The organism is Thioalkalivibrio nitratireducens DSM 14787, from assembly GCF_000321415.2.
In the GTDB taxonomy this organism is placed as follows: domain Bacteria; phylum Pseudomonadota; class Gammaproteobacteria; order Ectothiorhodospirales; family Ectothiorhodospiraceae; genus Thioalkalivibrio; species Thioalkalivibrio nitratireducens.
The window spans coordinates 1241994-1703366 of record NC_019902.2 but is presented as its reverse complement, the minus strand read 5'-3'; the positions used below and the strand labels follow the sequence as shown (position 1 = coordinate 1703366).

General features: G+C 66.7%; 395 protein-coding genes, 10 tRNA genes, 12 pseudogenes, 3 CRISPR repeat arrays and 1 riboswitch (2 of these 421 running past the window's edge). Of the genes and pseudogenes, 170 read left to right on the top strand and 247 right to left on the bottom strand.

The window, feature by feature from the left end:
• From TVNIR_RS08015 to TVNIR_RS08005, 3 genes are all read right to left on the bottom strand, one after another.
• Window positions 1-611: the 5' portion of an NAD(P)/FAD-dependent oxidoreductase gene (locus TVNIR_RS08015; RefSeq protein WP_015258495.1), read on the bottom strand. It extends 541 nt beyond the left edge of the window; only the first 611 of its 1152 coding nucleotides appear in the window; it begins with the start codon at window positions 609-611; its stop codon lies off the left edge, out of view.
• A gap of 44 nt (window positions 612-655) precedes the next feature.
• Window positions 656-1006, bottom strand: coding sequence for a DsrE/DsrF/TusD sulfur relay family protein (locus tag TVNIR_RS08010; protein WP_015258494.1), 351 nt, complete (start codon window positions 1004-1006; stop codon window positions 656-658).
• Between the two features lie 224 nt (window positions 1007-1230).
• The gene (locus TVNIR_RS08005) at window positions 1231-1671 is read right to left on the bottom strand and encodes a hypothetical protein (protein WP_015258493.1); all 441 of its coding nucleotides are present in this window, start codon (window positions 1669-1671) and stop codon (window positions 1231-1233) included.
• 530 nt (window positions 1672-2201) lie between these two features.
• Here TVNIR_RS08005 and TVNIR_RS08000 point away from each other — a divergent pair.
• A complete protein-coding gene (locus TVNIR_RS08000; protein WP_015258492.1) occupies window positions 2202-2705 on the top strand; it encodes a DsrE family protein in 504 nt (167 codons plus the stop codon).
• A gap of 154 nt (window positions 2706-2859) precedes the next feature.
• Window positions 2860-4044: a trans-sulfuration enzyme family protein gene (locus TVNIR_RS07995; protein WP_015258491.1), complete on the top strand. Its 1185-nt coding sequence runs from the start codon at window positions 2860-2862 to the stop codon at window positions 4042-4044.
• A 185-nt stretch (window positions 4045-4229) separates the two neighbouring features.
• Here TVNIR_RS07995 and TVNIR_RS07990 read toward each other — a convergent pair whose 3' ends face one another.
• The gene (locus TVNIR_RS07990) at window positions 4230-4628 is read right to left on the bottom strand and encodes a hypothetical protein (protein WP_043740398.1); all 399 of its coding nucleotides are present in this window, start codon (window positions 4626-4628) and stop codon (window positions 4230-4232) included.
• A gap of 249 nt (window positions 4629-4877) precedes the next feature.
• Between TVNIR_RS07990 and TVNIR_RS21030 the strand changes: the two genes are divergently transcribed.
• The 10 genes and pseudogenes from TVNIR_RS21030 to TVNIR_RS07955 all read left to right on the top strand — a co-directional run bounded on the left by TVNIR_RS21030 (window position 4878) and on the right by TVNIR_RS07955 (window position 12288).
• Window positions 4878-5006: a hypothetical protein gene (locus TVNIR_RS21030; RefSeq protein ID WP_015258488.1), complete on the top strand. Its 129-nt coding sequence runs from the start codon at window positions 4878-4880 to the stop codon at window positions 5004-5006.
• A gap of 3 nt (window positions 5007-5009) precedes the next feature.
• Window positions 5010-5282 (top strand): type I restriction-modification system subunit M N-terminal domain-containing protein, encoded by a 273-nt coding sequence (locus TVNIR_RS20630; protein ID WP_237251777.1) that lies wholly within the window; start codon window positions 5010-5012, stop codon window positions 5280-5282.
• A gap of 41 nt (window positions 5283-5323) precedes the next feature.
• Window positions 5324-6469: an N-6 DNA methylase gene (locus tag TVNIR_RS07985; protein ID WP_237251775.1), complete on the top strand. Its 1146-nt coding sequence runs from the start codon at window positions 5324-5326 to the stop codon at window positions 6467-6469.
• Between the two features lie 272 nt (window positions 6470-6741).
• Window positions 6742-6867: pseudogene (locus TVNIR_RS20625) on the top strand (antitoxin); the annotation flags it as partial.
• 37 nt (window positions 6868-6904) lie between these two features.
• Entirely contained in the window at window positions 6905-7162 is a 258-nt protein-coding gene (locus TVNIR_RS07980) for a DUF433 domain-containing protein (protein ID WP_015258487.1), read from the top strand.
• Between the two features lie 49 nt (window positions 7163-7211).
• A complete protein-coding gene (locus TVNIR_RS07975; protein WP_237251773.1) occupies window positions 7212-7535 on the top strand; it encodes an HNH endonuclease in 324 nt (107 codons plus the stop codon).
• A 382-nt stretch (window positions 7536-7917) separates the two neighbouring features.
• Complete coding sequence (locus TVNIR_RS07970) at window positions 7918-8775, top strand: tyrosine-type recombinase/integrase (RefSeq protein ID WP_015258485.1); 858 nt, start codon at window positions 7918-7920, stop codon at window positions 8773-8775.
• Window positions 8768-9901, top strand: coding sequence for an IS91 family transposase (locus TVNIR_RS07965; protein WP_015258484.1), 1134 nt, complete (start codon window positions 8768-8770; stop codon window positions 9899-9901). Before TVNIR_RS07970 ends, TVNIR_RS07965 begins: the two co-directional genes overlap by 8 nt.
• Window positions 9902-10518: 617 nt before the next feature.
• The gene (locus TVNIR_RS07960; protein WP_043739519.1) at window positions 10519-11436 is read left to right on the top strand and encodes a restriction endonuclease; all 918 of its coding nucleotides are present in this window, start codon (window positions 10519-10521) and stop codon (window positions 11434-11436) included.
• A 114-nt stretch (window positions 11437-11550) separates the two neighbouring features.
• Window positions 11551-12288 (top strand): endonuclease NucS domain-containing protein, encoded by a 738-nt coding sequence (locus TVNIR_RS07955; protein WP_043739518.1) that lies wholly within the window; start codon window positions 11551-11553, stop codon window positions 12286-12288.
• Between the two features lie 465 nt (window positions 12289-12753).
• Here TVNIR_RS07955 and TVNIR_RS21255 read toward each other — a convergent pair whose 3' ends face one another.
• Entirely contained in the window at window positions 12754-12891 is a 138-nt protein-coding gene (locus TVNIR_RS21255) for a hypothetical protein (protein WP_015258481.1), read from the bottom strand.
• Window positions 12892-13089: 198 nt separating this feature from the next.
• Between TVNIR_RS21255 and TVNIR_RS07950 the strand changes: the two genes are divergently transcribed.
• A complete protein-coding gene (locus TVNIR_RS07950; RefSeq protein ID WP_043739517.1) occupies window positions 13090-13875 on the top strand; it encodes an alpha/beta fold hydrolase in 786 nt (261 codons plus the stop codon).
• Window positions 13876-13985: 110 nt separating this feature from the next.
• Here TVNIR_RS07950 and TVNIR_RS07945 read toward each other — a convergent pair whose 3' ends face one another.
• Entirely contained in the window at window positions 13986-14210 is a 225-nt protein-coding gene (locus tag TVNIR_RS07945; protein WP_015258480.1) for a hypothetical protein, read from the bottom strand.
• Window positions 14211-14732: 522 nt separating this feature from the next.
• Between TVNIR_RS07945 and TVNIR_RS18980 the strand changes: the two genes are divergently transcribed.
• The 4 genes from TVNIR_RS18980 to TVNIR_RS07930 all read left to right on the top strand — a co-directional run bounded on the left by TVNIR_RS18980 (window position 14733) and on the right by TVNIR_RS07930 (window position 17389).
• A complete protein-coding gene (locus tag TVNIR_RS18980; RefSeq protein ID WP_043739516.1) occupies window positions 14733-14921 on the top strand; it encodes a hypothetical protein in 189 nt (62 codons plus the stop codon).
• Window positions 14918-15208 carry a type II toxin-antitoxin system RelE/ParE family toxin gene (locus tag TVNIR_RS07940; protein ID WP_043739515.1) on the top strand — a complete coding sequence of 97 codons (291 nt, stop codon included), beginning with the start codon at window positions 14918-14920 and terminating at the stop codon, window positions 15206-15208. The genes TVNIR_RS18980 and TVNIR_RS07940 overlap by 4 nt, the downstream gene beginning before the upstream one ends.
• A gap of 118 nt (window positions 15209-15326) precedes the next feature.
• The gene (locus TVNIR_RS07935; RefSeq protein ID WP_169794294.1) at window positions 15327-16676 is read left to right on the top strand and encodes an FAD-binding oxidoreductase; all 1350 of its coding nucleotides are present in this window, start codon (window positions 15327-15329) and stop codon (window positions 16674-16676) included.
• Between the two features lie 131 nt (window positions 16677-16807).
• Window positions 16808-17389 (top strand): MBL fold metallo-hydrolase, encoded by a 582-nt coding sequence (locus tag TVNIR_RS07930; protein ID WP_015258477.1) that lies wholly within the window; start codon window positions 16808-16810, stop codon window positions 17387-17389.
• A 358-nt stretch (window positions 17390-17747) separates the two neighbouring features.
• Here TVNIR_RS07930 and TVNIR_RS07925 read toward each other — a convergent pair whose 3' ends face one another.
• Together TVNIR_RS07925 and TVNIR_RS07920 are read right to left on the bottom strand one after the other, a co-directional pair.
• The gene (locus TVNIR_RS07925; protein ID WP_211263188.1) at window positions 17748-18074 is read right to left on the bottom strand and encodes a nucleotidyltransferase domain-containing protein; all 327 of its coding nucleotides are present in this window, start codon (window positions 18072-18074) and stop codon (window positions 17748-17750) included.
• Window positions 18068-18490, bottom strand: coding sequence for a nucleotidyltransferase substrate binding protein (locus TVNIR_RS07920; RefSeq protein ID WP_015258475.1), 423 nt, complete (start codon window positions 18488-18490; stop codon window positions 18068-18070). The genes TVNIR_RS07925 and TVNIR_RS07920 overlap by 7 nt, the downstream gene beginning before the upstream one ends.
• A 642-nt stretch (window positions 18491-19132) precedes the next feature.
• On the opposite strand from TVNIR_RS07920, the gene TVNIR_RS07915 reads away from it, so the two are divergent.
• The 4 genes from TVNIR_RS07915 (at window position 19133) to TVNIR_RS07905 (ending at window position 22778) form a co-directional block, all read left to right on the top strand.
• Window positions 19133-19441: a hypothetical protein gene (locus TVNIR_RS07915; RefSeq protein WP_015258474.1), complete on the top strand. Its 309-nt coding sequence runs from the start codon at window positions 19133-19135 to the stop codon at window positions 19439-19441.
• Window positions 19442-19616: 175 nt separating this feature from the next.
• A riboswitch (cobalamin riboswitch) is annotated at window positions 19617-19845 on the top strand.
• 129 nt (window positions 19846-19974) lie between these two features.
• Entirely contained in the window at window positions 19975-22047 is a 2073-nt protein-coding gene (locus TVNIR_RS07910) for a ribonucleoside triphosphate reductase (protein ID WP_015258473.1), read from the top strand.
• Window positions 22034-22198, top strand: coding sequence for an anaerobic ribonucleoside-triphosphate reductase (gene nrdD / locus TVNIR_RS20960; RefSeq protein ID WP_015258472.1), 165 nt, complete (start codon window positions 22034-22036; stop codon window positions 22196-22198). Before TVNIR_RS07910 ends, nrdD begins: the two co-directional genes overlap by 14 nt.
• Window positions 22185-22778, top strand: coding sequence for an anaerobic ribonucleoside-triphosphate reductase activating protein (locus tag TVNIR_RS07905; RefSeq protein ID WP_015258471.1), 594 nt, complete (start codon window positions 22185-22187; stop codon window positions 22776-22778). Before nrdD ends, TVNIR_RS07905 begins: the two co-directional genes overlap by 14 nt.
• A gap of 117 nt (window positions 22779-22895) precedes the next feature.
• Here TVNIR_RS07905 and TVNIR_RS07900 read toward each other — a convergent pair whose 3' ends face one another.
• The 3 genes from TVNIR_RS07900 to TVNIR_RS07890 all read right to left on the bottom strand — a co-directional run bounded on the left by TVNIR_RS07900 (window position 22896) and on the right by TVNIR_RS07890 (window position 26776).
• Window positions 22896-24626 carry a SulP family inorganic anion transporter gene (locus TVNIR_RS07900; protein ID WP_015258470.1) on the bottom strand — a complete coding sequence of 577 codons (1731 nt, stop codon included), beginning with the start codon at window positions 24624-24626 and terminating at the stop codon, window positions 22896-22898.
• Between the two features lie 302 nt (window positions 24627-24928).
• Complete coding sequence (locus TVNIR_RS07895; protein WP_015258468.1) at window positions 24929-26080, bottom strand: cysteine desulfurase family protein; 1152 nt, start codon at window positions 26078-26080, stop codon at window positions 24929-24931.
• Window positions 26081-26245: 165 nt separating this feature from the next.
• Window positions 26246-26776 (bottom strand): TusE/DsrC/DsvC family sulfur relay protein, encoded by a 531-nt coding sequence (locus TVNIR_RS07890; protein ID WP_335338125.1) that lies wholly within the window; start codon window positions 26774-26776, stop codon window positions 26246-26248.
• 453 nt (window positions 26777-27229) lie between these two features.
• Between TVNIR_RS07890 and TVNIR_RS07885 the strand changes: the two genes are divergently transcribed.
• Window positions 27230-27442 (top strand): hypothetical protein, encoded by a 213-nt coding sequence (locus TVNIR_RS07885; protein WP_043739514.1) that lies wholly within the window; start codon window positions 27230-27232, stop codon window positions 27440-27442.
• Here TVNIR_RS07885 and TVNIR_RS20610 read toward each other — a convergent pair.
• Both TVNIR_RS20610 and TVNIR_RS20605 read right to left on the bottom strand, forming a co-directional pair.
• Window positions 27422-28765, bottom strand: a complete 1344-nt coding sequence (locus tag TVNIR_RS20610) for an IS4 family transposase (RefSeq protein WP_052316628.1) — start codon at window positions 28763-28765, stop codon at window positions 27422-27424. The two genes, TVNIR_RS07885 and TVNIR_RS20610, sit on opposite strands and share 21 nt — an antisense overlap.
• Window positions 28762-29736 (bottom strand): Druantia anti-phage system protein DruA, encoded by a 975-nt coding sequence (locus TVNIR_RS20605; protein WP_015258465.1) that lies wholly within the window; start codon window positions 29734-29736, stop codon window positions 28762-28764. The genes TVNIR_RS20610 and TVNIR_RS20605 overlap by 4 nt, the downstream gene beginning before the upstream one ends.
• 88 nt (window positions 29737-29824) lie before the next feature.
• On the opposite strand from TVNIR_RS20605, the gene TVNIR_RS07870 reads away from it, so the two are divergent.
• Both TVNIR_RS07870 and TVNIR_RS07865 read left to right on the top strand, forming a co-directional pair.
• Window positions 29825-30277 carry a hypothetical protein gene (locus tag TVNIR_RS07870; RefSeq protein ID WP_015258464.1) on the top strand — a complete coding sequence of 151 codons (453 nt, stop codon included), beginning with the start codon at window positions 29825-29827 and terminating at the stop codon, window positions 30275-30277.
• A 268-nt stretch (window positions 30278-30545) separates the two neighbouring features.
• Window positions 30546-30977, top strand: a complete 432-nt coding sequence (locus tag TVNIR_RS07865) for a hypothetical protein (protein WP_015258463.1) — start codon at window positions 30546-30548, stop codon at window positions 30975-30977.
• Window positions 30978-31082: 105 nt separating this feature from the next.
• On the opposite strand, the gene TVNIR_RS07860 is transcribed toward TVNIR_RS07865, so the two are convergent.
• The 3 genes from TVNIR_RS07860 to TVNIR_RS07855 form a co-directional block, all read right to left on the bottom strand.
• The gene (locus tag TVNIR_RS07860; protein ID WP_015258462.1) at window positions 31083-32096 is read right to left on the bottom strand and encodes a Vgb family protein; all 1014 of its coding nucleotides are present in this window, start codon (window positions 32094-32096) and stop codon (window positions 31083-31085) included.
• Window positions 32097-32281: 185 nt separating this feature from the next.
• A complete protein-coding gene (locus tag TVNIR_RS19735; protein ID WP_015258461.1) occupies window positions 32282-32452 on the bottom strand; it encodes a hypothetical protein in 171 nt (56 codons plus the stop codon).
• Window positions 32453-32624: 172 nt separating this feature from the next.
• The gene (locus tag TVNIR_RS07855; protein ID WP_015258460.1) at window positions 32625-34574 is read right to left on the bottom strand and encodes an alpha-amylase family glycosyl hydrolase; all 1950 of its coding nucleotides are present in this window, start codon (window positions 34572-34574) and stop codon (window positions 32625-32627) included.
• Between the two features lie 253 nt (window positions 34575-34827).
• Between TVNIR_RS07855 and TVNIR_RS07850 the strand changes: the two genes are divergently transcribed.
• Entirely contained in the window at window positions 34828-36147 is a 1320-nt protein-coding gene (locus TVNIR_RS07850) for a hypothetical protein (protein ID WP_015258459.1), read from the top strand.
• A 75-nt stretch (window positions 36148-36222) separates the two neighbouring features.
• On the opposite strand, the gene TVNIR_RS07845 is transcribed toward TVNIR_RS07850, so the two are convergent.
• From TVNIR_RS07845 to TVNIR_RS07775, 15 genes and pseudogenes are all read right to left on the bottom strand, one after another.
• A complete protein-coding gene (locus tag TVNIR_RS07845; RefSeq protein ID WP_015258458.1) occupies window positions 36223-36645 on the bottom strand; it encodes a hotdog fold thioesterase in 423 nt (140 codons plus the stop codon).
• 11 nt (window positions 36646-36656) lie between these two features.
• A complete protein-coding gene (locus TVNIR_RS07840) occupies window positions 36657-38018 on the bottom strand; it encodes an AMP-binding protein (protein ID WP_015258457.1) in 1362 nt (453 codons plus the stop codon).
• The gene (menC, locus tag TVNIR_RS07835) at window positions 38015-39247 is read right to left on the bottom strand and encodes an o-succinylbenzoate synthase (RefSeq protein WP_015258456.1); all 1233 of its coding nucleotides are present in this window, start codon (window positions 39245-39247) and stop codon (window positions 38015-38017) included. The genes TVNIR_RS07840 and menC overlap by 4 nt, the downstream gene beginning before the upstream one ends.
• On the bottom strand, window positions 39244-40101 hold the full coding sequence (gene menB, locus TVNIR_RS07830) for a 1,4-dihydroxy-2-naphthoyl-CoA synthase (protein ID WP_015258455.1): 858 nt from the start codon (window positions 40099-40101) through the stop codon (window positions 39244-39246). The genes menC and menB overlap by 4 nt, the downstream gene beginning before the upstream one ends.
• Window positions 40098-40886, bottom strand: coding sequence for a 2-succinyl-6-hydroxy-2,4-cyclohexadiene-1-carboxylate synthase (menH, locus tag TVNIR_RS07825; RefSeq protein WP_015258454.1), 789 nt, complete (start codon window positions 40884-40886; stop codon window positions 40098-40100). Before menH ends, menB begins: the two co-directional genes overlap by 4 nt.
• Entirely contained in the window at window positions 40883-42703 is a 1821-nt protein-coding gene (menD, locus tag TVNIR_RS07820; RefSeq protein ID WP_015258453.1) for a 2-succinyl-5-enolpyruvyl-6-hydroxy-3-cyclohexene-1-carboxylic-acid synthase, read from the bottom strand. The genes menH and menD overlap by 4 nt, the downstream gene beginning before the upstream one ends.
• Window positions 42697-44025 (bottom strand): isochorismate synthase, encoded by a 1329-nt coding sequence (locus tag TVNIR_RS07815; RefSeq protein WP_237251772.1) that lies wholly within the window; start codon window positions 44023-44025, stop codon window positions 42697-42699. The genes menD and TVNIR_RS07815 overlap by 7 nt, the downstream gene beginning before the upstream one ends.
• A gap of 366 nt (window positions 44026-44391) precedes the next feature.
• Window positions 44392-44571, bottom strand: a complete 180-nt coding sequence (locus TVNIR_RS07810) for a hypothetical protein (protein WP_237251806.1) — start codon at window positions 44569-44571, stop codon at window positions 44392-44394.
• A 222-nt stretch (window positions 44572-44793) separates the two neighbouring features.
• Window positions 44794-46728 carry a nitric oxide reductase activation protein NorD gene (locus TVNIR_RS07805; RefSeq protein WP_015258450.1) on the bottom strand — a complete coding sequence of 645 codons (1935 nt, stop codon included), beginning with the start codon at window positions 46726-46728 and terminating at the stop codon, window positions 44794-44796.
• Window positions 46729-47040: 312 nt separating this feature from the next.
• Complete coding sequence (locus tag TVNIR_RS07800; RefSeq protein ID WP_015258449.1) at window positions 47041-47859, bottom strand: CbbQ/NirQ/NorQ/GpvN family protein; 819 nt, start codon at window positions 47857-47859, stop codon at window positions 47041-47043.
• A gap of 10 nt (window positions 47860-47869) precedes the next feature.
• On the bottom strand, window positions 47870-49216 hold the full coding sequence (locus TVNIR_RS07795) for a cbb3-type cytochrome c oxidase subunit I (protein ID WP_015258448.1): 1347 nt from the start codon (window positions 49214-49216) through the stop codon (window positions 47870-47872).
• A 15-nt stretch (window positions 49217-49231) separates the two neighbouring features.
• Window positions 49232-49684 (bottom strand): c-type cytochrome, encoded by a 453-nt coding sequence (locus TVNIR_RS07790; protein WP_043740377.1) that lies wholly within the window; start codon window positions 49682-49684, stop codon window positions 49232-49234.
• 520 nt (window positions 49685-50204) lie between these two features.
• Window positions 50205-51422 (bottom strand): annotated as a pseudogene (locus TVNIR_RS07785) (IS110 family RNA-guided transposase).
• 904 nt (window positions 51423-52326) lie between these two features.
• On the bottom strand, window positions 52327-53460 hold the full coding sequence (locus TVNIR_RS07780) for an IS91 family transposase (protein WP_015258446.1): 1134 nt from the start codon (window positions 53458-53460) through the stop codon (window positions 52327-52329).
• Window positions 53453-54310, bottom strand: coding sequence for a tyrosine-type recombinase/integrase (locus TVNIR_RS07775; RefSeq protein ID WP_015258445.1), 858 nt, complete (start codon window positions 54308-54310; stop codon window positions 53453-53455). Before TVNIR_RS07775 ends, TVNIR_RS07780 begins: the two co-directional genes overlap by 8 nt.
• Window positions 54311-54824: 514 nt before the next feature.
• Between TVNIR_RS07775 and TVNIR_RS07770 the strand changes: the two genes are divergently transcribed.
• Window positions 54825-56948, top strand: coding sequence for a cytochrome D1 domain-containing protein (locus tag TVNIR_RS07770; RefSeq protein WP_015258444.1), 2124 nt, complete (start codon window positions 54825-54827; stop codon window positions 56946-56948).
• A 223-nt stretch (window positions 56949-57171) separates the two neighbouring features.
• Here TVNIR_RS07770 and TVNIR_RS07765 read toward each other — a convergent pair whose 3' ends face one another.
• The 16 genes from TVNIR_RS07765 to TVNIR_RS07685 all read right to left on the bottom strand — a co-directional run bounded on the left by TVNIR_RS07765 (window position 57172) and on the right by TVNIR_RS07685 (window position 74557).
• On the bottom strand, window positions 57172-58698 hold the full coding sequence (locus TVNIR_RS07765) for a nitrite reductase (protein WP_269465092.1): 1527 nt from the start codon (window positions 58696-58698) through the stop codon (window positions 57172-57174).
• A 27-nt stretch (window positions 58699-58725) separates the two neighbouring features.
• Window positions 58726-59952: a heme d1 biosynthesis radical SAM protein NirJ gene (gene nirJ / locus TVNIR_RS07760; RefSeq protein ID WP_015258442.1), complete on the bottom strand. Its 1227-nt coding sequence runs from the start codon at window positions 59950-59952 to the stop codon at window positions 58726-58728.
• Between the two features lie 10 nt (window positions 59953-59962).
• A complete protein-coding gene (ahbB, locus tag TVNIR_RS07755) occupies window positions 59963-60493 on the bottom strand; it encodes a siroheme decarboxylase subunit beta (protein ID WP_043739512.1) in 531 nt (176 codons plus the stop codon).
• Window positions 60490-60957, bottom strand: coding sequence for an AsnC family transcriptional regulator (locus TVNIR_RS07750; protein ID WP_015258440.1), 468 nt, complete (start codon window positions 60955-60957; stop codon window positions 60490-60492). Before TVNIR_RS07750 ends, ahbB (TVNIR_RS07755) begins: the two co-directional genes overlap by 4 nt.
• On the bottom strand, window positions 60950-61531 hold the full coding sequence (gene ahbB / locus TVNIR_RS20195) for a siroheme decarboxylase subunit beta (RefSeq protein WP_015258439.1): 582 nt from the start codon (window positions 61529-61531) through the stop codon (window positions 60950-60952). The genes TVNIR_RS07750 and ahbB (TVNIR_RS20195) overlap by 8 nt, the downstream gene beginning before the upstream one ends.
• A complete protein-coding gene (locus TVNIR_RS20190) occupies window positions 61522-61977 on the bottom strand; it encodes an Lrp/AsnC family transcriptional regulator (protein WP_043739508.1) in 456 nt (151 codons plus the stop codon). The genes ahbB (TVNIR_RS20195) and TVNIR_RS20190 overlap by 10 nt, the downstream gene beginning before the upstream one ends.
• A gap of 9 nt (window positions 61978-61986) precedes the next feature.
• The gene (locus TVNIR_RS07735; RefSeq protein WP_015258437.1) at window positions 61987-63177 is read right to left on the bottom strand and encodes a cytochrome D1 domain-containing protein; all 1191 of its coding nucleotides are present in this window, start codon (window positions 63175-63177) and stop codon (window positions 61987-61989) included.
• A complete protein-coding gene (locus TVNIR_RS07730) occupies window positions 63174-63515 on the bottom strand; it encodes a c-type cytochrome (RefSeq protein WP_015258436.1) in 342 nt (113 codons plus the stop codon). The genes TVNIR_RS07735 and TVNIR_RS07730 overlap by 4 nt, the downstream gene beginning before the upstream one ends.
• Before the next feature lie 554 nt (window positions 63516-64069).
• On the bottom strand, window positions 64070-64612 hold the full coding sequence (locus tag TVNIR_RS07720; protein ID WP_043739505.1) for a nitrous oxide reductase accessory protein NosL: 543 nt from the start codon (window positions 64610-64612) through the stop codon (window positions 64070-64072).
• Between the two features lie 55 nt (window positions 64613-64667).
• On the bottom strand, window positions 64668-66563 hold the full coding sequence (nosZ, locus tag TVNIR_RS07715) for a TAT-dependent nitrous-oxide reductase (RefSeq protein ID WP_015258432.1): 1896 nt from the start codon (window positions 66561-66563) through the stop codon (window positions 64668-64670).
• Window positions 66564-66775: 212 nt separating this feature from the next.
• Window positions 66776-67606, bottom strand: coding sequence for an ABC transporter permease (locus TVNIR_RS07710; RefSeq protein WP_015258431.1), 831 nt, complete (start codon window positions 67604-67606; stop codon window positions 66776-66778).
• Window positions 67606-68526 (bottom strand): ABC transporter ATP-binding protein, encoded by a 921-nt coding sequence (locus TVNIR_RS07705; protein ID WP_015258430.1) that lies wholly within the window; start codon window positions 68524-68526, stop codon window positions 67606-67608. Before TVNIR_RS07705 ends, TVNIR_RS07710 begins: the two co-directional genes overlap by 1 nt.
• Window positions 68523-69848 (bottom strand): nitrous oxide reductase family maturation protein NosD, encoded by a 1326-nt coding sequence (locus TVNIR_RS07700; protein WP_157092220.1) that lies wholly within the window; start codon window positions 69846-69848, stop codon window positions 68523-68525. The genes TVNIR_RS07705 and TVNIR_RS07700 overlap by 4 nt, the downstream gene beginning before the upstream one ends.
• On the bottom strand, window positions 69841-72090 hold the full coding sequence (nosR, locus tag TVNIR_RS07695) for a transcriptional regulator NosR (RefSeq protein WP_015258428.1): 2250 nt from the start codon (window positions 72088-72090) through the stop codon (window positions 69841-69843). Before nosR ends, TVNIR_RS07700 begins: the two co-directional genes overlap by 8 nt.
• A gap of 410 nt (window positions 72091-72500) precedes the next feature.
• Window positions 72501-73484: an ankyrin repeat domain-containing protein gene (locus TVNIR_RS07690; protein ID WP_157092219.1), complete on the bottom strand. Its 984-nt coding sequence runs from the start codon at window positions 73482-73484 to the stop codon at window positions 72501-72503.
• Window positions 73481-74557, bottom strand: coding sequence for a hypothetical protein (locus tag TVNIR_RS07685; RefSeq protein WP_237251771.1), 1077 nt, complete (start codon window positions 74555-74557; stop codon window positions 73481-73483). The genes TVNIR_RS07690 and TVNIR_RS07685 overlap by 4 nt, the downstream gene beginning before the upstream one ends.
• A 409-nt stretch (window positions 74558-74966) precedes the next feature.
• Between TVNIR_RS07685 and TVNIR_RS07680 the strand changes: the two genes are divergently transcribed.
• The 3 genes from TVNIR_RS07680 to TVNIR_RS07670 all read left to right on the top strand — a co-directional run bounded on the left by TVNIR_RS07680 (window position 74967) and on the right by TVNIR_RS07670 (window position 84389).
• The gene (locus TVNIR_RS07680) at window positions 74967-80180 is read left to right on the top strand and encodes an alpha-2-macroglobulin family protein (RefSeq protein WP_015258425.1); all 5214 of its coding nucleotides are present in this window, start codon (window positions 74967-74969) and stop codon (window positions 80178-80180) included.
• 17 nt (window positions 80181-80197) lie between these two features.
• Complete coding sequence (pbpC, locus tag TVNIR_RS07675; protein ID WP_015258424.1) at window positions 80198-82363, top strand: penicillin-binding protein 1C; 2166 nt, start codon at window positions 80198-80200, stop codon at window positions 82361-82363.
• A 541-nt stretch (window positions 82364-82904) separates the two neighbouring features.
• On the top strand, window positions 82905-84389 hold the full coding sequence (locus TVNIR_RS07670) for an AAA family ATPase (protein ID WP_015258423.1): 1485 nt from the start codon (window positions 82905-82907) through the stop codon (window positions 84387-84389).
• Window positions 84390-84440: 51 nt separating this feature from the next.
• Here the strand turns inward: TVNIR_RS07670 and TVNIR_RS07665 are convergent, their stop codons facing one another.
• The 4 genes from TVNIR_RS07665 to TVNIR_RS20185 form a co-directional block, all read right to left on the bottom strand.
• Window positions 84441-85568, bottom strand: a complete 1128-nt coding sequence (locus tag TVNIR_RS07665; protein ID WP_083499402.1) for an LBF_2804 family protein — start codon at window positions 85566-85568, stop codon at window positions 84441-84443.
• Between the two features lie 260 nt (window positions 85569-85828).
• Window positions 85829-86032, bottom strand: coding sequence for a hypothetical protein (locus TVNIR_RS07660; RefSeq protein WP_015258421.1), 204 nt, complete (start codon window positions 86030-86032; stop codon window positions 85829-85831).
• Window positions 86033-86343: 311 nt separating this feature from the next.
• Window positions 86344-86808, bottom strand: a complete 465-nt coding sequence (locus TVNIR_RS07655; RefSeq protein ID WP_015258420.1) for a hemerythrin domain-containing protein — start codon at window positions 86806-86808, stop codon at window positions 86344-86346.
• The gene (locus TVNIR_RS20185) at window positions 86805-87161 is read right to left on the bottom strand and encodes a hypothetical protein (protein WP_015258419.1); all 357 of its coding nucleotides are present in this window, start codon (window positions 87159-87161) and stop codon (window positions 86805-86807) included. Before TVNIR_RS20185 ends, TVNIR_RS07655 begins: the two co-directional genes overlap by 4 nt.
• A gap of 598 nt (window positions 87162-87759) precedes the next feature.
• Between TVNIR_RS20185 and TVNIR_RS07645 the strand changes: the two genes are divergently transcribed.
• The 8 genes from TVNIR_RS07645 (at window position 87760) to TVNIR_RS07610 (ending at window position 94110) form a co-directional block, all read left to right on the top strand.
• Complete coding sequence (locus TVNIR_RS07645; protein WP_015258418.1) at window positions 87760-88218, top strand: hypothetical protein; 459 nt, start codon at window positions 87760-87762, stop codon at window positions 88216-88218.
• An 11-nt stretch (window positions 88219-88229) separates the two neighbouring features.
• Window positions 88230-88922 (top strand): ABC transporter ATP-binding protein, encoded by a 693-nt coding sequence (locus TVNIR_RS07640; protein ID WP_015258417.1) that lies wholly within the window; start codon window positions 88230-88232, stop codon window positions 88920-88922.
• The gene (locus TVNIR_RS07635; RefSeq protein WP_015258416.1) at window positions 88919-90163 is read left to right on the top strand and encodes an ABC transporter permease; all 1245 of its coding nucleotides are present in this window, start codon (window positions 88919-88921) and stop codon (window positions 90161-90163) included. Before TVNIR_RS07640 ends, TVNIR_RS07635 begins: the two co-directional genes overlap by 4 nt.
• A gap of 16 nt (window positions 90164-90179) precedes the next feature.
• Complete coding sequence (locus TVNIR_RS07630) at window positions 90180-90929, top strand: outer membrane lipoprotein-sorting protein (RefSeq protein WP_015258415.1); 750 nt, start codon at window positions 90180-90182, stop codon at window positions 90927-90929.
• A complete protein-coding gene (locus TVNIR_RS07625; protein ID WP_015258414.1) occupies window positions 90926-92197 on the top strand; it encodes a hypothetical protein in 1272 nt (423 codons plus the stop codon). The genes TVNIR_RS07630 and TVNIR_RS07625 overlap by 4 nt, the downstream gene beginning before the upstream one ends.
• Before the next feature lie 118 nt (window positions 92198-92315).
• The gene (locus TVNIR_RS07620) at window positions 92316-92876 is read left to right on the top strand and encodes a Uma2 family endonuclease (RefSeq protein WP_015258413.1); all 561 of its coding nucleotides are present in this window, start codon (window positions 92316-92318) and stop codon (window positions 92874-92876) included.
• Window positions 92877-92922: 46 nt separating this feature from the next.
• Complete coding sequence (locus tag TVNIR_RS07615; RefSeq protein WP_015258412.1) at window positions 92923-93552, top strand: TMEM175 family protein; 630 nt, start codon at window positions 92923-92925, stop codon at window positions 93550-93552.
• Between the two features lie 57 nt (window positions 93553-93609).
• Window positions 93610-94110, top strand: a complete 501-nt coding sequence (locus TVNIR_RS07610) for a DUF6790 family protein (RefSeq protein ID WP_015258411.1) — start codon at window positions 93610-93612, stop codon at window positions 94108-94110.
• A gap of 57 nt (window positions 94111-94167) precedes the next feature.
• Here TVNIR_RS07610 and TVNIR_RS07605 read toward each other — a convergent pair whose 3' ends face one another.
• The 3 genes from TVNIR_RS07605 to TVNIR_RS07595 form a co-directional block, all read right to left on the bottom strand.
• Window positions 94168-94545 (bottom strand): hypothetical protein, encoded by a 378-nt coding sequence (locus tag TVNIR_RS07605; protein WP_006747541.1) that lies wholly within the window; start codon window positions 94543-94545, stop codon window positions 94168-94170.
• A gap of 272 nt (window positions 94546-94817) precedes the next feature.
• Window positions 94818-95177 (bottom strand): hypothetical protein, encoded by a 360-nt coding sequence (locus TVNIR_RS07600; RefSeq protein WP_015258409.1) that lies wholly within the window; start codon window positions 95175-95177, stop codon window positions 94818-94820.
• A gap of 256 nt (window positions 95178-95433) precedes the next feature.
• Window positions 95434-96324, bottom strand: a complete 891-nt coding sequence (locus TVNIR_RS07595; protein WP_015258408.1) for a LysR family transcriptional regulator — start codon at window positions 96322-96324, stop codon at window positions 95434-95436.
• A gap of 99 nt (window positions 96325-96423) precedes the next feature.
• Between TVNIR_RS07595 and TVNIR_RS07590 the strand changes: the two genes are divergently transcribed.
• Together TVNIR_RS07590 and ycaC are read left to right on the top strand one after the other, a co-directional pair.
• Complete coding sequence (locus tag TVNIR_RS07590; RefSeq protein WP_015258407.1) at window positions 96424-97293, top strand: pirin family protein; 870 nt, start codon at window positions 96424-96426, stop codon at window positions 97291-97293.
• Window positions 97294-97371: 78 nt separating this feature from the next.
• On the top strand, window positions 97372-97998 hold the full coding sequence (gene ycaC, locus TVNIR_RS07585; protein ID WP_006747537.1) for an isochorismate family cysteine hydrolase YcaC: 627 nt from the start codon (window positions 97372-97374) through the stop codon (window positions 97996-97998).
• Window positions 97999-98333: 335 nt separating this feature from the next.
• Here the strand turns inward: ycaC and TVNIR_RS07580 are convergent.
• Together TVNIR_RS07580 and TVNIR_RS07575 are read right to left on the bottom strand one after the other, a co-directional pair.
• Window positions 98334-98409, bottom strand: a tRNA-Asn gene (locus TVNIR_RS07580).
• A gap of 39 nt (window positions 98410-98448) precedes the next feature.
• Entirely contained in the window at window positions 98449-99636 is a 1188-nt protein-coding gene (locus tag TVNIR_RS07575; RefSeq protein ID WP_015258406.1) for a pyridoxal phosphate-dependent aminotransferase, read from the bottom strand.
• Window positions 99637-99694: 58 nt separating this feature from the next.
• Here TVNIR_RS07575 and uvrB point away from each other — a divergent pair, with 58 nt between their 5' ends.
• The 7 genes from uvrB to TVNIR_RS07540 all read left to right on the top strand — a co-directional run bounded on the left by uvrB (window position 99695) and on the right by TVNIR_RS07540 (window position 108459).
• The gene (gene uvrB, locus TVNIR_RS07570; RefSeq protein WP_043739503.1) at window positions 99695-101761 is read left to right on the top strand and encodes an excinuclease ABC subunit UvrB; all 2067 of its coding nucleotides are present in this window, start codon (window positions 99695-99697) and stop codon (window positions 101759-101761) included.
• Between the two features lie 184 nt (window positions 101762-101945).
• The gene (locus tag TVNIR_RS07565; protein WP_015258404.1) at window positions 101946-102431 is read left to right on the top strand and encodes a PNPOx family protein; all 486 of its coding nucleotides are present in this window, start codon (window positions 101946-101948) and stop codon (window positions 102429-102431) included.
• Window positions 102432-102519: 88 nt separating this feature from the next.
• Window positions 102520-103554, top strand: a complete 1035-nt coding sequence (nagZ, locus tag TVNIR_RS07560) for a beta-N-acetylhexosaminidase (RefSeq protein ID WP_083499400.1) — start codon at window positions 102520-102522, stop codon at window positions 103552-103554.
• Between the two features lie 150 nt (window positions 103555-103704).
• Window positions 103705-106185 (top strand): heavy metal translocating P-type ATPase, encoded by a 2481-nt coding sequence (locus tag TVNIR_RS07555; protein ID WP_043739502.1) that lies wholly within the window; start codon window positions 103705-103707, stop codon window positions 106183-106185.
• A gap of 384 nt (window positions 106186-106569) precedes the next feature.
• Window positions 106570-106938: a DsrE family protein gene (locus tag TVNIR_RS07550; protein ID WP_006747528.1), complete on the top strand. Its 369-nt coding sequence runs from the start codon at window positions 106570-106572 to the stop codon at window positions 106936-106938.
• A gap of 52 nt (window positions 106939-106990) precedes the next feature.
• Window positions 106991-107542 carry a hypoxanthine-guanine phosphoribosyltransferase gene (locus tag TVNIR_RS07545; protein ID WP_043740362.1) on the top strand — a complete coding sequence of 184 codons (552 nt, stop codon included), beginning with the start codon at window positions 106991-106993 and terminating at the stop codon, window positions 107540-107542.
• A gap of 167 nt (window positions 107543-107709) precedes the next feature.
• Complete coding sequence (locus TVNIR_RS07540) at window positions 107710-108459, top strand: S-methyl-5'-thioinosine phosphorylase (RefSeq protein WP_015258399.1); 750 nt, start codon at window positions 107710-107712, stop codon at window positions 108457-108459.
• A 417-nt stretch (window positions 108460-108876) separates the two neighbouring features.
• On the opposite strand, the gene TVNIR_RS07535 is transcribed toward TVNIR_RS07540, so the two are convergent.
• The 11 genes from TVNIR_RS07535 to TVNIR_RS07485 form a co-directional block, all read right to left on the bottom strand.
• The gene (locus tag TVNIR_RS07535) at window positions 108877-109536 is read right to left on the bottom strand and encodes a hypothetical protein (protein WP_157092218.1); all 660 of its coding nucleotides are present in this window, start codon (window positions 109534-109536) and stop codon (window positions 108877-108879) included.
• A gap of 9 nt (window positions 109537-109545) precedes the next feature.
• Window positions 109546-110214 (bottom strand): DsbA family protein, encoded by a 669-nt coding sequence (locus TVNIR_RS07530; protein ID WP_015258397.1) that lies wholly within the window; start codon window positions 110212-110214, stop codon window positions 109546-109548.
• 252 nt (window positions 110215-110466) lie between these two features.
• Window positions 110467-110949: a rhodanese-like domain-containing protein gene (locus TVNIR_RS07525; RefSeq protein ID WP_015258396.1), complete on the bottom strand. Its 483-nt coding sequence runs from the start codon at window positions 110947-110949 to the stop codon at window positions 110467-110469.
• 180 nt (window positions 110950-111129) lie between these two features.
• Window positions 111130-112260: a hypothetical protein gene (locus TVNIR_RS07520; protein WP_015258395.1), complete on the bottom strand. Its 1131-nt coding sequence runs from the start codon at window positions 112258-112260 to the stop codon at window positions 111130-111132.
• Between the two features lie 3 nt (window positions 112261-112263).
• A complete protein-coding gene (locus tag TVNIR_RS07515) occupies window positions 112264-113523 on the bottom strand; it encodes a vWA domain-containing protein (RefSeq protein WP_015258394.1) in 1260 nt (419 codons plus the stop codon).
• Between the two features lie 16 nt (window positions 113524-113539).
• A complete protein-coding gene (locus tag TVNIR_RS07510; RefSeq protein ID WP_043739500.1) occupies window positions 113540-114586 on the bottom strand; it encodes an AAA family ATPase in 1047 nt (348 codons plus the stop codon).
• Between the two features lie 320 nt (window positions 114587-114906).
• A complete protein-coding gene (locus tag TVNIR_RS07505) occupies window positions 114907-116265 on the bottom strand; it encodes an adenosylmethionine--8-amino-7-oxononanoate transaminase (RefSeq protein ID WP_015258391.1) in 1359 nt (452 codons plus the stop codon).
• Between the two features lie 132 nt (window positions 116266-116397).
• A complete protein-coding gene (locus tag TVNIR_RS07500) occupies window positions 116398-117252 on the bottom strand; it encodes a glycine betaine ABC transporter substrate-binding protein (RefSeq protein WP_015258390.1) in 855 nt (284 codons plus the stop codon).
• A 20-nt stretch (window positions 117253-117272) separates the two neighbouring features.
• A complete protein-coding gene (locus TVNIR_RS07495) occupies window positions 117273-118127 on the bottom strand; it encodes an ABC transporter permease (RefSeq protein WP_015258389.1) in 855 nt (284 codons plus the stop codon).
• Complete coding sequence (locus TVNIR_RS07490) at window positions 118124-119386, bottom strand: quaternary amine ABC transporter ATP-binding protein (protein ID WP_015258388.1); 1263 nt, start codon at window positions 119384-119386, stop codon at window positions 118124-118126. The genes TVNIR_RS07495 and TVNIR_RS07490 overlap by 4 nt, the downstream gene beginning before the upstream one ends.
• 107 nt (window positions 119387-119493) lie before the next feature.
• Window positions 119494-120858, bottom strand: coding sequence for a KamA family radical SAM protein (locus tag TVNIR_RS07485; protein ID WP_015258387.1), 1365 nt, complete (start codon window positions 120856-120858; stop codon window positions 119494-119496).
• Window positions 120859-121104: 246 nt separating this feature from the next.
• On the opposite strand from TVNIR_RS07485, the gene TVNIR_RS07480 reads away from it, so the two are divergent.
• Window positions 121105-122217 carry an aminotransferase class V-fold PLP-dependent enzyme gene (locus TVNIR_RS07480; protein WP_015258386.1) on the top strand — a complete coding sequence of 371 codons (1113 nt, stop codon included), beginning with the start codon at window positions 121105-121107 and terminating at the stop codon, window positions 122215-122217.
• A 102-nt stretch (window positions 122218-122319) separates the two neighbouring features.
• Here the strand turns inward: TVNIR_RS07480 and TVNIR_RS07475 are convergent, their stop codons facing one another.
• The 10 genes from TVNIR_RS07475 to fabD all read right to left on the bottom strand — a co-directional run bounded on the left by TVNIR_RS07475 (window position 122320) and on the right by fabD (window position 131075).
• Window positions 122320-122667 carry a PilZ domain-containing protein gene (locus TVNIR_RS07475; RefSeq protein ID WP_015258385.1) on the bottom strand — a complete coding sequence of 116 codons (348 nt, stop codon included), beginning with the start codon at window positions 122665-122667 and terminating at the stop codon, window positions 122320-122322.
• A gap of 136 nt (window positions 122668-122803) precedes the next feature.
• On the bottom strand, window positions 122804-123814 hold the full coding sequence (locus tag TVNIR_RS07470; RefSeq protein ID WP_015258384.1) for a DNA polymerase III subunit delta': 1011 nt from the start codon (window positions 123812-123814) through the stop codon (window positions 122804-122806).
• Window positions 123815-123820: 6 nt separating this feature from the next.
• Window positions 123821-124462 (bottom strand): dTMP kinase, encoded by a 642-nt coding sequence (gene tmk, locus TVNIR_RS07465; RefSeq protein ID WP_015258383.1) that lies wholly within the window; start codon window positions 124460-124462, stop codon window positions 123821-123823.
• Window positions 124459-125487, bottom strand: coding sequence for an endolytic transglycosylase MltG (mltG, locus tag TVNIR_RS07460; protein ID WP_015258382.1), 1029 nt, complete (start codon window positions 125485-125487; stop codon window positions 124459-124461). Before mltG ends, tmk begins: the two co-directional genes overlap by 4 nt.
• Entirely contained in the window at window positions 125474-126295 is an 822-nt protein-coding gene (locus tag TVNIR_RS07455; RefSeq protein WP_015258381.1) for an aminotransferase class IV, read from the bottom strand. Before TVNIR_RS07455 ends, mltG begins: the two co-directional genes overlap by 14 nt.
• Window positions 126292-127599: an aminodeoxychorismate synthase component I gene (locus tag TVNIR_RS07450; RefSeq protein ID WP_015258380.1), complete on the bottom strand. Its 1308-nt coding sequence runs from the start codon at window positions 127597-127599 to the stop codon at window positions 126292-126294. Before TVNIR_RS07450 ends, TVNIR_RS07455 begins: the two co-directional genes overlap by 4 nt.
• Window positions 127600-127607: 8 nt before the next feature.
• Entirely contained in the window at window positions 127608-128828 is a 1221-nt protein-coding gene (gene fabF / locus TVNIR_RS07445) for a beta-ketoacyl-ACP synthase II (RefSeq protein ID WP_043739498.1), read from the bottom strand.
• A gap of 119 nt (window positions 128829-128947) precedes the next feature.
• Window positions 128948-129187, bottom strand: a complete 240-nt coding sequence (gene acpP / locus TVNIR_RS07440; protein WP_006747506.1) for an acyl carrier protein — start codon at window positions 129185-129187, stop codon at window positions 128948-128950.
• Window positions 129188-129345: 158 nt separating this feature from the next.
• A complete protein-coding gene (fabG, locus tag TVNIR_RS07435) occupies window positions 129346-130083 on the bottom strand; it encodes a 3-oxoacyl-ACP reductase FabG (RefSeq protein WP_015258378.1) in 738 nt (245 codons plus the stop codon).
• Between the two features lie 50 nt (window positions 130084-130133).
• Entirely contained in the window at window positions 130134-131075 is a 942-nt protein-coding gene (gene fabD, locus TVNIR_RS07430; protein WP_043739496.1) for an ACP S-malonyltransferase, read from the bottom strand.
• A 237-nt stretch (window positions 131076-131312) separates the two neighbouring features.
• On the opposite strand from fabD, the gene infA reads away from it, so the two are divergent.
• Window positions 131313-131531 (top strand): translation initiation factor IF-1, encoded by a 219-nt coding sequence (gene infA / locus TVNIR_RS07425; RefSeq protein WP_015258376.1) that lies wholly within the window; start codon window positions 131313-131315, stop codon window positions 131529-131531.
• Window positions 131532-131558: 27 nt separating this feature from the next.
• Here the strand turns inward: infA and clpA are convergent, their stop codons facing one another.
• From clpA to icd, 3 genes are all read right to left on the bottom strand, one after another.
• Window positions 131559-133841: an ATP-dependent Clp protease ATP-binding subunit ClpA gene (gene clpA, locus TVNIR_RS07420; RefSeq protein ID WP_015258375.1), complete on the bottom strand. Its 2283-nt coding sequence runs from the start codon at window positions 133839-133841 to the stop codon at window positions 131559-131561.
• Between the two features lie 5 nt (window positions 133842-133846).
• On the bottom strand, window positions 133847-134170 hold the full coding sequence (clpS, locus tag TVNIR_RS07415; RefSeq protein ID WP_015258374.1) for an ATP-dependent Clp protease adapter ClpS: 324 nt from the start codon (window positions 134168-134170) through the stop codon (window positions 133847-133849).
• 106 nt (window positions 134171-134276) lie between these two features.
• Window positions 134277-135560 (bottom strand): NADP-dependent isocitrate dehydrogenase, encoded by a 1284-nt coding sequence (gene icd / locus TVNIR_RS07410; RefSeq protein WP_015258373.1) that lies wholly within the window; start codon window positions 135558-135560, stop codon window positions 134277-134279.
• Window positions 135561-135692: 132 nt separating this feature from the next.
• Here icd and TVNIR_RS07405 point away from each other — a divergent pair, with 132 nt between their 5' ends.
• The 5 genes and pseudogenes from TVNIR_RS07405 to TVNIR_RS07385 all read left to right on the top strand — a co-directional run.
• A complete protein-coding gene (locus tag TVNIR_RS07405) occupies window positions 135693-136145 on the top strand; it encodes an NUDIX domain-containing protein (protein WP_015258372.1) in 453 nt (150 codons plus the stop codon).
• Window positions 136146-136203: 58 nt separating this feature from the next.
• A complete protein-coding gene (mnmA, locus tag TVNIR_RS07400; RefSeq protein ID WP_015258371.1) occupies window positions 136204-137319 on the top strand; it encodes a tRNA 2-thiouridine(34) synthase MnmA in 1116 nt (371 codons plus the stop codon).
• A gap of 38 nt (window positions 137320-137357) precedes the next feature.
• Window positions 137358-137987, top strand: coding sequence for a high frequency lysogenization protein HflD (gene hflD / locus TVNIR_RS07395; RefSeq protein ID WP_015258370.1), 630 nt, complete (start codon window positions 137358-137360; stop codon window positions 137985-137987).
• A 16-nt stretch (window positions 137988-138003) separates the two neighbouring features.
• Window positions 138004-140754, top strand: a complete 2751-nt coding sequence (gene acnA, locus TVNIR_RS07390) for an aconitate hydratase AcnA (protein ID WP_015258369.1) — start codon at window positions 138004-138006, stop codon at window positions 140752-140754.
• 136 nt (window positions 140755-140890) lie between these two features.
• Window positions 140891-141907: pseudogene (locus tag TVNIR_RS07385) on the top strand (efflux RND transporter permease subunit); the annotation flags it as partial.
• A gap of 131 nt (window positions 141908-142038) precedes the next feature.
• On the opposite strand, the gene TVNIR_RS07380 reads toward TVNIR_RS07385, so the two are convergent.
• Window positions 142039-143418, bottom strand: a complete 1380-nt coding sequence (locus TVNIR_RS07380) for a class II fumarate hydratase (protein WP_015258368.1) — start codon at window positions 143416-143418, stop codon at window positions 142039-142041.
• Between the two features lie 173 nt (window positions 143419-143591).
• On the opposite strand from TVNIR_RS07380, the gene purB reads away from it, so the two are divergent.
• Both purB and TVNIR_RS07370 read left to right on the top strand, forming a co-directional pair.
• Window positions 143592-144968: an adenylosuccinate lyase gene (purB, locus tag TVNIR_RS07375; RefSeq protein WP_015258367.1), complete on the top strand. Its 1377-nt coding sequence runs from the start codon at window positions 143592-143594 to the stop codon at window positions 144966-144968.
• 4 nt (window positions 144969-144972) lie between these two features.
• Entirely contained in the window at window positions 144973-146160 is a 1188-nt protein-coding gene (locus TVNIR_RS07370) for a cupin domain-containing protein (protein ID WP_043739492.1), read from the top strand.
• Window positions 146161-146251: 91 nt separating this feature from the next.
• Here TVNIR_RS07370 and cls read toward each other — a convergent pair whose 3' ends face one another.
• On the bottom strand, window positions 146252-147715 hold the full coding sequence (gene cls, locus TVNIR_RS07365) for a cardiolipin synthase (RefSeq protein WP_015258365.1): 1464 nt from the start codon (window positions 147713-147715) through the stop codon (window positions 146252-146254).
• 95 nt (window positions 147716-147810) lie between these two features.
• Window positions 147811-148590, bottom strand: coding sequence for a TVP38/TMEM64 family protein (locus TVNIR_RS07360; RefSeq protein WP_083499399.1), 780 nt, complete (start codon window positions 148588-148590; stop codon window positions 147811-147813).
• Between the two features lie 703 nt (window positions 148591-149293).
• Here TVNIR_RS07360 and TVNIR_RS07355 point away from each other — a divergent pair.
• From TVNIR_RS07355 to TVNIR_RS07340, 4 genes are all read left to right on the top strand, one after another.
• A complete protein-coding gene (locus TVNIR_RS07355; protein WP_058933128.1) occupies window positions 149294-149737 on the top strand; it encodes a FixH family protein in 444 nt (147 codons plus the stop codon).
• Window positions 149738-149907: 170 nt separating this feature from the next.
• Window positions 149908-150411 carry a hypothetical protein gene (locus TVNIR_RS07350; protein WP_015258362.1) on the top strand — a complete coding sequence of 168 codons (504 nt, stop codon included), beginning with the start codon at window positions 149908-149910 and terminating at the stop codon, window positions 150409-150411.
• A 174-nt stretch (window positions 150412-150585) separates the two neighbouring features.
• Window positions 150586-151107 (top strand): zeta toxin family protein, encoded by a 522-nt coding sequence (locus TVNIR_RS07345; RefSeq protein ID WP_006747484.1) that lies wholly within the window; start codon window positions 150586-150588, stop codon window positions 151105-151107.
• A complete protein-coding gene (locus TVNIR_RS07340; protein ID WP_015258361.1) occupies window positions 151104-151331 on the top strand; it encodes a hypothetical protein in 228 nt (75 codons plus the stop codon). The genes TVNIR_RS07345 and TVNIR_RS07340 overlap by 4 nt, the downstream gene beginning before the upstream one ends.
• A 168-nt stretch (window positions 151332-151499) precedes the next feature.
• Here TVNIR_RS07340 and TVNIR_RS07335 read toward each other — a convergent pair whose 3' ends face one another.
• Window positions 151500-151730: an SHOCT domain-containing protein gene (locus TVNIR_RS07335; protein ID WP_006747482.1), complete on the bottom strand. Its 231-nt coding sequence runs from the start codon at window positions 151728-151730 to the stop codon at window positions 151500-151502.
• 47 nt (window positions 151731-151777) lie between these two features.
• Complete coding sequence (locus TVNIR_RS07330; RefSeq protein WP_015258360.1) at window positions 151778-154297, bottom strand: heavy metal translocating P-type ATPase; 2520 nt, start codon at window positions 154295-154297, stop codon at window positions 151778-151780.
• Between the two features lie 358 nt (window positions 154298-154655).
• Between TVNIR_RS07330 and TVNIR_RS07325 the strand changes: the two genes are divergently transcribed.
• Entirely contained in the window at window positions 154656-155324 is a 669-nt protein-coding gene (locus TVNIR_RS07325; protein WP_015258358.1) for a c-type cytochrome, read from the top strand.
• A 189-nt stretch (window positions 155325-155513) separates the two neighbouring features.
• Here TVNIR_RS07325 and TVNIR_RS07320 read toward each other — a convergent pair whose 3' ends face one another.
• Window positions 155514-155990: a hypothetical protein gene (locus TVNIR_RS07320; RefSeq protein ID WP_043739491.1), complete on the bottom strand. Its 477-nt coding sequence runs from the start codon at window positions 155988-155990 to the stop codon at window positions 155514-155516.
• A 262-nt stretch (window positions 155991-156252) separates the two neighbouring features.
• Window positions 156253-156582 (bottom strand): annotated as a pseudogene (locus TVNIR_RS07315) (heavy metal translocating P-type ATPase); the annotation flags it as partial.
• Window positions 156583-157002: 420 nt separating this feature from the next.
• Between TVNIR_RS07315 and TVNIR_RS07310 the strand changes: the two are divergent.
• Together TVNIR_RS07310 and TVNIR_RS07305 are read left to right on the top strand one after the other, a co-directional pair.
• Window positions 157003-157422, top strand: coding sequence for a hypothetical protein (locus tag TVNIR_RS07310; protein ID WP_015258356.1), 420 nt, complete (start codon window positions 157003-157005; stop codon window positions 157420-157422).
• Window positions 157423-157737: 315 nt separating this feature from the next.
• Window positions 157738-158256: a DsbC family protein gene (locus TVNIR_RS07305; protein WP_015258355.1), complete on the top strand. Its 519-nt coding sequence runs from the start codon at window positions 157738-157740 to the stop codon at window positions 158254-158256.
• A gap of 293 nt (window positions 158257-158549) precedes the next feature.
• On the opposite strand, the gene TVNIR_RS07300 is transcribed toward TVNIR_RS07305, so the two are convergent.
• Together TVNIR_RS07300 and TVNIR_RS07295 are read right to left on the bottom strand one after the other, a co-directional pair.
• Window positions 158550-160004: a cbb3-type cytochrome c oxidase subunit I gene (locus TVNIR_RS07300; RefSeq protein WP_015258354.1), complete on the bottom strand. Its 1455-nt coding sequence runs from the start codon at window positions 160002-160004 to the stop codon at window positions 158550-158552.
• Window positions 160001-160210, bottom strand: a complete 210-nt coding sequence (locus TVNIR_RS07295) for a hypothetical protein (RefSeq protein ID WP_015258352.1) — start codon at window positions 160208-160210, stop codon at window positions 160001-160003. The genes TVNIR_RS07300 and TVNIR_RS07295 overlap by 4 nt, the downstream gene beginning before the upstream one ends.
• A 251-nt stretch (window positions 160211-160461) precedes the next feature.
• Here TVNIR_RS07295 and TVNIR_RS19725 point away from each other — a divergent pair, with 251 nt between their 5' ends.
• The 5 genes from TVNIR_RS19725 (at window position 160462) to TVNIR_RS07275 (ending at window position 168231) form a co-directional block, all read left to right on the top strand.
• Window positions 160462-160740 (top strand): ATP-binding protein, encoded by a 279-nt coding sequence (locus tag TVNIR_RS19725; protein WP_269465091.1) that lies wholly within the window; start codon window positions 160462-160464, stop codon window positions 160738-160740.
• Window positions 160737-161195: a c-type cytochrome gene (locus tag TVNIR_RS07290; protein WP_015258350.1), complete on the top strand. Its 459-nt coding sequence runs from the start codon at window positions 160737-160739 to the stop codon at window positions 161193-161195. Before TVNIR_RS19725 ends, TVNIR_RS07290 begins: the two co-directional genes overlap by 4 nt.
• Before the next feature lie 370 nt (window positions 161196-161565).
• On the top strand, window positions 161566-166239 hold the full coding sequence (gene gltB, locus TVNIR_RS07285) for a glutamate synthase large subunit (RefSeq protein ID WP_043739487.1): 4674 nt from the start codon (window positions 161566-161568) through the stop codon (window positions 166237-166239).
• The gene (locus tag TVNIR_RS07280; RefSeq protein WP_015258348.1) at window positions 166232-167698 is read left to right on the top strand and encodes a glutamate synthase subunit beta; all 1467 of its coding nucleotides are present in this window, start codon (window positions 166232-166234) and stop codon (window positions 167696-167698) included. The genes gltB and TVNIR_RS07280 overlap by 8 nt, the downstream gene beginning before the upstream one ends.
• Window positions 167699-167844: 146 nt before the next feature.
• On the top strand, window positions 167845-168231 hold the full coding sequence (locus tag TVNIR_RS07275; protein ID WP_015258347.1) for a hypothetical protein: 387 nt from the start codon (window positions 167845-167847) through the stop codon (window positions 168229-168231).
• 95 nt (window positions 168232-168326) lie between these two features.
• Here TVNIR_RS07275 and TVNIR_RS07270 read toward each other — a convergent pair whose 3' ends face one another.
• The 9 genes from TVNIR_RS07270 to TVNIR_RS07230 form a co-directional block, all read right to left on the bottom strand.
• On the bottom strand, window positions 168327-169460 hold the full coding sequence (locus TVNIR_RS07270; RefSeq protein WP_043739486.1) for a GGDEF domain-containing protein: 1134 nt from the start codon (window positions 169458-169460) through the stop codon (window positions 168327-168329).
• Between the two features lie 55 nt (window positions 169461-169515).
• Entirely contained in the window at window positions 169516-170535 is a 1020-nt protein-coding gene (gene dusA, locus TVNIR_RS07265; RefSeq protein ID WP_083499395.1) for a tRNA dihydrouridine(20/20a) synthase DusA, read from the bottom strand.
• An 8-nt stretch (window positions 170536-170543) separates the two neighbouring features.
• Complete coding sequence (locus TVNIR_RS07260) at window positions 170544-171203, bottom strand: rhodanese-like domain-containing protein (protein ID WP_015258344.1); 660 nt, start codon at window positions 171201-171203, stop codon at window positions 170544-170546.
• 115 nt (window positions 171204-171318) lie between these two features.
• On the bottom strand, window positions 171319-172605 hold the full coding sequence (locus tag TVNIR_RS07255; RefSeq protein ID WP_015258343.1) for an NAD(P)/FAD-dependent oxidoreductase: 1287 nt from the start codon (window positions 172603-172605) through the stop codon (window positions 171319-171321).
• Between the two features lie 20 nt (window positions 172606-172625).
• Window positions 172626-172937 carry a c-type cytochrome gene (locus tag TVNIR_RS07250; protein ID WP_015258342.1) on the bottom strand — a complete coding sequence of 104 codons (312 nt, stop codon included), beginning with the start codon at window positions 172935-172937 and terminating at the stop codon, window positions 172626-172628.
• A 142-nt stretch (window positions 172938-173079) separates the two neighbouring features.
• On the bottom strand, window positions 173080-173601 hold the full coding sequence (locus TVNIR_RS07245) for a methyl-accepting chemotaxis protein (RefSeq protein WP_015258341.1): 522 nt from the start codon (window positions 173599-173601) through the stop codon (window positions 173080-173082).
• A gap of 129 nt (window positions 173602-173730) precedes the next feature.
• Complete coding sequence (locus TVNIR_RS07240) at window positions 173731-174042, bottom strand: c-type cytochrome (protein WP_006747453.1); 312 nt, start codon at window positions 174040-174042, stop codon at window positions 173731-173733.
• Window positions 174043-174205: 163 nt separating this feature from the next.
• Window positions 174206-175651 carry a multiheme c-type cytochrome gene (locus TVNIR_RS07235; protein ID WP_015258340.1) on the bottom strand — a complete coding sequence of 482 codons (1446 nt, stop codon included), beginning with the start codon at window positions 175649-175651 and terminating at the stop codon, window positions 174206-174208.
• 300 nt (window positions 175652-175951) lie between these two features.
• Window positions 175952-177289, bottom strand: a complete 1338-nt coding sequence (locus TVNIR_RS07230) for a sigma-54 interaction domain-containing protein (RefSeq protein WP_015258339.1) — start codon at window positions 177287-177289, stop codon at window positions 175952-175954.
• Window positions 177290-177626: 337 nt separating this feature from the next.
• On the opposite strand from TVNIR_RS07230, the gene TVNIR_RS07225 reads away from it, so the two are divergent.
• Window positions 177627-177956, top strand: coding sequence for a DUF4282 domain-containing protein (locus TVNIR_RS07225; protein WP_015258338.1), 330 nt, complete (start codon window positions 177627-177629; stop codon window positions 177954-177956).
• A gap of 131 nt (window positions 177957-178087) precedes the next feature.
• On the top strand, window positions 178088-179515 hold the full coding sequence (locus TVNIR_RS07220) for a Glu/Leu/Phe/Val family dehydrogenase (RefSeq protein WP_058933127.1): 1428 nt from the start codon (window positions 178088-178090) through the stop codon (window positions 179513-179515).
• Between the two features lie 347 nt (window positions 179516-179862).
• Here the strand turns inward: TVNIR_RS07220 and TVNIR_RS07215 are convergent, their stop codons facing one another.
• Entirely contained in the window at window positions 179863-181269 is a 1407-nt protein-coding gene (locus tag TVNIR_RS07215; RefSeq protein WP_015258336.1) for a leucyl aminopeptidase family protein, read from the bottom strand.
• Window positions 181270-181404: 135 nt separating this feature from the next.
• On the opposite strand from TVNIR_RS07215, the gene TVNIR_RS07210 reads away from it, so the two are divergent.
• From TVNIR_RS07210 to mnmC2, 4 genes are all read left to right on the top strand, one after another.
• The gene (locus TVNIR_RS07210) at window positions 181405-182355 is read left to right on the top strand and encodes an ABC transporter ATP-binding protein (protein WP_015258335.1); all 951 of its coding nucleotides are present in this window, start codon (window positions 181405-181407) and stop codon (window positions 182353-182355) included.
• Complete coding sequence (locus TVNIR_RS07205) at window positions 182352-183134, top strand: ABC transporter permease (RefSeq protein WP_015258334.1); 783 nt, start codon at window positions 182352-182354, stop codon at window positions 183132-183134. Before TVNIR_RS07210 ends, TVNIR_RS07205 begins: the two co-directional genes overlap by 4 nt.
• Window positions 183135-183213: 79 nt before the next feature.
• Window positions 183214-184734: a peptidoglycan DD-metalloendopeptidase family protein gene (locus tag TVNIR_RS07200; protein ID WP_015258333.1), complete on the top strand. Its 1521-nt coding sequence runs from the start codon at window positions 183214-183216 to the stop codon at window positions 184732-184734.
• Between the two features lie 54 nt (window positions 184735-184788).
• Window positions 184789-186615 carry a tRNA (5-methylaminomethyl-2-thiouridine)(34)-methyltransferase MnmC2 gene (gene mnmC2 / locus TVNIR_RS07195; protein ID WP_015258332.1) on the top strand — a complete coding sequence of 609 codons (1827 nt, stop codon included), beginning with the start codon at window positions 184789-184791 and terminating at the stop codon, window positions 186613-186615.
• A 525-nt stretch (window positions 186616-187140) separates the two neighbouring features.
• On the opposite strand, the pseudogene TVNIR_RS07190 reads toward mnmC2, so the two are convergent.
• Together TVNIR_RS07190 and TVNIR_RS07185 are read right to left on the bottom strand one after the other, a co-directional pair.
• A pseudogene (locus TVNIR_RS07190) lies at window positions 187141-189168 on the bottom strand (YgiQ family radical SAM protein); the annotation flags it as partial.
• Window positions 189169-189356: 188 nt separating this feature from the next.
• Window positions 189357-190925 (bottom strand): glutamate synthase-related protein, encoded by a 1569-nt coding sequence (locus TVNIR_RS07185; protein WP_015258330.1) that lies wholly within the window; start codon window positions 190923-190925, stop codon window positions 189357-189359.
• Window positions 190926-191025: 100 nt separating this feature from the next.
• Here TVNIR_RS07185 and pdxH point away from each other — a divergent pair, with 100 nt between their 5' ends.
• Window positions 191026-191670: a pyridoxamine 5'-phosphate oxidase gene (gene pdxH, locus TVNIR_RS07180; protein WP_015258329.1), complete on the top strand. Its 645-nt coding sequence runs from the start codon at window positions 191026-191028 to the stop codon at window positions 191668-191670.
• Window positions 191671-191769: 99 nt separating this feature from the next.
• Window positions 191770-191859: transfer RNA gene (locus TVNIR_RS07175), tRNA-Ser, on the top strand.
• Window positions 191860-192429: 570 nt separating this feature from the next.
• On the opposite strand, the gene TVNIR_RS07170 is transcribed toward TVNIR_RS07175, so the two are convergent.
• Window positions 192430-192633: a cold-shock protein gene (locus tag TVNIR_RS07170; RefSeq protein ID WP_015258328.1), complete on the bottom strand. Its 204-nt coding sequence runs from the start codon at window positions 192631-192633 to the stop codon at window positions 192430-192432.
• Window positions 192634-193148: 515 nt separating this feature from the next.
• Here TVNIR_RS07170 and TVNIR_RS07165 point away from each other — a divergent pair.
• The 9 genes from TVNIR_RS07165 (at window position 193149) to hpnE (ending at window position 201594) form a co-directional block, all read left to right on the top strand.
• Window positions 193149-193628, top strand: coding sequence for a YbhB/YbcL family Raf kinase inhibitor-like protein (locus tag TVNIR_RS07165; protein ID WP_015258327.1), 480 nt, complete (start codon window positions 193149-193151; stop codon window positions 193626-193628).
• A gap of 195 nt (window positions 193629-193823) precedes the next feature.
• Window positions 193824-194222, top strand: coding sequence for a DoxX family protein (locus TVNIR_RS07160; RefSeq protein ID WP_015258326.1), 399 nt, complete (start codon window positions 193824-193826; stop codon window positions 194220-194222).
• Between the two features lie 169 nt (window positions 194223-194391).
• Window positions 194392-195714: a TRZ/ATZ family hydrolase gene (locus tag TVNIR_RS07155; RefSeq protein ID WP_015258325.1), complete on the top strand. Its 1323-nt coding sequence runs from the start codon at window positions 194392-194394 to the stop codon at window positions 195712-195714.
• 18 nt (window positions 195715-195732) lie between these two features.
• Window positions 195733-196473 carry a bifunctional 2-polyprenyl-6-hydroxyphenol methylase/3-demethylubiquinol 3-O-methyltransferase UbiG gene (gene ubiG, locus TVNIR_RS07150; protein WP_015258324.1) on the top strand — a complete coding sequence of 247 codons (741 nt, stop codon included), beginning with the start codon at window positions 195733-195735 and terminating at the stop codon, window positions 196471-196473.
• Window positions 196473-197162, top strand: a complete 690-nt coding sequence (locus tag TVNIR_RS07145; RefSeq protein WP_015258323.1) for an HAD-IA family hydrolase — start codon at window positions 196473-196475, stop codon at window positions 197160-197162. The genes ubiG (TVNIR_RS07150) and TVNIR_RS07145 overlap by 1 nt, the downstream gene beginning before the upstream one ends.
• Window positions 197147-198475, top strand: coding sequence for a DNA recombination protein RmuC (locus TVNIR_RS07140; protein ID WP_015258322.1), 1329 nt, complete (start codon window positions 197147-197149; stop codon window positions 198473-198475). The genes TVNIR_RS07145 and TVNIR_RS07140 overlap by 16 nt, the downstream gene beginning before the upstream one ends.
• The gene (gene hpnC / locus TVNIR_RS07135; protein ID WP_015258321.1) at window positions 198465-199343 is read left to right on the top strand and encodes a squalene synthase HpnC; all 879 of its coding nucleotides are present in this window, start codon (window positions 198465-198467) and stop codon (window positions 199341-199343) included. The genes TVNIR_RS07140 and hpnC overlap by 11 nt, the downstream gene beginning before the upstream one ends.
• A gap of 83 nt (window positions 199344-199426) precedes the next feature.
• Window positions 199427-200272: a presqualene diphosphate synthase HpnD gene (hpnD, locus tag TVNIR_RS07130; RefSeq protein ID WP_015258320.1), complete on the top strand. Its 846-nt coding sequence runs from the start codon at window positions 199427-199429 to the stop codon at window positions 200270-200272.
• On the top strand, window positions 200269-201594 hold the full coding sequence (gene hpnE / locus TVNIR_RS07125) for a hydroxysqualene dehydroxylase HpnE (RefSeq protein ID WP_015258319.1): 1326 nt from the start codon (window positions 200269-200271) through the stop codon (window positions 201592-201594). The genes hpnD and hpnE overlap by 4 nt, the downstream gene beginning before the upstream one ends.
• Window position 201595: 1 nt before the next feature.
• Here the strand turns inward: hpnE and TVNIR_RS07120 are convergent, their stop codons facing one another.
• Window positions 201596-202252 (bottom strand): response regulator transcription factor, encoded by a 657-nt coding sequence (locus TVNIR_RS07120; protein WP_015258318.1) that lies wholly within the window; start codon window positions 202250-202252, stop codon window positions 201596-201598.
• A complete protein-coding gene (locus TVNIR_RS07115; protein WP_015258317.1) occupies window positions 202249-203823 on the bottom strand; it encodes a PAS domain-containing sensor histidine kinase in 1575 nt (524 codons plus the stop codon). The genes TVNIR_RS07120 and TVNIR_RS07115 overlap by 4 nt, the downstream gene beginning before the upstream one ends.
• A gap of 419 nt (window positions 203824-204242) precedes the next feature.
• Here TVNIR_RS07115 and TVNIR_RS07110 point away from each other — a divergent pair, with 419 nt between their 5' ends.
• Window positions 204243-204998 carry an SDR family NAD(P)-dependent oxidoreductase gene (locus TVNIR_RS07110; RefSeq protein ID WP_015258316.1) on the top strand — a complete coding sequence of 252 codons (756 nt, stop codon included), beginning with the start codon at window positions 204243-204245 and terminating at the stop codon, window positions 204996-204998.
• Between the two features lie 75 nt (window positions 204999-205073).
• On the opposite strand, the gene TVNIR_RS07105 is transcribed toward TVNIR_RS07110, so the two are convergent.
• On the bottom strand, window positions 205074-205604 hold the full coding sequence (locus TVNIR_RS07105) for a hypothetical protein (RefSeq protein ID WP_157092216.1): 531 nt from the start codon (window positions 205602-205604) through the stop codon (window positions 205074-205076).
• Between the two features lie 274 nt (window positions 205605-205878).
• On the opposite strand from TVNIR_RS07105, the gene TVNIR_RS07100 reads away from it, so the two are divergent.
• Entirely contained in the window at window positions 205879-207135 is a 1257-nt protein-coding gene (locus TVNIR_RS07100) for an efflux RND transporter periplasmic adaptor subunit (RefSeq protein WP_058933137.1), read from the top strand.
• A complete protein-coding gene (locus TVNIR_RS07095; protein WP_015258313.1) occupies window positions 207132-210287 on the top strand; it encodes an efflux RND transporter permease subunit in 3156 nt (1051 codons plus the stop codon). The genes TVNIR_RS07100 and TVNIR_RS07095 overlap by 4 nt, the downstream gene beginning before the upstream one ends.
• Window positions 210288-210537: 250 nt before the next feature.
• On the opposite strand, the gene TVNIR_RS07090 is transcribed toward TVNIR_RS07095, so the two are convergent.
• Window positions 210538-211560: a quinone-dependent dihydroorotate dehydrogenase gene (locus TVNIR_RS07090; RefSeq protein ID WP_015258312.1), complete on the bottom strand. Its 1023-nt coding sequence runs from the start codon at window positions 211558-211560 to the stop codon at window positions 210538-210540.
• 322 nt (window positions 211561-211882) lie between these two features.
• On the opposite strand from TVNIR_RS07090, the gene TVNIR_RS07085 reads away from it, so the two are divergent.
• Entirely contained in the window at window positions 211883-212578 is a 696-nt protein-coding gene (locus TVNIR_RS07085; protein WP_083499393.1) for a TVP38/TMEM64 family protein, read from the top strand.
• Window positions 212579-212896: 318 nt separating this feature from the next.
• On the opposite strand, the gene TVNIR_RS07080 is transcribed toward TVNIR_RS07085, so the two are convergent.
• The gene (locus TVNIR_RS07080) at window positions 212897-213886 is read right to left on the bottom strand and encodes a hypothetical protein (RefSeq protein ID WP_015258310.1); all 990 of its coding nucleotides are present in this window, start codon (window positions 213884-213886) and stop codon (window positions 212897-212899) included.
• Window positions 213887-214033: 147 nt separating this feature from the next.
• Between TVNIR_RS07080 and fbp the strand changes: the two genes are divergently transcribed.
• Window positions 214034-215056 carry a class 1 fructose-bisphosphatase gene (fbp, locus tag TVNIR_RS07075; RefSeq protein WP_015258309.1) on the top strand — a complete coding sequence of 341 codons (1023 nt, stop codon included), beginning with the start codon at window positions 214034-214036 and terminating at the stop codon, window positions 215054-215056.
• Between the two features lie 132 nt (window positions 215057-215188).
• Here the strand turns inward: fbp and TVNIR_RS07070 are convergent, their stop codons facing one another.
• The gene (locus tag TVNIR_RS07070; RefSeq protein WP_015258308.1) at window positions 215189-216088 is read right to left on the bottom strand and encodes an alpha/beta hydrolase; all 900 of its coding nucleotides are present in this window, start codon (window positions 216086-216088) and stop codon (window positions 215189-215191) included.
• Between the two features lie 131 nt (window positions 216089-216219).
• Here TVNIR_RS07070 and ettA point away from each other — a divergent pair, with 131 nt between their 5' ends.
• Entirely contained in the window at window positions 216220-217887 is a 1668-nt protein-coding gene (gene ettA, locus TVNIR_RS07065) for an energy-dependent translational throttle protein EttA (RefSeq protein WP_015258307.1), read from the top strand.
• Between the two features lie 180 nt (window positions 217888-218067).
• Here the strand turns inward: ettA and TVNIR_RS07060 are convergent, their stop codons facing one another.
• From TVNIR_RS07060 to TVNIR_RS07050, 3 genes are all read right to left on the bottom strand, one after another.
• A complete protein-coding gene (locus TVNIR_RS07060) occupies window positions 218068-218466 on the bottom strand; it encodes a TraR/DksA family transcriptional regulator (protein WP_015258306.1) in 399 nt (132 codons plus the stop codon).
• 167 nt (window positions 218467-218633) lie between these two features.
• Window positions 218634-219029, bottom strand: coding sequence for an Hsp20/alpha crystallin family protein (locus tag TVNIR_RS07055; RefSeq protein WP_015258305.1), 396 nt, complete (start codon window positions 219027-219029; stop codon window positions 218634-218636).
• 17 nt (window positions 219030-219046) lie between these two features.
• Window positions 219047-219499, bottom strand: a complete 453-nt coding sequence (locus tag TVNIR_RS07050) for an Hsp20/alpha crystallin family protein (RefSeq protein WP_237251770.1) — start codon at window positions 219497-219499, stop codon at window positions 219047-219049.
• A gap of 146 nt (window positions 219500-219645) precedes the next feature.
• Between TVNIR_RS07050 and TVNIR_RS07045 the strand changes: the two genes are divergently transcribed.
• The 11 genes and pseudogenes from TVNIR_RS07045 (at window position 219646) to tnpC (ending at window position 235788) form a co-directional block, all read left to right on the top strand.
• Complete coding sequence (locus TVNIR_RS07045; protein WP_015258303.1) at window positions 219646-220599, top strand: DnaJ C-terminal domain-containing protein; 954 nt, start codon at window positions 219646-219648, stop codon at window positions 220597-220599.
• Between the two features lie 2 nt (window positions 220600-220601).
• Window positions 220602-220916, top strand: coding sequence for a chaperone modulator CbpM (locus TVNIR_RS07040; RefSeq protein ID WP_015258302.1), 315 nt, complete (start codon window positions 220602-220604; stop codon window positions 220914-220916).
• Between the two features lie 175 nt (window positions 220917-221091).
• A complete protein-coding gene (locus tag TVNIR_RS07035; protein WP_083499392.1) occupies window positions 221092-223599 on the top strand; it encodes an EAL domain-containing protein in 2508 nt (835 codons plus the stop codon).
• Between the two features lie 138 nt (window positions 223600-223737).
• Window positions 223738-225282, top strand: coding sequence for a TIGR02677 family protein (locus TVNIR_RS07030; RefSeq protein ID WP_015258300.1), 1545 nt, complete (start codon window positions 223738-223740; stop codon window positions 225280-225282).
• A complete protein-coding gene (locus TVNIR_RS07025; RefSeq protein ID WP_015258299.1) occupies window positions 225282-226535 on the top strand; it encodes a TIGR02678 family protein in 1254 nt (417 codons plus the stop codon). The genes TVNIR_RS07030 and TVNIR_RS07025 overlap by 1 nt, the downstream gene beginning before the upstream one ends.
• Window positions 226536-226745: 210 nt before the next feature.
• Window positions 226746-228848: pseudogene (locus tag TVNIR_RS20595) on the top strand (TIGR02680 family protein); the annotation flags it as partial.
• Window positions 228766-230880 (top strand): TIGR02680 family protein, encoded by a 2115-nt coding sequence (locus tag TVNIR_RS20590; protein WP_237251804.1) that lies wholly within the window; start codon window positions 228766-228768, stop codon window positions 230878-230880. The pseudogene TVNIR_RS20595 and the gene TVNIR_RS20590, both read left to right, overlap by 83 nt.
• Window positions 230877-232121 carry a TIGR02679 family protein gene (locus tag TVNIR_RS07005; RefSeq protein WP_015258296.1) on the top strand — a complete coding sequence of 415 codons (1245 nt, stop codon included), beginning with the start codon at window positions 230877-230879 and terminating at the stop codon, window positions 232119-232121. Before TVNIR_RS20590 ends, TVNIR_RS07005 begins: the two co-directional genes overlap by 4 nt.
• 194 nt (window positions 232122-232315) lie before the next feature.
• Window positions 232316-233402: direct repeats of the CRISPR family, unit length 37 nt; unit sequence GTCTTAATCCCTTCTTCATCAGGGAAGTCGTTCTGAC.
• 155 nt (window positions 233403-233557) lie between these two features.
• Window positions 233558-233983 (top strand): hypothetical protein, encoded by a 426-nt coding sequence (locus tag TVNIR_RS20585; RefSeq protein WP_237251769.1) that lies wholly within the window; start codon window positions 233558-233560, stop codon window positions 233981-233983.
• A 26-nt stretch (window positions 233984-234009) separates the two neighbouring features.
• Window positions 234010-234198 carry a hypothetical protein gene (locus TVNIR_RS20580; RefSeq protein WP_237251768.1) on the top strand — a complete coding sequence of 63 codons (189 nt, stop codon included), beginning with the start codon at window positions 234010-234012 and terminating at the stop codon, window positions 234196-234198.
• Window positions 234199-234351: 153 nt separating this feature from the next.
• Window positions 234352-235788, top strand: coding sequence for an IS66 family transposase (gene tnpC / locus TVNIR_RS06995; protein ID WP_335338122.1), 1437 nt, complete (start codon window positions 234352-234354; stop codon window positions 235786-235788).
• Window positions 235789-235904: 116 nt separating this feature from the next.
• Window positions 235905-236927: direct repeats of the CRISPR family, unit length 37 nt; unit sequence GTCTTAATCCCTTCTTCATCAGGGAAGTCGTTCTGAC.
• A gap of 122 nt (window positions 236928-237049) precedes the next feature.
• Here the strand turns inward: tnpC and cas2 (TVNIR_RS06990) are convergent.
• The 5 genes from cas2 (TVNIR_RS06990) to cas6 form a co-directional block, all read right to left on the bottom strand.
• Window positions 237050-237379 carry a CRISPR-associated endonuclease Cas2 gene (gene cas2 / locus TVNIR_RS06990; RefSeq protein WP_015258292.1) on the bottom strand — a complete coding sequence of 110 codons (330 nt, stop codon included), beginning with the start codon at window positions 237377-237379 and terminating at the stop codon, window positions 237050-237052.
• Window positions 237370-238182, bottom strand: a complete 813-nt coding sequence (locus tag TVNIR_RS06985) for a CRISPR-associated endonuclease Cas1 (protein WP_083499391.1) — start codon at window positions 238180-238182, stop codon at window positions 237370-237372. Before TVNIR_RS06985 ends, cas2 (TVNIR_RS06990) begins: the two co-directional genes overlap by 10 nt.
• Complete coding sequence (cas1, locus tag TVNIR_RS06980; RefSeq protein WP_015258290.1) at window positions 238179-239168, bottom strand: CRISPR-associated endonuclease Cas1; 990 nt, start codon at window positions 239166-239168, stop codon at window positions 238179-238181. Before cas1 ends, TVNIR_RS06985 begins: the two co-directional genes overlap by 4 nt.
• A gap of 5 nt (window positions 239169-239173) precedes the next feature.
• Window positions 239174-239458: a CRISPR-associated endonuclease Cas2 gene (locus TVNIR_RS06975; protein ID WP_006747401.1), complete on the bottom strand. Its 285-nt coding sequence runs from the start codon at window positions 239456-239458 to the stop codon at window positions 239174-239176.
• Window positions 239459-239545: 87 nt separating this feature from the next.
• A complete protein-coding gene (gene cas6 / locus TVNIR_RS06970) occupies window positions 239546-240502 on the bottom strand; it encodes a CRISPR system precrRNA processing endoribonuclease RAMP protein Cas6 (RefSeq protein WP_015258288.1) in 957 nt (318 codons plus the stop codon).
• 13 nt (window positions 240503-240515) lie between these two features.
• On the opposite strand from cas6, the gene TVNIR_RS06965 reads away from it, so the two are divergent.
• A complete protein-coding gene (locus TVNIR_RS06965) occupies window positions 240516-240893 on the top strand; it encodes a PIN domain-containing protein (RefSeq protein WP_043739484.1) in 378 nt (125 codons plus the stop codon).
• A 93-nt stretch (window positions 240894-240986) separates the two neighbouring features.
• Here the strand turns inward: TVNIR_RS06965 and csx16 are convergent, their stop codons facing one another.
• The 13 genes from csx16 to TVNIR_RS19720 all read right to left on the bottom strand — a co-directional run bounded on the left by csx16 (window position 240987) and on the right by TVNIR_RS19720 (window position 254761).
• Window positions 240987-242498 (bottom strand): CRISPR-associated protein Csx16, encoded by a 1512-nt coding sequence (csx16, locus tag TVNIR_RS06960; RefSeq protein WP_015258286.1) that lies wholly within the window; start codon window positions 242496-242498, stop codon window positions 240987-240989.
• Window positions 242499-242679: 181 nt separating this feature from the next.
• Window positions 242680-243885 (bottom strand): Card1-like endonuclease domain-containing protein, encoded by a 1206-nt coding sequence (locus TVNIR_RS06950; protein ID WP_015258284.1) that lies wholly within the window; start codon window positions 243883-243885, stop codon window positions 242680-242682.
• 161 nt (window positions 243886-244046) lie between these two features.
• Window positions 244047-245207, bottom strand: a complete 1161-nt coding sequence (locus tag TVNIR_RS06945) for an RAMP superfamily CRISPR-associated protein (protein ID WP_015258283.1) — start codon at window positions 245205-245207, stop codon at window positions 244047-244049.
• Window positions 245204-245635: a type III-B CRISPR module-associated protein Cmr5 gene (gene cmr5 / locus TVNIR_RS06940; protein ID WP_015258282.1), complete on the bottom strand. Its 432-nt coding sequence runs from the start codon at window positions 245633-245635 to the stop codon at window positions 245204-245206. Before cmr5 ends, TVNIR_RS06945 begins: the two co-directional genes overlap by 4 nt.
• Entirely contained in the window at window positions 245632-246513 is an 882-nt protein-coding gene (gene cmr4 / locus TVNIR_RS06935) for a type III-B CRISPR module RAMP protein Cmr4 (RefSeq protein WP_015258281.1), read from the bottom strand. Before cmr4 ends, cmr5 begins: the two co-directional genes overlap by 4 nt.
• A gap of 31 nt (window positions 246514-246544) precedes the next feature.
• Window positions 246545-247801, bottom strand: coding sequence for a type III-B CRISPR module-associated protein Cmr3 (locus TVNIR_RS06930; RefSeq protein WP_237251766.1), 1257 nt, complete (start codon window positions 247799-247801; stop codon window positions 246545-246547).
• Between the two features lie 74 nt (window positions 247802-247875).
• Entirely contained in the window at window positions 247876-249750 is a 1875-nt protein-coding gene (gene cas10, locus TVNIR_RS06925; RefSeq protein ID WP_015258279.1) for a type III-B CRISPR-associated protein Cas10/Cmr2, read from the bottom strand.
• Window positions 249750-251006, bottom strand: coding sequence for a type III-B CRISPR module RAMP protein Cmr1 (gene cmr1 / locus TVNIR_RS06920; protein WP_015258278.1), 1257 nt, complete (start codon window positions 251004-251006; stop codon window positions 249750-249752). The genes cas10 (TVNIR_RS06925) and cmr1 overlap by 1 nt, the downstream gene beginning before the upstream one ends.
• Window positions 251007-251188: 182 nt before the next feature.
• Entirely contained in the window at window positions 251189-252307 is a 1119-nt protein-coding gene (gene csm6 / locus TVNIR_RS06915; RefSeq protein ID WP_043740341.1) for a CRISPR-associated ring nuclease Csm6, read from the bottom strand.
• A 255-nt stretch (window positions 252308-252562) separates the two neighbouring features.
• Window positions 252563-252967, bottom strand: a complete 405-nt coding sequence (gene cas2 / locus TVNIR_RS21020; RefSeq protein WP_006747389.1) for a CRISPR-associated endonuclease Cas2 — start codon at window positions 252965-252967, stop codon at window positions 252563-252565.
• Complete coding sequence (locus TVNIR_RS06905) at window positions 252933-253787, bottom strand: CRISPR-associated endonuclease Cas1 (RefSeq protein ID WP_083499390.1); 855 nt, start codon at window positions 253785-253787, stop codon at window positions 252933-252935. The genes cas2 (TVNIR_RS21020) and TVNIR_RS06905 overlap by 35 nt, the downstream gene beginning before the upstream one ends.
• A gap of 86 nt (window positions 253788-253873) precedes the next feature.
• Window positions 253874-254158 carry a CRISPR-associated endonuclease Cas2 gene (gene cas2, locus TVNIR_RS06900; RefSeq protein ID WP_006747387.1) on the bottom strand — a complete coding sequence of 95 codons (285 nt, stop codon included), beginning with the start codon at window positions 254156-254158 and terminating at the stop codon, window positions 253874-253876.
• A gap of 78 nt (window positions 254159-254236) precedes the next feature.
• A complete protein-coding gene (locus TVNIR_RS19720) occupies window positions 254237-254761 on the bottom strand; it encodes a hypothetical protein (protein WP_157092215.1) in 525 nt (174 codons plus the stop codon).
• 334 nt (window positions 254762-255095) lie between these two features.
• On the opposite strand from TVNIR_RS19720, the pseudogene TVNIR_RS20565 reads away from it, so the two are divergent.
• The 4 genes and pseudogenes from TVNIR_RS20565 to TVNIR_RS20550 form a co-directional block, all read left to right on the top strand.
• Window positions 255096-255557: pseudogene (locus tag TVNIR_RS20565) on the top strand (Druantia anti-phage system protein DruA); the annotation flags it as partial.
• 256 nt (window positions 255558-255813) lie between these two features.
• A pseudogene (locus TVNIR_RS20560) lies at window positions 255814-255861 on the top strand (hypothetical protein); the annotation flags it as partial.
• Window positions 255862-256378: 517 nt separating this feature from the next.
• On the top strand, window positions 256379-256957 hold the full coding sequence (locus TVNIR_RS20555) for a transposase (protein ID WP_015258270.1): 579 nt from the start codon (window positions 256379-256381) through the stop codon (window positions 256955-256957).
• Entirely contained in the window at window positions 256878-257144 is a 267-nt protein-coding gene (locus TVNIR_RS20550; RefSeq protein ID WP_052316624.1) for a hypothetical protein, read from the top strand. Before TVNIR_RS20555 ends, TVNIR_RS20550 begins: the two co-directional genes overlap by 80 nt.
• 314 nt (window positions 257145-257458) lie before the next feature.
• A CRISPR array of direct repeats spans window positions 257459-259600; the repeat unit is 37 nt; unit sequence GTCTTAATCCCTTCTTCATCAGGGAAGTCGTTCTGAC.
• A gap of 212 nt (window positions 259601-259812) precedes the next feature.
• On the opposite strand, the gene TVNIR_RS06875 is transcribed toward TVNIR_RS20550, so the two are convergent.
• From TVNIR_RS06875 to cas10 (TVNIR_RS06855), 5 genes are read right to left on the bottom strand one after another with little or no spacing between them, the layout of a single operon-like run.
• Window positions 259813-261456, bottom strand: a complete 1644-nt coding sequence (locus TVNIR_RS06875; RefSeq protein WP_015258268.1) for an RAMP superfamily CRISPR-associated protein — start codon at window positions 261454-261456, stop codon at window positions 259813-259815.
• Complete coding sequence (gene csm4 / locus TVNIR_RS06870; RefSeq protein WP_015258267.1) at window positions 261453-262427, bottom strand: type III-A CRISPR-associated RAMP protein Csm4; 975 nt, start codon at window positions 262425-262427, stop codon at window positions 261453-261455. The genes TVNIR_RS06875 and csm4 overlap by 4 nt, the downstream gene beginning before the upstream one ends.
• Before the next feature lie 13 nt (window positions 262428-262440).
• The gene (csm3, locus tag TVNIR_RS06865) at window positions 262441-263151 is read right to left on the bottom strand and encodes a type III-A CRISPR-associated RAMP protein Csm3 (RefSeq protein ID WP_006747381.1); all 711 of its coding nucleotides are present in this window, start codon (window positions 263149-263151) and stop codon (window positions 262441-262443) included.
• A 21-nt stretch (window positions 263152-263172) separates the two neighbouring features.
• Complete coding sequence (gene csm2, locus TVNIR_RS06860; RefSeq protein WP_015258266.1) at window positions 263173-263673, bottom strand: type III-A CRISPR-associated protein Csm2; 501 nt, start codon at window positions 263671-263673, stop codon at window positions 263173-263175.
• An 11-nt stretch (window positions 263674-263684) separates the two neighbouring features.
• Window positions 263685-266381 carry a type III-A CRISPR-associated protein Cas10/Csm1 gene (gene cas10, locus TVNIR_RS06855; RefSeq protein ID WP_015258265.1) on the bottom strand — a complete coding sequence of 899 codons (2697 nt, stop codon included), beginning with the start codon at window positions 266379-266381 and terminating at the stop codon, window positions 263685-263687.
• Between the two features lie 265 nt (window positions 266382-266646).
• Between cas10 (TVNIR_RS06855) and TVNIR_RS18935 the strand changes: the two genes are divergently transcribed.
• Window positions 266647-266901, top strand: coding sequence for a carbon storage regulator (locus tag TVNIR_RS18935; protein WP_015258264.1), 255 nt, complete (start codon window positions 266647-266649; stop codon window positions 266899-266901).
• Between the two features lie 228 nt (window positions 266902-267129).
• On the opposite strand, the gene TVNIR_RS06850 is transcribed toward TVNIR_RS18935, so the two are convergent.
• The 7 genes from TVNIR_RS06850 to TVNIR_RS06820 all read right to left on the bottom strand — a co-directional run bounded on the left by TVNIR_RS06850 (window position 267130) and on the right by TVNIR_RS06820 (window position 274057).
• A tRNA-Ser gene (locus TVNIR_RS06850) sits at window positions 267130-267220 on the bottom strand.
• Between the two features lie 131 nt (window positions 267221-267351).
• A complete protein-coding gene (gene csrA, locus TVNIR_RS06845) occupies window positions 267352-267573 on the bottom strand; it encodes a carbon storage regulator CsrA (RefSeq protein ID WP_015258263.1) in 222 nt (73 codons plus the stop codon).
• A 67-nt stretch (window positions 267574-267640) separates the two neighbouring features.
• Window positions 267641-268882, bottom strand: coding sequence for an aspartate kinase (locus TVNIR_RS06840; RefSeq protein ID WP_015258262.1), 1242 nt, complete (start codon window positions 268880-268882; stop codon window positions 267641-267643).
• Window positions 268883-269013: 131 nt separating this feature from the next.
• Window positions 269014-271629: an alanine--tRNA ligase gene (gene alaS / locus TVNIR_RS06835; protein WP_015258261.1), complete on the bottom strand. Its 2616-nt coding sequence runs from the start codon at window positions 271627-271629 to the stop codon at window positions 269014-269016.
• A 65-nt stretch (window positions 271630-271694) separates the two neighbouring features.
• Complete coding sequence (locus TVNIR_RS06830; protein ID WP_015258260.1) at window positions 271695-272186, bottom strand: regulatory protein RecX; 492 nt, start codon at window positions 272184-272186, stop codon at window positions 271695-271697.
• Window positions 272152-273183, bottom strand: a complete 1032-nt coding sequence (gene recA / locus TVNIR_RS06825) for a recombinase RecA (protein WP_043740337.1) — start codon at window positions 273181-273183, stop codon at window positions 272152-272154. Before recA ends, TVNIR_RS06830 begins: the two co-directional genes overlap by 35 nt.
• Window positions 273184-273562: 379 nt before the next feature.
• Window positions 273563-274057 (bottom strand): CinA family protein, encoded by a 495-nt coding sequence (locus TVNIR_RS06820; RefSeq protein ID WP_015258258.1) that lies wholly within the window; start codon window positions 274055-274057, stop codon window positions 273563-273565.
• Window positions 274058-274516: 459 nt separating this feature from the next.
• Between TVNIR_RS06820 and mutS the strand changes: the two genes are divergently transcribed.
• Window positions 274517-277099 carry a DNA mismatch repair protein MutS gene (mutS, locus tag TVNIR_RS06815; RefSeq protein ID WP_043740335.1) on the top strand — a complete coding sequence of 861 codons (2583 nt, stop codon included), beginning with the start codon at window positions 274517-274519 and terminating at the stop codon, window positions 277097-277099.
• 348 nt (window positions 277100-277447) lie between these two features.
• Entirely contained in the window at window positions 277448-277771 is a 324-nt protein-coding gene (gene fdxA, locus TVNIR_RS06810; protein ID WP_015258256.1) for a ferredoxin FdxA, read from the top strand.
• Between the two features lie 184 nt (window positions 277772-277955).
• Here fdxA and TVNIR_RS06805 read toward each other — a convergent pair whose 3' ends face one another.
• Complete coding sequence (locus tag TVNIR_RS06805; RefSeq protein ID WP_015258255.1) at window positions 277956-278456, bottom strand: DUF1249 domain-containing protein; 501 nt, start codon at window positions 278454-278456, stop codon at window positions 277956-277958.
• 168 nt (window positions 278457-278624) lie between these two features.
• On the opposite strand from TVNIR_RS06805, the gene TVNIR_RS06800 reads away from it, so the two are divergent.
• Window positions 278625-280259: an alpha-D-glucose phosphate-specific phosphoglucomutase gene (locus TVNIR_RS06800; RefSeq protein ID WP_015258254.1), complete on the top strand. Its 1635-nt coding sequence runs from the start codon at window positions 278625-278627 to the stop codon at window positions 280257-280259.
• Between the two features lie 156 nt (window positions 280260-280415).
• Here the strand turns inward: TVNIR_RS06800 and TVNIR_RS06795 are convergent, their stop codons facing one another.
• The 6 genes from TVNIR_RS06795 to sdhC all read right to left on the bottom strand — a co-directional run bounded on the left by TVNIR_RS06795 (window position 280416) and on the right by sdhC (window position 285114).
• Window positions 280416-281360 carry a NifU family protein gene (locus tag TVNIR_RS06795; protein WP_015258253.1) on the bottom strand — a complete coding sequence of 315 codons (945 nt, stop codon included), beginning with the start codon at window positions 281358-281360 and terminating at the stop codon, window positions 280416-280418.
• Window positions 281314-281568: an FAD assembly factor SdhE gene (locus TVNIR_RS06790; protein ID WP_043740333.1), complete on the bottom strand. Its 255-nt coding sequence runs from the start codon at window positions 281566-281568 to the stop codon at window positions 281314-281316. The genes TVNIR_RS06795 and TVNIR_RS06790 overlap by 47 nt, the downstream gene beginning before the upstream one ends.
• Window positions 281569-281892: 324 nt before the next feature.
• Window positions 281893-282594 carry a succinate dehydrogenase iron-sulfur subunit gene (locus tag TVNIR_RS06785; protein WP_015258252.1) on the bottom strand — a complete coding sequence of 234 codons (702 nt, stop codon included), beginning with the start codon at window positions 282592-282594 and terminating at the stop codon, window positions 281893-281895.
• Window positions 282595-282641: 47 nt separating this feature from the next.
• Window positions 282642-284405 carry a succinate dehydrogenase flavoprotein subunit gene (gene sdhA / locus TVNIR_RS06780; RefSeq protein ID WP_015258251.1) on the bottom strand — a complete coding sequence of 588 codons (1764 nt, stop codon included), beginning with the start codon at window positions 284403-284405 and terminating at the stop codon, window positions 282642-282644.
• Window positions 284402-284740 (bottom strand): succinate dehydrogenase, hydrophobic membrane anchor protein, encoded by a 339-nt coding sequence (sdhD, locus tag TVNIR_RS06775; protein WP_015258250.1) that lies wholly within the window; start codon window positions 284738-284740, stop codon window positions 284402-284404. Before sdhD ends, sdhA begins: the two co-directional genes overlap by 4 nt.
• Complete coding sequence (gene sdhC, locus TVNIR_RS06770) at window positions 284737-285114, bottom strand: succinate dehydrogenase, cytochrome b556 subunit (protein WP_015258249.1); 378 nt, start codon at window positions 285112-285114, stop codon at window positions 284737-284739. The genes sdhD and sdhC overlap by 4 nt, the downstream gene beginning before the upstream one ends.
• A 114-nt stretch (window positions 285115-285228) precedes the next feature.
• On the opposite strand from sdhC, the gene ygfZ reads away from it, so the two are divergent.
• From ygfZ to fusA, 3 genes are all read left to right on the top strand, one after another.
• Window positions 285229-286278 (top strand): CAF17-like 4Fe-4S cluster assembly/insertion protein YgfZ, encoded by a 1050-nt coding sequence (ygfZ, locus tag TVNIR_RS06765; RefSeq protein ID WP_015258248.1) that lies wholly within the window; start codon window positions 285229-285231, stop codon window positions 286276-286278.
• A 3-nt stretch (window positions 286279-286281) separates the two neighbouring features.
• Complete coding sequence (locus TVNIR_RS20000; RefSeq protein WP_015258247.1) at window positions 286282-286446, top strand: hypothetical protein; 165 nt, start codon at window positions 286282-286284, stop codon at window positions 286444-286446.
• Between the two features lie 227 nt (window positions 286447-286673).
• Window positions 286674-288725: an elongation factor G gene (fusA, locus tag TVNIR_RS06760; RefSeq protein ID WP_043739481.1), complete on the top strand. Its 2052-nt coding sequence runs from the start codon at window positions 286674-286676 to the stop codon at window positions 288723-288725.
• Between the two features lie 140 nt (window positions 288726-288865).
• Here the strand turns inward: fusA and TVNIR_RS06755 are convergent, their stop codons facing one another.
• The 7 genes from TVNIR_RS06755 to rluB all read right to left on the bottom strand — a co-directional run bounded on the left by TVNIR_RS06755 (window position 288866) and on the right by rluB (window position 295670).
• Window positions 288866-289642 (bottom strand): HAD-IA family hydrolase, encoded by a 777-nt coding sequence (locus tag TVNIR_RS06755; RefSeq protein WP_015258245.1) that lies wholly within the window; start codon window positions 289640-289642, stop codon window positions 288866-288868.
• 430 nt (window positions 289643-290072) lie between these two features.
• Window positions 290073-290285, bottom strand: coding sequence for a hypothetical protein (locus tag TVNIR_RS06750; protein ID WP_058933126.1), 213 nt, complete (start codon window positions 290283-290285; stop codon window positions 290073-290075).
• Between the two features lie 115 nt (window positions 290286-290400).
• Window positions 290401-291912 carry a lysine--tRNA ligase gene (gene lysS / locus TVNIR_RS06745; RefSeq protein ID WP_043740330.1) on the bottom strand — a complete coding sequence of 504 codons (1512 nt, stop codon included), beginning with the start codon at window positions 291910-291912 and terminating at the stop codon, window positions 290401-290403.
• 5 nt (window positions 291913-291917) lie between these two features.
• A protein-coding gene (gene prfB / locus TVNIR_RS06740) for a peptide chain release factor 2 (RefSeq protein ID WP_157092213.1) occupies window positions 291918-293013 on the bottom strand; the annotation gives its coding sequence in 2 pieces (ribosomal slippage) (window positions 291918-292940 and window positions 292942-293013; 1095 coding nt in all).
• 367 nt (window positions 293014-293380) lie between these two features.
• Window positions 293381-294292, bottom strand: coding sequence for a hypothetical protein (locus TVNIR_RS06735; protein ID WP_015258241.1), 912 nt, complete (start codon window positions 294290-294292; stop codon window positions 293381-293383).
• Window positions 294293-294300: 8 nt separating this feature from the next.
• Window positions 294301-294738, bottom strand: a complete 438-nt coding sequence (locus tag TVNIR_RS06730; RefSeq protein ID WP_015258240.1) for a phosphate-starvation-inducible protein PsiE — start codon at window positions 294736-294738, stop codon at window positions 294301-294303.
• A gap of 107 nt (window positions 294739-294845) precedes the next feature.
• Window positions 294846-295670, bottom strand: a complete 825-nt coding sequence (gene rluB, locus TVNIR_RS06725; protein ID WP_043739479.1) for a 23S rRNA pseudouridine(2605) synthase RluB — start codon at window positions 295668-295670, stop codon at window positions 294846-294848.
• A 26-nt stretch (window positions 295671-295696) separates the two neighbouring features.
• Here rluB and moaB point away from each other — a divergent pair, with 26 nt between their 5' ends.
• A complete protein-coding gene (gene moaB, locus TVNIR_RS06720; RefSeq protein ID WP_083499385.1) occupies window positions 295697-296242 on the top strand; it encodes a molybdenum cofactor biosynthesis protein B in 546 nt (181 codons plus the stop codon).
• 30 nt (window positions 296243-296272) lie between these two features.
• On the opposite strand, the gene TVNIR_RS06715 is transcribed toward moaB, so the two are convergent.
• From TVNIR_RS06715 to TVNIR_RS06685, 7 genes are all read right to left on the bottom strand, one after another.
• Window positions 296273-296686, bottom strand: coding sequence for a phosphate-starvation-inducible protein PsiE (locus TVNIR_RS06715; protein ID WP_015258237.1), 414 nt, complete (start codon window positions 296684-296686; stop codon window positions 296273-296275).
• Between the two features lie 194 nt (window positions 296687-296880).
• Entirely contained in the window at window positions 296881-297552 is a 672-nt protein-coding gene (scpB, locus tag TVNIR_RS06710) for an SMC-Scp complex subunit ScpB (protein ID WP_015258236.1), read from the bottom strand.
• Window positions 297549-298379, bottom strand: coding sequence for a segregation and condensation protein A (locus TVNIR_RS06705; protein ID WP_015258235.1), 831 nt, complete (start codon window positions 298377-298379; stop codon window positions 297549-297551). The genes scpB and TVNIR_RS06705 overlap by 4 nt, the downstream gene beginning before the upstream one ends.
• 67 nt (window positions 298380-298446) lie before the next feature.
• Window positions 298447-299664, bottom strand: a complete 1218-nt coding sequence (locus TVNIR_RS06700) for a tryptophan--tRNA ligase (protein ID WP_083499384.1) — start codon at window positions 299662-299664, stop codon at window positions 298447-298449.
• A 35-nt stretch (window positions 299665-299699) separates the two neighbouring features.
• The gene (locus TVNIR_RS06695; protein ID WP_015258232.1) at window positions 299700-301055 is read right to left on the bottom strand and encodes a YdgA family protein; all 1356 of its coding nucleotides are present in this window, start codon (window positions 301053-301055) and stop codon (window positions 299700-299702) included.
• Between the two features lie 31 nt (window positions 301056-301086).
• Window positions 301087-301758 (bottom strand): site-2 protease family protein, encoded by a 672-nt coding sequence (locus TVNIR_RS06690; RefSeq protein WP_015258231.1) that lies wholly within the window; start codon window positions 301756-301758, stop codon window positions 301087-301089.
• 98 nt (window positions 301759-301856) lie between these two features.
• Window positions 301857-302474, bottom strand: a complete 618-nt coding sequence (locus tag TVNIR_RS06685; RefSeq protein WP_043739477.1) for an L-threonylcarbamoyladenylate synthase — start codon at window positions 302472-302474, stop codon at window positions 301857-301859.
• Between the two features lie 173 nt (window positions 302475-302647).
• On the opposite strand from TVNIR_RS06685, the gene TVNIR_RS06680 reads away from it, so the two are divergent.
• The gene (locus TVNIR_RS06680; RefSeq protein ID WP_015258229.1) at window positions 302648-302947 is read left to right on the top strand and encodes a YciI family protein; all 300 of its coding nucleotides are present in this window, start codon (window positions 302648-302650) and stop codon (window positions 302945-302947) included.
• Between the two features lie 81 nt (window positions 302948-303028).
• Entirely contained in the window at window positions 303029-303850 is an 822-nt protein-coding gene (locus TVNIR_RS06675) for a peptidylprolyl isomerase (RefSeq protein ID WP_015258228.1), read from the top strand.
• Between the two features lie 46 nt (window positions 303851-303896).
• On the opposite strand, the gene ligA is transcribed toward TVNIR_RS06675, so the two are convergent.
• The 3 genes from ligA to smc are packed head-to-tail and all read right to left on the bottom strand — an operon-like array spanning window position 303897 to window position 310510.
• Window positions 303897-305918 (bottom strand): NAD-dependent DNA ligase LigA, encoded by a 2022-nt coding sequence (gene ligA / locus TVNIR_RS06670; RefSeq protein ID WP_015258227.1) that lies wholly within the window; start codon window positions 305916-305918, stop codon window positions 303897-303899.
• Window positions 305915-306973 (bottom strand): cell division protein ZipA, encoded by a 1059-nt coding sequence (gene zipA, locus TVNIR_RS06665; RefSeq protein ID WP_418081301.1) that lies wholly within the window; start codon window positions 306971-306973, stop codon window positions 305915-305917. The genes ligA and zipA overlap by 4 nt, the downstream gene beginning before the upstream one ends.
• A gap of 45 nt (window positions 306974-307018) precedes the next feature.
• Window positions 307019-310510 carry a chromosome segregation protein SMC gene (gene smc / locus TVNIR_RS06660; protein WP_015258225.1) on the bottom strand — a complete coding sequence of 1164 codons (3492 nt, stop codon included), beginning with the start codon at window positions 310508-310510 and terminating at the stop codon, window positions 307019-307021.
• A gap of 99 nt (window positions 310511-310609) precedes the next feature.
• Here smc and queF point away from each other — a divergent pair, with 99 nt between their 5' ends.
• Window positions 310610-311014 (top strand): preQ(1) synthase, encoded by a 405-nt coding sequence (queF, locus tag TVNIR_RS06655; protein WP_015258224.1) that lies wholly within the window; start codon window positions 310610-310612, stop codon window positions 311012-311014.
• A 22-nt stretch (window positions 311015-311036) separates the two neighbouring features.
• Window positions 311037-312317 (top strand): FGGY-family carbohydrate kinase, encoded by a 1281-nt coding sequence (locus TVNIR_RS06650; protein ID WP_043739476.1) that lies wholly within the window; start codon window positions 311037-311039, stop codon window positions 312315-312317.
• Between the two features lie 87 nt (window positions 312318-312404).
• Here the strand turns inward: TVNIR_RS06650 and TVNIR_RS06645 are convergent, their stop codons facing one another.
• Both TVNIR_RS06645 and ubiG (TVNIR_RS06640) read right to left on the bottom strand, forming a co-directional pair.
• Window positions 312405-312731, bottom strand: a complete 327-nt coding sequence (locus TVNIR_RS06645) for a hypothetical protein (protein ID WP_015258222.1) — start codon at window positions 312729-312731, stop codon at window positions 312405-312407.
• Window positions 312732-312761: 30 nt separating this feature from the next.
• Window positions 312762-313517, bottom strand: coding sequence for a bifunctional 2-polyprenyl-6-hydroxyphenol methylase/3-demethylubiquinol 3-O-methyltransferase UbiG (gene ubiG, locus TVNIR_RS06640; protein WP_015258220.1), 756 nt, complete (start codon window positions 313515-313517; stop codon window positions 312762-312764).
• Between the two features lie 169 nt (window positions 313518-313686).
• Here ubiG (TVNIR_RS06640) and mtgA point away from each other — a divergent pair, with 169 nt between their 5' ends.
• The 3 genes from mtgA to TVNIR_RS06625 all read left to right on the top strand — a co-directional run bounded on the left by mtgA (window position 313687) and on the right by TVNIR_RS06625 (window position 317756).
• Entirely contained in the window at window positions 313687-314460 is a 774-nt protein-coding gene (gene mtgA, locus TVNIR_RS06635) for a monofunctional biosynthetic peptidoglycan transglycosylase (protein ID WP_083499382.1), read from the top strand.
• Between the two features lie 227 nt (window positions 314461-314687).
• Window positions 314688-316991, top strand: coding sequence for a mechanosensitive ion channel domain-containing protein (locus TVNIR_RS06630; RefSeq protein WP_015258218.1), 2304 nt, complete (start codon window positions 314688-314690; stop codon window positions 316989-316991).
• 75 nt (window positions 316992-317066) lie between these two features.
• A complete protein-coding gene (locus TVNIR_RS06625; protein ID WP_043740317.1) occupies window positions 317067-317756 on the top strand; it encodes a zinc metallopeptidase in 690 nt (229 codons plus the stop codon).
• Window positions 317757-317889: 133 nt separating this feature from the next.
• Here the strand turns inward: TVNIR_RS06625 and minE are convergent, their stop codons facing one another.
• From minE to TVNIR_RS06595, 6 genes are all read right to left on the bottom strand, one after another.
• Entirely contained in the window at window positions 317890-318144 is a 255-nt protein-coding gene (gene minE, locus TVNIR_RS06620) for a cell division topological specificity factor MinE (RefSeq protein WP_211263155.1), read from the bottom strand.
• Between the two features lie 5 nt (window positions 318145-318149).
• Complete coding sequence (gene minD / locus TVNIR_RS06615; RefSeq protein WP_015258215.1) at window positions 318150-318959, bottom strand: septum site-determining protein MinD; 810 nt, start codon at window positions 318957-318959, stop codon at window positions 318150-318152.
• A 40-nt stretch (window positions 318960-318999) separates the two neighbouring features.
• A complete protein-coding gene (minC, locus tag TVNIR_RS06610) occupies window positions 319000-319737 on the bottom strand; it encodes a septum site-determining protein MinC (RefSeq protein WP_043740313.1) in 738 nt (245 codons plus the stop codon).
• Window positions 319738-319920: 183 nt separating this feature from the next.
• Window positions 319921-320703, bottom strand: a complete 783-nt coding sequence (locus TVNIR_RS06605; protein ID WP_043740310.1) for a DUF1295 domain-containing protein — start codon at window positions 320701-320703, stop codon at window positions 319921-319923.
• 467 nt (window positions 320704-321170) lie between these two features.
• Window positions 321171-323915 (bottom strand): sensor domain-containing diguanylate cyclase, encoded by a 2745-nt coding sequence (locus TVNIR_RS06600; RefSeq protein ID WP_015258211.1) that lies wholly within the window; start codon window positions 323913-323915, stop codon window positions 321171-321173.
• Entirely contained in the window at window positions 323912-327544 is a 3633-nt protein-coding gene (locus TVNIR_RS06595) for a hydantoinase B/oxoprolinase family protein (RefSeq protein WP_211263154.1), read from the bottom strand. The genes TVNIR_RS06600 and TVNIR_RS06595 overlap by 4 nt, the downstream gene beginning before the upstream one ends.
• Before the next feature lie 137 nt (window positions 327545-327681).
• On the opposite strand from TVNIR_RS06595, the gene TVNIR_RS06590 reads away from it, so the two are divergent.
• Window positions 327682-328476, top strand: a complete 795-nt coding sequence (locus TVNIR_RS06590) for a ceramidase domain-containing protein (RefSeq protein ID WP_015258209.1) — start codon at window positions 327682-327684, stop codon at window positions 328474-328476.
• Window positions 328477-328525: 49 nt separating this feature from the next.
• On the opposite strand, the gene TVNIR_RS06585 is transcribed toward TVNIR_RS06590, so the two are convergent.
• The 9 genes and pseudogenes from TVNIR_RS06585 to TVNIR_RS06545 form a co-directional block, all read right to left on the bottom strand.
• Window positions 328526-328759: a hypothetical protein gene (locus tag TVNIR_RS06585; RefSeq protein WP_015258208.1), complete on the bottom strand. Its 234-nt coding sequence runs from the start codon at window positions 328757-328759 to the stop codon at window positions 328526-328528.
• Window positions 328760-329103: 344 nt separating this feature from the next.
• Window positions 329104-329328 carry a hypothetical protein gene (locus TVNIR_RS06580; RefSeq protein WP_157092211.1) on the bottom strand — a complete coding sequence of 75 codons (225 nt, stop codon included), beginning with the start codon at window positions 329326-329328 and terminating at the stop codon, window positions 329104-329106.
• 7 nt (window positions 329329-329335) lie between these two features.
• Window positions 329336-332239: an RHS repeat domain-containing protein gene (locus TVNIR_RS06575; RefSeq protein ID WP_052316623.1), complete on the bottom strand. Its 2904-nt coding sequence runs from the start codon at window positions 332237-332239 to the stop codon at window positions 329336-329338.
• Window positions 332220-332537, bottom strand: coding sequence for a hypothetical protein (locus TVNIR_RS20540; protein WP_237251847.1), 318 nt, complete (start codon window positions 332535-332537; stop codon window positions 332220-332222). The genes TVNIR_RS06575 and TVNIR_RS20540 overlap by 20 nt, the downstream gene beginning before the upstream one ends.
• A 326-nt stretch (window positions 332538-332863) precedes the next feature.
• Window positions 332864-333082, bottom strand: a pseudogene (locus TVNIR_RS20535) (hypothetical protein); the annotation flags it as partial.
• Between the two features lie 903 nt (window positions 333083-333985).
• Window positions 333986-334262, bottom strand: a pseudogene (locus TVNIR_RS21130) (MFS transporter); the annotation flags it as partial.
• A gap of 453 nt (window positions 334263-334715) precedes the next feature.
• Window positions 334716-335621: a helix-turn-helix domain-containing protein gene (locus TVNIR_RS06555; RefSeq protein WP_015258204.1), complete on the bottom strand. Its 906-nt coding sequence runs from the start codon at window positions 335619-335621 to the stop codon at window positions 334716-334718.
• A gap of 367 nt (window positions 335622-335988) precedes the next feature.
• Window positions 335989-337374 (bottom strand): MFS transporter, encoded by a 1386-nt coding sequence (locus TVNIR_RS06550; RefSeq protein WP_083499525.1) that lies wholly within the window; start codon window positions 337372-337374, stop codon window positions 335989-335991.
• 179 nt (window positions 337375-337553) lie between these two features.
• Window positions 337554-337630: transfer RNA gene (locus TVNIR_RS06545), tRNA-Val, on the bottom strand.
• 301 nt (window positions 337631-337931) lie between these two features.
• Between TVNIR_RS06545 and TVNIR_RS21015 the strand changes: the two genes are divergently transcribed.
• From TVNIR_RS21015 to TVNIR_RS06535, 3 genes are all read left to right on the top strand, one after another.
• Window positions 337932-338054, top strand: coding sequence for a hypothetical protein (locus TVNIR_RS21015; protein WP_015258202.1), 123 nt, complete (start codon window positions 337932-337934; stop codon window positions 338052-338054).
• A gap of 151 nt (window positions 338055-338205) precedes the next feature.
• The gene (locus tag TVNIR_RS06540; RefSeq protein WP_015258201.1) at window positions 338206-339363 is read left to right on the top strand and encodes a ChaN family lipoprotein; all 1158 of its coding nucleotides are present in this window, start codon (window positions 338206-338208) and stop codon (window positions 339361-339363) included.
• 190 nt (window positions 339364-339553) lie between these two features.
• Window positions 339554-341497, top strand: a complete 1944-nt coding sequence (locus TVNIR_RS06535) for a M1 family metallopeptidase (RefSeq protein WP_015258200.1) — start codon at window positions 339554-339556, stop codon at window positions 341495-341497.
• On the opposite strand, the gene TVNIR_RS06530 is transcribed toward TVNIR_RS06535, so the two are convergent.
• The gene (locus TVNIR_RS06530) at window positions 341487-342548 is read right to left on the bottom strand and encodes a COG3904 family protein (RefSeq protein ID WP_015258199.1); all 1062 of its coding nucleotides are present in this window, start codon (window positions 342546-342548) and stop codon (window positions 341487-341489) included. The genes TVNIR_RS06535 and TVNIR_RS06530 overlap by 11 nt on opposite strands.
• A gap of 167 nt (window positions 342549-342715) precedes the next feature.
• On the opposite strand from TVNIR_RS06530, the gene TVNIR_RS06525 reads away from it, so the two are divergent.
• The 5 genes from TVNIR_RS06525 (at window position 342716) to TVNIR_RS06505 (ending at window position 346576) form a co-directional block, all read left to right on the top strand.
• Complete coding sequence (locus TVNIR_RS06525) at window positions 342716-343393, top strand: cysteine hydrolase family protein (RefSeq protein ID WP_015258198.1); 678 nt, start codon at window positions 342716-342718, stop codon at window positions 343391-343393.
• 99 nt (window positions 343394-343492) lie between these two features.
• Entirely contained in the window at window positions 343493-344791 is a 1299-nt protein-coding gene (locus tag TVNIR_RS06520) for a citrate synthase (protein ID WP_015258197.1), read from the top strand.
• Between the two features lie 125 nt (window positions 344792-344916).
• The gene (locus TVNIR_RS06515; RefSeq protein WP_015258196.1) at window positions 344917-345120 is read left to right on the top strand and encodes a YgaP family membrane protein; all 204 of its coding nucleotides are present in this window, start codon (window positions 344917-344919) and stop codon (window positions 345118-345120) included.
• A 155-nt stretch (window positions 345121-345275) separates the two neighbouring features.
• The gene (locus TVNIR_RS06510) at window positions 345276-345998 is read left to right on the top strand and encodes an MBL fold metallo-hydrolase (protein WP_043739471.1); all 723 of its coding nucleotides are present in this window, start codon (window positions 345276-345278) and stop codon (window positions 345996-345998) included.
• Between the two features lie 501 nt (window positions 345999-346499).
• Window positions 346500-346576: transfer RNA gene (locus tag TVNIR_RS06505), tRNA-Arg, on the top strand.
• Window positions 346577-347089: 513 nt separating this feature from the next.
• Here TVNIR_RS06505 and TVNIR_RS06500 read toward each other — a convergent pair.
• Both TVNIR_RS06500 and TVNIR_RS20530 read right to left on the bottom strand, forming a co-directional pair.
• On the bottom strand, window positions 347090-348502 hold the full coding sequence (locus tag TVNIR_RS06500; protein WP_237251765.1) for an O-antigen ligase family protein: 1413 nt from the start codon (window positions 348500-348502) through the stop codon (window positions 347090-347092).
• Window positions 348483-348848, bottom strand: a complete 366-nt coding sequence (locus TVNIR_RS20530) for a Cif family virulence factor (RefSeq protein ID WP_043739470.1) — start codon at window positions 348846-348848, stop codon at window positions 348483-348485. Before TVNIR_RS20530 ends, TVNIR_RS06500 begins: the two co-directional genes overlap by 20 nt.
• Before the next feature lie 1668 nt (window positions 348849-350516).
• On the opposite strand from TVNIR_RS20530, the gene TVNIR_RS20525 reads away from it, so the two are divergent.
• Window positions 350517-350864 carry a hypothetical protein gene (locus TVNIR_RS20525; RefSeq protein WP_237251764.1) on the top strand — a complete coding sequence of 116 codons (348 nt, stop codon included), beginning with the start codon at window positions 350517-350519 and terminating at the stop codon, window positions 350862-350864.
• Window positions 350865-351085: 221 nt separating this feature from the next.
• On the opposite strand, the gene TVNIR_RS06490 is transcribed toward TVNIR_RS20525, so the two are convergent.
• From TVNIR_RS06490 to TVNIR_RS06415, 16 genes are all read right to left on the bottom strand, one after another.
• Window positions 351086-352342 (bottom strand): hypothetical protein, encoded by a 1257-nt coding sequence (locus TVNIR_RS06490; RefSeq protein WP_015258192.1) that lies wholly within the window; start codon window positions 352340-352342, stop codon window positions 351086-351088.
• Window positions 352339-354717 carry a GumC family protein gene (locus TVNIR_RS06485; protein WP_015258191.1) on the bottom strand — a complete coding sequence of 793 codons (2379 nt, stop codon included), beginning with the start codon at window positions 354715-354717 and terminating at the stop codon, window positions 352339-352341. Before TVNIR_RS06485 ends, TVNIR_RS06490 begins: the two co-directional genes overlap by 4 nt.
• 80 nt (window positions 354718-354797) lie before the next feature.
• Window positions 354798-355844, bottom strand: a complete 1047-nt coding sequence (locus TVNIR_RS06480; RefSeq protein ID WP_015258190.1) for an SLBB domain-containing protein — start codon at window positions 355842-355844, stop codon at window positions 354798-354800.
• A 131-nt stretch (window positions 355845-355975) separates the two neighbouring features.
• On the bottom strand, window positions 355976-356731 hold the full coding sequence (locus tag TVNIR_RS06475; RefSeq protein WP_015258189.1) for a hypothetical protein: 756 nt from the start codon (window positions 356729-356731) through the stop codon (window positions 355976-355978).
• 195 nt (window positions 356732-356926) lie between these two features.
• Window positions 356927-357778: a tyrosine-protein phosphatase gene (locus TVNIR_RS06470; protein ID WP_015258188.1), complete on the bottom strand. Its 852-nt coding sequence runs from the start codon at window positions 357776-357778 to the stop codon at window positions 356927-356929.
• 4 nt (window positions 357779-357782) lie between these two features.
• Entirely contained in the window at window positions 357783-358724 is a 942-nt protein-coding gene (locus TVNIR_RS06465; protein WP_237251800.1) for an MraY family glycosyltransferase, read from the bottom strand.
• Between the two features lie 864 nt (window positions 358725-359588).
• Window positions 359589-359662 (bottom strand) — tRNA-Cys (locus tag TVNIR_RS06460).
• A 76-nt stretch (window positions 359663-359738) separates the two neighbouring features.
• Window positions 359739-359814 (bottom strand) — tRNA-Gly (locus tag TVNIR_RS06455).
• Between the two features lie 38 nt (window positions 359815-359852).
• The gene (pgsA, locus tag TVNIR_RS06450; RefSeq protein ID WP_015258186.1) at window positions 359853-360404 is read right to left on the bottom strand and encodes a CDP-diacylglycerol--glycerol-3-phosphate 3-phosphatidyltransferase; all 552 of its coding nucleotides are present in this window, start codon (window positions 360402-360404) and stop codon (window positions 359853-359855) included.
• Between the two features lies 1 nt (window position 360405).
• On the bottom strand, window positions 360406-362232 hold the full coding sequence (uvrC, locus tag TVNIR_RS06445) for an excinuclease ABC subunit UvrC (protein ID WP_015258185.1): 1827 nt from the start codon (window positions 362230-362232) through the stop codon (window positions 360406-360408).
• 4 nt (window positions 362233-362236) lie between these two features.
• Window positions 362237-362866, bottom strand: a complete 630-nt coding sequence (locus tag TVNIR_RS06440; RefSeq protein ID WP_418081351.1) for a uracil-DNA glycosylase — start codon at window positions 362864-362866, stop codon at window positions 362237-362239.
• A 2-nt stretch (window positions 362867-362868) separates the two neighbouring features.
• Entirely contained in the window at window positions 362869-363333 is a 465-nt protein-coding gene (locus TVNIR_RS06435; protein WP_015258183.1) for a CYTH domain-containing protein, read from the bottom strand.
• 56 nt (window positions 363334-363389) lie between these two features.
• Complete coding sequence (locus TVNIR_RS06430; RefSeq protein ID WP_015258182.1) at window positions 363390-364346, bottom strand: beta-ketoacyl-ACP synthase III; 957 nt, start codon at window positions 364344-364346, stop codon at window positions 363390-363392.
• Window positions 364343-365371, bottom strand: coding sequence for a phosphate acyltransferase PlsX (gene plsX, locus TVNIR_RS06425; protein WP_015258181.1), 1029 nt, complete (start codon window positions 365369-365371; stop codon window positions 364343-364345). The genes TVNIR_RS06430 and plsX overlap by 4 nt, the downstream gene beginning before the upstream one ends.
• Before the next feature lie 255 nt (window positions 365372-365626).
• Window positions 365627-365824, bottom strand: coding sequence for a 50S ribosomal protein L32 (gene rpmF, locus TVNIR_RS06420; RefSeq protein ID WP_015258180.1), 198 nt, complete (start codon window positions 365822-365824; stop codon window positions 365627-365629).
• Window positions 365825-365899: 75 nt separating this feature from the next.
• Window positions 365900-366409 (bottom strand): YceD family protein, encoded by a 510-nt coding sequence (locus TVNIR_RS06415; protein WP_015258179.1) that lies wholly within the window; start codon window positions 366407-366409, stop codon window positions 365900-365902.
• A 120-nt stretch (window positions 366410-366529) separates the two neighbouring features.
• On the opposite strand from TVNIR_RS06415, the gene TVNIR_RS06410 reads away from it, so the two are divergent.
• The 4 genes from TVNIR_RS06410 (at window position 366530) to TVNIR_RS06395 (ending at window position 371215) form a co-directional block, all read left to right on the top strand.
• Window positions 366530-367954: an acetyl-CoA carboxylase biotin carboxylase subunit gene (locus tag TVNIR_RS06410; RefSeq protein ID WP_015258178.1), complete on the top strand. Its 1425-nt coding sequence runs from the start codon at window positions 366530-366532 to the stop codon at window positions 367952-367954.
• A gap of 9 nt (window positions 367955-367963) precedes the next feature.
• Window positions 367964-369796, top strand: coding sequence for a sodium-extruding oxaloacetate decarboxylase subunit alpha (gene oadA, locus TVNIR_RS06405; protein ID WP_015258177.1), 1833 nt, complete (start codon window positions 367964-367966; stop codon window positions 369794-369796).
• Window positions 369797-370414: a Maf family protein gene (locus tag TVNIR_RS06400; protein WP_015258176.1), complete on the top strand. Its 618-nt coding sequence runs from the start codon at window positions 369797-369799 to the stop codon at window positions 370412-370414.
• 429 nt (window positions 370415-370843) lie between these two features.
• On the top strand, window positions 370844-371215 hold the full coding sequence (locus TVNIR_RS06395) for a sulfur globule family protein (protein ID WP_006747716.1): 372 nt from the start codon (window positions 370844-370846) through the stop codon (window positions 371213-371215).
• A 136-nt stretch (window positions 371216-371351) separates the two neighbouring features.
• Here the strand turns inward: TVNIR_RS06395 and TVNIR_RS06390 are convergent, their stop codons facing one another.
• Complete coding sequence (locus TVNIR_RS06390) at window positions 371352-372401, bottom strand: alpha/beta fold hydrolase (protein ID WP_043740298.1); 1050 nt, start codon at window positions 372399-372401, stop codon at window positions 371352-371354.
• Window positions 372401-372838, bottom strand: a complete 438-nt coding sequence (locus TVNIR_RS06385; RefSeq protein WP_015258173.1) for an HIT domain-containing protein — start codon at window positions 372836-372838, stop codon at window positions 372401-372403. Before TVNIR_RS06385 ends, TVNIR_RS06390 begins: the two co-directional genes overlap by 1 nt.
• 364 nt (window positions 372839-373202) lie before the next feature.
• On the opposite strand from TVNIR_RS06385, the gene TVNIR_RS06380 reads away from it, so the two are divergent.
• The 3 genes from TVNIR_RS06380 (at window position 373203) to TVNIR_RS06370 (ending at window position 377311) form a co-directional block, all read left to right on the top strand.
• The gene (locus TVNIR_RS06380) at window positions 373203-374858 is read left to right on the top strand and encodes an ATP-binding protein (protein ID WP_083499379.1); all 1656 of its coding nucleotides are present in this window, start codon (window positions 373203-373205) and stop codon (window positions 374856-374858) included.
• Window positions 374845-375483, top strand: a complete 639-nt coding sequence (locus tag TVNIR_RS06375; RefSeq protein WP_015258171.1) for a response regulator transcription factor — start codon at window positions 374845-374847, stop codon at window positions 375481-375483. The genes TVNIR_RS06380 and TVNIR_RS06375 overlap by 14 nt, the downstream gene beginning before the upstream one ends.
• A 136-nt stretch (window positions 375484-375619) precedes the next feature.
• Window positions 375620-377311 carry a glutamine--tRNA ligase/YqeY domain fusion protein gene (locus tag TVNIR_RS06370; protein WP_015258170.1) on the top strand — a complete coding sequence of 564 codons (1692 nt, stop codon included), beginning with the start codon at window positions 375620-375622 and terminating at the stop codon, window positions 377309-377311.
• Here TVNIR_RS06370 and TVNIR_RS21250 read toward each other — a convergent pair.
• Window positions 377247-377477 carry a copper resistance protein NlpE N-terminal domain-containing protein gene (locus TVNIR_RS21250; protein WP_157092341.1) on the bottom strand — a complete coding sequence of 77 codons (231 nt, stop codon included), beginning with the start codon at window positions 377475-377477 and terminating at the stop codon, window positions 377247-377249. The two genes, TVNIR_RS06370 and TVNIR_RS21250, sit on opposite strands and share 65 nt — an antisense overlap.
• Before the next feature lie 457 nt (window positions 377478-377934).
• Here TVNIR_RS21250 and TVNIR_RS06365 point away from each other — a divergent pair, with 457 nt between their 5' ends.
• From TVNIR_RS06365 to TVNIR_RS19700, 3 genes are all read left to right on the top strand, one after another.
• Window positions 377935-378957, top strand: coding sequence for a hypothetical protein (locus tag TVNIR_RS06365; RefSeq protein WP_052316621.1), 1023 nt, complete (start codon window positions 377935-377937; stop codon window positions 378955-378957).
• A 475-nt stretch (window positions 378958-379432) separates the two neighbouring features.
• Complete coding sequence (locus TVNIR_RS19705; protein WP_043739463.1) at window positions 379433-379732, top strand: type II toxin-antitoxin system RelE/ParE family toxin; 300 nt, start codon at window positions 379433-379435, stop codon at window positions 379730-379732.
• Complete coding sequence (locus tag TVNIR_RS19700; protein WP_058933125.1) at window positions 379733-380026, top strand: addiction module antidote protein; 294 nt, start codon at window positions 379733-379735, stop codon at window positions 380024-380026.
• A 262-nt stretch (window positions 380027-380288) separates the two neighbouring features.
• On the opposite strand, the gene TVNIR_RS06350 is transcribed toward TVNIR_RS19700, so the two are convergent.
• The 4 genes from TVNIR_RS06350 to gltX all read right to left on the bottom strand — a co-directional run bounded on the left by TVNIR_RS06350 (window position 380289) and on the right by gltX (window position 382150).
• A tRNA-Glu gene (locus TVNIR_RS06350) sits at window positions 380289-380364 on the bottom strand.
• A 22-nt stretch (window positions 380365-380386) separates the two neighbouring features.
• Window positions 380387-380605 carry a hypothetical protein gene (locus TVNIR_RS06345; protein ID WP_015258168.1) on the bottom strand — a complete coding sequence of 73 codons (219 nt, stop codon included), beginning with the start codon at window positions 380603-380605 and terminating at the stop codon, window positions 380387-380389.
• Window positions 380606-380627: 22 nt separating this feature from the next.
• A tRNA-Ala gene (locus TVNIR_RS06340) sits at window positions 380628-380703 on the bottom strand.
• 40 nt (window positions 380704-380743) lie between these two features.
• Window positions 380744-382150, bottom strand: a complete 1407-nt coding sequence (gltX, locus tag TVNIR_RS06335) for a glutamate--tRNA ligase (RefSeq protein WP_043739461.1) — start codon at window positions 382148-382150, stop codon at window positions 380744-380746.
• 327 nt (window positions 382151-382477) lie between these two features.
• On the opposite strand from gltX, the gene TVNIR_RS06330 reads away from it, so the two are divergent.
• From TVNIR_RS06330 to TVNIR_RS06290, 9 genes are all read left to right on the top strand, one after another.
• Window positions 382478-383377, top strand: a complete 900-nt coding sequence (locus tag TVNIR_RS06330) for a cobalamin-binding protein (protein WP_015258166.1) — start codon at window positions 382478-382480, stop codon at window positions 383375-383377.
• Between the two features lie 98 nt (window positions 383378-383475).
• Window positions 383476-384378, top strand: coding sequence for a FecCD family ABC transporter permease (locus tag TVNIR_RS06325; RefSeq protein ID WP_237251798.1), 903 nt, complete (start codon window positions 383476-383478; stop codon window positions 384376-384378).
• Window positions 384375-385172, top strand: a complete 798-nt coding sequence (locus TVNIR_RS06320) for an ABC transporter ATP-binding protein (RefSeq protein WP_015258164.1) — start codon at window positions 384375-384377, stop codon at window positions 385170-385172. The genes TVNIR_RS06325 and TVNIR_RS06320 overlap by 4 nt, the downstream gene beginning before the upstream one ends.
• 61 nt (window positions 385173-385233) lie before the next feature.
• On the top strand, window positions 385234-385440 hold the full coding sequence (locus TVNIR_RS06315) for a hypothetical protein (protein WP_015258163.1): 207 nt from the start codon (window positions 385234-385236) through the stop codon (window positions 385438-385440).
• Window positions 385441-385725: 285 nt separating this feature from the next.
• Window positions 385726-386148, top strand: coding sequence for a DUF4399 domain-containing protein (locus tag TVNIR_RS06310; RefSeq protein WP_083499524.1), 423 nt, complete (start codon window positions 385726-385728; stop codon window positions 386146-386148).
• Window positions 386149-386455: 307 nt separating this feature from the next.
• Window positions 386456-387391 carry an outer membrane lipoprotein-sorting protein gene (locus TVNIR_RS06305; RefSeq protein WP_015258161.1) on the top strand — a complete coding sequence of 312 codons (936 nt, stop codon included), beginning with the start codon at window positions 386456-386458 and terminating at the stop codon, window positions 387389-387391.
• A gap of 87 nt (window positions 387392-387478) precedes the next feature.
• Window positions 387479-389629, top strand: a complete 2151-nt coding sequence (locus TVNIR_RS06300) for a DUF1302 domain-containing protein (protein WP_015258160.1) — start codon at window positions 387479-387481, stop codon at window positions 389627-389629.
• Window positions 389630-389714: 85 nt separating this feature from the next.
• Entirely contained in the window at window positions 389715-392483 is a 2769-nt protein-coding gene (locus tag TVNIR_RS06295; protein ID WP_015258159.1) for an efflux RND transporter permease subunit, read from the top strand.
• Window positions 392484-393093: 610 nt separating this feature from the next.
• The gene (locus TVNIR_RS06290) at window positions 393094-396585 is read left to right on the top strand and encodes a PPi-type phosphoenolpyruvate carboxykinase family protein (protein ID WP_015258158.1); all 3492 of its coding nucleotides are present in this window, start codon (window positions 393094-393096) and stop codon (window positions 396583-396585) included.
• A 57-nt stretch (window positions 396586-396642) separates the two neighbouring features.
• Here TVNIR_RS06290 and TVNIR_RS06285 read toward each other — a convergent pair whose 3' ends face one another.
• The 8 genes from TVNIR_RS06285 to TVNIR_RS20520 all read right to left on the bottom strand — a co-directional run bounded on the left by TVNIR_RS06285 (window position 396643) and on the right by TVNIR_RS20520 (window position 401852).
• On the bottom strand, window positions 396643-397011 hold the full coding sequence (locus tag TVNIR_RS06285) for a TusE/DsrC/DsvC family sulfur relay protein (RefSeq protein WP_015258157.1): 369 nt from the start codon (window positions 397009-397011) through the stop codon (window positions 396643-396645).
• A 94-nt stretch (window positions 397012-397105) separates the two neighbouring features.
• Window positions 397106-397969, bottom strand: a complete 864-nt coding sequence (locus tag TVNIR_RS06280) for a BUD32 family EKC/KEOPS complex subunit (RefSeq protein ID WP_052316620.1) — start codon at window positions 397967-397969, stop codon at window positions 397106-397108.
• Between the two features lie 153 nt (window positions 397970-398122).
• Window positions 398123-398572, bottom strand: a complete 450-nt coding sequence (locus TVNIR_RS06275; RefSeq protein ID WP_043739460.1) for a host attachment protein — start codon at window positions 398570-398572, stop codon at window positions 398123-398125.
• A gap of 225 nt (window positions 398573-398797) precedes the next feature.
• Window positions 398798-399472 carry a rhomboid family intramembrane serine protease gene (locus tag TVNIR_RS06270; protein WP_418081350.1) on the bottom strand — a complete coding sequence of 225 codons (675 nt, stop codon included), beginning with the start codon at window positions 399470-399472 and terminating at the stop codon, window positions 398798-398800.
• Between the two features lie 84 nt (window positions 399473-399556).
• A complete protein-coding gene (locus tag TVNIR_RS06265) occupies window positions 399557-400264 on the bottom strand; it encodes a hypothetical protein (RefSeq protein ID WP_015258153.1) in 708 nt (235 codons plus the stop codon).
• Between the two features lie 73 nt (window positions 400265-400337).
• Window positions 400338-401027, bottom strand: a complete 690-nt coding sequence (locus TVNIR_RS06260) for a protein-L-isoaspartate(D-aspartate) O-methyltransferase (RefSeq protein ID WP_237251763.1) — start codon at window positions 401025-401027, stop codon at window positions 400338-400340.
• Between the two features lie 50 nt (window positions 401028-401077).
• Complete coding sequence (locus TVNIR_RS06255) at window positions 401078-401506, bottom strand: CBS domain-containing protein (RefSeq protein ID WP_015258151.1); 429 nt, start codon at window positions 401504-401506, stop codon at window positions 401078-401080.
• Window positions 401507-401603: 97 nt separating this feature from the next.
• Entirely contained in the window at window positions 401604-401852 is a 249-nt protein-coding gene (locus tag TVNIR_RS20520; RefSeq protein ID WP_083499376.1) for a hypothetical protein, read from the bottom strand.
• A gap of 272 nt (window positions 401853-402124) precedes the next feature.
• On the opposite strand from TVNIR_RS20520, the pseudogene TVNIR_RS06250 reads away from it, so the two are divergent.
• A pseudogene (locus TVNIR_RS06250) lies at window positions 402125-403340 on the top strand (IS110 family RNA-guided transposase).
• A gap of 324 nt (window positions 403341-403664) precedes the next feature.
• On the opposite strand, the gene TVNIR_RS06245 reads toward TVNIR_RS06250, so the two are convergent.
• Entirely contained in the window at window positions 403665-405302 is a 1638-nt protein-coding gene (locus tag TVNIR_RS06245) for an ExeM/NucH family extracellular endonuclease (protein ID WP_015258150.1), read from the bottom strand.
• A 166-nt stretch (window positions 405303-405468) separates the two neighbouring features.
• Window positions 405469-406212, bottom strand: coding sequence for a peptide-methionine (S)-S-oxide reductase MsrA (gene msrA, locus TVNIR_RS06240; RefSeq protein WP_015258149.1), 744 nt, complete (start codon window positions 406210-406212; stop codon window positions 405469-405471).
• Window positions 406213-406459: 247 nt separating this feature from the next.
• On the opposite strand from msrA, the gene TVNIR_RS21245 reads away from it, so the two are divergent.
• The 4 genes from TVNIR_RS21245 to TVNIR_RS06225 all read left to right on the top strand — a co-directional run bounded on the left by TVNIR_RS21245 (window position 406460) and on the right by TVNIR_RS06225 (window position 410317).
• Window positions 406460-408331: a proline dehydrogenase family protein gene (locus tag TVNIR_RS21245; RefSeq protein ID WP_015258148.1), complete on the top strand. Its 1872-nt coding sequence runs from the start codon at window positions 406460-406462 to the stop codon at window positions 408329-408331.
• Window positions 408295-409650 (top strand): L-glutamate gamma-semialdehyde dehydrogenase, encoded by a 1356-nt coding sequence (locus TVNIR_RS21240; RefSeq protein WP_015258147.1) that lies wholly within the window; start codon window positions 408295-408297, stop codon window positions 409648-409650. The genes TVNIR_RS21245 and TVNIR_RS21240 overlap by 37 nt, the downstream gene beginning before the upstream one ends.
• A gap of 57 nt (window positions 409651-409707) precedes the next feature.
• Entirely contained in the window at window positions 409708-410001 is a 294-nt protein-coding gene (locus tag TVNIR_RS06230) for a TusE/DsrC/DsvC family sulfur relay protein (RefSeq protein ID WP_015258146.1), read from the top strand.
• Window positions 410002-410074: 73 nt separating this feature from the next.
• Window positions 410075-410317 carry a DUF167 domain-containing protein gene (locus TVNIR_RS06225; RefSeq protein WP_015258145.1) on the top strand — a complete coding sequence of 81 codons (243 nt, stop codon included), beginning with the start codon at window positions 410075-410077 and terminating at the stop codon, window positions 410315-410317.
• 71 nt (window positions 410318-410388) lie between these two features.
• Here TVNIR_RS06225 and TVNIR_RS06220 read toward each other — a convergent pair whose 3' ends face one another.
• The 8 genes from TVNIR_RS06220 to napF all read right to left on the bottom strand — a co-directional run bounded on the left by TVNIR_RS06220 (window position 410389) and on the right by napF (window position 418276).
• Window positions 410389-410868 carry an invasion associated locus B family protein gene (locus TVNIR_RS06220; protein WP_015258144.1) on the bottom strand — a complete coding sequence of 160 codons (480 nt, stop codon included), beginning with the start codon at window positions 410866-410868 and terminating at the stop codon, window positions 410389-410391.
• A 332-nt stretch (window positions 410869-411200) separates the two neighbouring features.
• Window positions 411201-412112, bottom strand: a complete 912-nt coding sequence (locus TVNIR_RS06215) for an SAM-dependent methyltransferase (RefSeq protein WP_157092207.1) — start codon at window positions 412110-412112, stop codon at window positions 411201-411203.
• 80 nt (window positions 412113-412192) lie between these two features.
• Complete coding sequence (locus tag TVNIR_RS06210; RefSeq protein WP_015258142.1) at window positions 412193-412645, bottom strand: nitrate reductase cytochrome c-type subunit; 453 nt, start codon at window positions 412643-412645, stop codon at window positions 412193-412195.
• Window positions 412646-412654: 9 nt separating this feature from the next.
• The gene (napH, locus tag TVNIR_RS06205) at window positions 412655-413584 is read right to left on the bottom strand and encodes a quinol dehydrogenase ferredoxin subunit NapH (protein ID WP_015258141.1); all 930 of its coding nucleotides are present in this window, start codon (window positions 413582-413584) and stop codon (window positions 412655-412657) included.
• Window positions 413581-414357: a ferredoxin-type protein NapG gene (gene napG, locus TVNIR_RS06200; RefSeq protein WP_015258140.1), complete on the bottom strand. Its 777-nt coding sequence runs from the start codon at window positions 414355-414357 to the stop codon at window positions 413581-413583. The genes napH and napG overlap by 4 nt, the downstream gene beginning before the upstream one ends.
• A gap of 22 nt (window positions 414358-414379) precedes the next feature.
• Window positions 414380-417121 carry a nitrate reductase catalytic subunit NapA gene (napA, locus tag TVNIR_RS06195; protein WP_015258139.1) on the bottom strand — a complete coding sequence of 914 codons (2742 nt, stop codon included), beginning with the start codon at window positions 417119-417121 and terminating at the stop codon, window positions 414380-414382.
• 289 nt (window positions 417122-417410) lie between these two features.
• Window positions 417411-417731 carry a chaperone NapD gene (locus tag TVNIR_RS06190; RefSeq protein ID WP_237251762.1) on the bottom strand — a complete coding sequence of 107 codons (321 nt, stop codon included), beginning with the start codon at window positions 417729-417731 and terminating at the stop codon, window positions 417411-417413.
• Window positions 417731-418276 carry a ferredoxin-type protein NapF gene (gene napF, locus TVNIR_RS06185; protein WP_015258137.1) on the bottom strand — a complete coding sequence of 182 codons (546 nt, stop codon included), beginning with the start codon at window positions 418274-418276 and terminating at the stop codon, window positions 417731-417733. The genes TVNIR_RS06190 and napF overlap by 1 nt, the downstream gene beginning before the upstream one ends.
• Window positions 418277-418667: 391 nt before the next feature.
• Between napF and TVNIR_RS06180 the strand changes: the two genes are divergently transcribed.
• From TVNIR_RS06180 to TVNIR_RS06165, 4 genes are all read left to right on the top strand, one after another.
• On the top strand, window positions 418668-419528 hold the full coding sequence (locus TVNIR_RS06180) for an alpha/beta fold hydrolase (RefSeq protein WP_237251761.1): 861 nt from the start codon (window positions 418668-418670) through the stop codon (window positions 419526-419528).
• 94 nt (window positions 419529-419622) lie between these two features.
• The gene (gene glpK, locus TVNIR_RS06175; protein ID WP_043739458.1) at window positions 419623-421140 is read left to right on the top strand and encodes a glycerol kinase GlpK; all 1518 of its coding nucleotides are present in this window, start codon (window positions 419623-419625) and stop codon (window positions 421138-421140) included.
• Window positions 421137-422009, top strand: coding sequence for a glycerophosphodiester phosphodiesterase family protein (locus tag TVNIR_RS06170; RefSeq protein WP_015258134.1), 873 nt, complete (start codon window positions 421137-421139; stop codon window positions 422007-422009). Before glpK ends, TVNIR_RS06170 begins: the two co-directional genes overlap by 4 nt.
• Entirely contained in the window at window positions 422009-422893 is an 885-nt protein-coding gene (locus TVNIR_RS06165; RefSeq protein WP_043739457.1) for a vitamin K epoxide reductase family protein, read from the top strand. The genes TVNIR_RS06170 and TVNIR_RS06165 overlap by 1 nt, the downstream gene beginning before the upstream one ends.
• A 106-nt stretch (window positions 422894-422999) precedes the next feature.
• Here TVNIR_RS06165 and gdhA read toward each other — a convergent pair whose 3' ends face one another.
• From gdhA to amrS, 12 genes and pseudogenes are all read right to left on the bottom strand, one after another.
• A complete protein-coding gene (gdhA, locus tag TVNIR_RS06160) occupies window positions 423000-424349 on the bottom strand; it encodes an NADP-specific glutamate dehydrogenase (protein WP_015258132.1) in 1350 nt (449 codons plus the stop codon).
• A 228-nt stretch (window positions 424350-424577) separates the two neighbouring features.
• Window positions 424578-425318, bottom strand: coding sequence for an energy-coupling factor ABC transporter ATP-binding protein (locus tag TVNIR_RS06155; protein ID WP_015258131.1), 741 nt, complete (start codon window positions 425316-425318; stop codon window positions 424578-424580).
• On the bottom strand, window positions 425311-425868 hold the full coding sequence (locus TVNIR_RS06150; protein ID WP_015258130.1) for a hypothetical protein: 558 nt from the start codon (window positions 425866-425868) through the stop codon (window positions 425311-425313). The genes TVNIR_RS06155 and TVNIR_RS06150 overlap by 8 nt, the downstream gene beginning before the upstream one ends.
• Window positions 425869-425872: 4 nt before the next feature.
• Complete coding sequence (locus TVNIR_RS06145; protein ID WP_015258129.1) at window positions 425873-426535, bottom strand: energy-coupling factor ABC transporter permease; 663 nt, start codon at window positions 426533-426535, stop codon at window positions 425873-425875.
• A 1-nt stretch (window position 426536) separates the two neighbouring features.
• Window positions 426537-426953, bottom strand: a complete 417-nt coding sequence (locus TVNIR_RS06140) for a hypothetical protein (protein ID WP_015258128.1) — start codon at window positions 426951-426953, stop codon at window positions 426537-426539.
• Window positions 426954-427133: 180 nt separating this feature from the next.
• Window positions 427134-427907 (bottom strand): DUF4198 domain-containing protein, encoded by a 774-nt coding sequence (locus TVNIR_RS06135; RefSeq protein WP_015258127.1) that lies wholly within the window; start codon window positions 427905-427907, stop codon window positions 427134-427136.
• Between the two features lie 181 nt (window positions 427908-428088).
• A complete protein-coding gene (locus tag TVNIR_RS21010) occupies window positions 428089-428907 on the bottom strand; it encodes a GTP cyclohydrolase II (RefSeq protein ID WP_015258126.1) in 819 nt (272 codons plus the stop codon).
• A gap of 278 nt (window positions 428908-429185) precedes the next feature.
• Complete coding sequence (locus tag TVNIR_RS20955) at window positions 429186-429617, bottom strand: gamma-glutamyltransferase (RefSeq protein WP_250635768.1); 432 nt, start codon at window positions 429615-429617, stop codon at window positions 429186-429188.
• A gap of 100 nt (window positions 429618-429717) precedes the next feature.
• A pseudogene (locus tag TVNIR_RS06125) lies at window positions 429718-430752 on the bottom strand (gamma-glutamyltransferase); the annotation flags it as partial.
• Between the two features lie 63 nt (window positions 430753-430815).
• Window positions 430816-431280 carry a nickel-responsive transcriptional regulator NikR gene (nikR, locus tag TVNIR_RS06120; RefSeq protein WP_015258124.1) on the bottom strand — a complete coding sequence of 155 codons (465 nt, stop codon included), beginning with the start codon at window positions 431278-431280 and terminating at the stop codon, window positions 430816-430818.
• A complete protein-coding gene (locus TVNIR_RS06115; protein WP_015258122.1) occupies window positions 431280-433049 on the bottom strand; it encodes a hydrogenase maturation protein in 1770 nt (589 codons plus the stop codon). Before TVNIR_RS06115 ends, nikR begins: the two co-directional genes overlap by 1 nt.
• Window positions 433050-433184: 135 nt before the next feature.
• Window positions 433185-434294: an AmmeMemoRadiSam system radical SAM enzyme gene (amrS, locus tag TVNIR_RS06110; protein ID WP_015258121.1), complete on the bottom strand. Its 1110-nt coding sequence runs from the start codon at window positions 434292-434294 to the stop codon at window positions 433185-433187.
• Window positions 434295-434597: 303 nt separating this feature from the next.
• On the opposite strand from amrS, the gene amrB reads away from it, so the two are divergent.
• The 6 genes from amrB (at window position 434598) to TVNIR_RS06080 (ending at window position 443744) form a co-directional block, all read left to right on the top strand.
• Window positions 434598-435401, top strand: a complete 804-nt coding sequence (amrB, locus tag TVNIR_RS06105; RefSeq protein ID WP_015258120.1) for an AmmeMemoRadiSam system protein B — start codon at window positions 434598-434600, stop codon at window positions 435399-435401.
• On the top strand, window positions 435379-435993 hold the full coding sequence (amrA, locus tag TVNIR_RS06100; protein ID WP_015258119.1) for an AmmeMemoRadiSam system protein A: 615 nt from the start codon (window positions 435379-435381) through the stop codon (window positions 435991-435993). The genes amrB and amrA overlap by 23 nt, the downstream gene beginning before the upstream one ends.
• 440 nt (window positions 435994-436433) lie before the next feature.
• Window positions 436434-437090: a hypothetical protein gene (locus TVNIR_RS06095; protein WP_211263152.1), complete on the top strand. Its 657-nt coding sequence runs from the start codon at window positions 436434-436436 to the stop codon at window positions 437088-437090.
• Window positions 437091-437365: 275 nt separating this feature from the next.
• Complete coding sequence (locus TVNIR_RS06090; RefSeq protein WP_015258117.1) at window positions 437366-440212, top strand: multiheme c-type cytochrome; 2847 nt, start codon at window positions 437366-437368, stop codon at window positions 440210-440212.
• Between the two features lie 2 nt (window positions 440213-440214).
• Window positions 440215-442071 carry a CRTAC1 family protein gene (locus TVNIR_RS06085; protein ID WP_015258116.1) on the top strand — a complete coding sequence of 619 codons (1857 nt, stop codon included), beginning with the start codon at window positions 440215-440217 and terminating at the stop codon, window positions 442069-442071.
• Window positions 442068-443744: a tetratricopeptide repeat protein gene (locus TVNIR_RS06080; protein ID WP_015258115.1), complete on the top strand. Its 1677-nt coding sequence runs from the start codon at window positions 442068-442070 to the stop codon at window positions 443742-443744. The genes TVNIR_RS06085 and TVNIR_RS06080 overlap by 4 nt, the downstream gene beginning before the upstream one ends.
• Window positions 443745-444059: 315 nt before the next feature.
• On the opposite strand, the gene TVNIR_RS19695 is transcribed toward TVNIR_RS06080, so the two are convergent.
• The gene (locus TVNIR_RS19695; protein ID WP_043739452.1) at window positions 444060-444380 is read right to left on the bottom strand and encodes a hypothetical protein; all 321 of its coding nucleotides are present in this window, start codon (window positions 444378-444380) and stop codon (window positions 444060-444062) included.
• Between the two features lie 277 nt (window positions 444381-444657).
• Here TVNIR_RS19695 and TVNIR_RS06070 point away from each other — a divergent pair, with 277 nt between their 5' ends.
• Window positions 444658-446169, top strand: coding sequence for a hypothetical protein (locus tag TVNIR_RS06070; protein ID WP_015258113.1), 1512 nt, complete (start codon window positions 444658-444660; stop codon window positions 446167-446169).
• A gap of 101 nt (window positions 446170-446270) precedes the next feature.
• Here TVNIR_RS06070 and TVNIR_RS06065 read toward each other — a convergent pair whose 3' ends face one another.
• From TVNIR_RS06065 to TVNIR_RS06045, 5 genes are all read right to left on the bottom strand, one after another.
• Window positions 446271-446753, bottom strand: coding sequence for an FKBP-type peptidyl-prolyl cis-trans isomerase (locus TVNIR_RS06065; protein WP_015258112.1), 483 nt, complete (start codon window positions 446751-446753; stop codon window positions 446271-446273).
• Between the two features lie 88 nt (window positions 446754-446841).
• The gene (locus TVNIR_RS06060) at window positions 446842-447798 is read right to left on the bottom strand and encodes a zinc metalloprotease HtpX (protein WP_043739451.1); all 957 of its coding nucleotides are present in this window, start codon (window positions 447796-447798) and stop codon (window positions 446842-446844) included.
• A 77-nt stretch (window positions 447799-447875) separates the two neighbouring features.
• Window positions 447876-448457 carry an HD-GYP domain-containing protein gene (locus tag TVNIR_RS06055; RefSeq protein WP_015258110.1) on the bottom strand — a complete coding sequence of 194 codons (582 nt, stop codon included), beginning with the start codon at window positions 448455-448457 and terminating at the stop codon, window positions 447876-447878.
• Window positions 448458-448645: 188 nt separating this feature from the next.
• Window positions 448646-450049: a GTPase/DUF3482 domain-containing protein gene (locus TVNIR_RS06050; RefSeq protein ID WP_015258109.1), complete on the bottom strand. Its 1404-nt coding sequence runs from the start codon at window positions 450047-450049 to the stop codon at window positions 448646-448648.
• Window positions 450046-451515 (bottom strand): DUF2868 domain-containing protein, encoded by a 1470-nt coding sequence (locus TVNIR_RS06045; protein WP_015258108.1) that lies wholly within the window; start codon window positions 451513-451515, stop codon window positions 450046-450048. Before TVNIR_RS06045 ends, TVNIR_RS06050 begins: the two co-directional genes overlap by 4 nt.
• A gap of 432 nt (window positions 451516-451947) precedes the next feature.
• Between TVNIR_RS06045 and TVNIR_RS06040 the strand changes: the two genes are divergently transcribed.
• Window positions 451948-452862 (top strand): potassium channel protein - like protein, encoded by a 915-nt coding sequence (locus TVNIR_RS06040; RefSeq protein ID WP_157092205.1) that lies wholly within the window; start codon window positions 451948-451950, stop codon window positions 452860-452862.
• Window positions 452863-453179: 317 nt separating this feature from the next.
• Here the strand turns inward: TVNIR_RS06040 and TVNIR_RS06035 are convergent, their stop codons facing one another.
• Window positions 453180-453770, bottom strand: a complete 591-nt coding sequence (locus tag TVNIR_RS06035; protein WP_015258106.1) for a malonic semialdehyde reductase — start codon at window positions 453768-453770, stop codon at window positions 453180-453182.
• Window positions 453771-454642: 872 nt separating this feature from the next.
• Here TVNIR_RS06035 and cysC point away from each other — a divergent pair.
• A complete protein-coding gene (gene cysC, locus TVNIR_RS21095) occupies window positions 454643-456595 on the top strand; it encodes an adenylyl-sulfate kinase (RefSeq protein ID WP_015258105.1) in 1953 nt (650 codons plus the stop codon).
• A gap of 335 nt (window positions 456596-456930) precedes the next feature.
• Entirely contained in the window at window positions 456931-458697 is a 1767-nt protein-coding gene (locus TVNIR_RS06025; RefSeq protein WP_015258103.1) for an SLC13 family permease, read from the top strand.
• Between the two features lie 951 nt (window positions 458698-459648).
• Here TVNIR_RS06025 and TVNIR_RS06020 read toward each other — a convergent pair.
• Window positions 459649-459723: transfer RNA gene (locus TVNIR_RS06020), tRNA-Val, on the bottom strand.
• 436 nt (window positions 459724-460159) lie between these two features.
• On the opposite strand from TVNIR_RS06020, the gene TVNIR_RS06015 reads away from it, so the two are divergent.
• Entirely contained in the window at window positions 460160-460762 is a 603-nt protein-coding gene (locus TVNIR_RS06015; RefSeq protein WP_043739449.1) for a cytochrome b, read from the top strand.
• Window positions 460763-460796: 34 nt separating this feature from the next.
• On the opposite strand, the gene mdoH is transcribed toward TVNIR_RS06015, so the two are convergent.
• Window positions 460797-461373: the end of a glucans biosynthesis glucosyltransferase MdoH gene (gene mdoH, locus TVNIR_RS06010; protein ID WP_169794292.1), read on the bottom strand. The gene runs 1463 nt beyond the window's last position; 577 of the gene's 2040 nt are visible here — the last part of the coding sequence; its start codon lies off the right edge, out of view; its stop codon occupies window positions 460797-460799.

Here is a 461373-nt window from a genome sequence, read left to right as displayed (position 1 = left end):
GCGCGAACCGCCGCCGAGACTGCGGGACCGGCCACCCCCATCGGTTTGGGTTCGGCGGCGAACAGACGCAGATCCGTCCGCTCGCGCAGGCCACGGCGGCGCAAAGAGTTCTCGATCAGCATCGCCGCCTCGTAAGGTGCAGCGGGGCAGCGGTACGGATGACTGGCGGTGAGCACGATCAAGCGCCCTCGGCTGAATGACTCGAGTGCCGTGCGCAGGCTTTCCGCACCGGCCAGTGTGTAGAAGTTGTGACCGGCCTCGAACAGTCCCGGGACCGACTCCGGCGCGAGTTCCGCACCGAGGGCAATGATCAGGAAATCGCCCCGAAGCGTCCGGCCCGAAACGACGGCGGACCGGTCGGTCGGATCGATGCTCTCGATCTCGCCCGTGATCAGGTCGACGCCCCTGCGCTGAACACGGGCCAACGGGCGGGAGATTGCATCGGCCTTTCGGTCCCCGGTCATCAGCCAGAGCAGCGACGGAGCGAAGACATGCGTCCGCTCGCGGTCGACCAGCACGATCCGGTGCTCCTTCGACAGGCGGCGGCGCAGTCGCTCCGCGGCAACGATGCCGCCGATGCCGGCACCGAGGATCAGGACGGTTCGTGCCATGGAGGACTCCTGTTGGTGTGCATTCGCCCCAACGAACAGGGGCTTTAGAAAACCAGCACCTGGTCCGCGTCGAGCGTCCACTCGGTGAGTTCCTCCATCGTCGAGCGGTGCGTGCCGTCGGCAAGTTCGGCGTCCGTGATGCCCCGGGCGTCCATGCAGGTGCCGCAGACGCCGATCTCGCCGCCACGGCGGGTGACGATCGAGATCATGTGCTGAAGGTTGTAGTAGCCCTGCGGCACCTTCTGTCCGGCCTTGGCGCAGGCGGCGGCATCTCCCATCAGGAATACCCGGACCTCCGTGCCCTCCCGCTTTACGAGATTGCCGGCCAGGCGCAGCCCGTTGAAGGAGCGCTCGGTGCCATACGGAGGATCGTTCAGGATCAGCAGTGCTTTCATCGTGTCTTCTCTTCCTGTTTTTCGCGGTCCCGCGGGATCGGGTGACGCGTTGCTTCTGGGCTCCGAGGCAGGGGTGTTGCCCGAATCCCGGGTCGAGCGATGCGGATCCGGCGGCTCGGCTCAGAGGCGCTGTTCGGCCGATCAGGTTTCCGCTGGCGAATGCCCCCGGCGGGTTGGTGATGGACAACCCGCCGGGAACCACGCCCCCCGCGCGGGGGAATGTTCTATTGCACCCGGATCGCCGCCTTCAGTTGCTCGAAGGCATCCGGAATGGCCATCAGGAGGCCGTCGTTGTCATGGCGGGGCGCGCCAACAACTTCCAGCACCTCCGCAAGCGACGAAAAATCGACCGTGCCGTTGCCGGGGTCGCCGTCGGCGGTGATCAGGTCATTCCCGTAATAGACCGCCGGCGCTTTCGCGTCCGGACCGGCGAAGGTCACCGGAACGATCTGGACCGGGATCTTGTAGCGGTTGGACAGCTCAGCCGCCGCCTGGATGTTGTTGTTGCAGCGAACGCCCGGCGGGTCCCGGCTGATCAGGGTCAGGACCTTCTGGCCATTGATCTCGGTGGCTCCGGGTGGGCCAGCGAACGCGAAGGGGGCCGCGGCCAGCGTCAGCGGAATCAGCAAGGCGGCGAGGTACAGCAGGCGTATGTGCTTGTTCATGGTCATCCTCCTCCTCCGGGATGGGTTGGCGGGCGTTTCGGCCACGACACAAACACTAGAACAAAGATTTGATAAAGGCCAGGCGCCATGGGAGGTACTCTCCTAAGTGCATCCTCTTTTTGCTCCCAAGGAGTAATGGCCACCGGAGGAGAACGTATCGCGGTACAGCTCTGCACAGGCCGTGAGGAGGAGGGGTCCGAAACCCATATCATCGTTTGATTATGCTCATTGTGGAACGGGCTCCGGTGATGTAGTGTCCACCAGGCGTCCCGGGTCGCCGGGTGTCCAGGCGTTTTCCGGTCCCGCGACGCACCCACTCCTTTCCAATTCAGAGATGAGCCTGGACGAGGGGTTGGAGAAGTCCTGTCAGGCAGCGGGGGGCTTCGAGGCGAACCAGCGTGCGCTCGAACGCGGAGCGCAGTAGACAGAAGGCCGGGCTCCGGGTGCTGGACCGCGACCGGATCCGTCGAAGAGCCCAAGAAGCATTGTGCGGTCCATTTCCCGTCGACCCACACTGGAGGAGAAAACCCATGAACCGACTGAATCAACGGTATTCGTTTGCCATGTTTTTCATGCTGCTTTGGTGGCTTCCCGGAATGGTGGCCGCGGACCAGCCGACCGACCAGCGCGCACTGGAAGGCGTGGCCGAAGGCAAGGCCATTTTCGACGTGAACCTCGGCAATCCTTCGACGCTGGTGGTGATCCTCGATGTCGTGAACGAGACGCTGGACGGTCTCGCCGCGCATGGGGTCGAAGCCGACCTGATCGTGGCCTTCCGCGGTCCGTCGGTACGTTTCATCACCGCCGACGAGAGCAAAATCCCGCTCGAACAGGTCGAAGCCGCTCAGGCTTTGGCCGAACGGGTCGGCCATCTCTCGGAACGCGGAGTACGTTTCGAAGCCTGCGGCATTGCGACGCGCTTGTCGGGCGTGGATAACGCGAGCCTGATCCCTGGCGTCGAACCGGTGGCCAACACCTTCAACTCGCTGATCGGTTACCAGGCCAAGGGCTACGCGGTGATTCCGATCATGTAGGACCGGATCGGTTTGCGGCAGGGGGCGGAATCAACTTCGCCCCCGTGTCGCTGGCATGCCGTAGATTCACGGCACGGGCGGTCTCCGGCCCCCCGGCTTGGGGATCACGCGCTGCCGACCCTCAAACCCCGTTTTCCCCTGGAGCCCCTTACCCATGAACGCGAAGACACAACCGGCGCTGTCGACGCGCTGCGTGCACGCGGGCGAGGCCCGTGATGCCCACGGCAGCCCGCATACGCCGGTCTACACGACGACGACCTTCGCCTTTCCCTCGACGCGCGCCCTGCTGGACGTGGTGGAGGGTGTCAAGCCTGGCAGTCTGTACACGCGCTACGGTCTGAACCCGACGATCCAGAGCCTGGAGGCCAAGCTCGCCAGCCTGGAGGGTGCCGAAGCGGCCCTCGCCTTCAGCTCCGGGATGGGCGCGGAGGCTGCGCTGTTCCTGGCCCATGGCCGCAATGGCATCGTTTGCCTGGGCGACGCCTACGGTGGCACGCTTGAACTGCTGGCGGACCAGTTGCCGCAACTGGGCATTCGCACGGCCCTGCTGCTGGGTGACGAGCAGGAGCGTCTGGATGAACTGCTCGCCGACGGCTACGGACTGGTGTTTCTGGAAACGCCGACCAATCCGGTCCTCGAGATCTTCGACATCCGGGCGCTCGCGCGCAAGGCGCACGCCCACGGCGCGCGGCTGGCGGTCGACAACACCTTCGCCTCGCCCGTGAATCAGCAGCCGCTGGTCCTGGGGGCGGACTTCGTGATCCACAGCGCCACCAAGTACCTGGGCGGGCACAGCGACCTCACCGCCGGCGCATTGATGGGTCCAGCCGAGTTTGTCGCGCCGGTGGCGGGCTGGCGCAAGAATCTCGGCACCGCGCCGGCGCCGGAGACTGCGGCGATGCTCGCACGCAGCATCCGGACCCTGGTCGTGCGGGTGTGGCAGCAGAACCAGAATGCACAGGCCATCGCCGAGGCGATGGAGCGGCACCCGCGTATCCGGCGGGTGCTGTATCCCGGCCTGGCCAGCCACCCGGGGCATGCGGTGGCGGCCGAACAGATGTCCGGGTTCGGCGGCATGCTGATGATCGAGGTGGACGGTGACACCGCAGCGACCAGTGCCGTCGTCGACCGCCTGCAACTGTTCGCAATTGCCCCGAGCCTGGGCGGCGTGGAAAGCCTGGCGACCCAGCCGGTGACCACCACCCACCACGGGCTGAGCGATGCCGAACGGGAGCGTCGGGGCATCAGCGGCTCGATGATCCGGCTTTCGGTCGGTCTGGAGGATGCGCAGGACCTGATCGCCGATCTGGAGCAGGCGCTGTCTGCTCCCCGAGGGTAGCTGGGTTGTGTCGCTGATCGCGCCGGCCGTGTTCGTTGAGAGTGGTCCGGAGCGCTGCAGCGGTCTGCCGGTGATGCGCTATGGCCCCGATAGCCTGCACGCGGCGCTGGGTGAGGATCTGCTGTTGATCCGGCATGCCTCTGAGCACCACATCACGCCCGGCGGTGCTGTACAGGCCTTCAATTTCACTGCACGCGGAATCCCTCGTGGCAGGCGACACATTGGGCAGTGACCCTTGCCAGGTCTGCCAGCGCCGGCCTGACGTCGCCAGTGGCGGAGGCGTCGCTCACGGTCACGGCGAACTGGCTCGCCGCGCGGTGCATCTCGGTGCCGGTCATGCGCATCGCTTCGGGCATGAACGGTCCCACGGCATGGGCACCGTGCCGTTCGAGCGAGGTCATGCCAAGGCGCTGCTCGGCGATCTGCGCAGCCGTTTCGAACTCATCGCCGGCCAGCGCTTCCTGGATCTGCTGCAGCGCGAGCAGGTGGTCGCGCATGTTCGCAAGCATGTGCAGCCGGAGTTCGTCGGGAAGTTCGACCAGCGTCCGCAGGTCCTCGGGGGCATGCGCAGGGCCGCGGTCCATGGCAGCGACGGCTCCGTGCTGCAGGTGATGGTGCATGTGGTGTTCGGACTGCCCAAAGGCCGCTGAGCCCAGCACAAGGGCGGCAACGATGGCCGCCGAACCGAAAACCGCCTGATGGCGCCTTGAGAACATCTCTTATCCCCCGAGATTGAACGGCGTTGGCAATGCTACGCCAGATTCGGACGAAGGAGCATCGACGCGACGATCCACCCATCAGCCGGAGGCCCGCTCAGCCTCGACGATGCCAACGTGCTGAAGATCGCGCCGTTCAGCACCATGGGCAGCGTCGTCCAGCTGATCAACGCCTTCGGCGGCAAGCAGGAGTTCGAACGCGCGGTGCACGAACTGCCATCCGCCCTCTACCAGGAAAGCGCCTGAACCATGTCCGCTCGCACCACCGTCAAGTCCATCCAGGACATCATGCGCAAGGACGTCGGCGTCGACGGCGACGCCCAGCGCATCAGCCAGCTCTGCTGGATGTTCTTCCTGAAGATCATCGACGACCAGGATCAGGAACTCGAACTGCTGAACCCGGGCGGCTACCGCTCGCCGATCCCCGAGCCTACCAGTGGCGGACCTGGGCCGCGGACCCCGAGGGCATCACGGGCGACGATCTGCTCGACTTCGTCAACGATGCGCTCTTCCCCACGCTGAAGAGCCTGCCCGCGACAGCACAGCCCGGCGACCGCCGCCGCGTGGTCCGCGAGGTGTTCGAGGACGCCTACAACTACATGAAGTCCGGCCAGCTGATGCGGCAGGTGGTCAACAGGATCAACGGCATCGACTTCAACAACCTGACCGAGCGCCAGCACTTCGGCGACATCTACGAGCAGATCCTGAACGACCTGCAATCGGCCGGCAACGCGGGCGAGTACTACACGCCGCGCGCCGTCACCTCGTTCATGGCGAGAATGACCGATCCCAAACCCGGCGAGACGCTGTTCGACCCCGCCTGCGGCACCGGTGGCTTCCTCACCTGCGCGATCCGCCACATGCGCGAGCAGTACGTGAAGCGCCCCGAAGACGAGGCCACGATGCAGGCGAGCCTGCGCGCGGTGGAGAAGAAGCAGCTCCCGCACATGCTCGCCGTGACCAACATGCTGCTGCACGGGATCGAGGATCCGTCGTTCCTGCGCCACGACAACACGCTGGCGCGCCCCTACGTCTCCTGGGGCAAGGACGAGCGCGTGGACATCGTGCTCACCAACCCGCCGTTCGGCGGGCGCGAAGAGGACGGCATCGAGTCCAACTTCCCGCAGCATTTCCGCACCCGCGAGACCGCCGACCTGTTCCTCGCGCTGATCATCCGCCTGCTCAAGTCCGGCGGCCGGGCCGCCGTTGTCCTGCCCGACGGTACGCTGTTCGGCGAAGGCGTGAAGACGCGGCTCAAGGAACACCTGATGGCCGAGTGCAACCTGCACACCATCGTGCGTCTGCCGAACTCCGTGTTCCGCCCCTATGCGTCGATCGGCACCAACCTGCTGTTCTTCGAAAAGGGCGCGCCCACCGAGGCGATCTGGTACTGGGAGCACCGGGTTCCCGAGGGTCAGAAAGCCTACTCGATGACCAGGCCCATCCGGCTGGAACACCTCGACGACTGCGCCGCTTGGTGGGGCGGGCCCAGCCGCAAGGGCCGGGTGGAGAACGAACGCGCCTGGAAAGTCACGGCCGAGGAGATCAAGGCACGCGGCTACAACCTCGACATCAAGAATCCGCATACCGTCGAGGAAGACCACGGCGACCCCGAGGAGCTGCTGGAGGCGCTGAACAACGCCGAGGCTGAGGTGGCAGCCATCCGGGCCGAACTGAAGGCGATCCTGTCGGAAGCGTTGCTACGGTGAATCCCCCCGCATTTCATTTCCTGATTATCACGGAAGCTCCGCAAATTGGAACGGGCCGCCATCGAAACCACCGTCATCGCGAGGAGCGAAGCGACGTGGCGATCCAAACGGCGTTTGTCTTCCCCGCGCCGCCTGGATTGCCGCGCTTCGCTCGCAATGACGACCGAGGGAGAGAGGTGTCGCACTGGCTGAGGAGGTTTCGTGATAATCAGGTTTCATTTTGTTCTACATTGGTCCCATGACGAGGGTCATTCCGAGCCGGAAAGCGACCAAGACCGACCTCCAGGGATCTGCGCGGCCTCCAGAAGAAAGCCCTGGCGGAAGGCATTCCCTACCAGACCCTGGTCGCAAGCATTCTCCACAAATACGTCGACGGCCGCCTGTGCGAGGACCGGTAGCAAGGCGACCAAAGTTCACGGGAAGGAGCAAGTCCGGATGATTCCACCCGGCCGCATCGCAATCGACCCCGCCACCTGCCACGGGAGGCCGGTGATACGCGGCACACGCGTGCCGGTTTCGATTGTCCTCGGAAGCCTGGCCGCCGGCATGACCAGCGACGAAATCAAGCGGGAATACGGCCTGACCGACGAGGACATTCAGTCGGCCGTGCTGGCCCAGCAGCGTGGGCTGTTCGACTCGCCGGCCACACCGGATCCGTTTCCGTCGGGCCCTTCCCCCGCTGATGAATCCTGAAAGACTGCTCGCCCTCGTCACAGACCGAATGGTGCGCGCCGAGCCGGACATGATCCGCTGCGCCGTGACCCAGGAGCGCACACTTCCGGCGCTGGAGGCTGCCCACATCCGGCCCTACGCCGACGGCGGTGTTCACGAAGCCAGCAACGGGCTGCTGCTGCGTCGCGATCTCCACAGCCTCTTCGACGCGGGGTATGTCACCGTGACACCCGAGTTACGTTTTGAGGTCAGCCGCCGCATTCGCGCGGAGTTCGAGAACGGCCGCCAGTACTACGCGCTGCACGGCCAGACGATCTTCGCCCCCGAAGGAACTGCCGACCGCCCGAACCCGGCGGCACTGTCCTGGCACAACGACCAATGCTTCCGTGGCTGAGGGATTCCCATTCGCAGCCGCGCGAAAGATGCCACCAGCCGCGCACGCCACCGCAGGAACGCGCGCCGCAGACCCCGGGCGGGCAGGCGCCGATATCCCCAAGGGGCCGGCACCCCCGCCGACAAGACGCCACCTTCGGCAGGGGGTGCCTACCAGAAGTCTGCGTGCCCGCGCACTGCTCGGCCGCAGCCTCGCAAAACGCAACCGGAGCCTGGACCTGGACACGCCGGCGCATTCTGTGTGCACGATAATAGACGGAATCTGTATAGCACTGGTTGAACTAAGCCGCTTCGCGGCAGCCTGCTTCTCCGGGCGCTGACGCAACGCCGATCGTCAACACTCCTTGGTGACCCCTGTGGGTCGCAATGACAAGGAGAGGACGATGACACCGTTACGGCAGCAGATGATCGATGCCATGCGGCAGCGTGGCTTTGCAGAACGCACCCAAAGCAGTTACCTGTGGGCAGTGCGGGACCTGGCTCGATTCCACCGACGTTCTCCGGCGGAACTGGGCGTTCCTGAGCTTGAGCAGTATTTCCGGCACCTGGCGCTGGAGCGCGGGTTGTCCGGGGCCACCTGCCGGTTGCACCGGAACGCGATCCGCTTTTTGTACCTGAAGGTGTTGCAGTGGCCGGCGTTCGACGTGCCGTTTGTGGTGCCCAAGCGCGCGCAGCGGATTCCGGAGTTGCTGACCCGGGCTGAAGTGGCGCGACTCCTGGACGCATGCCCGAACCCCAAGCACCGGATGCTGCTGGAGATCTGTTACGGCTGTGGTCTGAGAGTGAGCGAGGTCGTACGGCTGCGGGTCGGGCAGATCGACGGCGAACGACGGCTGTTGCGGGTCGAGCAAGGCAGGGGGGCGAAGGACCGGCTGGTGTCGCTTTCGCCCGTGCTGCTGGAACGGCTGCGGGCGTACTGGTTGCACTCGCGCCCCGGTGGCTGGCTGTTCCCGAGTGCGGCCGACCGCGATCGGCACTTGAGCATCAGCAGCGCCCAGAAGCTGTTCGAACGCGCCAAGGTGGCAGCCGGGATCGAGAAGATCGGCGGCATTCATGCGCTGCGCCACGCGTATGCCACGCACCAACTCGAAGCGGGGCTGCCGGTGCATCGGCTGCAACGGTGGCTGGGTCACGGCCGTCTGCAATCGACCCTGCGCTATGTACATTGGTTGCCCAGTCAGCACGAGCCGGGCCCGGGTCCTGCGGACCTGCTCAAGCCCCTGGCGGTGCGTCATGGCTGAACCGGCGACGCTGCAACAGGCCCTCTACCGGTTCCTGCACGAAGAGACGCTGGACGGCCACCGGCGCCGGGTGTGCCAACACCTGAAGGCCTACCGCACCGAGGCGCTGGGCGGGATGCAGGTGCAGTGCGAGGCCTGCGGCTGGGAGCAGCCGTGGTATCACGGCTGCCGGGTCTGGCACTGCCCGCAGTGCCAGACCCGCGCCACCCGGGTCTGGGCCGAACGGCAGCAGGAGGCGCTGTTGCCGGTGCGCTACTTCCACGTGGTGTTCACCCTGCCGCATGCTCTGAACGGCTGGGTGCAGTTGCACCCCGAGGTGCTCTACCGACTGCTGTTCCAGGTGACCTGGGACACGCTGCGCCGCTTCGGTCAGGATCGACGCCGCCTCGGCAGCGAGCTGGGCATGACCGTGGTGCTGCACACCTGGGGCCAGAACCTGAGCCAGCATGCGCACCTGCACTGTCTGATCCCCGGTGGGGCCCTCCTGGCCGACGGCCACTGGAAGCCGAGCCAAGGCAATACCCTGTTCCCGGTCCGGGCCTTGTCCCGGCGCTTTCGCGGGGCGATGGTCGCGGCCCTGCGCCGGGCGGCCGACGACGGCGAACTACACCGGGTCACACGGCCGGGCGAGATCGACGCGGTGCTGGATCGGCTGATGGTCGCCGAGTGGGTGGTATACGCCAAGGACTGTCTCGATCACACCCCCACGGTGGTCGACTACCTGGCGCGTTACACCCACCGGATCGCGATCAGCAACGCGCGCATTCTGGACATCGACGCGAGGGAGGTCGCCTTCCGCTACACCGACTACCGCGATCACCACCGACCCAAGGTGATGCGTCTCGAAGGCGAGGAGTTCGTGCGCCGCTTCCTGTTGCACATCCTGCCCAAAGGACTCATGCGCGTGCGGCACTACGGGTTCCTGGCCAACCGCTGCCGGCGGACCAAGCTTCCGCGCATCCGCAGCGCGTTGAACGCACCGCGACCCGACACGAGGGATGCCTCGGAAGACCGCTCCGCGCCCGCGACCTACCCCTGTCCCCGATGCCGGGTCGGTCGCGTGTGCGTGCTCACGGTACTGCGCCCGCGACTGAACCGAACCGACATCCTGGAGCACCGACGATGATATCGGCCTGAAGAGTACGAACCGCCGGATACCTTGCTTCGCCCCTTGGAAAAGGGGCGGCGCTGGCCCGTCTGTGCATGCGACTGGATCTCAGCAGAAAACGGGGCTACCGTACAAGACATTGGAGCCTTCAGGGAGCCCGATCATGATCCCGACCAGCCGCAAGGACCGCCGCTATACCCGATCCCGGGTTCCTTCGCCCCGCCATCCCGGTGCGCGCTGAATACAATCCCCTTCCTGATTATCACGAAACCTCCTCAGCCAGTGCGATACCTCTCCGCGTCGGTCGTCATTGCGAGCGAAGCGCGGCACTAATGCGCATAGCGCATTGAACAGCCGCAGGCTGGCCCGAAGGGCGAGCGCAGCGAGTAATCCAGGCGGCGCGGGGGGGGGACCATCGCCCTCTGGATCGCCACGTCGCTTCGCTCCTCGCGATGACGCTGGTTTCGAAGATGGCCCAGTCCAGCTTGCGGAGCTTCCGTGATAATCAGGATCCCCTTTACATGAACGTGTGTGCCAGCCCATGGGCGGCCCAGTCCAACAGCCGTTTATCCGCAATGCTGCGCACGCCGGATAAACGCTAATCTGTTATAGGTAAAAAAAAGTGGGAGTACCTCTTGGCTGTACCTGACTTTCAATCATTGATGTTGCCATTGCTCAAGTTTTCCGCTGATGGGGAAGAGCATACGATGCAAGAAGCTCGTGACGGACTCGCGAACGTAATGAGACTTTCCGAAGAGGATCTACGGGAAAGGCTGCCAAGTGGTCGGCAAAAGACATTTGCAAATCGCGTGGCATGGGCAAAAGTCTATCTCACACAAGCAGGAGTCCTGGAGTCACCAAAGCGGGGGCGCTTTCATATTTCTGAGCGAGGCCAAAAAATTCTTGCTGAAGCACCTGATAAAATTGACATCAAGTACCTAGAGCGGTTCGAAGAGTTTCAGGAATTTCGGCAGGCGAGCAGCAAGAACAGAACCGAGAAGGTTACCCACACTACTGAGAGCGAGCCGTCATCTGCGACGCCTGAAGAAACATTAGAGCAAGCCTATCAGCAGTTGAGAGATGAAGTGGCAAATGAGCTGCTTCATCTGATTAAAGGCAATACGCCGGAATTTTTCGAGAAACTGGTCGTCCATCTCATTGTTGCAATGGGTTATGGCGGCTCTGTTAAAGAGGCTGGCAAAGCCACAAGGAAAACCGCAGATGAAGGTATTGATGGTGTCATCAAAGAAGATCGCTTGGGCTTGGATGCAATCTATTTGCAGGCCAAGCGGTGGGAGGCTGTTGTCGGCAGACCAGAGATCCAAAAGTTCGTCGGCGCGCTTCACGGGCAGCGTGCCAAGAAGGGAGTTTTCATTACCACCAGCCGGTTTTCAAAAGAAGCTTTAGACTACGTTGGGCAGATTGACCCCAAAGTGGTTTTGATTGACGGCACCGATTTAGTCCAGCTAATGATTGATCATGGTGTGGGTGTGAGTTTTGTGGCGGTGTACGAAGTCCAAAAAGTGGATACGGACTTCTTCATTGAAGATTGACCGAGACACCTATAACAAGACGCGCCACGCGGATGGCCTTTTCTCCGCGTTGCTTCAAAAAGGCCACCGGTGCGCTCTGCGTTGGGCATCACAGGAGGGCACATAGTGCCAGCAATGTATGACAAGCCAGTACGAATTCTGATGCAGGAAATGATTCCGGCGTTGGGGATATCTCCTGGCGACACTTTCACGCGGGAACAAGTGGTTCAGTGGTTTGCCGAGAATTATCCAAAGATCAAGCAAGGAACAGTTGCTGCCCATCTGGTGCGGCTTTCCACCAATGTCCCCACGAGGTTGCAATACAGTGTGCGTGCTGACGGGGCCGATGATCACTTCTTCAAGATCGATAGCAGTACGTTTCGTCTCTACGAGCCAGGGCGCGACCCCACGCCAATCTCCGAGTCTACCCCAGTTCCGGAGGAACCAGTTGAATCGCCAGCAGAGGGAACCGGCGAGTTCGCGTACGAACATGACCTTCGAGATTTCTTGGCGAGGAATCTTCACCTTCTCGAGCCAGGCCTCTCGTTGTATACGGATGAGGGTATAACCGGCGTCGAGTTTCCTGTGGGCGGTCGATTCATCGATCTGCTCGCGGTTGACGCATCTGGAGATTACGTCGTCATCGAGCTAAAAGTATCGAAGGGCTATGATCGAGTTGTTGGCCAGATTCTCAGATACATAAACTGGATCAAAATGAACCAAGCCGATGAAGGCCAGAAGGTCAGAGGCGTGATCGTGGCAAAAGATATCAGCGAAGATCTGCGCTTGGCCTGCGCCGGGTTGCCGGACGTAGCCCTAGCCGAGTACGAACTAGAAGTATCTATTAGGCCAATTGCCGGTCTGAAGGCATGATACCCAACGAATAAGGCTAGATCGTGTGAGCGAAGCGAGCCACGATCTGAGCCGTTTGTTGGACAAGCCCGGTTCAAAGGGAAGTGGCGGGGGTTCGGAAAACAGCTTTTCGGCGGGCGGGTGTCGCTGCCGATGGTCAGCGTGTCACGGGCGCGCTCGAGGGTTCATCGGTCCGTTGTTCCGGCAAGGCGGGCGCCAAGACCGGGGATTTGGCGCGGTGACGGCCGTTTTTCGGGCGCGCGCACCCCTCGGCTCGAAGGCACCGAACGCCGAGGGGATCCGTGCTGGCGAAGGCGTTTACATTCCCGCAGCTCCGGCGACGGCATCCTGGATGCGGGTATAGCCCTCGTGCGGGGAGATGCGGGTGCGCAGGATCTTCATGTTCCCGCCGCAGCAGGGACAGGCCAGGGCGAGGCGCGCACGCACGGGCGCCGGCATTGGCACGGGGCGCCACTTGAGCAGTACCTACAACAGGTGGATCAAGCGTTTACGGTTGGGGTGCAGGAAGCCGTAGTTCCGCGCCCGGCGGAAGCCCTTGAGCTTGAGGGGCTTGAGGTGGGTCTCGTACAGCCGGTTGAAGTCGGACGGGGTTGCTGGTCTCATGGTCGTGCAGCCTCACGGTTCTTGCTGGAACGGCCCCTCAGCGATGAGGGGGGTGAGGCTGCATTCTAGATTTCACCCGGCGGAGCCGCCCTTCTCCGCGAAGCGGCTTCGTCCAATAAACCGCTGCAGGGGACGCGCCGCAAGCGGCGCGCCCTAAGCGGTGGCGTTGGGCGCAGACGAGCGTTTAGGGGGTAAGTCATGCAGCACATTACTTCACCAGGCGGCACGCGCGTTTCCTACGACAGGTACGGCAGTGGTCCGCCCTTGGTACTTGTGCATGGCAGCTTCAGTGATCACAGGACGAACTGGGAGTTCGTAAAGCCGTTCTTCGAGAAGAAGTTTACGGTGTACGCTTTGGCTCGCCGTGGTCGCGGTGAGACGGACGCGACCAAAGGTCATGCTGTGGAAGACGAAAGCCGCGATGTCAGTGCACTGATCGAGTCGATCGAAGAACCAATCTTCCTCCTTGGCCACTCCTACGGCGCGCAGGTTGCGCTCGGCGGGGCGGCTAACGTTCCGGACCGCATCCGCAAGTTGGTCCTTTACGAGCCTCCATGGCCAAATATCATCCGCAGCGACACGCTTGCGCGGCTTGAGGAACTGGCACAGCTAGGAAAATGGCACGAACTGCCAGTCACATTCTTCCACGAAACATTCTCGATCCCGGTGGAGGAACTGGACGAACTCCGGGCTACGGAACACTGGCCGCCTATCGTGGCTGATGCGGAGGCCTCGCTGGAAGAATTGCGCGCACTCAGCAGCTACATCTTCCACGCCGAGCGATTTCAGGGACTTCACTTTCCAGTGCTGCTCCAGGTGGGGACCGAAAGTCCTCGAGATAAATTTGTCACCGATACCCTTGCGGCAGTCCTTTCTGATGCGAGTATAGATGCGTTATCCGGCCAGGCCCACGAAGGAGTGACAATGGCACCCGATCAGTATGCCGAGTCGGTATTTCGCTTCTTGGTCCCATACAAAGCATGATCGCTGGCTGGGCCCAATCGGGTAAGGGCGGGCGTCTAGCCCGCCCTCCCCACACCACCCGGCATGCGGGTACGCACCGGGCGGTTCATGAGAACGAAGCACACGGGAGATCAAGCGTAACCATGGGCCTTCATCCACAGATCGCGGACGCTGATCAGTCCTTGGCGGTGCAGCCACTCATTCGTCATTCCGCTCTGTGTCGCCAGCGTCCGCGACAAGTGCCAGTAGCTTTTGCTGCTGAGCGCCGTCAGGATCGCCTGGCGTTTGAACGTCCCCAAGGCGAGCAGATTGCGGACCTTGGTGCGCACGTAGCGCCACTGTTTCCAGTAGCACATGCGTACCCGGCGGCGCAGCCAATCGCGCTGCCGGAGGCGTGCGGTAGGGTCCGGTGGCGGTTCCGCGGCTTTCGCCGCGGGCCTCAGTCCGGCTCCCGTGACACACCCCGGCCGCAAGCCGGGCAGACCTCCCCGAATAAGGACATGAACTTTCAGTGCACAACCGCCGCATTTACCCTATCCCCTGCACCTGGCGGCTTCGTCATCTTGTGCTGACTCGCCCGGGGACTGAGCCTTCTATGCGATTTCTGTCCGTCGGCTCGCACCTTTGCGCTCGGGCTTCCTTCAGACATCCCCTCACGGGTTTGCCCTTGCCGTCGGCTAGTAGTTACATTCGTCCATATTTCGGACACTACAGGTACTCCTACAGGGGACTTTCACCCCATCAGTTCATGCCCATGTCGGGCGTACACAAGGCGCTCCAGCCGACTGCTCAACCGCTGCGTGGTTTCGCATCGGCTGAGCTTTGTCGTTCGGCTAGAAGCATAGCGGGGATTATTTGCAATATGGAGGACAATAAAGATGTCCACGAAGATCAGTAAAGACGAAGCCCATAAGCTGGTGGATCAATTGCCTGCCGATGCGACGTGGGATGACCTGATGCGTGAAATATACGTGCGCGAAGCCATTGAAAAGGGACTAAGCGACAGTATTGCCGGAAAAACAAAGGATGTCGCAGAGGTAAGGAGAAAATACGGATTGCCTGAATGAAAGTGCATTGGACCGAAGCGGCCGAGGCACATCTGGACGCGATATATGCGTATATTGCACAGGATTCTGAAACCTATGCCCTGCGGACGGTTGATCAGATTACAAGAAAATCCCAGCAGATCGGTGCGTTCCCGTTGTCAGGGCGTCGCGTGCCAGAATACGACCTGGAGCAGATAAGGGAAGTGTTCTCTGATCCATTCAGGATTATCTACCATATCAGGGCTGATCAGGTTGATGTTCTTGCAGTGCTTCACGGGGCGATGAATATATTGCGGGACGAGCAATAACTAACTAAGGAAAGCCGAACAATGTGCTTCAGACGGCGTTTGACAGCTCGCCCCCTTCGCTTCCGCTCCGGTCGGTCACCGTCAAGCGCGTCTGAGCACAAATGCTGTGAAGGGCCGCGTGCTTGCGCGCACCGACGCCGAGTACGAAGCCACCCGTCGGGCGCTGGTATGGAATGGGCTCAAGCCCCAGCGGTTTCCGGATTTCATCGTCACTCCGCAGGACACAGACGATGTGCTCGCCGCGGTCAACTTCGCCCGCGAGAACGGGCTGAAGATTGCCGTGCGCAGCGGCGGGCACCACTTCTCCGGCACCGTTGTCCGCGACGGCGGCACTGTGCTGGACATGAGCGCCTTCGACCACTGCGAGATCGACGTGCAGGGCCGCACCGCACGGGTCGGGCCGGCGCTGCCCAAAGGCGATCTGGTGAAGCAGCTGAACGCCGTCGGCTTGGCCTTCCCGGCGGGCCACTGCGCCAGCGTGACGCTGGGCGGCTACCTGCTTGGCGGCGGCATCGGCTGGAACACCGCGCAGTGGGGCATTGCCTGCTGGAGCGTGCTGGCGGTGGAGGCCGTCACCGCCGACGGCAGGCTGCTGACGGCCGACGCGAACCATCACGATGAGCTGTACTGGGCCGCTCGCGGCGCCGGGGGAGGGTTCTTCGGCGTGGTGACAGGATTCACGGTAGCGCTGCAGACGCACCCCGCGGTCTTGCGCAGCAGCACTCTGCTGGTCTCCGCCGAACATGCCGCCGAAGTCGGCGCGTGGATGGCACAGACCGTGCCGACGCTGCGTCGCTCTACGGAGCTTCTGTCCATGGTGGCCGCAGCCCCTCCGCCGCTAGCCGGGGTGACCAGGAACGTCATCGTGGTCGCCGGCTGCTCGTTCGGCGACAGCGACGAGGACGCGGGGGCGGGCCTGTCCGCGCTGGACAGCTTCCCCCTGCCCGTGCTGCACAGCGAGCTGCACAAGGACGAAACCTGGGATTCGCTGTACGCGATCATAGACCGTGTGCTGCCCGCCGGAGCTCCCATTGCCGCCGAGGCGCTGTGGCTGCACGGCGATCCGGCGGACCTGTTTGACCGTGCTGCGGCCGGACTGGCCGCCGCGCCGTCGCCGCGCAGCTCGATGCTCGCGGTTGTGCTGCCGCCGCTGCCGGAGGGCGTGCCGTTCCCCGACACTGCCTTCTCGATGGTCGGTCCGGTGGCGCTGCTGGTCTACTCTGTCTGGGATGATCCCGCGTCCGAAGCGGAGAACCGCGGCTGGCTGGCCGATGTGGCCGAGCGTTTCGCGCCGAACCTGCTCGGCTACTACATCAACGAGTGCAATCTGGCCGTCGGGCCCGATCACAGCCAGCGGGCCTTCGCGCCGCCAGTCTGGGCGCGGTTGGCGGCGCTGCGCGCGAAGCATGATCCGACCGGCGTGTTCCACAGCTACCTCGGGTCGGAGGCGGGCCGCGTCGCGACCTAGAAGCGCGGCGCGGCACCCCTGATGACCCGCGCGTTGAGCGCAGGCCGCGCACGATTCTGCCGGTGCTCAAGGACCAGGGTTCGACATGCGGCCTCTGGATTGAAGGCAAGGACCCAGGAAAGGCGGGAACGATGAAACAGATCCAACCGGATTTGTGGGAAACGGAGGTTGAATGCCCGGTGCCGGGGCTCACCACTCATGCCTACCTGCTGATCCGGGATGACGGTAACGTGCTTTTCTACAATACCGGCCACCAACACGAAATCGACAGGATGGCGGAACTGGGCGGTGTGGCGTATCAGTTCTTGAGCCATCGGGACGAGCTGGGGGACACGCTGCGGTTGATCCGGGAGCGCTTTGGCGCCAGGTTGGGCGGTCACGTTCTTGAGCAGTCGGAGTTCGCCCGTGTTTGTGCACCAGACATTCTATTCGACAAGCGCGAGATGTATCTGGGTGATATCGAGGTGATCCCCACTCCTGGGCACACGCCGGGTAGCACCTGCTTCCTCGTGAGATCGGCCCAAGGCAAGCGCTATCTGTTCACTGGGGATACGCTGTACCTGAGCGGGGAGGGTGTCTGGGAGGCGGGATTCATCTCCGGGTACAGCGATCGGGAAACGTTGGTGGAAAGCCTCAGGCTCTTGCAGAAAATGGAACCGGACAGCGTACTGTCCAGCGCACTTGCCGGCAGTAGCGGATTTCAGGAAACCTGATTATCAGGGAAGCTCCGCAAATTGGAACGGGCCGTCATCGAAACCACCGTCATCGCGAGGCGCGAAGCAACGTGGCGATCCAAACGGTATTAGTCCTCCCCGCGCCGCCTGGATTACTCGCTGCGCTCGCCCTTCGGGCCAGCCTGCGGCTGTTCAATGCGCTATGCGCATTAGTGCCGCGCTACGCTCGCAATGATGACCGATGCCGCACGGCGTCGCACTCGCTGCGGAGGTTTCGTGATAATCAGGTCAGGAAATGGTCCCGGAGGATTGGTCCGGGCCGGCCCATTCCGTCATGACGGGGGGTGCCCAGGGCCATGGCGCTTTGCCGGGCCAAGCGACGCGTACAACTACAAGCTCATGAGCGTTCGTACAGCGCGACGCCCACGCGCCCGATGTGTTCAAGCAGGTCTGGATTGTCGATCATGTGTCTGAGCGAAAGATCCACTTTCCACGGGAGCAGGAGATCGTCGATCTCGTCGTTGATCTTCAGCAGATCGGAAACGCGTAACTGCTCACCCACCAGGCAGAGGTCGATGTCGGAACCATTGCGGTGGATGCCCTTGGCGCGCGAACCGTAGAGCACGGCACGCTCGATTTGCGGCCATCCCGCGAACACACCGCGCAGGCGCTCGATGACCCGGGGGGGCAGGCCAAACGGGTGCGCGCTCGACTCGCTCACGATGCGTCGGGATCGAGGGCTTCCATGCGCTCCAGGAACTGCTGAAACAGCGGCCGGTAGCGACCCCGAATTCGTGACGCGATGGCAGCGGCGACCTTGTCATTGTAGGTGTGCGTCGTCTGGTTGCGGCTTTGGATCATCTCCATCCAGCCCTCGCCGTCCTCGATCAGTCCCCGGCTGAAGACCTCCCGGACCGCATCACGCGAACCGGTGATCGCGGGGTTCCCCTGGTAGGCGAAGTAATCTTTCATCACGTTCCAGGCCAGTTCGTGCGTGAACTCGAAGGCCTGGATGAGGCCGTGGCGTTCCAGGTCCGACAGCTCACGCGACTGCGCCAGATCCACAGCGGCATTCAACTGCGCGAGCGCCCTGCGGTAGTTCGCGAGGCGTTGCCTCCAACGGACGTCGGGATCGGGCATCGCAGTATCCTTGGCTTGAACTCGGTTTACAGGTCGCCAGGGCGGGTTGCTCGGAATGCTGCGTGCTTGCGCGGGGTTCGGCGGTCTGACCCTGGCGGATAAAGGGGCCCAACCGCCGCTTCGGCTCTCGCGAGGGTGCCATGGTAGGAAGGTCGCTGGCAATCGCCGCGCACCCGGGTTCGTTCCGGTGCGTGGCTTCAGCCAAGTAACCTACCACTCGGTCACCCTGCGCGGCGTTTCGCCGCGGGGGCGAACCTAAGCGACGAGCATGCCGCGCGGGTGTTCTGTTGCTTACCGCGAAATGAAGGAAGCGGCGTGCGCGGACGACATCAGGGCCAGGCTCGTCACCTGGGGGCTTGCGGTCGTTCTCGGCATTTTCCTGATACCAGTGCGATCGTTTGAAAATAGTAACCGGCCAGACTTCGCGCCACACGCTGCATCCAGAGCGTCGCGTCTGCCGAGGGCGTGGAGGGCACCGAATCTTCCTCACGCGGGACCGGCGTAGCCACCCATTCCCGGGGCTCAACGCCGGTGGGTACCTCTTCCGGATCTTTGGACGGTCCGACAGGAGCAGGAAGGGCGATTGATGGAGATCCGCACCGCGCTGGACGAGTTCAAGGCGAGCATCCGCGGAGGCATGTGATGATCCAGCCCACCGCCAGCAACCGGAGCGGGAATGCGCTGGCGATCGCCTTTGCCCTGCTGGCCGTGCCCGCCGTCGCGCTTTCGGCGGAAACGATCGTGCAATGGGAAGGTTGGCTCGTCGGCGCGCCCTGTGCGCAGACCCTGACGGTGCAGGACTGCCCACTGCGCCATGTGGATGCCTCGGTGCGGCTGCTGGAGAACGGTGAGGCGCTCGCGCTCAGTTACGGCGAGGGCACGGCCATTCGCGACGTCGACGTGGACCAGGCCTACGGCAAGCGGGTGCGTGTCAGCGGGCAGTTGCGGTAGGGCGTGGTGCAGCCCGTGCGCATGGACCTGCTGGAGCGCAGCGTTGACCGCACGTTCTTCAAGGGCTGCCTGTAACGCGGCGCTGGGAAGACCCCGATCGGTGCGGCGCACGCAGCCGCGATGGCCGAGGCCCAGGGTACGCCAGGCCCCCTTGCACTTCCAGGGGGTGGGGTATATGTTGTATGTCGTCTTCGGTGTGACCACTAAGGCTTGTGGTTGTGGCAACAGGGAATCCGGCGTGGATCCGGAACTGTCGCGCAGCGGTGTGGGGGAACGAAGGCCGCCAGGTGGTTGGTCACCAGGCACTGCCTGCCAGAACCATGGGCGGGTGGGAAGCCGCGGCCGTAGGTGTTCGCAGTAACGCGCCCCCAAGTCCGAATACCTGCCGAGGAGGGCCCGTCATCGCACGGGCAGTATCCGAAGCCTTCGCGTCAAGGGTCTCGGGGGCGCGCTTTCTGGCACTGTGCCGATCCTCGCCCCCGCATACACGACACGCGATGGCCCGACCGGTCCGGCAAGAATCAGGAGGCGCCATGCACACCGAAACCACCACAGCACCGGCGGCCGTTCCCGCGGCATCCGCTTATCCGCTGCCTACCGCCGTTCCCGACACGATCCGCAAACGCGACGGCAGCCGCGCGCCCTTCGACGCGGATCGCATCCAGGCCGCGATGCTCAAGGCGGGCCGCGCGACCGGCGAGTTCGACGCGCCCGAGGCAGCCCTGCTCACCGCCCAAGTGCTGAAGGTGCTGGCCCACACCGGTGACCGGGAACCCGGCATCGAACGCATCCAGAACATCGTCGAGCAGGCGCTGATCAGCGCCAACCATCTGAACACCGCCCGCGCCTATATCGTCTACCGCGAGCAGCACGCGCGCCTGCGCCAGGATCGCAAGACGCTGGTGGACGTCGCGCTGGCAGTGAACGAATACCTGGACCGCGACGATTGGCGCGTGGCGGCCAACGCCAACCAGGGCTACTCCCTCGGCGGCCTGATCCTCAACAGCGCCGGCAAGATGATCGCCAACTACTGGCTGAACCACGTGTACCCGCCGGAGATCGGCCAGGCGCACCGCGACGGCGACCTCCATATCCACGACCTCGACATGCTCTCCGGCTACTGCGCCGGCTGGTCGCTGCGCACCCTGCTGCACGAGGGGCTGAATGGCGTGCCCGGCAAGGTGGAGGCGGGGCCGCCGCGTCACATGTCCAGCGCCGTGGGGCAGATCGTCAACTTTCTCGGCACGCTGCAGAACGAGTGGGCCGGCGCCCAGGCGTTCAGCTCCTTCGATACCTACATGGCCCCGTTCGTGCGCAAGGATGGCCTGGACTATCCGCAGGTGCGCCAGTACATCCAGGAACTCATCTATAACCTCAACGTCCCGTCGCGCTGGGGCACACAAACCCCCTTCACCAACCTCACCTTCGACTGGGTCTGCCCGGAGGATCTGCGCGAACAGGTGCCGGTGATCGGGGGCGAGGCGATGCCGTTCACCTACGGCGAGCTTCAGCACGAGATGGATCTCATCAACCGCGCCTACATCGAAGTCATGACCGAGGGCGATGCCAAGGGCAGGGTGTTCACCTTTCCGATTCCCACCTACAACATCACCCCCGATTTCCCGTGGGAGAGCGAGAACGCCGAGCGGCTGTTCGCGATGACCGCCAGGTACGGGCTCCCGTACTTTCAGAATTTCGTGAACTCCGAGCTTTCGCCCCACATGGTGCGCTCCATGTGCTGCCGCCTCCAGCTCGATCTGCGCGAGCTGCTCAAGCGCGGCAATGGCCTGTTCGGCTCGGCGGAGCAGACCGGCTCGCTCGGTGTCGTGACGATCAACTGCGCCCGTCTCGGCTACCGGCACAGGGGCGACGAGGCGGCACTCCTGCGTGCGCTCGACCGCCTGCTGGCTCTGGGCCGCGACAGCCTGGAGCTCAAGCGCAAGGTGATCCAGCGGCACATGGATGCCGGGCTCTTTCCGTATACCAAGCGGTACCTCGGCACCTTGCGCAACCACTTCTCCACCCTCGGCGTCAACGGCATCCACGAGATGATCCGCAATTTCACCGATGATGCCGAAGACATCACCACCCCCGGCGGGCACGCGTTCGCGCTGCGCCTGCTCGACCACGTCCGCGCCCGCATGGGCGAGTTCCAGGAGCAGACCGGCCACCTCTACAACTTGGAGGCAACCCCGGCGGAAGGCACCACCTACCGCTTCGCCCGGGAGGACCGCAAGCGCTGGCCGAATATCCTGCAGGCGGGCACGGGCGACAGGTCCTATTACACCAATTCCTCGCAACTGCCGGCCGGCTTCACCGACGATCCCTTCGAGGCGCTGGAACGGCAGGAGGCACTGCAGGCGAGGTACACCGGCGGCACCGTGCTGCACCTCTACATGGGGGAGCGCATCTCGAGCCCCGACGCCTGCCGTCGCCTGGTGCGACGCGCGCTGGAAAATTTCCGCCTGCCCTACATTACCGTGACACCGACCTTCTCGATCTGCCCGGTGCACGGTTACCTGAGCGGCGAGCACGAATTCTGCCCCCGCTGCGACGAGGAACTGATCACCCGCAAACAGAAGGAGGACGGACATGTCCACCACTGAAACGAGCACGCTGAAACCCGAGGAACGCACCCGTTGCGAGGTCTGGACCCGCGTGATGGGTTACCACCGCCCGGTCTCCGCCTGGAACCCCGGCAAACAGTCGGAACACCGGGAGCGCCGCTTCTTCAAGGAGCCCCGTGGGCAAGGGTGAACTGCGGGTTGGGGGGATCACCCCCCTGACCACCATCGATTACCCGGGTGAGCTGGCGGCGGTGATCTTCTGCCAGGGTTGTCCCTGGCACTGCCGCTACTGCCACAACCCGGAGTTGTTGCCGCCGCGGGGCGAAGCCGCCGTCCCCTGGGAGGAAGCGCTGGCGTTCCTGCGGAGGCGGCGTGGTCTGCTCGACGCAGTGGTGTTTTCGGGAGGTGAACCGACGCTTCAGGTGGCGCTGGCCGATGCCCTCAAGGACGTCAGGGCGCTCGGGTTCAAAGTGGGCCTGCACAGCGCCGGAATCTACCCGCGCAGGCTGGTGGCCCTGCTGCCCAGCGTCGACTGGGTGGGCCTCGACGTCAAGGCGCTTGCGCATCGCTACCCGGATATCACCGGCGTTCCTGGAAGCGGCGAACCCGCTTGGCAAAGCGCGCGCCTGCTGATCGAAAGCGGCGTGCCGCACGAGATGCGGATCACGGTCGATCCCGCGCTGACGCGGCCCGAAGAAGTCCGCCGGATCGCGGCGAGGCTGCAGGCAATGGGCGCGGAGCGGGTCGTCGAACAGCCCCGCCGGGGCTGACGCAGCGCAGCTCGGCGGATCCCGCCGGGGCGAGTCGAAAGCCTATGCCGCACACCGTTCGCGGGCGCCCGGAGGGCCGCGCGGGTGACAAGCGCAAGCGCCGGTTTCCAGAGGCCTTTACCCGAAGTGCTGCAATGTGTAATCCCTGCGCGCCCGGCGTTCGCCGTCGATGCTGCAGGCGATCGCTTCGGGCACGTCGAGGTAGAAGTTTTCCGCGCCGAGATACTCGACCACGCCGGCGCGGTCCAGTGCGTCCCGGACCGGCCCCAGTACGCCGGTGAGTGCCAGTGCGATACCCCGGCGCCGATAGTCTCCGATCACCGCGGTCAGTGCATGGATGCCGCTCGCGTCGATCGATGGCATGCTGGCGGCGTCGATGATCACCTGCCGCAGCGGCTTCGCCTTCTCGCGTTCGAGGCGGCGCAGCGTATCCTGGAAGTACTCGACGTTGGCGAAGTAGAGCTGCGCGTCGAAACGAACGATCAGCAGGTCGTCACGCTGCTCGGCCTCGGGAAAGCGCCGGATGTTCCTGTAGGTGTCGGTACCGGGCAGGCGCCCGAGCACGGCGACGTGCGGTCGGGTGCTGCGGTAGATCACCATCGCCAGCGACAGCAGCACGCCGGTGGCAATGCCTTCCTCGATCCCGATGAACAGCGTGACCAGGAACGTGGTCGCGAGCATCAGAAAATCCTCGCGGCGCACGCGCCACAGGAAGCGCATTTCCTGTACGTCGATCAGGCCGGCGACCGCGACCAGGATCACCGCCGCCAGCACGGCCGTCGGCAGGAATGTGAACAGCGGGGTCAGGAACAGCAGCGTGATGGCGATCATCGCGGCACTGACCATCGACGCGAGCCCGGTTTTCGCGCCGGCCTGGTCGTTCACCGCGGTTCGCGAGAAACCGCCGGTGACCGGAAACGACTGGAAGAACGCGCCACCGAGATTCGCTCCGCCGAGCGCGATCAGCTCTTGGTTCGCATCCAGCCGGTAGTCGCGGTGGCGCCGCACCATCGCCTTCGCCACCGCGATCGATTCCATGAAGCCGACCAACGCGATCGCGAGCGCGATCGGGAGCAGGCCGCGCAGCGTTTCGGCACTGATGTCGGGAATGGCGAATGACGGCAGTCCGTCCGGCACCGTGCCGACGATGCGCACGCCCGCCTCGTGCAGGCCGAAGCCCCAGACCAGGGCGACCGCGGCGGCCACCACCGCGATCTGGGCGGGAAAGGTCCGGCGCCACCGGCGCAGCAGGATCAGCAATGCGATCGAGGCGGAGCCGATCAGCAGCGTCGGCAGGTGGACCGACGGGAGCTGGAGTGCCAGATGGTAGAGGATCGTGTGCGCCTGGTTGCCGCCCGGCGGGGATACCCCGAACAGGTGCTGCAGCTGGCTCAGGCCGATGATCAGCGCTGCCGCCGACGTGAAGCCGCTGACCACCGGGTGCGACAGGAAGTTGACCAGGAAGCCCATGCGCAGCATCCCCATCGCGAGCTGGATCGCGCCGACCATCAGCGCGAGCAGGATCGCGAGGCCGATGTACTCCGGTGTGCCCGGTTCCGCGAGCGTGCCGACGCCCGCGGCGACCATCAATGCCACGATCGCCACCGGACCGACCGCAAGCTGCCGCGAGGTGCCGAGCAGGGCGTACAGCAGCAGCGGCACCAGCGCGGCATAGAGACCGTAGATCGGCGGCAGGCCGGCGAGCATCGCATAGGCCATTCCCTGCGGGATCAGCATCACGCCAACGGTGACACCCGCTGAGAGATCGCCGCGCAGCCAAGACCGATCGTAGCGACGTAGCCAGGACAGCGCCGGCACCAAACGGTCGACGCGTTGCAGTGCACTCATCGGGTTCCTTCGCTCCTGAATCCCCGGGCGCTAACTCTCATGGCGAGGGCCACCCCCGATCATGAAAGCGCGGTGGCGTGGGGGGGGGGGGGCAGCTGAAGCGTAGGGCGGAACAGGCCGCAGGCCGTCATCCGCCGTTCGAGCGGTGGGGTCCGCGTCGACCTTCGGGGCAACGGTACACGCCGACCGGCGGATGACGCTGCGCTTTTCCGCGCTACGGACACAACGGCTGTGCCTGGTGTGGTCACGAGTCAGGCATGGTGGGTACGCGGGTGCGTGCCCTCGTGGATTCGCCGCCGCTGTCACCGGGTGTCGCTGCCTTTCGCCAGCAGATTCCAGGCTCCGATCAGTGCCTGCGCCGCCGCTGCGACCTGCGCGGGGTCGTTGCCGCGCCCCAGCGAGACGCGCACCGCGCCGCGCGCCCGCCGGGAGTTGCAGCCCAACGCCGCCAGCACCCCGCTGACCGCGTCCCCTTCCTCGTGGCAGGCCGAACCGACCGACGCGGCGAGGCCGGGGCAGGCGGCGAGCAGGTCGCGTCCGCTGACCCCGGGGAACGAGAGATTCAGGGTGTTCGGCAGGCGTTCCTGCAGATGGCCGTTGAGCTGCAGGCCCGGGATCGCTTGCAGCAGCGCACCGTGCAGTGTGTCGCGAAGGCTGCGCAGTTGGCTGGACAGATCGTGCAACCCCTCCCGGGCGAGCCGCGCGGCGGCACCCATGGCGACGAGGTGCGGGGTGTTCTCGGTGCCGGGTCGCAGCCCATGCTCCTGCCCCGCGCCGACCAGCACCGGTTCGACCGGTGTACCGCGGCGCAGGTAAAGCGCGCCAACGCCTTTCGGCGCGTAGAACTTGTGACCGGCCAGGGTCAGCAGGTCGATACCCAGCTCGTCGACCCGCACCGGGATCTTGCCGGCCGCCTGTGCCGCGTCGGTATGAAACAGCGTTCCGGCGGCGTGGGCGATACGGGCGAGCGCGGCAACGGGTTGCAGAGTGCCGGTCTCGTTGTTGGCCAGCATGATCGAGACCAGCACCGTGTCCGGCCGGATGGTTCGGGCGAGCTCGTCGGGGTCGACCCGCCCGTCGCCATCGACCGGCAGCACGGTGACTTCCCAGCCGTCGCTGCGCAGCCGCTCGCACGGGACCAGCACCGAGGGATGCTCGACCGCCGAGGTCACCAGGTGTCGTCCCTTGCCGCGCAATGCGCGCGCGACCCCGCGCAGCGCGAGGTTGTTGGCCTCGGTGGCGCAGCCGGCGAAGACAATCTCGTCCGTCTCCGCCCCGAGCAGCGCGGCCACTTCCCCCCGTGCGCGGGCCACCGCCTCGGCAGCCCGTTTCCCGTACGGATGGGAGGAGGAGGGGTTGCCGAAATGGTCGGTCAGGAACGGCGCCATCGCCTCGAAGACCTCCGGGGCGATCGGCGTGGTGGCGTTGTAATCGAGATAGATGGGTCTTTCCATATGCGGCGGGGAGGAGTTGGGGAACTGATGGGGGTGATGGACGTACGGAAGTCCCGATTGCGACCGCGGGACTCCGGGATCGGTCAGCGGTGCTCCGTTCGGGCATCCCAGCCCGGCTGTTGACCGGCCACGCGCAGACCCGGCTGCGCGCGGCCCGTCGGCGGATCAGGAAACGCTGCCGAATGCCGGCTGTTCGCTGCCTGAAGGCGCTTTCAGTCCGGCGAACCGGCAACCCTGTGCCACGGGCCCTCCGGGCAACAGATCGAAGAGATGCTTTCTTCCCCCCCGACTGTGGAAACGTTCCTCGAGGGCATCGTGCAGTTCGCGCAGCCGGATCACGTTGTCCTGATGCCGATCGTAGAATTCCTGCAGCGCGCGGATCACTTCCCAATGCTCGTCGGTCAGTTCCAGGCCCTCGCTTCTGGCTTTCTGGATCGCCTGTTCGCGTGTCCAGTCCGACGGCGCATGCTTGAAATCCGAGTCGTGCGTGACGCTGTGCGGGTTTAGAACCTCGTTCATTTCACTTGGCATATCGGCATCCTCCATACCTGCTTTTGTTTTTGTCGAATCGACCGGTGAGTGGTTGCCCGAGTTCGGTGAGCCCAGTGTACTCTTGCCGGTTGCACTGGTATCTCGACGGGTTTCCACGTGGTGGCAATGCAAGTCCAAGGTGCCGGATACCGTGGGAAAACTCAAGCTTGAACGGGCGTGGCTGCAGGGCCTCGGCTGTAGACATCATGGATTGCATTGCGGTCCACGCAATCTTCGGGGCTGGCCCATACCTGCACCCAAAAAAAGGCTCCTTGGTACCGATGATTACGATGGAATCGATATCAGGAGCGTGCCGCGCACGCGAATCGGCGTAGGGTGGTGCACCCGGCTCACCCGCGCCTGCGGCGCGTTCACGAGCAGGGTGGCTCCTGCAGGAGACCCGCTGACCGAAGGGGTTTCCGGTGCCCGGTCGGCGCGAGGATCGCCTGCCGCGCCAGACGATGATGGCGGAATCACTTTGTTGTGAATGATCACAGTCAAGTGGCTGCTCAGGGTGGCGGATTATACTTCAACAACGTTCCGGCGAATTTCGCGGAGCAGGTGAACCCCGATGGTTGACGTTCGCCGCCCAGAGCGGTGATCGCGCAAGGAGTATCGATGATCGCGGATCGTGACGAGGCTCTTTTCAGCGACAGCCCGGCGCTGACGGTCCATGACCCGCTCGCACACCTGCTCGGGGTCGGGGACGGCACGTGGACCTATCGCTTCGATGACGCGGTGCGTCTCGCGGGGCACGCTTGCCCTGCCCTTTACCCACAAGTTGCGCAGACCAGTCGATACGGGGCGGTGTCATTCGATTTCATCTCGTAAAGCGTAGGCAAAGGACATGGTGGTGAGTTTGGCGTAGCCGTGCCACATCAGCTGGTGGCCAGGCGGCGGATCGTGATTGCGGTTGGTGTACCCACCGAGGATGGCGACTTCGCGGACAGCTGCCCGGAGGCTGCTGGGGCGAGGCCGGCGCCGGGACTGGGCGTAGTCGCCGAGCACCCGCAATTCGACGTCCGAGAACAGCAGTTCCGGTGGCAGCTCCGGGGCCTCCCGTCCCAGCAGGGTCATCAGCATCACCCGCCAGGCGATGACCAGCCGGATCGCGATGGCGCGTTCCAGGCGCTCGACGCTGTGATGGCCGAGTTCGTCGATCTTGCAACCCGATTTCAGCACCCGGTGCCAGTCCTCGATGCGCCAGCGCAGGCGGTACCAGCGCAGAATCTCGGCGGCCTGTTCGGCCGAGGCGACGGTCAGGGTGGTGAGCACGAACCACTCAAGCGGCTTTTCCCCTTTCGGCGGATCCCGTTCCAGCGCGTGCACCACGGTCAGTTCCAGGGTGACCGGCTGATCGGCATCGGCGGGTGTGCCACGGAGCGTGATCGGGGTGTAGCGCAGTTCCAGTTCCGCGGTCCGTGCCGCTCGGCCCAGGCGCTCGGGGCGCTTGCTGGTCTTGGTGCGCAGGCTCTGGCCATCGACCGGGAGTTCGACCGAGCCGCGGCTCGCCGTCGCCCGGGCGACCTCGAACAGGCGCCGCCCGTCGGCAAGCCGGCGGTTGTGCTGGGCGCGGATCACCAGCTCCACCGCGGGGTGACGCTGCTGCTCGACATAGAGCTCGAACGCATCGGCCTCCCGGTCGGCGACACTGATCACCCGGGTATTGGGGAGGGTCGCCGCCAGTGCCGCTGCATCGCGCAGACCGGCGATCCAGCGGAAGCTCTTTTTCTCTTCCTGCGCCGGTTCCGCGTCGCCCCGCGGCTGCGGCGCCTCGAACTGCGCTTGCAGCACGCCCAGCGGCAGCCCGTCGGCGTTGACCGCCAGCGTCGAGTGCAGATGCAGCCCCAGACTCTCGGCACCGGTTTGGTTGCGGCCGATGACCCCGACGCCGCGCGTCTGCGGGCGGGTGGTGAAGTTCAGATCGGTGCCATCCTGCAGGCACAGCACCGTTGCCTGCGCCTGCATCCGGCGCTGCGTGCACGCCCGATGCGGCGCCAGGATATGCTCCGGCGTCACGTCGGAGTCCTCCGGCTGGTCGATCAGCCGGTAGTAGCCCTTCACCGCCGCCCAGTCGTCGCGGGCCACCGCGGTAAAGGCGCGCAGCGGATCCTCCCCCTGGCGCCGGGCGCTGTCCACCAGCCGTTTCGTCAATCGCTTGTCCCCCAAGGGCGCACCCCCGAACTCGTGTTCAGCCCACTGCTGCGCATCCAGACCCTCGGCGGGTTCCAGCGGTGTGTCGCCCCGTGCCGGTGCCGGACCCACCCCAAGCGTGCGCGCCAATCGGGTTCGAGTTCATAGAGATAGATCGCCTTGCGGGTCTCGGCCGCGGCGTGGCCCCGGTCCTGGCGCCCCCGCCCGCCGGTCTCGCCCACAAAACGCCAGTTCGACGCCCGCAGGCTGACCCCGGTGTGCGGAGGCTCGATGAAGGTCTCCACCAGCCAGGGACGATACCCATGGCAGGCCTCGAAGTCAGCCCCCAGCCGCCGCAACGCCCGACCCAGCGTCCACGACGCGAGGTTCCGGCAGGAAACGCCCGGACGCAACAGGAACCGGTTCAGTCCCACCACACGGTGTCGGTGGCGTTCCCGCAGCGCCGGATCCCAGCCGATCCAGGCATCGCGTGCGGCCAACTGCAACGCCGACGCCGCAAACCCCAGCGCCCCCAGCCAGCCCTGCGCCGAACCCACCAGATACCGCAGCTGCGCGCCCACCAGCGGCCCCATGCCGCGCGGGTGCTCGCGCGCCATCAGCTCATTCCAGAGCGCCCGGTGCTCGGCCGTGTCCACCCGTACCAGCGCCAGGCCCTCCAGCTCGGTGACCTCGCGGCCCACTCCCTGGGGTGCCGGCACCGCCACCCCCAGGCGCCGGCCCTGGCCCCCGCGCCCCGGGCTGCTGCACGCAGGCGGCAGCGTAATCCGGCCCGCGCGCTCCAGCGCCCGCAGCGCCTTCAAGCAGCCCGCCCGCTGCGGCCGCCCACGCGCATCGAAGAAGCCCCAGGTGGTACAGATCTGATCCGCCAGCGCGGTGCGGTGCAGTTCCGGCGCTTCCCGGATCAGCGCCTGCACCCGAGCCAGGTTCGCCGGCGCGCTCAACGTGCGCTTGATCTGGCTCTGCTCCCACATGCCCGGCACGGTACCCGGCCGGCAGGCGTTTGTCCAGCACTAGATGTGGGTATAGGGCAGCGCTTGCCCGACCGTTGCAGGCGCCTTCGTGACCGCGATCCAGGCCGTCCGCCGGCTGTACGGTAACGCGCCGTTCCTGCGCGGAGAGCTGCGGGTCACACTGCACGGCCCCGAGGATAGCGGGGCCAACGGACCCTTCAGTCAGATCCTCACCTTGCTGACGGGTGCTGCCGGGCGCAATGGTTTCCTGGGTCTGCGGGGGCGCCATCGGCGCGCGGGCCTGCTCGAATTCGGGCGCCCTTCGGAAGGTGCACTCCGTTGCAGTTTCGAGCGCGTGGATACCGGTGAGAAGGTCACGCTGTCCTATGACCCGGCCGCGATCCCGCCCGATCCGGGTCTTGGCCCGGCCATGCAGGCGGTGCTGGCGGGAACGGCCGATGCCGCGACCCGGGAGAGGTTTAGGCACCTCTGGCGCGAGCGGGTCGAACGGATCCTGGCCGATGGCGGTACCACCACCGTGTTTTCGGTCACCGATCGCTGACCGCGCAGCCGGGCGTTCGTACGCGGCTTGGCGGCCTCACGAATGGAAGCACCGATTGGCCATCGAGCCGGGGCGGCCTGAGGCATTGCCGCGACCCCGGCAGGAGCGACGTACCGGCGATGGGTCGGAGGAATGCTGTCCTCGATGGGCCAAGGCACCGGATTGGGCCCCGGAGCCGCCGTTTCCCTTGCAGTCACCCGGTAAACGGCATCAGGCCGATCGGGTCGTCTACATTCGAACAACGGCTTGAGGAGCGACCGGGGAGACCATGGGACAGCGACTTGCATTGGCCAAGGCGGCGAGCCTGCTGGGCATAAAACGCCGGGATTTGCAGGAGCTCATCCACAAGGGCGAGCTGAACACCTTCGAGGGCATGGTGGACCTGGACGAGCTGTGCCAATGCTTTCCAGCGATGGCACTGAACGACAATGCGGCGCTCGAGCGCGTGAACCTGATCCGCGAAACCGCGTTTGGCCGGCGTGTCAGCGAGACCGTCGCGCTCGATGCCGACAGCCTCGAACAGCAGCTGCGCAAATGCAACGCCGATCTGAGCATCGCCAGCACGCAAGTGAAGAAATACCGCGGATACATCGAGGAACTGGCCAGGCGGCTGGGTGAACTGAATCGCACCGCCACCTCGGAGCAGAAGCAGGTGATCGGAATCCTCAACAACTGGTTGCTCGACAAACTCGAGCAATAGTTTCCGGACCTGACGTGCACGGCCGCCTCGCCCACTCATGCAGGCCGTCGAGGCCAGGCGTCGCGGCCCTTTTCTGGACTCGATCCCGGCTCCGAGGCCCCGCGCTCACGGATGAACCTCGATGCGGCCGATCGTCCCCGTATCGGCACCGAACCACAGCGTCTCGGTGGGGGCATGAAAGGTCATGTGACGAATGATGCCGCCGCCGCTGGCCAGTTCGATGGGTTCGAGGAAGGCCTCACTCTCGGGGTCGAACGCGATCAACCGGTTGGGGATGCGGCCCGTCTCGGAGAACCACACGCGGTCCTGCCCATCCACGGCGATCGCGTACGGTGCGTCGGACGGTCCCCCCGGGGTCTGCCATTCCCGGATGCTCCCATCCGCAGGCTGGTAGTAACCGAGGTAGCCATGGGCGAAGTCGACGTACCACACCCGACCGTCGCCGGTCAGCGCTGGGCGGCGCGGCCGGGCCTCGGTGCGCGGGAGTTCGATCTCCGTAACTTCGCCACCGCGCTCTCGAATCGTCGCCAGCCGGTGGCTACCGAATAGGGTCACCCAGGGCTGGTCCTGTGCATCGTTCATCAGACCGTAGGGCCGTGCGGTCGGAGTGTCGATTTCGTGCAGCGTGATCTCAAGGCTGCCGGTGTCCAGGAAGCCCACCTGATTCCCATGTTGTACTGAGAACCAGATGTTGTCATCCCGGGTGAAATCCATGGTGTGTGCATCGCGCCTGCCGTTGCCCGGCAGCACGATCTTTTGGATCGCAGCACTTTCTGGATCGATTCGCCCGATGTGCTGGGCCCGGTTGCCCGCGTACCAGACCCCAGTCTCGTTGGTGATGACCGTGTGCGGCCCAGTGCCCGGATCCAGGTCGTAGCGGCGAAAGTCCCCGGTTGCCGGGTCCAGGGTCGCCACGTAGTCGCCGATCTGACCCACGAACCATACCAGACCATCTGGCCCGACCCAGGGGTCGCGCGGCCGCGTGTTCGGCCAGGGCACTTCCCACTCGGTGAGTTTGCCCGGTGCGGCGGCACCGGATTCCGCTGCCGATCCCTGGGGGCTCAGTGCCAGGAACGCGAGGCAGGTGGTTGCAAGAATGCCGAGCGACGTCTTGGACATGGCTTCACCTCTGGTATTCCTGAATGCGCACGCCCGGCGGCCGTGAAAACGAGAGGACTGTCAGATTGGTGGCGCGTGCACCCCAGGAGTTCCCCGGAGTTCTTGGCCGGGGAGGTCACCGGCCCGTGCTACAGCGAGCCCGCGCGTTTCGGGGCGCGTCGGATCGACTAGACTCCACGGACAATTCAGTTGCGGCGGGCCATTTCGCTCAACATCACGGGCTCGACGTGGACCACATCGGGCAGAGATTCCAGATGGGGTATCCCCAGGAGGGCGGAGCAGATGTCGGCATCGATCGCGGTCACGGTGGCGGCTTGGGGCGCGTAGGGCAGCGTGCGTTCGATCGTGAGTTTCACGCTGCGTCTGTCGCTATGACGCTCGATACGGCGCAGCCGGTGGGTGCATCGGCAAGTGCCGGGGTCGTCGTGGTGGGCCCGCTGCGCTTGGCCCACCCTACGGCGCTGGACGGGTGACACGAGCATTTACGCTTTCTTCATGGTCGGGGGTGGGGGCCGCGCACGATGACCGTTACCCGACACCTGCATGATTGCTGAGCACCAGCACCTCGGAGGGTGGAAGATTGCGGATCTCGACGAACGCAGTCCCGTCGCCGCGGCGGCGCACGGGAAGCTCGGAGCCGGCGGGATGGGCTGCACCCGCCTGCGGATCGGCGACCTCGGCGGTGTTGAGCAGCACGGTCATCGCCGCCCCCGGGGGATTCAGGCTGGCATCGACGATCACGTCCGCACCACGCCGGTCGGTGCCGTGAGGGTTCGCAACGCAGAGGGACTCTTCGTCGTCGAGAATGCGCGACCACGCGATGAGCTCGCCCGGTCCCCGGACCTCGAACGGCATCCCGAGGAAAGAGATCGGCCGCAGGTACTGGCGGCCGTGCCGCAGCACCGGAAGAGCCCCGCGCAGCGCCGCGAGCGCGGCCATGCGCCGGTAGAGCCCGTAACTTTCGTCGAAGCAGTGATGCCCCGCCGTGCCGAAAGGACCGAACCCGGGCAGGGACGTGTCGAGGTTGTCCGGTATATCCGGCAGACCGTCACGGCCGCCCTTGCGCGGATGTACCGGCCCGAACATGGCTTCGCGCAGGTAGACGTCCGAGCCTTTCCAGCCGGGGAGCCAATGGTGCTCGCTGGGTTCGGGGCCTGCCAGCGCCTGTTCGGTGCCGTAGTAGACGCAGGGAATGCCCAGCGTAAACAGCTGCAATGCCGCTGCCACCGCTCCCTGATGCTCGTTCGACGCCTCGGCCGCGAACCGGATCTTCGCGCCAAAGACATGGTCGTGATCGTCGAGAATCGAGACGTGACGGTCGCCGAGGTTGCGGTGCGAACCCATCACCGCAAATCCCGGGTCGAAGCCCGCGAAATACCCGAGCGGATGCTGCAGCCCCTTCGCCAGCCCGGTGAGCGAGACGCGCATCTCGCCAATGTCGAGCGCCGCATCCAGGTTGCGCGCCAGCACGTCGAGATATCGGGTCTGGTTGTAGTCGCCGCCCGCGATCTCGCCGATCAGCAGGAAATCCGCCTTGCCGATGTTCGCCGCGAACTCCTTGACCGTCCCACAGAAGTTGCGCGCCTCCTCGAAGCTCACGTGCTTCAGTGTGTCGAGCCGAAAGCCGTCGCAATCGGTGAGCGCAATCCAGTACTTGAAGCAGCGGGCGAGATCGTTCAGTAGCCCGGGAGCCTGAAGGTCGAAATCGCGCAGCGTGATGAAATCGGTGCGTTTGTGCTCGGCGTGGGGATCTTCGAGATCGCCGGCCCCGAGATTGCCGCTGCCGGCGCGCGTGTAGCGCTCCGGGTCCTGCAACTCGGTGGGCCAGACACCGTGCTCGGGATCGACGATCTGCTCCACGGGCTCACCGAGCGGCCCGCGCCATGCCCCGAACGGGTGCCGCCCGGCGGTGTAGTGGGGGGTATAGGGACCGCCCGGGAGCTCCGGAGGATACGTCCAGTTCTCGCCCGAGTGGTTGAAGATGATGTCCAGGATCACGCGCAGGCCTTCGGCGTGCGCAGCCTGCACGAGTTCGACCAGATCGGCCCGGCTGCCCAAGCGGGGGTCGACCTCGAGGAAGTCCTGCACGCCGTAGCCGTGGTAGCTGTCGAGATGGCCGCGCTGCTTGAACACCGGACTCAACCACAGCGCGGTGACACCCAGCCGCTTCAGATAGCCAAGTTTCGAGCGCACGCCCTGCAGGGTTCCCCCTTGCCAGCGATCGCGGCCCGATTGCGCCCAGCGATCCCAGCGCCAGGGCTCCCCACCGAGTGCCGGGCGGCCAGTGCCGCGGTTGCTCCGGTCGAGCAATGGGCGCGTTTCCTCGGCGCCGTCGCTGAAGCGGTCGACCAGCAAAAAATACAGCACCTCGTCACGCCAGCTCGATGGCGACGGATGGAACGGGGTACGTCGCGGCAACCGCACATCCCGAACGTGCTCGAAGCGCGCCCGCTGCAAGCCCTCGTGTGTGAATTCCATGTCTGTTCCCCCCAGAATACTGTTGTGGTGTGCACCGGCACCCGAGACGGAAGTGTAGACCCTTTGGGGGTGCCGAATAGGGGCGGGTTCGAGGTGCCCGACCACCGGTGTGAAGCCCCCGAGGGGCGCGGCAGTCCATGTGGCGATTGGATCGCCACGGGGCTTCGCCCCTCGCGATGACGGTGGGACTGTATGGCCGTCACTGCGAGCCCCCGCTGTGTCCGATGTGCGCAGACAGGGGGCCGTGGGAGGAATGCCGTACCTGGCCAATCCCCTGCAGCTTTACCTCCACGTGACGAACCTTCGCGGTGTCCCGTACCTGATCGACATGGTCACGGATGGCGGCGTGCGCGGTCACCGGGTGGTCAAGCACGCCGATCTGCGTCACTTCGCCGTGTACGGAACCCACGGCTCCGAGCCCGAAGGCCTTCCGTCCGGGGGCACCGAAGTCAACTGGCGGGGCACTCTGGGTACGGAACACGATGGCTGGAACCTGCTCAGCGATGCCGCGCTGGCGACTTCGGCATTTCCCGTGGGCCTGCCGGCACGGTATCTGCTGAACGATCTGCACAGCTACGAGTCGCGCCCCTGGTCGCGGCCCGCCGGCGCCGACGCATCGGCGCCTGCTCCCCGCATAACCCCGGACCTGGCACCCCACCAGATGCATCCGTACACCTTCTGGAGCGTGGACGGCGGGCTCTTGAACAACGAGCCGTTGGAAACGGCCCGGGTCGCTCTGTCGGGAGCGCCGGACGTGCACAATGCCCGCGATCCGGAAAAGGCCGACCGTGCGGTGCTGATGATCGACCCTTTTCCCGACGACACCGGCCGTTTGGTGCCCGATCTCGGCGAGATGCCCGACATGCTGGCGTCGGCGTTCGCACTGTTGCCGACGCTGAAGAGCCAGACGCGCTTCAAACCCGAGGAACTGATGCTGGCACTGCACGAGGACGTCTACAGCCGCTTCCTGATCGTGCCGCTCCGGCCGGAAAAGCCGCCGGCGCGAACGGTCAAAGGGGTGGAAGTGGAGGAGACGGACATCGCCAGCGCCGGTCTGGGCGGTTTTGCCGGATTCATCGACTCGACGCTGCGCATGCACGACTTTCAGCTCGGAAGGCGCAACGCTCAAAAATTCCTGCGCGACCACTTGGTGGTGCACCGTGACAACGAGATCGTCCGCGATTGGGTCCGCCGGTTCGAAGCGCAGCAGAAGCTCGCGGACTTTCAGCCCATGGTGCAGCGCGGCTCGGACTCTGCGGTGCGCGACCCCGAGTTCGTGCAGTTGATTCCGCTCTTCGGCACCGCACGGGACCCGGTGAGCCTCCGGCCGTGGCCACAGGTGACCTGCAAGGCGGTACATGCGCGGCTGGCGGGTCCATTCGACCAGCGTACGGAGCGCCTGACGAAGTCCCTGGTGCGCCGGGGCTTCCGGCTGCTGGGGCTCCGCGACTCGGGCCTTCGGAATCGCGTGATCCGTAACTTCGCATCCAAGAAGATCCGCGAAGCGGCCCGTGACAAGACGTTAGAAGCGATCTGCAAGGATTTCAGGCAGCGCGGATTGAGTCCGCCGTGATCCGCTCACCAGGCCCGGAAGGAATCGTCCAGGAACTGGCCGGAGCCGATCAATGACGGTGCCCCCAAGGCGGGCTCAGCGTGGTTCACGCACCGCAATGGTCAGGCGGGCTACGCAGACCCGTTCCTGTCGCTCATTCTCGAGACGGACGTCCCAGACCTGGATGCTGCGGCCGATCTGCTGGGGGCGCGCACAGCCGGTGACCACGCCTGAGCGCACGGCCTTCAGGTGGTTCGCGTTGACCTCCACGCCCATGCAGACGCAGCCGGGGTCGGCGGCGAGGTTGGCGGCGATGCTGCCGAGGGTCTCCGCCAGCGCTACCGACGCGCCGCCGTGCAGAAAGCCGAAGGGCTGGCGGGTGCGCTCGTCGACGGGGAGCGTGCCGTACAGCGCGTCGTCGTCGACTGCGGTCACGCGGATGCCCAGCGCGTCCATCAGGGTGTTGCGGTTGGCCTGGTTGACCGCGTCCAGGTCCACGGGGCGTTTCCAGATCGGCATGGGGGTCTCCTTCAGGGTACGGGTTGCGCCGCGAGCCGGAGCAGGTCCGCGCGGCGGAACTTCATGCCGTCATTGCGGGGCAGGGGATGGAACGCCACAGGCAGCAGCCAGGGGTTCAGCCGCGGCCGCAGCCAGTCGCGCAGGGCATCCTCACGGACTGCTCCGATGCAGTCCAGGAACGCGACCGGGCGTTGTCCGAATTCGTCGTCGGGCCGTGGCACGACGACGGCCTCGGCGATCACCGGATGCTCGCGCAACACCGCTTCGATCGCCTCGGGCTGCACGTTCTCGCCGCCGCTGATGAAACGGTTGTCGAGCCGCCCGGTCACCCGGAAGCCGGCTGTGTCCCATTCGCCGAGGTCGCGGGTGTGGAACCAGCCGCCGGCGTCGTTAGCCGGCACCGGCGTGCCGCGGTCCAGGTAACCGAGGAACAGCGTGCCGCCCCGCACGAGGATCTCGCCATCGTCGGCGATCCGGCATTCGCGGTGTGGCAGGAGATGCACCCGTCCGTCCGGATCCTCGGCGATGACCAGCGAAGCCGTCTCGGTGAGGCCGTAGCTCTGCCAGACCGGCAGGCCGCGTGCCAGCGCCGCGCCGCGTACCGAGGCGCGCACCGGACCACCGCCCAGCAGCACGCAGCGCAGGGGCGGCAGTGGGTCGGGCGCGGCGAGCAGACGGCGAAGCTGCGTCTCGACCATGGAGGCATGGGTGACACCCATGGTGCGCAGAAAGTGCGCGTCCTCCGCACGCCCTCCGAGCACGATGGCCGCACCGTGCAGAACGCAGCGAAACAGGATCGCGAGCCCGCCGACGTGGAACCACGGCAGCGCCAGCAGGTAACGGTCTCCGGGGCCGATGGGGATCGCGGCTGCGAAGCCCTCGGCGCTGAGGACATGGTTGCGCTCGCTGTGCACGGCCACCTTGGGCTCGCCGGTGGAGCCGGAGGTCAGCATGCCAGTCAGCGGCGCAGGTGCCGGCCATTCCAGTCCTTGCGGGCCGTTTCCGCCGGCTCCGGGAGATTCGCTGTGCAGCCCCAGTGCCGGGTCGGTGCGTGAGTCCGCGAAGCGCACGATCCCCTGTTGCCCGATCAGCCGAGACAGCGCCGCCGCCGGGAGGGCCGGGTTGACCGGCAGCACGCTGGATTCGGCCCGCAGCAGCGCGAGGAACTCGATCAGACTCGATGCGTTCGGCGTTGCCCGATGAATCACCCAGTTCCCGGAATCGCCCTGCGCGGCCAGGCTCCGGGCGCGGGCATCGACGAGCTGGTCGAGTTCGCGGAACGAGAGCCGGACGTCGGGTCCGAGCAAAGCCGGTGCGTCCCCGAAGGCTCGGGCGCCGGCACGGACCAGGCAGGGATCGGTCGCGAAGGTCACAGCAGCCGCCCCAGGTGTTCGAGCTGCTCGCGGCCGAGCAACGGAAGCGGTCTGTTCCGATGCAGGAACCGCGGTGGCTGCAGTAGCGCCATGGAGAACGGGCGAAGGGTGTCCAGCCCGTGCGGCCCCTCCAGGGACCACAGTGCGGCGAGTTGGGCGTAGAGATCGAGACTGAGGTTGGATTCGTAGGCACCGCTGAGCACCGGCTGGATCCCGACGACCTGCGCCTGTTCTACCAGCGTCTGGGTCCGGGACAGCCCGGTCAGCATCGGTTTCAGGACCACGGCGCGCAGTCCTGGGATGTCCAGGCGGGGTTCCGGCCGCTCGCGCAGGGTTTCATCCCAGGCGAAGGGGATCGGGATGTGCTCGTGCCACCCGCTGTAGGACAGGCCCGGACGCAGCGGTTCTTCAATGTACTCGACCCGTTGCGGGTCGAGGTCGGCGCAGAATGCGGCGGCCTGCTCCAGCGACCAGGCGCGGTTGGCGTCGAGGCGCAGCCGGGCGGTGGCGGGTACTGCATCAAGGATCCACCGCATTCGCTGTCGCTCCTCGGCGGGATCCCGTTGGCCTACCTTCAGCTTCACGCAGGTGCTGTCCGAAAGGGCCGCAGGGTCGATCGGCCCGTCCGCGGTGACCAGCAGGCAGAGGGTGGGCCGTGGCGCGGCGGGCAGTGGCACGGTCAGTTGCAGCAGGCCGCATTCGAGTCCGAAACGAACGGAGGGGCTGAGGTCTTGGGGAATGCTCTGCCCGAGGGCTTCCAGGACCAAGGTGGCTGTGGCTGCCTGCGATGTCGCATCTTCGGGATCGTGGGTGGGTCCCGCCGCTTCCGGACCCTGCCGGACGGGGATTTGCTGCCTGCGCTGGCCTACGTGGGCATCTGGCGCCGAATCTGCGCGTACGCCGGTGGAACGGCGGATGACGCTTCGCTTTTCCGCCCTACGGGTTTCGGGATTGGGCGGCGCGTTGAATGTGGCGGCGGCATTGTGGACGTGGTGGCCCGCGAAGAACCGGCGGCATTCGGTAACGCAGGTGTCCAGGGATTCGCAGCTGAAGCCGGGGAGGGGGGCGATCTCGGACCAGACCACGCGGTCCGGGGACGTGCGCCATTCGAGCAGGAGGCCGGAGCGGTGATCGAAGACAAGGCCGCCGAGGTGCAGGGGGTGTCTCAGCGGCAGCCGGTAATGCCACAGGTCGACGCCCGTGACTGCGCCGAGCAGCGCCTCGCTCACGGCTGGCGCTTGAACTTGCCGAAGTCCGGGAGGCGCTTTTCCAGGTAGGCGTTGCGCCCTTCCTGGCCTTCCTCGGTCATGTAGAACAGCATCGTTGCGTTGCCGGCCAGTTCCTGGATCCCGGCCTGGCCGTCGGTGCCGGCGTTGAACGCGGATTTCAGCATCCGTAGCGCGGTGGGCGAGTGCTCGAGGATCTGCCGACACCAGGCCACGGTCTCGCGTTCCAGCTCCGCGAGCGGAACGACCGTGTTCACGAGGCCCATGGCCAGCGCCTCCCGGGCATCATACTGCCGGCACAGGAACCAGATCTCCCGGGCTTTTTTCTGGCCGACCACGTTGGCGAGGTAACTGGCTCCGAATCCGCCGTCGAAGGAACCGACCTTGGGCCCGGTCTGGCCGAAGCGCGCGTTGTCGGCGGCGATGGTCAGGTCGCAGACGACGTGCAGCACATGGCCGCCGCCGATCGCGTAGCCGGCGACCATCGCGATCACCGGCTTGGGGCAGGAGCGGATCTCGCGCTGCAGGTCGAGCACGTTCAGGTGGTGCATGCCGTTCTCGTCGCGGTAGCCGGAATCGCCGCGCACCCGCTGGTCGCCGCCGGAGCAGAACGCGAGATCGCCCTGCCCGGTCAGCACGATCACGCCGATGCCTTCGTCGAAGCGGGCATCGGCCAGGGCCTGCCGCATCTCCTTCACCGTCAGCGGGCGGAACGCGTTGCGGATTTCCGGGCGGTGGATCGTGATCTTCGCGATCCCTTCCGCCTTGTGGTAGCGGATGTCCCGGAAGGACGCGGAATGGTCCTGCCAGTCCAGCGCCGGAAGAATCGAACAGAGATGGGAGGCTGCGGTGCTCATGAAGGGGTGCGCTCGATCGTGCACAGACGGTGAATGACGGCCGCGACCTGTGCCGGGGCCGTAGCGTGGCAGTTATGCCCCACGCCGTCGAGTTTGACAAGGGTCAGCTCGGGCAGCATCCGGGCCATCCGCTCACCGACCGTGCAGAACTTCGGGTCCTCCGCACCGGCGATGAAGGCGATCGGCATCGGCAGCCGCGGCAGGTCGTGCCAGCGATCCGGCTGCCGGGCGAGGTTCGTCGCGCGCAGCACGCGGGCCAGCGTCTGTGGGGAATGCCGGGCACGCCGGGCGATGAACGAGTCGCGCTGTGCGTCGGTCAGGGATGCGAAGACCGGCTGCCGGTACCAGTGCGCAAGCACTGCGGGCCAGGGCCCATTTTCGAAGCGGCGCGCCCAGTCCTCATCGTGCCGTGCGCGCTCGCGACGCTCCCGCGGCTCGGACAGGCCCGGATGGGCGCTTTCCAGGATCAGGGCGCTGACCCGCTCCGGAAAGCGGCAGGCGAGATCCAGCGCGAGCCTCCCGCCCAGCGAGTACCCGGCCAGTGCGAAGTGGCGCGGCAGCGCGGGTTCGAGCGTATGCCAAAGCCAGTCCGTGTAGGCTTCGAAAGAAGCTTCCATGCCCCCCAGGTCCAGCGGGCGGCCGTCGTGCCCGGGCAGATCCGGCAACAGGCAGCGGAACGCCGGCGCGAGGTTCCGGGCCGTCTCGATCCAGTCCAATCCAGTGCCCATGAAGCCGTGCAGCAGCAGGACCGTCGGGCGGTCCTTGGCCCCCGGAGCCCCCATCATTGAATGTCGCCGAGGCGCTGGTACAGGCCCTGCAGCAGTTCGGCACTCCGGCCGGCCGGAAACCGCAGCTCGATCAGTGTGCAGCCGTCGCGCGCGCAGGCGTCCCGGTAGACAGCGCGGAAATCCGGCGCCGATCCCGGCGCCGCATACCGCAGTCCGAACTGCCCGGCCGCCTGCCGGAAATCCAATCCATGCGGCAACTGGAACAGCGGTTCGAAGTATGTACTCTGCCCGCGTGCGGGCAGCAGGTGGAAGATCCCGCCGCCGTCGTTGTTCAGCAGCACGATCACCAGCGGCACGGAGCTGCGGGCAGCCAATGCGAGGCTGTTCAGGTCGTGCAGCAGCGATAGATCGCCGAGCAGTAGCGTCACGCCCGTCGGGTGCCGGCGTGCGAAACCGCAGGCGCTGGCAACCAGACCGTCGATTCCGCTTGCGCCCCGGTGGGTCACGCAGGGGTTTCCGTGACCGGGGCGGGCGAACAAGTCCAGCAGCCGAATACTCAGGCTGTTGCCCGCCATCAATGCCATGTCTGGCGGGATCTCCTCGCTGACGATCCGTGCGGCCGCCAGTTCCGAGAACTCCTCGGCCAGGGCGTCGTCGACCAGGGTATGCAGTTCCCGCTCGACATCCGCCAAGCCGAGATCGGCCGGCGACGGGAGCTCCAAGTGCCGGCAAAGCTCCGGGATGTCGCACTGGACCGCAACGGCCCGGTGCGCCGGATCGAGCCTGGCGGAGTGGCGACTGACCAGCCAGCGTTCACCGGGGAATTCCGCCAGCCACTGGTTCAGGCGTTTACCGGTGAGGCGCCCGCCAAACTGGAGGATCTGGCGGACCGAGCCGAGCGCCTGCTGCCCTCGGGGGCTGGCGAGCAGCAGGTCGGCGGCACCCGGCATGCACGGGTGCTCGACCAGGCGGAGCTGGCTGCCGAAGTCCGCAAATACGGGCATCTGGTAACGCTGCGCAAGGTCCAGCACCGCCTGCGCCTCTTCCGCCTCCAGGTGCCCGGCCACCAGCAGGAGCGGCCCCTGCAACGTCGGCAGTGCAGCGGTCGGGGGCCGCGAAGGCTCGGGTTGCGGCTTATCGTCCAGATCCGAGACCCACGCGTGCAGGACCTGGCTAGCGCCGGCCTCGAATCGGTTTGCGTTCTGCGCCGATCCGGCGGGTGTGTGGTCGGTATGGCGGATCAGGCTTCGCTCTTCCACCCTACGGGTTCCGGCGTCCGGTGGGTGGTTGCGACCCTCGACCTCCGCAGCTCCATACAGGGGCTCGCGGAACGGGGCGTTGATGTGGACCGGGCCGGCGTCGGATCCGTGCAATCCGGCGAGAGCCGCGTCGAGTTCCCAGTGCAGGCGGGCGGCTGACCAGCCGGGGCCGGGCGCAGGAAGGCGCAGCTCACCGCGCAGGTTGCCTCCGAACAGGCCGCGTTGCCGGATCGCCTGGTTCGCGCCGCAGTCCTGCAGTTCCTCGGGGCGATCCGCGGTCAGCGCGATCAGCGGGCAATGCGTCTCGAAGGCCTCGATGATCGCCGGGTGCAGGTTGGCGACCGCGGTGCCGGAGGTCGTGATCACCGTGACAGGCCGATGCCCGGATTTGGTCAGCCCAAGTGCGTAGAACGCGAGACCGCGTTCGTCGAAATGGGTGTGAAGCCGCAACTCGGCGTGATGCTGGACATGGCGGGCCAGCGCCAGCACCAGCGGCGCGCTGCGGCTGCCGGGGGCAATGCAGAAGTCGCGGATTCCGTGACCCCGGTGCAGCCGATCGACCAGAACGAATGCCCATGCCTCGTTCAGGTGGCTGAATCGTCGCGGCCTCAGCATTCCAGTACGGAGAGAAACGACTCGATTTTCGCCTCCAGTTCGGTCCACTCCTCTTCCGGATCGGAGCCCGCCACGATGCCCACGCCGGAATAGCACAGGATACGCTCGCGGTTCACCAGTACCGAGCGGATCGCGACGGCAAACTCGGATTCCTGCGGCGAGACGATACCCACGGCACCGCTGTACCAGCCTCGCTGAGCGGTCTCCTCGCGTTCGATCAGGGCCTGCGCCGCCCCGCGCGGAAAGCCGCAGACGGCCGGGGTCGGGTGCAATGTGTCCAGCAGGGGATGGTCGAGAACACCGGGCTTCAGGGTTGCACGGATCGGCAGGTAGCGGTGCTGAATGCGGTCGAGCTTGAACACTCCTGCCTGTTCCGGGCTCTGGGCATCGGTCACCCAGGGTTCGATCTGGCGGCGCACGAACCGGGTCACGAGATCGTGTTCCTGGACCAGCTTCGGATCGCGGTGCAGGCGGGCCATCAGCGCCACATCCTCGTCCCGGGTCCGTCCGAGACGCACCGTGCCGGCGAGCGATTCGGTCTGGAACTCCCGGCGGTGCCGCCGGTAGAGGCGCTCGGGCGAACAGCCCATGAACAGGTCCTGTCCGCGCTCCATTGCGAAACAGAAGCTGCCCGGATTGACCTCGCGCCAGCGCGCGAGCACCTCGAAGACGGCGACCGGGCTGGTCAGGGCGAGCTCGACGCGCCGTGCCAGTACCGCCTTGTGCAGCTCCCCGGCGGCGATCTCGCGCAGCACCGCCTGGATACGGCGGCGGCAGCCGGCGAAATCGACGTCGTCGATGCGCGATGACACGCGCGGCCGAGGCGCATCCGGCCGCGCACGACCGCGAAAACGCAGCCGGCACAGCGCCGTGATCAGTTGCGTCTTTCTGCGAATGAACTCCCGGCGGGAATCCGCCAGCAGGTGCACGGACAGACGGTATTCGCCGTTGCGCTGGCAGCACGCGATCGCGGGCAGCACGAGGCGCGCGCCGGGAAAGGCCGACCACTCGCCGCGGCCGCTGCGGCCATCGAATGAGAGTCCGCCGAGGAATACCGTGTCCCGATCCCCGAGGATCGAATAGCTGCGTTCGAGCAGGTCGCCGACCTCCTGCTCCGATTGCGCGGTGAGCTCGACTGCCGCACCTAGCCCGGCCACCGAGATCGTTCGCTCCCGGTTCTGCCAGAACGACCGTGCGTTCTGCGGATTCGCCTGCAGCCAGGCCAGCAGATCCAGAGCCGGCAGGCGCTCGCTCAGGTGGAGTAGCTGCCCCTTGCGAAACGGCCAGTGAGTAATGCGCCGCAGCAGCCGCGCCACCGCCATCTCGTGTTCGAAGTGCTGCGCAGGTGGGTGCGGGGTTCCGACCCCTGACCGATCTGGCGTTTCGGCACGAAGGGTTACTGCACCCTCGCCGTGGGCGCTTGGATCCCGCACCGTGGAGTCCTCATGACCGCTCGGTTGTCGATGGAGTGGAGGTGTCAAGTCGGGATTCCCTGGAAACGATGCCGGACGCATCCGGGGCGAGTGCCGGGTACCAAGGTAGCCGGCATCGCGCCGCACGGCAATGCCGTGCGGCGACGAGTCCAAGGGGTGAACGGCGCGCGGGCTGGTGGGCTTCGCCAACCGACACAGTCCAACAGCCGACGTGGCTAAAGTGCACCCGCGGCCCAGGATTGGAGAGATCGTTCTTCAGATCAGGGCGGCACCGATGCCGACCAGGGTCCCGATGACCGCTCCCAGAATGCCGCAAAGGACGGAACGCAAGGTCAGCCACCGCGTGCGGGCGCCCAGCGAACAAGCAATGTAAAACGCCAGGAAACCCAGGATTGCAAGGGCCAGGACTTCACGCGAGAGCACTGCATCAATCATCGGATCCACGTCTTCTCCTATGGGCTGGTGGGATGAGGGAACGGGTGCCGCCAACCCGGAGACGCGGGGTTGTCGCGGCCGATTGCTAAGGATCTTAGGCCACGGCGGACGATTATGTGCCGGCCATCCGCGCTTCCACGCCCCCACGGTGGGGGTTCGGGCGGCCGCTCCAGCGGTCCCGCCGGCGGCATCGGCCCGTGTATCCGGGCGGCTTGCATAGATTCATTGCAGGATCAGCTGCCGGTAAATCGCCGGCAGAGCGGCGGGCAGGGCGGCCGGGCGCCGGACGATCTCGAAAGCGCCCCGCCCGAACAGGCGCGGAAGATAGTGCTGGGCCTCCTGGTCGATGGTTACGCCGAATACGACCGCGCCGCTGCGCCGTGCCTCCTGTACCGCCCGACGGCTGTCTTCGATTCCGTAGCGCCCCTCATAGTGATCGGTATCGTTCGGTTTGCCATCGGTCAACATCAGCAGCAGTCGGTGGCGCGAAGGCTGACGCAGCAGTTCCGCGTTGACGTGGCGAATCGCCGGGCCCATACGCGTGTAATGCCCCGGCTTCAGCGCCTGTACCCGCCGCTCCACCACTGGCCCGAGCCGTTCGTCGAACCGCTTCACGGTGCGCACCCAGACCTGTTCGCGTCGCTGCGAGGTAAAGGTGTACACCGCGAAGTCATCGCCACACGCGGCCAGGCCATGAATCAGCGACAGCAGCGCCTCCTTCTCGACGTCGATCACGCGGCGATCCTCCACCCAGGCCTCGGTGGACAATGACACGTCCACCAGGATCGCAACCGCGAGATCGCGGGACTGGTCCCGATGGTCCAGGTAGATCCGGTCCGAGCCGGCTCCGCCGGCGGCCAGGTCGCAGTGGGCACGCACCACGGCATCGGTATCCAGGTCCGCACCGTCCATCTGTGCGCGCAGCAGCTCGCGCCGGGGCTGCAGTGCCTCGAACTGCTGGCGCACGCGGCGGATCCGTCGCCTCGTAGCTGCATCCGGGATCCAGTCCTCACCCTCTTCGGCCGCCGGCTCCGCAATCACCCGGCAGTGGTCCGGGAGATAGCGCTGCCTGCGATAGTGCCACTCGGGATAGGTCAGGGTCGCACGCAGGGCCGGTCCGTCGGCCGCCTGTGCACCGAGATCCAGGTCCATCCGCAGCCGCGTCGACGCCTCGCGCCGGTGCCCGCTGACGGTGAGCTGCTCGAGCTGGTCCGCGGCCCGCCGCGCGGCATCCCGATCGTCGTCGTCGACAGGTCGATTCACGTTGACCATGTCGGCCCAGGCCAGCATCTTTTCGAAGCGGTTCAACAGCAACGGGTCGTCGCGCTCGGTCTGGTCCAGGCGCCGGCGTTCCGCGCGCCGTTTCGGGCCGCCGTGCCCAGTATCGTTACCGTCTTCACGCGGACTCTCGGTGTCGCTGCCGCGCGGCGGCGCTGGCGGCCGTGACAGCACCTCACCCCATAGCGGTACCGGCAGTGGCGGTCGGTAGCCGCGAGGAGCGCGCCAACGGGCCAGTGGCGCAACGGGCGAATGCACCGCGTCGTGCATCGCCCGGGCGCCTGGAGCGAGCGCTTCGGGTGCCCCGAGCAGCGCCCGGATCACGGCCTCCAGGTCCCGTTCCGCCGGTGGCAGGGAACGCTGCGGGCGCACCGCGAGCAGTGCGGCACAGAGCCTGCGATAGCGCCGCGCGAGGCCGGGTAGCCGGGCACATGCGCTCCGGCTGACACGAGCGGTCTCGCGCAGCAGGGCGAGATCCCGCTGCAGTGGGTCGGAAGGAAGATCCCGGTGGCGGGCACGGGCAAGGAACGCGGCAAGCCACAGATAGGCGTCCCGGTTGAGCGCCGGGTCCGGAAACCAGTCGATGGCAGGCGGGAGCAGCACGTTCTCTTCGTCCCGACGTGCCAGCGTCAACTGCTCGTCGTCGAGGCCCAGGCGTTGGCGCCAGGTCAGTCGATGCCGGGAGCTGCGTGCCGGGACCGCGTCCAGGCCCAGCCCGGGCGCACCGCCGAGCGCGCGAAAACAGGTACCCGCGGTGGCCTGGACCGAGGCCAGCGCGACCGCAGCCGCAGGATATCGCGGGTAACTGGCCGCATCACTCGCCCAGCGGTGCCAGCGCCGGCCGATGATCTCCTCGAACTCCAGCCAGTGCAGCCCCACGATCAACCTGAAAAGCGCGCGCAGCGCACACGAAATCCCGCTCGCCCGCTTACGGGGCGAGTCCGCCGGGAGCGGATTTCGAACCGCTGCAGGCTGGCGCGAAGGGCGGAGGGAAGGGTGCCCGGGGTACAGGGACGGGAAGAGGGAATAATCACGGTGCTACCGCCCGGGGCGTCATTTCGGGGGCGGCGCGTATCGCCACGATCATCGATGTGAGCCGGCCGGCCGGCGGACTCGTTCGCGCTGGCACGTTGCCGCTGTCGGTGACCGCATTGCCTTGATGTTCGTGAATGGCCGCTCGCGCCATGATCGTCAGCCGAACGTCATCTCTACCAGTTCACCGAGTGCCGCACGCACGTCGGGATCGTCGCTGAGCGGTTCGACCAGGGTGTATCGGGCGGCTTCGTCGATCCGCATCCCGGCCTGGACCAGCGTCGCACAGTAGACCAGCAGGCGGGTGGAAACGCCCTCGTCCAGGTCGCGGCCCTTCAGCGCACGCAATCGGGCGGCCAGGTTCACCAGCGCGGCGCAGCGTTCGCCGGAGAGCCCGGTCTCCGCAGCGACGATCTCCGCCTCGGCCTCTGGCGGCGGGAAGTCGAACTCCATGCTGACGAAACGCTGTCGCGTGCTGGGTTTCAGGTTCTTCAGCACATGCTGGTAGCCGGGGTTGTAGGAAACCACCAACATGAACTCCGGCGGGGCATGCAGCAATTCGCCAGTGCGTTCCAGCGGCAGCACGCGCCGGTCGTCGGTCAGCGGATGGATCACCACGGTCACATCGCGCCGGGCCTCGACTACCTCGTCGAGGTAGCAGATGCCGCCCTCGCGGACGGCCCGCGTCAGCGGGCCGTCGACCCAGCGGGTCTCGCCACCCTGCAGCAGGTAGCGCCCGCTCAGGTCGGCAGCGGTCAGGTCGTCGTGGCACGCGACGGTGTACAGCGGGCGCCCGAGGCGTGCCGCCATGTGCGCAACGAACCGGGTCTTGCCGCAGCCGGTCGGACCCTTCAACAGCAGCGGCAACCGGTGGCGGAACGCGACCTCGAACAGCTCGCACTCCCCCGCGACCGGCCGGTAATAAGGCTGTCCGTCCGACGCGGGGGTGCGGTCGTGCTGCGGCATCACTGCGGCCATGCGTGCAGCCTCAGCCACCTGCCGGGGCCTGGGCCGCGCTGGCAGGCACCTGTGTTCGGGCCGGGCCGAACATCGCGTACAGGAACAGGGCCACGCCGATCACCACCGCGATCCCTGCGCCGAGCCGGAACACGTAGAACAGCTGCAGCTGGTCCTGCACCTCCATGAAACTCATGCCCATCACCCGCTGCAGGTGGGTTTGGACCACGCCGGCGAAGGTCAGCGCGAAAGTCATGAAGGCCATCGCCGAAGTCATGATCCAGAAGCTCCACATGTTCAGGATCTGGTTGTACGGCTGCATGCCCCGCAGGTGCGGCATTGCGTAGCTGATGATGGCGAGGTTCAGCATCACGTAGGCGCCGAAGAAGGCCAGATGCCCGTGCGCGGCGGTGATCTGCGTGCCGTGCGTATAGAAGTTGATGAACGACAGTGTGTGCATGAAGCCCCAGACACCGGCGCCGAAGAAGGCCATCACCACCGTACCCAGCGTCCACAGCACTGCGGCCTGGTTCGGATGGTTGCGGCGGCCGCGCCAGAACATGTAGAACGCGAACACCACCATCGCGAAGAATGGCAACACCTCGAGCGCCGAGAAGAAGCCGCCGATCGGCTGCCAGTAACCCGGGGTGCCGATCCAGTAGTAATGGTGCCCGGTGCCCAGCAGCCCGGTGAACAGTGCCAGGCCGACGATTACGTACAGCCACTTCTCGATCACCTCGCGATCCACACCGGTCATCTTGATCAGCAGGAAGCCCAGCAGCGAGGCCATGATCAGCTCCCAGACACCCTCTACCCAGATGTGCACGATGTACCACCAGTACATCTTGTCCAGCGACATGTTGTCCGGTGTGTAGAAGGCGAACAGCCAGAAGATCGCGGCCAGCCAAAGGCCCAGCATCAGGACGACGGAAATAGCGGTTTTGCGTCCCTTGAGCACGGTGAGGCTCGCGTTAAACAGGAACATCAGGAAGGAGATCGTCAGCAGGACTTTCACCCAGACCGGCTGCTCGAGGTAATGCCGGCCCTCGTGGATGCCGAACTGGTAACCGATCAGTGCCGCCGCGCCAGCGAACACGAAGATCGCAAGCTGGAGGTAGGCCAGGGTGGGGCTATAGATCTCGTTCTCGGTCTCCTCGGGCAGCAGGTAGTAAGTTGCCCCGAAAAAGCCGATCAGCAGCCACACGATCAGCAGGTTGGTGTGGCTCATGCGCATGATGTGGAACGGCATGGCCTCGGACAGGAATTCCGGCATCACGTAGACCAGCCCGGCCATCGTGCCGAATATCACCTGCGCGGCGAACAGTACCAGGGCCATCACGAAAAACGGGTAGGCCACCTTCTGCGTCTGGTATTTCATCGCTTCCATTCCTCCTCAACCGGCCACGTGCGGCGGCCAGCCCTGGGTGTTGATCCGGCTCATCCACTCGAAGAAATCGACCAGCGCGTCGAGTTCTGCGTCGGTGAGGTCGAAGTTCGGCATCTGCCGGCGTCCGGGAATCCCGGTCGGCTGGATCTGCATCCAGGCCTTGATGCCGGCCCGCGCACCCTCAGGCGAATCGGGCCCGCCGTAGCGCACCCAGACGTTGCCGAGTTCCGGCCCAAAATAGGCGCCTTCGCCGAGCAGCGTGTGGCAATTGATGCACGAATGCTCCTCCCAGACCTCCTTGCCGTGCTTGACCGACTCGGTCAGGCCCGCGTGATCGGTGGACTGGGTGACGATGTACCAGTGACTGTGCGCGGTCAGCGCGACGAACACTACGAAGAAGAACAGCGAGCCGCCAAGAAAAATATTGCGCGCCGCTGCTCTGGAAAGCCCCTCCATCATCGCTTGTTCCCTCGTGTGGTTGGCGGCCTCGGCCAGAAACTCCTGCACCTGCTGCGTGTGCATGGAGACTGGGCGCGAACCTAGCAGGCGGCTTCGAGGGCAGGCATTGACTCAGGTCAAGTGGGCGATGGCGGCAGGGCTGCGAGTGGCCGGTCGGTCGGCGGGGGGGTCACCCGCAGTGCGTCGCCCGGGGCAGCGTATTCGCAACGGCTCCCCGATGGTCCGGTCTGCAATCCCGGCGCCGGATGGCGGACGACGGCTCTTGGCCGCTTCTACCTCTCCGCATCTTTCATGGTTGCGAGTGATGGCCTGGAACCAGGGATGTTGGCGTGAAAATACGCCGCCCGAGAATCGTATGTCTCTGATTTATAATCGTAGTTTCATCCTTCGGGGTGCCTCGCGGCCGAGGGCATGAAAGTTAGCGTGAAAGAACCTGACGTTGGGGCGAGCGAGATTCTGGCGTGACGCATGCCGGTGCGCAAATGCCTGCTTGCGGGACTCGAAGAGCCTGTGTGGCGGCTCAGGTGGCGGTGAGATAGCCGTGCTTTTCCAGCATCTTCAGCCAGCGCGGCGCGTTGCGCTGCACGACGAGAGCCCTCGTAATCGACGGTGCGATCCTGGTAGGGGGCCGCATGATTGAGCATGGCGTAGACGATGCGCAGGAGCTTGTGCGCCAGGGCCACGATGGAGCGCTTGTGTCCCTTGCGGATGGACAAGGCCGAAAACTTGTCCTTGAGCGCACAGCGGGTGCGGGAGGCGGCTTGCGCGAACTCGCACAGCAGGCGACGGACCCAGGCGTTGCCCTTGCGCGTGCGTCCGCTTTTGCGTTTGCCGGCGCTCTCGTGGTTGCCGGGGCAGATGCCGACCCAGGACGCGAGGCGTTCGGCGCTGCCGAAGCTCGCCATGTCGGTACCGATTTCGACGAGCAGCATGGCGGCGCCAATGCGGTCGATGCCGGGCACGGTTTCCAGCAGGCACACCTGCGGCTCCCAGGGGGCCAGACCCGCAAGCAGTTCCTGTTCGAAGCGGGCGATCATGGCCTCGAGGTACTCGATGTGCGCCAGAACCTCGTTGAGCACGAAGCGGTGCCTGGTGCTCAGTTCCTCCGGTTGCAGGGCTTCGAACAGTTCTTCGCGGGAAGCCCGCAGGCGGCCGGCGAGGTCGAGGATTGCGTGCATGGGGCATCGGCGAGCAGGGCCTTGATCATGGCCCGTGCCGACGCGCCGTGTACGTCGGAGACCAGCACGTTCAGGCGAATCCCGGCATCGGTCAGCACCTTGTGCAGCCGGTTCTTCTCCGCGGCCAGCATCCCGACCAGCTTCTGGCGCTGCCGGGCGATCAGGCGCAGATGGCGGATCTCGGCCGGAGGAATGAACGAAGCCCGCAGCAGACCGGCACGGGCCAGCGTGGCCAGCCACTGGGCATCGGAGAGGTCGGTCTTGCGGCCAGGCACGTTTCGGGCGTGACGGGCATTGACCACCCAGGCCATGACGCCCACACGCTCAAGGGCCGCATAGGGGCTCTTCCAGTAGATCCCAGTGCTCTCCATCACCACGACCTCGGGGTCAAACCCGCGAACCCACTCGGCCAACGCCCGCCGATCGCGCTTGAAACCACCAAACTCCCGGTGCTCCACCGCCACACTGCCATCGGGCTGCTCGATCAGCGCACAGGCCGTGATCTTGCTCTGGTGCACATCCAGACCGACAACGCGCCGGTGAATCGGGGTAATGTCCATGCTGACCTCCTCGGGCAAACGCACTATCCTTCACGATGTGCTGTCGCCAAGGGCGCCGTCCTTCAACGGCCTGTCGGGACTCGACGGCTCTTTTTAGCGTGCGCTGTCCATGACCCTTCCAGGCCATGCCAGGCAATCCGGGGTACGAGTGAAGGGCAGCGGGTCGAGTTAGCGTGCGCGGTCAGGCGCCATCAAGAATTATCGCGACCTCAGCCCGACGCGACAGCACGCCCATTATCTTTCATCATCGGGGGTGCCGCGCGCCCGGCGGCATGACAGTTAGCGTGAAAATACGCCGCCCGAGAATTGTATGTCTCTGATTTATAATCGTAGTTTCATTCTTCGGGGTGCCTCGAGGCCGACGGCATGACAGTGAGCGTAAAAATCCAGCCACGGAAGAACACGGAAATCACGGAATATGAAACGGATCAAACCCTTTTTTCCGTGTCCGTCCGTGCTTTCCGTGGCTCGCCTTTTCATGTTGCAGGGTAGCCGCCGGCCATGAAAGTTAGTGCCGCGTTACGCTCGCAATGATGACCCTGGCGAGCAGTGCTTCACGCGCCAAGGATTTTCAATACAACAGATTAGCGTTTATCCGGCGTGCGCAGCATGGCGGATAAACGTCTGTTGGACTGGGCCGCCCATGGGCTGGCACACACGTTCATGTAAAGGGGATTGTATTCAGTGCGCGCCGGGATGGCGGGTCAAAGGAACCCAGTATCGAGCCTCGGGGCAGTCCTTGCGTCCGGTCGTGATCATGGTCGGGCTCCCTGAAGGCTCCAATGTCTTGTACGGTAGCCCCGTTTTCTGCTGAGATCCAGTCGCATACACAGACGGGCCAGCGCCGCCCCTTTTCCAAGGGGCGACGCAAGGGAGCCGGCGGTTCTTACCCGTCAGGCCGAGGTCATCGTCGGTGCTCCGGGATGTCGGTTCGGTTTGGTCGCGGGCGCAGTACCGTGATCACGCACACCCGACCGACCCGGCATCGGGGACATGGGTAGGTCGTGGGCTCAGACCGGCCTTCCGGGGCATCGCTCGTGGCGGGTGGCGGTACATGCAACGCGCTGCGGATACGCGGGAGCTTGGTCCGCCGGCAGCGGTTGGCGAGGAAACCGTAATGCCGCACGCGCATGAGTCCTTTGGGCAGGATGTGCAGCAGAAAGCGGCGCACGAACTCCTCGCCTTCCAAACGCATCACCTTGGGTCGGTCGTGGTCGCGGTAGTCGGTGTAGCGCAGAGTGACGTCCTTGGCATCGATGTCGAGGATGCGCGCGTTGTGGATCGCGATCCGATGCGTGTAACGCGCCAGGTAGTCGACCACCGTGGATGTGTGATCGAGACAGTCCTTGGCGTAGACCACCCACTCGGTGGCCATCAGCCGGTCGAGTACCGCGTCGATCTCGCCCGGTCGGGTGACCCGGTGCAATACGCCGTCGTCGGCAGCCCGGCGCAGGGCCGCGACCATCGCCCCGCGAAAGCGCCGGGACAAGGCCCGGACCGGGAACAGGGTATTGCCTTGGCTCGGCTTCCAGTGGCCGTCCGCCTGGAGCGCCCCGCCGGGGATCAGGCAGTGCAGGTGCACGTGCTGGCTGAGGTTCTGGCCCCAGGTGTGCAGCACTGCGGTCATACCCAGCTCGCCGCCGAGGCGGCGGCGATCCTGACCGAAGCGGCGCAGGGTGTCCCAAGTCACCTGGAACAACTGCCGGTAGAGCACCTCGGGGTGCAACTGCACCCAGCCGTTCAGAGCATGCGGCAGGGTGAACACCACGTGGAAGTAGCGCACCGGCAGGAGCGCCTCCTGCTGGCGTTCGGCCCAGACCCGGGTCGCGCGGGTCTGGCACTGCGGGCAGTGCCGGTCCCGGCAGCCGTGATACCACGGCTGCTCCCAGCCGCAGGCCTCGCACTGCACCTGCATCCCGCCCAGCGCCTCGGTGCGGCAGGCCTTCAGGTGTTGGCACACCCGGCGCCGGTGGCCGTCCAGCGTCTCTTCGTGCAGGAACCGGTCCAGGGCGTGTTGCAGCGTCGCCGGTTCAGCCATGACGCACCGCCAATCCCGCCACCAGATCCACGGGTCCGCCCGCCTCCGGGCGACGTTCGGGCACCCAATGCAGATAGCGCAGCGTCGACTGCAGGTGCCCATGGCCAAGAACCCGCTGCAGGCGATGCACCGGTAGCCCCGCCTCGAGCTGATGCGTGGCATAGGCGTGGCGCAGCCCATGAATGCCACCGATCTTGGCGATGCCCGCCGTCGCCTTGGCCCGACTGAACACGCGCTGGGCACTGCTGATGCTCAGCGGTGTACACCGGTCCCGCCCCGCCGGGAACAGCCACTCGGTCGGCCGGAACAGCACCCAGTACCGCCGCAACTCCGTCAACAGCGTCGGCGACACCGGCACCAGCCGGTCCTTCGCCCCCTTGCCCTGCTCGACCCGTAGCAGACCGCGCTCGCCGTCGATGTCGCGCACCCGCAACGCCACCACCTCGCTGACCCGCAGGCCACAGGCGTAACAGATCTTCAGCAACATCCGGTGCTTCGGGTTGGCACACGCGTCCAGGATCCGCACGACCTCCTGCCGGGTCAGCAACTCCGGAATCCGCTGCGCGCGCTTGGGTACCACAAAGGGCACGTCGAAGGCCGACCACTGCAACACCTTCAGGTACAGAAAGCGGATCCCGTTCCGGTGCAACCGGCAGGTGGCCCCGGACAACCCGCGCTCCAGCGCCAGGTGCCGGAAATAGTGCTCAAGTTCAGGAACGCCCAGTTCCGCAGGAGAACGTCGGTGGAATCGAGCCAGGTCCCGTACTGCCCACAGGTAACTGCGTTGCGTGCGTTCTGCAAAGCCACGCTGGCGCATGGCATCGATCATCTGCTGCCGTAACGGTGTCATCGTCCTCTCCTTGTCATTGCGACCCACAGGGGTCACCAAGGAGTGTTGACGATCGGCGTTGCGTCAGCGCCCGGAGAAGCAGGCTGCCGCGAAGCGGCTTAGTTCAACATAATATAAGGGTGCATAAATATAGAGATATTCTGTTTTTTTGGCGGTTTTATGTGCACTCCTGATTATCAGGGAAGCTCCGCAAATTGGAACGGGCCGTCATCGAAACCACCGTCATCGCGAGGCGCGAAGCAACGTGGCGATCCAAACGGCATTAGTCCTCCCCGCGCCGCCTGGATTATTCGCTGCGCTCACCCTGCGGGCCAGCCTTCGGCTGTTCAATGCGCTGCGCGCATTAGTGCCGCGCTACGCTCGCAATGACGACCGATGCCGCACGGCGTCGCACTCGCTGCGGAGGTTTCGTGATAATCAGGTGTGCACTTGACTTACGTCAAGGTCCATTTTGTGAGCGCAGTGTTCCCCTGTGCACGGGAAAAGCAACTTTTCGCCAGAGGGAGATGCCACGATGTATGGTCAACACAGCTTTCGCCCGAAGTTTCTGAAGTCCACGCTTTCCATCAGTCTCCTGGCCGCGTTCGGAATGGCCACCGCTCAGGACGCCGCTGTACATGAAGCCGAAGCTGCAAAAGGTGCGGCGACAGGTGCAGAGCCTTCCCCTGCGCATTACCAGGCGTTTTGTGCCGCATGTCATCAGGCGGATGGAACGGGCATGCGCGGTGCGTTTCCCCCGCTTGCGGGGAACGAGCGCGTGACCGAGGATCCGGTGCGGGTCATGGATATTGTCCTGCAGGGACTCGATGAGCCCCTGGAAGTGGACGGCGTAACCTACTCGACTGCCATGCCACCGATGCAGCATCTGGAGGACACGCAGATCGCAGGCGCGGTCAATTACGTGCTCACGTCCTGGGGCAATCAGGGCGAACCGGTGACAGTCGAGCAGGTCGCCGCCCGGCGCGCCAGCCTCGGTCTGGTGGACCGCGCAGAGGGAGAACCGCATCCGGGCTCACCCGAGGGCGCCATCCGCTACCGGGGAACGCCTTCACCCATCGAAGGAACGCGTCAGGTGGTCACTCCGGGGGCCCCGGCCTTGACGCAGGAGGAGTTCGCGCGCTCGCAGCAGATCTATTTCGAACGCTGCGCCGGTTGCCACGGCGTGCTGCGCAAGGGCGCGACAGGCCTGCCATTGACCACCGATCTCACGCAGGCGAAGGGCACCGCATACCTCAAGGCACTGATCAACTTCGGCTCACCCGCAGGCATGCCCAACTGGGGCACCTCCGGCGAACTGACCGACGATGAGATCGATGCCATCGCCCGGTTCCTGCAGCACGAGCCACCGCAGCCGCCCGAATGGGGCATGGCCGACATGCGCAACAGCTGGACAGTGTTTGTGGCGCCGGAAGACCGTCCTGCCCAGCCCCAGCACGGCTACGACGTGGACAACCTGTTCGCGGTAACGCTGCGCGACGCGGGTGAGGTTGCCATCATCGACGGCGACAGCAAGGAGGTCGTCGCCTATGTCCCGACCGGGTACGCAGTGCATATCTCGCGCGCATCGAGTTCCGGCCGCTATTTCAGCACCATCGGCCGCGACGGCAAGGTGGATCTGATCGACCTGTACATGGATCCGCCGCAGGTGGTCGCCGAGATCAAGATCGGCATGGAAGCGCGATCGGTGGAGAATTCCCGCTACAAGGGCTACGAGGACCAGATTGCGATCGCTGGCGCGTACTGGCCGCCCCACTACGTGCTGATGGACGGACAGACGCTGGAGCCCAAGAAGATCGTTTCCACCCGGGGCATGACGGTCGATACCCAGGAGTATCACCCCGAACCACGCGTGGCAGCCATCGTGGGGTCGCATCTGCACCCTGAGTTCATCGTGAACGTGAAGGAAACCGGCAAGATTCTGCTCGTGAACTACGAGGACATTGATGCGCTCAATGTAACGACCATCGACGCCGCCCCCTTCCTTCACGACGGAGGCTGGGACCGCAGTGGCCGGTATTTCCTGACCGCTGCCAACGAGGCCGATCGAATCGCGGTCGTGGATGCAAAGGAACGACGTCTGCAGGCATTGATCCCGGTGGAGCGCATTCCCCATCCGGGCCGGGGTGCCAATCTGGTCGATCCCGAGTTCGGTCCGGTCTGGGTCACCAGTGCCCTGGGCAATGCGAACGTCACTTTCATCGGAACGGATCCCGAGAATCACCCTGACCACGCGTTCAAGGCCGTGCGCGTCCTGGAAGGGCAGGGCGGCGGATCGCTGTTCGTCAAGACCCATCCGGAGTCCCGCAACCTCTGGGTGGACACCCCCCTGCATCCCGATGCAGGTATCAGCCAGTCCATCGCGGTATTCGATGTTCACAACCCGGACGCTGGCTTCGAGGTACTGCCCATCGCCGAATGGGCGGATCTTGGACCGGGACCCAAACGGGTTGTGCAGCCCGAGTACAACAAGGTTGGTGACGAGGTCTGGTTCTCTGTGTGGAGTGGCATGACAGAGGAATCGGCGATCGTCGTCGTGGATGATCGCACCCGCGAACTCAAGCACGTGATCAAGGGCGAACGGATTGTCACCCCGACGGGCAAGTTCAACAACTACAACACCCGCAACGAGATCTATTGATCCTTCACCGCTGCCGGCCTCCGGTCTTCCCGACCAGAGGCCGGCCTCTTGTCGACACGCCGGCGCTGCAGTCCCGCCCGCACCCCAGGTTCATCGGCGTCGCTGGTTCAATCACGCTCGCGGTCCCTGGGCGGCTGGAGCAGGGTATCCCCCAATCTCAGAATCGTCGGCGCCGTGCCGATATCGGCCGCTGGGCCACCGGGCGTGTCGCGGGCAGGGCGCATCAGTGGCTGGTGCCGGGGTCGAGGCGCGTCTTGTTGTAGACGTTGTACTTGCCCGATGGCTTTTTCATCGGGATGCGCTTGACCTCCTCCAGGGTGTCGGCGTCGTAGATCACCAGCGCCCCGTCGTCGTCCCAGATGCTCAGCAGGGCGTAGCGCCCGTGACGATCGTACTCGATGTGCGCCGCGGTCTTGCCGGGCTCGGGGCGCAGCGTACGCACGATCTTCAGGGTCTTCTTGTCGATGACATGCACCGCGTCGCTGTCCGGTCCGAAGAAGACATCCACCCAGGCATACGGCGAGTCCCCGTGGCTGCGCATGAAGAAGCCCGGCCCCAGCGTGTCGATGCGTTCGATGATCGTCCAGTCCTGCAGGTCGATCACGCTCACCTCTGCTTCCCTGAGGTTGGGGGTGGCGACCACGGGCCGGCCCTGGTATTCCCAGCTGATTCCGGAGCCCAGGTGCGGCAGCCCGGTGAGATCGATCTCCGCCACCTTGAGACCCTCGTCCAGGTTGACCACCTGGGCGTTATTGGCGTTGCGTGCCGCGCCGATCAGGTGGTGGTAGCCGGGGTCGAAGAAAAAATCGTCCAGGTAGTCGTCGAGCACGATGCGCCGCAGGGGAAAATCGGCTGCTGCATAGCTGATTTCCCATACTTCGGCTATATCCTTGAGCGCGACGATGAAGCTCTCGCGCGGTGCGGCCGTGTAGACGGCACTGACCCGCGACGAGGTGCCCGCCGCGTCGCGTGCCTCGATGATCTCCAGGGGCATGAGGTCGTCGGCATCGAGCAGCACGACGCTGTGCGGCAGGTAGTTGCCCACCAGCAGGTAACGGCCGTCGCCCGAGATCGCCAGGTTGCGCGTGTTGATGCCGGCGCGGATCTCGGCAACCGTCTTCATGTTGTAGACGTCGAATTTGCTGATCCAGCCGCCCCGCGAGGCGAAGTAGACATAGCGACCATCGGGTGAGTACTTGGGCCCGCCGTGAAGCGCGAAACGGGTCGGAAAGCGCGTGAGCACTTCCAGCCGGTCGCCGTCCAGGAGGCTCGCATGATGGTCCGCCAGTTCCACGACGATGAAAAGGTTCAGGGGGTCGGCGTCGAAGCGCGGTTCATCACTCAGTGAGCCGGGCCCGTAGTGCACCACGCGCGAGTCGAGTACCTCGTCCCGGGCCCATACCGGCATGACCTCGAGTGGCTGGTAGATGTACTCCACCAGCAGCATGATCTCGTCGTCGCTCAACTGCTCGGAGAAACCGGGCATCTGGGTGGCGGCGCGTCCGTGGGCAATGACCTCGCGAGCCTCCGGACGCCTCACGCGCCGCAGATTCTCGGGCAGCAGTGCAGGGCCCATGCCGCCGAGCCGGTCGCCGGAATGGCAACTGGCGCAGTGGATCTGGTAGATCCGCTGGGCTTCGTCCGGCGAGCTGCCCGTTGCCGGCCAGGCAGCGAGCAGCGCGGCGGCCGCGCCCAGGGCGGTCGACGCAGGAGAAACGCTGGGAATTCTTACGCATACGGGCAAACCCAAAGTTTGCGGCCCCCACAGGGGCCGATTTCACTTGAACACGACCTTTGTGGGAATCGTGCGGCGGGAATACGGGACGACGCGCAGTCGCTCCCGCGACTCGGTCACGCCGATTTCCTCGTCGCTTAGGTAGCAGGCCGGATCCTCCTGCCAGGGGTCGCCGGTGAGCTGCCAGGCGCGCACCCGGGTGTTGCCGCCGCAGATCGCAAAATGCGAACACTCGGCACAACGCCCCTTCACCGGGCGGTGCCTGGCCTTGAGGCCGGCCATCAGCGGGTCACCGGTGTCCTGCCAGATCTCCGAGAACGGGCGCTCGCGCACGTTGCCCAGGTTGTAGTCCCACCAGAAGGTGTCCGGATGCACGTTGCCCAGGTTGTCGATGTTGGCGACGTTCACGCCGCTGGAATTGCCGCCCCACTGCTCCAGGCGCGCACGCATGTAGTCCAGGTGCTCGGGGAAGCGCTCGGCAATCCAGAACAGCAGGTAGACGCCGTCGGCATCGTTGTTGCCGGTGACATATTCCCGGTGGCGTCCGGCCTGGATGTCGTTCCAGCAGGTGTCGAACAACAGTTTCATCGCGTGGCGGGACACCTGGTGGTGGGCGTCGTCCTTGCGGTTGCGGTTGCCGCGCCCGGCGTAGTTGAGGTGCGACAGGTAGAACTTGTCCACCGACTCGCGCTCCATGAGTTCCAACAGCTGCGGCAGTTCGTGGGCGTTGTCCATGGTGATGGTGAAGCGCATGCCCACCTTGATGCCGTCCTCCCGGCACAGCCGGATCCCGTTCATGGACTCGTCGAAGGCGCCCTTGCGCCGGCGAAAATGATCGTGCGTGTCGCGGATGCCGTCGATACTGACGCCGACGTAATCGTAGCCGACCTCGGCGATGCGCCCGATGTTCTCATCCGTGATCAGCGTGCCGTTGGTGGACAGGCCCGTGTAGAAGCCCATGGCCTGCGCGCGCTTCGAGATATCGAAGATGTCGGGACGCAGCAGCGGTTCGCCGCCCGAGAGGATCAGCACCGGAACGCCGAAGCCCTTGAGGTCGTCGATCACCGAGAAGACTTCCTCCGTGCTCAGTTCGCCCGGAAAGTCCCTGTCCGCGGAGATCGAGTAGCAGTGCTTGCACGTCAGGTTGCAGCGCCGGATCAGGTTCCAGATCACCACCGGCCCGGGCGGCTGGCAGTGAGGCGGCAGGATTGCGTCCGCGCCCTGGACCTGCTTTTCGAGTTCGCGCATGTACTGGCTGATTCTGAACATGGCTCTGTCCTCACGCGCTCAGACGCATCCCGGTCTTCTTGAGGATGCGCCGGCTGAATAGCACCTCGTGGCCGAGGTGGTCGGGGCCCAGGAGTTCGGCGATGCTCGCCACCTTCTGAAGTACCTCCTCGCGGCTGCCCGCATGGACCATGGCGAAAAGGTTGTAGGGCCAGTCCGGCAGGTGCCGGGACCGGTGGTAGCAGTGGCTGACGAACTCCAGCGCCCCGACCCGGCGGCCCAGTTCGCGGATGCGTTCGTCCGGCACGTTCCACACGCTCATGCCGTTCGCGGTCATACCCAGACGGTAGTGATTGGGCACCGCCGCGATGCGGCGGATGATCCCGCGCGCCTGCATGTGCCGCAGCCGCTGCATGACCTCGTCGCCGCTGATGCCGAGCGCTGCGGCCAGGTGTTCGTAGGGCTCGGGTACCAGGGGCAGCCCCGCCTGGGTGGCGACGATCAGTGCCCGATCCAGCTCGTCGACGGGCGTGTGATCCCGTGCCGCGGAAGACAGGCGGCTCGTGGCGGGCACTCCGCTCATACCGGAACCCTGAGCCGTACGAAGAATTCCTCCAGCTTGGGCATGTTGTAGCAGCGGTGGCCGGTCGCATGCTCGATATGCGCGAGCACCTGGCCGATGACGTCGGGCGTTTCCGTGGCCAGCACGAACCACAGGTTGAAGGCATGCTCGCGCTCGTAGTTGTGGGCCACCTCGTCGAAGCCGTTGACGATCTCGACCACGCGATCGAGATCGTCCGGCGGTACGCGCATGGCCACCAGGGAGAAGGCGCCGCCCATGTGCTGGGCGTGGTACATGGGGCCGAAACGCGTGAGTATGCGTCGATCCAGCAGCCGTTGCAGGCGCTCGAGCAGCGTGGTCTCGTCGGTGTCGAGCTCGCCGGCCACCTGCGCGTAGGGGTGCGGACCGATGGGGAACCCGTCCTGCAGGACATTGATGATGCTGCGGTCCAGATCGTCCAGAAGGGCCGTTTGGGTGTCAGCCACGATGGGCCGCCTCGCCCGGCGCATGCGGCGGTTCGCGGCGCTCGGGGCAGTGGTAGCGCGCGCCGCGCTGCTTGAAGCGGCGGCGGCTGAAGAGCACCTCATGAGGCACCCGCTGCAGACCGCACTCCCTTACCAGACGCGCTATGCCCTGATGCACTTCATCGTGGCTCTTGCCGTGGATCATGCAGAACAGGTTGTACGGCCACTCGGGCAACTGGCGCGGCCGCCGGTAGCAGAGTGTGACGAAGTCATAGCGGCTGAAACATTGCCCCAGGCCTGCCACTGCATCGTCCGGCACGTCCCATACCACCATGCCGTTGGCCCGGTAGCCCAGTTCCCGGTGACGCACCACCACGCCCATACGCTTGATGACACCCCGTTCCCGCAGTGCTGCGAGACGTTCCAGCACCTGCGCCTCGCTGATGCCCAGCTGCTCGGCGACGGCTGCGTAGGGCCTGGACACGAGCGGCAGGCCTTTCTCGATGGCACCGATCAGCGCGATGTCCGCGGCTGCCAATGGCACCGTATCACCGCGGATCCGCTGTAGCCGGGTTCTGAGATCGCTCACGTCCATCGTAGCTCGAACCCCAGGTCGATGTGGTAGTCCTCGAGCAGCGGCAGGGCCAGCACGGGCAACCCCGTCGCGCGTTCGATATCCTCGAGCACGTCACACAGTTCGCCCTCGTCCGGGGCGGTGGCCACGAACCACAGGTTGTAGTCGTGTTCGCGCTCGTAATTGTGATTGACGTGGCGATAGGCACTGACGATGCCGGCCACGGTCTCCAGCCGCTCCGGCGGCACGGCCAACGCGGCCAGCGTGCTGGCACCCACGCTGTGGGGCCGGAATACCGCACCGACCCGAGTCACCACGCCACACTCCCGGAGACGCTCGAGCGCATCGATCACCGCCTGCTCGTCCACACCCAGCCGCTCGCCCATCTCCGCGTAGGGTCGCGGAGTCAGCAGCAGGTCGTGCTGGAAGTCGTTGAGCAGGTGCCGTTCGAGGTCGGTGAGTTCCATCACGCGGTCTCAGAATCCGATCCGGTGGGCGCGGGCGGTGAAGAAGATGCCGCTGGGGCTTTGCACCTCGAGACGCGCCAGCCGCTCCAGCGAATAGGCGTCGTAGACGTGCACCTCGTTGGCGTCGCGCACCGATACCCAGATGTGCTCGCCGCGGGGCGTGAACTCCATGTGCAGCACCGCGGGCCCGGGCTCGATCGAGGCGGTGAGCTCCAGGGTATCCACTTCGATCACCTGCAGCGTGTCGTTGTCCGGGTACGCGAAATTGACCCAGACCGCGTGCTGGTCGGGGCTGGCCATCACGAAGATCGGTTGGCCGTGGACCGGGATGCGTGCGACCTCGCTCCAGTCGCGGCGATCGACCACGAGCACGGAGTGATGGCCCACGGCGGGCATGAAGGCGTAGTCGCCCGCGATGGCCCAGCCCTCCAGGTGCGGCATCTTGAATACCGGCAGCAGCTCGTCGCCGCGCCCGTAGCCCTCCATGATGCGCTGCACGCCGGCGTCGGGCTGGCGCAGGTCCAGCAGAGCCATGCCGTCCTCGCCGAACAGGCCGGCGATATAGTAGCGTCCATCGGGGGTGATCAGCGCATCGTAGGGCTGGCGACCCACGTCACGGTGGCGCGTGATGCGCGGCGAGTCGCCCTGGCTGAAGTCCGCCACCCAGATCTCGCCGGCATCGAACAGGCTGAAGACAAAACGCTGGCGCGGGGCGTCGACGAGACCCACCACCTTGGAACGCTGGCCTTCGTGATCCACCGTGGGGATGTCGGCAACGAGCGCGAGCGTCTTCGCGTCGAAGACCTTCACACCGCCCGGCTCGTAGTTGGCCACGGCCAGCAGGCGGCCGTCCTGGGAGATGGCGCCGCCGATGCTGTTGCCGGACTGGATGATGCGATGGGTGATCTCGCGCTTGAGCATGTCCACCTGGGTCAGCCCGCCGTCGCGGCCGAAGATGTAGGCATGGCGCTGGTCGCGGGAATACTTGACCGACGCATGGGAGAGGTCGCCGAGGCCGGTGATCCGCGCAAGGCTCGTACGCGAGGTGGTTTCGACAATCTGGATACTGCCGGTGGCACGCTCGACGATGACGCCCAGATCGCCCGTGCCGCGCAGGCCGTCGGACGCGCCCGCCAGCACCGCCGGGCAGATGGTCAGCAGGATCCACAGAAGCCCCGGGGACAGCCGCGTCGGTCTCATTGGATACTCCCCTCGTACAGCAGGTCCACCAGCCATCGGACCTCGTGTTCTGCCAGGATCGTTGCCCAGGGCGGCATTGGCGTTCCAGGGCGGCCATACAGGATGACGGCCACCATGGTGTCCCGGTCGCGGTCCGCCAGCGCTTCGGGTGTGATCGGTGGTCCGAGTCCGCCGCGCAGGGTCAACCCGTGGCAGGAGCCACAGTCCTGCATGAGCAGATGGCGCAGTTCGGCTTGGCGCGGTTCGCCGATGGAGGTCTCCTCGGCCACCCCTTGCGCGCCCCCGAGGACCACCATCAGGGCGAACAGCAGGGCGACAGGAACCGCAGGATTAGGCACGGCAGGCTCGCACCGCCGGGCGCGCCTCGATCCACTCGGGTGGGTGCCGGCCCGGCGTATTGTAGACACAGGAATCGTCGCTCATGTGTTCGCCAGCCTTCGTCTGCATCGGATCGCCGCCGGCACTGCCGGGCCCCTCTGCGGCCCTGACGTGAATCGCACGCCGCGCCCTCGTCATTCCCCGCTCCCGCTTGCCGGAGCTGGGTGGGAAGAGGGAACGATCACCGTGCCAGGCGACCGATTTTCGCCTTTCCGAGTGCTATGCAGCGCCATGACCGTTGCCTGAACTTCGGATCCATTATTGACTGGCGGCCACCGCGTGGTGCCTTGACCTTGATCAAGCCTTGCGCCACCGAGATCAAGCCTTGCGCCACCGACATTATCGAAACGCAACTTCGAACCATTCGCTCGACCGGTCGTGCGTGAACCCGTAGCGCGCGGTGGCATAATGAACGGGACCCGATTCCCCTGGCCGCCGCGCGTATCCGGGCACCCGTCCAGTCGAGCGGCAGGTGCCGTTCACGTCCCGGCTTCGACAAGCGCGGTGTTTCGGGTCAACCGTGTCTGCGCGGCGGGTGCGTTGCACCGCGAAGGCTGCGCAGTACATCCAGGTCGATCTCCGGGAAACGCAGCAGGCGTCCGCCGTACTCTTCGGCAAAGGTCTGGGCGGATGTTTCGGCACTGAACGAGGCCAGCGTCGGACCCATCGCGCCCATCCGGGAATGGCCGGCCACGTACCAGGCATCCTGCGCATCGACGAAGCCTTGCGGACCCGGGCCGGGCTCCTGCCAATCGCGGCCGCCCATGTCCTGAACGTGGATTTCGCGTACCCGCGCAGCCGTTTCGGGCTGCAGCAGGTACGCGAAAAGGTCCGACGTCGAGCAGAACAACAGCGGCCGTTCGCGGCGGAGTTCGTGCACCTGCCCCTTGGGCCCGGGATACTCGAGGATGGTCATGCCGCATACATGACAGAAGTCGCCACGGCCGATCTCGATCGGCAGCAGCGGGCCCGCATCCTGGGTCTCGCCGGTGCACCCGGCAGCGCTCAGGACCACCAGTCCTGCCGCGCGCAGGGTCAGGCGACGGTATCGGTTCATCTGCGTTTCTCCCTCGGGCGACACCCCCGGGCGTTCTCCCGGGGGTCGTCCCGAATCAGGCCGACTCGACCAGCATGCGTCCGGACATCTCCATGTGCAGCGCATGGCAGAACCAGCTGCAGTAGTACCAGTGCACCCCGGGTTTGTTCGCGGCGAAGGTGATCGACGCGGTCTGTTGCGGGCTGATCTCCATGTTCACGCCGTGGTTCACCAGCGCGAAGCCGTGTGCGACATCCTCGATGCGGTCGAGGTTGGTTACTGTCACCGTGACCTCGTCGCCCTGTTTCACGCTGAACTCGGTGAGACCGAAGTTCGGCGCCAGGCTGGTCATGTAGACACGGACCTTGTTGCCGTCGCGGATGACCGTGTTGTCGCGTTCGAGATCCACCCCGTCCTGGCGTGCCCGCTCCGCGGTTTCCGCGAAGAACGGGTCGTCGCGCGACCAGACGCGGGCGGGGCGCACCAGGTCCGCCCGCACCATCACCACGTCGTGCGGCTCAGGGAAGGCCGGGCCGTCATGGACCAGTTTCATCTCCTCGCCGGAGATGTCGATCAGCTGCTCGTTCTCCGGCCGCAGCGGGCCCACCGGGATGAAGCGGTCCTTCGAGAACTTGTTCAGCGCGACCAGCCACTTGCCGTCGGCCTCGACGGTCTCGGCCATGCTTGCCATGATGTGACCGATCTGATAGTGGATATCGAGCTTCTGCCGGATGTAGTTCACCTGCTCGCCGCGTGCGGCACGGAGCGCGTCGTCGATGTTCCACTTCACCACCTGGCTGTCGAGGAACACCGAGGTGTAGGCGTTCCCGCGGCCGTCGAAGGTCGTGTGTAGCGGCCCGAGGCCGACCTCGGGTTCGGCCAGCACGGTGTCGCGTGGATCGTTGAGTTTGCCCGCGAACCAATCGTCGACCTTCGACCACTCCATGATCGTTACGGTGGGCGAGAGCTTGCCCGACGCGATCACGTATTTCTTGTCCGGGCTCGAGTTCAGGCCGTGTGGACTCCGGGGCACGGGCACATAGAGCGTGTAGGCGGTGCCCCCCTCCGCGGCACCGCGACCGTCGACGACCGGAACCGGCGAATCCCCGATGGTCGTGAAGTCGCCCTCGGCAACCGCTTTCTCGATCGCGGGAACGTTGAAGAACACCGCCCAGTCGCGTTCGGGGCCCATCATCTCGGCCAGCGTTACGCCACGGCCGGAGTTGTAGCAGGTCGCGCCGACATACTTGCCGCTGTAGTCGGTGACCAGGTTGTCCATGTTGCCGTCGACCCAGACCTGCCACTTCACATCCATGGTCTCGGCATCGAGCGCGGTCATCAATGTCCAGTAGTGCTCCGGCTCGTCCAGGTGCCGCCCGTCGTTCGGCAACGGGATGATCATTTCGCCGCTGCAGAAGAGATACTCGGTACTGGGCCAGCGCTGCGGGTTGATGCCGTGGATCGCGGCGACGTTGGGGATCTCGGTGATCCTGTCCGGCTTCATGATGTCGAGCCGGATCCGGGCCACCCGGGTGTTCAGCTTGTCGTTGACGAACGCGTACCGGCCGTCGTAGGTGCCGTTCTCGTAGCTCAGATGCACGTGGTGAGTGTCGCCGTTGGTGTGCGGGCTGCCGTTCAGCACACGCTTGCTCTCGTTGGTCTTGCCCCAGCCGGTGGCGCTCTCGTGGTTGAACACGGGGATGCGCATCAGTTCGCGCTGGGACGGGATCCCGAGAATCCGGATCTCGCCCGACTGTCCGCCGCTCCAGAAGCCGTAATAGGTGTCGAGTTCGCCCGGCGCGACGTGAAACTCCAGCCCCGAGTTGCGCGCACGCGCCTGCGCCTCGCCAGCGCCAAATCCGAGCAGGCCGGACGCCAGACCTGCCCCCGCTGCACCGGCCACGGCGGTAGCCCCCAGGAACCCCCGTCGGCTTACGCCAGACTTCTTGTCCTGATCCTGTTCGTCGTTCATGGTCTCCTCCTGCGCTGCTCGCGCGCTCTTGTTGTCATATGCGGCCCGGTGCAGCGAGGCGTTCGCAGACTGCGATTCGCTCGGACTCGACCGGCCATACGGCGACGCTACGCCCATGTGTCCGCGATTCTCCTTGACCTGAATCAATTTCCCATGTCAGAAACACGGGAAGCTGGGAGGAGAGTGAGCCCGTGGAGGCCGCCAGTCGGGCGTCAGGCCCCTTGCCGGCGGAACAGCCACATTGCGAAAGCCAGCGGCAGGGCCGCCCAGGCCCCAAGCACGGCTGCGAGCAGCGCCGGGTTGAAGAGCCCGGGTGCAGCGATGTCCGTGAGTCCTGCGTGGACGCGCGCCGCCTCGAAACCCGCCAGATTGGCCATACGGAAGACATCGGTGGGATTCAGCAGCAGCAGGTAGGGGAAAATCTCCTGGCCGACCTGCCCGCCGGTGGACACCAGCAGGCCGAGCAGCGCCAGGTCGAAGATCAGCACGAACAGGAACCAGACCACCAGCGCGAGCCCGGCCGCGCGCGTCTTCTCGCGTACCGTGACGCTGATCAGGTGGGCGAACGAGACGAACACCAGGCCCAGCAGGATCGCTGACAGGATGAAGTAGCTGAAGGCCTGCCAAAGCTCATGCGCATCCACGTCCTTGGCGAGCACGGTGATGAAAATCCCTGCCAGTCCGAAGCCCACCACGGTGGAGGTCGCGATGATCAGCGCATGTCCCAGGTACTTGCCGGCCAGCAGCGCGCTGCGGCTCATTGGGTAGGTGAGGAGCAGCAACAGGGTACCCTGCTCGCGCTCGCCGACTACCGTGTCGTAGGCGAGCATCAGCGCGATCAACGGAACCAGGAACACGGCCAGGCTGGCCAGGCTGACCACGGTCGTGGCCACGGGGGTGAATCCCACCGTGCCGGTGGCAGCGGCGCCAAAGTAGCTGATGCCAACGGCGAGAGCGGCGAAAATCAGCGTGATTGCGAGTACCCAGCGGTTGCGCAGCCCGTCGCGGAATTCCTTGCCGGCGATGATCAGCGTCGCGCGCATCAGCGGTCTTCTCCCAGGCTGATATGCGCGTACAGGGTCTCGAGCGATGGATGCATCACGTCGATGTCCTCGACGCCGCTGGCACCGAGAAGCACCTCGAGGGTGCGCATCTTCGCGGTGGGCGGGCCGGAAAGCTCGGCCTCGTCCGGTTCGGTGCCCCGGATCGTGATGCCCATGCCTGTCAGCGCTTCGTCGACCTCGGGCCGGCGCCACGACCCGCGCACGCGGATGCGCAGCGGCAGTGCCGCCTGGGCGCGGAGCTCTTCCAGCGTGCCGTAGGCGAGCAGTTGCCCCTCGCGCAGGATCGCGGCCCGGTCGATGTGGGGCTCGATGCCAGGCAGCACGTGAGAGCAGAGCACAATGGTGGTGCCCTGGCGCCGGAGATCGTCCACGGTTCGGTAGAAGTCGCGGGTCGCAATCGGATCGAGGCCAACGGTCGGTTCGTCGAACAGCAGCAGCCTTGGTGCGCCGAGCAGTGCCTGCGCGAGCCCCAGGCGCTGGCGCATGCCTTTGGAATACGTGCCCACGCGGCGCTTCGCTGCGGCCTGCAGGCCTACGCGTTCCAGCAGGGTATCGCATCGCGCCGGCGGCACGCGCTTGAGCCGCGCGAAATAACGCAGGACCTCGCGACCCGTCATCTGCGGATAGAACGAAACGTTCTCCGGCAGGTAGCCCAGACGCTGGCGCAACGCGTGGGCATGGCGCCCGGTCGGCGGCTGGCCGTGGACGCGCACCTCGCCTGTGGTGGGCTTCGCGACCCCCAGGACCAGTTTCATGCAGGTCGTCTTGCCGGCGCCGTTGTGGCCGAGCAGGCCGACGACCTCGCCCTCGCGCAACGACCAGTTCATCCCGTCCAGCGCCGCCAGGCGGCCGTAACGGCGGGTCACTGCGCGGAACTCGACGGCGGGGATCGCGCTCATGCGGACTCCGGATCCCGCGGCGGGCGCATCAGCGGATGGCTGTCGCGCACCCCGGACGGGCGCAGGATCGGAAACTGCTGCTGTGCCCAGCGCAGCGTTGCCACCGCCGGACTGTTCATCAGCAATTTGGCCATCGGGTACCGCCACAGCAGTTTGTCGACGAGGTCGTTGGGTTCGTAGGGTTGGTCGCCAATCCCGTCCCCATTCAGATCCCACCCGAGGTAGTCGCTCCAGAAGTTGCCGCGGCCCTCGTGCGACCATTCCTGCTCGCGCGTACTGACGTACATGACCTGGGTGCGGTTGCGGATGAACGCATTGCCGAACATCGCGTTCTCCTCGGAACCGGCGGTCAGGTGGATGCCCACGTCGCTGTCCGCGAACACGTTGTCGCGCACCACGTTGTAATACGAGTTGTACACGAAGAACGCCTTGCCCTCGACGCCAAGCACCACGCCGTGCTCGACCTGGCTGCCGCCGGCCCAGCCGCGCACACCGGTGACGACGTTGCCGGCTACCACGCTGTCGGTCACGAAATTCAGCAGGATGCCGTAGTTCAGATCGTTCACCGAACGGTTGCCGGTGACTTCGAGCTGGCGCGACGACATCAGCGCGAGCCCGCTGCGGGTGGCGGTGGTGTGGTTGTCGATGATGCGCCCGTCATGGGCATACATGTAGTGGATGCCGAAGCGCATGTCGCGGAAGCGGTTGCCGACGAAGTCGAGGTCGCGGCTGGTATCGACATAGACGCCATCGCGGGCGTCGCGGACATCGTTGTGGGCAAAGATTCCGCCGGTCACGTTGAACAGGCGGATGCCGTCGCCGCGGTCCTGCGACTGCAGCTGCGGCTTGCCCCGGATCGTATTGCCGGTGATCCGGGCATTCTCCGAATGCCAGACCCAGACCCCGAACAGCACATTCTTCATCACCGTGTTTTCGACGCGCAGGTTGTGCGCATCGCGGTCGGCATGGATGCCGGCGTTCATCAGCGTCAGGTTCTCGCCGGAATTCTCTAGCGTCAGTTCACGTATCGTGACGTCGGGCGATTGCACGCGGACGATATCGCCCTGGCCCTGTCCGTCGAGCACGGCCCCGGGTACACCGGCCAGCGTCAGCGGACGGTCGATCACCAGCCCGCCCCGGTGCGTTCCGGCCGGCACCGTGACCGTGGCCCCTGGTTCCGCGGCGTCGATCAGCGCCTGCAGGGGAGGGGGGGCGTTCCCTTCGGCACCGGCGAACAGCGGCGGCAGCCAGAGCAGCAGCGCGATCGCCCAGCGCCACCGGTCGTGTCGCACGGACGGACCATCGGACCGGGCATCAGCCACTCGTCGTTTCCTCCGCAGACGGCTTCTCCCGGCCGCGTTTTCCGGCCATCCCGGCCTCGATGCGCTTGACCGCCTGCTCGGCGACGGGAACGCGTTCGCGGCGCTTGCGCTTTTCGACCACCGGCGGGCATTTGCGGTCGTTGTAATAGGTGACCTGGCAGTCCATGCAATAGTGGCACTCGTTCATGTTGATCTCGCCGGTCGGTTTGATCGCCTGTACCTCGCACTCGTTCGCGCAGATCTGGCACGGCCGGCCGCACTCCTTGCGTCGGCGCAGCCACTCGAACTGGCGCAGGCGCCCGCCGATCGCCAGTGCGGCACCGAGCGCGCAGAGGTACTTGCAGTAGAACTTGTGATTGAAGGCCGAGATGGCCACCAGCGCACCGGCATAGAAGACGTAGGCCCATTCGCGCTGGAAGTGCAGCACGATCGCGGTCTTGAACGGTTCCACCTCCGCCAGCCACTCGGCCTGTGCCATCGACTGCAAGGAAACGCCGAACAGCACCAGCAGGATGATGTATTTCACTGACCACAGCCGGTCGTGCACGATCGGCGGGAAATTGAACTGCGGCACCTTGAAGAAGTTGGCCACCTTGTTCACCAGCTCCTGCAGCGCGCCGAACGGGCACAGCCATCCGCAGTAGACCCCGCGGCCCCACAGGAGCAGCGTGACCGCGACGAAGCTCCAGAGGATGAACATCATCGGGTCCATCAGGAAGGTTTCCCAGCGGAAGTCACCGATCACCGCGTTGGTGAAGGTCAGCACGTTGACCACCGAGAGCTGCGCCAGCGTGTACCAGCCGATGAACACGAGAGTATAGACGAGGAAGCCGGTGCGCAGCCAGGACAGCAGCCGAGGCCGGCGCACCAGCCAGTCCTGGAAGAACAGGATCAGCGTCAACAGCAGCAGCGAGCCCCCGAGCACGGCGATGTGGAAACTGCGCTCGTGCCAGATGATCACCCAGATCGGCTGGTCCGAGAGGTCCTGCGCGGCGGCGGGAGGATCGGGACGGTCCACGTAGGCGTCGGGCAGCCGGTAATCGCCGGCGAAGACGACGTACTCGCTGAGCAGCGCGCCGACCTGGCGCACGACCAGCAACTCCGCCTGCCAGGGCCGGCCCGGGTCGAGCTCGTGCTCGGCCCGGATGATGAAGATCGCCGTCTCGCCGAATGAAGGCATGCCGTCGGCCACCAGCGCGGTGGGGCGGTGGTGGTCGAGATCCCGGAAGGTGATGCCGCGATCGTCCTGCACCAACTGAAAGCGGTCGAAGATCCCGCCGCGAACGAATCCGTGACCGCGGAAGGAATAGCGCCCATTGGCCATGATCAGCACCGCGTGCTCGCCGTCGTCCAGTTCCTCCATCAGCCAGTCGTACTGGCGTTCGCCGAGCAGGTTCCGGCCGATCGTCGGCGGGTTCAGGTGGGCGTAGTACAGGTCGATGAAGGTCTGGTCGCGTTCGTCCGGCGGAGCGGTGGCCACACCCTCGGCAGGAGTTCCGGCGAAAGCGTCGTCCGCCTCGCCGCGCGTGACCAGGAGATTCCCGATGGAACCCTCGCCGAGCAGGGACTCCCAGTCCGCCGCTGCGAAGATCTCCATGCGCACCGTGGAAGGCGGCAGGGCCGCTGCCGGATCCGGATCCACGATACCCCGGGCGATCGCGACCGCGCGGCCCGAACGCAGAATGGTCTCGTTCTGTACCAGGACCGTCACGGTCGCGCCGGTCACGCCGTCGAGCATCACGTAACCGGGCCGGGACATCGCGCCCACCCGCATCGGATCCAGTATCCGGTTGCCGGCGTACTGGGCCACGAACTCGTGCAGACGCCGCTCCGGGATGCCAGCCAGCAGAATGGGCTCGTGGTGCTCGATCACGAAGGCACCCGTGATGTTGCCCTCCAGGTCGAGGCCTACCAGGTGGTTCACCGGTTTGCCCGAGTAGGCGGCGATCGGGGCAACGTCATCGGTGTACAGCACGAAGCCCAGCAGGTCGTCACCCTGCAGGACCGCCGCCGAGGGTGGCTCACCCTCCGGTGGACCCAGCCGGTCGGCGGCTGGAAACAGCCTCAGGATCTGTGCGCGATGGGGGTGCCCCTGCAGCAGTTCAGGCGTTGCACCGGCGGAAACCGTGGCCGCCGGATCCGCTCCCCAGGCCGCCGGCGGCGATGTCAGACCGATGGAGCCGACAACGATCAGCAGCAGGCTCATCAGGGGCCAGGACAGCGCGCTTCGGTGTGGAGCCATGAGCCTTTCCATGCCGTGTTCCGGGTCAGCTATACCGCAGCACTCACGGTTCCGGCCTTGAGATAAGTCAAGCGTCAAGCGGACGATGTGCCGTGGACCGCGGGTTTCGCCCACTCGTGAGTTACCGCTGCGACGGGCTGCGGCGGATTCCCCTCCGGGTCCGGCGACCCGGGTCGTGCCACACTAACTCCGGCGATCGGCCGATCCAGGGTGAACGGGGTGGCGCCATCGCCCGAGGAGGGCGTATGGCAGTAATCGCGTGTCCCGGGTCGCGAGGGCCGGTGCTCACGCAGGTTGGATCGACAACACGGTGAAGCCGTGGCTCACAGCGGCCCTGACTGAATCCCGGTTCGTGGTCAAACGGGGCGCGAAACGAGCCGGGCCGCCGCCAGCCCCTGGTACGACCCAGGCTATTCGCCCGGTGCCGGATCCATGGCGGCCTGCAGCAGGCGCACAAGCTCAGGGTGTCCAAGGCGGCGGGCGATCGCGAGTGCCGTCTCCTCGGTCTGACCCCGCGCGGCCACATCGGCGCCGTGGTCGAGCAGCAGCGTGACCAGTTCCACCTGCCCGCGGGAGACGGCGCCATGGAGCGGCGTGCTGCCATTGCGCGTGCGGGTATTGATTTCGGCGCCCCGGTCGAGCAGCAGTGCCACGGTCTCGGCCTGTCCCTGAACCACCGCCCAGTGCAATGGGGTGGCGCCAATACGGCTGCGCTGCTCGAGATCCGCACCACGTGCCAGCAGCGTTTCGACCAGCGCCAGGTGGCCGGCCGCAGCGGCATGATGCAGCGGGGTCAGGCCCGCGCCGTTGGTCTGACTGGGGTCGGCGCCGCGTGCGATCAGGAGCTCGGCCAGGGCGACGTTACCGGCATCCGCGGCCTCGTGCAGGGGCCTGTCTCCCAGCCGGTCGAAGGGCATGCCGATTCGGCGCGGCGCGGCCGCGTCCACCCGGGCGCCATGGTCGAGCAGCAGGCGTGCCATGGTTTCGTCGCCCTTGCGCACGGCGAGGTGCAACGGCGTGGCCCCGAAGTTTCCCGATGCGAGGCCCGGATCCGCGCCCTGGTCGAGCAGCAGCCGGGCGACGTCAAGATGGCCGTACCAGATCGCGACCTCCAGCGGCGTGTCGCGATCGCCGGGCGTGCCGTTTGGATCCGCGCCCATGTTCAGCAGTCGGTTCACCAGGGCCGGATCCCCCCGTGCAACCGCCGCGCGCAGCGGTATCGTGACCGTCTCGGGCTCCTCGTCCCGGAACCCGAACCAGCTGCGCCAGTCGCGTACCATTTCTTCCAGATCCCGCAGCGGCGAGTCGGATCCGGAAGCGACGGCGGGTCCGGCGGCGCCCCAGCCAACGGCCAATCCGAGCCCGATCGCCAGCACTCGCGCCGCGGGGCTCACGGTACGGCCCTGCGGGAGGCCTCGCGCTCCCGCTCCTGCAGCCAGCGATCGATCTGCTCGCGCAGGACCACGGAGGTCTCGTCGTCCTCGCGCAGTGCCTGGACGAAATCGACGAAGTACTGACAACCCGGTACGCCGGGCGGTGTGTCCGGGTAGTGTGCATAGAGGATGATACGGTTGGTCATGAACTCGAAGGTCCGGTCGAAGTTGCAGTGCCGACGTTCCACGTCCGTGGCGATCATCCGGGTCAGCGACCGGACGACGGCCAGCGGACGGGGGTCGGTTTCGGCCAGCGCCCAGAGCCGGTTGGTCTCGTCGCTGTCCACGATGAACTGATAATACTGCCAAAGGCGCGCCACCCGCACGGCCGTGGTGTCGTCCGCTTCCAGCTGCATCTCGGCCAGCAGGTCATACACATCGTCGAGTGGAGTGTCGCGGGTCACGCCCAGCCGGGTCAGGATGCGAACGATCTGTGTGGTGCAGACGTCCCAGGCGGGCACGGCCTCGACCTCGCGGTAGTCCGGCTCTCGTTCGCGCACCTCGTCGAGGTAAAGCCCCTGCACGAAATACGCGAGGGCCTCGTTGACCTTGGTGTCCGAGCGGTAGATCGGGAATCGCCCGGTCAGGTACAGGTGGTGGGCGATCGCGTGTATCCCCTCGTGAACCAGGAAGCTGGCGGCGGTGTAGCTGCGGTTGCGGGCCTCCCGGTCGGCGGCATCGAGTCCGGCGAGGAGCGATGCGTTCAGGTGCAGCTGCCCTGTCTCGAAATACGCGGCGGCCGGGCCGCCTTCGCGGGCGACCTCGAAGAACTCCAGGGACCCTCCATCCGGACCCGTTCCCTCCAGCCGGTAGCGGCGCAGGTGGGCCGCGACCATCGCGCCGATACCGGTTTGCTCCAGGATCCCGAACAGCGTCTCCAGGCGTTCGGGATCGAGCGGCTGCGGCCGTTCGCTCCCGACGCCCCCGACCAGAAACCGGCACTGGTCGAACTCCGGCAGCACGGACACTCCGCTATCCGCGCGGGAACCGCCGGCGCCGGCCAGCAACGCCAGTGCCAGGATCCAACCGATCATGCCACTGCCGCGCGGATTCATGGCCCAGCCGACGCGGGTCTGTGGCCACCTTGCCGTGGCCGGTTCTGCCGCCGTTCGCTCGTCTGGCACCTGGCTCTCCCGCCACCCGGGGCCCGCGTGGCCCGGGTGCCTGCATCTATGTCCCTGTCGGCGGACTCTAGGGCAACACGCGGTCGAAGGCCACACCTGCGCACCGGATTCTTTACGTTCACGCGCAAACCGCGGCCACCGGCGTGCCGTCCGGCGTATTCCCCGCACCGACGGTCTAGAGTTGACGATGAAGACCGCACCGGCCACGCTCGCCGTGCGTACAGGGCAGGCACAGGGACGTGGCACGCCACCACGGTCTCCGGTGTGCCGGCCGGATCGTTCATGCTGACCCGGCATATCCCGGGATTCGAGGTTCGTGATGCCATGGTTGCGCCGCTTTGCGATGGCCCTGATCGTGCTGTTCCCGGTGATCCCCGTGTCGGCGCAGGATCTGCCGCAGGCACTGCTACAGGCGGGGGATGCGTACTGGCAGGTACTGGAGGCCCGGGACACCCCGGCACTCGATGCCACGGCCAGCCTGCAGTTGGCCGAGACCGCATCGATTGTCTCCGGGCTCGGCGAGTGCCGGCAGGCGCTGACCCTGCGCAGGCTGGTGCTGGGGCCGGACTCGGGTTTCGCGGACTGGAGTGCCCAGGCGCGGGACGCGCATTGCGCCCGCGACTGGCGAGAATCCGTGGGCGCGGCCTACCGGGCGTACACGGCCGCCCGGAGCGACCTGGAGCGATTCCGGGCCTTGCGGCTGCTGGGCAGCGCCGTGGTGCAGGACTGGCGGTTCGACAACGCCGCCGCGCTGGCGGTGTACCGCGCCGCGAGCCGCTACGGGAGCGATCGGCATCTCCGGACCGAGATCGCCCGGTTGACCGAGGATCAGCGACAGGCACGGGCGCTGCGCCTGGAGGCGATCGAAGTCCGCGACGCGGGTGAGGAACCCAGCCTGTGCCTGCGTTTCAATCACTCGATGCCCACGCCCGGTGAACGCGCCTACCAGGATTTCTTCCGCACGGAGCCCCGGATCCCGGCTCGCTTCCGGCAGGGGGACACGAACGAGATCTGCATCGACGGGGGCGAGTTCGATCGCCACTATCAGGTGACGGTGCTGGAGGGCCTGACCGACACCGAGGGCCGTTCGCTGCACGCCACTCGGCAGGAGCGGGTGCATGTGGGACCACGCAGTGCATCGCTGCGTTTCCAGAGTCACCTCTACGTCCTGCCCCGCGGCAGCACCGGCGTGCCGCTGCATGCAGTCAATGTCGACGCGGTGGAACTGGCGCTGTACCGCATCGATGAACGCAACCTGCTGGCGCCGGAGGTGCGCGAACTCTTCGGCACCGATCTGAGTTCCTGGAGCGAATCGCGTATCGCGGACGAACTGGGCGCAAGGGTCTGGAGCGGCCAGGGCGAATGGACGGTGGAGCCGAATCGCGAACAGCGCGTCCTGCTGCCGCTGGTCGACGATCTGCAGGCGCACACCGGCATCTATGTAGTGACCGCCCGGGTGCAGTCGGATGCGGCCGACGAATACCCGGGACCGCCGCGGGCGAGTCAATGGCTGGTGGTCTCGGACCTCGGCATCACCACCTACCAGGGACGCGACGGCCTCACCGTCGGGGTGCGCGGGCTGGGCGATGCGCGGCCCCGCAGCGGCGTGCGCCTGCAGCTGCTGGCGCGCAACAATACCCGGCTTGCCGAGACCCGGACCGACCGGCGCGGTTTTGCACAGTTTTCCGGAGACGTCCTACGCGGACAGGGAGGCCTCGAGCCGGTGCTGCTGTTTGCGCTGAACGACGACGGCGATTTCAACTTCCTCGATGTCAGCCGCAGCCCGTTCGACCTGAGCGATCGCGGCGTGAGCGGGCGCGCGCATCCCGGTCCGCTGGATGCCTACCTGCACACCGAGCGCGGGGTCTATCGGCCAGGGGAATCGGTGCATCTGGGGCTGCTGCTGCGGGACGATTCCGGCCGTGCGGCACCGCCGGTGCCACTGACGCTGCGGCTGCTTCGCCCCGACGATACGCTAGCCTGGGAAGAGCTCGTTCATCCGGAAGCCGCCGGCGGACTGTCCAGCACGTTGCGCCTGCCCGCCGGCGCACGCACCGGACGCTGGACGCTGCTGGCCCATGTCGACCCCGATGCCGCCCCGGTAGGCCAGACCTCGTTCCAGGTGCAGGCGATCCTGCCGCCCCGGCTCGAGGCCCGTTTCGATGCGCTGCCCGACGCGCCGCTGCCGGTCGAGCGACCGGTAGAGCTGGAACTGCAGGCCGATTACCTGTTCGGCGCCCCGGCGGCCGATCTGGAGGTGCGTTCGGAACTCCGCATTGCGGTCGACCCGAATCCGTTCGATGCCTTCCCCGGGTTCCGCTTCGGACCGTTGGGCGGCGAGGGGGCAGGGGTGGTACTGCCCCTTGACGACGCCCGGACCGATGCAACCGGGCGCGCGCGCCTGGCATTGTCGATCGACCGGTTGCCTGACCCGCGGGCCCCGCTGCGGGCGGAGCTGCGCAGCGAGGTGGTGGACGTCGACGGGCGGGTCGTGACCGCGACGGCGTCCCGGCTGGTCGATACCGGCGAACGGCTGCTGGGCGTGCGCGTGCCGGGGGATCCGGGGCCCGAAGGTCACGTGCTGCTGAACGAGGGTGCACAGGCCCGGTTCGAAATCGTCGCCGTGAATGCACGCGGCGAACTTCTGGACGCGGCCGGGCTCGAGTACCGCCTGGTGGAGGAACGCATCCATTACCAGTGGTACCAGGAGTCGGGCCGCTGGCAGTACCGGCGCGAGATCCGCGAGCGGGACCGGGGACAGGGCCGGCTCGATGTGACTGGCCGGGAGCCGGCGGCGCTGGCCTTCGCGCTCGACTGGGGCCGTTATCGCCTGGACCTGCAGGATCCCGATACCGGGGCCAGAGCCAGCGCCCGCGTTCAGCTCGGATGGGGCGGTGCGCCCGGGCCCGACGATCCCCCGGACCGGCTGCAGGTGCAGCATGATCGCCCGGCCTATCGGCCCGGCACCGAAGCCGTGCTGTCGATCGAGGGCAACTTCGACGGACCGGGGCAGGTGGTGATCGCGGGCGACCGGGTGTTGGAAATCCTGCCCTTCTGGCTGGAAGAAGGGCAGGGGCATGTGGAGATTCCGGTGGACGCCGATTGGGGCGCAGGCGCGTATGCGCTGGTCACGGTATTCCGGCCCGAGGATGCGCGGGCCGGACTCGGGCCGCGCCGCGCGATTGGCGTCGCCTGGCTGGGCCTGGATCCCGATCCGGCCACCCTTGCGGTGAACCTGAACGCACCCGAGCGGCTGCGGCCGCTGCAGACCCTGGAGGTCGGTGTGGAGATCCCGGACCACCGTGCCGGCGAGCCGGTGTTTCTGACCGTGTCGGCGGTCGACGACGGCCTGCTCCAACTGACGGGCCACCCGCCGCCACGGCCAATCGATCATTTCTTCGGACAGCGCCGGCTCGGGCTGGACATCCGGGATCTCTACGGCCGACTGCTGGACGGCCGTACCGGCCAACCCGGCCGAATCGGTACCGGGGCCGGTGTCTTCGAGCCCGACGCCTCGCTGGAACCCCCGGTCACGATGCTGTCGTTGTTTTCCGGGGTCGTGGCGCTGGACGCCGAGGGCCGGGGCGTGGTGCGTTTCGACCTCCCGGAATTCGAGGGGCGCGTGCGCCTGAACGCGGTCGCCTGGTCGTCGCGGCGCATGGGGCATGCAAGCCGGCCCGTGACCGTGCGTGACCCGGTGGTCCTGCAAACCGCCATGCCACGCTTCCTGGCGGAAGGCGACCGGGGTACCGCGACCGTGACGCTGTTCAACGCAGAGGGCCCGGATGGGGGCTATCGGCTGCGCTGGCATCAGCGCAAAGCGCTGGCGGGCCTGGACGGCAGCCGGACCCTCACGCTGGACCGGGGCCGGCGGCAGGTGGTCACGCTGCCGCTGCAGGGCGAACGCCAGGGCCACGGGGAACTGCTGCTGGAACTGGAAGGCCCGGAAGGACTGTCGGTCGAGCGGCGGCTGGAACTGGCGGTACGCCCGGCGTTCGCGCGCCGGGACATCCGCGAGGCTGGACGGCTGGAACCGGACGGCACGCGGCTGCTGGGCGGCGCCGCGGTGGCCGGTCTGATCCCGGAAACGCTGTCGTCGCAGATCACGCTCGATTCCCGGCCGCAGTGGGACGTGGCCGGCTTGGTCCGGCAGCTCGACCTGTACCCCTACGGCTGCCTGGAACAGGTGGCCAGTGCCGCCTTCCCGCTGCTGGATCTGCCCGGCCTGCTGGACGACCCCGGCGCGCAGGCACCGGATCCGCAACGCGTGCCCGACGCGGTCACCCGGATCCTTGAGATGCAGCTCGACAACGGTGGATTCACGCTCTGGGGCGGTTCGGGTGAGCCCGACGTCTGGGTCTCGGTCTACGCGATCGATTTTCTCGGCGAGGCGCGCCGCCAGGGTGTCGAGGTGCCGGATTTCGCCTGGGAACGCGGCCTGCACTGGCTCCGGGCGCTGGTGGAATTGCCCGAGACCCGCGACGCCCGCCGGATCGTTGCCCAGAGCTACGGGCTCTACGTGCTGGCGCGCAACGGGGCGGCGCGCTCCGAGACCGCGCGTTACCTGCTCGACGTGGTTGGCGAGCGCCTGCCCAGCGGCCTCGCGGCTGGGCACTTGGGGGCGGCTCTGGCACTCGATGGCGACGAGGCCCGGGCGCAGAAGGCGTTCGGGCTCACGGAGCGCCTGCGGCGCGCCCCGGATCTGGCCGACTATGGCTCGGCGCTGCGTGACCGGGCGGAGGTGCTGCGCCTCGCCGCGGCGCATGCACCCGAAGCGCTGGACCTGGGGACGCATGCCGAGGCTCTGGCGACCGCCTTTACCGAGGAGCGCTGGCTGTCGACGCAGGAACAGGCCGCCCTGGTCCGGGCGGCGGCAGTCGTCTCCGCCGACGGGCGCGAACTGAATCTGACCTTCGATCAGCGCCGCCACCAGGCCATCGAGGGTCCGTTGCTGCTGCAGCCCGACTCCGGCGCGCTGCGCGAAGGCGTGACTCTGCACAATCTTTCCGGTGATCCGCTGTGGTACGCACTACTGGCCAGCGGACATCCGCGGCAACCGCCGCCGGTCGAGGTTCGGGGGCTGCGTATCGAACGCCAGATTTTCACACTCGATGGCGAAACGCTCGGCCGGGACGCAGTCGAACAGGGAACGGTGCTGGTGGTCGTGCTCGAAGGCGAGGCGGTGGGCCACGCGGTCGACGAATACCGGCGGCTTCAGTTGCTGGTCGCGGATCCGATTCCAGCCGGGTTGGAAGCGGACTCGCCGGGGCTGGAGGGCAGCCGGACGCTCGACGGACTGGACTGGCTCGGCGAGGTCAGTCCGACGCTGTACAACGATGCACTGGACGACCGCTTCGTCGCCGCGCTCGATCTGGAGCTCGGTACGGCACACCGCTTCCGGGTGGCGTACATTGCCCGGGCCGTGACCCCGGGCGCCTACCGGATGGGCCCGAGCTTCGTGGAGGACATGTACAAGCCCTACCTGCAGGGACGCGGCGCAAGCGGGTGGCTGCACGTCCGGGCGCGCCCCTGAATCGGGCGGGTGCCGGCGTGCCCCTCGCCCAGCTGCCACACCACCCCGGTCCGCTTCTGCTGGCCGCTGCGGCGATCGCCCTGCTGGCAATCACCGGGACGTTGACGGTCCTCGACCGGCTGTGGCCGCCGCCGACGGGTGCGGCGCTCGAGTACTCGGTGCAGGTGCTTGCCGACGACGGCCGCATCCTGCGCCTGTACACCACCCCGGATGGCTACTGGCGGCTGCCCGTGAATCTCGAGGCGATCGATCCGCGCTTCGTCGAGCGCCTGATCGCGGTAGAAGATCAGCGCTTCCACGGTCATCCCGGCGTCGACCCGCTGGCCCTGGCTCGAGCGGTGGTTCAGGCCGTGCGGCAGGGCAGGGTGGTGTCGGGCGGGTCGACGCTGTCGATGCAGGTGGTGCGCCTGCTGGAACCCCGTCCGCGGCGGGTTTCCAGCAAGCTGATCGAATTGTTCCGCGCCTGGCAGATCGAGCGGCGTCTGAGCAAGGACGAAATCCTGGCGCTGTACCTCACACTGGCGCCGTACGGCGGCAACCTTCAGGGGCTGCCGGCGGCGAGCCTGTTCTATTTCGGCAAGGCACCCCGCTTCCTGACGCTGGAGGAGACCGCGCTGCTGATCGCGCTGCCGCAGGCGCCCGAGGCGCGCCGCCCCGACCGGAACCCGCAGCACGCCACCGCCGCGCGCGACCGACTGCTGCGAGGCTGGGCGGCCGACGATCGGATCGACGCGCCTTCCCTACAGGCTGCGCTGCGGGCGCCGGTGCCGGAGTCGCGGCTGCCAGCGCCGCGCCATGCCCCCCACCTTGCCGACCGCCTGCGCGGTCACGCCGATGCGCGGGGACGGGTGACGACCTTCCTCGACGCGGAACTGCAGCAGCGGCTGGAACGCCGGCTCGCCCGCGAGCAGTTGCAGCTGGCGCAGGGGCAGACCAGTGCCGCGCTGGTCGTGGAACACGGAACGGGCCGGGTGCGGGCCTGGGTGGGGTCGGGCGATTACTTCGGGCAGGGCTTTCCCGGGCAGGTAGACATGGTCAGCGCGCTGCGCTCGCCCGGTTCGCTGTTGAAACCGCTGATCTACGGGCTGGCATTCGACCAGGACGTCGCCCATCCGCAGACCCTCGTCGTGGATCGCGCCACGCCACGGCAGGCCTGGTCTCCGCGCAACTTCGACCGCCTCGAGCAGGGAGAGATGACGCTGGCAGAGGCATTGATGCAATCGCGGAACATCCCCGCGGTGCGCGTGCTCGATCGGGTGGGCCCGGACCGCCTGCTGGCTTCGCTGCACGAACTGGGGGTGGCCGCGGTGATACCGGGCAGCCGCCGGCCGGGACTGGCAGTGGGCCTTGGAGGGATCGGGCTGGACATGCGGGACATCGCCACGCTGTACGGGGCGATCGGCCAGCAGGGCATCGGCCTGCGCCCGCAGGTATCGACCGGAGATGGCGCCGCCGACGGCGCCCGACTGCTGTCCGGCTCGGCGGCCTGGCAGGTGGCCCGCATCCTGCTGGAGACCGCACTACCCGAGGCCCGCTGGGGTAGCGGGCGCCCGATCGCGCTCAAGACCGGGACTTCATTCGGTTATCGCGACGCCTGGGCCGTGGGGGTCGACGACACGCATACCGCGATCGTCTGGGTCGGCCGCCCGGACGGGGGCTACACAGCGGGGCTGACGGGCCTGACGGCCGCGGTGCCCCTGCTGCTCGATGTTTTCACACTGCTGCCCGACGCCGATCCGCACTGGCCCGGGCCACCCCCCGACGGCACCCTGCTGGCGCGCACCGGCGATCTGCCCACGCACTTGCAGCGGCTGGAGGCCCGTGATCGGCTCTCGGCCCCTCCAGCACCGGGACCGCGATTCGCGTTCCCGGCCGATGCGACCACGCTCGCATGGAACCCGGCCGAACCCGAAATCCTGCTCGACGTGCGCGGCGGGCAGCCCCCACTGAACTGGCTGGTAGACGGCCGGCCGACGCGGATCGCGGCACAGGGCCGGCAGCACCTCTGGCGACCCGAGCGGCCCGGCGCATACCGGGTGACCGCGCTGGACGCCCGGGGCCGGGCGGCCAGCGTGCGCATCGATCTGCGCACGAACGCTGGCAGCCCGGGGTACCCGGACACGATGGACCGCGGAACTCCGCTCGGGGTCAGGAGGCCGGATGGCGAAGCGCAGCGCTGGTGACCCGCACACGGTCCGATGGATTCAGCATTGCATCACCGGTCTGTACTGCCCGGGGCGCCGGAAACATGGCAAGCTAACGCGATATAAGGGAAGTTCGGTGCCTATGGGGCCCAGCCGGGTGCGCCGCAGCAACACGGGCAAGTGCGGGAACAGCCGACCTATTTCTAGCTTGCCCGACGCAGCGCCGTTGTGTCTGGCGAAGCGATCTGGTGGTGATCTTCCCGCATGGCCCACTAGGGAAACGCTGAACAAGGGGCCCTGTCATTGCGAGCGAAGCGCGGCACTAATGCGCGTAGCGCATTGCACAGCCGAAGGCTGGCCCGCAGGGTGAGCGCAGCGAATAATTCAAGCGGCGCTAACGAAATCATTGCCTTATGGATCGCCACGTCCCGCCACGCTGCGCTCACGGCTAAAGGCTTCGCTCCTCGCGATGACGAATTTGTCAGCGCTTCCCTAGGCGCCGTTGCGCCGGGTCGGTGTTCAAACGCTGCCGAGCCACCCACGCTCCCCTCCACACTCGACGACAGCCCGGAGCTCCGCGATGAATGCCGTGATTACCCGTATCGAAAAGGCCCTCGACGGCGGCCAGCCGCTGATCTATGTGCGCTGCCTGGAGGAGGACCGCCTGGAACAAATGCTGCAGCGGCTTTCCACCGAACGCTTCGGGGATCCGCGGCCGGTGATCGTCTGGAGCCTGACCCACGGTTTTCTGGAACAGGGCAAGGAGAGCGGTTCGGGACGGGATCCGGGGCAGGCCTTGCGCGAGATCCTGCGCGGACCACGGGAGGGCTTTTATCTGCTGAAGGATTTCCCGCTGCTGTTCGAGGGCCGGCCCGAACTGGTGCGCGGGTTGCGGGATCTCTACCAGTCGCTCGCCGGCTGCAAGACCTGCGTGTTCCTCTCCTCGCCCGGGTGGCAGATTCCTGAACCGCTGTCCCGGCAGCTGTTCACGGTGGAACTCGGGCCACCCGACGAGGACGAGATCCGGGCAGAAGTGCAGCAGGCACTCGAACACGCCGGAGCAGCCGCCGGCTCAGAGGCCTGGCTCGAACAGATGACCACATCGTTCAGGGGCATGATGCGCAGCGAGATCCGCCACCTGCTGCGGCGCCTGGTGGCGGAACAGAAACTGGCGGGCGAGGCTGCGCTGGCCGAGATCCGCACGGAGAAGGCGGCGCTGCTGATGCGCGAGGCCTGCCTGAAGTACATCCCCGATACCGTCGAGATCAGCCATGTGGGCGGCCTGCAGAACCTGAAGGAATGGGTGCTTACGCGGCGTCCGTTCTTTACCGGGACCCATCCGGAGAGCCGTGTAACACCGCCCTCGGGGATCCTGTTCATGGGTGTCAGCGGATGCGGGAAGAGTATGGCGGCCAAGGTGATCGCCAGCGCCTGGGCCCTGCCGCTGGTGCGCCTGGACATGAACTTGGTGCTTTCGGGTGCGTTCGGGTCACCTGAGTATGCGTTCGATCATGCGCTGAGGGTGGTCGAGGAGATCGCGCCGCTGGTGCTCTGGATCGACGAAATGGAGAACGCCTTCGGCTACGAGTCGGAGTCGCGTCGTGGGAACAATCCCAACATCTTCTCCAGCTTCCTGACCTGGATGCAGGAGAAACCACCCGGAGTGTTCGTCGTGGCCACCGCGAACCGGATCGAACTGCTGCCGGCGGAAGTCATCCGCAAGGGGCGGTTCGACCAGCTGTTCTTCCTGGATCTGCCGACGGCGGAGGAACGCATCGGCATCATCGAGATCCAGCTGCGCGCGGCCGGTGCCGATCCCGCAAGATTCAACCTCAACACGCTGGCGGCGCTGACCAAGAGCTGGAGTGGGGCCGAGATCGAACAGGCCATCAAGGCGGCGGTCGTGCACGCCTGGGAGGAGAACCGCCCGTTCAACGAGCGGGACATGCTGTGGAGCGCGTCGCGCATCGTTCCCCTCTCGCGCACGATGTCCGAACAGATCAAGCACCTTCGGTCATGGTCGCAGGATCGAGCCACCCCCGCATCGCCCAAGGGCTCGCCGTGAGCGGGACGCCGGCCAGCCAGTGCGAGTGCGGCGATGCCGCACCGCGGCCGTTCACCCTTCTTTTCTGAGCGGGCCGATGCCCTGGCCCTGGAAGAAATCGTGGTAGACCGCAGCCGTGGACCGGGCGTCGTATCGGCGCCCGCAGGCAGCGTGGAGGCTCTTGAGGAAGCGCTTCTGTGCCCGGCGGGCCCGGCCGTCCAGGATCGTGGTGACCGTGATCAGGGCCAGCAGAAGATCCTGTACCTCAGTTGCCAGGTCGGCCACCGCATCGCGATGGGAACCCCAGTCGAGCGTGAGCGAGTCCGGGGTGATCGCCAGCTCCCGGAACAGTCGCCCCAGCAGGAGCTGGAGGTTGGGATGCGCGGTGCCACCCGACTGGATGGCCTCTGCCACCGCTTCCAGAAACAGGCGCCGCGTGGGCTCGTCGAGCTGCGTGCGCTCGGCCTGCAGGCGCTGCCCGAGCTCCTCCACGGCCAGCGGCCCGGCGGCGCGGACACGGCTCGCGCGCATCACCCAGCCGATGATGATCGCGTTCCAGATCGCGTAGATCAGAATCGCGATCAGCGGAATGAAAGCCCGTACCGCGGCCCGGGCCAGCACCCGGCGCAGCAGTACCCGGGCAATGAAACTGGTCGCGCCGATCTTCAGCCGGTACAGGATCGCGTAGCCCACCAGCCGCCACCGGGGTACGCGCGCGTAGGGATCGATGCCGTAGATGGGTTCACGCGGATCCGGCAGATCCAACGCAGAGCGTGACAGGCCGATCGCGATCACCTGGTCGATCTCCTGTTCCGAGAGACGAAGTCCGGCGATGGAAGTGATCCGCGCGACCCGCCGCAGCACCACCCAGTACAGAAACAGGATCTCGACGACGCTGACCAGGACCGAGCCTGCGAGGAAGATGATCCAGTACTCGATCCAGCGGCCCCAGGATTCGGAGGCGTCGGGCATGGTGAAGTTCAGCCAGACCTCGAGCCCCCCGATCAGCGCACCCGAGATCATCCCGGAGAGCGCGGCGAGCAGCACCGCGGAACGTTCGAGGCGGCGGATCTGCACCAGTTCCTGCGCGGGCCAGCGATGCACCTCGGGCTGGTCGCGGCCGTTCTGCCGGCGCAGGATCGATACCGCGATCCGTTCGATCAGATTCAGTTCGGGCTTCTGCGACTGCGCCGATTCCATCGGCCGACTCCTCGTATCCCAACCCGGCAGACCGTAGTCGGCGACCACCGGGGTTTCAATGGCGCGGTAAGAACAAGGAGCCCGCTGTACTCCCGGCGGCTCCGGTCACGGTCCGCAGCCGCCGAGGAACCAAGCCGGGAATTCGGCCCGGTAGCGGTGCTTCTCATCCTGCCACAGTCGGAGAACACGGTTCACCTGGCCCCGACGCGGACCCGGGGCGCCGAGTACGCGGGCGGCGGCAACCGGGGCGCGCGTGTACCTCAGGGGCTTATCGGTTCGAACAGCCCCTCGCCGACTCCACCGGTCGCCGGCACGAAGACGACGCTGGCGGTGATGTGGTGGGGCGTGTACAGCGTGGTGCGAATCAGCCAGCCCTTGCCGGGTACCAGCGCCTGCTCGGTCATCGTGCGGATGTGCGTGGTATCGTCGAACCCGTCCTCGATCAATTCATATTCAAGCTTCATCGGCTTTTCCTCCCCGTTGGCAACTGCCTGTTCCCCCGGTGACAATAGTCCAAGAACGCCCGGGGGGGAATGAAGCGCACCCCGCGCAATATCGACCACACCACGCTACCGTGGAGTGGGACGATCGAGGGAAGGTGGTGCGTGGGCATGGTCCGGCTGCCCGCGTTGGTGGTTCGCGTTGGCCATTCGCTGTGCCCGGGGCAGCCGATCCGCGCACAGCCCCGGCCGCATTCGGACCCGGCGTCCGGGTTGCTGGCAGCGGGGCAGGGCGCGTGCCGCGGGCGTTGTCCCGTGAGGCGGCAACCTCGCGTTCAGGAACGGCGCTGTACCGGAGCCGCGGGCAGAGGCACAAAGGCCATCACGGCATCGAGCTGTTCCGGGGTGAAGTGCGATTCCACCAGCGGCAGCAGGCGTTCGTCCTCGACCCGGGTGTGTTCGCGCAGTACATCGGCGAACGCCGCGAGATCCCGCGCGGCCGTCTCGGGCCGGAGGTTGGCGGCAACCATCCGCAGGAATCCGTGCTCCTTGCCGAGTTGCGCGAACAGCGCGAAGTTCGCGCGGTCGTGCTGCAGCAGCGGTCCGAACAGGGTCTGCTCCTCCTGCTGCAGATGGGCCTCCAGTTCCTGCTCGTAGTAATCCAGAACCAGCTGGATTCCCTGCGCCAGGCTTTCCGCGCTGCCCTCGGCAACCAGGCCAGCAATCCGGTCGGCGAACGCGAGGCTCTCCGCGTGCTCCCTGTACAGCTTTTCCAGCTGCGGGCTGCGCCTAGCGGTCATCGGGGGCTCTCCCGGGTATCCGGGGGCATAAGGGCAGGATCAGGGAAACCTTGTTCATGGTCGTTTCCTGTGAGAGTTTCAGGCATGACGGTGCCAGGGTGATCGCGGTGTCTGCAACGACGGGCTGACCCTGACCGGACGCGCTTGATCACGACCTCGCCGTTGTGACGCTTCAGCACCTCTTGTGCCTGCTTGATGCCGATCCGGACATAGGCCGCGTCGTGAATGCAGGCACCGGCGAAGATCAGCACCGGTCGGATACACATATCGCCGAACAGGCGGTGGTCCCGCGTCTTGTACAGGGACACGTAAGCAATATCGACCGGGTTCGCACGCGGGAACAGCCGATACACCAGCAGTTCGTCCCGAATCCAGCCGCGCGGGAATAGTTCCGGATCTCCGTTCCGACCCGCGAGTTGACCCTCGAAAACCCCTGCCGGGCGACGATCCGTTCGCGTATCCGGTGCGCCTGTTGCCGGGATCGAAAGCACTGGTATCGAAAGACAGCGTCGCCAAACAGCCTCTTCGAACGCTTCCTGTAGGGGACGGTCGGCATGTCGCGGGGAGCCAACCCCTGGGCGCCCGTGCACACGGTCACCGCTCATGATCAGCCCGGGTGGGGTTTGAGGATGGTCCCTTCGGGGGTTTGAACCGACGCGCCCGTCGGAGGAAACCTCTGGTTACCAAGCCAAGAGACGTTCATAGTGTGCCATGTTCCGCTGTCCGATCCGAGGTTTTTGCGTTTCTTGGCCCGCATTGACGAGACATTCAAGGCCCTGCGAGGGCAGCGGCGGCGGGCCGCTGCCCTCGGGGGGGCTGCGCGGTGCCGCATTCGAGAGGTCCTGTCGGCGGCGTTGCTTCTTGCCTGTCCGGGGCATAGGGTAAGGATCGTGGTTCGCCCGGCACCCGGTTGGGCGAAACGCCTTTGTTCCTTCCTGTGGAGGCGACGCTGTGAAGAACGCTCCCGTGATTCTTGTGACAGGCGCGCTGGCGTTTGCGCTTGCTCCGTTGCACGCTGAAGAAGTGACCTACATCGAACATGTGCAGCCGCTGTTTGAGGCTCAGTGCGCAGGTTGCCACGGGGTGAACGCCCCGTACGTCGGCGATTTCGACCAGGACGAGGACCATTATGTCGAAATGGGGATCGGTCCGCGAATGGATTCCTACGCCGATCTGATCATGTTCGTGGTCTATCCCGATACCGGGGCCCTGATGCGCCGGCTGGACGACGGCAGTAGCCATCCCGAGGGCAAGCCCGGCAACATGTACGAACACCTGGGCGCCGACGGTGACGAGCGGCAGCGCAATCTCGCGGTGTTCAAGGCCTGGGTGGGCGACGATGCGTGGAACCTCGAGCGCTGGGGCGACATCACCAAGCAGCAGTTGGACCGGCTCGAACTGGCCTACTGAGGTTCGGGTGCATGGCCCTGGTCGAGGCAACGGGTCTGCACAAGACCTATCGCGCCGGCGATGTCAGCGTGCACGCCGTCCGGGGGGTCGACTTCTCGATCGAGTCCGGTGGCTTCGTGGCCTTCGTCGGGCCGTCCGGCAGCGGCAAGAGTACGGCGCTGAACATGATCGGCTGCCTCGACCGCCCCACGGGCGGGACGCTGCGCGTGCTGGACACGGACGTCGCCTCTCTCGGGAGGTGTGAGGCCGCAGACTTCCGGGGGGCGAATCTCGGGTTCGTGTTTCAGGATTTCAACCTGATCCCGGTGCTGAGCGCGGCCGAGAACATCGAGTATCCGCTGCTGATGGTGCAGAACTGGCCCGTGGCGCAGCGTCGGGCGCGGGTGGCCGAACTGCTCGAAGCGGTCGGCATCGCCGACCGTGCGGACAAGCGACCGGACCAGCTTTCGGGTGGCCAGAAGCAGCGGGTCGCGGTCGCGCGGGCGCTCGCGTCGAAGCCGAAACTGGTGCTGGCCGACGAACCCACCGCGAATCTCGACCATGTGACCGCGTTGCGCATCATCGACCTGATGAAGGCGATGCGCGACGAATTCGGGACCACGTTCGTTTTCTCCACTCATGACCCGCGCATCGTCGACGCGGCCGAGGAGGTCTTCCACCTGGAGGACGGCCGGATCGTGGATGGCGCCGGAGGCACGGCATGATCCGGGTGCTGAGGTTGTCGGCGCGCAACCTCGCGCGGTACTGGCGCCGCAGCCTGCTGACCTCGGGGCTGATCGTGCTCGGGATGGTCGCCGTGTTGCTGTTCGTCGCGGTGTCGGCTTCCTTCAAGCAGATCATGATCGGGCAGATCACCGACTCGATGCTCGGGCATCTGCAGGTACACCAGCGTGGGTACGTCGCGTCGATCGAGAACCTGCCGCTCAATCTGAACATGAAGCCCGAGATGGTCGCCCGGGTCGAGGCCCTGCTTCGGGAGATGCCGGAGGTGGAGGCGATCACACCACGGCTGAAATTCGGCGCCATGCTCAGTGACTTCGAGGAGACCACCAATATCCGGCTGAACGGCGTGGAGCCGGAGCGCGAAGCAGCGGCGATGCCGTTGCTGGCCGGGCGGCTGCTGGATGGCGAGATCCGCAACGGTCTGCTGGCGCCCGGTGCGCTCCTGCTCCCGGAGCTGCTTGCCCGCGGCATGGGGGTGCAGGTGGGCGATACGGTGGTGCTGGTGGCGACCAATGTCGATGGTTCGGTGAACGGGAGAACCTTCCTCGTGCAGGGTGTCCTCGACGCGGTGACCGGGCCTGGTGGTCGGGACGGCTACCTGCATATCGATGATGCCCGTGCGCTGCTGCGCATGGATGCGCCGGAAGTGAACCAGATCGCGGTCCGGCTTCAGGATCCCGGTCAGACCGAGCGTGTGGCGCGCCGTCTCGAACAGAGGCTGGGCGAAATCGTGAATCCGCGCGGGCAGCCGCTGCTGACCGTTCACACCTGGGATCAGTTGACGCCGTTTGCAAACATCGCGCGCATGATCGATCTGCTCGATCTGTTCATTCGTATCATGCTGGTCGGGATCGTGCTGATTGCGGTGATGAACGTGATGATCATGTCGGTCTACGAGCGTGTGCGCGAGATTGGCACGATTGCCGCGATCGGGACGCCGCCGGGCCGGATCCTCTTACTGTTCGTGGGTGAGGGCGTGCTGCTGGCCGTGGCCGGTACTGTCGTCGGCACGCTGATCAGCCTCGGGGTGGTCCGTCTACTGAACGTCTGGCCTTTAGAGTTCGCTTTCGGGCGCCAGGAGATCGTGCTGGCCCCCGCGCTGGCGCTCGGCGATATCCTGTGGGTGGCCGCGATCGTGGTCGCGGTCGCGGCGGCCGCCAGTCTGCAGCCGGCGTGGAAGGCCGCGCGAATGGACCCGAACACCGCGTTACGGCATGTGTAGGGAGAGGACCATGTGCATGATCCGATCGATCCGAGCCCGCTTTGCCGCCATTATCCTGCTCGCGATCCTCGGCTGCGGACCGCTCTGGGCCGTGGACGCGGATGCACTGCTCGCGGAGGTCGACCAGCGCATGCAGCCGGGTGCGCTGGAGATGTATCGGAAGATCATCAACGTTGAACCCGACGGTCGCTCGCGGGAGTTCGTGCTGTACACGGTACGCAGCGGTGCCGACAGCATGGCGGCGGTGTTCCTGGATCCCGCGAGCGAGCGCGGCCGGTCGACACTGCGCCTCGGGGACAACATGTGGCTTTACATTCCCGATGTCGGCAGGCCGATCCGGATCACCAGCCTGCAGTCGGTCGTCGGTGGCGTGTTCAGCAACACCGATATTCTGCGCCTGGATTTCAGCGTCGAGTACACCGCAACCCTGCTTGAAGACGACGGGGAGCAGTACGTGCTCGATCTCCAGGCCCGCGGACCCGATGTCGCCTACGATCGTCTGAAGATGTGGGTGGACCAGCAGACCCGTACTCCGGCGAAGATCGAGGCCTACGCGGCCACCGGCCTGCTGATCAAGACGCTGGAGTACAGCCGGATCACCGATTTCGGTGACGGCATCGTGCGGCCCGCGATGCTCGAAACGACCAGCCCGCTTCAGCGGGGCTATCGCTCGGTGATGCTGTTTTCCGGGATCGCCCGGCGCGATTTTCCGGATGAAGTGTTCTCGCTGAGCTACCTGCCCAGGATCGGGGATCTGCGGCGTTGAGGCACGGGCGGCTTGGGCTCCTGCTGTTCCTGTTGCCCGCGCTTGGCCATGCCGAATTCGAGTTCGACTTCGATGTCGAGCGCTACGAACGCAAGCCCTACGAGGTGTCCGGCTATCTGCAGGGAACGTTTGAACATTTCCTGCTGGACCGCGATTCCGCGCTGTATGCCCTGAATTTCCCGGACGGGCAGCGCCGCGATTTCCAGCGTTACCGCGCGACCGGAAACGTCTCCGGTCAGTATCGCTGGGACAACACCACGCTGAACGGCCGCCTGCACGCCGAGTGGCGGGACGACGTCTTCGGCAGCGGTGACGACGTCACGGTGCAGGAACTCTATCTGAACCACCGCTCCAGCGACCGGCTGTCGGCAGAGATGGGCAAGCGGACCCTGCGCTGGGGCACCGGCTATGCCTGGAACCCGGTCGCCTTTCTGGAGCGACCGAAGGATCCCACGGACCCGGACCTCACACGCGAGGGATTCGTGCTCGCGCAGGCTGAGTACGTCCGGAGCTTCGCTGGGCCGCTGCGCACGCTGGTGCTCAATCCGCTGATCCTGCCAGTGAACGACGATCTGAACGAGGACTTCGGTGCCGACAGCGCGCTCAACCCAGCGGGCCGCGTCTATCTGCTCTACCGTGATACCGATATCCATCTGACGGCCCGTGCCAGCGGCAGCCGCCCCGGCGCATTGGGAATCGCGCTGTCCCGAAACCTCGCCCCGCATTTCGAGGTGCACGCCGAGCTGGCAGGATTCGGCCGGCGCGAGCTCACGGTCGTGGACGATGACGGGACGCTGGGCAGCCGCGACGCCCGGTCCACCGATGTACTTCTCGGGCTGCGCTATCTGACGCAGGGAGAAACCACCTGGATCGCCGAGTACTACCGTAACGGCGCCGGTTACACACGTCAGGAGATCCGGAATTTCTTCGATCTCGCCCGCGAGAGCGGGGAGGATCCCCGGGCACAGCGCAGAGCCGCGCAGGCGCGTGCGTCCGGCTACGGCGCACCACAGGTGATGCGCGATTATCTCTATCTTCGGGTGCGGAACAACGAACCCTGGGATCTCCTGCACTGGGCCGTCGGCGGGACAGCGATCGTCAATCTGAACGACGGCAGCGCTTCGCTGATCCCGGAGCTGAGCTACACGGGAATCGCCAATCTGGAACTGCGCGGGCGTCTCGCGACGCTCACCGGCGGCCAGAACACCGAGTTCGGCGAGCGACAGAACGACTGGCGTCTGGAATTCCGGGCTCGCTACAGCTTCTGAAGGCCGCGGCAGTTCCCCGGGGGTGATGGATCCGCGCCCCGCATCTCGCCCCGTTGATTGTTTGCCCCGTGCCGTCAGGTTAGGCTCGGAGCAGGCATCGAAGTCCCACGAGGCGCTGATGAACCAGCCCGCAATCCAGGACGCGACCTACGAGGATCTGCTTCAGGTGCCCGACCACCTCGTCGCGGAGATCATCCACGGGCAACTGGTCACCCATCCGCGTCCGGCGCCACGCCATGCCCACGCCCGTTCGTCGCTGGGAGACGAGCTGGTGAGCCCGTTCGACAAGGGCCGTGGCGGACCCGGCGGCTGGTGGATTCTCGACGAGCCCGAGCTCCATCTCGGCGCGGGTGTTCTGCTCCCCGACCTGGCGGGCTGGTGCCGGGAACGTTTGCCGCGTCTGCCGGAGACGGCCTGGTTCGAGTTGGCGCCCGACTGGGTCTGCGAGGTGCGCTCAGCGTCGACCGCGCGGGTCGACCGGATGGAGAAGTTGCCGATCTATGCCGCGGCCGGGGTGCGTCATGCCTGGCTGATCGATCCCGATTTGCGGACGCTGGAAGCTTTCGAGAACCATGACGGCCGCTGGCTGCTGTGGGCCGCACAGGAAAACGACAACCCGGTCCAACTGCCGCCGTTCGACGCGATCTCGTTTCCGCTGGACGCCCTGTGGGCCGACTGAAGAGGCGTCTACGGGACGCCGCCTGGCCGCGCGCGTGAGGAGGGGCATGTTCGGCTGGTTACGCGGATCGGGGCAGGGGGCAGCGCAGGAGCGGTTTTCGCCGGCGCCGCACAGGCTGGAGGCATTGTCGGATGGCGTCTTCGCCATCGTTCTGACGCTGCTCGCCCTCGAACTGCGACTGCCGGACGCCGCGCATGATGCGCGTTTCACCGACGTCATTGCCGGCAATGCGGCCTTGATCGGCAGCTATGCCGTCTCGTTCTTCATCGTCGGCTTGTTGTGGAAGCTGCACCATATGGTGCTGGAGCGGATCGGGCGCGGCGTCGCCGGCATTCACGTCCTCAACCTCGCCTTTCTCGCGACCGTGACGCTGACGCCGTGGTCGCTCGGCAACCTCACCAGCTTCCCCGGCGATGCCGTCGCGGTCGCGACCTTTTCCGGGCTACTGCTCGCGGCCTGGCTGATCTTGATCGCGATCCTAACCTCGGCGCTGGCGGGGCAGGGGCACGACGAGGCGCAGCGGTTGCGCATCCGGCAATTGCGCGTCAGCCTGACCAGCGGTCCGCTTGTCGCCGCTGCCTCGATCGCGATCGCGCCGTTTTCCACCGATGCCGCACTTTATGTCTGGCTCGCGCTGATACCGCTGTCGGCATTGAGGCGCCGTTTCGCGCGATAGGGGCTGGAGCATCGCGCGCCGCCGCTCGCGAATCTGACGAAGAAAAAGGAGCAGACCATGACCTCCCACGGTTCGTTCATCGCCGCGTTCCACATCCTTTTCCTGCTGATTCCGCCCGTGAGCGCCGCGCTCTGGTGGCACCATCGTCGGAACATCGGGGTGCGGTATCGGCCGATCCTCCTGAAGCATCTCGTGTTCGTCGGCGTGGGCGTGCAGGGGTTCATGGCGGGGCTGAAGCAGATCTTTACCGGCGAAAGCATCGCGGCCTATCTCGACTGGGCCTACAGCCCCTTTGTCGCCGAGCTCGGCCTGATGAATCTGTCCTTCGGGATTCTCGGCCTGATCGCGCCCTTCGCCTCGCGCGGCTTTCTGATCGCGACCTCGCTTGGCTACGGTATCTTCCTCATCGGCGCGGCGACCGGGCATCTTTACGACGTGATCAACACGGGCAATCTGGCGCTCGGCAATATCGGGCCGACCCTGTGGTCCGACATACTGATCCCGCTCGTCCTGCTCTGGTTGATTCTTGCTACGCGCGAGAACGCAAAGGCCGCGTGATTCGAAACGGGCGCGGCGGGGGCAGGAGAGGATGGTCTGCGCAAGCAGGCGTCGGCACTATGCCTTCATCCCTGCTTCGAGCCCCTGCCGCCAGTCATCCACGAAAGCCTCGATGGTCTCGATGAAGTCGGGGTCATGCTCCCGGCGGTTGATGGTGCAGTGGATCACCACCGCGTCCGGGTCGGGTGGCAAATCGGTGGTGATCGTCCAGGCGAGCGCGTTCGGACAGCCCGGAAGGGTGAAGCGTACGCCGCCGCGGATGGTCTCCCGGCTCACAACGAATTCGCCCCACACGCAGTAGATTCGGCCGCTGTCACCCGACTGTTCCAACACGGTATCGATGGAGGCGCACCAGTCGGGAAGACGCTCTATCGTGATTTGTTGCTCGAGACCGCCGGCGTCAGCGCCAATGCGGGCAGTGGCAAAGAATTCCATCGCAGACCCCTCGGGTGGATATCGGCCCCCGTACCGCCAGTGATGCGCAAGCGGAGGGCGCCCTTTGCGGACCGTGGCCGATTCGGATGGTTCTCGTCCTGCGCATGTCTTCGCTCCTGTCCGGAATCCCGTACCGATCATGGCTCAGCCACTGGCCGGATTCCACTCGGGTTGACGAGGAACCGAAAAGGCGCAACACCTAACCCGGCACCCGCGTGTGTGCGCTGGGTACGGAACGGGCCGCGGCCGGATCGAGCAGCTGAAAGTGGGGCTCAGCGCGAACCGTCGCCCTGCAGGAGCTGATGCTGCAGGGCAAGCAGTTCCTGGCGCAGGACCGGGTCGGGGTCATTGATCTGAATGCCGACGGAGCCCACGGGCTCGTTGATCCGAAACTTCAGCGCCTGGTGCCCGGCCACCGTCAGTTCCAGTAACTCGCCCTGATGCTGCTGGGCGATCGCCTGGAGCCGGCTCACCGCCGTGGGTCGGAGCCGGAGCCAGACCTGGTGGCCGTCCATCGCCACTGCGCTGATCTCTTCGGAGGCCAAGTTGACGCGGACGACCGGCTCCGCCTGTGCCGCGCTCGCGATTACGGCGGCAAGAGCGAGCAAAACACTCAAGAACAGCGACCGCATCTCGGTCTCCTTGCAAACAGCAGCATTGGTCGGGCGGCATGCCCTGGACCCAGGTTGAGCCTACCGAATCAGTCACAACAAAGGCGTCCGCTACAAGTAGACCACTTCATTGCTCGGTGACCGGGGGCGAGGGCACACAGCAGAAGGACGAGGTAGAGAGCACCCAGATGCACTATCCGTACGCGTGCAGAGCCTCGCATTCGTTTCCCACCGAGGCGAAGCGAATGAAACTGGATTGCGGCTGCTCACCCTGAGATCAGCCGTTGAGCAGCCCGCTCAGTTCCGAGGCCGCAACATCCATGAATGCCCGTAGCTTGGGCGGCACGAAACGCTGGCGCGGATAGACCAGATGGACGGGATCCGCTCGGGCCTCCCAGTTGGGGAGCACCCTCACCAGCCTTCCCGCTTCGATGTCTTCGCGGCAAATGTAGGTGGGCAGTATCCCGATTCCCTGCCCGCGCTGGGTCAACAGGCGAATCACGCCCAGGTCATTGACGATCAGGTTGCCATCCATCGGTACAGTCACACTGTCCTTGCGATTCGATAGTGTCCATTGCGATTTACCAAATGACGTGAACTGGAGGCAACGGTGCCGGCGAAGGCCCCGTGGTGATGCCAGCGGCGGTGCGGCATCGAGATAGTCCGGGCTCGAAAACAGTGCCCAACACGCGATACCGACCCGTTTCGCGATCAGGGTCGAGTCGCGTAGCTCGCCGGCCCGGATGGCGACATCGACGCCCTCGGCCACCAGGTCCAGGTAGCTTTCCGTGAGGGACAGATCGACGTCGATACGCGGGTAGGATCTGCGCAGCCGTTCGAGCAAGCCGACCAGGATGGTATCGCCAAGGTCTGTGGGTGCCGTTACCCGTAGCCGACCGGTTGGCTCGCCGATGGATGCCGTCACAGCGGCCTCCGCTTCGAGCATGTGTCCGAGTCCGGCGGCTGCGTGATGGAAATAGATCTCGCCGAGTTCGGTGAGACTGAGCCGGCGGGTGGTGCGTTGCAGCAAGGTCACGCCGAGCCGCCGCTCCAGGCGGGCAACCCGTGTGCTCACCGTGGACGTCGGCAGGCCGAGTTGCCGGGCGGCAGCGCTGAAGCTCTTCATTTGCACCACCTTCACGAACACCGCGCTCTCGTTGAGATCCATGCCGATTGTTCAACCAGATGAATAGAGTTTCAGAATTCTACCATCTAGTGGCGGCAACCCTGCATCGCTAGAGTTGCAGTCATCAACACAGGAGGCGCCATGAAAAAGCTCACCTACATCAAGCGCAGCAACAGCGGCCACTGGGTCGGCGATGGATTCCCCGTCCGCACCGTTTTCTCCTACCACGACCTGGGGGACGAGATTTCCCCGTTCCTGCTGATGGACTATGCGGGTCCGCACCATTTCGAACCCACCAGCCGGCGACGGGGTGTCGGCGCGCACCCTCATCGCGGGTTCGAGACCGTCACCATCGTCTATCACGGCGAAGTGTCGCATCGGGATACGACCGGGGCCGGAGGGACCATCGGCACCGGCGACGTGCAGTGGATGACCGCAGGATCGGGGCTTCTGCATGAGGAATTCCACAGCGACGACTACGCGCAGCGTGGCGGCCCCTTCGAGATGATCCAGCTCTGGGTCAATCTGCCGGCGAGCGACAAGATGACCGCGCCGGCCTACCAGGGCATCACGCACGACCAGATCCCGCAGGTTCCTCTTCCCGACGGGGCCGGCACCGTGCGCGTGATTGCCGGCCGGTACGGCGAGGCGGCAGGCGCGGCCCGCACGTTCACGCCGATCAATGTCTGGGATATGCGGCTTCAGGCCGGTGGACGCGTTTCGCTCGAATTACCACCGGGGCACAGCACGGCGCTGTTCGTGTTGAGCGGACTGATCCGCGTCGACGGCCAGACGGTCGGCCCAGCGGAACTGGCCGTACTGGAGCGCGACGGCTCGACGCTGGGCTTCGAGGCCGCCCAGGACAGCGTCGTACTGCTGCTCGGTGGCCAGCCGCTGAACGAGCCGGTCGTCGGGCATGGCCCGTTTGTCATGAACACCCGCGAGGAGATTGCACAGGCCGTGCGCGACTTCAACGCCGGTCGGTTCGGGCACATGTCCTCTTCGCGCTGACGACGACACGCTTGCCAGACGAGCCACTGGCCCGCCCTTTCTACCCCCGACTGGGGGAACTCAACGAGGAGATCTGCCATGACCAAACCCTATGTTCGACTGAACAAAGACGATGCCGCCGTCCTGCTGGTGGACCATCAAGCCGGGCTCCTGTCGCTGGTGCGCGATCTCAATCCCGATACGTTCCGGAACAATGTCCTGGCCCTGGCCGCGCTTGCCCGGTACTTTGAACTGCCGACCGTGCTGACCACGAGTTTCGAGTCCGGCCCGAACGGCCCCTTGATGACCGAGCTCAAGGAGACCTTTCCGGAGGCGCCGTACATCGCACGGCCCGGTCAGATCAATGCCTGGGACAACGATGCGTTCGTGCAGGCGGTCAGGGCCACCGGCAGGAAGCAATTGATCATTGCCGGTATTGTCACCGAAGTCTGCGTGGCTTTTCCGTCGCTCTCGGCGCTGGAAGAGGGTTACGAGGTCTTCGTGGTCACTGATGCCTCCGGGACGTTCAACGCCCTTACCCGCGACGCGGCGTGGCAGCGCATGGCCGCCGCCGGTGCGCAGTTAATGACCTGGTTCGGGGTGGCCTGTGAACTGCATCGCGATTGGCGCAACGATGTAGAGGGCCTGGGGACACTGTTCGCGGAACACATCCCGGATTATCGGAATCTGATGAACAGCTACGCGAGTTTGCAGGCAGCCCAATAGGACCCGGGAGCCGAGGACTTTGCCCGGCACCGCGGGCAGAGTCCTCTCCCTTGTTGGGCAGCCGGTGGATACAACCCCGAAGGCCGCTTTCGTTCGGCTTCCGGGCAGCCATATGCGCGAGAACACGATGGACCGCTCGGAGCCGTGCAGGACCGGCGGGGTGGCGTGGTCGGGCATTTGGCAGTGAAGCGGCCCGCGTGCGCACGGGCCATCTGGGCGTCAACACGCAGATCGTGAACGCTTGGCTACGCGGGAGGCGCGTGTGGGCGAGACTTGGCTACACGGACCCCAGAAACGAACAAGGCCGCCGGTTAAGGTGGCCTGAGTCTTTGTTTTGGCTCCCCGGGACGGACTCGAACCGCCGACCTAGTGATTAACAGTCACCCGCTCTACCGACTGAGCTACCGGGGATTGGGAAGCCGCGAATGCTAAAGTCCGGCGCTCCGCGAGTCAAGCGCCGCGGGCGAAGCGGCCGATGCGCTCGAGCGCCTGGTCGAGCACGGCGAGGCTGGTGGCGAAGGAGATGCGCACGTGGCCGTCGAGGCCGAACGCGCTGCCCGGAACCAGAGCGACACCGACGTCGTCGAGCAGACGGCGCGAGAACTCGATATCGTCGGCGATGCCGCGGGCCTGCATCGCGCCGGTTACTCTCGGGAAGCAGTAGAAGGTGCCGTCCGGCATCAGGCATTCGACACCGGGGATCGCGTTCAGGCCGTCGACGACGTGCCGGGCGCGCTTCTCGAATTCGACGCACATGTCGCGCACGCACTGCTGGTCGCCGTTGAGAGCCACGACCGCAGCCGCCTGCGCGATCGAGGTGGGGTTGGAGGTACTCTGCGACTGCACGTTCTTCATCGCGCCGATCAGCTTCGCCGGGCCACCCGCGTAGCCGATCCGCCAGCCGGTCATCGCGTAGGCCTTCGACACGCCGTTCAGCACCACGGTGCGCGGCGCCAGGTCGGGCGCGACGTTCAGGATGTTCACGAACTTCGCGCTGCCGAACAGGATGTGCTCGTACATGTCGTCCGTCGCGATCACGAGGTTCGGGTGTTCACGCAGCACCTCGGCCAGCGCCGAGAGTTCATCCGCACTGTAGGCCGCGCCCGTCGGGTTCGATGGGCTGTTGATGAAGATCAGCCGCGATTTTGGCGTGATCGCAGCGCGCAGCTGCTGGGCGTTGATCCGGAAGCCGCTTTCCTGCGTTGCGGTGATAAACACCGGCGTCGCGTCCGCGAGCAGCGCGATGTCCGGGTAGGATACCCAGTAGGGCGCCGGGATCAGCACTTCGTCGCCCGGGTTCAGCAGCGCCTGTGCCAGGTTGAAGATGCTCTGCTTGCCGCCGGAGGAAACCAGGATCTCGTTCGGTTTGAACTGGAAGCCGTTGTCGTACTCGAACTTCGCGATGATCGCCTGCTTCAGCGCGGCGGTGCCGTCGACCGCGGTGTACTTGGTTTCCCCGCGGGCAAGCGCATCGATCGCGCCCTGCTTGATATGCTCCGGGGTATCGAAGTCGGGCTCTCCGGCACCGAGACCGACGATGTCGCGGCCCTCGGACCTGAGCTGCGCGGCAAGCGCGCTGACCGCCAGGGTAGGGGAGGGCTTGATGCGCTGAACGCGTTCGGAAAGCTGGATGTCCAAGACGGGCCTCTGGCAAGCACTGGAATGAGGGAAGCAGCGTTGGTCGCTGCACTGCGAAATGATACTGAAATCAGACGTGCAAGATAAGGCGGAAGCGGGCCAGCGGCTCGAGGTCGTGTCGAGTTACCAGCCGGCCGGCGACCAGCCGGAGGCGATCCGGGCCCTGGTGGACGGGATCGCCTCCGGCCTCGCGCACCAGGTGCTGCTCGGGGTGACCGGCTCGGGCAAGACGTTCACGATCGCGAACGTGATCGAACAGGTGCAGCGGCCGACGATCATCCTCGCGCCGAACAAGACGCTGGCGGCCCAGCTCTACGGCGAGATGAAGGAGTTCTTCCCGCATAACACGGTGGAATATTTCGTTTCCTATTACGACTATTACCAGCCCGAGGCCTATGTGCCGTCGTCGGACACCTACATCGAGAAGGACGCATCGATCAACGACCACATCGAGCAGATGCGCCTGTCCGCGACGCGCGCGCTGCTGGAACGGCGCGACGCGATCATCGTCGCCAGCGTATCGGCGATCTACGGCCTGGGCGATCCCCGCAAGTACCTGTCGATGGTGCTGCACATCAAGCGCGGCGACCGGGTGGACCAGCGCGAAATCCTGCGCCGGCTGGCCGAGCTGCAGTACACGCGCAACGACATGGAACTGCGCCGGGCGACCTACCGCGTGCGCGGCGAGGTGATCGACATTCACCCGGCGGAATCGGAAGCCGAGGCGGTGCGCATCGAGCTGTTTGACGACGAGGTCGAAAAGCTCAGTTATTTCGACCCGCTGACCGGAGAAGTCCTGCGCACGGTGCCGCGGTTGACGATTTACCCGAAGACCCACTACGTGACGCCGCGCGAGACCCTGGTTGCGGCGGTGGACGAGATCCGCGAGGAACTCAAGCAACGCCTGGACTTCCTGCGCAACGAGAACCGCCTGGTCGAGGCCCAGCGCCTGGAGCAGCGCACGGTGTTCGACATGGAGATGATCCTCGAGATCGGCTACTGCTCCGGGATCGAGAACTACTCGCGCTACCTTTCCGGCCGTGCCGCCGGCGAGCCGCCACCGACGTTTTTCGACTATCTGCCGCCCGATGCGTTGCTGGTGATCGACGAGTCGCATGTTTCGGTACCGCAGATCGGCGGGATGTTCCGCGGCGACCGCTCGCGCAAGGAGACGCTGGTCGAGTACGGTTTCCGGTTGCCGTCGGCGCTGGACAACCGGCCGCTACGCTTCGAGGAGTTCGAGCACCTGCAGCCGCAGACGATCCACGTCTCCGCGACTCCGGGGCCGTATGAACTGGAACACGCCGGGGCCGTGGTGGAACAGGTGGTCCGGCCGACCGGCCTGCTGGACCCCAGGCTGGAGGTGCGCCCGGCCAGCACCCAGGTCGACGACTGCCTGTCCGAGATCCGCCTGCGCCTCGAGCGCAACGAGCGGGTGCTGATCACCACTTTGACCAAGCGCATGGCCGAGGATCTGACCGACTACCTGTCCGAGCATGGCGTACGGGTGCGTTACCTGCACTCGGACATCGATACGGTCGAGCGCATGGAGATCATCCGCGACCTGCGCCTTGGCGAGTTCGACGTACTGGTCGGGATCAACCTGCTGCGCGAAGGCCTGGACATGCCCGAGGTCTCGCTGGTTGCGATCCTCGATGCCGACAAGGAGGGCTTTTTGCGTTCGGAGCGCTCATTGATCCAGACCATCGGGCGCGCGGCGCGCAACGTGAACGGCATGGCGATCCTGTACGCGGACACGGTCACCGGCTCGATGCAGCGGGCAATCGAGGAAACCGAGCGCAGGCGCGAGAAACAGACGGCACACAACGAGCGCCACGGCATCACGCCGCTGGGCATCCGCAAGGCGGTCGCCGATATCCTCGAGGCACGGGCCGATCCGCGTCAGGCCGGGCGGCGGCGCGACCGTCGCGTGGCCGAGACGCCCCCGGCGTATGCCGACACCCCCGACCATGCCACTCGCGAGATCGAACGCCTGGAGAAGGAGATGTACGAAAAGGCGCGCAACCTCGAATTCGAGGAGGCCGCGCGGCTGCGTGACCGCATCCAGGACCTGAAGGAACGCGCGTTCCGCCCGGAGGCCGCGCTGCTGCATACGGGTTCCTGACGCGCTGGGAACGGAGCGCTGTGCGCGATCTTCACAGGGCGAGGGCCGGCATCCGGCGTTCCCGCGCCGCGGTGGTTGCCGCAGGCGCCGGGGCGGTAGGAGCGTTGGCGGATGCCCCTGCGCGCTTCCGCTCTACGGGTCGCCGAGACGCGAACCGATGTCTTGGTAACAGAGGTGCGAACCGATGAGCGAACACGACATCCACCGGGCGGCCGAAAGACTCCTGGACTCGGTCCCCGGATTGGTGATCGGGACAGGAGCAGGCGAGGGCATTTCGCTCGGCCACCTGCCGTTTACGGGATCGCTGGAGGAAGGCCTGGTGGTGGTCTCGAGCCGGTTGGCGGCGCATTACCGTGCGCTCGAGGCGGGTCATCCGGTCACCTGCCTGCTGCTGGAGGATGCCGCGGACTGCCGCCAGATCTACGCGCGCAGACGCATGCTGCTGCGCTGCCGGCCGGAACGCCTGACCGGTGCCAGGATACGGGCCGGCGCGTTCGCGGCGCTCGAGGCACGGTTCGGCGGTATCCTGAACCTGCTCGAGGGGCTGCCGGACTTCCAGGCGTTTCAACTGCACGCGCTGTCCGGGGAACTGGTGCTCGGTTTTGGCAAGGCCTATGCGCTCCGCGGGCCCGGCCTGCGCACGGTGGAACACCTGACTGGCGGCGGCTGATGGCGGTGATCCGGTTCCGCGAGGGCGCCCGCCGGCGCAAAACCCGCTAGACTGGATACTCTGTCGTGTGCGAACCCGGTATGAAGCCATGAGCGAATTCCTGGGCCCGGTGATGCTGGGTATAACGGGTCTGGAACTGACCCCGGAAGACCGCGAGCGCCTGCTGCACCCAGCGACGGGCGCCGTCATCCTGTTCACCCGGAATTACGAGGACCCCGAACAACTCCGGGCACTGATCGGTGCGATCCGCTCCCTGCGGCGGCCGGAACTGCTGCTGGCGGTGGATCACGAGGGCGGGCGGGTGCAGCGCTTTCGCACGGGGTTCACCGAACTGCCGCCGATGCGCCGCATCGGCGACGTGTTCTCCTACGATCCACCCCGGGGTCAGGAACTGGCACGGGATGCTGGATGGCTTCTTGCCCAGGAACTGAAGGCAGTGGGCCTGGATTTCAGCTTCACCCCCGTGCTCGACCGCGACGCTGGCATCAGCGAGGTGATCGGAGACCGCGCCTTTCATGATCGGGCGGACGTGATCGCCCGGCTCGGCGGCTATCTGCTGGACGGACTTGACGAGGCCGGAATGTCCGGGGTCGGCAAGCATTTTCCGGGACACGGCGGCGTCGCGGCGGACTCGCACGAGGAAGTGCCGGTGGACCCGCGCCCGTTCGCGGAAATCGAGGCCGACGACATCGCGGCCTTTCTCCCGTTGTTGCCGCGCCTGGGCGGCATCATGCCGGCGCATGTCATCTATCCCGACGTGGATTCGAATCCCGCGGGTTTCTCGGGGATCTGGCTGCACGACCTGCTGAGAATGCGCTGGGGCTTCGACGGCGCGCTGTTCAGCGACGATCTGGGCATGGCCGGCGCCCGGGCCGCAGGTTCGCCTGCCGACCGGGCGCATGCGGCACTGTACGCCGGCTGCGACATGGTCGTGATCTGCAACGATTTCGCCGCGGCGGACGAGATCCTGCAGACGTTGGAAGGACGCGATCCGAACCCCGACACGCAGCGCCGGCTCGAGGCCATGCGTGCCCGCCCGGCGGCGGAGGACCGCGCGCGTATGGAGGCCGCACAGTCCCGGTTGCTGGCACTGGGCGACCACGAACCCACCTACATCACCTGACCGCCGGGCGCCGGCCCCCCCGGAGGTGGTCTACGGACGGAAGCGGGGGCGGACGCTGTCCGTCTCGGTTCCAAAAAGGCTACGACCCGATCCGGAGGCTGCGCAGTGAAGACCCGACCAGGCGCGGGATGCCGGGAGCGGCGCTGAGACATGGGCCGCCGCTCCGCCGATCACCCCCCGGTCCGACTGGAACTCCCGGTCGGCGGGATGAGTTGTGCGTCCTGTGTGGCGCGGGTCGAGGATGCGATTCGTGCCGTTCCCGGGGTACAGGGTGCCAGCGTCAACCTGGCCACCGGACAGGCAAGCGTCGATCTCGGCACCGCCAGCCCGCAGGCGGTCGTTGCGGCCGTCGCTGCCGCCGGCTACGACCCCGGGAGCGAAGAGATCCGCCTCGTGGTGGGCGGCATGAGCTGCGCGTCGTGCGTCGGGCGGGTCGAGGACGCGTTGCGCGCGCTGCCGGGAGTGCTCGAGGCGGACGTGAATCTCGCCGCGGAGACCGCCCGGGTACGGTATCTGCCGGCCCTCGTGGCTCCGGCCGACCTGCTTGCAGCGGTGGACGCGGCCGGCTACGACGCCAGCCTGCCGGAGGCGGGTCCGGACCCGGTCGACCGGGAGCGCTCCGCGCGGGCCGCGGAACACCGCTCGCTGAAGCGCAGCCTGACGCTGGCGGCAGCACTGACGCTGCCGATCTTCGTGATCGACATGGGTGGGCACCTGATTCCTGCACTGCAGCATGCGGTGCACGATGCCCTGGGCACCGGGAACGTGTACCTGCTGTTCTTCGTGTTGGCCTCCGGGGTGCAGTTTGGTCCGGGCCTGCGTTTCTATCGCAAGGGCTGGCCGGCGCTGATCCAGGCTGCACCCGACATGAACTCGCTGGTGATGCTCGGAACCTCGGCCGCCTACGGGTACTCGGTGGTCGCGACCTTCCTGCCGGGGTGGCTTCCCGAGGGGACGGTGCACGTGTACTACGAGGCCTCGGCGGTGATCATCACCCTGGTGCTGCTCGGGCGATTCCTCGAGGCCAGGGCCCGGGGCGCGACCTCCGAGGCGATCCGCAGGCTGGCGGGCCTGCGTCCGCGCACCGCGCGCGTGCACCGTGCCGGCGAAATCGTGGAGATCGACGTGGCGCAGCTGCGGCCGGGTGATCGGGTGCTGGTCCGCCCGGGAGAACGGCTGCCGGTCGACGGGGAGGTCGTCGAGGGCAGTTCCTGGGTCGATGAATCGATGATCACCGGAGAACCGCTGCCGGTGCTGAAGGAATCCGGGGCGCCGGTCGTTGGCGGCACGGTGAACGGGCAGGGAAGCCTGACGTTCACCGCCACGCGCGTCGGCAGCGATACCGTGCTGGCGCAGATCATCCGCATGGTCGAGGCCGCCCAGGGATCCAAGCTGCCGATCCAGGCGCTGGTCGACCGGGTCACGCGCTATTTCGTGCCGGCGGTGATCGCGATCGCCGTGCTGACCTTCGGAGTCTGGCTCGTGTTCGGACCGGCACCGGCGCTGACGCTCGCGCTGGTGAACGCAGTGGCGGTGCTGATCATCGCCTGCCCCTGTGCGATGGGCCTCGCCACACCGACGTCGATCATGGTCGGCACCGGCAAGGGGGCGGAGATCGGCGTGCTGTTCCGCGGCGGTGATGCACTGCAGGCGTTGCGAGCGGTCGAAGTGATCGCGCTGGACAAAACCGGCACGCTGACCGAGGGGCGGCCGGAGCTGATGGGCATCGAGACCGCCGACGGTTTCGACGCGGACGAAATCCTGCGCCTTGCCGCCGCGGTGGAGACCCATTCCGAACACCCGATCGCGCGGGCGATCGTGCGCGCGGCCGAACACCGGGGTCTGCGGGCAGCTGCGGCGCAGGGGTTCGCGGCAGAGGTCGGGCAGGGTGCCCGCGCCGAGGTCGAAGGACACCCGGTGCTGGTCGGCTCGGCGCGCCTGCTGGCCGGGGAGGGCATCGATACCCGGCGCCTTGCCGACGCGCTCCCCCGGATCACCGCGAGTGCGGCAACCCCCCTGTTCGTCGCCGTTGACGGACACGCCGCGGCCGTGCTCGCAGTCGCCGACCCGCTGAAAGCGAGCGCGCGCAGCGCGGTCGCGCGCCTGCACGCACAGGGCCTTGAGGTGGTCATGATCACCGGCGACCACCGGGGCACCGCCGACGCGATCGCCCGCGAGCTCGACATCGACCGGGTGGTGGCCGAGGTTCTGCCGGACGGCAAGGTGCAAGCGCTGCAGGAGCTGCAGCAGGGTGGGCGACGGGTCGCATTCGTCGGCGACGGGATCAACGATGCGCCTGCGCTGGCACAGGCGGAGGTCGGAATCGCGATCGGTTCGGGCACCGACGTGGCGATGGAGTCGGCCGACGTTGTGCTGATGTCGGACAACCTGCTCGGGATCGCAAACGCGATCGCGCTGTCGCGGGCGACGCTGCGCAACATCCGGCAGAACCTGTTCTGGGCTTTCGTCTACAACACGACCCTGCTGCCGGTCGCGGCCGGGATCCTATACCCGTTCATCGGCCTGCTGCTGTCGCCGATGTTCGCGGCGCTGGCGATGGCCTTCTCGAGTGTCAGCGTGGTGACCAATGCGCTGCGCCTGAAGCGCTTCCGGCCACCCACACCGGCGTGAAGCGCGGGTTTGGTACGTCTCCGGTGCGCCGCGGGCGGTACTGCCCCGCGTGATGGTTGTGTCTGGCGGCAGAACCTTGGGGGTTCTGGGGGCCGGTGGGTCTCGCACAAGCGGCGTGTCGGCCCCGGCGTGCCGATTTGCAGCAGTGCTGGTGCCCTTCTGGAGCCGGGAACACCGCACCGGTCGGGAACATGATTTCCATCAATACCCGCAGCGCCGAAGGCTGCCAGAGTCGAAACTGCCGCCGGTTGCCGCAAGCCCGGTACGGGTTCCAGAACCGGTGCGCGGTGGACGCATTACAATCGTGCAACCCTTGGCGCGCCGGGTGCACCCTGCGAGGGTGTCTTCCCGTACAATGCCTACCTTCACTTCTGGAGAGTCTTCATGGCCGACAAACTGCTCATCGTGATGGTCAACACCGATCCCCGCAACGGTTCGGAGCTCGGTGCCCCGTTCTTCCAGGCTACCGTCGCCGCGGCCATGGAATACGAGGTCGAGGTCGTGTTGACCGGCCGCGCCGGCGAACTCGCGAAAAAGGGCGTCGCCGAGAACCTGTACGTGCAGGAGGGCAGCTCGAAGTCGGTGTACGACTTCATCAAGGATGCCGCAGAGGCCGGCGTCACCTTCAAGGTCTGCACCCCGACGCTGGACCTCTGGGGTGACGACCTGATCCCGGAGATCGAGGAGACCGTGGGCGGGGCCTACGTGATCTCCGAGGCGATGGACGACGACACCGTCACCTTCACCTACTGAATCCCAACCCCCCGGCCGCGTGCGAGGGGCCGGGGGAACGAAGACTCCGTTGATTTCTCCGGACGAAGCCAGGCGCGTCCTGCGCGAGGCCGACTGCCTGCACAGCCGCGACGCGGTGGAGACCGCGATCGACCGCCTGGCTGCCAGCACGGCCGAGGTGCTTTCCGAGCGCAATCCGCTGGTCCTCGGCGTGATGACCGGCTGCGTGGTGCTGCTGGGCGGCCTGCTTTCCCGCTGGTCGTTCCCGATGCACCTCGACTACCTGCACGCGACCCGGTACCGGGGCAAGACCCGCGGCGGGCCGCAGCTCCACTGGCTGGCACAACCGCAGACACCGATATCCGGTCGCACGGTCGTGTTGGTCGATGACATCCTGGACGAAGGTGTCACGCTCGACGAGATCCGGAGGCATTGCCTGAACGAAGGGGCCGAGCAGGTCGTCAGCGTCGTGCTGGTCGACAAGGCGAACCCGAAACGGGATCCGCACATCATCGCAGACCATGCGGCATTGCAGGCACCGAACCGATACCTGTTCGGCTACGGCATGGACTACCATGACTACCTGCGCAATGCACCCGGGGTGTTCGCGGTGCGGGGAGCCTGAGTACCCGAAGGAGGCAGCGTCGTCGCCGATCGTTGCGATGCCCCGCGCCTGATGCCGGGCAGCGTACGGCAGGCCCGCCGGTCACCACCCCCGGTCCCGGCCGACGGCGGCGCAACCCGGGCATCATCGTTCCATAGGCCGGGGCGCACGCCCCGAGAGGAAAGCGCATGAGCGACGCACGTCTGGCGATCATCGGCGGCACGGGGCTAACCCGGCTCAGGGATCTCGAAATCACCCGCCGCGAGGTGATGCACACCCCCTACGGTGAGCCTTCCGGGCCACTGACCTACGGCCAGTACCACGGTCACGAGGTGATCTTCCTGCCTCGTCACGGGGCTCAGCACACGATTCCGCCACACCAGGTGAATTACCGGGCCAACCTCTGGGCGCTCCGGAATGCCGGCGTGGAAACCGTGCTCGCGATCGCCGCGGTTGGCGGCATTACCGTGGAGATGGCACCCGGTGTGATCGCGATGCCCGACCAGATCATCGACTACACATGGTCGCGCTTTCACACTTTTTTCGAGGGTGACGGGATGGAGGGCGTGACCCATGTCGACATGACGTACCCCTACAGCCAGGAGCTCCGTGAGACCCTGATTGCGGCGTCGCGGGAGCTCGGCCTCGGGGCGGTGGAGCAGGGCACGTACGCGGCGACCCAGGGGCCCCGCCTTGAGACCGCCGCCGAGATCGACCGCCTGGAACGCGACGGCTGCGACCTGGTGGGCATGACCGGTATGCCGGAGACGGCCCTGGCGCGGGAACTGGAGCTGCGCTATGCATGTTGCGCGGTGGTCGCAAACTGGGCTGCGGGCCGTTCGAAAGGCCTGATCACGATGGATGACATCGCGCGCAACCTCGAAATCGGGATGGCGCGAGTCAAGCAGCTGCTCCCCGAGGTGATCGGCCAGCTCTGAACGGGTCCGATACCTGCCGCCAGAGGAGGCCACCCCATTCGACACCTGATTATCACGGAAGCTCCGCAAGCTGGAAGAGGAGGTTTCGTGATAATCCAGATTTAACATAATATACATTATGCGAAGTGATTTCCGGGACGCCGGGGGCCGACCTTCGAGCGCTTCCCATGGCCGCGTTCAGTATCTCCCGGCGGAATATCGCGTGTGCTCTCGTCGGTTCGGCGCTCGAGTGCGTTCCACCGCGATGCATCGGGTGCATGCCACCGATACATGCACCTGTGCGGTTGAAGCCATGCGTGCCATCGGTATCGGCATTGGACCCCACGGCGCGGCGTGTGGGCGATTCGACGGACGGGACGAGCGCCTCTTCGAGGCGGTTGGTGCGTCGATACAGGCGCATCAGCGCCTGGCCATGCGTTACTGCGCCAGCGGCTCGAGCAGTTTCCAGCGCGACAGCAGAGCCGGCCCGCGCACCTCCGCCCCGAGCGCGCGCAGCCACCGGGCCACCCGGGTGTTCGAGTTGTTCCGCCAGGTGTACGGCTCCGGGTGCGGCGCGAACACGAGATCGTACACCGCCACGTACTGGTGCCGTTCAGGTTCGCGCGCATGCAGCGTATCGAGTTCATCGCGGAAGCGGTCGGCATCGGCACCGGAGACCACCAGCGGGTACACCGCCTGGACGCCCACCCGCATCTGCGCCAGCAACGCTGGTGCCTCCGGCGGTCCCCGCAACTCCCGGCGTGCCAGCGTCGCCGGTGTCCTGAGGAACAGTGCCGCCAGCGCCGATCCGAGTGTCATGTCCTGATCGGCATAGAACCGCCAGTCCCCGTACGCATAACGAACCATCGAGCCGGCCGGCGTGGCCACCACCAGGCTGGTATGCCGGCCGTGGTCCAGAAGGAACACCGCACGGGGATCGACCACGTCCTTTGGCGGCGTAACGGGTGTTGCAGCACAGCCTTGTATCAGAATGATGACCGATATAATTAAGGTGACTTCGAGAATTCGGCGTGGCCTGGACACCGCCGCTCTTCTGGCATCGGACCCGGCATTCGGCGCTCGCAGCCACAGGTTCATCGATCGTCCTCAGGTTGCGCGGGCTCCGGCCTGGGCCTCAGCCTTCCGCATGGCAGTAGCGATCGCCTGCAGCATCGGCTCCGGATCCCGGTAATCGATCGGGATGGGCCGATACCCGCGCGCGTCCTGAAACACCAGGGCCGGGAAGCTCTCGACGTCCATTTCCCGCGCCAGCGCGATCTCGGCTTCCAGTTCCTGCTGCACCGATTCCGATTGCAGCGCTTCGCGAAACTGCGCCACCTCCAGGCCGATCTCTCCGGCCAGTGCGATCAGTGTCGCCTCGTCCGACGGGTTGCGCGCCTGGGTGTAGTACGCGCGCTGAATCGCGGTGTTCATCGGAGCCTCCCACGTACCCCCCTGGCTCCGGGCCGCGATCACTGCTCGGCAGGCGGCGTAGGTGGCGCGCCGCGGAATGCACTCTGTCCAGAACGCGAAGTTGAGTTTCGTGTTCGGTACGTGCTGCTGGATTCGGCGCCACGAGGACTGCACCATCTCGCGGAGTTCCTCGGGCATCGGCTCGTTCGTGTCCGGTGCCAGCCCTCCGAGCAGGCGGCGGACCTCGATCTCCGGGGGCAGCCGTCGCAGGAGTTGCCCCAGCACCGGTGCCATCGCCCAGCACCAGCTGCACATCGGGTCGTGCACGTAATAGAGCACGGGCTTGTCAGAGAATGGTTTCATCGCGACTGCGTTCTCCTGTCCAGGTCACAGGTGTACCACGAATCGGCGGCCATTACCGGCCGCTGGTGGAAAGGCGGACCGTTGCCCGCGGGCCCGCGGCGGCATTCGGCGCCGGCAACCACGCCACCCGCGGCCGGCCGCGCCCTGCCCTGCAGCACCCATCGGGGCGCGCGGCCGGCAGCGTGACAATGCAGCCACGGAAGCCACACGGACCACTGTGTCCAGGGGTGATGGCGCGGATCGGCATGATCGTTATCGCGGCTCCGGCTCATCGGCCGGGCGCTGCTGCTCCGGACGCAGCCGGGGCATGAAGTATTCGTCGGCCTCGTCCAGGTCGACCGGGTTCCCCTCGCGGTCGACCAGCGGCTGCTCATAGTCCTTCCACCCCCGCAGCCCGGTCTTCAGGCTGAATACCTTCTCGTAGCCCAGCAGTTTCAGGTTCGCCCCGGCCAGCAGGCTGCGGTTGCCGGAACGGCAAACGAGCACGACATCGCGGTCGCGGGCCCGAACCAGTTCCGGCACGGTCTCCTCGTAATCCCACTCGCAAGCCGACTCGATGATCCCGCGCGGCACGTTGAGCGACCCCTCGATGTGCATCGCGTCAAACTCGTAGGGCTCGCGGACATCGACCACCAGCGTGTCGGGTTCGGCCGAAAGTTTCTCGTCGAGATCCCACGGCATCAACTCCGGCACATTTCGGCAGCAGTCGTTGACCAGATCCATGTACTTCTTCATCGCATGATTCCCGTGTTACGAAGGTCGTGAGTCGCAGCCGGCGCCGCTGGGCCGCTCGCGGGCGAGGGCTTGCAGTGCCCTACCACGACTGCCCGGGACTGCGTGTATGCTGTCCGATGCCGGTCTCTTTCGCGCTCGCCGAGGCTCGCGCGCGCAAGAACGTCCAGTGCACCATTGCGGTCAGGGACACAGGCGGTCCAGGTGCGGAAACAGGCCACGCGTGACCGGATCCAGCGCCATGCGCAGCCCCGAACCCACGGCATCGGTGTTGCCAAAGATCGGCGCCAGCAACGGCTCGCCGACCAGTCCCATCACCAGCAGGCTCTCGAGCAGCGGCTGGTCCCCGGAGGGCAGTGCGCTGCGCAACTCCCGGAACTGCCGGCAGCGTTCCGGGTCGGCGACACAGGCGTCCATCCGGGTGGCGTCGTCGATCAGATACTCCATGCTGCGGTGTCCGGCCGCACTGGGCCGGACCGGGGCGAAGTAATTCTCGATCGCCTCGAACAGGTGTACGACCACGCCCTGGTCTGAGCATTTCGACAACGCGAGCCGCACCGTATCGAGGTAGGCCTGGCCGGGAGCGTCGAGGCTGCGCAGCAACTGGGCCGCAAACTCGTTGCCCTGCCCGGCCGCGACCGCGAGCACCGGGGCGAGGTCACCGTGGCGCGGGTGTGGCACCCGGTCGTGCGGCAGCGTATCGGGGGTGGTCTTCAGGAACCCGACCCGGTAGGCGGTCTTGCGCTGTCCCTTCTTCCACAGGTCGAGGCGCACCGGCTCGTCGATCAGCCCCGGCTGGAGCACCAGGCGTACGGATTCCACCATCTGCGCCGGCTGTTCCTCGTAGGCGAGAAATTCCACCAGGAAATCGGCGAGCACGCGCCCCATGCTGCCGTTGACGACCGCCTCGCGCCGCAGCATCGCCCGGGCATGGTCCGACGACTGCAGCAGCCACCACGCGCGGCTGGCGAGTTCGTCGGTCAGCCCGCTCGCATGCACCACGGCCGCCAGCGCTTCCGGTTCACCCAGCTTGAGCAGGCCCTCCAGGCTCTCGGTACGCGCGTGCCCTACCCTGCGCGTCCAGCGTTTCAGGTAGGCTGGGTACCCGTGTGGCACACCCAGTACCGCGCTCGAGATCACCTCGCGTACCTGGCGCAGGTATTTGTCGTCCGGGCAGTTTGGGTTCAGCACGATGCGCGCCTCGCCGCGCCCGGTCAGCGCGTGCACCGTCATCTTGCCCTCGTCGATGCGCAGCGCACGCAGATCCTGCTTGAGCAGGACGTTCAGGCGCAGACTGTCTTCCGGCGTCAGCATGGCTCAGTTCAGCTGGACGCGCTGGCCCCAGGGCACCGAGGCCTTGCCCTTGACCAGCCAGATCACCGGGTAATGTGGCGGCGTCCGCGGAAACGAACCCTCGGCATCGGTGAAGTAGACCAGAAGATCCGGCGCCCGGTCGAGCCGGTCGGCCCACTCGAACACCGGCTTGAAGTCGGTGCCGCCGCCGCCCGTGAACGATGCCGGCACCTCGAGCGTCTCCCACGCCTCGAAGGTCCATGGCCCATCCGGGCAGAGGCGCTCGTCGCAAGCCTGCAGTACCACGCGGGCCCGGATCTGGCCCTTGATCGCGTCGATCTCGGAGACGAACTCGGCGATCTCCTCGCCGGTGATCGACCCGCTGGTGTCGACCGCGACGACCACCTCGAGCTGGTGGCTGCGCAGGCTGGGGAAGATCGCGGGCTCGCCCCGGCGCGACGAGGGCCGGGTATAACTGTAGTCATCACGCGCCTGCGCGGTCATGTAGTGCGCGAGCAGCATACGCCAGGGCAGCCTGGGCTCCAACACGTAGTCGACCAGCCGCGCGAGTTCGCCGCTGAGTTTTCCAGCCTGCATCGCCTGCTGCGCGGCCCCGGCGAGGCGCTGTTTCCACTGGACTTCGAGCGTCTCGCGCTCCTGCGCGCTCAGCGGCGGCGGCTCGTGGGCCCCCTCGCGATCCTCGTCGACGCCGTCCTGAGGCTGGGCCTGCTCGTCGGTCTCGGTCTGCGGTCGCTGCGTTTTGCCCTGATCCTCGTCCTGCTGCTGTTCCGGCGGCGGCTGCTCGCCCTTGCCGCTTTGCTGTTCCTCGGGCCTGTCGTGGAGGGTCTCCTCGTTGCTCGAGTCGTTCTCGTTGTCGACCAGGAACGGATAGATCTCCTCGGCAGTCATGCCCTCGTATTCATGGCTGTACAGCGCGCCCGGCGGCGCGGTCAGGCCATCGTGGATCAGGATCGGGTTGATCGCGAAGTCGCAGGCGAGATCCCACAGGTGCTTGACCCGGTGTCCCCGGCGCGCGAAGTGCAGCAGCGCACAATGCAGCGCCTCCTGGGCCAGCACGAACTGGGTCTCGGCCAGCGACAGGTGCTCGATATACTCGACGTTGTAGAAGAGCTTCCGGGCATCGGTGGTCGTGGTCTTGCACCAGTCCGGCCGCGCAGGCTGCAGCGGCAGACGCAGCACCAGCGCACCCAGAAATGGCTTGTCGATAATCAGCCGCGTACGCGCCGCTGCCAGCTTGGTCTCGACGTCCAGTTTCAGCACCACCGCGCGCCCTGTTCGTTCACGCCTCGTAGAGCATCAGGTCGGCGACCCGTTCCGACCACTCGGCGAACTGCGGCACCGAGAACAGATCGTCGCCCAGTGCCCGGTGCATGTCGGTCACCATCATGATGCCCATCTCGCGCTGCGGGAAAGTGCTGGCGTAGTTCAGGATGTTCCCCTGCACCTCGACCGACGACGCGGTTCCCCGGGCGCGGATCGCCCGGCCGACCAGCGCCGCCGCGACCGCGTACTGCAAGTCGATCGTGCGCGGCGCGTCCACGGACTCGCCGCGCACGATCGCGTCCAGGTCGGGCATCTGGTCGAGATGGGCGATGAATGCGTTGAGTTCGATTCCGGCCGCCTGCCCCACGCAGGCCTGCAGCGAGCCGCTGAGCAGTTCGGGATGCGCCTCGAACTTCTGCAGTGCCCGGTGCGCAAACTCCCAGGAGCGCGGTGACGGGAATGCCACCGGGTTGTGCGCCGGGTCGAACTCGAACAGCAGGTCCGGGCGGAAGCGGATGAAGGCGATGATCCGGTCGTCGATCCCGCGCGTGTAGGCCCAGGCCGCCCAGTCGTCGACGTTCAGCTCGACTTCAAAATGGGAGAACCGGTTCGCCAGCGGCGCCGGCATGGTATAGGTCACCCCGCGGTCGCCCTGGCGGTTGCCCGCGGCAAAGATTGCCCAGCCCGGCGGCACCTCATAGGCGCCGAGCCGGCGGTCCAGGATCAGCTGGTAGGCAGCGGCCGACACGCTCGGCGGCGCCGAGGTGATTTCGTCCAGGAACAGGACGCCGGACGGACCCTGCCGGTCGGCGTCCGGCAGCATCGACGGCACCGCCCATTCGACCAGGTCGCCGCTCTTGAACGGGATCCCGCGCAGGTCCGAGGGCTCCATCTGCGACAGGCGGATATCGATCAGCGGCACTTCGTTACGGGTCGCGACCTCCGCGATCATCTGTGACTTCCCCACTCCGGGCGGGCCCCAGAGCATCACCGGGGTATGGTGTCCCTCCACGGTGCTGGCAAATTCGCGGTCAAGCACTTGCAGCAAATGCGCGGGTCGCATCGCTCCTCCAGTCGGTCTCGTGGTCGTCGCCGGGATCCGCCCTGCTCCGGCGAACCCGGTGCTGCAGCGGACGCCCCGGCCGGTCCGGTGCGCGTTCCGCCCCTGCCCGCCCGCAGCCGGTACGGCTCAGCATCAGCGGGGCAGCTGGGATCGATGCCGGACAACCCGCCCCCTTCGGAAACCGTGAGCAGGCGCCAGCCAGCGACGCAGACTACGGGGTTCGCCAGGTGATTTCCACTGCACCTACATGCGGCGGTTTATTCGCGGCGGGCGGAACGCGCGCCCCAGGGGTGGCGCAAAGGCCACCCGCGTGGTGACCGTCAGCTGCGCACTGCCCGTTCGATGCCCTCGCGCATCACTTCGACCAGGAAGTCGATCTGCTCCGGGGTGATCACGTACGGCGGCATCAGGTAGCTGACGTTGCCCAGCGGCCTCAGCAGAGCGCCGCGGGTGAGGCCGTGGCGATAGATGTGCAGCCCGCGGCGTTCCTGCCAGGGAAAAGGCGTGCGCGCCGACTTGTCCTGCACCAGTTCGACCGCCGCGATCATGCCGGTCTGGCGCACCTCGGCGACGTGAGGATGTTCGCGCAGCGGCGCCAGTGCTTCGCCCATGTGTCGGGCCAGCTCCCGGTTGCGTTCCAGCACCGGCTCGCGGTCGAAGATGTCCAGCGTCGCCAGCGCTGCACGGCAGGCCAACGGGTTGCCCGTGTATGAGTGCGAGTGCAGGAACGCATTGAGCCGCTCGTAGTCGTCGTAGAAGGCGTCGTAGACCTCGTCGGTCGTCAGCACCACCGCGAGCGGCAGGTAGCCTCCGGTCAGCCCCTTGGACAGGCACAGGAAATCGGGGCTGATCGGCCCCTGTTCGCAGGCGAACATCGTTCCGGTGCGCCCGAAGCCGACCGCGATCTCGTCGGCGATCAGGTGCACGTCGTAGCGGTCACAGGCCGCGCGCAGCAGCCGCAGATACTCGGGGTCGTGCATGCGCATGCCGCCCGCGCACTGCACCAGCGGCTCGACGATCACCGCGCAGGTCTCGTCGGCGTGCTCGGCCAACGCCCGTTCCATATGCGCGAACTGGCGCCGCGCCACGTCTGCGCAGGTTTCGCCCGCCTCACGCTCGAAGCAGTCGGGTGCCGGTACGGTGATCACCGGCATCATCAGCGGCGCGTAGGTCGATCGGTACAGTTCCACCGCGCCCACGGCCAGCGCGCCCAGCGTCTCGCCGTGGTAGCTGTTGCTCAGGCAGATGAAGCGCTGCTTCTCCGGGTGTCCGCGGTTCTTCCAGTAATGGAAGCTCATTTTCAGCGCCACTTCGACCGCCGCGCTGCCATTGTCGGCGAAAAAGCAGCGCGTCAGGGGTTCCGGAGTCTTCTCGATCAGGCGCTCCGAGAGCTGGACCACCGGTTCGTGGGTGCAGCCGGCCAGGATCACGTGTTCCAGTTCGTCGAGCTGGTCGCGGATTGCCGCGTTGATGACCGGGTTCGCGTGTCCGAACAGGTTGACCCACCAGGAGCTGATCGCATCCAGGTAGCGCCTGCCGTCGAAGTCCTCCAGCCAGACCCCCTCGCCGCGACGAATCGCCAGCAGCGGGAGGCTGCCCTCCTCGCCGTAATCCTTCATCTGCGTGCAGGGGTGCCAGAGGGCCGCCAGGTCGCGGCGTTTCAGCGTGCGGGAATCCATGGGCACAGTGTAGCAACCCGGCGCGCCCCGGCGGCAGGTCGCGCCGGCAGGGACATCGCCGGGGCCTCGGCCACCGACGGTCCCGCGCGGGGAAGCATCGCGGCCCCGTTGCAGGGCCGCGACCGGCGACGATCAGTTCAGCCAGCGCTCCAGCATTTCCGGGTTCGCGTCGAGCCACTCGCGCGCGTTGTCATAGGGATCGCCGCCCTCCTCGTTCATCACCATCAGTTCCGCCATCTGGGTCGGAGTCCAGTGGAAGCGGTCGAGGATCGCGTAGGCCTCTGGCATGTCGTCCCTGAGACCGGCGCGCACGATCGTGTGAATCGCCTCCTCGCCGCCGTAGATGCCTTTCGGATCGTCGAGGTACTTCAGCTCCCAACGGCCTTCTTTCCAGTGCGGAGTCCAGCCGGTGACCACAACCCAGTCCTGGTTGCGGACCGCATCGCGCAGCACTCCGGTCATCGTGGCATCCGAGCCCTCCACCAGCGACAGGGCCAACCCATACTCCTCGATCGCCGTCTCGGTCGTGCTCATGATCCCGGCACCGGGATCGATCCCGATGATGCGGCCATCGAAGCGGTCGGCGTGCTCGTTGAGTTCCTCGATCGAATCGATCTCGACATACGCGGGCACGACCAGGCCGATGCGCGTGCCTTCAAGGTTCGGGCCGAGATCCTCGACCCGCTCGGCCACCTGCTCGAGGTAGTGGCCATGAGTGGTCGGCAGCCACGCGGCGACGAAGGCGTCCTGGTCCCCGGACGCGGTGGACTGCCACATCGCTGCAGCGCTGACCGAGGTCATGTTCACGTCGTAGCCGGCTTCCTCCAGCACGACCCGGATCACGTTGGTGCTTGCGACCTCGCTGGCCCACTCCACGTAGACCAGGTCGATGGTTTCCGCGCGATCGCGCGGTGCACAGGCGCCCAGGACCAGCGCCAGGGTCAGGCCGCCAATGGCCACCAGGCTCGTTCTTCGGTTCAATCGCATCGGTTGTCTCCTTGCGTGCGTCATGAGTGGGTCTTGCGTTTCTGCCCGATCCGCTGGGTCACCCGGTCCAGGATCATCGCGACGATCACGATCGCAATGCCCGCCTCGAATCCGGCGCCCGGCTGCAGGCGCTGGATCGCGCGCCAGACTTCGCCGCCGAGGCCGCCCGCGCCGATCATCGCCGCGATCACGACCATCGACAGGGCCAGCATGATGGTCTGGTTGATCCCCGCCATGATCGTGGGGACCGCGAGTGGCAACTGCACCTTGAATAGCTTCTGGCGCCGGGTCGCACCAAAGGCGTCGGCCGCCTCGACCAGTTCCCGCGGCACCTGCCGGATACCGAGCGTGGTCAGGCGGATCGCCGGGGGCATCGAGAAGATCACGGTGGCGAACATCGCCGACACCTGGCCAAGGCCGAAAAACGGGATGGCCGGAATCAGGTAGACGAACGCCGGCATGGTCTGCATAAAGTCCAGCACCGGCATGATCGCGCGGTGGAAGCGCTCCGACAGCCCGCCCAGGATCCCGATCGGCATCGCGATGGCCACGGCAACCGCGGTCGCGAACATCACCAGCGTCAATGTCTCCATCGTCGCGTGCCACAGCTGGAGGTTCCACAGGAACAGCAGCCCGGCTGCGGTGCCGATACCGACCCGGCGCCCGGCGACATACCAGGCCAGTGCCGCGAACACTGCGATCACGATCCAGGGCGATGGGAAGGTCAGCACGCCGACGACCAGTTCCACTCCGTTGCCCAGCACGGTACTGATCGCACGCGTGATGAACGCGAACTGATCGGTCAGCCAGTCCAGGCCCTGGTCGATGTAGCGGGCCAGCGGAAACTTGCCCACGAACGGAAATTCCTGGCTCATGCGGCCGGTGCCTCGTCGATGGTCCCGCCTGCTTCGGATCCCGCTTCCGCTGGCGGCCCACTGCCATTGCCGTTGCCCCGGCTGTCGGCCAGTGCCGCGAGCACGTTGCTCCGCACCACCGTTCCCAGCAGGCGGCCGTTGTCCGGATCGACCACCGACACCGGGATGCGCGTATCCACCAGCAGGTTGATCAGTTCCGTCAGCGGCTCGCCGGGCCCGACGCGGGGGCCGTCGGTGCGCAGGATGCCGGAGATGTCGCGGTCGCCCCGCTGGATCGCGCTGGCGGCGTCCTCCGCAAGCACGTATCCGGCCAGGGTCTTGTCGCGGTTCAGGACCAGCAGGCTCGAGTAGCTGGCCCGCTCCATGTTGTGCAGTACTGCGCGGGGCCCTTCGTGCAGGAAGGCGAGCACGCCGGCATCGCGCATCACCGTTGCGGCCGTCAGCACCTGGGACTTATCGACATCCTCGACGAAACGCTCGACGTAGCGGTTCGCCGGCGATTCGAGAATCTCCTCCGGGGTTCCGATCTGGACCACGTATCCGTCCTTCATCAGCACGATCCGGTCACCGAGCTTCAGCGCCTCGTCGAGATCGTGGGTGATGAACACGATGGTTTTGCGCACGCGGGCCTGCAATGCGATCAGCTCCTGTTGCATGTCCCGCCGGATCAGCGGGTCGAGCGCACTGAACGCCTCATCCATCAGCAGGATGTCCGGATCCACCGCCAGCGCGCGCGCAAGACCGACGCGCTGCTGCATCCCACCGGACAGCTGGTCGGGATAGGCATGCTCCCAACCGTCCAGACCGACTTGCTCCAGCGATGCCTGCGCCCGGGATTCGCGTTCTGCCGGTGTCGCCCCCTGCACGTCCAGGCCGAACGCCACGTTATCGATGATCGTCTTGTGCGGGAACAGCGCGAAATTCTGGAAGACCATGCCGAACTTGCTGCGGCGCAGTTCCAGCACCTCGGAATCGCTCAGCCGCGCGATATCGCGCCCATCGATCTCCACCGAACCCGCGGTCGGTTCGATCAGCCGGTTGATGCAGCGGATCAGCGTGGACTTGCCGCAGCCGCTCAGGCCCATCACCACCACAATCTCGCCCTCGTCGACATCGAACGAGACGTTCGCGATGCCGAGGGTCAGACCGGTGCGCGCGAGGATCTCCTTGCGGGCGAACCCCTGTTCCAGCAGCTCCAGCGCCGGGCCCGCGGGTTCCCCGAAGATCTTGGTCAGATCACGGATGCGGATCTTCGGCATGATGACCGTCTCCCTCCAGCCGGCAGTGCCGGCAAAACCCGTGTGCCACGGCCGGCGGGTTGCCCGCAGTCACGCTCCCGAATGACCGCACGGGCACCCGGTTCGATTCAGGCGGCCGGTTTCATCGATCCGAATTCGTCCTCGAAGAAGAACCGGGACTCGCCGAAGGCCGGTCGCAGCTGGTCCAGCCAGGTCGCGTGCGGATCGAAACGCGCGAAAAATGGCCGTTGCACCCAGTCCGGGTTGCGCCCCTGCACGAAGCGGAGCACGAAGACCTTCTCGCCGTGGATCTCGGTCACGCCCTGGACCTCGACCTTGCCCGGACCGGCACTCATCGACGGCCCCCGGGCGGTGCGTGCCAGCCCGGAAACGGACTGCATCGCGTCCCGGTAGATCTCCCAGGCCCGCGCCAGCGGCACCTCGAAGTAACGGCGTGCGCCGGTGTCCCGTTCCACGAACATGTAATACGGGTGGATCCCCAGCTTCACCTGTTCGCGCCAGAGGCGCGCCCAGACCGCCGAATCGTCGTTGATGTTCGCGAGCAGCGGCCCCTGTGCACGCAGGGTCGCCCCGGTCTCGCGCAGACGCCGGATCGCGGCGCGGGCGATCGGAGTATCCAGTTCCTGCCAGTGGTTGTAATGCGCCATGATCGCGACATTCTTGCCCGCATCCACCATCCGTTCCAGGATCCGGAGCAGGTCGTCGGCGTCATTGTCGGTCACGAACCGGTAGGGCCAGAAGGTCAGGGCCTTGGTGCCGATGCGAACCGACTGCACGTGATCGTATTCGGGCGCCAGCAGCGGTTCGAGGTACTGGGCGAGGTTTCGGGTCTTCATTACCATCGGGTCGCCGCCCGTGATCAACAGATCGGAGACGTTGCGGTGCGCCCGCAGGTATCCGAGCAGCTGCTCGACTTGGTTGGACGCGATGCGCAGTCCCTTGTCGCCGACGAACTGCGCCCAGCGGAAACAGAAGGTGCAGTAGCTGTGGCAGGTCTGGCCCTGGCTGGGGAAGAACAGCACGGTTTCCCGGTACTTGTGCTGCAGACCGTCGATCACGGACCCTTCGGGATCCCGCGGGCGGTTGAGCTCCAACTGTCCGGCCGGGTGCGGGTTCAGATCCTCTCGCAGCTGCCAGGCCAGTGCCGAGATCTGCGCGCGGTCGGCGCCCTGGCGGTGCAGTTCGGCCATGCGTTCGAACGCCTCGGGGGCCAGCATTTCGCGCTGGGGAAAGGTCAGCTGGAAGATCGGGTCTTCCGGAACCCGCGACCAGTCGATCAGTTCGTCGATCACGTACTCGTTCACCCGGAACGGGAGTACGCTCGCGACCACCCGCATGTCGAACTGTATCTCCTCGGGCAGATGCCGGATCGCATCGATACGGTCGAGGGTGCGCTCGTTGAACACCTTGAAACCGCGCGTCTCGATGGTCCCGAGGTCGGGGTCGCGAAAGAACTTGAGAACTGAGTTCATTCAGTTCCTCCTTCAGAAAGACGTGATGAAGGCGGGACACCTACGCCATGAGCAGCGTCCGGGCCGGAGCGCATACCTGGCCCCGAGCGGGCGGGCACGGCGTTTGGTCGCAAAACTGTTTTGCGAGAACAGACGAAGCACACTAGCAAGCCGAGGCACCCAGGGCAACCCCGGCTCGCCAGCCCGACGGGCTTGACGGGCGCCGGAAATCTGACAGGCTTGGCCCGGACACACGCGGAGACGCCGATGCACCCCGAATTCCCCCATCAGGACATCATCCATCTGAACCACGCGGCCGTGGGCCCCTGGCCCCGGCGCACGGCCGACGCGGTCAGCGCGTTCGCGCACGAGAATCTCGTCCAGGGTTCGCAGAAGTACGCCTCCTGGATGAAAGTCCAGCAGCAAGCCCGGGAGCTGGGCCGGCGCCTGATCGGTGCCACGGCGGCCGACGACATCGCGTTCGTGAAGAACACCTCGGAGGCCCTGTCGATGGTCGCTTTCGGGCTGGACTGGCCGCGGCACGCGAATGTCGTGATCCCGAAGGGCGAGTTCCCGTCTAACCGGATCGTCTGGCTGATGGCCGCGGAGCGGTTCGGGCTCGAGGTGCGCGAGGTTGCACTGGACAGCCACCCAAGCCCCGAAGTGGCGTTGCTGGCGGCGTGTGACCGCAATACCGCGCTGCTTTCCTGCAGCGCGGTGCAGTTCGCCAGCGGTTTGCGCCTGGACATCGAGCGCCTGGGCACGGATCTGCGGCGCCGCGACATCCTGTTCTGCGTCGACGCGATCCAGCACCTGGGTGCGTTGCCCTTCGATGCCCACGCCGTGCATGCAGATTTCGTGATGGCCGACGCCCACAAGTGGCTGCTGGCACCGGAGGGGATCGCGCTATTCTACGTGCGGCCGGAGATCCGGGACCATCTGCGGTTGCAGGAATTCGGGTGGCACATGTTGGCGGATTCGGGCGACTTCATCACCTACGAGCTGACACCCGCAGCGGGTGCGAGACGCTTTGAACCCGGCAGTCCGAATCTGCTTGGGATCCACGCCGTGCACGCCAGCTTGTCGCTGCTGCTGGACACCGGGCTCGAGCGCATTGCGCAGCAGATCGACGCGCATTGGCAGCACCTGTACGAGGGACTCACGGTCCTCGGTTGCCGGGTGCTGACCCCGGTCGACCGGCATGCGGGCATCCTGACGTTCTTCCCCGCACACGGAAGCGCGGAGCTCCTGTTCCAGCATCTGCAGGAAATGGGTGTGCTCTGCGCGCAACGGGGCGGCGGAATCCGTTTCTCGCCGCATTTCTACCTGTCCCCCACGGCGCTCGACGAGGCCTTGGCACGGGTGGCCGACCACTGCTGAGCCGCGGCCGCGTGGCCGTGTGAGCGGTAGGGATACGGTGTGCGGCTGGCGCCGCGATCGGGTGATGCGAACGTCTCGCCTGGCCCAATCGCTAGCGAGTCGCTAGAGCGTGTGCGTGCGCCCCGTCGACTGGAGCATACCGCCGAGGTGGGTCTCGATCAGGCGCCGGGTCGCACCCTTGTCGCTGCTGCTGAACTGCACACCGATGCCGCGCACGCGGTTGCCCTGGGCACGCGCCGGCGTGATCCAGACGACCTGGCAGGGAACCGGGATGCGCTCGGGTTCATCCAGCAGACTCAGAAGCACGAAGATCTCGTCACCGAGCCGGAACGACTTGTCCGTTGGAATGAACAGACCGCCATTGGTCAGGAATGGCATGTAGGCCGCAAACAGCGCCGACTTGTCGCGTATTGCGAGCGTCAGAATCCGGCCCCCGGTCGGTGTGCTCATGCCGCAGCACTCCACCGGATCCGGGCTTCAAACACTGTACAGGTGCCTGGCGCCACTCGCCATTGCTCCGAAGCGGGAGGAAATAACGCCATTATCATCGTTTTTTACCCGGCTCGCCAACATGCGCATCGGGCGCTCAGGCCGTGCGGCCATGCAAGGCGAGCACGATCTCCTCGCAGCGCAGCTGCGGATTCAGGGCGGCCGCCATCTCCCGGTGCCATCGCTGTGAACTCTGCAGCAGGCGCGCCAGACCACGCAGGCCGTGCGCCTGCGCGAACGCGGCCAGCTGGGCGGGGTCGAACAGACGGCCGAAGGCATCCGCTTCCTCGGTGACCAGCCAGCGCTGGGCCGACACCAACAGGCACTGCAGGCGTGGAACCAGCGAACCCGGCTCACAGGCGGTGAAGCGGTCGATCACCGGAAACGGTGACCGGCTCTCCAGCAGCGCATTCAGCGCGTCGCGATCGCGCTGCCACCGCTCGATCGCCTCCGGATCCTGCAGCAGATCGCGAGCCGCCATCGGTCGGTTCATGCTGGCCGCAAGTGCCTCGTCGACCGCGAGCTCCGCGTTGTCCCCCGCATTCAGCCATTCAACCATCCGCCGGTGCTCGGGGTGGGGAATCCGGAGCGGCTGGCAGCGGCTGCGGATCGTCGGCGGCAGGCGTGCCGGGCGGGTCGCGGTCAGCAACAGCGTCGCGCCGGCCGGCGGCTCCTCGAGCGTCTTCAGCAGGGCATTCGCGGCATTCGCGTTCATGCTTTCCGCCGAGGAGATCAGCACCACCCTGGCCGGCCCGGCATGGCTGAGCGACAGGAAGTCGATCACCTCCCGCACTGCATCCACGAGGATCTCCTTGCCCGGTGCCTCCGGGACGATCTCGAGGATTTCGGGATGGCTCCCACCCAGGAAACTCCGGCAGCCATTGCAGGCCCCGCAGGGCTGATTCGTGTCGGCGGATTCCGTGCATGCCACCCATTGCAGGAAGGTGCGCGCGAGCAGACCCTTGCCCACTCCCTCGGGCCCGACCAGCAGCAGTCCCGACGCCAGCCGCCCGCCCCGGGTCCACGCGGCCAGGTGCCCGAGCGGGGCCTTTAGCCAGGGCGGGAACGCCGCGCCGGAACCATTATTCGATGGGCGCTCCGGATCCATCGCGCGCTAGCCGGACCGGTCCGCCAGCCAGTCGTTCCAGATCCGTTCTACCGCCCGTTCCACCGTCTCCGGGTCCGGGGTGCCGTCGATCAGACGGTACCGATCGGCATCGCGACCCGCGCGCGTGCGGTAGGCCTCGCGGGCCCGCTCGAAGAAGGCCACGTCCTCACCCTCGATCCGATCCCGCTTGCCGCGCGCAAGCGCTCGTTCCAGCCCGACCCGCACGGGGACGTCGAAGACCAGCACCAGGTCCGGCCGCAGCCCCCCCTGTAGCCAGGCCTCGAGCACTTCGACCCGCTCCATGCCGAGCCTGCGGCCTGCCCCCTGGTAGGCGAAGCTCGCGTCCGTGAAACGGTCGCTGAGCACCCAGGCCCCCCGTTGCAATGCCGGGCGGATGACTCGGTGCAGGTGTTCCGCGCGCGCGGCGAAGATCAGCAGCAGTTCCGTTTCGGCCGCGATATCGCCGAGGGCCGGATCCAGCAGGAGCTCCCGGATCCGCTCGCCGGCCCCGGTGCCCCCGGGTTCGCGGGTGCGGACAACCTCCGCCCCTGCGGCGGCCAGTCGCCGCCCGAGGCGCTCGAGCTGGGTCGACTTGCCAGCGCCCTCGATCCCCTCCAGCACCACGAACCCGCCGGAACGGCGACTCACCGTTGCCCCCCGCCATAGCGGCTGGCGTCACCGCCGAGCTGGTACCGGATGACCGCCGCGCGATGTTCGGCGTAGGTCTGCGAGAACTCATGGGTGCCGTCGTTGCGCGACACGAAGAACCGGGCGTCGGTCTCGGTCGGCCGTGCGGCGGCCAGGATCGAGGCCTTCCCCGGCAGCGCGATCGGAGTGGGTGGAAGGCCGTCGCGGGTGTAGGTGTTATACGGATGGTCCCGCCGCAACTCGGCGCGGGTGAGCCGGGTCTCCCCCGGTTCCAGCGCATAGAGCAGGGTCGGGTCCGTCTGCAGGCGCATGCCCTGGCGCAGGCGGTTCACGAACACGCCGGCCACCAGGCCGCGCTCCTGGGGCTGCCCGGTCTCTTTTTCGATGATCGACGCCAGGATCAGCAGTTCGTAGGGCGACTCGACCGGATGATCCTCCATGCGGTTTTGCCAAGCCTGATCCAGCACCTGGGTCAGACCTTCGTGCGCCTGCCGGAGGATCTGCTGCCCCGGGGTGTCGCGGCTGAACAGGTACGTGTCGGGAAGAAACCAGCCTTCCGGATGCTGGCCCGGCCGACCCAGATCGGCCATCAGCGCGCCCAGATCGGTCCCCTCCGGCAACGGCCGCAGTGCCGGGTGGCCTTGAACAGCGTCGAAGAACTGCCGTGCGGTCCACCCCTCGGGAACCGTCAGCCGATGCCGGATGACCTGGCCGCGCACCATCCGGTCGAGCACCGCCGTCACCGTCAGCCCGGGAAGGATCTCGTATTCGCCCGCCTGGAGCCGGTCCGCGACCCCTGCCCGGCGCGCATGGATCTCGACCATCCAGGGATACCGGACCCAGCCACGGGCCTCCATCTCGCCGACGATCTGGCGAAAGCCCTGGCCGGGCTCCACCAGCAGAACCTCGGCCTGCTCCAGATCGAGCGGTGCCGTCATCTGCTGGTGATAAAGCGTGACCAGATGTGCCCCGGCCAGCGTCGCGGCAATCAGCAGAAAAAGCGTGAAGAGGCTAAGCCATCTCATTGAGTTCGTGTCCAATCTCGAGCATCAGCGCCATCGATTCCGACCCGTCGGCCGGATCCGCGAGGGTAGCATGATCCCCGACCCAGCGGGCCGGCCGCAGGCCGATCCGGCTGTTGCTGAGGAACACGGCGTCGGCATCCCGCGCGCGGCGCAGGCCGACCCGCGCCTCGTGCACCTGCAGGCCTGCACGCGCAGCCCGTTCCATCACCCACGCGCGGCGGGTACCGGCGATCCCGAACTCCTGCACCGTCGGGGCAACCAGCGTTCGCCCTTCGAGCAGTAGCAGATTCCCCTGGGTTCCGGAGACGACGTGGTCGTTTCGGTCCAGCATCACGCCTTCGTCCCAGTCGGGGCCCCACTCCATGCGCGCCAGGATATTCTCGATCCGGTTCAGGTGTTTGCACCCGGGCAGCGGGTTGTGGCCCGTCCGCGTCCCGCAGACGCCGATATGCAGCCATGGCCGGTCATGTTCACCGGACAGTGCGTCACCCCCGATCACGATCCGGGTCGGGTGGACCCGGGCCGGCACCGCGTAGCCGCGGGGACCCACCCCGCGCGTGACGATCAGCTTGGCCAAGCTCAGGGGAGCCGCGGCGACCCGGGACAGGTCGTCCAGGCAGGCACGCTCCGGCACTCGCGGAATTCCGAGCCGATCGAGCCCGAGGCAGAGGCGTTCCCAGTGCCGACTCCACAACTGAGGCACGCCACCGTGCAGACGCAGGGTCTCGAACACGCCGTCACCGAACTGCAGTCCCCGGTCCCGGGCGTCGATCCGGTTCCCCTCCTCGCCGTTGACCAGAATCGTCATGATGTCAGTGCGTCCAGCAAACCCTGGGCCTTGTGCCGCGTTTCCTGCAGTTCCGCCTCGGGATCGGAATCGGCGACGATTCCGGCTCCGGTGCGGAAACGCAGTGCATGGCCCCGCACCACCAGCGTGCGGATCAGGATATTGGTATCCATCCATCCGTGCCGGCTGATGTACCCACAGGACCCGGTATACGCTCCCCGCGGCGCTCCCTGCTCGAGTTCCCGGATGATCTGCATACTGCGGATTTTCGGACAGCCGGTGATGGTGCCACCGGGAAAGCAGGCCCGCACCAGATCGGCCGGAGTCGATCCCGGCCGCAACCGCCCCTGAACCGACGACACGATGTGGTGAACCCGCCGGTAGCTCTCGATGGTCATGAACTCCGGCACGCGCACGCTGCCCGGAACCGCGACCCGTCCGAGATCATTCCTCTCGAGATCCACCAGCATCACGTGCTCCGCGATTTCCTTGCGATTGACCTTGAGATCATTCGACAGCGCATCGTCCTTCGTCGCGTCGGCATCCCTGCGGCGGGTGCCGGCGATGGGACGGGCTTCCGCCACGCCGTGCCGCACCCCGACCAGGCGCTCCGGCGACGAACTGAGGATCTCGGCCCCGGGGAGGCGCAGCCACGCGGCGAAGGGCGCCGGGTTGGCCCGCCGAAGCCGCTCGTACAGATCCGCGGTATCCCATGGCGTGGGCGATCGGATCCGCCATTCGCGGGACAGGTTGGCCTGGAAGCAGTCACCATCCCGAATGTAGCGCAGGGCACGCCGCACCGCCCGCCGATACTGTTCCGGATCGTCCTCGTCGACCTGCAGCGGGGGCAGTTCCGCAGGGCTCCGGTCGCGCAGGTCCGCCAGGTCGGAACGCACCTGCTCCCAGCGCTGTGGATCGTCGTCCTCGTCGACGAAGTAGCTCCGGCGCTGCCAATGGTCCAGGATCAGCGCTGCCGGGAAACGGGTCAGCACCGCACTGGGCAGCCAGGGATCGGGCGTGCAGGCGCCCAGCGACGGTTCGATCGACCAGGCCAGTTCATACCCAAGGTAGACGAACCAACCGCCCGCGAACGGAAGCCCGGGGGCGGGCTGCGGCCTGCGCATCTCGTCGAACGGGCCCAGCCGCGCGAGGCCCTCGAGCACCGCGTCGCCGGTCAGGGTCGCGCCGGGGAACGCGAACAGGATCGAGAAGCGCGCGGGCGCCTGCCCGATCAGCGCGGTATCGAGCAGATGCGGATAACGCCGGGGATGACTGCGGGCCAGCGCCAGGAGATCCGCGCCCGTCGCGAGCGGCCGGACGGACACGGACCCGGCTACAGGGTGCGGAACACCAGGGTGCCGTTCGTCCCGCCGAAGCCGAAGGAGTTCGACAGCGCGACCCGCGCATCCATGTCCCGGGCCTCATGGGCCACGTAGTCGAGGTCGCAGCCCTCGCCGGGATGGTCCAGGTTGATGGTCGGGGGCGACACTTTCTGATGCAGCGCCAGCGCGCAGAACAATGCCTCGATGCCGCCCGCAGCGCCCAGCAGGTGGCCGGTCATCGACTTGGTGGAGTTCACCAGCACCCGCTGCGCGTGGTCGCCCAGCGCGCGTTTCACCGCGAGGGTCTCCGCCAGATCGCCGGCCGGCGTCGAGGTTCCGTGGGCATTGATGTATCCGACCTCGTCCGCGTTCATGCCGGCGTCCTGCAACGCCTTCAGCATGCAGTCGGCCGCACCTTCCCCCCCCTGGGACGGCTGCGTCATGTGGTAGGCATCGGAGTTCCAGGCGAAGCCTGCGAGTTCACAGTAGATACGCGCACCGCGCGCCCTGGCGTGTTCGTACTCTTCCAGCATCAGCACGCCGGCCCCGTCGCTGAGCACGAACCCGTCGCGATCGCGGTCCCACGGGCGCGAGGCACGCGCCGGATCATCGTTGCGGGTCGACAGCGCGCGGGCAGCGGCGAAGCCGCCGATTCCCAGCGGAGTGGTGGCCATCTCGGCGCCGCCGGCCAGCATCGCGTCGACGTCGCCATAGGCGATCATCCGTGCCGCATCCCCGATGTTGTGGGTGCCGGTGGCGCAGGCCGAGACGATGGAGATGTTCGGCCCTTTCAGGCCCCGCATGATCGACAGGTTCCCCGCAACCATGTTGATGATCGCGCTGGGCACGAAGAACGGGGAGATCTTTCGCGCCCCCCCCTTCAGGTAGGCCCCGTAGGAGCGCTCGATGTACGGCAGACCGCCGATGCCGGATCCGATCGCGACCCCGATGCGATCGGCGTTCGCGTCGGTCACGTCCAGGCCCGAGTCCTCCAGCGCCTGCAGGCCCGCGGCGAGACCGTAGAGCACGAAGGTGTCCATTTTCTTCTGGTCCTTCGTGGGCACGTAATCGTCGGCATTGAAGTCCCGTACCGCTCCGGAGATCCGGACCGGCATTTCCGAGGCGTCGAAGACATCAATCGGCGTGATCCCGCTCTTGCCGGCGACGATATTTGCCCAGGCCGTTTCCACAGTGGAACCCACCGGGGAGACGATCCCGAGACCTGTAACCACGACACGACGCTTAGCCAATTGAATTCTCCCTCAGAACTGAATGAAACAAGGGCCACCCCGAGGCTTCGCGAGCGGCCCATGCTTCGGTATCCATCGGAAAAGCCGGCACCCGGCCTCGATCAGTCCTTCATGTGCGCCTTGATGTAGTCGATCGCCTGCTGCACGGTCGTGATCTTCTCGGCCTGTTCGTCCGGGATTTCCGTCTCGAACTCCTCCTCGAGCGCCATCACCAGCTCCACGGTGTCGAGCGAGTCGGCACCCAGATCCTCGACGAAAGAGGCGGAATCCGTAACGTCCTCTTCCTTGGCGCCCAATTGCTCAACCACGATCTTCTTGACGCGTTCTTCAATGCTGCTCATCTACGACATCCCCTTTGGGTGTATGGCGGTCAATTTTCGAGCGCCATTCTAGTGAAAACCCCCCGTGCGATCCAGTACAGTGCAGCCTGCGCCGGGGCACGATCCACCCGGTACCGGGCCGCGTCAGCGGCGGCCTGCGGTTCCGGGAACCACTGTGGTCAATGCATGAACATGCCGCCGTTCACATGCAGCGTCTCGCCGGTAATATACCCCGCATCCCGGGATGCGAGAAAAGCGACCGCGGCCGCGATCTCCTCGGGGGCGCCCAGACGCCCGAGTGGGATTCCCTCGAGCAGTTTCGCCCGGGTCTCGTCACCGAGTTCGCGCGTCATGTCGGTGTCGATGAACCCCGGAGCCACCGTATTCACGGTGATGTTGCGGCTGCCGACCTCGCGGGCCAGCGCCCGGGCGAATCCCGCCAGCCCTGCCTTTGCAGCGGCATAGTTCGTCTGCCCGGCGTTCCCGCTCGATCCGACCACCGAACCGATCAGGATGATGCGGCCGTTCCGGGCCTTCATCATTGGCTTCAGCACCTTCTGGGTCAGGCGCACCGCCGCAGTGAGGTTGGTGTCGATGATGCTGTCCCACTCTTCGTCCTTCATGCGCATCAGCAGGTTGTCGCGGGTGATGCCGGCGTTGTTCACCAACACCTCGATCGTGCCTTCCCGCGCCTGGATGTCGTTCAGCGCCGCCTGCACCGACGCGGCGTCGATAACGTCCATCACCAGACCGCGTCCGCCGACGTCGGCCAGCGCCGCGGAGATCCTGTCGGCGCCGGGCGCCGACGTCGCGGTGCCGATCACCAGCCAGCCGTCCTCGGCCAAGCGCCTTGCAATCGCGGCTCCGATCCCGCGACTCGCGCCGGTGATCAGGGCCGCCCCTTTCCTGTCGGTCATCGCTCGTTTTCTCTGCTCGATGCTCGTGTGATGGAACGCGATCGGGCCGGTCAGGCCTGCAGGGCCGCCACGCTCTTGGCCAGGCTCTCGGCGTTGCTGATCTCCAGTAGCGCGAGGTCGCGGTCGATACGCTTCGCCAGTCCTGTCAGCACCCGCCCCGGGCCAGCTTCGACCAGCGTCTGCACTCCCCTGGCGCGCATCGCTTGCACGGTCTCGACCCACCGTACCGGTCGATAGAGCTGTTCCGCCAGAATCTCGCGCAGCGCCTCCACGCTGTCCACCGGAGCGGCGCTGACATTGTGCAGCACGGGAATACGCGGCATGCGCAAATCGACGCTCTGCAGCGCACTGCGCAGGCGTTCCGCTGCCGGGCGCATCAGCGCACAATGCGAAGGGACCGAAACCGGCAGACGCACGGCCTTGCGGGCGCCCGTGGAGGACGCGGCCGCCAGCGCGCGATCGACCGCCGCGGCGGTACCTGCGATCACAACCTGCCCGGGCGAGTTGAAATTGACCGGCTCGAGCACCTCGCCACCGGCCTGCGCGTCGCACAAGGCCTGAACCGCATCGTCGTCCATTCCGAGGATCGCCGCCATCGCGCCGGCACCCTCCACGACCGCGTCCTGCATCGCCAGCGCCCTCTCGCGCACCAGCCTGACCGCGTCCGGGAAATCCAGCGCATCCGCCGCCACCAGCGCGCTGTACTCTCCCAGGCTGTGCCCGGCAGCCAGCGCCGGCATGTCCGGAACCTCGGTCGTGAGAACACGCCAGGCCGCAACGCCGGCGGCGAGCATCGCGGGTTGCGTGTTCTCGGTGCGGTTCAGCTGTTCGGCCGGGCCGTTCTGGGTCAGGTCCCAGAGATCGGCCCCTAGCGCATCGGATGCCTCGCGAAAGGTATCGCGGACTACGGGCCATGTCCGGCCCAGTTCGTCGAGCATGCCGACCGACTGCGACCCCTGACCCGGGAACACCACTGCCCACTGCGTATCCATTGCTGACCTGCGACGCCGCTCAAGGTGGGCGTAGTGTATGCCCATCAAATCCGGGGCGGCAAACCCTTGGCAGAGGGACCGCACCCGGCGTGCACGGGAGGCGCCGACCTGCGGCACGCGCGTGCCGGTGACGCTGCCTTGCTGCCACGCGTTTGGGCCAGCGATCGCCGGTTCTCTTGAGTTCCGGGCGCGCATCCGCATAATGTCGCATCCCGGATTACATCAGAGAGGACTTGCATGGCGAAGGAAGACGAGATCGAACTCGAGGGAACCGTGGTCGAAACCTTGCCCAACACGATGTTCCGCGTGGAACTCGAGAACGGGCATGTGATCACCGCCCATATCTCCGGCAAGATGCGCAAGCACTACATCCGCATCCTGCGCGGCGACAAGGTCATCGTGCAGATGACCCCCTACGATCTCACCAAGGGTCGCATCGTCTACCGCAACAAGTAAGCGGGCGGAGCCCCGCGCGCAGCCGCGTCAGCTGACGGCAGGCTCCCGGATCTCGAGTTCAAGGCCGGCATCGCCCAGCCGCACGACGACTTCCCCGCCACCCTTCGACAGCCGCCCGAATAGGATCTCCTCGGCCAGTGGTTTCTTGATGTGCTCCTGGAGGGTACGCGCCATCGGGCGGGCACCCATCTTCGCGTCGTAGCCGTGCTCGGCCAGCCATGCCCGACCTTCGGGCGCGACTGTCAGCACTACCTTCTTCTCGTCAAGCTGAGCCTGCAGCTGTACCAGGAACTTGTCGACCACCCCGAGAATGGTGGCCTCGTCGAGCGCCGCGAACTGGATGACCGCATCCAGGCGGTTGCGGAACTCGGGGCTGAAGGTCCGCTTCAGCACCTCCATCGCGTCGGTCGAGTGGTCCTGCTGCGTGAAGCCCATCGACGGGCGGCTTGCCATTTCCGCGCCGACGTTGCTGGTCATCACCACGATCACGTTGCGGAAGTCGACCTTGCGACCGTTGGTGTCGGTCAGCGTGCCGTGATCCATCACCTGCAGCAGCAGGTTGAATACATCCGGGTGGGCCTTCTCGATCTCGTCCAGCAGCAACACCGCGTGCGGATGCTTCAGGATCGCGTCGGTCAGCAGACCGCCCTCGTCGTAGCCGACATAGCCCGGCGGTGCCCCGATCAGACGCGATACGGTGTGCCGTTCCATGTACTCGGACATGTCGAAGCGCACCAGTTCGATGCCCAGAATCCGTGCCAGCTGTACCGTGACCTCGGTCTTCCCGACCCCGGTCGGGCCGGTGAACAGGAACGAGCCGATCGGCTTGTCCTGGTCCGCCAGTCCCGAGCGCGCCATCTTGATCGCGGTGCTCAGGCTGTCGATCGCGGGATCCTGACCGAATACCACCATCTTCAGGTCGCGCTCGAGGTTGCGCAGGATCTCCACATCGCTGCTGGAAACCGATTTCGGCGGGATGCGCGCGATCTTCGCGACGATCGCCTCGATATCATGGACACCGATGGTTTTGCGCCGCTGACTCGACGGCTGGAGCTGCCGGCTGGCGCCGGCCTCGTCGATCAGGTCAATCGCCTTGTCGGGCAGGAAGCGGTCAGTAATGTAGCGGTCGGCGAGTTCAGCCGCCGCCCGCAGCGCCGGGCGGGTGAACCGCACGTTGTGGTGCGTCTCGAAGCGGGACTTCAGGCCGGACAGGATCTGGAAGGTCTCCTCGACCGACGGTTCGGGCACGTCGATCTTCTGGAAGCGCCGCGCCAGTGCCCGGTCCTTTTCAAAGATGCCGCGGTACTCGTTGTACGTGGTCGAGCCGATACATTTCAGCTCGCCGCTGGCCAGCATCGGTTTGATCAGGTTGGACGCGTCCATCACGCCACCCGAGGCGGCACCGGCGCCGATGATCGTGTGGATTTCGTCGATGAACAGCACCGCGCCGGGTTGTCGCTTGAGTTGGGCCAGCACGCCTTTCAGGCGCTTCTCGAAATCGCCCCGGTACTTGGTGCCGGCCACCAGCGCGCCAAGGTCCAGCGAATACACGGTGGCCTTCGAGATCGCGTCGGGAACCTCGTGGTCGACAATCCGGCGCGCGAGACCCTCGGCGATCGCGGTCTTGCCGACGCCGGCCTCGCCCACCAGCAGCGGGTTGTTCTTGCGCCGCCGGCAGAGAATCTGGATGGTGCGCTCGATTTCGTGCTCCCGGCCGATCAGCGGATCGATCTCGTCCTTGGCCGCCTTTGCATTCAGGTTCGTTGCGTAGAGGGTCAGCGCATTCTGCTTCTCCTCGCCCTCCTCCGAACCGTTACCCGAGGCTCCGCCGCCACCTTCCGTACTGCCGGGCTGGATCTGGCCACCATCCTCGTCGGGCACCTTCGAAATCCCGTGCGAGAGAAAATTGACGACGTCCAGCCGCTGGATGTCCTGGCGTGCGAGCAGGTGCAGCGCATGCGAATCCTGTTCGCCGAACAGCGCCACGAGCACATTCGCTCCGCTGACTTCCTTGCGGCCGCTGGACTGGACGTGAAACACCGCGCGTTGGAGCACGCGCTGGAACCCCAGGGTGGGCTGGGTTTCGCGCCCGTCCCGCGGCGGTATCCGGGGGGTGTTGGCGTCGAGCCAGGTCTCCAGCTCACCCCGGATCCGTTCGAGGTCGGCGCCACAGGCACGCAACACCGTGGCGGCGCTGGGATTCGAGATCAGCGCCAGCAGGAGATGTTCCACGGTCACGAACTCGTGCCGCTTCTCCCGGGCGTCCTTGAAGACCATGTTCAGACTGAATTCGAGTTCGCGGTCGAGCATCGGGGTCAGGCCTCCTCCATCGAACATAGCAGTGGGTGCTGGTGGTGGCGAGCGTAGTCGTTGACCTGCGCGACTTTGGTCTCCGCGACATCGCGGCTGAAGATCCCGCAGACGCCCTTGCCGCGGGTATGCACGTGCAGCATCACCCGCGTTGCCCTCTCCCGGTCCATGGCGAAGAACGTCTCCAGTACTTCGACCACGAACTCCATCGGCGTGTAGTCATCGTTGATCAGCACGACCTTGAATCTCCGGGGCGGCTTGAGTTCCGGCCGGGATTCGTCGACGGCGATCGACTCGTCGACGCCGGTTCTGTGTTTTGGATCCGTCATGGTCGCTTCAGCTTCCCGCCGGCATCCCCTCGGTGCCGCTACTGCATCTTCGGTGAGTCACTCGACATAGACAAATAGACCGCAAACTCTATCCCCCTTCCGTGAACTACTGGCCAGTGGATGTATCCTCGGGACCCATCCGCGCGATCACCGCGGCGCCGAAGCCGGAGCAGGACACGGGTTCGACCCCGGGAATCAGGCGCGCGAAGTCGTAGGTGACCTCCCGGGCGCTGATCGCCCCGCCCATCCCGCGTACGATCCCGTCGGCGGCCTCGGTCCAGCCCATGTGCCGCAGCATCATCTCCGCAGACAGGATCAGCGAACCGGGGTTCACCTTGTCCTGGCCCGCGTATTTCGGGGCGGTCCCGTGCGTGGCCTCGAACATCGCGACGGTGTCGGACAGGTTCGCACCCGGCGCGATGCCGATGCCGCCCACCTGCGCCGCGAGCGCGTCGGAAATATAGTCGCCATTGAGGTTCAGCGTGGCGATCACGTCGTACTCGTCGGGGCGCAGCAGGATCTGCTGCAGGAACGCGTCGGCGATCACGTCCTTGACGATGATCTCGGATCCCGTCTTCGGATTCCGCAGGCTGCACCAGGGGCCGCCGTCGATCTCCTCGGCCCCGAACTCCTCGCGTGCCAGTTCGTAGCCCCAGTTCTTGAACGCGCCCTCGGTGAACTTCATGATGTTGCCTTTGTGCACCAGGGTGACTGACCGGCGGTCGTTGTCGATCGCATACTGGATCGCCTTGCGTACCAGGCGCTTCGTGCCCTCGCTGGAGACCGGCTTGATCCCGATGCCCGCGGTATCGGGGAAGCGGATCTTGGTCACCCCCATCTCGTTCTGCAGGAAGTCGATGATCTTGCGCGCCTCTGCCGTACCCGACTCGTATTCGATTCCGGCGTAGATGTCCTCCGAGTTCTCCCGGAAGATCACCATGTCGGTCTTCTCCGGCTCCTTCACAGGGCTCGGCGTACCCGGATAGTAGCGAACCGGACGCAGGCAGACATAGAGATCCAACTGCTGACGCAGGGCCACGTTCAGCGAGCGGATACCGCCGCCGACCGGCGTGGTCAGAGGCCCCTTGATCGAGACCACGTAGTCGCGCACCACGTCCAGCGTCTCTGCCGGCAGCCAGGTGTTCGCGCCGTAGACGGCGTTGGCCTTCTCCCCGGCATACACTTCCATCCAGGCGATCCTGCGCTTGCCGCCGTAGGCCTTCTCGACCGCCGCGTCGACGACACGCTGCATCACCGGGGTGATATCGACCCCGATGCCGTCGCCCTCGATGAACGGGACAATCGGCTGATCCGGAACCTGCAGTACGCCATGGGCATCGACGGAAATCGGCTCGGCGCCGGCGGGAATCTTGATGTGTTCGTAGGCCATGGCAGCTCCAGTGCTCGGAAGGGGTGAGTCGGAGGCGATTATACTAGAACCTCGATCCCCTTCACGGCAGGGGTGGCCTGCCCGCGTTATCATGTGCAGGATGATGCCGCCCTACCGGATCCGGAACGTTTCATGACCGAACGTCTGCGCTGCCACGTCACCGTCGCGGCGGTGATCGCGGATGCCGGCCGGTTCCTCTTCGTCGAGGAGGCCGACGGCGGACGGAATGTGCTGAACCAGCCGGCTGGGCACCTCGAGGAGGGAGAGGATCTGCGCACCGCGGTGATCCGTGAGGTCCGCGAGGAGACCGGCCTGGACTTCCTGCCCGAGGCCTGGCTCGGCTGCGACCTGCTGGCCCTCCCCACCGGGGCGGTGACGCTCCGGGTCGCCTTTACCGGGCGTACCGGCCCACTGCCCGACACTGCGGCCCGCGATCCGGCCATCCTCGCGACACACTGGCTGACTCCGGACCAGGTCCGAGAATGGCCATTGCGCAGCCCCCTGGTCCAGCGTTCGCTGGAAAGGTTCACACAAGGCGTACGGCTCCCGCTGGACACCGTCGGCACCCTGTTTCGGGCACCGTGATGCCGCCCTTCCGCAACCCCTCGCGCCGGGATGCAAAGGCCCGTGCCGGGGACGACGCATGAACTCGCGACGCGGCAAGGTCATCGTCGGGCTGTCCGGTGGGGTGGACTCGGCGTTGGCCGCAGCGCGACTGCTGCACGCCGGGTACGTCGTCGAGGGCCTGTTCATGAAGAACTGGGAGGAAGACGACGAGCCGGGGTACTGCGCGGCCGAGGCCGACATGGACATGGCGCGCGAGGTCGCCGGGATTCTGGAAATCCCGCTGCACAAGGCGAACTACGCGGCCGACTACTGGCACCGGGTGTTCGCGCGTTTTCTCGACGAATACGAGGCCGGGCGCACGCCAAACCCCGACATCCTCTGCAACCGCGAGATCAAGTTTCCGGCCCTGCTCGATCACGCCCGGCGCCTGGGTGCAGAGCACGTAGCCACCGGCCACTATGCGGCGGTGCAGCACACGGGGCACGGCAGCCGCCTGCTGCGCGCGGAGGACGAAGGCAAGGACCAGACCTATTTCCTGTACGGGCTGGACCAGGAGCAGCTGCACGCTGCGCTGTTTCCGCTGGGGGAGTGGCTGAAGTCCGACGTCCGCGCCCAGGCACGCGCGCTGGGACTGCCAAACCATTCGCGCAAGGACAGCACCGGTATCTGCTTCATCGGGGAGAAGCGGTTCCGCGACTTCCTGTCGCGCTACCTGAGGGCAGCACCGGGCGAGATCTGTACCCCGGAAGGCCGGGTGCTCGGGCAGCACCCCGGCCTGATGTACTTCACCCTGGGCCAGCGCCAGGGGCTGGGCATCGGCGGCGTCGAAGGCGCCGGCGATGCGCCGTGGTACGTGGTCGGGAAGGACACCGCGGGCAACCGCCTGATCGTTGCGCAAGGCGCCGACCACCCGCTACTGCTGAGCACCGGCCTGAGCGCGGTGGATCCCCACTGGATCCTCGGGACACCCGCCGTGGGCGCGCCGCTGAGCGCACGCATCCGGCACCGCCAGCCGCTGCAGGCGGCCCGGATCACCCGGATCGACGCGAACGAGCTGCAGGTGCGGTTCGAAACCCCGCAGCGGGCGGTCACGCCGGGGCAGTCGATCGTGTTCTACCGCGACCGGGAATGTCTCGGCGGGGCCGTGATCAGAGCGGCCTGCAGCGAGTCCGGCAGCCCGGATCCGGTATAGTAGCGCCCGGATTCCACGCAAAGCGAAAACGGTCACCCTTGGAGCGCAGCGACTACAATCGAGCCCTGGCACTGGCGGCGATCTTCCAGGCCGCCTCCGTGGTCAAGGATCTCGCCTGGCGCGGGTACTGCGACGAGCACGAATTCGAGGTGCTCGTCGGCAGCCTGTTCGCCTTCGACGCAGAAACCCCCGCCGCGATCTATCGCGGCGAGGCCAACCTGCGCACCGGGCTCGAACGCATCGAGGTCCAGCTGAAATCCGGCGGCAAGCCGCCGGACATGGAGATCACCCGCTATGCGATCGGCCTGATCTTCCTGGAACGCAAGCTGCAGGCCCGGCCCGAGATGCTCCAGGCACTCGGCGATGGGCTGCAGGGCGCGGAACGCCAAGTGGAATACTTTAACCTGGCCCACGAAAGCGTGATCGCGCGGCTCGCCGAGGTCTACCAGGAAACCATCTCCTCGCTTGGACCCCGGATCATCGTGCAGGGCGAGCAGACCCACCTCTCCAACCCGGGTGTCGCCGCACGCATCCGTGCGACCCTGCTCGCGGGCATCCGCGCCGCGGTCCTCTGGCGTCAGGCCGGAGGCTCCCGCTGGAAGCTGCTGTTCGGCCGCAACCGGCTGATCTCCGAGGCCCGTGACCTGCTGCACCGACTCAACACCTGAATACGGAACCCGCCTCATGACTGCATCTACCGACCACTTCACCCGAACCCTGAAGGCCGGCGGCCGCGAGTGCGACATCGTCCCGATCACCGACGATCCCCGCGCGACGAGCCTGCCCTACTCGTTGAAGATCCTGCTCGAGAACCTGCTGCGCTTCGAGGACGGCCGCACCGTGCGTCACACCGATATCGAGGCATTGCTGGATTGGGATCCGCAGGCCGAACCGGCGCAGGAGATCGCGTTTCGCCCGGCGCGGGTGCTGCTGCAAGACTTCACCGGGGTGCCCGCGGTGGTCGACCTCGCCGCGATGCGCGACGCGATGGAGGCGCTCGGGGGGGATCCCGCGAAGATCAACCCGATGCAGCCAGCCGAGCTCGTCATCGACCACTCGGTGCAGGTGGACGCCTACGGCAACGTCAACGCGCTGAACCTGAACGCGGAACTCGAATACTCGCGCAACCGTGAGCGCTACAGCTTTCTGAAGTGGGGGCAACAGGCGTTTTCGACCTTCAAGGTGGTGCCGCCCGATACCGGGATCGTGCATCAGGTCAACCTTGAATTCCTCGCGCGCACCGTGTTCGTCGACGAAGCGGCCGACGGGCGTTGTCGCGCGTACCCGGACACGCTGGTCGGGACCGACTCGCACACGACCATGGTCAACGGCCTCGGCGTCCTCGGCTGGGGCGTCGGCGGGATCGAAGCCGAGGCCGCGATGCTCGGCCAGCCGATCTCGATGCTGATCCCGCAGGTGGTCGGCTTTCGGCTGACCGGGCGGCTGTCGGAAGGTGCAACCGCGACCGACCTCGTGCTGGTGATCGTCGAAATGCTGCGCCGGCACGGCGTGGTCGGCAAGTTCGTCGAGTTCTTCGGCGACGGGCTGGCTGAGCTTCCGCTCGCAGACCGGGCCACCATCGCGAACATGGCACCGGAGTACGGCGCCACATGCGGCATTTTCCCGATCGACGACGAAACCCTTGAGTACCTGCGCCTGACCGGGCGCGATCCCGGGCACGTCGACTTCATCGAGGCCTATGCCCGCACGCAGGGCCTTTGGCGCGAGGATGACGCGCCCGACGCACGCTATACCGACGTACTCGAGCTCGACCTCGGCACGGTCGAACCCAGCCTCGCCGGCCCGCGCCGTCCGCAGGACCGCGTGCGCCTGGGCGAGGCCGGCAAACGCGTCGACGAGTTCATCGACACCATGCTCAAGGAACGCGACAGCAAGTTCTCGGAATCTGCTGACGCGGAGCGCTTCGAGGCTGAAGGCGGCCATACCGCCGTCGGCGTGGAACACCAGGCCGAAGCCCCGCCGCGGCGCACCAGCGTCACGTTGAACGGCGACGAATTCGTTCTCGACCACGGCGACATCGTGATCGCGGCCATCACCTCCTGTACCAACACCTCGAACCCGTCGGTGATGCTCGGCGCCGGGCTGGTGGCCCGCAAGGCGCGTGAACGCGGGCTGAAGGTCAAGCCCTGGGTCAAGACGTCGCTGGCACCGGGCTCCAAGGTGGTGACCGAGTACCTGCAGCAGGCGGGGTTGCTCGACGACCTCGAAGGACTGGGCTTCCATATCGTCGGCTATGGCTGCACCACCTGCATCGGCAACTCGGGCCCGCTGCCGGAGCCGATCAGCGCGGCGGTACTGAAAGACGACCTGATCGTCAGTTCGGTGCTCTCGGGCAACCGCAACTTCGAGGGGCGCATCCATTCCGAGGTGCGGATGAACTTTCTCGCCTCGCCGCCCCTCGTCGTCGCCTATGCGCTGGCCGGCACGATGGCGACCAACCTGACGGAGGATCCGATCGGCCAGGATGCCGAGGGCCGGCCGGTCTACCTGAACGACATCTGGCCGACCAACGCGGAGATCCAGGCCGTGGTTGCGGCGAGCGTTACCGCGAAGAGCTTCACCCAGACGTACGACGACGTTTACCGCGGCGAGGACCGCTGGATGCGCCTGACGGCGCCCGAGGGCGATCGCTTCGAGTGGCAGGAGGACTCGACCTACGTCCGCAATCCGCCGTACTTTGCCAACATGACGATGGAACCCGCCCCGTTGACCGAAATCCGCGGCGCCCGCGTGCTCGCGCTGCTCAGCGACTCGGTGACCACCGATCACATCTCCCCGGCCGGTTCGATCCGGCCCGACAGCCCCGCCGGGAAGTACCTCGCCAGTCAGGGGGTTAAGCCCGCCGATTTCAATTCCTACGGATCCCGGCGCGGCAACCACGAGGTGATGATGCGCGGCACCTTCGCCAACGTTCGCCTGCGCAACCTGCTCGCCCCTGGCACCGAGGGCGGGGTCACGCTGCACCTGCCCGGCGGCGAGCAGATGCCGATCTACGACGCAGCGATTCGCTACCAGCAGGAGAACGTGCCGCTGATCGTGATCGCCGGCAAGGAGTACGGCACCGGTTCCTCGCGCGACTGGGCGGCCAAGGGCACGATGCTGCTCGGAGTCAAGGCGGTGATCGTCGAGAGCTTTGAGCGGATCCACCGCTCGAACCTGATCGGGATGGGCGTACTGCCGCTGCAGTTCCTCCCCGGCGAGAATGCGACCTCGCTCGGCCTGACCGGCCGCGAGAGCTACAGCATCGAAGGGCTCGACGAGGGCCGTGCCTCCGAGGTCACGGTTCGCGCGCAGCGCGACGACGGTTCCGAACTCCGCTTCCAGGCCCGCGTCCGGATCGATACCCCGCAGGAGATCGACTACTTCCGCCACGGTGGGATCCTCCACTACGTCCTGCGCCAACTCGCAGACTGATCCCGCCGGTCGTCGCCGTGCACGGGCGGTTCGGCCCGTGCCGCGGCACGGGGCTGCTCGTTCCCCTTCGGGCAGGCCCGAGCGTGGCCCGAGCCGGCCTGGCGGCAGGACGCGCTACCCGCGTGCCAGGAGAACGGCCTCGGTCAACCGTACGCTGGAGGTCGTGCAGCAGGTCGAGCAGATTGCGGGCGCCGACCCCGCAGTGCAGGATGTGCTGTCCGTCACCGGCTTCAGCATCCTGGATGGCGCGGTGCAACCCAACAGCGCGTTCCTGATCGGCCGCCTGAAGCCGTTCGAGGAGCGCAGGACCGCGGACCTGGGAGTGGACGCGGCGATCGCGCGACTGGCGGCCGATGCGAACGCGATCCCCGAGGCCCGGGTGATGCCGTTCAACCTGCCGCCGATCGTCGGCCTCGGTACCGGCGGCGGGTTCGACTATCAGCTCCAGGATCTGCTCGGGCGCTCACCCGACGAACTGGCCGCGGCGATGCGCGGCCTGGTGTTCGCGGCCAACCAGCACCCGGACCTGCACGCGGTGTACTCGACCTGGGCGACCGACAACCCGCAGGTGTTCCTGGACATCGACCGCGACAAGGCGCAGGCCCTGGGCGTGCAGATCGGCGACATCTTTGCCGCGCTCCAGACGACGCTGGGCGGTGCCTACGTGAACGACTTCAACCGTTTCGGCCGGGTCTGGCAGGTCAATGTGCAGGGCGACGAGGTGGACCGCGCACAGTTTGACGACGTGTTTCGAATCCACGTCCGCAACGACCAGGGCGAGATGGTTTCGCTGCGCGCGCTTGCGGAGCCCGAGTTGATCCTGGGGCCGCAATTGCTGCAACGCTACAACAACTACCGCAGCGTGAGCATCAGCGGAACCCCGGCCCCCGGACGCAGTTCCGGAGACGCGCTGGCCGCGATGGAAACGCTCTCGGACGAAACCCTGCCGACAGGGTTCGGCTTCGAATGGACCGGCACCTCGCTGCAGGAGAAGGAGGCCGGAGGGCAGACGGTGATCGTGCTCGCGCTGGCGGTGCTGTTCGCCTACCTGTTCCTCGTAGCCCTGTACGAAAGCTGGTCGATGCCTGCAGCCGTCCTGCTCTCGGTCGTCGTCGCGGTTCTGGGCGCGATGATCGCACTGTGGGTCACGGGGGAAGAAAAAGTGCACGGCCCCGCCACACTGCACCCATCCTCACCCCCGCCCCCTCTCCCGCTTGCGGGAAAGGGGAGCAAAGCCCCGCCCCTGCCCATCTCCCGCAAACGAATGCACGGAGGCGGACTCGGTCAGCGCGGCCCTGTCAGCTGTGCGGGATCCAGCAGCTCCGCGAGCCGATCCCGGCCGATACCGGTTTCTTCGGCGGCGACGTCCAGAATCGGCCGTCCGGTGGCATAGGCCTTTTTCGCGATGCGCGCCCCGGCCTCGTAGCCGATCTCCGCGTTCAGTGCGGTCACCAGGATCGGGTTGCGCGCCAGCGCCTGTTCGAGGCGTTCGCGATTCACGGTGAATCCCGCGATCGCCCGGTCCGCGAGATGCTCCATCGCGTCTGCGAGCAACTGGATCTGCGTGAGCAGGTTGTCGGCGATCAGCGGCAACATCACGTTCAACTGGAAATTGCCGGACTGCGCGGCCAGGCTGACCGCCGAATCCAGGCCGGTCACCTGCACGCAGGCCATCATCACCGCCTCGGGAATCACCGGGTTGACCTTGCCGGGCATGATCGAACTGCCCGGTTGCAGCGCGGGCAACGCGATCTCGCCGAGCCCGGCCAGCGGCCCGGAGTTCATCCAGCGCAGGTCGTTCGCGATCTTCAGCAGCGTGGTGGCGAGCCCCCGCAACTGGCCGGAAAGCTCGGCCGCAGTGTCCTGGCTCGACAGCGCGGCAAAACCGTTCGGCTGGCGTACGAACGGCAGTTCCAGGCGCTGGGCGAGACGCTTGGCGACCTTCTCCCCGAAATGCTCGGGCGCATTGATACCGGTACCGACCGCAGTGGCGCCGATCGCCAGCCGGCACAGCCGCCGCTCAGCATCCTGCACCCGGGTCTCGGCCAGCTCGAGCTGTGTGCGCCAACCGGACAGCTCCTGCTCCATGCGCAGCGGCATCGCGTCCATCAGGTGCGTGCGGCCGGTCTTCACCACGCTGGCGAGTTCGCGCTCGCGCTTCGCGATCGTCGCGATCAGATGCCGCAGAGCCGGACGCAGACGGTCCTCGATCTCCAGCGCCGCCGCGACGTGGATCGCGGTCGGGATCACGTCGTTCGAACTCTGCCCCCGGTTCACGTGGTCGTTGGGGTGCACCGGAGTACCGGCTGCGGCCGCGAGGTGACTGATCACCTCGTTCATGTTCATGTTGGTGCTGGTACCGGAGCCGGTCTGGTACACGTCCACCGGGAATGCGTCCGGGTGCTGACCCAATGCGACCGCATCGGCTGCGTTGACGATCGCCTCCACCTGTTCCGGCGCGAGCAGGGCCAGTTCCAGATTCACCTCGGCGCAGGCCGCCTTGATCTGGGCGAGCGCGCGGATGAACGGCGCGGGCAGCGGCCGCCTGGCAATCCGGAAGTTGTCGACCGCGCGCTGCGTCTGCGCACCCCAGAGCGCATCCGCGTGGATCCGCACCGGCCCCAGACTGTCCTGTTCGATACGCGTTTCGGTGGGTGACGACATCGTTCCTCTCCGGCAGGGTCAAGCCCGCCATTCTAGCCCGCGCGTCGAAGGCCCGCTTCGGATGGACGGGTCCCATCTGCGCCAGGTGCTGGCAGCAACCCCCTCCCCCGGCACGGCCCGAACGCCGGCTGTACTATAATCGCTCGCCCTGAACGCCAAGCCCGGGAGCCTCCATGTCCCTGTCCCCGCTCACCGCAGTCGGTCCGATCGACGGCCGCTACGCCCGCCATACCGAACCGCTGCGCGCGCATTTCAGCGAACAGGCGCTGATGCAGGCGCGGGTGCGAGTGGAGATCGCCTGGCTGAGAGCCCTCGCCGCGGAACCGGGGATCCCCGAGGTTCCGGACCTGACCCCGGATGCCACCGATTTCCTGGCCCGCATCGCTGCCGAGTTCGCAACGGCCGATGCCGAGCGCGTAAAGGCGATCGAGGCCACCACGAACCACGACGTAAAGGCGATCGAGTACTTCATCAAGGAGCGGATGACCCAGAATCCGGCGCTCGCGGCGCAGATCGAGTTCGTGCATTTCGCCTGCACGTCGGAGGACATCAACAACCTCGCCTATGCGCTGATGGTGCGCGAGGCACGCGACGGGGTACTGCTGCCCGCGATCGCCGAACTGGTCGAGCCGCTCACCGGGCTCGCGCAGGCGCTGGCGGCGCAGCCGCTGCTGTCGCGCACCCACGGCCAGCCCGCCTCGCCGACCACGATGGGCAAGGAACTCGCGAACGTGGTCACCCGCCTGCAGCGCCAGCTTCGCCAGATCGAGTCACTGCCGGTGCTCGGCAAGATCAACGGCGCGGTCGGCAACTACAACGCGCACCTGGTCGCCTATCCCGAGGTCGACTGGCCGGCGCTGGCGACGCGCGTGATCAAGGATCTGGGCCTGGAACCCAACCCCTACACCACGCAGATCGAACCGCACGATTATCTCGCCGAACTGTTTCACTGCCTGATGCGCCTGAACACGGTACTGATCGACGCCAGCCGCGATATCTGGGGTTACATCTCGGCCGGCTATTTCCGCCAGCGGGTCGTCGCCGGCGAAGTGGGCTCGTCGACCATGCCGCACAAGGTGAACCCGATCGACTTCGAGAACGCCGAAGGCAACCTCGGGCTCGCGAATGCGTTGTTCGACCACCTGGCCGGCAAGCTGCCGGTCTCGCGCTTCCAGCGCGACCTGACCGACTCGACGGTGCTGCGCAACATCGGCGTCGCATTCGCCTGGTCGCTGATCGCCTACAGGTCGTTCCGCCGCGGCCTCGGCAAACTCGAGGCCGATCCGGAACGGATGCAAGCGGACCTCGACGCGAACTGGGAAGTCGTGGCCGAAGCTGTGCAGACGGTGATGCGCCGGTATGGCATCGAGTCGCCATACGAGAAGCTGAAAGAACTCACCCGCGGGCAGCGGGTGTCTGCCGAGCGGCTCGCCGCCTTCATCGACGGGCTGGAAATCCCGCCCGAGGCCCGCGAGCGGCTACGCGCACTGACCCCCGCCGGGTACGTCGGGCTCGCCCGGGAACTCGCCGAGCGCCTGCCCGAACGCTGATCCGGTGGCCGCGGTGGACACGGAGACGCTGCTTGGAGGCCTGACCCCGGAGGCCTTTCTGCGGGACTACTGGCAGCAGTGCCCACTGCTGATCCGCCAGGCCATCCCCGGGTTCGTGAACCCGATCGACGCCGAAGACCTCGCCGGCTTGGCCTGCGAGGAGGACGTGCGCTCGCGACTGGTGATCGGCTATCCCGACCGGCGCGACTGGCAGGTAGAGTACGGGCCGTTCCGCCCCGAACGCTTCGCAAACCTGCCCGAAACCGCCTGGACCCTGCTCGTCTCGGAAGTGGAGCAGTACTGGCCTCCGGGGCCCGAGTGGCTGCAGCGCTTCGATTTCATCCCGCGCTGGCGCCGCGACGACCTGATGATCTCCTACGCGGTTCAGGACGGCTCGGTCGGCCCGCACATCGACGCGTACGATGTGTTCCTGTTCCAGGCACAGGGCCGGCGCCGCTGGCAGATCCAGGAGCCGCCGCCGAAGTCCCCGATCTGCCTGCCGGATCTGCCGCTCGCGATCCTGCGCAGCTTCACCCCCACCACCGAATGGGTGCTGGAACCGGGCGACATGCTCTACCTGCCGCCGGGCATCCCGCACCTGGGCATGGCGCTGGACGACGACTGCATGACCTGGTCGATCGGCTTTCGCGCCCCGGCCTGGCGGGATCTCGTCGGCGCCTTCCTCGAAGACCGCCTGGACAGTGTCGGCCCCGAACTCGTCACCGACTCCGCACGCAAGCCCTCCCGCCATGCCCACGAACTCGGCGCCGACGACCTCGCCGCGCTGCGCGATGGCCTGTTGGCCCGGCTGCGCACCGAACCCGACGCGCTGCACCGCTTCTTCGGCGAGTTCCTGACGCGCCCGCAAACCTGCGACACCGATCCGGAAACGGCGGACGATGCCGCGAGCGAGCCACCCCGATGGGATCCGAAGATCGCCTACCGCTTCGACCCCTCGCTGCGCCGCTACTGGATCGACGGACCCGACGGCCCTACATTGTTCCTCGCAGGACACGCCGTTCCCGCTCCGGGTCTTTCGCTCAACGAGGCGGAATCGCTCTGCCAGGCCGACACCGTGGTCCCCGAGCAATGGGCCACCCGCCTGCCGGGCCTCGTTCCGGTGTTCCGCGACCTGCTGGCCGCGGGACAGATCGAGCCTGACGAGCCTGCGGACACCGGCGAGGCTAGGTGACGAAGGTCGCGTGGCGTCAACAGGAAAGTCGACCACCAGCAGGGATCGCCGCGCACCGTGTGCCCCTGTTCATTCCGCAGCAGGCACCGTGCTAGAGCACCGGAGCCAGGAGGTAGGCAGCCCGGGACGCGACGCGGTGCCAGAGCGGCTGGGAGTCGATATCGGCGCGGGTCATCTCCCGGGAACGCGCGAAGTCGGCGACAAACATTGCCTCCAGTTCGCCCGCGAAATCGCGGTCCATCACCAGCGCGGTGACCTCGAAGTTCAGACGGAACGACCGGTTGTCCAGGTTCACCGTGCCGACCGCGCCGCCGGCGTCATCGACGACGAACGATTTTCCATGCAGGAACCCGGCCTGGTAGCGGTAGACCCGTACACCGGCGTCGAGCAAAGGGCCGATGAACGCGTAGGCGGCGTAATACGTCAGTCGGTTGTCGGGCCGCTCGGGTATCAGGATCCGCACATCGACACCGCTCAGCACGGCCAGCTTCAACATGCCGAGCACACCTTCGTCGGGAACGAAGTACGGGCTCGCGATCCAGATCCGCTCCCGTGCCGCGTGAATCGCCTGCTGCATCATCAGGCTGGCGGTTTCGAAACGGTCGGCCGGTCCGGAGGGCAGGATCAGGACCGGCACCCCATGCCCCGACGGCCGCACCGGCTCCCAGGGCAGGTCCGGGATTTCCTCCTTCGCCCAGTACCAGTCCTCGATGAACACCCACTGCAGCGCCAGCGCCGCCGGTCCCTCGACACGCAGGTGGGTGTCGCGCCAGGGACCGGTGCGCGCATCCCGTCCCAGGTACTCGTCGCCGACGTTGAGCCCGCCGACCCACCCGCGCTCGCCATCGGCGACGACGATCTTGCGGTGGTTGCGGAAGTTCAGCTGGAAACGGTTGCCCCGCCCGCGCGTCGAATGGAACCAATGGACGTGCACGCCCGCGTCGCGCAGCGCCTGCAGATAGGAAGCCGGCAGCCGATAGCTGCCGATCTCGTCGTAGAGGAAGTACACCTCGACCCCGGCCTGCGCCCGCTCGATCAGCCGCCGCTGCAGCTCGTGCCCCACCGAATCCGCCCGCACGATGTAAAACTGCACGAGCAGGTAGCGCTCGGCCGCGTCGATCCCCTCGAAGATGCTGTTGAAGGCCGCCTCGCCATCTACCAGCAGTTCGACGTCGTTGCCACTGAGCATCGGCCACTTCGCCAGCCGTTCGACGCCATGCAGATGCTTGTCCGGCTCGTCCGGATGGAACCGGTGGGCCCGAAGTTCCTCGGTCTTCGGCGCCATGGCCAGCGCCAGTGCCGAATCCACGTCGCGGCGTGCGATCACGTAACCCTGGAACTTGTTGCGGCCGAACACCCAGTACGCGGGCACCGCGAGATACGGCACCGCGTTCAGCGAAACGATCCAGGCGACGGCCCCCTGCGGGGTTCGTGTGGACATCAGCGCATCGATCGACGACGCGAAGCCCAGCAGGTGGGCCAGCAACAGGAACAGCGCCAGCACCCGACCGCGCCGAGGCCGAGCGGCACCAGCCATTTCAGGGCGCCGGCTCATCGGCCCATCCGTTCGTTTCGCTGCGCGTGCACTTGGGGATTCTAGTCCAGGGCACGCCAACGCGGTCTTGCGCAGGCGCGCTTGACCGGCCGGATTCAACTCCGCGCGCGTCGGGCCCGCAGCAGCGGGGCCAGCAGGGCCAGGGCCGCCAGCGTGGCCAGGGCCAGCAGCAGTTGCGGGGTCAACACGTCGCTCAGCGCGAACTCGCCCGCCGCTGCGATGCTGGATACCTGGTGCCCCAGCGTCGCCACCACGAAGGACAGCGGCAGCAAACCGAGGAAAGTCGCGAGGAGGACCCGGTTGAGCGGGATGGGAAAGATCACCGGCACGATGTTCACAGCCCAGGCCGGCACCAGCGGGAACAGCCGGGCGGCGAGAATGAAATGGAACCCGTTCGCGGTCACGCCCGGTGTCACGGAGGCGAGCCGCGCGCCCCAGCGCCGGTGAATCGGTTCCTGGAAGAGCCGGCGCCCCAGGGCCGCGATCATCACCGCGCTGAACGCCGAGCCCAGCGCACTCAACACCGAACCGAGCCCCGGGCCGAACAGGAAGCCGCCGCTGAACATCAGCAGGAAGCCGCCCGGGAACGGCGTCACCTTGCCCACGGTCACCACCAGCACGTAGGTCACCGCAGCGGCGAGCGGCCAGACCTCCACCCAGAGCCGCAGGGCTGCCTGGGAATCGGCCGTCCAACCGAGCAGCCAAGGACCGAACTGTGCGACGGCTCCGGCGCCGGCCAGCAGCGCCAGACCCACCACGGCCAGCCACCACCACCGGACCCTTGAAGCGGGCGCGTGTGGTTGCCCGCCGGAGGGGCGCACCGCGATTCCACCGTTGTCGGACCGCGGGGGCCGGAGGGTCTTGCTACTGGGCATCGGAAATCCGGGTTGGTGTCGGGCTCGAGGTCGGACAAAGGGGTCGCCCGCACGTCGCCCGGCTCGTGTACAGGGAGGCCGTTCCGAGGCAAGGCGCCACCCAGATTATCCCGAAAACTCCACCGGTGCTGAGATTCCTGGTGTTTCCAGGGGCACGGGTGCGGGCGCCCAGACTCTGGCCGATGGATGTTCGAGCGTCCGCTCGGCGAGAGGCCCGTTTCCTGCGACGGAAGGCAATTCCGAGGGTCCCGCGGAGCTTCCGCAATCATCCGATATCGCATGGTGCACCGCCGATGATTACGTCGGGCTGAGCGCGGGGTTACATCTTTGTAATTTACCGGCCAGCCCCTGTTCCGGATGGCAGAATGTCTTGGCCGGAAATCCTCCCCTGCGTTCGGGCCGCGAACATGGTGGCGCCGACTTCGAGAACCGCGGAACGACCGGGGTACCCGCTCGCTCCGCAGCACGTACCGGGGATGAACGTGGCCGCCGGTACTCGCACGAGATCCTGCAGCGAGCAATCCGGTTGCAACGGACGCCGCGCGGAGAGCCCCGTTTGCACCGAGCGATCGGGCGGAGCGTATGCCTGCGGGCCATGCCTTTGACTCTCCTTGCCGAGGGCCAGACGATGAAGACTGAATTCGACTCACCCACCCAAACGCCGGAACCGACTCCGAGTGCGGGCCCTTCCCGGGGTGTTCGAATGCTTGCGCTCGGTGTCGGCGCAGGGTTCCTGCTCCTTGTGGGCGCCCTTTTCGTCGTGCCCTTCCTGATACCCGACCAGACCCGGCTCAACGCGATGGCACCGATCGCGCCGGCACCGGGCCTGGAACAGGGCGGCCATGCGTTCGCCGGAACGGTTGGCTCCTGGGATGTCAGGGGGCAGATCACGATCGATGCCGGGCGCCAGGCCCGGATTGCCATCAACGTGACCGAGGCAGGTAGGGAGCCCGTGCCGGCCGCGCGGCCTCTACAGCTTGCCCTGGACATGCCTGAACACGCGATGCAGGTGCTGCGCCCGACTGCGGCGCAAGCGGGAGCCGGATCTTATCTCGCGCAATCCCGGCTCCCCATGGCCGGCCTTTGGCGCCTGCATGTCGAGTTGCTCGAGGGCACCGGCCTATTCGACTTCAATGTCCCTCAGTAGACAGCTGCCCCCTTGGCCAGCGGGGCCGACGCCGACCGCAGAAGGCCTTGCCGTTTGTCTGATCCCGCACCTGTCCGGCCGCGAACACAAGCGGTGGCGAAAGGCTTCCCTGGGACCGCAGGCGAGGCATCCACGACCACCTACAGTAGCTGTTCACCTGGAGGGATGACATGACGCAGCATCGAAACCCTTTCTGGTTCAGGCGATGGCTCGATTCGAGCGCGACCAGCGTTGCAGTCATTGCCTTCCTGTTGCACTTCGTCTGGGAGTTTCTCCAGGTACCCCTGTTTGCCGACATGCCGGAGATGGCGCACTGGGACGCTGTCCGGTTCTGTGCCCGTGCGGCCTTGGGTGACGCGGTCATCACGCTCGCCGCATTCTGGGTGGTGACCCTGGTATATCGGGACAGACACTGGATCCTCGCACCGGCCAAGGCCGCCATCGCGGGATTCATCGCGGTGGGGGTGGTCATCACGGTTGCACTGGAATGGCATGCCACCGTCCTCGTCGACCGTTGGCAGTACGCGGAACGGATGCCGACGATCCCGCTGTTGGGCACCGGCCTCGCGCCATTGTTGCAGTGGCTGATTCTGCCGCCGCTGGTGGTATGGATCGCGCGCCGCCAGATCCTGGGGCAGAGATACCTGAGTCTTGCGCGGGAAGATCCAGATTAATACCGCCTACCTCGGCAGAAAATGCAGCGGCAGCACAGCCGGTCGCAGCTCCGAGGACAAGATTCCATTCGCAGCCGTGGTAAGGTGGCCAATGCTGCCCGCCGGATTGGGGGGCGTGCGGCCCGCGAAGGCATCTCTGTACAAACCGATCCCTGATGCGCTGGAGATATAGGGGTGAGTCGGGAGCGCAAGGTCATCATCATCGCCGGGCCGAACGGGGCGGGCAAGACCACATTCGCGCGGGAGTTTCTCCCGAACGAGGCGGACTGTCCGATCTTCGTCAATGCCGACCTGATCGCCGCCGGGCTTTCTCCGTTCGAACCGGAGATCGCCGCCATGCAAGCCGGCAGACTGATGCTGCGCGAACTGAACCGGCACTTCGACACCGGACAGAGCTTCGCCTTCGAAACCACACTGTCGGGCAAGGGCTATCTGCGCCACATCCGGCAGTGGCAGACAGCGGGCTACCGGGTCGAACTGATCTTCCTGCGCCTGGCCAGCGCCGACGAGGCGGTCGCACGCGTGGCGCAGCGCGTCAAACAGGGCGGACACGATGTCCCCGAAACCGTGATTCGCCGACGCTTCGATGCTGGACTGGAGAATTTCACCCGCCGCTACTCATCCGCGGTTGACGCCTGGGTGCTGTACGACAACTCCGGCGAGTTGCCGCAACTGCTGGACTGGAGCGAACGATGAACAATTCCAAACCGATCGAGACCGCGACCAACGCTGACCTTCGCAACTCGCACGCGGCCTTGCTACGCGCGGCGCGGCGCGCACGGGAGCTCGCCGCACGAACCGGCACGGCGATCGTCGTGGTGCGCAATGGTGTACTCGAACACATCCATCCCACCCCAGAGGCTCCGGCCGAGAGCAAAATCCAGGATCCCGATGCGCCGCCGTATGGGAAACCGCGATAACCGGAGTCTCGCCCAAGACCTATCGTTCATGAAGGTGGCGCGCACCCTCGGCCTGCGCACGCACGCCGAAGTCGATACGGAGAAGGATCACCGGGAATCGCTTCTCCTGACCCAGTACCTGCGCCTGTGGATCGCGTGTATTCGTGGATTGTTCCAGCCGGTTACCCGTTATCCCGAAAGATCGCGTTTGCGCCGGAGATACTCCTCGCGGTCGATCCGGCCCTTCGCGTACTCCTCGTCGAGGAGTTCGCGCGCGCTCCTGTTTCCGCCGTCACCCCCGCCCCGCCAGCCGCCCCGGAAGGCCGCAACACCCCAGACCAGCAGCAGAATGGGGATCAGCCAGACGAGAATCATCCACAGGCCTCCGCCCCCGAAACCATGCCCGAAACCGTCTCCCATGCATTGCCTCCTCGGAATTCTTCGGGGCTCCACCCCGTGTGTAACGCCTACCGGAGCCGCGCACGCTTCAGCAGCACCGAGTTGCCGATGACCGAGAGCGAACTCGTGACCATCGCGATCACACCGATCATCGGGTGCAGCAACCCGATCGCCGCGATCGGAATGGCTGCAACGTTGTAGAGAAAAGCCCAGAACAGGTTCTGAACGATCTTGCCGAAGGTGGCCCGGGACAGGCGGATGGCCTCCACCACTTTCGTGAGTTCGCCGGAGACCAGAGTCACGTCGGCCGCCTCGATGGCCACGTCGGCGCCGGCACCAATCGCGATGCCCACGTTGGCCTGCTTCAGGGCCGGAGCGTCGTTGATGCCGTCGCCCACCATGGCGACGCGGGGGCCCAACCGGGCCTGCAGCTCGCGGATCTCATCCACCTTGCCGTCCGGCAGCACCCCGGCGAGGACCTCGTCGATCCCCACCTCGTCGGCCACCGCCCGCGCCGCCCGCTCGTTGTCGCCGGTGACCATGGCCACCTTGAGACCCAGCGCGTGCATGGCCGCGACCGCCGCCTTCGAGTCGGGCTTGATCGCATCGGCCACCGCCACGATGCCGACGGCATGCCCGTCCCGGGCCACCAGCACAACGGTGCGACCTCGGGCTTCCAGGCGGGCCAGATCATCGTCCAGCGCGTCCAGGCCCTCAATGCCGGACTCCTCCAGCAGGCGCCGGTTGCCGATCAGAATCCTTTGGCCGTCCACCGCGCCCTGGACACCGCGGGCCGTGACCGATTGGAAGTCCTGCACAGGGGGAATCTCCACGCCACGGGCCCTGGCGCCCTCCACCACGGCGCGGGCCAGGGGATGCTCGGAGGCATTCTCCACGGCGGCGGCGAGCCGCAGCACCGCCGGATCGTCGCCGTCGGCGGCCACCACATCGGTGAGCTCCGGCTCGCCTCGGGTGATGGTGCCGGTCTTGTCGAGCACCACCATGCGGATGTCCTTCAGCGTCTGGATCGCCTCGCCGGAGCGGATCAGCACGCCCCGCTCGGCGCCCATGCCCGAGCCAACCATCAGGGCCGTGGGTGTAGCGAGCCCCAGGGCGCAGGGACAGGCGATGACCAGCACCGCGATCGCGGCGAGGATCGCCAGGATCACCGGGGTGGCGTCCGGGTTGACCCACGGCAGGAAGCCCGCGCCCCAGTCCAGAATCGGGCGCAGCGTTTCGGGGAAAATCATCCAGGCCGCGAGACTGCCCAGCGCGATCACGATCACCACCGGCACGAACCGCGCCGTGATCCGGTCGGCAAATTCCTGGATCGGCACCTTCGACGACTGGGCCTGTTCAACCAGCCGGATGACCTGGGAGAGAAAGGTGTCGGCGCCCACCCGGGTGGCCCGGATCTTCAGGCGGCCCTCCTTGTTGATGGTCGCGCCCAGCACCGGGTCGCCGCGCGACTTGGCAACCGCAATGGACTCCCCGGTCGCGATCGATTCGTCCAGATGACTCTCGCCCTCGACCACTTCGCCGTCGGTGGGGACCTTTTCGCCCGGGCGCACGATCATCACGTCGCCGATGCTCAGCGCCTTCACCGGGACTTCCACTTCATCGCCGTCGCGCTCCACGCGCGCCGTCTTGGCCCCCAGCGTCAACAGCTTCCGGATCGCCTCCGAGGCGCGGCCCTTGGCGCGGTTCTCCAGGTACCGCCCCAGCAGGTGAAAGGTCATGATGGTCGCGGCCATCTCGATGAACGAAGTCATGGGGTAGATGAAGCCCACCAGCCCGATCAGATACGGCGGGAGGCTGCCCATGGAAATGAGCACGTCCATGTTCGCGGTGCGGTTCGTGAGCGAACGCCAGGCGGAAACATGGGTGGCCCAGCCGCCGTAGAGGAACACCACCGGGCAGGCCAGAATCGCGATCACCGCCAGATAGGCAGGTACGGGTGCGACGAACATGTGCACCATCATCAGCACCATGATCAGCGTCGTGGGCACCGCGGCGATCACGAAGCGCCGCCAGGCGCGCGCCCGATAGGTAAACTCCACCTCCGTGTCTTCGGACGGCGCTTCGGCGGAGACCGAGGCCACCTCGTAGCCGGCCCGCTCCACGGCAGCCCTGAGCGCCTCGGGCGTGGGGCCGCCGGCGCTCGGCTGCACGATGACCTGGTGACTGGAGATGTTGGTACGGATCTCACCCACACTGGGGAGGCGCCGCAGGGAATCCTGGACCAGGCCCGCGCAGTGGTCGGAGCCCATCCCGGGCACGACCAGCCGGACTTCTGCGCCGGAGGATGCGGCGCGGCCCGAATCGGAAACCGCGGCGACTTCGTAACCGGCCCGTTCCACCGCCCTGCGCAGCTTGCCACTGTCGACGAGGGCTGGATCAAAGTCGACCTGCACAAGGTGATTGGCGATGTTGGTGCGCACGTCGGCCACGCCCGGCAGACGTCGCAACGAGGCGGAGACGATGCCGGCACAGTGGTCGGAGCCCATGCCGGGCACGGTCAGTTCGACCCATGCCGGGCGTTCGGCCGCCAGAGCCGCATCAGAGGTCATGTTGGCGGGAGTCTTCATCTCGATTCTCGCATCGGCATCCGCGCGGAGGCTCAACGTTGCGGCTGTTGGATGCCCGGATCGGAACTGCCTTTCTCCGGGCGTGATCCTCACCCGACACTTGTGCAGTTTGACAACACTCGGCACGCGCTGCGGCAAGATGACGCAAATGTAATTCCGGCGTCAGGTTCCTGTCGGGCCGCCACGGGCATCATGGCTCATGGCGGGGGCGCACCCGCGCAGGTCAGCCAGCCCCGCAGCCCCTGCTGCGGGGCCATTCGGCCGAGCGTTCTGGCGGCTCCGAAGCGTGCCCTGCAATTGCACTACCTCCGGATCCGCCTTACCGTCCCGACAGGCGCTCCGTAATGATGGTGACTCGATGACACACGCACCCGTTCGCCACCGAAACCGCTTCGGGCCGCTGCTCGGCCTGGCCGGCCTGTGGCTGCTGGGCACAACCGCCACCGCAGAGGACGACCCCGGCGCGCGCATTGCGCACGAAGGCAACGACCGCGGTGCGATCGCCTGCATCCAGTGCCACGGCGAACAGGGCCAGGGGCAGGCACAGCCCCCGTTTCCGCGCCTCGCGGGTCTGCCGGAGGACTACCTGATCGAACAGATGCATGCCTACCGCCAAGGTCAGCGCCGGAACGCGACCATGGCGCCGATCGCCCGGCATCTCGCGGATGACGAGATCGAAGCGGTCAGCCACTACTACGCCGGGATGGAACCTGCCGGCGGCCCGCACCGGGTACCCGCAGGACTGCTGGAGAGGGGGCGCGGGATCGCCCTGGAAGGGTTACCGGACCGCAATATCCAGTCCTGTGCCTCCTGCCACGGGGAACAGGGACGCAAACAAAGCCCCGCCCTGCCGCCCCTGGCGGGCCAGCCGCCGCGCTATCTGATGAACCAGTTGCGGGAGTACGCCGAAGGTTCCCGCCAGACCTCTCTGGCCGGACTGATGCAGGGAATTGCCCAGGCGCTGGAGGAAGAGGAGATGGCCGCAGTCTCCGCCTACTTCGCCTCGCTGCCCGCTCGGGAGGAGTAAGCCCGGCGCCGGGACCATCCGTGTGGCCATTGACCCGTCCCCGCGCTTCGGCGGTTCACTCATACCAAATGAAGAGGAGATCGACATGAGAGACTCTGCTACCGTCCGGTTACTCATCAGCCTTGTCACCGTCCTGCCGCCGTTGCTGTCAGGGAACGTTGTTGGCGCCGCCACCGGCAATCAGGTTACTCATCTCGGGGGACGAGCATAGGTAAACGAGACGGTCACCGGTGCATCGGCACCGGGTCTCGCGATCGTGATCTCGATGTCGTAACGGGCTTCGCCGCGCAGGGTGAAGTAGTGGCCGTAGCTGACGGTGTCGTCGATACGCATGGTTTCGAGCGGGCGGGTAACGCCGGCCAGACCCAGAGGTGCGACCCGCGCCGTGACTTGCGCATCCTTGATCTGGTTTCCGCTGCCGGCATCGAACACGGACACCGTCACATGAAAGGCGTGCCGGCCGCGCGGGATGCCGTCATGCATCACCGCCTCGGGGTCGCCCTCGTGGCGGCCCTGAACCATCGCGGCCGGGAGCACACCCAGGTACACGACAACCCCGTCCGCGACCTGCCGGTATGGGGAATCCGCGGCCGCCGCGTTGCTCGCCAGCAGTACGACCCCGAAGAACAGGGCAATGATTTTGAACATGATAGGCCGATGATTCATGACGTCCTCCTCGGTTCCCCGGGACCAGTTCGCTTGTCCGGGGCTCCTGCATCGCGTTGCGAACTCACGGCCGCGCGCACGACGGTGTCAGAACGACGCGACACGTACCATAGGTGCAGCAGTACCGCCGGGCATGAGCGCATCACGGCGAACAGGCGCAGGGTCCACATCGACCAACCCCACCACCACACCACCAGACCGGCGGTACCGGGCATCAGCACAAGACAGACGGCGCTGTTGACGGTATGCATCGAAGGCATGGCTATCGCCCTGTCGACAGCCTCGGGCGCTTGAACAACATCGAGTTGCCGACCACCGACAGCGAACTGGCGGTCATGACCATCACGCCGTTCATGGGGTGCAGCAGGGCGACGGCGGTGGTGTGAACGGCTGCGCCGTTGTAGAACCAGGCCCAGAACAGGTTCTGCACGATCTTGCGAAACGTCAGCTGCGAGAGCCGGATGGCCTCCGCCACCTTGGTGAGTTCCCCGGACACCAGCGTCCCATCCGCTGCCTCGATGGCCGCGTCGGCTCCGGCGCCTATGGCGATCCCCATGTTGGCCGGTTTCAATGTCCGGACGTCGCTTCCCCCCGACATCGGGGAGACGCCGCAGGGAATCCTGGACCAAGCCCGCGCAGCGGTCGGAGCCCATCCCGGGCACGGTCAATTCGACCCGTGCGGTGCGCTCGGCCGCCTGACCCTCGTCAGAGGTCATGTTGGCGGAAGTCTTCATCTCGATTCTCGCATCGGCATCCACGCGGAGGCTCAAGGTTGCGGCTGTTGGATGTCCGGATCGGACCTGCCTTCTCCGGGCGTGATCCTCACCCAACATTTGTGGAGTTAGACACCATGCAGGGTGCGGTGCGGCAGGATGACGCGAATGTAATCCGGGCGTCAGGTTCCCGTCGGGCCACCGCCGGCATCATGGCCAGTGTCGGAGCCGCACCCGCGCGGCCGACCGGCGTTGTTGCAAGAGTCGCTCAGCGACGTGGACCCTTGAAGGAGTCAATCATGAGAATCTCGACCACCGTGAAGTTGCCGATCGGCCTTCTGGCCATGGTGCTGCTGTCCACTTCCGGGTGGGCCACCACCGACGAACATGACGCTCATCACCCGGAGCAGGATGAAGCGGTCGCGGCCTCCCCCGCTTCCGAGCAACAGTTCCAGGCCATGCAGGAACGGATGGAGCGCATACGCGAGGCGCCCGATCCCAAGGCACGCATGGAGATCATGGAGGAGCAGATGGACGCCATGGAGGCCATGATGGAGGGCATGCAGGCGAAAATGCGGGAGCGCATGCAACAGATGCGCGAAACCGACGATCCCGAGGCACGCATGCAGATGATGGAGGAGCGAATGAAAATGATGGAGCGGATGCACGAGCGCATGCGGGAAGGGCACATGATGGAGGGCATGGGCCACGGCATGTGACCGGGTAAGGTGCAGCGGGGCTCGCTCGAAGGCCCAGCGGAGGCGAACGATGCAGAAGCTCGGTGGCGGCCAGGCCGTACCGGGATATCCGCCGGGGTGGATCCGCACCTGAAACCGGCGGAACCGAACTCCGAGCCCGCGTGCCAGCAGGGAACATTCGGACGTTCAGGGCGTGTCTGAAGTGGAGCGATGCGGCGCGGGGCAGCCAGTCACGCCGCCCGACAGTCCAGCCCCGCTGTGAGACCTGACGACAGCGCTCCATTCCATCGGCCGCCGCGCGACCCGGCCAAAGCGAATGGACGAAGGAGACACCACATGCGCTCACTGATCTCTCTGATGCTCTCCATGGCCTTGCTGAGCCCGGGACCGCTGGTCTGGGCCTCTCCCAGTGCCCAGGAGGCACTGCAGGAGCGCGTGTGGTCGTTGCCCGAGGAGGAGCTGATCATCTTCTCGCCCGAGCAGCCTCGCTTCGAGGTCACGGTGTTTACCGACGTCAACTGCCCCTTCTGCCGAGAACTGCACCGCCACATCGAGGACTTCATGATCTGGGACATCAGGATTCGCTATGCTGCCTTTCCGACGATCGGCAACGCGCTCGAGCAGATGGAGGCGGTGTGGTGCAGCGAGAATCACCATGACGCGATGACGCGAGCCAAGCGTGGAGAAATCGTGGAGGCGCCGGCGTGCGAAAACCCGGTGGCGGATCACCTCGATCTGGCTTTGTCGGCCGGGTTCTTTGGCACGCCCGCGATCGTCACTCCCGCAGGGCAAGTGCTCTATGGCCGCACATCGGCGGCGTCGCTGGTCGAGGTCCTCAAGCGCGAGGCTCGGTGATGACCAATGACGTGGCGGCGCACATGCTCACGTCGTGGATTCCCGTGGGCGTGTTGTCCCGTCCGCTTGATCCCTGTCCTCTCAGGACCGCCACAGACAAGCGTTTCCCCCCGCCCGAGCCTACCCTCGAAGAGCGGTAATGATTTCCAATCGGGGACAGAACCATGAGAGACAAGCGTACACGTACCCCGCAGAACACCGACCGACGCCGATTCCTGCGCACGGGCCTCGCCATGGGCGGCCTGGCGGTCTCGAGCGCCTCGCTCCCCCGTCCTTGCCCAGTCCGCGCGCGATCACGGGGACCACGACATGCACCAAATGCGCGGCATGAGTTCGAACCCGATCGCAGTGAACAGGTACATCGCCGCGACGATGACCAGCACCGAGAGCGGGCCGATCCAGGCCGCTGCGCCGGGTGCCGCCGGACCGCCGGCCCAGTTCACGGTCAGGCCCGCGGCTGCCGGTGCAGACGCCCCCGCGCGCCACAGGGACGCCCCGACGCCGGCGGCGAACACGGCCAGCGCCGATGCCATCACCGCGCCCCCCACCGCGATCACGAGCATCAGCCCCTGCCACAACATGGGCGCCTCACTCTGGTAGGCCACATCGATCACCCGGCGCGGCACGCCGAGGTAACCGGCGACGGCTCCGTCCGCCCCGAACACCAGCAACCCGGCGAAGACCAGCCACGGCATCCAACGCAGCAGTCCCGGGCGCCACAGCGGCCGCTCGCCGAGGGCGGGCAGCATCACCGTCAGGGCGGCCAGCAGGGTCAGGGTCACGGTGCCCACGGTGAAGAAATGGAAATAACCGGGCACGAAGAACGTGTCCGACAGCAATGGCGCCAGCCGCTCCTGGATCAGCACGAAGGCGAACACGATCCCGAGCCCCATGCTGAGCACGCCGACCCCGAGGGCCGACATCGCCGGATGCCGCCAGGGCAGCAGGCGCAGCCATCCGAACAAGCCCCGGCCGCCCTGCCCGCGCGCGTACATCTCCAGCGACGCGATGATGATCAGAAACGCGGTCAGGGTGGGCACGCTCACGAACAGCGACAGCAGCGAGCCGGTCACGCGCACCGCTCCGGGGAGATCGGGCTCCAGGAACATGTGGTAGAGCGAGGTCGGAGGCACGAACACCAGGTACATCGCGAACACGATCTTGGAGAAGCGATGGCCGAACACGGACTTGACCCCGGTCAGCGCCTGCACCAGCACGTACCAGAGGATCACGGTCGCCATCAGCGGCAGGTAATGCATGTTGTGGAACACGATGTGCCAGTTGGTGCCGTGGTTCTCGGGAAACACTCCGAGCCCCAGCGCCCACCGCGTGCCGGGCAGGAAGGTGTACAGCGCCGCGAAGCCGCTCACGATCAGGGAACCGGCCCAGGCGAACAGCGCGAAGCCGACCGCGCTCAAGCGGTCCTGCCGGCCTTCCCAGCGGGGTGTCAGCAAGGTGACGATCGCCGCAGCCGGCAGGACCATCAGGCCCGTGCCGAGCAGCAGGTAACCGAGGTTGAACACCAGCAGTCCCGAGGGTGTCAGTGCTCCCAGGCCGGGTGCGCCGTCGTACAGCAGCGGTACGCCGATGTGCGCCCCCGCCATGCAGGCGCCGAACCCGGCCAGTATCAGCGCGAAGCTCAGCCAGGCCAGCCGCCGACCGATCAGCCCCCGGCCCTGCTCCGCCGCTGCGAAGCCGAGCAGCAGCGCGGCCTGGGCAATGAGCAGCCAGTAGAAGAAGATGCTCACGCCGTGCAGCGTGAGCAGCCGATAGCCGGTGTTCGGCAGCCGGTGTTCGGCAGGATGTCGAGGAGTCCCCCGCGGGCCAGCGCAGTCAGCAGCCCTCCGACGATCCCGATGAGAAGCATCCCCAGCGCCGCGGCGCTCATTGCAACCAGCAGGCGGCGGTCCTGCGCGGGAAGGGCCGCGAAGCGTTCCTTGTACGTGGCGCCCATCTCAGACCACCTCGATCGCGGCGTGCATCACGTCGTGCGCCGGACCGCAATAGACGGTGCAGTAGACCAGGTACCGGCCCGGCCTGTGGAAGGTGATGTCCATTTCCCGGGACGCAGGCGCACCATGCGCCCACCGCGTCCGAACTGAATCGATTACATCGCCCGTCGGCAAACCTTCAGGGCATCACTCCCGCAGCCCCAGGAGCTTCATGTGCTGGTGGCCATCGACATCTCGCACCACGTGCAGTTTCTTGCGCAGATCCGCCATCAGCTCCGTACGGAATCCCGGGCCCACCATTCCGCCGGACCGGCTCTCGCTGCTGTTCGACCGCTTTCACCGCATCAATGCACGCCGGGCCGGCCACGGCGAGGGTGCGGGACTGGGCCTTGCGATCACGCGCTCGATCGCCGAGGCCCACGGCGGTCGCGTGCATGCCGAGTCGGGCGACGGCATCACGATCTTCTCGGTCGACCTTCCGCGCGAAAACCGACCACCATTACCCTCTCAAGACACAAGGACACCACCATGACTACACGTAGCATCGTTCCCACCGCCCTCGGGGCACTGGTCGGCATACTCTGGCTGACCGGCTGCAGCGATCCTGCGACCGATACCGACACGCCGCCGACAGCGGAACCTCGTGCACAGACCGAGCCGCCGCCCACCCCACGCACGGAGTTCCGAATCCCGGCCGAGGGCTTCGAGATCAACATCGCCGAGGGCCAGGAACTGTTCGTCGCCCACTGCGCCGCGTGTCACGGCGCCGAGGCGCTGGGGACCGACCAGGGTCCGCCGCTGATCCATCGGATCTACGAACCCTCCCACCACTCGGATCTCGCGTTCTACCGTGCCATCGCGCTAGGCGTGCACCAGCACCACTGGGAGTTCGGCGACATGCCCCCGGTGCCGGCGGTTTCCGGCGAGGACGCCGCACACATCATCGCCTGGATCCGCCAACAGCAGCGCGCCGCCGGGATCGAATGACGCATCGGCCAGGGGCTGTCCCCCCGCCCTCGTTTTCCCCAATCGCGTCACCGTTCCCGAATCGCTTGACCGCATTCCCCGGGCGGGTTAATTTCTCGCCCCCTTGGGGGCTGGTGGTTCCGATCCCTTTCCCACCGCCACTGCCGCGCCTGAATCACGGTTTCGGTGCACACCGCCACCGCATTGCACCGATCGCGTGCAGCTCAGGCACGACAGCCGGTGTGTTTTCGCCCCAGTGCGCGCCGCGGAAATGGCACGATAGCTGCGTGTTGCATACTCTTGCATCCCCCAGGGAGGCTTTCGGCTGCCCGCTCCGTGGTGCCGGCAGCCGCCTGCGTTCCGAATAACCTGGCAGCCAAGAGGTCCACCGATGAGCATCCGCGCCTTACCCCCTGCGCAGGGCATGTACGACCCTGAACTCGAGCGAGATTCCTGCGGCGTCGGGTTTGTCTGCCACATACGGAACGAGACGAGCCACCGGATCGTCGCGCAGGGGCTCGAGCTGCTCGAGCGCCTGCATCACCGCGGCGCGGTCGGCGCGGACCCGAAGGCCGGCGACGGTGCCGGCATCCTGGTCCAGATCCCGGACGCATTCCTGCGTGCGCAAGTCGGCTTCGAGCTTCCTGCCGTCGGCCACTACGCGGTCGGCATGGTGTTCCTGCCTCAGGAAGAAGAGCCACGGCGGGAGATGGAGGCGATCATCACGCGCCACGTGGAAGAAGGTGGACAGACCGTGCTCGGCTGGCGCGACGTTCCCGTCGACCACAGCGACCTCGGCGAGAGCGTGCTGCCCTCGGAACCCGTCGTGCGCCAGATCTTCATCGGCCGCGGCGCGAACTGCCCGGACCGGGACAGCTTCGAGCGCAAGCTATTCGTGATCCGCAAGCGCATGGACAACGAGATCCGCGCGGCCGGGTTCGACAAGACCGCGTACTACGTCTGCTCGATGTCCTCCCGCACGCTGAACTACAAGGGCATGCTGCTCGCCTACCAGGTCGGCAACTACTATCTCGACCTGCGCGACGAGCGCTTCGTCAGCGCACTCGCGCTGGTGCACCAGCGCTTTTCGACCAACACCTTCCCCACCTGGGATCTGGCCCAGCCGTTCCGGATGGTCTGCCACAATGGCGAGATCAACACCCTGCGCGGCAACCTGAACTGGATGGCGGCGCGCCGGCACACGATGCGCTCGGAAGTGCTCGGCGACGACCTTGCGACCATCTGGCCGCTGATCCCGGAGGGGCAGTCGGACTCTGCCTGCTTCGACAACGCGCTGGAACTGCTGGTGATGGGCGGCTACTCGCTCGCCCACGCAATGATGATCCTGATTCCCGAGGCCTGGGCCGACAACCCGCTGATGGACGAGAAGCGCCGCGCGTTCTACGAATACCACATGGCGCTGATGGAACCCTGGGACGGACCGGCGGCCATGGCCTTTACCGACGGCCGCCAGATCGGCGCGACGCTTGACCGCAACGGCTTGCGCCCGGCGCGCTACCTGGTCACCAGCGACGACATGGTGATCATGGCCTCGGAGATGGGTGTGCTCGACATCCCCGAGGAGCGCATCGTCAAGAAGTGGCGCCTGCAGCCCGGCAAAATGCTGCTGATCGACCTCGAACAGGCGCGGATCATCAGCGATGACGAGGTCAAGACCGATCTCGCCAAGGCGAAGCCCTACGGCGAGTGGCTGAAGAAAACCCAGATCCGCCTGGAAGAGCTGCCGACCAACGTTGGGCCAATGGCCCCGGACGATGCCACCCTGCTCGACCTGCAGCAGGCCTTCGGCTACACGCAGGAGGACCTGAAGTTCCTGCTGACACCGATGGCGGTGACCGGCCAGGAGGCCGTCGGCTCGATGGGCGCGGACAATCCGGTGTCGGTACTGTCCGGCCGCCCGAAGCACCTATCCAGCTACTTCAAGCAGAATTTCGCACAGGTCACCAATCCGCCGATCGACCCGATCCGCGAGGAACTGGTGATGTCGCTGGTCTGCATCATCGGTCCGCGCCCGAATCTGCTCGGCATCAACGAGGCGGGCAAACACTGGCGGCTGGAGACGCCACAACCGGTACTCACGAATCAGGACCTCGAGCGCATCCGCAACATCGAGTACAACTCGGCCGGCGCGTTCCGCACCCGGACGCTCGACACGGTATACCCGAGCGAAGAAGGGGTCGAGGGCATGCCGGCCGCGCTCGACCGCCTCTGCGCGGACGCGGAACGAGCCGTGCTCGATGGCTACAACATCCTGATCCTGTCCGACCGCAACACCAACCGCGATCACATCCCGATCCCGATGCTGCTCGCGACGTCGGCGGTGCACCACCACCTGATCCGCCAGGGCCTGCGAACCAGCTCGGGAATCGTCGTCGAGACCGGTGCCGCGCTGGAAGTGCACCACTACGCGACACTGTCGGGCTACGGCGCGGAGGCGATCAACCCCTACCTCGCCTTCGACACGATCCAGTCGATGCTGCCGCGGCTGCCAGAGCGGCTGAGCTTCGAGGAAGCGCAGAAGCGCTACATCAAGGCGGTCGGCAAGGGCATGCTGAAGGTGATGTCGAAGATGGGCATCTCGACATTGGAGTCGTACTGCGGAGCGCAGATCTTCGACGCGGTGGGCCTGAACGGTGCATTCCTGAAGCAGTATTTCACCGGCACCCAGAGCCGGGTCGAGGGTGTCGGCCTGCACGAGGTCGCGCAAGAGACGGTACGCTGGCACGGTATCGCCTACGGCGGCGGGCATATCTACCAGCGCCAGCTCGACGTCGGCGGCGACTACGCGTACCGCCTGCGCGGCGAGGATCACGCCTGGACGCCGGAGACGATCTCCACGCTGCAGCATGCAACGCGCGCGAACGACGCGAAGACCTTCGCGGAGTACTCGCGCCTGATGAATGAACAGAACGAGCGCCTGCTGACCTTCCGCGGCCTGCTCGACTTCCGCTTCGCCGAGAACCCCATCCCGGTCGACGAGGTCGAGCCGGCCTCCGAGATCGTGAAGCGCTTTGCGACCGGCGCGATGTCGTTCGGGTCGATTTCCTACGAAGCGCACTCGACACTCGCGAAGGCGATGAATGCGATCGGCGGCAAGTCCAACACCGGCGAGGGTGGCGAAGAGGCCGAGCGTTTCCTGCCGCTGTCCGACGGATCCGGAAACCCGGAACGGTCCGCAATCAAGCAGGTCGCTTCGGGCCGTTTCGGCGTGACCACCGAGTACCTGGTCAACGCCGACGACATCCAGATCAAGATCGCGCAGGGCGCCAAGCCCGGCGAAGGCGGCCAGCTTCCGGGTCACAAGGTCAACGCGCAGATCGCACGGGTGCGCCACTCGACGCCAGGCGTGGGCCTGATCTCGCCGCCCCCGCACCACGACATCTATTCGATCGAGGATCTCGCGCAGCTGATCCACGACCTGAAGAACGCGAACCCGCGCGCGCGGATCTCGGTGAAACTCGTCTCCGAGATCGGCGTCGGCACGGTCGCGGCCGGAGTCGCGAAGGCGCATGCGGACCACGTGACCATCTCCGGCTACGAAGGCGGCACCGGCGCCAGTCCGCTGACCTCGATCAAGCACGCCGGCAGCCCCTGGGAGATCGGCCTTGCCGAAACCCACCAGACGCTGGTGCTGAACCGTCTGCGCGGGCGCATCGCGGTGCAGGTCGACGGCGGCATGCGTACCGGCCGCGACGTGGTGATCGGCGCGCTGCTCGGTGCCGACGAGTTCGGTTTCGCGACCGCGCCGCTGATCGTCGAGGGCTGCATCATGATGCGCAAATGCCATCTGAACACCTGCCCGGTCGGCGTCGCGACGCAGGATCCGGAACTGCGCAAGCGCTTCACCGGCAAGCCCGAGCATGTGATCAACTATTTCTTCTTCGTGGCCGAGGAAGTGCGGCAGCTGATGGCGCGGCTGGGTTTCCGCACGGTGAACGAGATGATCGGTCAGTCCGACCGCCTGGAAATGCACCGGGCGATCGACCACTGGAAGGCCCATGGCATCGACCTCTCGCGGCTGCTCGCAAAGCCGGACGTGGGTCCGGAGGTTGCGCGCTACAACTCCGAGGTCCAGGACCACGGCCTGGACCAGGCACTTGACCACGAACTGATCCGCCAGGCGCAACCGGCGCTGGAACGCGGCGAACCCGTGATGATCGAGACCGTGATCAGGAACTACAACCGCACCGTCGGGACCATGCTCTCGGGCCGCATCGCCGAGCGCTACGGGCACAACGGATTGCCGGACGACACCATCCACATCCGCGCCAGCGGCACCGGCGGCCAGTCGCTCGGTGCCTGGCTCGCGAAGGGCGTGACCATCGAACTCGAGGGCGAGGGCAACGACTATGTCGGCAAGGGTCTATCGGGCGGGCGCCTGATCCTCTACCCGCCGAAGAACTCGGGCATCGCCCGAGCCGAGGACAACATCATCGTCGGCAACACCGTGCTGTACGGCGCGATCAGCGGCGAATGCTTCTTCCGCGGAGTGGCCGGCGAACGCTTCTGCGTGCGCAACTCCGGGGCGATCGCGGTGGCCGAGGGTGTCGGCGACCACGGTTGCGAGTACATGACCGGCGGCATCATGGTCTGCCTGGGCCCGACCGGCCGGAACTTCGCCGCGGGCATGTCCGGCGGGATCGCCTACGTGCTCGACGAGGAAGGCGGCTTTGAACAGCGGTGCAACCTGGCCATGGTCGAGCTGCAACCGATCGCCGCCGAGGACGATGCGCTCGAGGCCCTGGACCACCAGGGCGGCGACATGGAGGCGCATGGACTGGTCGACATCCGCCGCGACATGACCCGGCACGACCGCGCGCGCCTGCGCCTGCTGATCGAGCGGCACCTGCACTACACCGGTTCCGAGGTCGCGCAGCGCATCCTGGCGGACTGGGATCGCTACGCGAACCAATTCGTGAAGGTGATGCCGGTGGACTACCGAAAGGCACTGGAGAAGATGCAGGCGCAGCAGAGCCGCCCCCCCGTCACCGAACCGCCGCTGGTCGCCAGCCAGGTTCTGAAGGAGACCGTCGCCCATGGGTAAGCCGACCGGATTCATGGAGTACGCGCGCCGCGACCGGCGCTACGAGCCCGCCGCGGACCGGGTCGTCCATTACCGCGAATTCGTGATCCCGCTGTCCGATGCCGAGGTCTCGGAACAGGGCGCACGCTGCATGGACTGCGGCATCCCCTACTGCCACCAGGGCTGCCCGGTCGACAACCTGATCCCGGACTGGAACGACCTCGTCTACCACGGCGATTGGCGCCAGGCGATCGACACCCTGCACTCGACCAACAATTTCCCCGAGTTTACCGGGCGCATCTGCCCGGCGCCGTGCGAAGCGTCGTGCACGCTGAACATCGACGACGTGCCCGTGACGATCAAGACCATCGAATGCACGATCGTCGACAAGGCCTGGGCCGAAGGCTGGATCAAGCCGCAGGTCGCACAGCGCCGCACCGGCCGGCGCGTGGCAATCGTCGGCTCCGGGCCGGCCGGGCTGGCCTGCGCTCAGCAGATCGCGCGCGCCGGTCACCAGGTCGCGATTTTCGAAAAAGCCGACCGCATCGGCGGCCTGCTCCGCTACGGCATCCCCGACTTCAAGCTCAGCAAGAAGCTGATCGACCGGCGCATGGCGCAGATGCGTACCGAGGGCGTCGAATTCCACACCAATTCCCATATCGGTGTCGACATCCCGATCGCGCGGTTGCGCGAGGAATACGACGCGGTGGTGCTGGCCGGGGGCGCCGAGCAGCCACGCGATCTACCGGTGCCCGGGCGCGAACTGAACGGCATCCACTTCGCGATGGACTTTCTGACCCGCAATAGCCGGCGCGTACAGGGCGTGTTCGTCCCCGACGAGGAGTTCATCAGCGCCCAGGGCAAACACGTGATCGTGATTGGCGGCGGCGACACCGGCTCCGACTGCATCGGCACCTCGAACCGCCATGGCGCGCGTTCGGTCACCCAGATCGAGATCCTCGACAAGCCCCCGGCGCAGGAGGACAAGGGCCTGACCTGGCCCGACTGGCCCAACCGCCTGCGCACCTCCAGCTCCCAGGAAGAAGGCTGCGAGCGCATGTGGAACGTCGCGACCAAGGGCTTCGTCGACGATGGCAACGGCAACCTGCGCGCATTGCGTTATGTGCTGGTGCGCTGGGACCGGGACGCCGACGGGCGCTGGCAGATGTCCGAGGTTCCAGGCAGCGAGGGCGAACTCCGGGCCGACCTGGTGTTGCTCGCGATGGGCTTCGTGCACCCGGTGCACGAAGGCATGCTCGACGAGCTGAAGAGTTCCTCCGGGCTCGAACTCGACGCGCGCGGCAACGTGCAGGGTGCGACCGAGGGACCGAAGGCGTACTCCACCAACGTGGACGGCCTGTTCGCCGCCGGCGACATGCGCCGCGGCCAGTCGCTGGTGGTCTGGGCAATCCGCGAAGGCCGCCAGTGCGCCCGCGCGGTCGACGAATGGCTGATGGGGGGGTCCGACCTGCCCCGCTGACGTCTCGCTGCGCTCCGTGGCGGTGGGGGGGCATTCCGATGCTTGCCCCGCCCCGCGACAGCGACGACGCGCGCGCCTGATCCGCAGGCGCGTGCCTCCCCGCTTCAGCGCCCAGTCTCTGCCACCCGATGAGGCCCCGCACCGCCGTGTCCGAAACCCTGCTTTTCTCGATCGTCGAATCGCCCGGTCACCCCGATCTCGGCGATGTCTACCAGCGCCGCGGAATCCGCGAAGTCCGTCTGCGGTCGATACGCAAGGCCATCCAGGCACTGCAGTACCAATGCCCCGATTACGTCGTGGCCGAGTTTTTCTACGGATACGGCAACAACTACGCCGGCGCGAACCTGGGCAACCTCGACGTCTTCCTGGCCAGCCTGCAGAAATACGCCCCCGATGCGCGCGTGATCGTGATGGTCGAGCGCCAGGAACGCCAGCATGCGGACCGACTGGCCGAGCGCTACCCGCTGCACGCCGTGCTGGTGCAACCTGTAAGTGCCGCGGACATCGCCGGCTGCCTGCCTGGTGCGGATTGACCCGGACCGGAACCGTTCCCCCTGCCCCACCAACCGCCGTATCCGCCCGTGCCTGGGGGGCGACGCGTCGCCCAGCAGAGGCCGGCGCGGGAGGGTCAGCCCCCGTCCCGAGACCCTCGGCGGGACCACTCGGCGGCCGTGACCACCCGGTTGCGTCCACCCTCCTTGCCCTCGTAGAGCATCGCGTCGGCACGGGCAAGCAAGGTGTCGACGACGTCGTCGTCGGATACCAGCTCGGCCACACCGAACGTACCCGTAATGCCGACTCCTGCGATCGGCTCGTCTGCGATCGCGATTCGGCAGCGCTCCGCGAGCATCGCTGCCTCCCGGGCACCGGTCTCCGGTGCCACGATCAGAAACTCCTCACCGCCCCAACGCGCCAGAAGGTCCGACTCGCGCAGCAATCCGTTCAGACGCCGGCCGAGGCCCTCGAGCACGTGGTCTCCGGTCGCGTGTCCGTGCGTATCGTTGACACTCTTGAAACGATCGAGATCGAACAGGATCAATGACAACGGCCGCCCGTGGCGTTGCGCTTCCAGCAGGCGCCTGTGCAGGACACGCTCCGCTGCCCGGCGGTTCGGCAACCCGGTGAGCGCATCGGTATTGGCCCACTGGTCGAGCACCTCCGCCCGAATCAGGATTCGGCGATGACGGTCGCGCATCACCGTTGCCGCACTCGCGAGCGCGACGAGCACGACCAGAAACAGGTGCACGCGCAGGAGATATCCGAGCACCTCCGCTGGAACCCTGCCGTCGACAAGATCCCGCGCGATCCCGGAAAACGCGATCAGTACCGCCACTGCCAGCACCACCAGCGCCCAGGCAAGGCCCCGAAAGCGGTCGAACAACACGAAACAGCCGACGAGCAGAGCGGCCACGGCCCAGTAATGGCCAGCCGCCAGTGGCATGATCTGATCGGCCAGCGGCCCGGCCAGGTGGAAATGCCAGAAGAGCCGTGCCAGTACCAGGGCCGCGATGATCACGAACATCGCCGACTCCACTTTCTCCAGCGGTCCCGCCCGGGTGCCGGAGAGAACCCCGAGGCCGGCGAGTACCATCGCCAGCGGTGGATAGGCATAGGCAATGAACATGTCGCCCGGCGCTCGCAGGAACCAGCTCAGCAACAGGATCAGCGCGCCCACGATCAGCGCCACACGGTAGACACGCCGCTTCACCGCGCGAAATCGCCGCTCCTCCTGCTCGACGCTAGATATGCCTTCGCGCTTCATCGGTTACCGCATGCAACCCGGGATCCGTTCGGCCAGGCAGCACCAAGGGCGGGCTTCAGCCGCCCGCGGATTCCCCTGCCGTGTGCCCGTCCCCGAGGCAGGGCATCGCGGCACGCGCGATCAGCTCCGGACCGGCGTCCCGGTCCCGTGCCTCCTCGGTCAGGATACGCCGCCATTGCCGGGCGCCCGGCGCCCCGTGGAACAGACCCAACACGTGACGGGTCAGGCGCGCCAGCGGGAATCCCCGACCACGCATCTCCTCGGCCAATGCCACCAGGCCATCGACCACCTCGACGATCGTAGGGTCGCGACTGTCCCCATAATAGAGCCGGTCGACGCAGGCGAGTTCGAACGGCCGGTGGTAGGCGGCACGACCGACCATCACCCCGTCCACGTGCGCGAGATGCGGCAGGCCCTGTTCGGGTCCGTCGATCCCGCCGTTCACCACGATCTCCAGCATCGGAAACTCTTGCTTCAGGCGGTACACGCGCGGGTAGTCGAGCGGAGGCACCTCCCGATTCTCGGCCGGACTCAGGCCCTGCAGCCAGGCCTTGCGCGCATGGACGACGAAGCTGTGGCAGCCGGCGTCCTCGACCTCGCGGACGAAGCGGTGCAGATCGGCCTCCGAGTCCTGGTCATCGATCCCGATCCGGTGCTTGACCGTGACCGGCACCGGAACCGCGCGTGCCATCGCCCCCACGCAGGCCGCCACCGTTTTCGGCGTCGCCATCAGGCACGCGCCGAAGGCCCCGGACTGGACCCGGTCGGAGGGACAGCCCACGTTCAGGTTGATCTCGTCGTAGCCCAGGTCGGCACAAATCCGCGCCGCTTCCGCCAGCACTGCAGGGTCGGATCCGCCCAACTGCACCGCCAGCGGCCGTTCCGCAGGATCGAAACCGAGCAGATGCTCGCGATCGCCGTGAACGACCGCATTCGCATGCAGCATCTCGGTGTACAGCAACGCCCGCCGGGTGAGCAGCCGATGAAAGCGCCGACACCAGCGGTCGGTCCAGTCCATCATCGGCGCCACGCAGAAGCGATGGGAAGGCCTCGAGCCGCGCGTTGCCTGGTTCATGCGGGGGGTCAGTCCACCACGGTGAAGCCCAGGTTGTGCCAGGCCTGCATTCCGCCGCGATACCATTTCAGCCGTTCGGGCGGGTAGCCGAGATCCAGCAGCGCCCGGATGTTCGACGGGGTCTGGCCACACCACGGCCCGTTGCAGTAGAGCACCAGCGTTCTGGCATCGGAGAAGTCCCAGCCATCTGCGCTGCGCCGTACGCCGAACTCCTCCATGCGCACCTCGACGACGAAATCGACCGCACCCGCGGTACCGACCAGGTCGTTCCACGGGACGTTCACGGCACCGGGAATGGCGCCGGCCGCAAACTCGTCGGCGGTGCGGGAATCGATGACCAGCACATCCGGATCGCGTCCGACGCGTTCCAGATACGCGATGAACTCGAGCTCACCCAGGGTTTCGACCCCAGGCGCAAGCTGCATCGGTTGTATGCACAACGGCGGGCAGGGTCGCGAAGTCAGCGCATATTCGGGATCGACGGTGTTGCCGGTATTCTGGTTGCGCTGCACCCAGACCGTCTCACCCTGGTGCTGGACCGCAAAGAAGTCCAGTTCCGGGGTGATCCCCACCTCCAGGGTATCGAAGTCGTCCGCGCTCGCCGCGGCGGTCGTCAGTGCGGCCAGTGCGATCAGGGTCGCCAGACCGGGTTTTCGCTGCTGTATCATCGTCGGACCTCCCAAGCCAGGGTACCGCAGGCATCCTTGGCATGGCGAACCCCGGCGAAAAGGAAGGCGCCCCGGACGGATCCGGGGCGCCAGACAGGTATCGTCGGGCGAGGCCTCAGCCCCAGATGTCGCCCACGATGCCGGTGTACCAGCCCTTGGTGTAGATGGCTTCCATCCTCCGAATCGGTGCCGGTGCGTGCGCGGGACTGACGCCCCCTGCCCCTTCGACCGAGACGATGTCCCCGTCCTGGTAAGCGTAGACGCCCGCCACGCTGATCGCATGATCGGGCGTGATCAGGCTATAGCAGGTGTTCGCGGTCGACGCCGTCTCGGGCTCGAGCCCGGCAAGGTCACGGATCACCGCAACGGCGGCGACCTTGCCCTGGTTGTTGGCCGAATGCCCCGATTTGGGCATCGCCCCGGCCACGCAGGAATCGCCGATCACGTAGATGCCGGCATGAATGGTCGACTCGAAGGTCTTGCCATCGACCGGGCACCACAAGCCGTCGCCGGTCAGGCCCGAACGCTGTGCAATCACGCCTGCCTGCTGGGGCGGGATGTAGTTCAGCACGTCGGCCTTGAACTCGCCGAATCCGCCGTCGGAGTACGCGGTCAGGGTGGCCACGTCGATTTCCTCGACCTGGCCACCCTCGGAGCTTGGCAGCCACTCGATCATGTCGCCGTAGTGCTCGTCCCAGCCGGCCATGAACAGCCCCTGCTTGGAGAAGTTCTCCTTGTTGTCGAGGATGAGGATCTTCGAGCGCGGCTTCGCCTGCTTGAAATAGTGTGCGGCCATCGACGCCCGCTCGTACGGCCCCGGCGGGCAGCGGAACGGGTTGCCGGGCGCCACGATCACGAACACGCCGCCGTCGGGCATCGCCTCGAGCTGACGGCGCAGCAGCACCGTCTGCTCGCCGGCCTTCCAGGCATGTGGAACCCGCTCCGCATCGGCCTCGGTAATGCCCGGCACCGCGCCGTATCGGAAGTCGATTCCCGGCGACATGATCAGGCGGTCGTAGTTCATCGTCGCGCCGCCCGCGGTCGTCACGGTCCGGCGCTCGGGGTCGACTTCGGTCACCGTGTCCTGCACCACGTTCACGCCGTGGCGCTCCTTCAGCGCGCCGTAGGTCTGCTCGATGTCGTCCATCGTGGCATGGCCGCCGAGCACCCAGTTGCTGCCATAGCAGGTGTGATAGGTGGCTTTCGGTTCGATCAGCGTCACCTGCATTTCGGGCGCGAAACGTTTTACGTACTTGGCTGCGGTGGCGCCGCCCGAACCGCCACCCACGACCACGACATGTGCCTTTTCCGACGAGCGGGCGGCGGCCGTCCACCCGGCCGCCAGTGTCATGCCGCCGATGCCGGCGGCCTTCAAGAAACTGCGACGAGTCAGATCCGTCATGTTGTCACCTCCCCTGTGGTTTATTGTTCGATGGTCGCAAAGTAGTCGGCCATCACGACGTAGTCCGCCTCGCTGTACCCCCTTGCGATCCGGTCCATGATGGTGGAAGGACGCGACCCGTTGCTGAACATCTGCATCTGGGAAATCATCAGGTCGCGCGGGTAACCCACAAGATTCGGCATGTTGCCCGTCGCGTCGATGCTGTGACAGCTGAAGCACGAACTGGTGATCATCGCCTCGCGACCGGCGTCGGCCATCGCCTGCGACCCTACGAGGCCGCAAGCCAGCACCATCGCGCCCCCTGCTGCGATTCGAAACACGGGTTTCATCATCTACTCCTCCTATATATTTGGTTGTTGCGGCTCCGTCCGCGCGGGAACGATGCCGTGGTCGTGCCCCGCCCCTATGCGCGAATGCGTACGCCCCGGACCGAACCGGTTGCATGCGAATCCCGCGACAGGCGAGTTTCCGGAATCACCGAAACGGTGACATCGGCGCGAGACTCTCTGGCCGGGTAAACTTGTTGATATCCACCGACATCCGGCCCATCGTGCCGGTCATCTGCCCCATCGACTGGTTCATCTGCGACATCGAACGGTTCATCGTTCCGATATTCCCGGCCATGCCGCGGATATTGCGTGCCAGGTCGTCCATGTTTTCGGCCATGCTGCGCACATCGCGCGCCATCAGCTCCATTCCGGACCGCACCCCGGTCAGATCCTGCGACATCCCCGCCTGACCCTCGACCATGCTGTCGGCCATCACCGCCATGCGCCCGCTCATGAACGTCATGTCGTCGGCCATCGCCGAGACGTCGAGGCCCATCTGCGTGACCGCCCGGGTCATCGTGCTCATGTCGCGGCCCATGTTGAACATGAACAGCCCCATGCCGGCGAAGGCCAGTGCCATCACGATCACCAGTACCGCCAACCCGCTCAGTCGGGCCGCCGAAACCGCAGGCCTGCCGGGAACCGTCCCGGAGTTTTGCTCCGACATTGCTTGCTCTCCCTCCAGACCCTGTCAACGTGAACAGCCGATCGCTCATTGCCCAGCCGGACGCCGCGGTGCCAGCGTCGCCGCATCGGCACACCCGAAGACGGGAATCGTCCCCGGGCGCCTGGTCGATTACAGCGACGCCATATAGGCCGCGAGATTGGCAATGTCCTCGTCGCTCAGGTTCACCATGTGGGGCATCATCATCATGCTGTTCGGACCCACCTGTTCCCCGGCGCGGTACTTCTTCATCACGTCTGCCAGGTACTCGGCATCCTTGCCGGCGACCGGCGGAAACATCGCCTGGCCCTGCCCTTGGGGACCATGGCACCCCTGACAGGCCATGTACTTCGCCTGGCCGGCCTCCACGTCGGCGGCCTGTGCCGCGGTCATGCCAGCCGTCAGGATCACTCCGGTCACGATGCTCATCAGTAGTGGCTTCATTCGTTCTGAACTCCTCTCATGCGTTGATAAGTCGATGGTTTGCGCAACTCCGCGCCACCGGCCGGTGGCGCGGAACGAATGCCCGGGCAGGAGTGCCTGCATACGCCTGCACCGGGCACGGCCGGGCCGAACCCCGCTGTTGCGGGGCCCGACCCAGGTCGTATCAGCGGTGGGCGACCGCGGAATCCCGGCCGGCGTCGGCCCGCTCCAGGTCGGCGGCGTTGTAGCGGCGAGTCAGTTCGCGCATCGTCACCACCGGGACCTCGATGGCCCCTTCGCCGAGCAGATCGTCCGCCAGATCCTGGTGATAGGACTGGTAATTGAGCTTGGCATCGACGGTGAAGCTCGAAGCATCCTCGGGCAGCCGGAACGAGTAGGTGCCGTAGCGATACCCCTTGGGCGGGATCGTGTTCATGTGCACGAAGCCGGCGATCCGCCACGGGTCGACGGTCAGGTTGCCGTCCTGGTCGACCGACTTGTTGGTGAACATCACCGCATCCTCGGGCACGCGGTTGTCTTCCAGTGCCCCGGACGACAGCAGCAACCGGCCCTGGTCGTCCCGGACCTCGACTTCGAGCCAGACCTGGCGGATGAAGGTCAGGCTGGTCGGCAGATGATGCCCGGCCCGGGCATTGCTGACCTTCACACGCAGCAGGTTGGCACCCTGCATGCCCGGGATGATCTCGATATCGAGATCGGCGACATTCTGCAGGCGCTTGATCGCTTCGGCCCGGTTATCCTCGGCACCGGGAACACCCAGCACCCCGGCGATCACGGTGTTGCCGCCAACGAAGCCGTGATCGTGCACCAGTTCCCGCGGACCGGCAGCACCCACGCCGGCCATTCCCTCTAGACCGTGATCGGGAAGATCGTGCGGCCGGGTCATCGTGTCGGCGACACGGATCGCCGTCTCGACCGGAACCATGTGGCAGTCCTGACACTGGATGTCGTTTTGCGCGTAGGCCGACATCCTCCACTCGTCGTAGGTGTGCTCGATTGGGAAGTTGTTGTTGGGGTGGAAGATGTTGTGGCAGTTGGCGCACAGCTCGGCCCGGCCGTGAAGTTCCGAGTACTCGGTGGCATGGAACGGCGAAACCGCGTCCTTCAGCGTCGCCCGCTTGACATCGCCGGGGGCCAGTACCAGCGACGCGTTGCCCGGGTTGCCGGTCGTCGTGTGCCGGGCGTTGGTGTCCGTCACGCTGTGGCAAACGTCACACGACACCCCCATCGCCGCCACGCCGGGTGCCGTGAAGCCACCGTACTTGCCAACATCCGGATCGTACTTCACGGTGCCGGTCATCACGCCGATCGGCGTATGGCAGCCGCCGCAGAGGTTCAGCACCTCCCCGTCCGTGTCCTGGTAGCCCTTGGCCCATTCGGCCTGGAACACCGGGTCGATGAAGGCGTTCGCATGCATCGAACTCTTCCACCCCTCGTACTGCCGCGGATGGCAGCCCCCGCAGACCATCGGGTCGGACCAGTCTTCCAGCGAGGTGGTCTTACCGTCCTCGAGTTGCAGGAAGCTCGGGTAGAAGGGGAACGTCACCCCCTCCTCGACCGCGTGTGCCGGGGTTGCTGACAGGAGCCCCCCGGTCAGCAGTATCCCCATTAGACCGACCCCAAACCCTAACCATAACCCCACCCTGCGTCTTGCAGCGTTCATCTCACTCCTCCTGCTGATGTTTTCTTGAATGCTTCCGTTGGCGACGCGGCCCATCGCCGCCAGCCGCATCCAGGTCACAGGCATCTATAGTGCCAACAGGGGAATCAGGGAGCAGGTATTTGATTTGGAAGGGAATCGACACCATGGGCCCGCCACGGGAAACGCCGCGGGTTCTGCCAGATTTCTGCCAGATCGCTGCCAGAGTTCTGCCAGGTTTCTGCCACCGCCGAGGATGGCAGAACGGGGTCAGGTCAGGCCGAGAGCCTTCAGCCGCCGGTAGAGCGTGCGCTCGCTGACTTTCAGAAAGGCGGCCGTCTTGCGGCGGTTGCCGCCGAAGCGCGCCAGGGCGGCGCGAATGATTCCCGGATCGTCGGCGCAGGCATCGTGGTAGCCGCAGTCCGCGCCGTCGTCGCACTTTGCCGAAGGCTGTGGGTGCCGCAACTCGGCGGGCAGATGCTGCGGCTCCAGCGTGCCGCCACGCGCGACCACGACCGCACGTTCCAGGGTGTTCTTCAGCTCGCGGACATTGCCCGGGAAGTCGTAGCGCAGCAGAGCCTCCAGCGCCGCGTCGCTGATCAGCGGGGCGAGGTTCGCCGGCATCAGTTTGCGCAGGAAGAAATCGACGAGCTGCGGGATGTCCTCCTTCCGGTGGCGCAGCGCGGGCAGCGTGATCTGCATGCTGTTGACCCGGTAAAACAGGTCGGCCCGGAATGCGCCGGCCTCCACGCGCTGCGCGAGATTGCGGTTGGTCGCGCAGATCAGCCGGAAATTGGCCTTGCGCTCGCGGTTGCTGCCCAGCCGCCGGAAGGTTCCCCGGTCGAGTACCCGCAGCAGCTTCGTCTGGATCTCGGGGGAGATTTCGCCGAACTCGTCCAGGAACAGCGTGCCGCCGTCCGCGACCTCGACCAGCCCCTTGCGTGTCGCCGCCGCACCGGTAAACGCACCGGCCTCGTGCCCGAACAGTTCCGCGACGAACATCGCGTCGGACAGGGTGGTGCAATCGATGGTCACGAACTCCCGGTCGGCCCGCCGGGACTTGCGATGCAGAAACAGCGCCGCCAGTTCCTTGCCGGTCCCGGTCTCGCCGTGAATCAGCACCGGGAGATCGGTCTGCGCGACCAGGCTCAGGTTGTCGAGCATGTTTACGAACGACGGGCAGCAGCCGATCAGCCGCTCGTCGTCGAAGTCCAGATCGTCCACCCGGCTGATCGGAGCCATGGCCTCGCCAAAGTAGCGCACGCCCCCGCTCTGCGCCCGAATCGGGCTTCCATGCACGTTCACGTAGTACGGGGCCCGATTCCGATCGAAATGCTGGTGCACGACCTGCACCGGATGGCGGGATTCGAACACCCGCTCCAGCGGGCACTCCTCCCCGTTCAGGTCACAGCGGTCGGTGCTCTTGTGCGAGACCTCGTGGCATTTCATTCCGACGATATCGTCGGGAGTCAGGTCGGTGTAGGCGTCCGCGTACTTTTTGTTGCACGCGACGATCGTGAAATGTTCGTCGATCAGTGCAAAGGGCTCCGGGTGCGCCTCCACCAGGCTTTGCAACAATGCATGGTCGTCTTTGTGTGTCTTGCCCATCGCGATGAGATCTCGATTGTTGATAACCGTCGGAAACCTGAACAAGGGGCCGCCGAGTCTATGGGTCCGGTCGGGGCGGACCCGTTTCTCCCGACACGATATGGGGATTTTCGTCCGGTCCGCGGTCCCGCTGCTGCCACCGGAGCAAACGGATCGTGTCGTCGACTGCAAACTGTCCGATCCTCCAGCCTGGAGCGGATACCGATCGCCGGTTCGGCGCGGGCATCCCCACCGGAGCGACTGGGCCTTGCGGGTGGAGGTGGAACCTTCGGCCCGGGCTGGCTGCAGTCCGGCTCGGGCGGCTATCCTCTGCCCCGAATCCAGTTCGTGGACCATCATGGCCGACACCGCTGCCGTCCTCTGGGTACGGGATTTTCTGTTCTTCCGGGAACTTGTGACACCGGGAGTGCTGTTCGCGGCCTATTACACCGGCGCCCTGCTGATTCCGGTCGTCGTGTTCGACCTTGCGCGGCGTTTTCGGAGGCGCGTACAGGCCCGACTGACCGCGGAAGGCGTGTTGCCCGGGCGTCTGCGCGCCCCCGTGGCATGGGCGGCCGGGTATGCGGTCGTCGCCTTTCTGCTCGCCGAACTGGCCTGGCGCATGATGTTCGAGTTCATGCTTGCCTATTTTCAGATGCACGCCGCGATCACCGGCCTCGGGGGGTAGCGGACGGCGCCGCATGGTCGCGCCGGCCGATGATCCGCGATGCCGCAGCCCTGCACTGTGGCATCGCAAGGCCCCGACCGCCCCCACGCCGGGCTCAGCGGGATCCCGGCAGCAGCGATGGAGACCCGACGATGACCGAAGAACACGTTCCGGAGGGATTTGCAGCCAGCGTTGCCCGCATGGTCGACCAGGCGCTGTCGCGCCTGCAGCTGCCCGAAGGCACCGGGGACGCGCTGAAGGCGTGCGCATCGGTAATCCAGGTCAGCTTTCCGGTGCGCTTTCGCGAGCGAATCGAGGTCTTCACCGGCTGGCGTGCGGTGCATTCCGCCCACCGTCTGCCGGTCAAGGGGGGCCTGCGCTACTCGCCCGACATGAACCAGGATCACGCCGAAGCCCTCGCGGCGCTGATGAGCTACAAGTGCGCGGTCGTCGACGTGCCCTTCGGTGGGTCGAAGGGGGGGCTGCGCCTCGATCCCAGGCACTACGACGAACCCTGCCTGGAAAAGATCACGCGCAGCTTTGCCCGCGAACTCATCCGGCGCGGATACATCAGCCCCGCAGAGAATGTCCCGGCGCCGGACATGGGGACCACGCAGCGCGAGATGGCCTGGATCCTAGACACCTACCGCGACCTCCACCCCGAGGATCTGAACCACATCGCCTGTGTCACCGGCAAGCCGGTGGAACTCGGAGGCGTTCCCGGCCGGCTCGAGGCGACCGGACGCGGCACCCATTATGCGCTGGAGGCGTTCTTCAGCAACCCGGACGCGGTGCGCCAGGCCGGGCTGCAGGGCAAGCTGGCCGACCAGCGCATCGTCCTGCAGGGGCTGGGAAACGTCGGCTATCACCTCGGGCTCTTGCTGCAGCAGAAGGACAAGGTCCCGATCATCGCGATCATCGAGCGCGACGGTGCCCTGTTCGACGAAAACGGCCTGGATGTCGCCGCAGTGAAAGAATACATGCAGCGCACCGGGGGCGTGGAGGGCTTTCCCGGAGCCCGGTTCGAGCGCGAGGGTGCGCGGATACTCGAGGCGGAGTGTGACATCCTCATTCCGGCCGCGCGCGAGGCGGTGATCCACCGGGACAATGCCGAGCGCATTCAGGCGCGGCTCATCGTCGAGGCCGCAAACGGCCCCTGCACCTGGGAGGCCGACCAGATCCTGCGGGCGCGCGGCATCACCATCCTCCCCGACCTGTTCGTGAACGCGGGCGGCGTGGTGGTCTCGTACTTCGAGTGGATCCGGAACATCGGGCATATCCGGCTGGGGCGTCTGCAACGCAGGCACGACGCAATCCGCGGCCAGCATGTGATCTCCGCAATCGAGATGCTGACCAACCGCTCCGCGCCCGACTGGCTGCACGACTCCCTGACGCGGGGCACCAACGAGATCGATCTCGTTCGCTCCGCGCTGGACGACACCATGCGCCTGGCGTTTCAGGAGATCTTCGAGACCCGCGAGATCGAAAGCAACTCCGAGGCACTGGACTACCGGACGGCGGCCTACCTGATCGCGCTGCGCAAGATCATGCGAGCGCGCATGGACCTGGGCGTGGTCTGAACGCATCGGGTTCCCCGTTGCTCGGCACGCGCAAGCCGAACCCGCCATTCACGGCTCCAACTAACTCTCATGCCCTCGGGGTGAGGCACCCCCGATGATGAAAGGCAATCGACCACAGAGCTTCCGTCGGCGCATAGGCGCTTGGGGTGGCCGCTACGTTGGAATCTACCCCGTGTGGGAGCGAGCCTCGCTCGCGAAACGGCGTTGGGGTGGCCACCAGCGCCGGGCGCGCCTGCGGCGCGTTCGCGTGCATGGCACGCTCCCACGGGGTGCGTGGGCATGGTCGCGACTTTCACGCTGTCCTGCCGCGGTGCCACGGACGGCCCATGGCGCCGCATCCTTGCCGATTACGCCGGCCCGGACGAGCCCTGCCCGTGCCGGGCCTCGAGCAGCCCGAGCACCGCGCGCAACCCCATCGCCTCCCCGCCTTTCGGGCGTCCGGGTCGGGCGCGCGTGTTCCAGGCCATCACATCGAAGTGCAGCCAGGGCACGCCCTCGGGCGCGAATTCCTTCAGGAACAAGGCGGCGGTAATCGCGCCCGCATAACCGCCGGAGCTGCTGTTGACCAGGTCCGCCACCCGGCTGTCGAGCAGGTGGCGATACGGTTCGTGCAGAGGCAGGCGCCAGACTGGGTCGTCCCAGTACCCTGCCGGGGCCTGCAGATCGGCGGCAAGGACCTCATCGTCGCTGAAAAAGGCGGCGATCTCGGTACCCACCGCGACCCGGGCCGCACCGGTCAGCGTGGCAAAATCGATTACCAGGTCTGGATGGCATTCGCCCGCCCGCACCAGTAGATCGGCCAGCACCAGCCGGCCCTCGGCATCGGTATTGTCGATCTCGATCGTCTTGCCATTGCGCGCCTTCAGCACGTCTCCGGGGCGGAACGAACGCGACCCCACCGCATTCTCGACCGCCCCGACCAGCGCAGTAATGCGTACCGGAAGCCCCAGCGCCATGATCGCCCGGGCCAGTCCCAGCACAATCGCAGCCCCGCCCATGTCCTTTTTCATCAGGCGCATGCTGTTGCCGGGTTTCAGATTCAGGCCACCGGAATCGAAACAGACACCCTTGCCCACCAGTACCACGTGCGGCATATCGGGCCGGCCCCAGGTCAGTTCGATCACGCGCGGGCTGAAGGCGCTGGCCGCACCCACCGTGTGGATGCAGGGGAAGCCCTCCTCCAGCGCCTCGTCGTCACTGATCACGCGCAGCCCTGCCCCGAACTCCTCGGCAAGCTCCCGGGCTGCGAGCGCCAAGTGCACTGGCATCATGTCCGCCGGCGGGGTGTTGATCAGGTCCCGCGCCAGCCGGTGGGCGGCCACCAGAGCCTCGACCCGGGCCCGGTCGACCCCTTCCGGCCAGACCAGCCGGGGAAGCGGTTTCTCTGCCTTCCGGTACCGTTCGAAGCGATACCCGGCCAGGCCCCAGCCCACCAGCAACGTAATCAGCACGTCCGCTTTGATTCCCGCCGATTCCAGCCGGTACAGCCCCGGCCAAAGGCGTTTCAGTGCCTGTGCGAGCATCCAGTGGGACCGCTCGGGTTCGTGTCCCAGCAGCACCGCCGCGGTCCGCCCGTCGTCGGCGGGGACGTGCAGCAGGCTGCCGGACTCGGCCTTGAAATCGCTCTGCTCCACCCAGTTGCGCCAGCGTTCGGGATTCCGGGCGAGCAGGTCCGGGAGTGCGTCCCGGGTGACGGGGATCAGCGGGATGGCGTCGTCGTCGGCTGTCGCGGCGGATACGAAAATGGATTCCACGGTCTGTGCTCGCCTCTTGGGGAAGGATTCTGGGCGGGGCCGCGTCTCCCTGCATCCGGCACCGCGCGTGTCATGATACTGTCACGCCCAGTGACAGGGGCGCCACCACACGACGAGGGACGAGGGCGAACGCAGATGACGGCAGCACTGGAGATCCGGGGCCTGCGCAAGACCTATCGCAACGGCTTCGAGGCTCTGAAGGGCATCGACCTGACCGTTGCGCCCGGGAGCTTCTTCGCGCTGCTGGGCCCGAACGGCGCGGGCAAGTCGACGACGATCGGCATCATCACCTCGCTGATCAACAAGACGGCCGGCACGGTCCGGGTATTCGGTCACGACCTCGACCGCGAACTGCAGGAAATCAAGCGCAGCATCGGCGTGGTTCCTCAGGAGTTCAATTTCAACACCTTCGAGCCAGTCGGCGAGATCGTGGTGAACCAGGCCGGATATTACGGAATCACACGCCGCGACGCCTGGCGGCGCGCGCAGCACTACCTGGGCGAACTCGGCCTCTGGGACAAGCGCCGCGACATGGCGCGGACCCTGTCCGGCGGGATGAAACGGCGCCTGATGATCGCGCGGGCTCTGGTACACGAACCCCGGTTGCTGATCCTGGACGAACCGACGGCAGGCGTCGACATCGAACTGCGGCGTTCGATGTGGGAGTTCCTGCAGGACGTGAACCGTGACGGCCGCAGCATCATCCTGACGACCCATTACCTGGAAGAAGCCGAGCGTCTGTGTCGCAGCATCGCGATCATCGACCACGGATGCATCGTCGAGAACACGACCATGAAGGCGCTGCTGGCGCAGCTCGACACCGAGACGGTGATTCTGGATCTGCAGGCGCCCGCCGACCGCCTTCCCCGACATTCGGGGATTCCGCTGCGGGCGATCGACGCCCTGACGCTGGAGGCCGACATCCACCGTGGAGAAAGCCTGAACAACCTGTTCCAATTGCTTGATCAAGAGGGAATCCAGGTACAGAGCATGCGCAACAAGTCCAACCGCCTGGAAGAGCTGTTCATTCGCATGACCCAGGCGGGAAACGGCCGGCTCCAGGATGCCGAGGGGAGCGCCCCATGAGGCCGCTGCACCTGCACGAACAGTGGACCGCGCTGCGCACGATCGTAATCAAGGAGGTGCTGCGCTTCAGCCGTATCTGGGTGCAAACGGTGCTGCCCCCGATGATCACCACCGCGCTCTATTTCATCATCTTCGGCGGGCTGATCGGCGCTCGAATCGGGGAAATGGACGGCTACCGGTACATGGATTTCATCGTGCCGGGCCTGATCATGCTCGCGGTGATCACGAACAGCTATTCGAACGTCGTCTCCTCGTTTTTCAGTTCCAAGTTCCAGCGCCACATCGAGGAACTGCTGGTCTCGCCGGTGCCCAACAGCCTGATCATCCTCGGTTTCATCGGCGGCGGCGTGGCGCGCGGACTGACGGTGGGTGTCGGAGTCACGGCCGTGTCGCTCTTCTTCAGCCCGCCGAGCGTGCACAATCTTGCCGTCGCGCTCTCGATCGTCGTGCTGACCTCGATCCTGTTCTCGCTGGCGGGCCTGATCAACGGCGTGTTCGCGCGAACCTTCGACGACATCTCGATCATGCCCACCTTCGTGCTGACGCCCTTGACCTATCTCGGCGGGGTGTTCTACTCGGTCTCGCTGCTGCCCGGTTTCTGGCAGGACGTGTCGCTGCTCAACCCGATCCTGTACATGGTGAACGCGTTCCGCTATGGCCTGCTGGGCACGACGGACCTGTCGCTACCGCTCTCCTACGCGATCATCATTGGCTTCATCGTCGCGCTCTACGTGTTCGCCCTGATCATCCTGAACCGCGGGGTCGGCATCCGGACCTGAAGCCCGCCAACCGCGGGCACGTTTTAAATCCCGGGCGAATGATGGTATAAATCCGCCTCGTTGACCGCGGCAGGTTCATATGCCCTCGACCAAAGCGATCATTTCATGGATTATCTTCGGCGGGCTGGGAATCACGGCCATCACGGCCTCCAGCTTTTTGCCGGAAGAGCAACTGGGCGTTACTGCAACGCCCGGTGCTGCGTCCCATGGATTCGCGCGCCCGGGCGACCCCGCGCGTGCGGCCGAATCTCCGCCCGCAAAGGCCGGCGCTGACGCCAGTTCGAATGACCTGGCCGGGGCCCTCAGGCACGCGGCCGGAGTCCGCCTCGGCATCGGCGAACTGCTCCAAGACCCGCATGCCTGGGAACCGGTCAACCGGTCCGACCACGCCGCATTCGAATCCTGGAACGTGGAGCAGCCGGGTGCCGCGACCTCCTACGAACCCGTCGAGCTGGACCTGGACACCGCTGCCCCGCCGCGCACGCAGTGGTTCCGGCATACGCTGCGTGCGGGCGAGAGCCTCGGCGCGCTGTGGAAAAGTGGCTGGGACCTCAGGCTCACGACGCTCTACGGCATGCTCGCCGATCCCGAGAATGCCCGCATCCTGAATTTGGTGCATCCAGGCCAGGAAGTCGAGTGGCGGATCGACGAAGACGGAGAGCTGCTGCACCTGCGCCTGTGGGCCGACGAGGCCCTTGGGCATGAGTGGGTCCGTAACGACGATGGCGGCTTTGCCCGGGGCGAGGTCCGAAACATTCGGGAAATCACGCATATCGTGCTCAGCGGGGAGGTCAACGGGAGTATCGAGACGTCGCTGTCCGCACGCAACGAGCTCTCTCCGGATGCCGCCGCGGCACTGGGCGTGCTGCTCGACCGGCACCTGCCCGTGCGCAAGCAGGCCCAGACCGGGGATCGCTTCACACTGCTGCTCGAGCAGGAAACGCTCGTGGGCGACGACACCCCGTACGAGATCCGCCTGCTGGCGTTCGAGTACCGCGGCAAGGAGGTCGACATCAGCGCCGCCCGCTACACCGATGGCCGCTTCTACACCCTCCACGGCGAAAGCCTGCTGCCACCGTTCGACCGCAAGCCCTTTGCCGGAAACCACCCGGTCAGTTCGGGTTTCAACCCGCGGCGCCGCCATCCGGTGACCGGACGGATCGCGCCACATCCCGGGACCGACTTCTCGATGCCGGTGGGCACGCCCATCCTCGCGCCGGCGGACGGCATGGTCACACGCGTGGACCAGCACCCGTATGCCGGGCGCTACATCGAGATCGAACACGGCCAGGGACACAGCACCCGCTACCTGCACCTGCAGCGCGCCCTCGTGGCCAAGGGCGACGAGGTCCGGCGTGGCGAACGCATTGCGCTCTCGGGTAACTCGGGCCGCACCACCGGCCCGCATCTGCATTACGAGCTGCACGTCGACGGCCGTCCGGTGGACGTGCTCCGGGCCGAACTGCCGAGCCACGAAACCCTGGCCGACGCTGAACTCGAACGGTTCCAGCGCATTGCCGCTCCGCTGATCGCCGAACTGCGTGACGCGGCACCCAGCCGACAGATCGCGATGCGCCCCTTCGCCGAACTCAGCCCTTAGTCACCGGATTTTCGGGCCGTCCCCGACACGTGCGTCGTGTCCCCACCGCCGTCCATGCTCGATCCTCTCGTCCCGGCCCGACTCGGCTGGGAGCAGGGCCGACCCCGCGCTCTCGCGTACGACGACGTCTACTTCAGCGCGCGGGACCCGTGTGGTGAGGTCCGCACGGTCTTCATCGAAGCCAACGACCTGCCGAACCGGTTTCGCAGAACCCAGCGGTTTGCACTCGGCGAAACGGGTTTCGGCACCGGTCTCAACTTCTTCCTGACCCTGCAGACCTGGCGTGAACATGCGCCCGCCGACGGATTTCTGAGTTACCTGAGCACCGAGGCACACCCGCTGCGGCACGAGGATCTCCGGCGCGCGCTGCGTACCCAGGGCATCTCCGATGCGGACATTGAGCCGCTGTCCCGGCAGTATCCACCGCCACTGTCGGGCGTCTACCGGATCCGCTTCCCGAACGACCGCGTCGTGCTCACCCTCCTCCAGGGCGACGCAGCCCCCTGGCTGGCTCAGATCCAGGGACACGTCGACGCCTGGTTCCTGGACGGATTCGCCCCTGCGCGCAACCCGGCACTGTGGAACCTGGCGGTATTCCGGCAGATTGCGCGACTTTCCCACCGCGGCACGACCTTCGGTACCTTCACCGCCGCCGGACAGGTGCGGCGCGACCTCGCCGAAGTGGGCTTCACGGTACAGAAGGCCCCGGGGTTCGCCGGCAAGCGGGAACGCTGTTTCGGCTCGTTTCAGCGGGACTCGGTGCCGGCGGCAGCGCCACCGCGTCGCGTCGCGGTGGTCGGCGCCGGCATCGCCGGCCTGAGCGCCGCCCGGGCCCTGCGGCAACGCGGCATCGAAGTCACCGTGTTCGACCCGATGGGGCCTGGCGGACGTGCCTCGGGCAACCCGGCAGCGCTGCTCACGCCCCATCTGAGCGCGGCAGAACCGGAGCGCAATGCCATCGCGCTGGCCGGGGTTCGTGCCACCCACGCGTTGCTGGACGACCTGGGGGGCGACGCCGTTCCCGGGCTGATCCTGGCGCGCGGCGTCGAACACCATGGCGTGACCCGGCACGCGGCGCGCCGTCTCGGCAGACTGGTGGCGCTCGACCCGGCGACCCTGGGTCACCTCTACTGTATCGAGTCAAATGCGCCGGAACGACCGGTGCTGCGCTATCCCGATGGCCTCGCGCTCGATCTGGGCCTGCTGTGCCGTCACCTGGCCGCTGACCTCGACCTGCGTCCGCTGAACGTCGGCGCAGTCGAATGCACGCCAGGGGATGCGAAGCTGCGTATCGGCCACGAAACCCGCCGCTTCGACGCCGCGATCGTCGCGACCGGCGCGGTGCGCGGCATCTGCTGCCCGGGGCAGCCCGTGCCGGCCGTGGTCGGCGGCCAGATGACCCGTATCGCGACGCGGCTGGCGGGCGTCCGCGAGTCGGCTCTCAGCGGACAAGGCTACTGCCTTCCGGAAGACGAGGGGCAACACTGGCTCGGCGCCACCTACCGGCATGGGGGCGAGATCGCCGGCGTGCGCGACGAAGACAACCGGGAGAATCTGGCACGACTGGCCTGGGTGGATGCCGCACTGGCCGACCCCGAGCGCGTGCCCGTTAGCGGCGCCTGGTTCGGCGCCCGCGCCGTGTTTCCGGACCGACTGCCAGCAGTCGGCATGTTGCCGAATGCCGGTGGCGGACATCCGTCCCTCGCGATCAACGTCGGTTACGGCTCGCGCGGACTGCTCTACGCCCCGTTGTGCGGTGCACTCCTCGCGGATCGGATCTGTGGGCTCCCGGAACCCTTGCCTGTATTCCTGAGCCGCCTGCTCGCGCCCGACCGCTTCGCCGAAAAGCCAGCGGCTCCGTCGGCGCAGAACCAAAGCTAGTGCACGCGGGCGCCCGACCGCAGGATCCAATATCGCAACGGCGAACCTGATTATCACGAAACCTCCTCAGCCAGTGCGATACCTCTCCGCGTCGGTCGTCATTGCGAGCGAAGCGCGGCACTAATGCGCATAGCGCATTGAACAGCCGCAGGCTGGCCCGAAGGGCGAGCGCAGCGAGTAATCCAGGCGGCGCGGGGGGGGGGACCATCGCCCTCTGGATCGCCACGTCCCGCCACGCTGCGCTCGCGGCTAAAGGCTTCGCTCCTCGCGATGACGCTGGTTTCGAAGATGGCCCAGTCCAGCTTGCGGAGCTTCCGTGATAATCAGGACGGCGAATGACGGTTTGGGCCATCTTCCGGCCCGCGCCGTCACCCAAAGGGCAAGCCGTGTGATTCAGCCTGGACGCTTCGGTCCTGGCCGCCGTGCCCTGCGCCCGCCTGGAGGACCGGCCGCTTTCAACCCCGTGTGCTGGGTGCGGATGCGTCCTGCCGGGCGGGTGCTGGTCCGCCCGTTCCGCCCCGTGCCCGCGGGCTGATACCGCGGCACCAGATGCCGCTTGCCGTTGCCGATCAGGTCGGCGCGCCCCATCCGCTGCAGCGCGTCGCGCAATAGCGGCCAGTTTTCCGGATCATGGTAGCGCAGGAACGCCTTGTGCAGGCGCCGCGCCCGCAGGCCTCGCGCAGCGTGCACGCGTTCGCCCCCGTTGCGGTGGATGCCGCGCAGTGGGTTGCGCCCGGTGTGCCACATCGCGGTGGCGAGCGCCATCGGACCGGGTAGGAAGGCCTGCACCTGGTCGGCTCGAAAACCGTTGCGCTTCAGCCATAGCGCGAGTTGCAGCATGTCCTCGTCGGTCGTTCCCGGATGCGCGGCGATGAAGTACGGGATCAGATACTGCTCCTTGCCCGCTTCCTTCGAGAAGCGATCGAACATCGCCTTGAACCGGTCATAGGTACCGATCCCAGGCTTCATCATTTTCGATAATGGCCCGTTTTCCGTATGTTCCGGAGCAATTTTCAGGTAACCTCCCACATGATGCGTGACCAGTTCGCGCACGTATTCGGGGGATTCGACCGCCAGGTCGTAGCGCAGACCGGAGGCGATCAGCACCTTGCGCACCCCCGGCAACGCCCGCGCCTTGCGGTACAGGCCGATCAGCGCCGAGTGATCCGTGTTCAGGTTCTTGCAGATGCCCGGGTATACGCAGGACAGGCGCCGGCAACTGCGCTCGATTTCCGGATCCTTGCAGGTCATGCGGTACATGTTGGCGGTCGGCCCGCCGAGGTCCGAGACCACGCCGGTAAACCCCTCGACCTTGTCGCGGATCTCCTCGACCTCGCGCAGGATCGATTCCTCGGATCGGCTCTGGATGATCCGGCCCTCATGCTCGGTGATCGAACAGAAGGTGCAGCCGCCGAAGCAGCCGCGCATGATGTTGACCGAGAACCGGATCATCTCCCAGGCGGGTATGCGCGCGCCGCCGTAGGACGGGTGCGGGGCCCGCGCGTAGGGAAGATCGAACAGCGCGTCCATCTCGGATGTGGTCAGCGGGATCGGCGGCGGATTCAGCCAGACATCCTTGTCACCGTGCCTCTGCACCAGCGCACGGGCATTGCCCGGGTTCGTTTCCAGGTGCAGCACCCGCGAGGCATGCGCGTACAACACCGGGTCGGACCGCACCTGCTCGAAGGCCGGCAGCCGGATCACGGTATGCTCCCGCGGGTGCCCGCGCGGGATCTCGCGCGGGAGCTGCACCACCCGGGCGCCTGCGGCCACGTCCTGCGCGCAGCCTGCGGCACGGGCCACGGCATAGGGATCCGGGTGGGCTGCCACTGGGCCCGGGGTATCGACTTCCGTGGAATCCAGCACCACCCAGTCGGCCGGTGCGCCGTCGCAGAGCCAGGCGGTGCCGCGCACGTCCCGGATCTCCCGGGGATGTTCGCCTGCCGCGACCCGAGGCGCGACTTCGACCAGCGCGCGCTCGGCGTTGCCGAACAGCAGCAGGTCCGCACGTGAATCCAGCAGCACGGAGCGGCGCACCTTGTCCGACCAGTAGTCGTAGTGCGCGATCCGGCGCAGGCTGGCCTCGATCCCGCCGATCACGATCGGAGCCTCGGGCCAGGCCTCGCGCACCCGCTGCGCGTAGACGATGACCGCGCGATCCGGACGGCGCCCGCCCTCGTCGTTCGGCGTGTAGGCGTCGTTGCGGCGGATCCGCCGATCGGCCGTGTAACGATTCACCATGGAATCCATGTTCCCGGCGGTGATGCCAAAAAACAGGTTCGGCCGGCCCAGCGTCCGGAAGGGATCGGCCGAGCGCCAGTCCGGCTGGCTGATGATCCCGACCCGAAACCCCTGCGCCTCCAGCAGCCGCCCGATGATCGCCATCCCGAAGCTCGGGTGGTCCACGTAGGCATCGCCGGTGACTAGGATCACGTCGCAGCGATCCCAGCCCAGCGCATCCATCTCGTCGCGGCTCATCGGCAGAAATGGCGCAACACCGAAACGCTGGGCCCAGTACTTGCGATAGGAAAACAGGGGCTTGGGAGTATCCATGGACAGAAGCTCGAAGATTTCAGCCATTACACGCCGGACCCGCGGTATTTTCAAAAGACCCCGCGGATCTCCACTCCGCGCTCCCCGGTCCCGTTGAGCCTGCGGCCACCGCGGCGCTATGCGGGAAGTTCAGTGCCCATATGGAGCACAGCCAGGCGCGCCGGAGCAAGGCGGGCTGAAGTGGCCCCCTAATCCGGATCCCGGTTGTGTACGCCTGCAAAGGGCACGTTCGCGAGCTGCACGAGATCCCGATCGAAGGTGATCAAGTCGTCACGGCTCAGGTCGGACAGCCGGGGCCGCCCAATCGCGCGCGCCAGCACCGTCATCAAGTCCAGCGAGGCGGTCAGAAACCGCTCCAGGCGCTCGGCTCCCTGCCCAGGATCAAGCCGCCGCCGCAGGTCCGGGTCGTGCGTCGCCACGCCGCTTGGACAGCGGTTGGTATGGCAGATACGCGCTCCCACACAGCCGATCGCATGGATCGCGCTGTTTCCGAGTGCGATCCCGTCCGCGCCCAGCGCCAGCGCCTTCACGAAGTCCGCCGGGGTGCGCAGACCGCCGGTGACGATCAGCGTCACCCTACCGCTGACTCCCCTCAGGTCCAGGTAGTGCCGCGCCCGCGCGAGTGCCGGAATCGTCGGCACGCTGATGTGGTCGCGTAGCAGCGCCGGGGAAGCGCCCGTGCCTCCGCCACGACCATCCAGGATCACGTAATCCGCGCCGGCCTCCAGCGCAAAGCCGAGATCCTGTTCGATATGGTTCGCGGAAAGCTTGAACCCGACCGGGATCCCGCCGGTACGCTCGCGCACCTCGCCCGCAAAGCGGCGGAATGCCTCCGGCGTCTCCAGGTCCGGAATCGCCGGCGGCGAGACTGCGTCTCTGCCCGGTTCGATCCCCCGGACCTTCGCGATCTCATCGGAAACCTTGGCCCCCGGCAGGACTCCGCCCACCCCGGTCTTCGCCGCCTGCCCGCCCTTGAAATGGAACGCCTGCACCTTGTCCAGGATCCCGTCGTGGTAACCGAAGCGCGCCGGACCCAATTCGAACAGGTACCGCGAGTTCTCCGCCTGTTCCTCCGGCAACATCCCTCCTTCTCCGGAACAGATGCCGGTCCCGGCACGCTCCGCACCCCGAGCCAGCGCCACCTTCGCCTCGCGCGACAGCGAACCGAAACTCATGTCCGTCACCAGCAACGGCATTTCCAGGCGCAACGGCCGCCGCGCCTCCGGTCCAATCACCAGCCCCGTATCCACCGGCGTATTGTCGGCCAACGGACGGTGCGCAAGCTGCGCGGTCAGAATCTGGATGTCGTCCCACGACGGTAGCCGGGCCCGGGGCACACCCATCGCCACGGTAGGACCGAACCGCCCGACCTCGCCCAGTCCGCCGCGCGCCAGCGCATGGACGAATTCCAGGTGGGGCTCGGTCTCGGTGTTCTGCGGCTCAGAGGCTGCCCTTGCGTCCCCGTCCTCGTCGACCGCGGCGGATTCGGGCTCGAAAACCTGCCCAACCGCGCCGTCCGGCACCTGCCCGTGGCTACCATCGCAGTACGGAAAATCCTTCGACTGCTTGCACTGACACAACCAGGCTTCGCCGTCTTCGCGCGCCTTGAAAGCCAGCGGTTCGATCCCGGTGCCGTCGTGCGAGCCGTCGCAAAACGGCTGTTCCCGCGAACGCCCGCAGCGGCAGAAGTAATACTCCCTGCCCTGTTCCAGATGGACCGCTTTGGGTTGGTTTGCCGCCACGATCGGCTTTGCCATGATGCCTCCTCGCCTGTCGATTGGATTTCCCAGTATCCGTCCTGCGACCACCAAAAGTGGAATAAACTTCCGATCAGCGCAAACTCAGGAGATTCAGCCAATGGCCCGGACCGATCACCGCGACACCCGACGCGATTACCGCAAGGGCACGCTCGACCGCCACGACCTCGCGGCCGACCCGGTCGCACAACTCGCGGCCTGGATCGCCGATGCGCAGGGCGTCGACCATCCAGACCCCACCGCGATGGTCCTCGCCACCGCCGGAGCGGACGGCCAGCCTTCGGTCCGCGCGGTGCTGCTGAAACATCTCGACGAAGACGGACTCAGCTGGTACACCGATTCCCGCAGTCTGAAGGGCCGGCAGCTTGCCGCCAACCCGCGCGCCTCGGTGCTGTTCTTCTGGCCGGAACTCGAACGCCAGGTGCGCGTGGACGGGCGGGTCGCAACGCTGCCAACGGAGTTCGCCGAGGAGTACTTCGCCAGCCGTCCGGAGGGTAGCCGCTACGCCGCGGCCACGTCCCACCAGAGCCAGCCGATCGACAGCCGCGAGGAGCTCGAACGCCGGTTGGCCGAAGTCCACACGAACCACCCGAGCGGCGACGTGCCCCGCCCCCCCAGCTGGATCGGCTACCGCCTGAAACCCGACCTGTTCGAGTTCTGGCAGGGCCGCGAAAACCGCCTCCACGACCGCTTCCAGTACATCCGCACCTCCGACGGCTGGACGATCACCCGGTTGATGCCCTGAAACCGGTCACGCGCACTCGTGTACCTTGGGCGCGGCGCTTCTGCTATCATCCGCCTCCTGTCGTGGCGCGATGAACGCGCAGCGGCGATATCGACCCATGGAGAGGTGCCGGAGTGGTCGAACGGGGCGGTCTCGAAAACCGTTGTACGCGCGAGCGTACCGTGGGTTCGAATCCCACCCTCTCCGCCAGTTTATCGCTTGCCCCTTGCGGGGGTCTTCCCCCTACGCAGGACACTTCCCGATTCGAACCCACGGTACATCAACACGCGGGTTCGACTGCCCCGACGCGCAGCGGCGGGGCAGGACGTCGGCACCGCCGACGCCCCGAAGGGGTGAGCGGCAACGCCGCGAATCCATCCCACCCTCTCCGCCAGCACTGTCGCGGTCTCCAGCCACTCGTGGGCGATCTCGAACAGGGAGCTGGTGAAGTACCCGGCGATCCGCCGGTAGCTGCGCGCATCCTTCAGGTGCTCGGCCAGAAAGGTCTCATCCAGCCGATGGGCACGGGATGAGAGACGGCGGATGGTTAAGGCGCAGCTTGATCAGAAAATGGGTTCCCCAGCGACAAACGGCTGGAGGGGTTCGACTACCGGCACCAGACCACCATCCCGCTTCTGGTCCATTCCCTTGCTCACGATTCATTCTCCTGCGCTTGCACTGGGACCGGCGGCAGACTGCCAGCCGGCTCCCTGCAAAACAGAGAGTCCCGCACGGGGCGGGACTCTACATCCCGGGCGATCGCCGCCTGAGACTCGGGCCTTACTCGGGCTTGACGTTGGTCGCACTGGGCCCCTTAGGACCATTTTCGATGTCGAACGTCACGCTCTGACCTTCGGCGAGCGACTTGAAGCCGCTGCCCTGGATGGCGCTGTGATGCACGAAGACATCCTTGGAGCCATCGGAAGGCGTAATGAAGCCAAAGCCTTTTTCGTCACTGAACCACTTAACTGTACCTGTTGCCATGTCTATGATCTCTGCTGTATTCGATGGTGCTTTGAGTGAATTTCGAGTAGAAACAGAAGCCTACAAGCTAGACAAGAGGTTTCGCCCCAACTCTGCAGGCCCTGAAATGAACTGGAAGAACGAATCAGCACGTGCACGCCCGAGCATGGAGCTCGTGAGATGCAGTGACTGTTACAGCGGCCTGGGGACATTATCGACCGTATTTGGCCTCAACCGTTAGCTTTTTCTGCCGATCGGGGTGAATTCGCAGTATTCCTGCGACCATCACCTTGGCCGGTTGCACGCAATCCCGATCATCAGCCTTTCCAGAGAATCCGGAAGGGGCCCTCATGGCGTCTGCTGCGCGTACTGAACAACGCCCGATTCGAACCCACGGGTCGACGCGGAGTGCGGCGCGGTCGGCTGGTGGGCAACCGACCGCGCCCGCTTCGAATTGCCGGCGCCACCGCCCACGCGGCAATCCCACACCGATTGGCTAGACTCAGGAACATTATCCAACGATCCAGGAGGCACGAATGGGTTTTGCGTTGTCCGACATGCAGCTCGCCAGTTCCGCGTTCCACGATGGCGGGGCGATCCCGGCACGCCATACCGGTGAAGGTGAAGACCTCTCCCCGGAGCTGTCCTGGACGCGCGTGCCCGATGGTACCCGCGCCCTTGCGGTCATCTGCCACGATCCCGACGCCCCTCTGGTGGCACCCGGCGGAACCTATGGCTTCGCGCACTGGGTGCTGTACAACATCCCCGGCTCCGCGGCCGGGCTTGCGGAGGGCACACGCGGACACACGGCCGGCCGCAACGATTTCGGGAACACGCGCTACGGAGGCCCGATGCCGCCTCCGGGACACGGCAACCATCGCTACTACTTCTGGGTTCTGGCGCTGAACGACGCAGCCGAGCTTCCGCCTGGCCTGAGCCTCTGGGAGTTGCTTGATCTCATCGAGCCCAGGGTAATCGGCATGAACCGCCTGGTGGGCACCTACGCCCGTGGCTGAGTCCCGCGGATCCGCACCGATGTCTCCTGGCGGCCAGAGGCAGGCGGACGTCTCCGTTCGTCTCCGGGCGACCCGGGTTGCCTGGCCGCCCGCCCCAACCCACCGGCCGGCTGGCGGCAACGGCTTCTTCCCGGCACACTTGCCGCCTGTGCCCGCGCTTGCCCTCACAGTACACACCAACAGGGAGACCCCTTGATGAATTCCCCAATACTCGACGATGCCGGCAAACTGATCCTGCGCCTCGGATTCGGCGTGCTGTTCCTGCTGCATGGCATCCACAAGGTGATGCATGGCATCGACGGCATCGAACAGATGGTGGTGGTGAACGCCGGCCTGCCGGCGGAACTGGCCTACGGGATCTTCATTGGCGAGGTGTTGGCACCCATCCTGATCATCATCGGCTGGCATGCGCGGATCGGCGCGGTCCTGACCGCGATCACGATGGCATTCGCGTTCCATCTCGCGCATTCGCACGAGCTCCTCGAGCTCACCGCACACGGCGGCTGGCAGCTCGAGCTGCAGGGGATGTTCCTGCTGGCGAGTATCGCGATCGCGCTGAGCGGACCGGGACGTTTCAGCATCAACGGACGCTGACGTTTGCAGCCTCGCCCCGTTTCTAACCTGGGGCGGGGCGTCGGTTTGCCGGGCCGGGCGTTCTGACCTGTCCGGACTCCCGGCGTTTCACGCTTCCGGGATTCGCGGGTAGAATTCGCCGCGTAGCCCTCCCGGCGTACGCGGCGTCCGGGAATCACGAACCCGGGGAATGCCGATGGCCGAGACACGGATCCTGAGTGCGCGCTGGGTGCTCCCGGTCGTCCCCCGGGGCACCGTGCTGGAAGATCACTGCGTGGTCGTGCGCGGAGAGCGCATCGTGGAAATCCTCCCCGATGCACAGGCCAGTGCCTGCCATCCGGACGCGGAACGCCTGGAATTCCCGTCGCATGCGCTGCTGCCCGGGTTCGTGAACACGCATACGCACGCCGCGATGACCCTGTTGCGCGGGGTGGGCGGCGATCTCCCGCTGATGGAATGGCTGGAGAAGCACGTCTGGCCGGCGGAGGCGCGTCTGCTATCGGGCGAGTTTGTCCATGCGGGCAGCCGGCTCGCGGTTGCCGAGATGATTCGGGGCGGCACCACCTGTTTCAGCGACATGTACCTGTTCCCCGAGGAGACCGCCCGGGTGGTGGACGCCTCCGGCATCCGCGCGGCGCTGGGCCTGACCGTGATCGATTTCCCGACACCCTGGGCGAGCACGCCCGGGGAGTATTTCGACAAGGGCGCGGCGCTGGTAGCGGCATGGCAGGGGCACCCGCGGATCGGCTTCACCGTCGCGCCGCATGCGCCGTACACCGTGGGCGACGACAGCCTGCGAAAGATTCGTGCCCGGGCGGAAGCGCTCGGCGTGGCGGTGCACATGCATGTGCACGAAACGGCCCACGAAGTCAGTACCGCGCTGGCCGAGCACGGCGAGCGTCCGCTGCAGCGCCTGGCCCGGCTGGGCCTGCTGGAACAGCCGCTGGCAGCGGTGCACATGACCCAGATCGACGACCACGAGCACGAACGTCTCCCCGAATCGTTCACATCCGTCGTGCACTGCCCCGAATCCAATCTCAAGCTGGCCTCCGGGTTCTGCCCGGTGGCGCGGCTGCTGGGCGACGGCATCAACGTCGCGCTGGGCACCGATGGCGTCGCCTCGAACAACGACCTCGACATGCTGGGCGAGATGCGCACTGCAGCGCTGCTGGCCAAGGGGGTTTCGGGTGATGCGACCGCAGTTTCCGCCAGCCAGGCGCTCGAGATGGCGACGCTGAACGGCGCCCGCGCGCTGGGCCTGGAGGCACAGATCGGGTCGCTGGAACCGGGCAAGCTCGCGGACCTGATCGCGATCAATCTCGGTGGGCTCGAGTTCCAGCCGGCCCACGACCCCCATGCGCAGATCGTCTATGCTGCCACCCGCGAGGCCGTCACCGACGTGTTCGTCGCCGGCCAGCCGCTGCTGCGGGGCCGCGAACTGCGCACGCTGGACCTGGACGAACTGGGCGCGATGACCCGGGTCTGGCAGGAACGCATGCAGGCCGCACACTGATCAAGGAGTCCGAACCCGATGACCTCCTCCGAAGCCCCGCGCGAGCCACAGAACGTGGATCCGGCCGAACTGGCCAAGTTCACGTCGCGTGCGGACGACTGGTGGGATCCCACCGGCCCCTTTGCCACGCTGCATGCGATCAATCCCCTGCGTCTGAACTGGATCGGCGAGCATGCCGCTTTGCACGGCCAGGAGGTGCTGGACGTCGGCTGCGGTGCCGGGATTCTGACCGAGGCCATGGCATTGCGCGGTGCCCGGGTCACTGGCATCGACGCCGGCGCCGAGCATCTCGAAATCGCCCGCGCCCACGCGGTCGAAAGCGAACTCGAGATCGCCTACCACCACACCACCGCAGAGGCCTTTGCCGAGCACCATGCGGGCCGTTTCGCGGTGGTCACCTGCATGGAAATGCTGGAGCACGTACCCGAACCCGAATCGGCCCTCGCCGCGCTGAGCCGGCTGGTGGCACCGGGCGGGCACCTGTTCCTGTCGACGATCAACCGCACGCCACGCGCCTTCGTCGAAGCCATCGTCGGTGCCGAATACCTGCTGCGGCTGCTGCCGACCGGGACGCACGAATACGCGCGCTTCATCCGACCCTCGGAACTCGCAGCCCGACTGCGCGCCGGTGGCCTCGAGATCCGCGACCTGACCGGCCTCACCTACTCGCCGATCACTCGCGAATACCGTCTCACCCCGTCGGTCGCGGTGAACTACCTGCTTCATGCGCAGCGCCCGGATCCCGGAGGCGCGGATTGATGAAATATCCGCTGCGCAGCGTGCTGTTCGACCTGGATGGCACCCTGCTCGACACCGCCCCGGACATGCACGCCGCACTGGACCGACTGCTGCGGGAAGAACGCCGTCCGCCGCTGCCGTTTCCAGCCGTGCGCAGCCATGTGTCGCACGGTTCGAGGGCCCTGGTGGAGCTGGGCTTCCCCGACGCAGACAGCGTGACCCGCGAGCGACTCAAGCAGCGCTACCTCGAGATCTACGCCGAGAACCTCTGCCGAGATACGGCGCTGTTCTCTGGAATGGCCGAGGTGCTCGACGAACTCGAGCGGCTCGGCCTGCGCATCGGCGTGGTCACCAACAAGCCAGCCTGGCTGACCGAGCCGCTGCTCGAAGCACTGGGTCTGTCAGCACGGCTGGCCAGCATCGTCAGCGGCGATACCCTGCCGGAACGCAAACCGGCCCCGGAACCGATGTGGCTGGCTGCGCGCCAAAGTGGTGCCGAGCCCGGCGAGGTGGTCTATATCGGCGACGCCGAACGCGACATCGCGGCCGGCCGCGCCGCCGGCATGCATACCCTGATCGCGGGCTGGGGCTACATCGACCCGGCCGAGGATCCGGCGAGCTGGCAGGCCGACGGCAGCCTGGCAGCACCCGCGGATTTCTGGGTCTGGGTGGATGCGCTGGCGGCCGGGCGCGAATGGCTGGCGAGCTGAACACCCTGCCCGGTCTGTTCTGGGCCTTCGCGGCCGCACTGTTCGTACTCGGGATCGGAATCGGACACGCCTGGGCGACCAGCCGGCTGAACGCACGTGTGCAGGTGCTGATGGCCGAGAACGCGCGCCTCGAGGCGGAACGCGATTACGCGGAACTGCGGCGGGAAGACCTGCACGCCAGCTTCGACACCGCGCGCGAGCAGCTCGGCAACGCCTTCTCGGCACTGGCGAACAATGCGCTGCGGGCGAACAACACGCAGTTCCTGCGCCTCGCCCAATCGGTGATGAACCAGCAACTGCTGCGCGGTCAGCACGAGCTCAGCCGCAGTGAGACCCGCTTCGAGGATCTGGTCCGGCCGATCCAGGAAACGCTCGCGAAGACCGAGGCGGAACTGCAGACGATGGAGAAGACACGCGAGTCGGCCTTTGCCGCGCTGAACGAACAGCTGCGCCGGCTGAGCAGCGATCACGGCGAGCTGCAGAAGGAGACCCGGGCCCTGGTGCAGGCCCTGTCGCGGCCCGGCGTGCGCGGGCGCTGGGGCGAGCTGACGCTGCGCCGCGCGGTCGAACTCGCCGGAATGAGCGCCCACTGTGACTTCACCGAGCAGGCCGCACTGGCCGGCGAGCAGGGCCGGCAGCGGCCCGACATGATCGTGCACATGCCCGGGCAACGCGCGCTGGTGGTCGACGCAAAAACCCCGCTGGATGCCTACCTGGCGGCCGTCGATGCCAGCGAACCCGAGGCGCGAAACGCCGCGCTGAAACGCCACGCCCAGCAGCTCCGCGCCCGGATCGTCGAGCTCTCGAACAAGCGCTACTGGGCCGGCCTGGAGCATACGCCGGAATTCAGCGTGCTGTTTCTCCCCGGCGACCAGTTCCTGGCCAGTGCGTTGGAACAGGAACCGGGCCTGCTCGAACAGGCCCTGGAGCGGCAGATCCTGCTCGCGACCCCAAGCACCCTGATCGCATTGCTGCGCGCCGTGGAGTATGGCTGGCAGCAGGCGCGGCTGACCGCACATGCGCTGGAGATCCGCGACCTGGGTGCCGAACTCACCACCCGCCTCGGCAGCTTCACCGAGCACCTGACCCGCCTTGGCCGGGCACTGGAACAGGGCGCCGAGGCCTTCAACGCCACGGTGGGCAATCTGGAACGTCAGGTGATGCCCAGCGCACGCCGGTTCGAGGAACTGGGCATCCGGGCCCGCAAGCGGCCCCAACCACCCGCGCGGGTCGACACGCCGCTGCGCAGTGTCGACGGTGATACGGCCCCGAAACCCGATCCGCCCCCGGCGAACCCTCCCGATGCACCGTGACTCGGCCACCGACGCGGCCTACCGGCACTGCCTGCAGCGGGCGGCCGCGCACTACGAGAATTTTCCGGTCGCATCGCGCCTGCTGCCCGGCCGGCTGCGCGGCCCGATCGCGGCGATCTACTGTTTTGCCCGCGATGCCGACGACCTTGCAGACGAGGACCCCCGCCCCGCCGCGCAACGTCGGCAGGCGCTGCGATCACTGCAGCAGCGGATCCTGACGCTCGGTGCGCCGGAGGTCGAGACCGACCTGCAATGGCATGCGCTGGCAGACGCCGTGCAGCGTTTCGAACTGCCGCGGCAGCCGTTCCTCGACCTCGCCGACGCCTTCCTGCAGGACCTGGAGAAAACCCGCTACGCGGACTTCGGCGAGGTCATCGCCTATTGCCGGCGCTCGGCGAACCCGGTAGGCCGGCTGCTGCTGCACCTGGCCGGCGCGGCGACCCCTGCCAACCTGGCCCGCTCGGATGCGGTCTGCTCGGCGCTGCAGCTGATCAACTTCTGCCAGGATCTGCACCAGGACTACGCCGAGCACGGCCGCATCTATCTGCCCGCCGACGAGATGGCCGAGTACGGGGTGACCGAGGACCACCTGCGCGACGGAATCAGCGATATCCGGATACGCCGGCTGATGCAGCGGCAGTACCGCCGTGCGGACCGCCTGCTGCGCTCGGGCGCGCCGCTCGGGCATGCTTTGCGGGGACGCCTGGGCCTGGAGATCCGCGCGATCATCAACGCGGGCGCGCGCGTGCTCTGGCGGCTCGAGCAGCAGGACGATGTTTTCTCGAGGCCGCGCCTGCGCCGGCGCGACCAGTGGGTGATCCTGCGCCACAGCCTGTTTCCTCCGCGGCGCCGCCCGGCGCCGCGTTGACCTTCGCGGGGACGACCATCCGGCATCCCGAGCGCGAGCCTGTGGTATGTTGCCCCCCCGAAATCCAGCCCGCTCCAGCGCCCATGTCACCCGACGAGTACTGCCAGCAGAAGGCAGCCCGCAGCGGTTCCAGCTTCTACTATGCGTTCCGCTTCCTCGACCCGGAACGCCGGCGTGCGATCACCGCGCTGTATGCCTTCTGCCGCGAGGTCGACGATATCGTGGACGACTGCCGCGAACCGGCGGTCGCCCACGCGAAACTCGACTGGTGGCGCGACGAACTCGATGCCCTGTTCCGCGGTGAGCCGCGACACCCGATCACGCGTGCCCTCCAGCCCCACCTCGAGACGCGCAACCTCGCCCGCGAATACTTCGACGAGATCGTCGACGGCATGCAGATGGATCTCGACTACGACGCCTACCCCGATTTCGCGGCGCTGTCGCTCTACTGCTACCGGGTCGCCGGTGTGGTGGGTCTGCTCTCGGCGGAGATCTTCGGGTACTCGGACCGGCGCACCCTGAAATACGCCCACGATCTCGGCATGGCGCTGCAGCTGACGAATATCCTGCGCGACGTGCACGAGGATGCGGTCCGGGGCCGCGTGTACATTCCACTCGACGAACTCGAGCGTTTCGGCGTCGATCCCCGCGAGTTTCGCGACAATATCACCCGCGATTCGCACCGGGCGCTGTTCGCGCATCAGGCGCAGCGCGCGCGCAGGTTCTACGCAAGGGCCGAGGAGCAACTGCCGGCGGCCGACCGCCACGCCCAGCGCCCCGGCCTGATCATGGGTGCGATCTACCGTGCGCTGCTGGAGGAAATCGAACGCGACGGTTTCCGCGTGCTCGAATACCGTGTCCGCCTCACGCCGCTGCGCAAGCTGTGGATCGCCTGGCGCACGGCCCGCGCAGCCGGCAGACGCCCGTGAAGGCCGCGCCGGTAGCCGTGGTGGGCGCCGGCTGGGCCGGCCTCAGCGCGGCACTGGTGCTGGCGCAGGCTGGACGGCGCGTAATCCTGCTGGAAGCGGCGGCCGTCCCCGGCGGCCGCGCGCGCACGCTCCGGCTCGGCGATGCCCTGCTCGACAATGGCCAGCACATCCTGGTCGGCGCCTGCCGCGAGGTGCTGGCGCAGCTACGCGGTGTCGGCGTCGACCCCGAACGGGCGCTGCTCACCCTCCCGTTCCAGCTGACGCTGCGGGAACCGGCCGGTGCTACCGCCGAGCGCCCGTTTTACCTGGCACCGAACGCGGCAACGCCCTGGTCCCTCCCGGCGGCGCTGTACCGCGCGCTGGCTCCCGCAGCGCGAAGCCGGCGCCTGGCCATCGTCGCCGGCGCGGCCGCGATGCTGTATGCGCCGTTGCGCCGGGACGTCGACGTGTTCAGTTGGCTGCAACGCCACCGCCAGCCCGAGAAGCTGATCCGCACGCTGTGGGAGCCGCTCTGTCTGGCCGTAATGAACGCTCCTCCGCATGCAGCCTCCGCCGCGATCTTCCGGAACACGCTGCGCCTGACCTTGCTCCATGGCAGCATGGATGCCCGGCTGATGATTCCCCGGATGCCCCTCGGGGCGCTGTTTCCCGAACCGGCCGTCGCGCGGCTGCGCAGCCTCGGTGCCAAGGTGCGCATGTCCACCCGGGTCACCGCGATCGAACCCCGCGGCGACCGGGACTACCGACTGCACCTGCGCGGCAGCGAGACCCTGCGCTGCACACAGGTCATCCTGGCCACACCCCCGCGTGCGGCCCGGCGCCTGCTGCCCGACGCCGCCTTGCCGGAGCCTGCCCGGGCCGCCCTGTCCGCACTCGGCGAACGGGCCATTTGTACCGTGTATCTGCGCTATCCGGAGCCGCTCGGCCCACTGCCCGCGCTGACCGGGCTGCTCGGACAGCACGGTCAATGGCTGCTGCCGCGCGGTGTCAGCGGGGAACCGCACTGGGCCGCGGTGGTGATCTCGTCCGCCGGGGACTTTCCGGAAGCGGAGCCCGGCAGGCGCTGGCACCGGGTTGCACAGGAACTGGCGGCCACGTTCCCCGGATTGGGTCTTCCCGAACGCGCACATAGCATCTGCGAGCGGGCCGCGACGTTCGACGCCCGCCCGGGAATCGACGCCCTGCGCCCGGGTTCGGACAGCGGCCGACCGGGACTCCATCTCGCCGGCGATTATGTGGTTCCGGGGCTTCCGGCCACGCTGGAGGCCGCCGTGCGCGGCGGCCTCCGGGCTGCCCGCGCCGCGCTCGAGCCGGACGCCTGAACTACCCGGGTCTAGGTTCCAGGAGCCGTGGGACATCAAGGCCGTCGGGCGTGACCGGAACGGCCCCGGCCATCTGGCAGAGATCGGCCAGATTGGCGGCCTGCATCTTCTCCATGACCCGCGCCCGGTATTTCTCGACCGTGCGCGGGCTGATCTCGAAACGCCGCGCGATCTCCTTGTTGCTCAACCCCTCGGTAACCAGCGCCATGACCTCGCGTTCCCGCCTGGTCAGCTGACGGGCGCGTTCGGCAATGCTCAGGCGCCAGTCCCGGTCCGCACGCAGTGCCGCATCGATGGCGAAGGCTTCCTCGACCCGGGTGATCAGCGACTCGGTGGAAAACGGCTTCTCCAGGAAATCCAGCGCTCCGCCCTTCAGCGCGCGCACGGTCGTCGGGATATCGCCGAAAGCCGACATGAAGATCACCGGCAGCACGCAGCCCCGTTGCAACAATTCCTGCTGGAGTTCGAGACCGCTCATGTCGGGCATGCGCAGGTCCAGCAGCAGGCAACCGACCTGTTCCGGATCCAGATCACGCAACAGATCCCCGGCGCATGCGAACGCCTTCACCTCGTAGCCCGCCAGACTGAGCGCCAGCGCCAGCGAACGGCGCATTGCCGGGTCGTCGTCGACCAGAACCACTGCCCCCGCATCGGTCACCGTTCGTCTTCCGGCATATGCACGGGCAGCGTGAAGGTGAGCAGTGCACCCCCGTCCGGCCCAGACTCGGCCCACAGGTGCCCGCCGTGCGCCTCCACGATCGTGCGACTGACCGCCAGCCCCATTCCCATCCCTGTCTCCTTCTCGGTTTCGAATACATCGAAAACCCTTGCAAGCCATTCGGGCGAGAACCCCGGGCCCGTATCCGCCACCGTGACCCGCGCTTCTCCGTCCAGGATCTCGGCCCGTATGTCGATCTTCCGCGTTCTGCAATCGCCGCGATCGATCGCCTCGATGCCGTTGCAAAGCAGGTTGACCATCACCTGTTCGATCTGCAGCGGGTTCACCTTGACCGGGATGGACGCATCGCCGTGGTCCAGGAACATCCGCACGCGCTTGCGCCGGGCGAGCGGACCGACCAGGCCCATCGCCTGCCGGATCCGTTCCTCGAGCGCACAGGGTTCGGTCTGCAATTCACCCCGGCGCATGAAACGGCGGAGTCCATCGAGAATCCCCACCGCGCGCGCGACCTGTTCGCGCAGTTCATCGGCGGTCGCCAACAGGCGTTCCTGATCCAACGGTTCGCTACGCGCCAATGCTGCCACCGACTCGCCGTACAGGTTCACCGCCGCGAGCGGCTGTGACAATTCGTGCACTAGCGATGCGGCCAGCACCGTGACTGAACTCAGCCGAGCCGCATGCGCCACCTCCTCGCGTCGAACGCGGGCCTCCTGCTCCATGCGGACGCGTTCGCTGATATCCACATGCGCCACGACGGCCCCGGCACGACCGGAACCGAGCGGGGTGATCGTCATCAGGAACCAGCGCTGCCGTAGTGCCGAATGACAGGGATACTCGAGCACGAACTCCGAACGCTCCCCCGCCAGCACCGCGCGGATACCCTCCCGCGCCTTGTCTGCCAGCTGGTCGACATCTTCCGCGAGCGCGTCGCGGCAGACCTGAAGGTAGTTCAGCCCGACCCCGGCCTCGAGTTCCGCGGATCCCCCGTTCTCGCGCGCGAAGCGCCGCCACGCCTCGTTGACCGCGGTAATGCGCCCGTCCGGATCGATCACCGCAATCTGCGCGGATAACGCGTCCAGCACCGCCTGCTGCAGGAACTCGCTTTCCCGACGCGCCGTTTCCGCGCGGGCCTCGGCACTCGAATCGACCAGAACTGTCAGGCACCAGCCATGGGCTGCGGACGGGTAGGGCCTGGAATACAGCCGCACGCGCCGAGGCAGGGCGTCGGGCCCCTCGGGCCGCAAATCCAACACGTGTCGAAGCCACTCGCCGTCGCCGGCGGCGGCACAGACATCGCGTAGGTAGCTGTGCAGCCGCTCTTGGTGCCACGGTGCGACGTGCTCGGCCAGGGACTGCCCTAGCAGCTGCTCGCGCGGTGCGCCGAACAGCGTGACCGCCGCATCGTTGATCTCCAGTACCCGGCCGTCCTCGCTCAGCGCCATGTACCCCATCGGCGCTTGGTCGAACAGCAGCGAGAGCAGGTCCTGCACCGATTGCACGCCGAGACCCGTCGCATCCCTGTCCTTGCCGGTCCCGGTCGGTCGCGCCATACCTTCACCCTAGATATCACTCGGCGCTTCACCCACCAGCGAACGAACGCCATCCATGTTCATGCCAGGCCTGCACCCGAAGAGCCGGGATGGCCGCCGTACCGCATTGCCTGCCACCGGAAATAGACACTAGACAGAAACGCCATAGGAAACAAGCGGGCACCGTGCGCAGGCACCGCGTTTGCCGACGTGTGCCTCGAAGCACCGGGCCGGTCTGGCCTGGCAGCCTGTCGGACTTGGGCTGCTGCTACTGCGCCCGCGGAGGAGCGGTGCATTCTTTCCTGATCTCTCGTTGCACGGAACCACTATGCGCCTCGAAATCATGAACAACTGCCCTCGCTCTCCCCCCGGGCCTCGCTACGGGCACCCAGGTCCGACAGGCTGCTAGAATGAACGCACATTCTGCCGGAGACAGTGCCTTGCTCGACCTGGACGTCCACGCCTTGCTTGACTACCGCCCCGGTCCGGAGACTCTGGCCGGACGCGTGATCCTCGTCACCGGCGCTGCGGACGGCATCGGCCGGGCGGTGAGCCTGGCTGCGGCTGCCGCCGGGGCCACCGTCGTCCTGCTCGACCGGGACATCAAGCGCCTCGAGAAGACCTACGACACGATCGAGTCGGCGGGCAGCCCACAGCCGGCGATCTACCCGCTCAACCTGGAGGGGGCAACGGTCAAGGACTACGCCGATCTGGCGGAGAATCTGCTGGAGTCGCTCGGAAGGCTCGACGGGCTGGTACTGAACGCCGGCTGGGCCGGCACCCTGACCCCCCTAAAGTACTACGACCCGGAACTCTGGGCACAGGTGATCCAGAGCAACCTGAACGGTCCCGTGCTGCTGACGCAGGCAGTCCTGCCCATGCTCGAGGTCAGCGGTGACGGCGCGATCGTGGTATCCGCGCAGAACGTACGCAAGGCTTTCTGGGGCGCCTTCGGAGTCGCCAAGGCGGGACAGGATGCGCTGATCGATATCCTGTCCCGCGAACACTCTGGAGAACAGGGATTCATTCGCGTGAACGGTGTCGATACCGGCCCGGTCCGCACACGCTTTCGGGCATTGCATTACCCCGGGGAGAACCCGGCATCGCTGCCGTCCCCCGAGCAGGTGGTTGGACCGTACCTGTTCCTTCTGGGGCCGGACGCGGGCCGTACGACCGGCCAGCACATCTCTCTCTAGAGCGCGGTGGCCGCACCGGGCTGAGGTCGCACCGGCCGGCCAGGGCCTACGCGTGTCCGGGGATCATCCTCCGGTTCACCGCCCGCCGCGCTGGGCCTCCTGCTGGATCTGCTGCAGGCGCTCGATGATCCGGTCGACCTCGGGATCTTCACTGCGCATGGCCGCGAGCAGATCCTCCTCGTACGCCTGCTGCGCCGCCAGTACCTCCGGATCCTGGGCCACGGCTTCCTGTGCTTCACGCAATTCCCGCTGGGCCTCCATCACTTCCGGAGACTGCACGATCTCGCGCCGCTGCGCATCCGTCAGCTGTTCATCCTGCAGGCGGCCTTGGGCGGCAAGCAGGGTTTCCATGATACCGCCCGGGTCATAGCCGGCCTCGCGCATCTTCTGCGTGACCATTTCCTCCATGGCCTCCGCCTGCTCCTGGAGCGCCGGGTTGTTCTCCATCGCAGCGTGCTGGGCCTGTGCCAGCCGTTGCTGGAGCTCCATGTATTCCCGTTCCAGCGGACCGGGCTGTTGCTGCCCCAGCGCCGCACCCGAGAACACGAGTGCAAGAACGGTGGCCGCCAGAACGACCATACCCTGTAGTCCGTACCGATACCGCATATTGGAGTTCCTCCGTTGCCGCGGCCGACGGGCCGCACGTCTGTCGAGCTTAACAGTGATTCGGCAAAGGATAGCAAACCGCGTTGTCCCGCCGCATTGGCCCCGCGTCTCCCCCGACGCCACTGCGTTCCATGGTGGATCACGGGATGCACGCCGGATCTACTATCATGGCCTCTGCTTCCAGCTCATGGGTCTTGCGGGTGCCGATGCCCGCGCATCCGGCTGGCAGCAAAGCGTTCGTTCCCACCTTCGTTGCATCGAGGCCACACCTGTGATGAGGATCGCCAGAAGGCTGCTTCCGCTCCTGATCGTCGCCGCGGCGGGCGCCGGATTCGTCGCCCTGCGGATGACGGGGCCTTCCGCGCCCACGCCGGTGACCAGCGAGCGGATCTGGCCGGTGCGGGGCATGCCCGTGGAGCCGGGGGTGTACCGCCCGAGCGCCGAACTCTTCGGGCGTGTTCAGTCGCCGCAAACGGCCACACTGCGTGCCGCTATCGAGGGTATCGTCGCGCACGTGCCCGTGCGCGAAGGCGACATCGTCAAGCCCGCCGACGTGCTGCTGCGGATTGACCCCTCCGAGGCACGGCTAACGCTGACCCAACGCGAAGCGGAACTGCGCGAAGCGCAAGCGATGATCTCCAGCGAACAGTTGCGTGCCGAAAGCGACGAGCGCACGCTGAACCGGGAACGGCAGCTCCTGCAGATCAGCCAGCGCGGACTCGACCGGGCGCAGGATCTGCACACCCGCAACCTCGGCTCGGACGCGTCCGTAGACGAAGCGCAGCGACTGTTGGAGCAGGCACGGCTCGCGGTCATTGCCCGCGAACAGGCGGTGGCCGACGCACCTGCCCGCCTCGAACAGGCTGAGGCACGCAAGGAACGCACCCGCGCCGCCCGGGATCGTGCCGCGCTCGATTTGTCGCGTACCGAGATCACCGCTTCGGTGGCCGCCCGCGTGGTTGAACTCCACACGAGCATGGGGGAACGGGTGCGGATCGGTGACCCGCTCGTGCGACTGTACGCAACCGACGATGTCGAGATTCGCGCGAGCCTGCCCGATGCGATGATTGCGACGATCACCGGGCTACTGGAGCGGCATGGTCCGTTGCCCGCACGCGCCCGGGTCGACGGCGCTCAGATTCGGGCACAGTTGGTCCGCATCGCGGGCGAGACCCGCCCGGGCGAGGCGGGAATCGGGGCGGTGTTCCGGGTCACCGAGGGCGGCGCCGCACTGCCGCTGAACCGTTTCGTGAATCTTCGGCTCGAACTTCCCGCACAGCCGGATAGCGTACCCGTCCCGTTCGAGGCGCTGTACGGCCGCGACCGGGTCTACCGCGTGGTCGACGAGCGCATGCAGGGCCTGCGGGTCGAACGGCTCGGCGAGCAGGTGGGCGAAGACGGCCGCACCCTGGCACTGATCCGTCATCCCGAGCTGCGAGCCGGCGATGTACTGGTGGTCACCCGCCTCCCCAACGCGGTCGACGGTCTGCCGGTGGAAGTTACACTCGACATTGAAGGTGCCGGCGAGTGAACCCGAACGGCGGACACCCCGCTGCCACGGGCGCTCCGATTCCGGGGGGCCGCGGGCTGATTCAACTTTTTCTTCGCCACCGGCTCGCGGCGAACCTGCTCGTCGCCCTGATGATTCTCGGCGGTGCGTTCGCACTGCTGAAGCTCAATACCCAATTCTTCCCGAACTTCGAGCTGGACTTCGTGTCGGTACGCGTGGTCTGGACCGGGGCCAGCGCCGAGGACGTCGAACGCGGGATTACCGATCCGTTGGAGCAGGATCTGCGGACCGTGGACGGGCTGCGGAACCTGACCTCGACCTCGGCCCTCGGCGTTGCCGCGATCACGCTGGAGTTCGAGGCCGGTACCGACATGACCCTGGCGCTTGAGCAGGTGAAGGACCGGGTGGATCAGCAGCGCAACCTGCCGGAGGAGGCGGAGACTCCGGTCGTCACGCGCATCGTGCGCTACGAACCCGTCGCGCGCCTGCTGGTTAGCGGTCTCGATGATCTCTACGACTTGCGCACACTGGGACGGCAGTTCGAACGCGAGCTGCTCGACCGGGGAATCGCCCGGGTGGAGTTCACCGGCCTGCCCGAGGACGTGATGGCGATCCAGGTGCCGGCGGTCCAGCTCTACAACACCGATCTTTCGATCGGCGACATCGCCCAGCGGATCGCGGGCTTGAGCCGCGACATTCCCGCGGGCAGCGCGGGCCGCGCGGATACCGCGCGGCAGATCCGCAGTCTCGATCAGCGCCGCGACATCATCGCGTTCGAAAATCTCCCGCTGCGGGCCGATCCGGAACTGGGGTTGCTGCGCCTCGGGCAAGTCGCCGAGATCGAGCGCGTGCCTCGCGACGGCCAGGTCAGTGTGAGCGTCGGGGGCCGCCCGGCGCTCGAGATGCAACTGATGCGTACCGAGACCGGGGACTCGCTGGAGGCCGCGCGCATCCTTGGGGAGTGGCTGGCCGAGACGCGCCCGATTCTGCCACCCGGCGTCCAGGTGGAAGCGATCGACGCGTTTTGGGAGCTATTGCTCGAACGCATCCTGCTGCTGCTGAAAAACGGCGCGGGCGGACTCGTCCTGGTGCTCGCGATCCTGTTCCTGTTTCTGAACCGGCACGTCGCACTGCGCGTGGCACTGGGCATCCCGATCGCATTCACCGCGGCCCTGATCGTGCTCTGGCTGGTCGGCGGGTCGATCAATATGATCTCGCTGTTCGGCTTCATCATGTCGCTGGGGATCATCGTCGACAATGCAATCGTCGTCTCCGAACACGCCTACACGCTGCACCAGCAGGGTCAGGAGCCGGCCGAAGCTGCCGGCAACGGGGCACAGCGCATGCTGGCCCCGGTGATCTCGGCCTCGCTGACGACCATCGCTGCATTCCTGCCGCTGATGCTGATCGGCGGGATCATCGGCAATGTGCTGTTCGACATTCCGCTGGTCGTGATCTGCGTGATCACCGCGACACTGGCGATCGCGTTCCTGATTCTGCCGGCGCATCTGAAGGGCGTGCTGACCCGCCTGCAGCCGCCGCCCGCCGGCAGCGTGCGGGCCCGGTTCGACGCCGGGTTCGAACGCCTGCGCAACGGCCCCTTCCGCGGCCTGGTGTCGCAGGCGGTCGATCATGCCGGGGTGACGCTGGCCCTGGCAGTCGCCGCGCTGATCCTGGCCATCGGGCTTGCCGCCGGCGGTCGCATCGGCTTCACGTTTTTCCCTGCGCCCGAAGGGACCGTGCTGAACGCGGGTGTGAACTTTGTCGCCGGAACGCCGCCGGAGCGCGTCACCGAGTTCCTTGTCGCTACTGAGGAGGCCCTGTATGAGGCGGAGCGTGCATTGGGCGGTGAGCTGGTCCTCGCTTCGGTGGTCCGGCGCGGACTGGGCATCGACCCGGGTGACGGCAATGCACCCCAGGGCGAGCAGTTCGGCAACATCCAGGTCGAACTCGTCTCCCCCGAGGCCCGCAGCGTGATGAACCGCGAGATCATCCGGGCATGGCAGGAGCGTGTGCGGCTCACGCCGGGCGTGGAAAACTTCAACATCAGCGAGCGCCAGGGAGGGCCGCCGGGGCGCGATCTCGACGTCCGCCTGACCGGAGACGACCCGGAGCGGCTGAAGGACGCGGCGCTGGCGCTGGCGGAGGTCTTCGCAGACATCCCTGGAACCTATGCCATCAACGACGACACCCCGTTCGGCCGGGAACAGCTGATCTACTCAGTCCGTCCCGAGGGGCTCGCGGTCGGCCTGACCACGGAGACCGTCGGCACCCAGTTGCGCGATGCTTTCGATGGGCGACTGGCCCAGATCTTCCAGGACGGCCTCGAGGAGGTCGAAGTCCGGGTCCGCCTGCCGGACCACGAGCGTCACCACACCGAGAGCCTCGAACGCCTGTCGATCCGCCTGCCGTCGGGGGCGCTCGCGCCGCTCGACACCGTCGTCGACCTCGAATCGCGGCAGGGCTTCGAAACCCTGCGGCACGCCGACACCCGGCTTGCGATCCACGTCTCCGCGGAAGTCGACCGCGCCGTGAACAACGCCGCGCGAATCCGCGCCGCGCTCGAGGCCGGCCCGCTGGACGCACTCGCCCAGCGCTATGGCGTGGACTACTCGTTCGAGGGGCGTGCGGCGGACCAGGCCGATACCTTCGCCGACATGCGGGTGGGACTGGTGCTGGCACTGGGCCTGATGTACCTCACCCTGGCTTGGGTGTTCGCCTCATGGGGCTGGCCGCTGATCGTGATGTCGATCATCCCCTTCGGTATTCTGGGCGCGATGCTCGGGCACTGGATGATGGGAGTCGAGCTGACCATCCTGTCGATCTTCGGCCTCTTCGGACTGACCGGCATCGTCGTCAACAACTCGATCATCCTGGTGAGCTTCTACCAAGGTCTGCGCGACCAGGGCCTGGCTCTGCGCGAGGCCATCATCGAGGCCTCGTGCCAGCGGCTGCGGGCGGTGATCCTGACCTCCGCCACCACCATTGCCGGGCTGACGCCGCTGCTGTTCGAGCGGTCGCTCCAGGCCCAGTTCCTGATTCCGATGGCGATCTCGATCGTGTTCGGTCTCGGTGTCGCAACGCTGCTGGTGCTGCTAGTGATCCCGGCATTGCTCCGGCTGTACGAGAACCGCTTCGACCGGGGCGCCCTGGCCGGCGCAACCGGCGGCTAGTGGGACGTTCGGGAAGTTGGGTGCCCATGGAGCACCGCCAAGCGCGCCGGACCAAGGTTGGCAAGTGCGGGAATGGCCAGCCCACTTCAAACTGGCCCAACGCGGCGCCGGCGTGCGTGGCGAAGGGATCCGGTGATGGACCTTCCCCGCATGCCCGCCACCGGGGCATACAGACGCCTCGCACCGAGCCCGCGCCGGCCCCGGATATGCCGTGCCGCACGCCCCCCTGGACAGTGCTGCGTCCCGCACGTCAGCCGAGCTCCCGGGCAAGGGCCTGCACGCATTCGCGCACCAGGCCCGGACCGCGGTAGATCAGGCCAGTGTAGATCTGTACCAGGCTCGCCCCGGCGCGGATCTTGTCGACCGCGTCCTGTCCCGACAGAATGCCGCCGACGCCGATGATCGGCACGGCTCCGTCGAGGGTCCTGCTCAAGGTCCGGATCACCCGTAGCGACGGCGCAGCCACCGGGGCGCCCGAGAGGCCGCCGGCTTCGTCGGCATGCGGCAACCCGGCGACGGCCGAACGATCGGTGGTGGTGTTGGTCGCGATCACGCCGTCAATGCGATGCCGGACCAACAGCCGGGCAATCGCCTCGATCGCGCCCTCGTCCAGGTCCGGGGCGATCTTCAACGCTAGCGGCACATAACGGCCATGGCGGTCGGCCAGTCGGGCCTGCTGCGCCTTCAGTGCGCCGAGCAACCCGTCCAGGGCCGCGTCCTGCTGCAGTTCACGCAGGCTCTCGGTGTTGGGCGAGGAGATGTTCACCGCCACGTAGCCGGCCCAGGGATAGACGGTCTCGAACGCAGACAGATAGTCGTCTGCCGCCCGTTCGTTCGGGGTCGTCCTGTTCTTGCCGATGTTGATGCCCAGAATGCCCGGGTAGTGCGCCGCGGCCGCGCGGACGTTCTCGACCAGCCGTTCGGCACCCTCGTTGTTGAAGCCCATGCGGTTGATCAGCGCCTGCGCCTGCGGCAGACGGTAGAGCCGCGGCCGCGGATTGCCGGGCTGCGCGCGCGGGGTCACGGTGCCCAGTTCGAGGTGACCGAAACCGAACCTGGCCAGCCCGCGGATATGCTCGCCGTTCTTGTCCAGCCCCGCAGCCAGCCCCACGCGGTTCGGAAACTCCAGCCCCATCACCCGCACGGGATTCGCGTTGAGGACGCCACCCCAAACCAGATGCACCCAGGCCGCCGCGTCCAGGGCCGCAAAGCTCACCCGGTGCGCGGTTTCGGGAGACATCGCAAACAGCAGCGGGCGAATCAACCGGTACATGAGCGATTCCTGTGCTGGGGTGGGGCGGATACCTGCGAGGCAGGAACCAGTGTACGCGCGATCCCCGGCCCACGCGCGCCTCCCGCAAGCCGGGCGAGGAGAACCTCTCCCCCGGGTATCGGGCGGGGTTTACCGGCGAGACCCCGAGCGATAGCGACCGGACCCACGCGCTCCGCCGTTCGCTGCCTTGCGCTTCGCGCGCGATTCTGCGATGAAGGAAGCCAGCAAGAAGGCCGGGACAGCGGCCGACGGAGGGCCTGCCGGCGCCAGAGCACCCCCGAGTCGGCCGCCCGTGCCGCCGGATGCAACGGAGTGGCAGGCGATGAGCAGCCCCTTGGTCACGCGCATGATCCGCAGGCTCGGCCAGCACTGGCGCAGACTCGTGCTGCTGGCGCTGGTGGTCACCGGACTGGTCCTGGCGTCGTGGTACTCGCGCGACCTCGCCGCCTTTCTGGAATGGGGCGAACGGATCGCGGATCAGCCCTGGGCCATTGTCGGCGTGGTGGTGCTGATGGCCGTGTTGTTCAGCTTCGCGCTGCCCGGCAGCCTCGCGTTCTGGCTGATCGCCCCGTTTCACCCGCCGCTGGTATCGGTGGCCATGCTGATCGCCGGCAGCGTGCCCGGCGCCGTCGGTGCCTATTTTTTGTCGCGTCGCCTCGGCCGCCAGCACGCGCCACGCGGTGGCGAGCGTCTGCTCGGGCTGCTGCAGCGCCGCGGAGATCTGCTGACCCAGACCGCGCTGCGCATCCTTCCGGGCTTTCCGCACTCGGTGGTGAATGTCGCGGGCGGCATCCTGCGCCTTCCGCTGGGCACCTTTCTGCTGGCCGCGCTGGTCGGCCTTGCGGTCAAGTGGGGCGTGTACTCGAGCGCCGTGTACGGTGCCGTCGAGGCGATCGAGACCGGAGAACCGGTACAACTCGGGACCGTCCTGCCCCTGTTCGCGCTGACCGCATTGCTGTTGCTCGGCGCCCTCGCCCGCCGGCGCCTCGACCGCCGCTCCGACAAACCGCCCCCATAGAAACCGGCCGGGAGCATTACGGATTTGTTCCAATAGGTGACGAACCTGCTCGGCGCCCCCTGGTCCCGGCGCGCCTGCGGCGCGTTCGTGAGCAGGCTCGCTCCTACGCGGTCCAAGGCAGCGCTTATCGGTCTGCCTGGATGAGCCAGAACAATCCGGTAATGCTCCCAACCTGCGTAGCGTCACCGGTGCCGCTACGCAGGTTGTGCCACGTCGCACAGCGCCCCACGCGACCGCCGTCGTCGCCTGCCGCTGCGCCGGCACGCCGAAGCCCACCGCCCCGTTGCGCCGGCTGCCACTGTAACCAGGTGTCGCGCCTTAACCCGCCGGCGGGGTCGACTCGCCGGGCTTGGCGCTGGCGCCGAGCCCGGGGACATGGCCCGCGGCCTTCTCGCCAAGCTCCCGGAACTTGCTGCTCGCGCCCTCGAGACGCGCCACCCAGTCCTCGCGCGGCTGTTGGCCGTCGGTGACCTTGAAGTAGACCTGGATCAGCGCAGCCATCGCGAACGGGTCGATGATCGCGGCCTTCAGCGAGATCGCGAACACGAACGCGACCACCACGGTCCAGAACCCTGCGCCTTCCGGGAAGAAGCTGACCAGCGCGAGGAACGGCGCCAGTGTGACCAGGAAAATCAGCAGGGTCAGCACCCAGACGATCACCGCCAGGAACAGCGCGTTCTTGAGCATCTTCCCGTAGTTCTGGGCGTACAGCACCAGCGCCTCGCGGCTGCTCTCCCAGGGGTTGGTTGACTGCGTACGGATGTTGTGCGCCAGGATCACCTCGTCGACATAGGTCAGCGAGAGGTTGATCACCGTGGTCACGAACTTCATCACGCCCTGCAACGCCGGGATCGGCAGCAGATTGCCGATCGTCATCAGCAGCCGGTTGATCACCTTCAGCACGCCCTTGATCAACTGATCCACCGCGAACAGCACCGAAGCTTCGACGAAGCGGCTGCGCACTTCGCTGGTTGCGTACGCGATCTGCCCCTTGCCCTCGGGCAGCGGCTTGCCATCGATCGCGTGCACCAGCACTGCGATGTGCCCTGCCTTGACCAGGTACAGCAGGTACTCGCGCAGGAAGTAGATGACCCCCGAGACGACCGCGAATCCCACGAAACCGCCAAAGAAGGCGTAGCCGGCCGGCTCATCGCCGACGCGGCCGACCAGATAACCGATGCCGGCACCGCCGCCGGTTGCGATCACGTAGGCGAGCGTAATCCCGAAGAACACCGCGAGCCGCAGCAGGATGAACGGCAGCGTCCTGCCCATCAGCTGCAAGGTTCGACCTACACGAAAGTCCATCATGCCGGGTTCTCCTGGGTGGGGGGGCGTTGCGACGCGCTATGGTCCCAGCATGCCCGGGCGATGACAAGACCGGCCGTGCCACCCGCCGAGCGGGAACGGACCGGGCGTATACTGGACTTCTGTGCGCAGTCCATGCGAGGTGCGGGAATGAGAGCCAGCGCAGGGTACCCGATCATCACCCTGAATGAGTTCATCATCAACCGGCAGTCGGAGCATCCCGAGGCCCGAGGCGATCTGTCCCGCCTGCTGCACCACATCGGGGTCGCGGCCAAGATCGTCAACAAGAAGATCAACAAGGCCGGTCTGGTGGACATCCTCGGCGAGGCCGGTGACGTGAATGTCCAGGGCGAGGACGTGCAGAAACTCGATGTCTTCGCCAACGACCACTTCACCGCGGCGCTGCAGGCGTCGGGTGAGGTCTGCGCGATCGCCTCGGAAGAGAATCAGGAGATCATCACCTTCGACGAAGGCCTGTCGCGCGACGGCCACTATGTATTCTGCATGGACCCGCTCGACGGCTCCTCGAACATCGAGGTGAACGTGTCGGTCGGCACCATTTTCTCGATCTACCGGCGCCTGAGCCCCGAAGGCGAGCCTGCGGAACTGAGTGATTTCCTGCAGACCGGGGAACACCAGGTCGCGGCCGGCTACGTGATCTACGGTTCGTCCACCACGCTCGTGTATACCACCGGCAATGGCGTCGATGGGTTCACGCTGGACCCCGGCATCGGCGAATTCTGCCTGTCACACTCAGGGATACGAACGCCGGAAACCGGTCGCATCTACAGCATCAACGAGGGCAACTACGTTCATTTCCCCATAGGCGTGAAAAAGTACATCAAGTACTGCCAGGAAATCGACCCGAACAGTGGCCGCCCCTACACCTCGCGCTATATCGGATCGCTGGTGTCCGATTTTCACCGGAACCTGCTAAAGGGCGGCATCTTCATCTACCCCCAGACCCAGAGCGCTCCGAGAGGCAAACTCCGGCTCATCTACGAATGCAACCCGATCGCGTTCATCGCCGAGCAGGCCGGAGGCACGGCCACGAATGGCATCACCCGCACCGTCGAACTGCACCCGCAAGGCTTGCACCAGCGGGTGCCGTTCTACGTCGGCTCGCGCAGCATGGTGGATAAGGCACACGAGTTTCTCAACACATACCACTGATATGTATAGTTTCTCAAATCGAGAACGGCTTGCTGCTACCGGCATCGGCACAGCCTGCGGGCGGTACCGGCGCCGAACGAATCCGATACCAACCCGCGCGGGTTGTGCCTGACGGCATCGAGGCCTGCCACCTCAGTCGAGGAAGTCCACGACCGCGTCCGCGACGTCATCGGCGAAGAAGTCGCGGAAGAAGTGATCGGCGCCGTCGATCGTCACGCTAGCGATGTTCGCGTCGTCCACGAGGCCCGCCATGCGCTCGGGCAGGTCGGCGACCACGTCATCCTCGGAGCCGATGATCACCAGGGCCGGGATATCGACCCCGTCGATCACCGTGGGCGTGTCGTGCGCCTGCTCGGGCCGGTAATAGGCGAGGAACGCCGCCGGCGCAACATCCAGTTCCTCGCAGTAGAGGAAGCGCACGCCCGTCAGCCGCGTATCCGGCTGCTCCATGCGCAAGAGTTCTTCTGCCTGGCCCAGAGCGGTCGCCAGCGGCATCCCGGTCTGCGCCTCGTAGTCGGCCGCCGCGCGGTCGGCGTCATAGGTCGAAGGCGCGATCAGCACCAACGCACGCACGTCGCCCGGGCCGTATTCGTGGTAGAATCTCGCGATCTGGTTGCCGCCGCGCGAGTGTCCCAACAGCGTCACCGGGCCGTAGCCCTGGTCCGCAAGCCAGGCACGCCAAGCCTGCAGTTCGGCGAAGTGCGCGTCCAGCCCGTGGGTTACCGGCCGGTCGCATTCGAACATGCCGTCCCGCCCGTCGATCCCGTAGCTGAGGTTCACCGACAGGGAGTTGAGCCCCCGCTCGGCGAGCAGATCCTGCACCGTGGCCATGATTTCCATGCGCCCATGGGCAAGCGTGCCGTGCAGCATCAGCACCACGCCGTCGGCGGGCTCGGACACGGACTGCAGGTGACCCACCAGGGTCAACCCATCGTGCTCCAGGGTAATGCGTTCGGCGGCCGTTGCCGCGAACGGCAGCCACAGGATCAGGGCCAGCCAACCGGCATGCACGAACTTGCGGGAACCAGACATCGTGACCTCCTCGGTCTGTGGGCGGGAACGCCTTTATAGACGCAGGTGCGCCCCGATAATTTCATGGGCGACTCGTGATAGAGTCTGGCCCCCAGCCTTCACCCCCAGGCATCGCAACCCGAAGAGACCTTATGGCGCAGTACATTTTCACCATGAACGGCGTGGGCAAGATCGTCCCGCCGAAGAAGCAGATCCTGAAGGACATCTACCTGAATTTCTTCCCCGGCGCCAAGATCGGGGTGCTCGGCTACAACGGCTCGGGCAAGTCCACCCTGCTGCGGATCATGGCTGGGGTCGACCAGGACATCATCGGCGAGGCACGCCCCCAGCCCGGCATCCGTATCGGCTACCTGCAGCAGGAGCCGCAACTCGATGGCAGCAAAGACGTACGCGGCAACGTCGAAGAAGGCGTGCAGCCGATCAAGGACGCGCTCGCGCGCCTGGACCAGGTGTACGCGGCCTATGCCGAGCCCGACGCCGACTTCGACAAGCTCGCCGCGGAACAGGGCGAGCTCGAGGCGCTGATCCAGGCCAGCGATGGTCATAACCTCGAGCGCCGGCTCGAGGTCGCGGCCGACGCGCTGCGCCTGCCGCCCTGGGGCGCCGACGTGCAAACCCTCTCCGGCGGCGAACGCCGCCGCGTCGCGCTGTGCCGCCTATTGCTGTCGAGCCCGGATATGCTGATCCTGGACGAGCCGACCAACCACCTTGATGCCGAGAGCGTCGCCTGGCTGGAACGCTTCCTTCAGGAATTCCCGGGAACGGTCGTTGCGGTCACCCACGACCGCTACTTCCTCGACAACGTCGCCGGCTGGATCCTGGAACTCGACCGCGGCCACGGCATTCCCTGGGAAGGCAACTACTCGTCGTGGCTGGAACAGAAGGAGAAACGGCTCGCGCAGGAAGAAAAGGCCGAGCAGGCGCGCATCAAGGCGATGGAGTCGGAGCTCGAATGGGTGCGCAGCAACCCGAAGGGGCGCACCGCGAAGAGCAAGGCGCGGCTGAAGCGCTTCGAGGAGATCGCCTCCAGCGACTACCAGCGGCGTTCGGAAACCAAGGAACTCTACATCCCGCCCGGCCCGCGGCTGGGCGAGAAGGTGCTCGACGCCGAGAATCTGGGCAAGGCGTATGGCGACCGGCTGCTCTACCAGGGGCTGTCGTTCTCGGTTCCGCGCGGCGCGATCGTCGGCGTGATCGGCCCGAACGGCGTCGGGAAGACGACGCTGTTCCGGATGATCACCGGCAAGGAACAACCCGACCAGGGCAGCATCAGCCTCGGCGAGACGGTGGAAATCGCCTACGTGGACCAGAGCCGCGACGCGCTCCAGGACGAGAAGACCGTCTGGGAGGAGATCTCGAACGGCCAGGACGTGGTGCAGGTCGGCAATTTCCAGATGCCGTCGCGCGCCTACGTCGGGCGTTTCAACTTCAAGGGTTCGGACCAGCAGAAGCGGATGAAGGAACTCTCCGGTGGCGAACGCAACCGGGTGCACCTGGCCAAGGTGCTGATGCACGGCGGCAACCTGCTTCTGCTCGACGAACCGACCAACGACCTCGACGTCGAAACCCTGCGGGCGCTGGAAGAGTCCCTGCTCGACTTCCCCGGTTCCGCAATCGTGATCTCGCACGACCGCTGGTTCCTCGATCGCATCGCGACCCACATCCTCGCATTCGAGGAAGACGGCAACGTCGTGTTTTTCGATGGCAACTTCCAGGAATACGAGGCCGACCGCCACGACCGCCTCGGTGCCGCCGCCGACCAGCCGCACCGCGTCAAGTACAAGCGGCTGGCCTCATAAAGCCGCCGCCTCGCCCACGCTTTTTCCCCTCCGGCAAGCGGGAGAGGGATGACAAGCCCCTCCCCCGATCACGGGGGAGTGGGGAGTGGGGAGTGGGGAGTGGGGAGTGGGGATTGGGGATTGGGGATTGGGGATTGCACAGCCCGCCCTCAGTGCACTCACATTACCCGCGGGCGGTGACTACAGCGACGGACGCCCGGGTTCCCGGTAGCTTCTTTCGTGCTTCTGCTGGCAGCGAATGCAGCGCTTCGCCGTCGGGTAGGCCTTCAGCCGCGCGTAGGCGATGGCTTCCCCGCAGTCGCTGCAAACGCCGTAGCTGTGGACAGCGATGCGCCGCAGCGCCGCCTCGACATCCCGGATCTCCTCGACATGGCGATCCACGTCGGCCAAATCCAGATCGACCAGCAAGTCCGCCACGGATTGCTCGCCGGTATCGTGCACCTCTCCCGCAAGCCGCGTGTAGGACTCTTCGTCGGACTCGATCAAGATCTGGCGGGTCTCCTCCAGAAGGGTCTGGAGACGCGCCCTCAGGGCTGCCTCGAGTTCCTGCACTTGTGATTCCGCAAGTGGTTCGGACATGATCGGGCTCCTCGGCGGGGAAAAAGACCGGGTGCCCGCCATCCCCACCACCGCAGCGGGCCTCAATGATCCATCGGCAGACCCTTCGGCAACCTGCAGGGAGTCCCGTGCGCCGCACATCAGCGATGCAAGGCTCCGTGCGGCAACCGTAGTCCGCGGCCATCGGCTCAGGCCACCTGCACCTCGATGCGCCGGGGCTGGGCGTGTTCGGCCTTGGGAATGTGCAGCTTGAGCACGCCATTGCGGAACTCGGCGCTCACCTTCTCGGTGTCGAGTTCCCGGGACAGCGTGAACACGCGATGGTAGCGCGGCATGCTGACCTCGGCATGGGTGGCCTCCATGTCTTCGGGAATATCCAGCGCCACCTCGCCTTCGAGGGTCAGCGTGTCTGCCTCGACGTGCAGGTGCAACCGATCCTTCGGCACGCCCGGCAGATCCGCATACATGGTGATGCCGGTGCCCTCCTCGAACACGTCCACCGGCGGCATCAGCATCCCTTCCGGAGTGTCGGAACGCGCGGCCTGCTTTTCCTGCTGCTGCGCAACGCGGGTACGGTCATTCATCGCTCTGCCCTCCTCGCCTACTGAACACTGATCCGGCGCGGCATCGCCGTTTCGCGCCGCTGGATACTGATGTGCAGAACCCCGTCACGATACCGGGCCGTGACCTTGTCCGGATCCACGTCGTCGGGCAGGCTCACCACCCGCCGGAAGCGGCCGGCAAAGCGCTCGTCGATATGGACGGTGGCCTTCGCATCCTCGCCGGGCAGGTCGGAGGCCCGCTCACCAGCGACGATCAGCACACCCTTTTCCAGCTGCACGTCGATCGACGCCGGGTCAACCCCGGGCGCGAAGGCATAGATCTCCACCGAACGCGGCGTGCTGCCGACGTTCATCGCCGGAAACCCGCCCCGGCTCAGTCCCCGGATACTGGGAGAGAGATCGAAGGCCCGGCTCATCTCCCGCTGGAGGCGGTCGAGTTCCGCAAACATGTCGTGAGGAAACAGCGAACGGTACATAATGAATTCCTCCATTGGCTCGGTTCGGGCGTCCTTCCACGGTGCCCCGATATCCAGTATGGGGGTTCCAGGACGCGGTTCAATGGGTTGAAATCGCGAAACGGCGCAGCCATCTCGTATCTCGGGAAAGACGGCCGCACTGGCGCAGCAAAGGAGGCCGAATGGAATTCAAGGATTACTACCAGATCCTCGGTGTTGCCCGTGATGCCACGGTGCCGGACATCAAGAAGGCCTATCGCAAGCTTGCCCGCAAGTATCACCCCGATGTGTCCAAGGAACCGGACGCCGAGGCGCGAATGCAGGAAGTAAACGAGGCCTTTGCCGTGCTCTCCGACCCGGAGAAGCGCGCGGCGTACGACCAGATCGGCCGCGGTTACCAACCCGGCGAGGAGTTCCGCCCTCCCCCCGACTGGGATGCCGGCTTCGAGTTCTCCAGTCGCGGCTTCTCCCCTTCCGAGGAGGCGGCCTTCAGCGACTTCTTCTCCGAACTCTTCGGGCGCATGGGCGCCGGCCGCGGCGGTTTTCACAGCGAGCACGGTACCTTCCGCGCCCGTGGCGAAGACCATCATGCGAAGGTACTGCTCGATCTCGACGACGCGTTCACCGGCAAGACCCGCCAGATCTCGCTGCGCGTACCGAGGCTCGATGCCCAGGGCCGGGTAGTGCTCGACACCCGCACACTCAACGTACACATCCCGAAGGGCGTGCACGAGGGTCAGATCATCCGCCTGGCCGGACAGGGCGCCCCGGGCATGGGCGGGGGACCCACTGGTGACCTGCTGCTCGAAGTACACTTCCGCCCACATCCGCGGCTGCGGGCGCTGGGCAAGGATCTGCACCTGACGCTGCCGGCCGCCCCCTGGGAAGCCGCGCTGGGCGCGGTGATTCCGGTCGATCTTCCCGGCGGCGAGGTCAAGGTGCGCATTCCCGCCGGGGCCCAGAGCGGACTCCGGCTTCGGGTGCGCGGCAAGGGGATCCCGGCCACGCCGCCGGGCGACCTGCTGCTGGAACTCCAGGTGGTACTGCCGCCCGCCGACAGCCCGGCCGCGCGGAAGATCTATGAAACGATGGCGCGCGATCTTGCCTTCGACCCGCGCCGCGAACCGAGGACGTAGCCATGCACGACGACGACCTCCTCATCGGCAGCCTGATTGAGGAAAGCTGGCTGACCCTGGAACAGGTCGCCGCCGCCTGTACGGTCGAACCACAATGGCTGCTGCGGCATATCGAGGAAGGCCTGTTTCCACACGTGGAGTCGGTGGCCGGCACCTGGCGCTTTTCCAGCAGCACTCTGCGCCGCGCGCGCCGCATGCGCGAGATGGAACGCGTGTTCGATGCGGAGCCCGAACTGGCGGCGCTGGTGGCCGACCTGCTCGAGGAGATCGAAGACCTCCGGGCCCATGTGCACAGGGCGGGCCACAGGCAGATCTGACCAATGCCTGACTGCCCCTGGCGCGCGGCCATCCCCGATGCCACGGTTCGACGTGTACCTGCCCTTGATCCGATAACTTTCGTACACTGCGAAACGCTGGGCTGGCATCGGGGCTGGCCGTCGGAATCCGTATTCCAGGAGGTTCCGGGATTCCGTCTTCATAAAGGATCTTGCGATGCCCAACGACCACGGCTTACCACCACGCCACCCGGCCCGCCCTTCCCGGAACCAGGAGCCACGCGCGAACATCCGGGCTGTCCTCCCGCTGCAGTTGGACGAACTGATCGAACGCTGGCACATCACGCGCTCGCGCGCCTGCCCGACGGGCGACCTGAAGGAGCTGCGGGCGTTGACCCAGGTTCTGGTCGGTAACCTGACCGGCAGCGGGCTGATCCGCCTGTCGACGCTAACCCGCCGGATCGACGAACGCCTGCGCTTTTTCCTGAACACCGACACGTGCCCCCAGCGCCACGAGCAGGAAACGCTCGGAACCCTGTTCGCCGGCCTGCGCAACACGATGAATCAGGAATTTTACGAACATGGACTGCGGCCTTCCGGATCCGGGGCCGGCATGCTCGGGCCGACGCCAGAAGACCCGTCGGAACCCTCGGAGGACGCGGCGGAGAACGCACCCCTGATCTATTTCCTGCGCCAGGACCAGTCCGATACGGCCTCTTTCATCCGGGAAATCGCGGCGCTTGGCCTTCCCGTCCGGGACTTCGTGCACCTCGATCCGCTGCGCACCGCGCTGACCAATCGAGCCCCCAGCGCCGTGCTGATACACGTCCCGAGCGACGCCACCCCCTACGCCGCGCTGACTGCGACCCGGGCGCTGCGGCATTCCATGCACCCGACCATTCCCTGGGCCTGGATACTCGATCGTGACGACGCCCGAACCCGGCTGGAAGCGGTGCGCTCCGGTGCCGACGCCTGCTTCTGCCGCAGTATGGCCGGGACCGATCTGGTGGACAGGCTACACGATCTGATGCATGCGCTCCGCGGGGATCCCTATCAGGTGCTGGTGATCGACCCCGATCCGGCGGAGGCCGTTGCACCCTTCAGCGCCGCCTGGAACGAAGCCGCCTTTGCGCTGAAGATCACTGCGGATCCGTTCGAGGCCGTGGACATCGCGACCCTCCATCGGCCCGAAGCCATCGTGGCAGCGCTGCGCTTTCCCGGACTGGACGGGATCGAACTCGGCCGGATGCTGCGCCAAGCGGATCCGGGGCTCCCGCCACCGATCCTGCTCCGCGGTGATGCCGAAGCCATCGCCATGGACCTGGAGCGAATTCATGCCGAGGGACTCGGACTCCTCCCCGGCAGCGAGCCCCCGGAACGGCTGGTCCAGCGTGTATGCGCCCACGCCCAGCAGCATCGAAACAATGCGGCCCGACTGCGATCGATCTCGCGGATCGACCTCCCCACCGGTTGGTACAACCGCCAGTATTTCGAGGCCCTGGTCGCAAGAAGCCTGACTGAGAAGAAACCGGCATCGGGAACCGAGGTGCTGCTGTACGCCGAAATACACAACGGCTCGGAATCCTCCTGCGCGGGGGCGGTGGGCGTTGCAACCCGGCCGGAGCTGCCCATGGAGCGGGTGCAGCGATTGCGCGCGGTGCTGGCCCCGGACGATGTCGTGGGGCGTTACGGCGCGACCGGCCTGGCCATTCTGGCCCGGCGGCCCGATGTCGGGTACATCCAGGCGTTCGCGCAATCCGTTCAGGCGACCCTGGCCAGCCCGAGGGCCCAGGATCCGGAAGAGGATTCCGGCATCAACGCTAGTGTCGGCGTGGTACCGCTGCGGGGCAGCAATGCCACGGCACTCCTGAACGATGCGGTGGAACTGGCCGATCGTGCGCGCGACCAGCACGGCGACGGAATCCGGCTGGCGGACGAGCTCGGGGTACCGCCGCTCGACCCGGACCAGCGCAATCACTGGACGCGAGTCATCCACGGCGCCGTCAACGACCAGCGGCTGTTCCTCGTATACCAGCCTGTCGCCAGCCTCCTCGCAGCCGATTCCACGCAACGGTTCGAGGCACTGCTACGCATGCGCGACCCCTCGGGCCACATCCTGCTGCCCGGTCGCTTCGTCGGCATGGCCGAGCGGCTCGGGTTGATCCGTCTGATCGACCGCTGGGTGCTCGCCGGTGCAGCCGCGATCCTGGCCCAACACCAGCAGGCACACCCCGAAGCCGTGCTGTTCATGAAGGTGAGCGCAGGATCGATCCTGGATCCCGGCTTCGCTCCGTGGATTGGCGAGACTCTCGGACGCTTGCCCCTGCGCCCTGGCGGCCTTGTCCTGCAGATTCGCGAGGCCGACGCCCGCACCCACTACGAACCGGCGCGGCAGTTGGTCCGCCGGTTGCGCCAGCTCGGTATCCAGGTCGCGATCGAACATTTTGGCAACCACTCCGATTCCATCGCCCTGCTGCGCGAGTTCCAGCCCGAGTTCATGAAACTCGACCGCAGCTTCACACGCGAACTGGGGACGCGGCCCGAACAGATCCGCGCACTGGAACACCTGATGCAGCAGGCCCGATTCCTGGGCGTGAAGACCATCGCCGCGTATGTCGAAGACGCAAGCAGCCTCGCGATCCTCTGGCAGCAGCACCCCGACCTGATTCAGGGCAACTTCCTCAAGCAGCCCGATCCCCAGCTCCAGTACGACATCCTCCTCTGAGATCCGAGCGCCTTCCGGGGCCGCAACCCGGCGCAGCCGAACTTGGGCCACCGGCTGATCGGGCCGAAGCGGCTGCGGTTTCCCTACGCCGGGGCCCAATCGCTATGATGGCGGCCCGGCATCCGAGCCCGAGAGAGCATGTCCTACAGCACGTTCAGTCACCTGGTCGCGGACAAGGCGGCGCTGTACCGGCGCATCATGGCCGCCTTTGTCGACGCCAAGGCGCATTTCACCGTGCACCTGCGCCCGGAAGACGTGCGCGAGCGCACCGGCATCGACACGCTCGAGGACGTGCAGGCGGCGCTGGCACAACTGGTCGCCTGGGGCAACCTGGAGGCCGACCCGGACACCTCGCGCGTGACCAGCGTCGAGGAGTTCTACCGTGCCCGCTTCCTCTACCAACTCACGCGCGCCGGCGAGGCGGCCGAACAGGCACTGCAGGTGTTCGACCGCGAGCTGGGCCGCCGCGGCGCGCTGCAAGCGGTCGCGCTCGACGACATCCGCCTGCGCCTGCAATCGCTGCTCGAACTCTCGAGGCAGGCGCATCCCGACGCGACCCAGACGCAGTTGCTGCTGCGCGACCTGACCCACGTATTCTCGGACCTCGCCGAAAACGCCCGCGCCTTCATGAGCGGGCTGTCGCGAACCCTGGAGCTGCGCGGCGACGACCAGCAGGCGCTGATCGCGTACAAGGAGCGTCTGATCGGGTACATCGAGCGCTTCATCGGCGACCTGGTGACCAGTTCCGCCGAGATCGCCGGCACGATCCGCGCGCTCGACCGCGACGACGACGGTCGCCGCCCGATCACCCCGCTGCTGCGGCTGGCGGTCGAACGCGAACTCGACGACCTCGCCCCCGACCTGGCCGATCCACTCGACATCGACGCGGCCCGGGACGCAGAGCGCCGGCGCGTAAACGCGCACTGGGAAGGCCACTGGGAAGGCCTGAAGGCGTGGTTCCTGGACCGGCCCGAGCGACGCTCTCAGGCCAGCCTGCTGCGTGCCCAGGCTCGGCGCTCGATCTCGCAGATGCTCGAGGCCGTGCAGCGGCTGAACGAGCGCCGGCTCGGTCGCAGCGACCGCTCCGCCGACTTCCGCGCGCTGGCGCGCTGGTTCCTCGAATGCGAGAACGACGACCAGGCGCATCGGCTTTGGCGGGCCGCGTTCGGCCTCGGCCCGGCGCGGCACCTGGGCGTGGATGCGGAAACGCTGGCCCAGTGGCGCGCCGACCCGGTCCCGGCGAACCAGCCCTGGCGCGATGCTCCACCGCTGCGGATCAGCCCCCGGCTGCGAGCGACCGGCAGCTACCAGAAGCGCGGTGCGATGCCCCGGCTGCAACGGCGCGACCGCGAGCGGGCGTTTCTCGCCCAGCAGATGTCCCGCGAGGCCGCCGAAACGCGCGCAGCCCGGGCCGCGCTCGCAACCGGCGAGACACTGCGCCTGTCCGAACTCGACGGGCTCGACCCCGGCGCGTTCTCCCTGCTGCTGCAACTGCTCGGCGACGCGCTGAGCCACGCAGCGCACCCCGACCATACGGTCGCCGCGACCACCGGCGACGGCAGCCTGCGCATCGAGATGGAGCCCCTGGGGGCCGACACCGAGGCGGCGATCCGCACCGAAGCGGGTACGTTGTCGGGCCGCGATTACCGGATACGGATCACCGAACTCGAGGCGGCGCCCTGATGCCCGCCCTGCCCCAACCGCTGCCCGATGTGCTCGAACGCGCCCGAGCCGAAGAGCGCCAGCGGGCATTGCGCGCGTTGCTGATGCAGCCACTGATGGACGCCCGCCATCCGGCGTTCGCGCTGGTGCGCCGCCACCAGGCGCCGCTGCGCGAATGGCTCGCCGCCGAGACCGGCTGGCACCTGCAGGTCGAGTCCGAGTTCGCCCGCCTGTACAAGAGGCCCGCGGAGCTGCGCGACGCGACCCGCGGCGCGGCCCTCGGCAGCGGCACCCAGACCACGCCGTTCAGCCGCCGGCGTTACGCGCTCCTGTGCCTGATCCTGGCCGATCTCGAACGCGGCGACCAGCAGATCACGCTGGCGCGCCTGGGCACCGGCCTGATTCAGGCCGCCGCCGACCCGGCGCTGGAAGCCGCCGGCCTGCGTTTCCGGCTGGACCATCAGGACGAGCGCCGCGACCTGGTCGCGACGGTGCGCCTGTTGCTGGACTACGGCGTGCTGGCCCGCGTCGCCGGCGACGAGGAGGCCTTCGTGCGCGACCAGACCGGCAGCGACGCGCTCTACGACATCAACCGCCGCATGCTGGCCGCGCTCCTGGTCAGCGTGCGCGGCCCCTCGCTGGTCGAGATGGAGGGGCCGGCGAGCGATCTCGAAGCGCGCCTGCAGGCCCTGACCGAATCCTTCGTGCCGGACACCCAGGAAGGGCGCAACCGCGCGTTGCGCCACACACTGACCGCGCGCCTGCTCGACGACCCGGTGGTGTACTGGGACGAACTGCCGGACGACGCCCGCCAGTATCTCACCAGCCAGCGCGCGGCGATCACCCGGCGCATCGCCGACGCCACCGACCTGGTCCCGGAAATTCGTGCCGAGGGCGTCGCGATGGTCGATCCGGCGCAGAACCTGAGCGACCAGTCGCTACCCTGCGAGGGGACCGAAGGCCACGTAACGCTGCTGATCGCGGCCCATCTGGCGGAGGCGCCGGAGGGCAGCCGTTTCACGCTCGACGCGCTCGCCGAGCAGGTCGCCCGCTGGCGCCCGCAATACCGCGGCTACTGGCGCCGCTCGGCACTCGCCGCCGGCTCCGAGCGGGCACTGGCCCGGCAGGCGGTCGAACAGCTCCGCCGCCTGCGCCTGGTCGCGCTCGGAGCCGACGAGCAGATCATCCCACTGCCCGCACTCGCCCGCTTCGCGGTCGAACCCGCGCGCAGCCCGCAGGGCAAGCCCCTCGCCGAGGCCGCCGATGCAAGCTGACGCCACAGCTGCCACAGCGGCAGTGCGCCCGCCACGGATCGCGCGTGCCAACCCCTGCCGCCGCACGGCGGATGACGCCGCGCGCTTCCGCCCGACAACGCATCCCGGCCCGGTAGGGCGGAAAAGGCCGAAGGCCGTCATCCGCCATTCCAGCGCGACAATACGCACCCCGGCACCGGCATCGCCCCCCTGCCCCGAAGGCCTTCCGCGATGAGCGATCTCCCGCAACCGGGCAAGACGCGCTGGCAACCACTGCGCACGGGGCTGATCGAACTCTTCTACTACGACCACGAGGAGTTCCGCTTCCACGACGGCCGCCTGTTGCTGCGCGGCAACAACGGCACCGGCAAGTCCAAGGTGATGGCGCTGACGCTGCCGTTCCTGCTCGACGGCCGACTGAGCCCCTCCCGGGTCGAACCCGACGGCGACGGCAGCAAGCGCATGGAGTGGAACCTGCTGATGGGCGAAGCCGGCGAGCGCCAGGGTTACGCCTGGATCGAGTTCGGCCGCCAGGGCGACAACGGCCCCGAGTTCCTGACTCTCGGCTGCGGTCTGAAGGCGGTCGCCCAGCGCGGCGTGCGTTCCTGGTTCTTCATCACGCCGCAGCGTGTTGGCGACTCGCTGTTCCTGGTCGAGGATGGCCGCACGCTCAGTCGGGACCGGCTGATCCAGGCGCTCGGGTCCAGCGGCCGCCCCTACGACCAGGCCACCGCCTACCGCGCGGCGGTCGACCAGCAGCTGTTTCAACTGGGTACCGAGCGCTACGAGGCGCTGCTCGACCTCTTGCTGCAGCTGCGCCAACCGCAACTGTCCAAGCGCCCGGACGAGTCGCGGCTATCGAACGCGCTGACCGAAGCGCTGCCGCCGCTGGACTCCGCGGTGATCGCCGACGTCGCCGAGGCCTACCGCAACCTGGAGGCCGAAGCGGACGAAACCCGCGGGCTGGAAGAAGCCCATCACGCAGTCACCGAATTCCTGCACCACTACCGCCGCTACGCCGGCATCGCGGCCCGGCGCCGCGCCGGCGAAGTGCGCCGCCGCCATCGCGAGTACGAGGACACGCGCGCCCGGGTCGGCCACCAGCGCAAGACCCTGGACGCGGCCCGCGAGCGCGACGCGGCGCTGGAGGAACGCGAAACACTGAACGAACGCGCGGTGCAGGAAACCGAGCAACAACGCCAGACATTGCGCGACAGCCCGGCGATGCGTTCCGCCCAGGCCCTGCACGCGGCCGAGGACACCGCCCGCGAACGCCGCGCGTTCGCCCAGTCGCGGGCCGCGCTGCAGGCGCAGACCGAACAGACCCGCCAGCGGCTCGAACAACAGGCGCAGGAACAGGAAACCGCGGCCGCGGAAACGGCGCACGAAGCCGCGACCACGCTGCAGGGGCTCGCCACCGCGGCGGAGGTCGGCGGCATCGCCGAGCCGCATGGCGCCGCGCTTGCCCGGCTCGGGCTGCCGGATTCCCGCGACGTGCCGCTGGATCAGGTCGAGCGGCAATTGCAGAACCTGCACGACCGGCGCCGGGACTCGATCCGGCTGCTACAGCAGCACAACCGCGAACTCGTCGACGCCGAACGGCGCGGCGACGCGGCGCGCGAACACTGGCAGCACCAGGTCGACGAACACGACCGCCTGACCCTGCGGCACCAGGACGCCCGCGAGGCCGCCGAAACCGCGGCCGAGCGCCTGCTCGACGCCTGGCGCGACTGCCTCGCCGGCCTGCGCGAACTGCGCCTCGACGACACCGAAGAGACGCTCGCCGATCTCGCCGCCTGGCTGCGCGGCCTCGAGGGCTCGAATCCCGCCCAGCAGCAACTGGAAGCGCGCCGTGACCTGCGCGTTCGCGAGATCGCCGCCGAGCGCAGCCGGCATCAGCACCAGCAGGACACGATGCAGCAGGCGCTGGACGCACTGGAGGCCGAACGCCTGCACCTTGAAACCGGCGCCGAGATCGCGCCGCCCGTGCCGCATGTGCGCGACGAAGCGCTGCGCATATCCCGAGCCGGCGCGCCGCTCTGGAAGCTCGTCGATTTCCACGCCGAAGTGCCCGACGAGACCCGCGCCGGGATCGAGGCCGCGCTGGAATCCGCCGGCCTGCTCGACGCCTGGATCCTGCCCGATGGCCAGTTGCTCGATCCCTACACCTGGGACACCTGGCTCGCCGCCGACCTCCCCATCCCGGAGCAATCCCTCGACCGCATCCTGCACCCCGCGGTCGACTGGCAGGATCCGGCGCAACAGCCGGTCGGCGCCGCCGAGGTCGCGGCGATTCTCGCCCGGATCGGCCTCGGCGAGCAGCCCGATCAGGCGCACTGGATCGGCGAGGACGGGCGCTGGCGGCTCGGACCGGCGCGCGGCGCCTGGGGCGAAGGGCGAAGCGCAGTACATCGGCCACGCCGCCCGCGAAGCGGCACGCCAGGCGCGGCTCCGGCAGATCGCCAGCGAGGCGCAGGCCTGTCGCGACGCGATCGACGCCGCGATGCAAGCGCTGCAACGCCTGGACCAGCGCGAGCACCGGATCCGCGAGGAATGGCGGACACAGCCCGAGGACGGCCCGCTGCGCACCGCCTATGCCGAGGAAGCCTCTGCGCTGCGCGCGCTGGAGAGCCAGACCGAACGCACCGAGGCCGCGCGCAGGGCGCTCGAGGCGCGCAGCCACGAAGCCGCCGAGCAGCGCCAGCAGCGCGACGAACTGGCCGCCGACCTGGCGCTTCCGAGCGCCGACGAGCCGCTCGCCGCGGTGGCCCGGGCGGTCGAAACCTATGGCGCGGGCATTCGCGAACTGACCCGGGCGCTGCGCGACCAGCGAAGGGAACAACTCCGGCTCGAACGCATGCGGCAGGATCTGGAACAAGCCCGGGCCGAAGCGCGACAGGCCACCGCCGACGCCGCCACCGCCGAGCGCAACGCCCGCAATGCGGAAACCCAGCGCGATACGCTGCGCGAGACCATCGGCGCCGATGTCGCGGAACTCGAGCAGCGGCTCGCCGAAGTCGAACGGCGCCAAGCCGAGTTGAAGTCGGAACGCCAGTCACTCGGCCAAGGGCGCACTCGGATCGCCCGCGAGGTCGGCGGCCTCGAGGCCGACATTTCGAACGGCGAGCAGCAACTGGTGGCGATCGGCGACCAACGCGCGGTGGCGATCACGCGCCTGCGCGAACTCGCCGATGCCGGGCTGGTGCCCATGGCCACCGCCGACCGGGTAACCGTCGACCCGGAACTGTCGTGGGCGCCGGAACCGGCGGTGCTGCTCAGCCGGCGCATGGAACAGGCACTGGCCGAGGTCGACGAAAGCGACACCGCATGGCAACGCCACCAAAAGGGCCTGCACCAGCATTTCGCGGTGCTCCAGGGCGCGCTCGGCCGTCACGGCCACGATGCGCACATCGAGCAACAGGACGACCTGCTGCTGGTGCGCATCATCTTCCAGGGCCGCCACCACGGCCCGGACGCGCTCGCCGCGCAACTGGCACGCGAGATCGAACGCCGCCGCGAGCTGCTGACCGCGCGCGAGCGCGAACTGGTCGAGAACTACCTGCTCGACGAAGTCGCGAGCCATCTGCAGTTGCGGCTGATGGAAACCGAACGGCAGGTCCGGCAGATCAACGACGAACTCGCCGAACGCCCGACCAGCACCGGCATGCGCCTGCGCATCCAGTGGCAACCGCTCGCCGAAGGCCAGCAGGCCGCGGGCCTGACCGCGCCGGCCGGGCTCGAGATCACCCGCAACCGGCTGCTGCGCCAGAGCATGGACGCCTGGTCCGCCGACGACCGACGCGCAGTGGGCGAATTCATCCAGGGCCGGATCCGCGAGGCACGCGAAACCGATAGCGCCGGCGCCCTCACCGACGTGCTGGAACGCGCGCTGGACTATCGGCACTGGCATCGCTTCGTCGTCGAACGCTGGCAGAACGGTCGCTGGCGCCCCGCCTACGGCCCAGCCTCCGGTGGCGAACGCGCGCTGGTGATCACCCTGCCCCTGTTTGCCGCCGCCGCCAGCCATTACGAGAGCGCCCAGCCTGCCGCCCCGCGGCTGATCATGCTCGACGAGGTCTTTGCCGGCGTCGACGACGACGCGCGCGCCAAGAGCATGGGCCTGCTCGCGCAGTTCGATCTCGACGCGATGATGACCTCCGAACGCGAGTGGGGCTGCTACCCCGAGGTGCCCGGGCTTGCGATCGCGCAGCTGATCCGGCGCGAGGGCATCGACGCAGTCTACGTGTCGCGCTGGCGCTGGGACGGCGCCCACCGGATCCGCGAATCCGACCCGCAGACGCCGATGGAAGCCACCGCCGGACCGGAGAAGGCCGCGGAGGGGCCCGCCACCGAGGAGCTGTTTTGAGCCTCGACCGCGAGCGCCTGCAGCGGCTCCTGGGCGGCGCCGGTACCGAACGCCTGCGCCGGCGTCTGCGCGAACGCCTCGGGCGCGGCGGCGGCGACACGCTGACGCTCACGCGCAGCACCCCGGAAGAACGCGCGGCGGTCGAACGCCTGCTCGGCCGTGCGCCACGCAGCGGCAGCAGCCTGCGCGTGTCGCTGCCGGAAATCGACGCGACGCTGGCACGCGCCGGAATCGCGCCCGGCCTGCGCGCAGCGCTGGAGGCGCTCGACGGCCCGATCCGCGACCAGCAGGCGGAACAGCAGGCCGAAACCCGGCGCTGGCAGGCACTGTTCGAAGCAGTGCGCGAGCGCGCCGCGCCCCTCGGGCTGGAAACCTGGCTCGACGAACTCGCGGCGCGCGGACTGCTGAAACGGCTGGCGCGACGGGATCCGACGCGCGCCGCCGCGCTGCTCGAGCAGAGTCTCACGGTACTCGAAGCGCTCCCCGATCCGGGCCTGAACCGCAGTACCCTCGCCGCCCGTTGTCTCGGCGACGCGCACGGTCTCGATCCGGGCCAGCCCGCCGCCGCACTGGTACGCCGGGCGCTGCACCGCCACTGGCGCGGCGGCATCGGCGACGACCGGCCCGACGAGCGCACGATCTGGGCGCATGCCGGCATCCTGGTCGGCGGCGACATCACCAGCACCGTGCTGGTCTACCAACTGCCGGTGCAGGGCGACACCCCCGGCTCGCGGATGCTGCGGATTCAGAATCAGGCCGGCGAGCCAACCTACCTCACGCTGCGCCAGCTGCTGCGGCACCCGCCGCGCTGGGATTGCGCGGACCGCGAAGTGTTCGTCTGCGAGAACCCCACCGTGGTCGCGGAAGCGGCGGAACGCCTGGGCACCGAATGCGCCCCGCTGGTCAGCACCGGCGGCCGACCCGGTGCTGCGGTGTGGCTGCTACTGGAACAATTGCGCGACGCCGGCGCGCGCCTGCAGTACCGCGCCGATTTCGACTGGGCGGGATTGTCGATCATGAACAGTGTGCTCGCGCGCTTCGAGGCACACCCCTGGCGCATGGATGCCGCGACGCTGCAGCGCCACGCGGAAGTTTCCGGCCCGCCCCTGGAGGGGCCGACCGCGGCCGCTCCGTGGGATCCCGACCTGGCCCCCGCGCTCGCCGCCCGCGGCACCGCGCTCCACGAGGAGCGGCTCCTGGACGAGTTGCTGGCCGACCTTTCCCGCCCCCCGGATCCCTAATCACGTTCGCAAACCCCGCTTCCGATCGAAGCGCCGTAGGGCGGAATAGCGCAGCGTCATCCGCCTCACGGCGTTCATGCCGCCCAAGAGCTCGGGGACGCCCCAGCGCCGGCTGGCGGATGACGGCCTTCGGCCTTTTCCGCCCTACGCCTCTGGCTGAAGTCAAAACGACACACTCCGGACGAAGGTCAAGAGTCTTAATCCCTTCTTCATCAGGGAAGTCGTTCTGACACGAAGAACACGAATGATCCTCAGAAATTGCGAAGTCTTAATCCCTTCTTCATCAGGGAAGTCGTTCTGACCACGAAGAAGAAGCAAGCACCGAGCGCTCAGTACCGTCTTAATCCCTTCTTCATCAGGGAAGTCGTTCTGACCATGCGCAAGGTACACGAACACCTTCGCAGACCTGTCTTAATCCCTTCTTCATCAGGGAAGTCGTTCTGACCCAAGGCGGCGATAAGCCGCATGAGTTCCCCAGTCTTAATCCCTTCTTCATCAGGGAAGTCGTTCTGACTTTTCTTGATGTAATCCCGCCAGGGTTGTTTGGTCTTAATCCCTTCTTCATCAGGGAAGTCGTTCTGACAGGGTAGGCGTGGTCAGTGTGAGGCGTCCGCTTGTCTTAATCCCTTCTTCATCAGGGAAGTCGTTCTGACTCAGCGCTTGGATACGACGAGTTCATGGACCGGTCTTAATCCCTTCTTCATCAGGGAAGTCGTTCTGACGCACGGCAAGTACAGGGTATGACCGCAGTTACGTCTTAATCCCTTCTTCATCAGGGAAGTCGTTCTGACCGCCCTGGCCGAGGAAGTCGGTGCCGACTGGCCGTCTTAATCCCTTCTTCATCAGGGAAGTCGTTCTGACTCCGGCATTTCGATGCCTTTGCCACGGTGAGCTGTCTTAATCCCTTCTTCATCAGGGAAGTCGTTCTGACCAAACCTTGCGGGCCACCGTGTTCCCGGCCGATGGTCTTAATCCCTTCTTCATCAGGGAAGTCGTTCTGACAGGCCGACCGCGTGGACGAAGCGGTGACCGGCGGTCTTAATCCCTTCTTCATCAGGGAAGTCGTTCTGACACACCACGCTCAGTACAGGAGAGACCAAGTCCATGTCTTAATCCCTTCTTCATCAGGGAAGTCGTTCTGACCGATGTCCTGGTCACGGCGTGGATGCCGAACGCGTCTTAATCCCTTCTTCATCAGGGAAGTCGTTCTGACCTGCAGAACCTCAACAGCGTCCGTCAGGGCAGTCTTAATCCCTTCTTCATCAGGGAAGTCGTTCTGACCCCACCGATGACGACGAGGCGCCATTCTGATGAAGGTCTTAATCCCTTCTTCATCGTATCCGTTCAGCCCCCCCTGGAGAAAGCTGCGATGACTTGACGGTATAGCGCGTCGCGGCTATGGTGGTCTCCATGATCACGGGGATGGGAGGCGTGCGATGGGCGGCTATTTCGGTTCGAAGGCGACGGTCGGGTTGTGCCAATCGATCATTGCCTTGATGCCGCCGCACGACACCTACATCGAAACCCATCTCGGTGGTGGGGCGATCATGCAGCGCAAGCCGGCGGCGTTGCGCAATATTGGCATCGACCTGGACCCGCAAGCACTGCGGGAGTTTGCGGGCCCCTATCCGATCGAGAAGGTGAACGCCTGCGCGCATGCGTTTCTGGCCGGGTTCGATTTCCAGGGCCGGGAATTGGTCTACAGTGATCCGCCGTATCTGCATGCCACCCGCACCTCGCGGCGGCGCTATCGATTTGAATACCAGGAGGCCGACCATCTCGAGCTGCTTGCGCTGCTCCAGTCGCTCCCTGTTCGGTCATCCTGTCGGGCTACCCCTCGGCGCTGTACGACGAGCATCTGACGGGTTGGCGGAGCCTGGAAGTGCAGGTGATGATCCAGGGTCGGGTGCGCACCGAGAAACTCTGGTTCAACTTCACGCCCGATCGGGTGCATTGGCCGCGCTATGCGGGCAAGAACTTCACCGACCGGCAACGGATCAAGCGCAAGGCCGCGAGCTGGGCGAGCGCTACCGGGCCATGCCCGCGGCGGAGCGCCTGGCGGTGCTCTCGGCCCTGATGGCGGTTGAGGCCGAGGATTGAGGTGGGTCGCGGAGGATGCGCCTGAGCCCACACGATCTTCGGCAGATCGACGAGGCGTTCATCGCGGCCCTGAGCGAAGCCGCGCTGCGCGTGCTTGCGGTGAATCTGCTGGTGGATTTGAAAGAGGCGCATGATCGCCTGGGGCAAAACCCGGCCAACAGTTCCCGGCCATCGAGCAGCCAGCCCCTTGGGAAGCCGCCAGCGCAGCAGAGACGGAGGACCCAACCGAAGATCCGACGGCGCCCGCGTCAGAACCCCCGTCATCTGCGGCGACCACGCCCGCCTCCGACAAGAACAAGGCGCCCGCCGGCAAAACCCGGCAAGCGCCCCCGGCGCACCCCGGTTGCGGCCGTCTGGTCACGTTGCCGGTGCAGGAGGAGATCCTGCACAGCCCCGATCGCTGCCGATGCTGCGGCACGCCCTTTCCCGCGGATGCTCCGACCAAGGGCTACAATGGTCGCTATGCACTCGATGTGGTCGCCCCACTTCGGGTTCCCCAGGCCTTGAAGTCCGTCACACCAAGCACGTCTATCTGCAACGGCAATGTTCCTGCGGCCATTGGACGCATGCGGAACCGGGACGCTGTGCAGAGAATACGGATTGGCAGGTCGAACTGACCGAATGGCACCTGGCCGGTCCGATGCTGGTGGCGCTGATCTGCGCCTTGTCGCTGCGCCAGCGCGTTTCGCGCCGGGGTGTCCAGGAGTTTCTGGCCGATTGGCTGGGCGTATCCCTGAGCATCGCGGCGATCCACCAATGCCTGCACGAAGCCGGTCGCGCGGTCGCGCCGGTGATCGAGCGCGATATCGTGCCGTTGATTCGCGAGGCCGAACTGCTGCATGTCGACGAAACCGGCTGGAAAGAGGGAAACCAGCTCTTGTGGCTGTGGGTCTTTACCTGCACCACCGCCACCCTGTTTGCCATCGGCAGGCGTTCCCGCAGGATGCTGCACAAGATCCTGGGCGAAGCGTTCGTTGGCTGGTTGATGAGCGATGGCTTCTGGGCCTATCGCGATTACGATCGCCGCTTGCGCTGCCTGGCGCATCTCATCCGCAAGGCCCATGGGCTGGACCAGAGCCTCGACCCACTGGCGCGACCGTTTGGTGCCGCCACCCTGGCCCTGTTCGAGGACCTGCTCCAGCAAGTCTACCAGGCCCGGGAAGGACCACAGCCTCCGGCCGATCTGTACCAGAAAAACCGCGGCAAGCTCGACGCCTTCAACGACCTATGCGTGGATCACTGGGACTGTGCGCACGAAAAGACGCGGCAACTGGCGCGCGAGTTCACCCATGACTGGGAGGCGATCTGGGCCGTTCTGGAGTTTCCGCGGTTGCCCATCACGAACAATTGGGCCGAACAGGCCTTGCGGCACTGGGTGATCAGCCGTCGCATCAGCCAGGGCACCCGGACCGAGCAGGGTTCTTTGGCCTTCGCGCTCCTCGTCAGCGTGATCGAAACCTGCCGCAAGCGCGGGGTCTCGCCCTGGCCCTACCTGGCTCAGGTGGTCCAGCAGCGGCGCAAAGGCGAGCCGGCCCCCGTTCTGCCTGAACCCGCCCCGGCACCATGACCTTTCGCCGCATGCGGTTGTAATACCAGCACTCAAGCCTGGGGGAGTGAACGCATACTCTTCATCAGGGAAGTCGTTCTGACGCCGTGACATGGATGCCATGGACGCGGCCAGCCGTCTTAATCCCTTCTTCATCAGGGAAGTCGTTCTGACACGGGGCTACCAGACAAGCCAAGTTCAAAGAAAAAGTCTTAATCCCTTCTTCATCAGGGAAGTCGTTCTGACCTCGAACGCGAACCCAAGCCGACCTTCATCGATCTGTCTTAATCCCTTCTTCATCAGGGAAGTCGTTCTGACATGCCGGTAAAGAGCAGTTTGCGGCGTTCCTGCTGTCTTAATCCCTTCTTCATCAGGGAAGTCGTTCTGACGCTGGCTGAGGCGGTCCGGAAAGCCGATCGCCGTCTTAATCCCTTCTTCATCAGGGAAGTCGTTCTGACGGATCGCCAGGATCATCATGTTTTCAACTCACGGTCTTAATCCCTTCTTCATCAGGGAAGTCGTTCTGACGGTCTGTTCAATGGCGGGGCCAGTGGGTGACACCCGTCTTAATCCCTTCTTCATCAGGGAAGTCGTTCTGACCCTACACCGTGCTGAACACGACGCGGCTTGACCGTCTTAATCCCTTCTTCATCAGGGAAGTCGTTCTGACCAAGAAGGGCTGCGTCATCACGCGAGTCACGATCGTCTTAATCCCTTCTTCATCAGGGAAGTCGTTCTGACAGGCCCGCCAGGAAGCCATCGACGCCGAGATCGTCTTAATCCCTTCTTCATCAGGGAAGTCGTTCTGACGAAGGAGAAGCAGCATGACTAACTACCCACACGTCTTAATCCCTTCTTCATCAGGGAAGTCGTTCTGACGCGGCGAGTGCGAAAAGTGCGGAGCACCGATTCGTCTTAATCCCTTCTTCATCAGGGAAGTCGTTCTGACCACACCCAGCTACTGCTCGCCCGGACGATCCGGGGTCTTAATCCCTTCTTCATCAGGGAAGTCGTTCTGACGAACGACATGCGATACCTCGACATACTGAACCAGTCTTAATCCCTTCTTCATCAGGGAAGTCGTTCTGACCAGTACATGCGCGGCATCAAGAGCGGCGGCGGCGTCTTAATCCCTTCTTCATCAGGGAAGTCGTTCTGACTGCATGGCCTGAAAACACCTTTTAGAACAACCGCTTGCAGAGGGGGTTCGCGGGGTTCGCGGGCGGTGGCAGACTGATGCATTTCTTGACGGCGATTCGGGCACGTTCCGGGCAATCTTAGCTCACTCGGCCAGCGCCTGCAGCAAGGTTACCAGGCCCGGGTTTTCGTGGGACTGGAGCAACGCGCCGTCCGGAAGCGCGCCGCGGCCGAGCGTGTCGACCTGGGCGGGGTTCGGAATCGGATAGGCCCGCACGTCGTCTTCGCGGTGGTCGATGCGACCCGCGATGTCGTGCAAACAGCGCGCGAGCTGGGCGCTGCTGCCCTCGTAGTAGAACACCGAGTATTGCACCGGCTGGGCAAACCGCTTCAGGAAGCGATGCAGCCGGATCAGCCGCCGCGGGTCGGCGATGTCGTAGCAGATCAGCCACGCGCGCGGTGCGTTCAGTGCCACGATCCAAGCTCCGTGCGCAGGTGGCGCTTCAAGTCGCCGAGATGCTGCAGCAGTCGGTTCTGGTTTCGCTGCGCCCAGTTCTCGAAGAACAGCAGCGACGCGGCCCCCGTTTCGACCTGCTCGGCCAGGGTGCCACAGTGCAGGTTGAGGTCGGCCCAGAACAGGCCGGCGATGTCGTCCGCGAGATCCATCGAGGTGCCGTCGAACCCCCAGTACTGGATATCGACGCCCTCGGCCAGCAGGCGCTGAACGGTCACGCTGGCGCACCAGGCCCGGGCCTCCGGCACGAAATGATCGGCAAGCCTGCCCTGGTATACGAACTGCCGCTTGAGATCGTTGAACAGGCGAACCGGAACCCGCAGCCCGGGGCCGACGCTGGCCGCCCAGTGCGCGAGCACGTTCATGCGGCGGCTGCGCAGCCAGTTGCGGTAGCGCCGACGCCAGCTCGGCAACTGCACATACAGGAGCAGCGCATCGTGAATCGGCCCGGTCACCATCTGGCTGGGGAAGGCGTTGCCAGCCGCCGCGCCGCGGGAGTCGACCCAGGTCACGGGAATGCCCCGTGCGAGGCAGGCACACAGCGCGCCGCCATCCCAGCGGGTCTTGTCCCCGCACACGATGCGTTGCACGCGCCGTAGCGGCAGCACGCGGACGGCTCGATGCGACGCGACAATGCGCAGGCTTTCGCCCCGGACACCGATTTCCCGCGATTCGCCGTCCAGCAGATACAAGGGCTTGGGCGGGACTTCCGAGCGCCGCGCAGGCATCCGCCGGGGCGGCTGGCCGCAGGTCGCAGTTCTCATGTCTCGCCCGCCTCGTCGTCCCCGTCCGGATCCAGAAACGTCTCTCCCTGCTTCCGGAAATCCCGCGCCAGTTGCCCGCAGCGCAGGCGCAGCCAGCGCCGGTGCGTGCGCGCGAAGGGCTCCCAGCGGCCGTAGAAGCGCGCCCGACCGGCCTTGTTCAGCAAACAGGCTTCGTGGTCCCGGCTGAAGTCGTGCGCGCGGAGCACTTCGGCTCGGAAAAGCTCCCAGACCCACGCGTCGACCACGGGACGAAGCGGCTCGATCAAGTCACTGGCGAGCGACTCTCGGCCGAAGCTCGGGCGGTGGTAAAACCCGATCAGCGGGTCGAGCCCGGCGGCATGGGCCGCGCGCACCGCATCGAAATGCAGCAGCGTGTAGCCCAGCGACAGGCAGGCGTTCACCGGGTCGCGCGGAGGCCGCCGGTTACGACCGCGGAAACCCACCGCGGGCGGAAACACCGCTCCGAGGCCGGCGAAATAGGCTCTCGCCGCCGCACCTTCCAGGCCGCGCAGCCGGCCGATGTCGCAGCTACCGTCGGTGAGCTGGGCACGAATGCGGGCCAGCGTCTCGCGCGCATCGAACAGCGCCTTGCGCGCATCCGGGCGCTGCCGTTCGCATTGGATCAGCAACCTGTACTGGCGGCGCAGCTTCGCAGCCACCAGGTCGCGGGCCCAGCGGGCGCAGTAGTCCGCGTCGCGGATGCGCAGGGTCTGGGCGATGCGCACCGCCGCATCGTTGTGCCGAGGCCCGAGCATCAGCGCAACCTGGCGGCTGCTTCTTGCGCCCATGAACACGGTGGCGGTGCCCGACTCGGCGAGCTTGAGCAGCACACCCGATTCGAACCGGGTCTGGCGCCCCTGCACCACCACGCGCTCGAGCAGACTCAGGGGCACGGTGCCCCGGCGCCGGCCGCCCTCGTACACCGCCAGGACGTTGCCGTCGGTACGCAGTTCCAGTTGCGCGCGGTCCAGAAACAGAGTTGCCATCGCGGTCAGCCGAGATAGAAGAGATCGGGGTCGGAGGGTGCCTGGGCTTTGCCGAGGGTGTACACCCGCGCTCGCGGATCCAGGCGCAGCAGCAGAAACCGGTCTTCCTCCTCGTCGAGGATCATCGCCATGTCGTGCAGCAGATCGCCGCGCTCGGCCGGGGTCAGGAACACCTCGTGCACGGATTTCTGGCCACCAGTCGCGTACGCGCGCACCAGCTTCAGCGCCGCCGCGAGACGGCTCGGCCGGGAAACATCGTAAGCGGCAAGGAAGAAGTCGCGCTCGCTCATGGCAGCCCCGCGTTGCTGACTGAGCGCCAGTATCGCGCGGCGGCGGCCACAGAGCGCGGCCGGCAAGCTTGCGGAAGAACGAACGGATCAGGACGGGATGTGCTGCAGGCGGCCCTGCCCCATGCTGGTGCCGGCACCGGCATGCATGAACTGCCCCAGCCACAGATAGGGCCAGAACGGCGCGATCCGCTCGGTCGGGAGTTCGATCGTGCCGAGCAGGCCATCCATCGCCACTTCCGTTTTCTGCCGCGACGAGAACCGGTTCCAGCTGCGCCATGTGAGCTGGGAATCCAGCAGCGGCACCGCCCGCGCCGCGGTCGTCAGGCCCGCGAAATCGGTCTCCAGCGGATGGTCGGCATGAAAATAGGTGAGCATCGACACTCGGCGCAGCAGACTGGAGAACAGGTCCGAGAAGCGGAAGGTGTCCGGCCGCACCGGCCGGCCCTCCCGGCGCAGGCGCAAGGGTGTCCGGAACTCGACCCTCAGCCGGTCACCGGTCGACGGCGGGATCGGCAAAGCGTCTACCGGAAGGAGTTCGACCGGCTGCCCGGGCTCGTAGACGCGTTGCCAGGTGTCCGCGCCCGGCCGGACTTCCCGTTCCGCGCCCTCCAGTTCCATGCGCGTGCGGCCCTTGCCGATGCCCGCCAGCCCGGCACGCTCGAACGCGTGCAGCAGGTACGGCAGGTGACGATTGCCGTGCCCGATCAGGGTCAGATCGAGGACATACGACTCGCCCAAGCCCACCCGTTCCACCCCGACCGCTGGATTCAGCACGAACGGATGCGGCACCGAAGGGTACTTGCGCATCTTCTCCGCGTTCTGGGGTGGCGGGGTCTCGAACAGGTAGGCATGCGCACAGACCTGCACCAGCGCACAGGCTGCGCAGCGCGGCAACTGGGTGACGCAGACCAGACGCTTCAGCGCATGGCCCAGCGCACCGCGCCAGGTCGAGCCGGCAAAGTAAGGAAGCCGAACCTCGCCGCCGGCGCGAAAGTGCAGGCGGTAGCGGGCGAGAGGAAGATGGGGTTCAGCACTCGGTGTCATCGCGCATCCTTTCGTGTTTTCCGGGTTCGGCGCTGCTCGCCTTGCCGTGGTTCCGCTGGCACGACTGCTCCGCAGCCGATACGAGACATTGATCGGGGAGTCGGTGGTCCGGGAGTACCTGCGCATCGCGCAGTCCAAGTTCGGCGCAACTCCGGCAAGTTTGGAATTTTCCCTTGAGGTACTGCGGCGGCAGAGGATCGTTCCCGATGGCACCGAAGCTTTCCCTTCGATCGGAGATCCGGATGACCGGCCAATCGTCGGCTCCGCGCTGGCAGCCGAAGCGGAACGGTTCGTCACTGGCGACCAGCTGTTGCTGGTCCTGAAGGATCTGGAAGGCATGCCGATCGTCTCACCAAGGGAATGCTGGGAGCGGCTGTTGCTGGCCAGCTGACACGCGACGCCTTCGGGCATGGGCCGCGCCGTCCCGAAACCGGTGTGTTGGCGGGGATCGACGTGCAACATGCCAGCCGGCTCGCGGCCCCCGTTAATCCACGCACCGCGCGGTGAACGTTTCCAGTCGGGCGCGGCAGGCGCGGAGCTCGTCCGCCGTGAGTTCGCGCCCGCGGAATTCGGCAGGAAGATCCAATGTCAGATGGTGGTAGCGGCCGCCGCGCTCGCAGACCTGGGCGATCAGTTGGACCGGTAACGTTCCGATCACGGTATCCCCCCACTGTATCCGGGCGGTGTCCAGATGGTGCACAAACTCATCGACGGGAATGCTCTCCTGCTCGGCCCATTCCGCGGCGCCCGGGTGCCGTGTCACAAAGTAGGTGCGTCCTTCGTGCCCTGGCTTTGACGGGGCATCGCCGGCATCCTTTGTCTGTTGCACCAGCCGGGTGACACTCTCCTTCAGTACTTCGGCCGACAATGGCTGCGTTCGAAACCCACAGTGTTCGATGTCGTTGCGGACCTCAGCAATGGACTTCGCGTCCGGGTCCGCCTTGGTCCAACTGGTATCCAGCTCGAGGCGAGCCGCCTGCGAGAAGCTCGGGGAATTGACCTCGACAGCCGATGGGTCGCCCGCGTATCGGCACACCGCAGCCTCGCGGACCACTGCGACCGCTTCCGGGAGGCGGCCGAACGCCAAGTACTGCCGTGCCAGCGCGGTCATCGCCTGCTGCCCCTGCTCCGACGCTAGCCTGGGCGCAGCAAGTGGGCGAGCCAGTTCGACGATCTGGTCGAGGATCCCCGACAACGGCGGAAGGTTGCGATCGACCTCCGCCCGCATCTGATCCACCGCGGCCATGAGTTGGTCCGCAGTGCCCCGCGCCTTGCCCTTCCTCCTCGTGTCCTGCTCGTAGCCCGTAATCAGGCTGGCCACCCGAACGGCCGCGAGGTCGTCCGCGAATGCCTTCAAGGCCGTGGCCAGCTTGCCGAACCTCGGCCAATCGCGCTTGCCGGCCGCCAGCTGACGCGCGCGCTGGCGCCCCTCCTGCCGGCGTGATAGCGCGACGACGGGATCCGCAACACCGGTCTGCAGGAACAAGCCCAACGCCTGCGACCAGTCGAGCAGTTCCAGGAACAGGGTCATGTCCCAGACAGGGGATTCCGGCTCATCCTTTCGGTATTCGCCGTACAGCAGGCGGATGTCGGGCCCCTGCTGGCCCGAGGCGCGCAAGACCGACAAGACCGCGCCGGCAAAGAACGGCTGGGTGCGAAAGCCATGGGTAATATCCAACAAGAGGGCATCGTCCGCCCGCATTGCACAAACGTCGCGCAACACCCGAAACTGCTCCCAGAGATCCTCCTCGGTGCGACCGTCCGGGAGGGATCTTCGGCAGACCGCTTTACCATACGCGCCCAGGGAACGCTCGAGAGTCTCCCCATGCCGCCGCCATGCGTCGTCCGTGGCGAGTAGCGACACCTCATCGACGTTGCCGAGTACCGCGAGCGCCTCGGCGACGTACGCGGTCTCGAGGCTTCCGAACTCCGGCCATGCGTATCGGGTGGGTGTGTAGTCACCCGTCCCAAGGAACGAAACCAGCCGACGCGTCATGCTTCGCTCCCGGGCGCAGGGCGCGGCGCCCCGGACACCGGCCTTGCCGCCACCCGTATCCAGCCACCGCTCGGCCCGGTGGTCGGATCCCCATCGGCATACGGGAACCCGACATCGTCCGGCGAGGGCTGGCCGATCGCTGCCCGGCGAAGGAACCGGAACCCGAGCATGAGGATTCCCATCACGCGCAACTCCCTTGCAAATGCCCCATCCATTGCTTGACCCGTTGCTGCAGTTTCGGCAGCTCCGACGGGCCGATGACCTCGAATCGGGCCTGCCGGGCGCGATCCCGTAACACATCGCTGGGAGTGCGCGCAGTCACCAGCCAGGTCTGGCCGAACAGTCCGCGGGTGTCGCGGCCCAGGCTCTCGACCTTGTAGGCGATTTCGTTGTCGTTCTGTCCGGAGTCGAACTTGAGCGTCTTGCATTCGATGAACAGGAGCTGGTTGCGGTGGCAGGCCATCACGTCGAACTCGTTGCGCGCCTGCTCGGCGCCGTCCCAGACTCCGCGTACGCCGGCCCGACAATCGGCCACCCCGGCATCGCGCACGATGTGCCACGCATATTCTTCCAGCCAGCCGCCGTTGACGAAACGGACGGCCTCCCGGTTGAGGAACTCGATTTCGCAGTCGCCATCCCAGCGCAATAGCCCGACCGTGCAAAGCTGCTGCAGGGCGTCGCGCCAGATCCCCCGCGGGCTACGGCGAAAGTGCTGCACCGGATGCGCGTCCCGCATTGCATCCGCGGAGTCGCGACGCTGATCCGGGAGAAACACGCTGGCGGCCAGCGCGTTGAGAACCCCGATCAATTCTTCGAGCTTCGAGGCGTTACGCCCGAGAAACTTGGTCGCAGGCTTCCGTGCCTCGGCACCCGCCGCCCAAGACGGCTCCTGATCATCCGTTGTCTGCAGGCGAAATCCCTGCGCCGCCAGATACTGCTGCACATCGAGGACATCGGCCATCGGCATCGGCGGGGGGTTCTCGTCCGAGGATTCGTCGTGCACCACTTCCAGCCGAGCCTGCGCGGTGTTCGTGTAGATGATGCGCTTCGAGACGTTACGGAACGCCTCGACCATCCCGAGCATCATCAGCTTGGTGCCGCCGGTGGCATTGAGCGTGATCGCTGCCTCCGGATGCTGGTCCTGCAGCGCCTCGGCCAGATCCCAGGCGAATCTGCGAATCGCATCCAGAGGCCCTTCTGGGATATCGCGATTCCAAACATGCGCCGACACGTCGTGCCTTCCGAGAACCGATTTCTGCCGTTTGCCCTGCTCTCGCTGGCGCATGGATTCCGAACACACGAGCACCACCCGCTCCGGGCGGTCCATCAGCGCCGGAATCAGATTGGCAAGCACCTGATCGGAAACGATCGCAACCTGGATTTCCATCAATCCTCCCTGTCCCGACAACCGCCGTTCATGTCCGTCCAGGGCCGCGCGTCCACGGCCCTCACCGCTCCATCCACTACGCGCACAGTGCACCCGCTGGCCAAGGTTGCCGCAGCGTTCGAATGCCACTGCGAAAAGCGAAGCGATCGGCCGCCGGCATCTCAGCCGCGCAGATCCTGAATCGCGGCGCGCCGCTTGGCTTCCTGTTTCTCGCGCTTTTTCTTGTCCTTGCCCGGGTCGAACCAGCCGATCGCATCGTAGGCACGCTCCAGCAGCTCGGCAGCGCGTCGTCGATCCGCCGGTGGCCACGGTTTGGCGGCGTCCGTCAGCTGGTTGAGGGCCGCCACGAGTACCGAACGCTGCATGCGCCGTTCCGCTTCGCTGAGGGCAAGATGGCCAGTCAGCTTTTCCTCCGTGCGATAAAGCGCCTTCCCCTCATCCGATAGCGCGTCGAACGCGGCCCGAATTTCGGCATCCTGCTGCTCCCTCTGCTGCCTTTCGTGCTCACGCGCTTCGCTCTCCCGAAGATCCTGCAGCACACGTTGGTAGCCGGCTGCACGTTCGGTGTCCTCGGAAAAGTAGCCGTAGCCCGCCCGCGTCTTGGCACCGATTCCATGCTCTTGAAGCGCCGCCTGCAGCATGTCCCGCGCCAGATCGAGCCAGGCCGCCCCCGGTCCTTCAATCACGAACAGGAAGCTGCCCCGGACCGCGACCTGGGCATTCGGAACGGGGCTATCCAGATCGGTCGCGTCGCTGCCACCCTCGCTACCGTAATACTCGAGGTGATGACTGGTCACGACTTCCTGCACCAGGGGTGTCGTTGCGGAGTCCGGTACCCACCAGGCATCGTGGAATCCGATCACGCCGGAGAGTCCGTCCGGATTTGGCGATCCCGCCTGTGCCGCGGCACCAAAGAGTTCGTTGCAGGCCGCGGGGCTGAACCCCGCTTGAGCGCGGGCGAAACCGGACACGACCCCCTTGATGCTGGAACCGGGGATATAGGGCACGCCGTAGCTGTGGTGGATCGCACAGCCGGTCTCCAGCATGCCGCCCGCCGACAGGCCGATGAAAAGACGGCTGTCCAGCCGCAGGATGGTACCTGCGAAGCGCTGCGGATCCGCAGTGCAGCGCTGCCAGCGTTCATAAGCTCGCCGGTACAGCTCGCCCGCGGGGATTCGGCAGATCCGTTCCACATACTCCGTTTTTGTCGCGGTAGCGCCGGATTCGTGCTCCGGGTAGCCGCGCTGCAACAGCAGCCCGGGATGGGCATTGCGTGCATTCCGGAACGGCTCGCGCAGCGCCGAGCGTATCAGGGCGATCATGCCGCATCGTCTCCTTCGGCCGTGCCGGTAGCATCGATCCGCAGCACGCCTTGCACGTAGCGCTTCATCCAACCAGCCGCCTCCAGCGCGCGGCGGGTCAGCAGCAACGTCTCGTTCAGGTCGGCGGCGATCACGCGCTGATGCAGACCGGTTGCACCCCCTTGAATCGTCGAAGATCCGCTGCGGGTCAAGACGTCCACCAAATCTTCCAGCACCGCGTAAGCATGTGGTTCTTTTTGCGCCTTCGCGAGCAGGAAGCCGGTGGTTTGAGCCAGTCCGTTCTGCAGAATCATCCCCGGCAGCTTGTGCACCAGCGCCCCGTATTTCTTGCGCTGTTCATCGGCCTTCCGGGCTTCCACACGCGCATAGGCGGCGCGGGCGACGCGATGGCTGCGCAGGTCCAGCGACCGTGGGTTCCCCGCACTCACGCCGACACCTCCCGCCGCAACAGACGCACCAGCCCGCGCCCGACGCCAGCCTTGCCGCCCAACTGGAGCAATTCCTCATCCGGCAGGCAGGCGGCCAGCGCCCCGGCATCGCGATCGTCGCCTTGCCGGTTCGAGCGGGACAGCGCCTGCACACCCCAGAGCACCGATTCCGCGGGCAGGTTCTCCTCGTACCACAGCGCGCCGCGTTTCACGGTTCCGGTAGCGGGATCGATCGCGATCCGGGTACGAATCTCGGTCGCGGTCTCGGCGAGGTAGTGCATGATGTTGTCGGGAAGCAGCGCGAAGCGGGTGACGAGGTCCGTCTGCGCGTCGGCATCGTCCGGATGCACGGCCTGCCCGATCCAGGCAGCCCAGGCACGCAGTGCCGGATCCTCCTGCGCCGGAAGGTCGAGGTCTTCAAGGAACAACACCCCATCCTGCCGATTCACGGAGTCGGGGACGACCCGTGCCTGCCCCTCCCTGGGCTCGTTCGGAAGCGGTGGCGCCGCCTGCCCGGCGCGGATCAGGTCCTGCCGATAACGGCGCAGGATGAAGGGGGAAGTGGCGTAACAGACGATGCCGGCCAGCGACCGCACCGGCAGCAGCAGCAAGTGGGCGTCCCCTACCGCGAGGGCGCCGGCAAAGGCGTCGGCCGCCCCACCGATCTCGCGAGGCCCGAACAACGCCGGCACATCCGGCTCACGCTGTGGGTCGCCCTCCATCTGGGCGCGCAGCACACCGCGCAGCGAGGAGCCAGGCACGATCGGCAGGTGGGTGGCGCGAGCACGCGCGATCGGCAGGTCGACCACGTCGGCGGCTTGCCCCACGCCGCAATGCAGCGCGGACAGAGCATGGAGATGAAAGATTCGCGGTTGCATGGTGATGGTGTCCTTGTATTCGGTTGTTCCGTCAGTTCGAATCCGCGACCGGGGTCCAGGGTGCCGGCAGCGCCAGACCGAAGCCATCGCGCCGGTCTTGCTCGTCGTCACAAACGCTGGCGAGCCACAACCCGCGCAGGGCCTCGGGCTCGGCATCGCCTGCCAGTGCGAACCAATAGGTCGCGCCAGCCGGCACCAGCTTGCGCGTGGGCCGCGGCTGCTGCCGGGCCAGATCCCATCCGGAGTGCGGCTGCCAGCGGTCCACGGTAGCGGCGCGCAGATGCAAGCGGGGCCTCGGCGGGCTGGTTGCGTCGAACACGCTGTCCGGAGGCGCGCGATCCGCATCCAGCCATCCCGGGAGATACCCGGCGGCGAACACTGCCGGCGTGACCAGTGTGAGGCTGAGACCCCCTGCCCGCACGATGTCCTCGAACCAGCCGTCCGGGGGTTGCGGCCAGGCACTCTCCGGCTCCGGCGTCATGGCCGCCAGCCGGCGCTCGCCGCCCAACGTCACCAGTGCCGCGCCGAGCGGCTCGGCACAGCGCGCGAGCAGGCGCAGCGGTTCGTCGCCGAATGTACCTGCGGCGGCGTCGCTCGGATCCGACGCGAATTCCAGGCCTTCGGTCTGGAACAGCCGGCCTTCCACCGCGGCCTGGCGGTCCCGATCGATCGCGACATGGGTGCGCCGGTCCCCGGCTGGCGGCGACCAGCCGCGCTGCTGCAGTTCGGCATGCGTAACCTCCCCTTCCTCGCCACGCCGGAAATCGAGCCAGTCCTGCCATGCCCACCAACTCGGCCCCGGTCCCGGCTTGCCTTCCACCGGACGCGACAGTTGCACCGGCAACAGACCCTCGGGCAGGTCCGCGCCGCAACCCGTGTCGAACGGCCGCGGCTCGGCCCGAACGCAACGCGCCTGCCGGCCATGCCCGAAGTAGAGCGCGTCCGCCGGCTTGGGCAGGAGCACAGTGGATCCACGCAGCAGCAGCGGCCCCGCCAGCGCAAGCCCGGTCAGACGAGCGGCGGAAGCAGCCGCGGATTCGGCGTCCGGTGCCAGCGGAAACCCTACGCCCTGGGCGCGCGCCCAAGCCGTTCGCAGGCAACCCGCCAAGGTCGAGGGCGGCGGAAACCGGGCCGGGTCGACCCCGGTCCAGCCGTCGAAGGGCCGGCCCGAGCGTACGATGATCGGTGCCAGCGGCGTCAGGCTCAGCGTGCGGCTGGGCCTGGCCGCGCCGACAACATCAGCCGCTGCGCCAGCCCCCCCGGATTGCGGCACAGCGCTTTGACGCATTCCGGCGGCCTGCGCCGGTTTTGCCTGCGGCTTCCGCGAGTAGCGAGGCGGACCTTTTCTGTGTTTCTTCGCCATCAGCGTGTCTCCACATCGGCCCGGGTGCGGGCAGCGAGCCATCGGGCAACGATCAGGGTGTCGGCCAACTGCGCTAGCGGCACCACGCCGGCCCGAAGCGCGATTCGATCCTGAAGCTCGGGCGAGATTTTCTCGGCCCCACCGGCCCTGCGCGCCCGATCCAGCATCCGCTGGACCTCTGCTGCACGCATGCCCCGGGCCATCGCCCGGTCCTCGGGGCTTGCGTCACTGGCCGCGAGCGGCAGCCAGCACAGCCGTCGGTCGATCGCCCGCAGGTCGTAGGCAACGCGCGACGGCAGGCGCGCAGCGCGATAGTCTGCGGTGAAATCCTGGAGTTCGCGTAACGCCGCCGAGTCATTCCATCGCGCACGCCACTCGATCTCTCCACCCGAACGAATGCCCAGCACGATCCCCAGGGCGTTGCGCTGGTCCTCAGCGCCCAAGGCATCCCCCTTGGCCAGTTGCTCGGCCCGCAGCGCGCGGGCGCGCAGGCTGCCCAAAGGCTCCATCAGGTGGCCGACGCCCAACCCCACCGACAGCGTCGGTCGCTCGCCAGCGGGCAGCCCCAGGGCTTCCGCAACCGGCCCTAGCGCTGCGGAAAAACGATCGGCCAGCATCTGGGCACAGGCGACGGCACTCTCGAGCGGCACCAGCGCCAGCACGTCGTCCCCGCCCGAGTAGATCGCATGCCCATGGTGTTCGCGCACCAGGCCGCGCACCTCGGAAGCGAAACCGTGCAGCGCTCGGGAGACCTGCCGCGACTGCTCCGGGCTCTGTGCCCGTGCCAGCAGTTTTCCCATCCGGTCGCCATCGGCCTGGAGAATCGCGGCATAGGGCACCGGTTCGCCGCAGCGGCGGCCTGCGCGCCCGACCGCCCGGCCGATCGCCGCAAGTTCCCGGCGAAGTAGCAGCAAGGCTTCCCGTTCTGCCGGCTCCTGGGCCTCCTGCGCGAGCGCATTGCGCAACCGGAAGCCGTAGAGCAATTGCGCGTCGAACGGGAAATCACCGTAGCAGCCGGCGTTGCCGCGCACCCGCGTCGCCAGACCTGCAGCAACCAGCGGTTCGTACGTGGCCCGCAGGCGTTGCAATTGGTCGCCGGTCAACTGCCGGAGCCATGGATCGGCCGCGATCCGCGCGTAGGCCGTGAACTGTTCCGGATCCCCGGCCAGGCGCTTGATCACGCCGAGCGCATCGAGCTGCTCGCCACGTGACAGCGCCAATCGCCGTACCAGTGCCGGCGCGGGCGGCTCGGGCAGCACCGTCTCGAAGCCGCCGTCCAGCGAGCACTTCGGCAAACCGGCGCCTTTCTCCTCGAGCCGGCTCGGCCCGAAATCGCGGGTGGCCTTGCGTGCGGCGAACACCGCACCCAGGCGCTGATTCATCTGGGCATAGTCCTTCGCGGCGCCGGTGTCCCCGGGCACCCAAGCCGCGAATACTTCCAGCACGTCCCGAATCTGTGCCTGCCAAACGTCGTCCCGAAGTGGGCCAGCGTTGCGCACCTTGGCCCGCGCGGTCACTCCCAGTTCGACCAGGCGCTGAACGGCGGCGTCTCGGGCCTCGGCACAGAGCGCCCGCAGCCGCGCCTTATCGGCGGCCACGCCCGCCGTGGCGCCGGCGAACGCGACCTCGGCACGCAGCACGTTGGCGATGTTCGCCTCGTCGCCGGGGGCATCGAGCGGTTCCAGATCCCGTTCGGGATCGACGGGTGCCGGGAAGATCAGACAGCCGGGGTGTGCCCGATGCAGCGCCCGCGCAGCGGCCCGCGCAGCCTCCGACAGCAGCCAGGAGCCGCACCAGAGATCGCGCGTCCGGCGCGCAGCTCCGATCAGGCCTTGCACGGGACCGAGCGAGACCGTGACGAGATACCGGGGCATCAACTCACCCCCTTGCGAAAGAACGCCAGAAAGGCGGTCAGCGGATCGTCGCCGTGACCCTGCATCGGGTGAATACGCTCCGCGGTCTCGGCCTGTTCCCGGGTATCGACGGGCCAGGTCGCCAGCCTTTGATGGCCACTGGTTTCGAACCGCAACTTGAGCCTGCCGCGCAGCGCCTGCTCCCAGCCGGGAAGCAACAACGCGGCGGGCCGGTAGCCCTCGCCATCCCAGTAAGGGCGCAGGATCAGCGGGCTGGCCATGCGGTCGAAGTCGCCGTCGGGTTCCAACGTCGAATCCGGCGGCTCGCCCTTATCCTTGAATTGAAACACGATCGGCAACCCGAACGCGGCGCGCGGATAGCATCCCACCACCGGGTGCTCTGGCGCATGACCGGCGGAATGCGTGTTCGCCAGCTGCCGGATCGCATCGGCCTCGGGCCAATAGCTGCGGCCCGGGTCTTTCGGATTGCTGCCTCGACGCCCCACGCCGAGGCCCTGACGGAATTCTCGAAGACAATCGACCGCCGCGTTCCAGGCACTCGCCGCATCGCCGCCCCGCTTGCCCAGCACCAGCCGGCCACCCGCCGCCGCGACCTCGTCCACGGTCACGGGCTCCAGACCATCGACCCGCACCGCGCCCAGACCGCGCCGGGTCCGCGCGCCCACCCCTCCGAAGCTGGCCCACCAGCGCAACGCCTGCTGGACCCCGGGCCACTGTTCGTCCCCGCAGGCGATCCGCAACCGGAACCCCAGCCCCGGTTTCGCGACCTCCCTCGGGCGCTCTTCGATGGCGTGCCCGCCCGGGGCGAGCTTCCCCTGCGCCGGAAAAAGCGCATAGGCACTCACGCCTCCGGCGGGGTCGGGAACACCCCCATGCTTGCCATCATGCTTCTTCTTGAACTCGAAGGCCGGTAGCAACTGCGCGTTCGAGACGTCGGATACGCGTACGGACACCTGGCTGGCGCTGGCCGCCTTCGCGCCGATGCCGCCCCAGAGCGCCCTTTCAACAGCGAAGAGCTCGGCGGGGCTGCGCCCTTGCCGGTTCAGCAAACGCCACCAGAACCGCCACTGACCGCGCAGTCCGCTGGGGCGGATCGGCAGCTCGTCATCCACCTGCCCCGCCTCGACACCGCCCCCGTACAACGGTGTGATCGTCCGGCTGACGAATACTCGTTCATTGCTCGGCGCAGCGCCGCGTGCGTCGCGCCAGTTCCGGGCCAATTGCTCCGGGTCGTTCTCGTGTGTGGGTTTACGCATTGTTTTGTCTCCATCCTGGATCTGGAAGGTGCGCCCTGAACGTGTCGACGTGAGTCAAGCAGGTACCTCGGGGGGAATCGCTCCCGGCGTGGCCGTACACTGCACCGTTCGTGGGCCACGCCGAGTTCGTCGAACCAGGCGGCGGTGCGCGCCAGGCATCTGCCCCATCCAGCGCCACTCCGCTACTTCCCGGGGTCTTGCACCGCGTCGAACCGAATCGCTTCCGGTTCCAGCCGCAGGCTGAAGCGGCCGTCGCGTTTGCCGTCGGCGTGAATCGCGTACAGGCGTGCGAGCTGGGGGCCGAGGTGCTGCCTGAGCGTGGCGTTGGTACGGGCCTTTCGCTGGTCGAAATAGTCGGCATCCATCCCGTTCTGCAAAGCCTCTTCCGCTCGCTCCAGATCGCCCGACATCGGACCGACGATGCGCTGGTATTCCGCCAGGAAGGGCCCCGAGAGTTCCGGGTCGCTGCGGCGCAGCGCATGGCCGCTGACTTGGCGCTTGCGCGCGAACAGCGCGTAGAACGCAAGATCCGCCGGAGCCATCGGCAGCCGCTCGCCGCTGGCCTCGAGACAGCGGCCGGCCAGGTCGATCACCAGTTCCGGCGGCTCCAGCGCGCGGCGCGCGGCAGCCACCGTCTCGCTCAGCTGCGCGCCGCCCTCGACCAAGCGGGTCGGCAGGCCATCGCGCAGACTCACGAACGGGATTTCGGCCAACGTGACGCTGGCATCCGCCGTGTCCGCGAGTTTGTCGTTGCGGGTGGTAATCACCCGGCTGTAGGGCGTCGGGTAAAAGAAATCCCAGCTCGATTCGAACGGCTCGCTGACCAGCACGTGCGACAACCGGTCCTGCGGTCGACCGAACAGCGAAAGCGCATAGCCGGCGTAGTAGCCCATGGTCTTGCGCCCGCCGGCGATCGACACATGCAGCGCGCTTTCCGGGTCTGCGGTGAACTCCCGTACCTTCTCGGTAATGAAATCCGCGGCACGCTCGTTGTCCTCGGGCGTTCGGATATCGGCCAGCGGGGTACCGCTGGCGTCGCGCAGCACATGGATGGAATCGTTGCCGAAACGCAGGCCCGTCAACTCCAGGTCTTCGCACAGTCGGCGAAACCATCCGGGCTCGCGGCTCAGCAAAGCCAGCCGCGCGCGCTCGGCCCCTTCTTCGGTGGTGATCACGTGCACTTCCGTGGGAACGCGATCGCGCCGCTGGCGCGCAAGGCCATAAAGCGTTTCCGTCACCACCTGCGGCGACAGGCCCGTTACGGCCAGCAGCACGCGCCGCGAGAATTCTTCCGGTTCCATCAGCAGATCCCTTCGCATCGGTCATCGTGGTGGGTGGAGCGCCGCGTCCCTGCAACTCCGTGGCTGCCCGAGTCCGCTGCTTCCTCGCTCCACCCGCAGCCAAGATTGCCCGTCCTCTACCCGAAAGGCCAACCCCGCAAGCTTACCGCTGCCGTCGCCCCCCCTCCATTGCTTCTCACTTGCGGCAATCCGGCGCAGCTCCGGCGGCCATCACATGGCACGGGCTCCCATGGCTCCCTTCCGGCCAATTTCGTACTACGTGAATCCGCCGGGAAGCTGAGTGCCGGCAAGCGTCACGCCGATATCGAAGATGCGCCGGCCGAGCACCTGAGCCCGGCACCGGCGCGGGATTGGGTACACACGCACATCGTCCTTGACGGAATGAATGTGGCTGGATAGCTCCGAGAGAATCCGGTCAAGCCCGGACCCGTTGACCTCAAGCAGGTACACCGAGTACTGAATGCGCAGGCCATGTTCCTTTACCACCCTATGCACGCGGCGCAGACGCACGGGATCGGCAATGTCGTAGCAGAGGAGATAGCCCCGCTGCAGACTCGAGGAGTCCGCGCCTCGACGCCCTCCACCGGTGCGGCTTCGCCGCGCTTTCCACCGCCGTGGCCAGCGCTCAGCCAAGGGGCACCAACCACCGATGCAACGCATGCGTGAGAGCCCTGCCAGCCCGAGAAACAGCCGGTTCCGCCTGTTGCCAGATCAACGCCGGCATCTCGGGGCGAACGGGCCGTGCCTCGCGGCGGGTCGCCACGGTCCAGATGTGGCGGCGCTGTAGCCATTCCAACCGGTAGGGCTCCACTCGCAGCGCGAACAGGCGCGATAGGTCCGCGCCTAGATCGAATTCTCCGGACTGCCAGCCTTCGCTGTCGGCACCAAAACCCAAGTTCTGCAAATGGTCAGCCATCCATGCAGTGGCAAGTTCGCGGAATCGGCTTCGGGTGGCCTCTTCGGTCGAATCACCCACGAAGAACGTCCCCGTCTGACCGATCCATTGCCGCAGGCGTTGGGGATCGAGTGCGAGTTCGCGCGGGGCACCCAGATGCTTCACTACCATGGCAGCGATTCGCTGTTCGGTACGCTCCAGCCATACCTGGTAGCGAGGGCGCCACTCTGGCTGTGCCAGGAGATCGATCACCCGCTGGCGCAGTTCCGAGCGCTGGCCGGCATGGCCGACCACACGTGCGATGGCCTCCCCAGAGGGGTCATGCAGCACGATGGTGATGCCCCTCACCGCGCAGGCCAGAATGGCCTCGGTGGAGAATTCCACCGAGGCATCAGCAACGATTCGGGATACCCGTCGCAACGGGAAGTAGCGATCTGACTGCCCTTCGCCCACCACACGCAGCGCCGGTCCATCCAGCTCCACCCGGAGGCCGGGCGTTTTCGGATCCAGAATCAGCGGCCGCGGCGGCTGTGCCTCGCAAGCGGGGGGCAGCCCACGCAACTCCCTGGGAGGGTTCGCATCCATGACAGTGATGAAACCATCCCGTCGAACGGAATCGTAGGCCTCGCAACCTTGTCGGAGTTCGGCGTAGCAAGTAATCGTCACAAGGGTCACGTGATAAAGAAGACGGGTGGGTCGACTGGTGGCGCACCGATTCCCAGGGTGCGCACGGGTGCTCGCCGATCCAGGTTCAGAACGAAGAAGCGGTCCGTTTGCTCGTCGATCACGGCCCGCACCCGGCGTAGCAGTTCCTCGCACTCAGTGTCGGTAAGAAAACACTCGAACACTGACTTCTGGCCACCCGTGGCATAGTCCCGGAGCACCCGGTGGGCCTGCCTCAGACGCCCCGGGTCGCTCACATCGTAGGCTGCAAGATACAGGCGTCTACGGGTCATTCTCGTGCCAACTGCGGATTCGGCCCGGGGCCGCCGCCGGAAAGGCCGAGGCCGTGTCCGTTAGTCTCTGGCCGAAGTTCAGAACGGCAGATCCGGATCAGCCACTGCCGGCTGGCTCGGCGCGAGGCGGCTGAACGGTACCCGCTCGATGATACGGAAGAAGGTGAGCTTCTCCAGATACGGGCCGCCGGGAGGCGTGTACGCCACGCTGTAGCCACCCACGAGGGTGCCGGCCACGATCCCTTCTTCGCCCAGCCACGCGAGCATCTCGACCACAGCACCATCGGTCAGGCGACCGTACTTGCCCCGGAGCACATAGAACCCATCCCCGTTGCGCAGCGGCCGCGACACCCGCGATTCTGCCAGCCACTGCACGATTGCCTCGCGCCGGCCGCCCGGGTCGCGGGCGGGTTCCTGGGTTGGCGCGGGCCTGGGGTTAGCGTCCGGAGCGGTCTCCCCCGCTCTACCAAGATCCTGCTGTTCCCAGTACGACTCGTCCGCCTCGAGCTCCGATGGTTCCGGCCCCCGCTTCCTCTTCCACGTGCGCGTAGTCGGGCTCCAGGTATCCGTAGTCCGGCTCGAGCTGGTGATCGTCAGGGCCACCTAGGTCTGCCCTATACCCACATCTAGTGCTGGACAAACGCCTGCCGGCCGGGTACCGTGCCGGGCATGTGGGAGCAGAGCCAGATCAAGCGCACGTTGAGCGCGCCGGCGAACCTGGCTCGGGTGCAGGCACTGATCCGGGAAGCGCCGGAACTGCACCGCACCGCGCTGGCGGATCAGATCTGTACCACCTGGGGCTTCTTCGATGCGCGTGGGCGGCCGCAGCGGGCGGGCTGCTTGAAGGCGCTGCGGGCGCTGGAGCGCGCGGGCCGGATTACGCTGCCGCCTGCGTGCAGCAGCCCGGGGCGCGGGGGGCCAGGGCCGGCGCCTGGGGGTGGCGGTGCCGGCACCCCAGGGAGTGGGCCGCGAGGTCACCGAGCTGGAGGGCCTGGCGCTGGTACGGGTGGACACGGCCGAGCACCGGGCGCTCTGGAATGAGCTGATGGCGCGCGAGCACCCGCGCGGCATGGGGCCGCTGGTGGGCGCGCAGCTGCGGTATCTGGTGGGTTCGGCGCAGGGCTGGCTGGGGGCGCTGGGGTTTGCGGCGTCGGCGTTGCAGTTGGCCGCACGCGATGCCTGGATCGGCTGGGATCCGGCGCTGCGGGAACGCCACCGACACCGTGTGGTGGGACTGAACCGGTTCCTGTTGCGTCCGGGCGTTTCCTGCCGGAACCTCGCGTCGTGGACGCTGGGTCGGGCGTTGCGGCGGCTGGGGGCTGACTTCGAGGCCTGCCATGGGTATCGTCCCTGGCTGGTGGAGACCTTCATCGAGCCTCCGCACACCGGGGTCAGCCTGCGGGCGTCGAACTGGCGTTTTGTGGGCGAGACCGGCGGGCGGGGGCGCCAGGACCGGGGCCACGCCGCGGCCGAGACCCGCAAGGCGATCTATCTCTATGAACTCGAACCCGATTGGCGCGCACGCTTGGGGTGGGTCCGGCACCGGCACGGGGCGACACACCGCTGGAACCCGCCGAGGGTCTGGATGCGCAGCAGTGGGCTGAACACGAGTTCGGGGTGCGCCCTTGGGGGACAAGCGATTGACGAAACGGCTGGTGGACAGCGCCCGGCGCCAGGGGGAGGATCCGCTGCGCGCCTTTACCGCGGTGGCCCGCGACGACTGGGCGGCGGTGAAGGGCTACTACCGGCTGATCGACCAGCCGGCCGATTCCGAGGTCACTGCGGAGCACATCCTGGCGCCACATCGCGCGCGCACGCAGCGCCGGATGCAGGCGCAGGCGACGGTGCTGTGCCTGCAGGATGGCACCGATCTGAACTTCACCACCCGCCCGCAGACGCGCGGCATCGGCGTCATTGGCCGTAACCAGACCGGTGCCGAGAGTCTGGGACTGCATCTGCACTCGACGCTTGCGGTCAACGCCGACGGGCTGCCGCTGGGCGTGCTCAAGGCGCAGTTCGAGGCGCCGCAGCTGCGGGGCGACGAGGAACCGTCGCAGGAAGAGAAAAAGAGCTTTCGCTGGATCGCCGGTCTGCGCGATACAGCCGCACTGGCGGCGACCCTCCCCAACACCCGGGTGGTCAGTGTCGCCGATCGGGAGGCGGATGCGTTCGAGCTCTATGCCGAGCAGCAGCGCCATCCCGAGGTGGAACTGGTGGTCCGTGCCCAGCACAACCGCCGGCTCGCCGACGGGCGGGCGCCTGTTCGAGGTCGCCCGGGCGACGGCGAGCCGCGGGTCGGTCGAACTCCAGGTCGACGGGCAGAGCCTGCGCACCAAGACCAGCAAGCGCCCCGCCCGCCTGGGTCGGGCGGCACGGACCGCGGAACTGGAACTGCGCTACACCCCGGTCACGCTCCGTGGCACACCCGCCGGTGCCGATCCGCCCGTGACGCTGGAACTGACCGTGGTGCATGCGCTGGAACGGGATCCGCCGAAAGGGGAAAAGCCGCTCGAGTGGTTCGTGCTCACCACACTGACCGTCACCTCGGCCGAACAGGCCGCCGAGATTCTGCGCTGGTACCGCCTGCGCTGGCGCATCGAGGACTGGCACCGGGTGCTGAAATCGGGTTGCAAGATCGACGAGCTCGGCCACCACAGCGTCGAGCGCCTGGGAACGCGCCATCGCGATCCGGCTGGTCATCGCCTGGCGGGTGATGCTGATGACCCTGCTGGGCCGCGAGGCCCCGGAACTGCCGCCGGAGCTGCTGTTCTCGGACGTCGAACTGCGGGTGCTCGGTGACTACGCCCAGTCCCGGCGCCGACCCCGCCCCACCAGTCTCCAGGAAGCGGTTCGCGAAGTCGCCATCCTGGGCGGCTACACCAACCGCAATCACGATCCACCGCCCGGACACCAACTGATGTGGCACGGCTACGCCAAACTCACCACCATGTCCTTCGCCTACGCTTTACGAGATGAAATCGGATGACACTGCCCTGCAACCATTGGTCTGCGCAACTTGTGGGTAAAGGGCAGACCTAGGTGTTCTTCCCAGAACTCGGAATCGTGGTCGTCGAACTGGTCGGTCCAATCAACGTTCTGAGGGTTCTCCCCTGGATCCAACATCTGTCGTTACCTCGCGTGAGCCAGGCTCTGCCGTTGCGGGCGGAACCCTTGGTTCTGTTGGCGACGAATGTAACGACACGGGTCCGATACTGACCCACTTGGCAAGCTTGCCACGCTTCGGCGCGATTCACTCAGGCGAGTGGCACGGGAAGCAGGGCAAGAGAATTCCTGAGTACCGTCTTCATCCCTTCTTCATCAGGGAAGTCGTTCTGACTGCAACCGAAGCTATTTGCTGTGCGAAGACCAGTCTTAATCCCTTCTTCATCAAGGAAGTCGTTCTGACACCCGGCGATGGAGCACCACCACCTGGCGGTGGTCTTAATCCCTTCTTCATCAGGGAAGTCGTTCTGACTTAACCTGCGTGAAGAGACCATTGAAGAGCTCTGTCTTAATCCCTTCTTCATCAGGGAAGTCGTTCTGACCATCCAGGCGATGCGTGAAGCGTCGTCCAGGCGGGTCTTAATCCCTTCTTCATCAGGGAAGTCGTTCTGACTCGAAACCCTGGAACAGGAACAGGTCCGTAAGGGTCTTAATCCCTTCTTCATCAGGGAAGTCGTTCTGACCCCGCCCGGCGCTCAGCACCCATCCGACCGCGAGTCTTAATCCCTTCTTCATCAGGGAAGTCGTTCTGACGCTGATCGAATCCTAAACCGCACCAGAGACGGAGGTCTTAATCCCTTCTTCATCAGGGAAGTCGTTCTGACCCCCTGCGGGCCCGCCCCCAGCGGACGTGGATTGTCTTAATCCCTTCTTCATCAGGGAAGTCGTTCTGACCTGGACCCGAAGAAACTGTCGACCGAACTCACTGTCTTAATCCCTTCTTCATCAGGGAAGTCGTTCTGACGACGGCGAATGCGAAATACCTCGACGAACTGGATGTCTTAATCCCTTCTTCATCAGGGAAGTCGTTCTGACGTCGGCCATGCTACGCAATGCCAACGACGAGCCGTCTTAATCCCTTCTTCATCAGGGAAGTCGTTCTGACGTCGTGAGCTGGCTACCCACCATCGGCGTTATGTCTTAATCCCTTCTTCATCAGGGAAGTCGTTCTGACTTCATGGGGTTGCAGTCCGAAGTGGCGGCAGGCGTCTTAATCCCTTCTTCATCAGGGAAGTCGTTCTGACGGTTTAAGGCAGTCGAGATGCACGATGAGCATGGGTCTTAATCCCTTCTTCATCAGGGAAGTCGTTCTGACATCACCAAGCAGATCTATGCGTTCCCGGCCAAGGGTCTTAATCCCTTCTTCATCAGGGAAGTCGTTCTGACCTACGACATCGCCGTAAAGACCGGCACCTACACGTCTTAATCCCTTCTTCATCAGGGAAGTCGTTCTGACAGCCATGAACATCGAAGACGTGCTGCGCGAGATGTCTTAATCCCTTCTTCATCAGGGAAGTCGTTCTGACGGCCGCGGGCCAGAAGGTCACCCTGACGATCAGTCTTAATCCCTTCTTCATCAGGGAAGTCGTTCTGACCGAGACGGGCCTTCTATCGAATAACAGAAGGAGTCTTAATCCCTTCTTCATCAGGGAAGTCGTTCTGACGTTCCGAATCCGCATCACACACATCCCAACTGGCGTCTTAATCCCTTCTTCATCAGGGAAGTCGTTCTGACAGCTTCAAGAGATGTCTCGGCTGGTCATACGGGTCTTAATCCCTTCTTCATCAGGGAAGTCGTTCTGACCGATGCCGTTTGTCTGGCCGAATACGGGAGGCGGGTCTTAATCCCTTCTTCATCAGGGAAGTCGTTCTGACGGCACTCGGAGAGAAGATCAGGGTTTACCAAGAAGTCTTAATCCCTTCTTCATCAGGGAAGTCGTTCTGACTGGAGGACTTTTGAAATGCCGATGCCGAAAAGAGGTCTTAATCCCTTCTTCATCAGGGAAGTCGTTCTGACTTGGCCGGCTCTACAATGAGCCTGCCGACTGGGTCTTAATCCCTTCTTCATCAGGGAAGTCGTTCTGACCCGACACCGTGTAAACAGGAACGTTGGGGTCGAGTCTTAATCCCTTCTTCATCAGGGAAGTCGTTCTGACCGATCCCAGGCGCGAACTACTGGAACAAGGGCGAGGTCTTAATCCCTTCTTCATCAGGGAAGTCGTTCTGACGAAGCGTATGCGGAGATTGCGGAGAAGATGGAGTCTTAATCCCTTCTTCATCAGGGAAGTCGTTCTGACCATCACCCACGGAGAAGCCGGCCGTGGGCGCTGGGTCTTAATCCCTTCTTCATCAGGGAAGTCGTTCTGACCTCATTGGAGTCTCTTCCTCCTTCTTACCGGGGGGTCTTAATCCCTTCTTCATCAGGGAAGTCGTTCTGACTGCATGCCTCGAAAACACATATGAATTCAACGGCTTGCAAAGGGGGTTCGCGGGTTTCACTGGGTGTCGGGGACTGATGCCTTTGCGAGCGTCTGAATCCGGGCCTCGTGCACGATGGTAGCCTACCGCGCGCGGGGCTGCATCCGCGGCCTGGGGCACGCACTGAGGTACAGCTTCTCCTGTGTCTGTCACGGTTACCGAGCCCAGCTTGGTCAGCTATCCTTCGGCTGGCGCAGGCGTGCGAGGTCGTTCTGGCGTTCGGCCCGGGATTTCTTGCTCCACGGCAGCGCGCGTACCGTTTGCTGTATTGCGTCCGCTGCTTGCCGGCGCAGTTCCTCGGAACCCCAGTCCAACGCCGTTCTGAGTAGATCGACCCGGGCACTGGCGACTTGGCTGCTCGGGGCGAGCGTGCCGGCAGCCTGTTCCTGCGCCAGGGTGCTCAGCAGCGCGTCGATCTGACGTTCCTCTGCGCTCATCGAGGCCAGCCGCTGCGCGCGCTCGCGTTCTTTGCGTTCGGCTTCCTGCTCGGCGCGCGTGCGCTCGATTTCGCGTTGCCGCTCGGTTTCGAGTTCGGCGGCCAGCTTCTGGCGGTGGCTGGCGATCCGTTCGCGCCAGGATTGCATGTCGTCGGCGCGCAGTTGCGGCGGCCAATCGGCCAGTTCCCCGGGATCGCGAAACGACTCCACGAGCATCCAGCCAAACGGCAGCAGGCCTTGCTGGGTCTGGCGCTCGTCTCCGGCCAGCCAGAGTGTCTTGGCCTCGTCCATAAAATCGGGCGCGTCGCCCTTACCCTTGAGGATTTTGATATGCCGGACGCCGTTCAGCGTCACGGATTCCGCACCGCTGTGGCGGCCCACTCGCAGCAGGAACGCGCGATTGGCGTCCAGGGCCTTGCCCACCGGGCTGGCGAACAGGGTTTCGAGCCGGCGTTCCCAGTCGCGATCGACGTAGCCCATGTTCTTCATCAGGGCCATTTCGCGCTCGAAATGCGCGCGGTAGAAGCGGTTGCATGCGGCCGCGATCTCGGAAAACGTAAACACACGGGCCGGCCAGTTCGGGCTCTCGACTCCGGCGATGTCCTGGATGGAGAGCGAACCGCGGAACGCCCGATCCGCAAACGGCGGCAAACATTCAAGAAGCTGATAAAGCCCCTGCTGTTCCGCGCGGGACTGCAGCTGCTGGCCACCCCGCAGCACCGGCCTTTTCTTGCGGTTCAGCGCGAAGCGCACATCGGTGGCAAACCGGCCGGGCCGGACGACTGCGGCGTCGCTGATCCTGAGCATCCGCAACGGATCCCGCTCGAACGATCCCTCGAACAGGGATTCCTGCAGCCGCCGGTTTCCTTGCCGGTCCCGTTTCCAGTCGTCTGGAATCGAGCGCCCCTCGTTGACCTGGTCGAGCAGCGCGGTGCGGATTGCGCCCTTCATCCCGCTGCCGGGCAGGATGGCGGTGCCCGTGGCCGCCGACCAGGCGGTGCGTTCGATCTCCAGCCGGTTCTGCACCGCGCGGCCCGTGGCCTCGTGCTGTGCGACCTGGCCGACCCGTTCCTGATAGAACGCCTCGACCGTGGCGTTTACCCGCACCTGATGCCGGGAAACGGCGATCAGCCGCCGCCGATTGTCGTGAAAGAACGCCTGCACCGAGCGCAGCATGCGGTCGTCGGGCCGACCGGCCAGAATCGCGTCCAGGCGCCTGCGCTCGGCCTCCGGCAGTGCTTGTAAGGCCGCCAGCGCGTCGAACTCGTGCAGCGCACCGCCCTCGATCACGTATTCGGTGGGCGTGTAGTCCCGCCCCGTGCCCAGATGCACGGGCGAAAGCGGCGTGACCGCGAGCTGCCAGTGTTCCATCACGCTCATGCTGCCTCCCAGTTCAGCCGCACCGCGGCGCAGGGCGCGTAGCCCTGCTGCACCGTTTCCGGGATGGTCTTGGACATTCGGCCGGCGCCGCCAAGCCCCTGCCCCAGAAAGCCGGCGCGCGGCGGCGAGTCCATCGCGAACAAGCCTCCGGTACCCGCGAGCAGTACCGGTGTTTTGAACGGCCCGCCCCGCCCGTAGACCGCACGGTCGCCGTGCCGGCCGAAGCGCGTGAACACTTCGTAGAAGGCGCGGTCCGGGCGCAGGCCGAGGCCTTGCGGCGCACACGGTGCCAGGGTGAAGCAGGCGTTGGCGTCGGGGGCCGCTACCAGGGTGGCGGGGTCCGCTGCGGTCACGTCGAACTTGCCCAGCCCGATGCTGGCGTCGCGACCGTAGCCGGTGCGCCCGATATCGTCGATCAGCGTAATCGCCTCGTCGCGGCCGATCCGTTCCGGATCCAGCAACAGATACAGATCGAGTTGCGTTCCCTGCGCATACCAGTACTGCGCCTGGGTATAGGGCGCGAACGCGCCGGGGCCGGTAGTGCCGCTGCGCCGGTCGATGCTGTTGTGCGGCTGGGCGCGGTGGCTCGCAAGCCGCGCCGGTGCCGATGTCCCGGCCTGTTGCCGAACCACGGCCGCGTCGTCCATCGCCTCGTGCAGCCAGTCCTCCACCGGACGGGCCAGTGCCTGAAGCGGCAGCCAGCGCCGCTTTTTGACCGCCTTGCGGTCGCTGTCCGGGATCGGCCGAAAGCGATACAGCGGCAGCGCCGGCCGGGGCAGAAAACCTGCCGGGAAGGCATCGGAGCACACCGCGAACGGGCGTCCCTGCGTGTATCCGTCGAGCAATTCCCGCAGGTGTTCCTCGCCCCGGCGGTTGCGCACGGCCCAGCACAACTGTCCGAACAGGGTGTCCCCCCGCAACGGTCCCCCGAAGGCGGACCGGGGGCGCAGCGTGAGGCGCAATGTTTCCATGGCGGGCATCGCGTCAGACCGCGACGGAGGCCAGGCGATCCTGCAGCGTTTGCCCGTCCCAGGTCAGCGCGTTGAAGCGCAGCTTGCCGTAACCGCGCGAGCCGGATCCGCCGATTCCGGTGAGTTCGAGCAGGCGCAGCCCGCGCAGGATGTCGGGCATCAGGTCTTCGCCGTCGATCACCTTCAGGGTCAGCCGGAAATCGAAGCGGGCGCCGGCCGGCACGCGCTCGGTGTTCCGGGGGTTGTCCGCGACGCCCTTGATGCGGTCGATCATGTTTTCGAACTTGGTCTCGGTGAGCAGCAGGTTCTTGCTGCCCATTTCGCTCACCCAGGCCGGGTCGAGGTCGCAGTCCCAGAAAGCGAGTCGGGTCGGCCCGATCGACGCGATCAATTCTTCGTTCTGACCCGAGCCCTCGGGTGCGCCGCCGAAGAGTTTCAGGATGCTGCGCCCCGCCTCTGCCGCCTGTTCCGGCAGCGCTTGCAGGTGCCTGAACCCGAGCGGCTTGCCCTGGGTTGCCTCCACCACGCCGGCACGCCATTCCAGCAGGCTGCGCATCTTGCCCTTCAGGCTGGAGCCGGGAATGTAGGGTTCGTGGGTGAACGGGTTCTTGATCACCGGGTTGTCGGTGCCACCGATGTGCATCTCGGTGTTGCCGCTGCCGATGTGCAGACCGGAGATCAATTCGATCTGGCCCCGGATCTCGCCGATGTGGGTGAGCTGCATGGCTTCGTTCTCCTTTTCTCGTCAGCCGCTCGGGCGTTCCACCTTGTAGAAGCCCATGAAGGCCTCGAAGAAGAGCTTGAAATTGCGCAGCACGGAAGGGCTGGTGACCTGCCCGAGGCAGTGATGCATCAGGTCCACGAAATTGCGGTCCACGTGCTTGCGCCCCTCGGCATACGCGGCCTTCGCGTTCAGCATGCGAATGAACGGCAGGTACTCGTGGAACCGGTCCTCGTCACGGCGTACCTTCTCTTCCCACATCACCAGTTCGTCGTAGAACTGTCGCAACTGGGTCGGCTTGTTTTTCTGGTTCTTGCAGTCCCCCGCCACCTGTTGCGCGGCCCGGCGGGCAACGTCGTCGAACAAATCCGGCGGCAGGTGGCCGCCCTCCGGGGGGCTGAGCTGGATGCGCGAGGTGTCCAGGCGCTCGAGCGGCGCCGGTCCCTTGCCGCCGCCCGGCCCGCGGCGGCCGCCGCCAAACGTACCCCGCCTGCGATCGCCCTGTGGTGTTCCTTGCTGCGCCATGGCCAACTCCTTCAGTAACGGTGTTGATACAGGTAGGGGAAAAGCGCCAGTTTGAATGTGCTGCCAAAGCGCTGGATGCCACCGCCGAGCAGGGTGCCCAGACGCTGTTGCCAGAGATTGCGCGCGGCGGGGGACATCCCGCGGTGCTGTTCGAGCATGCGGCGTGTTCGGTAGACGAAACGCGAGTTCCACAACGCATCTTCGATGCGGCCTTCCCCGCGTTGCAGGCGCCCGGCCATGTCGGCGAGGCCATGCAAGCCATAGAGGTAACTCGTGCTGAGCGCGATTTCGCCGCTCGCAGCCGCCAGTTCGTCGTGCAGCCCCCACAGGGTTTCCCAGTCGTCCCAGGACACCGTGTAGCCGAAACAGGTCAGCGCGTCCTTCACATACTCTCCGGCCTGGTTCTGCCGCGCCTTCGCCTGTTCCAGCGCCTCGTCGGCCAGCGCGCCCATCTGGCGAATCGGCAGACCCGGCTTGGTCATCGCCAAGCCGGCGGAGAAGTGGATGCCGGGATTCCCGGCGACGTAGCGGGCAAACTCGCGGCGCATCTCGCGGGCCAGCTGCATGGTGCTGCGCCAGGGTCCGATCAGGAAAAAGTCGTCGCCGCCGGCAAAGACGGTATAGGCGGAAGTCCGCTTCTGCTGGCAATGCCAGGGCAACCAGATCGCGAAGAACGCATTCATCTGCCGCGACAGCGCGGCCATCTTCGCGAAGGTGGGCGGCTCCAGCCCCGTTTCGAAGATCGCACCGAGGTTGTCGACATCGCCCTTCAGCGTGACCAGCGCCTCGATACCGCGATAATTCCCGGCGGCGTCCGGCTCGCGGTCGTCGCAGGCGAGGTGCTCCAGGGTCTTCGGAGCCTGCGGTTCCAGCCCTTCCCGAAGTTCTGCCGGCAGGCGCTGGTAACGCCCCTGCTCCCACTCGTTCTGGCTGCCGAACCGCGGCACGTACCCGTTGATGAAGCGCCGGGCATAGCCGGAGAACAGCGGTGTATCCTCGCGCTCCGGGAGGCTGAAATCCCAGGCGCGGCGCAGGTTGCCGTTGCGCGCGGCCATGCCGAATCGCCCGGTCTGGTCGTCGCCACCGGTAAACTGCACGGCATAGCCGAACACCGGCAGTTCCAGCGTGTTGTGGTCCAACGAATCCCGCGTGATCAGCAGCCGTTGCTTCCCTGCCAGATGGCGGCCCACCGCGATCTGGTCCGCAGCCAGACGGCTGACAGCGACCCCGTTTTCCCGGCGCGTCGCCGGTGCACGCCCGTCGATCTCGCAGACCCCGAGTTCCGGGTCGAAGCGATCCAGGAAGCCCTCGAATAGCGGCGCCGGCGCGCAAGCCCCGCACAGGTCGAAGCGCCGGGCCTTGGCCTGTTGCAGCACTTCGAACAGGCGCTTGATCAGGCGCTGGAACGGGGCCTCGGCCGCATCCTTGCGGCGCAGGAAATCGTTGCAGCAGGCGGGGAGCCAGGCCAGCCCGATCCCCGACTCGCCGAAACAGTGTTCGAGGAACCAGGCGTCGAGTTCGCGTTGTACGCGCTGCAGGGCCGCCACGGTCTCGTCGGTATTCGGGGCGACGATCAGGAACTTGCCGGCCGCGTTGATCACCTGGCTGGTCGGAGGCAGCCCCAGGGTGTCGAGGATGCGCAGTGCCGCGCATTCCGTGAGCAGCGACACGTAGAACGATCGGCCGCGCAGCAGCCTTGCCGCACGCTTCTGCGTCTCGCCACCGCTGGCGAAGATGAACTCCTGGATGCCGAAGAGATCGCCCTGGATCAGCAGCAGTTTCGGTTCGTCCCAGTCCGGGCGATGCCAGTCCGCCAGGCGTGCGCGAACCTGCGCGCGATCGTCGTCGCGATCGTGATGGTAGCGCCAGAGCGCGGTGGCCAGCGCGGCGGTGGTGCGGGAATGATCGTATAGCGAGACATCCGGGCGGGTGCCGAACGCGGTTGCCGACGGGATCGCCTGCGTGTAGCAGGCCCAGGCGGAGTCGAAGTGATCCAACCACAGCGGCCAGTTGCCGCGGTGGCTGGCCGGGATCGCGTCCAGCGCGCCGCGGAACGCGTCCCACAGCCGTGCATACTCCCGCTGAGCGACGGTGTTGTCCGCGGTTTCGTAGCCCGCCGCGGCCACCGGGAAGATGGCCTGCACGGAGAGCGGCTGCAACGGGTAGCGGTAATGCAGATCCTGCCGCCGCACCCTGCCCCGGTCGGTGCCGGCCGCAACCTGTTCGAACAGCGTGAGCTGGCGGGCGGTGAAGTGGTTGCGGCCCTCGCGCGTCTGGTCCTTCGACCGGTTGTACTCGTCGAAGGCCTCACGCTCGAAACCGGAAGCGACCCGGTCGGCGGTGGCGACGAGCCACTGCAGGTAGGTTTCGGGCTTGTGATGCCGGCTTGCGGCATTCACGATCGAGTCGTCGACATCCGGGGCGTTCCACGCCGCAAAGGGCGCGATGTCGCGCCCCACGAGCTCGGGGAAACGGCGTTCGATCAAGTCCCAGGCCAACGCCGTGTAGGCGGCATGGCGGTGGCTGTGCCAGCCGCGACCGCCGGCCTCGTGGTAGGGGCAATACTGCGTGAGGTGGGTATCGAGCCGGTCCGGCGGCACTTCCAGCCGCGCCCGTTCGGCGAACTTTCCCAGGTCGTGCAGGTAGGCGGCCAACGCCACCCGGCAGGATGCGTCCAGCAACGGATGCTGCGCTACGGGCTCGTCCATCTCCCTCCCCCCATCCAGTGGTCCAGCGGTCCCAGCCCGCGTCCCTGACCTCGGCACCTTGCATCAATGCACCATGAGGGGCAAGCCTCGCAAGCTTGCGGCGCGCGTGGAGTCTCGCCGTCAATCCATGCAGGTTCGGGTAGCGGCGCGGCCCGACCACGCCACCCGCGCGCCCGAAGCACGCGGCGCTGCGCCGCCGCATTGACCTGTTGGCGTGTCTGTCCGATTCTTACCGGAACAAAACTGACGCAAGGAGTGCGTGAACATGTTCATCCAGACCCGCCGCACAGGCGAAACCCTGCGTATTGGGGACCAGGTTCATCTCACCGTGCTGTCCGTGAAGGACAACCAGGTGCGGATTGGTATCGCTGCAGCACGAGACGTGAAGGTGCTTCGCAAGGAACTGGTACGGGATCCCGCCGACCTCGCGCCCGAGGGGGCGCCGACACCTGAGCCACCAGATGCGCCTGCCGGGTCGCAAGGACCTGCCCCGGGCCCGGTAGCTCGATCTTCGCGATGACGGGGTCGGTCATCTGGAACATGAAAGAGCGCGACGTTCGCGTCTCGACATCCTATAGGGCGGAAAGGCGCAGCGTGGTCCGCCGAGCGGCGGTCGCGGCGCCGAGGCACCCACGACAACTCCGGCGCCAGATGGCGGATGGCATCCTTCGACTTCTTCCGCCCGGCGATTCCGTGAAACTGAGGGGACAAAAAAGGCACTCGAAAGTGCCTGATTTCTCGAAGATAATGGCGGAGAGAGAGGGATTCGAACCCTCGATGGGCTTTTGACCCATACTCCCTTAGCAGGGGAGCGCCTTCGACCACTCGGCCATCTCTCCGAACTGGGGCAAAGGATACGGGGTTGGGGGCAAAATGGGAAGAGCGGAACCGATGGTTCCGCTCGTGAACCGCTTCCGGCGGAACCTGGAATCCGTAGCCCGGATCCGCTGGCCCACAGGGCCATGCAGGCTCAGTTGGTACTCGCCTTCGGGTCGTCGGACGCGGAGGGTTCTTCGCCTTCGCCGCGGCTTTCGCGCTGGATCCGCTCGTAGATCTCCTCCCGGTGGACGGCTACGTCCTGCGGTGCGTTGATCCCGATCCGAACCTGATTGCCCTTGACACCCAACACCGTCACGGAGATCTGCTCTCCGATCATCAGGGTCTCGCCCACGCGTCGAGTCAAAATAAGCATGCTGTTCTCCAGACTGCCTGTATCGTGTCGGACGGTTTCGGTCGCCCGCTTGCCGTTGTTCGCGCTGTTACCGGTCCGTGGATTGACCGGTCGGTTCCTGCTCAAGTTCAAAGGCATCGTGCAACGTACGGACACCCAGCTCCAGGTATTTCTCGTCCACCACCACGGAGATCTTGATCTCGGATGTGGAAATCATCCGAATATTGATGGACTCTCGGGCCAACGCCTCGAACATACGGCTTGCAATACCCGCATGAGAGCGCATCCCGACGCCGACCACCGAGACCTTCGCGATCTTGGTGTCGCCGGCAACGTTGCGGGCACCGAGTTCGCTCGAAACCCGTTCCAGAATGCCCAGTGCCTTCTCGTAATCGTTCCTGTGCACCGTGAAGGTAAAGTCGGTGGTGTTGTCGGCGCCAACGTTCTGCACGATCATGTCGACTTCGATGTTCGCGTCCGCGACCGGGCCGAGGATCCGGTAGGCAACGCCCGGCTGGTCCGGCACCCCCTGAATCGTCAGCTGCGCCTCGTTCTGGTTGAACGCGATACCTGCCACCAGCGCCTGCTCCACGCGGCCTTCCTCCGTTGTGATGAGCGTCCCCGGGCCTTCCTCGAACGAGGACAATACCCGTAGGGGTACATTGTATTTACCGGCAAACTCCACCGCGCGGATCTGCAGCACCTTGGAACCAAGGCTGGCCATCTCGAGCATCTCCTCGAAGGTGATCCGCTCCAGCCGCCGCGCACGCTTCACGACCCTCGGGTCCGTTGTATAGACACCGTCGACGTCCGTATAAATCCGGCATTCATCCGCCTTCAGTGCCGACGCCAGCGCTACCGCGGTGGTATCGGATCCACCACGTCCCAGCGTGGTGATCGCGCCTTCCTCGCTGATACCCTGGAATCCCGCCACCACGACCACGCGCCCGGCTTCGAGATCGCCGCGGATGCGGCTGTCGTCGATGCTGCGGATGCGCGCCTTATTATGAGCGCTGTCGGTCAAGATACGCACCTGCCCTCCGGTATAGGAACGTGCAGGGCAGCCGTACGCCTCCAGCGCCATCGAAAGCAACGCGATCGTCACCTGTTCGCCTGTGGACAGCAGCACGTCCAGTTCCCTCCCCTCTGCACGGGGCTGGAGTTCGTGCGCAAGACCCAGCAGGCGATCGGTCTCGCCGCTCATCGCGGATACCACCACGACGAGCGAATGGCCCTCGCCGCGCAGACGCAGCGCGCGTTCGGCGACGTTGCGGATACGCTCCGGCGTTCCGACCGAAGTACCGCCAAATTTCAGAACCAGCAGGGACATGAGGCGTTCTCGATTCCAGTTCGACGCAAGGTAGACAACCGTGTGTTCGAGTAAATCTTTTTAAATATTACCCAGCCATGAAAAAACCGCCGGACCGGGACCCGCAGCCGCGCCACGAGCAGGCCGTTCAGTCAACTTCCGGCGCGCTCGCGGACCCAGCCCTCCACCGAATCCAGAGCCGCGTCCAGCTTTTCGGGCTCCTGACCACCTGCCATCGCCATATCGGGCCGGCCGCCGCCGCGCCCTCCTACCTGCGCCGCGACAAAGCCTACCAGTTCCCCCGCCTTGATCAGCCCGGTCTGCCCCTTGGTCACACCCGCGACCAGACTCACCTTGCCTTCCGGCGTCACCGTGGCCAGCACTACGGCCGCGGCCCCGAGCTTCTGTTTCAGCTGGTCGACCATCTCGCGCAGTGCCTTGGGCTCGACGCCGTCGACCCGCGCGGCCAGCACCTGCAGCGAGCCGAGATCGATCGCCTGGCTGGCGAGGTCGGTGCCGGCCTGGCTCGCGAGCCGGCTGCGCAGCGCCGCCAGTTCCTTCTCCAGTTCCCGGTTGCGTTCGACCAGGCCCTGCACCTTGTCCACGACCTCCCCGCGGCTGCCCCGGACCAGGTCCGCGACCCGATCCAGCGTGCCGACCTGCTGGTCGACCCAGGCCTGGGCCACGCTGCCGGCAACCGCCTCGATGCGGCGAACACCCGCGGCCACGCCGCCTTCCGACACGACCCGGAACGGGCCGATGTCGCCGGTGCGCGCGACGTGGGTGCCGCCGCACAGTTCGGTTGAGGAACCGATGGTCAGCACACGAACGCGCTCGCCGTACTTCTCGCCGAACAGTGCGACCGCACCCGAAGCCAGCGCCGATTCGATGTCCATCAACCGCGTGTCGGTCGGCACGTTGGCCAGGATCTCGGCATTCACCTGCGCCTCGATCCGTTGCAACTGATCGGCCGACACCGGCTCGAAATGGGCGAAGTCGAAGCGCAGCCGTTCTGCATCCACCAGCGAACCCTTCTGCTGAATGTGCCCGCCCAGGTGATCACGCAGGGCCTTGTGCAGCAGATGCGTCGCCGAGTGGTGCCGGCGGATCGCCTCCCGCCGCGGACCAGCAACGCTGCAGTGCAGGGTCATGCCACGCTCGATGCGCCCGGCTCGCACCTGACCGACATGTAGGTGCGCCGCATCTTGCTTGCGTGTATCGCGCACCTCGAAGCGGATACCCGATCCGCTCAGCGTGCCGATGTCTCCGACCTGGCCGCCGGACTCAGCGTAGAACGGGGTGCGGTCGAGCACCACGATGCCACCCTCGCCAAGTTCGATCGCCTCGACCGGCTCGTTGTCCCGGAACAGCGCGACGACCCGGCCCTCGTCCTCCAGCCGCTCGTAGCCGGTGAACTCGGTCGCCACCTCCATCCCCGGGGCCTGGGCAGTGTCCATCGTGAAATGGCTGGCTGCCCGGGCGCGGTCGCGCTGCTCCTGCATCGCGCGTTCGAAGCCATCCAGATCAAGCTCGAGCCCCCGCTCCCGGGCGATGTCACCGGTGAGGTCGACCGGGAACCCGTACGTATCGTACAGCAGGAAGATGGTCTCGCCCGGAATGGTCGAACCCTGCAGCCGGTCGAGATCCTCTTCCAGGATCCGTACTCCTTTTTCCAATGTCTCCAGGAACTTCATTTCCTCTTTCCTGAGGACTCTTTCCAGGTTTTCCTGCCCTTCAGCCAGTTCCGGGTAGGCCTCGCCCATCGCCGAGACCAATGCCGGTATCAACCGGTACAGGAAGGCCTCGTCGCAACCGAGCTTGTGTCCGTGGCGGGCGGCGCGGCGGATGACCCGGCGCAGCACGTATCCCCTGCCCTCATTGCCGGGCATCACGCCGTCGGTGATCAGAAACGCGATCGAGCGGATGTGGTCTGCAATGACCTTCAAGGACGCAGAACCGCGATCTTTTGTTCCCACGATTTCGGCCGCGGCATGGATCAGATCCTGGAACAGGTCGATCTCGTAGTTCGAGTGCACGCCCTGCAGCACCGCGGCGAGACGCTCGAGCCCCATGCCCGTGTCGACCGACGGATGCGGCAGCGGGGTCAGGTTGCCACTGCTGTCACGGTCGTACTGCATGAACACCAGGTTCCAGATCTCGATGTAGCGGTCGCCATCCTCGTCCGGCGAACCCGGCGGACCACCGGCTACCTCCGGCCCATGGTCGTAGAAGATTTCCGTACAGGGACCGCAGGGACCGGTGTCCCCCATTTGCCAGAAGTTGTCGGAACCGCCGCCGGGCGTGTCGCCGATGCGCAGCACGCGCTCCGGCGCCACGCCGATCTCGTTCACCCAGATCGCGTAGGCATCGTCGTCGGTCTCGTACACCGTGACCCAGAGCCGATCCACCGGGATACCGATCGTCCGGGTCAGGAACTCCCAGGCATAGGCGATCGCCTCGCGCTTGAAGTAGTCTCCGAAGCTGAAATTGCCGAGCATCTCGAAGAAGGTGTGATGCCGGGCGGTGTAGCCTACATTCTCGAGGTCATTGTGCTTGCCACCGGCGCGCACGCAGCGCTGACTGCTCACGGCACGAGTGTACGGACGCTTCTCGCGCCCGAGAAACACCTCCTTGAACTGCACCATTCCCGAATTGGTGAACAGCAGCGTGGGGTCGTTGCCCGGGACGAGTGGACTCGACGGCACTTCCACATGTCCGTGGCGAATGAAGAAGTCGAGAAAACTCCGGCGAATGTCGGCGCTCTTCATAAAATCGGGTGCGTGTGTTGCGGAAACGCACAGAGTACCACGCGTATGCAACACTTGCGCAGATTTCACCCCGAAGAATGCTCGTTTTCCCGCCATCTGGCGAGCCCTGCTTTCGCCGTGGCCATCGCAAAACCGCGCTGCAGCAAATGGCGCAGAACGCGCTGGCGATCGTCGGAAGTATCCGGCGGCAGGCCGAAATGACGCCGCGCCTGATCCATGGCCCGGGCCACCCAGTCTACCTCCAGCTCCCCGATCGCGTGGCCGATGTCGGCCGCTTCGATTCCGTGCTGGGCCAGTTCGGCACGGATGCGCGATTCCCCGTAACCCTGCGCCATGCGGTGGCGCGCCAGCGCCTCGGCGAAGCGTCGCTCGCTCAGCAACCCCTCGGCGACCAGGCGCTCAACCCCGGCATCGGCCGCCTCGGCGGTGAATCCCCGCTGCCGCAGTTTCCGGGCCAGTTCGAGCACGCCATGCTCGCGCCGAGCCAGCAACCTCAGCCCGGCGGCGTGCGCGTCGTCCGGGTCATCCCTCGGCGGTTTCGGCTTCGGCCTGCGCATGCGAACGGTCCGGGAGATAGCGCTCTCGAAGAGCCTGTTCGATCTCGTTCGCCATTTCGGGATGTTCCTTCAGGAATTGCCGGGCGTTCTCCTTGCCCTGCCCGATCCGCTCACCCTTGTAGCTGTACCAGGCGCCTGCCTTGTCGACCAGGCCCTCCTTGACCCCCAGTTCGATGACCTCGCCGAGGCGCGAGATGCCCTCGCCGTAGAGGATCTCGAAAAATGCCTCCTTGAACGGCGGCGCCATCTTGTTCTTGACCACCTTCACACGAGTCTCGTTGCCGACCACCTCGTCGCCGCGCTTGATGGCACCGATACGCCGGATGTCCATGCGGACCGAGGAATAGAACTTCAGCGCATTACCGCCGGTGGTCGTCTCGGGATTGCCGAACATCACACCGATCTTCATGCGGATCTGGTTGATGAACACGACCAGGGTGTTGGACCGCTTGATGTTGGCGGTGAGCTTGCGCAGCGCCTGCGACATCAGCCGGGCCTGCAGACCGACGTGGGCGTCCCCCATTTCGCCCTCGATTTCCGCCTTCGGGGTCAGCGCCGCGACCGAGTCGACCACCACCAGGTCGACCGCACCGCTGCGCACCAGCATGTCCGCAATCTCCAGCGCCTGCTCGCCGGTATCCGGCTGCGAGATCAGCAGTTCATCGACCTTCACCCCCAGTTTCTGTGCATAGCCGGGGTCGAGCGCGTGTTCGGCGTCGATAAACGCGGCGGTACCACCGAGTTTCTGGCACTCGGCCACGACTTGGAGCGTCAGCGTGGTCTTGCCCGACGACTCGGGGCCATAGACCTCGACCACGCGCCCGCGCGGCAGACCGCCGATACCCAGCGCCACATCCAGCGCGAGGGAGCCAGTGGAAATGACCTCGACATCGCGCACTGCGGTGCCATCACCCATGCGCATCACGGCACCCTTGCCGAACTGCCGTTCGATCTGCCCCAGCGCGGCGGCAAGTGCCTTCTTGCGATTCTCGTCCACTGCGTCCTCCATGGTGAATGCGGTCGTTCCGACGGCGTCCGAGTATCCCACAACCGCCAATCCCAGCCCAAACAGCCGGCCCGCGACCGCGGCAAACGCAGGCGGCCGATGGAGCGCGCTGCCCGATGCTTACGTGGCCTTCCATGGCGCCCGGCTACCAGCACGACCGTGAACCCAGCGTAGGCTGGGTAGGGCCGAAGACCGTCGTCCGCCGTTTACACGCAACGCTCGGGCGCGAGGCACCCGAAGGATAAAACGCGCCCGAGTCGAACACGGGAACACACCGAAAGGTCGTTGAACACCCTACGTCTTCCGTGATGTGCGTGTTCTTCGGTGGCTACGTTCTTCGGTGGCTGCGTTTTCACGCTGACGCGCCGAATCACTCCCTTGCCAACTCGTGCTCCCGCAACTGCCGCAGGGCCCAGACTGCCGCCGCATCCCGCACTGTGGCGCGGTCGCCGGGGAAGACGCGGGATCCGGTACGCGGTTCGCCACCCCGGCGCATCCAGCCGAACCAGACCAGACCGACAGGCTTCTCCGGCGTACCGCCGCCCGGGCCGGCAATCCCGGTCACCGACACGGCGACATCCGCCGCGCTGCGCTCCAGAGCGCCGGCGCACATGGCAGCCGCCACGGACTCGCTCACCGCACCCCAGCGTTCCAGCAGTTCTGGGTCGACACCGAGCAGCTGCATCTTCGAGGCGTTGCTGTAGGTCACCCAGCCGCACTCGAACCACGCCGAGCTGCCGGCGAGATCGGTCAGCGCAGCGGCTATCCCGCCGCCGGTGCAGGACTCCGCCGTACACAGCCGCAGGCCGCGCGCCTGCAACTGCCGCGCGAGCGCCGAAGCAACCTCCGTTACCGCATCCGACATCCACCCCTCCCTGCGCTATAGCGACGCGCGCGCTGCCCCGAACCGGTGTCGATGGCATTTGTGCCGTTCCCCGGCAGGTACCGGGCGACATCCTGGCAATGCCCGCTGGGGCAATGTCTACGGAACGGTACCGAACGAAACCATGAACCTCAACGCCGGGCCATTGGGCCTTCCCCGCCAATGGAAGGGGCCAAGACCGCGCGCGCAGCCCTTTCACACGACCAATGCCCATCCATCGAAACCCTGTCGCTCGCTGCCCCGGCCGGGCCATGTGGCATCCAGCGCGCGAACCCGGAACCGCTTGCGGCTATCATGCGTGCACACGGCCGATGCAGGCCCGGCAGGGTGTGGCGCCATGGCGGGCACCTGACCCGGCGACGAACCGCCGCACCGCGGCGTGACAGCGACCAGGCGCGGGCCGCGCAGCGCGCCCGCGCGCGTTCACAGGCGAGCCCCGACGTGACCGATCCAGATCCTTTGACCGCCCACACCCCGATGATGCAGCAGTACCTGCGCATCAAGGCAGAGTATCCGGATACGCTGCTGCTGTACCGCATGGGCGATTTCTACGAGTTGTTCTACGAGGACGCCCAGCGGGCATCGGAACTGCTGGACATCACTCTGACCCGGCGCGGCGAATCCGCCGGACGGCCGATCCCGATGGCTGGGATTCCGGTGCACACCCTGGAAAGCTACCTCGCGCGACTGATGAAAAAGGGACTCGCGGTCGCCATCTGCGAGCAGACCGGGGAACCGGGGGCTGGCAAGGGACCCATGCAGCGAGAGGTCGTCCGGATCGTGACTCCGGGTACCCTCGCGGAAGAGGCGCTGCTGGACGCGCGCGAGCTCAATCTCATCGTCGCCGTAAGCCCCCACCCTGCAGAGGGGTGCTTCGGACCCGCGGGTGTTGCGATCCTGGAGTTCGCCAGCGGGCACTTCAGCGTGCTGGAGGTTGCGGACGAGGCGGCATTACAGGCCGAACTGGCTCGGCTGAGCCCGGTGGAATGCCTGGTTCCCGAAGGTTTCGCCGATCGGGTTCCCGGCAGCCAGACGCTGCCGGAGTGGCATTTCGACCCGGTCTCCGCAACCCGCGTGCTGACCGCGCATTTCCGGACCCGGGATCTTGCCGGATTTGGCTGCGACGACCTGCCACTGGCGCTGGCAGCGGCTGGTGCCCTGCTCGCCTACGTGCAGACACGCTACCGCGGCGAGCTGGGCCACATCACCGGGCTGAGCCGCGAATCGCGCGCGGCCACGGTGGAGATGGACCCCGCCACGCGCCAGAATCTCGAACTGACCCGCACCCTCTCCGGGCAGCGCACCGGCAGTCTGCTTGCACTCCTGGACTGCACGCGCACCGCTATGGGGGCACGACTGCTCGGGCGCTGGCTGGGCCAGCCGTTGCGGGAACGCGCGCGGATCCGCGAACGGCACGCGGTGGTGCGCGAACTCATCGACGGCGGCGGGTACCGGGACCTGCGCCAGCTGCTGGCAGGGGTCGCCGACTGCGAACGCATCGTCAGCCGCATCGCGCTCAGCACGGCGCGCCCGCGCGATCTGGTCGCGCTTCTGGTCAGTCTCGAACGCCTGCCCGCACTGCATCAGACCTTACCGGGGGATCTGCCGCCGTCGGTGCTGAACGGGATCCGCGAACGGCTGCAGCCGCGGGCGGCGCTTGCGGAGTTGCTGCGCCGGGCGCTGGAGGAACAGCCGCCACTACGGGTCAGCGACGGCGGGGTCATCCGCCCTGGGTTCGACCCGGAACTGGATCGCCTGCGCGGCATGCAGGCAGACGCCGACCGCTTTCTGCGTGCGATCGAGGCGCGGGAGCGCGAGGCGACGGGCCTCGCCCAGATGAAAGTGGCGTACAACCGCGTCCACGGCTACTACATCGAGGTGCCGCGCAGTCTGTCCGAACGGGTACCGGCACGCTTCATGCGGCGCCAGACGCTGAAGAACGCCGAACGCTACACCACCGAGGAACTCAAGCAGTTCGAGGACGAGATCCTCTCGGCCCGGGATCGCGCGCTGAGCCTGGAACGCGAGTTGTACGAACGGCTGCTCGAGGATCTGCAGCGGGAGATCGATTCGCTGCGCGCTGTTGCCGATGCGCTCGCTGAACTCGACGCGTTCTGTGCGCTCGCCGAGAATGCCGTGCGCCGGGACTGGGTCTGTCCCGAGATCAGCGACGAGCCGGGCATCGTGATCGAAGCGGGGCGACACCCGGTGGTGGAGTCGGCACGGCAAGACCCGTTCGTACCCAACGACCTGCGGCTGGATCCGGAGTCGCGGCGTCTGCTGGTGATCACCGGACCCAACATGGGCGGCAAGTCGACCTACATGCGCCAAGCCGCGCTGATCGTGATCCTGGCCTGCATCGGCAGTTTCGTGCCTGCCCGGGCCGCGCGGATCGGGCCGGTGGACCGCATCTTCACCCGGATCGGCGCCTCCGACGATCTAACCTCCGGTCGCTCCACTTTCATGGTGGAAATGACCGAGGCGGCCAACATCCTGAACAACGCCGGGCCGGAAAGCCTGGTCCTGATGGACGAGATCGGCCGCGGCACCAGCACCTTCGACGGCCTCGCGCTGGCGCTGGCATGCGCCGAGCGCCTGGCCCGGCAGAATCGGTCGATGACACTGTTCGCGACGCATTACTTCGAGCTCACGACGCTCGCCGAGCGCGAGCGCGGTGTGGCGAACGTGCACACCGATGCGATCGAGCACCGCGACACGGTGGTCTTCCTGCATCAGGTTCAGGAGGGACCGGCGAACCAGAGCTATGGCCTGCAGGTGGCGGCCCTCGCCGGGGTACCCGCGTCGGTGCTCAAGCGCGCCCGCCAGCACCTCGCGGAGCTGGAATCCAGGGCACTGGCGGCGGCCGACCCGACCCAGCTCGCGTTGTTCGCCCCGTCGCCCGCGATCGCCGAGCCCGGGCCGGCAGACGCCGTGGTCGAGGCGCTCGAAGCGCTGGATCCGGACCGGTTGACCCCGCGCGAAGCGCTGGACGCGCTCTACCGTCTGCGCGAACTGTTAACGTGAAACCGCACGGCTTCTCTCGGGGCGACGTGTAGGGCGGAAGAGCGCAGCGTCATCCGCCGTGCTGCGTTCGGAGCGCCCCTGCGCGCCCGCGGCAACCCCGGCGTGGGAATGGCGGATGACGGCCTTCGGCCTCTTCCGCCCTACGCCTCTGCGCGAACTGGTATAGGTCCACGACACGGCCGGCCGCGCTCCAGGACTCGTTGGCGGACACGCTGCGGGTAGCCCCGACACCGGGACGGGGATGCCAGCACCCACTGCGTGCACAGGCGCTGGCATCCGGGCTTGCGTGTGGCGTTAGAATGCGCGACGCAAGGTACGCGATTGGCCACCCGAAGCACGGAGAACCCGATGACCTATGTCGTTCTAGAGAACTGCATCAAGTGCAAGTACACCGATTGCGTGGAAGTCTGTCCGGTGGACTGCTTTCACGAGGGTCCCAACTTCCTGGTGATCGATCCCGACGAGTGCATCGACTGCACCCTGTGCGAGCCGGAATGCCCGGCAGAGGCGATCGTGCCGGAGGATGATGTCCCGGAGGGCCAGGAGGAATTCATCGAACTGAACGCGGAGCTGGCGCGCACCTGGCCAGTGATCACGACTCGCAAGGATCCGCCGCCCGACGCCGAGGAGTGGGACGGCAAGCCCGACAAGCTGAAGTACCTCGAACGCTGACGGCCGCCGGACCCGGCGCCACGCCCGGGGGCAATCCGGTGTCCGGGCTGATCGGGGTTACCTGTTAGTCACGGCAAGGATGCCGCGACGCGCCCGGCAGGGCCCGGGCGTGGGAGCGCGTAGCACCGCTGGCCATCATCTGCGAGCGCGACCACTGCGGGTGCGGAGCGTGTGGCCCGGGCTCTCAGCTGAGGGAGTCCAGCGCGCCGGTCGCGACGGTGGTGGCCTCCGAACTGCCGAAACGATGTCCCTGCGCCAGACAGAATCCCAGCCACTTGAACAGGAAGCGATTGTGCCGCCAGCGGCAGGCAAGCCCCGGTATCCCCGCGGCCGCGTCCAGCCGCACTTCGCCCTCTCCCCGCCGCCGGCAGTAGCGACCGACGACTTCGGCCTGGCGGGCGTCATGGAACATGCGAATGCGCAGATCCGGCTGCCGGCTGATCCGCCCGCCGGATCCGAACTCGTAGGTCAGCCGCAGCAACGTCGTGTACGGCGTCCGTTCCAGGATCGCCAAGTGCAGGTCCGAGGCGCCTTCCACCACCGACACCTGCCCGTCCTCGATACCGCCGAGATCGGGGCACAGCCGGCGCAGTCGAAGGTAGTTGTTCTCGTACAATTCCATCAGCGCGGCGAAGTCGCCGGCGCCTGGGTGCAGCTGAACCGCTGTGGCATATCCTGGAAACATGCGCGGCAGTGTACTGCGTCGTCCGCGTTCAAGCACACAGAGCCCTTGGTGGTCATCGGGTCACTGGCCGGCGTGGGGTCGATGCGCAGACACCCGACCCCGTTTCTGCTACCTTCACGCACAGCACGTTCCGTGCGCCCCCGCTCAGGCAAGGGACTTCAACCGAACATGGAAATCAGCGTCGTATCGACCCACCCATACCACGATCAGAAGCCCGGCACCTCGGGATTGCGCAAGCAGGTCGCGCACTTCCGGAAAGCGCATTACCTCGAGAATTTCGTCCAGTGCATCTTCGACAGCCAGCCGGGCCTACGCGGGGCCGAGCTGATCCTCGGAGGCGACGGCCGCTTCTTCAACCGCGAGGCGATCCAGATCATCCTGCGCATCGCTCTGGCCAACGAGATCCGCAAGGTTACTGTCGGCCGAGCGGGCATTCTTTCCACCCCGGCGGTCAGTCACCTGATCCGGAAACGGGGCGCGGCGGGCGGCATCGTCCTTTCGGCCAGCCACAATCCCGGTGGGCCCGGCGGTGACTTCGGCATCAAGTTCAACGTCGCCAACGGCGGACCCGCGCCCGAATCGGTCACCAACGCGATTTACGCCGCGAGCCGTGAGATCCAGCACTACCGGATCGCCCAGTCGCCCCACGTCGATATCGATCATGTCGGGCACACGCAGCTGGGCGAGATGGAGATCGAGATCGTCGACCCGGTTGCTGACTATGCCGACCTGATGGAGTCGCTGTTCGATTTCGACGCGATGCGAGCATTGCTGCAGTCCGGACGGTTCCAGATGCGTTTCGATGCGATGCACGCGGTGACCGGACCCTACGCCCGCGAGATCCTCGAGGAGCGTCTGGGAGCACCTCAGGGCACGGTGATGCGGCCCGAGCCGCTGGCCGATTTCGGTGGGCGGCATCCCGATCCGAACCTGACCCACGCGCGCGAACTCGCGGAGCTGATGTTCGGGCGCGAAGCTCCGGATTTCGGCGCCGCGTCCGACGGGGACGGCGACCGCAACATGATCCTGGGCCGCGGGTTCTTCGTCAGCCCCAGCGACAGCCTGGCGGTGCTGGCGGCCAATGCCCGCCTGGTTCCGGCCTATCGCGACGGGCTCCGGGGCGTCGCCCGGAGCATGCCGACCAGCCAGGCGGTCGACGCGGTGGCGCAATCGCTGGGCATCCCCTGCTACGAAACGCCGACCGGCTGGAAATTCTTCGGCAACCTGCTCGACGACGGGCGCATCACGCTTTGCGGCGAGGAAAGCTTCGGCACCAGCTCCGACCATGTACGCGAGAAGGACGGCCTCTGGGCGGTGCTGTTCTGGCTGAACCTGATCGCAGCCCGGGGAGAATCCGTATCCGAGATCGTGCGCGACCACTGGCGCCGGTTCGGCCGCCACTATTACAGCCGCCACGATTACGAGGAGATCGACAGCGATCGCGCCGAGGCGCTGATGGAACGGGTGCGCAGCGCGCTGCCGGAGCTTCCGGGGCAGGAATTCGGCGCACTGCGGATCCGCGCGGCCGACGATTTCGGCTACACCGACCCGGTCGACGGCAGCATCAGCACGGGCCAGGGTCTGCGCTTCCTGTTCGAGGACGACGCCCGCCTGGTATACCGCCTCTCCGGCACCGGCACCCACGGAGCGACGCTGCGGGTCTATCTCGAACGGCACGAGACGCGCCCGGAGCAGCTCGATCAGGACAGCCAGTACGCGCTGGCGCCGCTGATCGAGCTCGCCGAGCAGATCGCCGACATCACCGGCTGCACGGGCAAGGATCGCCCGGACGTGGTTACCTGACGGGGTAGGTGCCGGGCCGGGTGGAAGCCGGTGCAGCGGCGATCGTGGCGGCAGACGCGACCGCGCAGACCGCATCCCGGCTACGGATCCCCGTAATCGTTCGCTTTCCCGCAAGCGGTCGAGGATAATCGCGAGGACGCCACGGTCCGGCTGGGGTCAGAAGGTGTTGGCGACCCGCTCCACGCCCGGCGCGCGCGAGCGCACCAGCCGTTCGACTACGTTGCGCAGGTCCAGCGCCGAGCGCGGGCAGCCAACGCAGGCGCCCTTCAGCCGCACCTGCACGGTGCGTCCCTCCAGGCCGATATATTCGATGTCGCCGCCGTCCTGCATCAGGATGCGGCGCGCCTCCTCCACGGCCTGGCGTACCGCCGCCTCGTCGATCGGATCGTCCACGGGCACCTCGGTTGCCTGGTGCCGGGCAAAGGTCTGGGCGCGATCCAGCCGCAGCGCAAGTTCCGCGTCGATTGCCTCGATCGCGTCGAGTTCGTCCTCACTGTAGACATGCGCCGGATCATCGCTCAGCAGGTGTTCCACCGCCGGCATCTCTCGCGGTGCATTCATGCGCGGCTCTCCGAATCGGGTGTTCGCGCCGAGTATAGCAACCGCCCGGGATGCCCCCGCGCGAAGCCGGTTCAGCGCGCGCGGTTTCTCTTCGAGCACCAACCCCCAGCGCAGCCGAACCCGGAGACGCCGGAAATCGTCGGGCGCCAGCCGCCACCAGGGCAGCCACAGGGCCTGGGTGCCGCCCCCGCCGGCCGGGCGGTAGACCAGAACCACCAGCCAGAAAAACACGCGGCTGCCGGAGCAGACGCGGATCGGCACGCGCTCCTCGTGCCGCAGCCCCGCGCGCGTGGCGAGCCACCATTGTCCCTGCGCATCGCAGCCCAGCCAGTCCCAGTGCGGTGCGCGCTGCACCCGGGTCCAGGCGCCGGCGACGGCGGCGAGCGCTCCCAGTCCGAGCGCAACCGGCAGATTGCTGTACCGAAACGCGTACGCTAGCACGCCGGCTGCGAGCAGCAGCAGGCCGGCAACTCCCAACGCCGGCAGGATACGGTCAGTCTTCAGCCCGAGTCGCAGCGGCGGCGCGGATGATCGGGACAAGCCGCGCTATCCCCGGGTCGACCGTTTCCTGCCGACCCAGGACCACCTGGAGCAGCACGTCGTCTGGGTATCCGAGCAGGCGTTCGAAAGCATCGCGACCCTCCTGGTCGAGCTGGTCGTATCCATGATCCAGAAACCGCCCCAGCAGCAAATCGTTCTCGAGCATGCCGCGGCGACAGCGCCAGCGCGTACGCGCATCCGGTCTCACACCCGCCCCCCGGTCCGCAGTAGCGTGAAAGTCGCGCGCAGTGCGCACCGAATCCTCCTCCTCCCGCTTGCGGGAGAGGCCGGGGGTGAGGGCCAGGATCGGCGCCGCACCCCCACCCCAACCCTCCCCCGCAAGCGGGGGAGGGAGATTCTGATCGCCTGGGGTGGCCCGGCACCATGAAATTTCGCGTGAGAATCCGCCACGGAAAGACACGGGAGAAATGGACATTGATGTGTGTTCAATGCGTTCCCGTGCCTCCATGGCTCGCCTTTTTGTGGTGCGCGATGGTCAGGAGCCATGGCCGTGGGCATGGTGCAGCCTGCATCACAGCGAGCGCTTGATCATCGTCCGGCGGATGTCGCCGATCGCCTTCGACGGGTTCAGGCCCTTCGGGCAGACCTGCGTGCAGTTCATGATGCTGTGGCAACGGTACAGGCGATACGCGTCGTCGAGCCGCTGGAGCCGGTGCTCGGTCGCCTGGTCGCGCGAGTCGTGGATGAAACGCGCCGCCTGGAGCAGCGCGGCCGGCCCCAGGAACCGGTCCGGGTTCCACCAGTACGACGGGCAGGAAGCCGAGCAACAGCCGCAGAGGATGCATTCGTACAGGCCGTCGAGCCGGTCGCGGTCTTCCGGGCTCTGGGGGCGCTCGACCTCGGGCTCCGGGGAATGGTTGATGAGCCAGGGCTCGGCCTCGCGGTACTGCTGGTAGAAGTTGTCCATGTCGACGATCAGATCGCGGATCACCGGCATCCCGGGAAACGGCCGCAGCACCACCGGCGTCTTCAGCCCTGCCAGCGGCGTGATGCACGCCAGCCCGTTGCTGCCGTTGATGTTCATGCCGTCGCTGCCACAAACGCCGTGCTGGCAGGAACGGCGGAAGCCGAGGCTGTCGTCCTGTTCCTTCAGCAGGATCAGCGCGTCCAGCAGCATCATCCCCGGTTCGACCCGGTCTTCGGCCAGCGTGAACGCCTGCATCCGCGGTTCGCGGTCGGTGTCCGGGTTGAAACGGTAGATCGAGAATTCCATGGTCGGCGCCTTCGAGGTCGGTGGGCCTGTTCGGTGGTCGCTGGATCTCAGTACACCCGCTGCTTCGGCGGAAAGGACTCGACCGTCACCGGCTGCGTGCGCACCGGCTTGTAGTCCAGCACGTCGCCGTCGCGCACATACAGCGAGTGCTTCAACCAGCGCTGGTCGTCGCGCTCGGGGAAATCGACCCGGCTGTGGGCGCCGCGGCTCTCCTCGCGGCCCAGCGCGGAGCGCAGGGTCGCGATCGCGCAGTCCCAGAGGTTCTCGAGTTCGAGCGCCTCGACCCGCGCGGTATTGAATGTCTGCGTGTGATCCCGAATCACGGCCCGGTCGATCCGCTCGCGCAGGTCCTGCAGCCGGGCCACCCCCTCCTGCATCACCTCCGCGGTGCGGAACACGCCGCAATGGTCTTCCATCACCTTGCGCAGCTCGCGCCGCAGCGGCTCCACCGCCTCCCCATCGCCCCTGCGGTCCCAGCGCGCGAGCCGCTCGAGCGCCCGGTCGACCGACGGCCGGTTCAGCGGACGGTGATAGTGGTTCTCGTCCAGGTAGGCGAGGATGTGGTTGGCCGCCGTACGCCCGAACACCAGGATGTCCAGCAGCGAATTGCCGCCGAGCCGGTTCGCCCCGTGCACCGAGACACAAGCGACCTCGCCTGCCGCATACAGGCCCGGCACCGGATCCTCGGGGGTGTCCCTGACCGGAACGACGACCTGACCGTCGCGGTTGGTGGGGATGCCGCCCATGCTGTAGTGGCAGGTCGGAAACACCGGGATCGGTGCCTCGATCGGGTCGATGCCGAGGAAAGTGATGCTCATCTCCCGGATTCCCGGGAGCTTTTTCAGGATCGTGTCGGCGCCGAGGGGGCGCACGTCGAGCAGCACGTGGTCCTTGTTCCGGCCACAGCCGCGGCCCTCGCGCACCTCGACCGCGATCGCGCGGCTCACGACATCGCGCGATGCGAGATCCTTCGCGTTCGGGGCATAGTGCTCCATGAACCGCTCGCCCTCGCTGTTGATCAGGGATCCCCCTTCCCCGCGCGCGCCCTCGGTAATCAGCATGCCGCGTCCGGCGATGCCGGTGGGATGGAACTGCACGAACTCCATGTCCTCCAGCGGCACCCCGGCGCGTAGCGCCATCGCCATACCGTCGCCGGTATTGCTGAGCGAGTTGGTGTTGGTGCGGAAAATCTGCCCGGCACCGCCGGTTGCAATCAGCGTGGTCTTCGCCTCGATCACGATCGCCTCGCCGGACAGGATCTCGAACGCGACCGCTCCCAGCACGTAGCCTTCGTCGTCCTTGATCAGGTCGATCGCGAAGTACTCGTCGAAGAAATGCGTGCGGGCTCGCAGGTTCTGCTGATACAGCGAGTGAATGATCGCGTGCCCGGTACGGTCCGCCGCGGCGCAGGTGCGCGCCGCCTGCTCCTTGCCGAAATGCTGGCTCTGCCCGCCGAACGCACGCTGATAGATGCCGCCATCGTCGAGCCGGGAGAACGGCACGCCGAAGTGCTCGAGTTCGTAGACCACCTTCGGTGCGGCCCGGCACATGTATTCGATCGCATCCTGGTCGCCGAGGTAGTCCGAGCCCTTGATGGTGTCGAACATGTGCCAGTGCCAGGAATCCGGCAGCACGTTCGCCAGCGCCGCATTCACGCCGCCCTGCGCCGCGACGGTATGCGAACGTGTCGGGAACACCTTGGACACCACCGCGACCCGCGCGTCGGCGTTGGAGAGTTGCAGCGCCGCGCGCAGCCCGGCGCCGCCGGCGCCGATGATCAGCGCATCGAACTTGCGGGCATTGAGCTTCATCGGAGCACCGCGTCGATCAGGATCCACAGGGCCCAGAACCCCATCACCAGGAAGACTCCTGCCGCCAGCGTCAGCACAGTGAGCCGAACCCAGGCCGGTTTCAGGTAGTCGAGGATCACGTCACGCAGCCCGACCCAGGCGTGTAGCAGCAGCACCAGCACGAACAGCGCCGTGGCCAGCCAAACGGCCGGATGCGCGACCAGCGCCAGCCAGGCACCGTGATCCGCCGGTGGGCGCACAAGCAGCAACGCTACCGCGCCCAACAGGTAGACGCCCGCGTAGACCGCGGTGACCCGCTGCAGCAGCCAGGCTCGCTGCCCGCCCAGCAGGCTCACAGGAACATCGCCCAGAGCAGTAGCGCCGCGACCAGTCCCGCGCCCAGCGCCCACCAGGCCGTCGTTCGTGATGCCTCGCGCGTCTCGCCGATTCCGAACTCGAGCAACAGGAACCGCACGCCGGCAAAGAAATGGTGCGTCAGCAACCAGAACCAGCCGAGCAGCGCCAGCAGGCCGAGCGGATGACGGATCGCGCCCACGGCCCGCTCGAAACCCTCGGGACCCGACAGCGAGACCGCGAACAGCCACAGAGCCAGCGGTATCGACACGATCAGCAACACGCCGGTCACACGGTGGAGAATGGAGACGAGGGCATTGACCGGAAGACGTATCCTGCGCAGATCGAGAAAGACTGGACGGACCACGCTGGCCATGCATTTCTCCTCGTCGAACCGGGTATACCCCGCCTATCTGACACCCATCGACGGCTTCGTCTACTATGGGGCCCCGTTGGTTCCACAGTATAGCCACAGCGCGGGGGGCAAGCGATGCGGGAAGACTGGAAGAAGCACCTGATCGACAATGGCGCCGAATTCGACGGCGCCGTGCTCCGCGACTTCGGCAACCCCGAGCGCGAGCGTAGCGTTACGGTAAACGGGTCGATTCTCTGCGATCTTTCCCACCGCGGACTGCTCGAGGTCCGGGGGCAGGATGCCCGGGATTTCCTTCAGAGCCAGTTCGGCAACGACATGCGCGAGGTCACCGAAACGCGCTCCCAGCTGTCCAGCTATTCGAGCCCCAAGGGCCGTGCCTATGCGGTGATGCGCGTACTGCTGGACCGCGACGCGTATCTCCTCGAGACGCGCGCGGAACGCGCCGAGGTGGTGCGCAAGCGACTGACGATGTTCGTGATGCGGGCCCAGGTGGTGATCGAGAACGCGGAGGACACCCGGATCCGCTTCGGGCTCTCCGGCCCGGACGCGGAGAACCAGCTCCAGCAGCTGCTCGGCGCGTTTCCGGTCGAGGTGAACGACGTGCTCACCCGGGGCGAGGTCTCGGTGGTCCGGATTCCCAGCATGATGCACCCCCGCTTCGAGATTTTCGGCGAGATCGACGCCTGCAGCTCGCTGTGGGACGACTTCAACGTCCACTGCGCCCCGGTGGGCCCCGAGGGCTGGCGCCTGCTCGATATCCTGGCCGGACTTCCCGAGATCCATCCGGAGACCAGCGAGGCCTTCGTTCCCCAGATGGTCAACCTGCACGCACTGAACGGCATCAGTTTCAAGAAGGGCTGCTACCCTGGTCAGGAGGTCGTGGCACGCATGCATTACCTCGGCAGGCTGAAGCGCCGAATGTTCCGGCTCGCGATCGAGGGCCAGGAACGGCCGCTGCCCGGAAGCCCGGTGTTTCGCGCGGGCGGCGATGCGGCCCAGCCCGACGGCGAGATCGTCGATGCGGTGCTGCACCCCGACGGACTCTGGGCCGCGCTGGCGGTACTGCAGGTCTCGGCCGCCGAACAGACGCTGTGCTGGGGCAACCCGACAGGGCCCGCCGCGCACCTGATCCCCCTGCCCTATCCCGTACCCGAGGGGGCCTGAATCATGCGCTTCCTGTTTTTCTTTGCGGTGCTGATCGTGCTTGCGCTCTGGGCGGCCTTCTTCAGCCGGCCCAACAACCGGAAGCTCTCCAACACACTGTACGTGATCGCCGGCGTGCTCGCGCTGCTGTTCGTGATCGGCTACCTGCGGCTGGACGGCTACTTCTGACGCCGTCCGCGCGTCCCCGCCGACCGAACCCCGCCGCGCCTGCGCCGGAGTCCCGGGCTTCCGGGCCGCTCCGCTGTGGTCAGCGCGGCCATGCCGTCTGCCTCCCGGACCCCGGCGGCTGAAGACCCGCGCCCGACGCCCTCGACCGGACGTCCTCCACCCATTGTCATCCCGCCGGCGGCAGGCCAGACTTCGGGGTGATGCCGCCGACGAACGGGAACGAGTCCATGACACCGAGTTCAGTACAGGATATCCGCAATGTCGCACTGCTGGGCCACACCGGCAGCGGCAAGACCAGCCTGCTGGAGGCCCTGCTCGCCGCGGCCGGGGCGATCCAGAACCCCGGCACCATCGAGCGTGGCGATACCCTGAGCGACCAGGATCCGCTGGAGAAGTCCATCGGACACTCCGTGAGCACCACCGCCGCCCACCTGGAATGGGCCGGGCACTGGATCAACCTGCTCGACACGCCGGGACTGCCCGATTTGGTCGGGCGGGCCCTGGTCGCCCTGCCCGCGGTGGAAACCGCGGCGGTGCTGGTCAACGCCACCGCCGGTGTCGAGGCGGTGACGCGACGGGCCATGGCGGCCGCGGGGGACCGCTGCCGGATGATCATCGTGAACCGGATCGACGACACCGCGAGTTCCGGCCTGAGCGACCTGATGCGCTCGATCACCGAAGAGTTCGGACCAGAGTGCCTGCCGATCAACCTGCCCTCGAAGAACGGCGAGCGGGTGATCGACTGCTTCTTCCAGCCCGATACCGAGGCGGCCGCGGCCTTCTCCAGCGTGACCGAGGCACACGACGCGATCGTCGACCAGGTCGTGGAACTCGACGAGGCGCTGATGGAGCGCTATCTGGAGCAGGGCCAGAGCCTCGACCCCGAACAGCTGCACGACCCGTTCGAACAGGCGCTGCGCGAAGGGCACCTGGTCCCCGTCTGTTTCGTGTCGGCCCGCACCGGCGCCGGCATCCGGGAACTGCTCGACATCCTGGGCCGGCTGATGCCCGATCCGACCGAAGGCAATCCCCCGCGCTTCGTCAAGGGCGAGGGGGCTGCAGCACAGCCGGTCGAGGTGCTTCCGGACCCGGATCGCCACGCGGTGGCGCACGTTTTCCAGGTCCAGAACGATCCGTTCCGCGGCCGGCTGGCGCTATTCCGCATCCACCAGGGAACGATCACTCCGAACACGCAGCTGTTCATCGGCGACGCGCGCAAGCCGTTCCGGGTCTCGCACCTGCTACGCCTGCAGGGGCGCGAACAGGTCGAGGCTGCACGCGGTGTACCGGGTGACATCTGCGCAGTCGCCCGGGTCGACGAAATCCACCGCGACGCGGTGCTGCACGACTCGCACGACGAAGACCGGCATCACCTGATACCGCCGCAGTACCCCCGCCCCGTGTTCGGGCTGGCGCTGATGGCGCGCAAGCACGGCGACGAACAGAAGCTGTCCGAGGCCCTGTCGCGGATGCTCGACGAAGACCCCTGCCTGGAGATCGCATTCGAACCGCAGACCCGCCAGACTGTGGTCCGGGGTCTCGGCGAACTGCACCTGAAGATCCTGCTCGACCAGCTCCAGGGGCGCTGGAACCTGCAGGTGGATACCGCCACCCCGGCAGTACCCTATCGCGAAACCATTACCCGGACCGCCGAAGCCCGATACCGGCACAAGAAGCAGAGCGGCGGATCCGGGCAGTTCGGCGAGGTCGCGCTGCGGGTGGAACCCCTGCCCCAGGGCGCCGGCTATGAGTTCCAGGACGAAGTCAAGGGTGGTGCGATACCGGGCAACTTCATGCCCGCGGTCCAGAAGGGCGTGCAACAGGCGCTGGACGACGGCGCACTGGCCGGTTTTCCAATCCAGGATCTGCGCGTCGCCGTGGTCGATGGCAAGCACCACACCGTCGACTCCAACGAGATCTCGTTCTCAACCGCCGCGCGCCAGGCCACGCTCGATGCGGTTCGGGCAGCGTCGCCGGTGGTGCTGGAACCGCTGGTGAGCGTCACCGTCAAGGCCACCGAGGACCACTTCGGAGAGGTGAGCGCGGAATTCGCCGGCCGCCGCGGTCGCGTCACCGGCACCGGCAGCCCGGCGCCCGGCTGGAGCGAGATCCATGCGCTGGTGCCCCTCGCCGAGATGGAGGGTTTCGAGGCACGGCTGAAGTCGATCTGCGCCGGCGACAGCGAGTTCGTGATGTCGGCCGCCGACTACGAACCCGCCCCGCCCGAGGTGCAGGCACGTCTGGCCAGCGCGTACAACGGCCGCACCGAGAACCACTGACGATTATCGCGGTACGGAGGCGGCCCTGACGTATTGAAGAGGGGTCACGGGTCAGCGTGATCCGTTCCCTGCTCCCGTGCACTGCCCCTCCCCAACCCCTCCCCCCGTTCCGGGGGAGGGGGATATCGAGCAACGCGAGATCAAGCGGGGATCAGCGCGGCGAGTCCGCGCAGGTCGCGGATCGCCGACGCATCGGTTCCGGCCTGCGGCCGGGCCTTGGGCGCGTCGCGCTGCAGGTGGACCGCGTGCAGGCCTGCCGCGCGCGCGCCCGCGACGTCCTCTGCGAACGAGTCTCCGACGTGCAGGGTCTCACCCGGAATCACGCCCAACCGCGATACGGCTTCCCGGAAGATCCCGGGATCCGGCTTCGCTGCGCCGGTCTGTGCCGCGAAGACAATGGTGTCTACGCGCGGCTCCAGCTCGAGGCCGCGGCAGACCGGCACCAGGCGCGCATCGAAGTTCGAGACGATCGCGAGCCGCAGGCCGGCACCGCGCAACACCTGCAGCACCGCGTCGACGTCCGGATACTTCTGCCAGACTGAGGGCTCCGCGAACGTCTGCCAGATCTCGTCAAAGAACGCGTCGAGGGCAAACGGCTCCAGCCCGCCCATCACGCGCACGACCAGCCGCCTCCACCAGGCCCGGTCCTCGGCGTCGTTGTGCGCGCGGTCGCCGGGCCGATACTCGGGCGGACGCAGCGCGCGGAAGGCCTCGCGGAAACGCTGTTCGAGCAGCTCCGCCAGGCCCTCGCGTGGCGGCAACCCGTGCGCGAGCGCGGCGGCCGCATAGACCGCACCCACCGGGTCGCGCAACCCGAACAGCGTACCCGCCGCGTCGAAGGTAACGGCGCGCAGCCTGCTGCGCCCGACCAGCGGGGTCACGACGTTGCGCCCGGAAAGCCGTAAACCAGAACCCACGCTAACTCTCATGGTGCGCGCCCACCACCCTCGACGATGAAAGCACCCTCCCCCGCTTGCGGGGGAGGGTTGGGGAGGGGGACAGTGCACGGCCCGGCTGCGGTGCACTCTCCCTCACCCCCGGCCCCTTTACTCCGGGCACCCCGCCCTCCGCCCTTCGGGCCAGCCTGCGGCTGTTCGAAATCCGCTCCCGACGGATGGGCCCCGCAAGCGGGAAAGGGGGATTTCGTGCGCGCTGCGCGCGACTTTCACGTTAACTGTCATGCTCGCAGGCACGACACCCCGAAAAATGACAACACGCCACGGAAGAACACCGAAACACACGGGATGCTTTGCAAACACCCCAATTGTTCAGTCACTTCCGTGTCCATCCGTGGCTGCCTTTCACTGGAATGCCCGCCGCGCTTCGCGTTCTACCCTCCCGGGTCGATCAGCGCGATCCGCCCGGTCGCCCCCGCAACGGGCGCCGCACCGGCGTCTCTCCGGCCGCTTTCTCGCGCAGGATCCGCGGCGTGTTCTTGTCCGGATCACTGAACAGGAAACGGCCAGCCAGCACGCAACCCTTCATGCCGGGTTCGCAACGGCGACCCGGAACCCGCTGGCACTCGCCGCGGACTTCGTGAGGGCAACCCCAGCCACTCATGTCATCATCCCCCGGTTCGAGAGGTCAGGCTCCAATCTAGCACAGGAAAACCGACGCCCGCCGCCTGTAAACGGTTGCGGCGGCGCCGGCAACATGCGTGGCTCGCACGAACGCGTCAGGTCTCGGGGCGCAGATGCGGAAACAGCAACACATCGCGAATCGACGCAGCGTCGGTCAGCAGCATCACCAGTCGGTCGATGCCGATACCCTCGCCCGCGGTCGGCGGCAGCCCGTATTCCAGTGCGCGGATGTAATCGGCATCGTAATGCATCGCTTCGAGATCGCCCGCCTCTTTCTCGCTGACCTGGGCGCGGAAACGCTCGGCCTGGTCCTCCGGGTCGTTCAGCTCCGAGAAACCGTTCGCGATCTCGCGGCCGCCGACGAAGAACTCGAAGCGGTCGGTCACGAAAGGATCCTGGTCGTTGCGGCGCGCAAGCGGCGAGACCTCGGTCGGATAAGCGGTGATAAACGTCGGATGCCGCAAGTTGGCCTCGACCGTCTTCTCGAACACCTCGATCCAGAGCTTGCCGAGACCGTAGCCGGGCTTCAGCGGGATCCCGAGGCGCTCGCAGTACATGCGCATCCGATCCTCGTCATCCAGGTCGCCGGCGGGGATATCCGGGTTGAATGCAAGGATCGCCTCGCGCACCGTCATGCGCACAAACGGCTGTGCGAAATCATGCACTTCTCCCTGATAGCTGATCTGCGTTGTACCCAGAACTTCGGTGCAGAGCCCGCGCACCAGCGCCTCGGTACGGTCCATCAGTTCGTGGTGGGTCACGAAGGCCTCGTAGAACTCGAGCATCGTGAACTCGGGATTGTGCCGGGTCGAGAGTCCCTCGTTGCGGAAGTTGCGGTTGATCTCGAACACCTTCTCGAAACCACCGACCACCAGCCGCTTCAGATACAGCTCGGGCGCGATGCGCAGGTACAGATCCATACTCAGCGCATTGTGATGGGTGATGAACGGACGCGCGGTGGCACCGCCCGGGATCGCCTGCATCATCGGGGTCTCGACCTCGAGAAAACCCTCACCGGTGAAGTAATCACGGATGTACTGGATGATGCGTGTGCGGACGCGGAACAGTTCCCGGGTCTCGGGCGACGTGATCAGGTCAACGTAGCGCTGCCGGTAACGCGTTTCCTGGTCGGACAGCCCGTGGAACTTCTCCGGCAGCGGTCGCAGGCTCTTGGTCAACAGCCGAAGTTCCCGCACCTGGATCGACAGCTCTCCGGTGCGTGTCTTGAACAATGTGCCACGCGCGCCGAGCACGTCGCCGAGATCCCATTGCTTGAACGCGGCGTACACGCCCTCCGGCAGCGCGTCGCGCTGCACAAACAGCTGGATGTCGCCAGACAGGTCGCGCAGCGTCACGAAGCTGGCCTTGCCCATCACCCGCTTGCCGATCATGCGACCGGCCACCGCCACCTTGAGCGCTGTCGCGTCGAGGGCTGCCGGCTCCGCGGAATCGTGGCGGGCGTGCAGATCGCCGGCGAGGGCATCCCGCCGGAAGTCGTTCGGGAACGCCGGACCCTCCACCCGCAGCGCGGCCAGCTTGTCACGGCGCTGCGCGATCAGCTTGTTCTCGTCGACCCGCCCGCTGTCGCTGTCGTGATGGGCATCCATCGCGGTCACAGCCCGCTCTTCAGGCTGGCCTCGATGAACGGATCGAGGTCGCCATCCAGTACTGCCTGCGTATTACCCACTTCAACACCTGTTCTCAAATCTTTGATTCTAGACTGATCCAGTACGTAAGACCGGATCTGGCTGCCCCACCCGATGTCCGATTTCGTATCCTCCAGCGCCTGCTTCTCGGCATTACGTTTCTGGATCTCGATCTCGTAGAGCTTGGCCTTCAGCTGTTTCATCGCCGTATCCCGGTTCTTGTGCTGGGAGCGGTCGTTCTGACAGGCCACCACGACACCCGACGGCATGTGCGTGATCCGGATCGCGGACTCGGTGCGGTTCACGTGCTGACCGCCCGCCCCGCTCGCCCGGTAGGTGTCGACCTTCAGATCCGCCGGGTTGATCTCGATCTCGAAAGAATCATCAACTTCCGGCGACACGAACACCGCCGCGAACGAGGTATGGCGGCGATTGCCCGAATCGTACGGGGACTTGCGCACCAGGCGGTGCACCCCGATCTCGGTGCGCAGCCAGCCGAACGCGTACTCGCCATCGAACTTCACGGTCGCGCTCTTGATTCCGGCCACGTCGCCCTCCGAGAGCTCGATGATCTCGGTCTTGAACCCTCGGCGCTCGGCCCAGCGCAGGTACATGCGCAGCAGCATCTCGGCCCAGTCCTGCGCCTCGGTACCGCCGGAACCGGCCTGGATGTCGAGAAACGCGTTCGCGGAATCCATCTCCCCGGAAAACATGCGCCGGAACTCCAGGTCCTCGACACGCCGGTTCAGCTGATCCAGGTCGGTCGCGACCGCGTCGACCGTCGACGGATCGTCGTCGGCCTCGGCCAGCTCCAGTAGGTCGCGGCTATCGTCGAGTTGCGCTTCTATCTCGCGGATATTGAGAACGATCGCCTCGAGCTGGGCGCGTTCCCGGCCCAGGGCCTGGGCACGCTCCGGATCGTTCCAGACTTCGGGATCTTCCAGTTCGCGCAGGACTTCCTCCAGTCGCTCTTCGCGGTTGGCGAAGTCAAAGATACCCCCTAAGGCCTTCCAGACGGCCTTTCAGGTCGGCGATGTTCGAGTAGTAGGGATTGAGTTCCATGGTCATACCCACAGGCAAAGCTGATCAGTATACCATCTGAAGGCGGACTCTTGCGCCGCCGGCATTCACTGCATGTGTTCTCCTGATTAGCAACGAGAGTCAGCCAACCGCAGGGACTGCTCGGGCAGTGGGACTTTTATTGCCATGCTGTCACCCTCCGCTCAAAGCGTAGCCTCAACGTATGGCCGATGGTGGCTCAGAGAGTGATCCTGGCTGACTCTCGTTGCCAATCAGGTGTGCTCTTGTGTTCGCCTGCGGCGGCCGCAGCCACGCTGCCCGCTGCCCGCTGCCCGCTGCCCGCTGCCCGCTGCCCGCTGCCCGCTGCCCGCTGCCCGCTGCCCGCTGCCCGCGCGTATCGTATCCCGGATCAGACGGCCGGCGGGCCGAGCGGACGCGGGCGACGCCAGAACCGGCGCCAGTCGGAGCGTGCAACCCGAACCAGCGTGACCCCGGGGTCATGAACGCGCAGCTCGGTCACGGCGCCGCTTCGCAGACGCTCGATGCGCGGGCGCAGGATCTCCTCCGACAGCGAATGCAGCAGTGCCTCCACCCGTTCCGTCGTGGCCGTGACCATCAGCGCGTCGACCACGGCGAGATCGGCCCGCTCGTCCAGCGGATCGGCCGTCCAGGCGACTGCCGCCGTCGTCGCCAGCCACTGCGCGAACAGCCCACCGCCCGCCACCCGACGGATCGTCGGCGCAGCGCGCCGCACGCCCGGAGACCAGAACCACAGGCCCTGGACTGGCGACCGCCCGGACGCGCGCCGCTCGCGATTCACCGGGTGATCGAACCAGAGCATCTGCACCGCGTTGCCGAGCACCTGCAGGCGGCGCGCCATGGCATTCGCGAGACGGGGGGCCGGCATCGGCCGGCCGAAGCCAGCGGACGGCGGCGGCCCGTCCCAGTCGCCCGATCCATCGAATTCCAGTTCGCTTACACCGGGAAAGGCCTCGCGTCGGCGCCCGCCGGACCGCTCCAGCTCGGGCACCGCGGTCTCCCAAAGCGCTCGGGATTCTTCCGCGGTCAGATCCGGCACCGCAGCCGCAACCAGGTCATGCATCCCCGGGGTCAGGCTCACCGGGAATGCCAGCAGGCGCTGCCGGCCGCCGGTACCCCGCCGGTACCCGAGCCGGGAAGCCAACACCTCCTCCCAGCCCCGGTGGTCGCTGTGCTCAGGCCGGCCCCGGCCCAGGATCAGCGACAGGGTGCGCGGCGTTGGCGCGGCCGGATCCCGCCGTTCCCTGGCGTAACCCCAGAGGCCCGGGGTCAGGATCTCCATGACGGACATCACCTGTCACGCTGGTCCTTGTGCGCCAGCGGCGGCTCGGGCACTTCGCCCTCGTCAGTATAGGGGAACCGGATGTGTCCGTAGCGCAGGATCAGGATTGCGATCGTGATCAGCAGGATCGCCAGCGACACCGCGAGCATCGCCCAGAAGTCCATCGACTTCATGTCGATGATGATGTAACGGGCCAGGGCCACGATCGCGATATACAGCGGCAGGCGCACCGGCAAGCGGCCGGATTTCAAATAGATCCCGACCATCGCGAGCACTTCCAGGAAGATGAACAGCAGCAGGAGGTCGGCCAGCGTGACCTCGAGGTTGCGGACCATCAGCGCAATTTCCTGCAGGATCGCGATCACCGTCGCAACCGCGATCACGGCCAACACCGCAACTTCCGTCGTGTGCAACGCCCTCTTGCCGGCCTTCTGGAAGTCCACCATCGCCCCCCCTTGCGCAGATCCGTGCCTGCAGCCGATGATCACCGACTGTCGAACCGATAGTCTAATGGGCCGCGCCGAATCCCGCAGCGATGGAGTTCAGCCGTCGCTCAGCGGTTTCGCTTCGGGCGGCCGCGCACCCGCTTGCCTCGCGCGGCCCCGCGCCCCCGCGCACCCGGCCGGCCGTGGGCGTGTGCCGGGCGCGCGCGGGGAAGCCCGGCGGCTTCGTACAGCGCCGCCACCTCCTCCGGAACGAGGTCCCGGAACCGCCCGACGCGCAGACCGCGGCCCAGTGCCACCGGCCCGTAGCGGATGCGGATCAGGCGACTGACGGTGCACCCTGCGGCCTCCCAGAGTCGGCGCACCAGCCGGTTCCGGCCCTCCGAGACGGTCACGTGAAACCAGCGATTCGCCCCCTCGCCCCCGGCCTCCACCAGCGTCTCGAAACGCGCGGGCCCATCCTCCAGTTCGATCCCGGCCAACAACCCCTGCAAGGTCTCCGCAGGAACTTCGCCCAGCACCCGCACCGCGTATTCCCGGACCAGCGCCTGCGACGGATGCATCAGGGCATGCGCGAGATCGCCATCGGTGGTGAAGAGCAGCAGTCCCGAGGTATTCAGGTCCAGGCGGCCGACCGATACCCAGCGCTGATCGCGCAGCCGGGGAAGCGCGGAGAAGACGCTGCTCCGACCCTCGGGATCGGAACGGCTGCAGATCTCCCCTTCGGGCTTGTGATAGGCGATCCAGCGCTGCGGCCGTTCGTCGCCGCGCAGCACGCGCCCGCGCACCCGAATCTCGTCACCGGCCTGCACCTGATCGCCCAGCGTGGCGACCCGGCCGTTGACCATCACCTCGCCGTTCGCGATCCAGACCTCGATCTCCCGCCGCGAACCCAGCCCGCGGGCCGCGAGGTACTTCTGCAAGCGCTCTGACATTTCAAGGGCCGCCACGGCTAACTATCATGGCTGCGACGATACACGAAAAGGGAACCGCCATGACCGATGCCCCCACGCCGTTGCAGATCGCGATCCTGACCGTTTCCGACAGCCGCGACCTGGCCGGGGACAGTTCCGGAGCGACCCTCGGCGAACTTCTGGAAGAGGCGGGTCACCGGCTCGCGGAGCGCCGCCTTGTGCCCGACGACGTCTACGCAATCCGGGCCGAAGCATCGCGCTGGATCGCCGACCCGGCGGTCGACTGCATTCTGACCACCGGCGGCACCGGCATCACTGGGCGCGATGGCACGCCCGAGGCCATCGCGCCGTTGCTGGACAAGGAAATCAGCGGATTCGGGGAGCTTTTTCGTTATATTTCCTACGAGGAGATCGGAACCTCGAGTCTGCAATCCCGGGCCCTTTCGGGGGTTGCGAACGGTACCTTCATCTTCGTGCTCCCGGGATCGCGCAATGCCTGCCGAACGGCCTGGACGCGGATCATCGAGGCGCAGCTGGATGCACGCACGCGCCCCTGCAATCTCACCATGCTGATGCCGCGTTTGAAGGAATGACCGTACCCGTACGTTCGGACTGGACGGGGGTCACTCCTTCTGCTCGTCATCCTGCCCGAACCAGACCTCGCAACCGCGCAGGACCAGCACCCCGAGCGTGAGCAGGAAGATCGCGCCGACCAGCGTCAGTACCGTGGCGTTGTCCATGGTCTTCGCATCCACCACCAGCACCCGGGTAAGTGCGGTGATCGCGATATAGACGAGGAAGCGTACCGACAGGCGATTGGTGCGGAAATAGATCGCGACCATCGCGGCGAGTTCGATCAGCAGGAACAGCATCAGGACATCGCCGAGGCCAGGCCCACCCCGCAGCACGAACTCGGTAACCTCGATGATCGTCGCCCACAGGATCCCGAAGCCCGCGATGAACAGCAGCCCGAGCTTGAAGATCTCGGCCATCATCAGGCCAACCCGCTTGGGCAGCACGAAGCTCTTTTCCGACATGGTCTGGACGACTCCCTGAAGTCCTTATGCAAGGCCCCCGCGGCGGCCGCGGCCGGCCGACCCGCGCCGAAGCCGCACCCGCCGTTACCCTGATTCCCCGCTGGCCCGGCACTCTGGCGGGCGCCACTGGAATGCAGGACTATAGTCGAACTTCGCTGAAGCGACAGACCGGAGGCCGCGCGCCTCGGAGTACGCTACCGCGGCTGCTCCCGGTCCGCGTCCCCGCTGGGGTCGTCCGGATTCCCCGGCGAAGGCGCCGCCCCGGTGGATGCAGGGTCGGTAAGCGCCTCGTCCGGCGGCAGGTCGACCAGTTCCCGCAACGCATCCAGTGGGGGCAATTCGTCCAGCCGGTGCAGACCGAGGTCATCGAGGAAAGCCCGTGTCGTCGCGTACAGCGCGGGACGGCCCGGTACCTCCTTGTGTCCGACAACGTGCACCCACCCACGCTCTGTGAGGGTGCGCATGATCTGGGTACTGACCGCGACCCCCCGGATCTCCTCGATCTCGGCACGGGTCACCGGCTGCCGGTAGGCGATGATCGCCAGAGTCTCGAGCATCGCCCGCGACAGCCGCGCCGGGCGTTCCGGCTGTGCGGCCTGGACGACTGCCGAAAACCGCTCGCGCACCCGGAAACGATACCCGCCGGCCGACCGCACGAGCTCGACCGCGCGATCCCGGTACTGCTCGGCGAGCCGCTCGAGCGCCGCCTCGACCTCGGCCCGCCCGATGCCTTCGATGGAGGCACACGCGGCCTGCAGCTCTTTCACCGGGACCGGGTCCAGCGCCGCGAATAGCACCGCCTCGAGGATCAGTTCGAGGCGCTCGTACGACGCCGTTGCCTCTGCACCCCGGAGCGGTTCGCTCATCCCTCGTCGCCTCCTGCCTGCCGCCGACGCACGCGGATCGGCCCGAACGGCTCGCCCTGCCCCCATTCCAGCAATCCGGCCTTGCTGAGTTCCAGCACCGCGAGAAACGCGACCACCACCCCGGGCCGCCCTTCGGTGCCCACCAGCAGGCTGATGAAATCGACGAACTCGTCATGATCGAGGCCTTCGAGAATGCGCGTCATGCGTTCGCGTACCGACAGCGCCTCGGCGCTGATCTGGTGATGCGCGCTGAGGCTGGCTCGGCGCAGCACGCCGGCCAGTGCGTCGAGCAGATCCTCGAGCGCGGGCGCCGGTGCCGGCGGTCCGCTCAGCGCATCCCGGGACGCCCGGGCGTGGAAAAAGTCGCGTTCCATCCGCGGCAGGGCTTCGATCCGCTGCGCCGCAGTCTTGAAGCGCTCGTACTCCTGCAACTGGCGGATCAGCGCAAGCCGAGGATCCTCCTCGTCGTCGTCCCCCGCACTCGGGGGCCGGGGCAGCAGCATCCGCGACTTGATCTCGGCCAGCAGTGCAGCCATCACCAGGTATTCGCCCGCCAGTTCCAGGCGCAATGCCTGCATCACCTCGATGTAGGCCATATACTGGCGGGTGATCTCGGCGATGGGGATCGCCAGGACGTCCAGATTCTGACGTCGAATCAGGTACAGCAGGAGATCGAGCGGCCCCTCGAAGGATTCGAGGAAGACCTCCAGCGCATCGGGGGGAATGTAGAGATCGGTGGGCAGCTCGGCCAGTGCCTCACCGTTAACCCGGCAGGCCCATTCGGCGCCGGCCTCCGCCTCGGCATCCTCCAGGATCTCGACGGTCATGCAGAGGTCGCCCCCCGCCGCCGGCCTGGGGACGTTCGGACCACGTGGCCGGGGTGTGCCCGGAGTGTCACCGCAGGTAATCCAATCCCATCGCTCGACGCACCTCGTCGAGCGTCTCCCGGGCCTCTTCGCGTGCGGCCTCCGAGCCCTCGTTGATGATGCTGCGCACCAGCCCCGGATCCGAGGCATACTCCCGCGCGCGTTCCTGAATCGGCGCCAGCTCCGCGAGCACGCCCTCGATCAGCGGGCGCTTGCAGTCAAGGCAGCCGATTCCGGCGGTCCGGCAGCCGTGCGCGAGTTCAATCCGGGTTTCCTCGGGCGTATAGACCTGGTGCAGAGCCCAGACCGGGCACTTGTCCGGGTCGCCGGGGTCGGTGCGCCGCACCCGTGCCGGGTCGGTCGGCATGGTCCGGATTTGCCTATCGACCTGTGCCGGTTCGGAGCGCAGGCTGATCGCGTTATTGTAACTCTTGGACATCTTGCGACCATCGAGGCCCGGCATCTTCGCGGTGGGGGTCAACATCGGCTGCGGCTCGGGCAGAATGATCTTGCCGCCCCCCTCCAGGTAGCCGAACAGGCGTTCCCGGTCGGCGAGCGACAGGTTCTGCTGGCCCTCGAGCAGGGCACGCGCGACATCGAGTGCCTCCCCCTCGCCCTGCTCCTGGAAGCGCTTGCGCAGGTCCCGGTAGCGCCGGGCCATCTTCTTGCCGATCTTGTCGATCGCCGCCTCGGCCTTGTCGGCGAAACCCGGTTCGCGTCCGTACAGGTGATTGAAGCGCCGTGCGATCTCCCGGGTCACCTCGAGATGGGCGACCTGATCCTCCCCGACCGGCACCAGGCCGGCCCGGTAGGCCAGCACGTCCGCGCTCTGCAGCACCGGGTAGCCCAGAAAGCCGTAGGTCGCGAGATCCCGCTCGCGCAGCTGTTCCTGCTGATCCTTGTAGGTGGGCACGCGCTCGAGCCAGCCCAGCGGGGTGATCATCGAGAGCAGCAGGTGCAGTTCCGCGTGTTCCGGCACCCGAGACTGCACGAACACCGTCGCCGCACTGGGGCTGACACCTGCCGCGAGCCAGTCGATGACCATGTCGGTCACGTGCTGGCCGAGATCCAGAGGCGTCTCGTAATGGGTGGTGAGCGCGTGCCAGTCGGCGATAAAGAAAAAGCACTCGTAGCTGTGCTGCAGTTCCAGCCAGTTCTTGAGGACACCGTGGTAGTGACCCAGGTGCAAACGCCCGGTGGGACGCATGCCCGACAGTACACGCCGGTTCGAAGCCTGATTGCTCACGAAAACGCCCTTTGCGATGGAATCACGACCGAGTATTAGAACATGCCACCGGCCGCCCCGAACACCAGCGCCAGCAGCAGCGCCGTCTGGTCGCGCCCGTTGACCATCAGTCGTCCTCCTTCCAACTGCAGCCGGCTGCTCAGAATGCCGTTGCGCAGCCGGATCCACTGCTCCTCGGTACCCTGTTCGAGCCAGTCGCGGAACGCGGTGACTTCGGCGTCGTCCAACAGCGCGCGGTCCTGCAGCCAGGCATTCATTTCATCGATCAGTTCCGCCCCCAGTTCCATTTCGAGACTCGCGGCCAGCGACTCGAGCGGACGAGTGGCCAGTTGCTGCGCATCACCGCGCAGCCCGAGATCCAGGTTCATCCGCAGGCGCTTCTCCGGCTCGGTATTCAACCGCAGCTCCCCGAAGACGACCGGATCGTGCGCGATCATCTGTTGCAGCCCTTCGAACAACGCACCCACGAGCAACCCCCGCTGTGCCGAACGATCCGGAGCCGCGAGCGGCAGGTGCTGCAGATCGTCGAGCAGGCGCAGAATGGTCGGGCGGTGCCAGCGCAGGGCATTCAGATGCGACTCCAGCGCGATCAGTTCCAGGGAACCGGAGCGCAGCCGCTCCATGCGCATGCGCAATACGTGGTCGAGGTGCTGCGGCGTCGAATTCTGCCAGGCACTCAGCTGCAGCTTGTCCGCGGCCAGCACCTCGACGTTGCCATCGCCGAATCTCAGTCTGCCCACGCCGAAACTCAGGTCATAGTCCGGGAGGCGCCCGTAGCGGCCATCCGGTCCCGGGTGCACCAGCAGGCCGTAGTGTAACTGTCCCAGGTCGAGGCGCTTCTTCTGTTCCGTCACGGAAGCGCTCTCTGTGTCGAAACTCAAGAGCAGGCGTTCCGGTGAATACGACACGCCGCCCTGACCTGCGGCAAGCTCCAGTTGCAGCGCGTCCTCCTCCCCGAGGCCGTCTGCGCCAAGATTCAGCCGGAACGGACGGCTGGACAGCCGCGAACTCAGCCCGCCCCCCAGGCCGACCCAGGTCTCCGCACGCGGGGCGGCCTGGGCGATGGCATCTTCCAGCACGGGCGGAAGCCCCTGTTCGACCCGGCCGTCGGCTAGCTGGGTCTTCACCGTCGCGCCGAGCAGCCGGTGGCGGATCCTGTGGTCCAGCACCAATTCGAAGTCGGTGCCTTCGCGGCGAAACTGCAGCACGCTGCTGGCCCGGGCCCGGTAGTTCTCGCGCTCGTACGTCCGGATTGCGTGGTGGACACGGAATTCGCCCAGCTGCGACGTCTGCGGCTCACGCAGCGCGTTCTCGACCTGCACACCCACGTAGACCGGCCAGGCCGCAGCCACCGCGACCAGGAACAGGATCGGTATCAGGATCTTGCGCACGAACAACTCCCGAGGAATCGCGGACGTGGGATCACATCCGCGCGAAGGGTAGTCCGACCCCGGCGCCGATGACATCCATAAAGAACGAGTACAGCGGCCCAATCACCGTACCGAGCAGGCCGGTCACCAGCAGCGCGAGGACGATCAGCAGCCCGTAGGGCTCGATGCGTTCGAACCGGCTGGCAGCGCGCGCTGGCAGGAAACCCGCCACCACCCGCCCGCCGTCCAGCGGCGGCAACGGGAGCAGATTCAGCACCATCAGCAGCACGTTGATCGCGATGCCTGCCATCCCCATGTAGACCAGCGCCAGGCTGTAGGCGTGGTCCACCGCCAGGCCGACCTTGATCACCAGTGCCCAGCCGACCGCCATCGCCAGGTTGGCGAGCGGGCCGGCCACGGCAACTACCGCCATGTCGCGCTGCGGGTGGCCGAGGTTGCGGGTATTGACCGGAACGGGCTTGGCCCACCCGAAGACGAACGGTGGCCCGGGCGTCAGGCTGCTGATCGTGAGCAGGCCCAGCGGAACTGCGATGGTCCCGACCGGATCGATGTGCTTCAGCGGGTTGAGCGTCAGCCGCCCCAGCATCGCCGCGGTCGTGTCACCGAGCGCGCGCGCGACGTAGCCATGCGCCGCCTCGTGGACCGTGATCGCGAAAAGCACGGGCAAGGTCCAGATCGCGATGGTCTGTATCAGAGATTCCATCCCTGGAGTATACCCAACCCGCGCAGCCTCCCGGCATTACCATCAGGACAAGTCCGGGGGTCTTACCGTTCCCGACCGCGTCGACACCGAGCTGCGCCTCAGTCGAGAAAATCGACGGGTCCCAGCCCCTGGCGCAGCACCTCGGGTGTCGAGCCGGTCAGGTCGATCACCGTGGTCGCCTCGAGATTTCCGGCCCCGCTGTCCACGATCGCATCGACCTGAGCTCCCAGACGCTCGGCCATCTCCCAGGGTTCGCTGAGCGGATGCGCGTCACCGGGAAGCCGCAGCGTCGCCGACATTAACGGTGCGCCGAGTTCCGCCAGCAGCGCTTGCACCACCTGGCTATCGGGCACGCGCAGACCAACGGTGCGCCGCTTCGGATGCTGGAGGCGCCGGGGCACTTCGCGCGTGGCGGGCAGGATGAAAGTGTAGGGGCCGGGCGTCAGCGCCTTCATCAGGCGGAACGCCGAGTTATCGACCTTGGCGTACAGCCCCAGTTCGGATAGGTCGCGGCATAGCAGAGTCAGGTGGTGACTGTCGTCGACCTGGCGCAGACGCCGGATACGCTCGGCCCCGGACTTGTCTCCGATCATGCAGGCCAGCGCATAGCAGGCATCGGTCGGTAGCGCGATCACGCCCCCCTGTTCCAGGCGTTCGACCGCCTGCCGTACCAGCCGCAACTGGGGATTCTCCGGGTGTATCGCAAGGACGTTCATGTACAGGGATCGGATGGTATTCGGCGCAGGAGTATACCAGCCGGTGTCCGTTTTCCGCCGCACGCCGCAACCGCGCCGCACAAGCCCGGGCAGCAGGAATGCCGAAGGCTTGTATAATGCCGCGCACCCGGCCGCACCCGGCCGCCCCTGCAGATTGCTGGAGAGTATCCGCTATGCTTTACACAATCATCGGTCAGGATGCCCCCGACAGCCTGGAACGGCGGCTTGCAGCCCGCCCGGAACATCTGGCCCGTCTGGAAGCCCTTCGTGATGCCGGCCGTCTGCTGCTTGCGGGCCCGTTTCCCGCGATCGACGGACCCGATCCGGGCCCGGCCGGCTTCACCGGCAGCCTGATCGTGGCCGAGTTTCCATCGCTGGAAGAAGCGCGCGCTTGGGCGGACGCAGATCCGTATCGCGCCGCCGGCGTCTACCGCGAAGTAACCGTCCGGCCCTTCAAACGCGTGCTGCCCTGAATCCCGCCGGCGTCATGGTTACGGCCAACGGTGCCGTTACGGCCAACGGTGCCGAAGCCCCCACCCTGGAGATCTCCGCGCATGTCCCCCGTCCTTGCCCCGGCTGCCGCCGCATTGCTGCTGCTTACGCTGAATGCCTGCGAACGTGCCGAACCGCCCCCGGAATCCACCACCCTGGACACCGATACCGTGGCGATCGTCAACGACACCCCGATCACACGCGCCACGGTCTTCGCCTATGCCGGGCTCGATGCCAATACGGACATGCCGGGTATGGAAAACGTGCTAGACGAGGTGATCAACCTGGAGCTGCTGCGCCAGCAGGCGGTGGCCCAGGGAATCGACCAGGAAAGCGACGTCCGGATGCTGCTGCAAAGCATCAAGACCAACCTGCTCGCGTCGCAGGTCATCGAGCGCCACGTCGAGTCGATCGAGTTCAGTGAATCCGAAATCCAGGCCGAGTACGACCAGCAGGTCGCGGCAATGGATCGAACCGGATATCGCACCAGTCACATACTCGTCGAGAGCGAGGACGAGGCCGCGGAACTGATCGCGCAACTCCAGGACGGGGCCGATTTTGCCGAGCTCGCGTTGGAACACTCGATCGATGCCTCGTCCGAACGCGGCGGAGACCTCGGCTGGTTCACGCCCCGGGAGATGATTCCTCCGTTCGCACAGGCGGTGGCCGCACTCGAGCCGGGCCATGACACGCAGGAACCGGTGCAGACCCGGTTCGGCTGGCACGTAATCCGTCTGCACGAGATGCGTGAAATCGCGCCCCCGTCGCTGGACGAGGTACGCCCCGAGATCGAGGATATCCTGGAGGGCCGCGCATTGCGTACGTACATGGACGAACTCCGGGCCGCAGCGCGGATCGAGTTCGCGGAGCGCCCGGCACAATAGCGCTACGGGAAACCCGCGCCCCGCCCACGCGGATCGCCGGGGCGCGTCAACCGATCAGTTCCAGAAGCCCCGCCTCGTCGAGCACCGGGACGCCCAGGGCTTCGGCACGCGCCAGCTTGGATCCCGGGCTGGCACCGGCGATCACCGCGGTCGTCTGCCGCGAGACATTGCCGGTCACCTTCGCGCCCAGCGCCTGCAGGCGCTGGCTGGCCTGCTCGCGCGTCATGCCCTCGAGGCTGCCGGTCAACACGTAGGTGCGACCCTCGAGCGGCCGTGCGTCCGTGTCCGCGGGTTCCGGCTCGGGCCAGTGCACGCCGGCATTGCGCAGGGCGGCGATCACCTCGCGGTTGTGAGGCTCTGCAAAAAAGCTCGCGACGTGCCGCGCGACCACAGGGCCCACATCGCGGATGGCTTCCAGTTCCTCCACCGAGGCTTCCATCAGCGGATCCAGCGCACCGAAATGCGCGGCCAGCGCACGCGCGGTCACCTCGCCGATCTCGCGGATCCCGAGAGCGTAGACGAACCGGGCCAGCGTCGTCTCCCGGGCCCGCTGCAGCGCCCGCTCGAGGTTCTGCGCCGATTTCGGCCCGATGCGGTCGAAGCCCTCGAGCCGCCCGGCATCGAGCGCGAACAGCTCGGCCGGGTTGGTCACCGTGCCCGACGCAACCAGTTGCTCGATCAGCCGTTCACCGAACCCCTCGATGTCCAGCGCCTTTCGTGACACGAAATGCCGCAGCGCCTCGCGCCGCTGGGCCGGGCAGACCAGACCGCCGGTGCAACGCGCCACCGCCTTACCGTCTTCCTGTTCCACCCGCGAGCCGCACTCGGGGCAGGCGGCTGGCAGTTCGATCGTTCGGGTCTGCGGCTCGCGTTCACCCCCGGCTCGCCCGACCACCTCGGGAATCACGTCACCCGCCCGGCGCACCACCACGCGGCCGCCGATACGGACGTCCTTGCGGGCGATCTCGTCCATGTTGTGCAACGTGGCATTGCTGACCATCACCCCGCCGACCAGTACCGGCTCCAGCCGCGCCACCGGGGTCAGGGCCCCGGTGCGCCCGACCTGGAAGTCCACCGCAACCAGCCGGGTGGTGCGCTCCTCGGCCGGAAACTTGTAGGCGATCGCCCAGCGCGGCGCGCGGGCCACGAAGCCGATCCGCTGCTGTGCCTCCCGCGCATCAAGCTTGAACACCACGCCGTCGATGTCATAGGGGAGTTCCGCCCGGCGTTCCGCCATCGCCCGGTAGTACGTCAACGCACCGTCGACCCCAGAGACCCGTGCCCGCTCGGGGCACACCGGGATACCTAGCGACTCGAACCAGTCCAGTACACCTGACTGCGTCTCCGGGAGCGGATGATCGCCGACCGAACCCGGGCCATAGGCGAAAAAGGTCAGCGGCCGGCGCGCGGTGACCGCGGGATCGAGCTGGCGGAGGCTGCCGGCGGCTGCATTGCGCGGATTCATGAACCCGCGCTCGCCGGCCTCCTGCAAATGCCGGTTCAGGTGCTCGAAATCCCGGTGCCGCATGAACACCTCGCCGCGCACTTCGAGTTCCCGCGGCCACCCCGAACCCGACAGCGCCAGCGGAATCGAGCGCACGGTGCGCACGTTCCCGGTCACGTCCTCGCCGGTCTCGCCATCGCCGCGCGTGGCCGCCTGCACCAGTCGCCCGTCGCGGTACAGCAGGCTGACCGCCAGCCCGTCGAGCTTCGGCTCGGCCATGTAGACCACCGCGGCATCGGCCTCCAGGCGCTCGCGCACGCGCCGGTCGAACGATCGGATCTCGTCCTCGGAAAAGCCGTTGTTTAGCGACAGCATCGGCAGCCGATGCCGCACTGGGGCGAAACCGCTGGCAGGCGCACCACCGACCCGCTGGGTCGGCGACTCCGGCACCACCAGCTCCGGATGCTCCGCCTCGATCCTCTGGAGCTCCGCGAGCAGCGCGTCGTACTCGGCGTCGCTGATCTCCGGGTCGTCCAGCACGTAATAGCGCCAGTCGTGATGGGCGATCCGTTCGCGCAGTTCCGCGGCGCGGCGGGCGGCCGCGGCGTCCCCGGAGGGACTCACCGATCGGCCTTTCGGCGCAGTACGTCCGGCCGGTGCCGCAGCAGCCACTGATTCATCTCCTCGCGCATGTGCGCGAGTGTCTGGTTGGTCGCCGTCGACTGCTGTGCATCGAGAATGCTGCCGCCGAGGTCGCGCGCGAGCACGTGACTCGTTTCCAGCAGGGCCTCGAAGGCGCGATGCGGCTGATCGCAGGCGTGCAACTGCAGGAACAGCGTGATGCCGGGCGTCATCATGCTGGCGATGTCGTCGTCGGTCAGGGTTCCGGGGGCGACCATGTTCGCAACGCTGAACAATGGCGCGCTGTCCGGCGACGACGCCTCGTCACGGTAGTGGTAGATCGACATCTCGCCCAGCGCCAGGCCCGCACGCCGGAGCGCGGCGCCGAGCGCGACGCCGGTGAACGGGCGGTTGCGCGGGGCCACGACGTGCAGCACCAGGATTTTCTCCCGATCCTGTTCCCGGGCCAGCGGGTTGCGCCCGACCACCCGGGGTTCCGAGACGTCCTCGTAGGGCGACGCCCAGCGCCGCTCCGGCGGTCGCGCGGTGCGTTCCTCTTCGGACGGCGCCGCCGCCGGAGGAGCTTTCGCCTCGGCCAGGTCGCCAAGCGTGTTCAACCCCTGTCGGAGTCTGGCCAGCAGTGCTGACCCGGTGGTTGCCACCCGGCCGGCCCTGGGTTCCGGCTCCGGCCGCGCTTGCGGCGGCTTCGGTTCGCCCGCGGCACCGGGAGGGCGCAAGTCGCGCTCCGCCGCGGGACGAACGGGCGGCGCGGGAACCTGCTCCGCCCCGGGCGCATCGGGCCATGGCTCCGGCTCCACCCCCAGTGCCGCCGGACGGGACGTCCGATCTCCAGGCTCGCTTTCCAGCAGGCGCTCGAAGTCCTCGCCACTGCCACCCAGGGTCGGTTCGATCTCGTGGCCGTTGCGATGGGCCCGGATGTGGACGGTGCCCTCGTCGCCCCAGTCATCGGCATCGTCGCCGGACACCTGCCGCGGTCCGTGCGTGCGCAGCCGATGCGCGATCCAGATACCGGCGACCAGAATCACTCCAATAATCAACAAACTGATCCGCAACCAATCCACCAGGAAGCCCTCTCGTGTCCTTCAGGCCTCGGCCAGTTCCACCGCGGCATCGATATCCACGCTGACCAGGCGAGACACGCCCGGTTCATGCATGGTGACGCCGATCAGCTGCTCCGCCATGGCCATCGTCGTCTTGTTGTGCGTGATGAAGATAAACTGGATCCGCTCCGACATGTCCTGCAAGAGCGCACAGAATCGACCTACGTTGGCCTCGTCCAGTGGCGCGTCCACTTCGTCGAGCATGCAAAACGGCGCCGGATTGAGTTCGAAGATCGCGAACACGAGCGCAGCTGCGGTCAGCGCCTTTTCGCCCCCCGACATCAAGTGGATGGTCGAGAGCCGCTTTCCCGGTGGGCGAGCCATGATCGCCACGCCGGTATCGAGGAGGTCGTCGCCGGTGAGTTCGAGCCGCGCTTCGCCGCCTCCGAACAGACGCCGGAACTTCTGCCCCAGCCCCTCGTTGACCTGGTCGTACGTCTGCCGGAACAGCGCCCGGGTTTCGCGGTCGATCTTCTGCATCGCGCTCTCCAGCGTCTCGAGCGCGGTGATCAGGTCATCGTGCTGTTCCCTGAGATAGCGGCTGCGTTCCGCCAGGCTGCGTGCCTCTTCGATCGCTGCGAGGTTGATCGGACCCAGGCGTTCGATCTTCCGGTCCAGGATCGCGACCGCCTCTTCCCAGGCGGGAATCGCCGCATCCTCCGGCAGATCCGCGCCCAGCGCCTCCGGCTCGAATCCGCTTTCCCCGAACTGGCCCGCAAGCTGGTCCTGTTGCACGCCCAGCTCGCGCAGGTGCAGCCTGCGCTCCTCGCAGCCCGCCCGCCCCTGCTCCACCTGTCCGCCGAGTTCCCGGAGATCCGCAGCCAGCTGCCGCAAGTCGGCATCGCAGGCATCGAGCGCCGCGCGTGCGGTTGCCAGCGCCTGTTCCGATTCCTGGCGCTGGGCAAGGCGCTGCTGCAGATCGTTGCGCCAGCCGTCCAGCGGTGCCAGGCGCCCGGTGCGCGCCTCCTGCAACTGCACCAACCGCTCGCGGTCCTGCGCGCGCTGCTGTTCGAGGCGCTCGACCTGCCCCTGCTCGAGGGCCACCCGGTGCCGCGCCTCCTGGACCGCCAGGCGCATCGCGGACGCACGATCCCGGGCCTGCTGGGCATCGTTCCGGGCCTCCCGCTGGCGACGCTCGGCCTCGGCCACCTGCTGTTCCAGCCGTTCCCGGTCGCGGTCGAGACCCTCCAGCCGGGACAATGCCTCGTTGCGTTCGGCCAATGCTTCGTCGCGCTGGACCGAGGCACGTTCGATCTCTTCCTCGAGTTCCGCGATCTCCTGGTCCAGGCGCCGACGCCGCTCGTCCGCCTGCTGCGCCCGCTCGCGCAGGCGCTGCACCTGCGCTTCGAGGCGGCTGACCTCGCGCTGGCTTTCGCGAAGTCCCGACTCGGTCTGCTCGAGATCCCCCTCGACGCCGCGGATCACGTCCCGGAGTTCGTCGAGGCGCGCGCTGAATGCCTCACCCTGCGCCCACAGTTCTGCCGCTTCCTGCTCGAGGCTGCGCTCCAGGCGCAGGCGCTCGATCACGCCCTCGACCTGTCGGTCGACAGTGCGGTGACAAAGCCACCCCGGGCCGATCCAGCTGCCGTGCGGGGTCACGACGCTCATTCCCGGAGATCCCCCCGCATCGAGCCGCGCCCACGCTTCGTCCAGCGTTTCGGCGCACTGCACCGCGGCGAGCAGCGCGCGAAGTGCATCGGGGGCGCGGACCCGGGCTGCGAGCGAGTCGGCCGGGAACGACGCGGCATCGACGGCCGGATCCAGTGCCCGGAATGCGGCATCGGGAAGCGCAGGTGGCAGTTCGTCGAGCGACGCGAGCACGGCCTCGAACCACTGCCCCAGCACGACCTCGACCGCCGCTTCCCAGCCGGGATCGACCTCGATCTGCGCCGCAACCCTGCGCCCGGGATCGATCCCGTGCTCCCGTGCCCAGCGTGCAAAGGCCTCGCGGTCTTCGTCCCGATCCAGCCCCGGGAGGATCTTCAGCGAGGCCAGCTGCCCGGCGATCTCCCGCGCCCTGCGCTCGGCACCGTGGGAGCGTTCCTGCTCCTCCTGCAGTTCGGAGCGGCGCTCCGACAGCGTGTCACGTAGCGCGGCGCGCCGTTCCTGCAACTGCTCGTATCCCTGTGCCGCGACCGCCAGCTCGCGCTCTGCTTGTTTGAGATCGGCACTGCCTTCGGTGGACAGCAGCCGCCCCTGTTCCTCCCGCAGGCGTTCGCGTCGTTGCCGGGCGCGCTGCAGCAGCTGGTCGGCGTGGTCCATTCGGGTACGCGCCAGCTGCGCCGCCTGCTGCGGTTCCGCCATTGCCCGGTGCCACTGCGAACGTTCCTCTCGCGCCGCATGCATGGCCTCTTCGGCGGTCTCCGACGCCTGCTCGGCGAGTTCCTGCGCCGCAACCGCCGTCTCGCACTCCAGGTCGTGGACCTCGATCGCCGCCTCGGCCTCCTGGACGCGGCTTCTAGCCGCTTCCTCAGCCCGTGCCGACTCCTGGACCCGGGCCTCCAGCTGCACCTGCTCACGCGCCTCCCGCTCGAGTTCGGCCTCGGCGTGGCGGATCGATTGCTCGAGCCGGGAGACATCAGCCGACACGTCGTAGAAGCCCGCCTGCGCCGCCTGCTGCGCCTGCTCGAGTTCCGCCCGGCGCACGCGCAGCCCTTCGGTCTCGGTTTCTTTCTGTTGCACGTGCGCCCGCAGACCGGTCAGCGCCGTCTCCGCTTCGACCAGTTGCAGGCGCTCGGTCTCCATCCGCTGTTCCAGCGCCTTCAGGCGCAATAGCAAAAGTTCGGCACGGCGCTGGCGCCGCTGCGCGGCCAGTTCCTGGTACTTCTCCGCGATCTCGGCCTGCCGCGTCAGTTTGCCGGCCTGGCGCTCGACCTCCTCGCGGACATCGTCGAGCCGCTCGAGGTTTTCGCGAGTGTGCCGGATCCGGTTCTCGGTCTCCCGCCGGCGCTCCTTGTACTTGGAAATGCCGGCCGCCTCCTCGAGATAGACACGCAGTTCCTCGGGACGCGCCTCGATCAGCCGCGAAATCATTCCCTGCTCGATGATGGCGTAGCTGCGCGGACCCAGCCCGGTCCCGAGAAAGAGATCGGTCACATCGCGCTTGCGCGCGCGCTGGCCGTTCAGGTAGTACTTCGACTGCCCGTCTCGGGACAATGCCCGCCGCACCGAGATCTCCGCAAAGCTGCTGTACTCCCCGCCGAGCCGGCCCTCGCTGTTGTCGAAGAACAGCTCGATGCTGGCCTGTCCCACGGGCTTGCGCGAAGCGGACCCGTTGAAGATCACGTCCTCGCTCGAATCCCCGCGCAGGTGCTTGGCCGAGGATTCGCCCATCACCCAGCGCACGGCATCGATCGTGTTGGACTTGCCACAGCCGTTCGGCCCCACGATGCCGACGCGGTTTCCGGGCAGCATCAGCGTAGTGGGATCGACGAAGGACTTGAATCCGGCCAGTTTTATTCGGGCGAGTCGCACGGGTGGGTAGGGTCCGATGGGGACAACGGGTAGAATCTTACATGGTTCGGCCTCCGGTTTGACCCGGTAGCCGCGAACTCTTCAGCCCAAGGATCCCCGATGCCCAGTGCACCCAGCAAGACCCTGGACACCTTCCCGAATCCACAGCCCGGCCGCGATTACACCATCCACATGCGCATCCCGGAGTTCACCTGCCTGTGCCCGGCCACCGGCCAGCCCGATTTCGCCGAACTACACCTGGAGTACGTCCCGGACACCGCCTGCGTCGAGCTGAAATCGCTGAAACTGTACATCTGGTCCTACCGCAACGAGGGCGCCTATCACGAGGCGGTCACGAACCGCATCGTGGACGACCTCGTCGCCGCGATCCAGCCGCGGTTCATGCGCCTGACCGCGGATTTCAACGTGCGCGGCGGGATCTTCACCCAGGTCGTGGCCGAGCATCGCGCTCCGGGTTGGACGCCCGCCGCTGCGGTCGAACTCCCGCAGCCCATCCCGCGCTGAACGTGGCGCTGCGTCGGCCGGGATGAACACCGTGCCACGACATTTCGTCGGTCTGGATCTGGGAACTTCCGGGATTCGGGCGGTGGTGCTCGACGCGGCCGGCCGCCCCGTGTCTTCCATGCGCCGCAACTGGACCGCCGATGAGCGCAGCGGCCGCGATCCCGGGGCCTGGTCGAGCGCGGTACGCGTTCTGCTCGGCCAGCTGGCAGCGCGTCTGCCCGGAGAGCCCGTGGCCATCGCGGTGGATGGCACCTCGGGTACGCTGCTGGCGGTGGATCGTGATGGTCAGCCGCTGGGGCCGGCGCTGCTGTACCACGACACGCGGGCGCGCGCGCAGGCCGCGCGGCTGACCACCCTGGCACCGCGCGAAAGTGCGGCCCACGGCGCTGCTTCCTCGGCCGCGAAACTGCTGTGGCTGCGTGAACAGGGACTGCTGCGCTCCGCGGCGCGGGTGCTGCACCAGGCGGAATGGATCTGCGGCGGTCTGCTCGGCCGCTACGACCTCGGCGACGCGAACAACGCGCTGAAGCTCGGGTACGACCCGGCCGAGGACCGCTGGCCGGACTGGTGGCTGGCGGAGTTGGGGCCGGTTGCCGACCTGCTGCCCCGGATCGTGCCCGCCGGCACGGTCGTCGGCAGGATCGACCCGGCGCTGGCGCGGAGCACCGGACTGCATCCGTCGAGCCGGATCGTCGCGGGAACCACCGACAGCATCGCCGGATTCCTTGCCACCGGCGTGGACGACCTGCATACCGGCGTCACGAGTCTGGGCAGCACGCTGGTGCTGAAACAATGGTCGGCGCAGCCGGTGTTCGACCGCGACACCGGGGTCTACAGCCACCGCGTGCTGGGCCGCTGGCTCGCCGGCGGTGCGTCGAATACCGGCGGCGCGGCGCTGGCCGTCCATTTCACCGCCGGGCAGATCACCGAGTTGAGCCGGAGGATCGACCCGCAGCGGGATTCCGGACTGGCGTACTACCCGCTGCCCGCGACCGGCGAACGCTTCCCGATCCACGACCCCGGCCGCCCCCCGGAACTGAGCCCACGGCCGGCGGACGACGCGCATTTCCTGCACGGATTACTCGAAGGCATCGCACGGATCGAGGCGGCCGGCTACGCGCACCTGGCCCGGCTGGGCACCGAACCGCCGTCAGGGATCGTCACGGTCGGAGGGGGTGCCGCGAACCCGCAGTGGACCGCGCTGCGCATGCGCGTAAGCGGGGTGCCGGTACGCAGGGCCGCGCACGAGGAAGCGGCCCATGGCGCCGCGATGCTCGCCCGGCGCGCCTTCATCGACGCGTGAAGCAATGCCGCCGGGGTGCGGGCGGCAGCCGCAGCAGGCAAGGAACCGCTATCGCGCTCCTCCCCCGGATTCGCGGGGGCGCGCGGGTCAGGCGTGGCCGACCGGGATCTCCTGGTGACGTGCATGCTGAAGCGACTGCAGGGCCTGCTCCATGACGTCCAGCGCGAGCCGGCGCGTGAGTTCGGGGTCGGCCGGGATCATTTCGGTGCGTACCGCCATTGCCATCGCCAGCGCCTGCAGCAGATCCCCGTTGCGCGTCTCCCCGAGCAGTGCGATCTCGTGGTTCAGGGTATGCAGGATCCGGTCCAGCAGCTGGTGCACGCGGGTCGCGGATCCCGTCTCGGGATGCAGCCGAAACTCGAACGAGATCGCGTCTCCGGTGGGCGTGGTGAATTCGTAGGGAAGAAAGTTCATGGTGTGCTCCAGAATCGGGAAATCGGTGGCTCAGGACGCGGCAGGAATCCGCGCCATCAGCATGTAGTTGACGCCTTCGTACCGGATCAGGCGCATGCGCCGGGTAAACGGGTTCACTCCGACCCCGGAACGCGCGACGATCCGGCAGCTGGCGGCCTCTAGCGGGTCGGTCAGTTCCTTCGGGCGCACGAAACGGTGCCACTGGTGGGTTCCGCGCGGCAACAGGCGGAACAGGTACTCGGCGCCAATGATACCGGCCGCGAACGATGCCAGGGTACGGTTCAGCGTGGCCAGCACCAGGAATCCCCCCGGACGCACTCGGGACAGGCACTCGCGCAGAAAAGCCTGCGGGTCGACCACGTGTTCGATCACCTCCATGTTCAGGACCACGTCGAAATCGCCCTCATCGAGATCCTCCAGCGCCACCTGGCGGTAGCGGATCGCCAGTCCCTGCCCGTCGGCATGATCGCGGGCCACGACGATATTGCGCGCCGTGACGTCGATTCCCAGTACCTCGGCGCCATTGCGCGCCACGCTCTCGGACAGGATGCCGCCGCCGCAGCCCACGTCAAGCATGCTCAGACCGTGCAGCGGCATCGCGGCCGAGGCGTCACGACCGAGCTCGCGTGCCAGCTGCTCGACGATCCACCCGCTGCGCACGCGGTTCAACACATGCAACGGCCAGAACGGACCCTGTGGGTCCCACCAGGTCGCGGCGAGACGCTGATACCGGGCCACCTCGGCGGGGTCCACGCTGGGTGCATGCATCGGATCCGGACTCGGCATGGTCGGCCCTCGGGGCGATGGCTGGGATCACTGTGCATTGAGTCCGGATCGGCGGGCGTTAGTTCATCCCCGCGGCCCAGGGTCAGGTGCAACCGCCGACACCGACCGCGTCCGACGCGCCGCCGGGGCCGGGGCCGGGGCCGGGGGGCGAATCTGGCAGAATGGCGGCATGAAACGCTACCGGTCGCAGCAGCGAACCCGCAGAAGCCGGCGAACGAGAAGGCGCCCTGGCCTGCGCTGGCGTCTGGCCCGGGCACTGATGGCGCTGGTCGCGACCCTGCTCCTGCTCGCGGTGTTGGTCGTACTGCTGTTCCGCTGGTTCGACCCACCCTACTCGATGTACATGGTCACCGAAGGCGCCCCGGGCACCGTTCCGTCCCTGCGCACGACCTGGCAGCCGCTGGAAGCCCTGCCGGTTCACGTAGCCCTGGCGGTGGTTGCCGCGGAAGACCAGCGTTTCCCGCAACACCGGGGCTTCGACTGGGTATCGATCCGCCAGGCACTCGAGCAGCGACTGGACGGCGGATCGCTGCGCGGAGCCAGCACGATCAGCCAGCAGGTCTCGAAGAACCTGTTTCTCTGGCATGGCCGGAGCTTCGTGCGCAAAGCGGTCGAAGCGGGGTTCACGCTGGCCATCGAGGCACTGTGGCCCAAGGCCCGGATTCTCGAGGTCTATCTCAATATCGCCGAGTGGGGCCCAGGAATCTTCGGGATCGAGGCCGCCGCGGGCTATCACTACGGCGTTCCGGCGCGTTCGCTGAGCCGCGAACAGGCCGCCGCGCTGGCGGCCGTCCTGCCCAGCCCGCGCAGCTGGTCACCGACGTCTTCCTCGGAAACCGTCGCACAGCGCCGCCAGTGGGTCGAACGGCAAATGGATCAGCTCGGCACCGGCTGGCTGGACCCGGTCCGGGTCGATTCGGTCGTTCCCGCCAGCGGGTCGTGAGGGCCGCGGCAAGCCGGATGTCGCGCCCGGCGGCTAGCGCCCCGGGTAGCCGCAGAGCCGAGCCGAACGGTCCGGGGGTAGGCGGCTGCGTACGAGGCTGTTCTCACCGGGGGTGGCGGCGCGCGCCACGGCAGGTAGACTGACAGCGGTATACCCGCGGGAAACGGCTCGAACGGGTTCGAACCCCGACCAGACGTGCCGATCATCGACCTCGGACGGAGCTCCCTGTGTACCGCCTGCGCGCCAAACTGCCCTGCCTGAAACGCCACGCCTTCGTCACTGCGCTGCTCGGCCTCGTGCTGCTGCTGGTGGGCGTTCCTCCGGCCATCGCCGAAGAAGCTCCGGCGCACGACGCCGACACGATCCGTGCGCTGATCGATGCGCTCGAGGATCCGCACACGCGAGAGCGGCTGCTCGACGGACTGCGCGCACGGGCTGACGAACCGCCCGCGCTGGACACCGCCCCGGACGCCCTGTCGCTACCGCGCCAGGTCGCCCAGTGGACCCAGCAGGGGGCCGAAGGCGCGGTGGCCGAACTGAGCGTCCAGGCGGCGATGTTGCGCGACGCGCTGAGCACGCTCGGGACCGCTGACTGGGTCGGCCTTGGCCGGGCGGCCATCGACCTCGCGATCCTGATTGCGGTCACGGTCGCCCTGTTCCAGCTGCTGCGCCGGCTCGCTGCCCCGGTGTTCGCGATGTTGGACGGCTGGGTACGCGTCGCCCGGCGCTCGCATGCATTGCTGCGCGCGATCCCGGCAGTGACGGCTGCCGCCGCCGTGGACATCGGAGCGGTGGTGGTGGCCTGGGTGACAGGCTACGGGCTGGCTCTGTTCCTGCTGGGTGACACCGGAACCATGGAAGCCCGGCATTCGCTGTTTTTGAATGCCTTCCTGCTGGTGGAGACCACCAAGCTGCTGCTGCGACTGCTGTTCGCGAGTCGGTACCAGGGGCTCCGAATCCTGCCGATGGCCGGCGAGGAGGCCGCCTACTGGAACGCCTGGCTCGCCCGCATGACTGGATTCATCGGCTACGGCATGCTCCTCGTGGTCCCGATCGTCAACTTCCACGTGTCGGGTCCGGCGGGGCGATCGGTGGGCCTGCTGGTACTGCTCGTGGCGTTCGCCTATGCGGTCGCGATCGTACTGCAGAACCGCTCGCGCGTCAGTCGCCGCATCAGCGCGGTCGCGGACCGCAGCCGCTACATGGCCACCCGGTTCGCGCTGATCACGCTGGCCCGCAGCTGGCACTGGCTGGCGCTGCTGTACCTCGCCGCGCTGGCCCTGGTCACGCTGACCCGGCCGCAGGATGCGCTGCCGTTCATGGCGCTGGCCACCGGCAAGACATTGCTGGCGATCCTGGCCGGATTCTTCGTAGCTGCTGTGCTGACCCAGATCATCAGCCGCCGTATCCAGATCCCGGAAGAGACGCGGCGCAAGTTTCCGATGCTCGAGGAACGGCTGAACGCCTATATTCCGACCGCACTCAAGGTGATGCGGGTCGTGATCCTGATCGTCGTGCTGGCCGTGATCGCCGACGCCTGGAGCCTGTTCAGCCTGGGCGGCTGGCTGGCGTCGGAGGGCGGCTCCACGCTGGTCGCCAAGGCGCTTACCGTGGCGCTGATCCTGGCCCTGGCCGCGCTTTTCTGGCTGGTGGTGGCCAGCTGGATCGAACACCAGCTCAGCGCCGACACTGGCCGGGGTGCACCCGGTGCCCGGGAACGAACGCTGCTCGCGATCTTCCGCAACGCCATCGCAATCGCGCTGGTGGTGATGGTCGCGATGATCGTGCTCGCCGAAATCGGCATCAACATCGGTCCGCTGATCGCCGGTGCCGGCGTGCTCGGCCTGGCCATCGGCTTCGGTGCGCAGAAACTGGTGCAGGACATCATCACCGGTGTTTTCATCCAGTTGGAGAACGCGATCAACACCGGCGAGGTGGTCCAGGTGGCAGGCGTCACCGGGGTCACCGAGAAGCTGACAATCCGCTCCATCGGCCTGCGCGATCTGTCGGGAACCTATCACGTGATCCCGTTTTCCTCGGTCGACACGGTGTCCAACCTGACCCGCGACTTCGGCTACCACGTCGGAGAATACGGTGTTGCCTACCGCGAGGACACCGACGAGGTGATCGTGCGGCTGCGCGAGGCGTTCGAGGAACTTCGTGCACACCCGGAACACGGTCCGGTCATCATCGGCGATCTCGAAGTGCATGGCGTAACCGGTCTCGGCGACTCGGCCGTGAACGTGCGGGTACGAATCAAGACCCAGCCGGGTGCCCATTGGGCAGTCGGCCGCGAGTACAACCGGCTGGTCAAGCGCCACTTCGACGCCGCCGGCATCGAGATCCCGTTCCCGCACATGACCCTGTACTTCGGGGCACACAAGGACGGGTCGGCACCGCCCGCCCACCTCCAGGTGCTGCACCAGTCGTTGCCGGGCGCTTCGGCCGGCACCGAACCGACAGACTTCGGCGGCAATCGGCAGGCGCGGCCGAACGCAAAGCGCGGCCGCGACTTCGACGACCTCGAATGATCCCGTCCATTTCGACGCCCCGACGGCCAGGGCGGGAAACGGCAACAATCGCGACCATCGGCTACCATGGCGGCCATGGTTCGGCTGCTGATCATTCTGGTGCCCTTGCTGATCCTGGCAACCTACGGGCCGGGCTGGTGGGTACGGCGCACCCTTGCCAAGTACAGCCAGCCGGAGGAGCGCTACCAGGGCAGCGGCGGTGAACTAGCGCGTCACCTGCTGAACCAGCGAGGCCTGCACAAGGTCGCGGTCGAGGTGACCGAGAGTGGCGACCACTACGACCCGGAAGCCCGGGCCGTGCGCCTGACGTCAGGGAACTACCACGGCCGTTCGCTGACCGCGGTGACCGTGGCAGCACACGAGGTGGGGCACGCGATCCAGCATGCGGAGGGCTATGCGCCGCTGCGGCTGCGCGGTGAACTGGTCCGATGGGCGGCGAGCGGCCAGCGCCTGGGGGCGTTTCTGATGCTCGCGATCCCGGTGATCACGATCCTGACCCGACACCCGGCGCCGGGGGCGATGTTCCTGCTCGCCGGCCTGTTGTCGATGGGGCTCGCCGCGATCGTGCACCTGGTGACGCTGCCGACGGAGCTCGATGCCAGCTTCAACCGCGCCCTCCCCATCCTGCGCGACGGCGGATACCTCTACGAGACCGACTACCCGCACGCGCAGCGCATCCTGAAGGCCGCCGCCTATACCTACGTGGCGCAATCGCTGATGAGCCTGCTGAACATCTGGGCCTGGCTGCGCTTCCTGCGCCGATAGCGGCAACGGGCCACGCTCTGGCGCTGGCTGCCCGGCGCCCCACCACCGCCGCACACCGGGTATCCACGGCACGAACTCCGCGCCGGGAGCACCGTCGTGCCCGCAGGTATCGAGGGGCGCGGCCCAGGAGCTTTCAACCCTTGTCGGGCAGCGTGATGTTCAGTTCGAGGATCTCGCAATCACCCTCGCGCTCGAGGTTCATCTGCACCGCCTCGTCGTCCACGTGCACGTATTTGCGGATGACCGAGAGGATCTCGCGGTGCAGTGCCGGCAGATAGTCGGGACCCGAGCGGTGCGCGCGCTCCCGGGCCACGATGATCTGCAGCCGTTCCTTCGCGATCGACGCGGATTTCGGCTTCGGTGAGCGAAAGTAGTCGAAAATTCCCATGCCGATCAACCCCCGAACAGGCGTCCGAAGAAGCCCTTCTTCTGCATGGTGATGAACCGGTACGGGCGTTCCTCGCCCAGAAAACGCGCTACCGCGTCGAGGTAGGCCTGGCCCGCGTCCGAGCCGTCGTCCATGACCACCGGAACGCCCGAGTTCGAGGCGTTCAAAACCGCCTGGGACTCGGGGATCACGCCCAGCATGTCGATCGACAGGATGTCCTGCACGTCTTCGATGCTGAGCATCTCCCCTTTCAGCACGCGTTCCGGGGAATAGCGGGTCAGCAGCAGACGGGCGGGGATCGCGCCCTCGCCCTGCTCGGCCCGGCGCGTCTTGCTCGACAGGATGCCGAGCATGCGGTCCGAGTCACGCACGCTCGAGACCTCGGGGTTCGTGACCACCACCGCCTCGTCCGCATAGTACGCGGCCATCAGCGCGCCGCGCTCGATCCCTGCCGGGCTGTCGCAGATCACGAAATCGAAGTCCTTCACCAACTCGTTCAGCACCCGGTCGACGCCTTCCGGAGTCAGCGCCTCCTTGTCCCGGGTCTGCGAGGCGGGGAGGATGAACAGGTTGTCGGTGCGCTTGTCCTTGATCAGCGCCTGGCGCAGGTTCGCGTCGCCGTTGATCACGTTGACAAAGTCGTAGACGACCCGGCGCTCGCAACCCATCACCAGGTCGAGATTGCGCAGGCCGACGTCGAAATCCACGACGGCGGTCTTGTGACCCTCGAGGGCCAGACCAGTCGCCAGCGCCGCCGAGGTGGTGGTCTTGCCCACCCCTCCCTTGCCCGAGGTAATCACTACAACGCGTGCCATAGAGCCTGCATCTCCTTAGAACAAGGCGGGTTCGAACCGCCTAGATTTCTGCGATGTCGATCGTTTCGCCCGACAGCGTCACCAATCGGTTCTCGCCGCGCTCGCTGTCGAGAATGTCTTCCGCGATGCGGTAGTGCCCGGCAATCGATACCAGTTCCGCATCCAGCCGGCGGCAGAAGATGCTCGCCGACGCAAGCCCGCGCACACCCGCAAGCGCCCGCCCACGCAGTGTGCCGTAGATGTGGATGTGGCCATCCGCCAGAATTTCGGCCCCGGCCGAGACGGCACCGGTGATGATCAGATCCCCCCCGCGCGCGTAAATCTGTTGCCCGGAACGCACGTGCTGCGTCACCACGCGGGTGGGCGTATGCACCGCCGGCGCCGCTGCCTGTTGCGGTGCTTCCGGCCGCGGTTCCGCCGGACGGTTCCGGACAGGCGGCTCGGGTGCAGCACGCCCGCCCAGCACCAGCAACGGCAGCCCACTCGCCACCGCCAATCCCTCGGGCACCGCACCGCTCTGCTGCAGTCCGATCAGCTTGAATCCCTGCCGCCGGATCTGCTCCAGCACCACCAGCAGGTCCGCGATCGGCAGCGTCGCAATCGCCGCGAGGTCGACCACCACCGGCATGTCGCGCATCAGATCGGGCGCCTCGGCCATCCGCTCGCTGAGCACCGCCTCGAGGATCCCGCCATCGGCGGTGTGCAGGCGCAGCACGGACACCAGCATCATGCGCCCCTTCAGTTCGAGCGCGTGCATGCTGCCGGCCCCTGCCGTCATCGCATCATCTGGCCGGGCCATCGTTCACCGGAGAAAACCATTCCTGGAAATTGGGGAAATCGAACATCGGCGCATTGTAGCCTTTCCGGAAGCCCGCAGCATACGCCATGCGGAACTGCGGATACCCCGCGTTCACGCTCGAAACCGCGACGACGATCGCAGACCCCGGATCCCGTCGCTCGATCAGCGGCGCACCGGGCCCGGGATCAAGGCATTGCTCCGACGTGCATATTCCCGGTATCCGGCCCGAGTCTCGCCGAGCCGGCGATCGAGCAGTGCGACCCCGGATACGCGCAGGATCAGGAAGATCATCAACGCCACGCCAGGGAGAGCCCACCAGCCGCCGAACGCGAGCCCGATCAGGCCGAAGCCCAGCCAGACCACGATTTCGCCGAAGTAGTTTGGATGGCGGCTGAACCGCCACAGGCCGCGGTCCATCAGCCGCGCCCGGTTGCCCGCATCCGCCTTGAACCGCGCCAGTTGCCAGTCCGCCACGCTCTCGTAGACGAATCCGGACAGCCACACCGCCCAGCCCAGCCAGACCAGGGGCCAGAGCGGCATCCCGCCCCGGACGCTGGCCAGCATCGGAAGCGCGATCACCGCCAGCAGCGACGCCTGCAGCCAGAAGATCGTGACCAGACTGCGCCGCGCGAACGCGGCATCGGACCGCTCCGCGCGCATCTCGGTGTACCGGGCGTCCTCGCCGTGCCCCCAGTTGCGCCAGGTGATGTACGCCGACAGGCGCAGGCCCCACAGGATCACGGGAACCAGCATCACCCAGGCGCTCGCCGGCCTCCCGGCGAACCACCACCAGAGCAGTGCGACCCATACGAATCCCAGCCCCCAGAAACGGTCCACCAGGCTCGCATCCCGGCGCGGTACGCTGAACACCCAGACCAGGCTCATCAGAGCCAGCGACGCCAGCAGTCCCCAGAGAAACAGGCCCAGGACCTCGGTCGGCGTCATGGACTCGGCGCCGAGTGATCGCAGCCGGACCGGGCTGAAGGCGCGCCGGCGCCGCTCCGAACGCATCCCGGATACCGGGGCTGCCAATACAGGCACCGATCAACCGCGGCTGCCAGGAACCGGCCGTGCGCCCCTTGATCAACCGCGGCGGAAGATTGCGGCGATGCGCCGGAACCCGGCGGGTCGAGCGAGGCCCAGCCCCACGGCATCGTACCCTTCGCGCCCTTCGCGCAGGCATGTTCGGCGTGCAGCCACCCCCCACGTTCCGTCCGGTCGATCGGCCCGTTCATGCTGCTGCCTCCCTGAATCGTCTCCGGATGGACACGCCCGACCTTCAATCGGTTCCCGGCCATCGTGGACAAGCCATCGGCGGTTTCCGTGCAGCGGCATCTCGGCACCGATCCCTTTCACCGGGGATCTCGGGCCGGACACCGGCCTCGGCCCGCCCGAATGCACGCTGCGCCGGTTCAGCCTCCGGCAGCGGACTCGACCGAGCGCAGCACCACGGTATCACGCCCTGCCGCCTTGGCCGCGTACATGGCCTCGTCGGCCCGGCGCAGCAACTCGGGAACCGTGACCTCCACGCCGACGAACATCTGCACCCCGATGCTCGACGTCACGCGATACGGCTCGCCCTTGAGCGACACCGGTGTCGACAGGGCGGCGCGGAGCTTCTCCGCGATACGCCGCGCTTGCTGCCCGGCATCGCCGGCGTCCTGGCTGAGCGGGGCCACGATCACCACGAACTCGTCGCCACCGAAGCGGGCGACGGTGTCGCTCTGGCGAACCTGTTCACGCAGGCGCTGCGCGACCTCTTTCAGCAGCAGATCCCCGTGATCATGTCCCAGCGTGTCGTTCAGATCCTTGAACCGGTCCAGGTCCAGGAACATCAACGCGCCGTGGCAGCGATTCCGCTGGCTGGACGCCAAGGCCTGCTGAAGCCGGTCCAATAGCAGCCGGCGGTTCGGCAGACCGGTCAGCGCATCGTGGAACGCGAGCCTCCGGATCGCCTCCTCGCGATTGCGGCGCTCGGTCACGTCCTCCAACGTACCGAAGGCGCCGGCCAGGCGATCCTCGACGTCCCATCCGGCGCGCGCGGTAATCTCGAGCCAGCAGTACCGGCCATCCCGGCACAGCCACCGGAACTGATCATGACTGTGCCCCCCCTGCTCCAGGGTCATACCGTCGAGCAGCCTCTGCAATCCTTCCCGGTCCCCCGCGTGCACGTAATCGACTAGGCGGGTGCCAAGGCTTTCCGCCACCGGGAATCCGGTGGCCGCCTCCCAGGCCGTATTCAGGAAGACCAACCGACCATCGTTGTCGATCTGGAACGCGACCTCCCGAATATTATCGACGACCTGCCGATAACGGCTCTCGCTCTGGCTCAGTTCGGCAGTACGTGCCTGGACCTGGGCCTCCAGCCGAGCCCGTCGGTGAATCAGGAACTGCACCAGCGTTGCTGCGAGCAGCGTCAGGAGCGTGCCGAGCAATGCCGTCGACCAGCCGATACGCGACGGATTGGCGGCGTGGTACTCCGGCGTCGTCCGCACCTTCAGGACATACCCCCGCCCGAATACGAACAGCGGTTGCGCCAGCACGAACCGGTCGCTCGCGGGCCAGCTTACCGGCAGCGGGGCGTTCAGCGGCTCCAGGTGGGACGAAGACGAGGCCAGATACCGGGGATTGCTGCCCGGCGCGAGCTGGTAGAGTTCGACAACCACCGGGGCGCGCCCCGGATGCTCCCGCGTGACGATCGAACGCAACAAGGCCTCCACACACATCGCCATGATCGCGACTCCGCGGGTCGCGAACTCGGCGTCGCCCCCCCGCCTCACGCCATCCCACTCCGGCCGCGGGACCGCTGCGTATGCGAGCATTACGTCGTCGCCGGCATCGGCGGTGGGCACCACCGAGCTGGCGCTGGGCAGTCCCGTGCGCCGCAACATCGCGATTCCCTGCTCACGCTCGGCCTCGGATGCCATGTCGAACCCGATCAGCGGATGAAACCGGGCGGGTTCGACGAAGCGCAGGGGGAAATGGGTCTCCCGCGGGGATAGAGGTTGTGGCTCGCCATCGGCGTCGGTTTCGAACACCTGGAAATCCTCGACCCCTGCCTCCCGGACATCTGCCTCGAAGGCCGGGAGCTCGTCGCGGGCGACCCGCCGGGCCCAGCCGGCCCCCACCACGTGGGGCTTCGACAACACCGCGCGCGTGAGCACCCGGAAACCCGCCGCGTCGATCGTTTCCAGCTGCTGCAGCGCGTCTGCCAGCGCCTGAAACTGGTGATCCCGCAGCGTGTGGAATTCCTGCATCACTTGTACCGCCTTGGAATCTCCAAGCAGCGTGAACTGCGCGTGCTGGGCCCGCGCCTCGACCGCATGCAGGGTCAGCGACGCGATCAGCGTCATCGCCAGACCGAACACCACGGCCAGCCAGACCTCGACGTTGCGCAGGCCCCAGCGCTGTACCGACGACACCCGGTCGCGGCTTAGGACCACGCTCCAGCCACCCAGTACGATCGCCAGCAGGGCAAACACCGCGACCCAGACCATCGCGCGGGCCCGTTGGACCTCCTCGGCCCAGTCCGCGGCCTCGATGTCGATGCCCAGCGCGACCAGAACCTCGCCGGTGCCGGGGTCGATGACCGGAGCCAGCGCCGTGACAAAACGCCCGTACTCGTCCGAGTAGGGACCGGCCGTGAACCGATACCCCTCGGAGAATACCCGGTCCAGACCTGCGGGCGGCTCGAGGTACGGCGTTCCCGGGGGTGAGTACTGGGGATCGTCAGCGGCATAGGATTCGGGGCCGAACAGCGGCTGACCGTCGCGCAGTGCGATCGTGTAGATGCCGCGCACTCCCGAGACCTCGCGGTAGGCGGTCAGTTGCTGCCGCATGCGCTCGTAGGGCTCGGTGCCGGCATCGGACGCGTCGAACGACAGCATCGCCACCCGTTCCGGATTCACCGTGCGCGCGATCGCCACGGCCTCGGCAAGCAGCTGGCGCCGCAGGTCGGACTCGACACCCTGGGCCCACCAGTGGTCTGCCCAAAACCCACCGACCCCCAGCATCACGGCCCCGAGGAGCAGAATCACGGCCTGGTCCAGCCAGTGGGAGCGCTGTACCCGCGATGCGGACTCGCTCAAGCCCTCCTCTCCCTGCGGGTCTGGCGGCTTGCCGCGTGCCGGCAGCGGGTTTGCGAGCCACGCGCTCATGGCCGTTCGGGCCTGCCGTATCCACCGCCGCCGGGGGTCTCGAGGATCACGCAATCCCCGGCCCGGACCTGGCGCCGGTCGCACGATTCCAGCACTTCGACCGCCCCGTTCGCGCGTTCGATCCGGGTGCTGCCGGTTGCGCCAGATCCGCCCCCGGCCAGCCCGAACGGCGGCACCCGGCGGTGGTTCGCCAGCACGACGAACTCCATCGGTTCGAGAAAACACAAGCGGCGGACCACCCCGTCTCCGCCACGGTCACGACCTTGCCCGCCCGACCCGCGGCGCAGCCCGAACTGCTCGACGCGAACCGGGAAGCGGCTCTCCAGCACTTCGGGGTCGGTCAGGCGCGAGTTGGTCATATGCGTCTGCACGGCATCTGCGCCGGGGAACCCGGGCCCTGCACCCGCACCGCCGCAGACCGTCTCGTAGTATTGGTACCGGGGGTTGCCGAAGGTCAGGTTGTTCATGGTGCCCTGGGCTGCCGCCAGTTCGCCGAGCGCGCCGTAGAGAGCGTCGGTGATGACCTGCGAGGTCTCGACATTGCCCGCCACCACGGCTGCCGGAGCACGCGGAGCGAGCATGCAGTCGTCGGGCATCACGATGTCGACCGGCTCCAGGCAACCCTCGTTCAGCGGAATGTCGTCGTCGATCAGCGTCCGGAACACATACAGCACCGCCGCGTGCGCCACCGCGGATGGGGCGTTGAAATTGTCCGCGCGGACCCTGCTGGTCCCACCGAAATCGACCCGAATACGCTGCCGTTCCCGGTCGACGTCCACCCGCACGCAGACGACCGCGCCGTTGTCCAGCGGATAGCGGAAGGCACCCGGACGCAGCCGGGGGATGACCCTGCGCACCGCCAGCGCAGCGTTTTGCTGCACATGGCGCATGTAGGCCCGGACCGTTTCAGTGCCGTACTCGCCCACCATCCGGCCCAGTTCGTCGACCCCGCGCGTGTTCGCCGCGACCTGTGCCTGCAGGTCCGCCAGATTCTGTTCCGGCTTGCGCGCGGGCCAGCGGCCCCGCGCAAGCCGCTCCAGGATCTCGGCAGTACGGAACGCTCCGGCGCGCACCAGGCACATCGGCTCGATCAGCACCCCTTCCTCGTCCACGCATCGTGAAAACGCGGGCATCGATCCCGGGCTGATGCCGCCGATATCGGCATGGTGTCCGCGCGACGCGACATGAAACAGGATCTCCTGTCCGTCGCCAGAGAACACCGGAGTCACCACCGTGATGTCGGGGAGGTGGGTTCCCCCCTGATACGGGTCGTTCAGCACATAGGCGTCCCCCGGCGCCATCTCGGACCCGAATCGTGCCAGCACCGCGCGCACGCTCGTACCCATCGAACCCAGGTGCACTGGCATGTGCGGCGCGTTCGCTACCAGCCCGCCATCGGCATCGAACAGCGCACAGGAGAAATCCAGCCGCTCCTTGATATTCACCGAATGCGCGGTGTTCTGCAGCGTGTACCCCATCTGCTCGGCGATCGACATGAACAGGCTGTTGAAGACCTCCAGTTGCCCCGGATCACAATCCGTTCCCACCTGGCGCCGCTTCGGTACGGCACGGGTACGGCACAGCACCAGCACCCCCTCGGCCCGGACCTCGGCTTGCCAGCCGGGATCGACGATCAGGGTCGCCGTGTCCTCGATCACGATCGCCGGCCCGGTCAGGATCTGTCCCTGCTCGAACACCTCGCGCCGATACAGCGGCACCGGACCGGTCGTGCCCCGGAAGCAGGCATCGACCCAAGCCGCCGGATGCGGCTCGCTGGCGGCCGGGTGCGAGGCTTCCCGCGCAGGTTGCGCCCCGCGGGCCGCGGCTACGGCCTCCACCACACAGGTGGCGGCCACCAGCGGCCGGTCCTCGAGCACGAAACCGAAGCGTTCGCGGTGGCCCTGACGAAACGCGGCTTGCATCTCGGCGGAAGGCCCGAACGGCACCCCAAACGCGCTGTCGGAGCCCTGGTAGCGGATCTGCACTGTGGACATTACGGTCATCCCGGCATGGCCCAGTGCCTGCGCCTCGAGCTCCTCCACCGCCGCCGTGCGAAGACGTGCGATACAGTCCCGGATCCGGTCTTCGCTGCCGGACTCATCCAGTGGATACTCGAGGCTCTGCTCGCGCAGCGCGCGCACCTCGGCGATGCCCATACCCCAGGCCGACAATACCCCGCCGAACGGGTGTAGCAACACCTCGCGCATACCGAGGGCATCGGCCACCTGGCAGGCGTGCTGGCCACCCGCGCCACCGAAGCAGACGAGTGCGTACTGCTGAACGTCGTGCCCGCGCTGAACCGAGATCTTCTTGATCGCCTGAGCCATGTGCGCGACCGCGATCTCGAGAAACGCCTCCGCCACCTGCTCCGGGCTGCGCCGTGGCCCGCCGCGGGCGGCGATCTCCTCCGCGAGTTCGGCAAAAAGCGCCTGCACCCGGGACCGATCCAGCGGCTCGTCCTGGCGGGGTCCGAACACGGCCGGAAAGTAACCGGGCTGCAGCCGCCCGAGCAGCACGTTGCAGTCGGTGACGGTCAGCGGCCCACCGCGCCGGTAGCTTGCGGGTCCGGGGTCCGCACCGGCGGATTCGGGCCCGACGCGCAGGCGCAGCCCATCGAACCAGCAGATGGATCCACCCCCCGCCGCGACCGTGTGGATGTCCAGCATCGGCGCACGCAGCCGTACGCCGGCGACCTGGGTCTCGTAGACGCGATCGAGTTCCCCGGCGTAATGCGTGACGTCGGTCGACGTTCCGCCCATGTCGAACGCGATGATGCGTTCGAATCCCGCCCGGCGCGCGACCTCGCGGGCACCAATCACACCTCCGGCGGGACCTGAAAGGATCGCGTCCCTGCCCTGAAACAGCCGTGCGTCGGTCAGCCCCCCGCTGGACTGCATGAACTGCAGGCGCACACCCCCCAGGGCCGTGGAGACCCGGTCCACGTGGCGCCGCAGGATTGGTGAAAGGTAGGCATCCACGGTCGTCGTGTCGCCGCGCCCCACCAGCTTGATCAGCGGGCTGGTCTCGTGGCTCACCGACACCTGGCGGAATCCCAGGGATCGGGCGAGGGCCGCGATCGCGCGTTCGTGCGCCGGGTACCGGTAGCCGTGCAGGCACACGACCGCGACGCAGTGCAGGCCATCGGCCAGCGCGCGCTGCAGCCTGGGCCTCAGCTCCGCCAGGTCCGGCGGCTCCAGCACCGTACCGTCCGCGGCGACCCGCTCGCTGACCTCCTCCACGCGGCTGTACAGCAGCTCCGGAAGCTGGATCCTGCGGGCGAAAATGTCCGGGCGGGCCTGGTACCCGATGCGCAGTGCATCGCCGAATCCCCGCGTGATCACCAGCAGTGTCGGTTCGCCCTTGCGCTCCAGCAGGGCATTGGTCGCTACGGTGGTGCCCATCTTCACCGCCGAGATCGCACTGGACGGCAAGGGTTCGCCGACAGCGAGCCCCAGCACATCCCGCACCCCCTGAATCGCCGCGTCCGCGTAGGCCTCCGGGTTTTCGGACAAGAGCTTGCGCGTCACCAGGCGGCCATCGGGCGCCTGCGCGACGATATCGGTGAAGGTTCCACCGCGGTCTACCCAGAACTGCCAGCCACCGCCCGGATCCAGGCTGTGTTCCGTCATCGCCAACTTTGAACCCCTCCCTTTGTGCACCCTTCTACCAGAACCCCTGGTGGCGCGGAAGGCCAGCTGCGTTCGGGCGGGGGCAGGATTCCGGACCCGGACACGCCCTCGGCGAGCACGCGTCTATCATCGACGGAATGAAACCCGACTGGCGCGCCGTCCTGATCATCGTCGCCGTCGCGGCGCTCGTCGGCGGTGCCGCCTATCTGCCGGCGATTCCCCAACCACAGGAATATCATCAGTTCGCGGCAACGGCGACCGTGTTCGGCATCCCTCATTTCGCAGACGTGATCTCCAACCTGCCCTTCCTGGTCGTCGGCCTCACCGGCCTGACCTGGACCTGGAGCCAGCGCCCGCGGCCCGACGGCCCGTTCATCCACGCATCCGAGCGTTGGCCCTATCTCGTCGTGTTCGGCGCCATCGCGCTGGTGAGTATCGGATCCGCCTATTATCACTGGGCACCGACGCATGAACGCCTGTTCTGGGATCGACTGCCGATGAGCGTCGCGTTCATGGCGATCTTCGCGGCAATCCTTGGAGAACGCATCGACCACCGGGTCGGACTCGCCGCCCTTCCCGCGCTAATTCTCGCGGGCACGGCCGCGACCACCTGGTGGCTGCTGAGCGAGCGCATGGGCGCCGGCGACCTTCGCCCCTACGTGATGGTACAGGTCGTTCCGATCGTCGTCGGCATCCTGCTCATTCTGCTGTATCGAAGCCGGTACGACCGCGGCACGGATTTCATCGCCGCGGCAACGTGGTACCTGCTCGCACTGGCGGCCGAAACGCTGGACCACCCCATTCACGACCTCACCGGAGGATGGCTCAGCGGCCACACTCTGAAGCACCTCCTGGCGGCAACGGCCATCTACTGGCTGCTGCGCATGCTCCGCCTGCGCCGTGCGCTGCCCACCCCTCGGCGCCGCCCATGATCCCGGGCCTGGCTCAGGGTACCAACCGCCCCGCGGCCGCTTGCGCGGCCTACTGCCCGGGGGCGTCCCTCCGTTCCTGTCGGTGCCTCGCCGCGTCGTCCACGAAGCGCTGCATCGTTCCTTCGAAGGCCGGCAGTTCCTGGACACGCTGGGGCACACGCGGGGTCGCCTGCTCCGACTCACGGTCGGTCGATCCGGCTCCGGGATCCGCCATATCGCCGAGTTGACGGGCCACGAGCCAACCGATGATCAGCAGCACCAGTACCAGCACGATCACGCGCATCAACGACCTCCATCACTGCCCTGATCAGGACAGTCCCTTTCACGCGTCCACGATCACTGCTTCCGGAGCTGCGCACTCAGGTCCAGAACCACAGGATCGCCATTATGATGGCGACACCCCAGCAAACGAATAACGCCTCCTGATTATCACGAAACCTCCGCAGCGAGTGCGACGCCGTGCGGCATCGGTCGTCATTGCGAGCGTAGCGCGGCAGTCCAGGCGGCGCGGGGAGGACTAACGCCGTTTGGATCGCCACGTTGCTTCGCACCTCGCGATGACGGTGGTTTCGATGACGGCCCGTTCCAATTTGCGGAGCTTCCGTGATAATCATGACCAACCATAATTCATGGCTTCGCACTTCTCCCGCCGCGATACAGCTTAGCCAGATGCATGACGTTATTTATGATCAAATAAACAACGAACAAGCCACTTGCAATAAGGATGACGAGTACAACCATGTCTTCGTAAAAATTCCCCGCGAGCACCGCCCACACCAAGAGCGCAAGAATCCCGGCAAGGACTGGCAACCGCACGACATAGAACCAGAATTCGAAACCAGAGATCAACATGCCCTTGTCACCTAGTCGCATTTGGCCACCAATGCGCTCCTATGGCGCCAGTTGTGGCCGATATCGCCGCATTCGATGGCGCTATCCCGATCTGTACTGACATAGAGCTTCCGAATGGATGGCTCCGGCCTCCTGCCAGAGCGCCCCCGACTCCCGAACCGACCACTGATCCGACGTTGAAATCACTCCGCGATCTACATGGGTCGACTGCTATCGTCACTGCCTGACTTACCGCGTTCGATGCACCTCCCGCTGCCGCTCCTTGTAGTACAGCAGCAAGCATACTACCAGCGCCTGGCAGGGCACCGGCGAGAGCCCCAACAGCAGTATTGATGGTGGCATCACCCAGAGAGCCGCCCACCACGACGGTCCCAACAAACGCGGAAGCTCCCCCAATCACTGCTCCGGGAAGACCGAATTGACCGGTTGGATCGGTCAGATTAGCCGGATCGCCAAGTACATAGCCATAGAGGTTCGCGTCTCCGCCGGCGAACCGGATAGGGTCCTTGGCGGTCCAGCGGCCGGTAGCAGGGTCGTAGTCGCGCGCGCCGAAGCGGACGAGGCCAGTGTCTAGGTCACGGATGCCGCCGGCGAAGCCGAAGGGCTGGAAGCCGGGATTGGTGTCCCGCAGGACGTTGCCCCAAGTGTCGTAGTCGATGCGCTGCACAGTTCCCCCGGTGGCAACGTCGATGACCAGACGCGGACTCCCGAGTTGGTCGGAAAGGATCCGGTAGGTCCGGCCAGCGCGGATCATGTAGGCCGGCACATGAGGCTTGTCGGCATAGACGAACCGGCTCAGGACCTGGCCGCTGGCATCGAGCTCCGCGACCGGATTGAGCTGGTCACCGTACAGGAAGCCCTGCACCAGCAAACCGTCGACACGCTTACCGACGCGCCGGTTGCGGCCGTCAACCAGATAGTTGATCCGAAGGCCGTCCGGAAGCTCCACCCCCAGGAGATTGCCGAGTTCGTCGTACGAATAGTGCGTCACCGCGATCCCCTCGGTGCGGGTGGCCAATTCCCCATTGGCCGTGTACTCATACGATGCTCCGCCGTACGAAATCATCCGATCCTGCTCGTCATAGACGGCGATCGGGGCTCCATTCACCTGCGTACGATTGCCGTTGGCATCGTAGCCGTAGGTAACGGGGAACCCGTTTCGGACGATTGCGACCAAGCGGCCGGCTGAATCGTAGTCATAGGTGGTGCGTTCCTCCTCACCATCGATGGTCAAGAACTGCTCGACCACGCGGCCCAGGGCATCGCGCACGTAGTCGAACCGCGCAACCGGCTCGCCGCCGGCCATGGCGAGCAGACTCTGAATCTCGCCGAAGCCGTTGTAGTCCCAGGTTGTGTTTACCACCCCCAGCGTGCTCGCCACGGGCAGCCCGTTCCGGGCGTCCCGCTCGAGCATCTGGTCACCGGCCCGAAGCAGGAGACCGTCGCTGTCGTACTGAAACGTCACGACGGCGCCATTGACGGACTGCTGGGTGGCCCAGAAGTTGTCGTCGTACCCAAGCGTCACTGACCCCTGAACGGGACCGCTCCACGCCTCGCCGGTGGACAGAAATCCGTCCCATGACAACGCAAGGTCGATTCCGCCCGGGGATGCAATCGATACGGTCTGACCCGTCGATGCGTGGTACCGATGGCGATACTCTCCACGCTCTACCTGCACCGTGTCCAGGCGGCCCGCACCGTCGTACCCGAACCGCAGGATCCTTCCATCAGGCCGGGTGATCTCGGTCAACTTCTGGTCCAGGTCGTATGAATACCGGGTCACCGTCTCGATACCTGAGAGGTCTGGCGGATGGTAGCTTTCCTCCCGGTTCATGGACGTGTACTCGAACAGGTGTGCCTCCCGTCCCGGCGGGTCCAGTGCGGTAAGGTTGCCGCTGGCGTCGTAGATATAGCGGACCTCGCGGCCGTCGGGAAAGACCTGGCCCGTCACACGCCCCGCCAGATCGTGCTCGAAAGTCGTAACGCGGCCCAACGGATCGGTCACGGTCGCGATTTCGCCGGCCTCGTTGTAGCTGAACCCGTACGTCCGTTCCCCGGCCATGCCTTGGCCCCACTGGGCAAGACGTCCGCGCGCGTCGTACCCGTAGACCACGGGCTCGAACCCGGGCGTCGCGTCGGAACGCACGCGGCCACGTGCGTCCAGGTCGACGGTCCGCTCGCGCCCCTCGGGGCTGAGGATCGACCACCGCCGCAGGTCCGACTCGTACCGGGCCTGCGTCACCCGGCCGTTCGTCGTCAAGGTCTCGGTCAACTGGCTGTGGCTGAGTGGGTCGGTGGAATCGGCGAGCAGCGCGGAGCGCTGGTGCGAGGAACCGTGCTCCCGCCCCGATGGGGTACGAACCGACACGCTCGAAGGCACCGGGCTGTTCATGCCGAACCGCGGATCCGGTGTGTACGCAAGGTCCACCCGGGTGCCGTCGGCAGCCACGAGACTGCGCCGCCCATCGGGAAGAAACCGAAGCTCGTCACGACTGCCGTCCGGGTGAACGTTCTCGCGCCGTTTCTCTCCCGCGGACGTCCGCTCGACGAGGAACAGCGTGGCGCGTCCCTCGGCCGAAACCATGCGCGTGCCGTAACCGTCCGTGCGCTCCTCGCGTACGATCGCCCAGCCCCCTCCGGCGGGATTGCGCGCTTCGACCAGGCGACCCGAGGGATCGTAGGTGTAAGCGGACACGAACCCACGCGGGTCGGTGTTCCGGGTCAGAAGCCCTCCGGACCGGTAGTCGAAGCGACGGACCTCCCCTGCCGGATTGGCCACCGATGCCAGATAGCCGCTTCCGTCCACTGCAAGCAGGGTGCGCTGGCTGTCCGGCGCGACGATGGCCACGGGTGTGCCATCCGAGCCCCGCTCAATGCGCGTCCGGTTGCCATCACCGTCCTGCGCCGACATCCAGCAGCGCGAGCCCATCCTCGTGCCCCAGCACCGCGATGATGCGTCCATTGTCCGACGCAATCCACGCCGCCCGTTCCCGGTCGTACCAACCCGCCGGCACGATGCCGCCGGTGGGGAAATCGAGAAAGTTCTCCACGTACACGGGCACGGGACGGTCGAACCGGCCCTCGGTCGCGTTCGCGGCGATGGTCTCGTCCACCGACAGTTCCACCGCGTAGGTATACCCCGACATCCGCGGCAGTTCGCCGGGCATTGCCGCGGGTTCGTTCTCTCCCACCGTGTAACTCGGTGGCACGCACGTTCATCCGCTCCAGCGGCTGCGTGCCGTCGTCCGGAAGCACCAGTTCCGCGCCCGTACCCCCGGAAGGGGCTGGCCATCCCGTGTGCTTGCGCGCCCGCGCACCACGCCCGCGCGATGCTCCCGGATCGCACGGGGTGCCACGTCGCGCTGGACTGGGTTGCCGGCGCTGTAGTGGAGGCATGCAGGCCGGCCACCTCTCCCGGGATCATTGGCGGTGCGATCATCGCAGGATCCGGCGGGAGGGGCTCATCGCCGTTGCCCGGTGCGGCCAGTGGCGTCGGGGTGCTGACATTCCCCGCACGGTCGACCGCCACCAGTTCGAGACTGTCACCCGGTTCGGCCGCGATGGCGCTCCCGAAACTCCCGTCCTCCGCCACAGCTGCGCTGACCGATTCCGCCGTGCGGTGGTGCGTCAGGCGGACGGTTGCACCCGGTTCCGCACTGCCGGCAGAGCCCGTCAGGGCGACCTGCCCCGGGCCATCGGCGGTGATCTCGACCTGGTCGGCCGGAACCGGAAGCGGCAGGGGTGCGCTGCGCACACCGGTATGAGGTCCATCCCGGGCATCCGTGCCGGGCGATTTCCGTCCATGGGTATGCAACTCCCTTGCTCGTTCGGGTCCGATCCCGGCCCAGGGCCCGTTCCCTGGAGGGATCCGAGCCTTTGTAGTCAGAAACGGGGGGCCGTTGCCGGGCGACCGGCGGGCCTGGGAGCGACGGCCCCCACTGCCCCGCGCGGGAACGATCCGCCGAGCACACGTCCACACGCCCCTGTGTGAGTGAAGCAGGGCAACGGGTATCACAACGACTGGTGGATCTCAAACGCACGGGCGCCGGCGTACGGATGCGACATATGGCGACGAACGCGTCTAGAAACAGGCGCGTGCAGAACAAATATCGCGTTCGCCAGACCAAGCCAAAGCTGCAGCAGGCCGATGCCCATCAGCCCGAAGATAGTCGCTGCCTGAGCGGAGACTCACCAGAACCCGAGCCATCGCCCCACCTCCTGTCGCGGCACCATCCGGGCCACCAGGGCCCGGCTGGTCACACAGAGCGGCCAGAGTTCGGGCGACCCGACAATCCGAGGCTCAGCTGCAGCATTGCCTCGACCTGCCGGCGGAGCCCTCGCTCGCGCAGAAACAGGACGATCGGGAGCACGGCCACGAGGAAGAACGCCACTGCGAACGGCCCGCCCAGCGGATCCGTTACGACGCTGTCGGCCGGAGACATCCCTCAACAGACCCAGTGCGAAGGTCGCGGCCACCAGCTTGCCCAGGTACTCCAGCGCCCAGTCGAGACCGGAGCCCCAGCCTTGATGCTCCCGGGGCGCCAGGTCCGGAAGGGGACTCGCGGTGCGCGACTCACGCGATGGCGTAGTCGACCATCACGATCAGGACCGTGCACGGGATGATCAATTCCCGCTCTACGCACTACACCATGACGGCGCTCACGACCGTGAGCAGCCAAGACCCGCGCAGGAACCGCTTGCGCACGTGGCGTCCATCATCGAACCGCCCACCCGGCGGGCGCAGCAGGCAGCACCAGCAGGTAGCTGACAGCCAGCGCGACGCTGCAGAGCAGGTTGCGGAGACGAAAATCCCGTCCATCCTCAACGATGACCCAGGTAACCAGATTTCCGAAAGTCACGGTGATGACCAGCAGCGTGTAGGCCCGCTTGGCGCAGCCGAACATCGCCCATCCGAAAATCTTACGCCTCGTCATCTACATGACGGGGGCGATATGGGGCTCCAGTTCCTTGAGCGGGATCCGGCGGGATGCGCCTCGGCCACCGCGCAGGGATGAAAAAACGTTCTACTGCCCCGATCACCATGCCACACCACCGCCGGAACCTTCAGCGGCGTGACTGAAGACCCCATTACCGAACCCGAACCCTATGCCCGCGTGGGGTCAGGTCTTGCAAGAATATGCCATTTACTCGTTTTGCAAGACCTGACCCCACAATAAATTCCATCACCTGTCCAAAAGATATAACCGTGAACCAAGAAACCGCGATGACCCCCCCCAAAACGGTTGAATTCTTCTACCGAAATCGGGGACACTGCAGCGGTCGCAACGAACGGTAATCATGGACGAGCCGGCGATTACGGACGATGCTCAATCAGGTCGGTACCGTGCGACTGGGGCTCCGGGGGCTTCGTGCTCCTGGGGCCTTCCCTATTCCTCGTGGGAACCGGCGTCCCCGGGCGACCGTTCCGCTGCCCCGCTTACACCGCCCTCGTTCGATGCCGCCCGATGGTTCCGTATCGCCCGGCTCACGGTGGAATAGTGCACGCCGAACCGTTCGGCGATCTCGCGCATCGTATAACCGCCCGAGAGGTAGGCCTCTGCCATGGCGCGCCGCCGATCCGGAATCCTCTCGTATTCCTCCCACGAGGGGGTGAGCGCTTTGCGGTGAATCCGCGGAACCTCTCTGAAATCAGGGGTTGACGAGAATCCATTCCGAACGGCGGCCAGGAATGCCGGGCTCCCGAGTACCGCCGGCGCCCTCCGCGCCCCGGTCAGGTCCGCAACGGCGAGCCCCTGTTCCACGAAGGCCACAAATGCGTCTCGCGCGGCCTGCGGACCGTCTCCGAAGTGTTCTGCAAGCCATCCGGTATCGAGCCAAGGCGGCGCTGTCTGGGGCTCAAGCATCGCCGCAAGACTGCTCCAGCGCCAATCAAATGCCCGTTCGACGAACCCGATGCGCACCGGGGCCAGGATGACGTCACGCACGGCTTCCGGGAGAAAGCGGTTCTTTTCCAAAAGGATCGCCTCATAGCGCCCGCGGAAAACATGCCCCGTACGCTCATGGCGCCGATTCAATCGTTGGGTATACACCCCGTTGAGATGCCGCATGCCCCGGGAAAGATTCGGATCGCGGGTTTCCATTACCAGGCGATAATGATCCTGCAACTGGCACCAGGCGAAACAGCGCCACTGAAAACGGCTGCATACCTCGCCAAGCAAATCCAGCCAGACCTGCCGGTCCTCTGCGTCGAGATAAACAGGATCTCGCGCGTTGCCCCGAGTGCTGACGTGATATACCCCGCCCTCGACCTCGATCCGCAATGGTCTTGCCATGTCTCAGATCATCCTTTCTGAGCCGCGTCCAAATCCTGTCGGACCAGGACGCCGTTTGCGCCTCTAAGGGATACAATGCCCCTTGGCGCCAGCCTGATAGAAATTGCCGCTACAGACCCAAAATACATCAGGCGCAGCCGATACCCAATATTCCCTTGTCGGCTCAACTCGCGAGGACCACGCCCGGATCCACCGGAAGCGGTGATGCATCGACCGTGAGTTGCGGTTCGATACCTGCCCGGAGCCGGGACAGCCGCGCCCGGGACCGATCCTCCGCGACACGGCACCGTTCACACCCGTTTCCGGAAACCGGCCGGTTCGTGTGCCGTTCGAGCGGCCCATCTTACGCTCCCGGTCCCGCCCCTGTTCAGGCACTCGAGTGCGGGAGCCGAACGCGTAGGGTGGCCACCAGTGCCGCCAGGAACAGCAGCATGCAGAACAGGATGGCATTCGCCAGCCCCAGCCAGAGTTGCAGCAGGCCAATCCCGATCAGACCAAAGATGGCGGCGGCCTTGGCAGCCAGGCCCCAAAATCCGAACCAGCGCCCCGCCTCCTCTCGTGGCACCATCAGGGCCACGAGGGCTCGGCCTGCGGACTGTGCCGAGCCCAGGCACAGCCCTGCGATCGCGCCCACGTACAGAAAGACGTGCTGAGGTTCCACCGTGCGGTCCAGCACCGCAGTCAGCCACTCGGCCAGCCGCGGGGTCAGGAAGATCGCCAGCACCGCGATCGTCCACAGCAGGAGCGTGAACCGGTATACCCGTACCGGGCCCACGCGATCCTGCAGCCATCCGAAACCCAGCGCACCGGCGGCCGCGGTCATCTGGGTAATGATGAACATCGTCACCCGCGTGGACTCATCCCAGCGGATCACCTGAGAGCCGTAGATGAACGTGAACGCGATGACGATGTAGATCCCGGCCATCACGAAGAACACCGACAGGAACAGGTCCCTCAGTCCCGGACGGTTACGCAGGGTGCGCAGGCTGCGTGCAACCCGGCGGAACCCGAGGCTCAACTGCAACCGCCTTTCCACCCGCCGCCGCGGCCCACGCTCGTGCAAAAACAGGAAGGTCGGGAGCGCGGACACCAGGAAGAATGCCGCGGCAAACGGCCCCACCCAGCGGATCCGCTCGAAGTTGTCGGCGGACACGTCCCCCAGCAGGCCGAGTGCGAAGGCCGTCGCCACCAGCCCGCCCAGATATCCCAGCGCCCAGCCAAGCCCGGAGATCCATCCCAGACGGTCGGGGGGTGCCAGATCGGGGAGGAAACTGGCGATGAACGACTCACCGATCGCATAGCCGAAATTCGAGATCACGATCAGTACCATGCCGAGCGCGACCAGCCCCGGCTCCACCCAGTACAGCATCGCGGTGGTGAACACTGTGAGCAGCCAGGACACGAGCAGAAAGCGTTTGCGCGAGCGCGTCGCGTCCATGATCGAGCCGGCCACCGGCGCCGCGAGCAGCACGAGCAGGTAGCTCACCGCCAGCGCCAGACTCCAGAGCAGGTTGCCCATCCGGTAGTCCGGCGCATCGCCCACGATGATCCGGGTGAACAGATCCCCGAAGATGACCGTGATGATCAGCAGCGTGTAGGCTTGGTTGGCGAAGTCGAACATCGCCCACCCGAATACCTCACGACGGTTCACCTGCGTGACGGGGGCGATATCGATCTCCAGTACCCTGCCCGGGGTGTAGCCAAATGTGCGGAGTGTACCCCGCGCCACGTCCAGCACTGAATACCGGCTCATGACGAAACGCGGTGCATCCGCCCCGGTGCGGATGGCTCGCGCCGGACCGCGAAGGAACAACACCGATCACAGCATTCCCGGTGCCGCGCCGGCCGTTGGGGCCAACACCGCACAGGCCCCAACGAAAACGAAAGCGGCAACCCGGGGTTCCCCACGGGTTGCCGCTTTCGTTTGCTGTTTGGTAGGCGCGATTGGACTCGAACCAACGACCCCCACCATGTCAAGGTGGTGCTCTAACCAGCTGAGCTACGCGCCTGTCTCGGACAGGCTGCAGATTCTACCGCCTTCCCGGCCGGTGTCAAAGCATTCGTACCCGACGGCCATTGCGCCGTGTCCGTATCCACAGGTCTTGGTCCTGCACCAGCTTGCACGCGCCGCCCCCTGAGCGCACGCCGGCCCGCAATTCTCCGGCATGGTCCCGGACGGCGCCGCTTCCGATCCCTTCGCTCCCGGCCCCGGCGCACACGTCTGGCATCGCGCCGAAATGAATCCCTTGCCGTTGCTGTGGCTACAGGCCTATGCTTGACACTGGTCAACTGTCATAAAGGGGGAAGTGCATGGAGTATGGTGATGTGATCGTTTACCTGACGATCGCCGCGCTAGGCGCGTCGGTTCTGGTCATCGTCGGGCTGCTGATTTTTCTGGTCAAGAAGAGCATGGGAGGGCCACCCGAATCCTGAGCCTTCACCTCCGGTGCCGGCCAACCTGGCCGGCACCGATGCGGCATGCAGGCCCCGGCCGATCGCCCGAATCGCCAGCCCAGGCTGGCCGATCGAACTTCCCTGCTTCGCGACGACTCCCAAGGCCATTGCCAGTGCCTGGAGCCACCCCATGACTCGCAGAATTCGTCGTGCCGGCCCGCTGTCCGGCCTCGTCGTGCTCGCCATCCTCGCCTCGGGTCACGCGGCCGCCGGCTGCCCCGCCCCGGGGCAATGGCTCAGCGGCGACGGAAACCCGCTGGCCACGGACCAGTTGTTCCTGGATCTGGAACAGCCCCGCATCGTACTGCTGGGCGAAACGCATGACCGGATGGAACATCACCGCTGGCAGCTGCATACCCTCGCAGGCCTGCATGCCCTCAGGCCCGGGATGGCGATTGGCCTGGAGATGCTGCCACGCGAGGCGCAGCCGGCGCTCGACGCCTGGGTCGGGGGCGAACTGGACGAACCGGATTTTCTGGAGCAGAGCAACTGGAGTCAGGCCTGGGGCTTCGATCCGCAGTTGTACCTCCCGATTCTGCACTTCGCACGCATGCATGGAGTACCCCTGCTGGCGATCAACCTGGAACGCTCGCTGGTCCGGCGTCTCGCCTCCGAGGGGTGGGAAGCCATTGCGCCGGAGCAGCGGCACGGAATTTCACCACCTGCGCCGGCCACCGAGGCCTATCGAGACTATCTCGACGCTGTTCTGCAGGAGCATCCGGCCGGCGCCATGGACGACCCTGACCTGGATCGCTTTGTTGCGGGCCAGCTGGTCTGGGACCGCGCGATGGCTGCCGGCCTCGCCGATGCGGCCGAAGACTATCCACTCGTGGTTGGGCTGATGGGTTCGGGGCACCTGCAATATCGTTACGGCGTACCCCACCAGCTGGCCGATCTGGGCATCGGCCTCGAACACCAACGCACCCTGCTGCCCTGGAACAGCAACGCCGAATGCAGCGCACCGGAACCCGGAATCGCCGACGCGATCTTCGGCGTCGTGCCGGGAACCGCACACGAACCGCGGCCACCGCAGCTACTCGGTGTACGGATCGAGCCCGACCCGGCCGGAGTGCGCGTCCACTCCGTGCAGCCCGACTCGGTCGCCGACGCATCCGGACTGCAGGCAGATGACATCCTGACGGCCGCCGCGGGCCTTGACCTGGAACTCCCGGGGGATCTGGTCGCGATCATCCGCCGCCAGGCACCCGGAACCATTCTCCCGCTGACCGTGCTGCGCGACGGCGAAACGCGCGAGGTGCTGGCGCGTTTCCCGGCGCGGGTCGACTGAAGCCGTGAAGCTGCTCCGGTGTCGGCCGCTGCGATTCCTGAACGCGTCCGGCAACGTTGCGCGGATCAAGAAATCCGCCTGCGCAGCCCGGCCACGCGCGCCGATTTCGGCACGCCCCGCCCAGCGGATCCGGTTCCGGAATCCCAGCGCGACGGCAGAAGCGATCTCCACAAGCTCCGAGGACATTACGATGCGCGCCGACAGACGCTCATGGCTCTTGCTGCTGACGGTACTGCAGGTCTTGCTCCTGCTGACGGCGACTGCGTCGGCCGCCCCCCCGGCACTGAACATGGACGTCCACCTGGATCCCGATCGCGGTACCGTCGACGGCGAGCTGTCGGTCGATCTGCCGGCAGGCGACCACCGGTTCCGCCTGGACGCGGGTCTAGAGCCCGCGCACGCACTGATCGGCGGCCATCAGCCGCAGGTGAGCCACGCAGGTGGCGATCGCTACCGGATCCACCTGCCGGAAGCCGGCATACTCCATCTTGGCTGGCAGGGCGAGATGCCCACTGACACCCGCGGATTCCTGGCTCCCGACGGCGGATTCCTGCCCCCGGATGCCGGCTGGTACCCACGCTTCGATGGCATGGATGTGTTCCGCCTGCGTATCCGGGTCCGCGTACCGGATCACCAGCGCGCCGTCGCCACAGGGTCGTTGCTCGGTGAACCCGAGTTGCAAAACGGGCGGCGTTCGTCGGTCTACGAACACCCTCGAACCGACGGCATCGTTGTCGCCACCGGACCCTGGCAGGAGCGCACTATGCTGGTGAACGGCGTACGCGTGCGCACGCTGTTTCCCGAATCGCTCGACGCCGCCCATGCCTCCACCTACCTGGACCACACGGCAGAATACCTGGCGATGTTCAGCGAGCGGGCCGGACCCTACCCCTACCAGAGCTTCACGATCGCCGCGTCTCCGATGCCCGTCGGCTTTGCTTTTCCCGGGTTCACGCTGCTGGGTGAACGCGTGATTCCGCTGCCCTTCATCCCTCGGACGTCGCTGGCCCACGAACTGATGCACAGCTGGTGGGGCACAGGCGTGCGCGTGGATTACCCGACCGGGAACTGGTCGGAGGCGCTGACCACCTTCATGGCGGACTACCACCTGGACGAACTGCACGGTCGGGATCGCGAGACCCGCTACCGTTGGCTCCTAGACCTCGCCGCCTTGCCGCCGCAACTCGATCGCCCGCTCGTGTCGTTCCGGGGCGGCAACCAGGGGGCAACCCGGATCGTAGGCTACAACCGCGGCGCTCTGATGTTCCACATGTTGCGCGAGAAGATCGGCGCCGCGGACTTCGACAAAGGCGCCCGACTGCTGCGCGACCGCCACCTGTTCGAAGAGGCCGGCTGGACCGACCTCGCGGATGCGTTCAGCGACGCGGCGGGGCAAGACCTGCGCCCGTTTTTCACCACCTGGGTCAACCGGCCGGGCCTGCCGGAACTGGCCCTGCACTCGGTCTCGCAGGCGCGCGACGTCGACCGGTGGACGCTGAACGCTGTGCTCGAGCAGGTGCAGTCCGAGCCTCCCTGGCCCCTGCGGGTACCGGTAGTGATCGACACCCGCGACGGCCCGCACCGTTCACTGGTCACGCTGGACGAGCGCCGCTCGACGTTCAGTGTCGATCTGGACGCACCGGCGACCGCTGTGACCGCCGACCCGGATTTCGAGCTGCTCCGAAGACTGTCGAATCCGCCCCCGATCCTGCGCACCGCAAGCCTGCATCCCGATACCCGCCTCCTCACCACCCAGGACGGCCTCGAACCCTTTGCGCGGGCGATCCTGAACCGCAGCCCGGAGCGGGCCGAGGCGTTTCGGGAAGATGCACCGTTGCTGGTGATCGGCGGCACCCGCGATGTGGCCGACTGGATGGCCCGAACCGGCATCGCGGAACCGGCGCCGGGGATCGCACGCAGTGGCCATGCCCGGATGTGGACGTTGCCCGGAACGCGCACCGTGGTGGTCAGCGCAAACGACGCAGCCGGCCTGCAGACGCTCACCCGCATGCTGCAGCACCACGGTCACCGCAGCTACCTGGTGCTCGATGCGGACGGCCGCACGCTCGAAGCGGGAGTCTGGGCCACGGATACCGAACCGCTCCGCGTGGACCTGTCCCCCGTCACTCCATAGCGTGTGCCGGTAGCACGTGACCCGTCGCCACGCCGCCACCGGCAACGCACACACGCGACCTGACGTCCCGACGGCTTCGGCGTAACGCCACGTACCGCACATTACGCGGACGGTTCGGGTGCATTGTCCGGGGATGGAGCGCGCGACCGAACAGCAGTTCCTCCGAGCGCAGCACGTCGTGGATCACGCCCGCCTCGCGCAATTCCCGCTGGCTCGGGTACCAGACCTCGTCGTGTCCGGCCTGGAACAGCCGGGCCAGGAATGCCGGGTTCACCCCCTGCCTGCGGAAATGCTGGAGATCCCGTTGCTGCTCGAGCCCCATGTCCGACAACGCCTCCAGGCCGCCGAAGGGCACGGCATACTGGTGAAAACCCAGTCGCGCCTCGTCAGCCAGATACCGTTTCCCGCCCGAAACGAATGCCGTTACGCAGGCGGAATGACAACCGTCGAAGGAATAGGTATCCAGCCCGTGGTGCTCGATCACCCGGCCGACGCTACGACCCGCGGCAATCCAGCCACCCTGGCTGTCCAGAATGATCCCCTGCACCTCCGGCTCGTTGCGCAGCACCCGTCGCAGTTCGCGGGCGGCGCCGTATCCGAGGTAGCCCTCGAAATGGATCAGCTCACCTTCGCCGACCCGGGTGACCGTGAAGCTCCCGTAACGGTCGGGACCGAAGGCGATCGTCAGGATATCGCGATAGGCCGGGGCGGCCAGTGTCATCGTCACCACGGTTCCCGTCACGCTCAACACCAGAACCGCCCGGGCGCTCAGGCCCCAGACGCGGCCCCACAACGCGGCCATGTGCCGGGCAGCGGCCCGCCACACCCCGACGACCTGCCACGGGTAGAGCAGTCCGTAGACGAACGCGACATGCAGCACCGCCAAGCGGGCCACCAGCCTGGGATCGTCGTCCAGGGTCATGGACCCCAACAGTTGCTCGACCAGCGGGCGGCCGGCGAGCAGGAGCAGGTTCAGCCCGACGAAGTTGACCCAGAAGGCCACCGCGAGACCGAGTTCGCCGCGCCAGTGTCTGCCGATGTATTTCACCATTGCGTCTCTTCCACCCCGGGACTACGCCGCCGCCGAGCCGGGTGACAGGGACAGTCGTCGCGGCCCGTCGATCTTCCTTCAGGCCCTGCCCGTGCGCAATTGTCCCGGGACTCGACCTGCATCAGACTGGAGGGCCCCGGCAGACCGCGAGCGACGAGGGCCGCCCGATGAACTGGAAGACCGACCACCGTTCCTTCTACTACGCGAATGACCCCGAACCCGAGGATCCGGTACTGGACCCTAGAAAAACCGCGCTGCTGTGCATCGACGTGCAGAACTACGGCCTGAAACTCCACGACGACCCGCACGAACGGGCCCGGTGGGAGGCATTCCACCGGCGCATGCGCGGCACCGTGCTGCCCACATTGCGCGTACTTCAGGACGCCTTTCGCCGCCGGGGCATCGACGTGCTTCATGCCCGTATCGCCTGCCTGCTGGAAGACGGACGCGACCGGTCGCTGAGCCAGAAGTTGCCGGGCTGGAACGACCTGCTGATGCCGCTGCACAGCGAGGACGGGCAGATCGCGCCCGAGGTCGCGCCGACCCCCGACGAGGTCGTGGTCACCAAGACCACCGACAGTGCGCTGACCGGCACCAACCTGCGGCTGGTGCTGCACAACATGGGCATTCGCAACGTGGTGGTGGCCGGCATCTATACCGACCAGTGCGTGTCGTCGACGGTGCGCAGCCTGGCCGACGAGAGCTTCAACGTGCTGCTGGTCGAGGACGGCTGCGCGGCCGGCACCGAGGCGCTGCACCGGCACGAACTCGAAGTGATCAACCGGATCTACTGCCACGTGATGTCGAGCCGCGAGCTGGCCGGCTACCTCAGCCTAGATATTTGAAGCGCATCCGAAACGTAATGGTGCAGTGCACGCAGCAAGACACTACACTGACCTGCTGCGAACCGTCGGTCTACGGACCAGGACACGGAAGGAGCCCATATGACTTCGAAAACCGTAACGCTTACCGACCACACGACCGGCAAAAGCATCGAACTGCCCGTGCACGAAGGCAGTCACGGCCCCGACTGCATCGACATCCGCACGCTGTACAAGGAACTGGGCTACTTCACCTACGATCCAGGCTACCTGTCGACCGCCAGCTGCAGCAGCGGCGTCACCTTCATCGACGGCGACGAGGGCACTCTGCTCTATCGCGGCTACCCGATCGAACAGCTGGCGGAACAGAGCACGTACCTGGAGGTGTGCTACCTGCTGCTGAACGGCGAACTGCCCAGCTCCGACGAACTGCACCAGTTCTCGCGGATCATCAAGGAGCACTCGATGCTGCACGAGGCAGTGCGCGGCTTCTACGACGGTTTCAGGCACGATGCGCACCCGATGGCGATCATGGTCGGCGTGGTCGGGGCGCTCTCGGCGTTCTACCACGACGCCACTGACGTGCATAACCCCGAGCACCGCAAGATCTCCGCACACCGACTGATCTCGAAGATGCCGACCATCGCCGCCTGGTCGTACAAATACGCGAACGGGCAACCGTTTATGTACCCGAAGAACCGGCTCTCCTACACCGAGAACTTCCTGGCGATGATGTTCGGCGTTCCCACCGGCACCTACGAACCGAACCCGACGTTCGTCCGCGCGCTGGACCTGATCCTGATCCTGCACGCGGACCACGAACAGAACGCGTCGACGTCCACCGTGCGCCTCTCGGGCAGCTCCGAGGCCAACCCGTTCGCGGCGATCTCCGCCGGCATCGCCTCGCTCTGGGGCCCGCTGCACGGCGGCGCGAACGAGAAGGTCGTGATCATGCTCGAAGAGATCGTGCACAGCGGCAAGAAGGTCGAGGAGTTCGTCGCCCGCGCGAAGGACAAGAACGACCCGTTCCGGCTGATGGGCTTCGGCCACCGCGTGTACAAGAACTACGACCCGCGCGCGAAGATCATCCGCGAAATGTGCCACAAGCTGCTGGCCGAGATGGGCGGCGAGAACGAACCGCTGTTCGAGGTCGCGCTGAAGCTCGAGAAGATCGCAACCGAGGACGAATACTTCATCGAACGTAAACTCTACCCGAATGTCGATTTCTACTCCGGCATCATCCTGCGCGCGATGGGCATCCCGCTGAACATGTTCACCGTCATCTTCGCACTGGCGCGAACGGTCGGCTGGATCTCGCACTGGAACGAGATGATGCAGGATCCCGAATCGCGAATCGGGCGTCCGCGCCAGCTCTACACCGGGTACAAAGAGCGGAACTACGTGTCGATCGAGAACCGCTGAAGAACGACCCGCGCCCCCTTCGCATGCGGCGCGTGCCGATCATGCGTTCAAAGCGTAGGGCTGCTTGCAGTGCGCATCATGCTTGCGTACATTAGGTGCATCTAATATTGATCAGGAGTAATCCCATGCGCATCGATCAACTCGTTCTTGCCGTCGCCGGTACCGTCGTCCTCCTGAGCGCCCTGCTCGCCTGGCTGGTCAGCCCCGCGTGGCTGCTGCTCACCGCCTTCGTGGGCCTGAACCTTCTCCAGTCCGCTTTCACCGGATTCTGCCCGCTGGCGCTGATCCTGAAAAAGATGGGCGTCAGCCCCGGCCAGGCGTTCAGCTAGGACACACCCCGGTACCCCGGCGCGACACCGGCCCGTTCCAACGGGCCGGTGTCGCCATGTCCCAAGCGCCGCGATACGCGGAAGCCTTGCATCCGCGGGGCGCTTTGCGTGACCCTCGAGGTTCCGAAGCATCGAGCCGACGGGGCCCACCCACGATGAGCGCCACACGCCCTAACCTGCCCTACCGCATCCACGCCCTCGAACTGGGGCCGATGGAAAACTTCATCTACGTGATCGAGGACATCGCCAGCGGCCGGGCCGGCGTCGTCGACCCGGCCTGGGAGCCCGAAGAGATCATCGCGCTGGCCGAGAACAAAGGCCTGCAGATCACCGACCTGCTGCTGACCCACAGCCACCACGATCACATCAACGGCATTGAGCGGGTTCTGGAGTCCGCGCCGAACGCCCGGCTGCACCTGCTGAAATCCGAGGCCGACTTCTGGGGCCGGGCCCTCGCCCGCCCCGAACTGCACCACGGCGGCGACGTGCTCCGGCTCGGCAGCACCGAGATCCGCATCCTGCACACCCCTGGCCACACCCCGGGCTCCGCCTGCTACCGCCTTCCGGCAGGCGACGATCTGATTACCGGCGACACCCTGTTCGTTTTCGGCTGCGGGCGCTGCGACCTGGCCGGCGGCGATCCCGAGCAGATGTTCCACACGCTGAACGACCTGCGCACCGGCCTGCCCCGGCATACCTGCATCCATCCCGGGCACAACTACGCCGAGACGCCGACCTCGACTCTCGACGAACAGGCGCAGGGCAACCCTTTCATGCACTTCCACGACGTCGCGAAGTTCGTGCACTACCGCATGCGCGAGCACGACCAGGTACGCAGCTCCCCGTACGGCCCGATTCCGAAACCCTCGTCGGGTTGAACGAACCTCCCGGTTTCGATTAGGGCGACCCTGACCCGAAGACCCCATGGATCGCATCGCAATCCATGACCTGATTATCACGGAAGCTCCGCAAATTGGAACGGGCCATCATCGAAACCAGCGTCATCGCGAGGAGCGAAGCCTTTAGCCGCGAGCGCAGCGTGGCGGGACGTGGCGATCCAGAGGGCGATGGTCCCCCCCGCGCCGCCTGGATTATTCGCTGCGCTCACCCTGCGGGCCAGCCTTCGGCTGTTCAATGCGCTGCGCGCATTAGTGCCGCGCTACGCTCGCAATGACGACCGACGCAGCACGGCGTCGCACTCGCTGCGGAGGTTTCGTGATAATCAGGATCCATGAAAAGTCTTGGGCATCGCCCTTGACAGCAGCCAGGTGACCCGAGCCTGCCAGCGACGCCACAAATACCGTGACCGCAGGTCCTGCGGGGCCGAACCGGGACTTGCATCCCCGGCCGAAGACCACGATAATGCGCGCCTGCACAACGCGCCCGTAGCTCAGTTGGATAGAGTACCTGGCTACGAACCAGGTGGTCGGAGGTTCGAATCCTTCCGGGCGCGCCATCCCTCACTCGCGCAGCTGAATGCCCGACTCATTACCGGGCTCTGCCGCGTTCCTGCTGGCCCCGGATTGTTGCCGATCCAGGTCCCATGTGGATTTCAGGACCAGTGGCGGCGACGGGGAATGCGATGTCACCAGACCCAAAGCAGCTGAAGCGGGCCCGAACGGCGAGTACAGGGAGTCATCCATGCTCCCCCTCCGCCCTACGGGCTCCTTACAACGGAGGCTGCGCGGCGAGTGAAACGCTGCTCGACCGCGGCTGCCACCGCGAGCGGAGGGCGTTAGACATCTGCACGACTGGTGGCGCGTGTCGGGCGAGCGACGCGAGCAACCCAAGAGGCCCCACGAAAAACCACCGGCGTATGCACCGCCACGTCGTGCTGCGCCGACGGCTCCGCGCCTCGCGATGACTGCGGAGGCCTGCAATTTCCGAATCATGGATTTTTCGTGCTGATCCGGCCTCACAATGATGGCGTACACCCACCCCGCGTCAGGTTGCGAGCAGGTCCACGACTTCAGGTCCGCAACGGGCCGTAGGATGGCGTGCCAGCTTGGCGGATGGGTGACAGGCCGTAGCGGGGACGGCGCAGCAGGGTTCCGATGAACAGCGCGAGCGTGAACTGGGTGGCCGGGATGTGCCAGCTGAAGTCGCCGAGGCCCACCATGGACAGCGCGGCGAGCCCGGCGTAGAGGGCGATGCGCTCGGTGCTCAGATGTGCGGAACGGAACAGGGCCCCGACCACCACTGCCAGCAGCAGCAGTCCCGCAAACCCCATTTCCACCAGCCATTGCAGCAGGTCGTTGTGCGCGTAGTCGTACCAACCGCTGATGTGTCCGGGCTGGAACTGCTTGAATACGGCCTCGAACCCGCCCAGCCCCACCCCGTGCAGATACCACTGCCAGGGGAATTCTGCGAGCATCAGCGCGGCCACCTCGAAGCGCCCGTCATCAATGCCTGTGGCCAGCAGGCGTGCTGCAAGGGGGGTTAGACCATACCAGGCCGCGGCCAGCAGCGCGGCCGCAAGCGCCAGGTACGCCGGCCAGGCCGTGTGGGCGTGCAGCAGGTGCCGATGCCGCGACCACAGGATCAGCGCCACCAGCATCCCGGCCATCCCCGCGGCGCTGCCAAGGCGCGAGGCGCTGGCCAGCAGCGCGGCGCCGATCACCGCGCTGGCCATCAGGCTGCCGGCAACCTTCAGTTCCTTCGGGAGTCGCCCTAGCAGCGGCATGTCGCGGATCCACCACACCGCTACCGAGAGCGGCCAGAGCAGCGCCAGGTAGGCCGCAAACAGGTTCCGGTTGCTGAAGCTCCCGTGCACGAAGTCCGGGTTGTTCCGCGGCCAGACACCGAAGATGCTGTCGGTGCCGGCCGCGTGCGCGGCGACGCCGTAGCCCGCCTGGAACAGCGCCATGCCTACCAGCCCGAGCCAGAGCAAATGGCGCTGGGCGCGGCACAGGCCATGGGCAATCCACGCGGCGGTGAACAGCGCGACGAAGGCAGCCCAGCCCCGCAGGGTCGCACCGACGTCGGGCGACCAATGCCGCGGTTCGAATGCCGGATGCTGCCAGAGCGCGTCGGGGTACGCGCCGAACACGTCCGCGAGCGCTGACAACGGCAGCACCTGAACGAGCACCAGCGCGCTGAAGGCACCTCCGAATGCCAGCCAGCTGCGCGACGGCAGGGCCAGGGCGCCTTGCAGCGGCAGCATCGCGAGGATACCCGCGAGCAGCGACGCGGAAGTCATCAACAGCAGGCTGGCCGTCATCGCCTCAGGGATACGGTTGCCCAGCATCAGCGGCAGCGCGAGCGCCGCGAGCGCGAGCGCGAGAGTCGCAGCCCAGACGCCCGTGCCGGCGGACCGCTCGGTGTGGCGGCCCTGCCGCCTGCGCCGCCGACGCGGGACCGCGTCAGTACTGGATGCTGTCAATCCGCCATTCCTCGGACTCGTTCAGGATGCGATATTGGATCGGTCCGCTGGCCCGAACCAGTGGTCGGTTCGGGTAATCGACCTCGAGTTCGAACCGGGCCTGGACCAGCCAGCCGTTCGCCTCCGGCTGGATGCTTGAGATCCCCACCCGCAGCACACGAGCCTGCGAGCGCTGGAAGAGTTGTAGGTAATGCTTTACGAACCAGCTCCGGCCGTAGTTCGCGTTCTCGGTGGGCGACAACGTGAGGTGCTGGAGAAAACTATAGAGATCGCCCTGCTCGAAGGCATTGCGGTAACCCTCGATCAGCGCTCGGATCTGCTGCTCGACGCTCACAGCCGGGGCCACAGCCACCGCACCGGATGGCGTCGGTGCGGACGGCTCCGCCGCTGATGGCGGCCGCCGGTGGGCGCTGTCCGGCCGGGGCGGCGGCGGTGGCGGGAGCACGGGTGCCACCGGGTCTGCCTGCGAACGCCCATCCGAAGGGGCCGTTTCGGCGGTGGTGCTTCGCCACGTCGCCCGCGAGGTTGTCGTGGTCGTCGCCGCGATCGGATCCACACCGAGTGGCTCCGGCACACCGGCGGTGGCCGGAGGCTGCGGCGCCGAGACGGGCGCGTCCGCGATCGGGGCAGGCCGGTTGGTATCCCACCCCGGCAAGACCGCGCTGCGTGCGCTGGGTTCGCGGTTACTGGCGACTTCGGCCGGCGCATCCACGCGGTGTTCGGGGCGATCCGGCTGCTGCGGGGCCGGCGCGCGCGGCTTGCTCGGCTCGGGGACACGGGCAGGGGCGGGGCTATCGGGCCTGTGCCGCTCGCGAGGCTCGGCGCCAAGCGTGACGGGGTCCGACCAGACCTTGAGCTGTGCGGCGTACCGTGGTGCAAGACCTCGATCCTGGGCCCCTGCGACGCCCCCCACCTCCGTTCCGATCGGACCGCCGGGTCTATCTCGATCCACGGCGCCGGTCCATTCCAGGAAGGAGACAGCCACGGGGGGTTCAACGGCGGCCTCCGGCGTGTCGCGGCTTCCAGTTGTGTCCAGTGCCGAGGCGGCTTCCTGTCGTCCGTCGTCCGGTGGTGCCGCAGATCGTGTGCCCGAGCGAATGGACGCACGGGCGGCGGTACCCGCATCCGGGTACACAGGGGGCCCGAGCGCGACGAGCGATTCGGGTACAGACAGAACCCGCTCGGAGGCTGGATCCGGCACGCTCGAGACGGCGGTCGCGCCCGGTGCGGGAGGCGCTACGGTCCATGCCGGGCTCGCCGTAACCGCACCAGGACCGATTGCGCCTCCCCCTGCGTTTCCCGCCGCGAACAGGCTGGATGAATGCAACGGCCTGGAGAGCCCCGTACCGGAAATCGCGCGGATCCGTGCCGAAACGCCGCCGGACAAATGGGCAACGTGCAGGATGGAAGGGGGCTTCCATAGGGGCGACAACTCTGTTGTATCCCGAGCGCCGCCCAACATTGGGTCATCAGCGCCGGGATTCAGCTGCCGTTGCGGGGCAACTGCTGCCCTTGTGCTTTCAAACGACTCCGGCTGCCCGGGATCCGCGCTGTCCTGTTCTTTGTATCGATCCGCCGCAGAGGCGTTCCGGTCATAAATCGCTTGCTGGCTTCCGGCCGATGAGCGATCGACGCCGGAGATGCCGTCTCGGACCGCAGGGGCACGTTCCACCGCCTGCGGCTCCGGGCCGGCGGTCAGCTGGCGGGTGCCGGACTCCGGCAGTGCCCCGCGGGCCGGGCCCTGGGTCAGGTAGATGTGCAGAACCGGGAGGAAGGCCACGATCGCGACCAGGATCAGGATCTTGGCTTGCAGGTTGCGCACCTGGCCCAACTGGCCGCGGAGCAGGACCAGCAGTCCGGGTCCGAAGTGAATCCGGCGCCATCGGCGGCGGACCGTCGGGACGGGTTCCCCACACGGGCGCATGGCCTGCGTCTGCGGCGGCGCACCGGCCGCGGCGTTTCGCCGAAAGCGTGCGTAGGACTGGTGGATGGCCTGGGATCGCGGTGTCACCCAATGCGCCAGTTCGGGGTGGCGGTCCGGGTGGAAGGCCGCCATCAGACGGCGGTAACGGGCACGCCGCTGCTCGACCGTGAGCCGTTGCCCGACCCCGGCAGCCTCCTCCCGCAGCGATCCATCCAGAAAGATCTGCCGGTCGAGTTGTTCGAAGACCCGGCGCAGGAGTTCGGGGTCGGCCTGGGCCGGCCCCAGGTGCTCGCCCAGGGGTCCCGCGGTACCGGTATCACCGGCAGCGATCCAGGCCAGCACGGCGTCGAGTTCGCGGTCGTCGAAGCACAACGCCATACCTTGCCGAAGGCGGCTGGCGAGGGCCTGCAGGTGGTCATCGGAGGCATGCATGGGTAGCTCAACGATCCGTTCGAATGCGTGACGGGACGGCGTCGGGGCCCTGCAGCGGGCTGAGACCGTGTGCAGGAACGTGAACGGGCGACCTTGCCGCCGCCGGGATCGTCCCGGCCCGGCGGGCAAGACCAAGCGCCTGTGTGTCAGGCTGAACACACGACACACCGTCAACCGGCGGGGCACGCCAATCCCCGACACTCGGGCCGCCGCGGGTTGCTGGGTGTTCAGGGCTCATCCGAATCCATCGCCTGCAAGGGCGCCGGTGCGACGCGCAGTGCATCCAACCAAAGCCGGCCCGCCAGGTAGCGGTCGAAGTCGCGGGATGGCGGGTCACGCCGAAGCTGTAAATTGAGCATTCTACCGCCCTCCGGGGTGTCGAGTTCCACCCGGAACGGCTGCCACTCGAATTCGGATCCCGGAACGTCCACCCGCACCCTTCTCCCGCCATCGGCCCAGGCCGAAAGATATGGCAGCGCACGTGTAGTGAGTCCCGCGGCCCGCCAGTGGCCGGAGACGATCCAGCGCTCGACGCCTGCCGGCACCGGGATTCGCACCGCAGGAGCGGTCAAGCGCAGGTTTTCGGCTCCGTCGAAGTCGAGGCGAAGACTCGCGGGCTCGCTGTAATAGCGCTCCGGGTCGCGCACCGCCTGCGCACCGGTCGGTACGCGCATACGCCAGTGCAGCCCATGCGGGCTGACCGGATCGTGCCGGAAATCGGCATTCGGGACCGCCCCGTACCGGTAATCCGGGAAGGTCTCGGCCCAGGCCGAGGCCGCGCGCTCGTGCTCGCCCTGCGCCAGGGCCAGATCGACGAAATCGAGCAGGCCTCGATCGCCGGGCGTCCGCGGCCTCGGCAAGCGTTCCCACGCCTCCATCGCCAGATCCATCCGCCCGTGCTGACGGGAAAATGCAATGGCGGCTTCGAGGTACGGCTCACCGGGCGGCAGAATGCGGTCCAGCAACTGCGCCGGGTCGTCGATCCAGCGCATGGCGACGAACAGGGCCCGATGGGTACCGGCGGGTTGCCCCTCAAGCCAGCCACGCAGGTGTTCTTCCGTGCGATCAACGCGGCCCAACTGCTGGGTAATCGTCGCCGCTCGCCACAGCAACTCGCGATTGCGCGGCTGCGCCGCGAGCGCCGCATCCAAATGCGCCAGCACGGCTTCGGTGTCGGCACCCTGCAGGCGCGCGAGCCGGGCACGATCGGCCCAACGCCAGGGGTCCAGCGGGTAGCGTTGCAAATGCCAGGCAAGGGCCCCGGCGACCGCGGGCGGGTCGCGACGCCACTGGGGCTCCAGCGACGCAGCGAGTTGCCGCCCGGCCAGCCCGCCCCAGGGAACGCTCGCCTGCAGTGCCGTGAGGCTCTGTGCCGGCTGTTGCGGGTCGACGCTGCGCAGCCCGCGGTATTCGGCCCATGCAATACCCGCCGCCAGCAGCCCGGCCAGCGGTAGCACCAAGCCGCGCAGTGCGCGGAGGTTCATTGTCGTGCCGCCGACGTCAGGACGCCTTGCTCAAACCCGGCTTCGGAACATCCAGCTGCTCCCGGCTGCTTTCGTAATTGTAGTAATACGACGAGTAGTACGCGTAGTCGGGGCTTTCGAGGTCGACTCGGTTGAGTACGACCCCCAGCACCGGCGCCTGCACCTGGTTCAACCGCCGGATCGCGACCCGGAAGCTCTCCTTTCCGGTCTGGCCCGAGGCCGCCACCAGAATCACACCGTCGACGATCCGCGACAGAATCACCGCATCCGCTAATCCCAGGATCGGCGGCGCATCCACGACGACATGGTCGAAGATCCTGCCTGCAGTCCGCCAGCACCTTGCCCAGGCGGCTGGAACTGAGCAGCTCGGCGGGGCTCGGCGTGGAATGGCCGGCCAGCATCAACCATAGGCCATCCACATCGGATTCATGGATGGCGGGCCCATCGACGATGCGACCCTGGTTAGCCTGGGCAATGCAGTTCGTCAGCCCGGGAGACCGCGGCTTGGCGAAGTCCCGGTGCAACGAGGGCTTGCGCAGATCGGCGTCGATCAGCAGCACACGGCCCCCGTTCTGTGCGAGCACGGTCGCGAGATTGGCCGCCGTAGTGCTCTTGCCCTCGCTCTGCGAAGCGCTGGTCACGAGCAGCACCTTCGGCATTCCCTCCGGAGTGGCGAACATCAGGCTGGTGCGCAGCGAACGGTAGGCCTCCGACACCGATGACTGCGGATGCTCTGCGCTGTAGTGGCTGAGCGAGCGGTCGGTGCCTTTCGAATTCTTCCGCCGGCTGCCGCCACGTTCGCGCGGCCGCACCAGTGGCACGAGCCCGAGCACCGGCCGGTCTACGAGGCGTTCCACGTCCTCGGTGCGCCGGATGGTACTGTCGAGGAACTCCAGCAACAACGCCAGCCCGATCCCGACCATCAGCCCGAGCATCGAAGCAATGGCGAGGTTCTTGCCCAACACCGGCTTGAATGGCGCAGCCGGCGTACGCGCCTCGTCGATCACCGAGATGTTGTTCTCCTGGATCCCGGCCGCGACGCCGATCTCCTTCATGCGTTGCAGCAGGCCGTCGTAGAGTTCCTGGTTGGTCTCGAACTCCCGGCGCAGGATGTTGTACTGCACGCCCTGCTCATTCATGGCCATGATCCGTTCTTCGCGCTCGGCAATTGCGCGCTCGAGCGCGGCCTCCTGCGCGCGCAGCGTCTCGAAGCGCCCGAGGATGCCGTCCGCAATTTTCTGTTTCTCGGCCGCGATCTCGGCGCGCAGGAGTTCGATACGCCGCAGCGTCTCCGCTACCGTTGGATAGCTGTCGAGGAAGCGTTCCGACAGGCTGGCATACTCGGCGCTGGCGTCGAGCAGTCGCGTCTGCAGATCGGCGATCGTGGCACTGTTCGCCACCGGATCCAGGTGATCGATCCGCCCCTGCTGCACGAGTTCGCGCCAACCGGCGAGCTGCACGAGTTCGTTGCGCACATCGTCGAGCCGCTCGCTCAGGCTGCGCAGCCCCGCGCGGGCCATCTCCATGTTCTCGGCGAGGTCGGATACATGCGCGTCGCGTGCGAAATCGGCCAGTGCGCGGTCGGATCTTTCCAGCGCGATGCGCATCTCGTCGAGCTGGGTCTGAAGGAACTTGCGCGCCTCGCTGCCGGCATCGTAGCGGCGTTGCATCGTGCCTTCGATGTACTCGCGCACCACGGCGTTGGCGAGGCGCGACGAGAACTCGCGGTCGAAACCCACTACGCTGACCTGCACCAGGTTCGAGTTGCGTACCGGCTGCACTTCGATGCGGTCCCTCAGGTGCTTCGCAGCGGCACGGACTGGATCCGAGGGCGCGGCATCGGATACGTCGTGCTCCCCGCCCGCGGCCGGACGGATCGCCGCCAGCAGCATGCCGGCCAGTTCGCGCATTTCGCCCATCACGCTGCGCTGGCGTATTTCGCCGGTCAGTTCCGGATGATCCTGAAGTCCCTCGCGCCGCACCACCGCCTCGGCCAGCGAGCGGCTGCGCAGGATCTCGTACTGCGTGGTCAGGAACTGCTGATTCCCGGCGGCACCGCGGGCGGAGGATTCGAAATCCTCGTAGGCGAGGATCCGTCCCCCTTCGGGTTTGATCTGCACCGTCGCCTCGGCGCGGTATTCCGGAACCATCAGCAACGTTCCCATCGTGGTGGCCGTGAGCACGATCGCCAGCAGGCCGAACACGACCCATTTGCGTTTGACCAGGATCCGCCAGTATTCGCGCAGGTCGATGCTGTCATCGTCCTCGGGCACGGACACGTGGGGATCGTAAACGGTCACTTGTCCGCCGGCCCCGCTGACCGGCTTGAGATGGTGGACCGGCCGGTCCTGTTCCTTGTCCTTGTCAGAAGCCATGACTTGCCTCGATTACAGCAGAAAACATCCACCGATGCCGCAGATGCGGCTGCGCCTTTCGCAACATCGGCATTGCGCCCTTACAGGGGGCGGAAGCCCAGCAGTGCCAGCCCGGCAGCATTGCGCCAGAATCCGGCCCAGCCCGCCTTGAAACCATCGGTCTCGACCACGACGACGTCCCCGTTTTCCAGCGGCATGTCCAGATCCGGGTTGTCACGGATCTCCGCATAGTTCACTTCCAGATGCTCCCACGTGCCACTGTCGATGGAACGGCGCAGTATCCGCATCGACGACTTATTGGCTTCGAACTTCAGTCCCCCGGCTTCGGCCAACGCCTTCAGCACGGTGGTGTTACCGCGCTGCGCAAACGCGCCCGGCCGGTTCACCGCGCCCTCCACGTACACGAAGCCGCCACGGGGTACGTTGATCAGCGCCGATTCACCGAGCGCCACGTTGTTCTCGCTGGCGTGGCGCATCAGATCGTCCACCGGTACCAACAGGGTACGTACCCGCAACGCGCCGGATTCGGGGTCACGCACACGATCGGTAAGGTAGATGGTATCGCCGGCTGCGTCGGTCACACCGCCGGCCATCGCCAGCGCCTCGATCAACGTCGTTTGGCGGCTCACCGAATACACCCGAGGGTTGGACACGGCCCCGACCACGGTGAACTGCTGGCTGCGAAACTCGGTGACCCGGGCGCTGACCTGCGGGCTGCGAAGGTAGGATTCGCCGTACTTCTCTGCAACCACTGCCTCCAGTTCGTCCAGCGTCAGCCCGGAAACGGCAACCGCCCCGATCAGCGGCATCATGATCCTGCCGCTTCCGTCCACGCGGTACTCCCGCGAAAGTTCGGGTACGCCGAAGATATCCACCTGGATCTGATCCTCTGCGCCGACGCGATACACGCCGCCCCCTATCCCGCTCTCGGCGGCCAGCGCCAGGAGCTGCTCGTTCACGTCCTGGATCCGGGCCTCGTTCGCGACCTGTTGCTGGAAATCGGCTGCCGACGAGGCCTCGCCGTTGCTGCTGGGATGGCTGGCACAGCCAGTCATCAAGACGACCATGGCCAGGAAAGCCAGCGCAAGCACCCGCGCTGCAGAGGGAAAACACACCAACCCGTTCATCATGACTCCTTGCGCGCCCGGTTAAGCCGCCCGCATTACCATACCTGAAGCGCTCGGGAACCCCGGGCGCATGGCGCCCGCCCCCCGGCGAACCCCCGAGGAACGGGCGCACTGTTTCAATGACCCAAGCGTCAGGGGCTGACAGGATCCGGATCCGAAGTGGAACTCGCGGCGGCACTTCCGCCGACGACTGCCAGGCCACCTCCGAGGAATGCCAGGCCCAGCCCACGTCCGATCGCTCCGGCTCCGCCACCGGCCGCGCCCGCAGCACCAGGATCCGCGGCCTCCACTTGCGCCTGGATCAGACCGGGCTCATCGGCGGAAAACGTCACCCGTTCCCCGGCCCCGACGCGGTAGTAGACATTGCCGGAAGCATCGCGCGCGGTGACGGTGCCTTCGCGCACGGTCACCTTGAGCTGACCATCATCCAGCCGCTGGATCATACCGAACGAACCGGAACCCGAGCCGCTGACCTGGACAATCTCGCCGTCTCCCGTGGTACTGAACTCGTACGGCCCACTGCTGACATGCAGGCTCAGGCCCGGCTCCGGGATCGCGTACAGCAGCGAGCCCGCGTCCAGATTTGCCCGGATCCGGTTGCCTTCCAGCGCCAGAGAGGCCCGGGTCTGGGCTGCAAAGCCGACACTGGCGCCTGCATCCAGATCCAGCACTGCCCGGCCATTGCGGGTATCGATCCGATCACCGGAATACCAGGCATAGCGGGTGCTAGAGACATTGATGCTGCCTTCGGATCCCTGCTGGGAAATCCGGACGGTATCATGCGCCACCAGGTCTCCGATGGAACCCGCCAAAGCCGGGCCACTGGCCGCCAGAGTCAGCCCGATGAACGCGAAGCCCATCAGTCCCGAAGTCAGTTTCGTTTTCATGCTCTGCATCTCCCACTTGTTGAATCGATCCTTCCCGGTGCATGCCCGATTCACATGCTCGTCGTCACCGATGCAAGTCCATTGGACCCTTTATCGGCATTCTGCCCAGCTGCCGCCGGCCGAGGCTACCCCTGTGTTTGGTAGGGGTTCCAGCACCGGCTGGGCGGCTTGACCTCGTGCGCCCGATTCACACTCTCAGGCCCGCAACCTGCCCAACCAGCCCCGAATCCGCGCCGCACGCGGTGGCCTTCGTGCGTCATCCAGACGCCGGGTATCCACTGCATCGCCGGCCACCAATGCCCGGGGAAAATCCTCGGCCATCAGGCGTGCCGCTTCGCTGCCCACCCAGCGTTCGATCGGTGCCCGCCCCTGCGACAGTTCGGGCACGCGGCGGCTGTCGCGGTGTGCGTCCGATGCGACGATCTGGACCAGGCCCTGCCGGACCATATGCTCGGCCGCCTGCTGCACGCGCGGACCGAAACGACCGCTGCAGGATTGTGCGGTGATCTGGCCGAGACAGCCCATCGAAACCCACTCTTCCAGGATATCGGGGTTTCCTGCGACTTCGGCGTTGCGCTCGGGATGCGCGATGACAGGCTGCAGGCCCATCGCGAGCAGGTCTTCCAGGATCCCCGTGGCCCCGAATGGCACGTTATGCACCGGCAGTTCCACCAGAACCGCATGCCCCCGGTCCGCCACGGTCATTGCGCTGCCCTCGGCCAGGGCTGTGGGCAGTTCCGGCACCAGGTGGCATTCCGATCCGGGAAAAATCACGAGGTCGAGCCCCTCGCTGCGCAGCGCCGCACGCAGCGAGGTGCAATGGCCGCGAACTGAGTCCGCCGGATTCCGGTAGACGCCATTGAGGTGGTGGGGTGTAACCACCAGCGCGCGGGTACCGTCGGCAACCGCCAGCCGCGCCATGTTCAGGGCCTGCTGCAGATCCTTCGCACCATCGTCGATTCCGGGAAGCAGATGGGCGTGAACATCCACCATACCGGTGGCCGGTACCGCGATGAACTCCAAAGGGTCGTTCTGGGGATTGACCATCGTCTCACCCGATCTCGGGCTTCAGGCCGCCCGATGCCAGACGGCGGCGCCGACCCCGAAGCATCGCACGCAGGAAATGATGCGCATTCAGCGAAAAACCGACGTAGGCCAGCAGCAGCAGCGTGACCATCGCGAATTGCAGGGGCTCCGGGCACCCACCGAAATGACAGGCCAGGGCCAGCAGTACCAGCACCAGCTGGTTTCCCGCGATCAGCAAAACCACAGTAGTCACCGGCAGACCGGCCCGACACAATACATGATGCAGATGGGTACGATCGGCCGCGAGCGGATTGCGGCCCCGCCGCAGCCGGCGGACGAACACGCCCAGGCTGTCGGCCGCCGGCAGCAGCAGCAGGAACGCGATCGAAACGGGTGCCACACCGGACGCGGCCGGCTGGGTGATCGCCACCGCGAGCCAGGCCAGCACGAACCCCAGTACCATGCTTCCGCTGTCTCCCAGGAAGACCGCAGCCCTGCGCAGCCAGGGACTGCGCAGGTTGAACAGCAGGAACGCCGCCAGACCCGAGGCCAGCAGGACGCCAGCGGCCGCCTTCCCGCCCATCCCCGCGGATACCGCCAGCACGGAAAGGCCCACGGCTGCCAGCAGGCTGATGCTGCCGGCCAGCCCGTCGATCCCATCCATCATGTTGATTGCATTGATCATGAACGCGACGCAAAGGATGGTGAACGCCGGCCCGATCCATCCCAGGTTGAGCGGACCGGTGCCGAGCAGGTTTCCGAGCGAGGCGATCTGCACACCGGCAACGGCCATGACCCAGGCGACCCCGAGCTGGGCGAGAAGCCGAATGGCCGATCCGATATCGAACAGGTCATCGACTAGACCCAGCAATCCGAGTACGACGACACCCAGCGGAAGCGACCACAGCGCCCACCAGTTTACCGGGGTCAGCGCCGCGGCGACGATGAGCGCGGCCAGCAAGGCCACACCTCCAGTGAGCGGGACGGCACCGTTGTGCCGCTTGCGATGGTTCGGCCGGTCCACCAAGCCGATGCGCATTGCCGGCCGGTGCAGTACAAGTATACCGGCGCCGGTCAGGGCAAAGGCTGCACCTCCCCCCACCAGTACTCCATGCCCAAGATCCAATCCCCCCTACCTTCCGACCCTCCGGTCGGTGCTCCGTGGTCGACTGGCGCCACAGGCGGTTTCCAGCGTCGCCGGATCATGCCGGCAGACTCCTCCGTTGGTCCCACGAACCTTACTGGCGAGCAGCGCTCCAGTCAATGGGGTATATCCCTCCCTTGACAATGGTTCGCCGCCGTAACGACTTCGTGATGCTCGACACATCACTTCGAAAGCCATTCACATCATCCTGTTCGAGTTGGTGATTTCTCACCAAACCCATGCGACCGTGCGAGCGAAAAAGTCTGGAAGCACCTGACGACCCGCGCACCAGTCGCCATCATCGTTTCTAAACACCATACCCGTACTATATCTATGAGTCAACAGGATATATAGTTTTTAGTCTACTTCGGCGCCATCGACTCGCTGACACCTTTCCCGTTTCCGTTCCCGCCCACGCCGCCGTTCACCCCGACGCCGGGTAGCGTGAAAGTCGCGCGTCGCGGCAAGCTCGGACGTGCACCATCAATGCCGCCTGCCGAAGAACAGCGTCTGGTTCCATCCTCGATCCGCAGTTCCGCCAGGTGCTGTGCAAGTGAACCCAGACATCCGCCATCAGCAGAGGCCCTCACTCGCCCGGATCTATTGAGAAGTTACTGCCTGTGAGGAGTTACTGCCTGTCGGCACAGCCTACGGAATATGCGGCATCGGCAGCGTAGTACAGGGAGATGGAGGCTGGGGTCGGAATCGAACCGGCGTACACGGCTTTGCAGGCCGCTGCATAACCACTCTGCCACCCAGCCGGGTGCTGCGTCGTCGTGGCGCGTGCAGGTCGCGCCCGAAACAGAAAACCCCGGTGGCCCGGGGTTGGGGAGATACTGGAGCGGGAAACGAGACTCGAACTCGCGACCCCAACCTTGGCAAGGTTGTGCTCTACCAACTGAGCTATTCCCGCCCGACAGGCCCGCAATGATAGCGTCTGTTGCGAAACTGTCAAGCACCTCGGCGCGCTGCGAGCATGTACTGGGCCATCGAGATCAGCGTGAGCACGGCGGCCAGGTACAGCAGCCATTCGCCCAGCAGGTACACGGGGACGGGGCCGAGCGGCACCGCCCAGAGCAGCAGGAAGATGGATACCATCTGCGCGGTCGTCTTCACCTTGCCGATCCACGAGACCGCCACCCGCGCGCGGCTTCCGATGGCCGACATCCATTCCCGCAGCGCGGAGATCGCGATCTCGCGCCCGATGATCACGATCGCGGCCACCGCGATGCCCAGGGTGGCGTCGTCGTGGACCACCAGCACCAGCGCCGCGGCGACGATGAGCTTGTCCGCCACCGGATCCAGGAACGCGCCGAAGCGGGACGTGACCTCCAGGCGCCGGGCCAGGTAACCGTCGAGCCAGTCGGTAAGGCCGGCGACCGCGAAGATCAGTGCAGCGGCGATGCCGCCCCACGGATCCGGCAACCCATAGAACAGAACCACCATCAGCGGAATCATCGCGATGCGCGACCAGGTCAGCCAGGTGGGCAGGTTGCGCAGCATTTCAGTTCTCGTGGAATCCTTCGTAGATGGCCTGCGCCAGGTTGTGGCTGATGCCGGGAACCTTCGCCAACTCTTCGACCCCGGCGCGCGAGATGCCACGCAGCCCGCCGAAATGGCGCAGCAGCGCCCCCCTTCGTTTCGGACCCAGCCCGGGGATCTCTTCGAGCCGGGATTCCCGCCGGGCCTTCGCACGCCGCAGCCGGTGTCCGGTGATCGCAAACCGGTGCGCCTCGTCGCGGATCTGCTGGATCAGGTGCAGGGCGCTGGATTGCGCAGGCAGTATAGAAGGCCCCTGCACCCCGCTCAACACCAGGGTCTCCAGCCCCGCGCGCCGCTCCGGGCCCTTGGCGACACCGACCACGCGCATGCCCTCGATGCCGTGGCTGCGCAGCACGTCGAGGGCCTGGTTCACCTGACCCTGCCCGCCGTCGATGAACAGGATGTCGGGCAGCGGACCGGCCTCCTTCTTCAGTCGCGCGAAACGGCGGTCCAGCGCCTGGTGCATCGCCGCATAGTCGTCGCTGGGGGCGATTCCGGCGATGTTGAACCGGCGGTAGTCGGACTTCAGCGGCCCCTCGGGGCCGAACACGACACAGGATGCAACGGTGCCTTCGCCCTGGGTGTGGGAAATGTCGAAGCACTCCATCCGCGCCGGCGGTTCGGGCAATTGCAGCACCTCGGCCAGCGCCTGCAGCCGCGACTGCTGCCCCGCCTGCCCGGCCAGCCGGGTCTTCAGCGCAAGTTCGGCGTTGCGCTGCGCCATCTCCACCCAGCGCGCCCGATCGCCGCGCAACGACCAGGCCAGCCGGACGCGGCCGCCGCGGCGCTGCTCCAGCAGGGCCGCCAGGCCCTCGGGCTCCTGCGGGCGATGCGACACCAGCACCAGTTGCGAGGGTTCCCGCTCGGCGTAGTACTGCGCCAGGATCGCGGCCATGATTTCGTCGTCGCCGGCCTCCTCGGGAAGTTTCGGGTAGCGCACCGAGTTGCCGAGGTTCTGCCCGTGGCGCACGAAGAAGATCTGCACCGCGGCCGCGCCACCCTCGCGCGCCAAAGCAAAGATGTCGGCATCCCCGTCGCCGCCCGCCACGTACTGCTGCTCCGAGATCTGGCGCAGGTGCGCGATCTGGTCACGCAGCCGGGCCGCCCGTTCGAATTGCAGTGCCGCCGAGGCCGCCTCCATGCGCTGGACGAGGTCGCCGATCACCTGCTCGCTGCGCCCCTCCAGGAAGCGCACGCTGGCCTGCACGTCGGCCGCGTATTCGTCGGGATCGATCAGCGCCACGCAGGGCGCGGTGCAGCGCCCGATCTGGTGCTGCAGGCAGGGCCGGCTGCGGTGGGCAAACACGCTGTCCTCGCACTGTCGCATCAGGAACAGCTTCTGCAGCAGGTTCAGGGTCTCGCGGACCGCGACCGCCGACGGGTACGGCCCGAAGTAGCGCACGCCCTTTTTCCGGGCACCGCGGTGGAAGCCGAGACGGGGGTATTCGTGATTGGAAACAAAGATGTACGGGTAACTCTTGTCATCCCGCAAGAGGACATTGTAGCGTGGCCGGTGCCGCTTGATCAGGTTTGCCTCGAGCAGCAGCGCCTCGGCCTCGGTGTGCGTGACCGCCACCCGGATGTCCGCGATCTGGGCGACCATCGCGCGCGTCTTCGGGCTGCGCTCGCCGGCGCTGCGAAAGTAGCTCGCGAGCCGCTTGCGCAGATTCCGGGCCTTGCCCACGTAGAGCACCGTCCCGGCATCGTCGAGCATCTGGTAGACGCCGGGGGCCGAGGTGCAGGCAGCCAGGAAGGCCTTGTGGTCGAAGCCGTGCTCGGTCGCGCTCATGGCTTCAGGATAACCGTGCGCGAATCTCCCCGAACAATTCCTCGAACATCGCCGGTGTGAGGCGCCGCGTCTGGGTGTTGTAGCGGGAACAGTGGTAGGAATCGAACAGCGTGCGTCCGGACCCCACGTCGTGTTCGGCACCATGCGCGAACGGATGGGCACGCAGCGGCCGGTCCAGCGCGCGCAGCACTGCATCGTGGGCGATGCGCCCCAGCGCGAGGATGATCCGGGGATCCACCGCATCGATCTCGGCACCGAGGAATCCATTGCAGGCGCGGACTTCGGCCGGAGTCGGCCGGTTTTGCGGCGGCAGGCACTTGACCGCGTTGGTCACGCGGCAGTCTTCCAGGGCCAGGCCGTCGTCACGCCCGGTCGCCTCCGGCCGGTTCGCGAACCCGAATGCGTGCAGCGTGCGGTACAGCAGGATGCCGGCATGATCGCCGGTGAACGGGCGACCGGTCGCGTTGGCCCCGTGCATCCCCGGGGCCAGGCCGACGATCAGCAGGCGGGCCCGCTCGGGTCCGAATGGCGGAACCGGGGCCGCGTGGTAATCGGGGTGCGAAACCCGCACCGCATCGAGATGGCTGGCAAGGCGCGGGCAGCGCCGGCAGGCGGAATCGAACACGGTCGGCACGGTCACCAGCGGGTATAGGGGTGGCGGGCCAGTTCGGTGTTGTAGTAGCGGGGGTCGTGCGAGACCTCCTCGCCCAGCCAGCCGGGCCGCGCGAAGCTCTCCTTTGCGTCACCGAGTTCGACCTCGGCGACGATCAGCCCCTGGTTCAGCCCGGCGAACTCGTCGATCTCCCAGAGGTGGTCGCCATGGCGCAGTTCGTGGCGGGACTTCTCGATGATCGCCCCGGCCAGTTCGTCGAGCAGCACGCGCGCGTCGTCGAGCGGCACCGGGTACTCGAACTCGCTGCGTTCCACCCCCAGCGTGGCGCTCTTGATGTTCAGGGTCGCCCGATCTCCGGAGACGCGCACCCGCACCGAGGCACGCGTGTTCCCGCACAGATAACCCTGTCTCATCGGCTGGGACGCCTGCACCTCGGAACGCCAGGAGTCGTTCAGTATCCGGAACTTGCGCTCGATCTCTTTTGCCATGGATCCAATATCTCGGGTGGCCGCCCCGAAACCTCCGGGGCGGCCACCAGCAGCCCTCACATGCGAATCAGCGCCGCGCCCCAGGTGAATCCGCCGCCGAAGGCCTCGGTCAGGATCAGATCCCCGGGTTTGATGCGCCCGTCGCGCACCGCGACGTCGAGCGCCAGCGGGATCGATGCTGCCGAGGTATTGCCATGGGTATCGACGGTAACCACGACGTGGTCCATCGACATCGCCAGCTTTTTCGCAGTCGCCTGGATGATGCGGATGTTGGCCTGGTGCGGCACCAGCCAATCGAGATCCGACTTGGCGATCCCGTTGTGCGCCAGCGTCTCGTCAACGATCTGGTCCAGGGTGTTCACGGCCACCCGGAAGACCGCGCGCCCTTCCATCCGTATCTTAGTGTCCTCGACGTCGTTGCGCGATATGCCGCCCGGCACCTCCAGCAGCGACCGCTGGGATCCGTCGGCGTGCAGGTGGGTGGAGATGATCCCCGGCTCGTCCGACCGCGACAGCACCACCGCGCCGGCACCGTCACCCCAGAGGATGCAGTTGCTGCGGTCGGTGTAGTCGGTGATCCTCGATAGCGTCTCGGCCCCGACCACCAGCACGTGGCGGCTTTGGCCGGTACGGATGAACTGGTCGGCGGTGGCCAGTGCGTACACAAACCCGCTGCAGACCGCCTGCACGTCGAACGCGGGGCAACCGCCGACCTCCAGCTTCGCCTGCAGCAGGCACGCGGTGCTCGGAAAAATCTGGTCCGGGGTCGTCGTCGCGACCAGGATCAGATCCAGCTCGGCGGCGGTCAGGCCCGCCGCCTCCAGTGCCCGCCGGGAGGCATGCAGGGCCAGGTCGGAGGTCACCTCGCCGGGCGCGGCCATGTGGCGGATACGGATCCCGGTACGGTCCACGATCCACTCGTCACTGGTATCGACCATCCTTTCGAGGTCGGCGTTGGTGAGAATGCCCTCCGGCAGGTAGCTCCCGGTGCCGGCAATCCGTGCAAAGCTCACACTTCCACCTCCTGTCGCAGCAGACGGCCGAGCTGTTTGTCGATCCGCTGTGGAACGTTGGCCTCGGCCTCCTTGCGTGCGATTCGGACGGCATTCTGGAATGCCAGCGCATCGGCGCCGCCGTGGCTCTTGATGACGATGCCCTGCAGACCGAGCAGCGATGCCCCGTTGTAGCGCCGGGGATCGATGCGGCTGCGGAACCGGCTCAGCACCGGCAGCGCTACCAGTCCGCGCAGCCGGGTCAACCAGGAACGCTTGAACTCGCCGCGGATGTTCTCGAGAATCATCCGGGCCACGCCCTCGCTGGTCTTCAGCGCGACATTGCCGACGAAACCGTCGCAGACCACCACGTCGACATCGCTGCAGTAGACATCGTTGCCTTCGACGAAGCCGATGTAGTTCAGCGACGAGCGCTCCAGAAGGTGCGCCGCCTCGCGCACGCGATCGTTCCCCTTGATGGCCTCCGAACCGATGTTCAGCAGGCCGACCCGGGGCGCGTCGTTGTTGTCGATGGCGGTCACCAGCACCGATCCCATCACCGCGAACTGGTAGAGGTGCGCGGCCTCGACATCGACATTCGCGCCGAGATCGAGCATGTGGGTGTGGCCGAACAGGGACGGCAGCGCGGTCGCAATCGCCGGACGGTCGATCCCGGCCAGCGTTTTCAGCACGTAGCGGGCGGTCGCCATCAGCGCCCCGGTATTGCCGGCGCTGACGCAGGCCTCGGCGTCGCCCTGCTTGACCAGGTCGATGGCTCTGCGCATCGAGGAGTCCTTCTTGTTGCGCAGCGCGACCGCCGGGAGTTCCTCCATGCCCACGGTCTGCGAGGCATGCAGGATCTCGGCCCGCGGCTTCACCGGTTCGGGCCAGTGGCGCATGTGGGCGGCGATCACCGCCTCGTCGCCGACCAGCACCAGCCGGATATCCGGCGTTTCCTGCAGCGCACCGAGCGCCGCAGGCATCACCACGGAGGCTCCATGGTCTCCGCTCATCACGTCCAGCGCAATGGTGTACCTGTGGCTCATGCCGATGCGACCTGCCCTCGTCCTGTCCGTCCCTGGGGCGTTCGCGCTCGGGCACCTCGGCGTCGGCGCCCCGGGCGGTATGCAGACACGGCGCGGTGCTTCACCGTGCGCCGGATGCCAGCCACCGGGCCCGGCAGCCACAGGGTGCCGCCGAAGAGCGGCATACGGGAATCAACGACCGGATAAGTGTGTGGGAAACGGGCCGGGAAAGCGAACTACACCCGACCCAAGTAAGGCCGAAACTGCGAACCGGCGTCAATCCTCGTCGTCGTCGATCGCGACGTCCTTTTCGATCACCTGGCGGCCGCGGTAGAAGCCGTCGGGCGACACATGATGTCTGCGATGCACCTCGCCCGTGGTGGGCTCGATCGATAGGGTGGCGGGCTTGAGCGCGTCGTGGGAACGCCGCATGCCGCGCTTGGAAGGGGTGGTACGGGCCTGTTGGACTGCCATGATTCCTTCTCCAGTATGCTCGTCCCGGGACGGCCCGGGGCGTGTTGTGTAACTCCGATCGCCGGGCGGCGCGAGTCAGGAAGTGCCCTTGCGCATACCCTTCAGCACCGCGAACGGGCTCTCCTCGGCCGAGACAGCGCCCGGCTCGAACTCGCGTCCGTGACCGGCGCTGCAGTCTTCGTGGCGGGGCGAAAGCGGCCAGGCGAGCAGGATCTCGTCTTCGACGAAACCCGCCGGCCGGAACAGGCCGTCCTCCTCGACTTCCACCGTCTCCTCGCCCGCACCCAAATCCGCGGACGGCACACCGGGGCGGACCAGGGCCACGTCCGGGGCCAGCCGGAACTGCCAGCGCATGGGCTGCAGGCAGCGCTGGCATTGCTGCCCCACGCTGCCTTCGATCGTGCCGCGCAGCCGGATCTCGCCCAGCGCACCCTTCACGATCGTCAATGCGGCATGCACCGTCACATCCGCCCCCCGGGCTGCCGCGGCCACCCGCGGCAGATCCTTGGCGGAATAATCGCCTTCCCAGCGCTGATTCAGCGCACGCGGCAGGAACGGATCCAGGGAAACGGGAATACGGGTCATGTCAAGGGCGCGGAATATACCCGCGCAAGGGGTTTCTGTCAAAGCGAACAGAGGCTTACTTGCAGCCGCGCGGGTCCTTGCGGATACTGCATTCTCGCAACTCCCGACGGGGCACTGGGCGTGATCCGCATCCGCAAGCTGCTTATCGCCAACCGCGGTGAAATCGCGGTCCGGCTCATCCGCGCCTGTGCCGAGACTGGCATCACTTCCGTGGCCGTGTTCACCGATGCCGACCGCCACGCGCTGCACGTGAAGAAGGCGGACGAATCGTATTCAATCGGCCCGGACACGCTCGGCGGGTACCTGAACATGCACCGGTTGATCAACGTCGCCCGCGCCGCCGGCTGCGACGCGGTGCACCCGGGCTACGGCTTTCTGTCCGAAAACCCCGACTTCGCGGAGGCCTGCGAATCCCGCGGCATCCGCTTCGTCGGCCCGTCGCCGGAGGTGATCCGTCGCATGGGCGACAAGGTCGCCGCGCGTGCCGCGATGATCGAGGCCGGGGTTCCGGTGGTGCCCGGCTCGGATGGCAACCTCGAGAGCCTGGAGGCCGCGCTGGCAACGGCCGAGAAGGTCGGGTACCCGGTGATGCTGAAGGCGACCAACGGCGGCGGCGGCCGCGGCATTCGTCTGTGCACCGACCCGGCGAGCCTGGAGCGCAACTACGAACGCGTTCGCTCCGAGGCAACGCGCGCATTCGGCAGTACCGAGATCTTCCTGGAAAAGGCGATCGTAAACCCCCGGCACATCGAGGTTCAGATCCTCGCCGATGCCCACGGGCACGTGGCCCACCTGTACGAGCGCGACTGCTCGATCCAGCGCCGCCACCAGAAACTGGTCGAGATCGCGCCGTCACCGCAGCTGAGCGAGAAGCAGCGCAGCCATGTCGGCGAACTGGCGGTGCGCGCGGCGCAGGCCGTCGGGTACCAGAATGCCGGCACGGTCGAGTTCCTTCTCGACCACGATGGATCATTCTATTTCATGGAGATGAATACGCGACTTCAAGTAGAACATCCGGTAACGGAGATGATCACCGGTATCGACATCGTGCAGGAACAGCTGCGGGTCGCCCGCGGTCTGCCGCTTCGCTACCGTCAGGACCAGATCAGCCGGCGCGGCTTCGCGATTGAATTCCGAATCAACGCCGAGGATCCGGAACACGACTTCCTGCCGAGTTTCGGACGCATCACGCGCTATTTCGCGCCGGGCGGTCCCGGGATCCGGACCGACGGTGCGATTTATACCGGCTACCAGATTCCGCCGCACTACGACTCGATGTGTGCAAAGCTGATCTGCTGGGCGCTGGATTGGGAGCTGCTGCTGAGCCGGGCCGACCGGGCACTGCGCGACATCGGCGTGTTCGGGGTCAAGACCACGATCCCGTACCACCTTGCGATCGTAAACCACCCGGCTTTCAAGACCGGCAATTTCGACACCGGGTTCATCGCAGCCCACCCCGAGCTGACGCAGAGCCCGGCGACGCGTTCCAACCGCAACGTCGCCGTCGCCATCGCAGCGGCCCTCGCCGCACATCACGGCCTGTAGGACACCTCCATGAGCCGAGTTCACATTACGGATGTCACCCTGCGCGATGGCCACCAGAGCCTGATCGCGACCCGCCTGCGCACCGAGGACATGCTGCCGATCTGTGCGCAGCTGGACCGGATCGGCTTCCACTCGCTCGAGGCGTGGGGCGGCGCCACCTTTGACGCCTGCATACGCTTCCTGAAGGAGGATCCCTGGGAACGGCTGCACCGGCTGAAGGCGGCCCTGCCGAATACACCGCTGCAGATGCTTTTGCGCGGCCAGAACCTGCTGGGTTACCGCCACTATGCGGACGACGTGGTGCGCAGCTTCGTGCAACGCAGCGCGGCCGGTGGCATCGCGATCTTCCGCATCTTCGACGCGATGAACGACATCCGCAACCTGCGCGTGGCGATCGAGGCCACCCGCGAGGCCGACGCGCATGCGCAGGGCACGATCTGCTATACCACCAGCCCGGTACATACCCCGCGCCAGTTCGTGGCGATGGCGCGCGAGATGGTCGAAATGGGCGCCCAGAGCGTCGCGATCAAGGACATGGCGGGGCTGCTCACCCCGAGTGCGACCCACGAACTGGTCACCGACCTGGTCGACGCGGTCGACGTGCCGATCCACCTGCATGCCCATGCCACCTCCGGTCTGTCCGAGCTGTGCCACTGGCAGGCGATCGAGGCCGGGTGCCGGCACATCGAGACGGCCATCTCCGCGTTCGCCGGCGGCACCAGCCACCCGCCCACCGAAAGCATGGTCGCCGCGCTCGCGGGTACCCGCTTCGACACCGGGCTGGACCTGGCCGCACTGCAGGAGATCGGCGCCTACTTCCGCGAGGTGCGCAAGAAATACGCGCGCTTCGAGAGCGGCTATACCGGCGTCGACACGCGGGTCCAGACCAATCAGGTTCCCGGCGGCATGATCTCCAACCTCGCGAATCAGCTCCGGGACCAGGACGCGCTGGATCAGTTCGACGCGGTGCTGGTCGAGATCCCGAAGGTACGCGAGGCTCTCGGCTATCCGCCGCTGGTCACACCGACGTCCCAGATCGTCGGCACGCAGGCGGTGATGAACATTCTCGCCGGCGAACGCTACAAGGTGATCACCAACGAGGTGAAGCATTACCTGATGGGTCATTACGGCCGCACGCCCGGTCCGGTGAACCCGATCATCCGTGGCAAAGCGATCGGCAATGCCGAGGTCGTCGAATGCCGCCCGGCGGACCGGATCGCCCCGGAGATGGATCAGTTGCGCGCGGACGTCGCCGAACTCGCGGTGAACGAGGAGGACGTGCTCACCTACGCCCTGTTCCCCGAGATCGGCCGGCAGTTCCTCGAACAGCGCGCCGAGGGCACCTTGGTTCCCGAACCGCTGAACCCGCCGCAGGCAACCACGGCCGAGGGCTGCCCCGCCCCGGTCGAGTTCAACGTGACCTTCCATGGCGAGACCTACCACATCAAGGTTACCGGCAGCGGCCACCGCCGGGAGGATTCGCGACCGCTCTACGTGACGGTGGACGGCCTGCCCGAAGAGGTGCTGCTGGAAACCCTGGACGAGATCGACCTGGCCCCGGCCACGGTCAGCCGCAGTGACACGGGCAAGCGAGCGCGCAAGGGCCACCCCCGCCGGGCCACCCGCCCCGGGGACGTGACCACCTCGATGCCCGGTACCGTGATCGACGTGCTGGTTTCCGAGGGACAACAGGTCACCGCCGGCGATCCGGTACTGGTGCTCGAGGCGATGAAGATGGAATCGGAGATTCCCGCGCCGGTTACCGGCGTCGTGAAGGCGGTGAACGTGACCAAGGGCCAGGCCGCGAATCCGGATGACGCACTGATCGAGATCGAGGCCTGAATGGCGCCTGCCCGGCCCCTGGTACTGGCCTCGACCTCCTCGTACCGCAGGGCGCTGCTGCAGCGGCTCGGTCTGGACTTCCAGACCGCAGCCCCCGGGATCGACGAGTCGCCGTTCCCCAACGAAGCCCCGGAGGCGATGGTGGCACGACTGGCCGCGGCCAAGGCCGCCGACGTGGCACGCGATCATCCCGCGGCTCTGGTCATCGGCTCCGACCAGTGCGCGGCGGTGAACGGCCGGATCCTCGGCAAGCCCGGCTCCCACGAGCGCGCCAGCGAGCAGTTGGCGGCGCTGTCCGGCCGGCGAGTGGTCTTCTACACTGGCCTGTGCTTGATCGACAGCGCCGGCAACCGGCAGTGGTTGGAGACGGTACCGTATGCGGTGGAGATGCGTTCGCTCGCGTCCGAGGAGATCGAGCGCTACCTCCGTGTCGATCGGCCGTATGACTGCGCGGGCAGCTTCCGGTCCGAGGGGCTCGGCATCGCCCTGTTCAGGCGCATGGAGGGCGAAGACCCCACCGCGCTGATCGGCCTGCCCCTGATCCGTCTCTGCGACTGGCTGCGGGAGGCCGGCCTGCCGATACCCCCGGATGCGCCGTCCGGGCGAAGCGCCGGCTGAACCTCGCCCGCAGGACAGCACGCGGGCCGAGGAGGATCCTGGCATCCTGTCGGCATCGGCGGTCTGGCCCGAGGAATCCGTGTTTCACGGCGTTTATCTGTGAACCGATGGAAGGTTTGAGCGCTAACACAATGGAGAACCGAGGGTCTTCGAAAGCAGGGCCACAGAGCCTCCAGAGTTCTGCCGAAAACCTTGATCTGGATCACAATCGCCCGGTAACATTTCCATAATATAAGCAGCAACTGATGCTTAGCCGGGGGTGGCACTACCACCTTGAAAACCCGCGGTGGGGCGTCTTTAATAGTGGTTCACCTTTTCCGAGCCCATCGGTGTGCGCCCTTCGCACCGGCGGGGCATGACAGGAAGTACCTCTGTGGTACGGGATGTACGAGTACACTCAAGGGCTATCACAACCTAAGGAGATTCGATATGCGTAAAGCGATGAAGGTTCTGGCGGCTGCCGCTCTGGTCGGTGCGTTTGCGATCCCCATGCAGTCCAGCGCCTGGTGGGGCGGCCCGGGCTACGGCTACGGCCCGCACTACGGTCCCGGCTACGGCTACGGCCCGGGGTATGGTCGCGGTCTGGGTGACTGGTTCGGCCTCGGCGACATGTTCGGCGACTTCGACTTCACCGCCCGCGGTCGCGGCCACGGCTATGGCCGCGGTCATGGCTACGGCGACTACTATGGCTACGGTCGTCCGTACGGCTACGGCTACGCCCCGCACTACGGTGCCCCGTACTACGGTGGTCCGTGGGGCGCGCCGGCTCCGCAGCAGCAGGCTCCGGCCGAGGCCGAGTAAGGCATGTAGACGACCGGCTGGAACACCCAGCCGGTTCGAAATGCCAGGCCCGATCCGCGAGGATCGGGCTTTTTTGTGCCCGCGTTGCACTCCGGCCCGCGACGGCTCCAGCGCGCGGCAAGAGCGCGACCGGCGCTCACCGTCGGCGGCGTTCCCGGAGACCTTTCGAAGGCAACGCGCAGATACGGTTACGGGCCTGTTCCAGGTCCACCTCGGCGCCGCGATGAACCCCCGCCTGAGAGTTCTCGAGCCAGGCGGCGATGTCCGTCAACGGATCCGTGGCGCCGAGGTAACGCGTCAGCATGTGGTAGCCGTCGGGATACAGCACCATCCGGAAGCGGTCGCCTTCCGTTGCGGACACGCGGCCCAGCCACTCGCAGACCGGCCCTGGCGGAATCACCTGGTCCCGCAGGCCGTAGAGCAGCAGCGTGGGCACCGGGAACCGGGCCGGTCCGTCGAACACCTCCGTCATCAGTTCGGTCACGCCGTGCAGCGTGTCGACCCGGGCCTCCTTCTGCACCATCGGGTCCCGCCTGAGGGCTTCGATCACCTCCGGATCATCGGTCGGCCGGATCCCGAGGTCGGCCACCGCGTCGCCGGAGAATGTCGCACCGGGGGCGATCCGCAGCATCACGGCAAGACCCAGCCGCTGGTACCAGGGCATCGTCTGCTCGCCCCAGACCGCCGGGGCGAGCAGGATCACCCCGTCGACATCCGGCACCGGATCGTTCGCCAGCGCGCGCAGGGTCACTGCACCCCCCATGCTCTCGGCCACCAGCACGATCCGGGCGTCCGGATACCGCTGGCGCAGCAGTTCCACGACCGCATGCAGATCGGCCGCCAGCGTCTCGCCACCGGCCCAGATACCCGGCCGTTCGGTGGCACCGAAGCCGCGCTGATCGTAGGCGTAAACCGCAGCCAGCCCGGTGTCCACGAGTGCCTCCTTGAGAGCGGCATAGGCCTGGCCGTAGTCCCCGAAGCCGTGCAGGCCCAGCACGACCGTGTCGGGTGCTCGATCCTGAACCCATCGGTGGATCGGCAGGCGGTATCCGTCGGCCATCACCGCCGCCGCATTGCGCAGTTCCGGCTCCTGCACCGGCGGACCGGCCGGCTGCACCTGTATTCGGCCACAGGCGGCCAGCAGCAGCGCGATCAGACACCCGACAACAATCCGCAGCGCCGGCATCAGCACAGGGGCAGGGTCAGGTGGCCCAGGAGCCGGGTGATCACCGCATCGGCACTGCGCGGATCGTGCAGCCGCGCAGCCGCGCGACCCCAGATCGGCCCAGGCCACGCCGGATCCTCCGGTACCCGAGCGACATGGTGAAGATGGAGCTGTTCCACCACGTTGCCCAACTTGGCCACGTTCAGGCACCGGGGCACAAAGGCGGCCGCCATGGCGGCCGACAGCGCTCGCGATTCTTCGAGCAACTGCACGGCCTGCGCGATCGGCAGATGGTGAAGCTCGGTCACGTCCGCCCGGCGCGGCACCAGGACGAACCACGGATAATCGGCATTGCGCATCAACAGCAGGCGGCACAGCGCCAGTTCGCCCACCGCGATGCTGTCCCGCTGGAGCCGTGCATCGAGTGCGAACCCCGCGGACCCGTTCATCACGCCCATCCTCGTGCCTCCTGACTTCCCATCAGAAAAAACCCGCTCAGCTGTCGTTCGCCAAGAAACTTCCGCGTTCGCACGTGACTCTACCGGACGGGTCATGGCGCGCAGCGAGGTGGCCCGAACCATCACAGGGATCGTTGACCCGGCCGAGCGCCGGGTTCCTTTTTCCCCACCCGGCGATCGCCCTGCCCGTCCCAGCCTACGATCGGCGCGCGTGGCACACCAGCCCCCCCCTGGCACTGGGCTGCGGGGCCGCCACGGATGCTTCCGAACGCTGGCGATCCTGTACGGGAAAACCCGTATCGCCATTGGCGGCCCGGCGCACCTACACTACGGGGCGTAAGCCGGTTTCTGATGGACATGCCCGATGCCGACAGCCCCGATCCCCGTCCCGCAGCCGTGGACTGCCCGGCCCGCCGCCCTGCCCTGGGTCTGGCTGGCCGGGCGCAGTGTCATGCTGGTCGCACTGTACTACGCGGTGGGACTGTGGGGCTTCGTCTTTACACCCGATGCGCACGGCATCCCGCTGGTCTGGCCGGCCACCGGGGTCGGACTGGCCTTCGTCTACCTGTACGGATATCGCCTGATACCCGCAGTGGGTTTCGCATCCGCGCTGGTCGCATGGCAATTCACGGGCGACATGGTCCCGCTACTGGAAACCCTCGGCACCGTCACCGCAACCATGGCCGGTGTGGCGCTGGGCGCCTATGCGTTGCACCGTCTCGGGTTCTCGCCACGACTGGAACGCCTGCGCGATGTCGGTTTGCTGCTGAGTGTCGGAGCCCTGACCGGATCGGGGCTGGCCGCGACCGCCGGTGCCTGGGGCATCGCGGTAGGCATGGACGAGCTCAGTTTCACCGACACCTGGTGGCTGTGCTGGATGGCGGATCTGATGGGGCTCGCACTGGTCGCACCGGTGCTGATGACCTGGCTCGGTGCTCCTTTGGCACGGCCGACGGACCGGGCCTACCTGAAGGGCTTCCTGTTGATCGCGAGCCTGATCTCGGTGACTGCTGTCGTGTATTCGGGGTTCCTGCCCGCAGGCGTCGCGATGCCGCTGTCCTATGCGGCCTTCCCGCTGGTGATGCTCGCGGCACTGCGCTGCCCGGTTCAGGTCACCACGACCCTGATGCTGGCCGGAGGCGGCATCGCGCTGTCGGGTACCGGCTGGGGTCTGGGGCCGTTCGCCGAACTGGGGCTGGACACGAGCCTGCTGTCGCTGAATGCACAGCTCGCGCTGCTGGTACTGACCGGGCTGGTGCTGACCGCGCTGCGCGGCGAACGCGAGGCCGCGGAAACCCGCGCGCGCCGGCATCTCGATCAGCTGGCGCGGGCCGGTCGGCTAAGCACACTCGGTGAACTCTCTGCAGGCCTGGCGCACGAACTGAACCAGCCGCTGTGCGCGCTGGCGAGCTATGCCCAGGCCAGCAAGCGGCTGCTCGAGCGCGGCCGGATGGACGAACTCGGCGAAGCGCTGTCCCAGCTCGATGCCGGCGCACACCGCGCCGCCGAAACCGTACGTCAGATGCGCGCCTTTGCGGCCGGCCAGGCCCCCGAGCGCCGGACGATCCGTCCGGATGCGCTCGTCCGCCCGGTACTCGATCTGCTGCGTCCCGAGTTCCGCAGCCGCCACCTGCGACTCGAGCTGAAGGTCGAGCCTCATCTCCCTGCCGTCACGGTCGCGCCGGTCCAGATCGAGCAGGTGCTGGTGAACCTGTTGCGCAACGCGATCGAGGCTCTCGAGGGCCGGCGGGACGGTCGGGTCGAACTCGGACTGCAGCGCGAGGCGGACCACCTGCAGCTTCACATCCGCGACAACGGCCCGGGCATCCCCCCGTACCGGCTGGCTGGCCTGTTCGACCCATTTTCCACCTGGAAGGAGAACGGCCTGGGCCTGGGACTTTCGATCAGCCGGTCGCTGGTCGAGGCCCACGGGGGCTGCCTGACGGTAAGCAACATGCCCGAGGGTGGCGCCGAGTTCCGCTTCACCCTGCCCCTGGAGCACAGCGATGCCCGCCCCTAGATATCCACAGGTCTACCTGGTCGACGACGACCCGGACGTCCGTACCGCCGTGAGCCTGCTGCTGAAGAGCGCCGATTTCCGTGTCACCGCCTGCGCGGATGCACAGTCTCTGCTGGACTGCGTCGATGTCGAGACTCCCGGTTGTCTCGTCCTCGACGTGCGCCTGCCGGACATGGACGGGCTCACGCTGCAGCGCGAACTCAAGGCACGAGCCGTGGGCATGCCGGTGATTTTCATCACCGGCCACGGCGACATCCCGATGGCGGTGCGGGCGGTCAGCGAGGGTGCCCTGGATTTCCTCGAGAAACCCTTTCACGACAGCGCCCTGCTGGAGGGCGTCGAACATGCCCTGGCACTGGACGCGGAACGGCGCGCAGGCGCCGCGGGCATCGCCGAGGTCGAGGAGCGGCTGGGATCCCTGACCCCGCGCGAGCGCGAGGTGCTGGAAAAGCTGCTGGACGGCAAGCCCAACAAACTGATCGCGCGCGACCTCGACGTCAGCGTACGCACGGTCGAGATCCACCGCGCGAACCTGATGCAGAAAATGGGCGCGAGAAGCGCCTCCCACCTCGCCCGCCTGGCCCTGGCTTGCGTCGAATACCGGAACCGACTGACCCCCGGCTGACCGAAGCCTGCACCGCCCGGAGGTTTGCCTGCACACCGCGCATGCCCCGGCCGCCCCGTGGATGCGAGCCCCGCCCTAGCCCGGGCATGCCGCCCCCGATACAATCACCGGCCAGCTTCAGCGGGCAATACCAGACATGAACCACCCGGAACCGACGAGCGCGCCGGCACATTTCATCCTCAACCGCATTCGCAAGGAGGTCGACGCGGGGCTGTACAGCCGGGTGGTCACCCGCTTCCCGCCGGAACCCAACGGATACCTGCATATCGGCCACGCGAAGTCGATCGTGCTGAACTTCTCAATGGCTGCAGCCTTCGGGGGTTACACCAACCTTCGGTTCGACGACACCAACCCGGCGAAGGAGGAACAGCGTTTCATCGACTCGATCAAGGAGGATGTGCGCTGGCTGGGGTACGAGTGGGAAAACGAGTGTTTCGCCTCGGACTACTTCGAGGCGCTGTTCGGCTACGCGCTGCACCTGGTCGATCACGGCCTCGCCTATGTCGACGGACAGGACGCAGACACCATCCGCGCACAGCGCGGCACGCTGACCGAACCGGGGGTCAACAGTCCCGACCGCGATCGCCCGCCCGCCGAGAGCCGCGACCTGCTCGAGCGCATGCGCGCCGGCGAGTTTCCGGACGGGCGCTATGTGCTGCGCGCGAAGATCGACATGGCGTCGCCGAACATCAATTTGCGCGACCCGGTACTGTACCGGATCCGCCGGCAACACCATCATCGCACCGGCGACGACTGGGTGCTCTACCCGACCTACGATTTCGCCCACGGCCAGAGCGATGCGATCGAGCACATCACGCACTCGCTGTGCACGATGGAGTTTGAGGACCACCGCCCGCTGTACGACTGGCTGCTCGAGCACCTGCCGGTACCGTCACGGCCGCAGCAAATCGAGTTCGCGAAGCTCAACATCGATTTCACCGTGCTTTCGAAGCGCCGGCTGACCCGGCTGGTCGACGAAGGCCAAGTCGCCGGCTGGGACGACCCGCGCATGCCAACGCTGGCGGGGCTGCGCCGGCGTGGCTTCACCCCGGTGTCGATTCGCAATTTCTGCAACGAGATCGGCGTCACCAAGTCCGAGGGGATCATTCCCTACGGCGTACTCGAGCGGCATTTGCGCGACGACCTGAACGTTCACGCGCCGCGCCGGATGGCCGTGCTGCGGCCGCTCAAGGTCGTGCTGACAAACTTCCCCGAGAACGAGACCGAGTGGTTCGACGCGGCCAACCACCCGCAGAACCCCGAGATGGGTTCCCGCCGGGTACCGATGACCCGCGAGATCTTCATCGAACGCGACGACTTCATGGAAGACGCGCCGAAGAAATTCTTCCGCCTGAAGCCCAGCGGCGAGGTGCGCCTGCGCAACGCGTTCATCGTCCGCTGCGACGAGGTCGTGAAGAACGACGCCGGCGACGTGACCGAACTGCGCTGCAGCCTCGACCCGGAGTCGCGCACCGGGCAGCCGAACGCCGAGCGCAAGGTCAAGGGCACGATCCACTGGGTTTCTGCACAACACGCGATTCCCGCCGAGGTTCGGCTCTACGACCGGCTGTTCAACGTGCCACACCCGAGCGGCGACAAGGAACGCGACTTCATCGAACACCTCAACCCGGCGTCGCTCGAGATCCTCGACACGGCTTGGTTGGAACCCACGCTGGCCGACGCGCCCCCCGGCCAGCCGTTCCAGTTCGAACGCCTCGGCTACTTCGCCCCCGATCTCGATAGCACCCCGGAGCAGCCGATCTTCAACCGCGCGGTAACCCTGCGCGACACCTGGGCGAAGATCGAGAAGGAGCTCGGAGGGGCCTGATACGACCCTCGCGATCCTGGTAGGTTTCACGTAGGAAGTAGACACCGTCCTCCCGAAGATTCAAGTGAAAATCGATACCTGGGCAATCGGTGCAGGGCAGCGTTTCCTCGAACGTCGTCGGGAGATCCTCCAGCGGGTGCACGGGGGAACGACCGACCCGGCGCATCCGCAAGGTAGCCGTCAACGGGAAGCCCCGTGTAATAGCCTGGTGGACCTGGTCCGTGACGAATAGCAGCCTGTCGCCATGGGACTTAACGAGGTGTCCGCTACAAGTAGACCACTTCAACCCGGTCACCCAGTGCCAACGGGCGCACTGCGCGGCGGCGTGCCCACGCTGGACGCCGACGGGCATTTTACCGTGCTGCTCTCCGCCGTTCGGACACCCCAGGCTCGGCCACACCCGTTCCGCCACCCCGAGCGCTGTTCGCCTTCCTGGGTTACGCTGGACCCTGCCCGGGGCCACCTGAACTTGGCGGCAGGTCCGTGTCCAGTGGGGATAATAGCCAGGGGATCGTCCGTCGCGAAAGCGAGTACGACCGAGGAACCGGATGCGGGAACACCGCACGTCCGGGACTGTGCCGGGGGCGCCGAGTAACCGGCGTTCCTACGGCGGAAACGCACGTATGAAAATGTACGAATTGGCGCAAGCGCTGAACGAGGCCTCAGGCGACTTCGAGATCAGCAGGCTCCAGGAGATGCGAGTTTGCCTGCGGTCGTTGAAAAGAGCCCCGTCCCGCACGATATTCGGGAGCCAGACGGTCCACGAGACCTACGCGTTTCACGTTGGGGGGCGAACCGAGCTGCAGTTCAACATCGGGACCGAATACCTCGCTGCGGGTGCACAGATTCGGCACGGCGTGGCATTCTCCTTGGAACTCAGCCAAACGCTTCCCACGCTCGATCCCCTTCTCCCAAAGGTTGCCAGATTTAACGACTACGTTCGGAACCACGCAGAAGACTTTCCCGGATTTCGGATGTGGCACCACGGGGCCGCCGGACGAAGCGAGGACCGCGCCGTTGGTCCCATACCGGACGAGCTTCTCGTGCCCGGCACCTTTATCATGTTGGGCCGGTACGTACCTCCTGAGCAGGTGGACGTTCGGGCCATTCTGGCAGATTTCGACAGGCTGCTTCCCCTCTATGTCTTCGTGGAGTCCACCGAGCGAGCTCCACCTTCCCCGAGCGAGCCGGATCGGTTTCGTCCTGGTTGCCCTTTATTCTCGGAATACTCCACTGCCACGGTGCCCGAGCGGACCATTGACGTAGCCCTGCGTCACGGCACCATCCAGCGCACTCTCTACGAACTGTTGTGCCAGGAGGCGGGTGCCGCCAACGTTCGCATCGAGCACCCGCTCGCGTTCGGGGTTCGGGTGGATGCCGCCGTTCGCAGCGACAGCGGACTCGCATTCTATGAGGTAAAGGTTGCGCCGACCGTCCAGTCCTGCGTGCGTACTGCGCTCGGCCAGCTTCTGGAGTACGCCTATTGGCCCTCTGCTGAGCGCGCGCATGAACTCATCGTGGTCGGGGAAGCAGAGATCGACGACGAAGCACGCGCCTATCTGCACCTTTTGCGCGGGCGATTCGCCTTACCGGTGTGGTATCGCAGGGTCGATGTCGATCGCGAAATTTTGGGGCCGCGCACTTGAGGTCGGCTGCTAACGAATAACGGTACTCGACATATGAAAAATTCCTTCGTTTCTTTCCACTCCCGCACTGTGATAAATACTACCGAAAGCGGGATTCCGAAGTGCTGAAAGAAGCCGACGCGCACCCGGAATATAGGCGCTCTCAAGACATGCCACTCCTCGCTATCCGGGTCTGCGAACGCCATGAGCCAGCCACGCGACAACGGCAGTCTTCGCGATGCCGTTACCCATGCGAATTCTTCCTGGAGGCCGATGGCTGGAGCAACGCGGCTGGGTCTCGCCACCGCCCTTGCCGCCCGACGCACCGGCTTTGCCCTCTCACTGGCGTGACTGCCTCAATGACTTGCACCATTGCTTTCGCGGGATGGGAACCTACCTCTTTGTCTACATTGAGCATGCGTTAGCGGGCAGGACCGGCATTGACGTAATGTTAACCAAGGTTGACATATTCACGGTTGTTGACTAGAGTTGACATATGCTGGAAGTCTATAAGACAGAAGAGTTCGCCCGCTGGTTCAGGAAGCTTCGGGACCGTCAGGCCAAGGCGCGAATTCAAGCTCGAATTGACCGACTTGAACAGGGTAATTTTGGCGATGTCGAGTCGGTTGGAGACGGTATCCATGAGCTACGCATATTCTGTGGCCCCGGGTATAGAGTCTACTTCACCCAACTCTCTTCAGTTATCGTGATTCTTCTAACGGGCGGCGATAAAGGCTCCCAAAGCAAAGATATCGCGAAAGCGAAAGAATTGGCCCAGAAATTGGAGGCGCAATAAATGACCGTTAAGCTAAGTCGTTGGGATTCGGCTGAATATTTGACAACAGAGGAAGATATCCAAGCCTACCTGGAAGCTGTCTTAGAAGAAGGGGGTGATGATCCTGCTTATATGATCCATGCTCTCGGAGTGATCGCGCGAGCGAAGAACATGAGCCAGCTAGCCAGGGAAGCTGGCATTTCCAGAGAGGGGCTTTATAAAGCCCTATCTGAAGAAGGGAACCCCACTTTTGCAACAGTGGCCAAAATCGCCAGAGCGTTGGGGTTGCAAATCAAGTTTCAAACGGCTGCATAATGTCCACTAGCAATCACAAGCAGCCGAACGGCTTCTCTGGAGCCGCGGCTGATGAACCGCGTGATCGTACTAGCCGATGGTGAGCGGCGGGCGCTGCTGACTGGGGAGCAGCAGGCATCAAGCTCATCCGCAAGCTGGCCCGTTCGGTGGTCGGAGCCGCCGCGCACAATCCTGAGGTCCAGGTGCCCCCCGCCTGCATCCTCTGGCCCGACCGGGAACAACTGTGGGAGCCCGCGCAAGACTCTGTAAGCAATTGAAAAGATGGCGTCCCCACGGGGATTCGAACCCCGGTCGCCGCCGTGAAAGGGCGGTGTCCTAGGCCTCTAGACGATGGGGACGCAGAGGCAGCGTCTACTGCAACTACTCGGGCGGGCCTTTCGGCTCAGCCCCCTGATCGGGGCTGTGCAGCAGGGTCGTGACCAGGCCCGTGAACACCAGCAGGAACCCGATGGGCACCAGCGCGATCAGGGGCTTGGCCCAGGTATCGCTGCCGGCGAACATCAGCCCAAAACCACCGATCAATCCGATGGCTCCGAGCACCAGGCCCAGGTACAGGGATATCATCCCGAACTTGTGCATATCCTGCTCGCGTTTCACCTTTTGGTGGAGCCAGGCGGGATCGAACCGCCGACCTCCTGCATGCCATGCAGGCGCTCTCCCAGCTGAGCTATGGCCCCGAAAGGCGAGCGCGCAATGTACCCACGGGGCGGCAGGCTGTCAAGCCGATTCTGCGGAAATCTTCGCCTGCGCGCGCTCGATGCGGGCGATCGTGCGGTCGCGGCCGACCAGTTCCAGGGTCAGGTCGATCGACGGCGATGCGGTGCCCCCCGTCAGCGCAACGCGCAGCGGCTGGGCGACTTTCCCCAGCTTGAGCCCCAGCATCTCGCCGGTGTGAAGCACGACCTGGTGCAGCGCCTCTTTCTCCCAGGCGCCGAGCGCGCGAAAGCCGTCGTGCAGCGCCTGCAGCACCGGCAGGGCCTCGGCGGTCAGGTTCTTGCGCCACGCCTTCGGGTCGTACTCGGTGAACTCGCGGTAGAAGAACACGCTGGCTTCGGCCATCTCGCGCAAGGTCCGGCAGCGGTCGCGCTGCGCGAGGACCACCTGCCTGGGCTCCGGGCCTTCGGAGGGGTCGATGCCGATCTGGCCCAGGTGCCAACCCAGTTCGCGCGCGACGTGATCGGGATCCAGCGTGCGGATGTAGTGCTGGTTCAGCCACAGCAGCTTCTCCGGATTGATTGCCGATGCCGACTGGTTCACCTCGGCGATGTCGAACAGCCGCACCAACTCGTCCAGCGTGAAGATCTCCTGATCGCCATGCGACCAGCCGAGCCGGACCAGGTAGTTCAGCACGGCCTCGGGCAGATAGCCCTCGTCGCGGTACTGCATCACCGAGACGGCACCGTGACGCTTGGACAGCTTCAGGCCGTCCGGCCCCAGGATCATCGGCAGGTGCCCATAGCGCGGTGGCTCGGCCCCCAGTGCGCGCAGGATGTTGATCTGGCGCGGGGTGTTGTTCAGATGGTCGTCGCCGCGGATCACGTGGGTGACCTTCATGTCCATGTCGTCGACGACGACCGTCAGGTTGTAGGTCGGCGTGCCGTCCGAGCGGGCGATGATCAGGTCGTCGAGTTCGTGGTTCTGGAACGCCACCTTGCCCCGGACCATGTCGTCGACGATGGTCACCCCCTCCTCCGGCGTGCGGAATCGCACCACCGGCTGTACGCCCTCGCGCGGCTCCTTGCGGTGCCGGCAGCGGCCGTCGTAGCGGGGCTTCTCCTTGCGCTCCATCTGCTCGGTACGCATCACCTCGAGTTCCTCGCGGGTACAGTAGCAGTGGTAGGCGTGCCCGGTATCCAGGAGTTTCTGGATCACCTCCCGGTAGCGGGCGAAATGCTCGGTCTGGTAGAACGGCCCGCGGTCGTAGGTCAGGCCCAGCCAGGCCATGCCCTCGAGGATGGCATTCACCGACTCCGGGGTGCTGCGCTCGAGGTCGGTATCCTCGATCCGCAGCACGAACTCGCCCCCGTGATGGCGGGCGTACAGCCAGGCAAACAGGGCCGTTCGGGCACCACCGATGTGCAGGTAGCCGGTAGGGCTCGGGGCAAAACGGGTACAGATGCTCATGCGCGGCTCACAGAGGCTGTGGAAACGCCGCATAGGGTAGCAAAGCTGCTACGGCTGCACGCCGGTCCGGACCCGCCCGCGGTCAGATCCTTCACACCCGTGGGCGCTGATCGCGCGCAGCCGGGGCCGGGCTGCGGCGCCGGGCGAGCCCGGTGGTGCGACCGCTGGGGCCGTCCTGGGCGGTGCCCGCGAGGCATCCGGATCGAACCCGGAAGGGGCCGTGCGCCGCCGGTGTCGAACCAGCCCCCGGCCCTGATACCGAGATCCATGCTTGCACCGGGCGCCGATACGGATGACCCTAAAGGCCGTTTTCGCAACCCCGTTCCCATGCCTGGATTCCGCAGCTTCCTTTGTGTCCTGTTCAGTGCGCTCCTGCCCCTGGCGGCCGGCGCCGCTTCGGGTGTCACGGTCACCGACGATCTGGGCCGCGAGGTCGTACTGGAGCAGCCGGCACAGCGGATCGTGAGCCTAACGCCGCATCTGACCGAACTGCTGTTCGCGGCCGGGGCCGGCGAGCGCATCGTAGGCACGGTGGAACATGCCGATTACCCGCCCCCGGCCCTGAAGATCCCCCGGGTCGGCACGGCGGCCCATCTTGATTTGGAGCGGATCCTCGAACTGGAGCCGGACCTGCTGCTCGCGTGGGCCAGCGGCAGCCCTCGTACGGCGCTGGAACGCCTGGAACGGCTCGGACTCGCCGTGTACTACAGTGAACCTGCCGACCTCGCCGGCATCGCCGCTGATCTGCGCCGACTGGGACGGCTTGCCGGGCAGCCGGAGGTCGCCGAGGCCGCAGCCCGGGCCTTCGAGGCCGAAATCGACGCGCTCCGGCGGAACCATGCGCACCGGCGCCCGGTCACCGTGTTCTACCAGGTCTGGGACCGGCCGCTGATGACGGTGAACGATGGCCACCTGATCGGCGAAGCGATCCGGCTCTGTGGCGGCCGCAACCTGTTCGGATCGGAAACCAGCCTGGTTCCGCGTCCGGACCGCGAAGCGGTCCTCGCCGCCGACCCCGAGGCCATCGTCACCGGCGGACCAGGCGAGGACCGGCCCGACTGGCTGCAGCCATGGCGGGAATGGGGCGCGCTGACTGCGGTCCGGCGGGACAACCTGTTCTTCGTGCCACCGTCGCTGCTGCAGCGGCACACTCCGCGGATCGCAGACGGGGCGCTCATGCTGTGCGAGGCGCTGGAACTCGCCCGCGCGCGGCGGCCGGAACCCTGACCGTGCCCGCATTTCGCCGATCCGGCGCCAGCGCACCGGTGCCGGCGGTGCTGGCCGTCCTGTCGGCCGGGGCACTGCTGTCCCTGACCGCCTCGGTGATGCTGGGCAGCGTGACCCTGGCCCCGTCGGAGGTGGCCGCGGCATTCCTGGGCGGGGGCTCCGACCTCGCGCGCATGGTGGTACTGGAACTCCGCCTGCCGCGGGCACTGGCCGCGTTCGCGGCAGGCGGCCTGCTGGCGCTGGCCGGCGCACTGATGCAGGTGCTGCTGCGCAATCCGCTGGCGGATCCGTACATCCTCGGCGTATCGGGGGGCGCCGCGGTCGGGGCACTGCTGGCGATGATCGCCGGGCTGGGCCTGGCCAGCGTGTCCGGTGCCGCATTCGCCGGCGCGATGGCGTCGACCCTGCTGGTATTCGGACTCGCCCATGGCACCGGCAGCTGGACCCCGACCCGCCTGTTGCTGACCGGCGTGGTCGTCGCCGCGGGCTGGGGTGCGGTGATCACCTTTCTGCTGGCGGTGCGGCCCAGCCCCGAGCTGCCGGGAATGCTCTACTGGCTGATGGGGGATCTCGGGCAGGCCCGCGGCTTCACGGTCCCCTGGATCGCCCTGGTCACCGCCGTCTTGCTCGCGCTGCCGCTGGGGCGCGGTCTCAACGTGCTCGCCCGCGGGCCGCTGCAGGCTGCGGTACTGGGCGTTGCGGTGCGGCGCATGGAATGGACGGTGTATCTGCTGGCGGCGCTGGTGACCGCTGTCGCCGTGACCACCGCAGGAACCATCGGCTTCGTCGGCTTGATCGTTCCGCACATGCTGCGGTTGGTGATCGGCAACGACCAGCGCTTGCTGCTGCCTGCATCGGCACTCGCCGGCGGTATCCTGCTGACGCTGGCGGACACCCTCGCGCGCACCGTGATCGCACCGCAGCAATTGCCGGTGGGCGTGATCACCGCGATGCTCGGGGTCCCGGTGTTCCTGTACCTGCTGTACCGGAGCCGCGCATGAGCGCGGCGCTGCTGCAGCTGAACGCGCTGGTGATCGACGTCCCTGGACGAACCGGCGCGATGGCACTCGATGCCGCGCTGCTGCCAGGCCAGTGCTGGGGGCTGCTCGGGCCCAACGGCGCGGGCAAGACCACCCTGCTCCACACCCTTGCGGGCCTGCGCCGGCCGCGTTCCGGGCAGATCCTGATCGACGGCCAACCGCTGCCTGCGCTCCCGCCACGCCGGGTCGCCCGGCGCCTGGGCCTGGTGTTCCAGGACCATCACGACGGCTTTCCCTCGACGGTGCTCGAGACCGCGCTGATCGGCCGCCACCCGTTCCTGCGCGCCTGGGATCTGGAGGGAGCGGACGATCACGAGATCGCCCACCGGGCACTGGCACGGATGGACCTGGAAGGGCTCGCCACGCGGCAGGTGCAGACGCTGTCCGGCGGCGAGCGCCAGCGCCTGGCGATTGCCACGCTGCTCACGCAGGATCCACCGCTGTGGCTTCTCGACGAGCCGACCAACCACCTGGACCTGCGCCACCAGGTCCAGGTGCTGGAACTGATTCGTGGCGAGGTCGCGAACCACGGGCGCGGCGCGGTGCTTGCGCTGCACGATCCGAATCTGGCGGCCAGCTACTGCACCCACCTGATCCTGATGTATCCCGACGGCGGTCTCTGCTGGGGCCGCACCGCCGACGTGTTTCACGTGCCCGCCCTCGAGCGGCTGTTCGGACAGACGCTCGAGGCGATCGAGACCGGCGACCGGCTCTGGGTGCGCCCGGTCGCGGCGCCCCGGGCCGGAGCGCGGTAACGGCGAGCACCCGGCCCGCCTGCTACAATCGCGCGGCCGGCCAAACCGCTCAAGGGATACCATGGCAACTCAGGACGACGGAACCCGCAGCTATTTCATCCTCGGCAACGTGATCCTCGGAGTTGCCGCACTGATGCTGTTCTTCTTCGGACCACTGTGGGAGCACCTGGGCATCTGGGCCCTGTTCCTCTGGATGGTGCTCGCCGCGCTGGGGGTGTATCTGATCTCCACGGGCTCGGGCTCGTCGCCGCCGGGCCCGCCGAACTGACGTCCTCGGACAATGCAAAAGCCGGGGCTGACCCTCGGAACCCGGTGCCACGATTCCGGGCCCGGCACCCTCGGGGCTGGACCCAGGCGGCAAACCCGTTCAGGATCGGGGCGGGCGGAATCTCCAAATAGCGGCTCCGCCCGACGGGCGTTGCGATGACAGGGTTCCCGCGAGTCTTCCGGCGGGGGGCCATTGGGAAAGCGAACGGAACCCCTGCCTGCGCAGACGGCCCGGATACCACCAAAACGAACCTGTCCGATGGAGGATATCCCGATGTTGAAAGGCATGCTCCCTGCCATTGCCGTTCTCGGCCTGGCCATTACCCCTGCCCTGGGCCTCGCGTCCGATCGTCCGGCGCCCCCCGAAGGGGCGAAGGTCTACTTCATTTCGCCGTCCGACGGTGAAACCATCGAGGGATCGGTCACCGTGCGCATGGGCCTGCGCGGCATGGGCGTCGCACCTGCCGGGGTCGAGGTCGACAACACCGGCCACCACCACCTGCTGGTGAACGCGACGATCGACGACATCGATCTCGACGCGTCCCTGCCATTCTCCGACGAAACCCGTCATTTCGGTGGCGGCCAGACCGAAGCGAGCCTGGATCTGCCCGCAGGAACCCACACCCTGCAGTTGCTGTTCATGGACTACCGCCATATCAGCTTCGACCCGCCGGTCGCGTCCGACGTGATCACCATCACGGTCGAATAGCCCCTTATTCGGGCTTAGCACCCGCCAAGGCAGGCCACGATGGCCTGCCTTTTTTTCGACCCATCGTCGAAGCTCCTTCTGACTCTCTTACGTAATAGTACGTAGAAACGTACAGAGCCAGTCATCCTTTTTTCCGGTTGACTTACTGTTTCCCCACGGGCAATGTTTTCCCCAATTAACCATGAGTTCGCCTAGCACTTTTCTAAAATACTAATACACAAAACGCTAATACACCCCGGCAGACGGGTGCTTCATACCCTTCCGCTCTGGGCGCCGGGGCAAGACCACACCTCCTGGAGGAGTTCTGATGAAGCCGATCCCCGCAATGCTTGGCAGCGCCGCGCTGGTACTCACCCCCCTGGTGTTTGCCGGGGTCCCGAAGGATCTACCCCTCCCGACGGGCACTCCGGATGCCGACGAGATCGCAGCACAAGTCTATTTCGTCAACCATTTCTATGCGTTCGACAACTACACGATCAAGGATACCCGAGACGCCATTACGGTCCTGATCCTGCGCACAGGGCGGGGCGGTGTGACTAGCAACACCCTATCCCGCTATCTCAACAACGACTACCCACCCGATGGCGAAATCAATGCGAAGGACCTGGCCATCTTTCATTCCGGCAAGCTCCGCGGTACCGGGATGCTGATCGTCGACTATACCGACGACGCCCGCAGCCAAACGTATTCCATCTGGCTGCCGGCGATCCGGCGTATCCGCCGATTCGCCGAACCGGCGCACGACGATGCTTGGGGCGGCAGCGACTTTACCTTCGGCGACGTCACGCTGCGCAAGCCTTTTCACGAAACCCACGAACTGCTGGGCACCGAAACCTTCGATGACTGCCTGAACGTTATGGAAGACGTGCGCGTCCGGGAGCTGAGCGACCCGCCGCCGCCGGCCTGCGAGCACAAAGGGAAGGAAGTCTACAAGCTGAAGAGCAGTACCAAGTTCGACAACTGGTGGTACGACTATCGCATCAGCTATGTCGACACCCAATCGTTCGCGGATTACCGCACCGAATACTTCAAGAACGACTCGATGGTCAAAATCATCGACCGCGACTGGATCAGCCTGGAGCACCCCGATCCGCGAGCCCTTTCCTGGGGTTACTGGTACGGCAAGACACTGGACACGGGCCACGAAACCTGGGCGGTGATCCCGCAGGATGTCGTCGAATTCAATACCGACATCCCGGAGCGATTCTGGTCGGAATCCACCCTGGAACGGATTCGGCGCTGACGGGAGCATCGCAGGACCATACGCCCCGGCTTCCGGACAGGCTCTCCTGACCGCTGCCGGGCCGTCTTTTCTTAAGGGGGGACTTCCATGCACAAGAAAGCATTGATCCATTGCGCCGTGTTGATCGCATTGGGGGCACCGCACGGTGCACTCGCCATCGATTTCAGCGGATACCTGAAAAACGAAACATCCGTCTTCTCCCGCTCCGGACAGGTCACGGGAGCCGCCGGCAACATGCTCGACCAGCGGGACAGTCACTCGGCTGGTGACGTACTCAAGTTCGAGAACTCCGCCCGGTTGTTCCTGACCGGCGACCTCGCGAAGAACGCGATCTGGCATGCCGATCTCAACTTCATCTACGACACCGAGGCCATCAAGAGTGACTCCTTCGACTACCGGGGTCACGAACTCTACTCGCAGCATGATTACCTGCGTGAACTCTACGCCGAGTGGGCCGACGGTGGCTGGCTCGTCAAACTCGGAAAGCAGCAGCTCGTGTGGGGTCGGGCCGACGGCATCAAGCTTCTCGACATCATCAACCCCACGGACTTTCGCGAACTCAATCAGAACACGTTCGAGGATTCACGGATCCCGGTCTGGATGGCCCGGGTCGAACGCGAACTCGACGACAACAAGGGCAACCTGCAGTTCGTGGCGTCCCAGTCGGCGGTCAACCGGATCCCGGGTCTGAACCGCTCCGGCGATGCCGGCCACCCCTTCATCATGAAGGGCGTCGACGCCATCTCGGGGCAGGTCAACGGGTTTCTCAACATCACTCCCGCTTTGGGCGGAACGGCGCAGAGTTTCAATAACGCAGCGCAGGGCGGCGCATTTACCGGTGGCATGCCGAATCCGGCGGGCCTGGTGCCCTTTGCCGGGCTCACCGTCGACGGGTTCGCCAGCGGCTTTTGGGACCCGCAATCCAGCCCCGGCGAGATCCTGCCGGCGACTCCGGAAACTGGGGTGCCGGGGTTCATGCTGCTGAACAACATTGCCCAGTGCGGCCTAGACCCCACCTGCACGAGCGATCCAAACGCCAACGAGTTCGTCACCAATCTGGTGCCGGTCACCGGTACCGGATTCACCGACACGAGCTGGGATCCCACCGATCGGACCTCGGCTTTCGAGCACATGCCGAACGCGTCGTTCGCCACATTCAACACGTTTGCTGGAGCCGGCTTCACCGGCAACAGCGTGCGCTCCGCCTACGTCAATGACCGGCCAAACGCTGAGGATGCGAACATCGGCCTCCGTTTCAATACGATGACCCGCGGTGGCCTCGGCTACTCGCTGAACTACCTGTACAACTACGATCCGAATCCTCACATCGACCTCAGCTGGCATGATGGGGTCACCGGCGAAGCATTGACGGTGCAGCGGGCGGCGAGCATGGACATCGGCGGCGGCGCGCTGGCGCCGGACCTGACCACGGACCGGAGTCGCGCGGAGATCCAGCGCGACCTCAGCGGGCCGAACGCTGGCGACACTACCTCACTACTGCTGCGCAATGCCGCCGGCCAGTACTATGGCGCGGCCGACCCTACGTTCGGCATGGCACCAGGCGCGCACAACACCAATCCCGTCGAGCTTCGGTTCAACGAGCGGCAGCAGCGCATTCACAACATCGGCGGCTCGTTCGACTATGCGCTGGACACCGCCGCCCTGGGACCCGTGGTTCTGCGCGGGGAACTTCTCTACCAGAAGGATACCCGCCAGCCGGTGGTCGATAACGTTCTGCTCGGAATCGGCGACCTGTCGAACGGCTTGACCATGCAAAAGGCCGACATGTTCAAGTACGTGCTCGGGGCCGACATCACGGTGATGACCAACCTGTTGATCAGCGGTCAGTTCATCCAGTTCCGCAACCTCGACCACGTAAACGAGAGTGCGACCTGTACCACGCAGGCCGGGATCGAATTCGATTGTTCACGTTACACCGCCAAGTTCGCGACGATGAATCCGTCCAACGGCCTGAAGGCGGCCCGCAAGAACAAGGAATTCTACTCCCTGTTCTTTTCCAAGCCTTTTGGCCCCAGCCAGCGCGGGCGGTGGAACAACATTACCATCTACGAAGAGGGGGGCGGCTGGTGGAACCGCTTCGATCTCGACTGGTCGTTCACGAGCAATCTCGTGGGCCTGGCCGAGTGGAACCATTATTGGGGGGACGACGACACCACGTTCGGACAATTCAAGAAGTCGTCGAATGTGCAGGTAGGCCTCCAGTATTTCTTCTGGTAGATCGCCTCTGACCGATCGCGCCCGAACCGGTGCCGGTTTATCCGGCACGGGTTCGTAGCCTCCTCCATCCGTCAGGAACTACGCCATGGCCAGCACTCCCCGTCCGCTCCCCCCGGCTCAGCCCTGGGCCGAGGCCTATGCCCGCTTCGTGATCCGTTTCCGCTGGATCATCATCGTGCTCATCCTGACCGCGACCGGTGTACTGGCGACCCAGATCCCGAAGATGGACGTGCGCAACGATCCGGACACGCTGCTGCCGCCAACGAACCGCTATGTCGCCACCAATGACTACGTCGAAAAAAAGTTCGGCATGGCGAACCTGATGGTGATCGCTGTCCACGTGAAGGAAGGCGACATCTTCCAGCCGTGGTTCATCAACAAGATCCAGCAAATCCACCGTGACATGGAAGCGCTGCCCGAGGCGCGTCCCGAGAATTTCATCAACCTCGCGGCACAGAAGATCAAGTACATGGGGGCGGACGAGTATGGCCTGGTCTTCCAGCGCCTGATTCCGACCGCCGGTATCAGCACGACGGACCCCGACCAGGCGGCCGAGGAACTCGCCTTTCTCGAGGAAGGCATCCGCACCAACCCGGTCATGGCGCCGATGCTGGTCTCGATGGTGGACCGCGAGACCGGGGAAAACTGCGCCTACGAAGATTACGACAAGGCGTTCTGCAAGGCCGTCGCCGCCTACATCATCGCCGACTACAGCGACGGCGTGAAAGAGATCTACCTGCCCTGGGTCCGCGAGGTGCGGGAACTCATGGCCCAGCACGCCGAGGATGACCGCGTCGAGATACTGGTCGCCGGCGAGCCCTACTTCCTCGCTTACATGCTGCTCGATCTCGTGCAGAAATGGTGGCTGTTCGCGCTGTCGCTGCTGATCGTGATCGCGGTACTTTGGCTCGAGTTTCGCAACTGGCGCGGCGCGATCTTCCCAGTCCTGGGGGTCTTCGCCACCATTGCGATGACGCTCGGCCTGATGGGGTACACCGAGTTCAAGCTCACCACGATGATGGTGCTCACGCCGATGCTGCTGCTTGCGATCGGAATCGGCCACTCGGTACAGATCACGCGGCGGTTCATGCTCGAACAGGCCGGAAGCGGGGACTGCTTCAAGTCTGCCCATATCGCGATCTCCCACACCATCATCCCGGCCACGCTCTCGATCGTGACCGACATGGTCGGGTTCGCGACGTTGGCGTTGGTCGACATCTCGTTCTTCAAGGCCTACGCCTACTTCGGCGTATTCGGGATGCTGACCCTGCTGTTCACCACGACCACGCTGATCCCGCTGTTGCTGACCGTGTTCCCTCCGTCGCAGGAGAGCTGCAACGACAAGCACGGACACCGCTGGGAAGCGAAGGTCGGCGGGGGAATGACCCGAATGCTGCTCGGACCGGGCAAGTGGCTGCCGATCGGCGTGATCGCGCTGGTGATGGCCGTGTCCGCCTACCACACGCGCTTCTGGGAAGGATCTGTCGCGGATCCGTTCCCGGGGCTGGAGAAGGGCATCAACTACGCGCGCGCTGCGTTCAAGGAGAAATCGGAAACCTGGCAGGATCTGGAACGCCTGAACCAGATCATGCCCGGAGTGATCTCGGTGAGCGTCCCGATCCGCGGGCGCGAGGCGCTCTCCCCGGACTGTCTCGACACCTACTTTCCCGAGTACCTGTTCGACATCGACGACCCGCAGGAAAGGCGGGCCCAATGCCAGGCGTACGAGCGGGAACTGGGATGCTGGGATCCGGATCCCTGCGGTGCGCAGGGCATCTTCAACGACGCGTCCGTGCTCGCAGACGTCGAGCGCATGGAGAACTGGATGCGTGCGCATGCGTTCATCGGGTATACCGGCTCCTACGCCCAGTACGTCCGTCTCGTGAACATGCTGCTCGCCGCGGAACCCGGTGACCCGCTCGACCTCGCGGACCTGCGTATCCCGACGCGGGAATACCTGCAAGCGATCGACCCGGACGACGACCGCGACCCGGATGCGATCGTGCAGCTATACAACGGCCTGCTCGAAACGATGACGTCGGCCGGCGACATGGACTCGTTTGTCTCCCACGACTGGAACGAAGGCGTCGTGCTCGGGTTCATCAACACCATGGACCCGGTGGAGACCCACCAGGTGACGATGGACATCCAGCAGTACATCGAGGATCACAAGAACGATCCCGGATTCGGCAAGGTGCACTTCGGCCTGCGCTCGGGTCCCTGGACCGACCTCTCCGGCGACACCAATGAACTGTCGATCGAAGGTCTGGACTACGTACGTCCCGGGGTCGGCGGGTTCCTGGGCGCCACCGAGGCCACACGCGAAGTCGCGATGGACGAGTGGCTGCGCACACCGATGCAGACGGCACTCGCAATCTTCCTGATTGCCGCTTTGATGTTCCGTTCGTTTACGCTGGCCGGGCTACTGCTCGCGACGCTGCTCATCGTCCTGTTCGCGCAGTACGGGCTGGGCGGCTACTTCACTGCGGTGCAGAACTGGTCGGGCAACCTTGCTTTCCACTTGATCGTGACGCTCAGCATCGCGATGGGCCTTGGCGTCGACTACGGCATCTACATGATCTCGCGCCTGAAAGAAGAGATGGAAGCCACCGGCAGGAACTGGGCACAGGCGCTCCGCAACACGCAGAACACCACGGGATCCGCAGTAATCGTATCGGTATTCGTGTTGCTCGGCAGCTTCATTCCCCTGATAGGGACCGACCTGGCCAATACCTGGGGCCTCGCGATGTATATCGGTGCCGCCCTGATCCTGCATGTGTTCACGGCACTGATGCTGCTGCCGCTGCTCATTCGTTGGTTCCGGCCCAAGTACGTCTTCGGTACCGCGGCCTGAACACCGTTTGTGGGCGGGTGGAGCCCCGGAGCCGGCCGGCTTGCCTTGCCGGTTCCGAAATGAACGCTGCCCGCAGGTCATTGTGAGCGACAGCGATCAGGCGAACAAACACTGCCTCCCCCAGGGTGGAGGCAGTAGAGTGACTCGAATCGCCCAACGACGGCGGCAACAAAGGCGGTGCACCCCGACACTGCCGAGCGACCAAAATGCCTTCGTCCGACAAGCGAACGAAGCCTGGTGACTGTGCGTGCTCAGAGGCAACAGTTCGGGGTTCGGGATGGTCGCTTGGCCCCGATCAGCGTGACAATGCGGCCACGGAAGTCACGGAAGGTGAAAGCGATCAAACGCCCTTTTCCGGGTCTGTCCGTGCTTTCCGTGGCTCGGTCTTCATCTTGCCGGGTGGCCGTTGTCCATGAGCGTTGGTGCCTGACACCGTTCCCGGCCCGACCCGGCATGGCGGGATATCGTTCGACTTGAACTGACCGGCCGCGTCCGGCACCCTTGTGCGTCCGCGCGCCGGCGGACCCGCCTCGCGGTGCGTCCGCAAGCGCTGCCGGCACCGAATAACGAGAATGACGCGGCCCACAGGGCGCGCCTGGAGGATGGGTTCATGGACCTGGTACGCATGCTCGGCCTGGGCACAAGCCCGGCCGATCCCGAGGCGGAGCGCCGCAAGCTCCAGCTCTACATCAACCTGAAACTCGCCTCCTCGGGGCAGCCGACGTTCCTGAGCGGGGACATGGCGGAGTTCCTGGACACGGCCCAGGATCTGCTGAAGTCCTACCGCGAGAAGAACCGACTGCTGTCGCAGCATCACTGCCCCGCGGACCGGCGGGTCCAGGACTTCCTGGAACGCTACCTCGAAGGGCTTGATCCGGTGCCCCGGCTACCGACGCAGAGCTTCATCCTGGACCGCCACGGGGTCGCCCGCGAACTGTCGCTGCCGATGGACGGCGACGAGTTCCACTCGGAGATCCTGTCGAGCTACCGCGTGCGCCAGGGCGTGCTGCACAACCCCGACAAGGATCGGCGCACCACCGAGGGATCGTTCCACGTTGCCGAAGGCGGACTGCCGATCCCCGGGGACAAGAAGGCCGTGCCGCGAGAGGCATTCGGGCGCCTGCTCGCGGCGGCGCTGAACCCGCCGGACGATCTGCTCACGCTGCCGTTCACCGCCAGCGCGCGGCGGCCCGCGCGGATGTTCGTATCGCTGCTGCTGCGCCCGACCGTCTGTCCCGAGATCCCGCACCAGGCCGCCGAGAAAACGATGGAGATCCGGTTCTTCGCGCCTGGCAACCTGGTCAGCAACCTGGACTTCGTCGAGAGCATCTTCGGCAACGGCGGCAATCCGTACCTGCCCGAGTTCGACGCCGCACTCGATGTCGAACACTGGACGGGCCATACCGGCTGCGTGATCCTCGCACCACACCTGATCCACTGCACCAAGAAGGAACTGGGCCTGCCGCACTGGGACCAGGCCAGCGAGCGCCAGCGCGAAGACGGCATGTGCTGGAGCGAGGAGCAGGATCTCTACAACAATGGCCAGGCCTTCAAGGTCACCGCGCGCGACGAGAGCGGCGTGATCGTGACCGTGGTGGCGGACAATTACTACGGTTACTGCAAGAAGGAAGTGAAGACCCAGATCAGCTTCGCCGCGAACCTCTACGGCCTTGCCGAGGAAGAGCATGCCGGTGGCGCACTCGCGTTTCGGCGCCGCAATCACGGCGAGGAATACGGCGTCGACAGCCGTACCCGCGAACCCGGCTACACCTTCGACGAGATGGTCGAGCGCTACGGATCCGTGATGGATTCGCAGCCCGAAGGGTACGCCATCGATCGCCACCACCCCGAGGTGATCTACGTACCGCAAGATCTGCGCATGTCCCTGAACGCGCAGACCATCACCTGGGAACAACAGGGCCAGACGCGTACCATCCGACTGGAGCCGGGCAAGATCTACATGCAGCCGAACGGCTACAAGGTCGAGATGCTGCGCCACCCGGGAGCGCCTTCCTGGCGCCTGGTCGGCACCGACCCGGAAGGCACTTTTTGCCACAAGCCCTGCACGGTCTCCGGCGGCGGCAAAAGCGAGATCTCCAAGTCGATCGAGGACGCGGTGATCTTCGGTCCGCTGTTCGTCGACGACCTGCACAAGGATCTCGACCGCGTACAGGAGATCTTCGACCGCGACTACAGCACCCGCTTCCGCCCGGGGTACGAGGCCGAGGACCACGATCCCAGCCGCAAGCCGCTAAGCCCGCAGCGCAGCCTCGGGTCGGTGATCAAGCTGCTGACCCCTTCGAAGAGCTACACCGACGAGTTCAACCAGTGGCTCGAGGCCATCCCCCCGCGCATTCTCGCACTGGTGTTCCTGATCAAGCGCTTCTACCGCCAGGAATGGGGTAACGACTGGCGCCACCACCTGTCGGTCGACGAGGTCGATGGCGCCCCCGGCCACGAACTGAAGCTGCACGGTCGCCGCATCATCGCCACCTATCTGCGCCTGGGCTTCGACACCGAGGGCAAATGGCGCACGTTCAAGGTCCGCCAGGATTACATCGCGGCGGAGAAGGTGCAGATGGAAGACGACATCAGCGCCAGCGTGGTCGTGCCCGCGCAGTGCCTGACGCACCCGCCGCAAGGAGATGCCCGGCAGCGCAGCCACAAGCTGGTAAAGAACTGCGAGTATCGGCTGTTCCAACGCCCGGACGAGGCGATCCACCCGGGCTTCGATCGGCAGACCGAGGCCGACCTGGCACGGCCGGGGAACTTCCTCGCCAACTACGAGCCGCTGCGCGGCGACGCGCTGTCGGCGGTCACCCACGACGTGCTGACGTTACACAATTTCACCGCCCCGATGCGCAACCTGCTGCTCGAGGCCGAGGCCGCCGGCGGCTACGTGGTGTCGTCGGCCCACCCGCGGCTGGTCGACGGCAAGCCGTCGAAAAACCCGCGCTACCTGCAGACGCGCCCGGATCTGGTCCATCCGGTCCGGCGCTATGTCGCCGAGATGGGTGCCCGCTTCCACCGCAAGCTGCCGCTCGGCGAACCACTGTGCCTGCCGGTGGACGCGGTGCTCACCGGCCGGCGCAACAATCCCCCCGAGCCGGGGATCCGTCCGCTCGCGGTGTACAACCCGATCCATTACCAGGAACTGCCCGAGCTGTTCATGGATTTCGTCTGCTCGCTGACCGGCAAGTCACCGTCGACGACCGGTGCTGGCAGCGAAGGCGCGCTCACCAAGGGCCCATTCAACGCGCTGCGCCCGACCGCCGACCTGAACAACGCGCTGGTGTCGTTCATCCTGACCGGCTACGCCGGCTTCTCGAGCTCGGCGGGACACATCGGCCCGCAGGTGCGCGTCGATCACGACGTCAGCCTGCTGATTCCGGAGATCTGGACGCGCCTGCATCCGCAGGAACGCGAGCCCGGTTTCATGATCGAAAACGGCTACCTGGAACCCCTGACCGATTTCGAACACAAGGGGCAGAGCGTGCTGGCCAGCCGCCTCGGCTACCGGATCACCGACCGCTTCGTGCACGACTTCCTCGGCAAGATCTTCGACAATCCGAGCGCGGTGTTCACCGATGCGATCCTGCGTCCGGAAACGCAGGATCTCGACGTATTCGCGGACGGAGTGGCCAATATCGTCGAAGCACAGCAGCGGGTCGCACGGCGCTATCTGGAAGACGGCTGCCTGGACGATGCCTGCCCGCCGCTCAAGGCCCTGCTGCACATCATGGCAGAGGGCCATTACCAGGGCCGCGACGCGCACCACCCGGAGATCCGGGCGATGTTCACCCGCGACTACCTGCTCGCCTCGGACTGGTACCGCGAGCGACTGGAAGTGAAACAGGGCCGCGACGCAGCTCTGTGGCAGCGGCACGCGGACAATCTTCAGCACTTCCTGGAACTCGAAAGTCACGCCGACGAGGCGGAACGTCTCGACATCGCAGACCGCCTCCGCTCGGCGCGCGCGAAACTTGCGGAGGTACGCAGCGCCGCCTATCTGGAGAGTCTGGTCGGAACCATCGGCGCAGACCCGCTCGGCCCCGCGCGCCAAACGCTGGAATTGCCCGAGCCGCAGCGCCAGGTAGCCTGACCGCGCCACCCGCAGACCCCCGGCACCCATGCGGCGCCGGGGCCGCGGGGCTGCTCCTCAGGAAACGCTGCCGAAGCTCGCGTTGACGGCCTCGGGCGGGGGCTCGAGTCCCGCGAGCCGCGCCCCTTGCGCGACCGGGCCGCCCGGCATCAGCTCGTACAGGTACTTCCTGCCGCCCCGGGAATGAAAGCGTTCGTCGAGTGCGTCGTGCAGTTCCCGCAACGAGATCTTCGCCGACTCCTCGTGGCGATGGTAGTACTCCTGCAGGGCCCGCACCAGTTCCCAGCGCTCTTCGCTCAGTTCCAGCCCCTCTTCGCGCGCGACGGCTTCCGCGGTCTGCGGCGTCCAATCTACCGGCGCGTGCGGGAAACGCGGATCGCGTTGCACTGCGCTGGGGTTCATGACCTCACTCATTCTCTCTGCCATCTCGATCCTCCTGCGGGTTTCGTGTGATTGTGCTAGTGTCCAAGAAGTATAGACAGCCAGACGGCAACGACGAGGCCGAACAGGCCGCGCCGGTTCATCGAGCCTGTGCATATTCCCGCAGGGCACGGACCCGGGGCATCACCTGCTGGATCGCGGCGGATGTAATCAGCGCGCGCTCGACATCCCTGCCCCCAAAACGGGCCGCCCAGCGCAGCGCGGCAGACCCCGCTGCCAGCCATCGATGCAGCTGCAGCAACTCGATCAGCGGTGGCTCCGTCTGCCGATGTTCAAGGTATTCTTCAAGGAATCGAGCTCCCATAGCCTCGCGTTGGCAGCTGGATCCCAGTGCACGGCGTTCAGCCAGCGAGTGCACGATCAGGAACAGGTCGAAGACCTGTCGGTATCGAACCGGGAGCACGCCCTCCAGGTTCTCCTCGAAGTCGATACGATGCAGCACACCGCCGCATAGGGTCAGGTTGCGGAACTGTGCCGCCCCATGCCATTGACCGGCGTCATGGAAGCGAGCCTGATCGGCGGCGAGGCGCCGCATCAACACCGCCCGGTCCCGCACCGGAAGCCGCTCGAGGTGTTCCTGCACCGTGGTGCCAACATCCTCGGTCACCAGCACACGGTCGCTCTGGTACAGCACTTCGGGAACCTGCTCACCCGCTCGTGCCAGTGCTCGAAGCCGGCTGGCCTCGAAGCTGAGGCGCTGCCGCCCCGACTGACGCAGCGACGCCAGCGACGGCCAGTGGCCCAGCGCAACGCGCAGCAACAGGGCTGTACCCAGGACACGCGGCCAACCGTAGCCGCGAGCGTCTCCACACTTGAGCACGCCCCGCCGCCCCTGAACCATCAGGCGCATCACGCGGCGCGGGCGACCGCGTTCTAGCGCAATGAAATATTCACCCTCCCGCCAGCTGCCGAACCGGCGTTGATCGCTACCGTTCGCTGGCATCCCGGATCCGTATCGTTCGCAAACGGCCATGCTACTGCAGCGGGCCGGAGCTGGCCATGGACCCGGACCGGAAGGCAGAAGCGGCAGACATCGGGTGCATAAAAGCCGGCCGCAGTGGTACTTCGCGGCCGGCGGCAACTGGATCAGCCCGAACTAGTACAGGAAATCCGGGAGATACGAGCGGAGGGTCCCTGGATCCTCGACCTTGACCACGTTCTTGGCCACCTCGGCACGAACGGCATGGGCCACGTTCCGGTCCATCACATCCCGCAGCGCACCGAGAAAGGACGGCGACGCCACGATCACTAGGTGCTTGAACACGCCCTGGTGATGGGCCGCCTTGAGCCGTTCCGCCACCATGCGGGCGAAACGATCGCGTTCGAGTTGGGCCGGGTCGGTGGCGTCGTCGAAGGCGTGACGGGCATCGCCGTTAGCACCCGCCCACCCCCGTCCGGGTCGATCGGACACCAGATCCTGGTTCTGCGCCCGCGACTCGCTGTGCGACAACGCCTCCACGTCACTCAGCCCGTGACACGCACGGCCCTCGCAACACAGGATGCGCGCGCGAGCGGCATCCGCAACCACAATCCAGACAGTATCCATGCAGATCCTCCGTTTCGGAAAAAATCGGCACCCTTGCGGGCTGGTACTGGGGATACAGGCGACCGCACGGCCCTGAACCGGTCCCGGAACCCGCTGTAACCCCTACCACTAGTGTAGCTGTTCCACGCGCCGCGCCGTGCCTCTGCGAATGTCGCTGGCACCGGCGAGCCGGGCCACCGGCACGGCTTCGCCGGCCCCCGCGCTTCCGCAGACCCAGCCCTCCGCCTACCACCAGAAGACCCGCCGGCGCGGCCGCAGCGGCAGCTTCCCGCGCCAGTACTGGATCAGCAGGAACCCGAACAGCATGCCGCCGAGGTGGGCAAAGTGCGCGATTCCAGCCATCGTCCCGGTGATGCCGGCGAACAGCTCGAAGGCGCCGTACCCGATCACGAAATACTTCGCACGGATCGGCACCGGAAACAGCAGGAAGATCAGCCGCTGGTTCGGGAACATCATCCCGAACGCGAGAAGGATCCCGAATACGCCGCCCGAGGCCCCGATCGTGGGATAGATCTCGTCGTTCATCACCCCGTACGAGGCCACCGCCAGCTGAATCAGACCGGCGCCGACCACGCAGACCAGGTAATACACGGCGAACAGCCGGGAGCCCCAGGCATTCTCCAGCTGCACGCCCAGCATCCACATCGCGAAGAGGTTCAGGAACAGGTGTAACAGTCCGCCATGAAGAAAGCCGTAGGTCAGCAGCTGCCAGACCTCGAACGACGGCACCCGCACGAGCTGTCCGTCCTGTTCGATGACATCGGGGGTGCCCGCCGGCCACAGCGCGAAGTGGAGCAGCAGCGGTTCGAACGCGAACAGCTGCAGCACGAACATCAAGGCATTCGCGATCAGCAGGAAGCTGATCACCGGTGGGAACAGTCTGGGACGGGGCTCCTGCACGTTCATGGCCGGGGCAGCGGCCCCAGGAAGGTCGGCCCATAACCCCCACATCGCTGCGGGGAACGCGGGCTCGCGGGGCCCGGCTCAGTTGACCGGCAGCCGCGCACGCAGTTCGTCGCGATCGAACCACCAGTGGTCGCCAACGATCGCGTCGAGCATCCGGCTCAGGCGCTGGAACAACTTGTCCGTGTCATTGAGCTCGTACATGTCGATCCAGGTATTCAGCGTCTCCTGGTCCTCGATCCCGCGGTGGCGGCGGGCGACCCGGGAGATGACCTGCGTGGTCAGGAACGTGAGGCTGTCGCGTTCCCGGCCCTCGGCACGCAGCCCTGCAATGTAATGCGCGACCATCGCCGCCACCGCCGCTCCATCGGCCTGCTCCGGGGTCTCGTCCACCACGTGGGTAAGCATGGTCACGGTCGTCTGCGCCTTGACCGGATACGTCACTCCCAGCCAGACCCCGTGCCCGAGTGCCAGGATGGAGTCATCCTGTTCGGCGCGGTAGAGCAAGTCGCAGGCCTCGACGGCCTCCTGCCAAGCCTCGGCGGCCACCAGCGGCTCCACCAGCGGCCGCACGGTCTCCCAGGCCTCCGGCTTGCGCTCCAGGCCGATCAAGGTCTCGCCGATATCGAGCAGCACGTGGGCGCGGTGAACCAGCGGCGCATCCGGCCGGAGCGCGGCCAGATGGGCCCGGTGCTCGGCCAACTGCTGCTCGAGCACGGCGAGGCTCTCGGGCCCGACGGTGCCGGTGATGAAACTGTCGGGGTAAGACTGCGGGTCGTGGTTGTTCATCAGAGGATCGATTGCCATGGCTTGCCAGCGAGCCTGCTTTTTACCGAAGCCATCCGCCGCACGCAACCACCCGTCAACTCCAGGGGTCCACCGTGCCACCCTCCCCGCCGACCAGCGGCACGAAGATCACCGAAAGCACGGCGCGGCGGTGCAGCGTTCCATCGGCGCCGCGGGTAACCAGCACCAGATCCTGCCCGAGCCAGTGGGAATCGACCGGGATCACCAGGTGCCCCCCCGGCTTCAGCTGCTCGACCAGCGCCGGGGGGATCGATTCTGCTCCGGCTGTAACGATCACCGCATCGAACGGCGCCGCCTCGGGCCAGCCACGACGGCCGTCGCCCGCCCGGACCCGCACGTTCCGGTACCCCTGCCGCTGCAGATTCTCGGCAGCGGATCGGGCCAGCTCGGGCACCACCTCGATGCTGAACACCTCCTGCGCCAGTTCCGCGAGCAGTGCGGCCTGATAACCGGAACCCGTGCCGATCTCCAGCACCCGACTCTCGGGGGTCAGTTCGAGCAGCTGGGTCATCAGTGCCACCACGAACGGCTGCGAGATCGTCTGGCCATGCCCGATCGACAGCGCACGGTTCTCCCAGGCGAAACGCGCGCTGTCGTCGGGCACGAAGGCATCGCGCGGCACCCGTCGCAGCGCCTCGACCAACCGGGCATCCGGCGCGGAGATTCCGGTGCTGCCGGACGTCTCCTGGAACTCGCGTTCCACTTCGGCAACCAGTGTATCGATCCGTTGCTTTCGTGAACTCACCACGGTCGTCTCCGCATGTATCCGGCTGCTCCGCCGCTCAGGTGAAGGAATCAACTGGCGATATAGAGTTCGAGCTGCGAGATGATGAACTGCTGCTCGTCGATGATGGCCTTGACGAGATCCCCGATCGAAACCAGCCCGACCAGCTTGCCATGCTCCAGCACCGGCAGGTGGCGAACACGCTTGTCGGTCATCAGCGCCATGCATTCCTCGACGGTGCGTCCGGGCTCCACGCAGGTCACGCGCGCCATCATGATCTCGCGCACCGGCGTGTTGCGGGAACTCCGGTCCAGCAGGATCACCTTGCGCGCATAATCGCGTTCCGAGATCAACCCGACGAGCCGCCCGTTCTCCAGAACCGGGAGCGCACCGATCTCGTGATCGGCCATCATTCGCAGCGCTTCGAACACGCTCGCTTCCGGACCAATACTGTAGACATCGTGGCCTTTCTCGTTCAGGACTTCGTGAACCTTCTTCATCCTGCAGCCTCCCGATTTTCTGGCGTGTAACCCACAGTCTAGCCGTCATTTCCCGGGCCGGCTCCCGGGTCACGTGCAAGAACCCACCGCTCCCGTCTCAGCCGACCCGTGGGGCGAAAGGATGTAGCGTCATCCGCCGGCCGGCGTTCGTGCCGACCCGGCACCAGCGGCGACCCCGGCGTGGAAACGGCGGATGATGGCCTTCGGCCTCGTCCGCCAGCCGGCGTTGGGGATGCTGCGGGCGTCTGGGCACTGCGAACGCCATGTGGCGGATGACGCTGCGCTTTTCCGCCCTACGGGTCGCCAGGGACACGAGACAGGCCGTGACTTTCACGCTAACTGTCATGCCGCCGGGCGCGCGGCACCCCCGATGATGAAAGATAATGGGCGTGCTGTCGCGTCGGGCTGAGGTCGCGATAATTCTTGATGGCGCCTGACCGCGCACGCTAACTCGACCCGCTGCCCTTCACTCGTACCCCGGATTGCCTGGCATGGCCTGGAAGGGTCATGGACAGCGCACGCTAAAAAGAGCCGTCGAGTCCCGACAGGCCGTTGAAGGACGGCGCCCTTGGCGACAGCACATCGTGAAGGATAGTGCGTTTGCCCGAGGAGGTCAGCATGGACATTACCCCGATTCACCGGCGCGTTGTCGGTCTGGATGTGCACCAGAGCAAGATCACGGCCTGTGCGCTGATCGAGCAGCCCGATGGCAGTGTGGCGGTGGAGCACCGGGAGTTTGGTGGTTTCAAGCGCGATCGGCGGGCGTTGGCCGAGTGGGTTCGCGGGTTTGACCCCGAGGTCGTGGTGATGGAGAGCACTGGGATCTACTGGAAGAGCCCCTATGCGGCCCTTGAGCGTGTGGGCGTCATGGCCTGGGTGGTCAATGCCCGTCACGCCCGAAACGTGCCTGGCCGCAAGACCGACCTCTCCGGTGCCCAGTGGCTGGCCACGCTGGCCCGTGCCGGTCTGCTGCGGGCTTCGTTCATTCCTCCGGCCGAGATCCGCCATCTGCGCCTGATCGCCCGGCAGCGCCAGAAGCTGGTCGGGATGCTGGCCGCGGAGAAGAACCGGCTGCACAAGGTGCTGACCGATGCCGGGATTCGCCTGAACGTGCTGGTCTCCGACGTACACGGCGCGTCGGCACGGGCCATGATCAAGGCCCTGCTCGCCGATGCCCCATGCACGCAATCCTCGACCTCGCCGGCCGCCTGCGGGCTTCCCGCGAAGAACTGTTCGAAGCCCTGCAACCGGAGGAACTGAGCACCAGGCACCGCTTCGTGCTCAACGAGGTTCTGGCGCACATCGAGTACCTCGAGGCCATGATCGCCCGCTTCGAACAGGAACTGCTTGCGGGTCTGGCCCCTGGGAGCCGCAGGTGTGCCTGCTGGAAACCGTGCCCGGCATCGACCGCATTGGCGCCGCCATGCTGCTCGTCGAAATCGGTACCGACATGGCGAGCTTCGGCAGCGCCGAACGCCTCGCGTCCTGGGTCGGCATCTGCCCCGGCAACCACGAGAGCGCCGGCAAACGCAAAAGCGGACGCACGCGCAAGGGCAACGCCTGGGTCCGTCGCCTGCTGTGCGAGTTCGCGCAAGCCGCCTCCCGCACCCGCTGTGCGCTCAAGGACAAGTTTTCGGCCTTGTCCATCCGCAAGGGACACAAGCGCTCCATCGTGGCCCTGGCGCACAAGCTCCTGCGCATCGTCTACGCCATGCTCAATCATGCGGCCCCCTACCAGGATCGCACCGTCGATTACGAGGCTCTCGTCGTGCAGCGCAACGCGCCGCGCTGGCTGAAGATGCTGGAAAAGCACGGCTATCTCACCGCCACCTGAGCCGCCACACAGGCTCTTCGAGTCCCGCAAGCAGGCATTTGCGCACCGGCATGCGTCACGCCAGAATCTCGCTCGCCCCAACGTCAGGTTCTTTCACGCTAACGCGAAATACGCCGCCCGAGAATCGTATGTCTCCGATTTATAATCGTAGTTTCATCCTTCGGGGTGCCTCGCGGCCGAGGGTATGACAGTTAGCGTGAAAATCCAGCCACGGAAGAACACGGAAATCACGGAAGATGAAACGGATCGAACTTTTTTTCATGTCTTTCCGTGCTTTCCGTGGCTCGCCCTTTCATCTTGCGGGGTGGCCGCTGGCCATGGAAGTTAGCGCCAGTGCAAATCCACCCAGACGGGATCGTGGTCGGAGGAGCGCCATGGGCCGGATGCCGGCCGACGTCCGGAGTAACCCAGGAACGGGGGTTCGTCGGCATTGATGTGCCACACGCCGGCGGCGGTCACACGCTTCGCGACCGCAGGAGCGGCCAGCAGATAGTCGAGCTGGCCCGCCTCGCCGTGGAACACGTAGGTGTAGCGGCCGGACGGGCGCAGATCTCGGCCGGCGAGATTCGTCTTGCCCGCGGCTCGCAACAGATCCAGCGGATCCTCGGCTGCATAGGCATTGATGTCGCCGGCGATCACGACCGGCGCGCCATCGCGCCGCAGCGAGTCGATCCATTCGAGCAGACTCCGCGCCTGGTTTGTGCGCAGCCGGTTCCAGCAACCCTGGCCGCGGTCGATGTCGCCGGTGTCCGGGCAGCCCACCTTGGCCTTGAAATGCACCGCCGCCACCCCGAGCAGCGGCCCGCCGGCCGAAGCGCGAAACCAGCCGAGCACCGGCGCGCGGTTGTGCACCGGATCCACATCGGCCGCGGTCATCACGAGATCCAGGCGTTCCGGGCGGTAGAGCAGCGCCACCTGGATCGCGTCGGTGCCGCTGTCGGGGTGAGCGACGGCCGCGTAGCGCTGCCCTTGTGGCAGTCCTCGGTTGATCTGCCGTACCAGGTCAGTCAGAGCCTCGCGCCGGTTCTCGACCTCGGTGAGCGCCAGCACGTCGGCGTCGAGTCCACGCACCACGGCCGCCAGCTTCCCACGCTGGCGCTGCAGTTCGGCTTGGCTGCGGGCGCCTCGCTGGCCCAGCGTGAGGAAGTAGTTCTCAACGTTCAGGGTGGACACCCGCAGCGGGGCGGGCGCGGCCGGCGGCGGCTCGGGCCGGGGATTGGCAGCGATGAACGACGGTTCGCGCGTCGGGTGCAGGCGATGGGCGCCGAAAGCGTGGGTCAGGATCCCGGTCAGCCCCTGCACCGTGTCTCCGAGGCGCCGGGTGCCCTGTGCATCAAGGTACGGGATCGGGTCCGGCTCGGCGCGATAGCTACCGTCGTCGAGCACGATCTGGCGATCCGCATGCGCGTTCGCGCCGGATCCGGGGGCGCCGGTACGCAGCAGCCGCCCTCCGGACGACAGGCGCAGGCTGCCGTAGCGGCCCAGTTCGTAGTTGCCGGTCACGGTCAATGCATCCGGGAACCGTACTTTCACGCCCTGCAGTGCATCGAGGCGCCCGGCGTCCTCGGGCAGGCGTACTGCCACCGGTTCCGCCCGCCCTGCATACCCGCAATCCCTGATGGTGTCGATCCGGCTGACTTGGGGACGCCCGTGGAAGCGGACGAAACGGCCTTCGACCTGAACCCGCTGGCCGGGGCGCAGATTCCCGGGGCCGAGCCTGGGTGCGTAGACGAACAACCCCGACGGCGGTTGGCGGTCGTCCTGCAGGTAGAAGCCGCCGAGCCGGTTGCGCCCCAGGAACACGCCGGTCACGATGCCGTCGACGGTAACGCTGCCATTCTCGGCGACGACACCAGCGCGCAGATCCGCGATCGGCGCGGTGCCGCCTCTGGAGCAGTCGGCCGCCGCAGGAATCGCGACGACGAACAGCAGGAATGCCGTGAGCCGGTTCCATCCGTGCATGCTGCGCATCTTCCCTGGTAGCACCGCGGCTGTCCGCAGCCTACGCATTGTCGATTGTCCGGTGCGATGCGGCAAGTCAGGCGGGGCGGCGGGGAAGCGTCCCCCGGAAACGGCCGACGCTTCTCCGGGTCTACTCGATCTCGACTGGCGGCCGCCGGTGGTGTCCTCAGCCAGCTGTCACGACAAATGACAGCCACGGAAGGACACGGACATCACGGAAAATGAGAGGTACCCCAAGTCTCTTCGGTGCGTATCCGCGTGCATCCGTGGCCCATTGCCATCTTTCGGGGTGGCGGCGGGATCCACAGCCCCCCGCCTCGTCGCCCCAGAGTTCGCGCAAGCGGGCATCGCGGCCGCAGGTGAACCGGTAATAGCGGTAGCGGATCGGGTTCTTGCGGTAATGGTCCTGGTGGTATCCCTCAGCCTCGTAGAAGGTCGCGGCCGGAAGAATCCGGGTCGCGATGCCGGTCTCGAAACGCTCGGTCTTGCGCTGCAGCGCCGCTTCCGCCAGCCGGCGCTGTTCATCGTCGTGGTGAAGTACCGCGGTGCGGTAGGGCTCGCCCCGGTCGCAGAACTGGCCCCCGGCATCGAGGAGGTCGATGTTTCGCCAGTACACGTGCAGCAGGCGCTCGTAGGAGACGACCGCGGGATCGTAGACGACCTGCACGACCTCGTAGTGGCCGGTCCGGCCGGTGACCACCTGCTCGCAGCTCGGGTCTTCCAGATGTCCGCCAGTGTAGCCCGAGGCCGTCGAGATCACCCCCTCAAGCGCATCGAACGGCGGTTCCATGCACCAGAAACAGCCGCCCGCGAAGGTGGCCACGCCGACCCCATCGGGCGCCGCGGCATCGGCGGAAAAACCGGTTGCGTTGGCACCGGGCAATGCCAGCAGCAGGAGGCCGGCCAGCACGAACAGCGGGAAGCCGCCTCGAATCGGGACACTCGTCGCTTCTGTCCTCCGCTCGCATCGGGATCCAGCGTGCCGTGCGCGGCACCGAATACCGGATGAGCCTGCCGGCGCCGCCACGAAATTCCCCCGAATCCGCGATCGCAGTCGACGGAAACCCGCGCAAGCAGACCGGGGTCTGAACCCTTGTACCTCGACGCTCGGGAGTTCCGGGCGGTTGCGGCCGACACGCAGACACGGGAGGATCGCGATGATCGTCGAACCGTTGCCGGAACCCGGCGCGCTGCGCCGCCACCTCCGCACAATACTGCGGGCCGCCGAGGGGCCGCTGGTCCGGCAACTGTCCGCGCTGGCCCGGGTCGATGCCAGCGCCCGGGAACGGGTGCGCACCGAGGCCGTGGCCCTGGTTCGGGCGGTTCGCGAGCACACAAGCGGCGGCAGCGGCATCGAGGCGCTGATCCGCGAGTACGACCTGTCGAGCCGCGAAGGCGTTGTGCTGATGTGCCTGGCCGAGGCGCTGCTGCGGGTACCGGACCCCGCGACCGCGGACCGACTGATCGGGGACCGGATCCGCGCCGGGCACTGGGAGACGCATCTCGGGCATAGCGACTCGCTGTTCGTGAATGCCTCGACCTGGGCGCTGATCCTGGGCGCGCGTGTGGCCCAGGCACGTGAACCGGATACGCGCGACGAAGCGGGAATACTGTACGGCCTGGTGCAGCGCACCGGCGAGCCGCTGCTGCGACAGGCGGTCCGCCGGGCGATGCGGGTGCTCGGGCAGCAGTTTGTCGCGGGAGAGACCCTCGGCGACGCCTGGGAGCACGGACAGGCCGAACGGGACCGGGGCTTCCGCCACTCCTACGACATGCTCGGCGAGGCCGCGCTGACGGCGGCCGATGCCGAGCGTTACTTCGACGCCTATGCCAGCGCGATCCGTTTCCTGGGCGCGCACAGCGGCAGCGGTGACGTCGAGCAGGCCCCGGGCATATCGGTGAAGCTGTCGGCGCTGCACCCGCGCTATGTCTTCGCCCAGCGGCGGCGGGCGCTGCCGGCGCTTGTCGAGCGCCTGGGTACACTGGCCGCGGATGCGCGCGCCGCCGGCGTCGGCCTGTGCGTCGATGCCGAGGAGGCCGACCGGCTGGACCTCTCGCTCGATCTGATCGAGGCGGTCTCGTCCCGCCCGGAACTGCGTGGCTGGGACGGCCTGGGCCTCGCGATCCAGGCCTACCAGAAGCGCTGTCTTGCGCTGATCGACTGGCTCGACGATGTTGGCCGGCGCCACGGCCGGCGCTGGATGGTGCGTCTGGTCAAGGGTGCGTACTGGGACACCGAAATCAAACTCTGTCAGCTTCAGGGCCTGGCCGACTATCCGGTCTTCACCCGCAAGGCCCATACCGACGTTTCATACCTCGCCTGTGCGCGCAGGCTGCTCGACACGCGCGGCCGGCTGTACCCGCAGTTCGCGACGCACAATGCGCATACCGTGGCCTGGGTGCTCGACGCGGCAGCGGACCGGCCGTTCGAGTTCCAGCGCCTGCAGGGCATGGGCGAGACGCTGCACGAGGTGCTGCGGGAGCGGCACGGTGTTCCGTGCCGGATCTATGCTCCGGTCGGGCGCTACCACGAACTGTTGCCGTATCTGGTGCGGCGCCTGCTGGAGAACGGTGCGAACAGCTCCTTCGTGAACCGCATCCACGACCCGCGCGTGCCGGTCGCGGACCTGGTGGGCGATCCGGTCGAGCGGGCCGCGGCACTGGCGCCGGTGCGCAACCCCCGGATTCCGGTGCCGGCGGACCTGTTCGGCGCCGAGCGGCGCAACTCCGCCGGGGTGGACCTGAACGACCCCGAGGTGGTCGTGCCGCTGGGCCGCGGCCCGGCCCTGGCGTGCGTCTCCGCTGATCGACGGCGCCGTGCAACCGGGCACACCGCGCCCAGTGTTCGACCCGACCAACCGCCGGCGCGCGGTCGGCGAGGCAGTCTGGGCCGATCCCGACGCGGTCGCCAGGGCGGCCGCGGTGGCCCAGGCCGCGGCGCCGGGCTGGGACGCGACGCCCGCCGCCGGGCGGTGCGCGCTGCCTGGAAACCATGGCCGACCTGCTCGAAGCGCACCGGCCGGAGCTGATGGCCCGCTGCGTACGCGAGACCGGCAAGACGATCCCCGACAGTGTCGCGGAGCTGCGCGAGGCGGTCGACTTCTGCCGCTACTACGCCGCCCGTGCGCGGGCGGAGTTTGCTCAGCCGCAGGTGCTGCCCGGACCGACCGGGGAACACAACGAGATCGAGCTGCGCGGTCGCGGGGTCTTCGTCTGCATCAGTCCGTGGAACTTCCCGCTGGCGATCTTCTGCGGCCAGGTGGCCGCCGCGCTCGCTGCTGGCAATACAGTGCTGGCGAAGCCGGCCGAGCAGGCCACGCTCACCGCCGCCCTTGCGGTCGAGCTGTTCCATGCCGCCGGGATCCCGCCGGACGTGCTGCAGTTGCTGCCGGGGGATGCAGCCACCGGCGCGGCGCTGATCCAACGACCGGAGGTCGACGGCGTCGCGTTCACCGGATCGGTGGCGGCCGCGCAGTCGATCCACCGCATGCTCGCGGCCCGGGAGGGACCGATCGTGCCCCTGATCGCCGAGACCGGCGGCATCAACGCGATGATCGCGGACTCCAGTGCGTTACCCGAGCAGCTGGTCACCGATGTGCTGGAATCGGCGTTTCGCAGTGCCGGGCAGCGCTGCTCCGCGCTGCGCGTGCTGTACCTGCAGCAGGATCTTGCGGATCCCGTGCTCGAACTGCTCGCCGGCGCGATGGACGAACTCGTGGTCGACGATCCGGCTTGGCTGGAAACCGATGTCGGACCGGTGATCGACGCCGATGCCCGGGAGCAGATCAACGCTCATGTCGCGGACCTGCGAGGTGCCGGTTGCAGGGTCCTCGGCGAGTGCCGTCTCGGAGCCGCGGCCGCGCACGGGCATTTCGTCGCACCGATCGCCCTCGAGGTCGGCGGCATCCAGGATCTGGAACGCGAGATCTTCGGCCCAGTGCTACACGTAGCACGCTACCGGTCGGACGAACTCGATGCAGTGGTGGCTGCAATCAACGCGGCCGGCTATGGCCTGACGTTCGGGATGCACACCCGGATCGACTCCCGGGCCCGCAGGATCGCGCGCCGCATCCGTGCGGGAAACTGCTACGTGAACCGCAACCAGGTCGGGGCCGTGGTCGGCGTGCAGCCGTTTGGCGGGGAAGCACTCTCGGGGACCGGCCCGAAGGCCGGGGGTCCGCGCTACCTGCACCGATTCGCGACCGAACGCGTGCTGACGATCAACACCGCCGCCGTTGGCGGCAACGCGTCGCTTCTGGCGCAGGCAGCCGGGGACGACTTGGATCACCCGCAGCAATCGGCCGAGGGCCAGGGCCAGGGCCAGGGCCAGGGCCAGGAAGGCCGATAATACCCGAGCACTGTGCTAAACTATTGCCCCTTCAATATCCAACCAATCGGAGTACCCATGACCCTTCCCGAACGTGACGGCGACGGCTACCTCGTCGACCGCGATCTCTGGACCCCCGAGATCGGCCAGGCAATGGCCGACGCCGACGGTGTCGAGCTCGACGACGAGAAGTGGGATCACATCCTGAAGGCGCGCGAATATTTCGAGGATCACGCGGTGGTGCCGCCGATCCGCAAATTCGCGAAGTACCTCGATGCCGACCAGAAGGGGATGTTCAAGACCTGGATGACCGGGCCGATGAAGCCGATCACCAAGTACGGCGGGCTGCCGAAGCCGACCGGCTGCGTGTAGTCGCAACGATGGTGCCGGCATCCCCGTCGCCGCGCCGACCCCGGTGCGGCACACCTCGGCAGAGCGCGCAGTCATGACGGCCGCTCCCCTGCCCCGCCTGCTGCAGGTGCGGGTCAAACCGGGGGCGCGGGTGTCCGAATTGAGACCGGGTGACGACGGGACATGGATCGCCCGCGTGAAGGCGCCGCCGGTCGACGGCAGGGCCAATGACGAGCTGGTCGCGCTGATCGCGCGCCAGTTCGGCGTGGCCCGGCGGCAGATCCGGATTCGCCGGGGTGCCTCGGGCCGCAGCAAGTGGGTGGAGGTCGCGGACTGAGGTTCGACTTCGCCGCCGGCGGCTGCGATTCGGCAGGCGTCCGGAAATGATCGCCCGCCGGCGGCAAGCCTCTACTCGCTGATTGCCCGGAACCCCGCGGTGAAGCCCATCAAAGAACCCTCGACGACTCCGATACGTTCGGCGCCCACAGGCACGACGCCAACCCGGAACGTGACGCCCGCGCGCATGGCCTGCAGCATTTCGTCGTCGATCGGTGCCAGAACCCGGCAGCCGTTCGGCAGGCAAGTCTGGTAGGGGAATTCGCGCTGCACCTGGTTTTCGATCTCGAACAACACGCCGGGGCGCAGGTCGAGGCCCAGCGGCAAGTGGATCACGATCGCGGGGCTGCCCTCGAGGATACCCACCGAGACCTGCATCACGGGTTCATCGTCCTCGTCGACGGTGGTCTGGGTGATGAAGCAGTTTTCGCCGGCCGGGCCGTCCTCGCAGAGAACTTGCCAGTCCTGGTGGGTGGGACCGGGTCGGACCGGCCCGTCGAGCTGTGCCGTTGCGGCCAGCGGCGCCGCCACCAGGGCGGCGATGGTCAGCATCCGGAGGGTGGTCGCGGATCGGGTCGGGTGCGGGGGGGAGGTTGGAAGGCTAATGGCCGTTCTCCTGACGGATGGACGTGGCAACGCTATCCACCGCCGCGGAGCGCGTCAAGGGGATCTCCGGGCATCGCGGTCCACGAGCCCGGCCTGGGAGGCTGCTGGAGCAGAAGGCCGCCGGCGCGCAGCGCCGGGAAAGACCTTTCGGAAAACCCGACAGCCTTCACCGGTCTCGCGTGGCCCCTTGTTTGCCATTCGCGTGCCTCACGCCAGAGGCCATCACAGGTGCGTAGACATCGCGGATTGCGTCGCTATCCACGATGTCTGCTCTTCTCTCAAGGTTGCTTTGCTACCCGGCCAACGGCACCGACCGGCCTGGTGCAGGTGATCATGCAATAGCGGACCTGGCCGTCGCGGATCGCCGCGGACAGCGCGTTGCCACCGATTACGTTGGCCCAGAACGGGAACCGGTGCAGACCCAGCCGCGCGGCGACCGGGCTGATGCCGGAGACCAGCCGATCCCGCAGGCGGTCGGTCCGGATCCACGATGAAAGATCCCGCGTTCCCGCATGGCGCAGCCCCGCCCGGGTGGCCAGCCCCAGGAAATCTTCCAGCGTGCCCAGGCCCGGCAGGTTCCACGCCGAGCGGAAGGTCTCGATCCTGGCGCTCTCCGCGGGCCCTGCAGTGGCGACGGAAGCATCCAGGAAGTCGTCGACCACGATCACCCGCGCGTCGCGACTCGCGAGGTGCTGGCGGCAGGTCGCCAGGAAGCGATCGGGGCGGCTTGCGTGGGCAAAAGACTCGATCGCGATGATCACATCGGCTCGCTGCCCGAGCGAGATCGTTTCGAAATCAGCCTGCAGAAAGCTACAGCGCTCCGCGAGACCCCGCCGCCGCGCCTGTTCCCGGGCGATGGTTATCTGGCGCCCGCTCAGTGTGACCCCGATGAACCGGCTGCCGGGGAAGCGCTCGGCGAGATCGAACAGGGTGCCGCCGACGCCGCAGCCCAGATCCAGGACGGTGCGGGGCCCGTCGGGAAAGGCGCGCTGAATCGCATCCGCGACCCGATGGTGGATCTGCCGGGCGGCTTCCCGACCGCTGTGTACCCCGGGAGGCCAGAGGCCGCGGTGCAGCGCCAGCGCCGGACCGCCACTGCCGATGCGCAGGAACAGGTCGGTGTTCCGGTCGTAATACCGCTGGAGACGGCTGGACGTCATGCTGGCATTGTTGCTCAGCCGACGCGGCATGCAAGAGGCCGTCTCTTCGCCGCGGTCCTTGCACCTGCCTTCCCGCGGCGGCCATGACTGCGAGCCGCCGCGGGGTCTGGTCAGAACGTCGAGCCGGTCAACGGCGGCACGTCCGCCTGGGGAACGTGGCAGTGGGTGCAGACATGGTTCTCGCCACTGGGGACGACCCGTCCCTCGACCTCCATGTAATGCGTCATCGGCATCGGCGTCGGATCATCTGCCGCCAGTTCCTGGCCGATCATCTCGAGATCGTCGTGGCAGCCCAGGCAACGGTTGCTCTGCAGCGTGATCGGCAGGTAGGTCTCGATCCGGTGCGGCACCTGCGGCGGCGCACCCGGGAATCCCCGCGGCAGGGTCTCACCGGAGCCTGGACGCGTGTCGGGATACGTGAATGCCTCCGGGGCTGGAATCTCGAACACGCTGACCGGACTCAAGCCCATCTGGTCCGGATCGAAGGTCTGGTCACCCGCCTGTGTGGGGCCGAAACCCACCAGGGCGAGCATTGCAAATCCGATGAACGCGCGCGATTTCATTGTGTTCTCCTAGCCGATGGTTCGGTTGGCTCGTTGTCGTTGGTCATGTCGGGCAATCCAGGGTCTGAGGTCGAAACTCAGGCTGTCCTCCGGGCAGATCGGCACGCAGCGCCCGCAGTTGGTGCACTCGCCCGAGGTGACGAGACCGCGTTCCGCGGCCTGGTTCAGATTGAGCACCTGGGGTTCCGGGCAGACGCGGATGCACTCGCCGCAGCGGGTGCAGGTACTCTCATCGAAGCGCACGCGCAGCTGTGCTGCCTTGCCGACCACCGCATAGAACGCCCCGAGCGGGCACAGGTGGCCACACCATCCGTGGCGCAGAACCATCAGGTCGAACAGGAAGATCCCGGCGACGCCGATCAGCCCCATGCCTATCCCGAAGATCACCTCGCGGTGCAGCATCGCGATCGGGCTGACCCATTCGAAGGCCGCCAGGCCGGTGATCAGTGACAGCAGCAGCGCCAGTGCGAGCACGTAGTAGCGAAGGCTGCGGTTTAAATGCAGTGCGTTGCCGAGATCGAAGTGGTTGCGCAGCCATCCGGCGAAGTCGGTGACCACGTTCACCGGGCAGACCCAGGAACAGAACACCCGTCCGCCGATCAGCGCGTAAAACACGAGCACGATGGCCGCCCCGATCAGCACCTCGGTCGACAGCAGGTGGCGGGTGAACAGGATCTGCAACACCGCGAACGGGTCGGCCAGCGGCACCAGGCCGACGACGCTGGACGAACTCAGGTTGCCCGACAAGAGCGGCTCGCCGACGAGGCCCCAGGCCCAATGCGCGGTAGCAAAGAACAGCAGCAGCACCGAGAACTGGGTGATGCGCCGCAGGATCAGGTAGCGCCAGACCCAGAGCTTCCCGGACAGGCTGTCCGGCAACCGGTAGAGCCGAATCGGCCGGCCGTTCGAGGCCGTGTGCGGAGTCTGGTCGCTGCTCACGGCAGATCACCGAGGTTGAGGGCATCAAGCCCCGGAATGGCCGGCGGGTCTGACGGCGCGTGTCCGGGCTCCACCGCTGGCGGCGGGTCGAAGACCATCACGCCGCCCGGATCGGTGGCCTGCATCTGGTAATGCCCCCCCATCCGCCCCTGCACGAGGTCTGCCTGAACGACCCGGATCGAAGCCACTTCGGTCGGGCAGCGGTTCTCGCAGACCCCGCAGCCAGTGCAGTGATCCGAATGCACCCAGGGCACCATGCGGGCATAGCCCCCGGCAAGCCCCGCGCGACGCTCCACCGAGATCGCCTTGCCCTTGACGGGACAGCTGAGATAGCAGACCTCGCAGCGCAGTCCCTGCCAGGACAGGCAGGTCTCGGTATCGATCACCGCCAACCCCATGCGGGCGTCTTCGATGTCTTCCAGTTTCCCCGACAGCGCGCCGGTCGGGCACGCCGCCTGGCAGGGGATGTCCGGGCACATCAGGCAGGGGTACTCCCGGGGCAGAAAATACGGAGAGCCGATCGGACGCGGGTCCCAGGCCGTTGCCAGGCGCAGGGTGTCGTAGGGGCAGGCATTCACGCACTGGCCGCACTTGATGCACAGCGCGTGAAAATCCGCCTCGTCGCGTGCGCCCGGTGGACGCAGCGCGAACGGGGTCGCCCGAGCCTGGTTGCGCAGCACGTAGGTCCAGACCAGGCCGGCCGAGGCCGCGAGACTCGCGCCCTGGACCAGCTTGATCAGGAAGGACCTGCGGCTGCTGCTCGTACCCGGCATGACGTGCCCCGACCTCCCCCGCTCAGACCTTGTACACCTTCACGGCGCACTTCTTGTAGTCGCTTTCCTTCGAGATCGGGCAGGCCGCGTCGATGCAGACCTTGTTGATGAAGACGCCCTCGTCGAAGAACGGCGCGTAGCAGGTACCCTTGGGCATCGTGTTGCGCCCGGTGGTCTCTACCCGGATCTGCACCTTCCCGCGACGGGACTCGAGCCAGACCAGGTCGTTGCGCTGCAGGCCGCGCTCACGCGCGTCCTCCGGGTGCATCCACAGCACTGCCGCGGGCACCGCGCGGTGCAGCTCGGGCACGCGCCGGGTCATGGTTCCGGAATGCCAGTGCTCGAGCACGCGACCGGTCGAGAACCACAGGTCGTAGTTGGCGTCGGGCTGTTCGACCGGGGCCGCGTACGGTCGGAAGAAGATCTTCGCCTTCCCGGGCAGCGGCGCCGGCGTGGCGTCGGTGACACCGTCGAGGTCGCCGCTGGGGATGGCCTTGGCGAGCTTGCCGTAGAACTCGAAGCCGGCGCCCTCGGTGACGTAGGGGTCGTACTGCTCGTTGAAACGCCAGGTTCCCTCCTTGCCGTCGACCACCGGCCAGCGCAGGCCGCGCACGTCGTCGCGATGGTAGACATCGAAGTCCGCCAGATCCTTGCCGACGCCGCGACCGAAGTGCACGTACTCCTGCCACAGCGCTTTTTCGACGAACCAGCCGTCACCGAGCAGGTTGACCGTGTGATTGTCCCGCCCCTTCGCGACCGGATCCGGCCAGGCATACGTCCTGTTATCCGCGGTGGCGAACAGCACCTCGTACAGGTTGTCGTCAGGCGAGTAGCCTTTCTCCGCGGCCTCCGCGAGGATGCTCGGGAGCTTGCCATCCTCGTATCCCGCGGCCTTCAGCCCGGGAACCGGCTGTTCACCCCAGAAATCGCCGACCGTGAAGCGCTTGGAAAACTCCAGAATCTGCCACAGGTCGCCTCGCGCCACGCCAGGAGGCGGCACCTGTTCGCGCCAGTGCTGGGTGCGCCGCTCGGCGTTGCCGTAGGCGCCCCACTTCTCGAAGATCATCGCGACCGGCAGGATCAGGTCCGCGACCTTTGCCGAGATGCCCGGATAGGCCTCGGAAACGATAATGAAATTGTCTTTCTCGCGCGCCGCCTTGATCCAGTGATTGGCATTGGGATGGGTGTGCCAGGGGTTATTGACCTGCACCCAGGCCCAGGTGACGCTGCCGTCCTCCAGGTCGCGCATGATCTTGCCGTAGAACGATCCGGGCTTCGGGTTGATGGTCTTTGCGGGCAGCTTCCAGTGCGTCTCGGTGAACTCCCGGTGTGCGGGGTTCCCGATCAGGCGGTCCGCCGGCAAGCGGTGTGCGAAGGTTCCGACCTCGCGTGCGGTCCCGCACGCGGTCGGCTGACCGGTGAGCGAGAACGCGCCGTTTCCGGGCTGCGACTGTTTGCCCAGTAGCAGGTGGTTGGCATAGACCTGCTGGTTGACCCAGCTGCCGCGCTGGTGCTGGTTGAATCCCATCGTCCAGAACGACACGACCTTGCGGTTGGCGTCGATGTAGAGATCCGCGAGCTGCTGCAGTTTCGCCTTGAAGTCGTCAAGCGATTCGGAGTCGTCGCCCTTCGCGAGTTCGGCCACGAACTCCAGCGTGTACGGTTCCAGCGCCTTCTTGTAGTCCTCGAAGCTGATGCTCCAGTGGGCGCCGGCGCTGCCTCGGCTGTTCTGCTCCACGACTTCGCCTTCCTTGCGGCGCTGGCCGATCGCCTCGTATTTGTCCAGCGTGACCTTCAGCTCCTTGGCGATGATATCCTGCTCCGCGGGGAACGCGTATTCCTTGTCGGGACGCAGCCCGTAACCGATGTCGCTGGGGCCGGTGGCGAAAATGCAGTGCTTGTTCACGAAGTCCCAGTTGACCGCATCGCGCGCGATGATCTCGCGCGCGATGTAGTTCTGGATCGCAAGATCGGTATTGGGCTTAAAGATGATCTCCAGGTCCGCGCCATCGGAACTCATGTTCCGGAACGTCGTCAGGTTCACGACCCGCACATCGGGATTGCCCATGCGCCGGTTCATGATCCGTGACCACAGCACGGTGTGCATCTCGGCCATGTTCGAGCCCCACAGGATCATCGTGTCGGTGTGCTCGATGTCATCGTAGGTCCCGGCCGGCTCGTCGGTGCCGAAGACGCTGTAGAAACCAACCACCGCGCTGGCCATGCAGTTGCGCGCATTCGGATCGAGGTTGTTGGAACGGAAGCCCGCCTTGAACAGCTTGTTCATCGCGTAGCCTTCCTGCACCGTCCACTGGCCCGATCCGAAGCAGGCGATCCCCTCCGGACCCTTTTCCGCGTAGGTCTTGCGCAGCTGGCGCTCCATTTCGTCGAATGCCTGCTCCCAGGACACCGGGACGAAGTTGCCTTCCTTGTGGAACTGGCCGTCCTTCATGCGCATCAGGGGCTGCGTGAGCCGGTCCTGGCCGTACATGATCTTGGCGTTGAAATAGCCCTTCACGCACTGCCAGCCCCGGTTGACCGGGTTTTCAACGTCGCCCTTCTGGGCAACCACGCGGCCATCCTTGGTGGCGAGCATCAGGCCGCAGCCGGTGCCGCAGAAGCGGCAGACGGTCTTGTCCCATTGCCAGTCCTGCTCGGTTTGCTGGGCGGCAGCGAGGGAGGCCGGGCCGAGCGAGAGGCCGGCCATCGATGCGGTGCTAGCGGCAATGCCGGCTTTCAGGAAATTCCGTCGGGAGACTGTCATCAGAGGGTTCCTCCAGGATCAATACGTTGTTCTTGTCGCGGTCGTGGGGCCTTGACGTGAAAGCAGCCGCCCTTCGCGTCCCGGCAATCCGTGGTACGGAAATGCGCAGCCGATCGCGATGCTCATTGACATGACAAGGCAGCCACGGAAGGACACGGAAATCTCGGGAGATGAGACGGATCCAACCCGATGTCCGTGCCTGTCCGTGCCTGTCCGTGCCTGTCCGTGCCTGTCCGTGCTTTCCGTGGCTCGCCATTTCATCATTCAGGGTGGCCGCTGGCCGTGAACGTCAGCGCGGAAGCGTGGACGAGGAAATGTCAGGGCCCTTTCCGGGCCGATTCCGGCGCACGTTCTGCAGGCCTTCCAGGATCTCGGGGTCTTCTTCGAAGTAGTGGTAGAGCATGTCGGCAAGGATCACGGCCGGCAGGGCCTTGATGCGGCGCAGTCCATTCATCTCGGCCTCGATCGAGAGAGCCTCCTGAACCACGACGATCTTGCCCTGGTCCCGATCCTGGTAATGGACTTCCACACCGGAGAGCTCCCTGAGCGCTGATGCCACGCTTTCCAGCCGCTCGGGCGGGCAGATCACTACGATTCCTGAGAGATTCATCATCCGTTCCTCTTCAGTTGGCCGGCGGACCCGCGGCGGTCCGGACCGGGATTGCGATACAGATGGACGGCATCGACCGGGCAGGCCGCCCGGCAGGCGCCGCAGCCAGTGCAGTAATCGGGATCGAGCGCCGGCAGAAACGCACCGCCGGGATGTGGCCGGAAGCGGATCGCACGGGCGACGCAGTGGTCCGCGCAGCTTCGACAGACCACGCCCCCCTGCGCAAGACAGGCGGCGGTGAACTCCAGCCCGAGGTCCCACGGAGAGCGATCGCCGATCTCGCCGGCGGACAGTGCACCCGGCAGGCAGTGCGTCACACACTCGCCGCAGAACGTGCACCCGCCCCGGGCAAAGTCGATCTCCGGGAAGCCTGCGCTTCCCCGGACCACGATGCCCTCGGGACAGTGCCGTTCGCAGTCCATGCAGCGCATGCACAGGTCGGTGAACCTGGCCTCGTCCAGCGACCACGGCGGGCGCAGCGGACGACTCCGGGCCGTGAACCGGCCTCGAAGGAATTCCGCGCGACGGACGTTCGTCTGTCTCAAGAATCGCTCCGGCGCCGGTGGCGCGGTTGATCTGTCATAACACCCATACTGGCGGCGTGCAGGAGTCAGGAGTCACCACGGACCACGACGACCCATCGGCTATCCAGGAGTGTTCGGCGGGCCATCTTCAGGTCGTGAGAACTTTTCATTTGGGTAGATGGAACTAGTGCATCGACCCGCAAAATACAAACGAAAGAACCGAAATTTTGCGCCGATCCGGTGGATCTTTTGCTTCAGTCATAGGAGCGCTATCGCGCCATGGGTAGCCGCGCCTACTACAAGATAAGTACGCTCGACGACTGCCGCGCCAGCATTGACCGTGATCCGGTTATCGCTGCCCCCGATTCAGTTTCCCGTACCACTGCCGTATGCTTTCGCGATGGAACAGGAAATGCGCAGGCTGGGCGCGGGTCCGGTGCACTTCCGGCGGGTGGGCCGGGCGGATCGCGCGCTGGTGCTGTTGCATGGGCTCGCCAGCAACGGAAGCCGCTGGAACGAACTGATTCGCAACAGCAGCTTGGCGAAACGCTGGACCGTGCTGGTACCCGACCTGCGGGGCCAGGGATCGTCGGTGGTCCGCGAGCCGATCCGATCGGAAGACTGGGTCGCGGATCTCGCCGCGATGCTGGACCAGGAGGGCTTCGCGGACTGCGTGATCGGCGGCCACTGCCTGGGTGCCAATGTAGCCGCACGGTTTGCGCTGCGTTTCCCCGAACGGGTGCGCGGCCTAATCCTGATCGAGCCGATGGTGGCCGAGACGCTGTCTGGCGCGCTCGCGATGCTCGCTCGGGCGCGGGGGCTGCTCGGGCCGCTGACCGCCGCAGTGCTGGCGGCCAATCGGCTCGGACTGCGCCGCCGCTCGCTACCCACCCTGAACCTCGAGCAACTGGACCGCGAGACGCGCCGGAAAATGGCCGAAGGGCGCGACCGGCAGGCGTTGACGCGGCGCTACGGCTCACCGCTGCACGACCTGCGCTATGTCCCGGTCGCAAGTTATCTGCAGTCCCTTCGCGAAACGGTACGTCCGATGCCGCCCTGGAACGGGCTGCGGGCGTCCACGCTGGTGCTGCTCTCGTCGGGCAGCCGTTTTGGCGATTGCGGGCGGACTCAGTCCCTGCTGCGGGCGATCCCTTCGCACAGCATCGCGGTGGTGGAGGCGGAACACTGGATCCATGCGGAGGAGCCGCAGGCGCTGCGGCTTCATATCGAGCACTGGCTGGGGTCACTGGAAACGGTCGACGCCGACGATTGACCGGACCGGGGCCGCGGAGCGCCGTCGCCCGCCAGGCCTTCCGGCCGGGGGCGGATCTGCCGGGTCCCGGCGCTGCCGAAAGGAGGGATGTTGGATGGCGGAGCGATACATGCTCGCGATCGACGCTGGCACGACCGGTGTCACCGCAATCGTGTTCGATCACCGGGGGCGGGTTTGCAGCCGGGCCTACGCGGAGTTCACGCAACACTATCCGCGCGCCGGCTGGGTGGAACACGATGCCGAGGAGATCCTGATGGTTACGCTGCGGGTGATCGGCGAGGCGCTGCGCGACGGCCGCATTCGCTCCGACGACCTGCAGGGTATCGGGATCACCAACCAGCGCGAGACCGTGGTGCTGTGGGATCGGGCCAGCGGGCAACCGCTGGGGCGCGCGATCGTCTGGCAGGACCGGCGGACCGCCAAATTCTGCGACGCACTGCGCGACCGGGGGCTGGAAGCCTGGCTGCAGGAGCGCACGGGTCTGTTGATCGACCCGTACTTCTCGGCCACCAAGCTGCACTGGCTGCTGGAACAGGATCCGGATCTGAGGGAGCGTGCGCGCAGCGGCACGATCGCGTTCGGTACCATCGATTCATGGCTGGTGTTCCGACTGAGCGGGCTACGCGCGCACGTGACCGATTACTCGAATGCGTCGCGCACGCAGCTGTACAACCTCCACGAGCTGCGCTGGGACCCGGACATCCTGGATCTGCTGGACATTCCCGCGGCGCTGCTGCCCGAAGTGATGCCGTCGTCGTGGATCTATGCGCATACCGACCCCGAGCTTTTTCCCGGCAGCAGGCCGATTCCGATCGCAGGAATCGCCGGCGACCAGCAGGCGGCACTCTTCGGCCAGGCCTGCCACGAACCGGGCATGGCCAAGAACACCTATGGCACCGGATCCTTCGTGCTGCAGCATACCGGCACCACCGCCGTGCCCAGCCGCCAGCGCCTGCTGACCACGATCGCCTGGGGCATCGGCGACGAGCCCGTGGAGTATGCCCAGGAGGGTGCGATCTTCGTCACCGGGGCGGCCGTGCAGTGGCTTCGGGACGGGCTGGGAATGATCGCCTCGGCCACGGAGACCGAGGCGCTCGCGCGTTCCGTTGCCGACAACGAGGGTGTCTACTTCGTACCGGCGCTGACCGGGCTCGGGGCACCGCACTGGGATCCGCATGCCCGAGGCCTGCTGATTGGCCTCACCCGCGGCACGGGGAAGGCGCAGGTGGCCAGGGCGGTGCTGGAGAGCATTGCCTACCAGACCCGGGACGTGCTGGAGGCGATGCAGCGGGATTCGGGGATCCGGCTCTCGGAGTTGCGCTGTGACGGCGGCGCGGCGCTAAACCCGGTGCTGATGCAGTTCCAGGCCGACATCCTGGACAGTTCGGTGGTGGTGCCGGAAACGGTCGAGACCACCGCGCTCGGGGCGGCCTACCTTGCGGGACTGGCGACGGGTTTCTGGGGCGACCGTACGGAACTGGCACGCCACTGGCGGGTACGCAATCGGTACACGCCGGGCCTGCCCGAGCCGGAACGCGAACGGCTGTACCGGCGCTGGCTGCGCGCGGTCGATCTGTCCCGCGGCTGGGCACGCGAGGACACGGATTCGTGAACGGCGAGCTGGAGGCGTTCGTGCGTACGGCTTCCCGCCCGGAACTGATTGCACACCGGGGCTATGCGGCCCGGTACCCGGAGAATACCCTGCCCGCACTCGAAGCGGCAGCGGCTGCCGGAGCACGATTCGTCGAAGTGGACGTGCAGCTTGCGGCCGACGGGGTCCCGGTGCTGTTCCACGACCATGGGCTGCGCCGGGTTTGTGGTGTCAGCGGCGTGGTGCACCGATGGCGGTACGCGGACCTCGAGCGGCTTTCGGCCCACGAGCCTGGCCGTTTTGGACAGCAGTTTCACGGCACACCATTGCTGCCGCTATCGGGGCTGCGTGCCTTTCTCGAGAACCATCCAGACGTCTGTGCGTTCGTCGAGGCCAAGTCGATCGCGATCCGTCCGTTCGGCGTGACGGACGTGCTCGACGCGATCGCCGCGGAACTGCAACCTGTCGCCGGCCGCTGCTGTCTGATCGCCCGCTCCGCGGCACTGCTCAGCGTCGCCCGGGAACGGCTCGAGCGGAAATCCGGGCCGGTCGGCTGGCATGCGATCGGAGGAGTGATCGGCCGATGGCGCGACCGGTCGGCGCTGGCACAGATGCGCCCCGAGTTCCTTTTCTGTGCGGTAGAGGGACTGCCGCGCGACGGTGAGCTGCGGTTGCCGGGAACGCGGATCGCGGTCTACGAGGTTGCAGATCCCGCGCTGGCGATACGCCTGCACCGGCGGGGAGTCGATATGATCGAGACCTTCGCGATTGCGGAGATGCAGCGGGCGCTGTCTCCCGGCGCGCGGAGACGGGATGCGCCGCCACGCGGATTGAACCAGGGGCGCGGGAACGGGACCATGGACGGGGAAACATCGGAAGAGGCCGGGTAATGGCGAAACGAAGGCGCAGCAAAGGCAAGACAGCCCGCACCCAGACAGGCGCGACCGCAGGAACGCCGCGCCAGACCGCACCGGATTGGATGGTCGTGGGGTTGGCGCTCGCCGGCATGCTGGTCACCGGGTATCTGACCGCAGTCGCGTGGTTTGGCACGGTCCCCGCGCTCTGCGCCGAGGGTTCGGGCTGCGACCTGATCCAGCAGAGTCGCTGGTCTTCGCTGCTGGGGCTGCCGATCGCGCTCTGGGGTTTCCTGCTGTACGCGTTGATCGGCGGGATCGCCTACCGTATGCCGCCCCGGCTCAAGCGCTGGCGCCGGCTGTGGTTCGTGGCCTTCATCGGCGTCGCCGTGAGCCTGTACCTGACGGCAGTGGGCTGGTTCTCGCTCGGCACCTTCTGTGCCTGGTGCCTGGCGTCGCTGGCGGTGATCAGCGCATTACTGGTCGCCGTCTTCCTGCGCCGCCCGGGCGCCGCGCCCGGGATGGGCTGGGGTCCGTGGCTGCTGCGCAGCGCTGGCGCCGGAGCCGCGCTGGTCGTGGCGCTGCACCTCTACCAGAGCGACCTGCTGAGCCGGCCGGAGGATCCCCGTCTGGCTGCACTGGCCATACACCTCGAGGCCTCGGGTGCGCGGTACTACGGCGCTTCCTGGTGTCCGAGCTGTCGGCAACAGCAGCGCCTGTTCGGCGCGGCCGCCGAACGCCTGCCCTACGTCGAATGTTCACCGGGAGGCCGTGGGACGCCGATGGCCGCGACCTGTGTGAGCGCGGGAATCGCGAACTACCCGACCTGGATCATCCGCGGGCGCCGGTTCGAGGACGTGCTGGAACCCGAGGAACTCGCCCATCTGGCCGGCTTCGACTGGGATGCGCACGGCCGCTGACGGCCGCGCTCAAGACAGTCCGCCACCACCCCGGCCATACGCGTCACGCCGGCACCGGAGCGGGGCCCGGCGGGCCCGATTCCGTGCCGGCCTCGCCTACGTCCTGCTAGACCAGTCCCAGCGCGACCATCGCGTTCGCGACGCGCAGGAAGCCCGCGGTGTTCGCACCGACCACGTAGTTGCCCGGCGCGCCGAACTCCTCCGCCGTTTCGTGGCAGTCGCGGTGGATGTTCATCATGATCTCGCGCAGCCGCTCCTCGGTGTACTCGAACGACCAGGAATCGCGGCTTGCATTCTGTTGCATCTCCAACGCGCTGGTCGCGACCCCGCCGGCGTTCGCGGCCTTGCCGGGTCCGAAGGCGATACCAGATTCCTGGAACACCTTGATGCCTTCTGGCGTGGTCGGCATGTTCGCGCCTTCCGCGACCGCGATGCAGCCCTGCGAGACGAGCGTGGCTGCATCCTTGCCGTTCAGCTCGTTCTGCGTCGCGCAGGGCAGCGCGACCTCGCACGGCACGGTCCAGATACTGCCGTCGGGCAGATAGCTGGCATCCCGGCGCTCCTCGGCATAAGCACTGATCCGGCGGCGCTCGACCTCCTTGATCTGCTTGATCAGATCCAGGTCCAGACCGTTCTTGTCCACGATCACGCCATTGGAGTCGGAACAGGCGATCACCCTGCCCCCCAGCGCGTGGATCTTCTCGATCGCGTAGATCGCGACATTGCCCGAGCCGGAGACTACGCAGGTCTTGCCCTCGAGGCTGTCGCCGCGTACCTGCAGCATCTCCTGCGTGAAGAACACCGCGCCATAGCCGGTCGCCTCGCGACGCGCCCGGCTGCCACCCCAGTCGAGGCCCTTGCCGGTGAACACGCCCGACTCGTAGCGGTTGGTGATGCGCTTGTACTGCCCGAACAGGTAGCCGATCTCGCGCTGCCCGACGCCGATATCGCCGGCCGGCACGTCGGTGTACTCGCCGATGTGGCGGTAGAGTTCGGTCATCATGCTCTGGCAAAAGCGCATGATCTCAGCATCCGAACGGCCCTTCGGATCGAAATCGCTGCCGCCCTTGCCGCCGCCGATCGGCAGACCCGTCAAGCCGTTCTTGAAAATCTGTTCGAACCCGAGGAACTTGATGATCCCGAGGTAGACCGACGGGTGAAAGCGCATGCCGCCCTTGTACGGACCCAGCGCGCTGTTGAACTCGACCCGGAACGCCCGGTTGATATGCGTGTTGCCGCGATCATCCTGCCAGGGCACCCGGAAGATGATCTGGCGCTCCGGCTCGCAGATGCGCTGGATGATCTTGTGCTCGGCGAATTCCGGGTACTTGACCAGCACCGGCCCCAGGGTTTCCAGCACCTCGTGCACCGCCTGATGAAACTCGGTCTCTCCCGGGTTCCGCCGCAGCACGTCCTGGTAGATCGGTTCCAGTTTTTCGTCGAGCCCTGCCACCATGATTGTCGTTCTCCTCAAGTCGATCGGCCCGAGCCCCGTTATGCTCGCCCGGCCCCGGAATGTCGTGAACCCCGTACCGGCCCTGCGACAACCGTGGCCCAGCGGGGATTGCCGCCTCGGGGTACCGTCGGCGGGGCGCACATGATCCGCAAAACGCGCCGCCAACGCCAGCCCTCGACACCCGCGCAACCCCGGCGCCGCATTTTGCGCGTCCCTTGTCGGCCCGGCTTACGGGGCGTGGGCGAGGCCCTGCGCAACGAGGAGATCCCGATCCGGAGGTCCACCGGCGCCAAGGCTGTCGTACACCACCCGGTGCCGTTCCGAAAGGATCACGATGCGGTCGCCGAGTTGCGGCACCTGGGCCATCTGGTGGGTCGCGACCACAGAGGTGATGCTACGCTCGCGCAACCACTGCAGCAGCCAGCCGACCGTGCGCGGATCGAGGTTCGCGGTCGGCTCGTCGAGCAGCAGGACTTCCGGCTCGACCGCCAGCAGGCAGGCCAGGCACAGCCGCTGTTTCTCGCCGCCGGAGAGTTCGAACGGTGGCATGTCGAGAAACCCGGAGAGCCGCAGTCGATCCGCCCAGGCGCGGACGCGGACCTCACGGTCGGGATCCGGAAGGTGCCTCAGACCGAAGGCGATCTCCTCGCGCACTGTCGGATTGAACAGCATCGCCTCCGGGTGCTGGAACATCAATACCACCCGCCTGCGGAAATCCTGCTGCCAGGCCCGGTCCTGCGCCGTCCGGACATCGACCCGCCGTTCTTCGAAGCGAAACTCGCCCACGGTCGGCGTGATCAGCGCATCGAGCACCCGCAGCAATGTGCTCTTACCGCAGCCGTTGGTGCCAAGCAGAACCACGCGCTCACCACGCCTGATTGTGAGATCGACGCCCGCGAGCGCGCTGCGCCCGTTCGGGTAGGCGACGTCGACCCCGCGCAGCTCCAGCAGCGGAGCACCCTCAGTCATGCAGCGCACCGCGCGAGCGCATCGCCTGCGTGACCAGCTCCGCGTTATGGACCCCCTTGTCGAGCGCCGCAAGCCCCACCGCGGCACTGCCGAGGTAGCGCTGGCGCAAGCTGGGCGCCAGCACGGTCCGGCTGCGCTGGGCGAGACGGTAGTCCTGCGCCAGCCGCCGGAACAACAGGATCTGCCCGCGCACAATCACCAGCCAGCGCCGGGCCCGCGGCCAGCGCACGAGCGCGCGGTCCAGATTCACCGCGTGCACCATCCAGGCGGTCAGCAGTGCCAGCAGCAGCACCCGGACGTTGATCAGTACCAGCGCATCCAGCACGGGTTGCCGGGTCAGAACCCCCATCAGCAGGTAGCCGCCGGAGATCAGCACCAGCACCCACAACACCGGTCGCAGCGCGCGCAGCAGCAGCGCCGCGCGCCCCGGCCCTGACGCCAGCAGCACGACGGCCAGCGCCAGTGCGAGCAGCCGCGGGTCGTGCACCAATGTCACTGCGACGACCGCCGCGAGGTAGAGCACCAGCCGAACGGAGTGGGAAGCCGTCATCGCGTCACGCCTCCCGCTCGCAGGCGACCGACGCCCAGCGGCGCCGGCAGGCATGACGCCACACCAGCAATGTCAGCACGGCTTCGCCGAGACCGATGAACACGTGCGGCAGCACAATCGCCGGCAGCGTCACCGACCAGTCGAACGGAAAAAAGCGCGGGCTGCCGTCCGGCGCGCGCGCGATCCACGGCTGCAGACCCAGCACCAGCGCGACCAGCAACGCCGACAGCAGCACCGAGACGAAGACCGCCGCCAGTACCGCGAAAGCGGGCTGCACCCGGCGCAGCGAATGAAACAGCAGCCAGGCGGCCCAGGCTCCGACGAAGCCCAACACCAGCGCATTCACCGGCAGCGCGGTGATCCCGCCCGCCCCCGTCACCAGCGCCTGCAGCACGAGCACCAGCGTGTACGCCAGAAACGCGACCCAGGGTCCGAACACCAGCGCCAGCAGCGCGACGCCGATCGCATGCCCGGACGTACCCCCCGGCAGCGGCAGCATCAGGCTCGACAGCAGAAACGCCAGCGCGGTGAATACCGCAAGCCGCGGCAGCGCTTCGTCGCCGACCGCGGCTGTGAACCGCCGACCGGCCCACCACCACAGCGGCACGGCCAGCACCAGCGCCGGCAGGTAGGTCTGGGGCGAGATCAGTCCGTCGGGGATATGCATGTCAGCCGCGGCTGCGCCGAGCGCGCTGCAGACGCCACAACGCGACGATACCGAAGGCCCCCAGCAGATAGCCGACGCCGGCTGACAGCCGGGCGGCCTGCGCCAGGCCGGCGCCGCCCGGATCGGCGACCGCCAGCGACCCGGGATCGACGTCGATACGCGCCTCGGCCCCGTGACCGTCCTCGGTCGCGACGATCACCTTCCAACGGCCGGGACGGTTCGGCCGGAAACTGACCTCGCCCAGGGCATTGATGCGCCCGGTCTGGAACGGCCGGGCATCGTCCGGGCCCAGCACCTGGTAGGTCTCGAAATAAGGCCGGTCGCCATCGGAAAAATGGAACCGCACGAGTACCGCGTCGCCCTCCAGCACCTGGTGCAGTAGCGCGTGGCCCGAGGCGGGCGGTGCCAGGATCGACACCGTCAGGGCCAGCGCAACAGCGAGGCCCCGGGACTTGTGCCGGCGGGCAGATCGCTGCGCACCCGCGCCGCCCTGCCCGCCGATGGGTTCACACCCGGAAAGTGGCGCGCGACCTCCCAGCCGGCATCGCGCGGCCGGGTTGGGCGCTGTACCCTTCCGCACGCCCGCCACGGCCCCGGCTCACCGGACCACGAAGGTCAGCGTGGAATAGTAGTTGCGGCGATCGCAGACATCCGGGTCGGGATAGTCCTCGCTGGCATGCGCGCGCACCAGCCAGTACCCGACCGTCGCCGGCACGATCCGGGCTACCCCCTCGGCATCGGTCGATACCGTCACCGCGTAGTCCTGCTCGTCCTGCCCGCGATACCCCGCGAACGTCGCTTTCACCTCGCCCACCCAGGGTTCGCCGTGCAGCAACACCCGCAGCTCGAGCGAATCGCCGGGATCCAGGGATGCCGGGTCGCTGAGGGGCACCAGTTCCAGCGCATGCCCGTGCCGGTACTGCCAGGCCACGCCGGATTCCCGGCCGACGATTGCCTTCATCGCGTTGCCCGACTGGCTGCAGCTGAACGCGTCGGGATACTGCTCGCGCGACGCGCGGCGGCCACCCTCGTGGGTCCGGCTCCAGAAGATCGGCGTCTGTTCCGCAACCAGGAGTCCGCCGCCTGCCGGCAACGGGTGCAACCCCGCCCCGTCGACGTCCAGCTCCTGCACTTCACCGGCCATATCGACCCAGCGCACAGCGGCCACCGCCTCCGGCGCCAGCAGACGGTCGGACGGAAACGCGTGGCCGAAATGAATGCGGAAACCCGGCTCCTCGCCGTCCCCATCGCTGGCGGCGACAATCCACGGATAATGGGCGAGCGCGCTCGACGCCAGCGCCGCGGCGATGATGCCGAGCGTCAGCGCAAGCGCGCGGGCGGCGTTTCTTCTGGACCGACGGTCGGGTTTCATGGGCACAGTAGGAGTTTTTTATAATACTGCTTATCATACCGGCCCGGGCTTCCCGAACCAATACGCCGCCGTGCTGCGAACCCCCGATCCGTCCCGCGTGCGGCAGTCATCGCCCTCCTGCAATGTGCGCGAAGGCATGCGCAGCGACCGTGCGCGGCGGGCCGCGCCGGTCATCCGAGCGTCAGCAATGCAGGTCCTCTTCGGAGATCGCGTGCCCCCACGTCCGCTTCGCGCGCAAATAACGCCGGTTGCATTCGTCCACTCCGGCCAAGTGTTTCACCCTGCGGGCGTTCGTGAGTCCGTGCTCCGCCAGATCCTGGAGCTTCTTCGGATTGTTCGTCAGCAGCCGGAACGGGCGGTCCCCCAGCTTCCACTTGAGGATCGACGCGGCATCGGTGAAGTCGCGGGAATCGTCCGGTAGCCCGAGACTGCGATTCGCCTGGTAGGTGTTCTCGCCTGCGTCCTGCAGCAGGTAGGTCGCCGCCTTGGCCCAGAGCCCGATCCCCCGGCCCTCGTGGCCGGCCATGTAGACCAGGTACCCCCCGGCGGGGTCGGTCTGGATCTGGCGGATGGCGGCCGCGAGCTGCGGACCGCAGTCGCAGCGGCGGGAACCGAACACGTCGCCGGTCAGACAATTCGAGTGCACCCGAACCAGCGGCTCGCGCGACGGATCCGGATTCCCGATCTCGAGCAGGCTGTTGACCGCCATCGACGAGGTGAGCGACGCGAACAGGTGCTGACCACCCTTTTCCCGCAGTTCGGTGGCGAGATCCTGGACCCGGGCCAGTTCCGTACGGCGTACGAAGGCATACCACTGGGCCGTGAGCGGTTCCTCCGTGATCGCGACCGGCAGCGCGATCGGACCGAGGATGTCCAGGGCAGGCTCGGCGGGGACATCGGCCGAAGTGGCATCGATCCGCCGGCCGTCCGCGTTGATCCGTTCCAGTTTGCCTTGCGCCAGCAGCCGCGCGCGGACTGAGGGGTCGATATACGTAAACATGCGCTGATCCGTCTCGTCAGAAATTCGAGCGCATACCCGCGGCGCTCGTCACGCGACCCGATGATTCGACTTGTCTCCGCCCATCGGGCGAGGCGGGTCAAACCGGAATCCTTCGGCAGCGAAGCCGATGTCGACCAATGCCCGGATGCGCGCGCCTTACACGCGCACGCGGGGCCTCGTTGACTTCAGATCAGGCCGCACGAAAGCCTACCCGTTTGCGCCACATTTGTCCTGCTTCCGGGGTTCGGTCGAGGTTCAGGACCGGTACTGCAACGCGTTCATCCGGCCCGACGCACGATCCCGCCCCGGCGCATATCCCCGGCCCCATCGAGGCCATCCGCGCCCCGAGCCACCGCGTGCACGCCGCCGAAGAACAGGCTGCGTCCACCCCATACCCGATGCCGGGGCCAGGCCTCGAGCAGCGGCGCAAGGGCCTGCGCATCGTCGAATCCGGCCTCGACGCTTAGCAATCCCTCCTCGAGGTGCAGGCGCGGCGCATCTACGGCCTCGGCCAGCGGCATGCTGAAGTCGAGCAGATTCACCAGCGCCTGCAAAATCGCGGTACGAATCCGGTTCGAGCCGCCGGAGCCGAGCGCGACCTCGCGCCCGTCGGCGTGTTGCACGACCGTCGGCGCCATCATCGAGGTCAGGCGCTGATTCTCGTGCCAGCGGAAGAACCCGCCCGGGTTCAGATCCTGCTCGCCGAGCATGTTGTTCAGCATGATCCCGGTATCCGGGATCAGCACTCCGCCAGCCCTCGCCGTTGCTGGCCGTCAGGCTCGCGACGTTGCCGGCCGCATCGATCACGCTCAGGTGGGTAGTGCCGCGGACCGCCATCGGCCGGCCCCGGATGTCGCGCAGGTAGCGCTCCAGCAATTCCGGATCCAGCAGCGCTGCGGGATCCAGCGCCGTGTCATCGACCGTCTGGGCCTCGAGCCGCGCGCGGTCGGTCAGTTCCATTACCCGTGCCAGCCGGTGCAGGTGATCCGCCGACCCGAAGGCCGCCGGTGCCGGACCGGAGGCTTCCAGCAGACGCAGCGCAAAGCCCGACAGCAGCCCGCCCGAGGCCGGCGGCGGGTTGGTCCAGATCCGGTGCCCGCGGTACTCCAGCGCCAGCGGCTCGCGCCACGGGGCCCGGTAACCGCGCAGGTCGTCGAGTTCGAGATGGCCGCCCCCGCCTCGGCACAGATCGACCACCTGGTGGGCAAACTCGCCGGTGTAGAACCATGCCTCGCCGTCGTCGCACGCCAGCCGCTCGAGCACATCGGCGAACGCCGTTTGCTGCAGGCGATCGCCTTCCACCACCAGCGACCCGGCGCGCGTCGGGCTCGCGAACAGCGCACGGGAGGCCTCGGAATGGCGGTAGATCGCGCCCACGATCCGGAACGCGTGCGCCTGCAGCGCGTTGACCCGCACACCCTCGCGGGCCAGCTGCACCGCCGGCTCGACCAGCACCGACATCGGCAGGCTCGCCAGCCGGCGCCAGGCCGCGAACAGGCCGCGCACCATGCCGGGCGTTGCCACCGACCCCAGGCCGATATGGAACTCCTGCTGGGCGTCGCCGAAATCCGCGACGATCGGCAGGAACTCGATCTCATCGACGGGCCGCTTGCGCATCGGGGTCTGCACGAAGAAATCGAGCGCCTGCACGGGCCCGGCCCGGGGCCGGGCCAGCAGGAATCCACCGCCGCCAAGCGAACAGAGCACCGGCTCGGCGACGCAGGCCGCGAACTGGCCGGCAATCACCGCATCGAAGGCGTTGCCGCCGGCCTCCAGGATCTGTGCCGCGGCATCGGCGGTTGCCGGGTGGCCGGCCGCGACGATCCCGACCGGGTTCACCTGCATCCCGGGGCCGACAACGCACCCCGGCGACTGCGGTGGACCCGGCGCCAGCGCGAGGCCTTGCCGTCAGTTCCCATGTCCAAGCCCGTGTCCATGCGCCATCGCCGCCGGGCCCTGCGCCGGCGCCTGATCCAGTGGAATGCGGTGCAGCTGCCCGTGCCGGATCCCGGGGCGCGCCATCACCGACTCGGCGAAAGCCTGTACGTCGGCGGCATGGCCTTTCAGCAACACCGACTCGACGCAGAGATCGTGGTCGAGATGCATGTGCAACGTCGTCACGGTGAGGTTGTAATTCGCGTGATGGACTTGCGTCAGGCGCTTGCTCAGTTCGCGTTCGTGGTGATCGTACATGTAGCTCAACACCCCGACGCAATGGCCCTTCCCGGCCTCGCCCAAGCGCTCCTTCGCCAGCGCGCCGCGGATCAGGTCGCGCACGGCCTCGGAACGGTTGCTATAGCCCTTGCGCTTGATGTAAGCGTCGAACTCCTGCGCCAGTTGCGGTTCGATGGAGACGGTAAAGCGTTCACTCATCAGGGATTCCTTGCGGCGTGGGCGACACGCGTCCCGGCGCCCCGGCGCCGGTGCAGTGCGAGGTGCAAGGGCGTGCGCGAGTGTGGTACCCGGTGCACGAAATTGTAGCGGGCCACATGGTAACTGGGATCGAAGCCGAAGAAATTCAGGTGCATCCGCTGCATTTCCTCCTCACGGTACGCGGCCAGCGGCTTTTCGGCCTCGTCGCGGCGGCGCTGCGCCCGTTTGCGTTGCACGCGGACGGGCAGGTCCCCGGACGCGGCCAGATCCTGCGCGCGCTGCTGCGCCAGCGCGAAAAACGCCGCGGCGTCGCTCCCGAATACCGCATCGACCAGCCCCTGCTCGCGAGCCTCCGGGGCCCCGAGCGGCAGGCGGTTGGTCATGATGGCCTGGGCCCCGTCCGGCCCCACCCGGCGCGGCAGCAGGTAGGTCCAGTATTCCGAGCCGTAGAGGTTGCCCATGTTCTTGTAATGCGGGTTAAGCACCACCCCGGGTGCGCACCAGACCTCGTCTGCGGCCAGCGCCAGAAATACGCCCCCAGCCCCGGCGTTACCGCGCAGCGCCGAGACCACCAGCCGGTCGTCGGTCTCGATGATCGCCCGGGTCAGGTCGTTCATCGCCTCGATGTTCTCCCAGGACGCCTCGGCCGCTTGCTCCGCAGCCTCGATCCGGTGCAGGTGAATGCCGTTGGACCAGAAGTCGCTTCCGCCCAGCAGCACCAGCACCCGAGCCGGCGTCGCCCGCAGCCGTTCCCAGGCCTCGCGCAGGCGCCCGCATTGTTCGGCCGCCATCGCCCCGTTGTGGAACTCGAACGCGAGGTAGCCGACATCGCCGTCGGTCCAGGCGTGGATCTCCTGCCAGGTTCCGCCGTCGGACGCGGACGCGAACGAATCCAGCGGCAGTTCGGGGGCACCCGCGAGCCGTTCCTGCCCCAGCACCTGCACGGCCGGCAGTTTCAGGTCGCGCTGGTCGCCGCCGATCGGACGCAGGTGGGTGATCCAGACCGCGCCGTCGCGGGTCGCACGGCAGATCGCGCCGTTGCGGGTCGCAATCACCGCGCCGGGCTCGCCGCGCAGCCGCGATTCCGGCCAGGCACCGAACACCCGCACCGGCAGGCCGAAGATCTCGTCGTGGACCCCGGGAAATCCGTCGGCCGCGCGGATCCGGCGCAGAACCGTGTCGCGATCGTCGCGCTGCCAGTCGATCGCACGCTGCGACGCCTTCAGCGCCGGCCGCCAGCGTCCGCGCGAGCCATCCGGGTTGCGGGACAGCGGCAGCGGCCGGAAAGCCGGATCGGCGAGGCGTTCGAGCGCCAAGCGGACCGCCTGTACCGCCGCGTCGGTGACCTCGCGCCGGTACAGACTGCTCTTCGTTGCCGCCCGCATCGGGAACGCCACCGAGGCCCAGACGTCGCCTGCGTCCATCTCCGCGTCCGCCTGCAGGACGGTCACCCCCCATTCGCGCACGCCTTCCTCGATCGCCCAGTCGAGCGCCGCCGGTCCGCGGTCTCCGACCGGTCCGGGATGGACGATCCAGCAGCGCGTGCTCCGCCACACCGATTCCGGGATCGCGCGTTTCAGGAACGGGGCAATCACCAGCTCCGGCCGGTACCACGCCACTGCCTCCCGGGTCACGTCGTCGTGGATGTCGAATTCGATCGACACCTCGTGCCCCAACCGGCGCAGTTCCACGAACAGGCGCTGGCTCAGACTGTTGAAACTGTGGGTCAGAAACAGGATCCGCATCGCGCGGCAAGCATAGCAAGCCACCGCGATATCTCGCACTGCCGGTCGGCCGCGGGACGCAATTGCTCAGCGCCATCCGCCGGTCGTCGGTGGAAAACCCCGACGGCGCTGCCGGCCCCTGGGTCCCACGGCGGATGACGGCCTTCGACCCCTTGCCCCCTACGGGTGCGGGGCGAACTCGGCAAGGCGGACCGGAACGCGGCGCGCGCCCCACTGGCCGGGGGCCAATTCGAACACACCCGCGAGCGGCGTCGCACAGACATCGCAGCGGCCCTCACCGTCCAGGTTCCAGGCGGTGATCTCATAGCCGGAACGGCCGATCAGCTTGCGGTTGCAGGCCGGACACCAGGTCGACTGGCCATCGGGGTCCCAGGCGTTGCCGGTGTAGGCATGATGCACGCCCGCGTTGCGCGCGATCCGCCGCGCACGGCGCAGCGTCTCCACCGGGGTCGGCGGATACTCGGTCATTCGGAAATCCGGGTGGAATGCGGTGAAATGCATCGGCACCTGCGGGCCCAGCCTCTCGATCACCCACTCGCACATTTGGCGGATCTCGTCGTCGCCGTCGTTCTCGCCGGGGATCAGCAGCGTCGTCAGTTCCACCCAGACCCCGGTTTCGTGCACCAGCCACTCGAGGTTGTCGAGTACCGGCTGCAGGTGCGCACCCGTCAGCCGGTGATAGAAGCGTTCGGAGAAGGCCTTCAGATCCACGTTGGCCGCGTCCATGCCCGCGTAGAACTCGGCCCGGGCTGCTTCGCTGATGTAGTTCGCGGTTACCGCCACAGTACGGATCCCCTGCTCCCGGCAGGCCCTCGCGACGTCCTGGGCATACTCGTGGAAGATCACCGGATCGTTGTAGGTAAAAGCCACCGCTCGGCAACCGGTGGTGACAGCCGCGCGCGCGATGGTTTCCGGGTCGGCCCGATCCATCAGCGTATCGAGTTCGCGCGACTTGCTGATGTCCCAGTTCTGGCAGAACTTGCAGGCCAGGTTGCAACCCGCAGTGCCGAACGACAGCACCGGCGTGCCGGGCAGGAAGTGGTTCAGCGGCTTCTTCTCGATCGGATCGATGCAGTAGCCGCTGGAGCGTCCGTAGGTCGTCAGCACCACCTCGCCATCGAGGTTGGCACGCACGAAACAGGCCCCGCGCTGTCCGGGTTTCATTTTGCACAGCCGCGGGCACAGATCGCACTGCACGCGACCGTCCGCGAGCGTGTCCCAGTATCGGGTGGCGACGGTAAACGCGTCGCGGGCGAGGGTTTCGGTCATGGCCTGTTCCGGTCGAAAATTCCCTGTTCCATTGGAGGCCTATCGCGCGCCTGCAGTTCCCAGTGTTCCCGCCACCGTACCGATGGCACCGAGGCCGGTTCCGATGGTCCATCTTCATGAAGGAGATACAGGAACACGGGCGCGGCCGTGCGGCAACGATCGGGGGTGACACACGCTGCGCCGTAACGATGAAGCCGTGAAGATGAACCGGGATCCGGTGTTGCCATCATCAGTTTCCCCTCCGCTTTTCCTGACTCGCGGAGGAGGAGTTGCACGCGGCTTTCAGGAAATGGAGGAACGGGAATGCAGGCACCGGAGACTGTTCGCGAACCGGCAGTGGCCGGGCTGTTCTACCCGGACGACCCGGCGGCACTGCGGCGCGAGGTACGGGCGCTGATGTCGGGGGCCACCGCCCCGGCACCCGAGCGCCCGGCGCCCAAGGCGCTGATTGCACCGCATGCCGGGTACCGTTATTCCGGCCCGGTCGCCGCCTCGGCGTACGCGGCACTCGGCGCTGCCGTCGCGCACATCCGGCGTGTGGTGCTGCTCGGGCCGTCGCACCGGGTGCCCTTCCGCGGAATCGCGGCCACCGGCGCCGGGGCCTACAGGACGCCGCTCGGCGCAATTCCGGTCGATCAAGCGGCGAACGCGTCGATCCGCGATCTGCCCGGGGTCGTCACGCTCGATCTCGCGCACGGGCCGGAACACAGCCTCGAGGTGCACCTGCCGTTTCTGCAGTTGCTGCTCGACGACTTCGCCCTGGTGCCCCTGGTCGTCGGCGACGCGGACCCGAACCAGGTGACGGCGGTACTCGAACGGCTCTGGGGCGGACCGGAGACGCTGATCGTCGTCAGCTCCGACCTCTCGCATTACCACGGCTACCGAACCGCGCAGAGCCTCGATGCCGAGACCTGCCGCGCGATCGAATCGATGCGCGAGGACATGCTGACCCCGGACCGTGCCTGCGGCTGCCGGCCGCTCGCCGGCCTGCTCCGCGCCGGACGTGCGCACGGCCTGACCGTGCACACACTGGACCTGCGCAACTCCGGGGACACTGCGGGGCCACGCACGGAGGTCGTAGGTTATGGCGCATGGACCCTCCAGTGAGCCCATCCGGTTCCTGGAACCGGAACACGAGGCACGGCTGCTCGAGATCGCCGTGCTCGGCGTGCGGCACGCGGCCGCGATCCAGGCACTGCCGCACGTCGACCCGGCCCGCGAGCCGCCGGCGCTGCAGCGGCCCGGCGCGACCTTCGTGACCTTGAAACGCGAAGGCCGGCTGCGCGGCTGCATCGGAACGCTCGAGGCCACGCGCCCACTGGCCGAAGACGTCGCCTACAACGCCTTTGCCGCAGCCCGTCACGACCCGCGTTTTCCACCCCTGACGACCCACGAGATCTCCGGCCTGGAACTGTCCGTCGCGGCCCTCGGGGCCCAGGAGCCGCTGGCCCCGGCGTCGCGCGAGGCCCTGCTCGAGGCGCTGCGGCCGGGCATCGATGGCCTGGTCGTGCGCAGCGGGATGCTTCGCGCCACCTTCCTGCCCGCAGTCTGGGAACAGCTGCCCGATCCCGGCGACTTCGTCGCAGCCCTCTGGGAAAAGGCCCGGCTGCCCGCGGGCGCCTGGCCCGGTGAACTCCGGCTGAGCCGCTACCGCGTCTACACCCTGAATATTCACATCGCCGATCACGGCCCCCTATAGCGTGAAAATACGCCGCCCGAGAATCGTATGTCTCTGATTTATAATCGTAGTTTCATCCTTCGGGGTGCCTCGCGGCCGAGGGCATGACAGTTAACGTGAAACGACAGCCACGGAAGAACACGGAAATCACGGAAAATGAAACGGATCAAACCCTTTTTCCCGTGTCTGTCCGTGCTTTCCGTGGCTCGCCTTTTCATATTGCAGGGTAGCCGCTGGCCATGAGAGTTACCCGATGTTGCGCCTTCCGCGCAGGCACGACACGCCGTCGCCGGGAACACCCGCGCGCATGGCCGCGGCCCACGATTGCGGTCTTTGCGGGCCACCTTTGAGCGAGGCGGGATTCTGCTAAGCTTCTTCGGTTCCGACGTGATTTCCAGGGTCCGGAACGGCCCGGGATCTTCTGATACATCACAGTTAATCGAGGTTGTTGGTCCATGCCCATGAAAAATCGATTATTCCTGTTGGCGATCACATTGGCTTTCGGCGCTGCCGGCTGTTCTCCCGAGGATACGACCGAGGCCCCCGCGGGCGCAGTTCCGCCTCCGCCCGCAGCCGAAGCCCCCGCGGCACCGACGACCCCGCGCGCGGAGGTCGCGACCCCGGCCACCGCCCAAGCCGGGCAAGGCGCCGCAGGCGGGCTGCTGTGGTCGGTTCCCGACCATTGGCAGACCGAGGGCCAGCGACCGATGCGCGTGGCGACTTATCGCACCCCCGCCGCCGAGGACGATCCCGATCCGGGTGAAGTCGCCGTGTTCTACTTCGGTCCGACCGAGGGCGGCACGGTAGACGCGAACGTCGACCGCTGGTTCGGCCAGTTCGATCAGGCCGATGGCCGCCCGACGCGCGAGGTCGCGGAACGGGAGTCGACCGAGATCGCCGGCATGTCCGTGACCCTGGTCCGTGCCGCGGGCACCTACAATGCCGCCGCCGGCCCGATGGCGCCCCGCGCCGATCTGCGCCCCGGATACCGGCTGATCGGCGCGATCGTCGAGGGGCCTGAAGGCGCGGTGTTCTTCAAGTTCACCGGCCCGGAACAGACCGTCGCGGACGAAGAGGCGCATTTCCTGGCAATGATCGAGTCCATCGACCAGCCGTAGCAGCAGGCGACCGGCGGCTCCCCTCGCACCACCGAGGGGGTGCCGTCCGGCCGGATACGCACCTTCGGGACAACGCACCCAAACAGGCCCACGTTCGCACACACACACGCATTTCACGGTAATCTATAAGGGTATACGCCCGAGACAGGAACGTCGCGGAGACCTCGGCCGTACCGCCGTCGGACTGCGCGCATGCAAGAGAACTCCAGGCTATGGCCGGCACTATGCACCATCGGCGCGGCGCCTCCAGCCCCCCCCCCACTCGCCGGACGCCGGTGATCGGCGGCCGGTTGCGGCCGCTGCTCGCGCTGCTGTTGTTGCTGTTTGCGCTGCTCGCGGTCAACTCGCTGTACCTGGCCGGGATCACGCTGACTGAGTTCGTCACCGGGCGCAGCCTTCAGGGCTACCTCTACCTGCTGATGGTCGTCGTGCACGTCGGCCTGGGCCTGCTGCTGGTTCCGGTATTTCTCGCGTTCATTCTCGGGCACCTGCGCCGCGCGCGGGAACGGCGCAACCGCTATGCGATCGGTGCCGGCCTGGCCCTGGCGGTCACAGGCCTGCTCCTGATCGGCTCAGGGCTGATGCTGGTGCGCTTCGATTTCCTTGCGGTCCATCACCCGGCTGCACGAGCCGTCTTCTACTGGCTACACGTCGCGGCGCCGCTAGCGGTCGTGTGGCTGTTTGTGCTGCACCGGCTGGCCGGGCCGCGGCTGCGCTGGGGCGCAGGCCTGCGCTGGGCCGGGGTCACCGCTACGATCGCCGTGGCCATCGCCGCGCTGCACCTGTACCACCCGGAACAAGGTGAACCGACGGCCGTCGCCACGTTCGAACCGGCGCTGACGCGGCTGGCCGTCACCGAATCCGGCGCGAACGGCACTCCGATCCTGGCCCCGGAACGCCTGATGCGCGACGCATTCTGCGCCGAGTGCCACGCCGAGATCGCCGAACAGCATGCTGCCAGCATGCATCGCTTCAGTTCGTTCAATAACCCGGTCTACCGCTTCAGCGTCGAGGAAACCCGCGCGGTTGTACTCCAGCGCGATGGCGACGTGCAGGCTGCCCGGTTCTGCGCCGGCTGTCACGATCCGTTGCCGCTGTTCTCCGGCGCGTTCGACCGGCCGGACTACGACCCGGACCGCGATCCCGCAGCAGAGGCCGGCATCACCTGCCTGGTCTGCCATGCGGTCACCGAGGTGAACAGCCCCCGCGGCAACGCCGACTTCACGCTGGTGGATCCGCCGCGCTACCCGTTCGAGGACAGCGCCAACGCCTGGCTCGCCGCGCTGGGGCGGCAGCTGATCCGGGCGAAACCGGCCTACCACAAGCGCACGTTGTTGCGCCCGCTGCACCAGGAGCCCGAGTTCTGCAGCACCTGCCACAAGGTCGGGCTACCGCAGGAACTGAACCACTACCGCTGGCTGCGTGGCCAGGACCACTACGGCACCTTTCTCGCCAGCGGCGTGTCGGGCCACCGCGTCGACAGCTTTTACTATCCCGAGCGGGCCGAAATCGGATGCACCGGCTGCCACATGCCGTATTCGGCCTCGCGCGATCCGGCCGCGCGCGTGTTCCCCGGCCAGGGAGTCGGCGTGCACGACCATCGCTTCGCGGCCGCCAACACCGCGATCCCGCAGCTGCTGGGCCGCGACGCGAGCGAGATCGAGGCCCGGCAGGATTTCCTGCGCGACCGGGTCGCCCGCATCGACCTGTTCGGCATCAAGGAGGATGGCCGCATCGACGGCGAGCTGCACGCCCCACTGCGGCCTGAACTGCCGGCGCTGGAGTCCGGGGGCAGCTACCTGCTCGAGGTGGTGTTGCGAACGCTGCGCATCGGGCATCCGCTGACGCAGGGAACGTCGGACTCCAACGACCTCTGGCTGGAGGTGCTGCTGCGCGACGGCAACGGGGTGATCGGGCACAGTGGCGCGCTCGGCCCCGACGGCGACGTCGACCCCTGGGCGCACTTCGTGAACGCCTACGTCCTCGACCGTGACGGCAACCGGATCGACCGGCGCAACGTACAGGACATCTTCGTGGCCCTGTACGATCATCAGGTGCCGCCGGGCGCGGCGGCCGTGGTGCAGTACCGGTTCACGGTGCCCGACGATGCGCAAGGACCGCTGGCGATCGACGCGGCGTTGCACTATCGCAAGTTCGATACCCGGTTGATGCGTCACGTGCAGGGCAAGTCGTTTACCCGCAACGATCTGCCGATCACCACGCTCGCCACCGACCGGCTCACGCTGCCGCTGGCCGGCGACACCACGGCACCGGCCCAGGAACACCCGGTCGCGCCCTGGGAACGCTGGAACGACTACGGCATCGGGCTGCTGCGCACCGCGGACCGCGACGCTGCCCGGGGCCAACTGCGTCAGGCCGAGACCGCGTTTCAGCAGGTGGAACGGCTGGGTCGCGCCGATGGCCCGCTGAACCTCGCCCGCGTCTATTTCCGCGAGGGTCGCCTCGACGACGCGGCGCGGGCACTCGCGCGGGCCCGCGAGGCCGAAGCGCCGCCCTGGACCCTGGCCTGGTACGCGGCGCTGATCGACCGCGAGTACGGACGTCTCGACACCGCCGCCGAGCGACTGGAGGCGCTGTACGCAACCCGCTTCCAGGAAGCACGCGACCGCGGCTTCGACTTCTCGCGCGATCTGCGCGTGCCACAACTCCTTGGGCGGACGCGTTTCGAGCAGGCCCGGGCTGCGCGTGGCGAGGCGCGCAGCGAACGCCGCCAGGTGCTGCTGGAGCAGGCCCGCGAGGCGCTGCAGGCGGCACTGGCGATCGATCCGGAAGCCGCCGCCGTGCATCACACGATGGCGCAGGTTCTCGAGCAACTGGGCGACCCCGAGGCCGCGGCACGGCATCGCGCGGCACACGAACGCTACCGGCCCGACGACCTGGCGATCGCGACTGCGGTGGCGCGCCACCGCGCCGCCAATCCGGCAGCCAACCAGGCCGCCGAGGCACTCACGCTATATGACCTGCAGCGCACGATCGCCGATCCGACGGCCCTTGCATGGCGCGGGGTTCAGGGGCACGATGCGCGCCCGGGGCCGGGGCTGCCCGATGACACCGGGAACAGCCTCCGGGAGCACGACCCGGAGCGTCAGGAGGCACGCTGACCATGAACGACCGCCCGTCCGAACGCAGCTCTCTGGAAGAGGTCGGCAGCGACGCCCGCATCGCCCGGATCTTCCGGTATTCGGTGATAGCGGCGAGTGCACTGACCGTGCTCGTACTCGCAGGCCTGGTCGCTTGGTGGTGGATCGCGCGTGAGGATCCGAAACCCGTCGATGAAGTCCCGGTCACCGCCCCGGAGCCGCTGACGCCACCCATCGCAGGGGGGCCGCCGGTGCTGCCCTTCACCGACATCACGCACCAGGCCGGCATCGACTTCACCCACGTGAACGGCGCCTACGGCGAACGGCTGCTGCCCGAGACCATCGGCGCGGGCGTCGCCGTGCTCGACTATAACAACAGCGGCCACCCGGACATCCTGCTCGTGAACTCCAGCTACTGGCCCGGGCACGAAGGGCCGGAACGACCGCGCCTTGCGCTGTACGAGAACGATGGCACCGGCCGTTTCACCGACGTCACGGAGCAGGCCGGACTCGACATCGACCTCTACGGCATGGGCGTCGCCGTCGGCGACTACGACAACGACGGCTGGGTCGACGTGTTCATCACCGCGGTTGGGCACAACCGGCTGTTCCGCAACGAACAGGGGCGTTTCCGCGAGGTGACCGACGAGGCCGGCGTCGGCGGATTGGAACGCGACTGGTCCACCGCCGCCGCGTTCTTCGACTCGAACAACAACGGTCTGCTCGACCTCTACGTCAGCAACTACGTCGAGTGGTCGCCCGAGATCGACCTCGAGATCGACTTCCGTCTGACCGGTCTCGGCCGGGCCTACGGCGCGCCCAATCATTTCCATGGCATGCACGGCTACCTCTACCGCAACAACGGCGACGGCACCTTTGGCGACGTCTCCGCAGAGGCCGGGATCCGGGTGGTCGAACCGGCCACCGGCCGCGCGGTCGGCAAGGCGCTGGGCGTGGTCGCGATCGACTACGACGGCGACGGCTGGATGGACCTGGTGGTTGCGAACGATACCGTGCGCAACTTCCTGTTCCGCAACCGTGGCGACGGCACCTTCGAGGAGGTGGGTGCCTTCGAGGGCGTGGCCTTCGACCGCGACGGCCGGGCGACCGGGGCGATGGGCATCGACGCCGGCTGGTTACGCAACGACGACGACCTCGGCATCGCGATCGGCAACTTCGCGAACGAGCCGAGCTCACTGTACGTGACCGCCGACGGCACCCCCCCGTTCGCCGACGAGGCGATGATCGAGGGCATCGCCGGACCCACCCGGCTGGCGCTGACCTTCGGCGTGCTGTTCATCGACGTCGATCTGAACGGCCGCCTCGATTTCCTCCAGGCCAACGGCCACCTGGAACACGAGATCAACACCGTGCACCCGAGCCAGCACTACGAACAGCCGGGCCAGCTCTTCTGGAACTGCGGCGAAGCCTGCGCGACCCGCTTCGTCGAGGTGTCCGATCCGGGCGATCTGGCCACCCCGATGGTCGGGCGGGCGATGGCCCATGCCGACTTCGACGGCGACGGCGACCTGGACCTGATCGTGACCCAGAACGGGCGCCCCGCTGTGCTGCTGCGCAACGACCAGAACCGGGGCCACCACTGGCTGCGGCTGCGCCTGGTCGGTACCCAGTCGAATCGCGACGCGATCGGTGCCGAAGTCCGGCTGACCGCCGGCGGCGAAACCCAGCGCCGGCTGGTCTCCCCCACGCGCAGCTACCTGTCACAGGTCGAACTGCCGGTCACTTTCGGTCTCGGTGACCACGAAACGGTCGACCGCGTCGAGATCCGCTGGCCCAGCGGCATCGTGCAAACGGTCGAAGTCGATGCCGTCAACCAACTGATCACGGTCGTCGAGCCCGACGGAGAGGATCCGCGATGATCGGATTCCGGACCGCGGCACTCGCAGGCGCGGCTCTGATGCTCGTCGCGGCCATTGCACCCGTACACAGCGATCTCCTGCAGTCACCACCGCCGGCGCACGGGGCGCTGGTACCGGTTCCCGCGCCGGATCTCTCCGGCGCCGAGCCGCGGGCACGGATCGAGATCGAAGAGATGCGGGACGCACTGCGCGACGCGCTGGCGGATCCGCAGACACGCCCGGTCGACCTCGCCGAGCGCTACGGCCGGCTGGGTGCGCTCTACCATGTGCACGAGGTTCCGGCCGGGGCGGTCGCCGCCTACCACAACGCGCGCACCCTCGACCCGGACCGTTTCCGCTGGGCCTATCTCGACGCCTGGCTCGCTCACGGCTCCGGCCGGCTGAAGGATGCTCTCGCGGCCTACGAGGACGCCGCGGCGATCGATCCCGACTACGCTGCGCTGCCGCTGCGCCTCGGCGAAGTGCTGCTTGAACTCAACCGCCCCGACGACGCGCGCGACTACCTGCAGCAGGCACTGGCCGAACCGGGCCTGGAGGCCGCCGCGGCATTCCGGCTCGGGCAACTCGCACTGCAGCACCGGGAGTTCGAGAGCGCGGTCGAGTGGTTCCAGCGGGCGCTGGAAAAGGCCCCCGACGCCGACGCGGTCTATACCCCGCTGGCGCAGGCGCTGCGGGGAGTCGGTGCCGTCGACGCCTCGCGCGAGGCGCTGGCGCTGCGCGGCGAACGCCATCCGCTCGCCGAGGACCGCATCGTGCACGAACTGGACGATCTCGATACCGGCGCCCGGCGCCATTTCCTGCTCGGCCTGCAGGCCGCACGCGAGCGCCGCTATGCCGACGCCGCCGCGTATTTCGCCCAGGGGCTGGGCGAGGCTCCGGACAACCATCACGCCCGTATCAGCTACGCCCGGGCGCTGTACCTGAGCGGTCAGCCAGCGCGTGCCCGCGAAATGCTGGAGGCTGTGCTGCAGGACCATCCGCAGGACACGCTCGCGTCCTTCCTGCTCGGCGTGCTGTTGGATGCCGACGGAGATGGCGATACCGCGCGCGGTCTCTACGAGCAGGTGCTCGCGCTACATCCGGAGCACCCCGGCGCCGCACATCATCTCGGCCTGCTGGCCTTCCGCGCAGGCGACTGGCCCACCGCCGCCAGGCTGCTGTCCCGGGCCGGCGAACGGTTTCCCGACAACAGCCTCGCCCGAGTGCTGGCGCTGGTCGCCGACCGACGCGCCGGTCGCTCCGAGGCGGAAATCCAGGCCCAACTGGAAACCGTCATCCAGGCCCTGCCGCAACACCCACTGCCGCGCTACGCGCTGAGCCGTCTGCTGAGCGCAGCCGGCGATCCTGCGGTCCGGGATCCCGCACGCGGCCTGGAACTCGCGGAGGGACTGCTACGGGCCGGCCCGATCCCGCCGGTGTTCGAGGCGCTCGCGCTGGCGCGTGCGGCCACCGGCGACCCGGACGGCGCGCTGTCGGCCCTCGACCGGGCGGAGACCGGGTATCGACAGAGCACTGCGATGCTCGACCTACCGCGCATCGGGATCCAGCGCCAGCGCATCCGCGACGAAACACTGCCCGGATCGGCCTGGCCCGAGGACGATCCAGTGCTGGCACCCCCGCCGACCGACCCACGCGGCGTGCTCCAGGAATACCCGTCGCCGCGCCCGTTCTGAAGGCACTGCCGACGAAAAAAGTGACGCAGACTGCGTCCGCGATCCGGCGCTGGTATCGTCGCGAGCGCCTGGTCGGCGCAAACGCCGTGTGGCAGATGCACTGCGCCCTTCCACCACCCGCTTGTGGGGGAAGGGCGCGCGGCACGACCGCAACGTGCTCGATTCAGCCCCGACCATGCACCCTGCATCCCACAGTGCCCGGGAGGCCGGACGGAAACGCAGCAGCACGTCTGCAACGCGGAGCACGCCCACAAAAAAGCCCGCGCGGAACCAACCTCCGCGCGGGCCCATTACCACCGGTACAGCCGGGGATAATCAGTCGGACTCTGGCTCCTCCACCGGGGGCTCACCCCAGCCCGGGTAAGCCCCCCAGCCCGGATGGCCGCCCCAGCCCGGATGGCCGCCCCAGCCCGGATGGCCGCCCCAGCCCGGATACCCACCCCAGCCCGGGTAGCCGCCATAGTAGGGGTAGCCGTAGCCGTGGTACGGGCCGCCGTAGTAGCCGGGACCGTACCACGGTCCGCCGCCCCACGGGCCATAGTAGCCACTGCCCCACCAAGAGCTCGCGGGTGCTGCAGCCAGACCCAGCGCCGCCGCAACGGCGCCAACAGCCAGCATCTTCTTGAGTTTGGTCATGCTTTGTCTCCTCTCTGAGTACTCGCGAATGACGCACCTGCTACCCCGCATGGGGGCAGCGCCAAAATGAAACCGCCCGGCAATCCCCTGCGGCTTCAGGGTGATGCTAGTCCGAGGATCCTTCTTTGTCCAAGCCTTCGGTGCATCGCGTCTGAAGCAACCGTCGCCGGAGCATTCCCGCTACCCGGCCCGCTAGCGGCGTCGGCGCGCCGGATCCGATTGCACGCCGACGTCTTTGTCGTCATCCTTGCGCCGGGCGGACGCGAGGACACGCGAAATGAAGGGTTTGGTCAAAGTCATACTGGTGCTGGCAGGGCTCGCCGGCGCGCTTTGGTGGCTCGCGGTGCTGGCGCTGCACCTGACGGCGGGGGCCCAGACCCGCGCCGCGCTGGGTCTACTGAACGACGCCGAAGGCATCACCGCAGAGGCCCAGGAGATCCGCCTCTATCTCGATGGTGCGGGTCTGCGCAAGCTGCGGCTGATCGGTGATGAAGGCGACCGAGTCGACATCGAACATGCGCGGCTGCGCGTCTCCGTCTGGCCGCTGCTGTGGCGCGGCGAGATCGACGTGCGCGAGATCAGTGTTGGAGGCCTCGTGGTGGAACCGTCTCACCGGAGCTTCGCCGCCGTCCCGGACACCGCCGCGGCCAAGACCCCGCCAGACGCGACCCTGCCTGCCGATGCCCCGCCCGCCAGTGACACGGACCCCCGCCGGCAGCGGCGGTCCGACCGCGCAGGCCTGCCCTTCGAGGGCCTGTTGCAGACGACTCAGCGCGACGCGATCCCGGTGCGCGTACGGCAGGCCGACCTCGACGGAACCCTGCTGCTTCCGGACGACCAACGCATGGCGATGCGGATCGCGCTGCGCGGGTTCGCCCCGGGCCGCGAGGGCCGCTTGGAGGCAGTGTTCGACGCGGTCGTCAGCGACCCGGAAATTCCGCTGCACGCGACCGAACTGCGCCTGGACCTCGATATCCAGCAGGCGGCCGCGGGCGGGATCGAGGCCCTCGAGGGCCGCATATACGGCGTGCTGGAGACACCGGATGCGCCCGACCCGATCCGTCTCGACACGAGCTTCTCGGCCCAACCCAGCGCACTCGGAGAACGCTACCGGATCCAGGCTCGGCGCGAAGGACTCGACGATCCCCTGCTGAATCTGGACACCGAGTGGTTCGATGCCGACCGGCGCATCGAGGGGCAACTTCGCGTCGCGTTCACCGAGGCAGCGATCGCGGGCATTCCCCGGTGGCCCGGAATGCCGCCGGTCCCGGCCCGGGGGCTGCTGGAGTTCAATATTTCAGCGCCGGCCACGCCCGGTGCTGAACCCGAAGGAACGTTTCGGCTGGCCGGCGAGGCCGACCTGCCTGCGCTCCTGGAACGCACCGATGCCGGATTGCAGGGATCGCTGGATGCCGGAACCGCCGTGGTGGATCTCGAGGCCCACGTTGCGGACACCGAAGGAACGCTCACCGGCACGGTCGAGTTGACCGGCGTCGTTCCCGAGGGCCACCCAGGGCCACCCTTCTCGGCCCATCACGACACCCGGATCCGGTGGCAGGACGATGCGGCGACCGTCCGCGGCCCGCTGCGGCTCACAGGCCCCCGCTCCGAGTCTCGAGGCACGCTGACGCTGCAGACCGCAGCCGATGCGCCCTACCCCGGCCTGCAGCTGGAACTCGACCGGTTCGACGAGGAAGAATGGGCCCCGGTGCTCGAGATCCTGCCGGACCCGAAGCCGCGCATCCGGCTGACCGGTGCGGCACCGGAAACCCCTGCGGATCCAAGATAACCGCGGCGCCGGGACGGCACCAACGCCGACCGGCGGATGACGCTGCGCGGTTCCGCCCGGCTCGCCGCGCCGTTTGCAGGTGCAGGTCTGGGCGCAAGTCCTCAGTGCTGGTGACCGCCAGGGCCGTGCACATGGCCGTGCTCGAGTTCCTCTTCGGAGGCCTCGCGCACGTCGACGATGGTCACGTCGAAGGTCAGCGTCTCGCCGGCCAGCGGGTGGTTGGCATCCACAGTCACGTGCTCCGCGTCCACCGCCGTCACCGTCACGACCTGGGCACCCTGCTCGGTCATCGTCTGAAACTGCATTCCGACCTGCACCTGATCCGCGTCCTCGAACATCGTGCGCGGCACCGCCTGGCGCAGCGCATCATTGCGCTCGCCGTACGCCTGTTCGGGCGCAACCGTGACTTGCACGCGGTCGCCGGCGGACTTGCCCTCCAACGCGGACTCGAGCCCGGAAATGATGTTGCGGTGGCCTTGAAGATAGGCCATGGGCTCCCGGCCCTCGGAGGTGTCGAGCACCTGCCCCTGATCGTTCGTCAGCGTGTAATCGATGGAGACCACCTTGTTCGCAGAAATTTGCATTGCGCCTTCCCGGGTTTCAAGAACGAGCGCCGCAGTGTACGCCCAGGCGCGCAGCCACGAAACCTCCCGCCCGGTCTGGGGACGCGGGTCAGAACCACAACCCGCCGATGCGCCAGCGCGGCCCGCGCACGCCGGTGCGCGGCAGGGTACGCGGATCGTAGGCGCCAGCGAGCGCACTCCGCGGATACCGCTCGGATCGGGACTCCAGTGCCATCAGGCGCGCGATCCGCTGCTCCGTCGGGGGGTGCGTACGCAGCCAGGAGGGTTCCGGAACACGCCGCCCGGGCAGCAGTACCTGTTCCCACAGCGCACCCTGCGCCTGCTCCAGTCGGGCCAGTGCCAGCGCCAGCCCCTTCGGATCCCCCGTGAGCGCCACGGCTCCCAGGTCGGCCTGGTATTCGCGGCTGCGCGCCAGCCCCAATTGCAAGAGCGCGCTGAGCGTCGGTGCGAACACCAGCAGCGCGATCGCCATCCAGCTGATCGTCGCGCCGCCCAGCACCACCAGCGGCAGATTCACCGCCAGCAGGAACAGGCCCAGCAGCGACAACAGCCCGGTCACGCGGCTAGAGAGATCTGCGAAGGTCATCGTACGCAGATCGTTGTGGGCGATGTGGCTCACCTCGTGCCCCAGCACCGCGACGATCTCGCGCAGCGTCAACCGTTGCAGCAGGCCGTCGGACAACGCGATCGCGGCCTCGCGGCGGTCACCCACCGAGAACGCGTTCATCAGCGGGATGGGCAGGTAATAAAGCGCCGGGACCGACGGCAACTCGGCCCGGCGTGCCAGCTCGTGCAGCACCTCGTTCAGCGCCGGGGCGTGGCGGGGCTGCAGCCGACTCGCGCGATAGAGACGCAGGATCAGCGCCGGCGGCACCACCGGGTGAAACAAGTACAGCAGCACGACCAGCGCCATCGCCACCAGCCCGTACCAGGGACCGCCGATCAACGTGCCGATAACCCCCAGCAAGCCCATCAGACCCAGCAGCAACAATACGGTCTGCACGCCATTGCCGAGCCGGTGTCTCGAGAGTTCCGCGCGATCCATGTACCCGATGCTGCCCAGACGCGCGCGGATCCGCAACCGGCGGCGGCCACGGCCGTCCCGAACGTCCGGGAGCCCGCCTACTCCGCCCGGTACCGGCTACGGTGAATGAAAGTGCCCAGCAGGTCGAGAATGTCCGGGTCGTACTTCGTGCCCGTCTGGTCGAACAGCACCTCCATCACCTGCGCATGGGAACGCGGGGAATGATATGGCCGGGCGAGGGCCATCGCGTCGTAGCTGTCCGCGATCGCGATGATCCTCGACTGCACCGGGATCGACGCTCCGGCGAGACCGTCCGGATACCCGGTGCCATCGAAAGCCTCGTGGTGATGGCGCACGACCCGGCCGATCTCGTCTGCATTGCGGATATTCAGGACATCGCAGATCTTCTGCCCGAGCTCCGCGTGGCGCTGCATCACGGTCCATTCGTCCGAATCGAGGCGCGCCGGCTTCAGCAGGATCTGGTCGGGAATCCCGATCTTGCCGACATCGTGCAGCGTGCTGCCGATCCGCAGCAGCCGCAGTTCCCGCGAGCTCAGGCCGCAGAGGCTCCCCAGCGTCAGGGCGATACCCGTAACCCGCGCGCAATGGCGCTCCGTGTACAAGTCGCGCTCGCTCAGCGCCACGACCAGGGGTTGTAGGCCCTTGGGTAGTTGCTCCATCCGCGCAGACTCCTTTTCGCAGGGCGGCCAGCGGTGCCCTGCGGCGGCATCGGGACCGACAAGCTCCCGGCACGAGGGCTATGCCCTGGAATCTAGCACATGCGCAAGAATAGCAACCGGACCCGCGGCAGATAACCGGCCGGGAATTGTGCCGGCAACGCCCGAACGCAACCGGAACCGCTGACCCGTCACTCGGCGTGCGGGCCGACGAGGTCGGCGAGGATCTGGTCCGTCAGGCGCTGGACCGCCAGCTGACGATCGCCACGCTCGGGATCGAAGACGTCCGGATTCAAACGCGACCACTGGGGCTTCAGCCGCGCCTCGCGCACCGGTGCCGGCAGCGGACCCCGGGTCCAGCGGTCGTCAGGGTCGGCCTTCGACGACAGCGGCGCCTGTGCGGCGTGGCCACGGCGCAGCAAAGCCCGGATCAGCGTCATCTGGCGCAGCGCCAGCAGGCGCAGGGTTTCGTCGGATACCCGCCATTCCGACAGGCCGTGCAGCCGCCCCCAGATCCGTCGACGCATCGGCAGCGACGTCCCGAGCAGCGCACCGATTGCCGCCCCGCTCAGCGTCCCGAGCCCCAGGGTCGCACCAAAGGTCGCAGCATCGACTGCCGCCCCGGTCGCGGCGCCAGCGGCGGCGCCCCCGCCCATGCGCAGTCCGTAATATTTCAGCGCATCGGGATTGAACAGATCCATACCCCAGGATCCGTTCACCAGTGGCAGGCCGTGGTGATCGTAATGCGCATCGCTGAAGCGGAACAGGCGCAGCAGCGCGTCGACGCTGCGCTGCTCGCGCTGACGCACGTCGTCCTGGTTGCGGAGGATGCGCTCACGCAGTTTGGTCGCATCCAGATCACCCGGCACCACGCGCAGGCAGGCGGCGGTATCAATCAGCAGTTCCGCGAGGTATTCGGAGGCCGCCCGGCGCAGCCATTCACCGTGCCGTCGCCGGTCCTCGATCAGGCGCCGCAGCGGCTCGTCGTAGCGGTCCAGCAGCGTACGCAGCTTTTCGTACAGGCGACGCTCGCCGATCTCGTCATAGACGACGGTGTCGAAGGCGACTACCGCGTGCAGGTTCACCCGCGCGAGCTGCTCCCGCCACTCGGCTTCCCGGCTCCCCGGATCGGCGACGAAGTTCAGCATCGGCAACACCGGAATCGCGCAGTAGGTCAGGATCGTCAGCTCCTCGCGGTACTTACCGAGCACCTGCTCGGTGCTGTCGATCACATAGATCGCGGCATCGCTTTGCAGCATCTGCCGAAGGACCTTGGCCTCCTGCTCGTACAACGTTCCGGCCTCGGGACTCGCCAGGAAGCGCCGGATCCGTTCCGGACCGTCGAAGCGCGCGTCGCCTGCAAGCCGGTCGAGCAGATCCAGCACCCCGTCCGGATCTTCCAGTCCCGGAGTGTCCAGCAATACCATCACCGGCTCCCCGTCGGACAGCAGCAGCTGCATGCCCTCAACCTGCCGGGTGGTCGCCGGCTCGTCGGCCACCTCGCCGAAGAACTCGTCCCGTGACAGCGTCCGCAGCAGCGAGGTCTTGCCGGTATTGGTATGCCCGACCACCACGATCTTCAGCAGGTCGCTCATGCCGGCGCGACCCCCTGTCCGAGCAGATTCGCCAGTTCGCGGGTACCCGGATGCCGCGGGTCATCCAGCTCCGCCTCCAGCACGTAATCGAGACCGGCGCGGCCCGCCGCCGCTTGCCACTGGCGGGCACGGGCCGCTGGATCGATGCCGCGGGAACGCAGCAGCCGCGCCTCGTCGAGCACCGCCCAGACGGGCACCGGACTCTGTTCGCAGACGGCAGCAAGAAAGCGCTCGGCACCGCGATCCGGGGTTCGTGCCAACGAACACAGCACCAGCACCACGCCCTCGGTATCCGGCCACGACCGCAGCGCCGCGAGCACGTCCCGGCGCTGGGCACGGTCGTCGGCGCGCCCCACCGGAATCCAGTCGACGCCGGCCAGCCGGGGCGGCCAGTCCTCGTCCGTGCGCTGCAGTTCGAGCCCGATCAGGCGCACCGGACCGCGAACCGGGCCGGGCCGACCACGGGCTGCGGGTACGACCGTGCCCGGGTCGGGCGGCTGCGGATCGAGCACCCCGATCGACCGTGCCGGTGCGCCCAGCCGGTCCGACAGACGCGCGTATCCGGGAAGACTCGTGTCCAGCCGCAGCCGCCGCAACGCACGCCGCGCGAGCACCACGCTCAGCCCGGTCAGCAGCAGCCGCGGCACCAGGCCGTAGAACACCAGCGCGGACAGCAACAGCGCGGACCAGAGCTCGCGGCCCGCCGGGCTCGCCTCGCCGATTCGGCTGGCCATCACCACCGCGGGATCCGGCACCGGCCATCCCAACCCCTGCGCCGGCGCACCCAGCATCGCAACCAGTGCCACGAAGCTGCCCTCGGTCAGCAGGGTCGTGCCCCAGACGAAATCGTACTGGCGCACGCTCAGCGCGAACATCGAACCGAGCAGCGCACCCAGAGAGAACAGGAACCAGAGTCCATGCGTGAGGCTGCTCGCGATCCATTTGCCGAGGCCGTCGCGGCGCAACAGCCCCACGCCCGCGGCCAGCACCACGCCGGCCTCGGGCTGACGGCACAGGCGCCGCCCCAGCCGATGTACGATCCCCATCGCGGCCCGCCCGAGCAGCCCCCCTCCTCCGCGGGGACGGTACAGGATCAGCACCAGCCATAGCAGCAGCATCAGCAACTGCAGCCCCAGCAACGCGGACAGCGCCCACAGGATATTGATCTGCGATTCCTGGCTGAACACGCCCACGGCGGCGCCAACTCCCGCCAGGAACGCCAGCACCGACACCAGCACCAGCAGCCAGGAGCGCACCTGGCGGATGTTTTCCAGCGAGGTGGCGAGCCGCCGCCCCAGGTCCATCGCGACCGCGCGCCGGAGAATGCGCTGCTCGAAGTCCCCGCCCCCTTCGCGCGCCCGGGCCTCGGCGGCCGGGTCTTCGATCAGGCGGCCAAGGCGGTCTTCCTCCATGCGCACGGCTTCGGCAAGCAGGCGCTGACGGAACGGGGTCTGTGGGGCGGTCACGGGGGGCAATCCGGTTTAGGGGCGGGAGTTGGAGTCGGCTTCGTCGTGCCCCGAAGATATCAGATTTGCCGACGATCACGATTCCTCCGCCCACTCGGCGCCGCGTGGCCACCGCTCCCGGCCACGACGGAAACCTGGGGCGAAAGGGGCCGAAGGCCGTCATCCGCGATTCCCGCGCCGGGGTTGCCGCGACCGCCCGGGCCGGGGGCGCTGCGCTCGTCCGCCCGACGCGTCGCCGACACGCGAACCGCGGATCGTCTCACGTCGTCGCGATGTAATCGCCAGACCCGCACGGGTGCGCTGCCAGGCGCGGCGGCACCCCACCACCCCCGACGCATCGCCTCCGGCGCCCGGCCCCGCCGGCCGGCCGGACGATGGGCAGCCGGCTCGCGGAGCCGGTACCCTATGCCCCCCCGAGTTCCGGAGGCCGGAATGACAGCCGACAGCCCGCGTCCGCGGTCCGGCTCTGCCGGGCGCGAGCGACTCATGTTCCTCGTTTCGCTCGTCATGCTGCTGCTACTCGGCCTGGTGCTGCCACATGGCGGCGTCTCCGAGGATGTCAGCACCCGCATCTGGGCAGTGGACAGCGTGCGCTGGGCCCTGCTCGCGTGCTGGATCCTGATCGTGCTGGAAAGCCTGCCAGCCCTGATCTCCTGGCGCCGCGACGACGCCCGGTCCGCACGGAAGCGTTTCTTGCTGGTGCTGCTGTTGCCGCCGTTGCGAGTCGCGCTGTCGCCGCACGCACCGGCTCGCTGGCTGTGGCTGCCCGGCGTCGGTTGGCAGCAACGCGACGAGAATCTGTTCCACCGGCTCGAACTGGGCCTCGCGATCCCGATGCTGGTCGTCGCGTTCCTGATTCTGCCGGTGCTCGTCGGGGAGTTCCTGTTTCACGCGGAGATCGAGTCTTCGCCCGTCCTCGCGTGGACGCTGCATACGCTGACCTCGGTGATCTGGCTGGCGTTCGCGCTGGAGTTCATGGTGATGATCTCGGTCGCACCGAAGAAACTCCAGTACGCCCGGGAACACTGGATCAACCTGCTGATCATCGTGCTCCCGCTCGTCGCCTTTCTGCGCAGTCTCGCGCTGTTCCGCGCGCTGCGCCTCGCAAAGGTCAGCAAGATCTTCCAGACCGTGCGCCTGCGGGTACTGCTCACCCGCGCCTACCGGATCGCGCTGCTGCTCAACCTGCTCGAGCGGGTTCTTGCCCGCTACCCCCGCTACTACCTGGCATTACTGAAGGCACGCGAAGAACGCAAACAGGCGGAACTCGACGACATCCGCGCCCGCATCCGGGACCTCGAGGCGCAGATCGCCCGCCAGGAAAACCAGCCCCCCACATCCGGTTGACGCGAGGATCGCGCGCAGCGCGCCTGCAAGCCCCCCTCGCCCGCTTGCCGGACACATTCGCCGCGGCGTCGGGACTACAGCGGCAGCCTGGGGCAATCCCCCGCGCGGGAGCGGCCAATGACGGCCTTCGGCGTCTTCCGCCAGCGCGTCTCCAACGTCGCAGTTCGAGTGGCCGCCTGAGCCATGACCGTGGCGGCAACCAGACCGCGGACTGCCCGTATCAACCCGCCGGGTTGTGCCGACGGCGCTGGATCCCCCACGCAAGCCGGCTGCACAGATCGCCCGTGCAACGGACGCGTCCGCCCGTTGGACCCGCCTCACTCGATCCGGCAGACGTCGTCGAAATCGAAGCGCGGGCCGCGAGGAAACAGCGCCTCGGGCCGGCCGTAGCCCAGGTTGCACAGGAAGTTCGCACGGATCCGTGTACCGGCAAAGAAAGCCTCGTTGACCTTCTCGGGGTCGAACCCCGACATCGGGCCACAGTCCAGCCCCAAAGCGCGCGCCGCCAGAATCAGGTACGCCCCCTGAAGGCTGCCGTTGCGGAACGCCGTCGACTCGATCAGCGGCTCGTTCCCCTCGAACCACGAACGGGCATCGGTATGCGGGAACAGTCGTGGCAGATACTCGGGGAAGTCCAGATCGTAGGCGATGATCGCGGTCACCGGCGCGGCCCGGGTCTTCTCGACATTGCCCTCGATCAGTGCCGGCAGCAGCTTCTCCTTCGCCTCGGGGCTCTTTACGAACACGATCCGGGCCGGGCTGCAGTTGGCGCTGGTCGGCGCCCAGCGGAAAGTGTCGTATAGCTCTTGCAGCAACGCATCGGGGACCGGACGATCCTGCCACTCGTTGTGTGTACGGGCATCGAAAAAGAGCTGATCCAGTGCCTGGCGGTCAATACGTTCACTCATGCTTGAGCTCCTTGCTGTCGCGCGGATTGGATCCGCGGTTCACCGAACGCGCATGGTAACGCCTCGTATCGACGACGGGCGCTTCCCCGCCTGCAGCACCGGGTTAACGGTCATGGCCCCGCGCCACCCCTGACGATACCCCCCCCCTCCCCCGCTTGCGGGGGAGGGCTGGGGAGGGGGTATCGCGCCGATCCCGGCCCCACCCCAACCATGACAGAAGCGTAGGGCGGACAAGGCTGCAAGCCGTCATCCGCCGTTCCCACGCCGGGGGCGCCGCGGGCACCGGGATGGCACAAACGCCGGTCGGCGGATGACGCTGCGCTCTGCCGTCCTGATATGGATCGCCGAGAGCCCAAGCCGACACCACCCCCGATCCCGGGGGACACAACCAGCCCCCGGGAAGTTACGCCTTCGGCCCAACCGACCGTGTAAACACCAGTGGCAAGGGCTTGCATTCCCACAGCACAACCCGGGATAATCGGCCCGTCGCCATAGACGGCAGTCATGGATGACCCGGCAGCATCATGGACGGTCCACGGACGGGTCGGTGCCGAGCGACAAGAAGCCCCGAAGGGTCACCCCTCCGGGGCTTTCTTCATTGGATTCCGGTGGGCCCCGCGCAGCGCGCAACGGCCAATCGCGACCCCGGGACGGTGCAACCGGCCAGTCCGCGTAGGTTGTGCCGACGCAGGAGGCACAACACGAGCACGGCATTACAACGCCGGATCCCGAGGCACCCCAGCGCCCGCTGCACGTCCGGGACGAACGGCAACGCCCGCGGATCCAATGGCTTGAAGCCCTGGGCCGTATCGGGGAGACTAACCGCGCTCCTGTCGAGGGGGCGATCGATGCGCAGGGAGCGAGGAGCCTTCATGTCCCGAACAGGAACCGCGATGGCGGGCCCATCTGGCAGCATTCCGTTGATCGACCGGCCGCTGCGCGTGGCCGTCGGCGGCATGCGCGAACCCGCCGTCGCGACGCTCGTGGAATACCTGCGCACGCGCACCGGAAACGCCCGTCCCCCGGTCGCGAGTCCTGGCGCCGCGCCGGAACACGAATTCCGTGCAGCAGCCGAGGCCTCCATGCCCGGCAACGCCCGAGCGCCGCGCGTCGAAATCACCGGGATCCTGCGCCACGGCGCGCCGGACCTCGCCGGCCTCGACGCGCTGCGCACGGCAGATGCGGTCGTACTGCTCACCGACGCCGATACCGGCCTTACCCCCGCCCTGTGCCAGCAGGTCTACCTGCTGGCACAGCTGCGCGTGCCAAGGCTTGCACTGGCAGTCGACCGCTTGGGCGACTCCGGATTTGCAGAGGGTCGCCTGCACGCGCTGGCGCGCGAACTCGCGGACTTCGCCGAGCGCGTGGGCGTCCGGGTCCACGCGACCATCCCGGTCGATACCGACCGAAGCGGCCACGACTCCACGTCCGCCGCGCCGAGTCCCGGGTACACGGGCCCGAGCCTCGCCGAGTGGCTGGGCACGGGAGCCCTGGAACATCAGACCGAGGAAGACCGCCCGTTCCGTCTGGTGGTTCACGCTCAGGCGCCCGCCCGAGCGCAGGTTCCCGAACCAGCCGCCGGATCCGTTGCCGCCCGCACTCCGGACCTGCCGAGCTCGCCGCAGACGTCGGCTCGGCACACGCCGCAACCGCAGACCGCAATCGCTGCGCCCGGGGACCGGGCCGCCTGCGCCGGCACCGTCGCAAGCGGCCGACTCTGCTCGGGTGCACGCATCCGCGCCCAGCCGATGGGCCGCGAGAGCCGCGTTACCGGAATCTTTGGCAGGAACGGCCCGCAGCAGGAAGCGCGCACCGGAGAGAACGTCCACCTCACGCTGGATCCTCCGCTCCAACTGCCCGATGGGGCGATCGTGTCCAGCGGGGAAGCCCCGGCGCTGGTCGCCGACCAGTTCGAGACCCGGATCTTCTGGCTCACGGACGAACCCCTGTTCCCGGGCCGCCGCTACGCCGCACGCATCGGCGCACAGCGGGCCGAACTCACCGTCACCGACATCAAATACCAGGTGAATCCGGAGACGCTCGAGCGCCTCGCCGCAGATCAGCTGAGCGCCGACAGCATCGCAGTGTGCAACATCAGCCTGGACCGCCCGGCAGCGTTCGACCCCTATACGGAGAACCCGGCCACCGGCCGTTTCGTGATCCTGGACCGCGAGACCGACGACCCGCTGGGACTGGGCCTGCTGAACTTCGCACTGCGGCGCGCGCAGAACATCCATTTGCAGCACGTCGATCTGGACAAGACCGCGCGTGCACGGCAGAAGGCGCAAAGGCCCTGCGTGATCTGGTTCACGGGCCTGTCGGGGTCCGGCAAGTCCACCATCGCCAACCATGTGGAGCAGCGCCTGCACTTGCTTGGGTACCACACCTACCTGCTGGACGGCGACAACGTGCGCCACGGGCTGAACCGGGATCTCGGCTTTACCGAGGCCGACCGCGTCGAAAACATCCGCCGCATCGGAGAAGTCGCGAAACTGATGGTGGATGCCGGTCTGATCGTGCTCACCGCGTTCATCTCGCCGTTTCGCAGCGAACGACGCATGGCGAGAGATCTGCTGGCCGAGGGCGAGTTCCTCGAAGTGTTCGTCGACGTGCCGCTGGCGGTCGCCGAAGAGCGCGACCCGAAGGGCTTGTACAGGAAGGCCCGCCGGGGCGAGCTGGCGAACTTCACCGGGATCGACTCGCCCTACGAACCACCCGAAGCCCCGGAACTGCGCATCGACAGCAGCCAAGTGGATCCCGGCGCGGCAGCGCAACGCGTGATCGATCAGATTCTCGCGCACCCGCAGCCGGGAACGAGCACCTGACATCCGCGAGTGGCAGGCCATCGCCGCCCGGTTCATACGCAGTGCCACGAGATTGCGCGCACCGGCCCCGGCCCCACCTCCGTGCGTTGTGCCGACGCAGCAGGCACAGCATGCAACGCCCATTCGCGCCGCAGGCGCGCCAAACCCCAGACCCTCACCCCCACGCCACCACACCCCCAGCGCCCGGGGCACGACCGACGCCCGGCATGTTGTGCCTTCGGCACAACCAACAAGGCTGTGCCCCGTTACCGCGTAGGTTGTGCCGGCGCAGGATGCACGCCAGGGCAGTCGACCCGCACCGCCCCCCACGCCCCGCTTGAACCGCGAATACCCGCATGCCGATCGAAGCCTGGTTCACCGCCGCCCTGATTCTGGGCATGCTCGTCGTGCTCTCCCTGAGCCGCGCGGCGCCCGATCTCGTCTTCGTCGGCGGCGTAGTCCTGCTGCTGCTTACCGGAATCATCAGCCCCGCACAGGCCTTCTCGGGCTTCGCGAACCAGGGCGTGATCACTGTCGGCGCGCTGTACGTGGTCGTCGCGGGACTGCGCGAGACCGGTGGCATTCAATGGATCGGACACCGGCTGCTCGGACGGCCACGCTCGCTGCGCCGAGCACAGCTCCGGCTCACCGCCCCGGTGGCGTTCATCAGCGCCTTCCTCAACAACACGCCGGTAGTCGGCATGCTGATTCCGGCGGTCGCCGACTGGGCGCGCAAGCTCCGGTTTCCGGTCTCACGGCTGATGATGCCGCTCTCCTTCGCGGCGATCCTGGGCGGCACCATCACCGTGATCGGCACCAGCACGAATCTCGTCGTGAACGGCCTGTTGATCGAACGCACCGGTGCCGGGCTGAACCTCTTCGACGTGGCCTGGGTCGGGGTGCCGGTGACCCTGGCAGGGCTGGCGCTGATGCTCCTTGGCAACCGCTGGCTGTTTCCGGACCGCCGGCCGGCCATCGGCGAGATCGACGATCCGCGCGAATACACCCTGGAAATGTTGGTAGACCCCAAAGGGCCGCTGGTCGGCCGGAGCATCGAGGAGGCGGGCCTGCGCAACCTGCCCGGCGGATTCCTGATGGAGATCGACCGCGACGGCACGCTGCTCCCCGCCGTATCCCCGCAGGAACGTTTGCGCGGCGGCGACCGGCTGATCTTCGTCGGCGTGGTCGACTCAATGGTCGACCTGCAGAAGATGCGCGGCCTTACCCCCGCCACCCACCAGGTATTCAAGCTCGACGGCCACCGCGCGGACCGTGCGCTGCTCGAGGTCGTGGTGTCCGATACCTGCCCGATCGTCGGAGAAACGGTCCGCGACGGACGCTTTCGCAACCGCTACAACGCGGTCGTCATCGCGGTGGCCCGCAACGGTGAACGCCTGCGCGGCAAGATCGGCGAGATCCGCCTGCGCCCCGGCGACACGCTGCTGGTCGAGGCCGGCCCGGCATTTCTCGCACAGAACCGCAACCGGCGCGACTTCTTCCTGATCAGCCAGATCGACGGCTCCGCCACGCCTCGGCACGAGCGCGGGCTGCTGGCGCTGGGCATTCTGGCCGCGATGGTTGCGAGCGCGACCGCCGGCCTGCTGAGCATGCTGGAGGCCGCCCTTGCCGCAGCTGCGCTGATGGTCGTCACCCGCTGCGTCACACTGGAAACCGCCCGCTCCAGCATCGACTGGCCGGTGCTGTTCACCATTGCCGCGGCCTTCGGCGTAGGAGCCGCGATGGAAACCACTGGACTGGCCCAGACGCTGGCACACGCGTTGACCGGCCTGGCTGGCCCGCATCCCTGGGCGCAGTTGGCGATGATCTACTTGGCAACTGCGGTGTTCACCGCGCTGATCACCAACAACGCTGCTGCGGTGCTGATGTTCCCGATCGCGTTCGCCGTCGCGGGCGATCTCGGCGCGAGCCCGCTGCCCTTCGCCATCGCGATCATGTTCGCGGCCTCCGCGAGCTTCGCCACCCCGTTCGGCTACCAGACCAACCTGATGGTCTACGGCCCCGGCGGCTACCATTTCACCGACTACCTGCGCGCCGGCATCCCCATGAACCTGGCCACCGCGGCCGTGGCCTTGACCCTGATTCCACTCGTGTGGAGCTGGTAACCCGGAATGCCCCGGGCACCGGCCGCGCCCCGCAGGCGCACCGAACGCCGGCCCCTCACGCAACGCCCATTCGCGTGCAAGGCACGCCCCTACAAGACCAGCCCAGCTCCCCGTTTCCCGGCACGACGCGACGACGGGGCTCGCCTTCTACAGCCCCGACAGGTCGGAGACGCCCTCCTGCACGTGGACGGGCTCCGCGAATGGCCGTCAACGTGCACTTTAGCCAGAGAGTTGCATTCCCACAGCCCAATGATGGAAAATGCCTCCGTCGCCATAGACGGCAGTCATGGATGACCCGGCAGCATCATGGACGGTCCAAGGATGGGTCGGTTGCCGAGCGACAGAAGCCCCGGGGGTCCCCTCCGGGGTTTTTTCGTTCCACGCGAGCGGCCAACCGCCTAAACCGACCGGCACACGCCCCTCGAACCGGGTGAAGGCACCGCCGACAACGTCCATGTCATCGTTCCCGCCAGCAACAGCAAAAACTCTACAGCAGCGTTTGGGTGAACCTCACGGGAAAATGGGCGTGGACTGCTGCGCCCTTCCGGTTCGCAGCAACGGGCCGCGTCGTCCTCGTCACCTCTGCCGGAATCTTTCATTGCGCTGCCGTAGGCCGCCAGGGGCCTGGGCAATCTACCGGTGTGGGTCCAGGTCCGAGCCGCAAACCGCAGGTACCGCCTTTCCCGGCGCCGGAGAACCTGATTATTGCGGATGACGGAGAGAAACCTGCCCTGGCTGCCCGGCAGTGGCCTCTTGGGGACGCACTGCGGGCGATCGATACTCCGCCGGGCGGCGCTGCCGTCCGCTTTTGGCCGACGACCGCACCTGGCGCCAGTGGTTCGCCGACATCCGTGCCGACAGCAGCCTGCGCCGCATGCCGCGAATGCCCTGACCGCCAGGCGATAAACGGGAACGCGGCGGTCATTGCCGGTTCCCGTTTCGCGGGTTCTCTGGTGGGCGGTACTGGGATCGAACCAGTGGCCCCTGCCGTGTGAAGGCAGTGCTCTACCGCTGAGCTAACCGCCCGAGCCGAGCGCAAAGGTTAAGCTGCTCGGACGTTCCGGTCAAGGCACTGTCAAGCGCTGTCAAGGCGGCATGACACCGAGAGTGCTCGGGGCGAATGCCGCCGTTCGCCGCAGCGCGCTGGAAGCAACTATGCTCTGTATGCCACCAGAGGAGAACTCGGGCACGAGGCTGGAGCCCCGAGTCCGCGTTCATTCGAACGCGGATCGGATTTCGGAACATTGCTTCGCCAGGGAAAGCTCCGGATCGAGCCGCTGGTGCGCCTCAGACAAAGGGGGGCACAGCGTGCAAATCCGGGTGTCTCGTGCCAGAAGACGCTGCGCCCGAGGGCGCATCGAAGTGGGGATTTGCGGGGAAGGCGGGGGCAACGACGGAGCCGTCCCGCCAATGTCGATAAGAGGTTGAAATCAGTCGGGTCACGGGATCCAGGGGAGTCAGCATGAACCATTCTGAAGTGAGCACCGATTTACCCGCCACGCTGCCGCGCTACGCCCTGGTACAGCGGATGCTGCATTGGCTGATTGCGGTGCTGGTGATACTGGCGCTGATCGCCGGGGGCACGATCGGATTCCTCGGCTTCGAGGGCATGCGTGCCACTTTCGGGGCGCAGGGTACCGACTTCTTTTACACCGCCCACAAAACGCTGGGCCTATCGATCCTCGGCCTCATGGTGCTGCGACTGATCGCCCGGCTGTGGTTTGACAAGCCGCCCTACGCGGTGCCGCTCTCCCTTTTCCAGCGTCTGGCGAGCCGGACCGTCCACACGCTGTTCTACGTGCTCTTGTTGCTGGTGATGCCCGTGCTCGGCGTACTGGCCACAGCCTCCGGTGGATTTCCTGTTCATTTTTTCCACATCGAACTACTGCCGGGGTTCATCAGCGAGAACGAGGCACTTTCCGAAAGGCTGTTCGGATGGCACCGCATCGTCGGAATCACGCTGGCCGGTTTGATCGTGCTGCATGTGGCCGGCGCCATCTACCACTGGAAGATCCGCCGGGACGGGGTCATGGAGCGGATGAGCCTGCTGCGCCAGCGCCAGTAAAGGGCGTGTGCGAACAGGCCATTCGGGAAGTGCATCACCCGATTGCTTCGCCACACACGCCGGCGCTGCGTTGGGCCGGTCGTGGAAATGGCTGGGCCATTCCTGGGGTTGCCCGCGTTGCTCCGGGTGTGTCCGGCGGCTGTGCTCCATAGGCCCCGAACTTCCCGCCTTCACGAGGAACCGCCCGCCGCCCTGCGCAGGCGCCCTGCGTCCCAGGCCACGGCCGTTGCCGGATGGGGACCCCGCTGCAGCGGAGCCGGGCTCGCGGCCGGCGCTCCATCCCGTCGACGGCCGCGATCACCGGCGGCGGTTCCAGCTCGCAGGGGGCCAGCAGCAGCCGCCTTTCCCGCAACCACACACCGGCTCTGCGGCTGCCGCTGCTGCGCACCAGCAGTGGCGCCGCCAGCAATCCGGCCAGCACCGGGGCCACCCACCAGAGGAACCCGGGGGCGGACCATGCCAACAGCAGCCCCCAGACCAGGCCGGCCAGTACCGGCGCGGCGGTGCGTTGCCATGCCTCGGCCCAGCCGACCATCCGGCCTTCGCGGGGCTGGGCCGACCAGGTCACGTTGCGCCCCGCCAGGACGGCACCGATCAACATCGTGTGGAAG

Excerpts from the sequence above, each read along its gene's own strand:
- TVNIR_RS07640 (WP_015258417.1), top strand. The coding sequence starts at position 88,230 with ATGGCCCTGGTCGAGGCAACGGGTCTGCACAAGACCTATCGCGCCGGC.
- TVNIR_RS18980 (WP_043739516.1), top strand. The coding sequence starts at position 14,733 with ATGTCCACGAAGATCAGTAAAGACGAAGCCCATAAGCTGGTGGATCAA.
- TVNIR_RS06715 (WP_015258237.1), bottom strand. The coding sequence starts at position 296,686 with ATGTCGGAAAAGAGCTTCGTGCTGCCCAAGCGGGTTGGCCTGATGATG.
- TVNIR_RS07530 (WP_015258397.1), bottom strand. The coding sequence starts at position 110,214 with ATGAAACCATTCTCTGACAAGCCCGTGCTCTATTACGTGCACGACCCG.
- alaS (WP_015258261.1), bottom strand. The coding sequence starts at position 271,629 with ATGAAGAGCGCCGACATTCGCCGGAGTTTTCTCGACTTCTTCATTCGC.
- sdhC (WP_015258249.1), bottom strand. The coding sequence starts at position 285,114 with ATGGCCAGCGTGGTCCGTCCAGTCTTTCTCGATCTGCGCAGGATACGT.
- TVNIR_RS07310 (WP_015258356.1), top strand. The coding sequence starts at position 157,003 with ATGAGAATCTCGACCACCGTGAAGTTGCCGATCGGCCTTCTGGCCATG.
- TVNIR_RS07030 (WP_015258300.1), top strand. The coding sequence starts at position 223,738 with ATGTCCTACAGCACGTTCAGTCACCTGGTCGCGGACAAGGCGGCGCTG.
- TVNIR_RS07330 (WP_015258360.1), bottom strand. The coding sequence starts at position 154,297 with ATGAAGACTCCCGCCAACATGACCTCTGATGCGGCTCTGGCGGCCGAA.
- lysS (WP_043740330.1), bottom strand. The coding sequence starts at position 291,912 with ATGGATGCCCATCACGACAGCGACAGCGGGCGGGTCGACGAGAACAAG.
- ubiG (WP_015258220.1), bottom strand. The coding sequence starts at position 313,517 with ATGCCGAGTCCGGATCCGATGCATGCACCCAGCGTGGACCCCGCCGAG.
- TVNIR_RS07635 (WP_015258416.1), top strand. The coding sequence starts at position 88,919 with ATGATCCGGGTGCTGAGGTTGTCGGCGCGCAACCTCGCGCGGTACTGG.
- pgsA (WP_015258186.1), bottom strand. The coding sequence starts at position 360,404 with ATGCTGCGCAACCTGCCCACCTGGCTGACCTGGTCGCGCATCGCGATG.
- TVNIR_RS07860 (WP_015258462.1), bottom strand. The coding sequence starts at position 32,096 with ATGTCCAAGACGTCGCTCGGCATTCTTGCAACCACCTGCCTCGCGTTC.
- TVNIR_RS06600 (WP_015258211.1), bottom strand. The coding sequence starts at position 323,915 with ATGAGCGCGTGGCTCGCAAACCCGCTGCCGGCACGCGGCAAGCCGCCA.
- TVNIR_RS07520 (WP_015258395.1), bottom strand. The coding sequence starts at position 112,260 with ATGCTGACGCCGGAAGACAGTCTGCGCCTGAACGTCCTGCTCAAGCAG.
- TVNIR_RS07115 (WP_015258317.1), bottom strand. The coding sequence starts at position 203,823 with ATGGCGCGACCGACCGGGACCGGCAAGGACAGGGATGCGACGGGTCTC.
- plsX (WP_015258181.1), bottom strand. The coding sequence starts at position 365,371 with ATGAGCCACAGGTACACCATTGCGCTGGACGTGATGAGCGGAGACCAT.
- uvrC (WP_015258185.1), bottom strand. The coding sequence starts at position 362,232 with ATGAGCGCGACCGAGCACGGCTTCGACCACAAGGCCTTCCTGGCTGCC.
- TVNIR_RS06055 (WP_015258110.1), bottom strand. The coding sequence starts at position 448,457 with ATGGAGCAACTACCCAAGGGCCTACAACCCCTGGTCGTGGCGCTGAGC.
- fabG (WP_015258378.1), bottom strand. The coding sequence starts at position 130,083 with ATGACCGACAGGAAAGGGGCGGCCCTGATCACCGGCGCGAGTCGCGGG.
- TVNIR_RS07680 (WP_015258425.1), top strand. The coding sequence starts at position 74,967 with ATGCCATGGTTGCGCCGCTTTGCGATGGCCCTGATCGTGCTGTTCCCG.
- TVNIR_RS07590 (WP_015258407.1), top strand. The coding sequence starts at position 96,424 with ATGAAAAAGCTCACCTACATCAAGCGCAGCAACAGCGGCCACTGGGTC.
- TVNIR_RS20190 (WP_043739508.1), bottom strand. The coding sequence starts at position 61,977 with ATGGAACTCACCGACCTCGAACGGCACCTGCTCAACGACTTCCAGCAC.
- TVNIR_RS06530 (WP_015258199.1), bottom strand. The coding sequence starts at position 342,548 with ATGGTGAAATACATCGGCAGACACTGGCGCGGCGAACTCGGTCTCGCG.
- TVNIR_RS07340 (WP_015258361.1), top strand. The coding sequence starts at position 151,104 with ATGAACAATTCCAAACCGATCGAGACCGCGACCAACGCTGACCTTCGC.
- mnmC2 (WP_015258332.1), top strand. The coding sequence starts at position 184,789 with ATGCTCGATCCTCTCGTCCCGGCCCGACTCGGCTGGGAGCAGGGCCGA.
- TVNIR_RS07230 (WP_015258339.1), bottom strand. The coding sequence starts at position 177,289 with ATGGGCAAGACACACAAAGACGACCATGCATTGTTGCAAAGCCTGGTG.
- TVNIR_RS06265 (WP_015258153.1), bottom strand. The coding sequence starts at position 400,264 with ATGAACAACCACGACCCGCAGTCTTACCCCGACAGTTTCATCACCGGC.
- TVNIR_RS07655 (WP_015258420.1), bottom strand. The coding sequence starts at position 86,808 with ATGACCGCTAGGCGCAGCCCGCAGCTGGAAAAGCTGTACAGGGAGCAC.
- TVNIR_RS06750 (WP_058933126.1), bottom strand. The coding sequence starts at position 290,285 with ATGAGTGGCTGGGGTTGCCCTCACGAAGTCCGCGGCGAGTGCCAGCGG.
- TVNIR_RS07815 (WP_237251772.1), bottom strand. The coding sequence starts at position 44,025 with ATGGCGGTGGCGCGGCTGCTGCGGCGCATTACTCACTGGCCGTTTCGC.
- TVNIR_RS07185 (WP_015258330.1), bottom strand. The coding sequence starts at position 190,925 with ATGGCAAAGCCGATCGTGGCGGCAAACCAACCCAAAGCGGTCCATCTG.
- TVNIR_RS06520 (WP_015258197.1), top strand. The coding sequence starts at position 343,493 with ATGACTTCGAAAACCGTAACGCTTACCGACCACACGACCGGCAAAAGC.
- TVNIR_RS07665 (WP_083499402.1), bottom strand. The coding sequence starts at position 85,568 with ATGGAATCGGCGCAGTCGCAGAAGCCCGAACTGAATCTGATCGAACGG.
- gltB (WP_043739487.1), top strand. The coding sequence starts at position 161,566 with ATGAGCATCCGCGCCTTACCCCCTGCGCAGGGCATGTACGACCCTGAA.
- TVNIR_RS07085 (WP_083499393.1), top strand. The coding sequence starts at position 211,883 with ATGAGCAGCCCCTTGGTCACGCGCATGATCCGCAGGCTCGGCCAGCAC.
- TVNIR_RS06300 (WP_015258160.1), top strand. The coding sequence starts at position 387,479 with ATGCACAAGAAAGCATTGATCCATTGCGCCGTGTTGATCGCATTGGGG.
- TVNIR_RS07605 (WP_006747541.1), bottom strand. The coding sequence starts at position 94,545 with ATGGAATTCTTTGCCACTGCCCGCATTGGCGCTGACGCCGGCGGTCTC.
- TVNIR_RS06800 (WP_015258254.1), top strand. The coding sequence starts at position 278,625 with ATGGAAATCAGCGTCGTATCGACCCACCCATACCACGATCAGAAGCCC.
- TVNIR_RS07940 (WP_043739515.1), top strand. The coding sequence starts at position 14,918 with ATGAAAGTGCATTGGACCGAAGCGGCCGAGGCACATCTGGACGCGATA.
- uvrB (WP_043739503.1), top strand. The coding sequence starts at position 99,695 with ATGATACTGAAATCAGACGTGCAAGATAAGGCGGAAGCGGGCCAGCGG.
- fbp (WP_015258309.1), top strand. The coding sequence starts at position 214,034 with ATGAGAGCCAGCGCAGGGTACCCGATCATCACCCTGAATGAGTTCATC.
- TVNIR_RS06070 (WP_015258113.1), top strand. The coding sequence starts at position 444,658 with ATGAAGGGTTTGGTCAAAGTCATACTGGTGCTGGCAGGGCTCGCCGGC.
- TVNIR_RS07910 (WP_015258473.1), top strand. The coding sequence starts at position 19,975 with ATGCACACCGAAACCACCACAGCACCGGCGGCCGTTCCCGCGGCATCC.
- TVNIR_RS07945 (WP_015258480.1), bottom strand. The coding sequence starts at position 14,210 with ATGTGCTACTGGAAACAGTGGCGCTACGTGCGCACCAAGGTCCGCAAT.
- TVNIR_RS06905 (WP_083499390.1), bottom strand. The coding sequence starts at position 253,787 with ATGGATGCGAACCCTCCCAGGGAGTTGCGTGGGCTGCCCCCCGCTTGC.
- TVNIR_RS07485 (WP_015258387.1), bottom strand. The coding sequence starts at position 120,858 with ATGAACTCAGTTCTCAAGTTCTTTCGCGACCCCGACCTCGGGACCATC.
- TVNIR_RS06365 (WP_052316621.1), top strand. The coding sequence starts at position 377,935 with ATGAAAATGTACGAATTGGCGCAAGCGCTGAACGAGGCCTCAGGCGAC.
- amrS (WP_015258121.1), bottom strand. The coding sequence starts at position 434,294 with ATGACCGAAACCCTCGCCCGCGACGCGTTTACCGTCGCCACCCGATAC.
- TVNIR_RS06290 (WP_015258158.1), top strand. The coding sequence starts at position 393,094 with ATGGACCTGGTACGCATGCTCGGCCTGGGCACAAGCCCGGCCGATCCC.
- TVNIR_RS21240 (WP_015258147.1), top strand. The coding sequence starts at position 408,295 with ATGGCCGACCTGCTCGAAGCGCACCGGCCGGAGCTGATGGCCCGCTGC.
- TVNIR_RS20525 (WP_237251764.1), top strand. The coding sequence starts at position 350,517 with ATGCGCCAGTTCGGGGTGGCGGTCCGGGTGGAAGGCCGCCATCAGACG.
- TVNIR_RS06985 (WP_083499391.1), bottom strand. The coding sequence starts at position 238,182 with ATGAGAACTGCGACCTGCGGCCAGCCGCCCCGGCGGATGCCTGCGCGG.
- TVNIR_RS06590 (WP_015258209.1), top strand. The coding sequence starts at position 327,682 with ATGAAACCCGACTGGCGCGCCGTCCTGATCATCGTCGCCGTCGCGGCG.
- TVNIR_RS06145 (WP_015258129.1), bottom strand. The coding sequence starts at position 426,535 with ATGCATATCCCCGACGGACTGATCTCGCCCCAGACCTACCTGCCGGCG.
- TVNIR_RS07540 (WP_015258399.1), top strand. The coding sequence starts at position 107,710 with ATGAGCGACGCACGTCTGGCGATCATCGGCGGCACGGGGCTAACCCGG.
- TVNIR_RS06480 (WP_015258190.1), bottom strand. The coding sequence starts at position 355,844 with ATGAACGGGTTGGTGTGTTTTCCCTCTGCAGCGCGGGTGCTTGCGCTG.
- TVNIR_RS06190 (WP_237251762.1), bottom strand. The coding sequence starts at position 417,731 with ATGAATCTCTCAGGAATCGTAGTGATCTGCCCGCCCGAGCGGCTGGAA.
- TVNIR_RS07295 (WP_015258352.1), bottom strand. The coding sequence starts at position 160,210 with ATGGGCGCCACGTACAAGGAACGCTTCGCGGCCCTTCCCGCGCAGGAC.
- menH (WP_015258454.1), bottom strand. The coding sequence starts at position 40,886 with ATGATGGGGGCTCCGGGGGCCAAGGACCGCCCGACGGTCCTGCTGCTG.
- TVNIR_RS07735 (WP_015258437.1), bottom strand. The coding sequence starts at position 63,177 with ATGAGACCGACGCGGCTGTCCCCGGGGCTTCTGTGGATCCTGCTGACC.
- TVNIR_RS06040 (WP_157092205.1), top strand. The coding sequence starts at position 451,948 with ATGACAGCCGACAGCCCGCGTCCGCGGTCCGGCTCTGCCGGGCGCGAG.
- TVNIR_RS06485 (WP_015258191.1), bottom strand. The coding sequence starts at position 354,717 with ATGGCTTCTGACAAGGACAAGGAACAGGACCGGCCGGTCCACCATCTC.
- TVNIR_RS06025 (WP_015258103.1), top strand. The coding sequence starts at position 456,931 with ATGCCGATCGAAGCCTGGTTCACCGCCGCCCTGATTCTGGGCATGCTC.
- TVNIR_RS07660 (WP_015258421.1), bottom strand. The coding sequence starts at position 86,032 with ATGAAGCTTGAATATGAATTGATCGAGGACGGGTTCGACGATACCACG.
- ygfZ (WP_015258248.1), top strand. The coding sequence starts at position 285,229 with ATGCGGGAAGACTGGAAGAAGCACCTGATCGACAATGGCGCCGAATTC.
- TVNIR_RS20550 (WP_052316624.1), top strand. The coding sequence starts at position 256,878 with ATGACCCTGCTGGGCCGCGAGGCCCCGGAACTGCCGCCGGAGCTGCTG.
- TVNIR_RS07140 (WP_015258322.1), top strand. The coding sequence starts at position 197,147 with ATGGCTGGCGAGCTGAACACCCTGCCCGGTCTGTTCTGGGCCTTCGCG.
- TVNIR_RS07495 (WP_015258389.1), bottom strand. The coding sequence starts at position 118,127 with ATGAGCCAGGAATTTCCGTTCGTGGGCAAGTTTCCGCTGGCCCGCTAC.
- TVNIR_RS21250 (WP_157092341.1), bottom strand. The coding sequence starts at position 377,477 with ATGCGCCGGGTCGGTCGTTCCCCCGTGCACCCGCTGGAGGATCTCCCG.
- TVNIR_RS21245 (WP_015258148.1), top strand. The coding sequence starts at position 406,460 with ATGATCGTCGAACCGTTGCCGGAACCCGGCGCGCTGCGCCGCCACCTC.
- infA (WP_015258376.1), top strand. The coding sequence starts at position 131,313 with ATGGCGAAGGAAGACGAGATCGAACTCGAGGGAACCGTGGTCGAAACC.
- TVNIR_RS08010 (WP_015258494.1), bottom strand. The coding sequence starts at position 1,006 with ATGAAAGCACTGCTGATCCTGAACGATCCTCCGTATGGCACCGAGCGC.
- TVNIR_RS07500 (WP_015258390.1), bottom strand. The coding sequence starts at position 117,252 with ATGCGATTGAACCGAAGAACGAGCCTGGTGGCCATTGGCGGCCTGACC.
- TVNIR_RS06035 (WP_015258106.1), bottom strand. The coding sequence starts at position 453,770 with ATGAGTGAACGTATTGACCGCCAGGCACTGGATCAGCTCTTTTTCGAT.
- TVNIR_RS07555 (WP_043739502.1), top strand. The coding sequence starts at position 103,705 with ATGGGCCGCCGCTCCGCCGATCACCCCCCGGTCCGACTGGAACTCCCG.
- TVNIR_RS06295 (WP_015258159.1), top strand. The coding sequence starts at position 389,715 with ATGGCCAGCACTCCCCGTCCGCTCCCCCCGGCTCAGCCCTGGGCCGAG.
- TVNIR_RS07980 (WP_015258487.1), top strand. The coding sequence starts at position 6,905 with ATGATTCCACCCGGCCGCATCGCAATCGACCCCGCCACCTGCCACGGG.
- TVNIR_RS07320 (WP_043739491.1), bottom strand. The coding sequence starts at position 155,990 with ATGAATCATCGGCCTATCATGTTCAAAATCATTGCCCTGTTCTTCGGG.
- TVNIR_RS07350 (WP_015258362.1), top strand. The coding sequence starts at position 149,908 with ATGACGCAGCATCGAAACCCTTTCTGGTTCAGGCGATGGCTCGATTCG.
- TVNIR_RS06830 (WP_015258260.1), bottom strand. The coding sequence starts at position 272,186 with ATGCGCAGGCCGAAGCCGAAACCGCCGAGGGATGACCCGGACGACGCG.
- TVNIR_RS07900 (WP_015258470.1), bottom strand. The coding sequence starts at position 24,626 with ATGAGTGCACTGCAACGCGTCGACCGTTTGGTGCCGGCGCTGTCCTGG.
- TVNIR_RS07535 (WP_157092218.1), bottom strand. The coding sequence starts at position 109,536 with ATGAACCTGTGGCTGCGAGCGCCGAATGCCGGGTCCGATGCCAGAAGA.
- TVNIR_RS07685 (WP_237251771.1), bottom strand. The coding sequence starts at position 74,557 with ATGATCGGTTGGATCCTGGCACTGGCGTTGCTGGCCGGCGCCGGCGGT.
- clpA (WP_015258375.1), bottom strand. The coding sequence starts at position 133,841 with ATGCTCGACCGCGAACTCGAATTCAGTCTGAACATGGTCTTCAAGGAC.
- TVNIR_RS07810 (WP_237251806.1), bottom strand. The coding sequence starts at position 44,571 with ATGATTGATGCAGTGCTCTCGCGTGAAGTCCTGGCCCTTGCAATCCTG.
- TVNIR_RS06150 (WP_015258130.1), bottom strand. The coding sequence starts at position 425,868 with ATGACGGCTTCCCACTCCGTTCGGCTGGTGCTCTACCTCGCGGCGGTC.
- TVNIR_RS07035 (WP_083499392.1), top strand. The coding sequence starts at position 221,092 with ATGCCCAACGACCACGGCTTACCACCACGCCACCCGGCCCGCCCTTCC.
- TVNIR_RS07090 (WP_015258312.1), bottom strand. The coding sequence starts at position 211,560 with ATGTACCGGTTGATTCGCCCGCTGCTGTTTGCGATGTCTCCCGAAACC.
- TVNIR_RS06735 (WP_015258241.1), bottom strand. The coding sequence starts at position 294,292 with ATGGAGATCCTGACCCCGGGCCTCTGGGGTTACGCCAGGGAACGGCGG.
- TVNIR_RS07855 (WP_015258460.1), bottom strand. The coding sequence starts at position 34,574 with ATGGAATTCACACACGAGGGCTTGCAGCGGGCGCGCTTCGAGCACGTT.
- TVNIR_RS06310 (WP_083499524.1), top strand. The coding sequence starts at position 385,726 with ATGCTCCCTGCCATTGCCGTTCTCGGCCTGGCCATTACCCCTGCCCTG.
- TVNIR_RS07990 (WP_043740398.1), bottom strand. The coding sequence starts at position 4,628 with ATGGACCGCGGCCCTGCGCATGCCCCCGAGGACCTGCGGACGCTGGTC.
- TVNIR_RS06385 (WP_015258173.1), bottom strand. The coding sequence starts at position 372,838 with ATGGGCGTGATGAACGGGTCCGCGGGGTTCGCACTCGATGCACGGCTC.
- TVNIR_RS07770 (WP_015258444.1), top strand. The coding sequence starts at position 54,825 with ATGTATGGTCAACACAGCTTTCGCCCGAAGTTTCTGAAGTCCACGCTT.
- TVNIR_RS06650 (WP_043739476.1), top strand. The coding sequence starts at position 311,037 with ATGAACACCGTGCCACGACATTTCGTCGGTCTGGATCTGGGAACTTCC.
- csx16 (WP_015258286.1), bottom strand. The coding sequence starts at position 242,498 with ATGACGCGTCGGCTGGTTTCGTTCCTTGGGACGGGTGACTACACACCC.
- dusA (WP_083499395.1), bottom strand. The coding sequence starts at position 170,535 with ATGAACCAGGCAACGCGCGGCTCGAGGCCTTCCCATCGCTTCTGCGTG.
- TVNIR_RS06050 (WP_015258109.1), bottom strand. The coding sequence starts at position 450,049 with ATGAGCGACCTGCTGAAGATCGTGGTGGTCGGGCATACCAATACCGGC.
- csrA (WP_015258263.1), bottom strand. The coding sequence starts at position 267,573 with ATGCTTATTTTGACTCGACGCGTGGGCGAGACCCTGATGATCGGAGAG.
- TVNIR_RS06395 (WP_006747716.1), top strand. The coding sequence starts at position 370,844 with ATGCGTAAAGCGATGAAGGTTCTGGCGGCTGCCGCTCTGGTCGGTGCG.
- TVNIR_RS07705 (WP_015258430.1), bottom strand. The coding sequence starts at position 68,526 with ATGAGCGCGATCCCCGCCGTCGAGTTCCGCGCAGTGACCCGCCGTTAC.
- TVNIR_RS06585 (WP_015258208.1), bottom strand. The coding sequence starts at position 328,759 with ATGCGCGTGATCGTGCTGGTACTGGTGCTGCTGATCATCGGTTGGCTC.
- TVNIR_RS07510 (WP_043739500.1), bottom strand. The coding sequence starts at position 114,586 with ATGCGACCCGCGCATTTGCTGCAAGTGCTTGACCGCGAATTTGCCAGC.
- napG (WP_015258140.1), bottom strand. The coding sequence starts at position 414,357 with ATGCCGGGTACGAGCAGCAGCCGCAGGTCCTTCCTGATCAAGCTGGTC.
- TVNIR_RS07780 (WP_015258446.1), bottom strand. The coding sequence starts at position 53,460 with ATGGCTGAACCGGCGACGCTGCAACACGCCCTGGACCGGTTCCTGCAC.
- TVNIR_RS07565 (WP_015258404.1), top strand. The coding sequence starts at position 101,946 with ATGAGCGAACACGACATCCACCGGGCGGCCGAAAGACTCCTGGACTCG.
- TVNIR_RS06065 (WP_015258112.1), bottom strand. The coding sequence starts at position 446,753 with ATGCAAATTTCTGCGAACAAGGTGGTCTCCATCGATTACACGCTGACG.
- TVNIR_RS07325 (WP_015258358.1), top strand. The coding sequence starts at position 154,656 with ATGACACACGCACCCGTTCGCCACCGAAACCGCTTCGGGCCGCTGCTC.
- TVNIR_RS07950 (WP_043739517.1), top strand. The coding sequence starts at position 13,090 with ATGCAGCACATTACTTCACCAGGCGGCACGCGCGTTTCCTACGACAGG.
- TVNIR_RS07480 (WP_015258386.1), top strand. The coding sequence starts at position 121,105 with ATGCACCCCGAATTCCCCCATCAGGACATCATCCATCTGAACCACGCG.
- TVNIR_RS06550 (WP_083499525.1), bottom strand. The coding sequence starts at position 337,374 with ATGAGCCGGTATTCAGTGCTGGACGTGGCGCGGGGTACACTCCGCACA.
- amrA (WP_015258119.1), top strand. The coding sequence starts at position 435,379 with ATGGCGCATGGACCCTCCAGTGAGCCCATCCGGTTCCTGGAACCGGAA.
- TVNIR_RS06950 (WP_015258284.1), bottom strand. The coding sequence starts at position 243,885 with ATGGAAATCCAGGTTGCGATCGTTTCCGATCAGGTGCTTGCCAATCTG.
- TVNIR_RS06475 (WP_015258189.1), bottom strand. The coding sequence starts at position 356,731 with ATGAAAACGAAACTGACTTCGGGACTGATGGGCTTCGCGTTCATCGGG.
- menB (WP_015258455.1), bottom strand. The coding sequence starts at position 40,101 with ATGAGCACCGCAGCCTCCCATCTCTGTTCGATTCTTCCGGCGCTGGAC.
- TVNIR_RS06690 (WP_015258231.1), bottom strand. The coding sequence starts at position 301,758 with ATGGAATCTCTGATACAGACCATCGCGATCTGGACCTTGCCCGTGCTT.
- nirJ (WP_015258442.1), bottom strand. The coding sequence starts at position 59,952 with ATGTTCAGAATCAGCCAGTACATGCGCGAACTCGAAAAGCAGGTCCAG.
- fabD (WP_043739496.1), bottom strand. The coding sequence starts at position 131,075 with ATGGATACGCAGTGGGCAGTGGTGTTCCCGGGTCAGGGGTCGCAGTCG.
- TVNIR_RS07775 (WP_015258445.1), bottom strand. The coding sequence starts at position 54,310 with ATGACACCGTTACGGCAGCAGATGATCGATGCCATGCGCCAGCGTGGC.
- TVNIR_RS06975 (WP_006747401.1), bottom strand. The coding sequence starts at position 239,458 with ATGAGCGAGCGCGACTTCTTCCTTGCCGCTTACGATGTTTCCCGGCCG.
- TVNIR_RS18935 (WP_015258264.1), top strand. The coding sequence starts at position 266,647 with ATGTTCATCCAGACCCGCCGCACAGGCGAAACCCTGCGTATTGGGGAC.
- cas10 (WP_015258279.1), bottom strand. The coding sequence starts at position 249,750 with ATGCCCCGGTATCTCGTCACGGTCTCGCTCGGTCCCGTGCAAGGCCTG.
- TVNIR_RS06210 (WP_015258142.1), bottom strand. The coding sequence starts at position 412,645 with ATGAAATCGCGCGCGTTCATCGGATTTGCAATGCTCGCCCTGGTGGGT.
- TVNIR_RS07245 (WP_015258341.1), bottom strand. The coding sequence starts at position 173,601 with ATGTCGGAGCAAAACTCCGGGACGGTTCCCGGCAGGCCTGCGGTTTCG.
- cmr4 (WP_015258281.1), bottom strand. The coding sequence starts at position 246,513 with ATGCAACCGCGAATCTTTCATCTCCATGCTCTGTCCGCGCTGCATTGC.
- TVNIR_RS07335 (WP_006747482.1), bottom strand. The coding sequence starts at position 151,730 with ATGGGAGACGGTTTCGGGCATGGTTTCGGGGGCGGAGGCCTGTGGATG.
- TVNIR_RS06275 (WP_043739460.1), bottom strand. The coding sequence starts at position 398,572 with ATGGATACTGTCTGGATTGTGGTTGCGGATGCCGCTCGCGCGCGCATC.
- TVNIR_RS07080 (WP_015258310.1), bottom strand. The coding sequence starts at position 213,886 with ATGATGGACTTTCGTGTAGGTCGAACCTTGCAGCTGATGGGCAGGACG.
- TVNIR_RS06135 (WP_015258127.1), bottom strand. The coding sequence starts at position 427,907 with ATGAAACCCGACCGTCGGTCCAGAAGAAACGCCGCCCGCGCGCTTGCG.
- napA (WP_015258139.1), bottom strand. The coding sequence starts at position 417,121 with ATGACAGTCTCCCGACGGAATTTCCTGAAAGCCGGCATTGCCGCTAGC.
- mtgA (WP_083499382.1), top strand. The coding sequence starts at position 313,687 with ATGAAACGCTACCGGTCGCAGCAGCGAACCCGCAGAAGCCGGCGAACG.
- TVNIR_RS07930 (WP_015258477.1), top strand. The coding sequence starts at position 16,808 with ATGAAACAGATCCAACCGGATTTGTGGGAAACGGAGGTTGAATGCCCG.
- TVNIR_RS07290 (WP_015258350.1), top strand. The coding sequence starts at position 160,737 with ATGACTACACGTAGCATCGTTCCCACCGCCCTCGGGGCACTGGTCGGC.
- TVNIR_RS06555 (WP_015258204.1), bottom strand. The coding sequence starts at position 335,621 with ATGGCAAGACCATTGCGGATCGAGGTCGAGGGCGGGGTATATCACGTC.
- TVNIR_RS06525 (WP_015258198.1), top strand. The coding sequence starts at position 342,716 with ATGAACTGGAAGACCGACCACCGTTCCTTCTACTACGCGAATGACCCC.
- TVNIR_RS06645 (WP_015258222.1), bottom strand. The coding sequence starts at position 312,731 with ATGAACTTTCTTCCCTACGAATTCACCACGCCCACCGGAGACGCGATC.
- TVNIR_RS06540 (WP_015258201.1), top strand. The coding sequence starts at position 338,206 with ATGACTCGCAGAATTCGTCGTGCCGGCCCGCTGTCCGGCCTCGTCGTG.
- cas2 (WP_006747389.1), bottom strand. The coding sequence starts at position 252,967 with ATGCGTTGCATCGGTGGTTGGTGCCCCTTGGCTGAGCGCTGGCCACGG.
- ycaC (WP_006747537.1), top strand. The coding sequence starts at position 97,372 with ATGACCAAACCCTATGTTCGACTGAACAAAGACGATGCCGCCGTCCTG.
- TVNIR_RS06215 (WP_157092207.1), bottom strand. The coding sequence starts at position 412,112 with ATGCCGCGTCGGCTGAGCAACAATGCCAGCATGACGTCCAGCCGTCTC.
- TVNIR_RS06675 (WP_015258228.1), top strand. The coding sequence starts at position 303,029 with ATGTCCCCCGTCCTTGCCCCGGCTGCCGCCGCATTGCTGCTGCTTACG.
- TVNIR_RS07615 (WP_015258412.1), top strand. The coding sequence starts at position 92,923 with ATGTTCGGCTGGTTACGCGGATCGGGGCAGGGGGCAGCGCAGGAGCGG.
- TVNIR_RS06470 (WP_015258188.1), bottom strand. The coding sequence starts at position 357,778 with ATGGTCAATCCCCAGAACGACCCTTTGGAGTTCATCGCGGTACCGGCC.
- cls (WP_015258365.1), bottom strand. The coding sequence starts at position 147,715 with ATGAGCCGGCGCCCTGAAATGGCTGGTGCCGCTCGGCCTCGGCGCGGT.
- TVNIR_RS06095 (WP_211263152.1), top strand. The coding sequence starts at position 436,434 with ATGAAAAATCGATTATTCCTGTTGGCGATCACATTGGCTTTCGGCGCT.
- cas6 (WP_015258288.1), bottom strand. The coding sequence starts at position 240,502 with ATGACACCGAGTGCTGAACCCCATCTTCCTCTCGCCCGCTACCGCCTG.
- TVNIR_RS07105 (WP_157092216.1), bottom strand. The coding sequence starts at position 205,604 with ATGCGGTATCGGTACGGACTACAGGGTATGGTCGTTCTGGCGGCCACC.
- TVNIR_RS06375 (WP_015258171.1), top strand. The coding sequence starts at position 374,845 with ATGCCCGCCCCTAGATATCCACAGGTCTACCTGGTCGACGACGACCCG.
- amrB (WP_015258120.1), top strand. The coding sequence starts at position 434,598 with ATGCAGGCACCGGAGACTGTTCGCGAACCGGCAGTGGCCGGGCTGTTC.
- fdxA (WP_015258256.1), top strand. The coding sequence starts at position 277,448 with ATGACCTATGTCGTTCTAGAGAACTGCATCAAGTGCAAGTACACCGAT.
- nosZ (WP_015258432.1), bottom strand. The coding sequence starts at position 66,563 with ATGAACGACGAACAGGATCAGGACAAGAAGTCTGGCGTAAGCCGACGG.
- TVNIR_RS07220 (WP_058933127.1), top strand. The coding sequence starts at position 178,088 with ATGACCGAAGAACACGTTCCGGAGGGATTTGCAGCCAGCGTTGCCCGC.
- glpK (WP_043739458.1), top strand. The coding sequence starts at position 419,623 with ATGGCGGAGCGATACATGCTCGCGATCGACGCTGGCACGACCGGTGTC.
- TVNIR_RS07235 (WP_015258340.1), bottom strand. The coding sequence starts at position 175,651 with ATGGGGATACTGCTGACCGGGGGGCTCCTGTCAGCAACCCCGGCACAC.
- TVNIR_RS06625 (WP_043740317.1), top strand. The coding sequence starts at position 317,067 with ATGGTTCGGCTGCTGATCATTCTGGTGCCCTTGCTGATCCTGGCAACC.
- nikR (WP_015258124.1), bottom strand. The coding sequence starts at position 431,280 with ATGAGTGAACGCTTTACCGTCTCCATCGAACCGCAACTGGCGCAGGAG.
- TVNIR_RS20955 (WP_250635768.1), bottom strand. The coding sequence starts at position 429,617 with ATGCTCGGCGAGCAGGATCTGAACCCGGGCGGGTTCTTCCGCTGGCAC.
- csm6 (WP_043740341.1), bottom strand. The coding sequence starts at position 252,307 with ATGGAACCGGAAGAATTCTCGCGGCGCGTGCTGCTGGCCGTAACGGGC.
- TVNIR_RS20630 (WP_237251777.1), top strand. The coding sequence starts at position 5,010 with ATGTCCGCTCGCACCACCGTCAAGTCCATCCAGGACATCATGCGCAAG.
- TVNIR_RS08005 (WP_015258493.1), bottom strand. The coding sequence starts at position 1,671 with ATGAACAAGCACATACGCCTGCTGTACCTCGCCGCCTTGCTGATTCCG.
- TVNIR_RS06945 (WP_015258283.1), bottom strand. The coding sequence starts at position 245,207 with ATGATCGCCCTGATACGCTCGGCGCTGCGCGAGCCGTTCCGGAATGCA.
- TVNIR_RS07630 (WP_015258415.1), top strand. The coding sequence starts at position 90,180 with ATGATCCGATCGATCCGAGCCCGCTTTGCCGCCATTATCCTGCTCGCG.
- TVNIR_RS06515 (WP_015258196.1), top strand. The coding sequence starts at position 344,917 with ATGCGCATCGATCAACTCGTTCTTGCCGTCGCCGGTACCGTCGTCCTC.
- TVNIR_RS07470 (WP_015258384.1), bottom strand. The coding sequence starts at position 123,814 with ATGGATCCGGAGCGCCCATCGAATAATGGTTCCGGCGCGGCGTTCCCG.
- TVNIR_RS07050 (WP_237251770.1), bottom strand. The coding sequence starts at position 219,499 with ATGGAGGAATTCATTATGTACCGTTCGCTGTTTCCTCACGACATGTTT.
- TVNIR_RS07670 (WP_015258423.1), top strand. The coding sequence starts at position 82,905 with ATGAATGCCGTGATTACCCGTATCGAAAAGGCCCTCGACGGCGGCCAG.
- TVNIR_RS07955 (WP_043739518.1), top strand. The coding sequence starts at position 11,551 with ATGTATGACAAGCCAGTACGAATTCTGATGCAGGAAATGATTCCGGCG.
- TVNIR_RS07155 (WP_015258325.1), top strand. The coding sequence starts at position 194,392 with ATGCCGATGGCCGAGACACGGATCCTGAGTGCGCGCTGGGTGCTCCCG.
- TVNIR_RS07250 (WP_015258342.1), bottom strand. The coding sequence starts at position 172,937 with ATGATGAAACCCGTGTTTCGAATCGCAGCAGGGGGCGCGATGGTGCTG.
- TVNIR_RS07165 (WP_015258327.1), top strand. The coding sequence starts at position 193,149 with ATGGGTTTTGCGTTGTCCGACATGCAGCTCGCCAGTTCCGCGTTCCAC.
- TVNIR_RS07600 (WP_015258409.1), bottom strand. The coding sequence starts at position 95,177 with ATGCGGTCGCTGTTCTTGAGTGTTTTGCTCGCTCTTGCCGCCGTAATC.
- TVNIR_RS21255 (WP_015258481.1), bottom strand. The coding sequence starts at position 12,891 with ATGAGACCAGCAACCCCGTCCGACTTCAACCGGCTGTACGAGACCCAC.
- TVNIR_RS07355 (WP_058933128.1), top strand. The coding sequence starts at position 149,294 with ATGCTTGCGCTCGGTGTCGGCGCAGGGTTCCTGCTCCTTGTGGGCGCC.
- TVNIR_RS19705 (WP_043739463.1), top strand. The coding sequence starts at position 379,433 with ATGCTGGAAGTCTATAAGACAGAAGAGTTCGCCCGCTGGTTCAGGAAG.
- minC (WP_043740313.1), bottom strand. The coding sequence starts at position 319,737 with ATGACGGCAGGGGCCGGCAGCATGCACGCGCTCGAACTGAAGGGGCGC.
- minD (WP_015258215.1), bottom strand. The coding sequence starts at position 318,959 with ATGGCACGCGTTGTAGTGATTACCTCGGGCAAGGGAGGGGTGGGCAAG.
- csm3 (WP_006747381.1), bottom strand. The coding sequence starts at position 263,151 with ATGCAGCTCACCCACATCGGCGAGATCCGGGGCCAGATCGAATTGATC.
- oadA (WP_015258177.1), top strand. The coding sequence starts at position 367,964 with ATGAGCCGAGTTCACATTACGGATGTCACCCTGCGCGATGGCCACCAG.
- tnpC (WP_335338122.1), top strand. The coding sequence starts at position 234,352 with ATGATCGCCTGGGGCAAAACCCGGCCAACAGTTCCCGGCCATCGAGCA.
- TVNIR_RS07795 (WP_015258448.1), bottom strand. The coding sequence starts at position 49,216 with ATGAAATACCAGACGCAGAAGGTGGCCTACCCGTTTTTCGTGATGGCC.
- TVNIR_RS07070 (WP_015258308.1), bottom strand. The coding sequence starts at position 216,088 with ATGTCTGGTTCCCGCAAGTTCGTGCATGCCGGTTGGCTGGCCCTGATC.
- TVNIR_RS06575 (WP_052316623.1), bottom strand. The coding sequence starts at position 332,239 with ATGTCGGCGCAGGACGGTGATGGCAACCGGACGCGCATTGAGCGGGGC.
- TVNIR_RS21010 (WP_015258126.1), bottom strand. The coding sequence starts at position 428,907 with ATGTTTACGTATATCGACCCCTCAGTCCGCGCGCGGCTGCTGGCGCAA.
- ettA (WP_015258307.1), top strand. The coding sequence starts at position 216,220 with ATGGCGCAGTACATTTTCACCATGAACGGCGTGGGCAAGATCGTCCCG.
- TVNIR_RS07240 (WP_006747453.1), bottom strand. The coding sequence starts at position 174,042 with ATGAAGCCACTACTGATGAGCATCGTGACCGGAGTGATCCTGACGGCT.
- TVNIR_RS06220 (WP_015258144.1), bottom strand. The coding sequence starts at position 410,868 with ATGCTGACCATCGCCGCCCTGGTGGCGGCGCCGCTGGCCGCAACGGCA.
- TVNIR_RS07205 (WP_015258334.1), top strand. The coding sequence starts at position 182,352 with ATGAGGCCGCTGCACCTGCACGAACAGTGGACCGCGCTGCGCACGATC.
- TVNIR_RS07025 (WP_015258299.1), top strand. The coding sequence starts at position 225,282 with ATGCCCGCCCTGCCCCAACCGCTGCCCGATGTGCTCGAACGCGCCCGA.
- TVNIR_RS06730 (WP_015258240.1), bottom strand. The coding sequence starts at position 294,738 with ATGGTGGACTTCCAGAAGGCCGGCAAGAGGGCGTTGCACACGACGGAA.
- TVNIR_RS07160 (WP_015258326.1), top strand. The coding sequence starts at position 193,824 with ATGAATTCCCCAATACTCGACGATGCCGGCAAACTGATCCTGCGCCTC.
- TVNIR_RS07610 (WP_015258411.1), top strand. The coding sequence starts at position 93,610 with ATGACCTCCCACGGTTCGTTCATCGCCGCGTTCCACATCCTTTTCCTG.
- TVNIR_RS06325 (WP_237251798.1), top strand. The coding sequence starts at position 383,476 with ATGCTGGGCAGCGTGACCCTGGCCCCGTCGGAGGTGGCCGCGGCATTC.
- pdxH (WP_015258329.1), top strand. The coding sequence starts at position 191,026 with ATGGCCCGGACCGATCACCGCGACACCCGACGCGATTACCGCAAGGGC.
- TVNIR_RS07995 (WP_015258491.1), top strand. The coding sequence starts at position 2,860 with ATGAACGCGAAGACACAACCGGCGCTGTCGACGCGCTGCGTGCACGCG.
- TVNIR_RS07895 (WP_015258468.1), bottom strand. The coding sequence starts at position 26,080 with ATGGAAAGACCCATCTATCTCGATTACAACGCCACCACGCCGATCGCC.
- TVNIR_RS06680 (WP_015258229.1), top strand. The coding sequence starts at position 302,648 with ATGCTTTACACAATCATCGGTCAGGATGCCCCCGACAGCCTGGAACGG.
- TVNIR_RS07100 (WP_058933137.1), top strand. The coding sequence starts at position 205,879 with ATGAGGATCGCCAGAAGGCTGCTTCCGCTCCTGATCGTCGCCGCGGCG.
- TVNIR_RS06345 (WP_015258168.1), bottom strand. The coding sequence starts at position 380,605 with ATGCACAAGTTCGGGATGATATCCCTGTACCTGGGCCTGGTGCTCGGA.
- TVNIR_RS06820 (WP_015258258.1), bottom strand. The coding sequence starts at position 274,057 with ATGTCGGATGCGGTAACGGAGGTTGCTTCGGCGCTCGCGCGGCAGTTG.
- acpP (WP_006747506.1), bottom strand. The coding sequence starts at position 129,187 with ATGAGCAGCATTGAAGAACGCGTCAAGAAGATCGTGGTTGAGCAATTG.
- TVNIR_RS07060 (WP_015258306.1), bottom strand. The coding sequence starts at position 218,466 with ATGTCCGAACCACTTGCGGAATCACAAGTGCAGGAACTCGAGGCAGCC.
- TVNIR_RS06280 (WP_052316620.1), bottom strand. The coding sequence starts at position 397,969 with ATGCCAGCGAACGGTAGCGATCAACGCCGGTTCGGCAGCTGGCGGGAG.
- nagZ (WP_083499400.1), top strand. The coding sequence starts at position 102,520 with ATGAGCGAATTCCTGGGCCCGGTGATGCTGGGTATAACGGGTCTGGAA.
- TVNIR_RS06685 (WP_043739477.1), bottom strand. The coding sequence starts at position 302,474 with ATGAACGTCCTTGCGATACACCCGGAGAATCCCCAGTTGCGGCTGGTA.
- clpS (WP_015258374.1), bottom strand. The coding sequence starts at position 134,170 with ATGACGGATCCAAAACACAGAACCGGCGTCGACGAGTCGATCGCCGTC.
- nrdD (WP_015258472.1), top strand. The coding sequence starts at position 22,034 with ATGTCCACCACTGAAACGAGCACGCTGAAACCCGAGGAACGCACCCGT.
- cmr1 (WP_015258278.1), bottom strand. The coding sequence starts at position 251,006 with ATGCGTAAACCCACACACGAGAACGACCCGGAGCAATTGGCCCGGAAC.
- TVNIR_RS07405 (WP_015258372.1), top strand. The coding sequence starts at position 135,693 with ATGACCGAACGTCTGCGCTGCCACGTCACCGTCGCGGCGGTGATCGCG.
- minE (WP_211263155.1), bottom strand. The coding sequence starts at position 318,144 with ATGGGAATTTTCGACTACTTTCGCTCACCGAAGCCGAAATCCGCGTCG.
- TVNIR_RS06595 (WP_211263154.1), bottom strand. The coding sequence starts at position 327,544 with ATGACGGAACACAGCCTGGATCCGGGCGGTGGCTGGCAGTTCTGGGTA.
- TVNIR_RS08000 (WP_015258492.1), top strand. The coding sequence starts at position 2,202 with ATGAACCGACTGAATCAACGGTATTCGTTTGCCATGTTTTTCATGCTG.
- moaB (WP_083499385.1), top strand. The coding sequence starts at position 295,697 with ATGGCTGCGACGATACACGAAAAGGGAACCGCCATGACCGATGCCCCC.
- TVNIR_RS07210 (WP_015258335.1), top strand. The coding sequence starts at position 181,405 with ATGACGGCAGCACTGGAGATCCGGGGCCTGCGCAAGACCTATCGCAAC.
- TVNIR_RS07170 (WP_015258328.1), bottom strand. The coding sequence starts at position 192,633 with ATGGCAACAGGTACAGTTAAGTGGTTCAGTGACGAAAAAGGCTTTGGC.
- TVNIR_RS07380 (WP_015258368.1), bottom strand. The coding sequence starts at position 143,418 with ATGTCGTCACCCACCGAAACGCGTATCGAACAGGACAGTCTGGGGCCG.
- TVNIR_RS06080 (WP_015258115.1), top strand. The coding sequence starts at position 442,068 with ATGATCGGATTCCGGACCGCGGCACTCGCAGGCGCGGCTCTGATGCTC.
- menD (WP_015258453.1), bottom strand. The coding sequence starts at position 42,703 with ATGCTGAGGCCGCGACGATTCAGCCACCTGAACGAGGCATGGGCATTC.
- TVNIR_RS06060 (WP_043739451.1), bottom strand. The coding sequence starts at position 447,798 with ATGGATCGCGCGGAACTCTCGAGACACCGGCTCGGCAATGGCGTGCAG.
- TVNIR_RS06930 (WP_237251766.1), bottom strand. The coding sequence starts at position 247,801 with ATGCGTCAAAGCGCTGTGCCGCAATCCGGGGGGGCTGGCGCAGCGGCT.
- fusA (WP_043739481.1), top strand. The coding sequence starts at position 286,674 with ATGACACCGAGTTCAGTACAGGATATCCGCAATGTCGCACTGCTGGGC.
- TVNIR_RS07040 (WP_015258302.1), top strand. The coding sequence starts at position 220,602 with ATGCACGACGACGACCTCCTCATCGGCAGCCTGATTGAGGAAAGCTGG.
- TVNIR_RS06180 (WP_237251761.1), top strand. The coding sequence starts at position 418,668 with ATGCGCAGGCTGGGCGCGGGTCCGGTGCACTTCCGGCGGGTGGGCCGG.
- TVNIR_RS07965 (WP_015258484.1), top strand. The coding sequence starts at position 8,768 with ATGGCTGAACCGGCGACGCTGCAACAGGCCCTCTACCGGTTCCTGCAC.
- TVNIR_RS06255 (WP_015258151.1), bottom strand. The coding sequence starts at position 401,506 with ATGAAGAAGGTTCACGAAGTCCTGAACGAGAAAGGCCACGATGTCTAC.
- TVNIR_RS06785 (WP_015258252.1), bottom strand. The coding sequence starts at position 282,594 with ATGGAATTCTCGATCTACCGTTTCAACCCGGACACCGACCGCGAACCG.
- queF (WP_015258224.1), top strand. The coding sequence starts at position 310,610 with ATGCCCAGTGCACCCAGCAAGACCCTGGACACCTTCCCGAATCCACAG.
- TVNIR_RS06510 (WP_043739471.1), top strand. The coding sequence starts at position 345,276 with ATGAGCGCCACACGCCCTAACCTGCCCTACCGCATCCACGCCCTCGAA.
- TVNIR_RS07850 (WP_015258459.1), top strand. The coding sequence starts at position 34,828 with ATGCCGTACCTGGCCAATCCCCTGCAGCTTTACCTCCACGTGACGAAC.
- nosR (WP_015258428.1), bottom strand. The coding sequence starts at position 72,090 with ATGGCTCCACACCGAAGCGCGCTGTCCTGGCCCCTGATGAGCCTGCTG.
- TVNIR_RS07280 (WP_015258348.1), top strand. The coding sequence starts at position 166,232 with ATGGGTAAGCCGACCGGATTCATGGAGTACGCGCGCCGCGACCGGCGC.
- TVNIR_RS06330 (WP_015258166.1), top strand. The coding sequence starts at position 382,478 with ATGCCTGGATTCCGCAGCTTCCTTTGTGTCCTGTTCAGTGCGCTCCTG.
- TVNIR_RS07145 (WP_015258323.1), top strand. The coding sequence starts at position 196,473 with ATGAAATATCCGCTGCGCAGCGTGCTGTTCGACCTGGATGGCACCCTG.
- TVNIR_RS06245 (WP_015258150.1), bottom strand. The coding sequence starts at position 405,302 with ATGCACGGATGGAACCGGCTCACGGCATTCCTGCTGTTCGTCGTCGCG.
- TVNIR_RS07455 (WP_015258381.1), bottom strand. The coding sequence starts at position 126,295 with ATGACGATTCTGGTCAACGGCGAGGAGGGGAACCGGATCGACGCCCGG.
- icd (WP_015258373.1), bottom strand. The coding sequence starts at position 135,560 with ATGGCCTACGAACACATCAAGATTCCCGCCGGCGCCGAGCCGATTTCC.
- TVNIR_RS06305 (WP_015258161.1), top strand. The coding sequence starts at position 386,456 with ATGAAGCCGATCCCCGCAATGCTTGGCAGCGCCGCGCTGGTACTCACC.
- rluB (WP_043739479.1), bottom strand. The coding sequence starts at position 295,670 with ATGTCAGAGCGCTTGCAGAAGTACCTCGCGGCCCGCGGGCTGGGTTCG.
- TVNIR_RS07550 (WP_006747528.1), top strand. The coding sequence starts at position 106,570 with ATGGCCGACAAACTGCTCATCGTGATGGTCAACACCGATCCCCGCAAC.
- TVNIR_RS19700 (WP_058933125.1), top strand. The coding sequence starts at position 379,733 with ATGACCGTTAAGCTAAGTCGTTGGGATTCGGCTGAATATTTGACAACA.
- TVNIR_RS07845 (WP_015258458.1), bottom strand. The coding sequence starts at position 36,645 with ATGCCGATCTGGAAACGCCCCGTGGACCTGGACGCGGTCAACCAGGCC.
- TVNIR_RS06435 (WP_015258183.1), bottom strand. The coding sequence starts at position 363,333 with ATGGCAAAAGAGATCGAGCGCAAGTTCCGGATACTGAACGACTCCTGG.
- TVNIR_RS07200 (WP_015258333.1), top strand. The coding sequence starts at position 183,214 with ATGCCCTCGACCAAAGCGATCATTTCATGGATTATCTTCGGCGGGCTG.
- TVNIR_RS07595 (WP_015258408.1), bottom strand. The coding sequence starts at position 96,324 with ATGGATCTCAACGAGAGCGCGGTGTTCGTGAAGGTGGTGCAAATGAAG.
- mltG (WP_015258382.1), bottom strand. The coding sequence starts at position 125,487 with ATGAGATGGCTTAGCCTCTTCACGCTTTTTCTGCTGATTGCCGCGACG.
- purB (WP_015258367.1), top strand. The coding sequence starts at position 143,592 with ATGTCCCTGTCCCCGCTCACCGCAGTCGGTCCGATCGACGGCCGCTAC.
- TVNIR_RS06285 (WP_015258157.1), bottom strand. The coding sequence starts at position 397,011 with ATGGCAGAGAGAATGAGTGAGGTCATGAACCCCAGCGCAGTGCAACGC.
- TVNIR_RS07885 (WP_043739514.1), top strand. The coding sequence starts at position 27,230 with ATGATCGCGGATCGTGACGAGGCTCTTTTCAGCGACAGCCCGGCGCTG.
- cysC (WP_015258105.1), top strand. The coding sequence starts at position 454,643 with ATGTCCCGAACAGGAACCGCGATGGCGGGCCCATCTGGCAGCATTCCG.
- hpnC (WP_015258321.1), top strand. The coding sequence starts at position 198,465 with ATGCACCGTGACTCGGCCACCGACGCGGCCTACCGGCACTGCCTGCAG.
- TVNIR_RS07270 (WP_043739486.1), bottom strand. The coding sequence starts at position 169,460 with ATGAAGCGCGAAGGCATATCTAGCGTCGAGCAGGAGGAGCGGCGATTT.
- TVNIR_RS07260 (WP_015258344.1), bottom strand. The coding sequence starts at position 171,203 with ATGATACAGCAGCGAAAACCCGGTCTGGCGACCCTGATCGCACTGGCC.
- hpnD (WP_015258320.1), top strand. The coding sequence starts at position 199,427 with ATGTCACCCGACGAGTACTGCCAGCAGAAGGCAGCCCGCAGCGGTTCC.
- TVNIR_RS07620 (WP_015258413.1), top strand. The coding sequence starts at position 92,316 with ATGAACCAGCCCGCAATCCAGGACGCGACCTACGAGGATCTGCTTCAG.
- acnA (WP_015258369.1), top strand. The coding sequence starts at position 138,004 with ATGACTGCATCTACCGACCACTTCACCCGAACCCTGAAGGCCGGCGGC.
- TVNIR_RS20605 (WP_015258465.1), bottom strand. The coding sequence starts at position 29,736 with ATGTGGGAGCAGAGCCAGATCAAGCGCACGTTGAGCGCGCCGGCGAAC.
- TVNIR_RS07360 (WP_083499399.1), bottom strand. The coding sequence starts at position 148,590 with ATGCCCAGTAGCAAGACCCTCCGGCCCCCGCGGTCCGACAACGGTGGA.
- ubiG (WP_015258324.1), top strand. The coding sequence starts at position 195,733 with ATGACCTCCTCCGAAGCCCCGCGCGAGCCACAGAACGTGGATCCGGCC.
- TVNIR_RS19695 (WP_043739452.1), bottom strand. The coding sequence starts at position 444,380 with ATGACCAAACTCAAGAAGATGCTGGCTGTTGGCGCCGTTGCGGCGGCG.
- TVNIR_RS07865 (WP_015258463.1), top strand. The coding sequence starts at position 30,546 with ATGGGACAGCGACTTGCATTGGCCAAGGCGGCGAGCCTGCTGGGCATA.
- TVNIR_RS07490 (WP_015258388.1), bottom strand. The coding sequence starts at position 119,386 with ATGCCGAAGATCCGCATCCGTGATCTGACCAAGATCTTCGGGGAACCC.
- gltX (WP_043739461.1), bottom strand. The coding sequence starts at position 382,150 with ATGAGCATCTGTACCCGTTTTGCCCCGAGCCCTACCGGCTACCTGCAC.
- TVNIR_RS07970 (WP_015258485.1), top strand. The coding sequence starts at position 7,918 with ATGACACCGTTACGGCAGCAGATGATCGATGCCATGCGGCAGCGTGGC.
- TVNIR_RS20000 (WP_015258247.1), top strand. The coding sequence starts at position 286,282 with ATGCGCTTCCTGTTTTTCTTTGCGGTGCTGATCGTGCTTGCGCTCTGG.
- cas1 (WP_015258290.1), bottom strand. The coding sequence starts at position 239,168 with ATGGCAACTCTGTTTCTGGACCGCGCGCAACTGGAACTGCGTACCGAC.
- TVNIR_RS07790 (WP_043740377.1), bottom strand. The coding sequence starts at position 49,684 with ATGATGGAGGGGCTTTCCAGAGCAGCGGCGCGCAATATTTTTCTTGGC.
- gdhA (WP_015258132.1), bottom strand. The coding sequence starts at position 424,349 with ATGGTGGCAGGGCTCGACGAAAAACTGGAACCGATCTACCAGGACGTG.
- TVNIR_RS06805 (WP_015258255.1), bottom strand. The coding sequence starts at position 278,456 with ATGTTTCCAGGATATGCCACAGCGGTTCAGCTGCACCCAGGCGCCGGC.
- TVNIR_RS07525 (WP_015258396.1), bottom strand. The coding sequence starts at position 110,949 with ATGAAGAAGTACATGGATCTGGTCAACGACTGCTGCCGAAATGTGCCG.
- rpmF (WP_015258180.1), bottom strand. The coding sequence starts at position 365,824 with ATGGCAGTCCAACAGGCCCGTACCACCCCTTCCAAGCGCGGCATGCGG.
- TVNIR_RS06535 (WP_015258200.1), top strand. The coding sequence starts at position 339,554 with ATGCGCGCCGACAGACGCTCATGGCTCTTGCTGCTGACGGTACTGCAG.
- TVNIR_RS06165 (WP_043739457.1), top strand. The coding sequence starts at position 422,009 with ATGGCGAAACGAAGGCGCAGCAAAGGCAAGACAGCCCGCACCCAGACA.
- TVNIR_RS06875 (WP_015258268.1), bottom strand. The coding sequence starts at position 261,456 with ATGAGCGTGATGGAACACTGGCAGCTCGCGGTCACGCCGCTTTCGCCC.
- TVNIR_RS06380 (WP_083499379.1), top strand. The coding sequence starts at position 373,203 with ATGCCGACAGCCCCGATCCCCGTCCCGCAGCCGTGGACTGCCCGGCCC.
- TVNIR_RS07710 (WP_015258431.1), bottom strand. The coding sequence starts at position 67,606 with ATGCGCGCGACGCTGATCATCGCCGGCAAGGAATTCCGCGACGGGCTG.
- TVNIR_RS07800 (WP_015258449.1), bottom strand. The coding sequence starts at position 47,859 with ATGGCCGCAGTGATGCCGCAGCACGACCGCACCCCCGCGTCGGACGGA.
- TVNIR_RS06230 (WP_015258146.1), top strand. The coding sequence starts at position 409,708 with ATGACCCTTCCCGAACGTGACGGCGACGGCTACCTCGTCGACCGCGAT.
- TVNIR_RS06320 (WP_015258164.1), top strand. The coding sequence starts at position 384,375 with ATGAGCGCGGCGCTGCTGCAGCTGAACGCGCTGGTGATCGACGTCCCT.
- cas10 (WP_015258265.1), bottom strand. The coding sequence starts at position 266,381 with ATGGACGAGCCCGTAGCGCAGCATCCGTTGCTGGACGCATCCTGCCGG.
- cas2 (WP_006747387.1), bottom strand. The coding sequence starts at position 254,158 with ATGACCCGTAGACGCCTGTATCTTGCAGCCTACGATGTGAGCGACCCG.
- TVNIR_RS21015 (WP_015258202.1), top strand. The coding sequence starts at position 337,932 with ATGGAGTATGGTGATGTGATCGTTTACCTGACGATCGCCGCGCTAGGC.
- TVNIR_RS06370 (WP_015258170.1), top strand. The coding sequence starts at position 375,620 with ATGAACCACCCGGAACCGACGAGCGCGCCGGCACATTTCATCCTCAAC.
- mnmA (WP_015258371.1), top strand. The coding sequence starts at position 136,204 with ATGAACTCGCGACGCGGCAAGGTCATCGTCGGGCTGTCCGGTGGGGTG.
- scpB (WP_015258236.1), bottom strand. The coding sequence starts at position 297,552 with ATGAGCGAACCGCTCCGGGGTGCAGAGGCAACGGCGTCGTACGAGCGC.
- csm2 (WP_015258266.1), bottom strand. The coding sequence starts at position 263,673 with ATGGCGCAGCAAGGAACACCACAGGGCGATCGCAGGCGGGGTACGTTT.
- TVNIR_RS07975 (WP_237251773.1), top strand. The coding sequence starts at position 7,212 with ATGATCCGCTGCGCCGTGACCCAGGAGCGCACACTTCCGGCGCTGGAG.
- TVNIR_RS07225 (WP_015258338.1), top strand. The coding sequence starts at position 177,627 with ATGGCCGACACCGCTGCCGTCCTCTGGGTACGGGATTTTCTGTTCTTC.
- TVNIR_RS06705 (WP_015258235.1), bottom strand. The coding sequence starts at position 298,379 with ATGACCGTCGAGATCCTGGAGGATGCCGAGGCGGAGGCCGGCGCCGAA.
- TVNIR_RS07915 (WP_015258474.1), top strand. The coding sequence starts at position 19,133 with ATGATCCAGCCCACCGCCAGCAACCGGAGCGGGAATGCGCTGGCGATC.
- TVNIR_RS07920 (WP_015258475.1), bottom strand. The coding sequence starts at position 18,490 with ATGCCCGATCCCGACGTCCGTTGGAGGCAACGCCTCGCGAACTACCGC.
- TVNIR_RS06580 (WP_157092211.1), bottom strand. The coding sequence starts at position 329,328 with ATGTTGATCTCTGGTTTCGAATTCTGGTTCTATGTCGTGCGGTTGCCA.
- TVNIR_RS20520 (WP_083499376.1), bottom strand. The coding sequence starts at position 401,852 with ATGACAGTTAGCGTGAAAGTCACGGCCTGTCTCGTGTCCCTGGCGACC.
- TVNIR_RS07255 (WP_015258343.1), bottom strand. The coding sequence starts at position 172,605 with ATGACGGATCTGACTCGTCGCAGTTTCTTGAAGGCCGCCGGCATCGGC.
- TVNIR_RS07305 (WP_015258355.1), top strand. The coding sequence starts at position 157,738 with ATGCGCTCACTGATCTCTCTGATGCTCTCCATGGCCTTGCTGAGCCCG.
- TVNIR_RS07045 (WP_015258303.1), top strand. The coding sequence starts at position 219,646 with ATGGAATTCAAGGATTACTACCAGATCCTCGGTGTTGCCCGTGATGCC.
- TVNIR_RS07055 (WP_015258305.1), bottom strand. The coding sequence starts at position 219,029 with ATGAATGACCGTACCCGCGTTGCGCAGCAGCAGGAAAAGCAGGCCGCG.
- TVNIR_RS06490 (WP_015258192.1), bottom strand. The coding sequence starts at position 352,342 with ATGAACCTCCGCGCACTGCGCGGCTTGGTGCTACCGCTGGCCGGGCTG.
- TVNIR_RS06085 (WP_015258116.1), top strand. The coding sequence starts at position 440,215 with ATGAACGACCGCCCGTCCGAACGCAGCTCTCTGGAAGAGGTCGGCAGC.
- TVNIR_RS06400 (WP_015258176.1), top strand. The coding sequence starts at position 369,797 with ATGGCGCCTGCCCGGCCCCTGGTACTGGCCTCGACCTCCTCGTACCGC.
- TVNIR_RS06840 (WP_015258262.1), bottom strand. The coding sequence starts at position 268,882 with ATGTCCCTGCTGGTTCTGAAATTTGGCGGTACTTCGGTCGGAACGCCG.
- ahbB (WP_015258439.1), bottom strand. The coding sequence starts at position 61,531 with ATGGACGTGAGCGATCTCAGAACCCGGCTACAGCGGATCCGCGGTGAT.
- ahbB (WP_043739512.1), bottom strand. The coding sequence starts at position 60,493 with ATGAGCGGAGTGCCCGCCACGAGCCGCCTGTCTTCCGCGGCACGGGAT.
- sdhA (WP_015258251.1), bottom strand. The coding sequence starts at position 284,405 with ATGAAGCTCAATGCCCGCAAGTTCGATGCGCTGATCATCGGCGCCGGC.
- TVNIR_RS06390 (WP_043740298.1), bottom strand. The coding sequence starts at position 372,401 with ATGCCGGCGCTGCGGATTGTTGTCGGGTGTCTGATCGCGCTGCTGCTG.
- TVNIR_RS06415 (WP_015258179.1), bottom strand. The coding sequence starts at position 366,409 with ATGACCCGTATTCCCGTTTCCCTGGATCCGTTCCTGCCGCGTGCGCTG.
- TVNIR_RS06315 (WP_015258163.1), top strand. The coding sequence starts at position 385,234 with ATGGCAACTCAGGACGACGGAACCCGCAGCTATTTCATCCTCGGCAAC.
- TVNIR_RS20585 (WP_237251769.1), top strand. The coding sequence starts at position 233,558 with ATGGGCGGCTATTTCGGTTCGAAGGCGACGGTCGGGTTGTGCCAATCG.
- csm4 (WP_015258267.1), bottom strand. The coding sequence starts at position 262,427 with ATGGAAACATTGCGCCTCACGCTGCGCCCCCGGTCCGCCTTCGGGGGA.
- TVNIR_RS06015 (WP_043739449.1), top strand. The coding sequence starts at position 460,160 with ATGAACCATTCTGAAGTGAGCACCGATTTACCCGCCACGCTGCCGCGC.
- TVNIR_RS06225 (WP_015258145.1), top strand. The coding sequence starts at position 410,075 with ATGACGGCCGCTCCCCTGCCCCGCCTGCTGCAGGTGCGGGTCAAACCG.
- TVNIR_RS06605 (WP_043740310.1), bottom strand. The coding sequence starts at position 320,703 with ATGACGCCGACCGAGGTCCTGGGCCTGTTTCTCTGGGGACTGCTGGCG.
- TVNIR_RS07505 (WP_015258391.1), bottom strand. The coding sequence starts at position 116,265 with ATGGATTCCCGCACGCTGAAACGCCGCGACCTGGCGGCCCTCTGGCAC.
- TVNIR_RS06155 (WP_015258131.1), bottom strand. The coding sequence starts at position 425,318 with ATGACTGAGGGTGCTCCGCTGCTGGAGCTGCGCGGGGTCGACGTCGCC.
- TVNIR_RS07475 (WP_015258385.1), bottom strand. The coding sequence starts at position 122,667 with ATGAGCACACCGACCGGGGGCCGGATTCTGACGCTCGCAATACGCGAC.
- TVNIR_RS07720 (WP_043739505.1), bottom strand. The coding sequence starts at position 64,612 with ATGAACCGATACCGTCGCCTGACCCTGCGCGCGGCAGGACTGGTGGTC.